Origin of the sequence: Nitratiruptor tergarcus DSM 16512, from assembly GCF_027946175.1 — a bacterium.
GTDB classification, from domain to species: domain Bacteria; phylum Campylobacterota; class Campylobacteria; order Campylobacterales; family Nitratiruptoraceae; genus Nitratiruptor; species Nitratiruptor tergarcus.
Map to the genome: position 1 here is coordinate 400,673 of NZ_AP026671.1, position 461,373 is coordinate 862,045.

Annotated in this window: 472 protein-coding genes, 4 tRNA genes, 1 other RNA gene and 5 pseudogenes (1 of these 482 running past the window's edge); 235 read left to right on the forward strand and 247 right to left on the reverse strand. The window is 36.6% G+C overall.

Annotation, left to right across the window (positions count from 1 at the left end; all coding sequences use genetic code 11):
- The 9 genes in view from NITER_RS02190 to NITER_RS02230 are tightly spaced (at most 38 nt apart) and all read right to left on the reverse strand, a layout consistent with a single transcriptional unit that may run on beyond the window.
- Window positions 1–120, reverse strand: the 5' portion of a protein-coding gene (locus NITER_RS02190) for an enoyl-ACP reductase (protein ID WP_084276197.1). 645 nt of this gene lie to the left of the window's left edge; only the first 120 of its 765 coding nucleotides appear in the window; the start codon lies at window positions 118–120; its stop codon lies beyond the left edge, outside the window.
- Entirely contained in the window at window positions 117–1,004 is an 888-nt protein-coding gene (gene dapA, locus NITER_RS02195) for a 4-hydroxy-tetrahydrodipicolinate synthase (RefSeq protein ID WP_084276196.1), read from the reverse strand. The genes NITER_RS02190 and dapA overlap by 4 nt, the downstream gene beginning before the upstream one ends.
- A gap of 9 nt (window positions 1,005–1,013) precedes the next feature.
- Window positions 1,014–3,374, reverse strand: a complete 2,361-nt coding sequence (locus tag NITER_RS02200) for a right-handed parallel beta-helix repeat-containing protein (RefSeq protein ID WP_084276194.1) — start codon at window positions 3,372–3,374, stop codon at window positions 1,014–1,016.
- Window positions 3,375–3,376: 2 nt separating this feature from the next.
- Complete coding sequence (locus tag NITER_RS02205) at window positions 3,377–4,657, reverse strand: M16 family metallopeptidase (protein WP_197685328.1); 1,281 nt, start codon at window positions 4,655–4,657, stop codon at window positions 3,377–3,379.
- A gap of 38 nt (window positions 4,658–4,695) precedes the next feature.
- Window positions 4,696–5,751: a quinone-dependent dihydroorotate dehydrogenase gene (locus NITER_RS02210; RefSeq protein WP_084276191.1), complete on the reverse strand. Its 1,056-nt coding sequence runs from the start codon at window positions 5,749–5,751 to the stop codon at window positions 4,696–4,698.
- A 29-nt stretch (window positions 5,752–5,780) separates the two neighbouring features.
- Window positions 5,781–7,493, reverse strand: a complete 1,713-nt coding sequence (locus NITER_RS02215; RefSeq protein WP_197685327.1) for an ABC transporter ATP-binding protein — start codon at window positions 7,491–7,493, stop codon at window positions 5,781–5,783.
- The gene (gene cysS / locus NITER_RS02220) at window positions 7,478–8,875 is read right to left on the reverse strand and encodes a cysteine--tRNA ligase (protein ID WP_084276189.1); all 1,398 of its coding nucleotides are present in this window, start codon (window positions 8,873–8,875) and stop codon (window positions 7,478–7,480) included. Before cysS ends, NITER_RS02215 begins: the two co-directional genes overlap by 16 nt.
- Complete coding sequence (gene murJ, locus NITER_RS02225) at window positions 8,862–10,274, reverse strand: murein biosynthesis integral membrane protein MurJ (protein ID WP_084276187.1); 1,413 nt, start codon at window positions 10,272–10,274, stop codon at window positions 8,862–8,864. The genes cysS and murJ overlap by 14 nt, the downstream gene beginning before the upstream one ends.
- Before the next feature lie 6 nt (window positions 10,275–10,280).
- The gene (locus tag NITER_RS02230; RefSeq protein WP_084276185.1) at window positions 10,281–11,495 is read right to left on the reverse strand and encodes an MFS transporter; all 1,215 of its coding nucleotides are present in this window, start codon (window positions 11,493–11,495) and stop codon (window positions 10,281–10,283) included.
- Between the two features lie 43 nt (window positions 11,496–11,538).
- Here NITER_RS02230 and ruvA point away from each other — a divergent pair, with 43 nt between their 5' ends.
- From ruvA to NITER_RS02290, 12 genes are all read left to right on the forward strand, one after another.
- Entirely contained in the window at window positions 11,539–12,093 is a 555-nt protein-coding gene (gene ruvA / locus NITER_RS02235) for a Holliday junction branch migration protein RuvA (protein ID WP_084276183.1), read from the forward strand.
- 9 nt (window positions 12,094–12,102) lie between these two features.
- Window positions 12,103–13,128, forward strand: coding sequence for a D-alanine--D-alanine ligase (locus NITER_RS02240; RefSeq protein ID WP_084276182.1), 1,026 nt, complete (start codon window positions 12,103–12,105; stop codon window positions 13,126–13,128).
- Window positions 13,125–14,252, forward strand: coding sequence for a BaiN/RdsA family NAD(P)/FAD-dependent oxidoreductase (locus tag NITER_RS02245; protein WP_084276180.1), 1,128 nt, complete (start codon window positions 13,125–13,127; stop codon window positions 14,250–14,252). Before NITER_RS02240 ends, NITER_RS02245 begins: the two co-directional genes overlap by 4 nt.
- On the forward strand, window positions 14,230–14,835 hold the full coding sequence (locus NITER_RS02250) for a trimeric intracellular cation channel family protein (RefSeq protein WP_084276179.1): 606 nt from the start codon (window positions 14,230–14,232) through the stop codon (window positions 14,833–14,835). The genes NITER_RS02245 and NITER_RS02250 overlap by 23 nt, the downstream gene beginning before the upstream one ends.
- An 81-nt stretch (window positions 14,836–14,916) precedes the next feature.
- Complete coding sequence (locus NITER_RS02255; RefSeq protein WP_084276177.1) at window positions 14,917–15,126, forward strand: hypothetical protein; 210 nt, start codon at window positions 14,917–14,919, stop codon at window positions 15,124–15,126.
- Window positions 15,095–15,811 (forward strand): alpha/beta fold hydrolase, encoded by a 717-nt coding sequence (locus NITER_RS02260; protein WP_084276175.1) that lies wholly within the window; start codon window positions 15,095–15,097, stop codon window positions 15,809–15,811. The genes NITER_RS02255 and NITER_RS02260 overlap by 32 nt, the downstream gene beginning before the upstream one ends.
- Window positions 15,798–16,067 carry an acylphosphatase gene (locus tag NITER_RS02265; protein ID WP_084276173.1) on the forward strand — a complete coding sequence of 90 codons (270 nt, stop codon included), beginning with the start codon at window positions 15,798–15,800 and terminating at the stop codon, window positions 16,065–16,067. Before NITER_RS02260 ends, NITER_RS02265 begins: the two co-directional genes overlap by 14 nt.
- Window positions 16,064–17,485: a Mur ligase family protein gene (locus NITER_RS02270; RefSeq protein ID WP_084276172.1), complete on the forward strand. Its 1,422-nt coding sequence runs from the start codon at window positions 16,064–16,066 to the stop codon at window positions 17,483–17,485. The genes NITER_RS02265 and NITER_RS02270 overlap by 4 nt, the downstream gene beginning before the upstream one ends.
- A 117-nt stretch (window positions 17,486–17,602) precedes the next feature.
- A complete protein-coding gene (locus tag NITER_RS02275) occupies window positions 17,603–19,450 on the forward strand; it encodes a TRAP transporter large permease subunit (protein WP_084276170.1) in 1,848 nt (615 codons plus the stop codon).
- Window positions 19,450–19,947: an HIT family protein gene (locus NITER_RS02280; protein WP_084276168.1), complete on the forward strand. Its 498-nt coding sequence runs from the start codon at window positions 19,450–19,452 to the stop codon at window positions 19,945–19,947. Before NITER_RS02275 ends, NITER_RS02280 begins: the two co-directional genes overlap by 1 nt.
- Window positions 19,937–20,278, forward strand: coding sequence for a nucleotide pyrophosphohydrolase (locus tag NITER_RS02285; protein WP_197685326.1), 342 nt, complete (start codon window positions 19,937–19,939; stop codon window positions 20,276–20,278). Before NITER_RS02280 ends, NITER_RS02285 begins: the two co-directional genes overlap by 11 nt.
- 24 nt (window positions 20,279–20,302) lie before the next feature.
- A complete protein-coding gene (locus NITER_RS02290) occupies window positions 20,303–21,064 on the forward strand; it encodes a hypothetical protein (protein ID WP_084276165.1) in 762 nt (253 codons plus the stop codon).
- Here NITER_RS02290 and NITER_RS02295 read toward each other — a convergent pair.
- Window positions 21,050–22,162, reverse strand: a complete 1,113-nt coding sequence (locus tag NITER_RS02295; RefSeq protein ID WP_084276163.1) for a pyridoxal phosphate-dependent aminotransferase — start codon at window positions 22,160–22,162, stop codon at window positions 21,050–21,052. The genes NITER_RS02290 and NITER_RS02295 overlap by 15 nt on opposite strands.
- Before the next feature lie 39 nt (window positions 22,163–22,201).
- Here NITER_RS02295 and NITER_RS02300 point away from each other — a divergent pair, with 39 nt between their 5' ends.
- The gene (locus NITER_RS02300; protein ID WP_084276161.1) at window positions 22,202–22,510 is read left to right on the forward strand and encodes an MTH1187 family thiamine-binding protein; all 309 of its coding nucleotides are present in this window, start codon (window positions 22,202–22,204) and stop codon (window positions 22,508–22,510) included.
- Between the two features lie 20 nt (window positions 22,511–22,530).
- Window positions 22,531–22,710, forward strand: coding sequence for a DUF6726 family protein (locus tag NITER_RS02305; protein WP_084276160.1), 180 nt, complete (start codon window positions 22,531–22,533; stop codon window positions 22,708–22,710).
- Here the strand turns inward: NITER_RS02305 and pdxA are convergent.
- Genes pdxA through tgt form a run of 3 tightly spaced genes read right to left on the reverse strand, consistent with a single transcriptional unit; the run spans window position 22,697 to window position 25,513 of the window.
- The gene (pdxA, locus tag NITER_RS02310; RefSeq protein WP_084276158.1) at window positions 22,697–23,620 is read right to left on the reverse strand and encodes a 4-hydroxythreonine-4-phosphate dehydrogenase; all 924 of its coding nucleotides are present in this window, start codon (window positions 23,618–23,620) and stop codon (window positions 22,697–22,699) included. The genes NITER_RS02305 and pdxA overlap by 14 nt on opposite strands.
- Entirely contained in the window at window positions 23,598–24,395 is a 798-nt protein-coding gene (locus NITER_RS02315) for a pyridoxine 5'-phosphate synthase (protein ID WP_084276156.1), read from the reverse strand. The genes pdxA and NITER_RS02315 overlap by 23 nt, the downstream gene beginning before the upstream one ends.
- Window positions 24,392–25,513: a tRNA guanosine(34) transglycosylase Tgt gene (tgt, locus tag NITER_RS02320; RefSeq protein ID WP_084276154.1), complete on the reverse strand. Its 1,122-nt coding sequence runs from the start codon at window positions 25,511–25,513 to the stop codon at window positions 24,392–24,394. Before tgt ends, NITER_RS02315 begins: the two co-directional genes overlap by 4 nt.
- Window positions 25,514–25,535: 22 nt before the next feature.
- Here tgt and NITER_RS02325 point away from each other — a divergent pair, with 22 nt between their 5' ends.
- The 10 genes from NITER_RS02325 to NITER_RS02370 are packed head-to-tail and all read left to right on the forward strand — an operon-like array spanning window position 25,536 to window position 34,353.
- A complete protein-coding gene (locus tag NITER_RS02325; protein WP_084276153.1) occupies window positions 25,536–26,942 on the forward strand; it encodes a COG3400 family protein in 1,407 nt (468 codons plus the stop codon).
- Window positions 26,943–26,991: 49 nt separating this feature from the next.
- Entirely contained in the window at window positions 26,992–28,041 is a 1,050-nt protein-coding gene (aroB, locus tag NITER_RS02330; protein ID WP_084276151.1) for a 3-dehydroquinate synthase, read from the forward strand.
- Window positions 28,035–29,648, forward strand: coding sequence for a mechanosensitive ion channel domain-containing protein (locus tag NITER_RS02335; protein ID WP_084276149.1), 1,614 nt, complete (start codon window positions 28,035–28,037; stop codon window positions 29,646–29,648). Before aroB ends, NITER_RS02335 begins: the two co-directional genes overlap by 7 nt.
- Window positions 29,645–30,877 (forward strand): tRNA (N(6)-L-threonylcarbamoyladenosine(37)-C(2))-methylthiotransferase MtaB, encoded by a 1,233-nt coding sequence (mtaB, locus tag NITER_RS02340; protein ID WP_084276147.1) that lies wholly within the window; start codon window positions 29,645–29,647, stop codon window positions 30,875–30,877. Before NITER_RS02335 ends, mtaB begins: the two co-directional genes overlap by 4 nt.
- Window positions 30,840–32,525 (forward strand): AAA family ATPase, encoded by a 1,686-nt coding sequence (locus NITER_RS02345; RefSeq protein ID WP_084276602.1) that lies wholly within the window; start codon window positions 30,840–30,842, stop codon window positions 32,523–32,525. The genes mtaB and NITER_RS02345 overlap by 38 nt, the downstream gene beginning before the upstream one ends.
- Window positions 32,512–33,030: a pimelyl-ACP methyl ester esterase BioV gene (gene bioV, locus NITER_RS02350; protein WP_084276145.1), complete on the forward strand. Its 519-nt coding sequence runs from the start codon at window positions 32,512–32,514 to the stop codon at window positions 33,028–33,030. The genes NITER_RS02345 and bioV overlap by 14 nt, the downstream gene beginning before the upstream one ends.
- A complete protein-coding gene (locus tag NITER_RS02355; protein WP_084276144.1) occupies window positions 33,027–33,470 on the forward strand; it encodes a VanZ family protein in 444 nt (147 codons plus the stop codon). The genes bioV and NITER_RS02355 overlap by 4 nt, the downstream gene beginning before the upstream one ends.
- Window positions 33,463–33,996, forward strand: coding sequence for a molybdopterin adenylyltransferase (mog, locus tag NITER_RS02360; protein WP_084276143.1), 534 nt, complete (start codon window positions 33,463–33,465; stop codon window positions 33,994–33,996). The genes NITER_RS02355 and mog overlap by 8 nt, the downstream gene beginning before the upstream one ends.
- Window positions 33,996–34,199 carry a hypothetical protein gene (locus NITER_RS02365; RefSeq protein ID WP_084276141.1) on the forward strand — a complete coding sequence of 68 codons (204 nt, stop codon included), beginning with the start codon at window positions 33,996–33,998 and terminating at the stop codon, window positions 34,197–34,199. The genes mog and NITER_RS02365 overlap by 1 nt, the downstream gene beginning before the upstream one ends.
- Window positions 34,189–34,353 (forward strand): hypothetical protein, encoded by a 165-nt coding sequence (locus NITER_RS02370; RefSeq protein WP_159445329.1) that lies wholly within the window; start codon window positions 34,189–34,191, stop codon window positions 34,351–34,353. The genes NITER_RS02365 and NITER_RS02370 overlap by 11 nt, the downstream gene beginning before the upstream one ends.
- Here the strand turns inward: NITER_RS02370 and NITER_RS02375 are convergent.
- Together NITER_RS02375 and NITER_RS02380 are read right to left on the reverse strand one after the other, a co-directional pair.
- Entirely contained in the window at window positions 34,347–34,805 is a 459-nt protein-coding gene (locus NITER_RS02375; RefSeq protein ID WP_084276139.1) for a Fur family transcriptional regulator, read from the reverse strand. The two genes, NITER_RS02370 and NITER_RS02375, sit on opposite strands and share 7 nt — an antisense overlap.
- Window positions 34,795–35,109, reverse strand: a complete 315-nt coding sequence (locus NITER_RS02380; RefSeq protein WP_084276137.1) for a TraR/DksA family transcriptional regulator — start codon at window positions 35,107–35,109, stop codon at window positions 34,795–34,797. Before NITER_RS02380 ends, NITER_RS02375 begins: the two co-directional genes overlap by 11 nt.
- A 66-nt stretch (window positions 35,110–35,175) precedes the next feature.
- On the opposite strand from NITER_RS02380, the gene metK reads away from it, so the two are divergent.
- Window positions 35,176–36,351, forward strand: a complete 1,176-nt coding sequence (metK, locus tag NITER_RS02385; protein WP_084276135.1) for a methionine adenosyltransferase — start codon at window positions 35,176–35,178, stop codon at window positions 36,349–36,351.
- Here the strand turns inward: metK and NITER_RS02390 are convergent.
- Complete coding sequence (locus tag NITER_RS02390; RefSeq protein ID WP_084276133.1) at window positions 36,340–36,915, reverse strand: isochorismatase family protein; 576 nt, start codon at window positions 36,913–36,915, stop codon at window positions 36,340–36,342. The genes metK and NITER_RS02390 overlap by 12 nt on opposite strands.
- A 51-nt stretch (window positions 36,916–36,966) precedes the next feature.
- Between NITER_RS02390 and NITER_RS02395 the strand changes: the two genes are divergently transcribed.
- Window positions 36,967–38,304, forward strand: a complete 1,338-nt coding sequence (locus tag NITER_RS02395) for a nicotinate phosphoribosyltransferase (RefSeq protein ID WP_084276132.1) — start codon at window positions 36,967–36,969, stop codon at window positions 38,302–38,304.
- On the opposite strand, the gene NITER_RS02400 is transcribed toward NITER_RS02395, so the two are convergent.
- Window positions 38,291–40,633, reverse strand: a complete 2,343-nt coding sequence (locus NITER_RS02400; protein WP_084276130.1) for an AAA family ATPase — start codon at window positions 40,631–40,633, stop codon at window positions 38,291–38,293. The two genes, NITER_RS02395 and NITER_RS02400, sit on opposite strands and share 14 nt — an antisense overlap.
- Window positions 40,634–40,703: 70 nt before the next feature.
- Here NITER_RS02400 and NITER_RS02405 point away from each other — a divergent pair, with 70 nt between their 5' ends.
- The 5 genes from NITER_RS02405 to NITER_RS02425 are packed head-to-tail and all read left to right on the forward strand — an operon-like array spanning window position 40,704 to window position 46,564.
- A complete protein-coding gene (locus NITER_RS02405) occupies window positions 40,704–41,489 on the forward strand; it encodes an HlyD family secretion protein (protein ID WP_084276128.1) in 786 nt (261 codons plus the stop codon).
- Entirely contained in the window at window positions 41,486–43,207 is a 1,722-nt protein-coding gene (locus NITER_RS02410) for a molybdopterin-containing oxidoreductase family protein (protein ID WP_084276126.1), read from the forward strand. Before NITER_RS02405 ends, NITER_RS02410 begins: the two co-directional genes overlap by 4 nt.
- Before the next feature lies 1 nt (window position 43,208).
- Window positions 43,209–44,399, forward strand: a complete 1,191-nt coding sequence (locus tag NITER_RS02415) for an aspartate aminotransferase family protein (RefSeq protein WP_084276125.1) — start codon at window positions 43,209–43,211, stop codon at window positions 44,397–44,399.
- Window positions 44,392–45,582, forward strand: coding sequence for a TolC family protein (locus tag NITER_RS02420; RefSeq protein WP_084276124.1), 1,191 nt, complete (start codon window positions 44,392–44,394; stop codon window positions 45,580–45,582). The genes NITER_RS02415 and NITER_RS02420 overlap by 8 nt, the downstream gene beginning before the upstream one ends.
- On the forward strand, window positions 45,569–46,564 hold the full coding sequence (locus NITER_RS02425; RefSeq protein ID WP_197685324.1) for an SAM-dependent methyltransferase: 996 nt from the start codon (window positions 45,569–45,571) through the stop codon (window positions 46,562–46,564). Before NITER_RS02420 ends, NITER_RS02425 begins: the two co-directional genes overlap by 14 nt.
- Here the strand turns inward: NITER_RS02425 and feoB (NITER_RS02430) are convergent.
- Together feoB (NITER_RS02430) and NITER_RS02435 are read right to left on the reverse strand one after the other, a co-directional pair.
- Window positions 46,554–48,674 carry a ferrous iron transport protein B gene (gene feoB, locus NITER_RS02430; protein WP_084276123.1) on the reverse strand — a complete coding sequence of 707 codons (2,121 nt, stop codon included), beginning with the start codon at window positions 48,672–48,674 and terminating at the stop codon, window positions 46,554–46,556. The two genes, NITER_RS02425 and feoB (NITER_RS02430), sit on opposite strands and share 11 nt — an antisense overlap.
- Window positions 48,667–48,915 (reverse strand): FeoA family protein, encoded by a 249-nt coding sequence (locus NITER_RS02435; protein ID WP_197685323.1) that lies wholly within the window; start codon window positions 48,913–48,915, stop codon window positions 48,667–48,669. The genes feoB (NITER_RS02430) and NITER_RS02435 overlap by 8 nt, the downstream gene beginning before the upstream one ends.
- 226 nt (window positions 48,916–49,141) lie before the next feature.
- On the opposite strand from NITER_RS02435, the gene NITER_RS02440 reads away from it, so the two are divergent.
- Together NITER_RS02440 and thiS are read left to right on the forward strand one after the other, a co-directional pair.
- Window positions 49,142–49,726: an ankyrin repeat domain-containing protein gene (locus NITER_RS02440; RefSeq protein ID WP_084276122.1), complete on the forward strand. Its 585-nt coding sequence runs from the start codon at window positions 49,142–49,144 to the stop codon at window positions 49,724–49,726.
- Window positions 49,683–49,883 carry a sulfur carrier protein ThiS gene (gene thiS, locus NITER_RS02445; protein ID WP_084276121.1) on the forward strand — a complete coding sequence of 67 codons (201 nt, stop codon included), beginning with the start codon at window positions 49,683–49,685 and terminating at the stop codon, window positions 49,881–49,883. Before NITER_RS02440 ends, thiS begins: the two co-directional genes overlap by 44 nt.
- On the opposite strand, the gene acpS is transcribed toward thiS, so the two are convergent.
- On the reverse strand, window positions 49,860–50,222 hold the full coding sequence (acpS, locus tag NITER_RS02450) for a holo-ACP synthase (protein ID WP_084276120.1): 363 nt from the start codon (window positions 50,220–50,222) through the stop codon (window positions 49,860–49,862). The two genes, thiS and acpS, sit on opposite strands and share 24 nt — an antisense overlap.
- A 48-nt stretch (window positions 50,223–50,270) precedes the next feature.
- On the opposite strand from acpS, the gene NITER_RS02455 reads away from it, so the two are divergent.
- Window positions 50,271–51,062, forward strand: coding sequence for an MlaE family ABC transporter permease (locus NITER_RS02455; RefSeq protein WP_084276119.1), 792 nt, complete (start codon window positions 50,271–50,273; stop codon window positions 51,060–51,062).
- On the opposite strand, the gene NITER_RS02460 is transcribed toward NITER_RS02455, so the two are convergent.
- From NITER_RS02460 to NITER_RS02475, 4 genes are read right to left on the reverse strand one after another with little or no spacing between them, the layout of a single operon-like run.
- Window positions 51,063–51,332 (reverse strand): hypothetical protein, encoded by a 270-nt coding sequence (locus tag NITER_RS02460; protein ID WP_084276118.1) that lies wholly within the window; start codon window positions 51,330–51,332, stop codon window positions 51,063–51,065. It abuts the gene before it with no gap.
- Window positions 51,333–51,341: 9 nt separating this feature from the next.
- Complete coding sequence (gene radA / locus NITER_RS02465; RefSeq protein ID WP_084276117.1) at window positions 51,342–52,688, reverse strand: DNA repair protein RadA; 1,347 nt, start codon at window positions 52,686–52,688, stop codon at window positions 51,342–51,344.
- Window positions 52,689–52,712: 24 nt separating this feature from the next.
- Window positions 52,713–53,576: a signal recognition particle-docking protein FtsY gene (gene ftsY, locus NITER_RS02470; RefSeq protein WP_084276116.1), complete on the reverse strand. Its 864-nt coding sequence runs from the start codon at window positions 53,574–53,576 to the stop codon at window positions 52,713–52,715.
- Complete coding sequence (locus NITER_RS02475; protein WP_159445328.1) at window positions 53,577–54,149, reverse strand: TlpA family protein disulfide reductase; 573 nt, start codon at window positions 54,147–54,149, stop codon at window positions 53,577–53,579.
- A 59-nt stretch (window positions 54,150–54,208) separates the two neighbouring features.
- Here NITER_RS02475 and NITER_RS02480 point away from each other — a divergent pair, with 59 nt between their 5' ends.
- Window positions 54,209–54,847 (forward strand): 5-formyltetrahydrofolate cyclo-ligase, encoded by a 639-nt coding sequence (locus NITER_RS02480; RefSeq protein ID WP_084276114.1) that lies wholly within the window; start codon window positions 54,209–54,211, stop codon window positions 54,845–54,847.
- Window positions 54,753–56,321, forward strand: a complete 1,569-nt coding sequence (gene rny, locus NITER_RS02485) for a ribonuclease Y (protein WP_084276113.1) — start codon at window positions 54,753–54,755, stop codon at window positions 56,319–56,321. The genes NITER_RS02480 and rny overlap by 95 nt, the downstream gene beginning before the upstream one ends.
- On the opposite strand, the gene NITER_RS02490 is transcribed toward rny, so the two are convergent.
- Both NITER_RS02490 and NITER_RS02495 read right to left on the reverse strand, forming a co-directional pair.
- Window positions 56,318–57,202, reverse strand: coding sequence for a cation diffusion facilitator family transporter (locus NITER_RS02490; protein ID WP_084276111.1), 885 nt, complete (start codon window positions 57,200–57,202; stop codon window positions 56,318–56,320). The genes rny and NITER_RS02490 overlap by 4 nt on opposite strands.
- Window positions 57,199–57,750: a nucleoside phosphorylase-I family protein gene (locus NITER_RS02495; RefSeq protein ID WP_084276109.1), complete on the reverse strand. Its 552-nt coding sequence runs from the start codon at window positions 57,748–57,750 to the stop codon at window positions 57,199–57,201. The genes NITER_RS02490 and NITER_RS02495 overlap by 4 nt, the downstream gene beginning before the upstream one ends.
- A 55-nt stretch (window positions 57,751–57,805) precedes the next feature.
- Between NITER_RS02495 and cmoB the strand changes: the two genes are divergently transcribed.
- The 4 genes from cmoB to NITER_RS02515 are packed head-to-tail and all read left to right on the forward strand — an operon-like array spanning window position 57,806 to window position 60,171.
- Entirely contained in the window at window positions 57,806–58,702 is an 897-nt protein-coding gene (gene cmoB, locus NITER_RS02500; protein ID WP_084276107.1) for a tRNA 5-methoxyuridine(34)/uridine 5-oxyacetic acid(34) synthase CmoB, read from the forward strand.
- Complete coding sequence (locus NITER_RS02505; RefSeq protein WP_159445327.1) at window positions 58,702–59,445, forward strand: TIGR01458 family HAD-type hydrolase; 744 nt, start codon at window positions 58,702–58,704, stop codon at window positions 59,443–59,445. Before cmoB ends, NITER_RS02505 begins: the two co-directional genes overlap by 1 nt.
- Window positions 59,442–59,792: an arsenate reductase family protein gene (locus tag NITER_RS02510; RefSeq protein ID WP_084276104.1), complete on the forward strand. Its 351-nt coding sequence runs from the start codon at window positions 59,442–59,444 to the stop codon at window positions 59,790–59,792. Before NITER_RS02505 ends, NITER_RS02510 begins: the two co-directional genes overlap by 4 nt.
- Window positions 59,782–60,171 carry a hotdog domain-containing protein gene (locus NITER_RS02515; protein ID WP_084276102.1) on the forward strand — a complete coding sequence of 130 codons (390 nt, stop codon included), beginning with the start codon at window positions 59,782–59,784 and terminating at the stop codon, window positions 60,169–60,171. The genes NITER_RS02510 and NITER_RS02515 overlap by 11 nt, the downstream gene beginning before the upstream one ends.
- Here the strand turns inward: NITER_RS02515 and NITER_RS02520 are convergent.
- Window positions 60,157–60,750: an MBL fold metallo-hydrolase gene (locus NITER_RS02520; protein WP_084276100.1), complete on the reverse strand. Its 594-nt coding sequence runs from the start codon at window positions 60,748–60,750 to the stop codon at window positions 60,157–60,159. The two genes, NITER_RS02515 and NITER_RS02520, sit on opposite strands and share 15 nt — an antisense overlap.
- 24 nt (window positions 60,751–60,774) lie before the next feature.
- Here NITER_RS02520 and NITER_RS02525 point away from each other — a divergent pair, with 24 nt between their 5' ends.
- From NITER_RS02525 to NITER_RS02555, 7 genes are all read left to right on the forward strand, one after another.
- Entirely contained in the window at window positions 60,775–61,593 is an 819-nt protein-coding gene (locus tag NITER_RS02525; RefSeq protein WP_084276098.1) for a ferritin-like domain-containing protein, read from the forward strand.
- 113 nt (window positions 61,594–61,706) lie between these two features.
- Complete coding sequence (locus tag NITER_RS02530) at window positions 61,707–62,837, forward strand: DegT/DnrJ/EryC1/StrS family aminotransferase (protein WP_084276097.1); 1,131 nt, start codon at window positions 61,707–61,709, stop codon at window positions 62,835–62,837.
- A complete protein-coding gene (locus NITER_RS02535; protein WP_084276095.1) occupies window positions 62,825–63,769 on the forward strand; it encodes a tetraacyldisaccharide 4'-kinase in 945 nt (314 codons plus the stop codon). The genes NITER_RS02530 and NITER_RS02535 overlap by 13 nt, the downstream gene beginning before the upstream one ends.
- Window positions 63,732–64,586 (forward strand): acetylglutamate kinase, encoded by an 855-nt coding sequence (gene argB / locus NITER_RS02540; RefSeq protein WP_084276093.1) that lies wholly within the window; start codon window positions 63,732–63,734, stop codon window positions 64,584–64,586. Before NITER_RS02535 ends, argB begins: the two co-directional genes overlap by 38 nt.
- A gap of 2 nt (window positions 64,587–64,588) precedes the next feature.
- The gene (gene cutA / locus NITER_RS02545; protein ID WP_084276092.1) at window positions 64,589–64,894 is read left to right on the forward strand and encodes a divalent-cation tolerance protein CutA; all 306 of its coding nucleotides are present in this window, start codon (window positions 64,589–64,591) and stop codon (window positions 64,892–64,894) included.
- Between the two features lie 23 nt (window positions 64,895–64,917).
- Entirely contained in the window at window positions 64,918–66,384 is a 1,467-nt protein-coding gene (gene thrC / locus NITER_RS02550; RefSeq protein ID WP_084276090.1) for a threonine synthase, read from the forward strand.
- Between the two features lie 17 nt (window positions 66,385–66,401).
- Entirely contained in the window at window positions 66,402–67,397 is a 996-nt protein-coding gene (locus tag NITER_RS02555; protein ID WP_084276089.1) for a hypothetical protein, read from the forward strand.
- A 6-nt stretch (window positions 67,398–67,403) separates the two neighbouring features.
- Here NITER_RS02555 and abc-f read toward each other — a convergent pair whose 3' ends face one another.
- Window positions 67,404–69,341, reverse strand: a complete 1,938-nt coding sequence (gene abc-f / locus NITER_RS02560; protein ID WP_084276087.1) for a ribosomal protection-like ABC-F family protein — start codon at window positions 69,339–69,341, stop codon at window positions 67,404–67,406.
- Between the two features lie 95 nt (window positions 69,342–69,436).
- Here abc-f and NITER_RS02565 point away from each other — a divergent pair, with 95 nt between their 5' ends.
- Genes NITER_RS02565 through NITER_RS02580 form a run of 4 tightly spaced genes read left to right on the forward strand, consistent with a single transcriptional unit; the run spans window position 69,437 to window position 72,730 of the window.
- Window positions 69,437–70,690 (forward strand): M48 family metallopeptidase, encoded by a 1,254-nt coding sequence (locus tag NITER_RS02565; RefSeq protein WP_084276085.1) that lies wholly within the window; start codon window positions 69,437–69,439, stop codon window positions 70,688–70,690.
- On the forward strand, window positions 70,680–71,489 hold the full coding sequence (gene prmC, locus NITER_RS02570) for a peptide chain release factor N(5)-glutamine methyltransferase (protein ID WP_084276083.1): 810 nt from the start codon (window positions 70,680–70,682) through the stop codon (window positions 71,487–71,489). The genes NITER_RS02565 and prmC overlap by 11 nt, the downstream gene beginning before the upstream one ends.
- Entirely contained in the window at window positions 71,486–71,962 is a 477-nt protein-coding gene (locus tag NITER_RS02575) for a DUF4149 domain-containing protein (protein WP_084276081.1), read from the forward strand. The genes prmC and NITER_RS02575 overlap by 4 nt, the downstream gene beginning before the upstream one ends.
- Window positions 71,963–71,974: 12 nt before the next feature.
- Window positions 71,975–72,730, forward strand: a complete 756-nt coding sequence (locus NITER_RS02580) for an ATP-binding cassette domain-containing protein (RefSeq protein ID WP_197685382.1) — start codon at window positions 71,975–71,977, stop codon at window positions 72,728–72,730.
- Window positions 72,731–72,737: 7 nt separating this feature from the next.
- On the opposite strand, the gene ftsZ is transcribed toward NITER_RS02580, so the two are convergent.
- The 3 genes from ftsZ to NITER_RS02595 are packed head-to-tail and all read right to left on the reverse strand — an operon-like array spanning window position 72,738 to window position 76,689.
- Window positions 72,738–73,853 (reverse strand): cell division protein FtsZ, encoded by a 1,116-nt coding sequence (gene ftsZ, locus NITER_RS02585; protein ID WP_084276077.1) that lies wholly within the window; start codon window positions 73,851–73,853, stop codon window positions 72,738–72,740.
- A gap of 24 nt (window positions 73,854–73,877) precedes the next feature.
- On the reverse strand, window positions 73,878–75,218 hold the full coding sequence (ftsA, locus tag NITER_RS02590; RefSeq protein WP_084276075.1) for a cell division protein FtsA: 1,341 nt from the start codon (window positions 75,216–75,218) through the stop codon (window positions 73,878–73,880).
- 1 nt (window position 75,219) lies between these two features.
- Window positions 75,220–76,689 carry a peptidylprolyl isomerase gene (locus NITER_RS02595; protein WP_084276073.1) on the reverse strand — a complete coding sequence of 490 codons (1,470 nt, stop codon included), beginning with the start codon at window positions 76,687–76,689 and terminating at the stop codon, window positions 75,220–75,222.
- A 71-nt stretch (window positions 76,690–76,760) separates the two neighbouring features.
- Here NITER_RS02595 and NITER_RS02600 point away from each other — a divergent pair, with 71 nt between their 5' ends.
- The 21 genes from NITER_RS02600 (at window position 76,761) to hypF (ending at window position 99,769) form a co-directional block, all read left to right on the forward strand.
- Window positions 76,761–78,050 (forward strand): adenosylmethionine--8-amino-7-oxononanoate transaminase, encoded by a 1,290-nt coding sequence (locus NITER_RS02600; protein WP_084276071.1) that lies wholly within the window; start codon window positions 76,761–76,763, stop codon window positions 78,048–78,050.
- The gene (gene rsmH / locus NITER_RS02605; protein ID WP_197685322.1) at window positions 78,050–78,958 is read left to right on the forward strand and encodes a 16S rRNA (cytosine(1402)-N(4))-methyltransferase RsmH; all 909 of its coding nucleotides are present in this window, start codon (window positions 78,050–78,052) and stop codon (window positions 78,956–78,958) included. Before NITER_RS02600 ends, rsmH begins: the two co-directional genes overlap by 1 nt.
- Window position 78,959: 1 nt before the next feature.
- On the forward strand, window positions 78,960–79,241 hold the full coding sequence (locus tag NITER_RS02610) for a hypothetical protein (RefSeq protein ID WP_084276066.1): 282 nt from the start codon (window positions 78,960–78,962) through the stop codon (window positions 79,239–79,241).
- A gap of 8 nt (window positions 79,242–79,249) precedes the next feature.
- Entirely contained in the window at window positions 79,250–82,327 is a 3,078-nt protein-coding gene (locus tag NITER_RS02615) for an efflux RND transporter permease subunit (RefSeq protein WP_084276064.1), read from the forward strand.
- Window positions 82,328–82,365: 38 nt separating this feature from the next.
- Window positions 82,366–82,644, forward strand: a complete 279-nt coding sequence (locus NITER_RS02620; protein ID WP_084276062.1) for a DUF2018 family protein — start codon at window positions 82,366–82,368, stop codon at window positions 82,642–82,644.
- A 9-nt stretch (window positions 82,645–82,653) separates the two neighbouring features.
- The gene (locus tag NITER_RS02625; protein ID WP_084276060.1) at window positions 82,654–83,541 is read left to right on the forward strand and encodes a polyprenyl synthetase family protein; all 888 of its coding nucleotides are present in this window, start codon (window positions 82,654–82,656) and stop codon (window positions 83,539–83,541) included.
- A complete protein-coding gene (gene hemA, locus NITER_RS02630) occupies window positions 83,541–84,839 on the forward strand; it encodes a glutamyl-tRNA reductase (protein ID WP_084276058.1) in 1,299 nt (432 codons plus the stop codon). Before NITER_RS02625 ends, hemA begins: the two co-directional genes overlap by 1 nt.
- A 1-nt stretch (window position 84,840) precedes the next feature.
- Entirely contained in the window at window positions 84,841–86,544 is a 1,704-nt protein-coding gene (locus tag NITER_RS02635) for a proline--tRNA ligase (RefSeq protein ID WP_084276057.1), read from the forward strand.
- 42 nt (window positions 86,545–86,586) lie between these two features.
- A complete protein-coding gene (locus tag NITER_RS02640; protein ID WP_084276055.1) occupies window positions 86,587–86,976 on the forward strand; it encodes an FxsA family protein in 390 nt (129 codons plus the stop codon).
- The gene (locus tag NITER_RS02645; RefSeq protein ID WP_159445326.1) at window positions 86,945–87,811 is read left to right on the forward strand and encodes a DsbA family protein; all 867 of its coding nucleotides are present in this window, start codon (window positions 86,945–86,947) and stop codon (window positions 87,809–87,811) included. Before NITER_RS02640 ends, NITER_RS02645 begins: the two co-directional genes overlap by 32 nt.
- Window positions 87,808–88,743: a hydroxymethylbilane synthase gene (gene hemC / locus NITER_RS02650; protein WP_084276052.1), complete on the forward strand. Its 936-nt coding sequence runs from the start codon at window positions 87,808–87,810 to the stop codon at window positions 88,741–88,743. The genes NITER_RS02645 and hemC overlap by 4 nt, the downstream gene beginning before the upstream one ends.
- Window positions 88,740–88,979: a hypothetical protein gene (locus NITER_RS02655; RefSeq protein WP_084276050.1), complete on the forward strand. Its 240-nt coding sequence runs from the start codon at window positions 88,740–88,742 to the stop codon at window positions 88,977–88,979. Before hemC ends, NITER_RS02655 begins: the two co-directional genes overlap by 4 nt.
- Complete coding sequence (locus tag NITER_RS02660) at window positions 88,979–89,569, forward strand: TetR/AcrR family transcriptional regulator (RefSeq protein ID WP_084276049.1); 591 nt, start codon at window positions 88,979–88,981, stop codon at window positions 89,567–89,569. The genes NITER_RS02655 and NITER_RS02660 overlap by 1 nt, the downstream gene beginning before the upstream one ends.
- The gene (locus NITER_RS02665) at window positions 89,562–90,401 is read left to right on the forward strand and encodes an NADH-quinone oxidoreductase subunit B family protein (RefSeq protein WP_084276047.1); all 840 of its coding nucleotides are present in this window, start codon (window positions 89,562–89,564) and stop codon (window positions 90,399–90,401) included. The genes NITER_RS02660 and NITER_RS02665 overlap by 8 nt, the downstream gene beginning before the upstream one ends.
- Entirely contained in the window at window positions 90,391–91,590 is a 1,200-nt protein-coding gene (locus tag NITER_RS02670; RefSeq protein WP_084276045.1) for a nickel-dependent hydrogenase large subunit, read from the forward strand. The genes NITER_RS02665 and NITER_RS02670 overlap by 11 nt, the downstream gene beginning before the upstream one ends.
- A 110-nt stretch (window positions 91,591–91,700) precedes the next feature.
- Complete coding sequence (locus NITER_RS02675; RefSeq protein ID WP_084276044.1) at window positions 91,701–92,927, forward strand: hydrogenase small subunit; 1,227 nt, start codon at window positions 91,701–91,703, stop codon at window positions 92,925–92,927.
- Window positions 92,927–94,651, forward strand: coding sequence for a nickel-dependent hydrogenase large subunit (locus NITER_RS02680; protein ID WP_281847935.1), 1,725 nt, complete (start codon window positions 92,927–92,929; stop codon window positions 94,649–94,651). Before NITER_RS02675 ends, NITER_RS02680 begins: the two co-directional genes overlap by 1 nt.
- Window positions 94,652–94,661: 10 nt before the next feature.
- Entirely contained in the window at window positions 94,662–95,363 is a 702-nt protein-coding gene (locus NITER_RS02685) for a cytochrome b/b6 domain-containing protein (protein WP_281847936.1), read from the forward strand.
- Window positions 95,363–95,917: a HyaD/HybD family hydrogenase maturation endopeptidase gene (locus NITER_RS02690; protein WP_281847937.1), complete on the forward strand. Its 555-nt coding sequence runs from the start codon at window positions 95,363–95,365 to the stop codon at window positions 95,915–95,917. Before NITER_RS02685 ends, NITER_RS02690 begins: the two co-directional genes overlap by 1 nt.
- Window positions 95,901–97,661, forward strand: coding sequence for a carbamoyltransferase HypF (locus tag NITER_RS02695; protein WP_084276039.1), 1,761 nt, complete (start codon window positions 95,901–95,903; stop codon window positions 97,659–97,661). The genes NITER_RS02690 and NITER_RS02695 overlap by 17 nt, the downstream gene beginning before the upstream one ends.
- Window positions 97,658–99,769: a carbamoyltransferase HypF gene (gene hypF, locus NITER_RS02700; protein ID WP_084276038.1), complete on the forward strand. Its 2,112-nt coding sequence runs from the start codon at window positions 97,658–97,660 to the stop codon at window positions 99,767–99,769. The genes NITER_RS02695 and hypF overlap by 4 nt, the downstream gene beginning before the upstream one ends.
- A 4-nt stretch (window positions 99,770–99,773) precedes the next feature.
- Here hypF and NITER_RS02705 read toward each other — a convergent pair whose 3' ends face one another.
- From NITER_RS02705 to NITER_RS02715, 3 genes are read right to left on the reverse strand one after another with little or no spacing between them, the layout of a single operon-like run.
- Window positions 99,774–100,469 carry a YaaA family protein gene (locus NITER_RS02705; RefSeq protein ID WP_084276037.1) on the reverse strand — a complete coding sequence of 232 codons (696 nt, stop codon included), beginning with the start codon at window positions 100,467–100,469 and terminating at the stop codon, window positions 99,774–99,776.
- Window positions 100,466–101,653 (reverse strand): NAD(P)/FAD-dependent oxidoreductase, encoded by a 1,188-nt coding sequence (locus tag NITER_RS02710; protein ID WP_084276035.1) that lies wholly within the window; start codon window positions 101,651–101,653, stop codon window positions 100,466–100,468. The genes NITER_RS02705 and NITER_RS02710 overlap by 4 nt, the downstream gene beginning before the upstream one ends.
- Window positions 101,650–102,285 carry a hypothetical protein gene (locus NITER_RS02715; protein ID WP_084276033.1) on the reverse strand — a complete coding sequence of 212 codons (636 nt, stop codon included), beginning with the start codon at window positions 102,283–102,285 and terminating at the stop codon, window positions 101,650–101,652. Before NITER_RS02715 ends, NITER_RS02710 begins: the two co-directional genes overlap by 4 nt.
- A gap of 98 nt (window positions 102,286–102,383) precedes the next feature.
- Here NITER_RS02715 and NITER_RS02720 point away from each other — a divergent pair, with 98 nt between their 5' ends.
- Genes NITER_RS02720 through hypA form a run of 7 tightly spaced genes read left to right on the forward strand, consistent with a single transcriptional unit; the run spans window position 102,384 to window position 108,199 of the window.
- On the forward strand, window positions 102,384–103,025 hold the full coding sequence (locus tag NITER_RS02720; protein ID WP_084276031.1) for a hypothetical protein: 642 nt from the start codon (window positions 102,384–102,386) through the stop codon (window positions 103,023–103,025).
- A gap of 9 nt (window positions 103,026–103,034) precedes the next feature.
- Complete coding sequence (gene hypB, locus NITER_RS02725) at window positions 103,035–103,772, forward strand: hydrogenase nickel incorporation protein HypB (protein WP_084276029.1); 738 nt, start codon at window positions 103,035–103,037, stop codon at window positions 103,770–103,772.
- Window positions 103,772–104,065: a HypC/HybG/HupF family hydrogenase formation chaperone gene (locus tag NITER_RS02730; protein WP_084276027.1), complete on the forward strand. Its 294-nt coding sequence runs from the start codon at window positions 103,772–103,774 to the stop codon at window positions 104,063–104,065. The genes hypB and NITER_RS02730 overlap by 1 nt, the downstream gene beginning before the upstream one ends.
- Window positions 104,049–105,197 carry a hydrogenase formation protein HypD gene (gene hypD, locus NITER_RS02735; RefSeq protein WP_084276025.1) on the forward strand — a complete coding sequence of 383 codons (1,149 nt, stop codon included), beginning with the start codon at window positions 104,049–104,051 and terminating at the stop codon, window positions 105,195–105,197. Before NITER_RS02730 ends, hypD begins: the two co-directional genes overlap by 17 nt.
- On the forward strand, window positions 105,194–106,186 hold the full coding sequence (gene hypE, locus NITER_RS02740) for a hydrogenase expression/formation protein HypE (protein WP_084276023.1): 993 nt from the start codon (window positions 105,194–105,196) through the stop codon (window positions 106,184–106,186). Before hypD ends, hypE begins: the two co-directional genes overlap by 4 nt.
- The gene (locus NITER_RS02745) at window positions 106,180–107,859 is read left to right on the forward strand and encodes a hydrogenase maturation protein (protein ID WP_084276021.1); all 1,680 of its coding nucleotides are present in this window, start codon (window positions 106,180–106,182) and stop codon (window positions 107,857–107,859) included. Before hypE ends, NITER_RS02745 begins: the two co-directional genes overlap by 7 nt.
- On the forward strand, window positions 107,852–108,199 hold the full coding sequence (hypA, locus tag NITER_RS02750; RefSeq protein WP_084276020.1) for a hydrogenase/urease nickel incorporation protein HypA: 348 nt from the start codon (window positions 107,852–107,854) through the stop codon (window positions 108,197–108,199). The genes NITER_RS02745 and hypA overlap by 8 nt, the downstream gene beginning before the upstream one ends.
- 8 nt (window positions 108,200–108,207) lie before the next feature.
- On the opposite strand, the gene NITER_RS02755 is transcribed toward hypA, so the two are convergent.
- Genes NITER_RS02755 through sufB form a run of 4 tightly spaced genes read right to left on the reverse strand, consistent with a single transcriptional unit; the run spans window position 108,208 to window position 111,951 of the window.
- Complete coding sequence (locus tag NITER_RS02755) at window positions 108,208–108,633, reverse strand: iron-sulfur cluster assembly protein (protein ID WP_084276019.1); 426 nt, start codon at window positions 108,631–108,633, stop codon at window positions 108,208–108,210.
- Window positions 108,630–109,769, reverse strand: coding sequence for a SufD family Fe-S cluster assembly protein (locus NITER_RS02760; protein WP_084276017.1), 1,140 nt, complete (start codon window positions 109,767–109,769; stop codon window positions 108,630–108,632). Before NITER_RS02760 ends, NITER_RS02755 begins: the two co-directional genes overlap by 4 nt.
- Window positions 109,769–110,512 carry a Fe-S cluster assembly ATPase SufC gene (sufC, locus tag NITER_RS02765; protein ID WP_345741524.1) on the reverse strand — a complete coding sequence of 248 codons (744 nt, stop codon included), beginning with the start codon at window positions 110,510–110,512 and terminating at the stop codon, window positions 109,769–109,771. Before sufC ends, NITER_RS02760 begins: the two co-directional genes overlap by 1 nt.
- A 5-nt stretch (window positions 110,513–110,517) precedes the next feature.
- A complete protein-coding gene (gene sufB / locus NITER_RS02770; protein ID WP_084276013.1) occupies window positions 110,518–111,951 on the reverse strand; it encodes a Fe-S cluster assembly protein SufB in 1,434 nt (477 codons plus the stop codon).
- Between the two features lie 135 nt (window positions 111,952–112,086).
- Between sufB and NITER_RS02775 the strand changes: the two genes are divergently transcribed.
- The 11 genes from NITER_RS02775 (at window position 112,087) to NITER_RS02825 (ending at window position 120,117) form a co-directional block, all read left to right on the forward strand.
- Entirely contained in the window at window positions 112,087–113,886 is a 1,800-nt protein-coding gene (locus tag NITER_RS02775; RefSeq protein ID WP_084276011.1) for a menaquinone biosynthesis decarboxylase, read from the forward strand.
- Window positions 113,852–114,337: a methylated-DNA--[protein]-cysteine S-methyltransferase gene (locus NITER_RS02780; protein WP_084276009.1), complete on the forward strand. Its 486-nt coding sequence runs from the start codon at window positions 113,852–113,854 to the stop codon at window positions 114,335–114,337. The genes NITER_RS02775 and NITER_RS02780 overlap by 35 nt, the downstream gene beginning before the upstream one ends.
- Complete coding sequence (locus tag NITER_RS02785; RefSeq protein WP_084276007.1) at window positions 114,316–114,561, forward strand: RNA-binding S4 domain-containing protein; 246 nt, start codon at window positions 114,316–114,318, stop codon at window positions 114,559–114,561. Before NITER_RS02780 ends, NITER_RS02785 begins: the two co-directional genes overlap by 22 nt.
- A complete protein-coding gene (locus NITER_RS02790; protein ID WP_084276005.1) occupies window positions 114,562–115,755 on the forward strand; it encodes a cation:proton antiporter in 1,194 nt (397 codons plus the stop codon).
- Window positions 115,752–116,726: an anthranilate phosphoribosyltransferase gene (gene trpD, locus NITER_RS02795; protein WP_084276004.1), complete on the forward strand. Its 975-nt coding sequence runs from the start codon at window positions 115,752–115,754 to the stop codon at window positions 116,724–116,726. Before NITER_RS02790 ends, trpD begins: the two co-directional genes overlap by 4 nt.
- Complete coding sequence (tsaE, locus tag NITER_RS02800) at window positions 116,723–117,115, forward strand: tRNA (adenosine(37)-N6)-threonylcarbamoyltransferase complex ATPase subunit type 1 TsaE (protein WP_084276003.1); 393 nt, start codon at window positions 116,723–116,725, stop codon at window positions 117,113–117,115. The genes trpD and tsaE overlap by 4 nt, the downstream gene beginning before the upstream one ends.
- Window positions 117,100–117,822 (forward strand): LPS export ABC transporter ATP-binding protein, encoded by a 723-nt coding sequence (gene lptB / locus NITER_RS02805; RefSeq protein WP_084276002.1) that lies wholly within the window; start codon window positions 117,100–117,102, stop codon window positions 117,820–117,822. Before tsaE ends, lptB begins: the two co-directional genes overlap by 16 nt.
- Window positions 117,800–118,552 carry a TIGR02757 family protein gene (locus NITER_RS02810; RefSeq protein ID WP_231988947.1) on the forward strand — a complete coding sequence of 251 codons (753 nt, stop codon included), beginning with the start codon at window positions 117,800–117,802 and terminating at the stop codon, window positions 118,550–118,552. The genes lptB and NITER_RS02810 overlap by 23 nt, the downstream gene beginning before the upstream one ends.
- A 55-nt stretch (window positions 118,553–118,607) precedes the next feature.
- Complete coding sequence (locus tag NITER_RS02815; protein WP_084276001.1) at window positions 118,608–119,288, forward strand: F0F1 ATP synthase subunit A; 681 nt, start codon at window positions 118,608–118,610, stop codon at window positions 119,286–119,288.
- A 3-nt stretch (window positions 119,289–119,291) separates the two neighbouring features.
- Window positions 119,292–119,555, forward strand: a complete 264-nt coding sequence (locus NITER_RS02820) for a hypothetical protein (RefSeq protein WP_084275999.1) — start codon at window positions 119,292–119,294, stop codon at window positions 119,553–119,555.
- An 82-nt stretch (window positions 119,556–119,637) separates the two neighbouring features.
- Window positions 119,638–120,117, forward strand: coding sequence for a thiamine phosphate synthase (locus NITER_RS02825; RefSeq protein WP_486651773.1), 480 nt, complete (start codon window positions 119,638–119,640; stop codon window positions 120,115–120,117).
- Window positions 120,118–120,120: 3 nt separating this feature from the next.
- Here the strand turns inward: NITER_RS02825 and NITER_RS02830 are convergent, their stop codons facing one another.
- Window positions 120,121–121,980 (reverse strand): RCC1 domain-containing protein, encoded by a 1,860-nt coding sequence (locus NITER_RS02830; protein WP_084275995.1) that lies wholly within the window; start codon window positions 121,978–121,980, stop codon window positions 120,121–120,123.
- A 136-nt stretch (window positions 121,981–122,116) separates the two neighbouring features.
- Here NITER_RS02830 and gatB point away from each other — a divergent pair, with 136 nt between their 5' ends.
- From gatB to NITER_RS02855, 5 genes are read left to right on the forward strand one after another with little or no spacing between them, the layout of a single operon-like run.
- Entirely contained in the window at window positions 122,117–123,547 is a 1,431-nt protein-coding gene (gene gatB / locus NITER_RS02835; RefSeq protein WP_084275993.1) for an Asp-tRNA(Asn)/Glu-tRNA(Gln) amidotransferase subunit GatB, read from the forward strand.
- Window positions 123,544–125,136, forward strand: a complete 1,593-nt coding sequence (locus NITER_RS02840; protein WP_084275991.1) for an ion transporter — start codon at window positions 123,544–123,546, stop codon at window positions 125,134–125,136. The genes gatB and NITER_RS02840 overlap by 4 nt, the downstream gene beginning before the upstream one ends.
- Entirely contained in the window at window positions 125,117–125,830 is a 714-nt protein-coding gene (locus tag NITER_RS02845; protein ID WP_084275989.1) for a potassium channel family protein, read from the forward strand. Before NITER_RS02840 ends, NITER_RS02845 begins: the two co-directional genes overlap by 20 nt.
- Complete coding sequence (locus tag NITER_RS02850) at window positions 125,827–126,738, forward strand: NAD(P)H-dependent glycerol-3-phosphate dehydrogenase (RefSeq protein ID WP_084275987.1); 912 nt, start codon at window positions 125,827–125,829, stop codon at window positions 126,736–126,738. Before NITER_RS02845 ends, NITER_RS02850 begins: the two co-directional genes overlap by 4 nt.
- Window positions 126,719–127,450: an HDOD domain-containing protein gene (locus NITER_RS02855; protein ID WP_159445325.1), complete on the forward strand. Its 732-nt coding sequence runs from the start codon at window positions 126,719–126,721 to the stop codon at window positions 127,448–127,450. Before NITER_RS02850 ends, NITER_RS02855 begins: the two co-directional genes overlap by 20 nt.
- Here the strand turns inward: NITER_RS02855 and NITER_RS02860 are convergent.
- The gene (locus tag NITER_RS02860) at window positions 127,441–128,397 is read right to left on the reverse strand and encodes an NAD(P)-binding domain-containing protein (RefSeq protein WP_084275984.1); all 957 of its coding nucleotides are present in this window, start codon (window positions 128,395–128,397) and stop codon (window positions 127,441–127,443) included. The two genes, NITER_RS02855 and NITER_RS02860, sit on opposite strands and share 10 nt — an antisense overlap.
- Before the next feature lie 122 nt (window positions 128,398–128,519).
- Here NITER_RS02860 and NITER_RS02865 point away from each other — a divergent pair, with 122 nt between their 5' ends.
- Together NITER_RS02865 and NITER_RS02870 are read left to right on the forward strand one after the other, a co-directional pair.
- On the forward strand, window positions 128,520–129,755 hold the full coding sequence (locus tag NITER_RS02865) for a glutamate-5-semialdehyde dehydrogenase (RefSeq protein WP_084275982.1): 1,236 nt from the start codon (window positions 128,520–128,522) through the stop codon (window positions 129,753–129,755).
- A complete protein-coding gene (locus tag NITER_RS02870) occupies window positions 129,752–131,557 on the forward strand; it encodes a mechanosensitive ion channel domain-containing protein (RefSeq protein ID WP_084275980.1) in 1,806 nt (601 codons plus the stop codon). Before NITER_RS02865 ends, NITER_RS02870 begins: the two co-directional genes overlap by 4 nt.
- On the opposite strand, the gene pstB is transcribed toward NITER_RS02870, so the two are convergent.
- The 5 genes from pstB to pstS all read right to left on the reverse strand — a co-directional run bounded on the left by pstB (window position 131,554) and on the right by pstS (window position 136,345).
- A complete protein-coding gene (gene pstB / locus NITER_RS02875) occupies window positions 131,554–132,339 on the reverse strand; it encodes a phosphate ABC transporter ATP-binding protein PstB (protein WP_084275978.1) in 786 nt (261 codons plus the stop codon). The genes NITER_RS02870 and pstB overlap by 4 nt on opposite strands.
- Entirely contained in the window at window positions 132,339–133,166 is an 828-nt protein-coding gene (gene pstA / locus NITER_RS02880; protein ID WP_084275976.1) for a phosphate ABC transporter permease PstA, read from the reverse strand. The genes pstB and pstA overlap by 1 nt, the downstream gene beginning before the upstream one ends.
- Complete coding sequence (pstC, locus tag NITER_RS02885) at window positions 133,163–134,017, reverse strand: phosphate ABC transporter permease subunit PstC (RefSeq protein WP_084275974.1); 855 nt, start codon at window positions 134,015–134,017, stop codon at window positions 133,163–133,165. The genes pstA and pstC overlap by 4 nt, the downstream gene beginning before the upstream one ends.
- 116 nt (window positions 134,018–134,133) lie before the next feature.
- Window positions 134,134–135,306 carry a hypothetical protein gene (locus NITER_RS02890; RefSeq protein WP_084275972.1) on the reverse strand — a complete coding sequence of 391 codons (1,173 nt, stop codon included), beginning with the start codon at window positions 135,304–135,306 and terminating at the stop codon, window positions 134,134–134,136.
- 28 nt (window positions 135,307–135,334) lie between these two features.
- Window positions 135,335–136,345, reverse strand: coding sequence for a phosphate ABC transporter substrate-binding protein PstS (gene pstS, locus NITER_RS02895; RefSeq protein ID WP_281847938.1), 1,011 nt, complete (start codon window positions 136,343–136,345; stop codon window positions 135,335–135,337).
- Window positions 136,346–136,473: 128 nt separating this feature from the next.
- Here pstS and NITER_RS02900 point away from each other — a divergent pair, with 128 nt between their 5' ends.
- The 5 genes from NITER_RS02900 to NITER_RS02920 are packed head-to-tail and all read left to right on the forward strand — an operon-like array spanning window position 136,474 to window position 140,096.
- Window positions 136,474–137,133: a phosphate signaling complex PhoU family protein gene (locus tag NITER_RS02900; RefSeq protein WP_281847939.1), complete on the forward strand. Its 660-nt coding sequence runs from the start codon at window positions 136,474–136,476 to the stop codon at window positions 137,131–137,133.
- Window positions 137,133–137,801, forward strand: coding sequence for a response regulator transcription factor (locus tag NITER_RS02905; RefSeq protein WP_084275966.1), 669 nt, complete (start codon window positions 137,133–137,135; stop codon window positions 137,799–137,801). The genes NITER_RS02900 and NITER_RS02905 overlap by 1 nt, the downstream gene beginning before the upstream one ends.
- Window positions 137,795–139,144, forward strand: a complete 1,350-nt coding sequence (locus NITER_RS02910) for a HAMP domain-containing sensor histidine kinase (protein ID WP_084275965.1) — start codon at window positions 137,795–137,797, stop codon at window positions 139,142–139,144. Before NITER_RS02905 ends, NITER_RS02910 begins: the two co-directional genes overlap by 7 nt.
- Before the next feature lie 44 nt (window positions 139,145–139,188).
- Window positions 139,189–139,524: a zinc ribbon domain-containing protein YjdM gene (locus tag NITER_RS02915; RefSeq protein WP_084275964.1), complete on the forward strand. Its 336-nt coding sequence runs from the start codon at window positions 139,189–139,191 to the stop codon at window positions 139,522–139,524.
- Window positions 139,521–140,096, forward strand: a complete 576-nt coding sequence (locus NITER_RS02920; RefSeq protein ID WP_084275963.1) for an ABC transporter ATP-binding protein — start codon at window positions 139,521–139,523, stop codon at window positions 140,094–140,096. The genes NITER_RS02915 and NITER_RS02920 overlap by 4 nt, the downstream gene beginning before the upstream one ends.
- Here the strand turns inward: NITER_RS02920 and NITER_RS02925 are convergent.
- The 6 genes from NITER_RS02925 to NITER_RS02950 all read right to left on the reverse strand — a co-directional run bounded on the left by NITER_RS02925 (window position 140,074) and on the right by NITER_RS02950 (window position 144,713).
- A complete protein-coding gene (locus NITER_RS02925) occupies window positions 140,074–140,775 on the reverse strand; it encodes a lysophospholipid acyltransferase family protein (RefSeq protein ID WP_084275962.1) in 702 nt (233 codons plus the stop codon). The genes NITER_RS02920 and NITER_RS02925 overlap by 23 nt on opposite strands.
- The gene (locus tag NITER_RS02930; protein WP_084275961.1) at window positions 140,753–141,685 is read right to left on the reverse strand and encodes a hypothetical protein; all 933 of its coding nucleotides are present in this window, start codon (window positions 141,683–141,685) and stop codon (window positions 140,753–140,755) included. The genes NITER_RS02925 and NITER_RS02930 overlap by 23 nt, the downstream gene beginning before the upstream one ends.
- A gap of 97 nt (window positions 141,686–141,782) precedes the next feature.
- Window positions 141,783–142,454 carry a phosphoribosylformylglycinamidine synthase I gene (gene purQ / locus NITER_RS02935; protein WP_084275960.1) on the reverse strand — a complete coding sequence of 224 codons (672 nt, stop codon included), beginning with the start codon at window positions 142,452–142,454 and terminating at the stop codon, window positions 141,783–141,785.
- Window positions 142,451–142,696: a phosphoribosylformylglycinamidine synthase subunit PurS gene (gene purS / locus NITER_RS02940; RefSeq protein WP_084275959.1), complete on the reverse strand. Its 246-nt coding sequence runs from the start codon at window positions 142,694–142,696 to the stop codon at window positions 142,451–142,453. The genes purQ and purS overlap by 4 nt, the downstream gene beginning before the upstream one ends.
- Complete coding sequence (purC, locus tag NITER_RS02945) at window positions 142,693–143,412, reverse strand: phosphoribosylaminoimidazolesuccinocarboxamide synthase (RefSeq protein ID WP_084275958.1); 720 nt, start codon at window positions 143,410–143,412, stop codon at window positions 142,693–142,695. Before purC ends, purS begins: the two co-directional genes overlap by 4 nt.
- Window positions 143,409–144,713, reverse strand: coding sequence for a S41 family peptidase (locus NITER_RS02950; protein ID WP_084275957.1), 1,305 nt, complete (start codon window positions 144,711–144,713; stop codon window positions 143,409–143,411). The genes purC and NITER_RS02950 overlap by 4 nt, the downstream gene beginning before the upstream one ends.
- 243 nt (window positions 144,714–144,956) lie before the next feature.
- Between NITER_RS02950 and NITER_RS02955 the strand changes: the two genes are divergently transcribed.
- From NITER_RS02955 to NITER_RS03035, 17 genes are all read left to right on the forward strand, one after another.
- Complete coding sequence (locus tag NITER_RS02955) at window positions 144,957–147,545, forward strand: ATP-dependent Clp protease ATP-binding subunit (protein WP_084275956.1); 2,589 nt, start codon at window positions 144,957–144,959, stop codon at window positions 147,543–147,545.
- A gap of 145 nt (window positions 147,546–147,690) precedes the next feature.
- On the forward strand, window positions 147,691–149,181 hold the full coding sequence (locus NITER_RS02960) for a DUF1538 domain-containing protein (protein ID WP_084275955.1): 1,491 nt from the start codon (window positions 147,691–147,693) through the stop codon (window positions 149,179–149,181).
- Complete coding sequence (locus NITER_RS02965) at window positions 149,181–149,531, forward strand: transcriptional regulator (RefSeq protein ID WP_084275954.1); 351 nt, start codon at window positions 149,181–149,183, stop codon at window positions 149,529–149,531. The genes NITER_RS02960 and NITER_RS02965 overlap by 1 nt, the downstream gene beginning before the upstream one ends.
- 19 nt (window positions 149,532–149,550) lie before the next feature.
- Window positions 149,551–149,940 (forward strand): CBS domain-containing protein, encoded by a 390-nt coding sequence (locus tag NITER_RS02970; protein ID WP_084275953.1) that lies wholly within the window; start codon window positions 149,551–149,553, stop codon window positions 149,938–149,940.
- A 60-nt stretch (window positions 149,941–150,000) separates the two neighbouring features.
- Window positions 150,001–150,135 (forward strand): 50S ribosomal protein L34, encoded by a 135-nt coding sequence (gene rpmH / locus NITER_RS02975; RefSeq protein ID WP_084275952.1) that lies wholly within the window; start codon window positions 150,001–150,003, stop codon window positions 150,133–150,135.
- Window positions 150,132–150,461: a ribonuclease P protein component gene (gene rnpA / locus NITER_RS02980; RefSeq protein WP_084275951.1), complete on the forward strand. Its 330-nt coding sequence runs from the start codon at window positions 150,132–150,134 to the stop codon at window positions 150,459–150,461. The genes rpmH and rnpA overlap by 4 nt, the downstream gene beginning before the upstream one ends.
- Entirely contained in the window at window positions 150,458–150,772 is a 315-nt protein-coding gene (gene yidD / locus NITER_RS02985) for a membrane protein insertion efficiency factor YidD (RefSeq protein ID WP_414858996.1), read from the forward strand. Before rnpA ends, yidD begins: the two co-directional genes overlap by 4 nt.
- A gap of 3 nt (window positions 150,773–150,775) precedes the next feature.
- Complete coding sequence (gene yidC, locus NITER_RS02990) at window positions 150,776–152,368, forward strand: membrane protein insertase YidC (RefSeq protein WP_084275949.1); 1,593 nt, start codon at window positions 150,776–150,778, stop codon at window positions 152,366–152,368.
- 3 nt (window positions 152,369–152,371) lie between these two features.
- Window positions 152,372–153,097, forward strand: coding sequence for a Jag N-terminal domain-containing protein (locus NITER_RS02995; protein WP_084275948.1), 726 nt, complete (start codon window positions 152,372–152,374; stop codon window positions 153,095–153,097).
- Window positions 153,078–154,421 carry a tRNA uridine-5-carboxymethylaminomethyl(34) synthesis GTPase MnmE gene (gene mnmE, locus NITER_RS03000; RefSeq protein ID WP_084275947.1) on the forward strand — a complete coding sequence of 448 codons (1,344 nt, stop codon included), beginning with the start codon at window positions 153,078–153,080 and terminating at the stop codon, window positions 154,419–154,421. Before NITER_RS02995 ends, mnmE begins: the two co-directional genes overlap by 20 nt.
- Complete coding sequence (gene ruvX, locus NITER_RS03005; protein WP_281847948.1) at window positions 154,384–154,803, forward strand: Holliday junction resolvase RuvX; 420 nt, start codon at window positions 154,384–154,386, stop codon at window positions 154,801–154,803. Before mnmE ends, ruvX begins: the two co-directional genes overlap by 38 nt.
- Window positions 154,793–155,122, forward strand: coding sequence for a hypothetical protein (locus NITER_RS03010; protein WP_084275946.1), 330 nt, complete (start codon window positions 154,793–154,795; stop codon window positions 155,120–155,122). Before ruvX ends, NITER_RS03010 begins: the two co-directional genes overlap by 11 nt.
- Before the next feature lie 50 nt (window positions 155,123–155,172).
- Entirely contained in the window at window positions 155,173–157,431 is a 2,259-nt protein-coding gene (metE, locus tag NITER_RS03015; protein WP_084275945.1) for a 5-methyltetrahydropteroyltriglutamate--homocysteine S-methyltransferase, read from the forward strand.
- Window positions 157,432–157,469: 38 nt separating this feature from the next.
- Window positions 157,470–158,285 carry an aspartoacylase gene (locus tag NITER_RS03020; protein WP_084275944.1) on the forward strand — a complete coding sequence of 272 codons (816 nt, stop codon included), beginning with the start codon at window positions 157,470–157,472 and terminating at the stop codon, window positions 158,283–158,285.
- Window positions 158,286–158,340: 55 nt separating this feature from the next.
- Window positions 158,341–159,219, forward strand: coding sequence for a protease HtpX (gene htpX / locus NITER_RS03025; RefSeq protein ID WP_084275943.1), 879 nt, complete (start codon window positions 158,341–158,343; stop codon window positions 159,217–159,219).
- Between the two features lie 18 nt (window positions 159,220–159,237).
- Entirely contained in the window at window positions 159,238–159,633 is a 396-nt protein-coding gene (locus NITER_RS03030) for a hypothetical protein (RefSeq protein ID WP_084275942.1), read from the forward strand.
- Between the two features lie 26 nt (window positions 159,634–159,659).
- Window positions 159,660–160,505 carry a hypothetical protein gene (locus NITER_RS03035; RefSeq protein WP_084275941.1) on the forward strand — a complete coding sequence of 282 codons (846 nt, stop codon included), beginning with the start codon at window positions 159,660–159,662 and terminating at the stop codon, window positions 160,503–160,505.
- A gap of 6 nt (window positions 160,506–160,511) precedes the next feature.
- On the opposite strand, the gene NITER_RS03040 is transcribed toward NITER_RS03035, so the two are convergent.
- Complete coding sequence (locus NITER_RS03040; RefSeq protein ID WP_084275940.1) at window positions 160,512–161,609, reverse strand: M20 family metallopeptidase; 1,098 nt, start codon at window positions 161,607–161,609, stop codon at window positions 160,512–160,514.
- A 59-nt stretch (window positions 161,610–161,668) separates the two neighbouring features.
- Between NITER_RS03040 and NITER_RS03045 the strand changes: the two genes are divergently transcribed.
- The 5 genes from NITER_RS03045 to purL are packed head-to-tail and all read left to right on the forward strand — an operon-like array spanning window position 161,669 to window position 169,834.
- On the forward strand, window positions 161,669–162,568 hold the full coding sequence (locus tag NITER_RS03045; RefSeq protein WP_084275939.1) for an ATP-grasp domain-containing protein: 900 nt from the start codon (window positions 161,669–161,671) through the stop codon (window positions 162,566–162,568).
- Window positions 162,561–163,976 (forward strand): ATP-grasp domain-containing protein, encoded by a 1,416-nt coding sequence (locus tag NITER_RS03050; protein ID WP_084275938.1) that lies wholly within the window; start codon window positions 162,561–162,563, stop codon window positions 163,974–163,976. The genes NITER_RS03045 and NITER_RS03050 overlap by 8 nt, the downstream gene beginning before the upstream one ends.
- Complete coding sequence (locus tag NITER_RS03055; RefSeq protein ID WP_084275937.1) at window positions 163,966–166,542, forward strand: M14 family metallopeptidase; 2,577 nt, start codon at window positions 163,966–163,968, stop codon at window positions 166,540–166,542. Before NITER_RS03050 ends, NITER_RS03055 begins: the two co-directional genes overlap by 11 nt.
- A gap of 2 nt (window positions 166,543–166,544) precedes the next feature.
- The gene (locus NITER_RS03060; protein ID WP_084275936.1) at window positions 166,545–167,597 is read left to right on the forward strand and encodes an SLC13 family permease; all 1,053 of its coding nucleotides are present in this window, start codon (window positions 166,545–166,547) and stop codon (window positions 167,595–167,597) included.
- Window positions 167,598–167,626: 29 nt separating this feature from the next.
- Complete coding sequence (gene purL / locus NITER_RS03065; RefSeq protein WP_084275935.1) at window positions 167,627–169,834, forward strand: phosphoribosylformylglycinamidine synthase subunit PurL; 2,208 nt, start codon at window positions 167,627–167,629, stop codon at window positions 169,832–169,834.
- A 33-nt stretch (window positions 169,835–169,867) separates the two neighbouring features.
- Here purL and NITER_RS03070 read toward each other — a convergent pair whose 3' ends face one another.
- Window positions 169,868–171,682 (reverse strand): TIGR00341 family protein, encoded by a 1,815-nt coding sequence (locus NITER_RS03070; protein WP_084275934.1) that lies wholly within the window; start codon window positions 171,680–171,682, stop codon window positions 169,868–169,870.
- 41 nt (window positions 171,683–171,723) lie between these two features.
- On the opposite strand from NITER_RS03070, the gene NITER_RS03075 reads away from it, so the two are divergent.
- Window positions 171,724–172,677 (forward strand): 6-phosphofructokinase, encoded by a 954-nt coding sequence (locus NITER_RS03075; RefSeq protein WP_084275933.1) that lies wholly within the window; start codon window positions 171,724–171,726, stop codon window positions 172,675–172,677.
- Here the strand turns inward: NITER_RS03075 and NITER_RS03080 are convergent.
- The 11 genes from NITER_RS03080 to NITER_RS03130 all read right to left on the reverse strand — a co-directional run bounded on the left by NITER_RS03080 (window position 172,662) and on the right by NITER_RS03130 (window position 185,214).
- Entirely contained in the window at window positions 172,662–173,810 is a 1,149-nt protein-coding gene (locus NITER_RS03080; protein ID WP_084275932.1) for a sensor histidine kinase, read from the reverse strand. The genes NITER_RS03075 and NITER_RS03080 overlap by 16 nt on opposite strands.
- The gene (locus NITER_RS03085; protein ID WP_084275931.1) at window positions 173,791–174,435 is read right to left on the reverse strand and encodes a response regulator transcription factor; all 645 of its coding nucleotides are present in this window, start codon (window positions 174,433–174,435) and stop codon (window positions 173,791–173,793) included. The genes NITER_RS03080 and NITER_RS03085 overlap by 20 nt, the downstream gene beginning before the upstream one ends.
- Window positions 174,410–176,368, reverse strand: coding sequence for a copper-translocating P-type ATPase (locus NITER_RS03090; RefSeq protein ID WP_084275930.1), 1,959 nt, complete (start codon window positions 176,366–176,368; stop codon window positions 174,410–174,412). Before NITER_RS03090 ends, NITER_RS03085 begins: the two co-directional genes overlap by 26 nt.
- Window positions 176,368–176,562, reverse strand: coding sequence for an SHOCT domain-containing protein (locus NITER_RS03095; RefSeq protein WP_084275929.1), 195 nt, complete (start codon window positions 176,560–176,562; stop codon window positions 176,368–176,370). The genes NITER_RS03090 and NITER_RS03095 overlap by 1 nt, the downstream gene beginning before the upstream one ends.
- A gap of 59 nt (window positions 176,563–176,621) precedes the next feature.
- The gene (locus tag NITER_RS03100; RefSeq protein WP_084275928.1) at window positions 176,622–179,696 is read right to left on the reverse strand and encodes an efflux RND transporter permease subunit; all 3,075 of its coding nucleotides are present in this window, start codon (window positions 179,694–179,696) and stop codon (window positions 176,622–176,624) included.
- Complete coding sequence (locus NITER_RS03105) at window positions 179,689–180,657, reverse strand: efflux RND transporter periplasmic adaptor subunit (RefSeq protein WP_084275927.1); 969 nt, start codon at window positions 180,655–180,657, stop codon at window positions 179,689–179,691. Before NITER_RS03105 ends, NITER_RS03100 begins: the two co-directional genes overlap by 8 nt.
- Window positions 180,654–181,826 (reverse strand): TolC family protein, encoded by a 1,173-nt coding sequence (locus NITER_RS03110; RefSeq protein ID WP_084275926.1) that lies wholly within the window; start codon window positions 181,824–181,826, stop codon window positions 180,654–180,656. The genes NITER_RS03105 and NITER_RS03110 overlap by 4 nt, the downstream gene beginning before the upstream one ends.
- Entirely contained in the window at window positions 181,826–182,185 is a 360-nt protein-coding gene (locus tag NITER_RS03115) for a FixH family protein (RefSeq protein ID WP_084275925.1), read from the reverse strand. Before NITER_RS03115 ends, NITER_RS03110 begins: the two co-directional genes overlap by 1 nt.
- A gap of 10 nt (window positions 182,186–182,195) precedes the next feature.
- Entirely contained in the window at window positions 182,196–183,635 is a 1,440-nt protein-coding gene (locus NITER_RS03120; RefSeq protein WP_084275924.1) for a multicopper oxidase family protein, read from the reverse strand.
- A gap of 104 nt (window positions 183,636–183,739) precedes the next feature.
- Window positions 183,740–184,822: an SO_0444 family Cu/Zn efflux transporter gene (locus tag NITER_RS03125; RefSeq protein WP_084275923.1), complete on the reverse strand. Its 1,083-nt coding sequence runs from the start codon at window positions 184,820–184,822 to the stop codon at window positions 183,740–183,742.
- 2 nt (window positions 184,823–184,824) lie between these two features.
- Entirely contained in the window at window positions 184,825–185,214 is a 390-nt protein-coding gene (locus tag NITER_RS03130; protein WP_084275922.1) for a c-type cytochrome, read from the reverse strand.
- Window positions 185,215–185,289: 75 nt separating this feature from the next.
- Between NITER_RS03130 and NITER_RS03135 the strand changes: the two genes are divergently transcribed.
- From NITER_RS03135 to NITER_RS03160, 6 genes are all read left to right on the forward strand, one after another.
- On the forward strand, window positions 185,290–185,595 hold the full coding sequence (locus tag NITER_RS03135; protein WP_084275921.1) for an ArsR/SmtB family transcription factor: 306 nt from the start codon (window positions 185,290–185,292) through the stop codon (window positions 185,593–185,595).
- Window positions 185,589–185,885, forward strand: coding sequence for a hypothetical protein (locus NITER_RS03140; RefSeq protein WP_084275920.1), 297 nt, complete (start codon window positions 185,589–185,591; stop codon window positions 185,883–185,885). The genes NITER_RS03135 and NITER_RS03140 overlap by 7 nt, the downstream gene beginning before the upstream one ends.
- 63 nt (window positions 185,886–185,948) lie before the next feature.
- The gene (locus NITER_RS03145; protein ID WP_084275919.1) at window positions 185,949–186,245 is read left to right on the forward strand and encodes a hypothetical protein; all 297 of its coding nucleotides are present in this window, start codon (window positions 185,949–185,951) and stop codon (window positions 186,243–186,245) included.
- Window positions 186,242–187,390 (forward strand): TolC family protein, encoded by a 1,149-nt coding sequence (locus tag NITER_RS03150; protein WP_159445324.1) that lies wholly within the window; start codon window positions 186,242–186,244, stop codon window positions 187,388–187,390. The genes NITER_RS03145 and NITER_RS03150 overlap by 4 nt, the downstream gene beginning before the upstream one ends.
- Window positions 187,383–188,396, forward strand: coding sequence for an efflux RND transporter periplasmic adaptor subunit (locus NITER_RS03155; RefSeq protein WP_084275917.1), 1,014 nt, complete (start codon window positions 187,383–187,385; stop codon window positions 188,394–188,396). Before NITER_RS03150 ends, NITER_RS03155 begins: the two co-directional genes overlap by 8 nt.
- A 9-nt stretch (window positions 188,397–188,405) precedes the next feature.
- Window positions 188,406–191,438, forward strand: a complete 3,033-nt coding sequence (locus NITER_RS03160) for an efflux RND transporter permease subunit (protein WP_084275916.1) — start codon at window positions 188,406–188,408, stop codon at window positions 191,436–191,438.
- An 8-nt stretch (window positions 191,439–191,446) separates the two neighbouring features.
- On the opposite strand, the gene NITER_RS03165 is transcribed toward NITER_RS03160, so the two are convergent.
- From NITER_RS03165 to glgP (NITER_RS03310), 30 genes are read right to left on the reverse strand one after another with little or no spacing between them, the layout of a single operon-like run.
- Entirely contained in the window at window positions 191,447–192,721 is a 1,275-nt protein-coding gene (locus NITER_RS03165; RefSeq protein ID WP_084275915.1) for a KamA family radical SAM protein, read from the reverse strand.
- A 52-nt stretch (window positions 192,722–192,773) separates the two neighbouring features.
- Entirely contained in the window at window positions 192,774–193,466 is a 693-nt protein-coding gene (locus NITER_RS03170; protein WP_084275914.1) for a 2,3-bisphosphoglycerate-dependent phosphoglycerate mutase, read from the reverse strand.
- Window positions 193,467–194,480 carry a type I glyceraldehyde-3-phosphate dehydrogenase gene (gene gap, locus NITER_RS03175; RefSeq protein WP_084275913.1) on the reverse strand — a complete coding sequence of 338 codons (1,014 nt, stop codon included), beginning with the start codon at window positions 194,478–194,480 and terminating at the stop codon, window positions 193,467–193,469.
- 41 nt (window positions 194,481–194,521) lie between these two features.
- A complete protein-coding gene (locus tag NITER_RS03180) occupies window positions 194,522–195,910 on the reverse strand; it encodes an MBL fold metallo-hydrolase RNA specificity domain-containing protein (RefSeq protein WP_084275912.1) in 1,389 nt (462 codons plus the stop codon).
- Window positions 195,907–198,300 carry a phosphoenolpyruvate synthase gene (gene ppsA, locus NITER_RS03185; RefSeq protein WP_084275911.1) on the reverse strand — a complete coding sequence of 798 codons (2,394 nt, stop codon included), beginning with the start codon at window positions 198,298–198,300 and terminating at the stop codon, window positions 195,907–195,909. Before ppsA ends, NITER_RS03180 begins: the two co-directional genes overlap by 4 nt.
- Window positions 198,301–198,309: 9 nt before the next feature.
- Window positions 198,310–200,220 carry an acetate--CoA ligase family protein gene (locus tag NITER_RS03190; protein WP_084275910.1) on the reverse strand — a complete coding sequence of 637 codons (1,911 nt, stop codon included), beginning with the start codon at window positions 200,218–200,220 and terminating at the stop codon, window positions 198,310–198,312.
- 8 nt (window positions 200,221–200,228) lie between these two features.
- Complete coding sequence (lipA, locus tag NITER_RS03195; protein WP_084275909.1) at window positions 200,229–201,050, reverse strand: lipoyl synthase; 822 nt, start codon at window positions 201,048–201,050, stop codon at window positions 200,229–200,231.
- Window positions 201,034–201,603: a lipoyl protein ligase domain-containing protein gene (locus NITER_RS03200; protein WP_084275908.1), complete on the reverse strand. Its 570-nt coding sequence runs from the start codon at window positions 201,601–201,603 to the stop codon at window positions 201,034–201,036. Before NITER_RS03200 ends, lipA begins: the two co-directional genes overlap by 17 nt.
- The gene (locus NITER_RS03205; protein ID WP_084275907.1) at window positions 201,600–202,505 is read right to left on the reverse strand and encodes a beta/alpha barrel domain-containing protein; all 906 of its coding nucleotides are present in this window, start codon (window positions 202,503–202,505) and stop codon (window positions 201,600–201,602) included. Before NITER_RS03205 ends, NITER_RS03200 begins: the two co-directional genes overlap by 4 nt.
- A 2-nt stretch (window positions 202,506–202,507) precedes the next feature.
- Window positions 202,508–203,428, reverse strand: coding sequence for an LOG family protein (locus NITER_RS03210; RefSeq protein ID WP_084275906.1), 921 nt, complete (start codon window positions 203,426–203,428; stop codon window positions 202,508–202,510).
- Window positions 203,429–203,436: 8 nt separating this feature from the next.
- Window positions 203,437–204,243 (reverse strand): ferritin-like domain-containing protein, encoded by an 807-nt coding sequence (locus NITER_RS03215; protein WP_084275905.1) that lies wholly within the window; start codon window positions 204,241–204,243, stop codon window positions 203,437–203,439.
- A gap of 2 nt (window positions 204,244–204,245) precedes the next feature.
- The gene (locus NITER_RS03220) at window positions 204,246–205,484 is read right to left on the reverse strand and encodes an MgtC/SapB family protein (protein ID WP_084275904.1); all 1,239 of its coding nucleotides are present in this window, start codon (window positions 205,482–205,484) and stop codon (window positions 204,246–204,248) included.
- On the reverse strand, window positions 205,484–208,171 hold the full coding sequence (locus NITER_RS03225) for a plasma-membrane proton-efflux P-type ATPase (protein ID WP_084275903.1): 2,688 nt from the start codon (window positions 208,169–208,171) through the stop codon (window positions 205,484–205,486). Before NITER_RS03225 ends, NITER_RS03220 begins: the two co-directional genes overlap by 1 nt.
- Window positions 208,168–209,490, reverse strand: coding sequence for a dihydrolipoyl dehydrogenase family protein (locus NITER_RS03230; RefSeq protein ID WP_084275902.1), 1,323 nt, complete (start codon window positions 209,488–209,490; stop codon window positions 208,168–208,170). The genes NITER_RS03225 and NITER_RS03230 overlap by 4 nt, the downstream gene beginning before the upstream one ends.
- Window positions 209,483–210,706 carry a 2-oxo acid dehydrogenase subunit E2 gene (locus NITER_RS03235; RefSeq protein ID WP_084275901.1) on the reverse strand — a complete coding sequence of 408 codons (1,224 nt, stop codon included), beginning with the start codon at window positions 210,704–210,706 and terminating at the stop codon, window positions 209,483–209,485. Before NITER_RS03235 ends, NITER_RS03230 begins: the two co-directional genes overlap by 8 nt.
- Entirely contained in the window at window positions 210,696–211,673 is a 978-nt protein-coding gene (locus tag NITER_RS03240; RefSeq protein ID WP_084275900.1) for an alpha-ketoacid dehydrogenase subunit beta, read from the reverse strand. Before NITER_RS03240 ends, NITER_RS03235 begins: the two co-directional genes overlap by 11 nt.
- Entirely contained in the window at window positions 211,660–212,631 is a 972-nt protein-coding gene (locus NITER_RS03245) for a thiamine pyrophosphate-dependent dehydrogenase E1 component subunit alpha (RefSeq protein WP_084275899.1), read from the reverse strand. The genes NITER_RS03240 and NITER_RS03245 overlap by 14 nt, the downstream gene beginning before the upstream one ends.
- Window positions 212,624–212,965: a carboxymuconolactone decarboxylase family protein gene (locus NITER_RS03250; RefSeq protein WP_084275898.1), complete on the reverse strand. Its 342-nt coding sequence runs from the start codon at window positions 212,963–212,965 to the stop codon at window positions 212,624–212,626. Before NITER_RS03250 ends, NITER_RS03245 begins: the two co-directional genes overlap by 8 nt.
- A gap of 37 nt (window positions 212,966–213,002) precedes the next feature.
- Window positions 213,003–214,901 carry a 1,4-alpha-glucan branching protein GlgB gene (gene glgB, locus NITER_RS03255; protein ID WP_084275897.1) on the reverse strand — a complete coding sequence of 633 codons (1,899 nt, stop codon included), beginning with the start codon at window positions 214,899–214,901 and terminating at the stop codon, window positions 213,003–213,005.
- Window positions 214,898–216,355, reverse strand: coding sequence for a glycogen synthase GlgA (gene glgA / locus NITER_RS03260; protein WP_084275896.1), 1,458 nt, complete (start codon window positions 216,353–216,355; stop codon window positions 214,898–214,900). The genes glgB and glgA overlap by 4 nt, the downstream gene beginning before the upstream one ends.
- Entirely contained in the window at window positions 216,352–217,128 is a 777-nt protein-coding gene (locus tag NITER_RS03265) for an ROK family protein (RefSeq protein WP_084275895.1), read from the reverse strand. The genes glgA and NITER_RS03265 overlap by 4 nt, the downstream gene beginning before the upstream one ends.
- On the reverse strand, window positions 217,112–218,116 hold the full coding sequence (locus tag NITER_RS03270) for a galactose-1-phosphate uridylyltransferase (protein WP_084275894.1): 1,005 nt from the start codon (window positions 218,114–218,116) through the stop codon (window positions 217,112–217,114). Before NITER_RS03270 ends, NITER_RS03265 begins: the two co-directional genes overlap by 17 nt.
- The gene (locus NITER_RS03275) at window positions 218,104–220,050 is read right to left on the reverse strand and encodes an alpha-amylase/4-alpha-glucanotransferase domain-containing protein (protein ID WP_084275893.1); all 1,947 of its coding nucleotides are present in this window, start codon (window positions 220,048–220,050) and stop codon (window positions 218,104–218,106) included. The genes NITER_RS03270 and NITER_RS03275 overlap by 13 nt, the downstream gene beginning before the upstream one ends.
- Before the next feature lie 9 nt (window positions 220,051–220,059).
- A complete protein-coding gene (locus NITER_RS03280; protein WP_084275892.1) occupies window positions 220,060–221,961 on the reverse strand; it encodes a glycoside hydrolase family 57 protein in 1,902 nt (633 codons plus the stop codon).
- Window positions 221,958–224,483: a sugar phosphate nucleotidyltransferase gene (locus NITER_RS03285; protein WP_084275891.1), complete on the reverse strand. Its 2,526-nt coding sequence runs from the start codon at window positions 224,481–224,483 to the stop codon at window positions 221,958–221,960. The genes NITER_RS03280 and NITER_RS03285 overlap by 4 nt, the downstream gene beginning before the upstream one ends.
- Window positions 224,480–224,740, reverse strand: a complete 261-nt coding sequence (locus tag NITER_RS03290; protein ID WP_084275890.1) for a glycogen-binding domain-containing protein — start codon at window positions 224,738–224,740, stop codon at window positions 224,480–224,482. Before NITER_RS03290 ends, NITER_RS03285 begins: the two co-directional genes overlap by 4 nt.
- 9 nt (window positions 224,741–224,749) lie before the next feature.
- Window positions 224,750–226,390 carry an alpha-glucan family phosphorylase gene (glgP, locus tag NITER_RS03295; protein ID WP_084275889.1) on the reverse strand — a complete coding sequence of 547 codons (1,641 nt, stop codon included), beginning with the start codon at window positions 226,388–226,390 and terminating at the stop codon, window positions 224,750–224,752.
- Window positions 226,387–227,628 carry a glucose-6-phosphate isomerase gene (locus NITER_RS03300; RefSeq protein ID WP_084275888.1) on the reverse strand — a complete coding sequence of 414 codons (1,242 nt, stop codon included), beginning with the start codon at window positions 227,626–227,628 and terminating at the stop codon, window positions 226,387–226,389. The genes glgP (NITER_RS03295) and NITER_RS03300 overlap by 4 nt, the downstream gene beginning before the upstream one ends.
- Window positions 227,625–229,214 carry a phosphoglucomutase gene (locus NITER_RS03305; RefSeq protein WP_084275887.1) on the reverse strand — a complete coding sequence of 530 codons (1,590 nt, stop codon included), beginning with the start codon at window positions 229,212–229,214 and terminating at the stop codon, window positions 227,625–227,627. Before NITER_RS03305 ends, NITER_RS03300 begins: the two co-directional genes overlap by 4 nt.
- Window positions 229,211–231,304 carry an alpha-glucan family phosphorylase gene (gene glgP, locus NITER_RS03310; RefSeq protein WP_084275886.1) on the reverse strand — a complete coding sequence of 698 codons (2,094 nt, stop codon included), beginning with the start codon at window positions 231,302–231,304 and terminating at the stop codon, window positions 229,211–229,213. The genes NITER_RS03305 and glgP (NITER_RS03310) overlap by 4 nt, the downstream gene beginning before the upstream one ends.
- 126 nt (window positions 231,305–231,430) lie before the next feature.
- Between glgP (NITER_RS03310) and purH the strand changes: the two genes are divergently transcribed.
- Together purH and NITER_RS03320 are read left to right on the forward strand one after the other, a co-directional pair.
- Window positions 231,431–232,951, forward strand: coding sequence for a bifunctional phosphoribosylaminoimidazolecarboxamide formyltransferase/IMP cyclohydrolase (gene purH, locus NITER_RS03315; RefSeq protein WP_084275885.1), 1,521 nt, complete (start codon window positions 231,431–231,433; stop codon window positions 232,949–232,951).
- Complete coding sequence (locus NITER_RS03320; RefSeq protein ID WP_084275884.1) at window positions 232,951–233,661, forward strand: DUF72 domain-containing protein; 711 nt, start codon at window positions 232,951–232,953, stop codon at window positions 233,659–233,661. The genes purH and NITER_RS03320 overlap by 1 nt, the downstream gene beginning before the upstream one ends.
- A gap of 47 nt (window positions 233,662–233,708) precedes the next feature.
- Here the strand turns inward: NITER_RS03320 and NITER_RS03325 are convergent, their stop codons facing one another.
- Window positions 233,709–234,857 (reverse strand): choice-of-anchor Q domain-containing protein, encoded by a 1,149-nt coding sequence (locus tag NITER_RS03325; protein ID WP_084275883.1) that lies wholly within the window; start codon window positions 234,855–234,857, stop codon window positions 233,709–233,711.
- A 201-nt stretch (window positions 234,858–235,058) separates the two neighbouring features.
- Here NITER_RS03325 and NITER_RS03330 point away from each other — a divergent pair, with 201 nt between their 5' ends.
- Window positions 235,059–236,621, forward strand: coding sequence for a hypothetical protein (locus tag NITER_RS03330; RefSeq protein ID WP_084275882.1), 1,563 nt, complete (start codon window positions 235,059–235,061; stop codon window positions 236,619–236,621).
- Here NITER_RS03330 and NITER_RS03335 read toward each other — a convergent pair.
- On the reverse strand, window positions 236,608–237,966 hold the full coding sequence (locus NITER_RS03335) for a dynamin family protein (RefSeq protein WP_084275881.1): 1,359 nt from the start codon (window positions 237,964–237,966) through the stop codon (window positions 236,608–236,610). The two genes, NITER_RS03330 and NITER_RS03335, sit on opposite strands and share 14 nt — an antisense overlap.
- 130 nt (window positions 237,967–238,096) lie before the next feature.
- Here NITER_RS03335 and htpG point away from each other — a divergent pair, with 130 nt between their 5' ends.
- The 4 genes from htpG to NITER_RS03355 all read left to right on the forward strand — a co-directional run bounded on the left by htpG (window position 238,097) and on the right by NITER_RS03355 (window position 241,711).
- Complete coding sequence (gene htpG, locus NITER_RS03340; RefSeq protein ID WP_084275880.1) at window positions 238,097–239,896, forward strand: molecular chaperone HtpG; 1,800 nt, start codon at window positions 238,097–238,099, stop codon at window positions 239,894–239,896.
- A 77-nt stretch (window positions 239,897–239,973) separates the two neighbouring features.
- A complete protein-coding gene (locus NITER_RS03345) occupies window positions 239,974–240,354 on the forward strand; it encodes a helix-turn-helix domain-containing protein (RefSeq protein ID WP_084275879.1) in 381 nt (126 codons plus the stop codon).
- 93 nt (window positions 240,355–240,447) lie between these two features.
- On the forward strand, window positions 240,448–241,344 hold the full coding sequence (locus NITER_RS03350) for a DnaJ C-terminal domain-containing protein (RefSeq protein WP_084275878.1): 897 nt from the start codon (window positions 240,448–240,450) through the stop codon (window positions 241,342–241,344).
- Complete coding sequence (locus tag NITER_RS03355) at window positions 241,331–241,711, forward strand: heat shock protein transcriptional repressor HspR (protein WP_084275877.1); 381 nt, start codon at window positions 241,331–241,333, stop codon at window positions 241,709–241,711. Before NITER_RS03350 ends, NITER_RS03355 begins: the two co-directional genes overlap by 14 nt.
- A gap of 3 nt (window positions 241,712–241,714) precedes the next feature.
- On the opposite strand, the gene murA is transcribed toward NITER_RS03355, so the two are convergent.
- Window positions 241,715–242,977: a UDP-N-acetylglucosamine 1-carboxyvinyltransferase gene (murA, locus tag NITER_RS03360; protein WP_084275876.1), complete on the reverse strand. Its 1,263-nt coding sequence runs from the start codon at window positions 242,975–242,977 to the stop codon at window positions 241,715–241,717.
- 68 nt (window positions 242,978–243,045) lie between these two features.
- Here murA and NITER_RS03365 point away from each other — a divergent pair, with 68 nt between their 5' ends.
- Together NITER_RS03365 and NITER_RS03370 are read left to right on the forward strand one after the other, a co-directional pair.
- Entirely contained in the window at window positions 243,046–243,459 is a 414-nt protein-coding gene (locus tag NITER_RS03365; RefSeq protein WP_084275875.1) for a hypothetical protein, read from the forward strand.
- Complete coding sequence (locus tag NITER_RS03370) at window positions 243,449–243,955, forward strand: class I SAM-dependent methyltransferase (protein WP_084275874.1); 507 nt, start codon at window positions 243,449–243,451, stop codon at window positions 243,953–243,955. Before NITER_RS03365 ends, NITER_RS03370 begins: the two co-directional genes overlap by 11 nt.
- Here the strand turns inward: NITER_RS03370 and NITER_RS03375 are convergent.
- Complete coding sequence (locus tag NITER_RS03375; RefSeq protein ID WP_084275873.1) at window positions 243,933–244,574, reverse strand: TetR/AcrR family transcriptional regulator; 642 nt, start codon at window positions 244,572–244,574, stop codon at window positions 243,933–243,935. The genes NITER_RS03370 and NITER_RS03375 overlap by 23 nt on opposite strands.
- Window positions 244,575–244,777: 203 nt before the next feature.
- Here NITER_RS03375 and NITER_RS03380 point away from each other — a divergent pair, with 203 nt between their 5' ends.
- Window positions 244,778–245,830 carry a tyrosine-type recombinase/integrase gene (locus NITER_RS03380; protein ID WP_084275872.1) on the forward strand — a complete coding sequence of 351 codons (1,053 nt, stop codon included), beginning with the start codon at window positions 244,778–244,780 and terminating at the stop codon, window positions 245,828–245,830.
- Between the two features lie 15 nt (window positions 245,831–245,845).
- The gene (locus NITER_RS03385) at window positions 245,846–246,145 is read left to right on the forward strand and encodes a chorismate mutase (RefSeq protein WP_084275871.1); all 300 of its coding nucleotides are present in this window, start codon (window positions 245,846–245,848) and stop codon (window positions 246,143–246,145) included.
- On the opposite strand, the gene NITER_RS03390 is transcribed toward NITER_RS03385, so the two are convergent.
- From NITER_RS03390 to dksA, 6 genes are all read right to left on the reverse strand, one after another.
- Window positions 246,139–246,819, reverse strand: a complete 681-nt coding sequence (locus NITER_RS03390) for an OmpA/MotB family protein (protein ID WP_084275870.1) — start codon at window positions 246,817–246,819, stop codon at window positions 246,139–246,141. The genes NITER_RS03385 and NITER_RS03390 overlap by 7 nt on opposite strands.
- Complete coding sequence (locus NITER_RS03395; RefSeq protein WP_197685321.1) at window positions 246,819–247,115, reverse strand: OmpA/MotB family protein; 297 nt, start codon at window positions 247,113–247,115, stop codon at window positions 246,819–246,821. The genes NITER_RS03390 and NITER_RS03395 overlap by 1 nt, the downstream gene beginning before the upstream one ends.
- Window positions 247,116–247,237: 122 nt before the next feature.
- On the reverse strand, window positions 247,238–247,525 hold the full coding sequence (locus NITER_RS03400; protein WP_197685320.1) for a flagellar motor protein MotB: 288 nt from the start codon (window positions 247,523–247,525) through the stop codon (window positions 247,238–247,240).
- Window positions 247,526–247,528: 3 nt separating this feature from the next.
- Complete coding sequence (locus NITER_RS03405; protein WP_084275869.1) at window positions 247,529–248,287, reverse strand: motility protein A; 759 nt, start codon at window positions 248,285–248,287, stop codon at window positions 247,529–247,531.
- A gap of 52 nt (window positions 248,288–248,339) precedes the next feature.
- Window positions 248,340–248,567, reverse strand: coding sequence for a hypothetical protein (locus NITER_RS03410; RefSeq protein WP_084275868.1), 228 nt, complete (start codon window positions 248,565–248,567; stop codon window positions 248,340–248,342).
- A complete protein-coding gene (gene dksA, locus NITER_RS03415) occupies window positions 248,568–248,915 on the reverse strand; it encodes an RNA polymerase-binding protein DksA (protein ID WP_084275867.1) in 348 nt (115 codons plus the stop codon).
- Window positions 248,916–249,035: 120 nt separating this feature from the next.
- Between dksA and NITER_RS03420 the strand changes: the two genes are divergently transcribed.
- Complete coding sequence (locus NITER_RS03420) at window positions 249,036–249,482, forward strand: GatB/YqeY domain-containing protein (RefSeq protein ID WP_084275866.1); 447 nt, start codon at window positions 249,036–249,038, stop codon at window positions 249,480–249,482.
- On the opposite strand, the gene trpC is transcribed toward NITER_RS03420, so the two are convergent.
- From trpC to NITER_RS03440, 4 genes are read right to left on the reverse strand one after another with little or no spacing between them, the layout of a single operon-like run.
- Window positions 249,479–250,267 (reverse strand): indole-3-glycerol phosphate synthase TrpC, encoded by a 789-nt coding sequence (trpC, locus tag NITER_RS03425; RefSeq protein ID WP_084275865.1) that lies wholly within the window; start codon window positions 250,265–250,267, stop codon window positions 249,479–249,481. The two genes, NITER_RS03420 and trpC, sit on opposite strands and share 4 nt — an antisense overlap.
- On the reverse strand, window positions 250,264–251,514 hold the full coding sequence (locus tag NITER_RS03430) for a tetratricopeptide repeat protein (protein ID WP_159445323.1): 1,251 nt from the start codon (window positions 251,512–251,514) through the stop codon (window positions 250,264–250,266). The genes trpC and NITER_RS03430 overlap by 4 nt, the downstream gene beginning before the upstream one ends.
- A complete protein-coding gene (locus tag NITER_RS03435; protein ID WP_084275863.1) occupies window positions 251,484–251,873 on the reverse strand; it encodes a YkgJ family cysteine cluster protein in 390 nt (129 codons plus the stop codon). Before NITER_RS03435 ends, NITER_RS03430 begins: the two co-directional genes overlap by 31 nt.
- Window positions 251,861–252,556 carry a tRNA1(Val) (adenine(37)-N6)-methyltransferase gene (locus NITER_RS03440; RefSeq protein WP_084275862.1) on the reverse strand — a complete coding sequence of 232 codons (696 nt, stop codon included), beginning with the start codon at window positions 252,554–252,556 and terminating at the stop codon, window positions 251,861–251,863. Before NITER_RS03440 ends, NITER_RS03435 begins: the two co-directional genes overlap by 13 nt.
- 44 nt (window positions 252,557–252,600) lie before the next feature.
- Between NITER_RS03440 and kdsB the strand changes: the two genes are divergently transcribed.
- Window positions 252,601–253,299 carry a 3-deoxy-manno-octulosonate cytidylyltransferase gene (kdsB, locus tag NITER_RS03445; protein ID WP_084275861.1) on the forward strand — a complete coding sequence of 233 codons (699 nt, stop codon included), beginning with the start codon at window positions 252,601–252,603 and terminating at the stop codon, window positions 253,297–253,299.
- On the opposite strand, the gene NITER_RS03450 is transcribed toward kdsB, so the two are convergent.
- The 4 genes from NITER_RS03450 to rsmD are packed head-to-tail and all read right to left on the reverse strand — an operon-like array spanning window position 253,296 to window position 255,294.
- Window positions 253,296–253,664 carry a hypothetical protein gene (locus NITER_RS03450; protein ID WP_084275860.1) on the reverse strand — a complete coding sequence of 123 codons (369 nt, stop codon included), beginning with the start codon at window positions 253,662–253,664 and terminating at the stop codon, window positions 253,296–253,298. The two genes, kdsB and NITER_RS03450, sit on opposite strands and share 4 nt — an antisense overlap.
- Window positions 253,665–253,673: 9 nt before the next feature.
- Window positions 253,674–253,916, reverse strand: coding sequence for a hypothetical protein (locus NITER_RS03455; RefSeq protein WP_084275859.1), 243 nt, complete (start codon window positions 253,914–253,916; stop codon window positions 253,674–253,676).
- Window positions 253,913–254,716: an ABC transporter permease gene (locus NITER_RS03460; protein WP_084275858.1), complete on the reverse strand. Its 804-nt coding sequence runs from the start codon at window positions 254,714–254,716 to the stop codon at window positions 253,913–253,915. Before NITER_RS03460 ends, NITER_RS03455 begins: the two co-directional genes overlap by 4 nt.
- Window positions 254,713–255,294, reverse strand: a complete 582-nt coding sequence (rsmD, locus tag NITER_RS03465; RefSeq protein ID WP_084275857.1) for a 16S rRNA (guanine(966)-N(2))-methyltransferase RsmD — start codon at window positions 255,292–255,294, stop codon at window positions 254,713–254,715. The genes NITER_RS03460 and rsmD overlap by 4 nt, the downstream gene beginning before the upstream one ends.
- Window positions 255,295–255,367: 73 nt before the next feature.
- On the opposite strand from rsmD, the gene NITER_RS03470 reads away from it, so the two are divergent.
- From NITER_RS03470 to NITER_RS03535, 14 genes are all read left to right on the forward strand, one after another.
- Entirely contained in the window at window positions 255,368–256,585 is a 1,218-nt protein-coding gene (locus NITER_RS03470) for an argininosuccinate synthase (RefSeq protein WP_084275856.1), read from the forward strand.
- On the forward strand, window positions 256,582–257,025 hold the full coding sequence (gene rplI, locus NITER_RS03475; protein ID WP_084275855.1) for a 50S ribosomal protein L9: 444 nt from the start codon (window positions 256,582–256,584) through the stop codon (window positions 257,023–257,025). Before NITER_RS03470 ends, rplI begins: the two co-directional genes overlap by 4 nt.
- On the forward strand, window positions 257,025–257,561 hold the full coding sequence (hslV, locus tag NITER_RS03480; protein ID WP_084275854.1) for an ATP-dependent protease subunit HslV: 537 nt from the start codon (window positions 257,025–257,027) through the stop codon (window positions 257,559–257,561). Before rplI ends, hslV begins: the two co-directional genes overlap by 1 nt.
- Entirely contained in the window at window positions 257,561–258,892 is a 1,332-nt protein-coding gene (gene hslU, locus NITER_RS03485) for an ATP-dependent protease ATPase subunit HslU (RefSeq protein WP_084275853.1), read from the forward strand. The genes hslV and hslU overlap by 1 nt, the downstream gene beginning before the upstream one ends.
- Before the next feature lie 8 nt (window positions 258,893–258,900).
- A complete protein-coding gene (gene era / locus NITER_RS03490) occupies window positions 258,901–259,785 on the forward strand; it encodes a GTPase Era (protein WP_084275852.1) in 885 nt (294 codons plus the stop codon).
- Window positions 259,786–259,867: 82 nt separating this feature from the next.
- Window positions 259,868–261,388: a hypothetical protein gene (locus NITER_RS03495; protein WP_084275851.1), complete on the forward strand. Its 1,521-nt coding sequence runs from the start codon at window positions 259,868–259,870 to the stop codon at window positions 261,386–261,388.
- Window positions 261,385–262,017, forward strand: coding sequence for a type 4a pilus biogenesis protein PilO (gene pilO / locus NITER_RS03500; protein WP_084275850.1), 633 nt, complete (start codon window positions 261,385–261,387; stop codon window positions 262,015–262,017). Before NITER_RS03495 ends, pilO begins: the two co-directional genes overlap by 4 nt.
- Window positions 261,999–262,424, forward strand: coding sequence for a hypothetical protein (locus NITER_RS03505; protein WP_084275849.1), 426 nt, complete (start codon window positions 261,999–262,001; stop codon window positions 262,422–262,424). The genes pilO and NITER_RS03505 overlap by 19 nt, the downstream gene beginning before the upstream one ends.
- Before the next feature lie 13 nt (window positions 262,425–262,437).
- Window positions 262,438–263,940, forward strand: coding sequence for a pilus (MSHA type) biogenesis protein MshL (locus NITER_RS03510; RefSeq protein WP_084275848.1), 1,503 nt, complete (start codon window positions 262,438–262,440; stop codon window positions 263,938–263,940).
- Window positions 263,930–264,718: an AAA family ATPase gene (locus NITER_RS03515; RefSeq protein WP_084275847.1), complete on the forward strand. Its 789-nt coding sequence runs from the start codon at window positions 263,930–263,932 to the stop codon at window positions 264,716–264,718. The genes NITER_RS03510 and NITER_RS03515 overlap by 11 nt, the downstream gene beginning before the upstream one ends.
- The gene (locus NITER_RS03520) at window positions 264,711–265,400 is read left to right on the forward strand and encodes a tetratricopeptide repeat protein (protein WP_084275846.1); all 690 of its coding nucleotides are present in this window, start codon (window positions 264,711–264,713) and stop codon (window positions 265,398–265,400) included. Before NITER_RS03515 ends, NITER_RS03520 begins: the two co-directional genes overlap by 8 nt.
- A complete protein-coding gene (locus NITER_RS03525) occupies window positions 265,397–265,939 on the forward strand; it encodes a hypothetical protein (RefSeq protein ID WP_084275845.1) in 543 nt (180 codons plus the stop codon). Before NITER_RS03520 ends, NITER_RS03525 begins: the two co-directional genes overlap by 4 nt.
- A gap of 3 nt (window positions 265,940–265,942) precedes the next feature.
- A complete protein-coding gene (locus NITER_RS03530; RefSeq protein WP_084275844.1) occupies window positions 265,943–267,685 on the forward strand; it encodes a GspE/PulE family protein in 1,743 nt (580 codons plus the stop codon).
- Between the two features lies 1 nt (window position 267,686).
- Window positions 267,687–268,931, forward strand: coding sequence for a type II secretion system F family protein (locus NITER_RS03535; protein WP_084275843.1), 1,245 nt, complete (start codon window positions 267,687–267,689; stop codon window positions 268,929–268,931).
- Here the strand turns inward: NITER_RS03535 and NITER_RS03540 are convergent.
- A complete protein-coding gene (locus NITER_RS03540; RefSeq protein ID WP_231988945.1) occupies window positions 268,928–270,913 on the reverse strand; it encodes an ATP-dependent helicase in 1,986 nt (661 codons plus the stop codon). The genes NITER_RS03535 and NITER_RS03540 overlap by 4 nt on opposite strands.
- Before the next feature lie 65 nt (window positions 270,914–270,978).
- Between NITER_RS03540 and NITER_RS03545 the strand changes: the two genes are divergently transcribed.
- The 3 genes from NITER_RS03545 to NITER_RS03555 are packed head-to-tail and all read left to right on the forward strand — an operon-like array spanning window position 270,979 to window position 275,781.
- Window positions 270,979–273,582 carry a valine--tRNA ligase gene (locus NITER_RS03545; protein ID WP_084275841.1) on the forward strand — a complete coding sequence of 868 codons (2,604 nt, stop codon included), beginning with the start codon at window positions 270,979–270,981 and terminating at the stop codon, window positions 273,580–273,582.
- A 36-nt stretch (window positions 273,583–273,618) separates the two neighbouring features.
- Complete coding sequence (locus NITER_RS03550) at window positions 273,619–275,097, forward strand: SulP family inorganic anion transporter (RefSeq protein WP_084275840.1); 1,479 nt, start codon at window positions 273,619–273,621, stop codon at window positions 275,095–275,097.
- Window positions 275,098–275,106: 9 nt separating this feature from the next.
- Window positions 275,107–275,781 carry a dUTP diphosphatase gene (locus NITER_RS03555; protein WP_084275839.1) on the forward strand — a complete coding sequence of 225 codons (675 nt, stop codon included), beginning with the start codon at window positions 275,107–275,109 and terminating at the stop codon, window positions 275,779–275,781.
- On the opposite strand, the gene rnpB is transcribed toward NITER_RS03555, so the two are convergent.
- Both rnpB and NITER_RS03565 read right to left on the reverse strand, forming a co-directional pair.
- An RNA gene (gene rnpB / locus NITER_RS03560) (RNase P RNA component class A) lies at window positions 275,777–276,108 on the reverse strand. The two genes, NITER_RS03555 and rnpB, sit on opposite strands and share 5 nt — an antisense overlap.
- A gap of 23 nt (window positions 276,109–276,131) precedes the next feature.
- Window positions 276,132–276,773, reverse strand: a pseudogene (locus NITER_RS03565) (integrase core domain-containing protein); the annotation flags it as partial.
- A 111-nt stretch (window positions 276,774–276,884) separates the two neighbouring features.
- On the opposite strand from NITER_RS03565, the gene istA reads away from it, so the two are divergent.
- Together istA and istB are read left to right on the forward strand one after the other, a co-directional pair.
- Entirely contained in the window at window positions 276,885–277,961 is a 1,077-nt protein-coding gene (istA, locus tag NITER_RS03570; protein ID WP_281847534.1) for an IS21 family transposase, read from the forward strand.
- Window positions 277,954–278,742 carry an IS21-like element helper ATPase IstB gene (gene istB, locus NITER_RS03575; protein WP_425596374.1) on the forward strand — a complete coding sequence of 263 codons (789 nt, stop codon included), beginning with the start codon at window positions 277,954–277,956 and terminating at the stop codon, window positions 278,740–278,742. Before istA ends, istB begins: the two co-directional genes overlap by 8 nt.
- Window positions 278,743–278,796: 54 nt before the next feature.
- On the opposite strand, the pseudogene NITER_RS03580 reads toward istB, so the two are convergent.
- Window positions 278,797–279,255 (reverse strand): annotated as a pseudogene (locus NITER_RS03580) (helix-turn-helix domain-containing protein); the annotation flags it as partial.
- 249 nt (window positions 279,256–279,504) lie between these two features.
- On the opposite strand from NITER_RS03580, the gene NITER_RS03585 reads away from it, so the two are divergent.
- Window positions 279,505–279,939, forward strand: a complete 435-nt coding sequence (locus NITER_RS03585; protein ID WP_084275838.1) for a hypothetical protein — start codon at window positions 279,505–279,507, stop codon at window positions 279,937–279,939.
- Window positions 279,940–279,954: 15 nt separating this feature from the next.
- On the opposite strand, the gene NITER_RS03590 is transcribed toward NITER_RS03585, so the two are convergent.
- The 12 genes from NITER_RS03590 to mltG form a co-directional block, all read right to left on the reverse strand.
- Entirely contained in the window at window positions 279,955–280,569 is a 615-nt protein-coding gene (locus NITER_RS03590) for a 2-oxoglutarate:acceptor oxidoreductase subunit OorC (RefSeq protein ID WP_084275837.1), read from the reverse strand.
- 82 nt (window positions 280,570–280,651) lie between these two features.
- The gene (locus NITER_RS03595) at window positions 280,652–281,506 is read right to left on the reverse strand and encodes a 2-oxoglutarate ferredoxin oxidoreductase subunit beta (RefSeq protein WP_084275836.1); all 855 of its coding nucleotides are present in this window, start codon (window positions 281,504–281,506) and stop codon (window positions 280,652–280,654) included.
- A 12-nt stretch (window positions 281,507–281,518) separates the two neighbouring features.
- Window positions 281,519–282,667 carry a 2-oxoglutarate synthase subunit alpha gene (locus NITER_RS03600; RefSeq protein WP_084275835.1) on the reverse strand — a complete coding sequence of 383 codons (1,149 nt, stop codon included), beginning with the start codon at window positions 282,665–282,667 and terminating at the stop codon, window positions 281,519–281,521.
- Window positions 282,668–282,676: 9 nt separating this feature from the next.
- Window positions 282,677–283,015, reverse strand: a complete 339-nt coding sequence (locus NITER_RS03605) for a 4Fe-4S dicluster domain-containing protein (RefSeq protein ID WP_084275834.1) — start codon at window positions 283,013–283,015, stop codon at window positions 282,677–282,679.
- A gap of 1 nt (window position 283,016) precedes the next feature.
- Window positions 283,017–283,310 (reverse strand): heavy-metal-associated domain-containing protein, encoded by a 294-nt coding sequence (locus NITER_RS03610; RefSeq protein WP_084275833.1) that lies wholly within the window; start codon window positions 283,308–283,310, stop codon window positions 283,017–283,019.
- Window positions 283,310–284,182 carry a succinate--CoA ligase subunit alpha gene (sucD, locus tag NITER_RS03615; RefSeq protein ID WP_084275832.1) on the reverse strand — a complete coding sequence of 291 codons (873 nt, stop codon included), beginning with the start codon at window positions 284,180–284,182 and terminating at the stop codon, window positions 283,310–283,312. The genes NITER_RS03610 and sucD overlap by 1 nt, the downstream gene beginning before the upstream one ends.
- Complete coding sequence (gene sucC, locus NITER_RS03620) at window positions 284,182–285,354, reverse strand: ADP-forming succinate--CoA ligase subunit beta (RefSeq protein WP_084275831.1); 1,173 nt, start codon at window positions 285,352–285,354, stop codon at window positions 284,182–284,184. The genes sucD and sucC overlap by 1 nt, the downstream gene beginning before the upstream one ends.
- A gap of 14 nt (window positions 285,355–285,368) precedes the next feature.
- Entirely contained in the window at window positions 285,369–285,923 is a 555-nt protein-coding gene (locus NITER_RS03625) for a Fe-S-containing hydro-lyase (protein WP_084275830.1), read from the reverse strand.
- Window positions 285,924–285,932: 9 nt separating this feature from the next.
- Window positions 285,933–286,796, reverse strand: coding sequence for a fumarate hydratase (locus NITER_RS03630; RefSeq protein WP_084275829.1), 864 nt, complete (start codon window positions 286,794–286,796; stop codon window positions 285,933–285,935).
- Window positions 286,793–287,752 (reverse strand): malate dehydrogenase, encoded by a 960-nt coding sequence (mdh, locus tag NITER_RS03635; RefSeq protein ID WP_084275828.1) that lies wholly within the window; start codon window positions 287,750–287,752, stop codon window positions 286,793–286,795. Before mdh ends, NITER_RS03630 begins: the two co-directional genes overlap by 4 nt.
- A gap of 39 nt (window positions 287,753–287,791) precedes the next feature.
- The gene (locus NITER_RS03640; RefSeq protein ID WP_084275827.1) at window positions 287,792–290,008 is read right to left on the reverse strand and encodes an NADP-dependent isocitrate dehydrogenase; all 2,217 of its coding nucleotides are present in this window, start codon (window positions 290,006–290,008) and stop codon (window positions 287,792–287,794) included.
- A gap of 105 nt (window positions 290,009–290,113) precedes the next feature.
- On the reverse strand, window positions 290,114–291,064 hold the full coding sequence (mltG, locus tag NITER_RS03645) for an endolytic transglycosylase MltG (protein WP_084275826.1): 951 nt from the start codon (window positions 291,062–291,064) through the stop codon (window positions 290,114–290,116).
- 88 nt (window positions 291,065–291,152) lie between these two features.
- Here mltG and NITER_RS03650 point away from each other — a divergent pair, with 88 nt between their 5' ends.
- Window positions 291,153–293,507: a YhdP family protein gene (locus NITER_RS03650; RefSeq protein ID WP_159445322.1), complete on the forward strand. Its 2,355-nt coding sequence runs from the start codon at window positions 291,153–291,155 to the stop codon at window positions 293,505–293,507.
- Between the two features lie 3 nt (window positions 293,508–293,510).
- Here the strand turns inward: NITER_RS03650 and NITER_RS03655 are convergent, their stop codons facing one another.
- Together NITER_RS03655 and secA are read right to left on the reverse strand one after the other, a co-directional pair.
- Window positions 293,511–294,710 (reverse strand): ABC transporter permease, encoded by a 1,200-nt coding sequence (locus tag NITER_RS03655; RefSeq protein WP_084275824.1) that lies wholly within the window; start codon window positions 294,708–294,710, stop codon window positions 293,511–293,513.
- The gene (gene secA / locus NITER_RS03660) at window positions 294,703–297,315 is read right to left on the reverse strand and encodes a preprotein translocase subunit SecA (RefSeq protein WP_084275823.1); all 2,613 of its coding nucleotides are present in this window, start codon (window positions 297,313–297,315) and stop codon (window positions 294,703–294,705) included. Before secA ends, NITER_RS03655 begins: the two co-directional genes overlap by 8 nt.
- Before the next feature lie 78 nt (window positions 297,316–297,393).
- On the opposite strand from secA, the gene lolA reads away from it, so the two are divergent.
- Entirely contained in the window at window positions 297,394–297,909 is a 516-nt protein-coding gene (lolA, locus tag NITER_RS03665; protein WP_084275822.1) for a LolA-like outer membrane lipoprotein chaperone, read from the forward strand.
- Window positions 297,910–297,931: 22 nt separating this feature from the next.
- On the opposite strand, the gene acnB is transcribed toward lolA, so the two are convergent.
- From acnB to NITER_RS03680, 3 genes are all read right to left on the reverse strand, one after another.
- The gene (gene acnB, locus NITER_RS03670; protein WP_084275821.1) at window positions 297,932–300,511 is read right to left on the reverse strand and encodes a bifunctional aconitate hydratase 2/2-methylisocitrate dehydratase; all 2,580 of its coding nucleotides are present in this window, start codon (window positions 300,509–300,511) and stop codon (window positions 297,932–297,934) included.
- A gap of 9 nt (window positions 300,512–300,520) precedes the next feature.
- Complete coding sequence (locus NITER_RS03675; RefSeq protein ID WP_084275820.1) at window positions 300,521–301,027, reverse strand: hypothetical protein; 507 nt, start codon at window positions 301,025–301,027, stop codon at window positions 300,521–300,523.
- 107 nt (window positions 301,028–301,134) lie between these two features.
- A complete protein-coding gene (locus NITER_RS03680) occupies window positions 301,135–303,378 on the reverse strand; it encodes a DNA translocase FtsK (RefSeq protein ID WP_231988944.1) in 2,244 nt (747 codons plus the stop codon).
- Window positions 303,379–303,543: 165 nt separating this feature from the next.
- On the opposite strand from NITER_RS03680, the gene NITER_RS03685 reads away from it, so the two are divergent.
- The 10 genes from NITER_RS03685 to NITER_RS03730 all read left to right on the forward strand — a co-directional run bounded on the left by NITER_RS03685 (window position 303,544) and on the right by NITER_RS03730 (window position 310,582).
- Window positions 303,544–303,819: an HU family DNA-binding protein gene (locus tag NITER_RS03685; protein ID WP_084275819.1), complete on the forward strand. Its 276-nt coding sequence runs from the start codon at window positions 303,544–303,546 to the stop codon at window positions 303,817–303,819.
- 68 nt (window positions 303,820–303,887) lie between these two features.
- A tRNA-Leu gene (locus NITER_RS03690) sits at window positions 303,888–303,974 on the forward strand.
- 2 nt (window positions 303,975–303,976) lie between these two features.
- Window positions 303,977–304,052 (forward strand) — tRNA-Gly (locus tag NITER_RS03695).
- A gap of 24 nt (window positions 304,053–304,076) precedes the next feature.
- Window positions 304,077–304,592, forward strand: coding sequence for a UbiX family flavin prenyltransferase (locus NITER_RS03700; protein ID WP_084275818.1), 516 nt, complete (start codon window positions 304,077–304,079; stop codon window positions 304,590–304,592).
- Window positions 304,586–305,059: a pantetheine-phosphate adenylyltransferase gene (coaD, locus tag NITER_RS03705; RefSeq protein ID WP_084275817.1), complete on the forward strand. Its 474-nt coding sequence runs from the start codon at window positions 304,586–304,588 to the stop codon at window positions 305,057–305,059. The genes NITER_RS03700 and coaD overlap by 7 nt, the downstream gene beginning before the upstream one ends.
- Window positions 305,060–305,638 carry a dTMP kinase gene (tmk, locus tag NITER_RS03710; RefSeq protein WP_084275816.1) on the forward strand — a complete coding sequence of 193 codons (579 nt, stop codon included), beginning with the start codon at window positions 305,060–305,062 and terminating at the stop codon, window positions 305,636–305,638.
- Window positions 305,638–306,861, forward strand: coding sequence for a histidine--tRNA ligase (gene hisS, locus NITER_RS03715; RefSeq protein WP_084275815.1), 1,224 nt, complete (start codon window positions 305,638–305,640; stop codon window positions 306,859–306,861). Before tmk ends, hisS begins: the two co-directional genes overlap by 1 nt.
- The gene (gene speA, locus NITER_RS03720) at window positions 306,858–308,693 is read left to right on the forward strand and encodes a biosynthetic arginine decarboxylase (RefSeq protein WP_084275814.1); all 1,836 of its coding nucleotides are present in this window, start codon (window positions 306,858–306,860) and stop codon (window positions 308,691–308,693) included. Before hisS ends, speA begins: the two co-directional genes overlap by 4 nt.
- 5 nt (window positions 308,694–308,698) lie before the next feature.
- The gene (gene cysE, locus NITER_RS03725) at window positions 308,699–309,406 is read left to right on the forward strand and encodes a serine O-acetyltransferase (protein ID WP_197685371.1); all 708 of its coding nucleotides are present in this window, start codon (window positions 308,699–308,701) and stop codon (window positions 309,404–309,406) included.
- 3 nt (window positions 309,407–309,409) lie between these two features.
- Window positions 309,410–310,582 (forward strand): pyridoxal phosphate-dependent aminotransferase, encoded by a 1,173-nt coding sequence (locus NITER_RS03730; protein ID WP_084275812.1) that lies wholly within the window; start codon window positions 309,410–309,412, stop codon window positions 310,580–310,582.
- On the opposite strand, the gene NITER_RS03735 is transcribed toward NITER_RS03730, so the two are convergent.
- Genes NITER_RS03735 through NITER_RS03745 form a run of 3 tightly spaced genes read right to left on the reverse strand, consistent with a single transcriptional unit; the run spans window position 310,579 to window position 314,538 of the window.
- On the reverse strand, window positions 310,579–310,761 hold the full coding sequence (locus NITER_RS03735; RefSeq protein ID WP_084275811.1) for a hypothetical protein: 183 nt from the start codon (window positions 310,759–310,761) through the stop codon (window positions 310,579–310,581). The genes NITER_RS03730 and NITER_RS03735 overlap by 4 nt on opposite strands.
- 1 nt (window position 310,762) lies before the next feature.
- Window positions 310,763–312,817, reverse strand: a complete 2,055-nt coding sequence (locus tag NITER_RS03740) for an STT3 domain-containing protein (RefSeq protein WP_084275810.1) — start codon at window positions 312,815–312,817, stop codon at window positions 310,763–310,765.
- Window positions 312,818–312,852: 35 nt separating this feature from the next.
- Window positions 312,853–314,538 (reverse strand): hypothetical protein, encoded by a 1,686-nt coding sequence (locus NITER_RS03745; RefSeq protein WP_084275809.1) that lies wholly within the window; start codon window positions 314,536–314,538, stop codon window positions 312,853–312,855.
- Between the two features lie 91 nt (window positions 314,539–314,629).
- On the opposite strand from NITER_RS03745, the gene NITER_RS03750 reads away from it, so the two are divergent.
- The gene (locus tag NITER_RS03750; protein WP_084275808.1) at window positions 314,630–316,582 is read left to right on the forward strand and encodes a glycyl radical enzyme family protein; all 1,953 of its coding nucleotides are present in this window, start codon (window positions 314,630–314,632) and stop codon (window positions 316,580–316,582) included.
- On the opposite strand, the gene NITER_RS03755 is transcribed toward NITER_RS03750, so the two are convergent.
- The 13 genes from NITER_RS03755 to NITER_RS03815 form a co-directional block, all read right to left on the reverse strand.
- On the reverse strand, window positions 316,579–316,875 hold the full coding sequence (locus tag NITER_RS03755; protein WP_197685317.1) for a hypothetical protein: 297 nt from the start codon (window positions 316,873–316,875) through the stop codon (window positions 316,579–316,581). The genes NITER_RS03750 and NITER_RS03755 overlap by 4 nt on opposite strands.
- Before the next feature lie 63 nt (window positions 316,876–316,938).
- A complete protein-coding gene (lpxD, locus tag NITER_RS03760; RefSeq protein ID WP_084275807.1) occupies window positions 316,939–317,898 on the reverse strand; it encodes a UDP-3-O-(3-hydroxymyristoyl)glucosamine N-acyltransferase in 960 nt (319 codons plus the stop codon).
- Entirely contained in the window at window positions 317,895–318,362 is a 468-nt protein-coding gene (ilvN, locus tag NITER_RS03765; RefSeq protein ID WP_084275806.1) for an acetolactate synthase small subunit, read from the reverse strand. Before ilvN ends, lpxD begins: the two co-directional genes overlap by 4 nt.
- Before the next feature lie 2 nt (window positions 318,363–318,364).
- Complete coding sequence (locus tag NITER_RS03770; protein WP_084275805.1) at window positions 318,365–320,059, reverse strand: acetolactate synthase large subunit; 1,695 nt, start codon at window positions 320,057–320,059, stop codon at window positions 318,365–318,367.
- 60 nt (window positions 320,060–320,119) lie between these two features.
- The gene (locus NITER_RS03775; RefSeq protein WP_084275804.1) at window positions 320,120–321,028 is read right to left on the reverse strand and encodes a Ppx/GppA phosphatase family protein; all 909 of its coding nucleotides are present in this window, start codon (window positions 321,026–321,028) and stop codon (window positions 320,120–320,122) included.
- Entirely contained in the window at window positions 321,028–322,239 is a 1,212-nt protein-coding gene (ilvA, locus tag NITER_RS03780) for a threonine ammonia-lyase (protein ID WP_084275803.1), read from the reverse strand. The genes NITER_RS03775 and ilvA overlap by 1 nt, the downstream gene beginning before the upstream one ends.
- Window positions 322,236–322,673, reverse strand: coding sequence for a CoA-binding protein (locus NITER_RS03785; RefSeq protein ID WP_084275802.1), 438 nt, complete (start codon window positions 322,671–322,673; stop codon window positions 322,236–322,238). The genes ilvA and NITER_RS03785 overlap by 4 nt, the downstream gene beginning before the upstream one ends.
- A 41-nt stretch (window positions 322,674–322,714) precedes the next feature.
- Complete coding sequence (locus NITER_RS03790) at window positions 322,715–323,497, reverse strand: M48 family metallopeptidase (RefSeq protein ID WP_143779642.1); 783 nt, start codon at window positions 323,495–323,497, stop codon at window positions 322,715–322,717.
- Window positions 323,498–323,536: 39 nt separating this feature from the next.
- A complete protein-coding gene (gene feoB / locus NITER_RS03795) occupies window positions 323,537–325,633 on the reverse strand; it encodes a ferrous iron transport protein B (protein ID WP_084275801.1) in 2,097 nt (698 codons plus the stop codon).
- On the reverse strand, window positions 325,630–325,851 hold the full coding sequence (locus NITER_RS03800; RefSeq protein WP_084275800.1) for a FeoA family protein: 222 nt from the start codon (window positions 325,849–325,851) through the stop codon (window positions 325,630–325,632). The genes feoB (NITER_RS03795) and NITER_RS03800 overlap by 4 nt, the downstream gene beginning before the upstream one ends.
- A 9-nt stretch (window positions 325,852–325,860) precedes the next feature.
- A complete protein-coding gene (locus NITER_RS03805) occupies window positions 325,861–327,006 on the reverse strand; it encodes an OprD family outer membrane porin (protein ID WP_084275799.1) in 1,146 nt (381 codons plus the stop codon).
- 205 nt (window positions 327,007–327,211) lie between these two features.
- Complete coding sequence (locus NITER_RS03810; protein WP_084275798.1) at window positions 327,212–327,502, reverse strand: hypothetical protein; 291 nt, start codon at window positions 327,500–327,502, stop codon at window positions 327,212–327,214.
- Window positions 327,492–328,298 carry a phosphatidylserine decarboxylase gene (locus NITER_RS03815; protein WP_084275797.1) on the reverse strand — a complete coding sequence of 269 codons (807 nt, stop codon included), beginning with the start codon at window positions 328,296–328,298 and terminating at the stop codon, window positions 327,492–327,494. Before NITER_RS03815 ends, NITER_RS03810 begins: the two co-directional genes overlap by 11 nt.
- Window positions 328,299–328,354: 56 nt before the next feature.
- Here NITER_RS03815 and gltX point away from each other — a divergent pair, with 56 nt between their 5' ends.
- Genes gltX through NITER_RS03830 form a run of 3 tightly spaced genes read left to right on the forward strand, consistent with a single transcriptional unit; the run spans window position 328,355 to window position 331,523 of the window.
- Complete coding sequence (gltX, locus tag NITER_RS03820; protein ID WP_084275796.1) at window positions 328,355–329,647, forward strand: glutamate--tRNA ligase; 1,293 nt, start codon at window positions 328,355–328,357, stop codon at window positions 329,645–329,647.
- Complete coding sequence (locus NITER_RS03825; protein ID WP_231988943.1) at window positions 329,647–329,949, forward strand: YggT family protein; 303 nt, start codon at window positions 329,647–329,649, stop codon at window positions 329,947–329,949. Before gltX ends, NITER_RS03825 begins: the two co-directional genes overlap by 1 nt.
- Window positions 329,946–331,523 carry a lytic transglycosylase domain-containing protein gene (locus tag NITER_RS03830; protein ID WP_084275795.1) on the forward strand — a complete coding sequence of 526 codons (1,578 nt, stop codon included), beginning with the start codon at window positions 329,946–329,948 and terminating at the stop codon, window positions 331,521–331,523. Before NITER_RS03825 ends, NITER_RS03830 begins: the two co-directional genes overlap by 4 nt.
- On the opposite strand, the gene NITER_RS03835 is transcribed toward NITER_RS03830, so the two are convergent.
- On the reverse strand, window positions 331,465–331,956 hold the full coding sequence (locus tag NITER_RS03835) for a hypothetical protein (protein ID WP_084275794.1): 492 nt from the start codon (window positions 331,954–331,956) through the stop codon (window positions 331,465–331,467). The two genes, NITER_RS03830 and NITER_RS03835, sit on opposite strands and share 59 nt — an antisense overlap.
- An 81-nt stretch (window positions 331,957–332,037) precedes the next feature.
- Between NITER_RS03835 and mobB the strand changes: the two genes are divergently transcribed.
- The 7 genes from mobB to NITER_RS03870 are packed head-to-tail and all read left to right on the forward strand — an operon-like array spanning window position 332,038 to window position 338,679.
- The gene (gene mobB, locus NITER_RS03840; RefSeq protein ID WP_084275793.1) at window positions 332,038–332,523 is read left to right on the forward strand and encodes a molybdopterin-guanine dinucleotide biosynthesis protein B; all 486 of its coding nucleotides are present in this window, start codon (window positions 332,038–332,040) and stop codon (window positions 332,521–332,523) included.
- A 1-nt stretch (window position 332,524) separates the two neighbouring features.
- Entirely contained in the window at window positions 332,525–333,370 is an 846-nt protein-coding gene (locus tag NITER_RS03845) for a class 1 fructose-bisphosphatase (RefSeq protein ID WP_084275792.1), read from the forward strand.
- Complete coding sequence (locus NITER_RS03850; protein ID WP_084275791.1) at window positions 333,354–333,548, forward strand: hypothetical protein; 195 nt, start codon at window positions 333,354–333,356, stop codon at window positions 333,546–333,548. The genes NITER_RS03845 and NITER_RS03850 overlap by 17 nt, the downstream gene beginning before the upstream one ends.
- Window positions 333,549–333,557: 9 nt before the next feature.
- Window positions 333,558–335,468, forward strand: a complete 1,911-nt coding sequence (gene metG / locus NITER_RS03855) for a methionine--tRNA ligase (protein ID WP_084275790.1) — start codon at window positions 333,558–333,560, stop codon at window positions 335,466–335,468.
- Window positions 335,465–336,412 carry a hypothetical protein gene (locus NITER_RS03860; RefSeq protein WP_084275789.1) on the forward strand — a complete coding sequence of 316 codons (948 nt, stop codon included), beginning with the start codon at window positions 335,465–335,467 and terminating at the stop codon, window positions 336,410–336,412. The genes metG and NITER_RS03860 overlap by 4 nt, the downstream gene beginning before the upstream one ends.
- 11 nt (window positions 336,413–336,423) lie before the next feature.
- The gene (locus tag NITER_RS03865; RefSeq protein WP_084275788.1) at window positions 336,424–337,578 is read left to right on the forward strand and encodes a calcium:cation antiporter; all 1,155 of its coding nucleotides are present in this window, start codon (window positions 336,424–336,426) and stop codon (window positions 337,576–337,578) included.
- 9 nt (window positions 337,579–337,587) lie between these two features.
- Window positions 337,588–338,679: a TRAP transporter substrate-binding protein gene (locus NITER_RS03870; protein ID WP_084275787.1), complete on the forward strand. Its 1,092-nt coding sequence runs from the start codon at window positions 337,588–337,590 to the stop codon at window positions 338,677–338,679.
- A 4-nt stretch (window positions 338,680–338,683) separates the two neighbouring features.
- Here the strand turns inward: NITER_RS03870 and queC are convergent, their stop codons facing one another.
- From queC to NITER_RS03890, 4 genes are read right to left on the reverse strand one after another with little or no spacing between them, the layout of a single operon-like run.
- Entirely contained in the window at window positions 338,684–339,349 is a 666-nt protein-coding gene (queC, locus tag NITER_RS03875; protein WP_084275786.1) for a 7-cyano-7-deazaguanine synthase QueC, read from the reverse strand.
- On the reverse strand, window positions 339,346–340,119 hold the full coding sequence (locus NITER_RS03880) for a CheR family methyltransferase (protein ID WP_084275785.1): 774 nt from the start codon (window positions 340,117–340,119) through the stop codon (window positions 339,346–339,348). Before NITER_RS03880 ends, queC begins: the two co-directional genes overlap by 4 nt.
- On the reverse strand, window positions 340,112–340,684 hold the full coding sequence (locus NITER_RS03885; protein WP_084275784.1) for a chemotaxis protein CheB: 573 nt from the start codon (window positions 340,682–340,684) through the stop codon (window positions 340,112–340,114). Before NITER_RS03885 ends, NITER_RS03880 begins: the two co-directional genes overlap by 8 nt.
- The gene (locus NITER_RS03890) at window positions 340,681–342,666 is read right to left on the reverse strand and encodes a methyl-accepting chemotaxis protein (RefSeq protein ID WP_084275783.1); all 1,986 of its coding nucleotides are present in this window, start codon (window positions 342,664–342,666) and stop codon (window positions 340,681–340,683) included. Before NITER_RS03890 ends, NITER_RS03885 begins: the two co-directional genes overlap by 4 nt.
- 45 nt (window positions 342,667–342,711) lie before the next feature.
- Here NITER_RS03890 and ybeY point away from each other — a divergent pair, with 45 nt between their 5' ends.
- The gene (ybeY, locus tag NITER_RS03895) at window positions 342,712–343,131 is read left to right on the forward strand and encodes an rRNA maturation RNase YbeY (protein WP_084275782.1); all 420 of its coding nucleotides are present in this window, start codon (window positions 342,712–342,714) and stop codon (window positions 343,129–343,131) included.
- Window positions 343,131–344,057 (forward strand): calcium/sodium antiporter, encoded by a 927-nt coding sequence (locus NITER_RS03900; protein WP_084275781.1) that lies wholly within the window; start codon window positions 343,131–343,133, stop codon window positions 344,055–344,057. The genes ybeY and NITER_RS03900 overlap by 1 nt, the downstream gene beginning before the upstream one ends.
- Here NITER_RS03900 and mrdA read toward each other — a convergent pair.
- From mrdA to NITER_RS03965, 13 genes are read right to left on the reverse strand one after another with little or no spacing between them, the layout of a single operon-like run.
- Entirely contained in the window at window positions 344,041–345,825 is a 1,785-nt protein-coding gene (gene mrdA / locus NITER_RS03905; RefSeq protein ID WP_084275780.1) for a penicillin-binding protein 2, read from the reverse strand. The two genes, NITER_RS03900 and mrdA, sit on opposite strands and share 17 nt — an antisense overlap.
- Window positions 345,815–346,264 (reverse strand): hypothetical protein, encoded by a 450-nt coding sequence (locus NITER_RS03910; RefSeq protein ID WP_084275779.1) that lies wholly within the window; start codon window positions 346,262–346,264, stop codon window positions 345,815–345,817. The genes mrdA and NITER_RS03910 overlap by 11 nt, the downstream gene beginning before the upstream one ends.
- Complete coding sequence (locus NITER_RS03915; protein ID WP_084276594.1) at window positions 346,228–346,689, reverse strand: N-acetyltransferase; 462 nt, start codon at window positions 346,687–346,689, stop codon at window positions 346,228–346,230. The genes NITER_RS03910 and NITER_RS03915 overlap by 37 nt, the downstream gene beginning before the upstream one ends.
- Window positions 346,658–347,275 carry a ribosome biogenesis GTP-binding protein YihA/YsxC gene (yihA, locus tag NITER_RS03920; protein ID WP_084275778.1) on the reverse strand — a complete coding sequence of 206 codons (618 nt, stop codon included), beginning with the start codon at window positions 347,273–347,275 and terminating at the stop codon, window positions 346,658–346,660. Before yihA ends, NITER_RS03915 begins: the two co-directional genes overlap by 32 nt.
- A complete protein-coding gene (gene lptA, locus NITER_RS03925; protein ID WP_084275777.1) occupies window positions 347,272–347,733 on the reverse strand; it encodes a lipopolysaccharide transport periplasmic protein LptA in 462 nt (153 codons plus the stop codon). The genes yihA and lptA overlap by 4 nt, the downstream gene beginning before the upstream one ends.
- The gene (gene lptC / locus NITER_RS03930) at window positions 347,730–348,227 is read right to left on the reverse strand and encodes an LPS export ABC transporter periplasmic protein LptC (RefSeq protein ID WP_159445321.1); all 498 of its coding nucleotides are present in this window, start codon (window positions 348,225–348,227) and stop codon (window positions 347,730–347,732) included. Before lptC ends, lptA begins: the two co-directional genes overlap by 4 nt.
- Window positions 348,227–348,724 carry a KdsC family phosphatase gene (locus tag NITER_RS03935; RefSeq protein WP_084275775.1) on the reverse strand — a complete coding sequence of 166 codons (498 nt, stop codon included), beginning with the start codon at window positions 348,722–348,724 and terminating at the stop codon, window positions 348,227–348,229. The genes lptC and NITER_RS03935 overlap by 1 nt, the downstream gene beginning before the upstream one ends.
- Complete coding sequence (gene hisB, locus NITER_RS03940; RefSeq protein ID WP_084275774.1) at window positions 348,721–349,293, reverse strand: imidazoleglycerol-phosphate dehydratase HisB; 573 nt, start codon at window positions 349,291–349,293, stop codon at window positions 348,721–348,723. The genes NITER_RS03935 and hisB overlap by 4 nt, the downstream gene beginning before the upstream one ends.
- Window position 349,294: 1 nt before the next feature.
- The gene (locus NITER_RS03945) at window positions 349,295–350,071 is read right to left on the reverse strand and encodes a septal ring lytic transglycosylase RlpA family protein (RefSeq protein ID WP_345741522.1); all 777 of its coding nucleotides are present in this window, start codon (window positions 350,069–350,071) and stop codon (window positions 349,295–349,297) included.
- Window positions 350,055–351,260: a lytic transglycosylase domain-containing protein gene (locus tag NITER_RS03950; RefSeq protein WP_084275773.1), complete on the reverse strand. Its 1,206-nt coding sequence runs from the start codon at window positions 351,258–351,260 to the stop codon at window positions 350,055–350,057. Before NITER_RS03950 ends, NITER_RS03945 begins: the two co-directional genes overlap by 17 nt.
- Window positions 351,261–351,262: 2 nt before the next feature.
- Window positions 351,263–352,042 carry a TatD family hydrolase gene (locus NITER_RS03955; RefSeq protein ID WP_084275772.1) on the reverse strand — a complete coding sequence of 260 codons (780 nt, stop codon included), beginning with the start codon at window positions 352,040–352,042 and terminating at the stop codon, window positions 351,263–351,265.
- The gene (locus NITER_RS03960; RefSeq protein WP_281848033.1) at window positions 352,039–353,568 is read right to left on the reverse strand and encodes an AAA family ATPase; all 1,530 of its coding nucleotides are present in this window, start codon (window positions 353,566–353,568) and stop codon (window positions 352,039–352,041) included. Before NITER_RS03960 ends, NITER_RS03955 begins: the two co-directional genes overlap by 4 nt.
- Window positions 353,569–353,570: 2 nt before the next feature.
- The gene (locus NITER_RS03965; protein WP_084275770.1) at window positions 353,571–354,413 is read right to left on the reverse strand and encodes an NAD(+)/NADH kinase; all 843 of its coding nucleotides are present in this window, start codon (window positions 354,411–354,413) and stop codon (window positions 353,571–353,573) included.
- Between the two features lie 91 nt (window positions 354,414–354,504).
- Between NITER_RS03965 and aspS the strand changes: the two genes are divergently transcribed.
- The 10 genes from aspS (at window position 354,505) to ppa (ending at window position 360,696) form a co-directional block, all read left to right on the forward strand.
- Window positions 354,505–356,265 (forward strand): aspartate--tRNA ligase, encoded by a 1,761-nt coding sequence (gene aspS, locus NITER_RS03970; RefSeq protein WP_084275769.1) that lies wholly within the window; start codon window positions 354,505–354,507, stop codon window positions 356,263–356,265.
- Complete coding sequence (locus NITER_RS03975) at window positions 356,262–356,492, forward strand: FeoA family protein (protein WP_084275768.1); 231 nt, start codon at window positions 356,262–356,264, stop codon at window positions 356,490–356,492. The genes aspS and NITER_RS03975 overlap by 4 nt, the downstream gene beginning before the upstream one ends.
- Window positions 356,493–356,494: 2 nt before the next feature.
- Window positions 356,495–357,073: an adenylate kinase gene (locus NITER_RS03980; protein WP_084275767.1), complete on the forward strand. Its 579-nt coding sequence runs from the start codon at window positions 356,495–356,497 to the stop codon at window positions 357,071–357,073.
- The gene (locus NITER_RS03985) at window positions 357,054–357,812 is read left to right on the forward strand and encodes a competence/damage-inducible protein A (RefSeq protein ID WP_084275766.1); all 759 of its coding nucleotides are present in this window, start codon (window positions 357,054–357,056) and stop codon (window positions 357,810–357,812) included. The genes NITER_RS03980 and NITER_RS03985 overlap by 20 nt, the downstream gene beginning before the upstream one ends.
- Window positions 357,803–358,078, forward strand: a complete 276-nt coding sequence (locus NITER_RS03990; RefSeq protein WP_084275765.1) for a DUF503 family protein — start codon at window positions 357,803–357,805, stop codon at window positions 358,076–358,078. Before NITER_RS03985 ends, NITER_RS03990 begins: the two co-directional genes overlap by 10 nt.
- Window positions 358,079–358,236: 158 nt before the next feature.
- Window positions 358,237–358,842 carry a TetR/AcrR family transcriptional regulator gene (locus NITER_RS03995; RefSeq protein ID WP_084275764.1) on the forward strand — a complete coding sequence of 202 codons (606 nt, stop codon included), beginning with the start codon at window positions 358,237–358,239 and terminating at the stop codon, window positions 358,840–358,842.
- Window positions 358,843–359,376: a carboxymuconolactone decarboxylase family protein gene (locus NITER_RS04000; protein WP_084275763.1), complete on the forward strand. Its 534-nt coding sequence runs from the start codon at window positions 358,843–358,845 to the stop codon at window positions 359,374–359,376.
- 3 nt (window positions 359,377–359,379) lie between these two features.
- The gene (locus NITER_RS04005; RefSeq protein WP_084275762.1) at window positions 359,380–359,709 is read left to right on the forward strand and encodes a hypothetical protein; all 330 of its coding nucleotides are present in this window, start codon (window positions 359,380–359,382) and stop codon (window positions 359,707–359,709) included.
- 8 nt (window positions 359,710–359,717) lie between these two features.
- Complete coding sequence (locus tag NITER_RS04010; protein ID WP_084275761.1) at window positions 359,718–360,125, forward strand: thioredoxin family protein; 408 nt, start codon at window positions 359,718–359,720, stop codon at window positions 360,123–360,125.
- Window positions 360,126–360,174: 49 nt separating this feature from the next.
- Window positions 360,175–360,696, forward strand: a complete 522-nt coding sequence (gene ppa / locus NITER_RS04015; RefSeq protein WP_084275760.1) for an inorganic diphosphatase — start codon at window positions 360,175–360,177, stop codon at window positions 360,694–360,696.
- A gap of 13 nt (window positions 360,697–360,709) precedes the next feature.
- Here the strand turns inward: ppa and NITER_RS04020 are convergent, their stop codons facing one another.
- From NITER_RS04020 to NITER_RS04075, 12 genes are all read right to left on the reverse strand, one after another.
- Complete coding sequence (locus NITER_RS04020) at window positions 360,710–362,104, reverse strand: N-acetylmuramoyl-L-alanine amidase family protein (protein ID WP_143779640.1); 1,395 nt, start codon at window positions 362,102–362,104, stop codon at window positions 360,710–360,712.
- A complete protein-coding gene (locus tag NITER_RS04025) occupies window positions 362,101–363,192 on the reverse strand; it encodes a nitronate monooxygenase (protein ID WP_084275759.1) in 1,092 nt (363 codons plus the stop codon). The genes NITER_RS04020 and NITER_RS04025 overlap by 4 nt, the downstream gene beginning before the upstream one ends.
- Entirely contained in the window at window positions 363,192–364,391 is a 1,200-nt protein-coding gene (tyrS, locus tag NITER_RS04030) for a tyrosine--tRNA ligase (RefSeq protein WP_084275758.1), read from the reverse strand. Before tyrS ends, NITER_RS04025 begins: the two co-directional genes overlap by 1 nt.
- 8 nt (window positions 364,392–364,399) lie before the next feature.
- Window positions 364,400–366,544 (reverse strand): RelA/SpoT family protein, encoded by a 2,145-nt coding sequence (locus NITER_RS04035; protein ID WP_084275757.1) that lies wholly within the window; start codon window positions 366,542–366,544, stop codon window positions 364,400–364,402.
- Complete coding sequence (locus NITER_RS04040) at window positions 366,545–366,757, reverse strand: DNA-directed RNA polymerase subunit omega (RefSeq protein WP_084275756.1); 213 nt, start codon at window positions 366,755–366,757, stop codon at window positions 366,545–366,547. It abuts the gene before it with no gap.
- Between the two features lie 3 nt (window positions 366,758–366,760).
- Window positions 366,761–367,486, reverse strand: coding sequence for a UMP kinase (gene pyrH, locus NITER_RS04045; RefSeq protein ID WP_084275755.1), 726 nt, complete (start codon window positions 367,484–367,486; stop codon window positions 366,761–366,763).
- Between the two features lie 64 nt (window positions 367,487–367,550).
- Window positions 367,551–368,726, reverse strand: coding sequence for a murein hydrolase activator EnvC family protein (locus NITER_RS04050; protein ID WP_084275754.1), 1,176 nt, complete (start codon window positions 368,724–368,726; stop codon window positions 367,551–367,553).
- Complete coding sequence (locus NITER_RS04055) at window positions 368,723–369,535, reverse strand: hypothetical protein (protein ID WP_084275753.1); 813 nt, start codon at window positions 369,533–369,535, stop codon at window positions 368,723–368,725. Before NITER_RS04055 ends, NITER_RS04050 begins: the two co-directional genes overlap by 4 nt.
- Window positions 369,522–370,196, reverse strand: coding sequence for a cell division ATP-binding protein FtsE (locus NITER_RS04060; RefSeq protein WP_084275752.1), 675 nt, complete (start codon window positions 370,194–370,196; stop codon window positions 369,522–369,524). Before NITER_RS04060 ends, NITER_RS04055 begins: the two co-directional genes overlap by 14 nt.
- On the reverse strand, window positions 370,189–371,364 hold the full coding sequence (gene trmB, locus NITER_RS04065) for a tRNA (guanosine(46)-N7)-methyltransferase TrmB (RefSeq protein ID WP_084275751.1): 1,176 nt from the start codon (window positions 371,362–371,364) through the stop codon (window positions 370,189–370,191). Before trmB ends, NITER_RS04060 begins: the two co-directional genes overlap by 8 nt.
- Complete coding sequence (locus NITER_RS04070) at window positions 371,364–372,596, reverse strand: fibronectin type III domain-containing protein (RefSeq protein ID WP_084275750.1); 1,233 nt, start codon at window positions 372,594–372,596, stop codon at window positions 371,364–371,366. Before NITER_RS04070 ends, trmB begins: the two co-directional genes overlap by 1 nt.
- Window positions 372,517–373,509, reverse strand: coding sequence for an RluA family pseudouridine synthase (locus NITER_RS04075; RefSeq protein ID WP_084275749.1), 993 nt, complete (start codon window positions 373,507–373,509; stop codon window positions 372,517–372,519). Before NITER_RS04075 ends, NITER_RS04070 begins: the two co-directional genes overlap by 80 nt.
- Before the next feature lie 38 nt (window positions 373,510–373,547).
- On the opposite strand from NITER_RS04075, the gene NITER_RS04080 reads away from it, so the two are divergent.
- The 9 genes and pseudogenes from NITER_RS04080 to NITER_RS04115 form a co-directional block, all read left to right on the forward strand.
- Window positions 373,548–374,651 carry an FtsW/RodA/SpoVE family cell cycle protein gene (locus NITER_RS04080; RefSeq protein WP_084275748.1) on the forward strand — a complete coding sequence of 368 codons (1,104 nt, stop codon included), beginning with the start codon at window positions 373,548–373,550 and terminating at the stop codon, window positions 374,649–374,651.
- 39 nt (window positions 374,652–374,690) lie between these two features.
- Window positions 374,691–374,767 (forward strand) — tRNA-Ile (locus NITER_RS04085).
- Between the two features lie 203 nt (window positions 374,768–374,970).
- On the forward strand, window positions 374,971–375,270 hold the full coding sequence (locus NITER_RS04090; protein WP_084275747.1) for a hypothetical protein: 300 nt from the start codon (window positions 374,971–374,973) through the stop codon (window positions 375,268–375,270).
- Between the two features lie 138 nt (window positions 375,271–375,408).
- Window positions 375,409–376,959, forward strand: coding sequence for a Wzz/FepE/Etk N-terminal domain-containing protein (locus NITER_RS04095; protein ID WP_281848035.1), 1,551 nt, complete (start codon window positions 375,409–375,411; stop codon window positions 376,957–376,959).
- The gene (locus NITER_RS04100) at window positions 376,956–378,314 is read left to right on the forward strand and encodes a UDP-glucose dehydrogenase family protein (protein ID WP_084275745.1); all 1,359 of its coding nucleotides are present in this window, start codon (window positions 376,956–376,958) and stop codon (window positions 378,312–378,314) included. The genes NITER_RS04095 and NITER_RS04100 overlap by 4 nt, the downstream gene beginning before the upstream one ends.
- A gap of 98 nt (window positions 378,315–378,412) precedes the next feature.
- Complete coding sequence (locus NITER_RS04105) at window positions 378,413–378,655, forward strand: ATP-binding protein (RefSeq protein ID WP_084275744.1); 243 nt, start codon at window positions 378,413–378,415, stop codon at window positions 378,653–378,655.
- A 324-nt stretch (window positions 378,656–378,979) separates the two neighbouring features.
- A complete protein-coding gene (locus NITER_RS04110; protein ID WP_084275743.1) occupies window positions 378,980–380,194 on the forward strand; it encodes an IS256 family transposase in 1,215 nt (404 codons plus the stop codon).
- Between the two features lie 77 nt (window positions 380,195–380,271).
- The gene (locus NITER_RS10235; protein WP_084276591.1) at window positions 380,272–380,367 is read left to right on the forward strand and encodes an integrase core domain-containing protein; all 96 of its coding nucleotides are present in this window, start codon (window positions 380,272–380,274) and stop codon (window positions 380,365–380,367) included.
- Window positions 380,368–380,386: 19 nt separating this feature from the next.
- Window positions 380,387–380,593: pseudogene (locus tag NITER_RS04115) on the forward strand (IS256 family transposase); the annotation flags it as partial.
- Window positions 380,594–380,796: 203 nt separating this feature from the next.
- On the opposite strand, the gene NITER_RS04120 reads toward NITER_RS04115, so the two are convergent.
- Genes NITER_RS04120 through NITER_RS04135 form a run of 4 tightly spaced genes read right to left on the reverse strand, consistent with a single transcriptional unit; the run spans window position 380,797 to window position 381,783 of the window.
- A complete protein-coding gene (locus NITER_RS04120; RefSeq protein ID WP_269457000.1) occupies window positions 380,797–380,922 on the reverse strand; it encodes a hypothetical protein in 126 nt (41 codons plus the stop codon).
- A complete protein-coding gene (locus NITER_RS04125) occupies window positions 380,922–381,104 on the reverse strand; it encodes a hypothetical protein (RefSeq protein ID WP_084275742.1) in 183 nt (60 codons plus the stop codon). Before NITER_RS04125 ends, NITER_RS04120 begins: the two co-directional genes overlap by 1 nt.
- 54 nt (window positions 381,105–381,158) lie before the next feature.
- Window positions 381,159–381,536 carry a type II toxin-antitoxin system VapC family toxin gene (locus NITER_RS04130; RefSeq protein ID WP_084275741.1) on the reverse strand — a complete coding sequence of 126 codons (378 nt, stop codon included), beginning with the start codon at window positions 381,534–381,536 and terminating at the stop codon, window positions 381,159–381,161.
- Window positions 381,520–381,783, reverse strand: a complete 264-nt coding sequence (locus NITER_RS04135; protein WP_084275740.1) for a hypothetical protein — start codon at window positions 381,781–381,783, stop codon at window positions 381,520–381,522. The genes NITER_RS04130 and NITER_RS04135 overlap by 17 nt, the downstream gene beginning before the upstream one ends.
- Before the next feature lie 136 nt (window positions 381,784–381,919).
- On the opposite strand from NITER_RS04135, the gene NITER_RS04140 reads away from it, so the two are divergent.
- The gene (locus tag NITER_RS04140; RefSeq protein WP_269457008.1) at window positions 381,920–382,207 is read left to right on the forward strand and encodes a GIY-YIG nuclease family protein; all 288 of its coding nucleotides are present in this window, start codon (window positions 381,920–381,922) and stop codon (window positions 382,205–382,207) included.
- 131 nt (window positions 382,208–382,338) lie between these two features.
- Here NITER_RS04140 and NITER_RS04145 read toward each other — a convergent pair whose 3' ends face one another.
- From NITER_RS04145 to NITER_RS04195, 10 genes and pseudogenes are all read right to left on the reverse strand, one after another.
- On the reverse strand, window positions 382,339–383,622 hold the full coding sequence (locus NITER_RS04145) for an ATP-binding protein (RefSeq protein ID WP_084275739.1): 1,284 nt from the start codon (window positions 383,620–383,622) through the stop codon (window positions 382,339–382,341).
- Between the two features lie 292 nt (window positions 383,623–383,914).
- The gene (locus NITER_RS04150; protein ID WP_197685314.1) at window positions 383,915–384,355 is read right to left on the reverse strand and encodes a hypothetical protein; all 441 of its coding nucleotides are present in this window, start codon (window positions 384,353–384,355) and stop codon (window positions 383,915–383,917) included.
- Entirely contained in the window at window positions 384,352–384,636 is a 285-nt protein-coding gene (locus tag NITER_RS04155) for a nucleotidyltransferase domain-containing protein (protein WP_084275738.1), read from the reverse strand. Before NITER_RS04155 ends, NITER_RS04150 begins: the two co-directional genes overlap by 4 nt.
- A 225-nt stretch (window positions 384,637–384,861) precedes the next feature.
- Window positions 384,862–385,196, reverse strand: a pseudogene (gene mazF, locus NITER_RS10210) (endoribonuclease MazF).
- A gap of 14 nt (window positions 385,197–385,210) precedes the next feature.
- Window positions 385,211–385,423 carry an AbrB/MazE/SpoVT family DNA-binding domain-containing protein gene (locus NITER_RS04170; protein WP_084275737.1) on the reverse strand — a complete coding sequence of 71 codons (213 nt, stop codon included), beginning with the start codon at window positions 385,421–385,423 and terminating at the stop codon, window positions 385,211–385,213.
- A 136-nt stretch (window positions 385,424–385,559) separates the two neighbouring features.
- Complete coding sequence (gene hepT / locus NITER_RS04175) at window positions 385,560–386,003, reverse strand: type VII toxin-antitoxin system HepT family RNase toxin (protein WP_084275736.1); 444 nt, start codon at window positions 386,001–386,003, stop codon at window positions 385,560–385,562.
- Window positions 385,939–386,310: a nucleotidyltransferase domain-containing protein gene (locus NITER_RS04180; protein ID WP_084275735.1), complete on the reverse strand. Its 372-nt coding sequence runs from the start codon at window positions 386,308–386,310 to the stop codon at window positions 385,939–385,941. The genes hepT and NITER_RS04180 overlap by 65 nt, the downstream gene beginning before the upstream one ends.
- 238 nt (window positions 386,311–386,548) lie before the next feature.
- A complete protein-coding gene (locus NITER_RS04185; protein ID WP_084275734.1) occupies window positions 386,549–386,737 on the reverse strand; it encodes a hypothetical protein in 189 nt (62 codons plus the stop codon).
- A gap of 218 nt (window positions 386,738–386,955) precedes the next feature.
- The gene (locus NITER_RS04190) at window positions 386,956–387,381 is read right to left on the reverse strand and encodes a type II toxin-antitoxin system VapC family toxin (RefSeq protein ID WP_084275733.1); all 426 of its coding nucleotides are present in this window, start codon (window positions 387,379–387,381) and stop codon (window positions 386,956–386,958) included.
- Window positions 387,371–387,679: a hypothetical protein gene (locus NITER_RS04195; protein WP_084275732.1), complete on the reverse strand. Its 309-nt coding sequence runs from the start codon at window positions 387,677–387,679 to the stop codon at window positions 387,371–387,373. The genes NITER_RS04190 and NITER_RS04195 overlap by 11 nt, the downstream gene beginning before the upstream one ends.
- A 111-nt stretch (window positions 387,680–387,790) precedes the next feature.
- Between NITER_RS04195 and NITER_RS04200 the strand changes: the two genes are divergently transcribed.
- The gene (locus tag NITER_RS04200; protein WP_084275731.1) at window positions 387,791–390,505 is read left to right on the forward strand and encodes an O-antigen ligase family protein; all 2,715 of its coding nucleotides are present in this window, start codon (window positions 387,791–387,793) and stop codon (window positions 390,503–390,505) included.
- Here NITER_RS04200 and NITER_RS04205 read toward each other — a convergent pair.
- The 24 genes and pseudogenes from NITER_RS04205 to NITER_RS04320 form a co-directional block, all read right to left on the reverse strand.
- Window positions 390,465–391,550, reverse strand: coding sequence for a glycosyltransferase (locus NITER_RS04205; RefSeq protein WP_084275730.1), 1,086 nt, complete (start codon window positions 391,548–391,550; stop codon window positions 390,465–390,467). The two genes, NITER_RS04200 and NITER_RS04205, sit on opposite strands and share 41 nt — an antisense overlap.
- Complete coding sequence (locus NITER_RS04210) at window positions 391,547–392,290, reverse strand: glycosyltransferase (RefSeq protein WP_084275729.1); 744 nt, start codon at window positions 392,288–392,290, stop codon at window positions 391,547–391,549. Before NITER_RS04210 ends, NITER_RS04205 begins: the two co-directional genes overlap by 4 nt.
- Window positions 392,291–392,765: 475 nt before the next feature.
- Complete coding sequence (locus tag NITER_RS04215) at window positions 392,766–393,905, reverse strand: CgeB family protein (RefSeq protein ID WP_084275728.1); 1,140 nt, start codon at window positions 393,903–393,905, stop codon at window positions 392,766–392,768.
- Between the two features lie 14 nt (window positions 393,906–393,919).
- Window positions 393,920–394,951, reverse strand: a complete 1,032-nt coding sequence (locus NITER_RS04220; protein WP_084275727.1) for an EpsG family protein — start codon at window positions 394,949–394,951, stop codon at window positions 393,920–393,922.
- 76 nt (window positions 394,952–395,027) lie between these two features.
- Window positions 395,028–396,344: a lipopolysaccharide biosynthesis protein gene (locus NITER_RS04225; RefSeq protein WP_159445320.1), complete on the reverse strand. Its 1,317-nt coding sequence runs from the start codon at window positions 396,342–396,344 to the stop codon at window positions 395,028–395,030.
- A 7-nt stretch (window positions 396,345–396,351) separates the two neighbouring features.
- Window positions 396,352–396,531, reverse strand: coding sequence for a hypothetical protein (locus NITER_RS04230; RefSeq protein WP_084275725.1), 180 nt, complete (start codon window positions 396,529–396,531; stop codon window positions 396,352–396,354).
- Between the two features lie 359 nt (window positions 396,532–396,890).
- Complete coding sequence (locus tag NITER_RS04235) at window positions 396,891–397,940, reverse strand: ComEC/Rec2 family competence protein (RefSeq protein WP_084275724.1); 1,050 nt, start codon at window positions 397,938–397,940, stop codon at window positions 396,891–396,893.
- Window positions 397,930–398,451 carry a hypothetical protein gene (locus NITER_RS04240; RefSeq protein ID WP_084275723.1) on the reverse strand — a complete coding sequence of 174 codons (522 nt, stop codon included), beginning with the start codon at window positions 398,449–398,451 and terminating at the stop codon, window positions 397,930–397,932. The genes NITER_RS04235 and NITER_RS04240 overlap by 11 nt, the downstream gene beginning before the upstream one ends.
- 11 nt (window positions 398,452–398,462) lie before the next feature.
- Window positions 398,463–399,629 (reverse strand): GDP-L-fucose synthase family protein, encoded by a 1,167-nt coding sequence (locus NITER_RS04245; RefSeq protein WP_084276588.1) that lies wholly within the window; start codon window positions 399,627–399,629, stop codon window positions 398,463–398,465.
- Window position 399,630: 1 nt separating this feature from the next.
- Window positions 399,631–400,809: a GDP-mannose 4,6-dehydratase gene (gmd, locus tag NITER_RS04250; protein ID WP_084275722.1), complete on the reverse strand. Its 1,179-nt coding sequence runs from the start codon at window positions 400,807–400,809 to the stop codon at window positions 399,631–399,633.
- Window positions 400,810–402,168 (reverse strand): mannose-1-phosphate guanylyltransferase/mannose-6-phosphate isomerase, encoded by a 1,359-nt coding sequence (locus NITER_RS04255; protein WP_084275721.1) that lies wholly within the window; start codon window positions 402,166–402,168, stop codon window positions 400,810–400,812.
- A 262-nt stretch (window positions 402,169–402,430) separates the two neighbouring features.
- Window positions 402,431–402,775, reverse strand: coding sequence for a HEPN domain-containing protein (locus NITER_RS04260; RefSeq protein ID WP_084275720.1), 345 nt, complete (start codon window positions 402,773–402,775; stop codon window positions 402,431–402,433).
- Window positions 402,760–403,104, reverse strand: coding sequence for a nucleotidyltransferase domain-containing protein (locus tag NITER_RS04265; RefSeq protein WP_084275719.1), 345 nt, complete (start codon window positions 403,102–403,104; stop codon window positions 402,760–402,762). The genes NITER_RS04260 and NITER_RS04265 overlap by 16 nt, the downstream gene beginning before the upstream one ends.
- 142 nt (window positions 403,105–403,246) lie before the next feature.
- Window positions 403,247–403,654 carry a HEPN domain-containing protein gene (locus NITER_RS04270; protein WP_084275718.1) on the reverse strand — a complete coding sequence of 136 codons (408 nt, stop codon included), beginning with the start codon at window positions 403,652–403,654 and terminating at the stop codon, window positions 403,247–403,249.
- On the reverse strand, window positions 403,651–403,986 hold the full coding sequence (locus NITER_RS04275) for a nucleotidyltransferase domain-containing protein (RefSeq protein WP_084275717.1): 336 nt from the start codon (window positions 403,984–403,986) through the stop codon (window positions 403,651–403,653). Before NITER_RS04275 ends, NITER_RS04270 begins: the two co-directional genes overlap by 4 nt.
- 115 nt (window positions 403,987–404,101) lie before the next feature.
- Entirely contained in the window at window positions 404,102–404,362 is a 261-nt protein-coding gene (locus NITER_RS04280; RefSeq protein WP_084275716.1) for a type II toxin-antitoxin system RelE family toxin, read from the reverse strand.
- Window positions 404,350–404,607 (reverse strand): hypothetical protein, encoded by a 258-nt coding sequence (locus tag NITER_RS04285; protein WP_084275715.1) that lies wholly within the window; start codon window positions 404,605–404,607, stop codon window positions 404,350–404,352. The genes NITER_RS04280 and NITER_RS04285 overlap by 13 nt, the downstream gene beginning before the upstream one ends.
- Before the next feature lie 138 nt (window positions 404,608–404,745).
- The gene (locus NITER_RS04290; RefSeq protein ID WP_084275714.1) at window positions 404,746–405,087 is read right to left on the reverse strand and encodes a nucleotidyltransferase domain-containing protein; all 342 of its coding nucleotides are present in this window, start codon (window positions 405,085–405,087) and stop codon (window positions 404,746–404,748) included.
- 168 nt (window positions 405,088–405,255) lie between these two features.
- Window positions 405,256–406,614, reverse strand: coding sequence for an ATP-binding protein (locus tag NITER_RS04295; RefSeq protein ID WP_084275713.1), 1,359 nt, complete (start codon window positions 406,612–406,614; stop codon window positions 405,256–405,258).
- A gap of 91 nt (window positions 406,615–406,705) precedes the next feature.
- The gene (locus NITER_RS04300; protein WP_269456999.1) at window positions 406,706–406,828 is read right to left on the reverse strand and encodes a hypothetical protein; all 123 of its coding nucleotides are present in this window, start codon (window positions 406,826–406,828) and stop codon (window positions 406,706–406,708) included.
- Window positions 406,829–406,848: 20 nt separating this feature from the next.
- Window positions 406,849–407,115, reverse strand: coding sequence for a HEPN domain-containing protein (locus NITER_RS04305; protein ID WP_084275712.1), 267 nt, complete (start codon window positions 407,113–407,115; stop codon window positions 406,849–406,851).
- Window positions 407,084–407,449 (reverse strand): nucleotidyltransferase domain-containing protein, encoded by a 366-nt coding sequence (locus NITER_RS04310; RefSeq protein WP_084275711.1) that lies wholly within the window; start codon window positions 407,447–407,449, stop codon window positions 407,084–407,086. Before NITER_RS04310 ends, NITER_RS04305 begins: the two co-directional genes overlap by 32 nt.
- 81 nt (window positions 407,450–407,530) lie before the next feature.
- Window positions 407,531–407,905 (reverse strand): annotated as a pseudogene (locus NITER_RS04315) (HEPN domain-containing protein); the annotation flags it as partial.
- A 25-nt stretch (window positions 407,906–407,930) separates the two neighbouring features.
- Window positions 407,931–408,260: a nucleotidyltransferase domain-containing protein gene (locus NITER_RS04320; RefSeq protein ID WP_084275709.1), complete on the reverse strand. Its 330-nt coding sequence runs from the start codon at window positions 408,258–408,260 to the stop codon at window positions 407,931–407,933.
- A gap of 138 nt (window positions 408,261–408,398) precedes the next feature.
- Between NITER_RS04320 and NITER_RS04325 the strand changes: the two genes are divergently transcribed.
- From NITER_RS04325 to NITER_RS04335, 3 genes are all read left to right on the forward strand, one after another.
- Complete coding sequence (locus tag NITER_RS04325) at window positions 408,399–408,785, forward strand: hypothetical protein (protein ID WP_084275708.1); 387 nt, start codon at window positions 408,399–408,401, stop codon at window positions 408,783–408,785.
- Between the two features lie 176 nt (window positions 408,786–408,961).
- The gene (locus tag NITER_RS04330) at window positions 408,962–410,104 is read left to right on the forward strand and encodes a glycosyltransferase family 4 protein (protein ID WP_084275707.1); all 1,143 of its coding nucleotides are present in this window, start codon (window positions 408,962–408,964) and stop codon (window positions 410,102–410,104) included.
- Entirely contained in the window at window positions 410,101–411,300 is a 1,200-nt protein-coding gene (locus tag NITER_RS04335) for a flippase (protein ID WP_084275706.1), read from the forward strand. Before NITER_RS04330 ends, NITER_RS04335 begins: the two co-directional genes overlap by 4 nt.
- Here the strand turns inward: NITER_RS04335 and NITER_RS04340 are convergent.
- From NITER_RS04340 to NITER_RS04350, 3 genes are read right to left on the reverse strand one after another with little or no spacing between them, the layout of a single operon-like run.
- Window positions 411,260–411,703 (reverse strand): hypothetical protein, encoded by a 444-nt coding sequence (locus NITER_RS04340; protein ID WP_084275705.1) that lies wholly within the window; start codon window positions 411,701–411,703, stop codon window positions 411,260–411,262. The two genes, NITER_RS04335 and NITER_RS04340, sit on opposite strands and share 41 nt — an antisense overlap.
- Window positions 411,700–412,239: a peptidoglycan L,D-endopeptidase MepK gene (mepK, locus tag NITER_RS04345; protein ID WP_084275704.1), complete on the reverse strand. Its 540-nt coding sequence runs from the start codon at window positions 412,237–412,239 to the stop codon at window positions 411,700–411,702. Before mepK ends, NITER_RS04340 begins: the two co-directional genes overlap by 4 nt.
- Window positions 412,240–412,241: 2 nt before the next feature.
- Window positions 412,242–413,717 (reverse strand): L,D-transpeptidase family protein, encoded by a 1,476-nt coding sequence (locus NITER_RS04350; RefSeq protein WP_084275703.1) that lies wholly within the window; start codon window positions 413,715–413,717, stop codon window positions 412,242–412,244.
- Between the two features lie 62 nt (window positions 413,718–413,779).
- On the opposite strand from NITER_RS04350, the gene NITER_RS04355 reads away from it, so the two are divergent.
- A tRNA-Glu gene (locus NITER_RS04355) sits at window positions 413,780–413,854 on the forward strand.
- On the opposite strand, the gene NITER_RS04360 is transcribed toward NITER_RS04355, so the two are convergent.
- The 12 genes from NITER_RS04360 to NITER_RS04415 form a co-directional block, all read right to left on the reverse strand.
- Window positions 413,855–414,265, reverse strand: a complete 411-nt coding sequence (locus tag NITER_RS04360; protein ID WP_084275702.1) for a hypothetical protein — start codon at window positions 414,263–414,265, stop codon at window positions 413,855–413,857. It abuts the tRNA gene before it with no gap.
- Between the two features lie 20 nt (window positions 414,266–414,285).
- Window positions 414,286–416,025: an ABC transporter ATP-binding protein gene (locus tag NITER_RS04365; RefSeq protein WP_084275701.1), complete on the reverse strand. Its 1,740-nt coding sequence runs from the start codon at window positions 416,023–416,025 to the stop codon at window positions 414,286–414,288.
- Window positions 416,018–417,112, reverse strand: a complete 1,095-nt coding sequence (locus tag NITER_RS04370; RefSeq protein WP_084275700.1) for a multiheme c-type cytochrome — start codon at window positions 417,110–417,112, stop codon at window positions 416,018–416,020. The genes NITER_RS04365 and NITER_RS04370 overlap by 8 nt, the downstream gene beginning before the upstream one ends.
- Window positions 417,109–418,017 (reverse strand): histone deacetylase family protein, encoded by a 909-nt coding sequence (locus tag NITER_RS04375; RefSeq protein ID WP_084275699.1) that lies wholly within the window; start codon window positions 418,015–418,017, stop codon window positions 417,109–417,111. The genes NITER_RS04370 and NITER_RS04375 overlap by 4 nt, the downstream gene beginning before the upstream one ends.
- Before the next feature lies 1 nt (window position 418,018).
- On the reverse strand, window positions 418,019–418,948 hold the full coding sequence (gene hemH, locus NITER_RS04380; RefSeq protein ID WP_084275698.1) for a ferrochelatase: 930 nt from the start codon (window positions 418,946–418,948) through the stop codon (window positions 418,019–418,021).
- Window positions 418,945–419,970: an NAD(P)/FAD-dependent oxidoreductase gene (locus tag NITER_RS04385; protein ID WP_084275697.1), complete on the reverse strand. Its 1,026-nt coding sequence runs from the start codon at window positions 419,968–419,970 to the stop codon at window positions 418,945–418,947. Before NITER_RS04385 ends, hemH begins: the two co-directional genes overlap by 4 nt.
- Window positions 419,967–421,997, reverse strand: a complete 2,031-nt coding sequence (gene glyS, locus NITER_RS04390) for a glycine--tRNA ligase subunit beta (RefSeq protein ID WP_084275696.1) — start codon at window positions 421,995–421,997, stop codon at window positions 419,967–419,969. Before glyS ends, NITER_RS04385 begins: the two co-directional genes overlap by 4 nt.
- Before the next feature lie 172 nt (window positions 421,998–422,169).
- Window positions 422,170–422,628 carry a tRNA (cytidine(34)-2'-O)-methyltransferase gene (locus NITER_RS04395; protein WP_084275695.1) on the reverse strand — a complete coding sequence of 153 codons (459 nt, stop codon included), beginning with the start codon at window positions 422,626–422,628 and terminating at the stop codon, window positions 422,170–422,172.
- A gap of 1 nt (window position 422,629) precedes the next feature.
- Complete coding sequence (gene purU, locus NITER_RS04400) at window positions 422,630–423,466, reverse strand: formyltetrahydrofolate deformylase (RefSeq protein ID WP_084275694.1); 837 nt, start codon at window positions 423,464–423,466, stop codon at window positions 422,630–422,632.
- Window positions 423,466–424,638, reverse strand: coding sequence for a tRNA nucleotidyltransferase/poly(A) polymerase family protein (locus NITER_RS04405; RefSeq protein ID WP_084275693.1), 1,173 nt, complete (start codon window positions 424,636–424,638; stop codon window positions 423,466–423,468). The genes purU and NITER_RS04405 overlap by 1 nt, the downstream gene beginning before the upstream one ends.
- Window positions 424,622–425,692: a 3-isopropylmalate dehydrogenase gene (gene leuB / locus NITER_RS04410; RefSeq protein ID WP_084275692.1), complete on the reverse strand. Its 1,071-nt coding sequence runs from the start codon at window positions 425,690–425,692 to the stop codon at window positions 424,622–424,624. The genes NITER_RS04405 and leuB overlap by 17 nt, the downstream gene beginning before the upstream one ends.
- A complete protein-coding gene (locus NITER_RS04415; RefSeq protein WP_084275691.1) occupies window positions 425,689–426,192 on the reverse strand; it encodes a 3-isopropylmalate dehydratase small subunit in 504 nt (167 codons plus the stop codon). Before NITER_RS04415 ends, leuB begins: the two co-directional genes overlap by 4 nt.
- Before the next feature lie 205 nt (window positions 426,193–426,397).
- Here NITER_RS04415 and rpoD point away from each other — a divergent pair, with 205 nt between their 5' ends.
- On the forward strand, window positions 426,398–428,224 hold the full coding sequence (gene rpoD / locus NITER_RS04420) for an RNA polymerase sigma factor RpoD (protein WP_084275690.1): 1,827 nt from the start codon (window positions 426,398–426,400) through the stop codon (window positions 428,222–428,224).
- Here the strand turns inward: rpoD and NITER_RS04425 are convergent.
- The 3 genes from NITER_RS04425 to hemL are packed head-to-tail and all read right to left on the reverse strand — an operon-like array spanning window position 428,221 to window position 430,291.
- Window positions 428,221–428,718 carry a hypothetical protein gene (locus NITER_RS04425; protein WP_084275689.1) on the reverse strand — a complete coding sequence of 166 codons (498 nt, stop codon included), beginning with the start codon at window positions 428,716–428,718 and terminating at the stop codon, window positions 428,221–428,223. The genes rpoD and NITER_RS04425 overlap by 4 nt on opposite strands.
- Window positions 428,715–429,011 carry an AtpZ/AtpI family protein gene (locus NITER_RS04430; protein WP_084275688.1) on the reverse strand — a complete coding sequence of 99 codons (297 nt, stop codon included), beginning with the start codon at window positions 429,009–429,011 and terminating at the stop codon, window positions 428,715–428,717. Before NITER_RS04430 ends, NITER_RS04425 begins: the two co-directional genes overlap by 4 nt.
- Complete coding sequence (gene hemL / locus NITER_RS04435) at window positions 429,008–430,291, reverse strand: glutamate-1-semialdehyde 2,1-aminomutase (RefSeq protein WP_084275687.1); 1,284 nt, start codon at window positions 430,289–430,291, stop codon at window positions 429,008–429,010. The genes NITER_RS04430 and hemL overlap by 4 nt, the downstream gene beginning before the upstream one ends.
- A gap of 52 nt (window positions 430,292–430,343) precedes the next feature.
- Between hemL and NITER_RS04440 the strand changes: the two genes are divergently transcribed.
- On the forward strand, window positions 430,344–431,132 hold the full coding sequence (locus NITER_RS04440; protein WP_084275686.1) for an energy transducer TonB: 789 nt from the start codon (window positions 430,344–430,346) through the stop codon (window positions 431,130–431,132).
- Here NITER_RS04440 and NITER_RS04445 read toward each other — a convergent pair.
- From NITER_RS04445 to NITER_RS04470, 6 genes are read right to left on the reverse strand one after another with little or no spacing between them, the layout of a single operon-like run.
- Window positions 431,129–433,081, reverse strand: a complete 1,953-nt coding sequence (locus NITER_RS04445; RefSeq protein ID WP_084275685.1) for a bifunctional diguanylate cyclase/phosphodiesterase — start codon at window positions 433,079–433,081, stop codon at window positions 431,129–431,131. The two genes, NITER_RS04440 and NITER_RS04445, sit on opposite strands and share 4 nt — an antisense overlap.
- Window positions 433,082–433,627, reverse strand: coding sequence for a hypothetical protein (locus NITER_RS04450; RefSeq protein ID WP_084275684.1), 546 nt, complete (start codon window positions 433,625–433,627; stop codon window positions 433,082–433,084).
- Window positions 433,627–435,663, reverse strand: coding sequence for a TonB-dependent receptor plug domain-containing protein (locus tag NITER_RS04455; RefSeq protein WP_084275683.1), 2,037 nt, complete (start codon window positions 435,661–435,663; stop codon window positions 433,627–433,629). Before NITER_RS04455 ends, NITER_RS04450 begins: the two co-directional genes overlap by 1 nt.
- On the reverse strand, window positions 435,660–436,256 hold the full coding sequence (locus NITER_RS04460) for a GNAT family N-acyltransferase (protein ID WP_084275682.1): 597 nt from the start codon (window positions 436,254–436,256) through the stop codon (window positions 435,660–435,662). The genes NITER_RS04455 and NITER_RS04460 overlap by 4 nt, the downstream gene beginning before the upstream one ends.
- Window positions 436,257–436,268: 12 nt before the next feature.
- Window positions 436,269–437,195 carry an HpcH/HpaI aldolase/citrate lyase family protein gene (locus tag NITER_RS04465; protein ID WP_084275681.1) on the reverse strand — a complete coding sequence of 309 codons (927 nt, stop codon included), beginning with the start codon at window positions 437,193–437,195 and terminating at the stop codon, window positions 436,269–436,271.
- A complete protein-coding gene (locus NITER_RS04470) occupies window positions 437,192–437,524 on the reverse strand; it encodes a c-type cytochrome (RefSeq protein ID WP_084275680.1) in 333 nt (110 codons plus the stop codon). Before NITER_RS04470 ends, NITER_RS04465 begins: the two co-directional genes overlap by 4 nt.
- A 78-nt stretch (window positions 437,525–437,602) precedes the next feature.
- Between NITER_RS04470 and folD the strand changes: the two genes are divergently transcribed.
- From folD to ychF, 9 genes are all read left to right on the forward strand, one after another.
- Window positions 437,603–438,451: a bifunctional methylenetetrahydrofolate dehydrogenase/methenyltetrahydrofolate cyclohydrolase FolD gene (gene folD / locus NITER_RS04475; RefSeq protein ID WP_084275679.1), complete on the forward strand. Its 849-nt coding sequence runs from the start codon at window positions 437,603–437,605 to the stop codon at window positions 438,449–438,451.
- Window positions 438,448–439,224: a signal peptidase I gene (gene lepB / locus NITER_RS04480; protein ID WP_084275678.1), complete on the forward strand. Its 777-nt coding sequence runs from the start codon at window positions 438,448–438,450 to the stop codon at window positions 439,222–439,224. Before folD ends, lepB begins: the two co-directional genes overlap by 4 nt.
- The gene (locus NITER_RS04485) at window positions 439,211–439,906 is read left to right on the forward strand and encodes a site-2 protease family protein (RefSeq protein WP_084275677.1); all 696 of its coding nucleotides are present in this window, start codon (window positions 439,211–439,213) and stop codon (window positions 439,904–439,906) included. The genes lepB and NITER_RS04485 overlap by 14 nt, the downstream gene beginning before the upstream one ends.
- A 1-nt stretch (window position 439,907) precedes the next feature.
- The gene (gene rpiB, locus NITER_RS04490; RefSeq protein WP_084275676.1) at window positions 439,908–440,348 is read left to right on the forward strand and encodes a ribose 5-phosphate isomerase B; all 441 of its coding nucleotides are present in this window, start codon (window positions 439,908–439,910) and stop codon (window positions 440,346–440,348) included.
- An 88-nt stretch (window positions 440,349–440,436) separates the two neighbouring features.
- Complete coding sequence (locus NITER_RS04495) at window positions 440,437–440,973, forward strand: adenine phosphoribosyltransferase (protein ID WP_084275675.1); 537 nt, start codon at window positions 440,437–440,439, stop codon at window positions 440,971–440,973.
- The gene (trpB, locus tag NITER_RS04500; protein ID WP_084275674.1) at window positions 440,973–442,172 is read left to right on the forward strand and encodes a tryptophan synthase subunit beta; all 1,200 of its coding nucleotides are present in this window, start codon (window positions 440,973–440,975) and stop codon (window positions 442,170–442,172) included. The genes NITER_RS04495 and trpB overlap by 1 nt, the downstream gene beginning before the upstream one ends.
- Before the next feature lie 8 nt (window positions 442,173–442,180).
- Window positions 442,181–442,876, forward strand: coding sequence for a DedA family protein (locus NITER_RS04505; RefSeq protein ID WP_084275673.1), 696 nt, complete (start codon window positions 442,181–442,183; stop codon window positions 442,874–442,876).
- The gene (locus NITER_RS04510; RefSeq protein ID WP_084275672.1) at window positions 442,873–444,339 is read left to right on the forward strand and encodes a leucyl aminopeptidase; all 1,467 of its coding nucleotides are present in this window, start codon (window positions 442,873–442,875) and stop codon (window positions 444,337–444,339) included. Before NITER_RS04505 ends, NITER_RS04510 begins: the two co-directional genes overlap by 4 nt.
- A 263-nt stretch (window positions 444,340–444,602) precedes the next feature.
- Window positions 444,603–445,700 carry a redox-regulated ATPase YchF gene (ychF, locus tag NITER_RS04515; protein ID WP_084275671.1) on the forward strand — a complete coding sequence of 366 codons (1,098 nt, stop codon included), beginning with the start codon at window positions 444,603–444,605 and terminating at the stop codon, window positions 445,698–445,700.
- On the opposite strand, the gene trmA is transcribed toward ychF, so the two are convergent.
- Window positions 445,690–446,772: a tRNA (uridine(54)-C5)-methyltransferase TrmA gene (trmA, locus tag NITER_RS04520; RefSeq protein WP_084275670.1), complete on the reverse strand. Its 1,083-nt coding sequence runs from the start codon at window positions 446,770–446,772 to the stop codon at window positions 445,690–445,692. The genes ychF and trmA overlap by 11 nt on opposite strands.
- 56 nt (window positions 446,773–446,828) lie before the next feature.
- Here trmA and glmU point away from each other — a divergent pair, with 56 nt between their 5' ends.
- The 6 genes from glmU to truA are packed head-to-tail and all read left to right on the forward strand — an operon-like array spanning window position 446,829 to window position 452,601.
- Window positions 446,829–448,127 (forward strand): bifunctional UDP-N-acetylglucosamine diphosphorylase/glucosamine-1-phosphate N-acetyltransferase GlmU, encoded by a 1,299-nt coding sequence (gene glmU, locus NITER_RS04525; RefSeq protein WP_084275669.1) that lies wholly within the window; start codon window positions 446,829–446,831, stop codon window positions 448,125–448,127.
- Window positions 448,120–449,379, forward strand: a complete 1,260-nt coding sequence (gene coaBC / locus NITER_RS04530; protein ID WP_084276587.1) for a bifunctional phosphopantothenoylcysteine decarboxylase/phosphopantothenate--cysteine ligase CoaBC — start codon at window positions 448,120–448,122, stop codon at window positions 449,377–449,379. Before glmU ends, coaBC begins: the two co-directional genes overlap by 8 nt.
- A complete protein-coding gene (uppS, locus tag NITER_RS04535) occupies window positions 449,372–450,049 on the forward strand; it encodes a polyprenyl diphosphate synthase (protein ID WP_084275668.1) in 678 nt (225 codons plus the stop codon). Before coaBC ends, uppS begins: the two co-directional genes overlap by 8 nt.
- Window positions 450,049–450,876, forward strand: a complete 828-nt coding sequence (locus NITER_RS04540) for a prepilin peptidase (protein ID WP_084275667.1) — start codon at window positions 450,049–450,051, stop codon at window positions 450,874–450,876. The genes uppS and NITER_RS04540 overlap by 1 nt, the downstream gene beginning before the upstream one ends.
- Window positions 450,860–451,876, forward strand: a complete 1,017-nt coding sequence (locus NITER_RS04545; RefSeq protein ID WP_084275666.1) for an LptF/LptG family permease — start codon at window positions 450,860–450,862, stop codon at window positions 451,874–451,876. The genes NITER_RS04540 and NITER_RS04545 overlap by 17 nt, the downstream gene beginning before the upstream one ends.
- Window positions 451,876–452,601, forward strand: coding sequence for a tRNA pseudouridine(38-40) synthase TruA (gene truA / locus NITER_RS04550; protein ID WP_084275665.1), 726 nt, complete (start codon window positions 451,876–451,878; stop codon window positions 452,599–452,601). The genes NITER_RS04545 and truA overlap by 1 nt, the downstream gene beginning before the upstream one ends.
- Here truA and amrB read toward each other — a convergent pair.
- Entirely contained in the window at window positions 452,598–453,392 is a 795-nt protein-coding gene (gene amrB, locus NITER_RS04555; protein WP_084275664.1) for an AmmeMemoRadiSam system protein B, read from the reverse strand. The two genes, truA and amrB, sit on opposite strands and share 4 nt — an antisense overlap.
- A gap of 50 nt (window positions 453,393–453,442) precedes the next feature.
- Here amrB and NITER_RS04560 point away from each other — a divergent pair, with 50 nt between their 5' ends.
- Genes NITER_RS04560 through NITER_RS04575 form a run of 4 tightly spaced genes read left to right on the forward strand, consistent with a single transcriptional unit; the run spans window position 453,443 to window position 457,293 of the window.
- Entirely contained in the window at window positions 453,443–454,867 is a 1,425-nt protein-coding gene (locus NITER_RS04560; RefSeq protein ID WP_084275663.1) for an ArnT family glycosyltransferase, read from the forward strand.
- The gene (locus NITER_RS04565) at window positions 454,867–455,541 is read left to right on the forward strand and encodes a phosphatase PAP2 family protein (protein ID WP_084275662.1); all 675 of its coding nucleotides are present in this window, start codon (window positions 454,867–454,869) and stop codon (window positions 455,539–455,541) included. The genes NITER_RS04560 and NITER_RS04565 overlap by 1 nt, the downstream gene beginning before the upstream one ends.
- On the forward strand, window positions 455,507–456,442 hold the full coding sequence (locus tag NITER_RS04570; RefSeq protein WP_084275661.1) for a glycosyltransferase family 2 protein: 936 nt from the start codon (window positions 455,507–455,509) through the stop codon (window positions 456,440–456,442). The genes NITER_RS04565 and NITER_RS04570 overlap by 35 nt, the downstream gene beginning before the upstream one ends.
- Window positions 456,439–457,293, forward strand: a complete 855-nt coding sequence (locus NITER_RS04575) for a lysylphosphatidylglycerol synthase transmembrane domain-containing protein (RefSeq protein WP_084275660.1) — start codon at window positions 456,439–456,441, stop codon at window positions 457,291–457,293. Before NITER_RS04570 ends, NITER_RS04575 begins: the two co-directional genes overlap by 4 nt.
- Here the strand turns inward: NITER_RS04575 and NITER_RS04580 are convergent.
- From NITER_RS04580 to NITER_RS04595, 4 genes are read right to left on the reverse strand one after another with little or no spacing between them, the layout of a single operon-like run.
- Window positions 457,276–458,271 carry a hypothetical protein gene (locus NITER_RS04580; RefSeq protein ID WP_143779639.1) on the reverse strand — a complete coding sequence of 332 codons (996 nt, stop codon included), beginning with the start codon at window positions 458,269–458,271 and terminating at the stop codon, window positions 457,276–457,278. The genes NITER_RS04575 and NITER_RS04580 overlap by 18 nt on opposite strands.
- A 37-nt stretch (window positions 458,272–458,308) precedes the next feature.
- A complete protein-coding gene (locus tag NITER_RS04585) occupies window positions 458,309–459,364 on the reverse strand; it encodes an SPFH domain-containing protein (protein WP_084275658.1) in 1,056 nt (351 codons plus the stop codon).
- Window positions 459,351–460,469 carry a toxic anion resistance protein gene (locus NITER_RS04590; RefSeq protein WP_084275657.1) on the reverse strand — a complete coding sequence of 373 codons (1,119 nt, stop codon included), beginning with the start codon at window positions 460,467–460,469 and terminating at the stop codon, window positions 459,351–459,353. Before NITER_RS04590 ends, NITER_RS04585 begins: the two co-directional genes overlap by 14 nt.
- 10 nt (window positions 460,470–460,479) lie before the next feature.
- A complete protein-coding gene (locus tag NITER_RS04595; RefSeq protein ID WP_084275656.1) occupies window positions 460,480–461,301 on the reverse strand; it encodes a 5-bromo-4-chloroindolyl phosphate hydrolysis family protein in 822 nt (273 codons plus the stop codon).
- Window positions 461,302–461,373: the final 72 nt, after the last annotated feature.

Here is a 461,373-nt window from a genome sequence, read left to right on the forward strand (position 1 = left end):
TGCAATCTCTTCATTGGAGTTATATGTAAAAGCTACATCTATACCTTCGCGAGCAAATCGCTCTACAATTGCTTTACCAATACCTCTTGTTCCTCCACTAATAACTAATGTTTTACTCATTGTACCACCTTATATTTTGTAAGTGCATTTTCTATTTTTGCCATATTCTCTTTACTTGGTGGTACAAGGGGGAGTCTATACTCAAGCGTATCAAGAAGACCTGCATGATACATTGCTGCTTTGATAGGAATAGGATTGCTTTCAATAAAGAGAGCTTTATTTATATCAAAAAGCTCGTCATTGATCATCTTAGCCGTATCAAACTGTCCTGCAAGTCCTGCATGTACAAGCATACTCATTTTATCTGGAAGTAGGTTTGCTGTTACTGAGATGACTCCCATACCGCCATTTGCGATGATTGGATAGTTGATAGTATCATCGCCACTAATAACATAAAGCTCTGGACGTTTTGCTAAAAGCTCCACACACCGCTCAATTGAGCCAGTTGCTTCTTTGATTCCATAGATATTTTCTACTTCATCAAAGAGGCGAAAAACAGTCTCTGGCTTTATATCGACTCCTGTACGGCCGGGAACGTTATAAAGTAGTACTGGAATATCTACAGCGTTAGCAAGAGCTTTATAGTGTTGGTAGAGCCCTTCTTGTGTAGGTTTATTGTAATAGGGTGAGACACTAAGAATCGCATCTGCTCCAGCCTTTTGTGCAAACTGTGCAAGATCGATTGCTTCATGTGTGGAGTTGCTTCCAGCTCCAGCCATGACTTTTGTACTCGTACCTTTACAAACCTCTACAGCAATCTCTATACACTTTTTATGCTCATCATGAGTAAGTGTGGCACTCTCGCCAGTAGTTCCTACAGGAACGACTACATCTATGGCATGGTCTATTTGTCTTTGTATAAGCTTTGCATACTTTTCTTCATCAACTTTTCCATCTTTAAATGGCGTAATGAGTGCTGTCATTGCACCTTTGAGTTTTTCCATTATTCACCTTTATTTGAAAGTTATAGATCTTCCATCATTTGATAATTTGATAGAAGAGAAAAGATTAGTTAAGTTTTCACTCCAAGAGAAGCTTCCATCACTTTTCATACCTTGTAATTTTTTGACTGTTCTTAGAGTCGATGAAATATATATCCAATCAAATAGGGGATTGGTACTAATAGGATCATTATAGTGTATAAAATAGCCGGTAATATTATAATTAGATTTTTTTACTAATATGTTTCTGATATGCTCTTTTGGCGTGGTGAATATCATCTCTTTTGCTCCAGATGTGGTCGTTATGCCACAGCTTACCGGATCTTTTTGGCAAAGCTGTTTGCCATACTCAATCGCTTCTTGGACGCTTAAATTCTCCACTGTGATGATTTTGAGTGCTTGGGCAACGTTGCCCTGATCGTCGATGGCTTTGATTTTAATGAGGTGATCTCCAGGAGTATCGAAAGTGAGGGAAACGCTTCGAATTGTCGGATCTATGGATTCGTATCCGTTGCCTTTGTCGATATAAAGCTCGGTGATCTCATTGGGTGATTCGATATTGAGATGGATGATGACAGGATGATAGATCTTTGGCTTGCTACTTATTTCGATGGTGATTTTGGGCTTGTTTCGATGGGCGGGAGGATTGCCATATTCACTGGCACCAATGTCGATCCTACCATTTACAATCCGTGGATTGCCAAAGTAGTCTGTTTTAAGGTATTTGAGTATCTTGGCGTATTCTTGCGCATTGTCAAAATATCTTTTGAACAGTTCATCGTCAGGATTAAGCCCGGCATCGATTGCAGGAGAATCGCTTTGGAGAGTGATATTGTCGTCTTTGAGTTTGATATCACCCACGATCGATGGCAGGAGATTGCTTTTTTTGGTGATATCAAAGCCATGTTCATCTATTTTTTCACAGTTGATGTAATTGTTGTAAAGTTTTGAATCAGCTATAGAATAAATACATTTATTCTGCATTTCATTGCTATCCCATGAAAACTCACTATTCGAAAAAAAATAGTCTATTGCGCTATTATCTTTAATTTGATTTATGAAAAAAATATTATTAGCAATTAAACCGTTAGAGTGAATTGGATTATTAATGAAATTATTATTAATTATAATAGAATTTGAAGATGAAAAAAATCCATAATATCTATTATTTAAAATAAAGGAGTTGATTACCGTTACACTGCTATGTGACGTAAAGCCATTATACCCATTTTTTGAAATTTTGGAATTGATTACCGTTGCTGAATGATGATAAGAAGAGGAATAAAATCCGCTTCCTCGATTGCTTGAAATCGTAGAGTTAGTTACATATGTCGAACCATAATCTGAAATAAATCCATATCTTCCATTGTTTGAAATTATAGAATTATTCACTTCTACCGTATGTGATGAAGAAAATCCATTTCCTCCATTGCTTGAAATCGTAGAGTTAGTTACATATGCTGAACCATAATCTGAAATAAATCCATCTCCTCCATTGTTTGAAATTATAGAATTATTCACTTCTACCGTATGTGATGAAGAAAATCCGTTTCCTTTGTTATTAGAAATTGTGGAGTTTGTTATTTTTGCAGAACTTGCAGAAAATCCATCTCCTCCATTGTTTGCAATTGTAGAATTATTTACTTCTGCAGAACTTGCAGAAAATCCATTTCCTTCATTATTAGAAATTACAGAATCTAAAATCTTCACTAAACCTCTTGAAGTAAATCCAATACCTTTATTATAAATAATTTTGGAATTATTTATTTCTACTGATTTATCACAATGAAACCCCTCACCCTCATTGTAAGAAATAATAGAATCGAGAATTTTTACCCTTCCACCTGCATAAAATCCATTGCTCTCTTTGAAGCTATTAGCGTTATAAGAGATGTTGCAATTCTTGATGAGAACATCTATATCGGTATAAAATCCACCACCTTTTGAGTCAGCTTTTCCATATAAGATGGAAAGATTTTTAAGATTTAGAAATGGTCTAGAATATGGTTTTTTGTGATTGGATAAAGGATTACATTTTTTACCGGGTAAACATATTTGTGGTCGATGGGCATTGGTAAGATTCATCACCTGATCAGTATTATCTCCATTCAAAACGATCTCACTTCTGTCGTATCCCGCTGCTCCTTGGATGGTGAGGTTGTACTCTTCATCGTCATGGAATGTAAAAGTCCCTTTTCCATCACTCGTCGTCACATATCTGCCCGGTTGGAGGATGATGGTATCATTTTCTCCATTGTGAGCAGCGTTTTCAAGAGCCTGGCGAAGCTCTGCAGTGTTGCTTACATTGAATGTAGCTGAAAAGATGGAGAGTGGTAATAGAGTTAATAACGTGATATATTTTTCCGGGTGCACAATTATTCCTTACTTGTTGGTAGATTCCCAATCTCTTTTCTCAATATTACAGTTGTCGAGTTTTTACGAGTAAAATATTTTTTTGCTGCTTCTTGCAAATCTTTAATCTGTAGTTTATCGATATTTTCTTCGTAATGCAAAAGGGGCTCAATATCACCTTTAGCGTAGTAGTCTCCAAAAATACCTGCTAAGTTACTTGAGTTTTCCAAAGAGAAGATGAAATCAGCTTTTGTATTGATTTTGATTTTTGCAAGCTCCTCTTGCTGTATTTGACCTTTTTTGAGCTTTTCTATTTGCGCCCAAAGCTCTTTTTCGATTGTTTCAGCTTTTATGCCAGGATTTGCCACAGCCAAAAAGAGAAATATTCCAGGATCGATTGTCTCTATATTATAAGCATAGATTTGATTGACAAGTTTTTTTTCATCTACTAAAGTTTGATAGAGCCAACTTGATTTTCCGCTGCTAAGAAGCTCGCTAATGGCACTGAGAGCTACTTGATCGCTACTTTGAAAATTTGGTATATGAAATGCAATTGCAATCATTTCTACTTCGCTATCGCGATTGATCTCAATGCGTTTTGCACCATCTTGAGGAGGTTCTACTTGGTGTACTTTTGGTATGTCACAGCAGTTTTTGATATGCTCAAAATGCTTTTTTGCTAGCGCAAATACTTCGTTTTGATCTATGTCTCCAGCGACAACAAGAATCGCATTTTTTGGTTGGTAGTAGGTTTTGTGAAATTTTCTGATATCATCGATTGTCCAGTGCAGGATATCTTGCATAAAACCAATCGGCGTCCAATGGTAGGGGTGATAGATAAATGTATTGTTAAAGAGGCGAAAGTAGAGATATCCTGTTGGATTGTTATCAGTGCGCCATCTGCGCTCTTCTGCTACAACTTCACGCTCTGTTTGAAACTCTTTGTCATCAAGTTTGAGATTTTCCATAAGCTCTGCAAAGAGCCATAGAGACTTATCAAGATTTTTTGCGCTTGATTTTATGAAGTAGTGGGTATAGTCAAATCCCGTAGAAGCGTTATCTACTCCTCCAAAGCTCTTGACGATCTCATCAAATTCACCGGCTTTAAGATGTTTAGTAGATTTGAAGTTGAGATGCTCAAGCATATGAGCAATACCACTTTTACCCATTACTTCATTGCGACTCCCTACGCGGTAGAATATATCTGTAGAGATAACTCCACTGCCGTTACGCATAGGAATGACAACAACTTTGAGTCCATTTTTGAGTGTTGTTTCATAATGTTTTGGCAAACTGCTAGCCATTAGTCCTCCAAGTAAAATTAATATGAAAAGAGCTATTCTCATTTGTAATCTGCTCCAATTGCTTCAGTGATGTGAGAAAAACCATCTTGTTGTAAAAGTGTTATAAGTTCTTGATTGATATCGTGAATGAGTTTTGGTCCGCCATAGATAAATGCTGTATAGATCTGCAGCAGATTTGCTCCAGCTTTAATGCGCTTGTAAGCTTCCTGGGCAGAATCTATTCCACCAACGCTAATAAGCAAAGTTTTGCCAAAAAGCTCTTTTGCAATAGCTTTGAAGATGGAAAAACTCTTTTGTTGTATTACTTTACCGCTAATGCCACCAAAATCTTTTGCTCCTTTGAGGAGTGAATAGTCAATTGAAGTATTAGTGGCTATAATACCACTTGCTCCAGCTTCAACTGCTGTGGTGGTTAGCTCTATTGCTTGCTTTTTGCTCATATCGGGAGCGATTTTGAGCAGAATTGGCGTTGTGGTTATCTCTTTTGCCATAGTAAAGAGATCTTTTATAAATGCTTCATTTTGCAAATCTCTCAGGTTGGGAGTATTTGGGCTAGAAATATTGATGACGAGATAGTCTCCTAGAGTATGAAACTGCTCAATCAAAAATCTATAATCTTCTAATGCCTTTTCTTGTGGAGTTGTTTTGTTTTTTCCTATGTTGACTCCTATTGGAAAATTGGCTGGGTAAATGCGTTGCAATCTTGCTTTGACAACAGCAGCTCCATCATTATTAAAACCCATTGCATTTTGCAACGCTTCGAAGCGAGGATAGCGAAAAAGACGTGGACGAGGGTTGCCAGCTTGTGGCTTTGGTGTGACAGTGCCTACTTCTACATACCCAAATCCAAGGGCATGGAGAGTTTTAGTCATTGTTGCATTTTTATCAAACCCTGCTGCAATTCCTATGGGATTTTTAAAATCTTTACCAAAAATCTTTTGGGTAAGAATCGGATCTTCAACTTGGTAGCGTTTTTGCAAAGCTTTGAGAAGAGGTGGGCAAAATCCTGCTAATTCAAAAGCAGTTTCAGCTATATGATGGGCAGTTTCGGGATCGAATTTAAAAAGAATATTCTTGATCGTCTGATAATCCATCCGCATTCCAATTTTTTTTGCAATTATATCTAATTTTTATTGTAGAGTTCTTTGTAGATCGAACAAGTTGCCAGAAGATCAGCATGATCTCCTTCGCATACTTTCTTACCGTTTTGCATTACCACAATTTTATCAGCAAATGTAATAGAGCGAATGTTGTGGGAAATAAGTAAAATAATGCGCCCCTGTGCAAGCTCTTTGATGGTCTGTAAAATCTGAGCTTCACTTCTTTTATCTAGCGCACTGGTTGCTTCATCAAATATCAAAATTTTTGGATCTTTATAGAGAGCTCGTGCAATTGCTAGGCGCTGTCGCTGCCCACCGCTTAAATTCATAGCAGCTTCGGTGAGTTTTGTATGGATACCTTGAGGAAGAGTTTCGACAAAATCGTAAGCTTTAGCTTTTTTGAGTGCATCTATGACACGTGCTTCATCATACTCTTCTCCACCGATATTGACTGCAATACTCTCTTGAAAAAGATAGATACGTTGCGTTACAAGTGCGATGGAATTGCGCAGACTTTTAAGATCGAATGATTTGATATTTACGTCATTAATTGTTACTTTTCCTCTTTGAGGATCGTAAAATCGCACAATGAGATTAATAAGCGAGCTCTTACCACTGCCGCTATCTCCTACAATTGCAGTAATAGCATCTTTATGGGCACAAAAACTGATATTTTGCAGTACCTTTTTGTCTTCATAAGCCAAATCTACACCTTCAAAGCAGATTTTTTCTATATTTGCTGGAACTGCTTTGGTTCCACTTTTGATAGTTGGAGTAAGCTCGATTATTTGAAAAATTCTCTCAGCTGCAGCGATGGCATCTTGGATCTGGTTGTAGAGTTTGGAGGTGTGCTTAATAGGAGTGTAGAGCATAAAAAGGGCAGTCATAAATGAGAAGAATTCCCCTGTAGTCATCTTTCCTTCAATGACTTCCTGCCCGCCGATGAAAATCACTAATGAGACAATAACTGCACCCAAAACCTCCATTAATGGGCTTATAATCTCTTGTGTACGTACCTGCTTTATGGTAAGCTCAAAGAAATCTTGGTTATGTTTTTGAAAACGTTTAAGTTCTTGTGGCTCTCTTGCTTCAGCTTTTATGAGTTCAATGTTGTTAAAAATCTCTGTCAAATGGGTTGTAAGATCAGAAATCTTCTCTTGGGAAGCGTGAGAGATCTTTTTCATACGCTTTGCTAAGCGAGAAAGTGGATAGATAGCAAGTGGCATAATAAATAAAAAATAGAGCGCAAGCTTTGGACTTTGATAGATGACAACAAAAGTGAGAGCAAATATAGTGAGAAGTTCACGAATGAAGCTTGGTATCATATTTGCTACAACGTTTTTTATACGATTGATATCGTTGGTAAGGCGGCTAATAAGCTCACCTGATGGCTGCTGGACAAAGTAGCCCATCTGCATAGCAAGGATTGATGCAAGCATTCGCTCGCGCACTGCACGAATGACATCTTGGCCAATATATTCAGTATAGTAGACTTGTATAAATTTTCCAAAACCTTTGAGAAAGTAGAGAAAAATGACAAGTGGTGGGAGGAGTTTGAGCATCTGCTCATCTTTATTGATAAATATATCATCAAGTATGGGTTTGACTACATAGGCAGATGCACTGGTACCGATTGCGGCCATTATCATGCCAATAATTGCGATAAAAAACTTCGTTTTATGCTTGATGATATAGGGCCAAAAGCGTTTGAGTGTGGCTATCAAACCTTCTCCCACAAAGTACCTTGAGGAGTATCCATTATGGATATACCCATATTTAGCAATTCCTCTCTGATTTTATCTGCAGTTGCAAAATCTTTTTGCTTTTTAGCTTCATTACGTTTTGCTATGAGAGCTTCGATTTTCTCTTTTGTCGTTTCATCAATTCCAAGCTGAAAATAGGTATAAGGATCTTTTAAGCCTATTCCTAAAACTTCGTTTAAAAATGCGATATTGGCAGCAATCTCTTTTTTGAGGGCTTTATCTTTTGGATTTTTGTCTAAAGCTTCATTAGAATTTGCTATGAAAGCATCCATAACAGCCAACGCTTTTGAGATATTAAGATCTTCACTGAGGGCATTGAGTATATTTTCTTTGAACTCTTTTCGTACGGTAGATTGTTTTGTACCATAGATACGTTTTTTGAGACGGTAAAGTTTGTCAAGACGCTTTTTAGATTGCAAGAGATCCTCTTCATTAAAATTGAGATTTGCTCGGTAGTGGGTGCCAAGAAGATAGAAGCGCAAAATCTCTCCATCATAGACTCTTAGTGCATCTTTGATAAAAAAGCTGTTTCCCAAAGATTTACTCATCTTTTCACCACTTATAGTGACAAAACCGTTATGCATCCAATATTTTGCTAGCTTTTGCCCATAGGCACATCTTGTCTGGGCTGCTTCGTTTTCATGATGTGGAAAAAGAAGATCTGCACCCCCTCCATGAATGTCAATCTGATAAGGTGTATCGTGGTAGGCAAGATGCTTATCAATCATTGCAGAGCACTCAATATGCCAGCCTGGTCGCCCTTTGCCAAAAGGGGAATCAAAGCAGACATCATCACTTCCTTTGCAAGCTTTCCACAAAGCAAAGTCTGCTGGGTTTTTCTTGGCTGGATTTGGCTCAATGCGATTGAGGGTCTCTTCATCACACTTTTTGCTCAACGAGCAGTACTCGCTATCTTTTGCCGTATCAAAGTAGATATCGCCGTTTGGAGTAGTGTATGCGCAACCCTTATCAAGGAGTTTTTGGATCATTGCAAACATCGCTTCAAGAGACTCTGTAGCTTTTGGTTCAATATCTGCTCGCTCTACGCCAAGGGCATCCATATCTTCTAAATAGCGTTTGATATAGTAGCTCGTAATCTCTTGAAGGTTTTTTTTCGTTTGGTGCATCTTTTTTATGATTTTGTCATCAATATCGGTGAAGTTTTTCATCATTGTAACTCGAAAGCCAAGAGCTCTTAATGTGCGGCGCAAGAGATCAAAAGCAATTGCGCTTCTTGCATGCCCTAAATGCGCATCATCATAAACAGTTGGTCCACAAACATATATTTTTAACTGTTTATCTTTGATAGGAATAAGCTCTACCACCTTTTTTAAAGAACTATCATATATTTGCATCGATCCTCCAGAACTCTTTTATAAGTAAAATTATAGCTATTTCAATAGCTGCTGCAAAGAGTAGCCAAAAAAGTTTGCGACTCTTTGCAATTTGTATAAACTTTGAAAAGCCAAATGCTTTGATACTGAAAAAAAAGAGAACAAATCCAGCAATGCTTGAAGCAAGTGCCAAACCAGCAGCTTTGAGTGGAATAATGAGAAGCAGTGAAAAAATGATATTTGTAATGAGTGAATAGCTTGCAATTTTAGCTGCCTCTTTTTGTCTGTGTGTGGCGTAGAGCCAGAGAGAAAAGAGCTTTGCTAAACCATAAGGGAGGAGACCTAGCATGTACATCGCCAAGACTGATGCAGTAGCAACTGTATCGCTATGTGTAAAACTCCCCCGCTCAAAAAGGAGCCATATAATCTCTTTTGCAAGGAGTATTCCACCAATAGTTGCAAAGAGCAAAAGCGCAAAAAGAGCAAAGAAGCTTTGCTCTAAGAGTTTGAGGGCTTTTTGCTTTTCGTTATGTTTGAGACTTTTAGCGATACTTGGAAAAAGAGCGGTAGCAGTGGCAATGGCAAAGAGTGCAAGGGGGAGTTGTAAGATACGATTGGCGTAGTAGAGGTAGCTAATGGATCCAGCACTCAAAAATGAGGCAAGCCAAGTATCTAAAAAAGCGCTGATTTGAGCAGTGGAGTTACCCCAGATTGCTGGGAAAAAATTTTTATAGAAATGCTGCAGCTGTTTTTGAATGAGATCTTTTTTTCTCTTTAATGCAAAAAAACCTGCAAATAGGCGGCTAAGAATATGCAAACGATAGCTCATATACAAATGCAAAATAAACTGCAAAGCCCCTCCGACTAAGACAGCAATACTCATAGCAAGCACTATTGTCTCTTTTGGAGCTTGCTGAAAGAGTATAAGTGCAATGATAAGCGATAAGTTCAGAAGAGCTGTGGAGAATGCTGTAGTAGCAAAATGCTCCTTGTGTTGCAGGAGTGCTGCTAAGAAAGTGACACAAAAAATAAAGTCAAGATAGTAAAAATTGATAGCCACGTATGGAGCAGCCATATCGATGAGATGCTCGGAAAAGCCAAAGGCGATGAGTTTGGTAAAAAAGGGTGAAAAGATTGTCACTATGATTGAGAAGGAAAAGATGATGAGAAAAAATCTTTGAAAAACTGCTGCTGCGAAGAGTGCTTTATTGGTAGAAGCTGTGTAAGATGGCAAAAAACTTTGTACAAAAGCTCCCTCACCAAATATGCGCCGAAAAAGATTAGGGAGCTTAAAAGCAACAAAGAAAATATCGCTATAGATATTTGCTCCCAAAATCGAAGCAGTGAGAAGATCGCGCAAAAATCCTAAAATGCGGCTGAGTAAAATTCCTGCACTATTGGTAAATATTTTTTTGAGCATCTTTAATTATATTCCATTTTGCATATTTTTTAAGCGCATGGCAAAGAAAAGCCCCAAACTTAGCATAAAAATTGTAAAACTATAAAGGGTTGTATAGTTGAATGTCTTGAGTATAAATCCTCCCGGGATTGCAAAAAAGAGTCCAAGAGATGTGATATTGTTTTGTAAAGCGATGTAGATAGGGCGTTTATCTTGCGGTGCTATGGAAAAGAGAAGATTTATTGTGGCTATACGAAATCCATCAATTGCCATGCCAAGAGTGAAAAAGACAAAAAAATAAGCATATTTATGGTGAGAAAAAAGCAGTACTGTAAAAGAGATGATTGCTAAAATAAAAGAAGTGAGCATAATCTGCTTATAGTGAGGTGCTATCTTTTTCCAGATGATATTTCCTACCATTGCACCACTCATCTGTATTACAATAAAGCCTCCCACAAGCCAGCCTGAGAGCTCAATAAACTGTTTGGCTTGTAAAATGACATACGCAAAGCTAAATAAAAAGGAGTAACTCAAAAGCACAGTTATAATTTGGATCTGTAAAGCTTTGTCACTACGTAAAATTTTTGCTGCGTTGCCTAAAAACTCCCAAAAACTCTTCTCTTTTTCAAGAACCTGCTCTTTGACTGGCTCTTTAATGGATGCAAAAGCGATAAGTCCAAATGCCATTAAAAAGGCACTGACTATAAAGAGATAGGCATAACTTTTTGGAGCTGGAAAATGCTCTAAGATGTATCCAGCTGCTATGCCACTAAGAATCGAGCCAATTGCAGCGAAAAACTGGCGGTTTGCCATCGACTTTCCACGGGTTTCTTGTGTAAAGACCTTAGCTAATATCTCATTAAAATAGATGCTGCCAAATCCGGCACTAAAACTAAAAATAAACAAAAATAGAGCAATAAAAAAGAGCGTTAATTTTGGATGTGCATCACCTATGATATAGATTGCAAGTCCGATGCTAAGCCAGCTTAGAAATCTTACTAAAAAAACAAGGCGTAAATATGGCATGACGAGTTTAAAGCTTTGCGCGTAAAATGCAGCAAAGAGCTGTACCACAATTGCCCCACCTCTTAGCAAGGATGTATAAAAACCTACAATCATCACATCAGAACTAAAATGGGCAATGATGAGAGGAAGTGTAGTAGATGGTTCAGCTACACCAAGTGCTATAGCTAAGAAAAATCCGTGTAAAACGTTTTTGAGATTGTTGCTTGTATAATTCATGGGCACAATTATATGATAAAATTGCAAAAATTTTGGAGTGGGGATGATTGTCGGAATAGAAGGCAAGGTGATAAAAAAAGAGCCTACTTTTGTACATATTGGAACAGGTGGACTTATCTATGAGGTGTTTGTTTCACTCAATGCAAGTAGTGCAATAGAAAAAGATCATATTCGTCTCCATACTACACATATAGTGCGTGAAGATGGGGAGATGCTTTATGGTTTTTTGGATATTAATGAAAAAAAGATGTTTGATAGACTCATAAAGCTTAGTGGTGTTGGTCCAAAGGTTGCAATGGCAATTTGCTCTACTTTTAAGCCAGAAGAGTTTGTCAAAGTAGTGCATGAGCGCAATATCAGTAAACTCAAAAAAGTTCCAGGGATTGGTCCTAAGAGCGCGCAGCGCATACTTGTAGAGTTGGATGAGTTTGATATTGGCGAGCATGCGCCTCTTTCAAGTGCGCACAACGAGGCTATGATGGCGCTAGAGAGTCTTGGATTTAAAAAAGAGCAGATCCAAAAAGTACTTGCTACTTGTGAAGCTGCAGATACGGCTGGTCTTGTGAAAGAGGCTTTGAAAAAAATGCAAAAAATTTAAAGGAAAAGAATGCAATTTGGTGTTATTTTTGGTGGCGTGAGCTATGAGCATGAGATAAGTATAGTGAGTGCAATAGCTCTCAAAGATATTATAGAAGCAGAGTTTATTTTTATTGATAAAAAGAGAGATTTTTATCTCATAGACAAATCAAAACTCAAATCAAAACTCTTTAGCAGTGGTGAATATACAAAAATGCCAAAACTTGAACTTAAAAAGGGAGGATTTTATCAAAAAGGATTACTCAAAGAAAAAAGAGTGGAGTTTGATGTAGCAATAAATCTTGTGCATGGTGGTGATGGGGAAGATGGAAAACTTGCTTCACTTTTAGAGTTTTTTGCTATTCCTTATATTGGCCCTCGTATTGAAGGAAGTGTGGTAAGCTACAATAAACTCCTCACAAAACTCTATCTGTATCATTTAGGGATCAATACACTCGATTTTCAGCTACTCCACAAAGAAAAAATAGAGCCACTTAAATTTGACTATCCGGTTATCATAAAACCTTGCCATCTTGGAAGTAGTATTGGAGTGAGTGTTGTAAGAGATGAGAGTGAGTTAAGCTATGCACTCGATGTTGCTTTTGAGTTTGATAATGAGGTTATTATAGAGCCTTTTATTGAAGGAGTCAAAGAGTACAATCTTGCGGGATGTAAAGCGGGGAATTTCTATCTATCAAAGATAGAGGAGCCAGTAAAAGGTGAATTTTTAGATTTTGAGAAAAAGTATCTCGATTTTGGTAGGACTGAAGAGGTAAAAGAGGCCGAGCTAGTTCCTGGAATTCGTGAGCAGATGATAGAGTCTTTTAAAAAGCTTTATGAGCCTCTTTTCTATGGGGCTATAATTCGCGTAGATTTTTTTGTGCATAGAGGGCAAGTATATGTCAATGAAATAAATGCTGTACCTGGAAGTTTGGCAAATTATCTCTTTGAAGATTTCCTCACTCCACTCCAAGCTTTAGCGAGAAATCTTCCAAAACCTCGTGCCATCCCTATCGATTATCACTATATCAACTCTATCCAATCAGCAAAGAAGTGAAAGACTTAATTATTTTGGGAGCAGGAGCCTCTGGGCTCTTTTGCGCTCAGTTTTTGCGGACGAAAAACTATCTTCTTCTTGAACACAATCCAAAGCCAGCAAGAAAAATTGCAATAAGCGGAGGAGGACGCTGCAATGTTACAAATAAAATAGTAAATAGCAGCCACTATCTGACAAAATATCCACAGTTTGTAGAAAATGTTTTTACACAGTTTGATAATAGGTCTCTTTTGCAATGGTTAAAAAAGAAAAGATGTGAGCCAGTTTTACGAAAAAAGACGCAATACTTTTGTCCCCATAGCGCTTATGAACTTATAGAAATTCTTGCAAATCGTAATACACTTTACAATTGTGAAATAAAAGATGTGGAATATAAAAAAGGTATTTTTGTTGTAAAAACTTCACAGGGGGTTTTTCGAACTAGATCCTTACTCGTAGCTACTGGTGGTCTAAGTTACAAGAAAATTGGTGCAAGTGGGATTGGGTATGAGATTGCGAAAAAATTTGGACACACTGTTACTCCTTTGGCTCCAGCACTTGTAGGACTTACTGTACAAAAGGAGCAGTTTTGGTTTAAAAAGCTTAGTGGCGTGACACTTCCTGCAGTAGTGAGAGTTGGAGAAAAGCAGTTTTGTGACAATATTTTGTTTACTCATAAGGGAATAAGTGGTCCAGCGATTTTAAATGCGTCACTTTATTGGCAAAAAGGGTATATTACTCTCTCTTTTTTACCACAACTTCCAAAATTTCTTCCCTATAAAAATATTGCTACACAGCTTCCACTGCCAAAGAGATTTACAATAGAGTTTTTTCATGCTGTTGGTATAAAAGATAAAAAAGCAAAAGATCTTACGGTGCAAGAGAAGAAAAAACTCCAGTTACTTCGTGCTTATTCCTTTGCACCAGCAGGTACATTTGGCTATGAGCGGGCTGAAGTGACAAAGGGAGGTGTGGATATAGGAGAGCTTGATGAGAGGATGCAAAGCAAAATCATTCCAGGACTCTTTTTTGCAGGAGAGGTTTGTGATGTTACAGGTGAGCTTGGAGGATACAATTTTCAGTGGGCATTTAGTAGCGCATTTGTAGCACAAAGAGGTATTGATGAGTATCTTAGAGATCACTGATTATATTGGAATCATAGCGTTTGCACTCAGTGGATATTGGGTAGCTGCTCAGCACAAACTCGATATCTTGGGAGCTTTTATCGTAGCTTTTCTCACAGCACTCGGTGGAGGGGTTATTCGCGATATTCTTACAGGAGCTACTCCTTATGCATTTACCCATACACTTCCAGCAGCAATTGTTATTGGTGTAGTTGCAAGTGCGTACCTTTTGCGTTTACAGAGATTTTTTGATTACCAAAAAAAGCTTATATTTTTATTGAGTGACGGTTTGGGTCTTGTCTCCTTTTCTATTAGTGGTGCAATGGCTGCATTGAGTGCACAATTTAATTTTTTTGGAGTGATGCTCGTAGCTCTTATTACAGCTGTTGGCGGTGGAGTTGTAAGAGATATATTGCTCAATGAGATTCCTTTCATTTTGCGCACAGGATTTTACGGGACTATTGCCATATTGACTGGAGCTTTTATTTTTCTTTTGAATGAAATTGGGTTTTTAAATCCATATACTGTTACACTTCTTTTTTTCTTCTCTTTATTCCTGCGTCTTTGGGCGATATTTGGGAAGTGGAGCCTCCCAAAATTATAAAATAAATTTATATATCGAATTTGATAAGAGTTTTAACATTTTTATATGACAATAGGTGTATCTCCCAAAAAGGAGGCTCAGATGATCTTCAAAAAAGAGTATCGCAACATCTATCTCGTCTCAGCGATTTTGGCTGCTTTTGTGCTCTTTATGATTGTGACTACTTACTGGGTTATCAAAGATGTAACTAGCAAACGCTCCTGTGTTAAGACCTGCTATGGTGAAAAAATGTTAAAATTAGAGCAAAAAAAGGGTATAGTTGGCACAGCGGGAGGTACGCTATCAGGATAGAGATTTTTCGATCTCCTATACAATAGAAGGGGAGGGTGAAGCTGCTATTATCCTGCATGGATGGGGCAGTAACAAAGAGATTATGCAAAGTGCCTTTAAAGGGTGCGATGAGTTTAGAAAGATCTATATAGATCTTCCTGGTTTTGGGAAGAGTTCTAATGATTATATTCTTACAACTGCAGATTATGCACAAATAGTAGAAATCTTTTTAGATTCATTAAATATCCCGAAAAATATCGTTATTGGACACTCTTTTGGTGGTAAAGTGGCAACACTTTTAAAGCCAAAAATGCTTGTGCTATTAAGCAGTGCTGGTATTGTAGAGCCAAAACCGCTGTATATACGCGCTAAAATTGCTCTTTTTAAACTTCTTAAACCCTTTGGAATAGGAAAATTGCGCAATCTTTTCGTTGCACAGGATGCAAAAGGAATGAGTCAAAATATGTATGAAACTTTTAAAAATGTTGTCAATGAAGATTTTCGATCCTCTTTTGCTTCTTTTAATGGGAAAGCTCTCATTTTTTGGGGGAAAGATGATAAGGCAACCTCGCTGCAAAGTGGAAAAGAGATTGCAAAATTAATAAAAAACAGCTCTTTTTACCCGCTACAAGGCGACCACTACTTTTTTTTACACCAAGCCCCATTTATCTGCCAAACAATAAAGGAAGAGTATGAAAAATTGTAGATGTATCGTTAAAGGGAGAGTGCAAGGAGTCTGGTTTCGCAGATTTACACAAAATATTGCTAATGAGCTTGGAATTAGTGGATGGGTAAGAAATCTTCCTGATGGAAGCGTAGAGGTAGAAGCAAGCGTGCCAGATGAGGTATATGAAGAGTTTTTGCAAGCACTCCATGAAGGACCCCCTTTGGCACGTGTTGATGAGGTAGTAGTTGAAGAGATAGAGCGCAGTTACAGTGGCGCATTTGAGGTTCGCAGATGAGTTGGATTCATCTCTTTGGCCATATCCTTTTTGTTCTGCTATTGGGTTACTATCTTATTACCAATCTGCAATGGTACAACTACAAACTTTCTCGTATTCTCTTGCATCACCATGCACCTTACCAGCATATCCTCTTTTTTTTGCTACCACTTTTTGGGTATCTTGCTTTACGTGAATGGGTATTGGCTCTCGATCTTGTCTATGGTGCAGTATTCTATTTTTGGCAAAGAAAACTGGATAAAAAACTTGTTTTTACTTCTCGCGTAAAGCGCTTTTTTGTATTGCTTTTTCTTTTTACCCTTGTTTTAGATATGCTTTTTATGATTAAAGGTATAAAGCTCTACAGCACACTTTTGCCTCTAGCTGTGACTCTTTTGGTATCAAATATCATCGAAAAATATCTTTTTATGATTTTTTATAAAGAGGCAAAAAAGAAACTAAAAAAGATCGATCCAATCATTGTGGCTATTACTGCAAGTTACGGAAAAACAAGTATAAAAAATTTCTTGACACAAATTTTACAAGATAATTACCGCGTCTATAAAACACCAAGAAGTGTCAATACACTTGCAGGGATAATGAAAGATATTAATGAGTCGCTACCAGAAGATACACAGATTTATATCGTAGAGGCGGGAGCAAGGGAGCGGGGCGATATCGCTTCTATTGCAAAACTAATAGAGCATCAGTATGCGATAATTGGAAAGATCGGCGAGCAGCACATTGAGTATTTTCAATCTCTTGAAAATATTATACTTACAAAACTAGAAATTTTACTCTCAAAAAGACTTAAAAAGGCTTTTATTTGGGATGGTTTAGAGATAAAAGATGATGAAAAGTTTGTAAAATATGGAAAAAATATCAAAAATATTCAAGCAGATCTTGAAGGCGTGAGCTGGGGTGTAGAACTTGATGGAAAAGAGTACCATTTTTTTGCTCCTGTGTTAGGTGATTTTAATGCACTCAATATCACTGCAGCTATTTTAGCAGCGCGTGAAATCGGGCTAGATATGGAAATTATTCAAAAAAGAGTACGCCATCTCAAACCAGTGGAGCATAGACTGCAAAAGATAGAAGCTGGCGGGAAGCTCATAATTGATGATAGTTTCAATGGGAATTTGGAGGGAATGGTAAGCTCTTATGAGCTTGTAAAAGGTTATCCGGGAAGAAAGGTAATAGTAACTCCCGGTATTGTTGAGAGTACTCCACAAGCCAATGAAAAATTGGCACGAAAAATTAATGAAGTTTTCGATCTTGTAATCATTACAGGAAAACTCAATAGAGAAATTTTAGACAAAGCTATTACAAAGAAGAAAATTTTACTCGATGATAAGCAGATGTTACAAAATGTATTGGCAGAGTCAACAAAGGCAGGAGATTTGATACTCTTTAGTAATGATACACCAGCTTTTATGTAAGGAAATAGATGCAAGAACTTAAAGAGTTTGGACTTGAATTTTTAGCTATTGTGGCACTTGTGTTTATTGTTGTACTTTTACAAAAGATTTTTGAGTATTACTTCAAAAGGAAGATGGGTGAATAAGATCTCCTACTATATCGATAAAATCAATACATTTTTTGGAGGGGTAAGTGCATTTTTCTCCTTTTTATTAGCCTTTTTAGTATTTTACGATGCATCGATGCGCTACCTCTTTCATGAGGGTTCCATTGCACTACAAGAGCTTGAGTGGTACTTTTTTGATCTTACTTTTTTGCTCAGTGCTGGGTATGCACTCAAACATGATAAGCATGTGAGAGTTGATATTTTTTATGAGAAGTTCTCTCCAAAAACTAAAGCTACTATCGCTTTTTTGGATAATTTACTCCTCATTGTACCTTTGGCATTGCTTATTCTTTGGTATGGGTACGGTTTTACATTGCAAAGTTTTATGCAAAACGAGGCTTCTAGTGATCCTGGAGGATTGCAACACCGCTGGATTATTAAAGCGATGATAGTTCTCTTTGCATTTTTGCTGCTTTTACAGGCAATCAGTGAAATGATAAAACATTGGAGTCATATAGATAAAAAGTGGCTTGTAGCAGTGCCCGCAGTAGGTATTGCAATTGCACTTTTACACTATCTTGATTTTTACTATTTTCTCCATCCTGCTATTTTAATGTTTGCGCTATCTCTTATTCTTTTGATGATTGGTTTTCGTGTAGCATTTGTTTTTGCAGGTGCTGCGATTGTTTTTGCACTGATTGATGCAGACTTGAGTCTGAATCTTTTTAATCTCTTTCCAATGCGCATATATGGCATTATGCAAAACTTTACGCTCATGGCAGTACCACTTTTTATTTTGATGGGGCTCATTTTAGAAAAGAGTAACATTGCAAGAAAGCTTCTAGAAAATCTTGGAGCATTGTTTGGAGAGGTGCGAGGAGGACTTGCTGTAGGAGTTGTGATAGTAGGAGCAATTTTGGCAGCTGCTACAGGTATTGTGGGTGCAAGTGTAGTGATGATGAGCGTGATTACGCTTCCAGTAATGCTTAAATATGGGTATGACAAGTCACTTGCTAGCGGAACGATAGCAGCAAGCGGGACATTGGGGCAAATAATTCCTCCCTCTATTGTATTGATTGTGTTGGGAGATGTTTTGAGTGTGAGTGTGGGAGATCTCTTCCGCAGTGCAGTTGTGCCGGGACTTTTATTGGTAGCAGTCTATATTTTTTATATTTTACTCTTTGCACTCTTCAAACCACAATCTGCACCTCCGGTAAAATTAGAGCGAAAGCCTTCACTTAAAGAGATTCTCTTCTCTTTACTTCCTGCTATACTCTTAATTGTTGCAGTACTAGGATCTATTTTTGCAGGTATTGCAACTCCTACAGAGTCTGCCGCAATGGGTGTGGTTGGTGCTTTGGTTTTGGCATTTTTCAGTGGCAGTCTCAGTTTTTCAATGCTGCGCTATGTGAGTTTAGAGACAGTTAAACTAAGTGCTATGATTTTTACCATTTTGATTGGTGCTACTGCTTTTAGTCTTGTTTTTAACGAAATTGGTGGGGAAGAGCTAGTGCATGACTTCTTTAGTTACCAAATAGGATCTCCAGAACTTTTCATTTTTATAGCAATGGCAAGTATCTTTTTGCTTGGATTTTTTATTGATTTTGTGGAGATCTGTTTTGTTGTCATACCGCTTTTTGTACCTGTAATCAAAACCTTTGGTATAGATCCAATATGGTTTGGCATACTTGTGGCTCTCAATTTACAAGCATCTTTTTTAACGCCACCATTCGGGTTTGCACTCTTTTATCTCAAAGGGAGTGCCGGTAAACTTGTAACAACAAAAGAGATCTATAGAGGTGTTTTGCCATTTATTGCTTTGCAGATTCTCATCCTTATAATTATCTATCTCTTTCCAAATCTCATAAAGGTGTTTTAATGCGCAAAATTTTGTATGCTCCTTGGCGTAGTGAGTATGTGACAGGCAAAAAAATAGAAGGGTGTGTCTTTTGTTATATTGTAGAGCATCCTAAGGAAGATGAGGAGTTGGGAGTACTTTATAGAGCCGAAAACTCTTTTGCTGTGATGAATAAGTATCCCTATTCACCAGGCCACTTTATGATAATTCCAAACCGCCATATAGATAATCTCGAAAATCTTGAAGAGGATGTATGGCTTGAAATTGCAAAACTTGCAAAAAGAGGGGTGAAACTTTTAAAAGATGTTTTGGGTGCAGAAGGGGTGAATATGGGTATGAATCTTGGTGCTGCTGCAGGAGCTGGTATTGCTGAACATATCCATCTGCATCTAGTACCGAGGTGGCAAAGAGATACAAATTTTATCACTACAATTGCCGAGACGAGAGTCTATAGCACCGATTTTTTCAAAATTTATCAAAAGCTGCGTGAATATGCAAAGGAGTACTTTGAAGGGTAGTCTGTATGAGCTGCAAAAGATGCTCGATGAGTTTATAGCGCAAAGGGAGTGGCAAAAGTATCATACACCCAAAAATCTCTCCATGAGTGTAGCGATAGAGGCAGCGGAACTCATGGAACACTTTCAATGGTGTGATAAAAGAGCTGATCAGTTTAGTAGCGAAGAAAAAGAGGAGATTGCTGAAGAGATGGCAGATGTACTGCACTATCTTTTACGTTTAGCAACTGTGCTTGAAATTGATCTCTATGAAGCCTCACGAAGGAAAATTGCTAAAAATCAAAAAAGATTTCCGATTGATAAAGCAAAAAATATGAAAAAAAGTGGATGTTAGCTATAATGACAAAAAGGAGCTACGATGTTAGAGCACTCTAATAAAACAGCCATAAATGCTGCATGGTCTTTTTTCAAAGGTAATTATGCTCTCAATTTTGCTGCTATTGCGATTTTGATAGTTCTTAATCTTTTGGGTATGATTCCTGTTATTGGGATGCTTTTTATCTTTGCATACTCAATTGTAAGTTTGGCAGTACAGATCTATTTTGGAAGGGCTGTTGCAAAAGTAAATGATCCGCAAGATCTTGCAGATATAGCCGCCCAGACAAAAATCGGTGATCTTCTCACAACCTATTTACAAACTGCAGCAGGAGCATTCTTAGGTTTTTTTCTTATCTTTTTGCTATTCTCTTTTCTCTTTGGTATAGCTATTTCAATGTCTATTGATGTAGAGCAGTTGCAAAATGGTATGATGAGTCAAGCGCAGATGATAACTATGATGAGTAGTGGAGGAGCAGTTGGATTGCTTCTTTTGGTTATTGCTGCTTTTTTCTTCTATTTTGCTCCTGGAGTATTGGGTGAGATTATTAAAACAGATGATTTTACAGAAGCTTTTAAGAAGAGCTTTTGGATATTTTCGCCTAGCTTTTGGAAACGCTGTTTTAACAAAGAGTATTTTGTTTTGATATTTATATGGTCACTTATTTTGATTGGTGTTGGTATTGTAATGGTATTGATGGCAAGTTCTATTATTTTACTTCCTGTTGTACTTGTCATAGCTTACATTGTCAGTCTTTATAATGCAGCTATCTATGTATTTGCTGCAGATTTAGCCAAGGAATGATTTGAGGCGTTTAACGCCTTGCTCCATCTGCTCGATAGATTTGGTGTACGCAAATCTTACAAACTTTTGGGTATTGTTATAGCCAAAGTCTATACCGGGTGTGATTGCAACATGTGTTTTTTGTAAGAGATCATGAGCAAAATGGAGTGCATTATCGCTATATTTACTTATATCAGCCCAGATATAGAAGGCTCCTTGCGGCTTTTGTGGGATATAGAAAAGTTTGGAAAGTTCTTGGTATAAATAGTCTCTCCTTTTACGATATGTCAATGTAACGGATGCAAGATACTCCTCATCAAAAGCTTCCAATGCTGCATATTGGCTCAGTGTCGGTGCAGCTATAAAGATATTTTGCGCAATTTCTACTGCTTTTTTGCGCAATTTTGATGGAACAATTATCCAGCCTATTCTCATCCCTGGCATGCAAAAATATTTTGAAAATCCATTTATGACAATAGCTTCTTCATTGAAAGCAAGAGCAGTTGTAGTGTTTGCATCGTATATGAGGCCATGATAGAGCTCGTCACTAATAAGTATAATATTTTTGTGTAAGCAGTATGTGCAAAGATCTTTCAAGAGATCTATTTCATAAACATTGCCACTAGGATTTGCTGGATTGGAGATTTGCAGTGCATGAGGTCTATTTTTGTGTAGATGCTCTGGTGTGATGCAGTAGCTTGTTAAACTATCAACAGGGATAAATCTTGGCTCTATTCCTAGAATGTAGGCAAAATTTTTATAAGAAGGATAGCCTGGATCGCTAAATGCCAAAGAGTTACCAAAATCGAGCGTCAATGCATATGCAAGCATAAATGCTCCGCTGGTTCCAGGAGTGATGAGAATATTTTCAGGATTAATGAAGACGCTGTATCTTTTTTGATAAAAATCTGCAATTTTTTGACGAAGTGCAGGCAACCCTTCAGAAATAGTATAAGAAAATCGATAATTATCCAGTGCACATTTTGCAGCCTCTACTACACCAGGTGGTGGAGGAAGATCTGGTTCGCCTATTTCAAAATGGATGGCATCTTTATATTTTGATGCCTCTTTGGCAATTGCCATGACCATAAAAGGTGTGAGATTTTTTACTCTTTGCATATTTTTTCCTTTATGAAATTATAGAAAAAGGGAGCTTAAATGAGTGTATTAATGGAGATTGCAATGTTTCCAACAGATGTAGGAGAGAGCAAAAGCAAGTATGTAGCTGAGGTATTAAAGGTGATTGAGGAGAGTGGACTTCCTTATCAACTTACTCCTATGGCTACTATTGTAGAGGGTAAGAGTGTTGAGGAAGTAATAAATCTTATTCCACAGATGTATGCAGCATTAGAGAAAATGGGTGTTGGAAGAGTCTATAGTGTTGTGAAGTTTGATATTCGACCTGACAAAGAGAATCGTTTACAACAAAAGATTGAGTCTGTACAAAAACATCTTTCTCAAGGATAGTTAATATGTAAGGAATAGTAATGAAAAAATTGCTTGTATCTCTAGTTATTGTATTGATGTTTAGTGGTTGTGGCATTGGCTCAATTGTGGCAGCACCTTTTAAAGTAACAGGTGCTGTGGTAAATATAGTTGCGCCACAAGCTGTAGGAAATACCATTGCAGGAGTGGGTGATGTAGCTGAAGATGCTATTCCTTTTTGAGATGTGAAATCGCATACTGGCAGGCGTTAAGGTAGCTGGTGTTGTTGGCGAGATTTCTATAGGCTATATCAAATGCGGTACCGTGGTCTACTGATGTACGTAAAATTGGTAAATTGAGGCTTACATTGATGCTCTCATCAAAATAGAGCGCTTTGAGTGGTGCGAGTCCTTGATCATGATACATCGCTACAATATGTGTGAGATTTTTGCGAAAATTTGGTGTGAAGGCAATATCTGGAACAACTGGACCAAAGAAGATCTTTGTACTCAAAGCTTTATTTGCATCTTTTATCGCTTGCGTGATAATTTTTTCTTCATCTCCTAAAACGCCATTATCACCGGCATGAGGATTGAGCCCAAGGACTGCAATAGGTAATGCAGGCTGAGTCTCTTTGTAAAGTGTTACAAGAAATTTTTTTAGTTTCTTTGTTTTAATTTCTTTTGGTACTTTTTTGAGTGGAATATGCTCAGTAAAGAGGGCTACAAAGAGTTTTTCGCACCCAAGCATCATAATAGCATCTTTTTTGAAGCGTTTGCGGAGGTAGTCAGTATGCCCTTTATATGCTATGCTAGCTTTTTTCCAGGCTTCCTTATTAATAGGAAGTGTGACAAGGGCATCACAAATACCGCTATATGTAAATTCTACAGCTTTTTGGAAAGAGCGGAAACTATACTGACCACTTTTTTTGCTAACTTTTCCAGGTTTTATTGTAAAATTACCATCAATATATTCTACTTCCATATCTTTTGGCAAAGAGAGTCCAAGTAAATCCGCAGCTTGTTCGAGCATATCTTTGTTAGTAAAATAGAGAGGCTGGCACCACTTTTTTATCTCATCATGAGATTTTATCGCAATTTCAGCCCCAATGCCATTGAGATCTCCTATACTAATTGCAATTACGGGTTTCACGTAAAAGCTCCTTCATTTGTGAAACTGCTTGCTCAAAACCAACCCAGATACTTCTTGCGATAATGCTTTGGCCTATGTTAAGTTCTACGATTTGTGGAATTTGAGCTATACGGATGACATTTTGGTAATTAAGTCCATGCCCTGCAGCAACGAGAAGGCCTGCCTTTGAGGCATAAATAGCTGAGTTTTCTAGATCTCCTATCGCTTTTGCAAGTCTTTCTTGAAGTTCAGAGCGAGGGAGTTCAAGATTTTTAATGGAATGGGGGGTAGAGCGAAGATTACTGTAAAGCATTGCATATATATTTGCATATTCTCCCGTGTGAAGTTCTACCATATCTGCACCTGTATCGGCACATGCAGCAATTATCTCAAAATCGGGATCGATAAAGAGTGATACATCTATTTCATGATTTTTCAACTTTTCTACTACTTGGAGGATTTTATCAAAATTACTTATGACATCAAGCCCCCCTTCAGTTGTAACCTCTTCGCGTTTTTCAGGAACAAGTGTTGCACGGTGAGGTTTTAAGGCGCAGACAATCTCGATAATCTCTTCGTCGATACTGCATTCCATATTGAGAGGCAAAGGAGAAAGCTGTGCAATTTTTTTTGCGTCATTGTCATTAATATGGCGTCTATCTTCACGCAGATGAATTGTTATTTGATCTGCGCCTGCTCTTTTCGCAACTCCCAAAGCCTCTATGGGGTCGGGATCATTGATGCGTCTTGCTTCTCGTAGCACTGCGATATGATCGATATTGACTCCTAGTTTCATTGGCTTCTCCTTGCATAAAAATCTTTTTTAAATGTAGCATAATCTCCTTGAATTATGGCTTCTCTTGCATCTTTGGTAAGTTGCAAATAGTAGTGAAGATTGTGAATGGAAGCAAGACGGTAATATGTTAACTCTTTAGCGCGAAAGAGGTGATTGAGATAGCCTCTAGAGTAGTTTTGGCAAGTATAGCATGAGCAGTTTTCATCAATTGGGCGATGATCTTTTTTAAAGCGTGCTGCTTTGATATTGAGTCTGCCAAAAGTAGTAAAGATCGTACCATTGCGTGCATTTCTCGTTGGCATAACACAATCAAACATATCTATACCTCGATCAATAGCTTCAACTATATCTTCTGGTGTTCCTACGCCCATGAGATAGCGAGGTTTATTGGCTGGCATAAACTGTGTTGTCCAGGCCACTGTATCGTACATTGCTTGGCTCTCTTCTCCTACACTAAGACCCCCAATGGCAAATCCATCAAAATCGAGTGCTGTAAGCTCTTGTGCACTTTGGCGGCGAAAAGCAGGATCTACACCTCCCTGTATGATTGCAAAGATATTTTGCGTTCTTCCAATACCTCGCTCTTGCATCTTTTTGTGGTAGGTAATGGATGCTTTTGCCCATTTTGTTGTTCGTACTACAGAGAGTTTGAGACGCTCTTTTGTAGCTGGCAAAGCTATAAGATCATCGAGGATCATCATAATATCACTACCAAGGTTATATTGAATATCGAGAACCTTTTGGGGGGTAAAGAAGTGGCGTGAGCCATCAATATGGCTTTGAAACTCTATTCCTTCATCATTTGCTTTGCTTATATCACTCAAACTAAATGCTTGGAACCCTCCGCTATCAGTGAGGAAGCTGCGATTATACTTCGTAAAACCGTGGAGTCCTCCAAACTCTTTGACTATTTCATCTCCCGGACGTAAATAGAGATGGTAAGTATTTGCAAGAATTATGTGTGTATCAAGTAGATCTATGAGATCTCTTGTATCGAGGGCTTTTACGCTTGCAGCGGTTCCCACAGGCATAAATACAGGGGTTTTTATGGTAGAATGATATGTTTTAATTGTAGTGGCACGTGCGTTTCCACACGTTGCATCGAGCGTAAATTCCACAAATATCCTTTAAAGGCAATATGTGCAAGTTGATGTTTTGATTTTGGCTGACGGTATTGTAGCAAAACACCTCTTACAAAGAATTGTCAAAAACTATGTAACAACCAATAGATATCATGTTGTCTATATGGATGATAGTATAAAACCAGATATAGATAATGAAAATTTTCTCTTTTATAAATTGGATCCAACCTCTTTTGTAAAACTTTCACAACTTTTTAAAAGAAGATTCACAGAAGTTGTTATAGTCCTTGCAAATAAGATTGATACTCTTGCATCATTTGAGAATGTACGTAAACTCGATCCCAATGTTACAACAGTCATATTAGATAGATGGGATTTGCAGATTGAAGGGAAGAATTTTATCAGGCTTGATGCCAATGAGATTCTTGCAAATAGAGTTGTAGATCACTTGCCAAATGTTCCAGTCATTGCCCAAAATGTAGGTTTGGGTGAAGGTGAAATAATGGAGGTGTTGGTTCCATTTGGCAGTGCTTATGTCTATCGCCATGTGGGATCTATAGAGCAAAAAAATTGGAAAATTGCAGCAATTTATCGCAATAACAAACTCATACTCCCAACACCTGATCTTATGATCTATCCAAACGATCTTTTGCTGCTTATTGGCGAGCCATCAGTTTTGAAAGAGGTCTTCAAATCGATAAAGAGAGAAGTGGGGCAGTTTCCTATGCCGTTTGGTCTCAACTCCTATCTCTTTATCGATATGGAGGCACTGAGTACAAAAAGTCTGCGTCACATGGTGCTTGGAGCAATTTATGTCCATAAACGTTTTAAAGATAAAAAACTTATTATTCGTATCATTAACCCAAATGATTTGGAGTTTTTGGATTTTATACGCAAGTATGATAGTGAAGATGTAGAAGTAATCATAGATTATTATGGTAAAGAGATTTTTACACTTATGAAAAAAGATATAAAATCGTTTAGAGTTGGGCTCTTTATCACGCATGCTTTTTTATTTGAAAAGAGTAATTTTAGAAAGTTTCTCTACACACTCTCTATTCCTGTTTTGGCTCTATCTGATAAGTCGATGGATAATCTTAAAGAGGTGGGACTCATTCTTAGCAAAAACTCAAATGTAGAAAAAATTTCATCAATCGTTTTTGATATTGCGATACAGCTCAAACTCTCTTTGAAACTCTTTCAATACAGCGAAGAAGAGAAAAATGAAAAAGTGATAGAGCATTTTGAAAATCTCGCTACTATTTTTTCTAAGCCAATAATTATTAAAAAGAGTAAAACAAATCCTATACGAGAAATTATCCAAAACGAAAATAATATTTTAATGGTCTATCCATTTAGTAAAAAAGTAGCTGATGCTAAAATATGGAATATATTTTGTACCGATCCCGAAGCTCTTTTTTATAGACTCAATCAGTATCCTCAAATTTTTATTCCAACCTCATAAAACTCTTAACAACTTTTCTCTATAATTAAAGAAAAAGTTGAGGTATTGCATGCAAGTAGATATTTCATTGAAAAAGATAGAAGATAGAAGTTATACCATTTTTATTGAGCCTATTGAAAAGATTAGAAATCTCTCAAAAGCAGTAATAGTAACCAATCCAAAAGTTGCGGGACTCCATTTGGGCTATCTGCTTCCAAAAATTGAAGCAAGCGAGCTCTATATTGTAACGCTGCCAGATGGCGAAGATTACAAAAATGAGCAGGCGTTAAACTATCTACTTGAGAGACTTTTTGATCATAAAATTGATAGAAAATCGACGCTTATCGCTTTTGGTGGGGGTGTTATAGGAGATATGACAGGATTTGCTGCTGCGATATATCAAAGGGGAATCGATTTTATACAGATCCCTACCACATTACTTAGCCAAGTAGATGCAAGTGTTGGTGGGAAAACAGGTATTAATAACCGTTTTGGTAAAAATCTAATAGGAGCGTTTCATCAACCAAAAGCAGTCTATATAGATACACATTTTCTTACTACCCTTCCTCAAAGAGAGTTTGCAGCAGGTGTTGCAGAAATTGTAAAGATGGCGGTGGTTTTTGATAAAGAGTTTTTTGCTTGGTTAGAAGAGCACGATTTGTATGAGGAAGAGCATCTCAAATATGCAATTAAGCGATCTGTAGAGCTCAAAGCTGCAATTGTTGCTAAAGATGAGCGAGAAGGGGGTATGCGAGCAAGCCTCAATTATGGTCATACATTTGCACACGTTATTGAGAATGAGACAAATTATAAACGATTTTTACATGGTGAAGCGGTTGCAATTGGGATGGTGATGGCTAATGAGCTTGCAAAACTAATGGATCTCATGAGTCAAGAAGATGCTCAAAGAGTTAAAACTCTTCTTGAAAAATATAACCTTCCTACATGCTATGAAATCAAAGATGTTGATAGTTTTTATGAGCACTTTTTTCTTGATAAAAAGACGCAAGCAGACAAAATCAAGTTTGTTTTGCCAAGAGGAGTTGGAGACTTTGTGATAACAGACAGCGTACCAAAAGAGAGAGTTTTTGAGGCACTTAAAAGGTTTACTCGATGCTAAAGTATCTTTTACTATTTCTTTTGCAAGTGCACCTTCTCTTTGCTGGGCAGAGTGTTAAACATGAGACAAATACTACGCTACAAAATGAGCAAGTAAATCAACAAGAAATAGCAGATTATGAGCAGAAACTAAAAAATCTCAAAAGTGAATTTAAAGAAAATATATGGATTAAAAAATATGAGAACTATAAAACGTACTTCAAAATAAAAAAACAACTAGATGTAGTAGAAAAACAGCTCAAAAGAGCAAAAAGATATAGAAAGAAAGAACTTATAAAAGAGCTACAGAGTAAAAAAGAGACGTTGCAAAATCAGTTAGAGCTTCTGAAGGAGTATCAAGAATCCCCTTTTTTGGAACTTCTCAAACCCCAAGAGATCCCAAAAGCTCCTGTCATAAAAAATCCCTTCAATTTGATAACAGCATTTTCATATATCAAGCAGCTTAATAGTTCAAAGGAGTATTACAAGCAAAAGCTCAAAGACATGGAGGCTGCGTTAGAGCTTTTAATAAAAAAATATGAGATTATTGCAAAACTTGCCGAGCTTACTAAAAATCAAAAATATATAAATGAAAAAAAGGAGCTACAAAAAGAGATTGCTGATTTTCAAGATTCTTTGCATATAGCAAAAGAGACACTTTCGGTTTATACAAGAAAAATTGAGGAAAATATTCTTAAAATTACTGAGGAGATTAAACTCCAAACAGAAAAAGCAGCATATATAGCTGCAATCATTATTGGTCTTTTACTTCTAAGTCTCATACTCAAATGGATAATTGCACGCTATATTCAAGATAATCAGCGTGCATATATGGCAAATAAGATTATCAATTTTAATCTAGCGATTCTTATAATCTTAATTTTACTCTTTGCTTACATAGAAAATGTGAACTATCTTGTAACCATTTTAGGTTTTGCTTCAGCTGGTATCGCGATTGCAATGAAAGATATGTTTATGAGTCTTCTTGGATGGATGGTTATAGTTTTAGGAGGCTCTATTCATGTAGGAGATCGCATTAAAGTGACAAAAGAGGGAAGAGATTTTGTTGGTGATGTAATTGATATTTCTTTACTTCGAATTACAATATTAGAAGATGTGACACTTACAAGTTATCTTCATAATATTCGTTCAGGTAGAATTATTTTTATTCCTAACAACTATGTATTTACAGATTTAATTGCTAACTATACACATATGGGACTTAAAACTGTATGGGATAATATTAATTTTAATATCACTTTTGATTCAAATCATAAGAAAGCAGCCCATATCGCCAAAGAAGTTGCAAGAAAATATGCTAAAGGATATACAGATATAGCAAGAAAACAGCTTAATAAACTTCGCAGTACCTATCATCTCAAAAATACAAATGTTGATGTGAGAGTCTATACCTTTGCGGAGGAGTATGGGATACGCGTGAGTCTATGGTATATGACAAACTCTTATGCTACATTGACTCTGCGTAGTACCATCTCAGCTGAGATTATTGATACCTATCTTAAAGAGCCTGACATTATCCTTACATATCCTGCACAAAAAGTTCTCTTGACAAAAGAGGATTTTAGTGCTAAAACCCTTCCAAAAAATATAAAAGAGGAAGAGGTGTGAAAGTCTACTTTAAGACATTTGGATGTAGGACGAATCTCTTTGATACGCAAGTAATGATGAGCTCACTAAGAGATTTTACACTCACGCAAAATGAAGAGGATGCTGATATTGTTGTTGTGAACTCTTGCACTGTGACAAATGGAGCTGATGGGAGTGTGAGAAACTATATCAATCGGCTCAATCGTAGTGGCAAAAAGATCTATCTTACAGGATGTGGAGCTTTTACAAAAGGCGAAGATCTTTTTAAAACAAAAAAAGTAATTGGTGTCTTTGGACATTCAGAAAAGACAAAGATAAATGAGCTACTCAAAAAAGAGCACTTCTTTGTGCTCGGTGATTTAGAAAGCGTTGATAAAGCAATTGTCAGTGAATTTGTAGGAAAGAGCAGGGCATTTATCAAAATTCAAGAGGGGTGTGATTTTCGCTGTAGCTACTGTATTATTCCTTATGTAAGAGGAAATGCAAGAAGCATGGATGAAGAGCTTATCCTAGAGCAGATAAGACTCTTGGCAGCCAACGGATTTGGTGAATTTATCTTTACAGGTACCAATGTTGGGAGTTATGGTAAAGATAGTGGCAGTTCTTTAGCAAAACTTTTAAAGAGAGTCTCTCTCATTCGAGGTGTACGTAGAGTAAGAGTTGGTTCTATTGAGCCAGTACAGATTGATGAGGAGTTTAAAGAGATTTTAGATGAGCCATGGATGGCCAAACATCTCCATATCGCTTTGCAGCATACGAGTGATAGGATGTTAGAGTTCATGAATCGACGCAATCGCGTAGCAGAGGATTTGCCACTCTTTGAAGAGATAGCATCACACGGGTATGCAATTGGAACAGATTTTATTGTAGGGCATCCTGGGGAGAGTGAAGAGATTTTCAAAGAAGCTGTGGAAAATATAAAAAAGTTTCCTCTTACTCATATACACCTCTTTACCTACTCTAAGCGCGATGGTACTCCTGCAGCTACTATGAAAGAGCCGGTGAGAGGAGATGTTGCTAAGGGACGGTATAAAGTTATTAAAGAGATTATTGAGGAGAAAAATAGAGATTTTCGTATGAAAAAATTGCCACTGCAAGTGCTCATAGAGAGTAAAAAGGGTGATTACTATTTTGGACATGATCAATTTTTTAATCCAGTTTTTGTCCAAAGTGAGCTTGATTTAGAGGGAAACTGGATAGAGTTGTATGATTATGAAGTCAAAAAAGAGGGGAATTTTGCAAAATTTTAGAAAAAAATTGTTCATAACACTCTTTTCTTTTTTTATTCTACTCCTTTTACTCGCTCTATTTGTTTATAAGTATGAAAGAGCATCTACTATCGATTATGCAACATACAAGACCCTTTTACAAAATAAGATGATCGATGAAGCAAAGGTAGGTGATCGCTATGTCTATATTAAAAGCGGGGGGAGTGAATTTAAACTACCAAAAGAGGCAGTAGATCTTAAAGAGCTTTATAAGATTGCTCCTGTACGAAGTGAGGATGTTGATTCACAAACGCTCATTGATATTTTTATGCTCGTAATTCTTGGGTTTTTTATTGGATTTATAATCTTTTACTTGCGACGTCAACAGCGTGAGCCAATTCCTCTCAAGCATGAGATTCAAATTGCGCCAATGGAGCAGCCCGAAGAGTTTAAATCAAAAATAGTACCACAAGTGAGCGATGTAACTTTTAACGATGTTGCGGGTATTGATGAGGTCAAAGAGGAGCTTGAAGAGATTATCGATTTTTTGAAAAATCCACAAAAGTATCTCGATTTTGGTGTGCGGATGCCAAAAGGTGTCTTGCTTGTAGGCCCTCCTGGAGTGGGGAAGACGCTCATAGCAAAAGCTGTTGCAGGTGAAGCTAGTGTGCCATTTTTTTATCAAAGTGGAAGTGCTTTTGTACAGATTTATGTAGGAATGGGAGCAAAGAGGGTACGAGAGCTTTTTAAAAAAGCAAAAGAGATGGCACCTAGTATCATCTTTATCGATGAGATTGATGCAGTGGGAAAAGCACGAGGAGGACTGCGCAACGATGAGCGTGAAGCAACGCTTAATCAACTCCTTACTGAGATGGATGGATTTGAGGGTGCAGAAGGGGTTATAGTTATTGGGGCTACAAATAAGATTGAAGTGCTCGATGAAGCCCTCTTGCGCCCTGGACGATTTGATAGGCGTATTTTTGTATCGTTGCCGAATAAGGAGGAGAGAAAAAAGATTTTAGATATCTATTTACAAAAGATTCCTCACAGTGTCGATGTAGAGATTTTAGCACATATGAGTGTGGGATTTAGCGGTGCTGCCCTTGCAAGTTTTGTCAATGAAGCTGCTTTGCATGCGCTACGAAAAGGAAAAAAGATTGTTGAGCTTGAAGATTTTGAAGCAGTAAAAGAGAAAGTACTTTTTGGTAAAAAGAAGGTGCTAGCTTATAGTGAGAAAGAAAAAGAGATCCAAAGCATCTATCAAGCAGCAAAAGCGCTAGCAGCCTACTGGTATGGGATAGAGTTTGACAAGCTCTCTTTAATAGGCGGATATATCAAAGAGATAGACAAAGAGATCTTATCTAAAAGTGAATATCTTGCAAAAATTAAAGTCTATTTAGCTGGGTATGCTGCACTGCAAGTTATATATGATGAGGAGTTTTCTAATAGTGCAGGAGATCTCAAAAGTGCAAAATCTTTAGCTGAAGAGATGGTTACTGTGTATGGTATGGGCGAGCATCTCTATGCAGATATAAATGAAGCAGTTAAAATTATTGAGAGTGCATTGGGTGAACTCAAAGAGTATATACAAAATCACAAAAAACTGCTTTTAACACTTGCGCAATATCTACGAAGCAATGAAGCGATAAGCAAAGAGGATATTCAAAGACTAAGCAATGAAATACTTTAGTGGCTTTGGATTTAAAAACGAAAAAGTGCTCTTCTTGTCATATTTACAAAGAGGAGATTTTGTTGTAGCTGGTTTTAGCAAAGGTGCACAAAAAGCTGTGCAAGAAGCTCTAACAATGATAGAGCAGGGTAAGAGAGTTGATACTTTGCAACTGCTCTCTCCGGCATTTTTTAATTATCTTCCAAAAGAGCAAAAGCATAAAGAGATACTAACTTTTGTGAAAAATAAAGATGCATATCTGCACTTTTTTTACAAAAAAGCTCTCTATCCAGCAAAAGTAGACATCGAAAAGTTTACAACTGAACCAAGTTTGGGTGAGCTTAAAGAACTTCTTTTCTATGAATGGAAAGAAGAGGATTTGCAATTATTGCAAGAAAATGGAGTAACAATTGAAGTCTATCTTGGTGCTAAAGATAAGATTGTAAATGCTGACAAAGCTAAAGAGTTTTTCACTCCATTTGCACAAGTATATCTCATCAATAATGCAGGGCATCTTCTTCGATGAAAATTTTTAAAATACTCTTTTTTTGCTGTTTGCTTCTCTTTTTACTTCTATCTATTACTCCTCATGCGCAAAGCAGCTATGCAATTCATACGCAGCATTTGCAAAAAGAGGTGCTTTTCGTTGAGCATTTTGCATATATGGGAGAGAATATATTAGGTGCCTACAGTGACAAATATCGCCATATTCTAGCTTTTTTGCTTCTTGGTATACTTTTTGATTTGAGCTACTTTTTCACTGTGTATAAAAAAATAGCATTTCTTATTTCTTATGGGATCTTTATAGAATTCGTACAAGTTTTTGTACCATATAGAGAAGGGGATCTCTTTGATATAATTATCAACACATCAGCTATACTTTTTTACTTTTTTATAACAAGAGTACTCTTGAAAAACTATTTTCATAAATGGTACATGGAGTATCAAAGGAGCATAAGTGGATAAGATAAAAATTGGTGTTGTAACAGCAAGTGATAGAGCAAGTGCAGGTATTTATGAAGATATTAGTGGCAAAGCAATTATGGATACGATGCAAGAGTATCTTAAAAACGATTTTGAAATTGTTTATCGTTGTATTCCTGATGAATTGGAGGAGATTAAAAAGGCTTTGAGAGAGCTGTGCGATGAAGAGGAGTGTGCTTTAGTAGTAACTACCGGAGGAACAGGTCCCGCACCAAGAGATGTAACTCCAGAAGCTACGGAAGCTGTATGTGAAAAGATATTGCCTGGCTTTGGTGAACAGATGCGAGCTGTGAGTTTGCAGTATGTACCTACAGCGATTCTTTCACGCCAGACTGCAGGTATTAGGGGAAAGAGTCTTATCATAAATCTTCCTGGAAAACCAAAAAGTATTCGAGAGTGTCTTGATGCAGTCTTTCCAGCTGTTCCATACTGTATCGATCTTATTGGTGGTCCATATATTGAGACAAATGAGGATGTAATAAAAGCTTTTAGACCAAAGAGTAAATGATGAAAATCGTTCCAAAGTATAAAGAGTGTATGGAAAAGCTTTTACAAGAGCTTGAGAATGAGTTCATGCGCATTATAGCAAATCCAAAGCTAGATAAGAAACAAAAAAATATTCTCACAAAACCGCTTGTGACAAAAAAGCAGATTCTGCTCAATACTTTAGAGTCATTAACAATGGTAGAGAGGAGAGAGGATGAAGAGTAAACATTGGCGCCTTATTCCTATGTATCTGCTTGCAGCCTTTTTAGTGGGCTCTATTCTTTTTATTTTTGTGGCACCTATCTATATGGTCAATAAAGTACAAAGTGATGCCAAAAAACCAAAAGAGCAAAGAGAGCTTATTTATAAGCCTCATTGATCCTTTTTTTGACACTCCTCACAAATACCATACATGTTCATTTGATGTGTGATAAGTTTGAAATTCTCTTTTTTTGCTATCTCTTCTTGAAGCCTCTCTAACTCTTCATTGAAAAACTCAATAATTTTTCCACATTTGATACAAATCATGTGATCATGATGCTCTCCGCGATTGAGCTCATACTTTTTTCCTTCACTGCCAAAAGAGATAGAGCTTACAATATCCTCACTTTCTAAAAAAGAGAGGGTGCGATAGACTGTTGCCAGACCTATGGAGGTGTTTTCTTTTTTTACCTCTTGGTAGATCTCTTCTGGAGTGAGGTGGTTTTTGGCATTGAAAAGGACTTTGAGAATCTGCTCCCTTTGGGTTGAATACTTCAGTCCACGCTTTTTAACGATCGTTTTTAACTCATCAAGGTAGAGTTCAAGATCTTTTTGTTTTTCAGCACTCATGGAGAGGATTCGCCTTTAAAATTTCTAATGGAATTTCACTTCCATCGCTACATTTTCCATATTCGCCACGTTCAATTTTTGCAAGAGCTTTTTTGATCTGCTTTTTTTCTTCCATTAATCTTTTAAGAAGTGCTTTGTCACTGTCATTGAGAGTCTCTAGCTCTGCTAAATCTTCTATATCATCAATATTTTCATATGTAGCGATCTCTTCAAGTTCATTGCAAAGCATATTTATATCACTCTCTACCTTTTCGAGTCTATTTTCTAATGCTGTTTTTATTTCAAGCAATTCGTTTTGATTCATTGCCCCTCCTTTTTAGAGTAATTATAACCAAATTCAAGATATAATTTAAACAAAAAAGGATGATCTATGTATCTCTTTGCATGTGAGTCTGTCTCTGCAGGACATCCTGATAAATGCGCTGATATTATTGCAGATAGGATTGTGGATAAACTTCTCTCACTCGATCCCAATGCTCGCGTTGCTACCGAAGTTTTTGTAGTAGATAAAAATGTAATCATTGGTGGCGAAGTAAAAGTTTGTAAAAAGCTTGATAAAGATTTCTATATAGAGTGTGCAAAAGAGGCGTTAGAATATATAGGTTATCCTGAGAGTGGATTTAATCAAGAGGAGACTATCTATCCCGATTTGCTTCATTATGAAGTTTATGTACATGAGCAGTCATCAGAGATTGCTCAAGGTGTAGAGCGAAGAGAGGATTTTGGTGCTGGAGATCAAGGAATGATGGTGGGATATGCTACAGATGAGAGGGCTGATTTTATGCCCCATGCAATTATGATAGCTCGTCAAATGCGTGATATTCTCTACAACAACGCAAAACTACATCCAGATCTCTTTGGAGTTGATATCAAAACAGAGGTTGTACTTGATTATGGGACAAAGGAGAATTTTGATAAGGGGCTGTTCGAGCGCATCGATACCATTGTTGTTGCACAGTCTCATAGTCGCAAAATTGATGAAGAAGAGGTGAGAAAAAGGGTAAAAGAGCTTTTGAATAAGGGAGCTTTTGCATCATTTATTGATAGTAAAACGAAGTTTATTATTAATGGAACGGGAAGTTTTATTACCCATGGGCCTATAGCTGATTCAGGACTTACAGGAAGAAAAATAGCAGTAGATAACTATGGAGCTTACGCACCGATTGGAGGTGGAGCACAAAGCACCAAAGATTATACAAAAGTTGATAGAAGTGCCCACTATGCTGCAAGATGGCTTGCGAAACATATAGTTGCAGCTAAACTTGCAAAAAAAGCAATGGTAGAAATTGCCTATGTCATTGGACAAGCACGCCCTTTGAGCCTTATGGTAAATACATTTGGTACAGGGAAAATGAGTGATGAGAAGCTCTCGCAACTGCTATTTGAACACTTCCCCCTCACTCCTCGCTGGATTATGGAGAGATTTTCTTTGCATAAGCCTCAAGGATTTAGCTATATGGAAACAGCCGCAAAAGGACAAGTTGGCTATGAACACTATCCATGGGAGCAGCTTGATTATCTAGATTGGTTTGCTTCACTTAGCTAAATCATTATAATCTATAAGGATACCTCCATTTGCGAGGAGCTCCTCTTTTGCTTCCTCCTCTTGCATAACACCTTTGATGGCATCATTAAGTATAAAAGCTATATAGCTAAGATGGAGAGCTCCAAGAGCTGTATGTTTGACACAAAAGTCGGTTGCTACGCCACAGATAAAGACTCTTTGTATCCCTCTTTCTTGCAATAAATTATGTAAAATAGTACCTTGAAATCCTGAATATGCATCAAAATCTTCTACAGTGCCTTTAGAGATTATAAATTTATTGTCTTGAAGAATTAAAAGATCCTTTGCAAATGCAGCGCCTGCTGTATTGGCTACGCAGTGTACTGGCCATCTGCCGCCATGTGTTGTAAAGGAGAGATGATTGCTTGGATGCCAATCTCTGGTAAAAAATATTGGGAGAGATTTGTTTGAAAAGAGTTGAATATATCTGTTAATTGTTGGGATAATTTTGTCACCATCTTTAACAGGCAATGCTCCTCCTGGCATAAAATCTCTTTGCATATCCACTACAATCAATGCATCTTTGGGAGTTAGTTTAATTTTCATAGCAAACTCCTTGGGTATAATGTATAAGCTATTTTATCACAAGGAGTATTGATGCCATTTGGTTTTGTGTGCAAGAAAGATTTTCCCTTGCTTTGCGATCTCTATGAACTGACAATGGCCCAAATCTACTTTAAAAAGGGGATGAATCAAAGGGCTGTATTTGATTTTTTTATTCGTCCAAATAAAAAAAGAGTCTACTATGTAATGGCTGGTTTGGAGCAGCTTCTTTACTATTTGGAGCATTTACGTTTTGGCAAAGAAGAGATTGCATACCTGCGCTCTTTGGGGATTTTTGAAGAGGAGTTTTTAGAGTATCTTAGCCATTTTCGCTTTAGTGGAGAGATGTGGGCAGTAGAGGAAGGAGAGATTGTCTTTGCTAATGAGCCTCTTGTAAGTGTAAAAGCTCCTTTAATTGAAGCGCAGATTATCGAGACATTTCTTATCAATACACTGCAGCACCCTATCCTTGTTGCTACAAAAGCTGCGCGCTGCTATAGTGTGGCACAAGGTACAGTACTGGTTGATTTTGGTCTTCGCCGTGCACATGGAACAGATGCAGGAATGAAGGCAGCAAGAAGTGCATACATTGCGGGTTTTGCTGGTACATCCAATATGCTTGCAGGCAAAAAGTTTGGCATTCCGGTCATTGGAACAATGGCACACTCCTTTATCTTAGCGCATAAAAATGAAATAGAAGCCTTTAAAGATTTTTTAGCGCAGTATCCCGAGAATGCAGTTTTACTTGTTGATACTTTTGATACACTGCAAGGTGTAAAAAACGCTATTAAAGCAGTGAAGAGCATGGGTATGAAGCATTTTAAAGGCATAAGACTCGATAGCGGAGATATAGCAACTCTTGCAGTGCAAGCAAGGAAGATGCTAGATAATGCAGGGTTTAAGGATACAAAAATCATCGTAAGCGGTGGACTCAATGAGTATAAGATAAAAGAGTTACTAGAGCAAAAGATCCCTATTGATGGCTGGGGTGTGGGAACTGAGCTTGTAGTGAGCGCTGATGTGCCTTATCTTGATTGTGCATATAAACTAGTAGAGTATGCAGACAAGCCAAAAATGAAACTGAGTCCTCATAAAGTTACTCTTCCAGCACAAAAGCAAATTTTTCGTTTTGAAAGCGGTGGAGAGTTTCAAAAAGATATTATAGATCTTTTTGATAATTCACATGAAGGATCAAAAAAACTGCTGCAAAAAGTGATGGATAATGGAGAAATCTGCTATGAGCTTCCATCTTTACAGCAGATACAGGAGTGTTTTAAGCACAATATAACAATGTTGCCCAAAAAGTTTTTAGACATTACATCTGATGAACCATACGTTCCACAGATTGGAAAAGCCTTACAAGATCTGTGCGAAAAACTTAAGACTCCATAATTTTTTTCAGTTCTTCTCCATCAATCATCTCTTTTTGAATAAGTGCTTGAGCTACTTTTTCTATTTTGTCCCAATGTTTATCTACCAACTGCTTTGTCTCTTTTGTGGCTTTTTCGATCCAATAAGCAATGCGCTCTTCTACCTTTTTTTTAAAGAGCTCTTTGCTCACATTTTGGTTGAGCGTATCGATATGTATATAGCCTATCTCCTCATCCATGCCAAAAGTTGCCACTAAATTGTATGCTTCCCATGTAGCTTGCTCCAGATCTTGCATGGCACCTGTATCTTCGCCTTCTTCTGGGAATTTTTTCATTTTGGCTATGCGACCAGCAAGTGCTACGCAGATATCATAGAAGAGCTCTTGTTTTGAAACGTTGGAGATAAACTCATCGCTATAAGAGACAAAGCCTAGAGTCTCAGCACGGGGCGTTACTGTTACTTGCTCTATCTTTATATCTGGTAAAAGCAGATAACTCAAAACTGCATGACCAGCTTCATGGTAGGCAGTTTTTTTGAGATCTTTTTCGAGATTTCTTATACGCTTTTTATCAATTTTTTGCCCATATTTGACATTATTGATCTGCTCTATGAGGATCTCTTCTGTGATGACTTTGAGATTTTTTCTAATTACATACAAAGCTGCCTCTTTGGCAATGCGTTGCATCTCATAGCCACTAAGCCCAGACATATAGCGAGCAACTTTATTAGGATCAATTTTGCCATCATTTGGCATCTGTAAAATCTTTTGTATAAAAAACTTCCTCGCTTCCATATCGAGTTCTGGAACTTCAATGAGAATATCGATCCTCTCAGATGCAAGGAGATTTTTGTCAATACTATCTTTATTAGTTGCAGTAACTATAGTAAAGACATACTCATCATTTTGCACTGCATCTATTTCATGTATAAGTGTCTCATATGTAGGTAAGAGATCAGACTGTATATCGATTTCATCAAGAAAGACAATTGCTGGAGAGAACTCTTTTGCCTTCTCATAAGCAATATGAATGAGATTTTGATCAAATATATCCAAGCCTTGCAAAAGGACATAAGGCATATTTGCCTCTTTTGCAAATGCGTAAGCTAAGAGAGTTTTGCCAACGCCTTTTGGCCCATAAAGCAGCATCCCCTTTGGTAGATTGATGCCAAACTCTTTGACAAGATCAGGATTTTTTACAATTTTTATGATCTCTTTGAGACTATCTTTAACACTTTTTTGTCCTGCTATATCTTTAAAAGATATGGTAGAGTATCCAATTTTAGGCTTTTCTGTAGGAGAGATATAGTGTGGAAGTTTTTTGATATGCACTTTTTTAAGAGTAGCAATGGCAGTAGAGTTTTTTAAAGAAAAATCCCACTCTAAAGATATAGTTTCATTCTTTTTAATAAGTGTTTGCAAGAAGTTTTTATCTACTTTTTGTAAAAACTCTTTTGCTTCCGGTGCTACATCGAATGCTAATTTTTGTATATCAGGGAATTTTTCAAATATTTTATAAATGATATCAATGAGAAGATCAGGAATTTTTTTGCTTACACGTCGTGCATTAATATAGGGAGCAAAAGAGAGAGTCAAAAATGCTGGAAGTTTTTTATCATGAATTTCAATAGAAATAGCTAGTTGTTCTTGAAGTTGTCGTATACTTTTTTGCAAGGTTCGTGAAGCTATTTTTATAATTGCTTCAAAACTAAGATGAGAAAAGAGGATAATATAGTTTTGTGCCATTGCTGAGAGAAGCTCAGGTGCAATAGCACTCTCTACAATATCGTAAATAAGTTTTGTCTCTTTCGCTATATATTCTATGATTTTTGCCTGAGCTTGAAGAGGATCTTTTTTGTAAAAGCGTAAAAAATCCTCTTTTTTGAGAAGATTTGATCCCGCAGTTGTAGTAAAAATAAAAATCGTCTCTTGAAGTTGTGGAGCAGTTTTAATGAAGTTTAAAATGGCAAGCTGAATAATATTATCCGCTTTGTCTATATCTTTGAATACAACAATTGCTTTTGGAAATTTTTTGACAAATCCTTCAAGGGAGCCGTGAGGGCCAAAGAGTTTTTTTTGATCATTGGGATCTGTATATTCAGCCATATCGAATATTTTGAGATTATCATAGCCTGGAAGATTTTTTGCTAGAAGTTTTGCAAGATAGACTTTACCGCTGTTGTGAGGGCCGATAAATGTAAAGAAGGCTTTGAAATTTTGAGAGGTACCACTAAGCTCAATATGAAGCAGGGCGTTAATAATATCTTCAATGGCTTGATCTTGTCCAAAAAGATTTTGTTTAAGAGATTTTTTTAGTGTTTCATATTTTTTAAATATAGTTTCTTTTTTCATTAAACTCCCATTATCACGATTGTATAATGAATTATAGTAAAATATGCTTCAATGAGACTAAGGAATGCGAATGAAAAAAGCTGCTTTGCTCTTTTTACCATGGATCCTTTTTGCCAAAGTCCATATGGTAAAAGTAGAGCCTTTTATGATCTATCACTACAAAGCTGCAGCAAGTGGCGAAGTGGTTTTAGCAAAAGATAGCAAAGAAGCCAGAGTTGTAGAAGATGAAGTACTTGTCAAAATAGATGATAAAATCGATAGGAAAACCCTTGTTACGCTGCAAAAAAAGTTGCAAGTTTTGGAAAAAATCATTGCAATAACCCGAAAAAATCTACAAAATACACAAGAGATTATGCAGATAAAAGAGGGCAATTATGTTCGTATAAAAGATCTCAAAACTAAATCTTCATTTGAAAAGAATATGCGAAAAGCAGAATATCTTGCAGCAAAAAGTAGTTATTTAAATCTGCAAGAGAAGTTGCAAAACCTGTTGATACAAAAGGCTGATATAAAGCTACAAATCGCAAAAACCAAAGATATAATTGCAAAAAAGAGTTTGCGAGTGAGCGGTTATGTCTATAAAATTTATCCCAAAAGAGGTGATTTTGTCAATTTTGCTGCACCACTTTTTGATATTGCAGATATATCAAGAGCAAAAGTAGTACTCTATCTTACACCAGAAGAGATGCAAGATATACAAAATAAGAAGATTTTTATTAATGGCAAAAGAAGTAACGCGAGGTTTTATAAGATCCAAAGAATTACAGATCAAAACTATATAACGCAATATCGAGCCGAGGTTATAATACCGGCACCAAAAATTTTTGGAAAATTTATAGAAGTGGAGATACGATGAAAACAGCTTGTCCATTAGATTGTTATGATGCATGTAGTGTGGTATTTGAGAATGGAAAACTTTTAGGAGACAAAACACACCCTTTTACAAGGGGGCATTTGTGTTATAAACTCAATCACTATTTCGATTACCCACAGTTGCAAAGTGCCTACTTTGAAGGTGAGCAAATCAGTTTGGAAAAAGCTCTTGATATTTTGGAAGAAAAGATTAAAAGTAGTCAAGAGATCCTCCATTTTCGAGGAAGCGGTAATGTTGGAAAGATGCAATCTATTACCGATCTCTTCTTTGCAAGTATTGGAGCAACTTTGACTGAGGGGAGTCTATGTGATGCAGCGGGACAGTTTGGAATTGAGCAAGGACGAGGGAAAAACCTCATTTTACCACTCGAGCAGATAGAAAAAAGTGAGCTTGTAATTGTCTGGGGACGCAATATCGGCTATACAAATCACCATATTTTGCCATATTTGCAAGGTAAAACCCTGGTTGTTATTGATCCAGTCAAAACAAATCTAGCCAAAAACGCAGCGATGCATTTGCAGATTACTCCAAGAACCGATTTGGAGCTTGCTTGTATGCTTGCACGCTTTGTTTATATGCAAAATAAAGAGGATGAAGCGTTTATTGAGGAGCATACTGAAGATTTTAATTTTTATGCCGATTTTATTAAAAGCTATCGCATGGTACCAACAACAGAAAAAATTGGGGTAGATTTACTAGATATTGCAACATTGGCTGAGCTGATGATGGAGATGAAAACTGTCATTTTGGTAGGCAATGGTGTGCAAAAGTATGCCCATGGCACGGAGGTTGTGCGTGCGATCGATTCACTTGCAGCAATGTTAGGACTCTTTGGAAAAGAGGGGTGTGGTGTAAGCTTTTTGGGTGATACTTCTCTTGGGCTTGAAGATCCTTTTAGAGTTAAAGCTAGAAGAGTCCCTAAAGCTGAGGTCGATTTTGGAGCGTATGATATTTGCTTTATTCAAGGATCCAATCCTGCTGTAACGATGCCTAGTAGTAAACGAGTGCAAGAGGGGCTTAAAAAGAGTTTTACTGTTGTTTTTGGACTTTATAGTGATGAGACAGCACAGCTAGCAGACCTTGTCATTCCAGCTAAAAACTTTTTGCAAAAGAGTGATATTCGCTTTAGCTATGGACATGAATTTGTGGAGCTTATGCCAAAGTTGCAAGAAAATGAAAATGCTTTAAGTGAGTATGAGTTCACAAAAGAGATGATGGGAAGGTTTGGTTTAGGTGAGTTGAAAGCTGAAGAGGAGTATATAGAGATTTTTACTCAGCAGCTGAAGAAAAAAGGCGACTACTTTGTTTTGCCAAGTTATGAGGAACTACCATATAAAGAGGGCTTTGATGAGTCTTTCTGTTTTATCGATGAAGTAGAGGATGAGTTTGATATGTTGCAAGAGGGATACTATCTCATAACCCCAAAAGCAAAAAATGCTATTAACTCTCAGTTTAAACGAGATCCTTACTTGTATGTGCCTCTTCGTAGTGGATTGCATGATGGTGATAGAGCAGTGGTGAGCAGCGAATGGGGTGAGGTAGAGATGGAAGTGAGGCTTTTAGCAGAGCTTAGAGATGATTGCGTTTTAGCATATGCAGGGAGTGCTATAAATTTTGTAACACCACCCCAGACAGATCAACATGGTAATAATGCGATTTTTCAAGAGGTGAAGGTAAAAATTCAGAAAGTAAAGGAATAAGATGCATTTGAAAGAGATTGATCAAACCTTTGTGCTTCATACCTATGCAAGAAACTATGTGAACTTTGTTAAAGGCAAAAATGCAAAATTATATGATGAAAGGGGCAAAGAATTTATCGATTTTACCAGTGGTATTGGGGTAGTGAGTGTAGGACATGGTAATAAAAGATTAGCAGATGCTATTTGTGATCAAGCGCAAAAGATCATTCATATCTCAAATCTCTATCTCATTGAGCCACAAGCATTGCTTGCAAAGCGTATAGTGGAGCTGAGTAGCTATGATATGCGGCTTTTCTTTGCAAATAGTGGAGCAGAAGCAAATGAGGGGGCTATTAAGATTGCAAGAAAGTATGGAGAAGTTGATGGGAAAGTGAAGCGCTATAAAATCATCACCCTTAAACACTCTTTTCACGGTAGAACCATTACTGCCCTCAAAGCCACCGGGCAAGAGGCGATGCATACCTATTTTGGTCCCTTTCCTGACGGTTTTGTCTATGCTGATTCAATCGATCAAATTCCAGATTTAATAGATGATCATACTGTTGCAGTTATGATAGAGCTTATTCAAGGAGAAGGTGGTGTTGAGCCACAAGATAAAGAGGCAGTGCAAAATCTGGCAAAACTTTTAAAGCAAAAAGATGTTTTACTAATTATTGATGAAGTGCAAACAGGAATTTATCGCACAGGAGAGTTTTTAGCTAGTAATCTCTATGAGATAGAGCCTGATATCATTACACTTGCCAAAGGTCTTGGCGGTGGAGTGCCAATAGGAGCAGTTATGACACGCCTCAAAGATATTTTTAAACCAGGTGATCATGGAAGCACATTTGGTGGAAATTACCTTAGTACAAGAGCTGCTTTGGAAGTAATCGCAATTTTAGAAGAGTTGAAAGCAAGTGGAAAGCTTGATGAGCATTTTATCTATTTCGAAGAGAGATTAAAAGAGATAGCGAAAAAGTATGCAGCACTCTTTGAGAAAGAGGTGGGATTTGGAATGATGCGAGGTTTAAGAGCAAAAAGTGCCGAAATTCAAGGAAAAATTATAGAGGAAGCTTTCAATGAAGGATTATTGGTGCTGAAAGCTGGAAGGAATACTGTTCGCTTTTTACCACCTTTGACCATTACCAAAGAGGAGATGGATGAGGGATTTAAAAGATTTGAAAAGGCTTTAGAAAGGGTAGCAGTTGCTTAAAAAAGTAGCTTTTCTTTCTTTGCCTCTATTGTTACTAGCGCAAAATGGACTTATCTCCAAACTCAAAGAGCAAGAGATTGAATTGGATAAGAAAAAGAGTATTGTAGAAGCCAAAATACTGCACGATAGCTGGATCAATCCTATCAATATGCGTTATACCTATCAAAAAGGGGATCAATACCCAAATCAGCTTTTTAAATCCTTTTCTATACAAGTAGACCAGCCAATCTTTAAAAGTGGTGGTATCTACAAAGCGATTCTCTATGCCAACGCGAAAAAAAGAAGTGCTCTTTTTGGTGTACAGAGTAAAGAAAAATCTTACGTTTTTCGCTATATCCGGCTTGCACTTCAATATAAGCAGTTACAGCTTTCTATTAAAAAGCAAAAACTGCTCATTGAGAATGCAAAACTTGATATCTTGATCAAAAAAGATCAATATCTTCATGGAGAGATTGATAGCACCTTTTTAGATAACGCTATTTTAAATAAAAACCGCCTGGCTATTGCTTTGATAGATTTGGAAGATAAATTGCAGCAGACTAAAAAAGAGATAAAAAATATAAGCGATCTTGATCCAGATAGCGCACAGATTCCGAGATTTACCCTCATTCAAAGAGCTGAGTTTTTACAAAAAAACCTGTCTTTAAAACAAAGTCAAGCCGATATAGAAGCTAATAAGAATTATGCTTATATGAGTATTGCAAGATATCTACCCAGTTTGTCTCTCTTTGCAAATTATAACTCTCAAAAAATGCAAGGAAGCTTATATGTTCCTGGATATAAATATAGTGATAGCTACAAAACATACGGTTTTCGTATAAGTATGCCTCTCTTTGATATCAACGCCTTGCGCAATATAGAATCAGCAAAGATTGATTATCTCAAATCCAAAAACCATCTTTTACAACTGATGCGTGAAAAAAGAAATTTTTATAAAACAAGTTTGCATTCATTGAAGCTTCTTGATAAAAAGATTGCTTTAACCAAAGAGGACTTGGGGCTCTATGAAGGGCTTTTGAAGGACACAAAAGATCGCTTTGAAGCTGGAGAGAAGACAAAATATGATGTACAGATTATGCAAAACTCTTTAAAAACGAAAGAGCTTGATCTCAAAATCTTCGATATGCAAAAGCAGATCATTTTGAGTCAACTCTATCAAGAGATGAGTGATGAAAAAATTTAGTGAATTTATGCATGAGTGGCTCTATGCCAAAGATGGCTACTATGCAAATCAGATGCAAATAGGCAAAAGTGGAGATTTTTTTACATCTGTCAGCGTTACGCCCCTTTTTGGAGGAGCGATTGCTAAATATATTTATTCTCATATTCAAGAAGGTAAACTCTCGCCAACTGCAACTATCATGGAGATAGGTGCTCACCAAGGATACTTGTTAGCTGATATTATCCAGTTTCTTTATACCTTTGAACCAAATCTTATAAATACGCTTCAATTTGCGATTGTTGAACCAATAGAAAAGTTAAGGAATCTGCAAAGCAAATATATGCAAGAGAGTTTTGGTTATGCGATCAAGTTCCGTCACTACACTTCTTTGGATGAAGTAAAGCAAAAAGAGGCTTTTGTGGTGGCCAATGAGATTTTTGATGCATTCGGCTGTGAGCTTCTTTTTAAAGGAAAACAAGCTTATGTAAATTCTGAGTTTCAAATAGAGTGGAAAGAAGCCGATCCAAATATTTTAGCATTAGCTAAAGAGTTTGGGCAAATAAAAGGAGAGATTGCAATAGGATATGAGGAGTTTGCTCAAAAAATGTTTAATGCATTTGAAAAAATTGATTTTATTACCTGTGACTATGGAGATTTAGAGGTAAGAAACGATTTTAGTATCCGTGTCTATACCAAACACCAGGTCTATCCATTTTTTGATGAAAAGCTAGATATCAAAAAAGTTTATAAAAGAAGTGATATTACCTATGATGTCAATTTTTCTCATCTCAAAAAGGCCTTTAGTGAGGCTGGATTTGAAATAGTTTCGTATAAAACACAGTTAGCTGCTCTTGTGGAGTTTGGTATAATGGATCTTTTAGAAGAGATTCTTGAGAGAAAAGGTTATGAACTTTATAAACAAGAGCTAGAAAAGGTAAAAATCCTCATAAGCCCTTCCCAAATGGGAGAGCGGTTTAAGATGATCCATTTTGCTAAAAGATAAAAAGAGCCAAGCGATAGGCTAAAAAAGAGACAAAGTAGGCAAGAATAGGCAGGAATGTTATCTCAAAAAGCATCAATCTCCAGCCAAACTCCTCTTTTATTGCAGCCATGGTAGATACGCAAGGAATATACAGCAGTACAAAGACCATATAAGAGAAAGCTTTTGCAGCTGTAGTAAACTGCTCACGAATTTTTTGTTTCAATACACTTGGTTCTGTTTCAGTGGAGAGTGTTTGTATTTGCATTGTAGCGATATTTGATAAAGACATTTTAATTGCACGCCAAAAAGAGAGTATCTGCTCTTTAAAATCTTCCAACCATGAATTTTTTGCTACCTTTTTTTGCACATTTTCCACCCCATAAATAGTGCCAAGACTTCCTATAACCACCTCCTTGGCCAAAGTGCCAGGTATTAATGCGGCAACTGGTTCCCAGTGATCTCCAAATCCTATCGGTTTAAAAAGTGGTGCGACGGTTTTAGCCGATCTAGCTAAGTAGGATGTTTGAGGAGTCGATGAGGGAGGCAGAGTAATAATAGCCCACAAAATGATAGATGCTAAGACAATAACAGTTCCAGCTCTTATGACGAAATCCGTAAGCCTTGGTTTCATCGAGCGCCATATCGCTTTGAGGGTAGGCATATGGTATGTTGGAAGCTCTAAAAAGAATGGTTTTGACTCCTCTTGTGGCAATATCTTGTTTGCAATAGATGCTATCAAAAATGCGATGGCAATACCTAAAATATATAATGAAGTAATAATAAGTGCTTGATGGTGAACAAAAAAGAGTGATGTAAAGAGTGCATAGATAGGAAGTCTTGCACTACAACTCATCAGAGGTATCATCAAAGCTGTAATAATTCTCTCTTTTTTAGATGTTAGAGTTCTTGTAGCATAAATAGCTGGGACATTACAGCCAAAACCTACAATTAAAGCGATAAAAGCACTCCCTTTTACTCCTAACTTTTGTGCGAGACGATCTAGTAAAAAACTGACCCGTGCCATATAACCGCTCTCTTCTAGCAGAGCCATAAAAAAGTACAAAAAAGCCAAAAGTGGCAAGAAAGAGAGTACAAGACCTACGCCACTTATTACTCCATCTATAATCAAAGAGCTAACCCATAAAGGCAAAGAGTGCATTGTAGATCGCAGATGAGGTGCTAGAAAATCTTCAAAGAATCCACTCATCCAGTCAACGAGTGGGGCAGAGCCATCGAAAGTGATCTTAAACATTAAAAACATAAGTAGGACAAATAATGGTAATCCCCATATTTTATGCAGCACTAAATTATCAATTTTGTCACTAAGAAGGACTCTGTCAATGAGAGGTTTATGAAGTGTTTGATCTAAAATCTTATCTATTTTTTGGTATCTGTCTTGAATGATAAACTCTTTGACACTCATGCCCAAATGCTCTTGCAGTCGTTTACGCGCTTGATTTGCAGATGCTACAATAGATGGATCTATGGTTGAAACCTTTTGTACAGCAAAGCTATCTCCTTCTAAAAGTTTGATAGCTAAAAAGCGTTTAATATCGCAAGAGTAGTTTTCTAGCTTTTTTATTAAAAAGGATATCTCTTTTTCTATATGTTCTTGATAAGGAATAATCTTGGGCTTTTTATCTTCTTTTACTGCTTGATAGATCTCCTTTAAAAGTTTTTTTGTCCCAATACCTTGAGAACCAATTGTTGGAATACACGTAATTCCTATAATGGTTTCTAGTTTTTTAATATCGAGCTCATATCCTCTTTTACTAAATTCATCAAACATATTTAAAGCTACGACCATAGGCTTTTGCAGATCGATGAGCTCTAATGTTAGATACATATTGCGTCTTATATCTGTAACATCTATCACATCGATAATGCCATCAATATTTTCGCTGCAAAGTGCATTACGTGTGATTTTCTCTTCTAAAGAATAGGGAGTAAGTGTATAGGTGCCGGGAAGATCTACAAGATAGATCTCTTCTCCTTCATATTCAAATCTCACCTCTTTTTTCTCTACTGTTACACCAGGCCAGTTGCCTACTTGAAGATTGCTCCCTGCAATGCTATTTATAAGTGCTGTTTTTCCGACATTAGGATTTCCGACAAAGGCGATACTAATCATCTTTTTCCTTAAAAAGCTCCACTTCTATCTTGCTCGCCTCACTTTTTCGTAGAGCAATATGGGTATTTCCTATTTTAATCTCAATTGGATCACCAAACGGGGCAATGCGAACCACTTCAATGGGTGTATTTGTGAGTGCGCCAAGCTCTAGAAGTCTATCTTTAAGCTCACCAATAGCTCCAATCTTTTTGATTATACCTTTCTCTTTTGGTAACATTTGTGAGAGGAGCTTTCTACTCATTTTTTGGCTTTTTCGATAATTTTCTTAAGAAGATGTTTCATACTGGCAAGCCTTTTTCGTAAATTTTAAATTTCATATAAAATTATAAGCAATGAGATTGAAATTAGATTGAAAAAGATAGAATGCAAAGAGAAAAAATTAAGAGAAAATTATGATAAGATGAAAAAGCTAATGAATAATTTTTATTATTAACAATTTTTTGTTATAGTTTCGTAAAGGAGAAACCATGAAAAAAGTATTCATAACAATTTTTTTATTCATATCTTTGTATGCTGATAGTATCAATGGTTGGACAAAACTTCATGAAGCAATCTATAAAGAGGATATGCAACGTATAAAAAGTCTTATCAAAAATGGTGCTGATGTGGAAGCTGCTAGTAAGGCTGGCATTACACCTCTGCTAATGGCAGTAAAGATGCGAAATTTGGATATTGTAAAATATCTGGTAGAACATGGCGCAGATGTTGATACTGAAGATAACAATGGTATGACTGCGCTGCACTATGCAGTAGGGGAGAGAAGAGTCAATATTATCTCTTATCTTTTGAGACATGATGCTGATATCAATGCTCAAAATAAGTATGGTATCACACCACTTCATCAAGCAGCTTATATGGGTGATGTGAAAATGATTGATCTGCTTATTAAACTTGGAGCAGATCCAAACATTAAAAATGCTTTAGGAATGAATCCTTGTCAGCTCGCTTACGCAAAGCATAGATTTTTGGTGGCAAAATATATGCAAAGTTTTACAAAAGGAGAGTGTATTGTTGGTAACGATAAACGGGGAGAGAAAAGAGATTCCAAATAATAGCACTATTGAGGATATTTTAAAGCAGTTAAAAATAGAAGAAAAAGTTATGGCGGTAGCTGTCAATATGGAGATTGTCAAAAAAGAGGAGTGGGGGAGTTTCAAGCCCAAAGAGGGTGATAAAATAGAGTTTTTAGGATTTACTGGAGGCGGTTAAGATAAAAGCAGCAGCAATTGCAAATCCGCCGTCATGGCTAATGGAGAGAGAAGAGTCTATGATTTCAAATTTTTCTTCTTTTCCATGGAGAAGACGAAAAGCTGGCGCTCCAGTAAGCTCTTTGTAAATTTCGATATCTTTGAATGAGAGCTCGGAGCCGATACCGCATCTAAGAGCTTTAGCGATAGCCTCTTTTGCAGCCCAAAAACCTGCTACTGTTTGAGGCTTTTTTGCGATGGAGATTTCAGATGGGAGTAGAAATCTCTCTAGCCCTTTGTTTCCATGCTTTTCTATGAAATTTTCTATTCTTTTGATTGCTACGATATCGATACCTATCATCTAAGACCTTTTTTGCTAAAATACTAACAAATTATAGCAAGGTTTTTTATGGAGAAATTTTTTTACTATTTGGGATTGCCTGTAGTTAATTTTTATAAAATCTTAGAAAAATTTGGAGCATTTATTCTCTTTGAAATAAAACTACTTCCTCTCTTTTTCAAACCTCCTTATCGCATAAAAGAGATTTTACAGCAAATAGAAATTATTGGAGTTGGATCATTTTTTGTGATTGCATTGACAGCAATTTTTACAGGACTTGTAGAAGCGATACAACTCTATCACGGTTTTCACAAATTTAGTGCCGAGAGTTTTATGGGCTACACGATTTTTGTTTCTATCTCTAAAGAGTTGGGTCCTGTGTTTGGTGCATTGATGTTGGTATCTCGTGCTATAAGTGCAATGACTGCAGAGCTAGGAACAATGCGCGTGACAGAGCAGATCGATGCGATTGATACATTAGCTGTAGATAGTAAAAAATACCTCATTATTCCCCGAGTTATAGCAACAACTATCTCTACTCCTATTTTAGTTATCATTTTTGTCTTTTTGGGAAATATTGCTGCATATCTCATTTCAACCTATGCACTTGGTGTCAATCCTACAGAGTATAAAAACACAATTACCACATATCTTGAATTTAGCGATATTGGCACAGGTATTATTAAAGCAGTGGTATTTGGCTATCTCATAAGCATCATAGGCACATATATTGGCTACTTTACACGTGGTGGTGCAAGAGGCGTGGGGCTATCGACTACCAAAGCGGTAGTCTATGCTGCTATGACTGTATTTGCTGCTAACTATTTTCTTTCAAGTCTCTTTTTATATCTCGATTGGTGATTAATCACACTTTTCGATATGGAGTGTCTTTAAGAGATCTTCGAAAAAAGGCCCAGCCTTTTTGTCATAATCGTCATGAAACTCTATAACATACTCACCAGTTTCAATAGTTTTCGGTTCAACTGTAATTTGTGGTGAGATTTTATGTTTTACGATGAGATCATTAACGACATTGCAGATATTTTTTTTCTCTTCTACGCTCTCATAATCGATCTCTAATCTTGCATATCTCTCTTCCATGCTTACGTGTGCTTTACACTTTTTTCCCATTTTTTCTCCTTACATCCAGTCTACAATTTTTTCTACACTCTCTACAATGTAGGTTTTGATATTATGTTTTTCAAGAGGTCTGCTAGGGACAATAGCTTTCGTAAAACCTTGTGAAGCAGCCTCTTTGAGACGATTATCGAGCATGACGATATCTCGAATTTCCCCAGTAAGTCCTACCTCTCCTAAAAAAATGGTCTCTTCGCTGATGGGGCGATTGCGAAAACTACTCAAAATTGCCGCTATTATAGCAAGATCTGCAGCAGTTTCATTGATTTTGATACCACCTGCGATATTGACAAACACATCATATTGATTAAAAGGAAGCTCTAGCTTCTTTTCTAAAAGAGCCAAAAGCATAGTAAGTCTATTGGTATCAAAACCTGTAGAGCTGCGTTTGGGAGAGGGATAACCAGTCTCTGCAACGAGTGCTTGTACTTCAAGAATAATTGGTCTGCTTCCTTCCATAATTACAGTTGCAGCCGAGCCTACGAGTGCATTTTTACGATTAAAAAAGCGTTTGGCAATATTTTTGGCGCTCACTAGCCCCTTTTTTGTCATTTCAAAGATTCCTACTTCACTAATGCTGCCAAAACGGTTTTTAAATCCTCGCAGTAGCCTGATCTCTTGAGAGCTATCCCCTTCAAAGTAGAGCACAGTATCAACCATATGCTCTAAAATTCTAGGACCTGCAATGGAGCCCTCCTTAGTGATATGGCCAATGATGAAGATAGGAATTTTTTTACTTTTGGCAAGGCGCATAAGCTCAAACGTAACGGCTTTAACTTGGCTCACACTCCCAGGAGCTGAGGAGATCTCTTGTGAATAGATTGTCTGGATTGAATCAATGACGAGCAGATCAAAATGATCTTTTTCAAGTTGAGCAATGATGCTTTCCAAGACAAGTTCATTGAGTAAGTAGAGATTTTTTTCGTTTGCTTCGATGCGATCTGCTCGCATCTTAATCTGCCCAGCAGACTCTTCAGCACTGACGTAGAGTACTCTTTTGTTAGTTTTTGCTAGATTTGCACAGGTTTTGAGTAAAAGTGTTGATTTTCCAACCCCGGGACTACCTCCTACCAGTACCAATGAACCAGGAACCAGCCCACCACCTAAAACGAGATCGAGCTCATCCATCCCGGTAGGGATGCGTTGGATCTTGTCTTGCTCAACCTCTGTAATGGGAATAACATTTGTGCTTGATAAAGTAGTTTTATCAATTTTTTGGAGTATCTCTATCTCTTTTGCACTCAGCTCTACAAAACTGTCCCATGCGCCACAATTGGTGCATTTTCCCATCCATTTGCTGCTTTTGTATCCACAGGCTTGGCACTCAAAAAGCGTTTTTTTCTTTGCCATAACTCTTCTATTTACTCAAAGATATTATTCAAAAATAGCATCCAATATCGCATCCACATACTCATTTGGATCAAATGGAGCGAGATCTTCCATCTTTTCTCCTGTGCCAACAAAGAGTATAGGGAGTTGCAGCTCGTGTGAAATACTTAAAAGTGCTCCACCTTTAGCAGTACCATCAAGTTTCGTAACTATCACCCCATCAACACCTACCATTTCATGAAAAGTTTTTGCCTGGTTGATTGCAGAAGTTCCCTGTGTACCATCGAGAATGAGGAGTTTTCTATGTGGAGCACCCTCCATCGCTTTACCACAAACGCGCACAATCTTTTTGAGCTCTTCAGCAAGATTTGTTTGTGTATGAAGTCTTCCGGCAGTATCTATTAAGACATTATCAATATTTTTAGCTTTTGCTTTTGCAATAGTGTCATACGCTACAGCTGAAGGATCGTGCCCCTGCTTTGTAGCAACAATAGGAACGTCTAATTTTTGTGCCCAACGAGTAAGCTGCTCAATAGCAGCTGCTCTAAATGTATCAGCAGCCCCTAAAATTACACTTTTGCCTTCTTGTTTATAGCGGTATGCAAGCTTTGCTATTGTAGTAGTTTTTCCTGCACCATTTACACCAATAATGAGTTCTACAAAAGGTTTTATATCGGCTTGTGGTGCATTTGCAGGCTTGAAGAGAAAAAGCAACTCATTTTTTAGTGCTACACGATTGACTTTTGCAGGGAGTGAAGCTACAATCTTTTCTACGAGATCATACTCTACATCTGCTTCAATTAAGAGCTCTTCGATCTCTTCTGGTGAGGCATATTTTTTCTTTTTTGGTACATTTTCTTCAATATTATCTACAGTCTTTTTTAATGCTTTTTTAATAAACCCAAACATCTATTTTTCCTTTGCTCTTTTAATATCAGAAGCGATGATTTCATAGGGTACAGCACCAAAATAGTGCACAAAATATTTTCCATCTTTCAAAAGCACCATCATAGGCACAGGTATATTTCCAGGGGCTTTGACATATTTGTATATATGAGATGCCACTTCATTGTTTGTTTTATAGCTTGTAGAGACAAAAAAGTCAATACTAAATTTGCGCACAAACTCTTTTGCATCTGGAGGTTGATTAAGAAGGATCCCTATAATTGCAAGTCCTGGGAATTTCTTTTGTATCTCTTTGAGTTCAATAAGTTGCGCTTTACATGAAGGACACCATGATGTAAAAAAGAAAAGTAGCGTGAGTTTTTTGGAAGGCTGAAAGAGAAATTTCTCTTGTGATTGCTCGATTGTAAAAGTTGTACCATTGAGATCTCGTAGAATAAATCTTTTTGCCTTTTTTTGAGGAAGGTGCTGCGCTGTTTGTGCTTTGTGTGAAACTTCAGTTTTATCTTCTGTATGCTCTTTTTTTTGGCAACCTGCAAAGAGAGTTATGATTAAAAAGAGTATGAGCAGTTTTTTCACAATAGTGCCCTTTTTTGCTAATATACGAATGGCTCAATTATAATCTATAGAGGCTTAAGATGAGGTATGATAAACCACTTTTTCGTCAAATTTGTAAAGAGAAGATTTTTAAAGTAAAAGCTAAACGCAAGAAAGAAGAGAAGGTTCAAAAAATTGTATTAAAACTTATCTCTTTAACCGGCGCAAACAATATCTTAGCTTATGTACCAATGCCACATGAACCGCAAATGAAAAAAATATTTGCTTTGAGGGGTAAAAAAAAGATATTTGTTCCATTTATGCAAGCTAAAAGCTTTAAAATGGTAAAATTGAGACTGCCTTTAAAGAAGAAAAAATTCTCTATTTTCGAGCCTGGTAACTCTCATTTAGAGCAAAAAATCGATATGGCTATAATTCCTGTCATCGGGGTAGACGGGGATTTTAGAAGAGTTGGGTTTGGTAAAGGCATGTATGACAGGTTCTTTGCAAGATTGTCATACAGACCAACTGTTGTGTTTGTACAGATAAAAAAATGTTTTACTGATACTATTCTTACAGACACTTATGATGTTTTAGGAGATATTTTAGTTACCCCGGAAGAAATTCTTATACGAGGGGAAAGTGATGTGGGTAGAGCTATTAGTAGGAAGCTCTGCAGCAATAATAAGTGGCGCTGCAGGGTATTTCGTCGCAAAAAAATTAGAAAAAGAGAAATTTAAGATATATGAAGAGCAAGCACGTGCTAAAGCAAAGGCTATTGAGCATGAAGCGCAGATAATTCTTAAAAATGCGCAAGTTAAGGCAAAAGAGGCTGAACTTGCTGCGAAAAAAGAGTATGAGCAAAAGCTCGATGAGCTCAAAAAAGAGTATGAACAGCGCTTTAATGAGCTTATGGAAAAAGAGATGTCTTTGAAGCAGATGTTCAAAGATGAGCTTAAGCATATTACGCTTGAAAAGCAAGAGATAAAAGAGGAAAAAGAGCAAATTAATAAGCTAAGAGAGGAGTATGAAAATCTCAAAGCTGAATATCAAGAAAAACATAACGAAGTATTAGAGGCGCTGCAAGTGCAAGCGGGGCTTACTGCTGAAGAAGCAAGAGAGCTTATTTTGCAAAAGGTAGAAGAGGAGAGTAGAGCTGAAATTGCAAATATTGTAAGAAAATATGAAGAGGAAGCAAAAAGAGAGGCTAAGCGAAAGGCGAACTACATCATTGCGCAAGCTACTACGAGATATGCCGGAGAGTTTGCAGCAGAGCGTCTTATAAATACTGTAAGTATCCCAAGTGAGGATATAAAAGGGCGCATTATTGGTAAAGAGGGGCGCAATATAAAAACGTTAGAGATGCTTTTAGGTGTAGATATTATCATTGATGATACACCAAATGCGATAGTTTTAAGCTCATTTAATCTCTATCGCCGCGCAATTGCAACAAAAGTTATAGAGCTTTTAGTTGAAGATGGAAGGATCCAGCCAGCTCGTATTGAAGAGATTTATGAAAAAGTAAAAGAGGAGTTTGACCAGCAGCTCCTTGAAGAGGGTGAAGAGATAGTTATGGAGCTTGGTATTGGACAGATTCACCCAGAACTGGTTAAACTCATTGGAAGATTAAAATTTCGTGCAAGCTATGGACAAAACGCTCTTGGTCACTCTTTGGAAGTTGCGCATCTCGCAGGTATTATGGCTGCAGAGATGGGAGGAGATGAGGTACTTGCTAAAAGAGCAGGTCTTTTGCACGATATTGGAAAGGCTTTGACCCACGAATATAGTGGGAGCCATGTGGATCTTGGTGCAGATATCTGTAGACGCTACAAAGAGCCTGATGTGGTTATCAATGCAATCTATGCGCATCATGGACACGAAGAGCCAAAAACTATTGAAGCAGCTGCTGTATGTACAGCTGATACGCTCAGTGCAGCACGTCCAGGAGCAAGACGAGAAGTGCTTGAAGCCTTTTTAAAACGCGTACAAGCTATTGAAGAGATAGCTCTTGCCAAGCCGGGAGTCAAAAAGGCCTATGCAATAAATGCAGGCCGAGAGGTACGTGTCATTGTCAATGCTGAGCTCGTTACTGATAATGAAGCTGTATTGCTTGCAAAAGAGATCGCAAAAGATATTGAAGAGAGCGTACAGTACCCAGGCGAAATCAAAGTGAATGTAATACGAGAAAACAGAGCGATAGAGTTCGCTCGTTAATGATCCTCTCCATGTGGGGAGTCATCATAAGGATCGAGGTGGATCGTAATATGCCAATTTGAGGTGGGATCGAGTTTTTTGATCTCATCTTCGATTTTGTCTGAAACTCTATGCGCATCCATTAATGAGATCTCTGGGGTAAAAACCACATGTACATCTACAAAATTAGTATCTCCACTGCGGCGCGAGCGTAAATAGTGAAAATCTGTTACTTCTGGTTGTGAAGTTATGATTTTTTTGATATTGTCTACAATCTCTTCATCTAAAGCTACATCAAGAAGCATAAGTGTTCCCTCTTTGATAAGTTCGAAAGCCTCTTTGATGATATAGATTGCTATTGCAATACCAAAAACCCCATCGATCCAGTGCCATTGCGTAAAATAGATAATCGCTAATGATGCAAGAACTGCTGAGTTGCTAAAGAGGTCTGTTTTATAATGCAGAGCATCTGATTTGATAACCATGTTGTTAGTTTTTTTGTAGACGTAATTGAGAAAAATAACGAGAGCACCTGTAAGGATGATAGAAGCTATCATGACAAAAATAGAGCTTCCAAGATAGGCAATCTGTTTGTGTTGAATAATATTTATTACACCTTTGTAGAAGATAAATAGCCCTGAAATTGTAATAATGGTACCTTCAATGACGGCTGCAAGTGCTTCTATTTTGCCAAGACCATAATTAAATTTTTCAGTAGGGGCTTTTTCTGCTTTGGAAATTGCAAAGTAGTTAAACATAGAGACTGCAATATCTAAGATTGAATCGATAGCACTAGCCAATACTGCAGCAGAACCACTTAAAATTCCCACAACCAGCTTAATAATGACCAAAATAGCCGCAACGATACTTGCAACAACGGTAGCACTCTTTTGTAGGCTCATACTTTTCCTTGAATATTTTTTTGCAATTGTAGCTCGATTTGACTTAAGATTGTATCTATATGCTTACTTATAAGCTCACTATTTTTTTGTAAACTTTTTGGATTAAATCTATCTGAACCGATTTTTAAAATTTTTACAGGAACGTTATATACTCTAGCACACCGTACAATTGCACTTGCTTCCATATCTACAAGAGTTTTGTGTGGAGTGGTGGCTGGATGACAAAGAGTGGTGCAAGCAGCATTAGGAAGTGTGTTACTTTGGGAAAGGTGATAAATACTTTTACTACAACCATCGATTACTTTTGTAATATTATAGAGTATACCCACAATATCTGCTGCAGCATATCCGATATTAAAGACTGCTTTTTGGTTATTTGTAAGGAGTGAAGTTGTAGCAATTGCTGCATTGAGCATACCTATACCTGTAATGAGTAGTTGTATATGAGATGCTGCATAGATGCGAAAGGGTTTTGTAGCAACTTTTTCTAATTGCAGTGCTTCAATAATGGGCGCAGCTTCAGTATATGTAGCTGTGGTTATGAGCATTGTAAACCTTTGTTACAATTATAATAGCTGATTGTACCATAGAGCAGGAGTGTGAATGGATATTGAGACTATCAAGCAAGAGCGGCAAAAATGGTTGCAGTGGAAAAATATTGCTCCTTTAAGAGAGATGCTTAAAAAATTACCACAGGTTGAGGTAGATGTAAAACTAGGAGATGTGATAACAATAGAGGGGGATGTGGATGAAAAAACAAAAGAATTGATAAAGGAGATTGCTCTTGCTATGCGTCCATGGCGTAAAGGGCCTTTTAAAATATTAGGGACATTTATTGATAGTGAGTGGAGAAGTTTTATAAAATATAATCTTCTAGAGCCATATTTTAATTTACAAGGTAAAGATGTAGCTGATATAGGATGTAATAATGGATATTATATGCTGCGCATGCTTGCGCATAAGCCGCGCTCAATTACTGGGTTTGATCCTTCACCACTTTTTAAAACGCAGTTTGATTTTTTGGAGCATTTCATACAAAGTGGTATTACTTATGAGCTTTTGGGTGTAGAGCATCTTCCCTTATATGGCAAAAAGTTTGATGTAATCTTTTGTCTTGGAGTGTTGTATCATAGAAGCGATCCTGTTGCTATGCTCAAATGGCTAAAACAAGGATTAAAAGCTGGGGGAGAGGTGTTTTTAGATACTTTTTACATTGAAGGTGAAGAGCCAGTTGCTTTGTGTCCTGGTAAAAGCTATGCAAAAATTCCAAATATCCATTTTGTACCTACTATTGCGGCGCTGCAAAACTGGTGTGAAAAGGCTGGATTTGAAAATTTTGAAGTGCTTGCAACAAAACCCACAACTTTTGAAGAGCAAAGAAGAACTGAGTGGATTTTGGGAGAGAGTTTAGAAGATTTTTTGGATGCAAAAGATCTTACAAAGACGGTTGAGGGATATCCAGCCCCTCGTAGAGTATATATACGTATGAGGAAAAAATGATGCTCAAAGGTATTTTACTCGATATTGGTGGTGTGTTATATGATGGAGAAAATGTCATAGATGGTGCGCAAGATGCATTGATGCAGCTTAGAAAAGAGTATTTTTTACGGTTTTTATCCAATACCTCACGCACTACTCCTCAAACACTTTTACAAAAACTTCTCAAGATGGGATTTGATGTAAAAGAGGAAGAGCTTTTTACTGCTGTAAGCGCTGCTAAGAGTTATATAGAGGGCAGAGGAGCTTACGTAGTAGCGACAGATGAGGTGAGAGACTATTTTGGATCCGGTGCAGATATAGAAGTAGTTTTAATATGCGATGCATATACCAATTTTACCTACCAAAATCTCAATACAGCTTTTCGCCACCTTGAGAGAGGATGCGAGTTGCTTGCTACAAATGATAATCGCTATTTTAGAGATAGTGACGGGGAATTAAGCCTTGATGCAGGAGGCTTTGTGCGCTGTTTAGAATATGCAAGCCAAAAGAGAGCAACAATTCTTGGTAAACCAAACTGTGCATTTTTTCATTTGGCACTAAAGAGTATGGGACTTAGCGCGGAAGAAGTAGTAATGGTAGGTGATGATATTGAAACAGACATACTTGGTGCACAAAAGTGCGGATTAAGAGCTGTTATGGTAAAAACAGGAAAATTTAAAAGTGAGGATCTGCAAAAAGGAAAACCAGATTTCATAGTCAATTCTATTGCAGAACTTCCCAAACTTTTAAAGGAGATTGGATGATAAAAGTATATGGTATTAAAACATGTGGCAGTGTGAAAAAGGCTTTGAAGTTTTTAGAGGAGTGTGGCGTAGCATATGAATTTATCGATTTTAAAAAGAGTCCAGTTGGATGTGACAAGATTGAAGAGTGGCTAAAACATGTGCCGATGGATAAGCTTTTTAATACAAGGGGGACAAAATATCGCCAATTGGGGCTGAAAAATCTAAATTTAGATGAAGAGGGCAAAAAAGAGTGGCTTTGCAAAGAGAATCTTTTGATTAAAAGGCCTGTAATAGAGTTAGAAAATGGCGATGTGGTTGTAGGATTTGATGAAGAGCAGTATAAGGAGATTTTCTGTGGATCTTAAAACACATTTAGCAATCGATAGAACTTTGTGTGGGGATGTAGTCGATTTAGAAGAAGGATATGCCAAAGTAGTACTTAAAACCACAAAGCAGATGCAAGCAGATACAAAAGGATTGGTGCATGGTGGTTTTACCTTTGGTGCAGCAGATTTTGCAGCAATGGCTGCAGTGAACAATCCCAATGTGGTATTAGTTGCAGCTGAGGTAAAATTCCTTGCACCTGTAGTTGTTGGAGATGAGGTTGTTTTTGAAGCTCATATTTTACAAAGAGAGGGAAAGAAAGCTAAAGTAAAAGTTAGTGGCTCTGTGGGAGGCAAAGAGGTATTTCAAGGTACAATGCAAACTTATACTCCCACAACACACATATTAGATCGCTCGTAACCAGTAATCTACATATTTTTGCTCTTGGGCAATGGTAGTTGGCTCTCCATGTCCAGGATAGACTGGTTTATCATAGGGAATTGTTTTGAAGCGGCGTAAGCTCTCTTTCATAGCATTGGAATCTGAGTAGGGAAAATCGACTCGGCCAATGCTACCTTTGAAGATAAAATCTCCACTACACCAAAATTCACCAAAATCAATTGCACAACATCCAGGGGTGTGTCCTGGAAAATGAAGAAATGTAACTGTTTCACCTTCAATATTTATTGGCTCTTCATTGGTTACTACAATATCTGGTTTGCTTTTTGGCATTGATATGCCAAACTGCTCTTCTTGAAGCAAAAAAGCATCTTTCTCATGGATGATGATAGGAATATTGAGAATCTTTTGGAGCTCCGCATTGCTCCAGACATGATCAAAATGTCCATGGGTATTGAGAATTGCTGCAGGATTTTTAGCATTTTCTACTACCCATTGTGTTGCTCCTATTCCAGGATCCACTATAAAATCTTTATCGTTAATTGTTACAATATAGCAGTTTGTTTGATATTCGCCCATTGGACGCGATTTGATTTGCACATGAACTCCTTTTAAAGGATTTGTATGGAATTTTTCTCTTGGCTCGAATATATATTGCGTATAAGTGATCCTCATCAAAAGATAGAGCAGTTTAACAAATTTTATGCCAAATATCCAAATTTGCCTAGTGAACACTTCCAAAAATCAAAAGTGTGGGAATCTCCCTCTTTTGCCAAAATTTGCACAATTGTCGATCCAAAAGATGTCCCAAGACGTTCAAAACTGCACACTGAAGAAGGAAGAGCAACCCTTTTGCATGCTATTGCACATATTGAATATAGTGCAATAGATTTGGCTTTAGATGCAGCATATAGATATAAGTATATGCCAAAGAGCTTTTATGATGATTGGCTGGAAGTTGCAGCTGATGAGTGTAGGCACTTTTTGATGATTGAAGAGTTGCTGCATGAACTTGGATTTAGCTATGGAGATCTACCTGTGCATCAGGGACTGTTTGATGCTGCTATGCGTTCATTAGAACTTATTGACAGAATGGCAGTAGTGCCACGCTACTTGGAAGCTAATGGACTGGATGCAAATCCTAAAATCATTGCGAAGCTTGGTATATTTAAAGATCCTTTTGCAAAGAAGATGCAAGAAGCCCTTGAAGTAATTTTACGTGAAGAGATAGATCATGTAAAAAAGGGCGATAAATGGTTTCGCTGGGCATGTGCACAGGAGGGAATTGAAGACATTGTAAAAGAGTATCTCCAAAGGGTAGAGCGTGTCTATCCTGGTACCTTACACTCAAAAGATTTTTTAAATATTGAAGCACGAAAAGATGCCGGCTTTAGCTGTGAGGAGATCCGTCTGTTGGCAAAGAGAGAGGTAGAGTGTGGATAAATTTTATCCATTTTGAAAAATTATCTCTTTTAATGAGAAAAACTAAATATAAAAGGACAAATTAAGCTATTTTTTATTAAAATTAGATAATTCCTTGAAGTGAGGAGAAGATTATGAAAAAGATACCACTCTTTTCTGTGACAGTTGATAAAGAGGAGTCTCAGAAGTTACAGGATGTTTTACAAGATAAAGACACGCCAACAGAATTAGAAGAAAAATTTTGTGAGTATGTGAGTAGCGATTTTTCGATAACTACAAGTAACGAAACAGCGGCACTGCATCTTGCTATGACTGCAATTGATCTTAAAAGAGGTGATAAGATTATTTGTAGTGTGAACGCTTATCCCAATGTACCAGAAGTGGTACGCCACTTTGATGCAGAGCCGATATTTATAGATATTGATCCGGATGATTACAATATCGATCTTGATGAACTTGAAAAAGTACTCTCAAAAAATAAGAGTAAAAAGCTCAAAGGGGCTATTATTTCTCATGTTGCCGGACAACCAACCGATCTTGATAGGCTTTATGAGATAGCAAATAGTTATGGAATTATGATAGTTGAAGATGCTACAAATGCTTTGGGTGCTACCTATAAAGGTAAAAGAGTTGGCTCTTTTGCAAATGTGGATATGTGTGCTTTTAGTTTCAATCCCCATAAGCAGAAAAAATTGGGTAATGGAGGTATACTTACTACATTCAATGAAGAGCTTAATGAGCGTGCTAGACTGCTTCGCAATAACGCTATAGTACAAAGCAGTTGGGATAGTGATGGGGGACTTGGGTATGTATATGATGTAGTAGATATTGGCTTAGAGTATGATATGAGTAAATTTGATGCTGCATTCAATCTCTCATTGCTTGCTAAAAATGATAAAGAGATTGAGCGTAGAAAAGAGATTGCAGCCATTTACAATAAAGAACTTGCAAATACTCCTCACATAGAGTTACCTGTAGTAAAAAGAGATCATATCTTTTCACTCTATATTATCAAAATAGATAAAAACCGTGACTCCTTTGCACGAGAGCTCTACAAAAGAGGGATAGAAGTGGGGTTACATTATATTCCCCTTCATCTATTAAGTTACTATAAACAAAAATATAGCCTCAGAGTTAATGATTTTCCAAAAGCACTACGTAATTTTCAACAGATCCTCTCTATTCCAATTCATGCTGGAATGAGTGATGAGGATGCTTATTACGTAGTTGAGCAGATTAAAGAGGTGGCTAAATCAAGAGTCTAGTACCATTTTTTGAGGAGCTTTTTTACGCTCCTTCCTGGTATCACTGGCTCATTGCCATTTTATTGCTTCCCTTTTCTGCTCTTTATTGTCTCATAGCTACAATCAAAAAAATCTTCTGTTTTCCTACACGTGAGACAGTTCCGCTCATTAGTATTGGAAATCTTACTGTAGGAGGAAGTGGTAAGACACCGCTTTTAATAGCTTTAGCAAAAAATTATAATAGTGTTGCAGTAGTTCTTCGTGGATATAAACGCAAATCTCAAGGTATTGTGCAAGTGAGTAAAAAGGGAAAAATTCTTGTAGATGTGGAGCAAAGTGGGGATGAGGCTATGCTTATTGCTAAATCTCTTCCTCAAGCAACTGTTTGGGTAGCAAGTGATAGAAAAAAAGCAATTGAAGTAGCAAAAAAAGAGGGTGCAAAAGTTATATTTTTAGATGATGCATTTCATACGTGCTTGCAAAAGTTTGACATCCTCATTCAAAGAAGACCAAAAAACCCTTTTTGCCTCCCATCTGGTCCCTTACGTTTGCCAAAATTATTTGAAAAGTTTGCCGATTTTATTGCAGTGGAGGGAAGGGATTTCACACGCAAAGTATATATTGTCAATCCTACAAAAAAGATGGTGCTGCTTACAGCCATTGCCAATCCTCAGCGTCTTGAACCCTACCTTCCTCAAGGTATCAAAAAATACTACTTTCCAGATCACCACTTTTTTGCCAATGAAGAGCTTGAAGCGATTTGGCAAAAAGAGCAACCAGATTCATTTTTAGTCACAAGCAAAGACTTGGTAAAATTAGAACAGTTTTCTTATCCTCTCTCTTTGTTGGAGTTAGATATAGAGGTTGCATCACAACTAAGAGAGGCTATAGATAATTTCATTCAAAAGGTATCAAATGCAAAAGAAGATTCAAACTGTTCAAACACTTCTTGACTCACTCCCTTTTATTAAAAAATTTCGAGAAGAAATTTTTGTTATCAAATATGGTGGAAGTGCACAAACAGATCAAAAACTCAAAGAAAAATTTGCTCAAGATATACTCCTCCTCTATACTGTGGGAATTAAGCCGGTAGTTGTCCATGGAGGAGGAAAAAGAATTACAGAGATTCTTACACGCCTGCAAATAGATACAGAGTTTATTGATGGACAACGTGTTACTACTGAAGAGGTTATGGAGATTGTAGAGATGGTGCTCAGTGGTGATATCAATAAAGAGATAGTGAGTCTTTTAAATAATCACGGTGCTAAGGCACTAGGAATAAGTGGCAAAGATGCACATTTTATCACCGCTCGGCCAAAAGATTTTGAGAAGTTTGGGTATACAGGAGTTATTGATAGAATCGATCCGGCTGTGGTTTATAACCTTTTAGAGGAGCAGTTTATACCTGTTATTGCCCCTATTGCTGCGAGCAACAAAGTAGGGCATCCTGGCTATAATATAAATGCAGATCTTTGTGCGAGCAAAGTAGCTGGATCTTTGAAGGCAAAAAAGATTATCTTTCTCACTGATACTCCAGGAGTTCTTGATAAAGAAGGAAAGCTTATTTCTACTCTAACAGAAGAAAAAATAGGATTACTCAAACAAGATGGCACTATTAGTGGGGGAATGATTCCAAAAGTGGATGCCTGTCTTGAAGCGATTCATAGCGGAGTAGAAAAAGCTCACATTATAGATGGACGAATAGAGCATTCGCTACTTCTTGAAATCTTTACAAGTGAGGGGATTGGTACGCAAGTATTGGGAGGTTAATTATGTATATGATCTATTCTACTGTTTCAGATATGCAAGAGGCAAAAAAAATTGCGCATGCGCTTGTTGAGCAAAGAGTTGCTGCATGTGTAAATATTATTGAGAGAGTAACTTCCGTCTATAAATGGGAAGGAAAAGTAGAAAATGCAGATGAAGTACTCCTCATAATTAAAGCAATAGACTTTGCAGCAGTAGAAAAGAAGATCAAAGAGCTTCACTCCTATGAAGTGCCAGAAATTGTAGCTGTAAAAATAGAAGAAGTAAACGAAGAGTATGCATCATGGATGCGCCAAGTTTTGCTACAATAACCAAAAAAATTTAAGGGTGAATAATGTATTTTATTGAGACTCGGGGCAATGATGGAAAAAAACCAAAAAAAGTAACATTTTCTGAAGCTATTCTCAATCCTAGTGCGAGTTATGGCGGATTGTATGTACCTGAAAAACTTCCAAACATTGATGAAAAGTTTTTACAGCGTCATCTCACTTCTCATTACAAAGAGCTTGCATTTGATCTTTTGCGCCTCTTTTCCATTGATATTGATGAAGAACTCATCAAGGAAGCACTTAATCTTTATGATAAGTTTGATGATCCTGCAAATCCTATCCCTGTTGTAAAAGTTGAAGAGAATCTCTTCATAGCAGAGCTCTATCACGGACCTACACGTGCCTTTAAAGATATGGCACTGCAGCCTTTTGGATATATACTCTCTTCACTTGCCAAAGCAAGGGGTGAAAACTATTTGATTTTGGCTGCAACAAGTGGTGATACTGGACCAGCGACTCTTGAGACCTTTAAAAATAGAGAAAACGTAAAAGTAGCATGTATCTATCCAGCTGGCGGTACGAGTGATGTACAGCGGTTGCAAATGGTTACTGAAGATGGAGAAAATCTTAAAGTCATTGGAATTGAGGGTGATTTTGATGATGCGCAGAGTGCTTTAAAATCACTCCTTGCATCAGAAAAATTTCATGCGATTTTACAAGAAAAAGGGATTAAACTTAGTGCAGCTAACTCAGTCAACTTTGGGCGCATAATTTTTCAAATTATATATCACATTCATAGCTATTTAGAGCTAGTAAGAAGAAAAGAGATTACATTTGGAGATACGATTAATTTGATTGTTCCAAGTGGAAATTTCGGTAATGCTTTGGGTGGATACTATGCGAAAAAAATGGGATTGCCAATTAAAAAAATTCTCATAGCCTCCAATGCTAATAATGTACTTACTGAGCTTATTAATGAAGGTCGCTATGATTTGCGTAATAAGCATCTTATCAAAACATCTTCACCAGCAATGGATATTTTAAAGTCTTCCAATGTTGAGCGGGTACTTTTTGATAAATTTGGCGCACAGCGCACAAAAGAGTTAATGGATAGCTTGAATGATAAAGGCTACTATAAACTAAATGAAGATGAGCTTGCAGCATTGCAAGAGGATTTTGCTGCTGATTTTAGTAATGACGATGAAGTAAAGGCAATTATCAAAGAGTATGCATTAGAAAAGACCTATCTCATGGATCCACATACAGCAACGACAATTAAGCTTTTTAAAAGATATGCAGCAGATAAAAATGTTGCTTACTCGACAGCTGAATGGACAAAGTTTGCTCCTACAGTTTTAGAAGCTCTTGAAGGAGGAGAGAAGAAGAGTGATTTAGAGGCTTTACAAATAATTAGTGAAAAACTTGGTGTGGCAATTCCACAAAGAATAGCAGAGCTCTTTCATAAAAGAATTGTCCATACAACTGTTGTGCCAAAAGAGAAAATTGAAGAAGAGATACTGAAATTTCTTTAATATGCTATAATGAGATTATGAAAATATTACAACGAGCTATTTGGATAACTTTATTATTTGCTGCTTTTTTGCGTGCGGATTATAGTGGGGATTTAAAAAATTACCTTCTAAGCCGCACCTTTACAATAAATGGGGAGTTTTTTCTCTATAAAAATCGGTGGATATTTGGGGCTTTTGATAAAGATGGAAAAGTAACTTCTTATTATACTCTCCTAGGTGAAGAGCCAACATCAAAAAATCCTTTTGGATGGAAATATTTTGCATCTAGTCTCAATAGCAACGAGTTACAAGAAGCTGGCTATTTTGTTAAAATAGATTTTCCTTATGATTTGAAAAACCCCTACTTAGCACCTTATTCATGGCTCTATATAGATCGAAAAAGAGGTGATGCATATAAGCTCGTTGGAGCAGATAACGGTATTTTCAAATATTATGATAGTGATTTTGATGGGGTTCCTGATCCTTTGCACAATCTCTACTTCAATAAAGAGAATAATAAAGCACAATTTTATAGCTGCAAAGATAAGATGAGATACAAAAATTATAGATTTACAAAACTCTCAAAAAATGATGGTGCAATAACTTATGATTGTCACTTTGATAGTAACAAGTTGGATTTCGAGGGACGTAAAACCTTTGAGGATATTACCACTACTATCCATTTTGATGGAACTATTAATGGCAAACGCCTCATTATGCAGATAAATAAAGATTTTAAAAATGGAACAGTTTCATATGAAGGCCTTTATAATGGTAGATATATAGTTTGCAGTCAAAATTATAAAGCTCCTAAACTCAGTGAAATATCTGCAACAGAGCTGGATGCACTATTGAATAATTGGGGTGAGGGTGGCTCAGAGGATCCAGATTTTATTAGTGGCAATTGTGAAGTTCCTCAAAAAAATCTAGAGAATATGGAAAAAGCAAACTTCACTGTTACTACCTCACATACTATTACTGATATAAATATGACTTCTCATATACGCATTTGGGAACATATAGAAAAAAATTAATATTTTTTAAACTTCCCGCTCAATTCTCTCTCGTTTCTCTTCAAGCTCCAAAAACTCCTCTAAAAGTTTTTCATGGAGTAACTCTTTATCAGCCAATTCTTGGGACATTGTAACTATTCCCTCTTTTTCATAGCATTCTGGATTGTTTAAACACTCACTAATTTTAGCAATCTCTTCTTCGAGTTTTTCAATGAGATCGGGCAACTCTTCGAGTCTCTTTTGCTCTTTATATGAGAGCTTCTCTTTTTTTATTTTTACTCTTTTTTGTTTAGGAGTTTTACTGCTCTTTACTATATTTTCAAGCTCTTGGATCTCTTTTTCAATAGCAAGATATTCGCTGTAGCTTTGATAGGATTCTTCAATATGGCCGTTACCTTTAAAAATGAAGAGCTTTTTTGCTATCTTATCTACAAAGTAGCGATCGTGACTTACAAAGATAACTGATCCTTGAAATTTTTGTAAATACTCTTCTAAAATATTTATTGTAGGGATATCTAAATCGTTTGTAGGCTCATCAAGTATAAGGCAATCCACTTTTTTTGTAAAAAGAAGAGCAAGTGCGACGCGATTTTTTTCACCACCACTTAAGGATCCTATCTTTTTATCTAAAAACTCTTTGGGAAAGAGAAAATTTTTCAAATATCCATATACATGCATATTGCGGCCCCAGACTTCTACTCTGTCGCCACCATGCGGGCAGAAAGTTTCAATGAGATTTTTCTCATTATCAAGCATGCTTCTATTTTGATCAAAATAGCCTATGCGAAAGTCCCCCCGTTTAATTATGCCGCTATCTGGTTCAATTTCACCCAAGAGGAGTTTGAGGAGTGTTGATTTTCCGCTCCCATTTTTTCCAACAATTGCAATAGTATCTTTTTGTAAAATCCTTGTTGTAAAATTATCTATGAGAAGTTTTTCACCAACTTTTTTTGTAATATCTTTTAATTCAAAAAGCACCTTTTTCTTACTGATTCCCTCTTCTCGATTGAAATGTTTTTTTTCTCGTTCGAGTTGGATCTGAATTTTTTTGATGAGTGCAGGATTTTTCTTTGCTTGTTCTCTAAGCTCCTTGACTCTTTTGACGCGTCCTTCATTTCTTTTAACGCGAGCTTTTACACCTCTATTGAGCCACTCTTCTTCTTGTTTGAGAAGACGTAGGAGGTTTTCATGCTGCTTTTGCATATTTTGGAGCAGCTCCTCTTTTTGCCGTAAATATTCGCTATACCCTCCTTTAAAACTGCGTAGTTCGCAATCTTCTACCTCTACAACGCGTGTAGCGATGTTATCTATGAAGTAGCGATCGTGACTTACAAAAATAAGTGTATAGCGCTCTTTAAGAATCATCTCTTCTAAAAATTCAACCATCTGTACATCGAGATGGTTTGTAGGCTCATCAAGTAGCAAAATATCTGGTTTTTGTAAAAGAAGTCCTGCTAAAGCAACTCTTCGCTGTTCACCTCCGCTTAAAGTTGTTACTAGTCTCTTTTCATACTCTTTGAGATTGAATTCTACAAGTACCCGCTCTATTTTTTCTTCAATATTCCATGCTCCATGATAATCTAAAAAGTTGGCTAATTTATTGAGTTGCTGCAATAACTCCTCATTTTCTGGTTCATCTGCAATTTGTGCTGCGATATTTTCATACTCTTTTTTTGCCTGGTTTATCTCTTTGAGCTGCTGTAAAATAGCATCCTTGACAGTAAGTGTAGGATCAAAATGTGGAACTTGCTCAAGCATTTTAATAGTAATATTTTGCCGTACTATCCTCTCTCCTTCATCAGGAAGGATTGTACCTGCTATAATTTTCATGAGTGTTGATTTTCCACTTCCATTTTTTCCTACAATTGCTATACGCTCATTTTCATCAATATGGAAATCTGCATTGCAAAGAATTTTTTGTGCTTCAAAACTCTTTTTTACCTCAATTAAATCGATAAGAGCCATTTATAACCTTTTTAAGATATTTTGATAATAAAATTTACTTAAGAAATGGTAAAACATTTTGTGTATAATAGTCAAAATTTTACAAAAGGACAATAATGCTTGGAGTAAGTATTCTCTATGGTCTCTATATTTTAATAAAAATTTATATATCAGTAATGCAGGCTGGGTTTGTCGCTAAAGCTAAAGATGGTAAGCCTGTTTTGATGATGCCGAGCAAATTTTTCAAAGCAGGGCGTTATGCCTTTAAAAAAGAAAAAATTGCCATAATAGAGAGTTTTGTGGAGTATATACTTTTTATTTTTTGGATGGGGTTTGGATTACGATGGCTCGATAATGTAATTGATATCGATGATCCACTTATAAAAAGTGTTGTATTTATTGATCTCTTTTTTGCAATCAACTACATTATTACACTACCATTTGATATTTATCAGAAATTTGTACTTGATGAGGAGTTTGGATTTAATAAATCTACTATTTCTCTTTTTATCAAAGATCAATTAAAAATAGCGCTTCTCTTTTTGATATTTGGATCTTTAATTATCTATATTGTAAGTTGGATAATAGCAAATGTTACAAACTGGTGGATCTGGGGATTTTTATTTATTTTTGGTGTTATTATTCTTGTCAATGCCCTCTATCCAACACTTATAGCACCAATGTTTAATAAATTTAAACCTTTGGAAGATGAAGAACTCAAAAAAGATATTGAAGAACTGATGCAAAAGAGTGGTTTTAAGGCAAATGGAGTATATGTTGTGGACTCAAGTAAACGCGATACGAGACTCAATGCTTATTTTGGGGGACTTGGTAAAACAAAAAGAGTAGTACTCTTTGATACTTTAGTAGAAAAACTTTCTAAAAATGAACTTCTTGCAGTTCTTGGTCATGAACTTGGCCATTTTAAGCATAAAGATATTTACAAAAATATTCTCATGATGGGTGTAATGTTCTTTGCTCTTTTTTATATATTTGCTAATTTACCAACATCCTTGTATCAACAAGCAGGTATTCCAGCAGATGCACCATATAGCATCATTGCTATGTTTTTGTTACTTAGTCCAGTATTTTTCTTTTTCTTTATGCCACTTATTAATTTTGTCAGTCGCAAAAACGAGTTTGCAGCAGATAGATATGGAAGTGAATTAGGAGGGAGAGGGAATTTACGGAATGCTTTGCTTAAACTTGTAGAAGAGAATAGTCACTTTCCTCTCTCACATCCACTCTATATCTTCTTTTACTATTCACATCCACCTATTTTAGAAAGGCTCAAAGCCTTAGGATTTGAAGAAGAGAGTGAAGCAAATGAGGCATTGAAAGAGGAGTGTAATCTTCCACATGAAAATTAGTGAAGCTTTAAAGCAAGCTAGAAATATGCTGCGAACCGTGGCGCAGCGTCCACTATTAGAAGCAGAACTGCTATTGGCACATTACTTGCAAAAGGAGAGGATCTATCTTCATGCGCATCCCGACGAGGAGGTGGATGAGGGATATTTTTCACTAATACAAAGAAGGGCTACTCATGAGCCTCTTGAATATATTATCGGAGAGGTTTCATTCTATTCAAAGAGGTTTTTTATCGAGCCAGGTGTATTGATACCAAGGCCAGAGACAGAACTACTCATAGATGAAGTTGCAAAAAGAATACAAGGTAAAGAGAGAGTTGCAGAGATCGGAGTAGGGAGCGGTATTATTAGTGCAATATTGAAAATGAAGTTTCCAAATTTAAAAATAGTTGCAACTGATATTAATAAAAAGGCTCTTGCGGTTGCACAGAAAAACTTTAAGAGGTACGGTGTTGATGTAAAACTTATTCATACATCTTTGCTCGATGGAGTAAATGAGGAATTTGATATTATTGTTTCCAACCCTCCCTATATCAAAAGAGGATTTCCTTTGGAAAAGGGGCTCTTTTATGAACCAGAGGAGGCTCTCTTTGGAGGAGAGAGAGGTGATGAGTTACTACAGCAAATAATTGATATATTTATAAAAAGTAGTGCTAAAATCATTGCTTGTGAGATGGGATATGATCAAAAAGAGGCAATTAGTTCATATCTTGAACAAAAGGGCTTTCAAGGAAGCTGTGAATTTTATAAAGACTTGGCGAAATTAGACAGAGGATTTGTATTACAAAAGGAAGAAGAATGAGAAGATGGATTGATATTGTTTATATGATAATTTTAGGTATTGGTTTAGGTTTAGTTTTGACTTTGGGAGCTTTGGTTGCACCAGTGATTTTTCATGCGAACGACTATTTAGGAACTCTGCTTCTTTCTCATTATCAAAAGGGACTATTAATGACAGCTATTTTTGTAAAAAGCAATTATGTTTTAAATTTTATTGCTGCTCTCATTATACTTCGTGAAGGGTATGGATATAAAAGTTTCGAAAGAGATAAGATTATTATCCCTGCAGCTGCCACAGCTGTTTTGATGATATTTTTATTTACATTGTACTATACTAAAGAGATTGTGGCTCTGCAGGCACTAGGAGAACAAGTAACGCAGAGTGAAACATTTATAAATATTCACAAAGCGAGTGAACTCGATTTTGGATTACTAGCACTCTCTTTAACACTTCTTCTTGGAAGAAGACTCTATCTTTATTGTAAAGGTTCATAAAAAGTGGATGAGATAATCCGTATTAGAGGACTAAAAAAGAGTTTTGGCACAAAAGAGGTACTCAAAGGGGTTGATCTTGATATTATAAAAGGAAAGACTACTGTCATTCTTGGGCTTTCTGGAAGTGGAAAATCGACTATTATCAAGCATATTGTACGACTACTCAAACCAGATAGTGGAGAGGTTTGGGTAGAGGGTGTTGATATGGCGAGGGCTGATGAAGATGAGGTGTATCGTATGCGTAAAAAAATAGGGTATCTTTTTCAAAGTGGTGCACTTTTTGATAGTATGAATGTGTATGAAAATGTAGCCTTTCCTCTGCATGAACATACAAATATGAGCGAGGAGCAAATTCAAAAGAAAGTACGAGAGCGTCTACGCACAGTTGGCCTCAACCCAGATGATGTTTTAGAACTCTATCCTGATGAGCTCAGTGGTGGGATGCGCAAAAGAGTTGGGCTAGCGCGATCTATTGTTTTAGATCCAGGGATTATATTATATGATGAGCCTACGAGCGGTCTGGACCCAATTACGAGTGATCTTATTACAAGACTCATTCGCAACACGCAGCAAGAACTGAATGTAACTTCTGTACTTATTAGTCATGATATCAAAGAGAGTTTTAAAGCAGGAGACTATTTTGCTTTTCTTTATGATGGAAAAATAATCGAGTATGGAGATAAAGAGCATTTCCAAAACTCTACTAACCCTTATGTAAGACAATTTTTAGATGGTAAGGCCGAAGGGCCTATCAAAATAGTGCGTTAAAAAGATTTTAATCCATCTGATTGCGTAAAAAGGTAGGAATATCGAGAATATCTTCATTCTCTTCGTATCCACCACTTACTTTTCTTTTGATTTGCATGGTATCTTGTAAAGGTCTAACAACTTTTACTGCTTCGTCCTCAGTAGCATTAGCCTCTTCAAATCCAGTAGCAATGAGAGTGATTTTTACTTGATCTGGGGCCATATTTTCATTCGTGGTAGTTCCAAAAATAACATGAGCATCTTCGTCAGCACTCTCATATACTACATCCATGGCTTCACCAATATCGACAAGAGGGTAATCTGGATGGATTGTAAAGTGTACAAGCACTCCCATGGCACCATTTATGGATACATTGTCAAGAAGAGGTGACTCTACAGCACTTTTTATAGCTTCATATGCAGAGTTTTCACCTTGTGCTTCACCAACACCCATAAGTGCTAAGCCTCTGTGACTCATAACAGTCTGTACATCAGCAAAATCAAGGTTTATATTATTTTCACCATAAGAGAGAATTACGCCGCTTATTCCACCTACAGCGCGGGATAAGACATCATCTACAATCTTGAAACTGTCTCTAATACCTAGCTTTTTATCAACAATAGAGAGAAGCTTCTCATTAGGTATAACAACTATGGAGTCACTCTCTTTTTTTAGTTCATGTATTCCCTCTTCAGCAAGTCTTGCTCTTCTTCTTCCTTCAAACTTGAATGGTTTTGTGACAACTGATATTGTGAGGGCGCCTATCTCTTGTGCTGCTTGTGCAATGACAGGAGCTGCTCCAGTCCCAGTACCGCCTCCCATTCCTGCAGATATGAAAACAATGTCAGCACCTTCCAATTTTTCTTTTATAAGGTCATAGCTTTCTAATGCCGCTTCTCGTCCAATTTCTGGTTTCATACCTGCGCCAAGTCCGCGGGTAGTCTTGTCTCCAAGTTGAATTTTAGTATGTGCTTTAGATGTACTGAGGGCTTGTGCGTCAGTATTGGCAACAATAAGTTCAATCCCATCGATACCTTCTTCTACCATATGTCCGATCATATTTCCGCCGCCGCCGCCAACGCCTACAGCTTTAATATTAGCTCCAGTTACTCTCTTTTTCTCTTCAATATTAAATGCGTCCATACCGCGTCCTTCCTCAAGCAATTCTTAAAATAGTTGCGTTAGCCATCTTGTGAACTTGGCCAAACTCTCTTTAATGGAGCTATTTTTCTCTTCAAAACTTTGCATGTTGGTAAGTTCATCGAGAATTTCGCTCTCTTCACCTTTTTGTAATGGCTCGATGCTCTTTTCAGTATCGGCAAAAAGTTGTTCGTTTTTATATCTAAGACGCTTATTTGAATCAATTTCATAGAGAGTATATTCTCCATTGCCATACAAAATGAGACCAATAAGCGTAGAGAAGCTAGGATTATCAAGACTTTCGTGAAGTGCAGGTAGTGTACGGGGTTTTGCAACACGTACAGGAAGGTGGTCAAAAATTGCAGAAGCAAGTTCACGAAGACCTTCGAGTTGAGTCATACCACCTGTAAGAACGACCCCAGCACCTAATTGCTCTTTGAGGCCACTCTTTTCAAGAGAGTTTGCAAGGATCATAAGTGTCTCTTCTACACGTGCATGGATAACATTGTAGACAATTTCGAGTGATACCTGATGCGTATTGTTTTCGTCTCCAATAACAGGAATCTCAATATAGTCATTTTTAGGCTCTTTGAGATTCCCATAATAGATCTTGATCTCTTCAGCTACTGATAAAGGGGTGTGCAGCGCCATTGAGAGGTCGTTTGTTATATGCATAGATCCAACAGCCAAAAAATCATTATATACAAGAGAGTTGCCACTATATATGACAAGATTGCACGTGCTTCCGCCAAGATCAATAACAGCTGCTCCGAGCTCTTTTTCGTCTTCATTGAGTACTGCTATTGCAGATGCATAACCACTTAGTACAATATTTTCTATATCGATGCCAGCTTGTTTTACAGCTTTTTTGAGATTGAAGATACTCGATTTAGGAGCAGTGATAATATGGGCATCTACTTCGAGTCTTGAAGCGTTCATACCTAATGGATCTTCTATAAAGTCTTGGTCATCCACGCGAAATCTATAGGGAAGCACATGTAAAACTTCATACTCATGAGGAATGTTTGCATTATAAAGAGCCGTTTGCATGACTCTATTAATTTCATCGAGTGATATCTCTTTGTTTGGAATATTAACGATTCCATTACTATTAGTGCTTTTTACGTAAGCACCTGAGAGTGCTACGATAGCTTTTGAGGGTGATGTACCAGCAATGCGATCTGCATCTTCATATGCTTTTTTAATGGACTTAGATGCGAGATCGATATTGGTAATAATTCCCTTTTTCAAACCCTGTGCAGGTGCAATTCCAGAGCCCGTAATTACAAGCTCACCATCTTTTTGCTCTGCAATTGCTGCACAGACTTTTGATGATCCGATATCAAGGGCGAGAATGGTTTTTGACACCCTATATTCCTTTATATACTTTTATTTCATAAAGCTTTTGCAGTATATTCAAAATTCTTTGTGACTCTAGAAGCTCTTTGAGCTTAATGGTATTATCGGTAATAAGGGCTCTGTTTTTATCTATTTTTTTTGGCATATGCAGTTTTTGATCTAAAATTCTATATAAGACCACTTTCTCATCACTCAATTGAACAAACCCTTCTCCCTCTTTTTGTGTGAAGAGTTTTTTAAGAAATGTAGCAGCTTCTGTGCTCTCTAAAGCTTTAATTTTATTTACATCGTCTCTGCAAATGAAACTATTTATTTCAATCCCTTTGAAAGTTTTAGCGAGTTTTTGTGCTGTTTCTATAAGTTTTTTGGAGCGTTGTTCTTTTTCAAAATCTTTTTGTACTAACGCTTTTGCCTCTTCAAAGCTCATTGGCTGTGGTAATTTTTTGTTATCTAATTTAATTATGAGATATTTTTCACCTATAATAATTGGCTTGAATACTTTACCACTTTGAGCTAGTTTAAGTTTTTCCATAAAAGTTGGGGGTAGTGTGGTATTTGTATCTGTAACTTCTATACTTTTTTGTGGTTTGATTTTTCCTTTTTTAAGAGTAATATATTTTTTGAGAGCCTCTTTTTTTGCAAGTTTCAATTTATAGTCACGCTCAACAAGCGGTTTTGCATCTTCAAATTTCATAATTTTTCCACTACTATCTTTGTATTGGATGCGATGTGCTTGATAATACTCTTGAAGTTTTGTGTCATCTATTGTGACATCTTGTGGCGTTACTTCAACTACTGCAAGTTTATAGTGTGTAGGTGTTTGGTAGTTGTCTTTATGTTCATTGTAGTAGTTTTTGAGCTCTTTTTGTGTATAACTTATATTGATATCGTTACTTGTAAGAGGTTTGTATGCAATTTTATCTCCCATAAAGAGTGCTGCACTTGCGGTATCAAACTCTAGTGGTAGAAGTTTTGGTTTGAATACAGCTTTAATCTTTTCTAAAAGAAGCTCTTTTTTTATGCTTTGCTCAAAATCTTTAGGGCGCATATGGTTTTGCTTGAGGACATTAATATAGAGCTCTTTTTCAAAGTGACCATCACGCTGAAATACTTGCATCGATGCTATTTTTTTAGCTACCTCTTCATCTGTTACCATAAGACCATGATCCTTAGCGTAATTGATGAGAAGTGCCTCTTTGATAAGTGCATCGAAAGCTGCTTTATCTATGCCCATCTCTTTTGCTTTTTGTTGATCAAGATTACCGCCTAGGAGTTTATTGTAGTAATTATAAAGCTGGGAGTATTTGTTTTGAAACTCTTTGATTGTTATTTTAGTATCACCAACTTCTACCATAGTGTCACCACTAGAGCCATACTTGTATGCCCCCCATCCAACAAATCCCGCTCCAACGAATGCTATTGTACTTATCCAAATCGTTATTACAAGATATTTTTTATGTTTTTGCATCCAGCTAATCATAAGCCAACCTTTGTATAATTTTGAGGAAATATTGTAGTTAAAAAGTGATTAATCCACAATAAAGGCCGTTTATGACCAACCAGGAGCTTATGCAAAGAGATCTCAAGCATATTTGGCATCCATGTACACAGATGAAAGATCATGAAGCAATTCCTATTATCCCCATCAAGCGAGCAAAAGGGGTGTATGTCTATGATTTTGAAGATAATCGCTACATTGATAGCATTAGTAGCTGGTGGGTCAATCTTTTTGGTCATAGTAATGAGTATATTAATACAAAAATCAATGAGCAGCTTCAACAGCTTGAACATGTCATTTTTGCGGGATTTACACATGAACAAATAGTAAAGCTCTCTGAGCGTCTCTGCCACTTTACTGGCTTGGAGAAATGCTTTTATGCTGATAATGGAAGTAGTGCAATTGAAGTAGCTTTAAAGATGAGCTTTCACTATTTTAAAAACAAAGGCGAGACAAGGCCGTATTTTGTCTCACTTACTAATAGCTACCATGGTGAGACACTTGGTGCTTTGTCGGTGGGGGATGTGGAGTTATACAAAGAAACTTACAAAGAGATAATGATCCATACACTGCAAACCCCCGTTCCAAAAGATAGAACCGAAGAAACAGCAATCCAAGCAGCTCAAGAGTTAGAAAAGCTTTTTGAGCAACGGCATAAAGAGATTAGTGCTTTTATTGTAGAGCCTTTGGTGCAGTGTGCAGGGTATATGCATATGTATCATCCACTGTTTTTAAAATTAGCAAAAGAGTTGTGTGAAAAGTATGATATATTTTTCATTGCCGATGAAATTGCAGTGGGGTTTGGAAGAACTGGAACACTCTTTGCTTGTGAGCAAGCCGGTATCAAGCCAGATTTTATGTGTCTGTCAAAAGGCCTTACAGGAGGGTATCTGCCGCTCTCAGTGGTGCTAACTTCAGATAGAGTATATGAGATGTTTTATTGTGATTACAACGAATATAAAGCCTTTTTACATTCACATAGTTATACAGGGAATGCTTTAGCATGTGCAGCAGCGAATGCAACGCTTGATATTTTTGAAAATGATGATGTAATTACTAAAAACCGTATAAAAATTGATTACATTGCACAAAAAATTGCTGCGTTTAGGGAGCTTCCTTGTGTGAAAGATGTACGCCAACGGGGTATGATAGCAGCCATAGAGTTGCAAGGATATAAGCCACAAGAGAGGATAGGGCTGCGCATTAATCAAGAAGCTCTCAAAAGAGGAGTTTTTGTCAGGCCACTTGGCAATGTGATTTACTTTATGCCTCCTTATGTGATAACTTTTGATGAGATTGATATGATGATAGATAGTGTTTATGATATAGTAAAGAGTCTATGATGCAATCTCCACATATTCCGGTGCTTTTAGATGAAGTAGTTGAAGTTTTTAAAGATACCCAGGGCTGGATTGTAGATGCCACGCTTGGCTATGCAGGCCACTCTTATGCCATTTTACAAAGTAATCCTCAAAACAAAATAGTTGGTATTGACAGGGATGAAGAGGCAATTGCATTTTCTACGAAACGTTTGCAGCCTTTTAGCAAGAGAGTAAAATTTGTACGAGGTGCATTTTCACAAAAAATTGAAGAGATTTTGCAAACAATGGAAATTAAAGGAGTTTTGGCCGATATTGGAGTCTCTTCATTGCAATTAGATAAAAAAGAGCGGGGGTTTAGCTTAGAGAGTGAAGTACTTGATATGCGTATGGATAAGAGCGCTGCACTGAGTGCGTATGAAGTTGTCAATACATATAGCCAAGAAGATCTCGCCAGGGTATTACAAGAGTATGGAGAGGTAAAAAATGCATGGAAAATTGCAGGAGAGGTTGTAAAACATAGACCAATAAAAAGCGCAAAAGAGCTCAAAACGCTCATAGAGCGTTTAGTTCCCCGTACAAAAAAGATCCATCCAGCTACGACAATCTTTCAAGCAATTCGCATCGAAGTTAACAAGGAGCTCGAGGAGTTAGAAGGTCTCTTAGATGCATTGGAAAAAGCAAAACCAAGAGGTGCAAAAGTTGCTATTATTACATTTCACTCTCTAGAAGATCGTTTAGTAAAAAATAGATTTAAAAAATGGGCGCAAAAATGTATCTGTCCTCCAGAGGCTTTACGTTGCGAGTGTGGAGGTGATAGAGCACTTGGTACAATATTGACAAAAAAACCGATAACAGCAACAAAAGAGGAGATAATGAAAAATCCTCGTAGTCGCAGTGCAAAGCTGCGTGTATTTAAGTTTAAGGAGTAGTATGGAAAAAGTAGAAAAAAAAGATCTTCTCGACTCCATTGATGAAATAAGTAGTAAAAAAGAGCTTGATGGCACTTTCTTTATTCTTGTTATACTCAGTGTAGTTCTCATCATAGCACTTATTTTTCCAAAAATCTATTTAAGCAATCAGATCTACTACAAAAGCCGCACTATCAATACACTTCTTGATAACTATGAAATTCTTAAAGAGGAAAATAGACTTTTGCGCCAACAACTCGAATATGAACGCTATAAAAATCAGGTTTTAGATACGATGTTTTAAGGAAATTGATGAGAAAATTTTTAGAGTTTGCTATTGAAAAAGCTGCGCTTAATCACATTTTTTTATTATTGATATTTATTCTTTCTATTTTTGCATATCAAAATGTTCCAAAAGAGATTTTTCCACCTATAACTTTGGATAAGATTTTTATTACTGGTGGGTATAGTGGGGCGAGTGCGCAGACACTTGACAAAATGGTCGTAGAAAATCTTGAAGATGAACTCAAAAATGTACAAAATCTCAGTGATATTGATGCGATTGTTAAAAATGGGCGTTTTACTATCATATCAGATATCAAAGAGGGGGCAGATAATCTCATAGTACTCAATGATGTAAAAGATAAGATTGCTAAAATAAAAAAAGATCTTCCTCCAGATATGGATGAGCCTACCGCTACAATTTTAAAAAAGAGTTTTCCTCTTGTGCTCATAGCAATTGCTACAAAAGAGGATACGAGAAAGCTTTTGGGAGTCGCAGATAAACTCAAAAGTGAACTCAGTTCCATCAAGGAATTAAGTGATATTGATATTAGAGGATGGAGAGAGGATGAATTACAAATTAAACTATTAAAGAAAAAAATAGATGCTTTGCATCTTAATACCACTCAAATTGCTGAACTCATTCAGCAAATTGCTACAATCTTTCCTATCGGCTCGATTCAGCAAAGAGGAGATCATTTCTTTCTTACCACAGAAAACGGGAAAAAGAGGGTAGAAGAGCTACGAAATCTCATTTTAAAAATAGGCTCTAAAAAGGTAAGGCTTGCAGATATTGCAAAAGTTGTGTTTACTTTGAGTGATCCGCAAATGCTCTCACACTTTAATGGCAAGCCAAATATTTCTATCAATGTAACTAAAACAAAAAATGGCAATGCAATAGAGCTTGTAAAAAAGATTAAGCAGATACTGCATACGTATGAAAAGGAGTATCCAGGATTTGAATTTAAAGTTTATACTGATACTTCTATCTGGATTCGCAATCGACTCAATACTGTAACATCCAATCTCTTCTTTGGTCTTATCTTAGTTTTTACAGCCTTGCTATTAACTGTGGATTGGCGAATAGCCATTGTTGTGGGAATGGGAATTCCTGTTAGCTTTATGATTGGGCTCATATCTTTAGAGTTTCTTGGTTATAGCCTCAATATGCTCTCACTCTTTGGAGCTCTTATTGCTTTGGGAATGCTTGTAGATGAAGCGATTGTTGTTGCTGAAAATATCTATAGGCATTTAGAAAATGGAGACGATCCAAAAACTGCTGCCATTAATGGGGCTTTGGAGATGTTTCCTGCAGTCCTTACTGCTACTTCGACAACGATCTTTGCATTTTTACCCCTTTTAATTATTAGTGGTGAAATGGGGGCTTTTATAAAAATACTCCCTGTGATTATCTCTATTTTACTTTTAAGTTCTTTATTTGAAGCATTCTATTTTTTGCCACTCCATGCTAAAGATTTTTTACGTGTGACAAAAAAGAGAGAAAGTAGTTCTTTTTGGCATAAGATTTATACATTCTATGCAAAAGTACTTGCATTTTTATTGCAAAAAAAATATCTCAGTCTCATATTTTTAGTAGGTGGTATTGTAATTGCAACAGTTGTAATGCTCAAGCAGACAAAGTTTCAACTCTTTCCTAGTTTTGATACTACGCAGATTTATATTACAGGTCGCGTGAATGTCAATAATGATGTAGAAGATACAGAAAAGATTTTGAAGCCTTTGGAGCAGGCCATTTTGCAAAGCGTGAAAAAAGATGAAGTCAGTTCCGTGACTGCAATTGTAGGGATGAAACTTGATGCGAAAAATAATGCACAAACAGGGGCAAATCTCTTTCATGTTTTTGTGAATCTCCATGAGCTCAAGCCCCAAAATTTTGTTGATAAATTTATAACCCCTATCTTTTCTATTGAGTATGACAGCTCGGATATGCTCCGTACTCGCAGTGCAAAAGAGATAGCTAAAGATCTGCAAAAACTAGTACAAAAGTTCAAGCATCCTCCTATTGAAGAGATTGCTGTAGTTGTTCCACAAGCTGGAATAGTAAAGAGTGACATAGAAATAAGCTTGGAGTATGAGCATCCAAAAGATGTTTTACAAGCTATCAAACTATTAGAAGAAGCTATGCAAAAAATTGATGGGGTTTATAATATAACAGATGATGCAAAAGAGGGTGAAAAAGAGCTCAAGCTCAAACTCAATGACTATGCAGCAAAGCTAGGAATTACAGAAGGGTATCTTGCAAAATATCTCCAAGCCTTATATCTTGATGCAGAAGTTGCAAAGATGTTTAAGTACAATAAGCTCATCTATGTGAAGCTGCAATCAATGAGCAAAGATGATTATTCGGCTTTTAAAGATCTCCTCATAGATGTTCCAAATAGTATGCAAAAAGTGCGTTTACAGGATATAGCGCAGTTTATAACAATCGAACACTTCTATGACATTATTAAAGAAAATGGTAAAAAGATTCGTACTGTATATGGATCTTTAGATAAAAAGAAGCTCACTTCTGCAGAGTTTTATGATCGCATTACCCCTGTTTTAGAGAAAATTCAAAAATTAGGTATTGGAGTAAAAATAAAAGGGGAGCAAAAAGAGAATAAAAAGTTGATGCGAGAGATTATTCGTGCATTTATTATTGCTGTCTTTTTGATTTTTGCTGCACTTGTCTGGATGTTTAATTCAGTTTTGTATTCGCTTATTGTTTTGAGTGTTATTCCTCTTTCTTTATTGGGAGTATTAATTGGAAATAAAATCTTAGGACTTAATCTGACAATGCCGGGACTCCTTGGTCTTGTGGGACTTGCTGGGGTTGTGGTAAATGATGGGCTTATTATGATTGATTTTATTAGAAAATGTACAAACTTAGAGTGTGTTATTAAAAGAGCAACCCTTCGTGTACGTCCGATACTGCTAACTTCCATCACAACTATTTTAGGACTAGCCACACTCATGTTTTTTGCAAGTGGACAAAGCCTCATACTCCAACCTATGGCTGTGACACTTGGATTTGGTATTGGTTGGGCTACAATAATTAATCTTTTGATAGTCCCATTACTCTTTGTTTTAGTAAAACGCATAAGGTAAAAATTTGCTATACTACACATTGCATAAAGGAGGGAGAAATGTATTTTGAAGATGATGATGTTTTAGGCGGGACACCAAAAAGTAGATTTTTAGATATTGTTTTTCATGCTAATCGCAACGTAGTTGAAGGAGAACTTGAAAACATTATGGAGTGGATGGCCGCATTAGAGCTTATTATAGAGCAAAAATGTGGGCTTGATGTAGAAAAAGAGGTACAGCAAGTTCTTTATGATGAGAGCAAAAAAAAGGAACTAGAAAATAAACTAAACTCTCTTTATATTGAATATATGGGGAAAATTTTGAGCCAAAGTGAATAAGGAAGATCGTTGCAGAGGGTGAAAGAGATAATAGAGGGATTTATTGCAGATCTTGATGATGCGTATGTCCAAGAGCTTTTTGCAAAAATTCCTGCAGGTAAGATGTTGCGTAGTAAACTTATTTTGCAGATAGTTCCTAGCAAAGAGGGAGAGTTTTTAGCTGCTGTTATAGAGATGATTCATGCAGCGAGTCTTTTGCACGATGATGTTATTGATGATGCGATGATGCGCAGAGGTGTTGCTTCTATTAATGCGATTTTTGGAAATAAGCCAGCTATTATGATGGGAGATATCCTCTATTCAAAAGCCTTTTTTGAATTGACAAAACTGCCTCATCCTATACCCCAGATTGTTTCTAATGCTGTAACACTTCTTAGTCTTGGAGAGCTTTTAGATGTACAGCTTGCTAAGAGTTTTAATACTAATGAAGATGCCTATTTTGATATGATTTATAAAAAAACTGCATCTTTAATTGAAGCGAGCGCTAAAGCAGCTGCGATTTTGGCAGGCAAAGAGAGCGAAAAATATGGGCTCTATGGTAAAAACTTGGGACTTGCTTTTCAGATAGTTGATGATATTCTCGATATTATACAAGATGCATCGACGCTTGGTAAGCCTGCTTTGCATGATCTCAAAGAAGGAAAAAGTACGCTCCCCTATATCTACCTCTACCACGCTTTGTCTGCTGATGAAAAAGAGAAGCTTTTAAAACTATTTAAAAAAGATCTGAGTGAAGAGGAAAAAGATTGGCTCAAAGAAAAGTTTACTGCTACTGGAGCATTAGAAAGAACAAAAGAAAAAGCAAGAATTCTTGGCAAAGAGGCAATGGCGATACTGGATGAAGAGGATGAGAGGCTTCATGAGATTATGAGCTCCTTGATTGAGAGGACATATTAATGCACTATCTTGTTATTAGCTTTTCACATAAAAACTCCGATATTGTCACACGAGAAAAACTTGCACTCAGCCAAGAAGAGAGACGAGAATTTGTAGCAAATGAGATTTTAACAAAAGATAGTATTAATGAAGTAATAATCCTCTCAACCTGTAATAGGGTAGAAATCATAGCAAGCTCGAAAGATCCTTTCAGATCCACAGAATCGGTCTTGGAAATTCTTGCAAAAGTTTCTGGAATAAACATAGAAGAGCTTGAGGGGAGAGCTGATGTCTATGAGGATAATGGTGCAGTACACCATATCTTTAGTGTTGCAAGTGGGCTTGATAGTCTTGTAGTTGGTGAAACGCAAATTGTAGGGCAACTCAAAGATGCTTATAAAGAGGCTTATGAGAAAGGGTGGTGTGCGCAAAAACTAGGACGTGTTATGCACTATGCTTTTAAATGTGCAAAAGAGGTACGTACATCTACTGATATTTCAAAAAATCCCGTTTCTGTCGCAAGCGCTGCAGTGGCATTGGCAAAAGATAGGCTTGGAAATTTGGGAGGGTTTACAGCACTTGTGATAGGAACTGGAGAGATGGGAACCCTTGCAGCAAAGCATCTCTTGACACATGGTTGTAATGTTATTTTAGTTGGACGTAGTGAGGAAAAAACTAAAAAAATAGCATATGAGATTGATAAAAACATACAAGTAGCAACAACACCAGAGCTCCCTCACCTCATAAATAATTATAGACTGCTTTTTACTGCAACATCTTCTTCTGATCCGATTATTACTAAAAATATGGTTGAAAGAAGAGATTTTGCAAGGCTTTGGTTTGATATGGCAATCCCACGCGATATTGAAGAGATGGATATAGAAAATATTGCTATCTATGCAGTGGATGATCTTAAAGAGATTGTAGATAAGAATATGGCTTTTCGCGAAGAGCAGGCACGTAATGCGTATAAGATTGTTGGACACTATGTGAAAGAGTTTTTTAAATGGCTCCAAACACTTGAAATAGAGCCAATTATCAAAGAGATCCGAGCACAAGCCAAAAATGCTGCTCTTGCAGAGTTGCAAAAAGCTATAAAAAAAGGGTTTATTCCAAAAGAGCAGCAAAAAAATATAGAGAAGCTTTTGCATAACGCTTTCAATAGATTTTTACATGACCCTACAAAGAGACTCAAGTCCATAGCAGATGAGCCAAGTGCTGACACAATTGTTGAGGCGATAAAGTTTTTTTTCGAAATCGAAGATGAAGTGGGACTTAATCGCTATAAGTGTGAATACTATATGAACTTAAGGAGTTAGAGTGAGATTAAGCAAGGCTTTTGTTCCAACTACCAAAGAAGCACCAAAAGATGCAGTCCTTCCAAGCCATATCTACTTAGTCCGTGGAGGTTTTATTAATCAAGTAGCAAGCGGTATTTATAACTTTCTCCCCTTTGGCAAAAGAGTTTTAGACAAAATACGATCAATTATCAAAGAAGAGCTTGATAAAGCGGGTTGCCAAGAGGTACAGCTTGGATTTGTAACTCCTTGTGAACTTTGGGAAGAGAGTGGAAGATTTGCAAAATATGGAAAAGAGCTCCTGCGGTTTAAAGATCGTAAGGAGAATTGCTTTGTATTAGGACCTACACATGAAGAGATGATGGTAGCATTGGTGCGAGGAAGAGTGACAAGCTATAAACAGCTACCTCTCAATCTCTATCAGATAAATCTCAAATTTCGTGATGAAGCAAGACCGCGCTTTGGGTTGCTGCGTGGGAGAGAGTTTATCATGAAAGATGGATACTCTTTTCATGAAAGTATTGAAGATATGCAAAGAGAGTATGCTTTAATGGAAGAGACATATAAAAAGATTTTTACAAGGCTTGGACTCACCTTTAGAGCAGTTGAGGCAGATGTTGGAGCAATTGGTGGGAGTGCAAGTAAAGAGTTTATGGTAATTGCTAATAGTGGTGAAGATACGATTGCAGTCTGTAGTGCATGTGAATATGCTGCCAATGTAGAGGCTGCTAAGCGTAAAAAGCCTGTGCCTCCAGTAGAAGCCCCTGAATTTAGCAATTTTGAACCTTTCTATACTCCTGGACTTACATCTATTGAAGAGCTCAGCGATTTTTTCAAAGTTCATCCTTACTATTTTGTAAAAGCGGTTGCAAAAAAGGCTATATATGATGAGAGTGAAGAGATAGTTATCTTCTTTTTACGAGGAAGCGATGAACTCCAAGAGATCAAAGCTGCCAATGCTATTGGTGCAAATGAACTTGTTGATGTGAGTGAGGAGGAGCTACAAGAAGCTGGCATTGTTCCTGGATTTATAGCTCCTTATGAGCAGCAGTGTCGCATAGTGCTTGATGAAGATCTCAAAGGTGCCAAAGGGCTTATTTGTGGTGGTAATCGCAAAGACTATCATCTCATAGGGGCTGATCTTTCCCACTTTGATGAGGCTCTTTTTGCTGATATTGTCCAGGTCAAAGAGGGTGATCTCTGTCCAGAGTGTGGTGCAGTGATGAAGCTTACAAAAGGTATCGAAGTAGGTCATATCTTTCAATTGGGTACTCGCTATAGCGCTGCAATGAATGCAACATTTTTAGATAGAGATGGCAAAGCAAAACCTTTTGTAATGGGTACATACGGTATAGGTGTGAGTCGCCTTGTAGCTGCAGCTATTGAGCAAAACCATGATGAGCGAGGCTGTATCTGGCCCAAAGAGATTGCTCCTTATGAAGTATGCATAATTGTTTCAAATATAAAAGATAGTGAGCAAAGTGAATTAGGTGAAGAACTTTACCAAAAACTTTTGGATAAAGGGGTAGAAGTAGTCCTCGATGATAGAGCAGACAGATTTGGTGCCAAAATCAAAGATTTTGAACTTATTGGCTATCCCTATGCCCTGATTGTTGGGAAAGCTCTTAAAGAGGGTAAAGTTCAGCTAGTAGATAGGAAAACTCTTCAAAAACTCGATGTTCCAAAAGAAGAGGCTATCGAAGAGTTGATGAGATACCTTCATTAATCAAAAAATATTATACTCTCAAAAAAGTATGAGGAAGAAGCGTTGCTCTATTTTTTGCTCTATCTTTTTATAGAAACTTTTGTATCAGTGCAGATTGCTAGTGCAATAGGCCCTTTTTGGACTTTTGTAGAGATTGTTACAAGTGCTGTCTATGGATTTTGGATTATTCGCAATATGCATATTCAAATGATGGCAACAATGCAAGCATTAGCAAATGGTGAGATAACTATGGAAGAGTTTGAGAGTATGAATCTCTCGATGCTTGTAGGGGCTATTCTTTTAATAATTCCGGGCTTTTTTACTGATATAATAGGAATACTTATGCAATTTGGTGTTTTTTCTACATTTATTGCTAAAAAAATCTTAAAGTTGAAATCTAGGAAGAAAAGGGAGGATGATAATGTCATTGATGTGGAGATTATTGAGCATTAGTGTAGCTTTGAGCTTGAGCCTGAGTGCAGCTACAGATAAAGATGTTATTAAATTTGTAAAAAGAGGACTTAGCCAGAACCCAGATCTTAAAGTGTATGATGTAAAAATTATTGAAAAGCAGCCAGTGCGTCGTCTCAAGGGCTGGGATGCATATATCATTGCATTTAATATAGGTATAAAAAGAGGTGATAGTGAGCAAAATCTCTCACAAAGAGATACTATTTTCGTAAAAGATCGATTTGTTGCTCCAGATCTTGTAGATATCAAGACAAATAGAAGCCTCAAAGAGCGTATAGTATTGAGCTTGGATAAGAGCTTTTATGATGAAAAACATCATATTTTTGGGAATAAAGATGCTAAACATAAACTTGTGGTTTTTAGTGATCCTCTCTGTCCTTTCTGTCGTGAAGTTGTACCAGAACTTTTTGAAGTTGCAAAAAAATATCCAGATATTTTTGCACTCTACTACTATCATCTCCCTATACAGTCGCTTCATCCAGCTTCCGTGCCTCTTGCAAAAGCAATTATCTATCTCAAAAAGCAGGGCAAAAAAGATATTATTGAAAAAATCTACAAAACAGAATTTAATTATGAAGAGCATGATGAGAGCAAAGTTTTAGAAGAACTTGATAAAAAGTTGGGAGTAAAACTAACAACGAAGCAGATCAATCAACCATGGGTTTTACAAGAGCTTAATGAAGATAGAAAAAAATCCCAATATCTCATGATTCATGGAACGCCTACGCTTTTTGTAGATGGCAAGTATGATCCTAAAAGAGAGGCGTACAAAAAGTTTATTCCAAAAAATAAAAAAGAAGTAAAGAGTAAAAAATGAGACTTATTATTGCAACGCGTGGGAGTAAACTTGCATTGTGGCAATCAAATCATATAAAATCACTCCTTGAAGATATGGGGCATGAGGTAGAGCTACAAATTTTTAAAACAAAAGGTGATAAGATTCTTGATACCCCATTAGCTCTTATTGGAGGTAAGGGACTTTTTACAAAAGAGTTAGAAGATGCGATGCTTAGAGGTGAGGCGCACTTAGCAGTACATAGCCTCAAAGATGTACCTACACAACTCCCTCAAGGGCTTATGCTTGGAGCTATAACAAAAAGAGAAGTGGTTAATGATGCTTTTTTGAGCGAAAAGTATGAGAGTATTGAAGATCTGCCTCCAAATGCAGTTGTGGGGACTACAAGTCTGCGCCGTCGCATGCAGCTACTCCACTATAGACCCGATCTACAGATTAAAGACTTGCGTGGTAATGTAGATACAAGAATTAAAAAGCTCAAAAATGGAGAGTTTGATGCCATTATATTGGCGTATGCTGGTTTGAAGAGATTAGGATTTTTAGAAAGTGTACGTTTTGTTAAGCCAATTGATGAAAATTTGATGATTCCAGCAATGGGGCAGGCTGCTTTAGGGATTGAGTGTGTTCCAGAGGTTTTGGAGGTTGTAGAGACCTTGAATGATAAAAAATCACAAATTGAGACAGAAATTGAACGAGAATTTGTTGATACATTACAAGGTGGATGCCAGGTGCCTATTGGTGTGAGAGCGCAACTTCTTGATAATGGTGATATTATTACCAAAGCAGTGATAGGTATGCCTGATGGTTCAGAGCTTCTTAAAGATAAAATTATTGGAAATGTTGAAAATTATAGTGATCTTGGCAAAGAATTAGCACAATCCATGATAGAAAATGGTGCACAAGAGATCTTGAAAAGGGCTGAAGAGATAGCCTTTGCGGAGCATAAGAGATGAGAAAAATTGTTTCTCTTCTTTTCATTGTAATATTTTTTGCAGGATGCTTTCATCATGTACGACTCAATCAAAAACTATTCAAATCACGTAGTGGTGTGTATAGCCTAGAGTGTGGCAATAATTATGATCTCTGTTTAGAAAAAGCTGATTATCAATGCGGTCCTAAAGGATATAAAATCCTTAGTAAAAAATATGTAAAAAAAGGATATAGTATACAAGTGGAGTGCAATAAGTAATGCGAAAGAGAAAAGAAGAGAAAAAACAGGCTATAATGGATACGGCTTTGGCTCTTTTTGCAAAAAAAGGATACTACGAAATTACCATATCAGATATTGCTAAAGAGATGGGTATGAGTGTTGGAAATCTCTATAACTACTTCTCTTCCAAAGATGCTCTAGCCAAGGAACTTATGCTCTATATCTCTAAAATTTTAGGCAATCAAATAAGACAGATCAATCTTGAGCCAATAAGCGTGAAAGAAAAGATAGAAAAGATAGTTGCATTCTATTTTGAGATGGTTGAAAAGCGCTCAGAACTCATTGAATATTTTTTGCGTATCTATCTCTCGCACAAAGAGATCTTTAAAGATGGGTGTGAGGGTATGGTCTGTGTCAGTCCTTTTGTAACAGAGATAATGATACTCTTTGAAGAGGGTGTGAGCTCTGGTGAATTAAAAGATCAAGACTTCTTTAGTGCTTTTGGACTTTTTATGGGTTATCTTGGTGGGATGGCTTACTTGAAAGGTGAAGGAATGCTTCCAAATGAGTTGTCATTCTATCAGCAAGATGTTGCTGAGAATATCTATAGGGCTTTAAAAAGTGGCTAGAGCTATATGGCTCCAGGGTATCACTTGTAACGGAAACACTCACTCTTTTTTACACTACGAGCAACTATCCCAGCTTTTAGATGAAATTACTTTTTTATACCATCCTCTTCTTCCTTCCCCCTTACATATTACACAATTGTGTTACTTTGAAGAACCCTTTGATATATTGATTGTAGAGGGTGCATACGGCAAAATAGATAGGGGTGGTTGTGATTTTGTTGAGCTTTTTCATAGACTAAGAAAACAAGCCAAGCATGTTGTAGCAATTGGCAGTTGTGCAGTATATGGTGGAATACTTGGTGAAAGAGGAATTAATTTTGCAAAAGAGAAGCAAATTGATTCAATTGAACTTATAAATATTCCTGGATGCCCTGCACATCCTGAATGGATAGCATTTGCACTTTTAGCGATAAAAAATGGGGAAAATGTAAAAAAAGATACTTTCCAAAGACCAAAAGAGATCTATGGATATACAGTTCATAGTGGCTGTACACGTAATGAGTATTTCGAGTGGAAGGTTGATGCAAAAAGTTTTGGTACACAAGAGGGGTGTCTTTTTTATGAGCAGGGGTGTCAAGCTCCTTTTACACATGGTAGTTGTAATAGAATTTTGTGGAATGGTGTAAGTTCAAAAACACGTATTGGAACTCCGTGTTTTGGGTGTACTGAACCAACATTTCCATCCAATAATCTCTTTAAAACTAAAACTCATATGGGGATACCTGTAAAAATGCCTCTAGGCGTACCAAAACGAGCCTATTTAACACTTACAGGAATTGCAAAAAGCTTTCACATACCAAGACTGCATAAAAGAGTTATTGATGAAGATTGAAATTTTACAAAAAGTCGAAGGAGAAGTATATCTTCACTATAAGTGGAATGAAACAATTATTGAAGATGTTGAAATAGAGTTTTTGCACTATCGCGGTATCGAAAAAATATTATTAGGCAAAGATCCACTTGATGCACTTGTTATAAATCCTAGGATATGTGGTATTTGCGGACATGCCCATCTTCGAGCTACAGTAGAAGCTTTAGAAAACGCGTTTGGAATCATACCGACACAAAAGGCAAAAACAATTAGGGAAATTACAACATTTTGTGAAATTTTGCAAAATCATTTGAAATGGTTTTATCTCGTTATCGCTCCATTTTTATTGGACAATGTGAGATTTTTTGCTATACAGCCTGCAATTGTAAATATCAATAAAATAATTGCACTGTTTGGTGGACAGTATCCCCATAATTCATATATGTTGCCAGGTGGAGTAACATGTGATCCTACAACTATTGAAATTTTTAAAGCAAAAAACTATTTAGCACAAGCAAAAGATACTATTAAGATGCAACTTTTTAAAAATTGTACCGATTTAAAAGATATATTGAAAGAAAAGAGTGACTTTGGAAATATATTGAGAAAACTAATTACTTACTCTACGGTTGGGCAGAGTTATGACAGGTTTGTGGTATTAGGAGAGAATAGCTTAATAAAACCTGCAAAAATATTAAAAACGAGTGTAAAACCTATTTCTGTTAAATTTATTAAAGAAACTGATATTTCAGTTACGTATCGAGGAAGATTTTATGAGACTGGGCCACTTGCACGCATGCTACTTTTACGTTATCCACTTATAATGCAGTTGCATAGACGCTTTAAAGATGCTCTGGTAACAAGAGTTGCTGCACGTGTAGTAGAGATTGATGTAATTATGAAAATATTAGAGCAGCTTCTCGATTCAATTCTCCTAAGCGAGCCTTCTTGTATTGATAACAAACAAAAAGATGGTTATGGAATGGGAGTAGTTGAAGCTGCAAGAGGATCTTTGATACACAGAGTATGGGTTGAAAATGGAACTATTGCCAAATATCAAATTATTACACCTACACAATGGAACCTTTTGCAAGGTACTAAAGAATATCCAGGCGTTGCGAGAAAAGCTATTCAAGGCCTAAAAGATACAAAAACTGCAGAGTTAATCTTTCGCAGCTTTGATATATGTAGCGTCTGTACTACTCATTAATTTAGTCCCAAAAATATAGAAGATTTAGTAAAAAGTGACAATTATTTAAAAATCTTATAAGTTGAAAATTGTACAATAGATGAATGAGTATTCAATCAGAAGGAGAGACTATGAATAGAGAACACCTTCGCTCGCTCTTTACAACCAAGAGTGCCCGGGTCGAGACAAACAGAGGTGAAGCCTACTATGCAAGACTCTATGAGCAGTGCAAAGCGAGGCTTGAAGAGCTTAAAAAAATTGAGCCGCTTCGTAAAATCTCCATTAAAGAGATTTTGGAAGATGAAGGAGTCAGTAGAAGAGACTTTTTAAAGTGGGCGAGTGCAACGACTGCAATGCTTATGCTTCCTAGCTCTTTTACTCCTCTTGTAGCCGAAGCTGCTGAACTGATGACAAGAGTGCCTGTAATTTGGATAGAACTGCAAGATTGTGCCGGAAACTCGGAAGCTTTTATTAGAAGTGATGGACCAAAAGTGGACGATATCATTTTAGAAATTATCTCACTGGAATTTCAAGAGACACTTATGGCTGCAGCAGGTCACCAGGCAGAAGCGCAGCTTGAAGATGCGATAGAGCATTTTAAAGGAAAATATCTCCTTTTTGTTGAAGGTGCTATTCCTGTAGGTCCCGGTAGGGAGTGGTGTACGATCGGCGCTGGTGGTGAAACTTTTGAAGAGCATCTCAAAAGAGTGGCCAATGATGCAGCAGCCATTGTAGCCGTTGGAACATGTGCGACATTTGGTGGCGTTCCAGCAGCTGCTCCAAATCCAACAGGAGCTGTTGGGGTTATGGATGTTGTTAATGATAAGCCAATTATCAATATTCCAGCATGCCCGGCAAATCCTGCAAATATGGTTGGAGTAATTTTGCACTATGTTCTTACTGGTCAAATTCCGGAGCTTGATTCACTGCTTCGACCAAAATTTGCCTTTGGATACAGAATCCACGACAACTGTGAAAGAAGGGCACACTTTGATGCAGGAGAGTTCGTAGAGGAGTGGGGCGATGAAGGTGCAAAAAACAACTTCTGTCTTTATAAAATGGGATGTAAAGGTCCTATGACATTTAACAACTGTTCCATCGTTCGCTACAATGAATCAGTTAACTGGCCTATTGGCTCCGGGCATGGATGTATTGGGTGCAGTGAGCCTGGATTTTGGGATAAGTACGCATATGAAAGACCTATGGCAGATGCAAATATAAAAATGGCTCCCGGCGGTGGAGTAGAAAAGAGTGTGGATGAGTTTGGACTGGGTCTTTTGACTGCTGCTGGTGTGGGAATTGCGATTCATGCTGCAGCAAGTGCGGTTGCAGGTAAGAAAAGCGAAGGAGAAGAGTAATGGGTACAAAACATATTGTCGTTGATCCAATAACAAGAATAGAGGGGCATTTAAGAATCGAAGCCATTATCGATGAAAACAATACAATTGTGGATGCATACAGCTCTTCAACAATGTTTCGAGGTATTGAAGAGATTTTAAAGGGGCGTGATCCAAGAGATTGTGGTCTGCTTGCTATGCGAATATGTGGGGTATGTACCGGAACACACTATCAAAGAAGCATAGAAGCAGTCGAACATGCTTTTGGTGTGACTATTCCAAAAAACGCAAGAATTGTCAGAAACCTCATCCAAGGAGCACTCTATCTGCATGATCATGTTGTGCACTTTTATCATCTTCATGCGCTTGACTGGGTCGATATCACAAAAGCTTTGGAAGCTGACCCAAGCAAAACTGTGGATGAAGCAAAAAAATGGGCAAATGCTGCCGGAACCACTCCATATGTTGCAGACAGTGCAAAGTTTAAAGAGGTGCAAGATCGACTCAAAAAATTTGTCAAACAGGGTCGGCTTGGTCTTTTTGCAAAAGGATACTGGGGAAATCCACACTATAAACTAACCCCAGAACAAAACCTATTGGCGGTTACGCACTATCTTCAGGCTCTCGATTTGCAAAGAGATGCTGCAAAGATGATGGCTATCTTTGGCGGAAAGAACCCACACCCACAGAGTATTGTAGTTGGTGGCGTCACTTGTGTACAGGATATTAAAAACCCTGCACGAATTGCTCTGTATAAAGACTTGCTTAAAGGTTTTACGCGATTTATCAAAGGTGCCTATCTTCCAGATATCTATATGGCAGGTACTATGTATGGTGATGAAGCACTTGACGGTACAGGCGCAGGTCTGAAAAATTACATGGCTTATGGCGGTTTTCGACTTCAAGACAATGGCTTTTACAAATCAGAACTCCTTTTTCCAAGTGGACTTGTAATCGATGGAAAATATCAAGAGTTTGATCAAGAAAAAGTGGCTGAAGATGTAACGCACTCTTGGTATCACGGAAACGAGCCACTTCACCCATTTGATGGACAAACCCTTCCAAACTACACAGGATTTGGCAAAAAAGAAAAAGGAATTGCCTATCTTGATACCAAAGGAAAATACTCCTGGATCAAATCTCCAATCTATGATGATACAAGAGTAGAGGTTGGACCGCTTGCAAGAATGGTTGTGGGATATACCAAAGGTGATAAAAGAATCAGTGAATATGTCAATAGATTTTTGAAAAATGCAAATCTTCCTGCAAAAGTGCTCTTCTCAACTGTTGGTCGAACCGCAGCAAGAGCGATTGAGACTGAAATGATGGCAGATATTATGTTTGATTGGGTTGATGAGTTAGCAGCCAATGTTGCAGCAGGAGATTTATCAACATGGACAGAATTTGATTTTGATTATGTAAGTAAAAATGCACAAGGGTATGGACTCGAAGAGGCTCCACGGGGAGCATTGGGACACTGGGTAAAAATCAAAGATGGCAAAGTGGAAAACTATCAAGCAGTAGTACCATCTACTTGGAACGCTGCGCCAAGAGACTATAAAAACAGAATGGGTGCCTACGAAGCGAGCTTGATCAGTACAAAAGTGGCAAAGCCTGAAGAGCCATTGGAGATTTTGCGAACAATTCACAGCTTTGACCCATGTATTGCGTGTGCGGTGCATATTGTGGATACAAAAGGAAAAAGTTTAGGTGAGTTTAAAGTGAATACCTCTTGCTCAATTTAAGGGGGCTAGCATGAAACAGCAAAAATTTCAAAGAGTAAAACGAATGACGCTCTTTATGCGTCTCAATCACTGGGTAGTGGCTTTATGTATGGTAGCGGCTGTTATAACCGGATTTTATATCGGCCATCCATATTATCAAACAATGATTAGTGAGCCTGCTGTTCAAAAATTTGTTATGGCATGGAATAGATGGATCCATTTTTATGCAGCGATAATTTTTGATGTAAGCTCTATCGTCATTGCATATCTCTATTTTTTCAGCAGATTTGAAAAACCTGTCAAAAAACTCATTCCAAACGGAAAAAACCTCAAAGAGTTTTGGGAAGTTTTTATCAATCTGATCACACTCAATCGCGTCAAAAGATTTGACAGCAGTCATGAAGACAGTTTTCATGTGGTCTATTTCACTATTTTCCATCTACTTTTAGCCTGGATGCTTCTAACGGGTCTTCAACTTTATGTACACGGTCTGGAATCTGGAATGAGTAGTATAGGATCTTGGTGGCCATGGCTATTGCATTTGGTAACTGATTGGACAGTACCGGTCTGTGGCGGGACAAAAATTGATGTGCGGTATGTGCATCATATGACAATGTATTTTATCTTAGTGTGGATTATGTTTCATATCTACTATGTGGTATGGAGAACGATCTTTTGGAGAGAGGGAGATATTGCCATAGTTTTTGGTGGATATAAATTTAAAAAAGGGTGATGTTGAAGACGGCAATTATAGGAATTGGCAATATTTTGTTCATGGATGAGGGTATTGGGGTATATGCCTCAAAATATCTTGAGAAGAATTTTGTCTTTGATGATGATGTAGAAATTATCGATGGAGGGACACTGGGGTTTAAACTTATGCGCTACTATCAAGAGTACGATAAAGTAGTGATATTGGATACAGTCTCCATCGAAGATGCTCCAGGCTCCATATATAATCTCCCTAGTGAGGTTTTACTGGGGCTTGGAGAGTATAGAAAAACAGCACATGAAGTTGAAGTTGTGGAGATGCTTGAGATTTGCAGTATGCTTGAATCCATCGCACAAGTGAATATTATTGGAATCGTGCCAAAAGATATCGAAAGCGTTGGTATTGGTTTAACGGATACCATGCGAGAATCTTTTGACAGCTACATACAAACGCTTTTGCAAGAGCTGGAAAAAAACGGTATTCAATATCAAAGAAGAGCCAATAAAACGCTTGACTCGATTATCTTTGAGTATGCAAACCCCTCAATGAAAGAGTGTAATGACATTACAGTTTGAGTATCATTCCCATACAACATATTTTTTAAAGCGTATTCATGCAGTTGCAGAACTTACAAATACTTCTATAAAATTGGAAATAAAATTTCCCTTTATTTATGTAACATTTGAGGAAAATATTGAAGAGTTTACAAAAGCTCTGGATGAGCATCTTTATAACTCCATCTTTTTTAAAATTGTCCAAGTTTGTGAAGAAAATCCTCCATCAAAAGGCTCACTTACATATATTCCATCCTCTATCGCTCTTTGTCCAAACTGCATCAAAGAGATGTTAGATCCCTCTTCAAGAAGATACTACTATCCATTTACCAGCTGTAACTCTTGTGGCTATCAAAGTGGCTTTCTTATTCACTATCCATTTGAAAGACCAAATACGCTGTTAAATTTTTTCAAACCCTGTAACGAGTGCCAAGAAGAACTAGAGTCAAATCCTTTTCGCGAAAACTATCCGCTCATTACCTGTACAGAGTGCAATATCCCTATCAAACTTACCGACAAAAAAGGCTCAAAAGTTCTGTTTGCCAATGAAGAGGAGGAGTATAAACAGATCTTTGACATTGCCGCCAATGCACTCAAAGATGGGAAGAGGGTTCGCATAAAAACATTTAGAGGATATAAGCGATTCTATTTGGAAAAAGACAACCAAAGCTATGTGCTTATCAACCGTCTAAATGAAGAGTTTTTGGTTTTGCCAATGGAAAAAAGAGCTCTTTTTAGTATTGAAAGACCCCAACTCTATCTCACATCAAGTAGTGGCGAAATTGTAGAAGCGTGCGGTGTATGGGATGGTTTTACAACCCTTCTTATGGCTTCACTCAATGAGGATTTTTGCTATTTTGATGAGAAAGAGGATGCGGATCTTTTCATCGATTTTGATCTTCCTATAACATTTTACGAAGCGCCAAAATATTTTATCAATAAACACTTCTCCTTTTTTCGCCCCAATAGTGAATCTTTGTTTCCAAAATATTGCAACAGTTCCAAAACGGCTCTTATAGGATCTTTTTTGCTCCATAACGGTATCATCGATAAAGTAGAACATTTTAAAGAGGTAGAGACAGACTCTATCACAGTATTTCAAGAAGAGCCCATAGAACACTCCTCCATAAGGGTACAAGACTTGGCAAGAGCCGTTTTTGAAAGCGTCCTCAAAGAGCATGGGATAACTGAACCAACTGTTGGGGTCTATTTTTTCAACAGAGTCAAGTTCTTCTATAAAAAACAGGTTACAAAAGAGGTCTTCGATTTTGGCGAGATAAAGTTTGAACCAAAACGAAAGGTGGTCGAGCAGTTTCAAAAGAGATTTCCCAAGCGTTATGAAGCTTTTGAAAAGCAGAAAAATTTTATCTTGAAAGCAGCTAGACTAATAGGTTTTGATGGTAATCTCGACTCATTCAATAAACTAAGCTTCTCATTTGGAGGAAAAGGCGGAGTAAGTATTGACTGCAGGGTAGAGGAGAATAGTTTTGATTACTCAAGTTTTTATGCATCTATCATGAGTTTCGTTTTGGCTGATGCTGATACTAAGCTCATAGCCTACTCCATTTTTGAATCATTAGGTGATTTTCTAAGCAATCAAGCTGTCTCAATCTATAGAGAAACAAAGGCAAATCATATTGTTCTATGTGGAGCCTTTATCGCGAACAGTGCATTTTTTAGCAGGTTTACAAGAAATGCCCCTATGACAAAGGTAAATATCGAGTATCCGATTGATAACGAAAGCGCTCTTGTGGGAGTGCAATGAGAATATTTGTCAAAGGGATCGTCCAAGGAGTGGGCTTTCGTCCCTTTGTCTACAAACTGGCCAATAAACTTGGACTCACAGGGTTCATCCGTAACTGTAGCGATGGTGTAGAGATTGTTATAGAGGGTGAGAATGAGGAGCTTTTTCTAGAGCATCTTCAATCAAACCTTCCGCCTCTTGCCAAAATCTTCTCTTTGCAAATCCAAAGTACTCCAAAACAAAATTTCCAAAGTTTTACAATTTTCAAAAGCCAAGAGGGGCAAAAAGAGACTTTTTTATCCCCAGATATCTCTATTTGTGATGCGTGCTTACAAGATCTTTTTGATCCTCAAAGCAGACGTTACCGTTATCCTCTCATCAACTGTACCAATTGCGGTCCAAGATTTACTATCATAAAAGATCTTCCCTATGACCGAAAGAACACATCCATGGCTAAGTTTCCTATGTGCCAAGAGTGTCAAAGAGAATATCATGATCCAAATAGTCGCTTTTTTCATGCACAGCCGATTGGATGTAACAGTTGTGGTCCTAAACTCTTTTATGAATCATTGAGCGGATATGAAGCAATCGAAGCAGTTGTAAAGGATATTCTAACTGGTGAGATTGTTGCTATCAAAGGAGTAGGGGGATACCATCTTGTCTGTTTGCCAAAATCTGCTTGCAAACTCCGACAAATCAAAAGAAGACCTAAAAAACCCTTTGCTCTTATGTTTAAATCGATTGGGAAAATAAAAGAGGTCTGTCATATTAATGAATATGAAGAAAATCTTATTACATCCAAAGAGCGCCCTATAGTCATCGTCAAAGCAAAAAAAATTTTTGCGGATGTAGCACCTGATATCGATAGGCTTGGAGTATTTTTACCCTATTCGCCTATTTACTATCTCCTCTTTTCTTTGATTGATTCGCCTCTTGTGGTCACAAGTGCAAATATCTCGGATGAGCCAATTGTTAAAGATGAAGAGAATATTAAAAGATTTACGCAAAAAGTTTTATATTACAATCGAGAGATTGTTCGAAGTTGCGATGACAGTGTGGTAGTTGGTATAGATAATAGGCCACTATTTTATAGACTCAGCAGGGGATATGGTCCAAAAAGTTTTTATCTCTCTAAACAGCTTCCTGCAATCTTAGCGGTAGGTGCTAGACAAAAAAATACAATTTCTCTTGGTTTTTCAAACAATATCATCCTCTCCCCTTATATTGGAGATATTAAAAATATTCAAAGCTATAACTATTTTATACAAGTGATTGAAGATTTCAAAAAGATCTACGATTTTTCACCGGAAGTTGTCGTATGCGACAAACACCCGGGATATGAGACTACGCAGTATGCAAAATCTTTGGATATTACAACTGTCGAGATGCAACACCATTTGGCTCATATCTATGCTGCGAAGGCAGAGATGGAGCTTACACACCATCCTCTGTCACAAAATCTCTTTTTGGGATTTAGTTGGGATGGAACTGGATATGGTGATGATGGGAAAGTATGGGGTGGGGAGGTGTTTGTAGGTGATGAAAGAAAATACCATTTTGACTATCTAAAAATTGCTGGTGGCGAAAAGGCTATTAAAGATATCAGGCTTATTGCTTGGAGCCTATTAAAAAAATATGGTTTTGAAATAGAAGACAAGCTCTTTAATCTTGCTTATGAAAAAAATATCAACTGCTTTGAAACGAGCTCCGTTGGAAGACTCTTTGATGCGGTTGCTTTTCTGGCAGGGCTTTGTACATACCAAGAGTATGAAGGCTATACCGGACTCTTGGTAGAAAAAGCATATCAAGCCAGAGAGGATCGATATGAGTTTTATATTCACGATGGGATCATTACAATAGATTTTCTATCCCTTATCAAGGATAAAAAAGCAGATATTCCTACGAAATTTTTAAATACTCTTACTGCTATTATTGTCGAAATCGCAAAAAGAGAGAAACTCCCGGTTATTTTGAGCGGAGGCGTCTTTCAAAACAAAACTTTACTGGAAAATACTATCAAAAAACTGCAACAAAACAGCATCCCTTACTTCTTTCCAACACAAATCCCTATAAATGATGGGGGAATCAGCCTGGGACAACTCTGGTATGCTCTCGAAAACTATAAATGAACGATCAATGCTCCTCTATCTCCATCACCCATATCTCTTCACTTTTTTTGCTGATAATCTCTTTGAGCCGCAATCCTTCAAAAGAGAAATCTCTTAATTTTTTAAAGCTATCGATTTGATTTTCGGCAATTTGACGAAGAATTTTCCCCCTGTATGCCTTTGCCCAGTGGCTCACCACTTTGCCATTTTTGATAAATTTCATCTTCAAAGAAAAGTTTGGTTTGTAAAATTTTTCATAATATCCAGCCCTCAAATCTAAAATCTCCTCATCTTGTAGCAAGTTTTTACAAAAGGGGGCGTACAATTTCTCTGGTTTTATATCCCCAACTGCTTCGCCTTGTTTCAGTTTGTAAAAGGGAATCAAATCCTTTGCACATAGTGGCCCAAAAAGATTTGAAAAAATAATGAGATGCTCATCAATGAATTCTTGATAGAGCGGATGAAGAGAGTCGTAATCGAAATATTCATAAGCAACTCCGGTATATCGCCGTACTGCTTTAAGAGTAGGGGAATGAAAAATATCTATATCCAATAACTCTTTTGTACCGAAAAGTTTCAATATTGCCTCTTTGCTTCCATGTTTTACAATGTCATCATATTTTTGCAAAATCGCTTCTCTATCGACATTAAAACAGAACTGCATCTTTTGATGATCACCACCTGATCGCTTCGCTTCACTTGGGGCAAAAAGAATCTTCATTTTTCTCCTTTACACGCCGTTAATTTTTCAAACCCTTGCTTGGCTTTCAATTTAAGAGGCCATTTATACCATTTTTCTATCGCTTTTTTGCCAATCCAACCCAGAATCCCACTGATTTGAAAACCAAAAGGAGTTACGATTATCGCATATTTTCCACCTAGAGCAATGGCAAGTCCCCGCAGTCTGATATTGGCTCTTTGCAAAGGTTGATTGGAAATGGCCTGAAGGATATTTTTAGCGGCAATTACTCCACTTTGCTCAGCACTTTGTGCTGTGGGAGGAATGAGGTTTCCTTCTTTATCTTTTAAAACTGCCACATCACCTACAGCAAAGATATTTTTTTCTACTCGCAAATACTCATCAACGACCAAAAATCCTCTCGCATCTTTTTCATTTTCAAGATTTTGAATAAAAGGTGAGGGCTCAATTCCTCCGGCAAATATTGCAAAATCAAAATCTATCGTTTCTCCACTACTAAGTATCGCCTTTTGTTCTGTAATTTCATTGACATATTGAGGAACTAAAGAAACACTTAATTGTCGCAATCTTTTTACAGCCTTATCACGTGTTTTCTCACTAAGTCCTTTTAGAATATGTTTTGAAAGAAGTTGGATTTCGATATTTCCACAACTCAGGGCATTTTCTTTTACATACTGGTTAAAATAGCATCGCATTTCGGCTGCTATCTCTACCCCACTCAACCCCCCTCCAATGACAATGACTCGAAAACTTCTTTGCGCTCTTTTGGGTTCAAGCCTTGCAAAGAGTTCCTCTTCAAAATACTGTTTTATATGAAGAGCCGCACGCAGACTTTTGACACCCAAAGAGTGTTTTCCTTTTTTCTCAAATCCTTGCAAAAACTTTGTCACGCTTCCAGTTGCAATAATGCAATAATCAAAAGGATAGGTCCCTCCTTTGCATACAACTTGATCTTCTTTGATAACAACCGCTTCATCGTGGATAAAATGAAAATTTTCGCCAAAACTAGCAACTAGTGTTGGCAAATAGATAAAACTCTCTTGAATTGGAATTTTCGAAGCAACGAGATCGTAACTCTCCGTTTGAAGATAGTGATAGGTGTGTTGATCAATAAGTGTTACTTCAATATTTTGATCATTTCTTGCAAACTCTTCCAAAGCCTTTATTCCTCCGTACCCACCGCCTATGACAACCACTTTTCTCATACTATTTCCTTTAGTTTTTCACAATCAAAATTGAACTTAAACTCAGCCTCTTTGAGATAATAGAAAAAGTTTTCCCTTTTTATCCCTCTATATTTTGGCAATAAATCTTCCAAATAGCTCCAAAAATCGTAAATAAGCCTGTTTTGACTATTTTTTTGTAACTTTGAGATCCGTAAAAAATTTTTAAATTCTTTGTAGTAAACTTCATTGAGTCCATCTTCACTGAAATAGGGTTTAAATCTTGACAGATCGGGCATCAAAAGGTTGTAGATTCTTCCTCCATAATCGAATGTCAAAAAATTGTATCCATCAAAAATATCTTTTTTTGGATCTTTTGAATTTTCCAAGTAGATATACTCTTCATATGCTCTTGTCTCTTGACGGTTCAAGTACTCCTCTTCCATAAAAGCCGCAATTTTCTTTCGAAATGCATCATAATAACTTTTAATAGTAACATAATTGTAACCGCTTCGTCTCATACATTCATTGACAGAGAGATCTTTGCAAAAACACTCAATTATTTTCTCTTTTCTTGCTATTTTTGCTGGACTAAATTTTCTTTTACATATTTTGCATTTTCTATTGCCATTACCAAGAAGATAAGTGGGTGCATTACAATAGATACATCGCATGTGGTCCCATTTTTATAGAAGATAATATCATTTTTATTTTTATTTTACCAAACTATCATATAATGATGAATAACTATTCACTTATAAAGGATAGAACAATGGATTCTTTGCCGCTTCTATTAATCTTTTGGTATGGAATATTACACGCTTTTGGTCCAGATCACCTTACAGCCATTACCGATTTTAGTATTGGTAAAAGCAAAAAGAAAACAATGCTAATCACACTCGCTTTTGCTATAGGACATGGGGTATCTCTTTTTATCTTTGCAAAAATTTTACAGCATATCGATATTAGCAAAACAATTCTTGCATGGGGTGATTACGCCAGCTCAAGCGTAATTATTGCAATTGGTCTTTTCTTGCTTTTTATGGCATTGACTGGTCGTATCAATGTAGGATGGCACGAACATGACGGCAAAAAGCATATTCATATATGGTATGGCAAAAAGCATGGGCATGGTGAAAAAAAACAAGTAACATCTGCTTTGACAGTTGGTACGCTTATGGGAATTGGTGGTGTGCGAGGTATGCTGGTTACGCTGAGTGCTATCGCTCATCATGAAGTGAACTTGATGATGGTCGCTAGTTTTACGATTGGTGTAATGCTGGTCTTTTTAATGTTTGGGTATTTTATATCTTTAATCAATGAGAATCTACTTAAAACACAAAAAAATATACGGGTAGCGTTTGCTACAGCGGGAGCAATCTCGTTGATAGTTGGAACAAATATGTTTATCTAAGGAGTCAAAATGTGCAAAGATTGCGGATGTAGTATAACTGAACACCATCACCATCATGATCACAAACATGAGCTTCATACAAATCCCCAGCTAAATGATACAAAAACGATTGAAGTGATTACAAAAATCTTGGATAAAAATGATCATGAAGCAGCCCACAACAGGGCTCATTTTGATAAAGCCGGTGTTTTGGCAATCAATCTCATGAGCAGTCCTGGAAGTGGTAAGACTTCGCTTTTAGAGAAGTTAGCTGAAATAGATAGATTCAAATTTGCAGTGATTGAAGGAGATTTGGAAACAAACAGGGATGCAGATCGTATCAGAGCAAAAGGGATTCAAGCTTACCAGATCACTACAGGAAGCGCATGTCATCTGGATGCTTTTATGGTACATGATGGATTACATCATATAGATTTAAGTGATATTGATGTCTGCTTTATCGAAAATGTTGGCAATTTGGTTTGTCCTGCAAGTTATGATGTAGGAGCACATCTCAATATCGTTTTAGTCAGTGTTCCCGAAGGAGATGACAAGATAGAAAAGTATCCGGTGATGTTTCGACAAGCAGATCTTGTACTCATTACAAAAACAGATCTTTTGCCATACTTTGATTTTGACGTGCAAAAAGCCAAAAAGAGAGCAAGAAGACTCAAACCAAATGTTGATATTTTGGAAGTCTCTACAAAAGATGAAGAGTCTATAAAAAGAGTGGCTCAGTGGATTATATTTAAAAAGGAGATGCGCTGATGTGTCTATCCATTCCAAGCAAAGTTGTAAGCATCGATCATGATAAATGTACGGCGCTTGTTGATACATTGGGTGTGCAAAGAGAAGTTGGAATAGATTTTATCGCAGATGAAGTCAAAGTAGGGGATTTTGTGCTTATCCATATAGGCTATGCTATGAATATCATCGATGAGGAGTATGCAAAAGAGTCCATAGCTTTGTATCAAGAGATTATTGAGAAGATGGAAGAGGCTGAAAAGAAGCAACTTATCAATGAGAGTGACAACTGTCCAGGAGATGGTAGTGGAACTTAAAGATTTTTATGAAAAATTCCGTGATCCCAAAGCCATCAAAGCTCTTGCGAAAGCAATCAATCAAGAAGCGCAAAAACTTGATCATCCTATCAATATCATGGAAGTATGTGGAGGACATACACACACGATTATGAAGTATGGTCTCTTGCAGCTTTTACCCAAAAATATTCGCTTCATCCATGGTCCAGGATGTCCAGTCTGCATCATGCCAAAGGAGCGGATCGATCATGCCTATATTTTGGCTATGCAAGAGGATGTAATTTTATGTACTCTTGGAGATATGATAAAGGTACCTGGAAGCCAAGGAAGCTTGCAAGATGCAAGAAGCAAGGGAGCAGATGTACGATTTGTATATAGCCCATTGGACGTAATGAAAATAGTTAAAGAGAATCCTACGAAAAAAGTGATCTTTTTTGCTATCGGTTTTGAGACTACCACACCGATGACGGCAGCACTCATCGAGAATGCCATGAAGCAAAAGATAAGTAATATTCTCTATCACATCAATCACGTTACGGTACCAGAAGTGATGAGAGAACTGATTGATAGCCGTGATGAGCATATCGACAGCTACAACAACCAAATCGACGCGTTTTTGGGACCAAGTCATGTAAGCGTCATTACGGGGAGCAAGATCTATGAAGAGTTTCCAACGAAATACAAACGTCCTGTGGTTGTAGCCGGGTTTGAACCGGTGGATGTGATGGAGGCTGTTTTGATGTTAGTCCGTCAGTTCCTAGAAAGCAGATGCGAAGTGGAGATTCAGTATAAAAGAAGTGTCAATCGCTATGGAAATCTCAATGCCCAGAAATTGATTGAAAAGTATTTTGAAAAAAGAGAACTTTTCAAATGGCGGGGGCTTGGAAATATCCCCAAAAGTGCCTGGAGATTAAAAGATGAGTATGGACATTTGGATGCTGAAAAGCTTTATAACCTTCCAAAAGAGGAGATTGAGGATCACAAACTCTGTATCTGTGGCGATATTTTGCGTGGCATGGCAAAACCGACCGAGTGTCAGGTCTTTGGAACTGCCTGTACACCACAAAAGCCATTGGGTAGCTGCATGGTGAGTAGCGAAGGAGCTTGCGCGGCATACTATAAGTACGGCAATCTTTTGCAGGAGGTACAATGAAAAAGGTTGTTACCCTTGCCATGGGCAATGGCGGGATAGAAAATATGGAGCTTATTCAAAAAACGATTCAGCGCCATTTGCAAAATGAATATCTTACAAAAGCAGAAGATGCCACACCTTTACCACCACTCGAAAATCCTGCTTTTACGACAGATTCATTTACTATTTCTCCAATCTTTTTCCCTGGTGGAGATATTGGAAAATTAGCCATTGCCGGAGCTTGTAACGACTTGGCTATGATGGGAGCCAAACCAAAGTATCTAAGTCTTTCCTTTATCATAGAAGAGGGGTTTTCACTGAGAGATCTTGAAAAGATCGTACGAAGTATGAAAAAAGAGCTTTCCATCAACGGTGCATGGATTGTGACAGGTGATACAAAGGTGGTTCCAAAAGGAAGTTGCGATGGAGTCTATATAAATGTCTCTGCCATTGGAGAGAGAGTTATCAGCTCTTCACAAGAAAATATTGCAGTAGGAGACAGACTTTTAGTAAGCGGTGACATTGCAAGACATGGAGCTGCCATTTTTGCAGGTCGTGAAGGAATTGAGCTTGCGAACAGTATTGAAAGTGACTGTAACTCGTTGTGGCCAATTGTAGAAGAACTTATTGAAGCAGACATTGAGATTAAAGCTATGCGTGATGCAACACGAGGAGGAGTTGCCGCAGTTTTAAACGAGTGGGCCATGGCAACCAATACAACGATGGAGATAGAAGAGGGCAGACTTAGTATTGATGAAGGGGTACAAGGAATATGCGAGATACTCGGATTTGAACCATTTGTCTTGGCAAATGAGGGGACTTTTATGATAGTGGTTGATCAAAATGATGCAATGAGGGCTCAAGAGATTTTACAAAAACACAATCCTCATGCTGCAATTGTCGGAGAGGTGAGTGATTCCTATCCGGGTCGTGTAACTCTACAAAGCGAGTGGGGTACGAAACGTTTTTTGGATATGCCAACAGGGGAGATTCTTCCTAGAATATGCTAAAAGTGCTTCTATTATGCAACACATTTAACAGCTTGACACAGAAAATATTTTGTCACCTTAAAGAGCATGGGATTGACGTAAGTGTCGAGTATGCTATCAATGAAGAGAAGATGATTGAAGGTGCAGATCTTTTTGCGCCAGATCTCATTTTAGCCACCTATCTTACAAAAAAGATCCCAAAAGAAATTTTTACCATATACCCGACCTTTATTATCCATCCTGGTCCCTTCGGAGATAGAGGCGCCTATGCACTCGATAATGCCATATTAAATAATATGAAAGAGTGGGGTGTTTCTATTTTGGAAGCCGATGATGAGTTTGATGCAGGAGCCGTATGGGGACACAGAAACTTCTCTTTGCCCGAACATGCAACGAAAGGATATCTCTATCGAACAGTAGTGAGCGATTTGGCGATCGAGCTAGTTGATGAACTGATTGAGAAACTAAAATGTGGAAAAAAACCTTTAACAAATCCGAAAAAACCTTTGCATCCAAAAGTGACACAAAGTGTAAGAGCAATTGATTGGAACAAAGATTGTAGTGAAACAGTTATACGAAAAATAAATGCTTCTGATAACTATCCAGGTGTAAGGGATCGTTTTTTTGATATGGATGTTTATTTTTTTGGAGCACTCAAAGAACAAACGGGACTTGAGAAAAAAGAGGCAAAACCAAAAGAGATTCTGGCAAAAAGGGATGGTGCAGTTTTGATCAAAACGATCGATGGTGCCGTTTGGATCCAGCAGATGACTGAGATTACAAATGGTATTCGACAAATCAAACTCCCCTCAACCTATGTCCTAAAAGATCGTCTTAAAGGAATCAAAGAAAAGCGCATTTCTTTGTATGTGGATCCAGATTTGCCGACATTTAAAGAGATTACATTTTATAAAAAACAAAATGTGGGCTTTTTGGCATTTGATTTCTATAATGGAGCTATGAGTAGCCAGCAGTGTATCCGTCTGAAATATGCGATAAAAACATTAAGGGATGAAGTGGATGTTCTTGTTTTAATGGGTGGCGAGCAATTTTTTAGCAACGGAATTCACTTAACAATTTTGGAAGATAGCAAAAAACAAGGTGAAGATGGTTGGAGCAATATCAACGCTATGAATAATCTCATTAAGACGATCCTTTTTAGCGATGATATTTTAACAATCACTGCATTTAGGGCAAATGCAGGAGCAGGGGGCGTATTTTTAGGGATTGCAGGAGACATTGTCTTTGCTAAAAGTGGTGTCGTACTCAATCCTCACTATAAAACGATAGGCCTAAGCGGCAGTGAATATCATACTTATACACTACCCCGAAGAGTTGGAAATGAAATAGCACAGAAACTTTTGGATGAAGCCTTGCCTATCAATGCACAAGAAGCCAAAAGTATTGGTCTTATTGATGAAGTTTTCAAAGATTTTCAAGAGGTTGAATCATATGCATTGCAACTAGCACAAGATGAAGAGAGATTTTATGAACTACTTGATCAAAAGAGAGATCGGCTAGAGCAGGATGAAGAGTATATTCAAGAGTGCGTAGAAAATGAACTTGAGAAAATGTATCCTCAGTTTTGGGATCCAAAAAGTGATTTTCACAAACTGCGCCACAATTTTGTCTATAAAATATGCCCAACCAAAACGCCTCTAAGAATTGCAAAACATAGGAGAGTAAATGCATGAGTATTCCATAGTGCAAAGCATGCTGGATCTAATTGAAGAGAATGCGAAAAAACATAACGCCACGAAAGTAGAAAAAGTCGTTGTAAAAATTGGTGTCATAAGTGGCGTGGAACCACACCTACTTAAAATTGCTTTTGATACATTTAAAGAGGGGACAATTTGCGAGAGTGCAGAACTTACTATGCACATACAGCCTATCGTTGCACGTTGTAAAAAGTGTGAGAGAGTAATTGAATTTCCAAAAGAGACACTCTTTTTTGAATGCTCCTCTTGTGGTTCTGTTGAACTCTCTATTGTAGATGGGGAGGAAATGTATCTGATGAGTTTGGAGATGGAGTAGCCCGAGGGCTACATCATACCCAGAACAAGTTTTGCTTCATCACTGATTCTGCTTCTATCCCAAGGTGGATCGAAGACAAGATTTACTTCTACTTCAGCAAGTCCATCAATTTTATTGGCGATATTTTTTACAAGCTCTACGATACTCTCTCCAACAGGACAGACAACGCTTGTAAGCGTCATAGTGATGATAGCTTTCCATCCATCTTCTCTACGGATGAGCTTAAGATCGTAAATAAGTCCAAGGTCATAAATATTGACGGGGATCTCTGGGTCATAAATAGTTTTGAGATATTTAATAATCTCTTTTTTTATCGTTTCGGGATCTCCATACTTTTTATTGTGTTCTTCAATATCTTTGATTCCATCATCATCTACTTCAATCTCTCGCTCTTCGAGGGGAATAGCGTAGAGCTCTTTTTTTTCTTCACTCATTGCCCCTCCTCATAAAGTTTTATAAACTCCTGTTTTATTTCATCATCTTGCATTTTTTCAAAGATTTCATTGAGGAAACTCAAAACTATCATCTCTTTTGCAAGAGGCTCAGCAATACCGCGCTGTCTGAGATAAAAGAGCGCCTCTTCATCTATATGCCCGGTTGTTGAGCCGTGCGTTGCTTCGAGAATATATTCGGTATATATCTCCATTTGCGGCTTGCTTACCATGTAAGCGCCATCATTGAGAAGAATAGTTTTTGAGTCTTGATATATAGAGCTATATTTTGCAGGGTTTTTGACTATTAAAAGTCCATCAAAAATACCCCTCGCTTTATCTTTGAGGATATTGCGTGATAGCTGCGATGTTTTTGACTCTTTTCCTCTATTTTCGATATGAAAAGTATTGCCCAGTTTTGCCTCTTTGCTTGCAAATATTACATGGTTTGCATCCACTTCGGCATACTCATCAAGTGTTATATGGTAATTATGCAACGTTTTAGCTGTGCCAAAATCTATCGTAAAGAGATCTAATCTACTCGACTTTGCACATCGTATGCTGTGTGGAGCGATGAGTGCAAATTCATCAAAATTACTATTGCGATCTTGAATGAAAGTAAGATGTGCATCTTGTGGCACATCTATATCATATCCATAGAAATAGAGTGATTCATTCGCTAATACCAAATGCTCTTCAACCAATTTAACTTTTATATTTGGCGCTAGAGAAAGTTTGATACGATAGGGTGAGAATGCATTTGAGAGAGTGAATTTTTGTACGATTTTGACTTCACACTCCTCTTCAAACTCTATATGAATTACATTATCGCTTAAAAGGTGGTTGATGTAGTATACCTGGTCGTAGTGACTGTCATCAATTTTTGGATTTTTTTGCATCTCGATATAGATATTTTTTGGAGCTTTTGTGACAGTCCCATCTACAATTTCAATATAGTCTGCAATTTCTGGTTTTGCAACTTTTGGTTTGATAAACTCATAATCTCTATCAAAGATCGGTTTAATACCAAAATAGCGATAATGTTCCGTCTTTGGGGTTGGCAGCCCCATCGATTTTAGTTTTTGTATGAGAGCTTTTTTAGTTTCAAACTGCTCGAGATTGATATCTAATACTTTCATCACTCTTCCCCAAATATTTTATATCCCTCTTTTTCAAGAGCATCAACGATTTCAATACCGCCAGTTTTAAGGACTTTACCATTTTTAAGAACATGAACGTAATCTGGCTTGATATAATCGAGAATTTTACGATAGTGGGTAATTATCATAAAAGTTCTCTCAGGTGAGCGCATTTGATTGATAGCTTCGCTTACCTTTTTAAGTGCATCGATATCTAGCCCTGAATCAATTTCATCAAGAATAATAAAATCAGGCTCTAATATCTCCATCTGTAAAATTTCATTGAGTTTCTTTTCACCACCACTAAAGCCCTCATTGAGACTTCTATGAATCATCTCCTCTTTCATACCAAGTTCTTTTATTTTCTCTTTGAGAAGACGTAAAAATTCTGCTGCATTGAGAGGTTTAAGCCCTTGATGTTTTCTTTTTGCATTGAGAGCAGTTCTAAGAAAATAGGCATTATTGACACCAGGGATCTCTACAGGGTGCTGAAAGCTCATAAAGATCCCTTCTAATGCTCTCTCTTCTGGCTCCATATCAACGATATTTTTGCCTTTGTAAATTATCTCACCTTCAGTTACCTCTACATCTGGATGACCGACTATTGTTTTAGAAAGAGTCGATTTTCCAGCACCGTTTGGTCCCATTACAGCATGTACTTTACCTTTAAAAAGCTCTAAATCTATTCCTTTGAGGATCTCTTTTTCCCCGATTTTTGCATGGAGATTTTTTATTTCCATCATTGTACTCATCCTACACTTCCTTCCAATGTTAAATCTAATAATGCTTTTGCTTCTACTGCAAACTCCATTGGGAGTTTATTTAATACATCTTTACAGAATCCATGAACTATCATGCTCACTGCATCCTCTTCGCTTATTCCTCTTTGGCGAAGATAGAAAAGCTGCTCTTCACTGATTTTACTTGTTGTTGCCTCATGCTCTATTTGTGCATGTGCACATTTGCTCTCAAGATATGGAAATGTGTGCGCACCACAGCGATCACCTATGAGGAGTGAATCACACTCACTAAAATTCTTTGCACCTTGTGCATTTTCATGTATTTTTACCAATCCTCTATAGCTATTTTGTCCCTTTTGTGCACTAATACCTTTGGAGATAATAACACTCTTTGTATTTTTTCCTATATGGATCATTTTTGTACCAGTATCTGCTTGCTGAGCAAGACGTGTAATGGCAACAGAGTAAAACTCTCCAACAGAGTTGTCTCCTTTGAGAATACAGCTTGGATATTTCCAAGTAATCACTGAACCCGTCTCAACTTGTGTCCAAGTAATTTTGGAATTTTCTCCCTCACAAAGGCCTCTTTTTGTAACAAAGTTATAAATACCCCCATTGCCTTCTGCATCACCTGGATACCAATTTTGTATGGTAGAGTAGTTGATGTGGGCATCTTTGTGAGCAATGAGTTCAACGACTGCTGCGTGGAGTTGGTTTTCATCGCGACTTGGAGCCGAGCACCCTTCGTTGTAGCTTACATAGCTTCCCTCATCAGCTATGATGAGAGTTCTTTCAAACTGCCCTGTGTTTTGTGCATTTATTCTAAAATAGGTTGAAAGCTCCATAGGGCATCTCACACCTTTTGGGATATAAACAAATGTACCATCACTAAAGACAGCTGAGTTGAGTGCTGCAAAGTAGTTGTCTGTCATAGGAACAACGCTAAACATATATTTTTTTACAAGCTCTGGATAATCGCGGATTGCTTCAGATATTGAGCAAAATATGATTCCTAGTTTTGCAAGTTCTTCAACAAATGTTGTTTTAACTGATACTGAGTCAAATACGGCATCTACTGCAACACCAGCTAACTGCTTTTGCTCTTCAAGTGGAATCCCTAGTTTTTCATATGCACGCAAAATCTCTGGATCTACTTCATCAAGGCTCTCTAGTGCCTTTTTTGGTGCAGCCCAGTAGCTAATTGCTTGATAATCTATTGGTGGGTAGGTGACTTTTGCCCAATGAGGCTCTTCCATCTTTTGCCAAGCATGGAATGCCTTGAGACGAAGTTCAAGCATCCATTCTGGCTCATTTTTTTTCTTTGAAATAAAGTGTATTGTCTCCTCTGTAAGCCCAGGAGGAGCTTTTTCCTCTTCTACATCAACTTCAAAACCAAGTTCATAGTCAGAGTTGATGATTTTATCAACTTTTTCCATTCCCATTGTTTACCCCTTTGGTTTGTCTATGAGTAATGTAACACAAATAAGATAAAATTTCTCTTATTTGCTAGCATTAAAATAAGAGTAATTTTGTCCTATTTAACTTTTGTTATAATTTTTACTAAAAAAGGCGTTTTTATGGATGTTATAAGCTTCTTACAAAAAGAGGGCAATCTCAAAATCATTGATGAAGAGCTTGATGTCAATCTTGAGATTCCCCATATTGCCTATATAGAAGTCAAAAAAGCTGATTCTAAACCTCTTCTTTTTACCAACCCGGTAGACAGAAAATTGGATAAAAAGTATGAGTATCCAGTTTTGATGAATATTTTTGCAAATTTTGAGCTTACTACAAAGATTCTTGGCAAGCATCCAGATATGATCGCAGAAGAGATTGAAGAGCTTTTGCATCTCAAGCCTCCATCAACATGGAAAGAAAAGTTTGATCTTTTATCAACCCTTTTTAAACTCAAAAATGTTTTTCCAAAAAGGCTGTCTCAAAAAGGAGAGTGTCAAGAGATAGAAATCGATTCACTCCATGAGCTGCCGATTCTAAAAACGTGGAGCCACGATGGTGGCAAATTTATAACAACCGGGCAGGTCTATACAAAGGATTTGCACTCAAATGTGCAAAATGTAGGGATGTATCGACTCCAAGTCTATGATGACATGCATCTTGGAATGCATTGGCAGATCCACAAAGATGGAGCGCACTTTTTTCATGAGTACAAAAAAGCTGGCAAAAAAATGCCAGTGACTGTTGCAATTGGTGGGGATCCGCTCTATATTTGGTGTGGACAGGCCCCAATGCCTCCAAAGGTATTTGAACTTCTGTTATATGGATTTATACGCAATGAAAACCCAGAGCTTGTAAAATCGCTCACCAACGATATATGGATTCCAAGAGATGTAGATTTTGTGATAGAAGGGTATGTGGATCCAAATAGTTTTGAAATAGAAGGGCCTTTTGGCGATCATACGGGATACTATACATTACCAGAGGCTTTTCCTGTCATGGAAGTAACAAAAATAACTGCTAAAAAAGATCCTATCTTTACAGCAACTGTTGTTGGAAAGCCACCTTTAGAGGATAAATATATGGGATGGGGGACAGAGCGGATCTTTTTGCCGCTTCTAAAGACAACTGCAAGCGACTTAATAGATTATCATATGCCAGAAAATGGAGTCTTTCACAATTTGATCTTGGCTAAAATGGATGTACGCTATCCTGCCCATGCAAAGCAGTTTATGCACGCCTTTTGGGGAGTGGGGCAGATGAGTTTTGTCAAGCATGCAATATTTGCGGATAAAGATGCTCCAGATTTGACAGACTATGAAGCAATTACAAAATATATATGCAACCGCATTACACCTGAGAGGCTTTTAATAAGTGAAGGAGTAGTGGATCATCTTGATCACTCTAGTCCAAAGCAATTTGAGGGCGGCAAACTTGGAATTGATGCAACAGGTGAAGAGGTAAAAGAGGGAGTGAAGGAGCTTGTAAGCGATGAAGAACTTCTTGAAAAACTGCAAAGCATTGATAGCAATTTTTTGAATGTAAAACAGTATATGACAGATACCAAAAATCCTATTGTAGTGACTTCTTATAAAAAAGAAAAAAGTGTAAAAGAGCTTTTCACAAAGCTTGGAGAGCTGCAAAAACATTGCAAGATTTTAGTGATTGTAAACGATTTTGATGATCTCAATAATCCTTACATGCTCATTTGGCGGGTAGTGAATAATATCGATGCAAAAAGAGATGTTGTCTTGGAGCCGTTTATCATGGTTGATGGGACAAATAAAGATCCTAAAATCGATGATTTTGATAGAGAATGGCCACCTGATGTGGTGTGCGACAAAAAGGTTGTTAAGAGTTTAAGAGAAAGAGGAATTTTGGATATTGATGATGCATTTATCAAAAGATATGGAATTATATAGCGGTTATTGTGTTTCACCAATAGGAATTATTGAAATCATCGCAAATGATCAAAATCTTCTACAGATTCATTTTGTGCAGGAGCAAAATGAAGAAAGAATAAATGAACTTGTTTTAGAAACGAAAGAGTGGTTTAGGAACTATTTTTCGAAAAAAATCGTGCCTTTTACCTTACCGTTGGCAAAAGCAAAAGGATATTTTTCACAAAGAGTAAGAGAAATTGCACAAAAAATTCCATTTGGTTCTTGTTTGACGTATCAAGAAGTAGCCATGCGTAGCGGAAATGCAAAAGCAGCCCAAGCTGTAGGTCAGATTATGAAATATAATCCCTATGCCATTGTCGTTCCTTGTCATAGAGTTATTTCAAAACAAGGTATTGGTGGTTATAATGGTGGCATTAAAATAAAAAAAGCGTTATTGGAGTTTGAGGGGTGCGAATCGATAAGTTTATGAATGCCGTCAATATTGTGAAGCGTAGAAGCGTTGCGCAGGATATGATCAAAAATGAGGTTGTTTTACTCAATGGCGTAATTGCAAAAGCGAGCAAAGAGGTAAAAGTAGGTGATATTATTACTATAAAGTATCTCAAAGGGGATAAAAGCTATAAAGTTTTGGCAATTCCTACAACAAAAAATGTTCCTAAAGCAAGAATGCATGAATATGTAAAAGAGATGTAGATGCATCCACACGACTTTTTCTTAATAATCCTTATAATTCTATTTAGTGCTCGACTTTTTGGTGAAATTTTTAGAAAACTATCTATGCCCCCTGTTTTGGGCGAACTTTTTGCTGGTATTCTTCTTGGTCCTTCAGTGTTTGGGATTGTTGAACTGAATGAAGTTATCAAACTTTTAGCTGAAATTGGAATTATTTTGCTGCTTTTTGAAGTTGGACTAGAAACAGATCTCAAGCGATTAATAAAAACAGGATGGATGTCTGCATTTGTGGCAGTTGCAGGTTTTGTTTTGCCTTTTATATTTGGAACAGCACTCTCATACTATCTTTTTGGTTTTGATATTGTGGTATCTATGTTTATAGGCGGTACAATTACAGCAACAAGTATCGGCATAACGGTACGAGTTTTACAAGATTTGAAAAAAAGAGATTCAGTTGAGGGTGAAATAGTTGTAGGTGCAGCAGTTCTTGACGATTTACTGGGTGTAATTTTACTTGCTATTTTATATGAGTTTTCAAGTACTGGGAATGTAAGTCTTATAAATGTTTCAAAAGTCTTTTTATTTATAGTTGGATTTTTTATAATTGCTCCGATAGCAGCAAAAATTATTGCATTTTTGATAAAAAAATATCACGATACCAATGAGATACCAGGACTTTTACCAACTTCTGTTTTTATGCTTGTGCTGTTTTTTGCTTGGTTTGCCAAAAAGATTGGAAGTCCAGAGATAATAGGGGGATTTGCAGCAGGTCTTGCACTCTCTCGTAGATTTTTTCTCCCTTTTGGTGTCGCTTTGTCTTATGATGTGAAGTTTTCGCAAAAACTCGAAGCCGAAATTATGCCACTGGTCTATCTTTTTACCCCTTTTTTCTTTGTTGCAGTGGGACTATCTATGAATCTCAAAGAGATTGCTTGGGATGAGCCGCAGATTTGGTATCTATTTGGAACTATATTTTTAATAGCAGTTATTGGTAAAATTTTAGGAGCTCTTTTTTTACCGCTCACACTCAAAAAGAGATTTATTGTTGGTGTTTCTATGATACCAAGAGGTGAGGTAGGACTCATTTTTGCTGAAATGGGAAGAGTTTCAAATATATTAGATAATATGACGTATGCTGCTTTAGTTTTGGTGATAGTGGTTACCACTGTCATACCGCCATTTATTATAAAATATCTATACAGAGGTGAGATATGAGTTATGAAAAATTTACAAAACTTTTTGAGAATGCAATGGGTGAGGATGAGGCTAAGAAATTTTTAATAGAGCTTTATGAAAAGGGCGAGAGTGCTGAAGAGATTGCAGCAGCAGCAAAAATTATGCGCAAACACTCTATAAAACTTCCAATCCCTCCAACACTTCAAGAAAAACTTATCGATGTAGTTGGAACAGGTGGAGATAAGAGTGGTAGCTTCAATGTCTCAAGCACAGTTGCACTGCTTTTGCCAGCTCTTGGCTGTTATGTTGCTAAACATGGCAATAGAAGCGTTACAAGTAAAAGTGGTAGTGCAGATATGCTTGAAGCTCTTGGCATTGAGCTTGACTTAATGCCCCAGCAGCAGGTGCAGATGCTAGAACAGTGTGGGTTTTGCTTTATATTTGCCAAAAATCACCACCCATTGATGAAGCATATTATGCCAATTAGAAAAAGTATTACTCATAGAACTATTTTTAATATTTTAGGACCTCTCACCAATCCAGCTGGAGCAAAAAAGTATCTTTTAGGTGTCTTTGACAAAGAGTTTGTTCCAAAGTTGGCTGAGGCTCTTAAAGAGCTTGGTGCAAAAAGAGCGTTGGTGGTTTCGAGTGAAGAGGGAATGGATGAGATAAGTATCAGTGGTAAAACCTATGTTGCTGAGCTTATTGATGATGAAATTACATATTATGAAATAACCCCAGAAGATTTTGGTATAAAGCGAGCTAGTTTTGAAGCGATCAAAGGGGGCGATGCAAAAGAGAATGCCAAGATAACAAGAGATATTTTAGAAGGCAAACTCCAAGGAGCAAAAAGAGATATGGTACTGCTCAATGCAGGAGCAGCGCTCTATGCGGATGGAAAAGTAAGAACGATTGAAGAGGGTATTGCATTAGCAAAAGATGCAATCGAGAGTGGAAAAGCGGGCGAAAAGCTTAAAAAGATTATACAAGTGAGTCAAGAGGTAAAATGAAAATAGAAGCAGATCTTCATAATCTTGATGAAGTTATTGCATGTATAAAAAGAAGTGGGAAAAAAATAGTTCTTTTGCAAGGGACACTTGGAAGCGGGAAGACAACATTAGTGAAGGCTTTTGCAAAAAAAGAGCCAGTGACATCTCCTACTTTTTCTATACAGCAGATATATGGAGGAGATATTTATCATTATGATCTCTATAATGCAGGATTTGAGAAGTTTTTAGAATTAGGACTTTTTGAAGAGTTAGAAAAGCCTGGATACCATTTTATAGAGTGGGCTGATGAAAATATGGAAGAGTTTTTACGACAAAGTGGATTTTCCTATTTGAAAATCCTCATTACGCCACAAAAAGAGAAAAGAGTTTACGAATGCATACTCTCATAGCAAAAAATCTCAAAAAACGTATCAAAGATAAAGAGATAGTAAAAGGTGTAGATCTACAATTGCAAAGTGGTGAAGTCGTAGGGCTTCTTGGGCCAAATGGAGCTGGGAAAACAACGACTTTTTATATGATTTGTGGGCTCGTGGAGCCTAGTGAAGGAACAGTTTTGATGGATGAGAAAGATATAACAAAAGAGCCTTTACATAAAAAGGCAAAAATTGGCATAGGATACCTTCCACAAGAATCGAGTATTTTTAAAGATCTTACAGTTGAAGATAATCTCTATATAGCAGCAGAAGCTACTATCGCAAATGAAGAGGAACGTGAAAAGGTTGTAGATGAGCTTTTGGAGCTTTTCAATATCGAGCCTATTCGCCATAGACTAGGAAAAGCTTTGAGTGGAGGAGAGAGAAGGCGCTGTGAAATAGCAAGAGCCCTTGTGATTCGTCCAAAATTTTTGCTCCTCGATGAGCCTTTTGCTGGTGTTGATCCTATTGCTGTGACAGATATTCAAAAAATTATAGAAGAGCTCAAAAATGCAGGTATTGGTATTCTTATAACAGATCATAACGTGAGAGAGACTCTGAGCGTATGTGATAGAGCATATGTGCTCAAAGATGGTCAGATTTTGGCTAGTGGTAAAAGTGATGAGGTAGCAAAAAACCCAGCTGTACGGAAACACTATCTTGGAGAGCATTTTAGTTTTTGACGATCTAAAAGCCTCTTTAGAGTTGGCACGAAAAGAGTTTTTGCATCGTTCCAAACATCCACAAGATCATCCCGATCCACTTTTTGTAGCGCGCAAATACAAAGATGAAAAGATTGCATTAGTGTGTGCACTTTTTGCGTATGGTAATGCTAAACAGATTGTAAAGTTTTTAAAAAGTCTCGATTTTTCTCTTTTAGCATGCAGTGAAAAAGAGATCAAAAAAATCACTTCCTACTACCGTTTTCAAAACTCTCAAGACGTAGCTAATCTATTTATTACACTTCGAAGAATTGATTCTTTACAAGAGCACTTTTTACAAGGGTACAAAAAAGATGGCTCTGTAATGGGAGGGCTAAGGAGTCTTATTGCTGCTTTGAGAAAAATCAATAGGTTTAGTAGTCCTGGTTACGATTTTTTACTTGGTAAGCTTCCACATTTAAAATATAAAGGAGTAAGTGCATATAAGCGCTGGCATATGTTTTTGCGCTGGATGGTTCGCAAAGACGATTTGGATATGGGACTGTGGAGTGGTGTTGAAAAAAGTGATCTCATCATACCTCTTGATACACATACTTTCAATGTTTCAAGAAAACTGGGGCTTTTACATAGAAAACAGTATGATCTTGCGGCTGCAATGGAGCTGACAAATAATTTAAAAAAGTTTGATCCTCATGATCCAGTAAAATACGATTTTGCTCTCTATCGTTTAGGACAAACGGGTGTAATTTAAATTTATTTAATTAACTTTTAGGTAAAATTAGCAAAATTTTGAAAGAGGAGCGTTTATGGAGGGCATTTTTACCTTTTTTGGTGCTATATCGGAAAATCACACCTTTTTGTTTGTATCGCACATGCTATTAGCAGCACTGCTTACACTTGTTATGGCAAAACTTGCAACAAGAAGCCTTAAGGTAGTTCCTACGGGGTGTCAAAATGTGATGGAAGCCTATCTGGATGGCGTTATTGCTATGGGTCGAGATGTTATAGGTGAGAGTTATGCAAAAAAGTATCTACCTTTGATAGCAACTTTAGGACTTTTTATATTTTTGGCAAATATTATAGGAATTATTCCAGGATTTGAATCGCCATCAGGGAATATCAACTTTACATTAGCACTTGCACTCATTGTGTTTATCTATTATAACTTTGAAGGTATTAGAAAAAATGGAGTCGTTCACTATTTTGCTCACTTTGCTGGTCCTGTAAAGATCTTGGCTCCTTTGATGTTTCCTATTGAAATTGTTTCTCATATTTCAAGAATCATTTCACTCTCTTTCCGTCTCTTTGGTAACATCAAAGGTGACGATCTCTTTTTATGGGTACTCCTTATGTTGGCTCCTTGGATTGTGCCACTTCCAGGTTTTGCTTTGTTGCTTTTTTCTGCTTTTTTACAAACATTCATTTTCATGATTCTTACTTATGTTTATCTTGCAGGTGCAGTTTTACTGCATGAAGAGTCTTTATAGGATATGAGAACCCCTCTGCTGGAAAATGTTATTAGCTTTCTCCTTGGCGTCCTTTGGACGCTTATGGGAATATCTGTATTTTTTGTTTTTATAACTACGTATCACTCAAGTATCATTTTTGCAATTGCACTTTCTCTTCTTATAGCAGCTTTTTGGCTTTTTATAATAGTTTTATTGGAAATGGCAAATCTTCAGATCGAAAAACTCAAAGAGATGAAAAAGCAAACCAGGCTTTTGCAGGAGATACAGCATCGATTGGAAAAGTAGAGAAAGCTTTATTTCCTATCTCATTTCAGAACCCAAATATTTTGGAAACAAGAGCTGGCGAATAAAAAAAACTCTACTACATATTAAACATAAACACTCCCCTCATTTTGCCTGCTTTCGGGATAAGATGAGTGCAAATCTTTACAGAGGTGCTAAAGCTTTTTTGTATGCAGCAAGATTGGCAAAAATTGAAAAAGTATTTCTCAATGGAGACTACAGACTTGCCAAAAGATTAGGTTTTAATGGTGTTCACCTTCCTTCAAAAAAACTCCAAATGATTAAAAGAGCCAAAAGAGCGGGTCTTATAGTAATAGCAAGTACTCATAATATACAAGAGATTTTCCAAGCACAAAGATATGGCGCTGACTTTGTTACTTTTAGCCCTATCTTTTATTCTCCTGGTAAGGGTGAGCCAAAAGGGCTTGGGAATTTACGCAAGATAGTTAAAAGTGCACAAGTACCTGTAATTGCTTTAGGTGGAATTATTTCACAGAGACAAATACATAAAGTGCGCATGAAAGGCGCAAGAGGCTTTGCCTCTATACGCTATTTTGTACAGTAAAGCTTAAGGAAGTGTAATCTCTTTTGGCTCTGTGATCATCTCTTTTTGTAAATTTAGATCAATCTGCCCATATTTATTGCTACCCCAGCAATAGATGCGATTATCTACTGTCACAGCACATGTGTGTCCACCATCATAAATATTACCTTCTAAAGGTGAAGTTCCACCACCTCCTGCAGCCGCAAGTTTTACTAAACTTGGAAGATTTATCTTTACTGGATAAGGAATGTAAGAATAAGTTTGTGGATCTCGTGCTAATTGAGCATATCTATTATCTCCCCAGCAATAGAGTTCATGGGTATCTGTAAGTGCACAAGTATGATAACCGCGTTCGCAAAAAATATCAGCTATATGATCAAAAATCTCACCACTTTGAGTGCGAACATACACAGCATGATCTGAAGGCTCAGTGCTATTATTTCCTAACTGTCCAAAATTGTTGTGTCCCCAGCATTTTACTGTTCCACTGTTGAGTAGTGCACATGTGTGATCCCCACCAGCAACAATTTTTTTTACATTGGTAAGTGGTGTATTATCAATATTTGTTACATTATAAAATGGATTTGGTGCATAGTCCAAATCACTTTTAAATCCCAGTTCATCTCCTCCATGCCACCCCCAACATTTGACATTACCACTTTGAAGGAGTGCACAGGTATGATCACTACTTCCAGCAGCTACCATTTTTACATTATTAAAAAGGCGTGTAGGCATTTTCATCATAGGATTAAGAGGCTGTTCTATAACCTCAAGTGCGTATGGCCAAAAGATATATTTAAAAACATCTTTGTTGTGATTGTAGACAACATCTTGGATAATCTGTGCATAGTTCTTCTCATCAGGACGAAGTCCAATGCCTAATGCTCCATACATATTTTCTCCCCAACACATTACTTGGGTATTTTCTAGCAAAGCACATCCATGCCAACTGCCAGCTTCTATACTTTTAACATTTTGTAAAGGCTTTTGAGGCTGTGTTAAAACACGAGTAGGAACAGATGTGTAGAGCTGTTGCTCAAATGGAATATATGAAGCCAATCCTGTGAAGGTAAATTCAGTTTTATCAACTTTTCCATTACCAAGTTTTCCATATTGGTTTCTTCCCCAGCACCACGCACTACCATCTGCAAGAGTTGCACAAGTATACTCTTTACTTGCTGATATCGTAGTAATGTTGTGGAGATTTTTTACTTTTTGTGGTGGTTGTGCATCAGCAGTAGTACCATTTCCTAGCTCCCCATACTTATTACTGCCCCAGCAGTATGCTTCATGTTCTTCTCCTACAATAGCACATGTATGATACCATCCTGCACTTATTGTATGTATCTGTTTTTTATTTTTTGCAAATGTAACGGTGCTAGACTGTGCATCGATAAAAACATCTTCTATTGGTAATGGATCTGGATGACCATCGCCATCAATATCGAGATAGTCAAAATCGTGATTTGGCTTTGCACCCATGAGTTTATAGACTCTGTTTTGTGTAATATATATCCATGAAAAAGCACTAGCATGTTTTTGCCCATAGAGCTCATAATCTTTTGGAAAATCTATTTTGACAAAGTATCCGCTAGGTTTGTTTAGATGCAGATCTTGGGGGATACGAGGAAGCAAAAGCCATCCAAAAGCATCTTTATCAGTTGGAGGTTTACCCATGAGGCGATATGGTTTTCTCTCTTTATCGTTTGTGATATAGAGCCAGTCACTTCGTTCTTGTTTTCCATCTTTTTCAAAATCATATTGGTAAAACAGCCCATTGATTTTGAAACTCTTTTGTTGAAGAAAGTTAACAAGATCTACAACATAGCTACCCTCTGCAGCTAATGAGAGTGTAAAAAAGATAAAGATTATGAATACACGCATGATGACCTCCTTTTTTTTAATTATATAGCAATTGCTATTACAAAAAAGTAACGAAAAAAATATGGAGCAAAATGGCGATTAATCCCCTTTTTATCAAGCTTTGAGTAAAATAAAAAGAAAAATCAAAAGGAATTTTATGGAGTTTGAAGTAGTCATTGGACTAGAAGTCCATGTGCAGCTCAATACAAAGACAAAAATGTTTTGTTCATGTCCCACAAGTTTTGCACAAAGACAAAATAAAAATACATGTCCTGTATGTTTGGCTCTTCCTGGAGCTTTGCCAGTTATCAATGAAGAGGCTGTAAAAAAAGCAATGATGTTTGGTTGGGCTATCGATGCAACAATAAATAAAAAATCGATTTTTAACCGTAAAAACTACTTCTATCCTGACCTTCCAAAAGGGTATCAAATTAGTCAGTTTGAGATTCCTATTGTAGAGAGAGGATACCTCTTTATTGACAAAGAGGATGGAAGTAAACGAAAAATTGGTATTACACGTGCCCATTTGGAAGAGGATGCGGGCAAAAATATTCATGAAGGAGAAATAAGTAAAGTAGATCTTAATCGTGCAGGTACACCGTTGCTTGAAATTGTGAGCGATCCAGATATTAGAAGTAGCGAAGAGGCTGTACAGTATCTCAAAAAACTCCATGCAATTGTACGCTATCTTGATATTAGTGATGCCAATATGCAAGAGGGCTCTTTTCGCTGTGATGCAAATGTCTCTATACGACCAAAAGGAGACGAGAAACTCTACACAAGAGTAGAGATTAAAAACCTCAATTCATTCCGTTTCATTCAAAGAGCGATCGATTATGAAGTGCAGCGCCATATAGAAGCATGGGAAGATGGAGTGTATGATGAGGAAGTTGTTCAAGAGACACGCCTTTTTGATACGAATAAAGGTGTAACACGCAGTATGCGTGGAAAAGAGGAGAGTGCGGATTACCGCTACTTTCCAGATCCAGATCTCTTGCCTCTTGTGATTCCAGAAGAGTTTTTTGAAAAGACAAAAAATATTCCAGAACTACCTGATCAAAAAAGAGATCGTTTTATCCAAGAGTATGGTATCAAGCCGTATGATGCAGCTTTGTTAGCAGAATCAAAAGAGCGGGCACACTTTTTTGAAGAGATGGTAGCAACAGGGATCGAGCCAAAAAATGCCGTAACATGGCTTACAGTTGAGCTTGCAGCACGTCTCAATGAAAAGGGTCTTGATATCACTTCATCTCCAGTAGATAGTCAAAAGCTTGCAAAACTTGTGCAAAGAATTGAAGATAAAACTATCAGTGGAAAAGCAGCGAAAGATGTACTTGATTATCTCATGGAAGAAAGTGTTGATGTAGATGAGGCAATTGAGAAGCTTGGACTCAAACAGATTACTGACACAGGTGCAATTGAAACAATGATTGACGAGATACTGGCGAAAAATGAAGAGAAAGTAGCTGAGTACAAAGCTGGTAAAGAGAAGCTGTTTGGTTTCTTTGTAGGGCAAGTAATGAAAGCGAGTAAAGGTAAAGCAGATCCAAAGCTCGTCAATGAGCTTTTGAGGAAGAAGCTCTCTTGAAAATAGCACAACTCATTATAGATTTAGCTTTTCTTCTGGATAACTCTATTACATACAATAAAATCAAGAGATTTTTCAAAAATCTCTTGGAAAATGATGACTATAAATATAAAAAATATTTTGACTATTTTATGATTTTTTTGATTCTCAGTAGTGTAATAATCATTATTGAGGAGGTTAAAACACCTATTAATAAATGGCTTTACTACTATGATGTCTATTTTGTAACAGGTGTATTTATTATAGAATATCTTCTTCGCATGTGGATTTACAATGATAGTCGCAAGATTATTATAGAAGAGTTTGAAGAATCTGTTTTTTTGTCAAGACCTTTTGATCTCAAAAAGGTATGCAAAGAGATAATTAAAAAGAAACTTGAATATATATTTTCTCCTTTGGCAATTATAGATCTTCTAGCCATCATACCAAGCTATAGAGAAGTGAGAATCCTACGCATTTTCGTACTTTTTAGGGTTTTTAAACTTTTACGCTATTCTCAAAATATTACCCACTTTTTCCAAGTTCTTTCTTCAAAGAAAATCGAACTTTATACCCTTTTGCTTTTGGTAGCATTTGTAGTCTTGGTATCGGGAATAAGTCTCTATGTATTTGAAGAGCAGAAAAATCCTGCTATCTCCACACTCTTTGATGCTTTTTATTGGTCATTGGTGACAATTTCTACTGTTGGATATGGTGATATTACGCCACAAACGGCTGAGGGACGCAGTATTACTCTTGTTATTATTCTTGTGGGCGTAGGACTTATCTCTTTTGCTACGTCGATTATTGTTTCAGCTTTTAGTGAAAAGCTCACAGAAATTAAAGAAAACAGAATTATTAACTCTATTAAAAGACTCGATGAGTTTTATATTATTTGTGGCTATACACACATGGCAAAACTTTTTGCAAAGCGACTCAAAAAAGAGGGAAGAGGACTCCTTATAGTTGATCTAGATAAAAAAGTTGTGGATGAAGCGCTTGCAGAGGGATTTTTGGCGATATGTGAGGATGCAACGAAAAAAGATACTTTTAGAAGAATAAATTTTGAAAAAGTTAAAGCTGTTATGGCTCTTACTGATAGCGATATGCATAATATCTATATCTGTCTCAATATTCGTAGTTTTAGTAAAGATACATTTTTGGTTTCTCGCACAATCGATGTCTCCTCTCATAAAAAATTGCGATTGGCAGGAGCAGATTATCTTATATCTCCTTATATAACAGCAGGTTTTTTTGCTACGAAAATTATTGAGCAGCCTATTGCAGTAGAAGCGATCAACAACATTTTTACAGCTAAAAAAAATGCGCTCTGCGATCAAGTAGAGGTAGTGAAGGATTCCTTCTTAGATGGGGTAAAAGTGGGAGATATCGATTTTGAAAAATATAGGCTCATATTGTTGGGAATTGTAAAAATCGATCCAAATGCAAAACTTGAAGAGTTTCGCTACAAATTTCATTTTAATCCGCCTGAAGATTTTCAGCTTACAAGTGGTGATGTATTGGTTATTATGGGATATAGTGTAAGTGTAGCACATTTTAAATCTAAAGTGATAGAAAGCAGTTTGCAGCATGTCAGAAAGAAAAAATAAGATTTTATTGCTCGGTTTTGGAAGATATGGTGAACAGATAGCTAAAAATCTTGCCTTGGAAGGATATGAAATCTTCATTGCTGAAGAGAGTAAAGACGCGCTAAAAATTGCTTCAAACGATGGGTTTGAAAATCTTTTTGTCATTGATATCCAAAGCGATCAGCAGCTTACAGAATTAGTATTGGAGTATGGGTTTGAGCGTGTCTTTTGTGCCTTTGATGAGGAAGAGAAAAATATCTATCTTACAATTACAATGAAGGCACTCTTTAGAAATATTGAAGTTATAGCTCTGTGTGAATCAAAAGAGAGTGAGCGAAAACTTTTGCTAGCTGGTGCCAATAAGGTTATTGATACAATGGTAGCTGCAGCTAATAGACTCTACTTTGTTTTGGAAAAACCTGCTGTTGCAGAAGCAATAGATAATATTTTGTATAAAGATAAATCTCTTATTTTTAAAGAGGTTGAAGTACCTGTAGGCTCTTTTCTTGATGGTAAAAATATAAAAGAGATCAACTTTTCACGTGATTTTCGTATTATTGTAATAGGTATTGTAGATATAGAGCTAGGAAGAAAATTTACTTTTCTTACAAAGGGAATCAATCATAAAATTGATGCAGGCGATATTTTGGTAGTTATAGGTAAAAAGTGGGATATTGAAAAATTTGAGGAAGAGCTCAAAAAGGTGAATCAATGAAAATAGGAATAATTGGAGCAGGAAAATGGGGAACAGCCCTGCATTTTGCACTCTTGCAAAAAAATGAGGTCTATATTACATCAAGGCATAAGCATAATCTTACAAATTTTGTCTCATTGGAAGAGATTTTAACTCTAGAGTATCTTATCCTCGTGCTTCCTGCACAAGTTATCAGAGAGTGGCTTCAAGCCCATCCTCTCTCACCTCATCATAAAGTAATGTTGGCAAGTAAAGGAATAGATATAAAAACAAAAAAATTTCTCAATCAAATACTTGAAGAGTACTTGCCCCTAAATCATTTAGCATTTCTTTCTGGCCCCTCTTTTGCTGCTGAAGTGAGCAAAGGGCTGCCTACGGCTGTGGTAGTAAATTCAACAAACGAAAATCTTGCAAAAAAATATGCTGCAGCTTTTCCAGATTTTATGAAAGCATACATCAGTGATGATATTGTTGGTGCAGAGATTGCAGGAGCGTATAAGAATGTTATTGCTATTGCGGGAGGTATTTGCGACGGGCTTCAACTCGGTAATAATGCAAGAGCTGCACTTTTGGCACGGGGACTAGTAGAGATGGATAGATTTGCCGAGCGCTTTGGAGCAAAGAAAGAGACTTTTTTGGGACTAAGTGGTGCGGGGGATCTCTTTTTGACTGCTAGTAGTAAGCTTTCGCGCAACTATAGAGTAGGGCTAGGCCTTGCTCAGGGCAAAAAAGTTGAAGAGATTTTAAAAGAGTTAGGAGAAGTTGCAGAAGGTGTATATACAGCACGTGCGATATATGAGATAGCTAAAGAATATGCAATTTATACCCCTATTGCCAATGAGGTATATCGTATTCTCCAAGGGAAAGATCCAAAACAGAGCATTATTGATTTACTTGAAAGGAATGAAAATGATAGCAGCAATTGTTGATGCGGTAGAAAATCTTCCTCCCGTACCGAATGTGATAAATGAGTTACAAAACTTATACTATATGGATGCTTACAATGCTCACGATATTGAAAACATAATAAAAAAAGATCCTGCTCTTGTAGCTAATATCCTCAAAATCGCTAATTCCCCTATCTATGAATTTGCAAGAGAAATTGTAGATATACGTCAAGCAATTGTGCTTTTTGGTTTAGATAAGATTATAGAGTTTGCTCTTGCATCTTATGTGAATGAGCTTTTGACATTTGATCTCGAACTCTATCATATATCTACAGAGGATTTTTTGCGCTTATCTCAACGAAAAAGTGTAATAGCAGGACAACTGATAGAGAATAAAAAAGATAAATTTCTCGTGAGCAATACTGCATTTTTAGCAGATATCGCTAAAATAATTATTGCTAATTATGCAAAAAAAGAGAACATTGAGCTTCAATTTGATGAAAATATCTCTCTCAATGAACTTGATGAAATTGAAAAGAGCCAGTTTGGTTTTGATACAATAGAGATTACTACATATATATTTGATAAATGGAATTTTGAAAAAAATATGGTTGATTTGATGAAAAATTTTAAAAAGCAGGAAAATCTTCATCAAAGAGCTATTTTTATAGCAAGAGATATTATAAATATTAAAGCCGAACTCATAGAAGAAAACAGAGAAAAATATGAAGAGACATCAAAGATTCATCTCTGATTCTCTTTGATATGTTTGGCAATCGCATAGCCATGATTGAGAGCTATAGCAATACTTCCGCCAGTCTCAGTGACGATGTCTCCTGCTGCGTAAAGGCCTGGTGTTTTTGTTTGATAGCTTTCATCTACTGCAACTTTCTTTCCTTCAAGCTCTATGCCACATTTTCTTAAAAACTCCGTAGGTGTAGTACCACCTATTGCATATATAATACGATCGTACACTTCATTTGAGCCATCTGTAAAAACCACTTTTGGTTTTCCATGCTCACTCTCTAAATGATCAATATCTACACCCATTTTTAGTTTGAGTTTGCCTTTTTGTACATATTCATTGATAATTTTTTCATTTTCAGGATTGAGGCGTGTAAATTTTTCTCTTCTATAGTTGAGAGTAACGTCATTACTATCAGCTAAAAAGTATGCATACTCTGCTGCTGAATTGCCTCCTCCAACGACAAGTATTTTTTCTCCTTTACCACATTTATCAAGATTGAAATTGATAAACTGTTTGATTGAAGGGGGGATTTTATATGAAGGTTTATTTGGTTTGCCCATCTTGCCAATTGCTATCACTACATTTTTAGCAAGAAATTTTTCATTATTTGTTGTAAAAATTTCAAAGAGATCTTGCTTCTTTTCAACTTTTTCCACTTCGGTATTAAACATTGTCTCTATTTTATGCTTATCAAGAAGCCTATCGAAAAGATCGAGTGTTGTCTCTTTCGTTCCATCCATAAATACTATGTTTCCTTCACACTCAACTTTCTGTCCCATCCAATCTTTATCTACACGTTTATTATCTTTATAAAACGTGCGAATCGTTGCACTATGGTTTTGGGCTTTTTCTATGAGAAGTATATCTTTAATACCAAACGCAAAACTCTCGATTGCTGTTCCAATACCTGCAGGACCGGCTCCTATGATGGCTATATCGTAAACTTTTTGCATTAGAATTCCTTATAATTTTCTACTATTATGGAGCCTTATTTCTTAAAAGAAGATAAATAGAGCTTTTAATAGCTTAAAAAGGGCGAAATTGCTACAATATTAAAAACTTTAGAGGAGGTTTGATGGAAGAGTTTTTGCAAAAAGCAAAGCAAAGCACTAGCGAGTTACTCAAGCTCAAAAGTGGAGAGAAAAAAGAGATTCTTCTGCAAATGGCAGATGCAATTAAAGAAAAGAGTCAAGAGATTTTAGAAGCAAATGCAAAAGATATGGAAAATGCCGAAAGATCAAATCTCTCTTCGGCTCTTAAAGATAGACTCTATCTTGATGAGAAACGTGTAAGTGCAATGGCACAATCTATTCGTGAAATAGCAATGCTTAAAGAACCTGTTGGAAGAGTACTTGAGGGTTGGGAGATAGATAATGGCCTCAGAATTGAGAAGGTGTCAATACCCATAGGAGTTATAGGAATTATCTATGAATCTCGTCCAAATGTTACGAGCGATGCAGCAGCACTATGTTTTAAATCAAGTAACGTTGTAATCCTCAAAGGGGGCAAAGAGGCGCAAAACTCCAATGAAGCGATTGCAAAGATTTTACAAGATGTTTTAGTCAAAAACAGTCTTCCAAAAGAGATTATAGCACTTTTGCCAGATTATAGTCGAGAAGGTGTAGATAAACTTATTAAAATGGACAAATATGTAGATCTCATTATTCCTCGAGGGGGAGAGGGACTTATTCGCTATGTAAGTGAGCATGCTACTGTTCCTGTTGTTAAACACGATAAAGGGCTTTGTCATACCTATATCGATAAGGACGCAGATTTTGATAAAGCCATTAAAATTGCTGTCAATGCAAAAGTGCAGCGACCCGGCGTATGCAATGCGATGGAGACACTGCTAGTTGATTATGCTATTAAAGATGAGATGCTTTTAAAACTCTATGAAGCCTTTAAGCCATATAAGACACTTCTTAAAGGATGCGCTGTTGCTAGGGAGGTAATAGATATACAAGAGGCTACTGAGGAGGATTTTCATACAGAATATCTAGAAAATATTCTCTCAATCAAAGTAGTTGATGGTGTAGATGAAGCGATAGAACATATTCGAAAATATGGCAGCGGACACAGTGAAGCGATTGTAACAGAAAACTATACAACAGCAGAAAAATTTCTCAATGCTATTGATGCGGCGTGCGTTTATGTGAATGCCTCAACCCGTTTTACTGATGGAGGTGTTTTTGGTTTTGGTGCAGAAGTGGGGATCTCTACAAACAAACTTCATGCAAGAGGACCTATGGGTATAAATGATCTTACTACATATAAATATAAGATTTATGGCGAAGGACAGATTCGCGAATGAGATTACTCTTTTTTCTCTTTTTTGCTTTTACGCTTTTTGCAGCAGATATCAATCAAACGTTGATTCAGGGAGATAGCAAACTCTATAGGCAGTTGCTTCATCAAATTTCAAAGCAAAAGCAGACAAATGAAGATACGAGTTTGCAAAAAGCACTTTTGAAAAAGCTTATAGACCTCGAAAAGAGCTCTACAAAAATAGAGCCACCAAAACTCTCACCTCCAAAAAAAGAGGACGATCTTTTAGAACTTATTGATACTTATATAGATGTAGCAAAGCAAAAGCAGGTACTTATACAAACTATTGATACATTAGATGATAAACTTGACGTTTTACGCTCACAAATTGCAGGTTTAGAAAATAATGCTACTAATCTTAATGATTTAGAGCTGCAGTATGCTTTTTATGTAAAAGAGAAAGCACTTGCACAAAAAAAAGTCGATATGCTCGCTAAAGTGCAAGAGAATATAAAGAATTTACTCATTAGTGGTATTAAGTCTATTCCTGTGCAAAAGAGTGATAGTGCAAAGGCTTTGGCAGCGATAGAAGATGATCTTCAAAAAATTCGAAAAAAGATACAGGCATATAATATAGAATTAGAAAGACGAGTTTTACTAGGGAAAGATACAAGTTATTTACAAAAACAGATAGATTTTTTACAAAAAAAAGAGAGGCAAAGTATTGAAAAAAAATTAGGGATACTTTTTCAAGAGTTTCTTTTTGCTTTGCAGACTAATAGAAGTAAGGATGTTTTTAGCATCAAAAAAGAGATAGTAAATCTTACTAAAAAGTACTACTCATCTGATTTAACAGATGCTATTAATGAGCTTCTTTCAACATTAGCTACTTCTATTTTAGGAAAAGCACAGACTCTTAAAGGTGCTACTTTTGAAGAGATAAAGACTCTACTCAAAACAATTTGGAAAAAAGCAAACGAGCCTCTTTTTACTATCAATGGTATTCCAATTAGCTCTTTTAAGCTCTTTTTGGCTCTTTTAATATTTATTTTGGGAATTTTTATTGGTACTTTATATAAAAGCTATGTAAAAAATATCTCATATCGCAGTAAAAATTTTACACAGTCTACTGCTACGCTTTTAGCAAATCTTGGCTATTATCTCCTTGTCATTATTGCATTTTTCTTGGCTCTCAATACTTTAGGTATTGACCTCTCATCTTTAGCCATTGTTGCTGGTGCTCTTTCAGTTGGTATCGGTTTTGGTCTACAAAATATTGTTTCCAATTTTGTCTCAGGTATTATTTTGATGTTTGAACGCAGTATCAAAATAGGAGACTATTTAGAGATTGATGGTGAATTACGAGGGCATGTGAGCGATATACGGATGCGTTCTACTACAATTACCACAAATGATAATATAGATGTCATTGTTCCAAATCAAGATCTCATTCAAAATAAAGTGATTAACTGGACAATGAACGATCGCATACGTCGTTTTCGTATTCCTTTTGGAGTAGCCTATGGAACAGATGTGCATAAAGTGATTAAAGTGGTGAGAGAAGCTGTTGAGAAGAGTGGTTTTACAGATATTTATAATACACCAAAACGGCATACCCGTGTTATTATGACAGGAATGGGCGATAGCAGTGTTGATTTTGAGCTTTTAGTTTGGGTGAAAGGAGAGGAGATTCTCTATCCCAAAAGAACTACTTCACGATTTTTAATATTAATCTATGATGCATTATATGAGCATGGTATCGAAATACCATTCCCTCAGCGAGATATTCATATTCGTAAAGGGGATGCTCCTATTGAAGTTGTCCTTAAAAAAGAGGAAAACTCTTAACCAAATTTTCCTGTGATGTAATCTTCGGAGAGTTTCTCTCTTGGATTGATGAAGAACTCTTCTGTCGCTCCAAGCTCTATGAGCTCTCCAAGATACATAAATGCAGTATAGTCACTGATACGAGCGGCTTGCTGCATATTGTGCGTAACTATGAGGATGGTCATCTGCTCTTTAAGTTCAATTACCAGCTCTTCAATGGCCTGAGTTGATATTGGATCGAGTGCACTAGTTGGCTCATCAAAGAGCAAAACTTTTGGTTTGACTGCTACTGCTCGAGCGATACAAAGACGCTGTTGCTGCCCGCCGCTTAAAGCCATAGCATCCTCTTTAAGTCTATCTTTTACTTCATTCCAGAGTGCTGCGCCCTTTAGTGCTTCTTCTACACGTCCGGCAAGCTCATTTTTGTTTTTAATACCCTGTAGTTTTAGCCCATAAGTAACGTTATCAAAAATACTCATCGGAAAAGGGGTTGGCTTTTGAAAAATCATTCCTATTTGGGTGCGTAAGTGAATAAGATCTATCTTTTTATCTAAAATATTGCGCCCCTCAAAGAGGATCTCTCCCTCATAGCGGTTACCGGGATAAAGATCATGGATACGGTTGAATGAGCGAAGGAGTGTTGATTTACCGCAACCACTAGGACCTATGAGAGCAGTGACTCTTTTTTTTGCAATAGGCATATTGATATTTTTCAAAGCTAGCTTATCGCTGCCAGCATAATAAAAAGAAAAATTTTTAACTTCTAACTCTTTTGGTTCAATTACCTCACAAACAGTTGCCATTATTTTTTCCTTTTTCTAATTATAAAGCGTCCAATAAGATTAATAGCAAAAACAAACATACCGAGTAAAAATGCAGCTGCCCAGCCAAGATTTATCCAAGTATTATACGGGCTTGTTGCAAAGTTAAACATCGTAACTGTCAAAGTTGGCATCGCTTCGTTGAGATTGGTTGTATAGAAGTTGTTGTTAAAAGATGTAAAGAGAAGTGGCGCTGTCTCACCTGCGATACGGGCAATTGAGAGTAAAATCCCCGTTACTATTCCTACCTTTGCTCCACGATAGACTATCTGCAAAATTACTTTGTATTTTGGAGCTCCTAAGGCGTATGCTGCCTCACGTAGAGACTCAGGAACAAGGCCCAGCATATCATCAGTAGTGCGCAGTACTATTGGTATCATCATTATAGCCAAAGCAGCAGCTCCCGCCCATCCGCTAAAATGTCCCATAGGAGCTACTATAATTGCATATACAAACGCTCCAATAACAATAGAAGGCGCACTCATCATAATATCACTGATATCGCGGATAAACTCTGTGTAGCGGCTTTTTTTGCCAAATTCGCTGAGGTAAGTGCCTGCTAGAAGTCCCAAGGGTATTCCAATGGCACTTGCAACACCTACCAAAATAAGTTGACCTACTATTGCATTACGAAGTCCACCAGGGCTCATTGGTGGAGGTGTATCTTGGGTGAAGATATCAAGACTCATAGTTGAAATTCCTTTGGAAAAAAGCGTCCAAAGAATCCAAAAGAGAAAAAAAATTCCAAGAAGAGCACTTAGGGTTGAGAGAGTCATAACGATAAAGTTTATAATTTTTCGCCTTTTCATCTGCTACCTCTTTTAAGAAAGTAAAATTTTGCAACCGCAATGACAATAAAACTGATAACAAAGAGGATAAGTGCTAAGTAAAAAAGACTTGCATAGTAGAGATCTCCATCAGCTTCTGTAAATTCATTGGCCAAAGTTACGGGAATGGATGTTGCAGGTTCAATTAGGCTTTTTGGAATTTTATGAACGTTTCCCATTACAAAAGTTACCGCCATTGTCTCACCGATTGCTCGCCCTAGTGCTAAAATGATTGATCCAATAACTCCGGCTTTCGCATAGGGCAACACTACATCTTTGATTACATCCCACTTAGTGGCTCCTAAAGCGTATGCAGACTCTTTAAGCACATCTGGTGTTGTATTCATACTGTCTCGCGTAATTGCCGCCATAAAGGGTAAAATCATGATTGCTAACACTATTCCGGCCGTTAGCAGTCCAAGTCCGCTTCCACCAAAGGCATCACGGATAATAGGAGCAAAAAAGAAAAGACCCCACATTCCGTAAATTATAGATGGAATGGCTGCGAGCAATTCTATAGCTATGCTTGTAGGAGCTTTGAGGAATTTTGGTGCTATTTCAGTGAGAAATATTGCCACACCAATAGCAACAGGTGTTGCTAAAGCCATAGCGATAATAGTAGAGACTACTGAGCCATAAATCGCAGGGGCTCCACCAAAAATCTCAAGATTTGGAGCCCATTTAGTGTTGAGTAAAAATTTGAGGCCAAAAGCTTCAATAGCAGGTTTGGCTTCTTGAAAGAGGATCCAAAAAATAGCTACTAAGACTACAAGAACAAAAAATGCCGCAATTTTTGTTAAATTTTCAAATGTTAAATCAATGGCTTTTTGCACAGATGCCTCCGCTGAAAATTTGGATGTATTATAAGAAAGCTAAATTACAAAACAGTTACATTCAAAGTAGGTAAAGAAAAGCAAGAATAAATAGTATGGTAAGAGGAGGAAGCCTCTTACCAATGTACCTCAGCGGTGAGGAGGTAATCGATTTTGTTACTATTGTTAGGTTGATCATCTGTATATTTATCAATATTTGCAATAAATTTCACATTTTTGTTATACGTGTATGCTACGCCCGCAATGATATTTTTCTTTGTGTAATCAATGTTGCTTGCAGGAGTTACTTTCCAGTGGTCATAGCGGGCTAAAATGCTCCAATCTTTGATTGGTCTAAACTCTCCATTTACGCTCCAACCTTTTCCATCATGAGGTCCGCCATTATTGTCATTTTTCATCAAATAACCACCTATGAGAAACATCGGAGTATTATATACAGCGTGGAGTCCTGTAATGGTATCTTTGTTTTGTCCGTTATCTGTCCCAGTAAGATAGCGTCCAAAAAAAGAAATATTGAGCCACTCATCACTTGTTGCATGCACGTGTTTTTTTCCAGTTCCAAGAGCTTCATATGTTAAGCGCCACTCAAAGCTTTGTCCAGTTCCGCTTTTAACGCTATGATATCCGCCGTTATTGAATAGTCCAATTTCGCTTGTAAAGTAGTCTGTTTTAGTTTTAAAGTTTATACCAGGAGAAGCTGAATTAATTACATGCGCTGCATTGCGAGTCTCGACAAATGTTTCGGAAATACTTCTATAAAGCCATCCGTGATGCTCAGCATAATCTATCCAAGGTCTATGAACCTGACCAAATTCAACGCCTGTAAAGGGGAGAATGTTGCTTAAATAAAGGTATGCATATTTAAGTCTTGCTACCCAGTCGCCGTTATTTTGCTGATGGGTATCGAGTGTAATTCTTGCATAATCGTGCTTATTCCAGTAGGCTTTTACTTGCAAGTAGTTTCTTCTTGTCTCAACAGTGCTCTTATCAGCTCTGTTTTTATCATCATAGTCTGTATAATGATATCCAAGGTAGTGGACTCCGTTTATTTTTAGCTTTGGAACTTTGCTAAAAACTTTTGTTCCCTTTATCTCTTTTGTCATCTCGTTGCGGATTTTTTGGTTTTGCTTAGCTATATCTTGAACACTTATAAAATCCCCAAGCTTTACTCTGTTTGGTCCAGGTTTTGTATAGATTGCACCGCTGTCTTTATCCTGATAGAGAGTAATTGTTCCAGCCATTAAAGACGTTGCTACAAATGCCGATAAACTCAAAGCTATTTTTTTCATATTTTTTCCTTTCATTCAAGTTTATATTTTATTTGCTCTTGGGAGCAATTTTGTGCATTTCCCAATATTTTCTGATGATATCTTTCGTGGATGCCGGAAGCGGAATATATCCCAATCTTTTTGCCTCTTCATCTCCGTTTCTAAAAGCCCAGTCAAAGAAAGCCGTTACTTTTTTGTTTGTTTTGGTTTTTTCCCGTGGAAGCAAAATGAAAGTCCCAGCTACTATTGGATAGCTGTTATCACCTGGTTGCAGTGCCAAGACTTGGTAAAAGTGGTTTTTTGGACTCCATTTTGCATGAGAAGCTGCTGCTTGGAAATTTTTTTCAGTCGGTGCTACCCATTTGCCGCTTACCGTTTGCAAAGTGGCAGCTTTGAAGTTGTTCTGTTTTTTGTAGGCATACTCTACATAGCCGATACTGTAAGGGGTTTGTTTTAAAAGGTTTGATACTCCCTCATTTCCTTTGCCGCCTAGCCCTACAGGCCAGTCTACTGCTTTTCCTGTTCCTACATTGCTTGCCCAATCTTTGCTAATATGTGTAAGAAAATAGGTAAAATTAAAAGTCGTTCCGCTGCCATCGCTTCTATGAATAACAACGATTTTTTTATGAGGAAGTTTCACACCTGGATTATCTTCGGCAATTGCTTTATCATCCCAGTATTTTATTTTGCCAAGAAAAATATCGGCTACATCTTTGTTTTCAAGTTTAAGATTGTCTGGAATATTTGGAACATTATAAGCTACTACGATACTTCCAATGACAGCCGGAAATTGGTAGAGTCTTTTTTTATCAAGCTGTTTTGGTTTGAGAGGCTTATCGCTTGCTCCAAAATCAACAATTCTAGCACTAATTTGTTTAATACCGCCCCCACTTCCAATAGATTGATAGTTTATTTGATTTCCTGTTACCTTATAGTAATTATATGCCCATGCATAGTAAAGTGGAGCTGGAAACGTGGCACCTGCTCCGTTAATACGCTCAGCAAAGCTGCTTGTAGCGATTGCCGCTACTGCAAGAGCTGTTATTGCAATGCTTCTCATTCATTCTCCCTTTTGATTTTGACATTGAAAGTATAAAAAGTAAAAATGACAAATTGGTTACAAGGTGTAACTGTTTTGTTACAATTGTGCATTATAATGCCTAAAAAACTAGAATGAGGGTAAAACGGATGCTTACAACCTATCAGCAAAGAGTAAAAAAACTCAATAGTATGGTTCAAGATGCTACAAAAAAGATTGTAGCAGCCCACAAAGTAGCACTCAGCGCTTTTAAAAACAAAGATTTGGATGAGTTTGAAGCGGTTATTGAGTTAGTGAAAACAATGGATGAGGAGGCAAGAGATATAGATAATGATGTAGTAAAAATCATTGCTCTTTTTGGTCCGGAGGCGAGTGAATTAAGAGAGCTAATTGCTTATATCAAACTCACTAATGAAATTGTACGAATTGGTGATTATGCCAAAACTTATGCCAAAACTATGAAGCGCCATATTGCAAATGAGATCGATTTTTCAAAACTTGATGAGTATGTTGTTCAACTGCATGAGACTGCTATTAAGGCAATAGAGTTTGCATTAGATATTATTGAAAGCGAAGATGGAGAGGAGCTTTATCGCAAAACGATGGTAGAAGAGAGTAAAACGGATGAGATATTTAAGCTTTTTGAAAAAGAGCTTCTCTCAGATCTTTGTGAAGATAGCGAGAAAATTGCAGATTATCTCAATGTGCTCTCTACCGCAAGAAAAATTGAGCGCACGGCAGACAGAGCCGTTGAAATTGCAAAATTGCTGCTATTTGCCAAAAAAGGCGGAAAATTGGAGAGCTTTTAATGGCAAAACCTTTAATTGTCGTTATTGAAGACAAAGAAGATTTGCTAGAGCTTTTAGAGTTTCGTCTTTCTAAAGAATATGAAGTAGAGGGTTTTTTATCTACAAAAAATGTAGAGCACTTTTTAGAAGAGGAAGATGTAGCCTTGATGCTAGTTGATAGAAATTTACCGGGAGTTGAGGGGAGCGAGTTTGTAAAAAATCTTCGCAATAGAGGATATGACATTCCCGTTATTTTTCTTACGGCAAAAGATAGTGAGAGTGATATAGAAATGGGATTTATGCGTGGGGGAGATGATTATATTACAAAACCTTTTAATTTTAATGAGCTTTTGCTAAGAATCCAAGCAGTCCTTCGCAGAAGCCGTCCGGATCTCTTTGCTTCTAATTTAAAATATAGAGATATTGAGCTTCATCCCTCTTCGCACAAATGTTTTATTGAAGGCAAAGAGGTGCAGCTAACAAAACTTGAATTTGAGCTTTTGAGTGAGTTTTTAAAAAATAGAGGTCAAGTACTCAGCAGAGATTATCTCTTGGAGCATGTTTGGAGGGATATTAAACAAGAGCGCAGTGTCAATGTAGCAATCAAGCGTCTTAAAGAAAAGATTGATCCAAAAAAAGAGAAAAACTACATCGAAGCGGTGCGGGGAGTTGGATATAAGCTATGCTAAGACTTCATCAGATCTTTTTTTCCCATCTTTTGGCGCTTTTGGGCGTTTTATTTGTTTTGGTAAGTCTTTTTAGTTACTATGGAATCCGCCAGATAGAGATTGATAACTTTACAAATGAGCTTAAAACTATTCTAAAAATTTTAGATGAAAAGATAGATGTTAAAAAGATTGATAAAAAAGTGCATGCAAGGGTTACTCTCATTGATAGCAGTGGCAAAGTGCTTGCAGAGAGCCGTTTTGATCCACAGGGTATGGAAAATCACCTTAACCGCCCTGAAATCAAAGAGGCAATGAAAAAAGGGTGGGGAAGGAGCGTAAGGTATTCAGCTACTTTGCACCAAGACTTTTTGTATGTAGCCAAGAGGCTTGGTGATGGAAAATTTTTGCGTCTTGCCAAACCGCTAAAAGAGATAAATGAGCATTTTTTAGCTCTTTGGATCCGTTTTATGGCTATATTTGCCCTTTTTATCTTTATAGCTTTGTTGGTTTCATTCTTTTTAAGCAAAAAAATTAAAGCTGAAGTGCAAAAGATTTTAGACTATGTAGATGCTCTGTGGCACAAAGAGTATGAGAAGAGTTTAAAAGTCTCTTTTGCCAAAGAGTTTGAGCTTTTATCAAAGCATTTGCAAAAGCTTGCAAAGAGGCTTCAAAAAAGGGAAGCAAAAAAGGAGCGCTATACGCAAAAAATCAAGCAGATCTCAAAACAGCGTACAGAGCTTATTAGTGCAATTAGCCATGAATTTAAAAATCCTGTTGCCGTTATAGATGGATATGCTCAGACTCTTTTGGAAGAGGAGGTTCCGCAGAAACTGCAAAAGAGATTTATTGAAAAGATTTACAATGCAAGCCAGAAAATTAGCTATATGATTGATAGATTGGCACTGGCTATGAAGTTTGAAAGCGGCTCCTTGCAGCCTCATAAAGAGCATTTTGATATGTGTGAAGCTTTGCAAAAGGCGGTTGAATTTATTCATCAGCGCTATAAAAATAGAGAAATTCAGGTAGAGTGCAAGCCTTTTATAGTTTATGCAGATAAATATATGATAGAAACCGTGCTTTTTAATCTTTTGGATAATGCTTTGAAATATTCTGAGCTTGCAGTCGTGGTGCGTATTAAAGATGATTATTTGGAGGTCATAGATAGAGGAATTGGAATAAAGGAAAAGGAGATAAAGAAACTTACTAAAAAGTTTTACAGAGTGCGTCAAAGTTGGGATAACTCCATGGGACTTGGGCTTTATATTACGGAGTATATTTTACAGCTTCATCAGACTAAGCTGGAGATAGAGAGCGAATATGGCAAAGGATCAGTTTTTCGATTTTCTTTAAAACCTTTGCAATAAAAAACTTTGTTTTTAAAGTATAATTACACCAAAAAAGGAGAATTATGAGTTTACCAAAATGTCCAAAATGTGGTAGTGAATATGTCTATGAAGATGGAGAACTGCTTATATGCCCAGAGTGTGGATATGAGTTTACAAAAGAGGATGCCCAGAAGAAAGAAGAAGGACTAACTGTCAAAGATGCTCACGGAAATATATTACAAGATGGCGATGATGTAATTGTGATTAAAGATCTCAAAGTCAAAGGTGCAAGTGGATCTATCAAAGGGGGAACGAAAGTCAAAAATATTCGTCTTTGTGAAGGAGATCATAATATTGATTGTAAAGTTCCCGGATTTGGAGCAATGAAGCTTAAAAGCGAATTTGTAAAAAAAGCATGAGTGTTTTAAAAATAGAGCATCTTACTTTTGGTTATTCCCAAGAAAATCTTCTCTTTCAAGATTTCTCTTTGGAAGTACACAAAGGTGAGATTGTCTCTATAGTAGGACCAAGTGGGGTTGGCAAGAGTACTCTTTTTGAATTGATTGCAGGTTTTTTAAAACCAATACGAGGCAATATTATTACAGAGCCTTTCAGTATGATTTTTCAAGATCCTTACACCTCTTTTCATCCTACGTATAAAATAGTAGATCAAATTTCTGATGTTTGTGATATAGATGGTATTGAGCAATTAGCTTTGCAGATGGATATCGATTCAAAGCTTTTATATAAACTTCCCCATGAGCTCTCTGGCGGGCAGCTGCAGCGCTGCTCAATACTCCGTGCAATTATGATGAAGCCAAAACTCATCTTAGCAGATGAGCCTACAAGTGCTTTGGATAATATCACAAGTCTTAAAGTAATGAAGCTGCTACTGCGCTATCTTGATAGAGTAGGGATTTTGCTCATTACACATGATTTGGCGCTTGCCAAATGGTGTAGCGATCGCATTATTGAGTTGGGCACAGAGTAGTACGCTCTTTATCTACAATCTCTTGCATTTTGCTGCGCAGATCTCTTAGCCAATCAGTTTGAGGATCCGGTGTGAAGCTGGGTAAATATTTTACTTTGATGATGCCAGGATTGAGCTCAAGCTTCTTGCTATCAAATCTTGCCCTTGCGCAAACGATGACCACAGGTTGCACTTTGAGATGAAGTTTTTCGGCAATAATTTTTGCTCCCGGTTTGAATGGCAATAGCCTGTCTCCTCTAGCACGTGTGCCTTCAGGAAAGATAGCAATTATTTTATTTTGACTTTTATTTTTTGATTCTTTGAGAAGATGAACAAGAGATTTGCGATCTTCTCTATCAAGGCGAATATTTTCAGGAAGTTTGAGTAAAAGGCCAAAAAATGGAGTATCAAAAAGCTCTTTTTTAGCGATCCATACCATATCATAAGGAAATGTTGCTTCGATTACTGGAATATCAATGAGGCTCGAGTGGTTCATAATGATCATTTTTACTGTAGGATCTGGTTTCCCTTCTGTTACTACTTTGATACCAAGGAGTTGTAAGATTGCACGGGTGAAGAATGTTTTGAGTTTTTTATAATGTTTTTTGGGAAAAAGTAAAAATGCCAAGATGTTAAGAGTTACCATAATTAATATTACAAGTGCTGCATAAATACCTCTAATTTTGGCAAAGATCTTCATGTTTTACCCATCCTACTTTATTGTTTTCTAACTCTATTTTTACATAGCCGGATACTTCGTTGAGTTTGACATATTTTTGTCGATGGTGATTGATGCGAAAGATTGTGCTATTTTTTGTAGGGAGTATATAGATTTTGCTATTTTCTTTTAAGCAGACCCTTTGCATTGGCATAGAGAGATACCCAGCATAGAAAAATGCAAGTAGTGCTAAGAGAGCATTGAAAATCGAACGTAGCCAAAAAGCTAGCAAAAGTAATACTGCTCCCAGTGTAACAAAAATAGTTATTTTAAGTGTTTTGTTTTTATCTTCAGCAGGATTAATGTCTGATTGTGTACTGACAATTTCATCTTTTACTTTGATAGGAAAAGAGAGCTTTTGAAACTCTCTTTTGTCTGTATTGAAATAGCTCATTTTCAGCTCATTGATAGCTGCAGGTATAAATGCATAATATATGATCTGTGCAACAGGAAAGCTTTCATTGATCTCTTTAATTTCACCTTTTTGTGCATAAGGGATAGCAAAATCTTCCAAATTACTCAGATTGCCTTCAAGTTTCATGACAACAAGATTAACATGTTGGTTAAATTGCACACTTTTGTGTTGAATTATATAAAGATTTTTAGCCAGCACATTGCAAAAATCGCGAGGATAGTTAAGATTATTTACTTGTAAAGGCAGACCTTGCAATGTGGTAGTATAGTTTTGTGTAGTAAGGATAATATCGGGAAGTTTAGCGTGCATACCAAGAATTTTAAAATAGAGTGTTTTGTAGTGATAAAGTTCATCTTGAATCAAAGACTCTTGCATGGCGCGCAAAGAGACATTTTGCTCATTTATAAAAGTAAATGAAACATTATTTTCTGCATCGGAATTAAGATAGCGAATAGTTACCGGGACTATTTGGTGCAAAAAAACTGTCTGAGGGATTTTATGCCATTCGGCCAGAATAGCCGAAGCATATAACATGATTGTTGTAGAAGAGATTACAAGAAAATAGACAAGTACTCTAATACATAAATCCTTTAATCATCTTTATTCCATCTTCACTACCAAGAATCTTCTCACAGGCTCTCTCTGGATGGGGCATAAGTCCAAAAACATTTTTGTCTTTATTGCATATACCAGCTATTGCATCAACACTTCCGTTTGGATTATCATACTCCCCATTTTTGTCACAATATTGCAAAATCACTTGATCGTTATCATACATACTTTTAAGTATCTCTTCTTGAACATAATAGTTTCCTTCGGCATGTGCGATAGGAATATTGAGAATCTCTCCATTTTCCAGTAATGAGAGAAATTTATTGTTATTAGAAAGTACTTTAATATATTGAAACTTGGAGATAAAGTGAAGATTTTCATTACGCTTCATGGCTCCAGGAAGCAGATGGGATTCTAAGAGAATTTGGAAGCCATTACATATACCCAATACATAGCCACCTTTTTTGGCAAACTCTTGTACAGCTTGCATGATTGGACTAAACCTTGCTATTGCGCCACTTCTGAGATAGTCTCCATAGCTAAATCCACCAGGAAGAACTACAAGATCTATATCTTTAGGAAGTGCTTGATCTTTATGCCAGACTATTGTTGTTTTTGCTCCAATAATATTAAATGCATACTCTGTATCAAATTCGCAGTTTGTTCCCGGAAATCTGATAATCGCTACTTTCATTGTACTATCTCTATCGTATAATCTTCTATAACAGTATTGGCAAGAAGTTTTTCACACATCTCTTCTACCTCTTTTTTTGCCTCGTCTGCAGAAAGATCATCTTTGAGAGTAAGAATTATCTGCTTACCAACTCTTACATCTTCTACATTTTGAAATCCTAGAGATCCCAATGCATGTTTGACCGCTTTTCCCTGAGGATCGAGAACACCCTCTTTGAGATGAATATTGACTATAGCCTTCATGACATTACCTTTTGAATTCTGTTGAGTACTTCTTCGTATGCTACTTTTACATCACCTAAATCGTGGCGGAAAAGATCTTTATCAAGTTTTTCTCCACTTGTTTTATCCCAAAATCTACAGCTATCAGGGCTAATTTCGTCTGCGAGAATAATATTGCCTTCACTATCTTTGCCAAATTCTACTTTGAAGTCTACTAAATTGAGGTTGGCTTTGTCAAAAAAGCTTTTGAGTACTACATTGATTTCTCGTCCAAGACGCTTGAGCTCTTCAAGTTCGCTTTCATGATCTACGAGCTCCAAAATCAAAGCGTGTTCATCGTTAATTAAAGGATCGTGGAGTTCATCATTTTTATAATAAAATTCTACCAGTGCAAAAGGCAGCACTGTACCGTCAGGTATGCCTAACCGTTTTGTCAAAGAGCCAGTTGCAATGTTTCTTACAACAATTTCAATCATAATCATATCTGCTTTTTTAATAACCATTTCATGATCGCTGATACATTCAACAAAATGCGTTTTAATACCATGATTTTCCAGGAGCTTAAAAAGATGTGCGCTTATTTGACAGTTAAGTGCACCTTTTCCTTGCGCTTGGCTTCTTTTTTGGGCATCAAAGGCAGTAAGATCGTCTTTGAACTCTGCAATGAAGATGTTTTCATCATCGGTTTTATAAATTTTTTTGGCTTTACCTTCATAAAGTAGTTCACGTTTTTTCACTTAGACTCCTTTGCAATTATTAATGCTTTGAGAATATCGAAAGCCTCTTTGAGCTGTGCGTCATTATAGAGTTTTTCTTCATCTATGATATTTTTATCTTTTTTATTCTCTTTTTTACTCTCAGGCTTTTTCCCTTCAATTTTTTCAAGTTCACTTTTGAGATGTGCTTTGAGTTCAGCCTCTTTGATAGCAAACTCATCCTCTTTCTTTTGTACTTTTCCTGGATAAGCAATAATGTCAGGCGTAATGCCCTTTGCCTGGATAGTGCGTCCACTTGGCAAGTAGTAACGAGCAATTGTAAGTTTAATAGCTTCATCTTTATCTATTGGTAAAATGACTTGTACACTCCCTTTCCCAAATGTTTTCTCACCAACTATTACGGCTCTGTGATGATCTTGTAATGCACCACTTACAATCTCACTTGCACTTGCACTTCCCCCATTGACAAGAATTACTAAAGGTATGTTTTTGATAGTACCTGTGCTATGAGCAGTGTAAACTCTGTTTTCACTTTTTACTCTTCCTTTTTGGGAGACGATTATTCCCTTATCGATAAAAAGATCGCATAATCCTACAGCCTGATCGAGAAGCCCTCCTGGATTATTGCGCAAATCTATAACAATACCTTTACTATTTTTGTTTTGCTTGAGTATCTTTTGTACATCTTTTACAACCTTTTTATCAAAGTTAGTTATACGGATGTAGAGATATTCAGGTTTGAGGATACGTTTTGCATAGACAGACTTAACTTTGATGATGTCACGGGTGATTTCAACAACAAAAGGCTTTGCTTCACCTTTACGAAAAATAGTGAGTTTGATTTTAGTACCAGGCTTTCCTCGCATGAGGTTGACTGCTTCATCAAGAGTCATATCAAGAGTTGACTTATCATTTATCTTGAGAATTATATCACCTGCTTTGAGTCCTGCTTTATCTGCAGGTGTTCCTTCTAATGGAGCTATAACTGTTAGAGCACCATCACGCATTCCGACTGTTATACCAAGTCCACCAAACTCTCCAGATGTCTGGATTTGCAACTCTTTAAAATGTTTTTTATCAAGATAAGCTGAATGTGCATCAAGATTACTTAAAAGGCCAGCAATCGATTTTTCAATAATCTTTTCAATTGTAAGAGGATCTACATAATACTTTTCAACAGTATTGACTACTTTAGTAAATTTTGCAATTGCTTGAAGTTTTGCTGTTATATTTGCATCGTAGTCGCTGCGAGCAAAGATAAGAGAACTCGATATCATAAGCGCAGCGGCTGCACCTATAATGAAGGGTTGGGATTTTTTCATGTTTTATTGCTCCCGCATTCTTATAATTTATTTAGAGCAAATATTATATGGAATAAATACTAAAAATTGGCTAAATATAGTATCCTTTTATGGTGCTACTCTTTTGTAGTGCTACTAAAGTATCAAAGAATTTTATACTATTATGATAAGATTCTTTTTAGAAATATTTTGGTTACTAAATCAATAAATTTGACAACCAATGACTAAGATATTATAATATAAATAAACTAAAAAGGAGAAAATATGAGCAATATTTTTGAGAAGCTAACGCACAAAATGACAGAGACGTTAGATAGTGCAGTCAGCCTAGCGCTACATAATAAAAATCCTGAAGTAGATGTAGCTCATATGTTATGGGCACTTTTAACAGATACAAGCTCAATTCTTAATCAAGCCCTTAATAAAATGGGAGTTGACAAAGCTGCTATTGAGCTTGAAGCAAAAAGTGCTGCTGATAGACTGCCAAAAGTATCATCCATTACAAAAGAGAATATAAAAATCTCACGAAATCTCGCTGAGAGTTTGCAAAAAGCAGAAGGTTTGATGGTACGCAATGGCGATCAGTACCTTGCAGTCGATACATGGATCGAAGCAAATATGGACAATCCAGTATTTAAAGAGGTACTTGGAAAATATGTAGATCTCTTTGAACTAAAAAAGACTCTTGAGGCTATGCGAGGTGGTAAAAAAATAGAATCACAAACTGCTGAAGAGACACTTGAAGCACTTGAAAAATATGGAATAGATTTAACAAAAAAAGCAGCAGAGGGTGAACTTGATCCAGTTATTGGTCGGGATGAAGAGATCCATAGAGTTATGCAGATTTTGATTAGAAAAACAAAGAATAACCCAATCTTACTAGGTGAACCTGGTGTTGGTAAGACAGCTATCGTTGAAGGATTAGCACAAAGAATTGTAAATAAAGAGGTGCCTTTGAGTCTACAAAATAGACGTGTAATTGCTCTTGATATGACTGCACTTGTAGCAGGTGCAAAATATCGAGGTGAGTTTGAAGATAGACTCAAAGCTGTTGTAGATGAGGTAAAAAATGCTGGAAATATTATCCTTTTTATCGATGAGATCCATACAATTGTTGGAGCCGGTGCTAGTGAAGGAAGTATGGATGCAGCAAATATCCTTAAACCTGCCCTTGCACGAGGAGAGCTTCATACAATCGGTGCAACTACACTGAAAGAATACAGAAAATATTTTGAAAAAGATGCAGCACTTCAAAGACGTTTCCAACCAGTAAAAGTTGAGGAGCCTAACATCAATGAAGCGTTGCAGATTTTACGTGGTATTAGAGAACGCCTTGAAGCGCACCACAATGTACAGATTCTTGATAGTGCACTTGTGGCAGCAGTAAAACTTTCTAGTAGATATATTACTGATAGATATTTGCCAGATAAGGCTATCGACCTTATTGATGAAGCTGCAGCAGAATTGAAAATGCAAATAGAGTCTGAGCCGTTTGAGCTTAGCAAAGTTAAACGCCAAATCCAGCAGCTCTTGGTTGAAAAAGAGGCTCTCATGATGGAAGAGAGCAAGAAGAATGAAGAGCGTCTTGCTGAAATTGAAAAAGAGCTAGCAGATTTGGAAGAGAAAAAGCGACAGCTTGAAGCGCAGTTTGAGACCGAGAAGAAGATTTTCAAAGAGATTGCTGAAATCAAAGAGAAAATTGAGCGCTTAAAAGCAGATGCAGAAAAAGCTAAACGTGAAGGTGACTTTGAAAAAGCAGCAAAAATTGAGTATGGTGAAATTCCAGAGTTGCAGAAAAAGCTTGAAGAGCTCAATGAGCAGTGGAATAGAATGCAAGAGGCTGGAACACTTCTCAAAAACGCTGTTGATGAAGAGATGATCGCCAAGATTGTGAGCAAATGGACAGGTATTCCTGTGACTAAAATGCTCCAAAGTGAAAAAGAGAAAATCTTGCATGTGGAAGATGAACTCAAAAAATATGTTGTTGGACAAGATGCAGCTATCAAAGCTGTTGCAAGAGCGATTAAGCGAAATAAAGCAGGATTGTCTGATACCAATAGACCAATTGGTAGCTTTATGTTCTTGGGACCAACAGGTGTTGGTAAGACTGAGACAGCTAAAACATTAGCAAGATTTTTATTCGATACCGAAAAATCGCTCATTCGCATTGACATGAGTGAATATATGGAAAAACATGCAGTGAGCCGCCTTGTTGGTGCACCTCCAGGATATGTTGGATATGAAGAGGGTGGACAGCTTACTGAAGCAGTACGTAGAAAACCGTATAGCGTTGTGCTTTTTGATGAGATAGAAAAAGCGCATCCAGATGTATTCAATATCTTGTTACAAGTGCTTGATGATGGACGCCTTACTGATAACAAAGGTGTGACAGTTGATTTTAGAAATACTATCATCATCATGACAAGCAATATTGCAAGTGATAAGATTATGGAGTTTAAAGATCCAGAAGACAGAGAAAAGGCGGTAAAAGACGAACTCAAACGCTATTTCAAACCAGAATTTTTGAACCGACTAGATGACATTGTTATATTCAATCCTCTTGGCGAGCAAGAGATTGTCAAAATTGTAGATATTATGTTTGCTAGAATTCAAGAAAAACTCAAAGAGCGAGATATCAAGATCGAGCTTACTGAAAGTGCGAAAAAGCTTGTAGCAAAAGCCGGATTTGATCCAGTTTATGGTGCTAGACCGCTTAAACGTGCTTTGTATGAAATCGTAGAAGATACGTTGGCTGAGCTTATCTTAGAAGATAAAGTGCAAGAGGGCGATAGCGTCAAGTTTGATGCCGAAGGCGACCAAGTGGTTGTCTATGTAAATGGTCAAAGAGTCTAATACAACAGCCTACCTTTTTTTGGTAGGTTGTTAATTTGTAACAATCTTAGTAATTTACCTCTTCTATAGTTTGAATACTCCACTTTAAAGCTCTCTTTCTATGTAAAATCTAAATAATATTATTTTTATAAACTGAGGAATTTGTATGGAGATTCTTCGTATATTTTTTCGAGATTTAAAAAACTCTTTTCAAGATCTCTTGCCAATTGTTGTAGTTGTTGCAATTTTTCAATTTTTTATTATTGGACAGGTTCCTCAAAACTCCCTCTCAATCGTTATAGGTCTTATCATAGTTGCTTTTGGACTAGCTGTATTTATACGAGGCTTGGAGCTTGGAATATTTCCTATCGGCGAAAATCTTGCAATTGAGTTTGCTAAAAAAGGTAGTCTCTTTTGGCTTTTGCTTTTTGCATTTTTGATTGGATTTTCAACAACGATTGCTGAACCAGCCCTTATTGCTATAGCGCAAAAATCTGAAGTTATTAGTCAAGGGAAAATTGATGCATTTATTTTGAGGCTTACAGTAGCGCTTTCTGTTGGTTTTGCTATAGCTTTAGGAGTTTTTAGAATTGTTGTTGGTCATCCTATTCAATATTATATTATTGTAGGGTATATATTGGTTGTAGTTCTTACCTTCCTTGCGCCTAAAGAGATTGTTGGGCTTGCATACGATAGTGGAGGTGTAACAACTTCTACGGTTACCGTTCCTCTGGTTGCAGCTCTTGGAATTGGGCTTGCTACTAGTATTAAAGGGAGAAATCCAGTAATTGATGGATTTGGACTTATCGCTTTTGCTTCTTTAACGCCTATGATATTTGTCCAAATTTATGGAATAATCGCTTCGCACTTTGGCTCCCAAAATACTGAGATAATCACAATTGCAAAAGCTATAACCCAAGAAGTTGTTGAAGAGAGTCATTTTGATATAAAAAAGATATTTTTTGATTTAATCGCTGTTGTGAAAGACATTTTGCCAATTTTGGGTGTAATTTTCTTTTTTCAATACATAATTATTAAAAGACCACTACCACATTTGCATAAAATATCTTTTGGGATACTTTTAGTTATCATTGGACTCTATGCCTTTATCTTAGGACTTGAGATTGGACTTTTTCCAATAGGTGAGACACTTGCATTTCAACTCACCTCTACAGGAAAGATATTTTTGATATATCTCTTTGCTTTTTTAATCGGCTTTTCTACAACTATGGCTGAGCCTGCACTCTTAGCCATAGCTATCAAAGCGCAAGAGGTGAGTGAAAATAGAATCAACTCCTTACTTCTAAGAGTCTTTGTAGCTTTAGGAGTTGCAATTGGAATAGCTTTGGGAGCATATAGAATTGTAACAGGCGGAGAGATCCACTACTACATTATTGTAGGATATATTGTTGTTATAGTTCTAACATATTTTGCACCAAAATATATTATTCCAATAGCGTATGATAGCGGAGGTGTTACAACATCTACTGTTACAGTGCCATTGGTAGCTGCTCTTGGTTTAGGTCTTGCACAAAATATTCCAGGAAGAGATCCTATGATTGATGGATTTGGGCTTATAGCGTTTGCTTCGCTTTTTCCAATGATTACTGTTATGGGATATGGAATATATGCTGAATTTAAAAGAAAGGAAAACTGATGAAATTTGTAGCACTTGTTGCAATTATTCCAAATGAGATGGAAGAGAAGGGAGTAGAGATTGCTAAAAATGCCGGTGCTGGAGCTGTGACAATAATAAGTGGCAAAAATATTGGGCTTAAAGAGAAAAAGATTTTTTTTGGAGTCACTTTGGAAGAAGCTATGTCAATTTTACTCTTTATTTTGCCAAGAAAACTCTCTTTGAAAGTTTTGCGAGCATTGAAAAATGAATTGAATGTTGAAGATACCGAAAATAGTTCTATTATTTTTACTCTTCCTTTAGAGCATGTTGTAGGAATCAATAAGGAAGAATTGCATAAGTTTGAGAGTGAAATTAAGACGATTCTTTAGATTTTAAAAAGGAGATCCAATGTTAGTCGAAGAGATTATGACACCAAAAGAAAAGCTTATAATTGTAGATCAATTAGATTCGGTGAGAAAAGCTCTTGAGCTAATGAAGAAGCATAATATTAAATCTGTAATTGTCGATAAAAATTCACCTAATGGTGCTTATGGACTTTTGACATTCAAAAATATCCTCCAAGCAATTGTTGCTCAGGAAGGGGATATCGATCTTTTAAATGTTTATGATATAGCAACAATTCCGGCTATTAGTGTGACAAGAAAACTAGAAATGAGGTATGTTGCAAAAATGATGGTAAGCCATAGTATCAAAAGAGTTTTAGTTGTAGATGATAATGAATTATATGGAATAATCACAATGAGCGATATTATTGGTGTTTTATTGGAAGACATTTAAAAGAATTTAAGCTCTTTTTTAGTAAACTTAACCACCAAAATTTTATCTTAAAGGATTCGAATGAAAAGAACATATCAACCGCATAATACGAGAAGAAAAAGAACGCACGGTTTTAGAGTAAGAATGAGAAGTAAAAATGGTAGAAAAGTTATAAATGCAAGACGTGCAAAAGGTAGAAAAAGATTGGCAGTATAAAAGGAGTACAAACTCTCAAAACAAAAAGAGAGTTTGACTTTGTATATAAAAAAGGAGTGGCTTTTCACACTCCATTTTTTGTTCTTTTTTATTTGCACAATAAAAATAGAAAAGTCGGATTTGTTGCAAGCAAAAAAGTAGGAAAAGCTGTAAAAAGAAATAGAGCAAAAAGAGTTCTCAAAGCTCTTTTTATAAAGAATTTTGAGCAGTTTCCGACTGGCGAATATGTTTTTGTTGCTAAGCAGAAGATACTTGAAACAGATTTTAAAAGACTAGATCAGGAGATGCAAAATATCCTGAATCGTATAAAGAGACGTAAATGGTGAAAAAGAGTCTTCTTTTCTTATTAAAAGTGTACCAAAAGGTATTTACACTCTTTTCGTATGGGAGCTGCAGATACTATCCAACATGCTCCGAATATGCAGTATGGAAAATAGAGCAAGATAATATTTTTAAAGCTCTTTTTGATACTACTTTGCGTATACTTCGATGTAATCAACTCTTTTCTGGTGGAATAGATTATCCCACGGTAAGAAAGAGTATAAACAAAACTTCTTATAAAAAAATCAATGTTAAATATTGGCTTGTTCCAAAAAATGGTTCTAAATATTTCCTCATAAAAAATTTTAAAAGGTAGTATATGTTAGAGAATATGAGTACAAATCAACGGGTGTTACTTGCAACAGTTATCTCTTTAGTAGTGTTTATCGTATACGATTATTTCTTTATGCCGCAAAACCTCAAGCAAAATCTTGATAACAATAAAACTTCAACAAAAATTGAAGCTCCTGCAAAATCTCAAACTGCTGCACCTGTGCAAGCAGATAGCAACAAAATGGAAGCTCCTTCTCAAGGTCATACCGCAAAGAATGAGCAGTTACTTAAAATTACTTCACCAAAATTTGATCTCTTTATTGACTCTTTAGGCCGTGTTTCTCAAGTTATACTAGAAGAGAAAAAATATAAAAACGAATCTGGAGCGCAGATTAGACTTTTCGATGAAAATAAGCTGCCAAAACCTTTAGAGATACGTTTTAGTGATGCATCACTCAATGAAAAGTCATTTAAAACACCATATAGCTATGAAGGGCCAAAAGAGATCTCTTTAAAAGAGCCAACAACGATTGTACTCAAGCAAGATCTTGGTACAGTGGGAGTTATAAAAAAGATTACTATCTATCCTGACGGACACTACAGCGCAAATATATCTTTAACTAAAAATGAGGACTACTATATTTCACCTGGATACAGACCAAATGTGAGAGTAGATGGGTATACACTCCATGGAGCTTTAATAAAAGAAGCAGACAATACAATAACTATCATTGAAGATGGCGATGCTAAAGGTACTGAAGTCTTTAAAAAAGCAAAAATTGCAGCAGCATTTGATAGATACTATACAACATTTTTTTATGACTTGAAAAAGGGACTCAATGTTGTTGTAACAAAAGATAGCGAAGAGAATCCTATTCTTTTTGTTCAAGGTTCAAGTAATTTTCAAGTAAATGGTTATTTTGGTCCAAAAGAGTATGAAACACTCAAGGCAATTAATCCAGAGCTTACTGATGTAATTGAATATGGCTTTTTTACATTTATTGCAAAACCAATGTTTAAAGCACTTCTTGCACTCTATCATTTTGTTGGTAATTGGGGTTGGGCGATTGTTGTTTTGACTATCATTATTCGTATTATTCTCTTTCCTTTGACACTCAAAGGAATGCTCTCAATGCAAAAGCTTAAAGATCTCGCACCAAAAATTAAAGAGATTCAACAAAAATATAAAGGCGATCCTCAAAAAATGAACGCCCATATGATGCAACTTTACAAAAAGCATGGGGCGAATCCTATGGGCGGATGTTTGCCAATGTTATTGCAAATTCCAGTTTTCTTTGCTATTTATAGAGTACTGCTTAATGCAATTGAGCTCAAAGGTGCTCCGTGGATTTTATGGATTACAGATTTGAGTGAAAAAGATCCCTATTTTGTATTACCAATTTTGATGGGTATTACAATGTTTATTCATCAAAAACTTACACCTACCACGATTACTGATCCTATGCAGAAAAAACTTTTTACCTATTTACCAATTGTTTTCACATTCTTTTTCTTGACATTCCCAGCAGGACTTACGCTCTACTGGTTTACAAACAATATTCTCTCGATTATCCAGCAGCTCATTGTAAATAAGATTTTTGAAGCTAAAAAGCTTAGTAAAGTAAGTAAAGAAGGATAAGTTATGTCAGATCCTATTAAAATTGAGGCACCTACACTAGAAGAAGCATATAAAAAAGCAGCAGAGCAACTCTCTTGCTCTATCAACGATCTTGATATCAAAGTGCTGCAGCATCCCTCAAAAGGGATTCTTGGTATTGGAAAGAAAAATGCTATTATCCTCGTTCGTTGTGAATCAGAGTCTGAGCAACCAAAAGTAGAAGAGGTATTGCCAAAAATCGAAAAGCCAAAAGAGGAGATTTTTGATAATTTCTATAAAGAAAAAAAAGATCTTGAACAAATAGCCCAGGAGGTTCAATCTGAGCTCAATGAACTCTTTAAAAATATCTGTTTTGGTCTAGAACCAATAGAGGTCAAGCCATATAGTCAAGATACACTTCTCATCGAGTTTAGTGGCGAAGATGCAGCTTTACTTATAGGAAAAGAGGGATATCGCTACAAAGCCCTTTCTTATATGCTTTTTAATTGGATAAATCCAAAATATAATTTGCAGATACGGTTAGAAATAGCTGAATTTTTAAAGACGCAAGAAGAGATGATACGCAACTATCTTGTACCTGTGATTGAAAGAATCAAAAAAGAGGGAAAAGGACAAACAAAACCACTCGATGGTGTGCTTATACAGATAGCTTTGCGTCAGCTTCGTGAAGCTTTTCCTGAAAAATATGTAGCTATTCGTGAAAGAAATGGTGAAAAATATATTATAGTCAATGAATTTAGAAAAAACTGATACTATTGCTGCTATTGCAACAGCTCATGGAGTTGGATCCATTGCAATAGTGCGTCTCAGTGGTCCTGAGGCGCTCGCAATTGCACAAAAAATAACAAAAAAAGCACTCAAACCACGTTTTGCACATCTGCGTACTCTTTATAATCATCAAAATGAAATAATTGATCAAGCCATTGTTATATATTTTAAAGCTCCTCATAGCTTCACAGGCGAAGATGTTGTAGAGTTTCAGTGTCATGGTGGCATCATAGTAGCCGATATGGTTCTTAGAACCCTTTTGTATCATGGTGCAAGACTTGCAGAGCCTGGAGAATTTAGTAAAAGAGCTTTTTTAAATGGCAAAATAGATTTAAGCGAAGCTGAAGCCATTGCAAAAATTATTGAAGCTAAAAGTGAAGATGCTGCAAAAATATTAGCACGCCAACTTAAAGGTGAGCTAGCTAGCTTTGTAGAAGAGGTGAGAGAGCAGCTCATACGCATTCTTGCCTATGTGGAAGTCAATATCGATTATGCTGAAGAGGATCTACCAGTAGATCTGCAAGAGCAGATGCAAAACCAACTTGAAACTATTAGCAAAAATCTTGCAAAAACACTTGAATCAAGTAAACGTCGAGAAGGGCTTATCGAAGGATTTAAAGTTGCCATTATTGGCAAACCAAATACTGGCAAGAGCTCTTTGCTCAATGCTCTTTTGAATTATGAGCGTGCTATTGTGAGTGATATTGCTGGTACTACAAGAGATACGATTGAAGAGAGTGTCAGAATTGGCTCACATCTTGTGCGTTTTGTAGATACTGCTGGGATTCGTGAGGCACAAGATACGATTGAGCGAATAGGTGTAGAGCGCAGTATCAAAGCTATAGAAGAGAGTGATATTGTCATAGCAATGTTTGATGCAAGCAGGCCACTTGAGAGTGAAGATCAAAAAATTATTGATCTTATTCAACGGTACAAAAATGAAAAAGATATTATAGTTGTATTGAATAAAATCGATCTTGGTAAGGAAATAACTATCGAAGATATTGAACCAATAGAGCTAAGTGTCAAGCAAGATATTTCACCACTTATTAAAAAGCTCCAAACAATTCTCGATAGTTATGCAAATACCGAAGAGATTTTGCTGGTCTCAAGGCGACAGATAGATGCTGTAACTAAGGCACTTGAAGCAATTGATGCAGCAAAGATACCTTTGGAGATGGGAGAGCTGGAGATTTTTGCTTTTCATATCAATGAAGCAATTGCCGCTATTGGCTCAATAACAAGGCCGATGGAGAGCTCTGAACTACTTGATAAGATGTTTGGAGAGTTTTGTCTTGGCAAATAGGGTTGCAGCTATTGATGTGGGTTTGAAGCGAATAGGTACTGCTATCTGTCTTGATGGCAAAATAGTATTGCCTCAAAATCCAATTTTGCGAAAAAGTAGAAATCAAGCTGCTCGTGATGTGAGTAGTTTTTTACGAGAGTGGAATATCGATACGCTGGTTGTCGGTATACCAGATGGTAGCTCAAAAGAGGAGATGCAAAGACGAATACGTCATTTTGTATCTTTGTTGGATTTTAACGGCAATATCGAGTATATCGATGAAGGGTTCACTTCATATGAAGCGAAGGAGGCAACAAAAGGAGTCATAAAACACAAAAAAGACGGTAAGATTGATTCCATTGCAGCACAAAAAATTTTAGAGAGGTGGCTGCTTGGTCGCTAAAGGTTTTGGAAAAAACTATTTTCGGCTTACTGCCATTACAGCCACCGTGAATACCGTAACGCTGCAAAAAGAGGCTGTTCGTTGCAAATATTTTTTTCTCGTGCGCCAATTTGATCAAAAATGTGATCCTCCCCCAGATGAGATAGTAGAAGAACACCTTATAGAAAACGAATCTATAGAAGAGGGTTCGAAACCTTGCTATTGTAATCTTTTTTTTGCATGTTTAGCTCATAAAGTTTTGCGTCTCTCTCGTATAAAAAAACCTCCGCTTTGCAAATGTCGCTACACCAAAACCGGTATCGCTCCTCCTTCTTTTTAGTTCTACCAACTCAAAATCACTACAAACTATAAACAGAAGAAGGAGAAGATATGCCATATGTAACAGGATTTCCAAGAATTGGCGAAAAAAGAGAGCTCAAATTTGCTTTGGAAAAGTATTGGAATAAAGAGATCACGTTAAATGAACTGCAAGAAGTTGCAAAAACTCTTCGAAAGCGGCACTGGAAATACCAAAAAGAGGCGGGAATTGAATTTATCGGCTCAAACGATTTTAGTTTTTATGATCAGATGATTGATACGATCGTTATGGTTGGTGCAGAACCTGAAGAGTACAATGATTTAGATGGGTTGGATCGCTATTTCGCGATGGCTCGAGGTGATAAAACGCATAAAGCACTTGCAATGACAAAATGGTTCAATACAAACTACCACTATTTTGTACCGATACTCCATAAAGATCAAAATTTTTCTTTGAATCTGGACAAAGTCATAAGCGAATATCAAGAGGCTAAAGCATTGGGAATAGAGACAGAGGTTAACCTCATTGGGCCGGTGACATTCTTGGCACTTTCTAGAACCAGTGATGGTTCCAATCCACTTGATCTTCTAGATAGACTTCTTCCAATCTATCAAGAAGCCTTAAATAGACTTGAAAAGATTGGTGCTAAAAACGTCCAACTTGATGAACCGGCATTAGTAAGAGATCCTGATGAAAAACTTCTCAATGCATTACAAAAATCGTATGAAACCTTAAAGGCAGATGATCTCGAACTTTTTGTCGTGACCTATTTTGAGCATGCAAATGAAGCTGTTGAGATTTTGGTTGATACGTCAGTAGATGGTATCGGGCTTGATTTTGTTCATGGTCCAAAAAATATCGAATCTGTTGAAAAAATCGCAAAAAGTGGAAAAAAACTCATTGCCGGTGTGGTTGATGGCAGGAACATCTGGGTGAGTGATATAGAGAAAAAAGTGGAATTTTTAAATGCACTCCCGATAGACAAGGACCGGCTCGTCGTCTCAACAAGCTGCTCACTTTTGCATGTTCCCTATACTTTGGAATATGAAGAAAAGCTGGACAGCAATATAAAAACATGGCTTGCTTTTGCAAAAGAGAAACTCAATGAGCTTAGAATCATTGATAAACTTTATCGAAGCAAAGAGCTTGGAGAGGATGAAGCGCTTTTGGAAGCCAATAAAAAAGCAAATGCAACAAGAAAAAGCTCTACTCAGATTCACAACAAAAGTGTCCAAGATAGACTTGCAAATTTGACAAAAGAGGAATGTGAACGATCATTGCCTGCGACAAGGAGACTTGAGCTTCAGCATGAAATTTTGAAATATCCGATCTTGCCGACTACAACAATAGGAAGTTTTCCACAAACAAAAGAGGTTAGAGCCATTAGAAAAGCTTACAAAGATGGTGTGATGAGTGAAGAGGAGTACAAAGAAAAGATCAAAGAGCAGATTCGCTATTGCGTCAAAGTGCAAGAAGATATCGGTCTTGATGTTTTGGTGCATGGTGAGTTTGAGAGAAACGATATGGTGGAGTATTTCGGCGAGTTTCTTGAAGGGGTGACATTCAGCCAAAACGGATGGGTGCAAAGCTATGGAAGCAGATGCGTCAAACCTCCTATAATTTTTGGGGATGTGAGCAGACCAGAACCGATGACGGTAGAGTGGATTACCTATGCACAAAGTCTTACGGACAAACCAATGAAAGGGATGCTTACCGGTCCTGTGACGATGCTCAACTGGAGCTTCGTGCGAGATGATCTTAAAAGGGAGTCGGTCTATAAGCAGATGGCGTTGGCAATTGCCGATGAAGTGAAAGATTTGCAAGAAGCGGGTATCCAAATCATCCAGGTGGATGAAGCGGCTTTCAAAGAGGGGTATCCTTTGCGCGATGAAAACAAAAACGAGTATGAAAGAGTTGCTGTTGAGAGTTTTAAAATCGCAACTGCCGTGGCTAAACCCGAAACACAAATCCACACCCATATGTGTTACAGCGACTTTAACGATATTATGCCGACAATTGATGCTATGGATGCTGATGTGATTTCCATCGAGACAGCACGAAATGGCAATAGACTTTTAGAAGCTTTTAAAAACTACAACTACCAAAAAGAGGTTGGTGCAGGCGTTTACGATATCCACTCTCCAAGAGTACCGAGCAAAGAGGAACTTATCAAGGAGATTGAAAAAAAGATTCAGGTTTTCCCAGCTAGCAAACTTTGGATTAATCCCGATTGTGGGCTTAAAACTAGAAAATGGGATGAGGTAATACCGGCTCTAACAAACATGGTGGAAGCAACAAAAGAGATTAGAAAACGTATTGTTAAGCTATAATTTCAAAAGGGCAAATCGCCCTTTTGAAAGGACGATAAATGAAAGTTACAATTGCAGGCGGCGTGCATGGAAATGAACTTATAGGCATTTATATTGTAAAAAAACTGATGCGAGAAAATTTTTGGCTCAAAGATATTGCAATAGATTACTTACTAGCAAATCCAAAAGCTATAAAAGAGTGCAGACGCTATATAGACTACGATCTCAATCGCTCTTTTTCTCAAGAAGCACTCAGCAAAGACTCTCATATTTATGAATATGAACGAGCTAAAGTGCTCAAAAAAAGATTAGAAGATACAGATTTTCTCATAGATTTGCATACTACTACTGCAAATATGGGTATCACAATAGTACTTAGCAAAGATGATCCTCTGAGCGCAAATATAGCCAAAATATTGGCAAGAGAGTATGAAAATGTCAAGATCCTTCGCTGGTTTGGCACTGAGGAGGGCAACTTTATCAATAGCTGTGTGAAAAGTTCCATTACAATTGAAGTTGGTCCTGTCTGTCAAGGGGTATTGGATGCATCAATCTTTTTTAATACACTGAAAGTACTCAAAAGAGCCTTAGATATTTTGCGAAAAGATGAAAAGATGGATGAGAAGGTGGTCTGTTACGATATTTATGATTATAGGGATTTTCCAAGAGAGGACGAAGAGCTTGCAGGCATGATTCATCCTGAATTTCTTGGGAGAGATTATCAACTGCTTCATCATGGTGATCCAATATTTTTACGATTTGATGAAGAAGAGATTTTTTATGAAGGAGAGCCATCCTATCCTGTTTTTATCAATGAAGCAGCCTATTACGAAAAGAAAATAGCTTTTTGTTTAGCAAAGAAAAATATGCTTTAGCAAGTAAACTGTAATTTTTTTTCGTTAAAATAGAGCAAAAAAAAGAGGAGGGGTAATGGGAATAATACTCTTTATACTTATGAACTTAGCCGTAATGGCTTCGATATATTTGACTATATTTATCATTGAAGCATTTTTTGGTGTAAGGCTCGATCAAGGCACAATTAGCGGACTTTTGATTCTCTCTTTTATTGTTGGTTTTAGCGGTGCACTTATTTCTCTCTTTTTGTCTAAATGGATGGCAAAAATGCATATGGGAGTGCAAGTAATAGAGCATCCAAGCAATGCAACTGAAGAGTGGCTTGTGAAAACTGTTTACAAGCTTGCAGATGAAGCTGGTATAGGCAGACCAGAAGTTGGGATTTTCAATGGTCCTCCTAACGCTTTTGCTACAGGATGGAACCGTAATGATGCTCTTGTAGCAGTCTCTACATCTTTACTTGAACTTATGAGTCCAGAAGAGGTTGAGGGGGTTTTAGCTCATGAGATAAGCCACATCAAACATGGCGATATGATTACTATGACACTCTTGCAAGGTGTTCTCAATACCTTTGTTTTCTTCTTCTCTCGTCTTATTGCAAATATCATTGCACCAAAAGATGAGGAAGGCAATCCTAGTCCAATGGCCTATATGGCTATAAGTTTTGCGCTAGAGATTGCTTTAACAATTTTTGCAACAATGCTTGCTATGTGGTTTAGTAGATACCGTGAATTTAAAGCAGACGAGGGTGCGGTACGTCTCGATGGGCCAAGAGGTATCTATTATGCTTTAGCCAAACTTGGTCAGATTCCAAAAGAGCAAGTGGCTTTGCCTAGTGATATGAAAGCTTTTGGTATCGTGGGATTTATGGATCTCTTTGCTTCACATCCACCAATTGAAAAACGCTTAGCACATATAAAAGAGGTGGCACAAGAGATGGGGTATCATTTATGATACCCTTGAAGGATTATAATGTTTGAAGAGATTGCAAGGAATTTTAAATTTTCAAAAGATAATGAAACACTTCTAATCTCTCTTGGTATTCTTGTAGTACTTATCATTCTTTTTGTCGCAATTATGCTTTACAATAATTATCTTCAAAAAAAAGCGGAGTTCAAACATTTTACTTTTTTGATCGGTGAACGTAATATTGCAAAAGATGATATGAAGAGACTTTTTAATTATTTGACCAAACATAAAATAGATCCTAAATTGATTTTAGAGAGTGAAGAAGTTATGGAGCGAGCAGTCAAGGGAGCAGGACTAGATTTGGCTGAAATGAGAGAAAAATTGGGATTTGATAAGGGCTCTCTTATAAAACGCTATTTGGAGCGCCAAGAGGAGTTACGGAAAAAGTGGAATAGTTAGTAGTAATATGTATTAAAAGGTATTTTATGAAAAGATTGATACTCTTTATTTTAGCTATTACTTCGCTTTTTGCAAGTAGCATTGAGTATGGGCATGGAAATTTTCAAATGAAATATTCTCTTTTCAATCAAAATTTTTCAGTAGATACAGATATCTCAACATACTCATTTGTTGAAGAACATAAAAATATTTTTAGTTCTGATTACTACTATCGCTTCAATATTACATGGATGGCAGCTGATCAAGTTACAGCTATGTATAAATATATGGATACAATGGTATCTCCTTTGCATATAGCTACATTTGCATTTGAGCCTAAGGGTTTAGATATTAGTATTGGTTTGGGTAAAAACGTATATCACAAAAGTGAACATGACTATTTAGGTATAGGACTAGATACAGGTGTCTCTATGCCGTATGCTGACTGTATGATTGAAGCTGTTAATTATATCGATATTGGTGATTTGATGAGAACAAAAAAACTCTTTAAAGTTGATGTAACTACATACAAAATTGGACCTCATGTTACATTTTCTCATGCATTTACCAGTATGCTGAGTCTTTATGGTGCAGCAAATTACTCTTTTCAAAGCTTTAGATTTAAATCTGGCATTATTGATTCTAAAGTAAAAGTTGATGGACATACATACGGATTTGATATAGGATTGAGAGCGGATCTTCTTCATAAAAATTATCGAGCAAAGTTTATAACTGTCAAGCCAAGATTATATGGCGTATTGGGATATCACTATCAAAAATGGGATGTAGATAGCTTTTATGTAAGAGCGTTCTCTTTCTCTCTTCCTTTAGAGTTTGGCGATATAGAGTTTAGAAGTAGTTATATGTATCTAGGAATTGGATACTCATTTTAAAGAGGCTCAAGCCTCTTTTTTGCTTTCTTGCATAAATCCTTTTAATAGTGACGTAGTAAGTTCAATTCTTTGTATAAAGCTTTTTTTACTCGCTCTTTCATGTATAGTATGATCTCCATCTCCATAAGGACCGAATCCATCTAATGTAACAGTACCTGCAGATGCAGCAATATTTGCATCGCTTCCACCACCACGATGCTCGACTGGAAGCTTGATTCCTGTCCATTGTTTTATACGCTCCAAAAATGCGAGTTGCTCTGGACGCTCCTCCATTACATCGCGCTGCAGTCTTCCACCTAGTGTAGCAGTTGTTCCAGGAATAAAAGAGGTATTGGTAATTTCAGTCATACTTGCAAGAACTCTGTCTCTTTCACTTGCACTTGTAAAACGAGTTTCAAAAAGAAGCGTAGCCATTGGACTAATCGTATTTGCGCCAATTCCTCCTTCAATCTTGCCTACATTTACCGTTGTTCCATTATCTGGATCGCTTAAGTGTGAAAGAGCCAGAATTTTATGAGCAGCTTCTTGGTTCGCATCAATTCCATCTTTAAAGCAGTTTCCTGCATGAGCAGCTTTTCCTTTTATCTCTATCTCAAATGTACCTATCCCTTTTCTTTGGGTAACAACCTCACCATTTTTGCCGGCTGCTTCAAATACAAGGCAGTAGTCATACTCTTTGGCTATATTGAATGTAAGTTCTGAAGAGTCATCGCTGCCGGTCTCTTCGTCGCTTACTAAAAAAATATCTACATTAAAAAGCTCTTTTTGGCGGCGCAAAGCCTCTATCATGACCATAATCCCGCCTTTCATATCACAAACCCCAGGACCATAGATCCACTCTTCATCTTCCCTGAAATATTCAAATGTTCCAGGTGGAAATACTGTATCGAGGTGTCCTAGAAGCAGAATTTTTTCTCCCTCTTTTTTGGGTGACTTGAACCATAAGTGATTACCTATATGTTCTCTTTCAAAAACTGTAGTTACGTATCCTAAAGATTCTAGTTTTATACGTACTATTTCACCGTTTTTATCCACTCCAGCTTTATTTTTAGTATAAGAATTAATATTGATAAGCTCTTCTAATTCACTAAAACTATACTCCATTTTAAAACCTTTTAATCAACTTTTATGTATTATAAAAAAAATTTTCTTAAGGGATTCTCATGGCTCATATCGGGATATGGATGTACCAAAATGGAGGTGGTGATGTCATTGAGCAAAAGATGGTGCGAAAACTGCAAGAAAGAGGCCATAAAGTAACTACAGGTCTCAACCTTCGCCATGCTATTGCAGAAAATGGGAAAATGTTGCTTGATGGTATGAATTTGTATGAGCTTGACTGTTTTTTTAGCTACAACGCAGGAGAGCAGACAAAATATCAGGTCTACCTTTATGAGGCGCTAGACAGGCATGTTCCTTGTATTAATAATTTTCAAGCTTTTGCCATCAGTGAAGACAAGTTTAAAACAAATGATACATTAAGATTGCATGGTATCCGCACGGCTGACTATTTTTTATGCCACAGAGAAGATGTCGAGACGATTCGCAACAAAGTCTTGGAATGGGGCAAAGCGGTCTTTAAGACAGTTGATGGCTGGGGCGGTATGGGAATGGCGTTAGTAGATAGTAAAGATAAGCTAGATATGATTTTACCATTTTTAAACCAAACAGATCTACGTTTTTTCTATATAGAAAAATTCATCGATTATGACGGAAGTGACTATCGCATCGATATAGTTAATGGGGAGTTTATTGCCTGTTATGGTAGAAAGGCAAAAGAGGGGGATTGGAGAACAAATGTGACGAGTGGTGGCAGTGTAATTATGAGAGATTGTGATGATAAAGTGATTGAATTGGCAAAAAGAGCTGCAAATGCTCTTAACATCGAGATAGCCGGTGTGGATATCATCTACGATAGGGCAAATGAAGAGTATGTGGTGCTTGAGGTGAACGGGATTCCGGCATTTGCAACACCTGAGCAAGAGCAAATGGGACTTGATTTTAATGACAAAAAGATAGAAAAAATTGTAGAACTAATAGATAAAAGGATAAACAATGGCTAAAAAACTTCCAAAAATAGGACTTTTGTATCTCGATTATGTACTGAGATTTTTTGATAAGAGCAACTTTAGAGGTTGGCCGGATAAAATAGAGACAGTGGTCTATCACTGGAAAGGGGATGAAGAGCGGTTTATTAAAGAGGTAAAGAAAAAAAAGATTGATGTACTCATTGGAAATATTCCGGCAACGGCGTATGAGACCTTTAGAAAAATTGCAAGAGAGCTTCCAAATGTGAGATTCATTCCAAGTTTAGATGCCCAATTTGCCAATAAAAGCAAAGAAAATGTGACAAGATTTTGCTGGAAATATGACATCCCTATTCCAAAAACGTACATTTTTTATGATAAAGAAGAGGGAATGGAGTTTTTAAAAAACACTATCTATCCAAAAATTATTAAACGCAGTTATGGTCCAAGCAATTATGGTGGATATTATGTTCATAAAGTTGACAGTTTCGAAGAAGCAAAAAAGCTGCTTGAAACTAAAAAATATTGTCCAATTTATGTGCAAGATTTCGTACCAATGAGTGCAGATATCAGGGTCATGCTTATTGGCCATAAACCTGTATGTGCTTTTTGGAGAAGACCACCTGAGGGACACTGGCTAACAAACACAAGTCAGGGTGGAAGCATGGATTATATGGATGTGCCAAAAGGAGTACTTGATTTGGCTGTCAAAGTGAGTAAAGCGGCAAATGCGGAGTATTGGGCGTGTGATATTGCTGTTGGAAAAGAGGATGGCAAATATAGAATACTTGAGTGTGCTACCGCCTTTGCCGCGTTTCCATACATCAGAGATTGGATAGGGCAATATCTCATGTGGAAACTCAGTAATGGTAGATTTCCTAAGCCAAATATACCTGTATACAACTGGGAGGAGCTTGGCAAAATCGACAGCTCTCTTCTTAGAACCATGCGCTATATTACATTTGGCCGCTATACACCAAGTTTTGATGGAGCATATTTTCTTAATCGCCAAAAGATGGCAGAGGATGGTAGTGTAAAAGCGCTTTGGGAGCTTGATGAGCAGTATCCAATGCTAAATACTGAGGATAGAGACTATGAGGAGTGGCCAAGTGAAAAGTGGGATTTTACAGGTAAATGTAAAGGTTTTTGGAAAGGTAAAAGCCCTAAAGAGAAACAAGAATCGAACGAAGAGTATGTCTTTGAAGAGCCACAAGATGCAGAACCGGTGACTCTAACAGAAGAGCAGATTATTAACTTTTTAGAAGAAACGCTGGGCAAAAAGAGAGCAAAAAAAGTTTTGGATCGGATGGATGCATTTAATATCGCTTATGCACTGGATAATAATCCAGAGAGTTTATTGGAGCTTAAAGGAATAAAAGATAAAACTCTGCAAAAACTTCTCATAGCCTGGGAAGCATTTAAAAAGGAATCGGTTGAAGCATAATTATCTCTCTTATCAAGATACAATAAAATTTTTAGAGGATATGGTCAAAAAATATCCTCACCTTATACAGATGCAAACGATTGGCTCAACATGGGAAAATCGACCAATTGTTTTAGCAACAATTACTCAAAATGTAGAGTTTGCCCATCTCAAACCAGCTCTACTTTATACAGGGACTATCCATGCAAGAGAGTGGATAGGTAACGAGCTTGCTGTTGCATTTATTCGCTATTTATTGACGCACTCTACAACGGATCCAAGAGTGATGGAAGCGTTATCCAAAAGTACGCTCTATATCGTTCCGGTACTCAATCCTGATGGATTTGAGTACTCTCGAACACACTACTCTTTTTGGCGAAAAAATAGGCGCAAAAATCCTGATGGCAGTTATGGTGTCGATCTTAATAGAAACTTTAGTGTGGGCTGGGTAAAAAGTACAAATTATTCATCCAATGTCTATGGTGGACCAGCTCCATTCAGTGAGCCAGAGACAAAAGCTATCAAAGAGTTTGTAGACAGTCATCCAAATATTACCATTGCTCTTGATTATCACTCCCAAGGCAATGTCTTCTTTCCAGCCCATAAATTCAACCATGAAGCTGAAATTGACGGGACAGATCTCAATGTGCTTTGTGCCAATATGAACTATGAGATATTTAAAGTAACGGGTAGAAAGTATGGTATCCACAGAGGAAAACCACCTACAAAGCTTATCAGCGGAAGCGGAAGGGAGTATTACTACTCAAAAGGGATTTTGGCATCTGTTGTTGAGGTTGGAACAAGAAATATTCCGGACTATTTGCAAAATATGAGCGAATCGATCCATGAAAATATTCCAGCCCTTTTGTATGCTATGAGGGAAGCTTCAAATTATGCTCCATTACACCCACCAAGAGTAGAGTTTTTTACAATCAAGGAGAGTAGCAGCAACGCTGTTACATTAGAGTGGGAGTATGACCTTCAAGCCAATAGTGGAGTCTACTTTGAAATATATCGAAATGATCAACACAAGGAAGCGTGTAGGGAGCCATCACTCATAGGCACTACAACAAGACTGGAGTTTACCGATACAGACAGAGAGAGTGGAAAACTCTATTTTTACTATATTCGACCTGTCAATCTGCTTTCACGCCAAAAAGGCCCTTTTGCACCACAAGTCAAGGTAATGACGACACTTGAGAGGGATGAGTTTTTTAGAAACCTCTTTCCGGCACCAAAAGATATAGGATATGTAGCGCACAAATCGAACAAAAACCGGGAGCATTTTGGCAAAAACTCTCTGTTTGTAGGGGTCAACGAGACGCTGGGTATAAGTTATGGTGTCATTCGTTTCAAACTCGATTCCGTTGCAAAAAATGCCCTTATTAAAGAGGCAAAAATCAGTCTTTATCCCCTTAACAGAGTTAATGTAAAGATTGAAAAATATGGTGAGTGGTCTATTTCTATTATAGAGAGTGTTGATGATATTACCGATTTTGACCAAATTCACAATGCAAAAGTAATTCAGACATTGGGGCAGACTATTCCATCGCAGCAGCTAACGCAAGGGATTTGGAAAACATGGAACTTCAATAGCTATGAAAGAGAGCTTTTGCAAGAGGCTATTAAAAAGGGAGAGGTGCTCTTTCGTATACAAGGACCTACAAAACTTCCTTTGGGAAGTGATTCACAGATGATGATGTTTGATTTGGGCTATGGTCCTTTTGGTGGGGGAATTCACTATCGCCCGCATCTTGATATCAAATATACTTTGCCTTCCACTAAACTTGAGATTGAGCCAAGCCGATTGGCTACAGTTACAAAAGATGGTGTTACACTAGATACCTTGAGCTGTGGATTTGATAGTGATGGAGATGTGGTGTATGGCTTTATGGAGTTTGATCTCTCAAGCTTGCCAGAAGCTGATACGACAGTGATTACAAATGCTTTCATAAGAATCCATAACAAACCGATCAAACCAAGTGGAGAAGATATTCGCTATCTTATTGAGCTTGTCGATTTGGATGAGTTAGATTATGAGAAGCTCGAACATCGAGAATCTCTTGGGTTTATAGATTATGAGGTGAGTGAGACTGAGCTTGCAAAAAAAGATGAGCATCTATTTTTGTTTGATACTTCTAGCAAAATTGAACTAGAAAACGCCCATGCACAAGATAAAAAAGTGGGCTTTATAATTCGACCTACTAAAGCATCACAGACAAAAAATCACATCATAGACTGGTATGACAAAAGAAGCCAAAATGAAGTCAAACTCGATCTTAAATATATAAAAAGAAGAAAATATCCCGTTGCTCCTGTAAAAGATCTCTCGGCAAAAATAGAAAAAGGGATGGTAAAACTTACATGGGAAAATCCTACAGACCCAGATTTTGTCGGTGCCTATGTGGTACGCAACCGATTCCATCCTCCACGTAATCCCCAAGATGGAGTGAAGCTCTATGCCGGAAAAGACAACTATACGTATGACAATTTTGGCAATACCAAAATCGCCAAATACTATGCCGTGTTTACCTACGACGATGTGCCCAATTACAGTGAGCCCGTGATTTTATATTATGAGCCTTGAAAATGAAAGCACTTGTGGCAAGGGAGTGGCTCTTTTTTCTTTCTTTGATGCTTTTTGTATCGACTTCTCTTTTTATTGGCTCCCTGCCACACTATTCGCAAGATGAATACCAAATCCTTTTCATACTTTTTACTCTTTTTGTCGTCATAGAAGGATTGAAGCGGACCCGCTTCTTGCATGCTTTGGCTATCAATATGGAGCGCTTGGGCCTTGGAGCTTATGCTTTAATCGTTGGAACATTTTTAATATCCTTTTTCGTTACTAACGATGTAGCACTCATTATTATGGTACCTCTGACACTTTCTATGCAAATTACCAATCGTTCGTGGGCCGTCATCCTCGAAGCCATAGCTGCCAACGCTGCTGCTTTACTGCCATACTCCACACCACAAAATCTCTACATCTACTGGCACTATCACATTCCGGCACTTCAATTCATGCTCACAATCGCACCCTTTGTCTTTTTCTTCTTTCTTTTAACCCTTCTTGGGGTTTGGTGGTTTGATATCCGGATACAAAAGAGCGAAATCATTCCTCCGGCTATCCACAAAAAAGCCTATCCTTATCTCTTTTTCTTTCTTCTGATTTTGGGAGTTATTTTCAATCTCCTCCCTTTGTGGCTGGGAGGGTTGGTGATTTTTTATGCACTTCTTTTGGATACCAGATCGCTTCGTATAGACTATTTTCTTCTTGCCACATTCTATCTATTTTTTGGTATAGCTGATAATTTCACGCATATATTCGCTTCGCAACTACACCATCCCCATCATATCTTTCTTCTTTCCATTTTTCTTTCGCAACTGATGAGTAATGTCCCGGCCACACTTCTTCTGGCCAATTTCACTCATGAGTGGCAATCCCTTCTTTGGGGTGTGAGCGTGGGAGGATATGGAGTGTTGTGGGGCTCTTTGGCAAATCTTATCGCCTATCGCTTCTACGCCAAAGAGTTTGGCAACCAGGAGCGTTTTTTGCAGCGTTTTTTACTCTTGAATATTTTGGCGCTTCTTCTGGGAATCGCTCTTTTTTTTAGCTGTTATAAATTTATAATTTTGTAAAATAGTAAAAATTTGTGCAAGGACACTCTATGCAAAACCTCGAAGAGATTTTAAAAGCTCACAAACTAACCTGGGAAGATTACGAACATATCAAAAAGATTTTGGGACGAGAGCCAAACCTTGTGGAGATTGGGATATTCAGTGCAATGTGGAGCGAGCACTGCTCCTATAAATCTTCAAAAAAATATCTCAAAGGCTTCCCTACCGAAGCGCCATGGGTGATCCAAGGTCCTGGAGAGAATGCCGGCGTTATCGATATCGGTGGGGATATGGCCGCGGTATTCAAGATGGAGAGCCACAACCATCCAAGCTTCATTGAGCCCTATCAAGGAGCCGCGACGGGCGTAGGGGGGATATTGCGAGATGTCTTTACCATGGGAGCCCGTCCGGTAGCAAATCTCAATGCGTTGCGTTTTGGAGAGGTCCAAAGAGACGACGAGATAGGTGCCCATCAACGCTATTTGGTCCGAGGTGTGGTAGCAGGGATCGGCGGATATGGCAACTGCGTAGGCGTACCTACCATCGGTGGGGAGATGAGTTTTGAGAGCTGTTATAACGGCAATATCTTGGTCAACGCCTTTAGTCTTGGAGTTTGTAAAAAAGATGAGATCTTTTACGGAAGAGCCGAGGGTGTTGGCAATCCGGTCATCTACGTAGGAAGCAAGACCGGACGCGACGGGCTTGGGGGTGCGGTGATGAGTAGTGACAGCTTTACCGAAGAGACCAAGAAACTGCGACCCACCGTCCAGGTAGGTGACCCTTTTACCGAAAAACTTCTGCTCGAAGCGTGTATGGAGCTCTTCAAAACCGATTATGTGATAGGTATTCAGGATATGGGTGCGGCAGGACTCACTTCAAGCAGTTTCGAGATGGCTGGTCGAAGCGGTAGCGGAATGCGTCTGTGGCTCGACAGGGTGCCTATGAGAGAAGAGGGGATGACTCCTTATGAGCTGATGCTCAGCGAATCCCAGGAGCGTATGCTCATCTGCGCCAAAAAAGGAACGGAAGAGAAAGTCTTGGAGATTTTTCACAAATGGGATCTTGATGCCGAGATCATCGGAGAGGTGACCGATACGGGGGTGATGGAGCTCTATTGGCATGGTGAAAAGGTAGCAGAAGTTCCTGTTGCACCTGTGAGTGAAGAAGCCCCTGAGCTAGATCGTCCAACAAAAAGACCAGAGTATCTTGACTATATCAAAGAGACAAGTATCGATACAGTTCCTCATGTGGATGATCAAGAGGCATTTGAGAAGCTTTGGAGTAGCCTTGAAGTGGTTAATAAAGCTTGGGTATATGAGCAGTATGATTCGATGGTACAAACCAATACCGTTAAGCACCCAGGAACTCTCGATGCAAGTGTAATTCGAGTAAAAGAGAATGGCAAAGCCATAGCTATGAGCAGCAAGTGTAATCCAAGATACTGCTATATCGATCCAAAGGGTGGAGCTGCAGCTGCGGTGATGGCAGCAGGACGCAATGTAGCGATGAGTGGGGCTAGACCTTTAGCTATAACAGATTGTCTCAACTACGGAAACCCGGAAAATCCAGAAATGATGTGGCAATTTGCACAGGGGACTGAAGGGATCAAAGAAGCATGTAAAGCGCTTAATACTCCAGTTGTAAGCGGAAATGTATCTCTCTATAACGAAACAAATGGTGTAAGTGTTTATCCAACACCGACTATTGCCATGGTAGGTCTCAATGATGATGCAAACAAAGTTTTGCCATCTTACTTCCAAGAAGAGAATGATGTAGTTTATATCATAGGAGATACAGAAAAAGAGTTTGGAGGAAGCTTGTACCTCAAAGAGCTTTTTGGAAAAGTAGCAGGGGAGCTGCCAAAAATCGATTATGAAAAAGAGCTCAAACTTTGGAATTTTGTGATAGAGGCAAACAGACGAGGACTCCTCAAAGCCGCCAAAGATGTTGGGGTAGGGGGTATTGCAATTGCGCTGGCTAAAATGGCAGCGATGGGAGACAAAGGATTTTTGGGTAATTTTTGCTTTGAAGATAGCAGAGAGATTTTCAGTGAAACGTTTAGTAGGGCTCTTGTAGAAATTGATCCAAAAAATATGCATGTACTTGAAGAGCTTGCAAATGAAATTGGCATCCATGCAATACCACTTGGAACAATTGGAGGCAATAGATTCCAGCTATGTGAGATTGATATGGATATGGAAAAGCTAAAAAGTATCTACTTTGACACATTCAAAAAAGAGATTGAAAAGGATCTATAAAATAAAATATTTGCCGGCTTGGCCGGCAAGACTTCACAAAACTTGTTTGAATGAAATGATGAGTTTTTCATGGGGAAATTTTTTCTTGATTCGATGTAAAATCGTTTCTTTAGCTTTAATATTCAATTCTTTATTGCTCAAAACCGATATAAAAAGAGTTGCTCCTCCTTTATGATATTGGATATTATCAAGTTGCAGTGTTACATCTTTGAATTTTAAATATTTTATCTGCTCATAAATTCGCTCTTCTTTAAGAACTGTCTGCGTGGCGACATAGAGTGGGAAAAAGATTGATATCAAAAGCATGAGTTTGATAGCAAGTGCAGCTGAGGCGTATCTTTTGGATGCGTAGCCAAGAAGATAAAACATTATCCCTGCTGCAAAAACAATTCCTATAATGTTTGCGAGATAGAGCAAAAATGCTTTATAAAATACATCTATATTCTCCCATCCAAGACCAATACCCGCAACACAAAGAGGTGGTACAAGTGCCACTGCAATTGCAACGCCAGCTAAACTCTCTCCAACCTTTGAGTTTGCATATCCATATGCGGCGGCAAGTCCTGCGAGGATTGCTACACCAAGATCAAGAAGTGTAGGATTGGTGCGTATAGCCATCTGCTGTGTCATGTGCTCTATTGGGAATAGATTTGTAAACCCGAGGGCTAGCAAAAGAGCTAGAAGTGTAGAAATAAATACCGTTTTGAAACTATTTTTGACAAGAGTTTCATCAAAGCGAATAATTCCCATAGCAAGCGATATCACAGGCGCCATAAGCGGAGCTAAAATCATCGCACCGATAATTGTGGGAGAGGAGTTTTGAAAAAGGCCAAAGGTTGCCATCAAAACACTAATTAGAAGTAAAACTGTATATTCTATGCTTATTTTAGCATTATCTTTGATTTTTTTAAAAAGATCTGCGAAGGCCTCTTCTGGAGCTATGGGTAAAAATGGCAAAGTTCTTTTGGTATAAAAATTGATAAACTCCTCATCTCTTGGAAGGCGATCAACTCTTATTGTCTCTTTTTCCTCTTTGGGACATGGCTTTGTTCCTGATACTATTTGGAGATTTGTCGGGACAATTTTGAGTATTACATTTTTTGAGGTTATTGGTGCTTCATTATCACAAATAAGTGTAAGTTCTTTTTCTGCATTGAGTTTGATGCTATCTGTTACTAAAGTCCCTATACCCTTAGGAAGAAATTTTTGATCTTTTTTTACAAGAAAATAGCGCAGTTTAAGAGCTTCTATTATACTTGTTGGTGCATAGAGAACAGCAGCTACTTTTTTGCATCCAGTTTGGGTATCTGTTAAAAAGGCTTCTCTTTTTTCTTTGATATATCTTGCATCTCCGGCTTCTATTAATAGTGAAGCAGTGATAAATTTTTGAGATTTAAGCTCTATATTTGTTTTAAAAAGGCGAATATTATAGAAGTTTTTTAAAAATGAGAGAAAAATATTTTGATTTGTTATCCACTTTTTATCACCTATCACTGCTGATGAAAAGAGGAGTTTTTCGTTGCAGTATGTAAAATAATGCTGTTTCGTGGTAAGTGAGAAAAGCTCTTCAAGAGATGGGGGGAGATTAAAATATTTCTGTGTTAAAGGATTGGAAGCATAGGGAATGATATAGATAGTAAAATTTTTCGCTTTTGCATAATGTAGCCATGCTTTGATTTCATTATCTCCAGCAAGCAAGAAGATAATTGATGATGGAGGGAAATCAACTATTTTGTCGTGAAACTCTTTTTTTATAGGATGCTTATGGAGATGCTCATATATGAGAAGCGAGTACTTTTTTATAATCTCATGTTTAATATTTTTATCGTACAATAAATAGCAATGCATATAACTACTTTTTAGTAAATTATATTAAAAAAGGCTTTTAAATGAAAATAGCAATTATGGGAAGTGGTGGTGATGCACCGGGAATGAATCCCGCAATCAAACGATTTGTAGAAGTTGCTTATGAAATGGGACATGAGCCATACTTTATATTCGATGGTCTTGAAGGGCTTATTGATGGAAAGATTGCTAAAGCAATATATAAAGATGTTGCTGGGATCATCCACAGAGGCGGAGCAATTATTGGCTCATCCCGATCAAAGAGATGGTATGAGAACGAGTATAGAAAAAAGGCATTCGAAAATCTTAAAGAGCATAATATAGATGCAATAGTTGTTATGGGAGGAGATGGGAGTTTTAGAGCATTAGATCTTTTTAATAAAGAGTTTTCTATTAATTTTGTAGGTATCCCAACGACCATAGATAATGATATATATGGAACGGATTTGTGTCTTGGCGTAGATACGGCTTTAAATGTTATTCGAGATGCAGTTGATAAGATTCGCGATACCGCTTCTACTTTTGCTAGGGCTTTCGTTATTGAGACGATGGGGAGAGAATGTGGTTATCTCGCTGCAGTAAGTGCTATTACAAGTGGAGCAGAGGTGTGTGTTATTCCAGAAGTGGATTTCAACAAGCCTCTTGCTACAAAAATTTTACAAAAAGAGATAAAAGAGGGGAGGAGATATATTTTAGCCATAGTTGCTGAAGGAACAAAAAGAACAGCAGAGATTGCAAAGTGGCTTGAAGATGATATCGGAATGGAGACAAGAGTGACAGTGCTGGGGCATATCCAGCGTGGAGGCAATCCTACAGTAAAAGATAGGATGTTAGGTTTTGGTTTTGCACTTAAAGCTCTTGAGGCTTTGAATGCTAAAGAAGAGGGTAAAATAGTTGTATATAAAAATGGAGAGTTTGGAGTTGAAAGTTTGAAAGATGCCCTCAAGCCATATACAATTGATCCACAAATTCTTTCAATGCTTCACTTTTTAGATTGATTGAAAGCGACAGTAAACGTCGTCTTTTCTTCATTTGATTCGACACTGATCAAGAAATTGTATTTTTTGCAGATACGCTGTACTATATGCAAACCTATCCCATAGCCACCTTGGTCACTCTCAGCTCTTTGATATCGCTCAAAAATTGTTTTGAGCTTTTTGCGGGGTATCGGCTTTGATCTATTGGTGATGCTTAGTTGACACCTTTGAAGAGTTATATTGATTTTGGAATTTTTAAATGCATACTTTATAGCATTATCTATAAGATTTTTTATGAGTAGTCTTATCTCATCAGGATCTGCTTCTATGGTGCAAGAGTGTAGCTCTTTTGAGATAGTGAGACCCTTTTGATCAATCAAAACATCAAAAAATCGAAGAATATCTTCAATTATGGATACTATATCGACCTGTTGTAGATGATTTTTCCTCTTTTTTGCAAGTGTTGCATAGGTAAGATCTTGATGAATACTGCTTAAGAGTCTTGCACTCATGATGATAATATCAAGGTATTTTGGATTATTCGTTTTTTTATATTTTTGGGTAGCTAGTAGCAGTGTTGTAACGGGAGTATTGAGCTCATGGGTGCTATCTTTGATGAATCTATCAAGGTTCTCAAGGCTTTCTCGCATAGGCTGAAGAAAGAGTTTGCCAAGATACCATCCGATACCAAGGAGAAAGAGGAAATAGAGCAAACTCAATAGTACAATATTTTTCAGTATTTTTCGGTATTTTGCATTTATACCACACTCTTTGATGATAATATACTCTATACCAAGATGTCCTTTCGCACTTTTATCTACATAATAGATGCAATCATTTTTAAAAGATAAAGATTTATCAAGTGATATCTTTTCATGAAAATTTCCTTTTATAAACTTTTGGTTTTTATCTAACAGTAAAAAATTAATTCCTTGAGGAATGACAAATTTCTTTCCTTCCATTTGTGCATCGATAGCACTAGAAGCTATGTCAAAAGCTTCTCTTTGGAGTTTTGCGACTATTTTATCTTTTAAGGACTCTTTTTTTATACTATATTGGAAATAAGCAAAAGAGACAACAACTATACCTACAGCAATAATATAGGTGAAAAAAAATCGAAAAAGAGCTCTTTTTTCAGAGCGGCTCAAACTCATAGCCGCTTCCTCGAATCGTTTTTATGTTTGGAAAAATTTTGCGCAAGGTTTTAATATAGCTTCGAATTGTCGCTTCACTTGGAACTTCATCATAGTTCCAGATATTTGCGATGAGATCCTCTTTTGTGACTACTTTATGGGTATAGAGATAGTGTAGGATTTCACTTGCTTTTGGGGTGAGCTGAATCGTTTCGCCATCTTTGTCGTTGACTAGAAGATGTCTTACAGGATCGAAGAGAAAATCACCGATCTTTATCTTTTCTTCCAATCCATAAATACGTTTTACATGTTCGATTCTAGCATCGAGTTCTTCAAATTCGAAAGGCTTTTTGATGTAATCATCACAACCAAGATCAAAACCTTTTTTGACATCCGATGAGCTGTCGTTTGATGTTATAAAAATAACGGGAGTTGTATTACGCTCCTTACGTAAAATTTTGAGCAGCTCATCGCCTTTGAGTCCAGGGACATTGATATCAAGGAGTGCGAGGTCTACTCTGTTTTCATATAGATACTCCAAAGTATCCTCACCATTGTCAAAAATGACAGTTTCATAATTATCACTCAGGTGTTCGACCATTAATTCTCTAAGCAGTGCATCATCTTCCAAAAGCAGTATTTTCATTGAATCGAAACCTTTTTAAAAATTGTGCATTAATAGCGACTATAACAGTGCTCAAAGACATCATCAATGCTCCTATCTCAGGTGTTATAGCAACACCTACGCCTCTTGCAACACCGGCTGCTAAAGGGATTGCTATAATATTGTAGCCGCTTGCCCACCATAGATTTTGAACAATCTTAGAATATGTTGCATGAGAGAGTACAATAGCCTTTGCTATGTCAAATATCGAGTTCTTTGTTAGAATAATATCTGCACTTTGAGCGGCGATATCGGTTACAGTACCTATGGCAATCCCGACGTTTGCGCTCAATAAAGAAGGAGCATCATTGATCCCATCGCCGACCATGGCAACTCTCTTTCCACTCTTTTTCAATTGTTCTATTATAGCTACTTTTTGATCTGGTAGCAGATGAGCAAAATATCGTTTCATCTGGAGTTCATCTGCAACAGTTTTTGCCGTTATTTCGTTATCTCCTGTGAGCATGACTGTTTCTATGTGCATTGAATGTAAAAGTGCAATCGCTTTTTTCGTTTCCGTACGAATCGTATCCATTAAAAGGATATATCCTAGAATCTCTTTTCCCACACCCACCCATACTTTAGTCCCGACCTCATCGCTGTTTTGTTTTGGAAGCTCAAATCCTTGTTCAATCAAAGCTGTATCGTTTCCGATGACAACTTTTACTCCTTTAATAAGACCCAGTGCTCCTTTTCCAGGAATTATTTTAAATCTATCTACCGATAAAAGTGGCAGTTTGGCTTTTTTGGCCTCTTCTGCAATTGCTTTTGCGATAGAATGCTCAGAGAGTTTTTCCAAAGAGGCGGCAAAACCAAGAAGTTTTTTGGGATCATTTGCAACGATATTTTTGACTTTTAATTTTCCCTCTGTTAATGTCCCTGTTTTATCGAAACATATCGTGTCTATTTTTCTTAAATTTTCGAAGGCTTCCCGGTTGCGTATCAAAATGCCATAATGAGCAGCTTTTGTTGTTGATATCGCTACTACAAGAGGCACTGCCAGACCCAGTGCATGGGGGCAGGCAATGATAAGAACGGTAACACTCATTAACAGTGTTTCATTGGCACCAAGTATTGGCATCCAATATATAAAAGTCGATCCTCCTGCAAAAAGAGCAATAAAAAAGAGCCATTTTGCTGCTTTGTTTGCAGTATCTTGCAGTTTGGATCGACTCATTTGCGCTTCTTTTACTAGATTGATAACTTGGTATAAGTAGCTCTCGCTACCCGGTTTTTGGACAATGATTTTGAGACTGCTATCTAGATTTGTACTGCCCATATAGACACTACTGTTTTTTCGTTTTGAGACAGGCTTGGATTCTCCGCTTAAAAAGGATTCATCCACGAGTGCCTCGCCTTCTAAAACAGATCCATCAATAGGAATCTTTTCGCCCGGTTTTACAAGAATGATATCTCCTGGTTTTAGCTGCTCGATACTGATATCTTTTATTTTGTCATCCTGTACCAGATGTGCATTTTTGGGAATCAACTGCACAAGACTTTGCAGTGCTTGTGAAGCACCTGCAACGCTTTTTGATTCAATATAGTGTCCAATGAGCATGATATCGATAAGTGTTGCCAACTCCCAGAAAAACTCTTTTGCGTTTTCAAGAAAAAGAGCATATGTAGAGTAGATATACGCTACGCTTATAGCCATCGCTATAAGGGTCATCATTCCGGGATTTTTTTGTTTTATTTCATGAAGTGATCCCAAAAGAAACGGTTTGCCTCCATAAAAATAGATGATAGAGCTAAGGATAAAAATAATCTCTTTTCTAAACGCAATATCCAATCTAAAGCCAAACCAGTCCCAAATCATCGGAGAGAGAAGAAGTACTGGAATGGTGAGAATAAGCGATACGATAAAGCGTTTTTTAAAATCTTTGAGATGATGGGCGTGATTACTATGTTGCATCAATGATCCTTTAGAGTTTTCAGTGCCTCTTCATACTCCTCTTTGCTCATTTCTCCTTTTGCAAAACGCTCATCAAGAATCGATTTTGGGTCTTTCTTGTCAGAGTTTCTCGTGACAAAATACAAAACAATAGCAAAGAGTATTAATATATAAATCCATCCAAATCCCATAAAATGACCTTGCATCCAATGCATATTGACTCCTTTTTTTCTTATTGTAGGCAAAAGGGTGTGGAAAAAGCGTGTAAAGGTCCTTAGCGGATTTTTTTGGAAATTTGGATGTAGATCATATACAAAAGAGGAATAATTATCAGACTCAAAACGGCAGATGTAGCAACTCCACCAATCATTGGTGCAGCAATTCTTTGCATCACTTCACTTCCTGTTTTATCGGTGTACATAATGGGAAGCAGACCAGCCAAAATTGCAAAAACTGTCATCAGTTTAGGACGAACTCTTTGCACAGCTCCTTCATATATCGCTTCAACGAGTAGTTTTTTATCCAGTTTCTCATATTTTTCCACGCTTTCTTTAAGATAGATGATCATAACGATTGCAGTCTCAGCTGCAATTCCAAGCAGTGCCAAAAATCCAACAACCACTGCAACACTCATATTAAAACCCAAATAATCGATATAAATTAGACCTCCCAAAAAAGCAAAAGGTAAAGATAAGAAAACAAAGAGCGTTGGTACAATTTCACCAAGAGCAAAATAGATGAGTATCAAAATAATGAGAAGCACCGATGGAACGATCCATTTGAACGTATTCATGGCACTTTGTAGATACTCACTGCTACCGGCCCACTCATAGAAGTATCCTTTTGGTAGGGTCAGACTTTGCAAGGCGTTTTGTGCAACTTTTTTATACTCTGATGCACTCACTCCTTGAGCTGGAGTGATATAGATGTAGGTGACCGGTTTTGCTTTTTCACTTTTGAGCACCGAAGCGCTTTGTTCGTAATGGATATTGGCTATCTCTTTTAGAGGAATATAGCCATATTTTGTTTTGATACGAAGCTCTTTGATCGCTTCAAGGCTATTTCTTTGCTCCTCTTCCAATCGAATCGAAATAGGATAGCGCTCAATGTTTTTAAGTTTGACTGTAACTCTTTTTCCGCCTATTGCGAAGCTTACAAAATCCAACACATCCGATCGTTTTAATCCGTATAAAGCAAGTTTTTTGGGATCTGTATCGATATCGATATAGTATCCCGTATCGCTTCTATCGGCAAAAACCGATTCAGTTTGGGCTAAAGTAGCAAGTTTCGTTTCAATTTTTTTGGCTAATGATTGCAGTGTTTTTATATCATCGCCATAGAGTTTGATACCTAGCGGAGTTCTGATGCCGCTTAAAAGCATATCGATTCGACCACGAATTGGGTATGTCCAAGAGTTGACTAGTCCTGGAACTTGCACCGCTTCATCGAGTTCTTGCAACAGCTTTTTCATATCAATTTTTTCATTCTTGAGCGTTATGATTGTCTCTATCATGGAAAGTGGAGCCGGATCGGTTGCAGTATCAGCTCGACCTGCTTTTCCAAAGACACTCTTGACTTCATCAAAACTGGCTATCACTTTGTCTGTCATTTGTGTCAGCATCTTTGCTTGATCGATGCTTATGCCATAGGGAGTAACAGGCATATACATCAAAACACCCTCATTGAGTGGTGGCATAAACTCCCATTTGAGCTTTTTATAGAGTGGATAAGAAAAAAGCAGTAAAGCTACAGAAAGGGGGATAAGAATGTAGCGAAGTTTCAATCCAATGACGATAAAGGGATGATAAAGCCAGATAAAGAATCTATTGACTGGATTTTTCTTTTCATCTGGAACATCTTTAATAAACCAGATCATGAGAGCCGGTACTATCGTAATAGCCAAGATGGCTCCCACACTCATCGCAAAGGTTTTTGTAAAGGCAAGTGGCGTAAAAAGCTTTCCCTCTTGCCCTTGCATAGCAAAGATTGGCAAGAAGGAGACGACGACAAGGGCTAGGGCGAAAAAGATTGGACGACCCACCTGCTGAGATGATTCAATGATGAGCGAAACTCTCTTGCTTGGCGTCAATGCTTTTTTATTTTTGATGCTGTCCAGTTTTTTATGGGCATTCTCTATCATGACAATACTCGCATCTACCATAGCCCCAATAGCGATAGCGATACCCCCAAGGCTCATGATATTGGAGCCTATACCAAAAATTTTCATAAGCAAAAATGTTAGACCGATAGTCAGTGGCAGAACAACTAATACGATCAATGTGCTTCTAAAATGAAAAAGAAAAAAACCAATTACTACTAGAACGATGATGCTCTCTTCAATGAGTGTATCTTTAAGTGTGCTTACAGCATCTTCAATAAGTCTGCTTCGATCGTATGTAGGGATAATTTTGATATCTTTGGTTTGAAGCTGTGAGAGTTTTTCTTTTACTTTTTTGATTGTTGCATAGACATCTGCACCATATTTTGCAATAACGATTCCTCCAACCACTTCTCCTTGACCGTTCAGATCTGCTAGACCTCGTCTTGGCAGGGCAGTCCATTCGACTCTTGCTATATCTTTGATTTTTAGTGGAATCTTTCGTTTCGTTTTAATGGATAGCTCTTCAATTTCCTGTAAGGAGTTGATGTATCCACGTGCTTGAATCATCCATTCATACCCGTTTTGTATCGTTATACCGCCGCCAACATCGTTGTTGTTGAGTTCTAGCGTTTTCACTATATCTTTGACTGAAAGACCATCTTCTATGAGTTTGTGATTATCGATTGTCACTTGGTAGTTTGGAATAAATCCGCCAACGCTGGCAACTTCACTTACACCATCAATACCTAAGAGTGCATATTTAAGCGTGTAGTCTTGATATGTACGAAGCTGGGCCAAATCTTTCGTGTTGCTGACCAGTGCATATTCATACACCCATCCAACACCACTCGCATCTGGTCCCAAACTCACTTTGGCATTTTTGGGAAGGGTTGGTGCAACTTTGCTCAGTTCCTCTAACACCCTCGTTCTTGCATCATAAAGATTGGTTCCATCTTTAAAAATGATGTAAATTAACGCATTTTCGTACGTTGAGAAGCCTCTGACCGTATCGATATCAGAAATTGATAAAAATGAGCTTGTAAGAGGATAGGTGACTTGATCTTCTATGATTTTTGGACTTTGTCCAGGAAATTTGACCTCAATTATGACTTGTGGTGGTGTGAGATCAGGTATCGCATCAAGAGGAGTTTTCTTTATAGCCCAATAGGATGCTCCTGCAAAAATGAGGGCAAATAAAAAAATCAAGAATCTATTTTTTGCGCTCAACTCTATAATTTTTTCAATCATTGTAGAGTCCATTGATTTGGGCATCGCTATCGAGCAGGAACATTGCGCTATCGGCAATCGTTTCACCTTCTTTAAGCCCAGAGATGAGTTGATAGTATCTGTTATCTAAAGGTTTAATTTGAACTGCAACCGGTTCATATTCCCCCTCATATTCTCCAACCTTAAAGGCGTACCATTTCCCATTTTTGCGAATAACGGCCGTTTTTGGTACAACGAGAATCGATTTTTTATGCTCTCTTATGGTAACTTTGGCATATTCTCCTGCAAGAACATCTTTGGACTTTACAAAAAGACGTACTATTGCAAGGGCACTGTCTGCATCTATGATGGGCAGAAGTTTATGGCTAGTTATTTTGACCTTTTCATTTCGCACATATGCAGATATAGAATCACACTTTTTATAAAAGTCGATATCTTTGCCAGGAATTTGCGCTTCTATCCAAAAATGAGTATTTGATGCAAGGCGAAAAATTGTTTTTCCTTTTTGAAAGAAGCTACCTTGATAGATATCTTTTTTAAGTAGAAATCCATCTATTGGTGAAACTACTTTTGTTGTTGTTAAAGTTTTTGTGGGACTTTTTAGTTCATCTTTTGGAAGTTTTAAAAGTTTTAATTTTAAATACGATGCAATTGTCATTCTTTTATCAAGACCAAATTTTAAAGAGTTTTTATACTCCTCTTTTGCATTATAAACTTCAGGGCTATAGACAAGTGCTAACATATCTCCCTTTTTGATAGTTTGCAATGGTTCTTTTGCATACAGCTTTTCTACATATCCAGAAAATCGTGGAGCGATATCAACTATTTTGCTCTCATCGAGTCGCACAATGGCAGGATAAGTTTTTTTTACATAAAGATCTTTTTTTTCAATTTTTGTCGTTTTTACGTTGAAAAGTTGCTCTATGCTCAGCCTTTCTGCACACAATAAAAAAGGTACAAGGAATATAAGTAATATTCTCATTTATACGCTCCATTTAAATAATTGATCTTTGCTTTTGTTAGAAGTTTTTGGATTTTAAAATTGATAAGTTTTAGTTCAATTGCAAATTTGCTTTTGAGTGTGTCAAGATATTTGTAAAGCATATCTCCAGAGCTTATGCGAGATCGAACGAGATCCAAAGAGTGGTCTACCTCTTTGAGAGATCTATGTTGCAAGAGTGCAATTTGCGTTTGAATTGTTCTTAGCCTTTCAAAAAGTGACTTTTCCTCTTCCTGAACATAGTTTTGTACATCCCGTTTTTTGGATTCAATCGACATTGCCTCTATTTTAGCTTCTTGGGATCGCAGTTTTTCCGTTCCGTATAGCGGCAAAGAGATAGAGATACCTATTGATATGTAGTCATCAAAGTTTGCTCTTTGAAAGTAACCTACATTGAGGTTTATATCACTTTTTTCATCTAATAGATACCTTTTTGAAAGCAGTTGTTGATAGCGTTTTTTTTCCTGGAGTTTTTCAATCTGTGGAAAAGTTTTTTTATGTATTGCGATATCTCGAATTGGATCGATATGTGTAATTTTTTGTGAAGCAAGATATGAGAGTTTGTGTAAAGCTTCTTTTTGTGAAAAAACGAGTTCTTCTCGTGTGGTTTTCAGATCTGATAAAAATATTTTACTCTGCATCAAAGCCAAATGATAGCTGCTATCCACAACCAGCATTTTGCTGTATAGATCAATGCTTTGTTTAACGAGATCAATATAACTATCCACTATTTTTTGCTTTTGAACTGCTTTTTGATAAAGAAGTGCATTTTTAAAAATTTCAAATGCAAGTCTATTTCTTGCAACCTCAAGATCTTTAAAAATGACTTGCTTTTTTTGTTTGATGAGTTTTGCATCGAAATTTTTTTTCCCAAATGTCGGAATTTTTTGTGTAATGGCAATCTGTTGGGTTTGCATAGGTTCAAGATCTCGTAAAAAAGGTGCATCCAAACGAAGATCGTTTACTGCAAATTTTAATGTTGGATTCTCCCAGTTTTTCGCTTTTTTGTACTCAACATCCATTTTTCTTAAAAGCATTTGAATGGCATGTAAAGAGTCGTTTTTTTGTAAAGCCCTTTTGACAATCATATCGATATCCTGGGCTTGTAGCAGTGCACTGAGTAGCACTGCTATTATGAAAAGATGTTTCATCAGATATTTACCGAAGTTTTGATGCGATATTTTTTACCACTGTTTGTCGTGATAAAAATATGTACCTGCCAGGTTCCTGCCATAGGTAACTTTACGTTGGCTTGGTAACCTTGATCATTTTTTTCAATTTTAGCCCAGCTTTCCATATATGGCATACCGGGCATCGCTGGCATAAAAAATTTGACTTTGAGGTCTTTTATATTTTTTTTGTTGATATGAAACAAAAAGGAATTTGCTCCTACACTCAAAGGTTTGGTAGAGATTATGTCGATCTTGAAACCTCTGTATTTGACATGTTTTTGAAAGCCGGCTGCAAAAAGAAGTATTGCGCCGAGTACTAATATTGCAAGTTTTTTCATGGTTTATCCTTTAAGAGTTTGAAACGACAGTAAACTGCCCCATCATTCCATCATCTTCATGTTCTAAAATATGACAGTGATACATATATGGATGAACTTCATCCACATAATCTTTCATCTTCACAAGCACTTTTGCGGTTGATCGTGGTGGCATATAGATAGTATCTTTGAATCCTCTTTCACTTGGCAATACATTTCTTGCGCTTCCATTTCTCTCAATTATTTCAAAATGAGTCGCATGGATATGGAAATTGTGTACCATATGCATTGGATTGATTATTTCCCAAATCTCAACATCATTTACTGGTACTCTTTCATCTATTCTATTTTTATTCATAATTTTTGAGTTTATTGCCATATGTCCTCTTCGCATGTTCAAAACAAATCTTCTCACTCTTTTTGCATCATGGATATTTAATCTTTCTAAATTGGTAAGCTGTGTTGGAAGCGAATCAACCAATCCTATACTCTCATCTTTGAAAATGTATAAAAGAGATTTAGACGTATTACGATCTTGTAATACAAGATCTCTATCTACATATACAACTATTTCAGCTCGCTCACCAGGACTTAAGGTTAAAGAGTTTAATTTTATTGGTTGCTCTAAAAAGCTATTGTCTGTGGCAATTTGATAAAAACTTTTAAAGAGACCAAAACTAATTGTAAATACTCTTGCATTTGCTCCATTTAAGACTCTTAGTCTAAGCCAACCAGTTTTAGCATTAAAGTATGGCTCTATCGCTCCATTGACTAAAAAGGTGTTTGCTTTATAGCCTCTTTTAATCTCCATACGAGTTGGTGAGTAGTCAATCTGTCCACTACTATCAAACTTTTTATCCTGTAAAACAACTGGAATATCATCGACTCCATATGTTTGAGGAATATTTAAATTTTTACTCTCTTCATCTTCTACAATTATCATTCCTGCCAGCCCCATATAGACCTGTTCAGCCGTTTTTCCCATCAAATGCGGATGATACCAGCAAGTACTTGCTGGTTGATTAACAGTATACTTTGCACTCCAACATTGATTTGGATTGATAACTTGATGTACTCCTCCATCCATTATCGCAGGTACATGCATGCCGTGACCATGCATTGTAGTAGCTTCTGGTAAGTTGTTTTTATACTCAATTTCTACACTTTCTCCTTGTCTTAGAAGCAGTGTTGGTCCCAAGTATGTGCTCTCTATGCCATAAGTTTTCGTATTGATATTTTCAAAGAAAGTATGATGGGACTCTTGAATGTTTAGATGAAATTTTTTGATCCCATTTTCAATTATTGGATCAAGTAGTTTTGGTATTGGTAAAGGACTCTTTTTTGGTTTTAGACTCAAAATGTTACTATTTGTAGAATGTCTTCTACCCATCCAGCCATGGCCCATCCAGCCATATCCCATAATACCTATAGGAGCAAATCCACTCAGTTTAAGAAAATCTCGTCGTTTCATGTTTCCATCCTTTGTGTTAATATGGGATAATCATAAAGAAAAAATTGTGGAAAAAGTGTGGAATGCTGTAGGAAATCCTACAGCATAAATTAAGAGTGATTTAATTAAGCAGTACAGCAGCTTTTTTTAACAAGTTTTTCTTTTATCAAGAAATAGAGAATAAAACTCCATAAAATGATTGAGGATGCAATAGCAAAGATGGAAGCCTCTTTTTCTATATGAACAATGCTTCTCACATCCACTCCACTAAAAATGAAATCTAGTCCTACACCAAAAAGAATGGAGCCTATGGCAATGGTTGTCAGATAAATAACGACCGACTTCATTCCTAGCATTTTTTTGACTACACCTATTGTAACGGTATTAGTGGCTGGACCTGCGCTCAAAAAAACAAATGCAGCTCCAGCACTAACGCCATTGAGCATCAAAGCCGCAGCAATTGGCAGCGATGCAGTAGCGCATACATACATAGGCACTGCAATAACTACCGCTAAAAGATAAGAAAGCCAAGCATGTTGTGCTAGGATGTTTGCCAAATCTCCTGGTATAGCCACACTAATAGCCGCTCCAATTATAAGACCCCAAAAGAGTGGTTTAGCAATATCTCCAAGTAAGGTTACAAAGCCATAACTTAGAGCACGTTTGAGTGAAAAACGCTTTTTTGTTGATTCACTGCATCCACAATCACTGCAGCCACAACTTTCCTCTTGCTTTATTGCAAAGGTTGTAGGTTTCGTTTGGTTTGGCGTTTGCATGCTAAATTTTGGTCTGTTTTGTGTTTTGTTTTGGGTGTCAAAAAAGTTAACAAATATTCCCGCAGCTATGGCTATCAGAAATGATGTAACAATACGATAGATGGTAAAAATCCACCCAAACATCCCAAAAGTAGCTAAGATCGAGTCGATTCCAGTAATTGGAGTAGAGATTAGAAAACTTAACACACTTCCTTTACTCGCACCACTTTTTTGCAATGTCTGAGCCAAAGGTATGACACCACAGGAACAAACGGGAATTGGAATACCAAACAGTGTTGCTTTTATGACAGAAGCGATATTGTCTTTACCAAGATGTTTTTTGATGAACTCTTCAGGGACCAATTCATGTAATATACCTGCTATCAACAGACCAAAGAGAATATAGATAGCCATAGCATTGGTAAGTTCCCAAAGTGATTGTACAAATGCCATTATTAACCTCCATGCGCTTGGCAAAAGCCTCTCTTTTTACTTGAAGAGTAAAGATACTCAGCAACTGCTTTCCTCTCTTTAGCATTCATACTTTTTCCAATTGGCGGCATCACTCCAAATCGTTTGAATGCCATAGGCATACAAAGACCTTTATCGCGTGATGGGTTTTGGATGTAATCAATAACAAATCGTATGAACTCTTTTTTTCGTGGATAGTGTGCTTTAACTCTATGAGCAACTTCCAAAAAGGGTGGTGCTTTCATTGTTGCCATATCTGCTGATTCCATCGAAAAGTTATGACAGCTTGCACAATATTTTTGATAAACTGCTTTTCCACCTGATGCATTGAGTAATCCAATAAACACCGTAAATGTTGCTATTATCTTTTTCATGACTCCTCCTTGACTTGTATAACAAAAACGTTATATAATGAAAGTGTGATATAAATAAGCTTTAAAGAAGGTTAAATGGATCGTTTAGAAAAGTTAGCAACCGTAGCAAAAGCTTTAAACGATACGAATAGACTAAAAGTCCTTGCTTTTGTAGATCGCTATAAAGAGGTATGTGTATGTGAAGTAAGTGATACACTTGGCTTTTCACAGCCTCTCACTTCTAAATATCTCAAGCAGCTTAGAGAAGCTGGAATTTTAAGAAGTAAAAAGTCAGGAAAATGGAGTATTTTTTCTGTAGCTGATAATTATCTTATTCAGCCTTTTTTGGAAGAGTTACGAAAAGTTGAAATACCAAATATCAAAAAGTGTGCAAGATGTTAAAGAGATTTATACATTTTCTTTTACTCTTTTCTTTAGTATTTAATAGCGCTCATGCATTCTTTTTTAATTGTAATGATAATCATTATGTCCAAGAGTTTGTTTATGAAATGGACCACCCAGTCCAGAAAGGAGATATTTGCGATAATCATTTTGTTTTTCATATGCCTCTATTTATTTCAACAAAGATTACAATAGATTTTCCAAAACAGAATGCAAAAATAGATCTACCTCTTTCTTACTATTTTCAACAACACTCCTTCTCTTTACTCAAACCTCCAAAAAACTCTTAATTATTTAAAAACCATACATTTTTATTTTTATTATTTAAAAACATATTCAACAAGGAGTTCATTATGAAAATAATACTTATTAGTTTTCTATTAGCGATAGTTTCTTTTGGAAAAGTGGAGCATTACGAGATCCATAAATATAACCAAAAGCCATCCATTCGGATAAAACAACAAAAGCTATTGAAACAATATGTAAAAATCGATCCAGAAAAAATAACAAAACAGATAACTGGTGAAAAAATAGAATACAAGCGTCTAAAGCATCAAATCAATACCATCTATTTTGAAGTATGGACGAAGCATTACTACCTTTGGATCGATGCACAAACTGGAAAAGTACTCAAAAAGGAGAAACGATGAGAAGAGCGATTTTGCTCATTAGTGTTACTGTCTGTTTTGTTGTGGGAGCCGATTTTCAGACTTTCAAACAAGAAGCTTTGAAACAATTTCCAAAACTTATACAACAAAAAGGAAATATTGCTATTGCGAAAGAGAACCAGGCAAAACTTTTGCGTCCCTTCAACCCACAATTAGAACTCTTAGGAAGCAGGTATGAAGATGGCAGTGGGTTTGAGACAACATTGCAGATACCTTATAGATTGCCAGATTATATGAGAGATCTCAAAAAAAGAGCAGTAAGTGAAGTAGAAGTGCAAAAAGCGTACGAGTTCGTTTTGAAAGCCAGGTTTTTAAAAAATCTTGAGCTTCTCTATACGCGTTATGTGTATCAAAATAAGCTTTTAAAGCCAATTCATTCTCAAATATCCATCTATAAAAGACTTTTGTCTATAGCTAAAGAGAAATTTGCCAAAGGATATGGCAAAAGAATAGATGTACTTAAACTGCAAACGAAACTGTTGACACTCCAAAAGAGTCTACTGGATATACAAAACAGTGTAATAGAAGCGAAGATAAAATTGCAAAAATATGCCGGATTTTCGGGTAATATTGAGCCAAATGGATTTTTGTATAAGCACTTTGATTTTTCAGGTCGGATCAATCCTGCTGAGATTGATTGGTATGAAAAAAATAAAAAGCGCTTTTTATATCTAGCAAAAGAGCAGGGGCATACTATAAAGAGAATAAATTTCACGGTCAATTATGAAAAAGAGCCAAACTCCGGGATCCTTCGCGCCGGCATATCCATTCCTCTTCCAATCAATAAACCCAAACAAGAGGTTGCAATCGCAAAAATGCAAGCAAACAATGTTGCTCTTGATTTAGAGCTTTTAAAAAAGCGCTTTGAAGTAGAGCTACAGGGACTTCAAAAGCAAGCACGAATGATAAAAAAGAGTTTAAATCTGCTTCAAAAAACCAAAAAACAGCAAAAAAAGCTTTTAGATCTTTATATTGAGAGCTACAAAATCGATCAAAGTACACTCCTTGATATTTTGGATGCTCAAAAAGCCTATATTTCTATCGAAAAAGAGATCGCAAAAAAACTCTTCTTGCTCAATATCAACCAAATCCAGACAAATTACATAAAAGGACGATACAATGATTAAGCTTATTCTATTTCTATTCACGGCAATCTCACTCTTTGCCAATGCAAAAGTGCAGTATATCAAGCTTGGCAAACTCTACAGCACAAGTGCCCAGGTTGTGACTCTCAAGAACCTCACGCAAAACATCGTTACACAAATTCCTGGACACATCGAAGAGTATTTTGTCAAAGAGGGTGACAGTGTCAAAAAAGGGCAAAAAATAGCACGTATCAAATCTTTCGTCTTGAGCGAAATGACATCACGCTATCTATCTCTTCAAAATGAAGTGGCGGTTTTGAAAAAACGATACAAGAATGCAAAGGCTTTGTATAAAAAAGGGATCATGAGCTATAACGATCTAGCGAAACTCAAAACTACTCTCAAAGACAAAGAAAATGATCTCACTTCTCTTAAACTCCAACTTAAAATACTCGGTATCACAAAGGTTACAAAACCGATAGAGTACTATACAATCACTTCTCATGCTGATGGAACAATACAAAAGATTTTGGTTCCGGTGCATACCAATGTCAAAAGTACAACACCATTGGTAGAGATTCTCAGTCAATCCCGATACTATCTTGTAGCATTCTTGAGCGTTGAGGATGCACTGCGTCTAAAAGATATACGGGCGATTTTTCATCTTGGACCTTACAGTTTTAGAGCTAGTTTTATAAAAATCTTGCCAAAAGTTGATGAAGAGACAGCACAAGCAAAACTTCTGTTTGAACTTCCAAAAACGAATAAAGAGCTTCTCATCGGAGCATTTGGCGATATTCAGATTCAATCAGCTCCATATAAAAAAGTACTCGCAGTCAAAAAGAGCGCTCTGACTATGTTAAATGGTGATTGGGTCGTTTTCCTTCCATCCAAAGAGGAGGTTGAACCCCATGTCGTGAAACTTGTCGATTTTGTAGGGGAGTATGCAGTTATCGAAGGATTAAAGCCAAATCAGGAGTATATCGATAGTGATATCTATCTATACAAATCAAGGCTTTTGAAAGAAAGTATTGGCGATGAGGATTAAGGAGAGAGTATGAAATTTTTTGAAACCTTTATCAAATATCGCTTTTTAGTGTTGGCTCTTTTTATCCTTGTAGGAGTTTTAGGATACAAGGCGTACAAAGAGATTCCCGTTGATGCATTTCCGGATATCACCCCCAAACAGGTGATTATCTATACCGAAAGCCCGGGCAACAGCCCTGAAATCATCGAAAGGCTCATCACCTATCCTATCGAATCGGCTATGGCAGGACTTCCCGGAGTAAAACTGATAATGTCTAATTCCATATTTGGTCTAAGCTATGTGAGCATCTTTTTTGAAGACAAATACGATATTTACTTTTTACGTCAGCTCGTGAGCGAAAGACTCGCAACCGTCGATATACCAAAAGGTTTTGGAAAGCCTGTTATGGGACCAAACACCACTGGACTGGGTCAGGTGTTTTGGTATCAGCTCAAAGGAGAAGGTGTATCTCTAACGAAACTTAGGGAATTGCAAGACTTTTTGGTGCGTCCGATGTTTAAAACCGTTGATGGAGTAGAAGAAGTTATCGGCTGGGGCGGATTTGAAAAGCAGATTGAAGTTGTGATTGATCCTAAAAAACTGCAGGCTTTGAAAGTGACATATGAAGATGTGATTGATGCGCTGCAAAGAACAAACAAAAGTGCAGGGGGACAGTATTTAGAATTTAACAAAGAGCAGTATATTATTCGAGGTAGCGGTTTTTATGAAAATCTTGATCAGATACGAAAGAGTGTCATCAAATCTTCGGGTATCAAAGCTATCAAGATTGAAGACGTGGCAGTTGTGAAAGAGGGCAAAAGAATGCGGTTTGGTGCGGTCACCCTCAATGGAAAAGAGACAATGTTTGGAATGGTACTGCAAAGAACCGGTACTAATGCAGCCAAAGTTGTTGACAGACTCAAGGAGAAAGTCAAAGAGATCAATGCTGCGCTTCCAAAAAATGTAAGAGTCCAGACAATTTATGATAGAAGTGAAATTACCAAAAAAGCGGTCCACACAATGACCTCTTCATTGATTATGGGTGCAGTACTTGTGAGTGTTATACTCTTTTTGTTTTTGTTTGAAATCCGAAGCGCTTTCATAGTTGTTTTATCCCTTCCTATCTCTTTGCTCATTGCCTTTTTGATGATGGACTATTTTGGTATGAGCGCAAATCTTATGAGCCTCAGTGGACTTGCCATTGCAATCGGTATGATCGTTGATGGAACGATAGTTGTTGTAGAAAACTCTTTCAGACTTATTCAAGAGCATCCAAATGAATCCAAACTGAAGCTCATAGCAGAGGCTGCAGCGCAAGTAACAAAACCTGTTATTTTTGCTATTTTCATCATAGCTGCAACATTTATTCCGCTTTTGAGTCTTGGAGGGCTTACAGGAAAGCTCTATTCACCTATGGCTATTAATATCGTATTTGTGATGCTTGCTTCCATTGTTGTAGCTCTTGTGTTAGTTCCCGTTTTGAACTACTATCTTTTAAAACCGGTAAAGTTTAGCGAATCGCCACTTGTGGTTTGGATCAAAAAGCTTTATACGCCACTACTTGTAGGTGCTTTGAAATATTCAAAGAGTGTCGTGGCAGTATCATTCATACTCTTTGCAGTATTGGCATATCTGCTTACACAGCAAGGGCGTGAATTTATGCCAAAACTCAATGAAGAGTCTATCATGTATCGTGTCATCGCCATTCCCGGGACAGCTCTGTCTCAAACGGTGGGGCTGAGTAAAGATATAGAAAACTTCATAAAAAAAGAGTATCCTGAGTATGTGGATTTCGTTTTGGCGATGATTGGCAGAAGCGAAAAGGGTGAAACCGCCGGTCCAAACTATATGGAAGTTTTGGTGGGACTTAAGAGAAAAGAGTTTGATATCAAAGCGTTAGAGGCAAAAATGAGCGAAGAGCTTGAAAAACGGTACGATTTTGTACAGTTTGTTCCAACACAGCCAATCGCCATGCGTATAGAAGAGCTACTGGAAGGGGTCAAAGCAGAGCTTGCTGTAAAAATCTTTGGAGAAGATCAAAAAATTCTTGCAGATCTTGCATCAAAAATCAAAGATATTCTTTCGCATATCGATGGGCTTAGATCTATTGAGATCGAATCACAACTTGGACAAGCTCAAATCGTGATCAAACCAAACTACTTGGCGATGGCCAGATACTCACTCACAGCAGAAGATATTATGGATGTGGTGCGTTATCTACTAGGTGAAGATGCGATAACCGATAAATTTGAAGGAATTAAGAGGTTTCCTATCGTTATCAAACCAAAAGGAGGCCGTGATATTGAAAGTTTGCAAAATATTTTGTTAAGAGCCCCAGACGGCAAGGTGGCTCGTCTCAAAGAAGTAGCAGATATCCAAATCATTCAAGGGCCATCTTTCATAAAACGAGAAAATCTTTCTCGTTATATGCTGATCTCCTTTGATGTTGAAGGACGCGATATCGCCTCCTTTGTGAAAGAAGCCAATGAAAAGATTCATAAAAACTTGCATTTCCCAGCGGGATACTATATCCAGTGGGCAGGTGACTTTAAAAACATGCAAGAGGCAACAAAAAAACTGGCTATTATCATTCCAGCAGTACTGCTTTTAATACTCCTTTTACTCTACACAGCCTTTAATAGCTTCAAGAAAGCGACGATTATCTTGCTTGGCGTTCCTCTAGGCATTTTAGGCTCTATTGTAGCGGTGTTAATTGCTGACATCTACCTCTCCATTGCTGCAATTATCGGTTTTATCGTCATTATCGCTATTGCGGTTCTCAATGGTATCGTGCTTGTAAGCTTCATAGAAGAGCTTCAAAAACGTTTTCCTGATGTGAAGATGCAAACTTTAGTCAAAGATGCAACACTTCTTAGACTCAGACCCGTTTTAATGACGGCAATGACAACGCTTTTTGGAATTTTGCCGCTTCTATACGCTAAGGGTGTGGGAAGTGAGATCGAGTATCCGTTGGCTGTGGTTGTTGTTGGAGGAATTGTCACATCTACGCTTGTGACGCTTCTTGTCTTACCAAGTCTATACTATCTCTTTTACAGGAAGTAGGCCTCTGCCTACTTCTCAAACAAAAATTTCTCACTAAATGCAGGTTTCAGTTCATCAACCCACTGAGCATTTTCATCATACTTTGCAAAAAACGGAATATCTACAAGATTAGGATTTTTAGCTTGAAGCATATTCAATACAATCACTTTTTCTCCGTTAATTTCACTTACTCCACTAACAGCAATTTTCCCAGGAGCTGCACTCATACTTGGCCCTCGGACTGTTCTAGCTAACCCGCTGACATTTGAAATGGCATTTTTAAAAATCTTCCAAGCCTCTACCAACGGAATACCAAAATAGTGCTGGGCTCCTGTGTCTCTTGCGATAAACATGTAGTATGGAACCATTCCCATGTGCACTTGTTCTTTCCACATCTTTGTCCATACTTCAGAGCTATCATTGATATGGCGTAAAATTGGAGCTTGTGTTCGTATAATGGCTCCCGTTTGCTGGATCCGTTTTACTGCCTCTTTTACTTCATCTGTTTCAAGCTCTCTATAATGATTAAAATGTGCCATAAATGCTAAGTGGTACCCATGTGCTACGATCTCTTCGAATAGTTTAAGTAGATCATCTGCGTCATTGTCTGTTAAAAATCGGTATGGCCAAAATCCAAGAGTTTTCGTTCCAAAACGGATATTTTGTAGATGCGGGATGTTGGCTTTTAAGATAGGCTCAATATAGCTACGAAGAAGTTTTGTACTCATAATAAGTGGATCGCCACCGGTAAATATGAGATCCGTAATAGTGGGATGAGCTTTAATGTATTCTATTAAAAGATCTACTTCTTTCATGGCAAATTTAAGCTCATTCATCCCGGTAAACTGTGGCCACCTGAAGCAAAAACTACAGTATGCATGGCACGTTTGTCCCTGTTTTGGAAAAAAAAGAATAGTCTCTTTATATTTATGCTGTGAGCCTGTAAGCTCTTTGTCATTGATGGTGGGGACATTGCTTTTTTGATCAGCTGGATGAGGATTCATCCGCATACGTATATCATATATAGCTTTGTTTAAAGCCTCTATGTCACCTTTTTTATATAAAGTTTTAAGTCTTTCAAAGTCTTGAGTTAAGAGCATATCTTTGTGAGGAAAAACGAGGCGAAAAATGGGATCATTTTGATAGTTTTTCCAATCGATGAGTTTATCAATGAGATAATTATTAACTTTAAATGGAAAAACAAGCGCTGCAATTTCAATATTTTCAATATCTTCGGAAGACAAAAATTGCTGTATTTGAGGGATTTTTTTAAAACTTTTGGAGTTGTATGCTCTATATTCCAATATAAAAGCTCCTTTTTTAGAGCGTATTATAACAAAAGAGGGGAGAACCCTCTTAGTGGTTGTAGATGGTTTTATTTTTGATTTTGAGCTCTTTTGTTAGATCGTAAACAATTGGAGTGCCAGTAGGGATCTCAATTTTATGAATATCTTCTGGAGCAATATTTTCTAGATACATAATGAGAGCACGTAGAGAGTTACCATGTGCAGCAATCATTACATCACCATAAACTAATAGTGATGGAACAATCTCTTCATAAAAATACTCTATCACTCGTTCTCTTGTGTCTTTCAAAGATTCACTTTTTGGGTGATAGCCGATATTTGCATATTTTAGATCTACAGGATAGCGTTCTTCAAAATCGGGTTCACTCTCTTCAATCGGAGGTGGAGGAGTATCATAACCACGACGGACTGCCATAAAGAGTTCTTCTCCATACTTCTCTTTGACTTCATTTTTATTTTTCCCTTGCCAATCTCCATAGTGGCGCTCATTAAGCTTCCAGCTGCGGAGTACATCAATATGCTCCCATCCAAGCTCACACAGAGCAATTTGAGCAGTATGAATAGCACGTTTGAGATATGATGTGTAGCAGATATTTGGAAAAATTTCTGCTTCTTTAAGAAGTTTTCCAGCCTTTTTTGCTTCCTCTTTTCCCTTTTCACTCAGTTCTACATCAATCCATCCAGTGAAGAGATTCTTTGCATTCCATTCGCTTTGACCATGTCTAATTAAAACTAGTTTCATTTACATCCTTTCTGCAACAAAATCAGCAAGTTCAAGAAGGCGTCCAGAGTATCCATACTCATTGTCATACCATGCAAATACTTTTACCTTGTTGCCATCGACTACTAGTGTGGATAGTCCGTCAATAATAGAGGAGTGAGGATTATTGACAATATCACTTGAAACTACTTCATCATAAGTAATTTCCAAAATTCCTTTGAGGTTACCATTCATCGCCTCTTCAAAAGCTTTATTTACATCTTCAGTGCTTACTTCTTTTTTGAGTGTTGCACTGATGTCAGTGATTGCAACATCAGGTACCGGTACGCGAAGCGCTAATGCATTCATTTTTCCTTGCAGTTCTGGAATCACTTTTGTTGTAGCAATAGCAGCTCCGGTAGTTGTAGGAATAATATTTGCAGCAGCTGCTCTTCCCCGTCTGTGTTTTCCAGGATTTTTTCTATCAACTGTTGCTTGAGAAGAGGTGTACGCATGGACAGTTGTCACAAGTGCACTCTCGATTCCAAAATTGTCATTGAGCACTTTAATTGCAGGGGCTAAAGAGTTAGTTGTACAGCTTGCATTTGAAATTACATCATGTTTAGTTGGGTCGTACCAGTCTTGATTGACTCCCATTACGATTGTAAGCTCTGCATCTTTGCTTGGAGCTGAGATGATTACTTTTTTAGCTCCAGCTTTTAAGTGTTTTGCTGCATCATCTCTTTTGGTGAAATGGCCAGTACACTCTAAAACAATATCCACTCCAAGCTCTTTCCAAGGAAGTTTTTCAGGATCTCTTCCAGTAACAAGTTTGATCTGTTGATTGCCTACTTTGAGATAGTCTTCACCATACTCTACAGGAGCTGGAAATCTGCCGTGTACAGAATCAAATTTGAGCATATATGCTAAATCTTCAGCAGTTCCGCTGCCTCCATTAGCCACACAAATTTCTACATTTTTTGGCTTATTAACAATATAATGCCAAAGTACCAGTTTGCCGATTCTACCAAGACCATTTATTGCTACTTTTTTCATATGTTCTCCTCAACTTTTTATTTATAGTATCTATTTTTAAATTAAAGATGAATAATTTCACCCTGTTTAACTATATGCACCTTTTTGTGAAGTGTCTGTATAAGGTGTTTTTTGAAAATATGCTGTTTATCTTCTTCTCCATGAATGAGAAAAATCTTTTTAAGGCCATCTATCGCGCTTAGCCAATTTGTCAGTTCTTTTTGATCTGCATGTGCTGAAAATCCATTGATTGTATAAATTTGCGCATTGACTTTAATACGTTCGCCATAAATTTCTATGAATTGTGCTCCTTCAATGATCTCTCTTCCAAGTGTTCCTTCAGCTTGATATCCTACAAAAATTACAGTATTACGCTTGTCCCAGATGCGGTGTTTAAAATGGTGCAAAATGCGTCCACCATTGCACATTCCACTTCCAGCTATGATAATCATAGGGCCTTTTTTGCCGTTAATACGTTTTGATGCATTTGTTGTAGTTGCAAAGCGAAGATTCGGAAAAGTAAAAGGCTCATGAAGGTTTTTGCAATAATCTGAGAGAAGATATTTGTATTTTTCATATACTTTTGTTGTTTTGATAGCCATTGGTGAGTCAAGAAAGACTTCAGTGTGATGTGGTAGTTCACCTTTGCGTGACATTTGTCCAAGAATACAGAGTAGCTGCTGAGTCCGCTCAATAGCAAAAGAGGGAATAAGTACTGTACCATTGTGTTTAAGCGTTTTAAGAACAGCCTCTTTAAACTCTGCAACACTTGATGCGTAGTCTTTGTGGAGTCTATCTCCATACGTACTTTCCACAAAAACATTTGGAGAGGCAAAAGGCGTTTGAGGTGGAGGATTGAGTTTGACTTGCTGATTGCCAATATCTCCACTGAAAACTACATGTTTTTGAATGTTACCATCCTTATATATTATCTCGATAAAAGCAGCCCCTATAATATGCCCTGCATCTTTATATCGTACATGAATATTTGATCCAAGTTTGATAGTCTGCCCATAGTTGATATTGCGGCGAGGAAGCCGCAAGGTAGCTTTTACATCTTCTTTGGTGTAGAGGGGTTTTTTCACACTCTCCTCTTCACCACGGCGCTGCGCCTTTTTAAAAGCTGTTGCATAATCTTCACTCATAAGATGGGCAGTATCTAAAAGGACGATCTTCATGAGTTCGAATGTGGCTGGAGTTGCAATGATTTTCCCTCTAAAGCCACCTTTATAGAGTAGTGGAATACGTCCTACATGATCAAGATGTCCATGTGTGACAAGAAGATAATCGATCTCTTTTGGATCAAAACCTAAAGGTTCATAGTTTTTCCACTCATCCAATCCCTGAAACATGCCACAATCGACTAAAACTTTCGTGCCATCATCAAATTTGATAAAATGGCACGATCCTGTTACTACTTCAGCAGCACCGTAGCTAATCTCTATAGTCATTGTTCCATCTCCGCTACATCTTTTATGATTTTAAGGACACTATCAGGATTGAGACTCATAGACTCAATTCCTATTTTGACTAAAAACTCGGCAAATTCTGGATAGTCTGAAGGAGCCTGTCCGCAAAGCCCTGAGTATTTACCATTTCTTTTTGCTCCTTCCACTGCCATTTGCACCATCTTTTTGACGCCTTCATCTCTTTCATCATAATCAAATGAAACGATTTCACTGTCCCTATCGACTCCGAGTGTGAGCTGGGTAAGGTCATTGGTTCCGATGCTTATACCATCGTAAATTTGCAAAAACTCATCAATCTGGATAACGTTGTTAGGAATTTCGCACATCATATAGATTTGAACATTGTCTAATCCATGCTCAACCATCGCCTTTTTGACCCGTTTTGCCTCATCGACTCTTCTGCAAAATGGGATCATCAAAACAATATTGTCAAATCCCATCTCCTGGGTGGCTCGTTTCATCGCTTTGCACTCAAGCTCAAACCCCTCGGCATAGCTTGGATGTGTGTAGCGTGCAGCCCCACGAAAGCCTAACATTGGATTATCTTCTACTGGCTCAAAATGGCGTCCTCCAAGCAGATTCGCATACTCATTCGATTTAAAATCACTCATTCTAACAATACACTTTTTGGGATAAACGCAGCTTGCGATAGTTGCTACACCTTCACTTAAAGTTTTTATAAAAAAATCCTCTGCATCTCCTTCAAAAGGAAATGCAAGTTCATCGATTAAAGCACGTTCTGTATCACTAAGCATCTCTGGATGTCTGATTGCCATAGGATGGGCTTTAATGTAGTTGTTGATGATAAACTCCATTCTTGCAAGACCTATACCATCAACAGGAAGTTTTGCAAGACTAAAGGCAAGCTCTGGATTGCCCAAATTCATCATGATTTTTGTTTTTGGTCGAGGTAGTTTGGAAATATCCACTTTTTCAACCTCATATGGAAGTATCCCCTCATAAATTTTTCCAATTTCACCTTCTGCACAACTGACAGTTACCGGCTGATTGTCATGGAGTACTTTTGTGGCGTTCTTTGCCCCAACCACTGCCGGCTTTCCAAGCTCTCGGCTTACAATCGCTGCATGACAAGTTCTGCCTCCCGTTTCAGTGATGATGGCACTTGCCTTTTTCATCACTGGCTCCCAATCCGGGCTTGTAGTTGGTGCTACAAGAACATCACCTTCTTCAAACTTATCCGCTTCAGCCATAGAGTACATTATTTTTACTTTGCCAGCTCCTATCTTTTCACCTACGGCATTGCCTGTGAGGAGGACTTTACCTTTTTCTTTGAGTCGGTAAATCTCGAACTGGGTAATTTTCTCTTGGGAATGGACCGTCTCAGGTCTGGCTTGCACCATGTAAAGCTCTCCATCGATGCCATCTTTTGCCCACTCCATATCCATCGGTGTATATCGATTGTTCACTTCGCTGTAGTGCTCCTCAATCTTCATTGCCCAGTCTGCCAGCTTTAAAATCTCATCATCCGTTATTGCAAATTTCATTCTTTTTTCAATTGGAGTAGGGATATTTTTGGTAAACTGCTCAGCCAGGTTTGCCCTCTCCAACGTTTCACTAAAGACCATCATCTTCTCTTTGGAGCCTCTTTTTCGTTTCAATACTGCCTTGTAACCTTTTTTGAAAGTCGGCTTATGAACATAAAAAGCATCCGGATCGATAGTTCCTTGTACTACATTTTCTCCAAGTCCCCAGGCAGCATTGATGAAAACCACATCGCGAAATCCAGTCTCTGTATCAATGCTAAACATGACGCCACTGCTTCCAAGATCGCTTCGTACCATCTTCATAATTACAACTGAAAGATAGACCTTCATTGGATCAAAATGGTGCACATACTTATAGTTGATGGATCTATCGGTAAAATTGGAAGCAAGACACATTTTGTATGCCCATAAAAGATTTTTATCTCCTTTGATATTGAGATAGGTCTCATTTTGTCCCGCAAAGGAGGCGGTAGGGGAGTCTTCAGCTGTAGCTGAGCTTCTTACAGCCAAACTGACATCTTCTCCATACTCACGTTTTAGCTCTTCATACCCTTTGAGAATCTCCTCTTTTAGATCTTGAGGGACTTCTGCTTTCATAATCATCTCTCTGGCAGTTTTACCAACTTTTTTGAGCTGATCAATGTCGTCTGGATCGAAGTCTTCAAAGAGTTTTTGGAGAGGCTCCCATAGATTGTTTGCATCAAGATAGTGTCTATAGGCGGTTGCAGTCACTGCAAAACCGTTTGGCACCTTCACTCCAAGTGGAGTTAAATGATTAAACATCTCTCCCAAACTTGCGTTTTTCCCTCCAACTTCGGCGACATCTTTTATACCGATCTCTTTAAACCATTTGATATATTCACTCATGCCAACTCCTTATAGTATATTTGCTACGTTTTCTAAATCATTAAAATAGAGGATTTTTTCATGCTTAAAGTACTCAAAAGCCTCTTGAAAAGAGTCCTCACCAAAAAACACCGGGACAATATTTGCTTTTTTGCCAATAGCCTTCGCAATCGCCAATCCATCTGTCATCAATTGTGGTGTTGCAAGGATAAAAATAAGAATGTCAGGCTTATATAAAATATCAAGTGCTGCTTTGTAACGCTTCGCTGTGGCATCGCCTATGATGTCCACAGGGTTGTTATGGGACCAGGTAGGCGGTAAAACCATGTCCAGCTGCTTTATCTCTTCGTCTGAAAGCTCATACATTTTTTTGCCTTGCTCAACAACGATGTCGGTCAAAATGGTCCCAGGACCTCCCGCATTGGTTATGATGAGCACTTCTTTAAACTGCTCAAATCGTGAAGCAAAGATCAGCTCATCGATATCTTTTTTAATAACAGCACCTGCTGCGAAGCTGAGTCCGACCAACATCTCATAGCTTCCGCTGATGTTACCGGTATGGGAAAATGCCGCTTTTTTTGCTTCTTTCGTTTTGCCAGATTTATAGATAAAAATAGGTTTTTTTGATTTGCGAATAGCTTTTAAATAGCTTTTACCATCTTTGAGACCTTCAGCATAGATATTGATAAAACGGCACTCCTCTTTGCTGTTTAGCTCTTCAATGGCATCTGCAAAATCAAAATCAGCCATATTGCCCAGCGAAATAATATGAGAAAAGCCGATGGAGTGAGAGGTTGCTTTATCGATGAGAGCAGCCAATACTGCTCCAGACTGGGAAACGAGGGCAATGTCTCCAGGCAAAATATCGGTTTTTGCAAAGGTGAGATTAAGCCTTTTGGAAGCGTTATAGATCCCAAGACAGTTTGGACCTATGATATTAATATCAAACTTTTTTGCAAGCTCAGAAAGGCGCTCTTCATCTTGTACATTTCCACTCTCTTTGAATCCAGCCGAGATAACTATGAAGTTTTTCACTCCCCTTTGTGCAAGCTCTTCAATAAGATTTACTACATATTTTGCAGGAATAGCAATAACGGCAGTATCAATAGGTGGAAGCTCATCAATATTTTTGTAGACTTTTTTACCAAAAAGTTCATCAAGATGAGGATTAACAAAATAGATTTGAGCTTTTGATGTGTGAGCATTTTTTGCTATAGCATAGCCAACTTTTTCCTCTTTATCTGTTGCTCCAAAAATAGCTATTGTATTGTTATCAAAAAGTTCATGGCTCCTATGTCGATTTTCTCGTTTCTCTTTTTTTCCCTGTTTAATTCTTGCATCAACTGCAATAAAACCATCTTCAGTATAAATAAGAGGATTGACATCAAACTCTGCTATATTTTCACTCAAGAAAAGATTTTGAAACTTTTGTATTGTATCTATAACATACTCGATTTTATACTCTTTTCCACGAAATTGCGGAAATATTTTAGAGATTTTTGTGGTCTTGAAACTGCGGATAATCTCATCATTATCTGCATAAGTATCGATGTAGCAGATATCTTTCTCTACTTCGAGCAGTGTACCACCTTTTCCAAAGAGTAGAACCTCTTCAAATATTGCATCATAAATTCCACCTATATAAAACTCTTCGCCTCTTACCATCTCTTCAACAATAAATTTATCATGCATATCCAAAAAAATTCCATGATTTTGCAAATTTTGTGTAATTTTATTACGAGCGTTTTCCAGTTCATCTTGAGAATCAACGCCTATAATAACACCTCCAACATCGCTTTTATGAATAATCTTATCTGAAGCAATTTTAATTACTGCTGGAAATGAATCGAAGTAGAGTGGCTTATCAATATCAAAAATCTCATATTTTGGTGTTTTTATTCCATATTTCTCAAGGATTTGATAGACTTCAAACTCTTTCATAACTATCCTTATAATTTATCTGCATAGTAACTGCTTCTTACCAAAGCACCAGATTCCACTGCTAAAAATCCTAAAGCTAGAGCTTGCTGACGCAGTTGTTCAAACTCTTCAGTGCTATAATATTTTTGTACAGGGAGTTGATAGGGGGTTGGCTGAAGATATTGCCCAATTGTAAGTTGCTGTACTCCAACGCTGCGTAAATCTTGTAAGGTTGCATAGATCTCTTGCTCTGTTTCACCTAAACCAACCATAAGAGACGATTTGGTAATAATGCCACTTTTGGCATACGTCTCAAGTACTTTGAGACTTTTTTTATAGCTACATCCTGGCATTATATTTTTACTGAGACGCTCAACTGTTTCGATATTATGAGCAAGTTTGTAAGGTTTTGCAGCAATTATTTGTGCAAGAAGCTCACTTTTGGCCTTAAAATCTGGTGTGAGAAGCTCAATCTTTGCATCAGTTTGCTCTTTTATAGCTTGTGTAACTGCCACAAATCCAGATGCGCCATAATCTGGCAAATCATCTCTATCTACTGAAGTGATAACAACATAGGATAGTTTTAACTCTTTCACTGCTTGTGCGACTCTTTGTGGTTCAGTTGGATCAAGTGGCTGAGGCTTTGCATGTTTGACAGAGCAAAATTTACATGCGCGCGTACAGATATCGCCAAGAATCAAGAAAGTTGCGGTTTTTCTATGAAAACACTCTGTAATATTGGGACAGTGTGATTCAAGGCAGATAGTATTGACACTGTTTTTTTGAAGGATTTTGAGGGTATTGTCAATTAGCTCAGGAGCAGGGGCTTTGACTTTAGGCTTCAAATACATTTTCTACTGCCTTTATTGCTAGCTCTTTTGCTTTATCGATTGAGAGTTCTATACCTTCATTTTGCAAAGATGTTGCCACTATACCTTCTAAGCCACAGGGAGCAATTTTGTTGAAATTTTCAAGATTTGGGGAGATATGGAGGGAGACTCCATGTTTGCTTATACCATTTTTATAGCGAAAACCAAGTGAGGCAATTTTACGATTTTTAATATAAAATCCAGGACGCTTTTTATCGTAATAAATCTGTAAAGGAAAATTTGAAAAGAATCTTTCTACTGCTTGCAATGCTTTTGCGTAGAATTTGGCCGGATTAAAAACTTTGCAAGCAAAGTAGAGCATAAGTGTTCCTTCATCAAAGTAAGTTATCGAACCTCCGCGATCTGTTTGAATGATCGGGAGATTACAATGATACTTTTCACATCCAATTGTATAGACCGGATCATGCGTGCACAAAAGTAAATAATCTTCTCCATTTTTTGCTAAAAGCATATAGTCTTCTAAAATATCATTGATATTAACATATATGACTTTACCAAGATCGACTATTTTCATTGCTGCAAAATTTTTACTGCTTCTTCTACACTTCTATCTTCACATGTAATCGCATAAATTGCATTTGCCATTTTAATCGCTTCTGCAAGGGGTCTTTGATGGATATTGCGCCCCGTACCATTTCCGCGTGTACCACCTATATGAATCTGCTCATAGAGCTCTTGTAAAAAGAGTTTTTCGTCAATTTTTTTGCCACCTTCGCATAACACCCCACAATTTCCAGCAGCTTGTGTAGCTTCACGCAAGAGACTTGCATCTGGCTCTCCATTTTTATAGGGGACTTTAACTTTTACAAAATCTGCTCCAAGACATGCTGCTACGCCTGCCGCGCCAGCTATGAGATGGGGATTGTGCTCATCTTTAATAAATTTTCCTTTTGGATATATCCAAAGCACTGCTAAAAGTCCAGCTTTATGCGCTTTATGCACAATATTAGCTGCTTCACGTAGCATACTGTGCTCATGCTCACTTCCAAGATAAACTGTATAGCCAAAACCTTTGAGATTAATACCACTATAGCGTGCAAATTCTAATACATCTTCTACCTCGATCCATTGCTGTGAATAGGGATCTTTTGCATCGTATGGGATGATATTCGTTTTTGAGTTGAGTTTAACAAGATAGGGAATATCTCTGTAATCTGGCGCATAGCGGCTAATAAGACCAAATTGCGTTGCAAAAACACCTATCTTCGCCTGAGATGCAATCTTAAAAAGATGCTCAGGATCGTTATCGTCTGGAGGAATACCTGGTCCATAAAAATCATTATTGAGATGTTCAATCTTTTGATCTCCTGCAAAGAGCATCAATCTTCCAATACTATTGGTAGTAGTATGAAGAGTTTCTAAAAATTTTCCTCTCATTTGTGGAGGAACATCAGCAGGTATGAGATGAGTAAGCATGGTTAATCCTTTTTATTATGATTAAAAATATCGATGCCGGCTTTTGCATACCAGTGTAAAATATACTCCCATGCTTCCTTGGCATTTTCTTTGAAAGTAAATATATGGAGATCTTCTGCGTCTATAGTTCCTTCTTCAACCAAGAACTTAAAATTAATGAGACGCTGCCAATACTCTTTACCAACTAAAACTACAGGGATAGGCTTATTCTTACCAGTTTGAATGAGAGTAAGAGTCTCAAAGAGCTCATCAAGAGTACCAAAACCTCCTGGAAAAACGACAAGAGCAATAGCTCTATGCAAAAAGTGGAGTTTACGAATCGCAAAGTAATGAAATTGAAAACAGAGTTCGGGATCAATATAAGGGTTTGGAAATTGCTCATGTGGAAGCTGAATATTGAGACCAATACTCTTAGCACCGACATCGTATGCTCCTCTATTGGCTGCTTCCATGATTCCTGGACCACCCCCTGTCATGAGAGTGAGAGTATTGTCTTTTGGACCTTTACCAGCTTTTCCTACAAGTTGTCCAAATTTTCTTGCCTCTTCATAATAAATACTCTTTTCTACCATCTTTTCAGCAGTGCGAAGTTCTCGCAGAAGTGTTTTAGAATCAGGTTTTTTCTTGAGTAGATTTTTTATTTTTTCTAGCTCTTTCATTGCCGATGCGGGCTCTTTGATTCTTGCACTTCCAAAGACCACTATAGTGCGTTTGATGCCATACTTTTGCATAATGAGTTCTGGTTTGAGGTAGTCAAGCTGAAGTCTTACTCCTCGTGTCTGGTCTGAAAGCAAAAACTCTTCATCTTCAATAGCCAATTTATATGAGGGTGATTGAAAAATCCTCTCTATTAATTCTTGTGCTTTTGGATCTTCAAATGGTGGTTTGGGGTGTTGCCATGGAAAAGTTCGCTTTTTTTTCATTTTCTCTCCTAAATTCCCAATATTTTGAGTGCTCCTCTTACCATAGGTACAGTAACTTTTTCTACTGTTTTATTGAGATCAAGAGGACGCAAAAGCATTTTTATAGCCATATTGTAGGGATAATACTTTTTTGCAAATTTGCCAACCAATTTTTTATGTTCTTCATAATGTATATCTTTAAATGGCTCATTTTCTCTCACTTCCCAAATTGCTCTAAAGGCAAGTCTTCCATCCTCTCCATCTACCTCTTTAAGCCTATCATAAATCACTTTGATAATATCATCTCTTCGCAGCTTTTCATTTTGATTGTAGTAACGAAATCCATCTTCAAACTTATCATAATGATATACCTCATCTTTAGAAATATTATGAGCAATTTTCCCTAGAACGGGTGTATTAAGATCTGTGGAGTAGTTTTCTAAAGCCTTATAAAAGGTACTTGTCCCAGTCTCTACAACCATGCGGGCTAGCATCTCTTTTGCTTTTGTAGGCTGGAATTCATCCAATGTACAATGAGGAAGATAGTACTCTTTAAATCTCTCATAAGCCTTTTCCCAATCAAACTCTGGCCAAACTGTATTGACAAACTTTTTCAAAGCTTTTCCATGTTGAATCTCTTCAGGCTCCCATACCTTCTCTAACCATGAGACAATCTTCATATTGTCACTATAAAATTGAATAAGATTTTTTTCGTATACATCGCTGGTAATTTCAATAAAAGAAGCACTTGTAATGAGGTAAAAGAGGAATGTTTTATCTTTTAAAGCTTTTGCATTGATATTTGCGTAATCAATATCTTCATAATGCCATCGCATATTTATCCTTTATAAACAATAAATGGTAATAATATTGTAGCGAGACCAAGCAAAACCAACCATAAAGTTGCTATTTTTGGCTTATTCGCACCAAATAAGAGGGCATAGATTGCCTTGAGAATATTATTGGATCCACTTGCAATAAGGATTGCCGTAGCAATTTGCTCAATACTTATACTAAATTTTCCTGTTAATAAAGAGAGGATAAAGGGATCTATATCTGTAAAACCGATAAGAAAAGAGAGAATCTTGAGACCAAAATCACCGTAATGAGCTGTGACAAATTTTGTTAATGCCATCATTGCAACAAAAAGCAAACCAAATAAAAAAGCTGTACCAAGCTCTAAAGGGTTTCTATCATCAATAGGAGCAATATGATTAGTTTCTTCTTTTTTAAAAAGTGCCAATGCAATGATAATTCCTACCAAAGACAAAGATATTAATGGAAATGCTATTTTGATCGCTACATGAAGATTGAAAATAAAAGTAATTACTAAGAGTCTTATATACATCATTGCTGTAGCGATAATAATGGATGCATCTATTAGACGTATATTTTCAATATAGAGGCTTTTTTTTGCCAATACTACTGTCGTAGCAGTAGAGGAGTAGAGTCCACCCAGTATACCAGTAATCAAGTAACCTCTATTTTTAAATATATATTTTTGTGCAATATAGCTACCATACGATATAGCTGATATTATGACGATAACAAGCCATATTTTAAAAGGAGAAATTGCAAGGTAAGGCAGGGGTGCATCTGGTAAGAGGGGCAGTATGACTGCACTCAAAAGTAAAAATTTCCCAAGTATTTCAAACTCATGTATATTGAGTTGTTCTAAAATGTAGGAGAGACTCCTATTTGCATTGAGAATAAAGACTATAAGTACATAAACAAGAGTTGGCATCCAAATGCTAAACTCCTCCATCATTGCACCAAATGAATATATAAGTGCGATAAGTAAAAATGAGATGATTGCTGTACGATCATGATGGAGTTTATAAAAATAGTAGCTCAGGTATATCGCAACAAGCGCTAAAAAACCTAAAAGAAAGTAGTAGAGATTGATTTTAAAAAAGATATACCCCATAATTCCAATAAAAGTAAATGTCCGCGTAGAACCTAAATGGGGCTTATCACTTGTGTGCATGAGACGGTAGGCTTTAAGCTCTAACCCTACCAAAAATGAGAGCGCTACAACATAGAGAAAATGGAGAAGTTCTAAAGGGATAAAGCGCATCAAATAACCTCTATCCCTTTGATTCTTCTATAATATCTTAAAACTGCCATTTTGACTGCATCATTAAATACAAACCATGTGAGTGCATATGCCCACATGAAAAGTCCCCAATCCCATCCAATTGGCATCATGAGACCAAAGCCATATACAGCAATAATTGTACCAATCACCCTAGTAGAAAAGGTAGCGCCAAACAAAATCCATGATGGCCAAGGTCTTTTAAAAAACCAATCATCTATACGTGTATTGTAGATGGTTCCATGACCTGCTATCACCATTTTTGCAAAGAAGATTGACTGTACAAAAGCAAGCCATTGCTTTTCATCGTGCATATCAACCCACAGCGGTACATGAGGTAAAAACCAAGCACTTTCTGGATGTGTCTTGAGATATACCATAACGATATAAAAAATCAAAAATGAACTTGCAACACCAGCTACACCAAGCCAACTTGAAAGCACTAGCATTTCATGCATATCCCATCGTACCGGTTTTTTTCTCACCTTCGTGTTATCATAAGCAATAGCAAGGATTGGAATATCATTGAGTAGTGCTAAAACAATAATCATAATAGCAGTGAGAGGATAGAATTGAAAAACAACAATTGCAAGTGTCATAAAAATAATAATTCTAATAGTCTCAGCTATCCGAAAAATTGTATAGCTTTTCATACGCTCAAAAGTAATACGAGCCTCTTTTATAGCATCTACAATGACACGAAGTCCAGGAGCTAAAAGAACAATATCTGCTGCAGCACGTGCAGCATCTGTTGCACCACTTACAGCAATACCTGTATCTGCTTTTTTCAATGCCGGAGCATCATTGACACCATCTCCCGTCATTCCCACAATATGATCTGCTTTTTGGAGCTCATCAACGATAAAGTATTTATCCTCAGGAAATACCTGTGCAAAACCATTTGCCTGCTCGATAAGAGCGATAATTTCACTCTCATGTTTTTTTACTGTTCCTGGAAGCAGCGCTTTATTTTCTAACTCTTTGCGTACCTCTTTTACTATCTGTTTTGTAATAAGTTGGAGCTTATCTTCACTCATGTGTGGTTGCGTTACTTTTAAAAGTGCTTTAGAGACAACTTCTGCAAGTATTTCATATTCTCGTGTACTTTGACCGCGCAACTCTTTTATATCGAGAATATTTTCACCAATACCTAATATTTTTGCGATATAACGAGCTACAGCGATATTGTCGCCAGTAACCATCTTAACTTCTACACCTCTAGCTTTAGCCTCAATTATTGCCTCTTTTGAGTCTTCTCTTGGAGGATCGTAAAGAGGAATGAGCCCTACAAAATGAAATTTCTCTTCATTGCAATGCTTATATGCAACACCAAGCGTACGAAAGCCGTTTTCTGCAAAATCTTCTATTTTGAGATAAATTTGCTCTTCGTTAAATTCGCTAGTATCGCAAAGAGAGACGATAACTTGTGGTGCCCCTTTGGTTACTACAAAGCACTCTTGCTTATCATTTAAAACTACTGCTTCGGTACGTTTTTTTACTGGATCAAAAGGGATGAAATTTTTTACTGTAAAATGGTTAGCGAGTTTACTAATACTATGCTCATCTGCATAAGAAAAAATTGGCTTTTCGATAGGATCATTATTTTCTCTTCGGCTTGCAAGAATAGCATATAAAAAGAGATCTGCACTTTTATAGTCATTAATAATATAAGGTTCGGCTATTGTCATCTGGTTTTTTGTAAGCGTACCAGTTTTATCTGAGCACAATACATCCATACCAGCTAACTCTTCAATGGCTGCAAGACGACTTACAATTGCTTGTTTGCGTGCTAAATTGAGAGCACCAACCGCCATTGTAACAGTTAAAACCGTAGGGAGAGCCACAGGGATAGCTGAAATCGTAAGAACGAGAGAAAAGACTAGAAGTTCATAGGGATTTTCGTGCCGCTTTAATCCGTAAAAAATAATAATCGCTATCATTACAATTGTTATAAGAATGAGAAAATCTCCTACACGTATAACCATTTTTTGGAAATGGCTACGCTGCTCTCTTTGCGCTTTTGCTACAAGCCCCACAGTTTTACCAAAATAGGTATTAAGACCAGTATTGACAACAATACCTATCATCTCCCCCTGTTTGACGATGGTATTTGAAAATGCTACATCATTCTCTTTTTTATGTACTGGTAAAGATTCCCCAGTAAGAGCAGATTGATCAACAAGAGCATAGTCGGTTACTTGAGCTATTTTTATATCTGCTGGTATAATATCACCGATTTTTACCTTTACAATATCGCCAGGAACTATCTCCTTTGCTGCAATCTCCTGCCACTCTCCATCTCGCAATACAGTAGCTTTTCGAGCAAGTTTTTGTTTAAGTACTTTAATTGCATTGAGTGCCTTCGATTCTTGGTAAAAATCTAAAAAGGCATTGACAAAAAGCATAATGAGGATGATATAAAACTCCTCCCAGTGTTTAACAAGAGCAGCTAAAACTGCTGCTACTTCTATCATCCAAGGAATTGGTCCCCAAAATCTGCGAAAGATTCTATGCCATAGAGGCTCTTCTCTCTCTGGAATTTCATTTGGGCCATATTTTCGTAACCTCTTTTGAACCTCTTCGCTGCTTAGGCCTTTTTCTATATTTGTGCTAAGTTCTGCAGCTACCTGTACCCAAGGGAGCTTCTCATAGTATTTTGTCTCTTTCATTTAACTCTCCTCAAGACTCTATCAAGACTCTCACTAAATGTCGGATGTGCAAAGACAGCTTTAAGAAGTGCGTCTTTGTCCATTTCATCTGCCAAAGCTGCAGTTATGATACCTATGAGCTCTTCAGCATGGGGTGTGAGGAGTTCAGCTCCTAGAATAAAATTTTCTTCATCAGTATAAAGCACGACCCCTCCATTTGCAGCACCAGTAAGATGAGATAGTGCTAGTGCTGAGAGTGGGAAGTACTCCTCTTTATGTTTAATATCTGATTTGTCAAGAGTAGTTTTTGTAACTCCTACTGCAGCATATTGCAGAGGAAGAGTATAGAAAAATTTTGGAATGTTGTTGAGATTGAGTCTCTTTTTTTTGTCCATAATAGTATCAACTACATTGAGTACCATAGCTCTTGCTGCATGGGCAAGTTGCAGTTTGCCGTTGCAATCACCTATTGCAAAAACACCTTGCATAGTTGTCTCAAAATACTCATCAGTCTCAATTGCTCGTGATACTTTGATTTTGTCAGTTTTGACTACATCTGTGTTTGGCTTTCTCCCCGTTGCAACAAGGAGTTTGTCAAATTCTAAAACACCTTCATTAGTGGTGATTTTTGCTTTTTTATTGTGCTCAGTAGCCTCTAGAATAGTTGTGTTTTTTAAAAATTGTATGCCAAGGTTTTGAAGCTCTTCTTCTAGTGAAGTTAAAAGAGTAGGGTGGATTTTGTTGGAGATATGTTCATGACGAAAAATGAGGGTAGTTTGGACGCCACAAGCCGCAAAGAAGCTCGCCATCTCGAGTCCAATGGCACCACTTCCATATATTGCAATATTTTCTGGGAAATTTGTGAGATTAAGTACTTCATCGCTCGTTATGATACTTGATTTATTATATGCTATACCTTGGGGGATAAAAGGTGATGAGCCAGTTCCAAGGACAACATATTGTGCTTCTAACTTTTTACCATTGACTTCAATTTTTTTATTATCAAAGATATAGCCTTTTCCCTCAATGAGCTCTACACCAGCACTGAGACACTGCGCTTCTATTGAGCGGTGAGCTTTGTGGATTACTTCGTCTTTCTCTTTTACTGCTACTTCTAGTTTAAGTCTATCTTTGTGTCTAGTAAAGGCTGGGTTTTTGAGTTTTACTTCTGTTTCGGCTAGATGGAGGAAATGCTTTGACGGAATACAGCCATTATTGAGACAAGTTCCTCCAATATGCTCCATGTCTTGCTCTATAAGAGCTACTTTGAGCCCTTTTTTTGCTGCAATTACTGCGCCAGCATAGTTGAGACCGCCACCTACGAAGATAATATCATACATCGATACCCTTTGCGAAGTTGTTTTTGAGTTCACTCACAAATTTTGCAGCATCTACTCCATTGAGGATTCTATGATCGAAAGTAAATACTACTTCGACTCTGTTTTTTTCCACTTTTCCAAAAGCAGCTATTCCAGAATCTTTTTTGTTAATCATTGCATCAAATGCTTTTACTCCAAACATCCCTAAATTACTAAGACCAAATGTAGAGCCTTGTAAATCTTCAGGCGTATAATCTCTTGTTTTGATGTTTCTCACCCACTGATCTATCTCTTCAAGGCTTTTTGATTCAATATTTTTACACACAGCCATATAGAGTGCATCTTCTTTTGCTACTGCTACACTGATATTCGATGTTGGGTAAATTTTGTAGCTCTCACCATCAAGTATAGCGCGTGTGAGTGGATGGTTTTGCATCGTGTCGCCTATAATTTTGAGAAGATATGAAGTTATTTTGACATTTTTTGGCGGATATAAAGAAAAAGTCTCGTAAATGTGATAGATAGGTTTTTTAGCTGAAGCTTCTACATTTTTCTTAACTGCAAGGCGATTGGAAGAGAGGGCAAGCACTTGTGGAATATTGTGTGTCTTTATATACTTAAGTACTTCATCTTCATCTATTTTATGATCCAATGAAAAGCTATTTGCATCGATTCCATATTCCTTCAACAAATGCAATGCTTTTGGCGTAAAGTATCGCTTCAAAAGCTCTTCGTTGACATCTTTTAGATGCGCAGGCTCTGGCAAAGCTCCCTCTTTTTGTAGAGTCTCTATATCGATATTTGCTTTTGCTGCTGCTTTTTTTGCCGCTGGTGAAGCGTATCCTTCCACAGGCGGTGTCGAAGTAGGCATCAATTCTTGTAATATTGGCAGAACTTCGCTTTTTTGAGAAGCTTTGGACTCCTCTTTTTGTTTTGATGGCTCTTCTTTTGGCTGCTCTTTTTTTGTAGGAGCTTGTGGCTTTGCTACAGCCTCTTTTGTCTCCGTATCGAGTATCGCTATAGGCTCTTTAACCGGAACCTCGTCTCCTTCTTTGGCAAGCAGTTTTTTTACTACGCCATCTTTGAAGGTTTGCACCTCCATTATCGCCTTATCGCTCTCCACTTCTGCTATTACATCGCCTTTATGAACCCTATCTCCTTCATGAACGTGCCATTTGATGAGTTTTCCTTTATCCATCGTATCTGATAGAACCGGCATCACAATTTTATAGTCCATGGTTTTGTCCCCAAAGTTTGATTTGTGCTGCAATTTTGTCTGGTGTTGGAATAGAGGCAAGTTCAAGAGTTCTATTATAAGGAATTGGCACGTCTTCTCCTGCAATTCTAAGAGGAGGAGCATCTAGTTCATAAAAGAGTTCTTCGGTGATTCTTGCTATCACTTCAGCACCATAGCCTCCGGTTTTATGATCTTCTTCTACTAACACAACTCTTTTTGTTTTTTTGATAGAGTTTGAAATCGTTTTCATATCAAGAGGTCTGAGAGAATTAAGATCGATTACTTCCACTGAAACCCCTAGCTCTTTTTCGATTGTAGGAACTGCTTCGAGCACATCGTATCGCATTTTCAAATATGTAAGGATTGTTAAATCATCTCCTTCTTTGACAACTTCGGCTTTGAATGGATCGAAATTTGCTTTTTCTTCAAACTCCATCTCCATAGGATAGAGCAGTTCATGCTCCAAAAAAATGACCGGGTCATTGAGAAAAATCGCGTACTTTAGGGCATGATAGGCATAGGTTGCGTTGCTTGCTGCCAAGACTATAAGACCAGGAATGGAGGCATAGAGCGTCTCATAGCTTTCGCTGTGCTGCGCTGCGAGCTGGCGTGAAACACCTCCTGGCATTCTAACAGTTAGTGGAATGGTCATTTTTCCACCGCTCATATAGCGAAACTTGGCAGCATGATTGACAATTTGATCCATAGCAAGGAGTGAAAAATTGACTGTCATAATTTCAGCTATTGGTCTAAGACCTCCAATCGCCATTCCTATGGCATTTCCGACGATACTAAGCTCTGCAATAGGCGTATCGATAACCCTTTTGGGTCCATACTTTGCAAAGAGTCCTTCACTCACACGATAACTTCCACCATAGCGTCCAACATCTTCGCCTAAAATGACGACACTCTCATCTGCTGCCATCGCTTCATCAATGGCTTTGTTTAACGCATCACGATACAACATTTGTGCACTCCTTGCAGTATACATCTTCATAGAGTTCATTTAGTTCTGGCTCAGGAGAGTTTGCAGCAAACTCTATTGCCTCATTAATCTCTTGTTCAATCTTTTTATCGGTCTCATCAAAATAACTTTCTTCTACAATTCCTAAAGCAATGGCTTCTCTTTTAAGCTTTTCTATCGGATCGCGAGATTTGAAAATCTCCATCTCCTCTTCGCTGCGATACTTTCCGTTATCACTCATCGAGTGCCCCTCATAGCGATAGGTCTCTGCTTCTATAAAATATGGTCCTAAACCATTTTCAAGATACTCTTTGGCCTCCGTTACAGCTTTATACACTTCACATACATCCATGCCGTCGATTCTTTTAGCAGGCATATAGTTTTTTGCCTTTTCAAAAAGCTCTTCAAAAGGACTCACCCAGCCAATGCGAGTACCAATTGCATAGTAGTTGTTTTCACAAAAAAAGATAATAGGCAGTTTCCAGGCAGCTGCAATATTAATGCTTTCAAAAAAGGCTCCTGCATTGGTGGCACCATCACCAAAGATGGCAAAGACACCAGCTTTTTCTCCCTGGATTTTTCTTGCATAAGCGCATCCTGTAGCAATTGGCAAGTGTCCTGCTACAATCGCATCACCTCCGTAAAAACTTAGTGTTGGATCAAAAAGGTGCATCGAGCCACCTTTGCCTTTGCTCACTCCCGTTGCCTTTCCAAAAAGCTCTGCCATGATTACTTTTGGATCCATTCCTCTAGCAATCGCAAGCACATGCTCTCTATAGTGCGTAAAGACATCGCCTTTGTCAAAGGCTTGCATACTTCCAACACTGCAGGCTTCCTGCCCGATATCAAGATGCAAAAAGCCCGCAATGTTGCCTTTCATGTATTCTTGCTTTGCAGCCAGTTCAAATTCGCGACCAAGTTTCATCAGATAATAAAAGGTTTTGACTCTTGCACTATTCATGGCTAAACTCCTCCAAAGCTTCTTCAACAGGTGTCATATACATCAAAGCCGGACCTCCATGCATCAAAACCGCCTGCATAGCAGCTTCTAATATCTCTTCTTTGCTTGCACCTGCATCGATGGCACCTTTGACATGGAGCGCTATACACCACTCACACTGGGCAGCAACCGCAAGCCCCACATTAATAAGCTCTTTTTGCTTGGTAGAAAGCGCTCCCTCTTTTTCAACGCTTGTCATGAAACCAAGAAAATTTTGAATGCTCTCAGGTTGCTGCTGCTGCAGTTTACCTATGAGTCTTTTGATATCTTCTAGTTTTTGTGTCATTTTGCCCATAGCCACCTCCTTTTTGCGTTTTAACTCTATTATACTCCTATGAAATTAATTGTAAATAAATCACACTCAAAGCAGGAAGAGTGATAGTAAGGGAGTTTTCAAATCCACAGCACTGCATTGGCTTGCTTTGCAAAACTCTAACAGGATAATGATCCCATCCCAGATATTTTGAATGTTGCGAATTAAAGATCTCTTTATATTTTCCGCTCTTTGGTACAGGCAGAATGTAGTTTTCATACTGGGTATCGGCAAAGTTGCACACAACAACGATAGTCTCATCTTTTGCCACTCTTGCAAAACTCAAAACACTTCGCTCCCAATCCTTTTCATTGAGCCAGATAAACCCCTCTCTTTTTTCATCCCATCGATACAGAGCCGGAGTAGTTTTATAAAGGGTGTTGAGATCTTGCAACATCTTTTGCAACGCTTTGTGTTTTGGATCATCCAAAAGCTCCCACTGAAGCTCTCCATCAAAATCCCACTCCTTAAATTGAGCAAACTCTCCTCCCATAAAAAGAAGTTTTTTTCCTGGATGGGCTAGCATATAGCCAAAAAGAGCACGTAAATTTGCTAGTTTTTGATTGATGTCTCCTGGCATTTTGTTGATAAGCGAGCCTTTCATATGGACCACTTCATCATGGCTCAGAGGCAAAATAAAGTTTTCATCATAGGCGTACCACATGGAAAAAGTGATCTGGTTGTGGTGGTACTTGCGAAAGAGGGGATCGGTTTTGAAGTATTTAAGTGTATCATGCATCCAGCCCATATTCCACTTATATCCAAAGCCAAGCCCTCCTGCATAGACTGGCTTTGTTACTCCTGGAAATGCGGTGGATTCTTCTGCAATCATTGTAATGCCTTCAAATGTGCCGTAACAACTCTCGTTAAGTTGCTTCAAAAACGAGATCGCTTCTAAATTTTCATTGCCTCCATAGATGTTTGGCTCCCACTCTCCCTCTTTTCTTCCATAATCAAGATAGAGCATGCTTGCCACTGCATCCACACGGATCCCATCGATATGATACTTTTCAAGCCAAAAGTGAGCAGATGAAATCAAGAAGGCTCTAACTTCATTTTTTCCATAATCAAATACAGCACTTTTCCACTCAGGATGGTATCCCTTTTTTGGATCTTCATACTCATACAGAGCCGTTCCATCAAAAGCGATGAGTCCATGCCCATCTGTAACAAAGTGAGACGGCACCCAATCCAGTATGACACCAATTCCATGAGAGTGCATAATATCCACAAACTCCATAAACTCTTGCGGTGTTCCATATCTAGCCGTTGGAGCGTAGTAACCGCTTACCTGATAGCCCCAGGACCCCTTGAAAGGATATTCGGTAATGGGCAGTAACTCTACATGGGTATATCCCAACTTGACTAGGTACTGGGCTAATTCTTTTGCAGCTTCCGTGTAGCTTAGATAACTTCCATCATCTCTTCTTCTCCACGATCCCAAATGCACCTCATAGATATTCATAGGTGATTCATGGATGTTTGTTTTGGCTCTTCTTTGCATCCACTGGCTATCTTTCCAGCCATATCCTTGTAAAGACCAGATCCTTGAAGCCGATTTTGGAGGTTTTTCTGCATGGAATGCATAGGGATCCGCTTTGAGCAAGGTCGTATCGTATGGGGTGATGATATGGTATTTGTAGGTTTGACCTATTTTTGCATCAGTGCTAAACCCTTCCCATATTCCGCTTCCATCTTCTCTTTTTTTAAGAGGATGCGCAGTTGCGTTGTAACCGTTAAAATCCCCCACAACGCTTACATATTTTGCATGAGGCGCCCATACTGCAAAATAGACCCCAGTTTCTCCTTGATATTGCATAATATGAGCACCAAATTTTTCATACAGTTTCGTATGGGTTCCCTCTTTGAAGAGATATATATCAAAATCGCTAAAACGCGTTACATCATGGCAGATCATCGTTTTGTCTCCAGTGCCAGTTCATAGACTCTTTCATACTCTTTAGCGCTTCTTTGCCAGTCAAACCGCTTGCTCATAGCGGTATGGATCATTGTATTTACTCCCTCTTTGTCATGCATCCACGTATCGACTGCCCAGCGAACAGTTCCAATGAGAGCCTCTTTGGTCGCATCGTAAAATTTAAAACCATCTCCCGTTTTTGTGTGGGGTTCATAGTTTTGGATCGTATCATCAAGTCCACCGACAGCACGGACGATGGGGAGTGTTCCATAACGCAATGAATAGATCTGATTGAGTCCACATGGCTCAAAAAGACTTGGCATCAAAAAGAGATCGCTTCCGGCTTCAATCTTGTGGGCAAATTCATTTGAATAGCCTATAAAACAACCTACATTTTCATATTTGTTTGCAATATCTTGAAAAAATCCTTCCGCCCATTTCTCTCCGCTGCCCAAAAAGACCATCTGCAAAGGCAGATGTACCAACTCATGCATGGCTGCAGCTATCAGCTCTATTCCTTTTTGCTGGGCAAATCGTCCTACAAAACCAATAAGTGGAATATCATCTTTTTGGGCAAGATTAAAGCTTTTTTGAAGATCTATCTTGCATACTTTTTTGCCACTTAGATCATCGATATCGTAGTTTTTGGCAATGTATGGGTCCATTTTTGGATTCCACTCATCGTAATCAACGCCATTTAAAATCCCAAAAAGCTTGTAGGCGTGGGCTTTGATATGCTCTTGCAGACCAAAACCAAACTCAGGTGTTTGGATCTCTAGGGCATATTTTGGACTTACTGTTGTGATTTTGTCTGCATGATAGATTGCGCCCTTCATGAGATTGAGCGCTCCAAGTGCTTCCATTTCATACATATTGAAGTGCTCCCAGCCGATTCCCAGATATTCAAAGGCACTTTTGGCAAAGACGCCTTGATGTTGGAGATTGTGTATCGTAAAAACAGAAGCGGTTTTTTGAAAGAATGGATCATTTCGCAAAACAGTATTGAGAAAGATTGGCTGGGCTGCGGTGTGCCAGTCATTCGCATGGACAATGTCTGGTTTAAAATCCAAAGCTCTTGCAAGCTCCAGTACCGCTTTGGAAAAGAATATAAAGCGTGCATCGTTGTCTGGATAGGAGTAGCCGTTGTCATCTGTGTAGAGATTTTTTCTTCCAAAAAAGATTTCATAATCGATAAAATAGACCTCAACGCCTTCATAGAGAGTCCTGTATGCACTGCACCATAACGTCCCAAGCGGTCCCATATCTACACCTATATTGCCTATGACAAACTCCAAATTGTTTTTATTAATCATATAGTATCGCGGCAGGACAACTTTAACGTTGTGTCCTAACTTTTTAAGGTGTTTTGGCAAAGCTGCAGCCACATCTGCAAGTCCACCAGTTTTTGCAAATGGTGTCATTTCTGAGGCACAAAAGAGTATGTTTCGTTTCATGGCAGCCTTTCAAGTAGAATTTTTATCCCCTCTAGTGAGGCGTCTTCTAGTTGCGTGAGTCTGATTTGAGCCTCTTTTAATGTGAAGGGTGGGGCATATTGAGCAATCTTTTGCTGGATATAATCAATTATACCCGGATTATGTTTGATAACACCTCCACCCAACACTAAAATAGACGGATTGAAAAGCGTAAGAGCTGTAGCAGCGGCATAGAGTAGGGCTTCGGTATAGAGGTTGTAAAGCTTTTCATTTTTTAAGGATGCTTCTATTTTAAGATAGTCTGCCCATTTTTGCAAGCCACTGCCTGATGCAAAAAGCTCGATGCAGTTATCTTTCCCGCAGCCACAACGAAAAGGAGCCTTTTTGTAAGGAATATGTCCAATCTCTCCAGCAAGGTTTTTGTAACCTCGAACAAGTTTGCCCTGGTCAATTGTAGCACTTCCAAGACCTGTACCAGAATAGAGTGCCGTAATAGAGGAGGTATTAAAAAACTTCGCTTCAGCCAAGACAGCACACTTGAGGTCATTTTCAATAATGTAAGGGATTCCAAATTTTTGGGGCTCAATTGTGGCATGAATGTTGGGTGCAGAGAGGATTTTGTTGTTACAAACCTGTCCGGCATAGGAGATACCAACTGCTGTAATTCTTTTTTCATTGATCAGATCTTCGATAAATCTTTGTAAATCAATATTATGCAGCTGCTTTTTGCCTTTTTCTCTATCTATTATTTCCCATCTGATGTATGTACCCCCTATATCAAGAGCCAGTTTCATACCATCTCCTAAGGAGTTGTGCCGCCATCTCCGGAACTACTGGATTGATCATCGATCTAGTTGCCAACTCGAATCCGGCGATTGTGTAAATTCTGGGTGTTATGCGAATATAAAAACGAAAAATATTGTTTACTTCATGAAAAAAGGAGCTGTTTTCAAAGTTTTCATTGAGTGGTGGTAAATAAAAAAGTAAATTAAAAGGAAAATCTCCAAGCTCCTTTGATAAAGCATAAAAAAGTGAGCGAATATGCTCTGCCAACTCTTGCAGCTGGATTTTTGAACACTCCCCAAATCCCATATTTTTTGCGATGATAGCTGTTTCAAAAGCAAAAGAGGAGGCATACGGAGTATAGGTAAAAAAGTGTTCACTCTCAAAGAGGTTTCTTTGTGAATTTGATTCAAAATGTACAATATCTTCATGCAAGGATCTGCCATGATTGTGGAAATAGCGTTGACAATGCTCAAATAAATAGAGTTGCTCTTTTGTCATTAGAGGAAGAGCAATAATTTGCGTATGAGGGTGGGGTTGTGTAGCACCAGCATTGCGTCCATGGTTTTTAAATATCTGCAATGAGATGAGCTTTTTATCATTGCGAAGATCACGATAGCGTTGCTGGAGTGTATAGAGCCACCAAAATATCTCTTCTTGACTCATATTCTGTATTTTTACTGTATGCTTGGGTGTATCAATAACTATCTCATGTGCCCCATATCCGCCCCACATCTCGTTAAGACCATCTCTATTTGAGATGAAGGGAGTTTCTATCTGCAGGGCTTTATAAAGATTTGGAATCACTCTCGTTTGCCATGTGCTGTTGTTTTTGATTGAAAAGATCTCTTGAGGAGTTAACTCTTCGTTGCCAGGACAAAAGGGGCATTTTTGTATAGAAAATGTATCTGCACATTGCTGTGGGATAGGTCTGTGAAGGCGCTCTGGGGCAATGACTATATATTCATTATGCAAAAGATCATATCTTATTTCAGACATAATTTGAGATCCCAAGTAAAAGATTTTGTAAAAGGTAAAGCAAAAGCGATACTTATCCCTTGTTGCGTTAGTTCAAAACCTTCTTCATTTTGTGATACTGTTGATAGAGGAACGACAAAGATTTTTGTCTCTTGATTCGATAAAAAAGAGAGCGTTTTTTTCGTAAATGGATCGATAATCTCAAGCTTTTTTGCAAAAAACTCCATTTTGTCACAGCAATATTTTGCATTAATAAGCAGACTCTCATAGTGGGCAAAATGGAGATTCCACTCATTGACATACAAAAGCTCATTTTCGTATGTGGATTGGAAATCTATAGAAAGCTCGAGAGAATTTTTATCGATGGTATAGTTCTTTTGCATCATTGCTGGATATTTTTGATCAAGATAGAGACCACCTTGGCGCTCAAATGTTAGAGGCTTTTGCAGTTTAAATGGCTGATTTGCAAAATCGCCATACTCCTTGTAGCTGTTTTGGAAAAATGTTTGGGCATTGAAGGAGGCGTCACTGAAGTGATCGATACAGGAGTTTTTTGTATACCAGTCAAAAAAGAGATTTTTTTTGACCTCTTCACTTATCTTTGGAGCCATTTCATGGATTGTAGTGATCCCTTTTTCATCTTTTTGCTCAAGTGGATGGAAAATCTTTTCATGATAGGCTTCAAATCTTCTTGTGAGGGTATTTTGCAAATTGAAGCAAGAGTGCAGATCTAAAATCTCAATAATTTGCCCTCCCTGTTTTTCATAGAGTCTCCAGACAAGATTATCTTTTTTAATTTCAACCTCTTTGTATCCGTCAAAATCTTTATCTGCTATTTCTATTCTATCCTCTATATTTTGCTCACACTGAGATACAAAGCGATAGGCATTGTCTCTTAAGTTTGGCAGATAGAGCCCTCCAAATATGCCATGCCAGTAGACATCATTTGTCTGGAGTTTATAGAGGGCTTCGCTTTTTTGTCTTTTTGCAAGATCAAGCATACGTTTATGGAGCCTATTGGACTCTTCATATTTGACAAAAAAGTTTCTCCAGATGCCTCCACGAATAAACTTGATGCCAATATTTTCAAAATACTCTTTGCCAACTCTGTTTTTGAGTTTTTCAAGTTCGAGAGTATCTTTTGCCCTGAGGCTCCACTCACCCATCTCGTAGTAAGAGACATTTGCGAGATATGCGAGCCCTTTTGGATTTTGCGCTTGTGCAAAATGTTTCGTCGCAATTTCACTCTCTATGATCTTTTTGATGAAAGATTCGAGCCAGCCTTTTTCATAAACCCACTCATAGGTATTTGGCCAAAGACCAAACTTCTCAGCATCATCAAAAATAATTGCATTTTCATAAGAGCTTATGGCTTGCAATGCATCATCTACCAGATAAAATGGAATTGCATAGCGCAGTTTTTTTGCAATAGGAAAGAGGGCAAAGCTATTTCCGCTCTCTTCACTCAAAAAAAATCCATCAAGCTCCTCATAATCAAATCCACTGGCAAGAAAGTGATAATCATCCACCGCCACATACTCAATTCCACACTCTTGGAAATCCAAGGCAACTGAGCTCTCCCATACTCGCTCGGTCAGCCATAGTCCCTTTGGCTTTTTGTCAAAATAGTGCTCAATATAGCTACTGAGTTTTTGGATTTGTGCTATACGATCCTCTCTTGGAATACTTGCAAGTACCGGTTCATAAAAGCCACCACTGAAAAACTCGATACTTCCTTGCTCATTTAGATAGCAAATATCTTCAAAGACATCACTGTATTTTGTGCGTAGCTGCTCAAAGAGCCAACCACTGCAGTGTAGAGCGAAGCGAAATTGGGGATATTTTTTTAATGTTTGAAAAAGAGGTCTATAGCATTGCTTCACTGCATTCTCTACAGCCTCATGGAGATTATCTACTGGCTGGTGCATATGTAGACCAAAATAGAGCTGACTCATGTAAGCACCTTATACAAACCAGTTTTTAGAGTAGTCATTATCAATCCTTATAAATAGTCTTGTCGTTGATGGAATAATCTGTAGCAGTCTCGTATCTTTATAAACTTCTATACGTACTTCAAAATATTTTTTGTTGCAGCTGTTTTTGTCTATCTCAATCTCTGCAATAGAAACTGTTGCCCTTCTTTTTATAGCTACTTCATCCTCATCAAAAAAGATGCGAAAATCTAAACTCTTTATATCTTTGGCATCTATTCTAAAAAAGAGAGATTTCTCATTTTCACCCCAAAAGAGCTTCTGAACCGTAAAGCTACTTTGCATAGTCGAAGAGACCCTCTCATCTAGATATCCACTTCCAAGCCATTCAAAAAATGATGTAACTTTGCCATCAATAATTGGATAGATATATCCTTTTGGTTCATTGAGGAAAGCTTGTATCGTATGTGATCCTACGATAGGTATCGTAATATCAGTTGGAGGTACGATACCAAGATGCTTGTAGATAGCTATGAGATGATTTCTATATATTGCATCAAACTCTAGTGCGAACTCTGTATAGTGGCCATATCCATACCACCAAAACCAGTCAGAAGCTTCTGCAAGCAAAAAGTGCTGCTGGATAAATGGATCTTGCGAGTGATGGAGAGTGTCTCTTTTTGTTTGAAAAAGAAGCTCCCAAGCTCTGTTTTTCTCTTCATCTCCGATCCAAGTATCAAAATTGCCATAGATCCATGAGCCAGGTGAGAGTCTATCGAGCGTTTTAGATGTTAAGGAGGTAGCTTCATCGAAAGTGATTGTGCTTTTGTTCTCAAGCATTTCATAAAAGGCATTGAGAAACTCCCAGCCGTTTTTGGGATAGTGTTCCCAGGCATTTTCCCCATCTAAAATAACAAAGATTGTTCCTTTTTCAGGTAGCCTTTGTGCAAAATCTTTGACTGCCCCTTGGGCTGGGAAGTTTTTGTAAACAAATCCTATGAGATCGCTGAGTTCATGGTCACGAAAGAAAATTTTGATTCCATTAAAAGAGTAGGGGGAGTATTTGTCACTGCCGCCGCTTTTTTGCAAAATCATTTCATCGGTTGCTATCCACTCAATCCCTTCTTGTTTATAGAGTGCTACGCTTTTTTCATCTACTGCACCTTCAGCCGGCCAAAAACCTCGAGGCTCTTTACCAAAAATATCTTTATAGATCTCTTTTGCTTTTTGGATATGAAGGAGGGCATCCTCTTTTAGGCTTAGTGGCTTTTGTGGCAGTGTAATAGATGGATTTGCCTCTTTTGCTACATTGATATCAAGAAGCAGTGGTAAGATTGGATGGGAGTAGGGGGTAGTTGCAACAGAGATTTTTCCTGCATCTTGCAACGATTTATAAAGAGGCAGTATAGAAGGTAAAAAAGCAAAGAGAGTCTGCAAGAGACGTTCTTTTTCAATTTGTGTAAATGAATCTTTTTGTAGAAGTGACTGGATAAAAGGATCACTGTTTCTTAAATAGTTGCCACACCAGCTTAAAAGAAAAAAGACCTCTAGATCATTGAGCTCTTCGTTATTCAGCCTCTTTTTTTCAAATAATGAAAAGAAGCGATTATGTAAACCGTAAGCCATCGTTTTTGGATGGAGTGTGTAGCACAATTTTTGGATAGCTTCTCTCTCCTCTTGACTCACTTGCTCTGTTTTTTTGCGGAGAAGTTGTAGCATTCTATCGCAGCTAGGCCCTCTGTTTATGTACTCTTGTAATTGCTCAATGAGAATTGGAGTGAGATTAAAACTTACCTTCACATTATATTGTGAAGCAATATATGGCATATCGTAGTAATCTTTTATTGCATGCAAAAAGACCCAAGGGAGAATAAATTCTCCTTTTTCGTTCCTATAATCTGGTTGGTGCATATGCCATAGAAGTGCTATATTCACTCGTTCAACCACTCTTGTATGAGATTTGCATAACTGTCATGCAGTTTTTTACCTTGCTCTTCGTTGTTTGCTTGAATGAAGAGATTGAGATCTTCAGTGTATTGATCAGGAATCATCAAAATCCAGTCTGTATCGTTCTCCCAAATTTTAACCCCATCAAGCGTTGAATGGGGTTTGTCGTGTGCATATTCAATAAACTTTCTCATCATTTTGCCCTTTTTATGTTGAGGGCAAGGGATTTTACACCGTTTATAGAAAAAGTGTTTGACCTCTTTTTCTATTTGTGAGAGTAAAATGTTATGACGGCTAAGAAGTTCCATGATTTTAAGGGTTGCATAGATTCCATCTCTATGGTATGCAAACTCTGTAAAAGCAAAGTTTCCATCTACAGTGGCTATCAAGTCATACTGCTTAAAATCTTCTCGTTTGAAATTGAGATATTTTCCTCTATCAATTTCTAGATGTTTAAAATCACTGTCCATCATATCTGGCGCCCATGATGGTAAGAATACTCTATATTTCTTTCCATTTGTTGCTGCATCGATATCCATGAGTCTCAGAACTGCTATGAGTGCATCAACTCGGTCTAAAATCTCTCCATCATCACTAATAAGTGTCAATCTTTGCCCATGAGGATAGATGAGCACACCTAGTTGAAATTCAAGAGCAGTTACTATCTTGGCAACTTCATGTTGCGACTCTTTTATGTAATGAGTAATATTTTCTAGCTTTAATCTATCATAATAGGCGTTGAGTAAAATATTTTCAATTTGCAGCTCTGAAAGAATTCGAGGAAATATCTCCTTTGTAATACCGTACATGAGATCTATTACTACTTGAAAATTACTGCCTCGAATTATTTTGTGATCGATAAGCTCTTTGATCTTTTCCAAATAGTTTGCACATGCATTTTTGTGCAAAGATGCTTCATCATTGAGGCTTCCCATCTCTTTATAATCAACTTTGCGAAAATCTTGCTTGAAGTAGTTTTTCTCAACTTTTTTGGCTGTTTCGGTATTGAGTCTATGCCCTTCGCTGGTATACAGAAGTATCTCTACACTTGTAGGATCTTGAATACTCTTGCGAAAATATGCACCAGCATTAATATTATCATTTTTTTGTATGTAGTGTCTAAGAACTGAAGCTGGAATTACTTGCAGATCTTCAATGTTTACACCTGTTGCAAGAACACCTCCATCAAAGGAGCGCTTTAGCATTCTTGAAGAGTCTTCAAAATCTCGACCTATAGCAATTGTGCTTCCTTCTGGCAGCAAAGATGCAAATGCCTCAGCAATTCTGCACGACATCTCACAATCGATCTCAATATTTGCTTTACCTCGAATAACACCTTCTTGGAAAATAGCGTTTTTATACTTCGTACCCCAGACAACATTGTTCGTAACGATGGCTGCCGGCTCAATCTCTTTATTTGGCCACACAGTCACATCTTGATCAAAGGTAACAAACTTGCCAACATGGCACCCTTCAGCAAGAATTACGCCTGCTTTTGCCGTAACCATATCTTCAATGATGTTATCGTTACAAATGACTGCATTATCAAAGACGCACTTTTTTCCTATAGTAATGTCGTGCCAAAGGATGGAGTTTCTGAGTTTACACTCTTCACCAATTGTGACATTATCTCCAATTGTTACATTGTGGAGTCTACTGTTTTTGCCAATTTTTACATTATTACCTATGACAACGGTATCGATGATCTCAACGCTTTTATCAATTTCACTGTTGCCTTGAAGATAGAGAGTTCCTTCGGGATACTCAATTACTTTACCTGGAATATCAAAATGCACTTTTTCTAAAAAGAGATCTCGATGTACTTCTCTGTAGCTTTCTGGATTGCCAACATCTCTCCAATATCCATGAGCAGTATAGCCTAAAAGGTCAATTCCTTCTTGCATGAGAAGTGGAAAGAGATCTTTTGCAAAGTCAAAAGGCTCCCCTTTTGGGATATATTTTAAAATCTCAGGCTCAATAACATAAATTCCCGTATTTATCGTATCGCTAAAGACCTCTCCCCAGCTTGGTTTTTCCAAAAACTTCTCAATTTTCCCCTCTTCATTGACGATGACCACCCCAAATTGTAAGGGATTATCGACTGAAGTTAATGTAATAGTGAGCTTTGATTCTCTTTTCTCATGGTAGTGCAAGATCTTTTGAAAATCAAAATCGGTAACCAAATCACCACTTACTATCATAAATGTGGTATCAAGATACTCTCTGGCCATTCCTACTGCACCTGCAGTTCCATAGTCAGCATCTGGCAGAACATAGTGGATTTTGACACCCCAATCACTTCCATCTTTGAAGTGGTTTTTTATAATTTCTGGTTTGTAATAGAGGAGTATTACAACCTCATCGATTCCAACTTTTACAAGTTGTTTGAGGACATTTTCCATCATAGGAACATTGACTACTGGGAGCATCGGTTTTGGGATAGAGTGGGTGAGTGGCTGGATTCTTGTGCCAAATCCTCCAGCCATTATGACCGCTTTGACCTTTTTCATGGCTCAACCTTCAAAACTGAATTTAAACTTCCATAAGGAGATGGTGTTGTAGGAAGAGTCTCATCGGCGAGCCACCGACCATCAACTTCATATCCGAATTCATAGGTCCCGGGTTTAAGGCGTTTTGTCTTTGTAAACACTCCATCTTTTCGCATCATAGGCTCAGCTTTCCAATCGTTCCAACTCCCTTTGATTTTAACTTCATTAGCCTCTGTTTGTAAAATAAAAGTGATGCTTTTTGGATGTATTTTGATCATTGCAGCTCCTTAGTAGGTATACATTTTCTTATAATACTCATCTGCCATTCTAGTACTATCGAATTTGTGTAAAATGTCTCTCATGCCGTTTTGGGCAATTTCTATCCACTTTTTTTGATTGTTATAATACATTGGTAAAATAGTAGATTCGAGTTTATCCATCAAGGTTTCGTAGTCTTGGCTATCTATCTGCTCTATTGGTAGATTTGGTTCTGCATGAGGAATGACAAAAGCGTTTTGTCCATCTTGTGCAAATTCTGCAATCCATCCATCATCGATAGAGAAATTGATGCTTGCATTGACTCCGGCACTCATACCACTTGTGCCACTTGCCTCTCTTCCCCATCTTGGAGTGTTGAGCCAGAGATCACTTCCTTGTTTTAAAAGTTTGGAGAGTCGTAGTTCATAGCCTATGAGAACAGCTACATTTTTAAACTCTTTGCTTAAAAGTACAAGTTCATTGAAAGCTTCAATAGCATTGGTATCGAATGGATAAGGTTTGCCTGCCCATATAATCTGAATAGGGTACTCACTATTTTGTACAAGCTTTCGAAATCGTTCAATATCGTGAACAAGTAATTTTGGACGTTTGTACTCAGCAAATCGCCTAGCCCATACAAGTGTACAAACATCTGGATCAAAGAGTTTACCTGTTTGGTCTGCTACCTCTTCAAAGAGTTTATGCTTGAGATGTTTTTTACGTCCTATGAGCTGATACTCTTCGTGCTCTTGCATCCAGCTAAGCAGTTGCTTGTCTGCCCAGTAGTTCATATCTTGCGCATTAGTGATACTAATAATCTCGCTTTTTCCTTCAACATGGGACCACATCTGATTGGAGACTTTTTCATGAATTTTAGACACAGCATTAGATCGTTTGGAGAGTTTCAAAGCTCCTACAGTTAAAGAGAAGTTTGTATCATACATAGCAAGGAGATTTTGTACTTCTGTAGCACTCATGCCGTCAAAAAATCCCATTTTTGCTAGTAAATCAATATTGTGCTCCTCATTTCCTGCCATCTCTGGAGTATGAGTGGTAAAAACTAGACGTTTTTTAACTTCATCGATACTCTTATATCTTTGGTAAAGAGCAAAGGCTAAAGGCAGTGAGTGTCCTTCATTCATATGATATATATCAATATTACATCCCAGTTTTTCTAAAACTTTTAATCCACCAATCCCCAATACAATCTCTTGAGCAATTCTTGTCTCTTCATTGATATCATAGAGCTTGTGGGATATTGTTTGACTCAAATAATCATTTTCAAAAATATCGGTAGTAAGCAGTATGACTGGAGCTGTTCCAAAGACATCTCCTGGTAGCAGATAGGCTTTGACCTTCACAGGTTTGCCATTAATCATGACATCAACAACAATGTTTGTCTCTTGCAAAAAGTAGTAAAACTTTCTTCTAAATTCAACCTTTAAAGTATTATCTTCATATCTACTTTGATCATAATACCCATAGCTCCAAAGCATCCCAATACCAACAATATTTTGGCGAAGTTCTGCGGCACTTCGCATGTGTGAACCTGCCAAAAAACCAAGCCCCCCGCTATATGTTTTGAATGCTTGATCAATAGCAAACTCCATAGAAAAATAAGCAACACTTGTTTTATATTGTGGATCGATTTGATAGTGATGAAGTCTCATTTTTGCATAAACCTTGTTTTTAAGATCTGTTTGCCAAGTTCAACTCCTGGTTGATTGTATGTATTGATCCCAAACATCGCACCAACCAAGGAGGTCAAAAGCTCATAATAAGCCATAAGTTCTCCAATACTATCTTCATTGATAAAAGGAAGCACTATTTTATCGGTAGGGACTCCTTGTCCCTTGACACTTTCCATCGTCGCTTTGCACTCTTCATTGAGTAAGCGATTAAATAGAGCACCATTAACAAAATCTGTTTTTGCAAGGTGTGGTAGTGATATATCGGGGATAGCAATCTCCTCTTCGAAATTTTCAATGCAGATAAATGTAAGGGTTTTATCTTTTGGACCTTCCATCACAAGTTGCAAAAAGGAGTGTTGATCAACTGAACCAATATGTGCAATGGGAGTAGTGCCCACAGGGTTGCCTGCTGGATCTTTTTTACCAAGAGACTCACCCCAAAGCTGTACATACCATTTATTAAAGTTTTCCAACTCATCGGCATAGGAAAAGAGTACATTCATACTGTATTGCTGCCAGTTTTTGTAGATAAAAGCAGCTTTTTGCAATATATGCTCTTCGTGAAGCATGAAGAAGCGCTCAAACATCCCTTTTGCACCTTCCAAAAAGCCTAGAGTATCATATCCAGCAATGCTCAAAGGGACGATGCCAACAGCACTCATAACAGAAAAACGCCCACCTACATTTTTAGGAATAGCAAAACTCTCAATTCCATACTCCTGGGCAAAAAGATGCAGAGGTGAGTCTATATCGGTAATTACCATTAGCTGCTCATTATCTTTAGCAAGATCGATTTTGTAGTGAGCAAGAGCCGTTTTAAAGATGGAGATAGTCTCAATGGTTGTACCTGATTTTGATACGATGATAAAGAGAGTATTTTCTTTTGGAATCTGCTCAAATTGATGGCGAATTGCTACTGGATCTGGATTTTCTAAAAAATAGATTGGCCTATGAACTTTTTTGTATCGCAAAAAATGATCGACTGCCTTAGTTCCCAAAGAGGAGCCCCCTATACCAATGACTACTATTCTGTCAAATTTTTGATCAAGCTCTCGTTTTTTGATCTCTTCTACAATGAGCCCAGACTCTTCAGGGAGGTTGTAATAACCTGTAACTCCTTGCTCTTTTTCATGCACTAATGCACCAAATGCGTTTGCCATGAGGTTTTTAATATCACTATCAACTTCGAGTGGATAGTCGAGATGGTAACTATTCATATCAATTTCCTTACTATATTTTGTGCTTCTTCTTGGAGGAGTTTGAGATGTTTGGGAGAGAGAAAACTCTCTGCATAGATTTTATAGATATCTTCTGTTCCAGATGGCCGTAGGGCAATCCATCCATTTTCTGTAACGATTTTTATGCCACCAACACTCATGCCATTAATTTGGGTAAAAATATCTTTAATACTCTCTCCCGCCAAGACTTTAAGACCAAGCTTTTGAGGATCAATCGATTTTATCTTTGATCGGGTCTCTTCATTTGCTGGAATATCTATTCTTTCATAGTAACTTTTGCCAAACTTTACTTCAAGATCTTGATAGAGGAGGGCTGGGTCTTTGCTTTTTGCTTTGATTTCTGCTGCCAAAAGCGCCATGATAATACCATCTTTATCAGTTGTCCAGACACTCCCATCTCTTCGTAAAAAACTTGCTCCTGCGCTCTCTTCTCCAGCAAATCCAAGCCATCCTTCATACAGTCCCTTGGCGAACCATTTAAATCCAACAGGCGTCTCATACACTTCTACTCCCAATGATTTTGCTACACGATCAATCATGGAGCTTGAGACAAATGTTTTTCCAACTTTGAGATCTTTTGGCCAGTTGCGGTGTGTAAAAAGATACCATATAGCAACGCTTAAAAAGTGGTTTGGATTCATTAAGCCCCCAATTGGTGTAACGATTCCATGCCTATCACCGTCCGTGTCATTTGCAAAGGCTACATCATACCTATCTTTTATCTCTAATAAAGAGGCCATAGCATAAGGGCTTGAACAGTCCATGCGTATCTTGCCATCATGATCAAGACTCATAAAAGAGAAGCGATAATCTACGTAATTGTGACGAAGATCCATATCGAGATTATAGTATTCTTTAATTTTTTCATATACTTGCATTGTCGATCCGCCCAGTGCATCGGCACAGAGCTTAAGTCCACTTTTTTGGATCGCTTCCATATCGACTATCTCACCCAAAGACTCTACATAAGGAGTAATGAAGTCCTCTTTTTTAATATGCTCCTTTTCCAAAGCCTCTTCATAATCGATTGCATTGAAAGAGCCATTTTGCAAGATCGCATTTGCATCTTTTTCTATGACAGCCGTTATATCTGTATCTGCTGGCCCCCCGTTTGGAGGATTATATTTGTATCCTCCATCTTCTGGTGGATTGTGTGAAGGAGTCAAGACAATTCCATCACATTTTTTACCTTTCTTGTTCTTCTCTAATATTGTAAAAGAGACTAATGGAGTAGGGGTGAACTTGTCTGTATGGATCACTTCTATGCCATTTGCAGCAAATACACGCAAAGCACTCATTTGCGCAGGAGTTGAGAGGGCATGGGTGTCGATTCCGATGATGATCTCTTGCGTACCGCTTCTTTTTTTGTAGTTGCAGATTGCTTGAGAAATAGCTAAAATATGAGACTCATTGAAACTCCTTCTGCGAGCGCTCCCTCTGTGACCACTTGTACCAAATTTTACTGGGACAAGATCTTTTTTGATATAAAAATATTCGCTCACCAGTTTTGCCGTATCTATCAAAATATCTTTTGGGGCTTTTTTTCCAGGGATTAATCTTTTCATCCTTTGGCTATCCTCTCATAAAATTTGTTTTTGTACTCTTTCATCATACGCCTGGCACTAAAATGGGGAGCTACGCTTTTGATAGCCTCTTTCATCATTTTCGTCCATCCTTTTGGGATTCCTTTTTCATTTTGATCATAATAGAGAGGTACTATCTCATTTTCTAGTAAATCATATAGCTCGTTAGCATCTTTTGCATCATCACTTGGATCTGTTCCAAACGCCCAGCCATTCTTGCCGTTGTACCCTTCTGGCCACCAACCATCAAGGGTAGAGCAGTGCAATACGCCATTTATAGAAGCTTTCATACCACTTGTACCACATGCTTCAAGAGGAAGTTTGGGATTATTTAGCCATATATCACACCCTTTGACCATATATTTTGCAAGCTCTTCACCATAATCTTCCACAAAGGCAATCCTTCCTTGAAATTTCGGATCTTTTGCTACATTAAAAATCTTCTGAATAATCTGCTTTCCTGGGATATCTGCTGGATGCGCTTTGCCTGCAAAAATAATTTGAACAGGGCGAGAAGAGTTATTGACGATTTGCTCTAATTTATGAAGATCATATAAAATAAGATCAGGCCGTTTATACTCTGTCATTCTTCTTGCAAAACCGATAGTAAGTACTTCAGGATCGAGTAAAATACCTTCAGCTAAAAGCACCATAGGATCAATAGTGCCTCCAGCCCATTTTTTGCGGCATTTTTCTTTAATGAAATTGAGCATATCATATTTGTTTTGCATATGCATCTGCCATATAAATAGTTCATCAATATCACCTACCTTAAACCATATATCAGGATCATCTTGAAATTCACACCATTCACTCCCAAGCGTTCTATCAAGTTCTTTTTCTAAATCTCCATCAAGCCATGTACTCAGATGCACTCCATTAGTAATTGCTTCGATTTTAGAATTTTCTGCTTCTAAAATCTTTTGCCAAATTTGTGATGCAACCTTTTGATGTTTTTTACTTACTCCGTTTTTATATTCACAAAGTTTGAGTGCCAGTACTGTCATATTAAATCCATTTGCAGGATTGGCTGGATCTATGCCAAAAGAGAGCAAATCATGCAGATCAATACCAAGTTTTTGTGCAAAAGCCAAAAAGTAGCTTCCTACCATATCGAATTGATATACGTCAGTAGCAGCCATCAATGGAGTATGTGTTGTAAATATGGAAGTTTGTTTTACTTTTTGCACAGATTCTTGAAAATTGAGATTCTGGTTTTCCATAAAAAAACGCAGTCTCTCAAAGAGGGCAAATGCTGGATGTCCTTCATTGAGATGCAAAATAGAAAAATCAATCCCAAGATTTTCCAGTACTGCATGACCTCCAACACCTAAAACAATCTGCTGTCGGAGTCTTTGATGCATATCGGAAGTGTAGAGGCGATAACTAATCATACGATCCCATGGATCATTTTGCTCAATATCGGTATCTAATAGATACAAACTTATTCTTCCAACATTTACTTTCCAAACTGCTATATAAACTGCAGGTGTGATGTGAGGAACTTGGATGATGAGCTGGTTGCCATCTTTATCTATAACCTTTTCTATTGGTGCTATCTCTTTTTCTATTGTTTCATTCTCTCCCTTTTGCCAACCATCGCTTCCAATAACTTGATGCACATATCCCCCTGGATACATAAAGCCAATGCCTACCATTGGAAGATTCATATCACTTGCTTCTTTTAAAATATCACCAGCTAAAAAGCCAAGACCCCCAGAGTAGATGGGAAGTGAGCGATGGAGCCCATACTCAGCACAAAAGTAGGCAATAGTCTCTCCTATTGGAGGAGCGGAGATTTGCATATATTGTTTGAAAAGAGCATACACATAGTGATACTCTTTTAAAAAATCTTCATTTTTCAAAAGTCTTTCATAATCTTTTTGCGTAAGCTGGCGAAGAAGTTTAATGGGATTATGAACAGTCTCTTTCCATAAATAGGGATCAATTGTACGAAAAAGATGTCTTGCTCTAGCATTCCAACTCCACCAAAGATTGAGAGCAATTTCTTGAAGGCCTGCAAGCTCATCTGGAAGATAAGGAATTTGAATAGAGAGAGATGGATCGTTCATTACTCCAGCCTTATACTCGTCATTAAACAAATTATACTCTCTCAAGATTACATTTTGATTAAAAGCTCCTCTCATAGGGTAGTGTAAGATAGAAATCGTTATAATTAAAATAAAAAAGGCGTATGCATGCGAGCATTACTCAGTGTTAGTGATAAAACGGGGATTGTTGATTTTGCAAAAGGATTGATTGATCTTGGGTTTGAGATCGTCAGTACAGGAGGTACTTGGAGAGTTTTAAAAGATGCAGGACTTGAAGTAACAGAAATCAGTGAAATTACAAATTTCCCAGAGTGTTTTGAAGGAAGGGTAAAAACTCTCAATCCTTATGTGCATGGAGGAATACTTTATAGAAGAAATAAACCTGACCATGTAGAGGAAGCAAAGAAACTGGGCATTGAGCCAATAGATCTTGTATGTGTTAATCTCTATCCATTCAAAGAGACAATAGAGCGCACAGATAATTTTGAAGAGATTATCGAAAATATCGATATTGGCGGACCAACGATGGTAAGGAGTGCAGCCAAAAATTTTGAGAGTGTGATTATCGTAACGGATCCTAACGATTATGACAAAGTTTTGATGGCTTTAAAAGAGAATAAAAATACACTTGAATTTCGAAGAGAGCTCATGATAAAAGCGTATGAACATACGGCTCAGTACGACGCGACTATCGCAAACTATATGAATGAGCGATTTAACGAAGGATTTGGTAACAAACAGTTTATTGTTGGCAAAAAAGTATTTAATACGCGCTATGGAGAGAACCCGCATCAAAAGGGAGCTCTGTACGAGTTTGAAGATTTTTACAATGAGCTTAATATTTTAAAAGGTGAGCCAAGCTTCAATAACCTCACAGACATCAATGCAGCAACCAAGATTGCAGTAAGCCTTGGAAAGGGAAGCGTCGTTATCGTCAAACATGGCAATCCTTGTGGAGCCGCTCTCAAAGAAGATCTCATTACTTCATGGCAAAAAGCGCTTGCGGCAGACCCAGTGAGCGCATTTGGCGGGGTAGTAGCAGTCAATGGTGTGGTGACAAAAGAACTTGCTGAAGAGATCAATAAAATTTTCGTAGAAGTATTGATTGCTGGAAAGATAACCCAAGAGGCGCAAGAAGTATTTGCAAACAAAAAACGCATCAAGCTCTTTGATCTTGGACAGGCTGAACTTGAGATCAGCGGTGATATGTATGATTTTAAACATATTGAAGGCGGTTTTGTCTATCAAACAGCCGACTTTGTCAAGGACGAAGAGGTGTTGGAAGCAAAGCAGGTCAGTATTGTAGGGGTAGAAGATAAAAAAGATCTTTTGATGGCATACAAAATTGCTGCTCTTACCAAATCAAACTGCGTAGCATACGTTAAAGATGGAGCGCTTGTGGCAATCGGTATGGGAATGACGAGTAGAGTGGATGCGGCAAAATGCGCACTCAAAAAAGCTGAGGAGCTTGGCATCGATGTAAAAGGCGCAGCAATGGCAAGCGAAGCTTTTTTTCCATTTAGAGACAGCGTGGATGAGGCGGCCAAAGCCGGAATCAAAGCGATTGTAGAGCCTGGTGGAAGCATCAGGGATGATGAGGTGATAGAAGCTGCCAACGAGCATGGCATTGCCCTTTACTTTACTGGTGTAAGGCACTTTTTACACTAATGACTTACATAGGCACTGCTGGATGGAGCATACCAAAGGTGTATGCTCATCTCTTTCCAAGTGAGGGAACACATCTAGAGCGTTATGCAAAAAAATTTACTATTACAGAGATAAACCGGACTTTTTATAGACTCCCTCGTGCTTCCACTTTGCAAAAATGGAGTGAGCAAACACCTCCTAGTTTCAAATTTAGCGCTAAGCTCAATAGAAGTTTTACACATTTTCATAAACTCCAATCTACCCAAGGGCTTGAAGAACATATTGAAACATTGAAAAATTTGGGATCAAAATTTTTTGCACTCTTAGTACAACTGCCTCCATCTTTGGAGTTTAATGAGAATGTTGCAAAGAGTTTTTTTGAAAAGTTACGAGAAATATTTAGTGGATATATTGCATTAGAGGCAAGGCATGAGAGTTGGAAAAAGAGTGATAAACTTTTAAAAGAATTACAAATTGCAAGGGTTGCATCTGATCCTCCAAAATTTGTGTTCGATAGTGAACCGGGTGGATATGAAGAGTTCGCATATTTTCGATTGCATGGATCTCCAAAGATCTACTATAGTGAATATACAAAAGGGTTTTTACAAAATTTAGCAGATAGAGTAAAGGCATTGAGAGCAACAGATAAAGTAGTTATTTTTGATAATACCGCAAGCGGCGCAGCAATCAAAAATGCTTTAGAATTGAAAAAATTATTAGATCTTAAATAAAAATTTTGGCGGATATGATTTATATCCGCCATATAAGTATCTTGATTTTATAAACTCAATCTTCTTCTTATGTAAAACAAAGATGAGCTTGCTGTAAAAATAATAAACAAGATTAGACCATATACATTCATAGCTGGTACAGAAACAGAAGCAACTAAACTTTTAAACTCATCTGCTCCTATATCAACAATTCCATCTATAATTCTTGGATCACCTTCAAAATCTGTTGGAGGAAGCGCAGGAGCATTGTTATTTCCTTTATTTATACATGGAGAATTTGGTTGTAAATGAAAATCTCCATTTGCAGGATCTACAAATTTTGGATCTTCGTCTATATTTCCTGTACCTGTATAGCCTCCCTCGATATCGGAATAGGTGACTGTTATAGTTGAATGATAATTATAAATCTGATCATTACTGTTCGCCCATATAATAGTGTTTGTAATGGTAGAATGTGAACTACTAGTATTATATATTCCACCACCACTATGAGTAGCGGTATTATTGTATATGTTGCAGTTAGTTATAGTAGGTGATGAAAGAGTATTTTTGATTCCACCACCATCTTCAGCTATATTGTTAAATATGTTGGAATTTATTATTTTTGGAGCGGAATTCCCATTTCCAATCCCACCTCCATCTAAAACAGCGGTATTACTATGTATATTACAGTTTATAATGCTTGTATGAGTACTCTCATTACGTATTCCTCCACCTCTGTGAGCTGTGTTGTTATATATATTGCAGTTTCTTATTAAAGGAGGATTAGGTATGGAGTTATTATATATCCCACCTCCATTTTCCTGAGTGTGTCCCTTCGTTATATTAAATCCATCCAACGTTGCACCAGCAGTTATATAGAAACATCTCACACTGTTATTTCCATCAACTATTGTTTTGTTAGCCTGCCAGTCTCTTTGATTTCTTTGGCTTTCTGTACCATTAAAACCTCCATAAATACCAACAGCCTTATTGACATTGATTTGGCTTGATAGAGTATATGTTCCTTTCGCCACCCATATCTCATCTCCATCTGATGCAGAATCTATCGCTTTTTGGATAGTGGCAAATGCATCAGTCCATGAAGTTCCACCGTTTGTATCACTTCCATCTGTTTTTACATACCATGTAGCAGCCATAGCTGAAGATGTAAAAATAAAGAAAATTGCAAAAACTAACAATCTTGCTGTTTTCATAACAGTCTCCCTTGAAAATTTTAAATTAATACATTGTATAATAAAAAATTTATAATAAACTTAATTAATCTTCTTTTTTTAGATTGATAAATTGGTCATTGAGTTTTATTATATAATTTACATTATAATTTACATATTATATTTGATAGTACTGCATGTGGAGTAGCAATTAAAATGCATTATAATTACAAGAGTTGATTCATGAAGCTTAATAAGATTGAAAAATTAAAACTTTCACTCAAGCCAGCAAAGTTTTATCAAAAAATAGAGAAGCTAGATCCAACAAATCTCACTGAAGCAGATAGATTTTATTTAAAAAATTTTGGGATCTACAATACTAAATTGCGTCCAGATAAATTTATGCTGCGCCTACGTATACCAGGAGGGCGTATTACAAAAGCGCAACTGGATGCAATATTTGAGAGTGCAAAAGAGTTTAAACCAAAAATTTTACTTACTGCGCGCTCCCAAATAGAGCTCCATGATTTAGATTTTTTTCAGCTCCTCGCAATCCATAAAGAGTTAGAAAAAAGAGGTGTAACCTCTTTTCAAACGCTCACTGATAATTTTCGCAATATCATCACACATCCTCTTGATGGAGTAGGGGAGGATAGTATCATTGAAGTCTATCCACTTATTCTAAAGATGCAAGATCTTTTTTTGAAGAAAGAGGAATTTATAGGTATGATTCCAAGAAAATTCAATACAGCAATAAGTGGAAATCTTTCCTCTCCTCAACCATTTTTTGGAAATGATTGCTATTTTGCATTAGCATTAAAAGATGGTGTGTATGGATTCAACCTTTATTTAGGAGGAAAAAACAGTGAATTAGCACAAGATGCAGACATTTTCGTACCTCCCCATGAGGTAGCGGATATTTTTGGTGCAATAATACAAGCATTTAAAAAGTATGGTTTACGAAGCTCGCGTACCAAAACGAGGTTGTATCATCTCTTACAAGAAATAGGTATAGAAGGTTTCAAGAGTAAGATGGAAGAGTTCTATAAAAATAATTTTCTTACAAGAGGCAAGGCTTTAGTAAGAAAATATAAGAATACTGAAGATTTCTTTCAACTTAAAGATAATACGTTTGCCTTTCGATGGAAAACAAAATTTGGTGAAATCTCTTGGGAAGAGTTTGAAAAAGTATTAACATTAGCACAAAAGTATGAAGTAAGAATAGGCATAGATCAAAATGTCTATTTCTTACATCTACTACAAAAAGAGAGACTCCTTTCTCATCGCTCACAAAATAGTACAGTTTTGGTTTGTGCTGGGGAGCGCTATTGCATCTACTCGCTTTTTGATACAAAGAGTAAAGCTGCTGATTTACCGTTAGATCTTTTAGAAAAATACAATATTAGAGTAGGGTATAGTGGATGCTTAAAGGGGTGTGGAAGACATATTTTGGCTGATATTGGACTTGTGGGCATACGCACAAACCTTTTTGGGGAGATTGAAAGAGGTGTAAGACTCTATCTAGGTGGAGAATATACTACAGGAAAAAAGGCTGCAAGATTGATATTTTGGGCTGTTCCACTGCGCAATCTTGGAATTATGTTGAGAATAATAATAGAAGATTTTTTGCAAAGTGGATATGATGATTTTGAGCAGTTTTCCAAAGAGAGACTTAATAAATTTAGTGAAGCTGCGATAGCTTACTACTATCTCCAAAAATTCTTACATAAAGATGTTACGTTGTGTGAATTTAATAACTATGAGACTATTAAACTATTAGAGCAAGAAGCTTTCAAGCTTCCGTAATATGCTCCTCTTTTTTTAAATTTATGTATTGATCATTGAGTTTTTGGATGAAGTGTTTTGAAGCATTAATAAGAGAAGAGAGCTTTTCTTCAATCTTTTTTCTATTGAGAAAGCTACCTGCAAGTAAATAGGGTTTTACCCAACGTGTATGTTTTATAAAAGCCTTTTTTATTGTACTATTTTCTATTTTCTTACTCATATAAGAAGATATTACAGATTTTAATTTAAAATGTGCTGTAAGAAATATAAGAAAGAATAGGAAAATAAAAAGGTAATTGCTGTAAGAAAAATCGATTATGTTTGCAAGATAATAAGAAATTCCGCCAACTATTACTATAAGAACTATATCAATAACAAGCATTGTAATTTTAAAAGTCGAGAGTTTTTCTTTTAAAGGTTCAATCTGCTCAATGATCTCTTTTGCTCGTGTTTCAATATTTTTTGCTATCCGATAAGCCCTATCGATAATAACTTTTTCCATTTTTTCAGTTATTGCGCTGAGATCTTCATCCTTTTTCTTTTTAAGCCGTTGGGCAAGTTCTGGATCCTCTATATGTGCTAATGACTCATTGTAGATTGCATAAAACTTTCCGCTTACAATTCCTTTTTGACTCAGTGCTCTTTGCCAAGCACCTATAATCTCTTCAAGATTATCCTCTTTTGCACAGGTATCAATCTGATTGAGTATATAGAGAACTTTATCTGCATCAGTATGGGTAATAGCTGTTTGTACAAGATGATTGAGAGTGTCACGCATAGCACCAGGTTCTGGATGACGAGCATCAAAAAAGATAAGCACTAAATCGGAGAGATCTATTATATGACTTGTAATACGAAGGATTGCATCTCTTTGCACATCTGCATCAAATCCAGGAGAATCTATGAGGATTTTTCCTTTGATTTTGTCACTCTTTACAGCTTTAAGTTGGAGGTAGCGATTAATATTTTTATCATTTGGATCAAGCTTTTCTATCTGCGTCGAGATATTATAAAAAGGAAAACGGGGATCTGCATCTAGGGCTACTCCAGGAAGAGTCGTGATCTCCTCGTTTTTAGAATAGCAAATAACAGTAAATTTATCATCTACTGCTTGATTTCCGGTATTTTGCACCTTTTTCCCAAGATATTCATTAATAAAACTTGACTTTCCTGCACTAAATGTACCAAGTATTGCAATCAGAGGCCACCAAGATATTGATGCAGTATATGTTTCATTTTTATCTAAAAAGCCAATACTCCTCGCAATAGTATCAAGATCTCTATATCTATCAATGACCTCAACAAGAAGAGGATTTTCCTCAGCTAAATGCTCTTTGAGTTTTATATAGCGCTCTTTTGGAGTCATTTACTTCCTTTTTTGTTTTAAAGTATAGCAAAACGATAAATCCGATGCAATTTAGTAATTTAATGAAGAAAACTTGATACAATATGACTAAATATGATAAAATCTTCAAAAAAATTTTGAGGAGGTGTATATGGCAAAACACCATTTTGAAGCAGAAGTAAGTAAACTTTTACATATTGTTATTCACTCACTCTATACTAATAAAGAGATATTTTTGCGAGAACTCATCTCAAACGCTTCTGATGCAATCGATAAACTGCATCTATTGAGTCTAACTGAAGAGAAATATAAAGAGTTTGTTGCTGAGCCAAAAATTACAATCACTTTAGATGAGATTGAAAAGAGACTTATTGTGAGTGACAATGGTATAGGAATGGATGATGTAGATTTGATTGAAAACCTCGGTACAATTGCAAAGAGTGGGACAAAGAAATTTTTGGAAGAGTTAGAAGAGAATAAGCAGAAAGAAAATCTTATCGGCCAATTTGGAGTAGGGTTCTACAGTGCTTTTATGGTTGCAAAGAGAGTAGAGGTAGTATCAAGAAAAGCAGGGGATGAGAAGGCCTGGATATGGGTGAGTGAGGCAAGTGGTGAGTTTGAAGTTGATGAAGCAAAGCGAGAAACTCACGGAACCGATGTAATCCTTTATCTACGCGAAGATGCTAAAGAGTTTTTGGATGAGTGGCGTATTAAAGAGATAGTCAAAAAATATAGCGATCATATCCCATATAAAATCTATCTCAAAAAAGGTGACAAAGAGGAGCAGATTAATAGTGCAAAAGCTCTTTGGAAACTTAATAAGAGCGAAATAAAAGAAGAGGAGTATAAAGAGTTTTATAAAACTTTATCCCACGATATGCAAGATCCACTCTTTTGGATACATACAAAAGCTGAAGGAACATTGGAATATACTACACTCTTTTATATTCCAAGTGTAAGACCATTTGATCTTTTTAGAGCTGATTATGAGCCTGGAGTAAAACTCTATGTCAAAAATGTTTTCATTATGCAAGATAGAGACCTTCTTCCAGCATATCTTCGTTTTGTAAGAGGGATTATTGATGCTGAAGATTTACCATTAAACATATCAAGAGAGACTTTACAGTACAATGCTGTTTTGAGTAAAATCAAAAAAGCTTCTATCAGAAAAATTCTTACTGAACTCAAAAAACTCAAAGAGAATGACAAAGAGAAATATATCAAGTTTTGGGATCTTTTTGGAAAAGTGATAAAAGAGGGGATTTTGAGTGATTTTGACAATAGAGAACTCATCAAAGAACTCATCCTCTTTAAAACAAGTAAGAGTAATTCTTATATAGATTTTGCAACCTATGTAAAAAATATGAAAGAGCATCAAAAATCAATCTACTATTTAATTGGGAGTGAGCAAAAAGATTCTCCACTCCTTGATAGATTCAAAAAAGAGGATTTTGAAGTAATATTTTTCAGTGATGATATAGATTCTCTTATAGTACCTGCACTAGAGAGTTATAAAGAAAAAAGACTCAAATCTATTGCGAGTACAGAAGCAGATGAGGATTTTGAAGAGGTATCTTTGGATGAAGCGAAATATAGTGATTTGTTAAGAGCATTGAAAGAGGGTCTTAAAGAAAAAGTAAAAGATGTAAAACTCTCAGCAAGATTAACTGAATATCCTGTATGTCTTGTGTATGATAAAAACGATCCAGAGTATCAAACTGCAATGCTCTTGCAGCAAATGGGTGAGTATGCAGTGAAACCGCAGCCGATTTTAGAGATAAATCCTCATCATGAAATATTTACAAAGCTTCTTTTGAAAAATGATATGAAGAGTGTGGAAAATATAGCACTGCTACTCTATAACGAAGCAAGAATATTAGAGGGTATGGAAGTAGATGATCCTGCAAATACCGCAAAAGCTCTCAATACACTTATCTCACAATCCCTTTAAGGCCTCTCGCCTTTCTTTCTTATAAGATTTACTTGCTACTTCTTATGTTATAATGAAGAAAAAAAGAGGTTTGCAATATGGAATCTTATGGAGATCGTATAAAAAAGATACGGCAGGAATTAGGACTATCACAAAGTGAACTAGCACAAAAGCTTGGTATTCATAAACAGATGGTAAGTGATGTTGAAAGAGGCAAACAAAAAAGTTTCAATCCGCAAATAGAAAAAAAACTCATATCCCTTTTTTCACTCAATCCCCATTGGCTTTTAGAGGGGAGGGGAGAGATGTTTATGAAAGATGTTTCCTCTTCCGAAAATGGGAGTACGCAAGATACCTATGAAACATTGAGTGATGAAGAGAGAGTTTTACTGCGATACTTTCGCGAGAGTCCAGCACACGAGAGACTACAAATCCTTGCATGTATCATGCAATGTCTCGCACAACATAAAAAAAGTTAGCAAACTTTACTTTAAAGATATTACTAAATTTGATTGATTTAGACTAAAATTTTATGTTATAATCACAATAAAAAAATTATGAGGAGGATACCATTGAGTAAAAGTTTATATGAGACATTGGGTGTCTCTCCAAATGCCTCTGCAGATGAAATAAAAAAAGCTTATCGAAAATTAGCACGAAAATATCACCCAGATATCTGTAAAGAAGCAGAGTGTGAAGAGAAATTTAAAGAGATTAATGCTGCTTATGAAATTTTGAGCGATCCTGAAAAACGTAAGCAGTATGATCAGTATGGTGATGCAATGTTCGGTGGTCAAAACTTCCACGATTTTGCGCAGCAGAATTTTCAAGGGGGAGTAGATCTCGATGAGATTTTGCGATCTATTTTTGGAGGAGGTGGATTTGGCGGATTCTCCTCTGGAGGCTTTGGAAGATCTAGTGGTTTTGGTGGTTTTGAAGAGTTTGTACATCCTGACCTTGATATTCATGCAAAAATCACTATCCCTTTTCGAACGGCAATTTTGGGGGGAACGCACTCAATAAGCATAAATGGCGAGACCTTTGATGTGAGAATTCCTCCGGGCGTGAAAAATGGGGATACATTGCGCATTCGTGGAAAAGGTAAAAGTTACAACGGTAAAAGAGGCGATCTTTTACTCAAAGTAGAAGTTGCAAAAGATCCTGAGTATGAGCGCATAGGCAACGATCTCTACAAGCGTATAGATATTCCTCTTAAAACTGCTATGTTTGGAGGGAAAGTAAAAGTTGATACACTTGAAAAAGAGATTACCCTTAAAGTTCCAAAGAACACTAAATGTGGCCAAAAATTTCGTGTAAAAGGCCTTGGAGCAATGGATAGGAAGACAAAAACAAAAGGAGATCTCTATTTAGAAGCCAATATTGTATTACCAAAAGTAGAAGAGCTCGATCCTGAGCTTGCAAAAATGATGGAGGAGAAACTTCCAGGAGGTGAAAATGCATCCGTATGATGAACCGGTTTATCTTATAAGTGTTGTGGCCAAAGTACTCAATATTCATCCACAAACCCTCAGGCAGTATGAAAGAGAAGGGCTGATATCCCCATCAAGAACTGAGGGTAAAACAAGACTCTATTCACAAAAAGATATCGATAGAATCAAAACAATCTTACGCCTTACAAGAGAGCTTGGGGTTAATTTAGCTGGAGTGGATATTATTTTGCGTCTTAAAGAGCAGATGCAAGAGATGGAAAAAGAGATAGAGTATCTGCGAAGTGAGCTGCAAAAATATGAAGAGGGCATGGCAGTTCCCAAAAATAGGGCAGTAGTAAAGAAAAATTATAATACAGAAATAATTATTTTTGAGGAGAAAGAGTAAGATTTACTCTTTGAGCCTTTCAATATCTGCCCCAAGCCTGCTGAGCTTAGATTCTAATTTTTCGTATCCGCGATCAAGATGGTAGATACGGTGGATATTGCTCGTACCTTGTGCTGCAAGAGCCGCTAAAACAAGGGCACTACTTGCTCGCAGATCTGTTGCCATAACATCAGCCCCATAAAGCTCCGTAGGGCCTATAACGGTAGCAATGTTGCCTTTGAGTTGGATATTTGCTCCAAAGCGTCTTAGCTCACTTACATGCATGAAGCGATTTTCAAAAAGACGCTCTTCAATGATAGATGTGCCTTGCGCTAAAAGAGCAAGAGCCATAAACTGCGCTTGCATATCGGTTGGAAAGCCAGGATATTCACTTGTAACAATTTCAATTGGATTGACTTTGGAGGCTGGAAGAATTGTCATATTTGTATCTTGAATCTCTATTCCAAAGCCCATCTGTTGGAGTTTGATTGTAATGCTTTCAAGATGCTCGGGTAAAACGTTGTGGAGTGTAATAGGAGAGTTTGTAATCGCACCAGCACATAGATATGTTCCAGCTTCTATGCGATCAGGGATCACATGAATTGCATCTATTTCAAGCAGTTCACCATCAGTTCCAGTAATCTGCAGCTCATCACTTCCTATACCTTCAATCTCTACACCACTTTTTTGTAAAACTTCACATAGTTGTACTACCTCTGGCTCTTTTGCTGCATTGATAATTGTAGTTTTTCCTTTTGCTAAGGCAGCTGCCATAAGGATATTTTCTGTACCAGTGACGGTGATCTTATCAAATACTATATGAGTACCTTTTAGTCCTTTTGGAGCTAGAGCGTGAACATATCCACCTTTAATTGAAATTGAAGCTCCCATTTGCTCAAGAGCCTTGAGGTGAAGATCGATAGGTCTTTGACCTATAGCGCATCCTCCAGGCAAACTTACTTCACAATGGCCAAAACGAGCAAGTAGAGGTCCCAATACGAGAATAGAAGCACGCATAGTGCGTACAATATCGTAAGTGGCTGTAGTGGAGTTAATGGATGTAGTATCAATGAGTGCACTGTTGGTATTGTAGATATACTTGGCTCCAAGATTATCTAAGAGTTTAAGGAGTGTACGAATATCACGTACATCTGGAAGATTATCTATTTTGACGCTTTTTTTTGCTAAGATTGTAGCTGCTATAAGAGGTAGCGCGGCATTTTTTGCTCCAGAAATTGCTACACTTCCTTGTAATTTTTTACCACCTTTAACCCTTAAATAATCCATAGAGCCCCTTTTTTAAAGGAAATTATACTACAATACTGCTTGATATTATTTAATATTATGGAGAGAGGATGGAAAGTATCAAAAGAGTAGAGGAGCTTTTGAGCTCTTTAAAGACGACAAATAGTATAAGAATAAAAAACAAAAAGAGAGTATGTGAGCTTTTTGAAGAGTTGGGACTTAACGAAAAGGTAGTGGATTGTGATGAACTTTTCAGTTTTGTTGCAATAAATCTTATGGGAATTTCTTTACAAAGAGAGACCCTTGGAGAGGTTCAGCCGAAGCGTTATGCACAGATCATTGGAATTAAAAAGAGCGATAAAGGAACAAGAAATATAAATCTTCGCTATTTTGGTAGAGCGGAATTTATTGAAGAGATACTCAAAGATAAAATAGTTGAGTTTGTGCTTCGTTGGAGATTGGAAAAGAGTTTTAGGAGTGTAGACCACTATAAAGATCTTTTAGGAGTAAAATTTGAAAAGTAAATGGGATGCACGATATAAAAACGCAACTACAATGCCACAGATAAATGATTTTCTTAAAAGATTTCTCCATAAAGCTAAAAAAGGGGTAGCACTTGATATAGCTGCTGGAATGGGGCAGAATGCTCTGTTTTTAGCTGAGCATGGTTTTGAGGTGGATGCAGTTGATATTTCTGCAGTTGGATTACAAAATATACAAGGCATAGAGAATATCCACTGCTATGTAACTGATATACAAAAGTTTGCATTTCCAAAAAATCATTACACTGTCATTTTAAATCTCAATTTTTTAGACCGCAGTATCTTTCAAGATGTAATTATCTCATTGCAAGAGGGTGGTCTGCTCTTTTTTCAAAGTTTTACACAAAAGTCACATATGAATCTTCTCTTTTGTGTGGAGAAAAATGAGCTTTTGCAACAATTTAGTGATTTAGAGGTTTTGTATTATGAACTTTTTGATGATGAAAAAAGAGTTTTTATGTTGGCTCGAAAGAGTTGATACATACCCCTTCCCAGAAAAAATCTACATGTTTTTCAAATATTGTTGATAGGTGTGTAGTAGATCTGTTTTCCATTTTAAATAGAAGTATTTGGATGCGAAAATAGAAGAGGGGAGCAAAAAACTCTTGGGCAGTGAGCATAGGATCTCCACTTCTGATAAGCCCTTTTTGCATCATGAGAAAAAAAGCTTCTGCAAGATTTTTTATATTTTTATCAAAAAAGTGTTCCAAAAACATCTTACGTACTTCGCTATTTTCCATAAGTTCCCAAAGTACAATGCGAAATAGTTTTTCATGTTTTGGATCAAAGCTAATGAGCTTGATAGTAGCAACATATTCATATAGATAGCGTTTACCTCTATGTGCATGCTCTTGAGGAGGTTTTTTGAGAAAAAAATTGTCAAAATCTGTTACAAAAAGTTTTTGCATTATCGCAAAAAATATCTCCTCTTTGTTTTTATAGTGATTATAGATGGCACTCTCTCTCAAACCAACCTTTTTTGCTATCTTTCTCATGGAGGCTTTTTGATATCCCATTTGTGCAATAAGCTCTAAGGCGGCATCAAGTATTTTTTCTTTTGTGGACCCCTTTTTAATTGCCTCTATTTGCGCATCCATGGCCTTCCTTTAAATAAATGAACACTTGTTAATAGCTATATGAACAACTGTTAATGAATATATTAACGATTGTTAATTCATATATTAACATAAGTTCACTTAATGAGAAAATAGAGAATAGTTGTTATATAATAATAATAGGAACAGAAATAAAAGTTTGAAAATTATAGTTTTCAATACAAATATTGTAGAGAGGAATCTTCATGAAATATGCTCTCGATTTTAAAGATGATTTTGCCCAAACTCTTCGTTTTTGGATTGAGAGATATATACGATTTAAGCTTACTTCTTTGTCCAATAGACAAGTAAAAGATCAAGAAAAACTCTCTCAAGTTATACGTGCACTTACACTTGGTACAAAAGATATGGATGAACTTACAAAACTTGCTAAAACTGCAAGAAACGCTGGACTTATTGGAGTTAATACCTATTTTAAGCCATTAGAAAAGCTCTATTACTATCTCAATAATCTTGGTTTAGCTTCTATGAAAGAGATTGATGAAGAAATGATAATAGACTTTTTGACCTCTACTACTGGAGGTTTAAGCGATGCTACAAAGAAAAACTACCGTATCGCGATGATTAATTTTTTTGCTTATATTGATAAGAACAATGAAGATAGTCATATCTATGCTATTGAATTAAAAAACTGGGGAGGACTAAGAGGCAAAGCTGGGCAAAAGCTTCCAGTATATATGACTGAAGAAGAGATTGCACGATTTCTCCATGCATTGCAAACCTACCCTTTTAGAAGTGATGTAGCTGCGAGAAACCGCCTGGTAATAAAAATTATACTTTATACTGGAATTCGTGTTAGTGAAGCTATCAATTTAAAGGTAAAAGATATTATTCCACAAGATAATGTATTTATGCTCAAAATAGTAGGCAAAGGGAATAAAATAAGAGTTGTTATGATAAAATCGGATAAAATTAAAAACGATCTTGATGAGTGGATGCAAAAGAGAAGATGTGAAGATGGGTTATTATTGTGTAATAGTAGAGGAAAACCACTTACACAGGCATATATAAGCAGAATTGTAGAGCAGATACTTTTAAGTTGTGGTATCAAAAAAGAGAAAAATGGTGCGCATATGTTGCGTCACACTTTTGCTACCCTACTCTATAATAAAAGCAAAGATCTGGTTCTTGTGCAAGAGAGTTTGGGGCATGCAAGCCTTGATACCTCTCGTATATATACCCATTTTGATAAAGAGAGGCTCTATAAAGCTGCAAGCATACTAGATGATATTGAATAATATGAAGGAGAAAAGATGGAAGTGAAAAACTGTAATAGTTTGGAAGAAGTACGTGATGCTATTGATAAAATTGATGAAGAGATTGTAAAACTTATTGCCTTGCGAAGTAAGTATGTCAAGCAGGCTGCAAAATTTAAAGAGAGCGTAGAAGAGATTAAGAGTGATGAACGAATTAATGATGTGCTCAATCATGTGCGCCATCTTGCTGCGACTCTTGGAATTTCGCCAAATCTTGTAGCAGATATATTTAAAATTCTCATAGATAAAATGGTGGAGATGGAGATTGAGGAGTTTAAAAATGGAGGGGCCTACTGAGGCTTGTCAACTTCGATAAGAATCTCTACCCTATTGTTTCTACGCTTTAAAAGTGGATTATTCCATGTGTAAAGCGGTTTGGTGTCCCCATATCCAGTTATGAAAAAGCGTGATGGTTCGACACCCTTTTGCATAAGGTAGAAAGCAACCTGCTCTGCTCTTTTGATAGAGAGATCCCAACTATCTTTTATATCAGCCGGAATTGGATCATCAGTTAAAAATGCATGTCCTTGGACTTTGATTTTAAAGTTTTTATCTTTTTTTTGTAGCTCTTTAAGCACCTCTACCATAGCATCGAGAGCCTCTTTTGCTTTTGGTAGCAACGTATAGTTGTTTGGCTCGAAAAATACATCATTAAATAGTCTAATCATTGCATATTTCGTAGTGACACTCAATTGAAAAGCGTGTGTAGGAAGAAGCTTTTTAATGCGTTTTTTTATCTTTTTCACTACATCAGTCGTAAAGGGGACTATTGGTGGGACGACATTTATTTGCAGAGGCTTATATTTTGGTTCGCCCTGAAAATATGAAAGAAACTTTAAAGCTTTTGTAATATCTACTGTACTCATCGCATATAGCAGTATAAAAAATGTAAGAAGAAGGGACATAAGGTCGCCAAAGCTTACAAGCCATCCAGGTATACTGGGGCACTCTTCTTTTTTCTCTCTCGCCATTACCCTACTCCTGGAATATCTATTACAAACTCTACACGTCTATTTTTAGCTCTATTTTGTGGAGAATCATTGGGCGCTATAGGGTCATATTCTCCCCTTCCCTCTGCTGAGAGCAATCTTTTATCGTATCCGCATTTAATAAAAAGACGCAAGATATTGATTGCTCTATATGCAGAAAGTTCCCAATTGTTTTTGAATTTTTTCGAACGTATGGGAGTGTTGTCTGTATATCCTATGATATTGACATGAAACCCCGAAGATTGAAATCTTTTACAGAGTGAAAGAAAATGCGCCATTGCTTCCCTTGTAGGAAAAGCACTGCCAGGAAGAAATATATTATCGCTAAAAATGCGCAAAACTACTTTACTGCCATGATCAACCACTTCTGCTGCAATATTTGCATGTTGTAGTGCCTCTTTTATTGCATTGAGCTCTTTAAGGACTTTTTTTTCTTTTTGATTCTTGGGTACATATTTTTAAATTGCAGTTCGAGGTTGTTTTTGATGAGAGTCCTGGCATCCTGGGTCATTTTTCTTCCACCAAAAGCTTCAGTAAGTCCTCTTATAGATTGATAGAACTTTTCTAAAGAGACGGTACTCATTGAATAGAGAAGAATAAAGAATGTAAGAAGAAGGGACATAAGGTCGCCAAAGCTTACAAGCCATCCAGGTATACTGGCGCACTCCTCCTTCTTTTTCCTAGCCATTTTTTATCCTGTTACCTCTACTCCAAAAAGTGCAGAGAGCTGTTGTTGCAATGAGTTAGGATTTACACCTTTTTCGATGCTTTTTATAGTGATAATGTATGATTCTTTATAAAGAAGCAAAAGGTCTTTATAGTATTTGAGCTTTTTTGATACTGGTATACAAAGTACATTGGCTAGTACTGCACCATAGAGTGTTGTAATCATTGCAACAGCCATTCCAGGACCCAATGCTGCAGGATCTGATAAGTTTTGGAGCATCTGAATAAGTCCAATGAGGGTTCCAATCATTCCCAATGCTGGGAAGAGCTCACCTAGCGAATCCCAAACTTTCACTTCAGTATCAAGTTTTTGATCCTCTTGTGCGATGGCATTTTCAAAATTGCTCTCAATCTCTTCAATACTTTGACCATCGATCAGCATGCGCATGAGATTGCCAAGAATTTTATCTTTTTCATAGAAGCTGTCGATATCAGCTTCCAGCGCCAAGATGCCCTCTTTTCTTGCTTTTTTCGTAGCATCTACTAAAAAATCGATAAGTTCCAGGGGATCTGGCAGTGTAGGCTTAAAAACTTTACCTATTGCTTTAACACCAGTTATGAAGTCTTTGAGGGGAAATGCTGCTAAAGAAGCTGCAAACCCTCCCCCTATAACGATAAGAATAGATGGACCATTTATGAAAGCACCTGGGCTTCCCCCTAAAACTACAGAAATGATAATAAGTAGCCAAGCGCCGCCAATCCCTATGAGTGTACCTAAATCCATGGCTATCCTAATAAGAAGAGTTCTATGTTTGCAAAATTATCGGTAAAAGGGGTTATTTTTTGAGATCGTTGTAGAGTTTTGTAAGATGTTCCATCATTTTGTCATAACTATCGAAATATACCTCTTTTTTTGTGCCATTTTTATAAAGGAGAATGAGGGCAAAACTTATTAATGCCACATCCTCTTTATTTTGCTCATACCACTCTAAAGATATAGTAGTCTGTGTCTCACCATGTTTGACGAGTACACTAGGATAGATGTTTATGAGATCTTCATACATTTATCGGTTGGGCTCTTTTTCGATAATTTCTCTACAGATGATGCAATATTTAGCGTATGGTTTGATTTTAAGTCGCAGGGTCTTTATTGGCTCTCCACACATTTCACAAATTCCATAGTCTCCATTTTTAATCTTTTTGAGAGCATATTCTATCTCTTCAAGCTCTTTGAGCTGCTGGTCTTGTATTGCATATTCTATCATATTATCTGCACAAACAGAAGCATAGTCTCCATCATCATTAACTTCAACATTTTTGAGATCTTGAATTTCCATTTTTGAAGTATCGAGGTTTTTTAAAATCTGCTCTTTTCTTTCTAAAAGGAGTTTTTCAAAATATTTTATTTCCATGCTGCCTCAACCTTACTGAAATTTTTGGGAATTTTAGCATAAAAAGCTTTTGGAATTATTAATATTGATATAATTTTTTCTTAATTTCGCTATAATTTCGAAAAATTTAAAGGAGAGCAAATGAGTCTTAAAGAGCAGTTGCAAAATGATCTTAAAAAAGCAATGAAAGAGAAGGATACTTTCACACGAGATACAATACGCTTTCTTATGAGTGCAATTAAGCAAGTAGAGGTTGATACAAGAAAAGAGCTTAGTGATGCTGATATTATAAAAATCATTCAAAAAAGTGTCAAACAAAGAGAAGAAGCAGCCAATCAATATAAAGAGGGAGGCAGAGAGGATCTCTATGAAAAAGAGATGCAAGAAGCCGAGATTCTCAAGCGCTATTTACCAAAACAACTCAGTGATGAAGAGCTAGAAGAGGAGCTTAAAAAGATTATTGAAGAAGTTGGCGCATCTTCGCTCAAAGATATGGGAAAAGTTATGGGAGTTGCAACGAAAAAACTTGCTGGAGTGGCTGATGGCAAACGCATCAACCAAACCGTAAAAAAGCTATTAGGTTCTTAAGCTTTTCCTTTGATATCTTGTACTGCCAGGGCGATATCGTCTTGGCGCATGAAATGCTCACCAATTAAAAAGGCATCTACTCCAATTTCATGGAGATTTTTTACCTGCTCATGAGAGTGTATGCCACTTTCTGCTACAATGATTTTTCCTTTTGGTATTAAAGGAACAAGTTTTTCACTTAAGCTCAAATCTATTTCAAAAGTCTCAAGGTTTCTATGATTGATGCCAATAATATTGGCTCCTGCAAAAATTGCCTTTATAAGATCCTTTTTATCATGAATCTCAACCAATGCTTCCATTCCTAAATGCCAAGTATACTCTAAAAGCTCTTTGAGCTCTTTGCGGCTAAGAGCCTTTGCTATAAGCAGTACGAAGTCTGCACCATATACCAAAGCTTCTACAAGTTGGTATTTATCTATTATGAAATCTTTTCTTAAAAGTGGCATAGGCACATAGCGTCGTATCTGTGTAAGGTATTCAATATCACCTTTGAAAAAATGGGGTTCAGTAAGAACAGAAACTGCGTTTGCCCCACCCTTTTCATACTCTTTTGCGATAGCAACAGGATCAAAATCTTCTCTAATAATACCTTTACTTGGACTTGCCTTTTTTACTTCTGCAATTATTTTATATGGATCTTCATCACTGCTTCTTAAAACATCTTCAACAGGGCGTGGAACAAAGGGGTTGTATGCTAGACTTCTACCTAACCATTCCAAGGGATACTCTTTTTTTCTCTTTTCCAAATCCTCTTTTGTCTTTTTTATTATTTCATCAAGTATCAATGCTTTTCCTTTACACACTTTTTGATCTTTTCAAGATGTAATTTTATCTCATCATCTTTGAATTGCAAATCGTAATATACTTTCTTTATAAGTTTAAGAGCTTCTTTGCATTTGCCTATTTTATAGTATCCCCACGCAAGAGAATCAAGATAGTAGGGAGAGAGAGGATCTGCTTGTAAAGCCTCTTTAACAAGTGCAATCCCCCTTTTGATATTAAGTTCATGATCAATATAGAGATACCCTAGATAATTTAAAAAGATAGGATCGCGGTTTTTTTTGATAGCTTTTTCTAATTTTTGTGCTACATCTTCGAGGAGTTTGCGATCTTTTTTTGGATGTGCTTCATATTCGAAAATAGCTGCTTGAGCAAGATATTTTGGATCTTTTGTTTGATTATAGAACTGCATAGCAAGTTCATAAGCTTTTTTAAATTTTTTTGTTGTTTTATACAAAGAAAAGAGTAGCTCAGTATCATTTATTTTTTTTGCCCACTCTATTGCTTTGCTGAACTCTTTATTGTAGATATAGAGTTCTGCAATTTTTTTTGCGTAGGCAATATCGTTATATTTTTGATAGAGTCTTTTATATACTGATATGAGTCCATCAATATTATTATTGAGACTGTAAAAAGATATGAGCGTTCCACACACCTCTTTGCTGCAACCATAGAGCCTTGTATGTGTTTCTAAATAGGCTATCGCCTCTGTTTTTTTGTCGAGATAAAAAAAGAGTATATATGCGATGGTGTTGATTGTTTTTGGTGATGGGTCGAGTGCATACGCACCCTTGTAGTATTTAAGAGCGGCTTCATACTCCTTCTTTGCTAAGAGAATTGAGCCTAAAAAAGTTAAGTTTTGAGAAGTTTTTTTGATTGATATCGCTTTTTTTATATAATCGATTGCTCTATCATAATCAGAAGTTGCAAAATATATTGCTGCAAGTTGCTCGTAAAAGATTCTATTTTTTGGGAACTCTTTGAGAGCTTGTTTGGCGGTGGCAATTGCTTTTTCATAGTTTTTTGCACGGTAATAGTTATTAATTATTTTTTGTAAAAGAATAGGATCGTGTGTAATTTTGTATGCTTTTTCATATATTGCATTTGCATTAATATACAGTCCTTGAGACTCCAAAAGCAGAGCCTCAACTAACAAACTATCAATTTGATGATTGGGTATTGTACTTTGCTGTTTCAAAGCACATCCACTTACAATCATTATCAAGAGTAGTGCAACAATATACCTTTGCATTCTTGGCATACCTCACTTATATTTTTTTTATCTTTGTATCTCTCCCAAAAAGGATAGTCTCTACACTGTTTTGGACGTACAGGATAGATGCTACATCCTCTTCCCTCTTCAAAAAAGATGCAAAAATGCTCCCCTTTTGATTTTATCTCTTTGATAGAGTATCTATATCCCTCTTTTTTGAGATAATTGGATATAAAATCTTGAGTAGATAGTTGTAAAAATTGCGCTATTGCTTCAATCTCTTGTTTGCTCACCCATATATATCCACTCTCACCTCTACAGCATGCTCCATTACAGGAAGCACACGCATTAGGATCAAATGCAAATGAAAATCCCTCTTTTTTTATTACAAGCTGCATTTTATACTATGTACTCCTACTTTTTTAAATATCTCATGCGTATGTTTGGCATACTCACCTTTTTCGTTAAATACTACCAGAGGTGGGAAGATTTTACATAAACTCTTCGAACTTTTTTTGGCATAAATCATAACAAGTGATGCTGGTTTTGTCGCATGTGGATGGACAAATTTCATAGCTTCTATTTGAAATTTATATAGTGAAAGTTTACTCATTAGCTCTTGGACCTGTTTGGCATCATAGCAAAAAATAAGTCCTCCTTTTGGTTTGAGTATGCTGTTTGCTTTTTGCAAAAATTTTTCAAAAGGTAAGTGTCCAGAATACCTTGCAAAGTCTATCATCTTATTATGGCTTCGTAATACATTATGATGGTAAAATGGTGGATTGCTTATCAAAAAGTCAAATTTTTTTTCAAAGACCATATGCAAAAAATTTCCAAAATAGATAGTTATATCCTTTTTATTTGCTTGTGCGTTTATTTTGGCATATTTGACAAACTCCTCTTGAATCTCTATGGCATTCACTTTCGCATCATAATCTCTTGCTACCAAAAGTGCCAAAATCCCGGATCCTGTTCCAATATCGAGCACCTCTCCAGATATTTTAAAATTTGTAATAAAATCGTATAAAAAAATAGTATCACTATTGTAGCAATATCCGTGAGGGGGTTGATATATAATCATTCAACTCCTTTATTTGCTATAATTTTATCTAAAAAAGGGATACTGTGATAATTATTCCAGCACGTATTGCATCTACAAGGTTTCCTCGCAAAGTTTTGTATGAGATAGATGGCTTACCTATGGTGATACGTACCGCATTGCAAGCTAAAGAGGTTGATGATGTAGTAATAGCAACAGATTCACAAGAGGTTATAGCAGTTGCAAAAAATCACGGTTTTGATGCTGTTTTGACAAGTGCAACACATGCAAGTGGAACCGATAGAATTAATGAGGCAGCTACAATTTTAGGCGTGGATCAAACTGAAATTATTCTCAATGTACAAGCAGATGAGCCCTTTATAGAGCCAGAAGTTATTAAGACACTACAAGAATTGACGCAAAAACATCGTGACTTTGAAAATGTTATGATGTGTACACTCTATAAGAGTGAGCCTTATCAAGCAAAAGATGATCCAAATAGAGTCAAAGTTGTAGTCGATGGGGCTGGATATGCACTCTATTTTTCCCGCTCTCAAATACCGTATCCGCGCTCCTCTTTAAAAAATATCAAAATCCATCTTGGTCTTTATGGCTATACAAAAAAGATGCTTGAGCGTTTTTGTGCATTACAGCAAGCCCCATTAGAAGAGATTGAAAAACTCGAGCAGTTACGGGCACTCTATCATGGCTATAAAATAGCTATCAAAGAGGTCAAGTCACAAAGTATTGGAATTGATACACCTGAAGATCTTCAAAAACTCTAAATCCTCTTTTTCTTCTTTTCTATGAGATCCTGTGCTAACGCAGCGATCTCTTTTTTTGTAAGTTTTTGCTGTTTGGATTTATGCTTTTTATTTTCATCACTTTTTTGCATTTTTTCTGACTTTTTTAAGCTCTTTTTTGTATTCATAATAAGATAAAGCAGTGCCCCAAAAAAGAGACTCCACTTTCCAAAAAGAATATAGGGCATATACTCTATTTTCTTTGCCATCTGGAGATATTGGACTATATCACGATATATAAACTCTATGAGAATTAAAAGTAACAAAATAACAACAGTTTTGAATAAAAGGGATCTATAGCGGTAAACATATGTCCAAATGATTGCAGATTTAAGCTGTCTAAACATAACTTATTCCTAAAAAAGACTCAGTCCCAATGCTGCAAGGAGTGCTATGAGTCCTTTTGATTTAAGCTCATCATAGAGTTTAAGCCTCTCATCTTGGTAGATAATATCTAGTTCTTGGGGTGTAAACTCTTCTTTTTTGAGGTGATGCTGCGCTAAGCGTGCTTGCACACGAAGCTCCACCCTCTTTTCAATTGCTTTTTTGATCTTTTCTCTAAGCTTGTTTGTTAAAGCGAATTTATCCAGAAATTTCATACCATCTTCTCTTTTTTATTAGTAATTTTTTGCAAATAGTCACTGATATTGATGAGACTGAAGGTAACAAGAAATATCATGAGGCCTGGGAAAAAACTAACCCACCAGGCAATATCTATGACCTCTTTGCCTTCACTGAGAATCGAACCCCAGCTCATCTGTGGTGGTAATACACCAAGTCCCAAAAAGCTGAGCCCCGATTCTGCTAGTATCGCTCCCCCTACTCCAAACGTAAATCCAATAAAAAATATTGGTGCGATGAGAGGCGTAAAGTATTTTAATATTATTTTATATGAAGGAGTATGTGCAATTTGTAAAATTTTAATAAACGGCTTTTTTGCAATAGCAAAACTCTCACTGCGAATCATCCTTGCATTGCCCATCCACCCAGTTATTGAAATAACTATAATGAGTACCAATGAAGAAGCAGGAATATAACTCACCAACGCTAAGAGCAAGAAAAATGTAGGAAAAGTCAAGAAGAGATCTACTACTATCACAAAAAATTTATCCACAACTCCGCGAAAAAAGCCTGCGCTCACACCAGCAATAAGCCCAATCAAAGAAGCTATTACTGCACTGCCTACTCCAATGATAATAGAGTTTTTCCCCCCTTCAATAATGCGAGCAAGAAGATCTCTGCCAAGTCTATCCGTTCCTAAAGGGTGTTCTAGTGATGGCGGCAATAAAATTGCACCTGGATTTAATTGGTAAGGTGACACTGTATATATGAACTGACCAAAAAAAGTAACGAGCAAAACAATACTCAGTACAATAATACTTAAAAGTGGCTTTTTCATTGAAAAAAACTTAGTGTGCTCTTACCATATTTGCGTTTTTTCACAAGTTGATAGTTTCCAAGTTGCTCATCAAAATCGTGACTGCTCATATGCTCAATAATAATTGCTTCAACAGCTTCTTTTGGAATTTTTTTAATAAGTTCACTCACCTGCTCATAAATATCTTCATACCCTTCTCTAATGCTAAAGGGAGGATCGAAGTAAAAGTAAGCTTTCTCTTTTTTTCGTCTGAGATCTTCTATTACATCCCAAATCGCTTCAAAGGCATCACCAAATCGCAGTTTACAAGATTTTTCATCAATAGAAGCGATATTTTTTTTCAACACATTGTAAGAGTTGCGATTTTTTTCTATAAAAAAGACCTCTTTTGCTCCACGGCTCAGTGCTTCAAGCCCAACACTCCCACTCCCGCCAAAAACTTCTACAAAGTTTTTGTCAACTATATCAAATTGTAAAATATTAAAAAGCGCTTCTCTTAACATATTTTTTGAACTTCTCGTAACACTCTTTTGTGGCAAAAGTATCTTTTTGCCCTTATATTTTCCACCAATTACACGCGTACTTAGCTCTTTTTTCATGCTGCCCCTTTAGGAAATTTTAACATAAACAAATTTTGGATAGAATTATAAAAAATTTTTTAAAAGGAACTAGATGGGCAAAAAGGTCAATAAGGTAGTTTTGGCTTATAGTGGTGGTTTGGATACATCAGTAATACTTAAATGGCTCCAAGAAACTTACCAGTGCGAAGTGGTAACTTTTACTGCTGATATTGGTCAAGGTGAAGAGGTAGAGCCTGCGCGACAAAAAGCACTACAACTTGGAATAAAGCCTGAAAATATCTTCATAGAAGATCTCAAAGAGGAGTTTGTACGTGACTATGTATTCCCTATGTTTCGCGCAAATGCCATTTATGAAGGGGAATATCTCCTTGGAACATCTATTGCAAGACCACTCATTGCAAAGCGACAGATTGAAATAGCCCAAAAAGTGGGAGCAGACGGTGTTGCGCATGGTGCGACTGGTAAAGGAAATGACCAGGTACGTTTTGAAATCGCTTATCTTGCACTCAATCCAGATATTACAGTAATCGCACCATGGAGAGAATGGGAACTCAACTCTCGTGAAAAACTTCTCAAATTTGCTGAGAGTCATGGAATTCCTATAGAAAAGCACGGCAAAAAAAGCCCCTACTCTATGGATGCTAATCTTCTCCATATCTCCTATGAAGGGGGAATACTTGAAGATCCTTGGAATGAGCCAGAAGAGGATATGTGGCGCTGGACAAATTCAATCGAAGAAGCACCAAATGAACCAGAGTATATAACGATCGATTTTGAAAAAGGTGATCCAGTAGCTATCAATGGCGAGCCACTCTCACCTGCAAAGCTTCTTGAAGCTCTCAATGAGTATGGTAAACGTCATGGTATAGGAAGAATCGATATTGTAGAAAACCGCTTTGTCGGGATGAAATCACGAGGCTGTTATGAAACTCCAGGTGGTACCATACTACTCAAGGCTCATAGAGCAATTGAAAGCATTACACTTGATCGCGAAGAGGCTCATGAAAAAGATAAACTGATGCCAAAATATGCTGAGCTTATCTACAATGGCTTTTGGTTTAGCCCAGAGCGGGAAATGATGCAAGCTGCAATCGATAAGACGCAAGAAAATGTCAATGGTACAGTACGCTTGAAGCTTTTTAAAGGAAATGTATTTGTCGTGGGGCGCAAATCACCAAATTCACTCTTTGCACCAGAATTTAGTACTTTTGAAGAGGATCAAGTTTACAATCAAAAAGATGCAGAAGGTTTTATTAAACTCAATGCGCTACGATTTATTATTGAAGGTCATGTAAGGAGAAAAAAATGAAAGTATTATTGATAAAAGATGTAAAAGATCTTGGAAAAGCGGGAGAAGTCAAAGAGGTAAAAGATGGATATGGAAAAAACTTTCTCATAGCACGCGGTTTTGCCAAGTTAGCTACTCCAGAAGTTATTGAAGCATGGGAAAAAGAACAAGCTAAAAAAGCTGAGGAAGAAGCAAAAGAGATCGAAAAACTAAAAAAGCTCCAAGAAAAAATTGAATCTATTAAGCTTACTATCAAACATAAAGCTGGAGCAAATGGAGCCCTTTTTGGAGCAATTACCAATAAGGAGGTAGCTGAAGAACTTAAAAAACAAGGTATTGAAATAGATAAAAAGCATATCGATATTCATCCACCTATTAAGCAGGCTGGTGAATATAATATTGATGTGAAGCTTGGACACGGTATTCATGCAACACTTGATTTGGTAGTAGAGGCTGAGTAATGTTCGAAGCTACAACGATACTTGGGTATAAAGGTGATGGAATCGCTGTTATTGGCGGAGATGGCCAAGTCACTTTTGGCAATACTGTCTTGAAAGGTAATGCTACCAAGATTAGAACACTCTATAATGGCAAAGTACTTGCCGGATTTGCAGGAAGTACAGCAGATGCATTTAATCTCTTTGATATGTTTGAAAATATTTTAGAGAATAAAAAAGGGGATCTTTTAAAAAGTGTTATCGAATTTAGTAAAGAGTGGAGAAAAGATAGATATCTACGGCGTCTTGAAGCAATGATGATAGTGCTTAATACAAAAAATATTTTTATTCTTAGTGGAACAGGCGACGTAGTTGAGCCAGAAGATGGCAAAATAGCAGCAATTGGAAGCGGCGGTAATTTTGCTCTTTCAGCTGCAAGAGCACTTGACAAGCACGCCTCTTTGGATGCAAAGAGTTTGGTAGAGGAGTCCTTAAAAATTGCAGGGGAACTGTGCATCTATACAAATACAAATATTAAACTACTCACGTTGGAGGATTGATGGATCTTACACCAAAAGAGATTGTGAAGTATCTCGATGAATATATAATTGGACAAAAAGATGCAAAAAAAGTTATAGCAATCGCACTGCGCAATCGTTATAGACGTATGAAACTCCCTAAAGATTTGCAAGATGAGATTACTCCTAAAAATATTCTCATGATAGGAAGCACAGGGGTTGGAAAAACAGAGATTGCTAGACGTCTTGCCAAGACTTTGGATCTTCCTTTTGTAAAAGTAGAAGCGAGTAAATATACGGAAGTGGGATTTGTAGGTCGCGATGTAGAATCGATGGTGCGAGATCTGGTAGCAAATGCAATTGTTCTTGTTAAAGAGATCCACAAAGAGAAAAACAGAGAAGCAATTGAAGAGTATGTAATAAAGAAAATATTAGAAAAGCTTTTGCCTCCTCTTCCAAAAATGGCTAGTGAAGAGAAAAAGAGCGAGTATCAAAAAACTTATGAGAAGATGCGAGAGCGTCTCATTAATGGAGAACTTGATAATCTTAAAATTGAAATAGAGATACCAAAAAGCTCTATCTCTTTGGATGATTCAAATCTTCCGCCAGAAATTGCAAAAGCACAGGAGTCTATTGCGAAGATTTTTACTATTGGCGTAAATAAAGAACAGATAAAAAAAGAGGTGAGCGTAAAAGAGGCAAAAGAGCTATTGAAAAATGAAGCGAGCGAAAAACTGCTCGATATGGAGCAGATAAAACTTGAAGCTTTGCAAAAAGCGCAAGAAGAGGGAATTATTTTTATCGATGAAATCGATAAAATTGCAGTAAGTAGCAAGACAAGTGGAAGACAAGATCCTTCTAAAGAGGGTGTGCAGCGCGATCTTTTACCAATAGTAGAAGGAAGTACAGTTAATACTAAATGGGGACCAGTAAAAACAGATCATATACTTTTCATCGCAGCTGGAGCTTTTCATCTCAGTAAACCAAGTGATCTTATTCCTGAACTCCAGGGACGTTTTCCTCTGCGCGTAGAGCTTAATTCTTTAGATGAAGAGATTCTCTATAAGATCCTCACACAAACTAAAAATTCATTAATCAAGCAGTATCAAGCACTCTTTGAGGTGGAAGGTGTGGAGCTGGAATTTAAAGATGAGGCACTTCGAGCTATTGCAAAGTATGCCTATACGGCCAATCAAAAACTAGAAGACATAGGAGCAAGACGCCTCCATACTGTTGTAGAAAATCTTCTTGAAGATCTTAGTTTTGAGGCTGATGAGCATAAAGGTGAAAAAATTACTATTGATAAAGAATTTGTTGATGAGAAACTAGGTGAAATTGTAGAAAATGAAGATCTGGCTAAATATATACTTTAAGGTCAATAATGAATAATACAAAATCTGGATATGTAGCTTTGGTTGGAAGACCAAATGCTGGAAAAAGCACCCTCCTTAACTGGCTCCTTGGCGAAAAAATCGCCATGGTTAGCCATAAAGCACAAGCTACAAGAAAACGGCTCTATGCAATTGTGATGCATAAAGATGCGCAAATTATTTTTATCGATACACCGGGACTCCATGAAAAAGAGAGACTTCTCAATAAATTTATGCTTGAAGAGGCCCTCAAAGCAATAGGCGATTGTGATTTGATTCTTTTTTTAGCTCCTGCTACCGATGATATTAAATACTATGAAAGATTTTTAGAGCTCTCAAAAGGTAAACCCCATATCTTAGTACTTACAAAAATTGATATGGTGAATAATGCAAAACTGTTGGCCAAAATAGCTGAATATCAAAAATATCAAGATCGTTTTTTAGAACTTGTTCCTGTATCAGTGAAAAAAAATATAGGAAAAGAAGAGCTTCTTGATGCAATAGTAAAATATCTTCCCCACCATCCCTATTATTATTATGATCCAGAACTTTTGACCACAGAAAATATTCGAGATATCTACAAAGAGCTCATACGAGAAGCTATTTTTGAAAATATAAGCGATGAAATACCGTATGAGAGTGATGTTGTTATTGAAAAAATTGAAGAGACGCCTACTCTTGACAGAGTCTATGCAATGATTATTGTTGAAAAACCCTCCCAAAAAGGAATTGTTATAGGTAAAAAAGGTGAAGCAATCAAAAGGATTGGAAGAGATGCTAGAAAACTCCTTGAGCAGTTTAGTCAAAAAAAGATTTTTCTTAATCTCATAGTTGTTGTAAAAAAAGGTTGGACAAAGAACAAAAAAGAGCTTGAAAAAATTGGTTATATCTTCTAAGAACCCCCGTAATTAGCCTATATTAAAGTAACATTCAGTTTGCCTGTGTTAGAATTTTTAAAACTTCATAAAATGAGGTAAAATGAAAATTGAGGCATATAAAAGATTTGTTACTATCGATCCCTACAATCATACCTCTTATATATTAGAAAATAATGTCCTCAAAAGTTATAAATCTCTCAAATTTAATAATAAAAACTTTTATATCTCTTATCTCCAAGTAAAAGATACAATTATTACTACACTTGAAATCAGTAGAAACATTCCTCCAGAAGATTTGAGGGATGTTATTGAGATTAAAGCATATGAGGAACTGGATCTTGATGAAGTTAATGAATATAAAATAGAATTTATTGAAATCCCTACCCCACTCCATGAAAAAAATAGAAAATTTCAGTTATATATCACTGAAATACAAATAATCCGTGATGTGTTTAGAGAGATTACTAAAAAAATTGAATATATTGATTATATTTTACCTGCACCAGTTCTTTTTAAATCTCTCTATGATGAAGAGATTCTTGATAATACTGAAATACACCTTTTTATCTATTTTCAAAAAGATGATGCTTTCGTAACTTTATATAGTGAAGGATCACTGGTATATGCAAAATCACTCAAGTACTCTTTTTCTGATATTGCTGAAAGGATTAGTGAGCTCAAAGGCGAAAATATAGATGTACAGACTATCATGCAAACCCTTGCAAAAGATGGAGTAAAAATTGCAGATCCAGATGAAATCCAATTCTATATGCAAGTTTTTAGTGAAATTTTTATGCATATCAATGATATATTGATTTATGCGAAACGTGTACATAAGATTGAAATTGTAGATAAAATTTTTATAAGCTCAGATATAGGATATATCAAGGGAATTGAAGAGTATTCACGTACATATTTAGCCCAAGATGCATTTGATTTCAATTTTGATTATCCAATAACCTCTAATGAGCCGTATGTAGAGGATTTACACTTTCTTTTGGCATTAAGTGCAAAAAATATTGTTGAGCGTTTGGAAAGATTACCAAATCTTACGATTTTCCATCGTCCACCACCTTTATGGAAAAGACCTAGTGGCCATCTACTTGCAATTACTCTTGTTACATTACTTTTAGCTTTAGCTTATCCAGCATATAACTTTTTTCTTACTTATAAATTACGTTATGAAACAACGTTACTGCATAATAAATATCCTTTAATTCATGCAAAGAGAGTTGCATTAGAGACACGCATCAATGAACTTAAGAAGCAAATTAAAGATATACAGAACAAAATAGTTCGAGAGCAACAAGAGTTGCAAAGAATAAAAAATATTCTCTTGCAAATATATAACAAAAAAGTTCATTATGTTATGAAAGCTTCAACAATTGCTGAACTTTCTCAGGATATGGTGCATCACAAAATTAATCTTATAAATATTGATAATAATGCTACCTCTTTTGATTTCAATGTTACAGCAGTAGACAATAAAAACATTACGCGATTTATCAAATATATTGCCGATAATAAAAGCGATAGATATGAAGTTTCTACAAAAGAGATCAATAAAACAGATATAAATAGCACTGTGTATGTGAGTAATATAGAGGTAAAAATCAAATGAGTATGCTAAAACAGATTGACAATTTTTTTCAAAATAGAAAAAGTAGCGAGAAGATACTCATTTATTTCACCATCGCAATAGCTATCTTTGCATTTTCGTATCAATATTTTTTTCCTATGAGCGAAAAAATGTATAAAAATGCAGCAGAGCAAAAAAAGGTAATTGAGACAAAGATAAATCTTGATAGAGCTTATATTAAAGCTGTGACTGTCAATGGTGATGAGAATTTCTATATAAAAAAATATGACAAAGATCTTCAAAATCTAAAAGAAAAATATAAACAAGTAATTGATAAAAAACGATATATTGACTATAAAATCAAAGAACTCTCCTATCTCTTATACAACAAAAAAAAGTGGGCAGAATTTTTCGATAGTCTAACGCAAATAGCCACACGTAACGGGATTGAGATCAATTATATTCTCAATAATTTTCTCGACGCAACAAAAACTTTTGGGCATGTTTTAGAAGTTGAAATTTCATGTAAAGGGGACTTCAAAAACATTGTAGCGTATATTAACGATATAGAGCAAAGCGATCTTGTTGTAGATGTTTACGCACTGCATATAAGCGGTAAATCGCCACTAGAATCAATCTTTAAGGTTTCGGTATGGGGTATAAATTATTAATTTTTGTAACATTTTTCTCTAGCTTCATTTTAGCTAACACGCAATATCCAGATATTGATAGATTGATTGAACAAGTAAAAACAAAAAGAGTTGGTTTATCTAAAAAAGAGATAGAAAAGTTGCAAAATCCTTTTATTAATGAAAAAAAACTGCAAAAAATAATAAAAAAACAGAAAGTTGCTAAAAAAAAGCCAAAAAGAAGGATTCATCTAAAACTCTATTCGATTTTCAATAATAGAGCAAAAATCAATGGAAAATGGTATACAATTGGTAATACAATATATGGTTATAGACTAGTTAAAATCGATAAGGGTAAAAAAAGAGTGATACTGTTCAAAAAAAAGCGAATGCTTGTTTTATATTTGAACAATGTTAACAAGAGAAAATTCAAACTCTTGAAAATGTAATGGAGAATTTATTATGAAAAAAATCATAGCTACTTTATCTGTTTTTATTACACTACTATTTGCACAAAATAGTTGTGAAACAAGATTTTTTACCCTTGAAAGCAAACCAGGTATTTCGATAGGTGAAATTATTAATAATATTAGTGATGAGTGTGATTATACTGTTTTATTGAAAGATAAATTCGCAAAGAAGAAAATGAAGGAGAGACTGGGTAAATTATCTTTAAAAAAAGTTACACTTGATACCCTCTTAAATGTAATATTGCTAGAACATAATTTAGATTACACTCTTGTAGATAATATACTCTCTATTAATTATCTTATAACAAAAACTTTTAAAATAGATTATGTAACAACAAAAAGAGTTGGACAAGCAGTGACAGATGCATCTGTTGATATTGGAGGTGTTTCTCAGGCTGATGGAGGTGGAGTATCAGCAGGAACTTCTACAAAAACAAGAGATGTGAATATAATTTCATCAAAAGATGAGTTTGATTTTTGGAAAAATATTCAACAAGAGATTTACGATATTCTCAATAGACCTTCTGATGAGTATAATGCACCTAAACCTATCGTTAATGCAAACGCAGGACTAGTTACTGTAACAGGAACAAGAAAGCAGATTGAAAGAGTAGCAACATATATTGATGAATTAGAAGATCGTATGCATAAAGAGGTGCTTATAGATGTGTCTATTTTAGCTGTATTTCTCAATAAAAATATTACAACAGGAATAGATTGGAGCCGCTTTAGTCTTACGCTCAATGGGGAGTATGATGCAAACGGTAATTTTTCTCCAACAAATCCACTTGCTACTTATCAAAGTGTGGGGGTTGGTACAAATTTTAAAAATATAGATTATGCAAGTACTGCAACAGCAATCATAAACTCTTCATTAAATCTCTCTGGACTTATAGATTTTTTACAAAAAGATGGAAAAGTTGTTACTCTTTCAAATCCAAAAATTCTAACTCTTAATAATCAACCTGCTATTATTACAATAGGTGATAATATAAACTATAATGTTCCAACATCTATTACCATTGGCACACAAGGTGATCTTGGAGAAAAAGCGTATACTCCCTCTTCTATCTTTGTAGGAATTTTACTAAATATTACTCCTGAAATAACTGATGATAATGAGATAATTTTGCGCATCAATCCATCTATTTCGGAGCTAAGAAATCCTGATGATTTAACACTTAAAGGCACAAGCTCTTTCAGAGAAATTGCTCCTGATACAAAAGAGAAAAAAATATCATCGGTAGTCAAAGTAAGAGATGGCTCTACTCTAATACTTGGGGGGCTCATATCAAATACAAAAAATTTCATGATAAATGGTGTTCCTCTTATTAAAGATATACCTCTATTTGGTAATCTATTTAAGAGTAAGAAAAGAGAGAACCAAAGATTTGAACTCATTTTTGTTTTGAAACCTAAAATTATTAAAAGCAACAAGGATATGGATATTTCTTTGAAAGATTTAGGATATCGAAAATTAACATATGAAAAATGATAATATTTATGAAAAAGCAAAAAGAATTTTTGAAGAGAGTAATGATCCAAAAGATTTTGTAAAGATTGAATCTAATATTGCTTGCCTTGAAACACTCCATTATTGCATGGAAGAATCTTTCAAATTCATTTTACTCTATGGACCTCCTGGTATTGGTAAGTCTATGCTTTTGCGTAGATTTTATTATGAACAACATAGCGAGAGCCTCTTTTTCTATCCGGCACCATTTCTAAGTAGAAAAGAGCTTTTTTATCGTCTATCTATGGATCTGCTTTCAAAAAAGGTAGGAAATTTCATTCAATCTATTTCACAAATACCTAACAAAACTTATACTATCTTAATTGATGAAGCACAAATGTACGACGAGAATATGCTTGAAATTTTTAGAATACTTGCAGATACCAAAAAGATTCGCTTCATTCTTGCTCTTCATACACAAAAACATGATGCTATTCTTGCAAAAGAACATTTTAGTACAAGAATATATAAAGATATTGCCCTTACACCCCCTACACTACGTGAATTTCATAGTTATCTACAAAAAAAGCTTTTCCAAAAAGGGTGTAATGAACTAGCTGTTGCCATGCAACTCTCGACGGCTAAGCAAATCTATAAATTTACACAAGGTAACTTCCGCCAAACTGATAAGTTTCTCTATGTGCTTTTTGATATAATGGCATACTTTAGCAAAAACTATCCATCTAAAATCAAAAATGGCAAAATAGAGAAAAAATTTATAGAGATGAGTGCAATTCATTTAGGATTGATTAATGCATGAGTATGAAAGATTGGAACAGCGATGGAAAGTATATAATTTTAAAAAAAATTTCAAATCATTTTTTTTACTATCTATTCTTTTTTTATTGATTGGAGGAGCCTTTTATATCCTAAAAATGAAAAGCTCTTCTTCATTAAAACCAAAAAATATATCTTCAAACCAAAAAACTATCAACAATGTATCTCATAATAAAAACTTTTTAGCTCCTGCTTTGGATTTTGAAAAGAGACTGCTAAATAAAAAAGTAATAAATAAAAGTCAGAAAAAAAGTAATAGAAAACAAAGTAATAACAAAAAAAAGGTAACAGATAAGAAAGCAACAAAAAATAAACCTAATATAAAAAATAGATCTAAAAAAGACACCTTCAAAATAGAGACACAAACATTGAGTCTCAAAGAGATGATACGTAATTTTAAAAAAAGACCAAGTGCACCACTTGCTTTACTTATAGCAAAAAAATATTTTACTAAAGGGGAGTATAAGCATGCACTTGAGTGGAGTATAAAATCGAATGAATTGGATAAAAATTTAGAAGAGAGTTGGATACTTTTTGCTAAAAGTGCTTATAGAATAGGCGATAAAAAGCGTGCTATTAAAGCGTTACAAATAATTATAAGGAAAAATAATTCGAAAGAGGCGAAACGCTTATTAAGAAAAATATCTCGGGGCCAAAAGATATGAAAAAAATATTGCTTCTCTTACCTTTCATTCTTTTTTGTGGTGAAATCTCTGTGAAAAAACTTATTGACAACTATCAACGAGGGCATTACAAATATGTGTGTCTTGAAGGATATAAGAATTTTAGAATATTGGAAAAGGATGAAGATCTTCTCTCTATGTATGCATTTTCCTGCCTACGAAGTGATTATATTGATCGACTTGCAGTTCCTATTTTAATACTTGGAAAAACAAGAGAGTCACGTAAAAATAGAGCTTACTTCTCACTTATTTTAGCACAAAAAAATATACTCATTTCTGCATTGACAGATGGAGAAAAGTATACCAATTTGCATGTGCCAACAAGTGACCATATAATATCAAAAGTCTTCAATCTCTATTTTCAAAAAAAATATAAAAAGATCGATAATATCTATGAATTTTTTGATAAAAATAATAAAAACTGTATATACAGGGTTTATATACAGTATAAGAAATCTCGACCTTTTCTTGTTATTGAAGAGATTCAAAATAAAAGCAAAAAAATCCATATATATAGGTGAACTATGAATGAAAGACTACTCAATATTATCCTTTCAAGTTTAACTCTTGATGAGCTTGATATAAAAAATATTAAAGAAAATCTTACAAATATAAAAAATGTTATATATTTTCTTGTCAATCGTGAATTTGTTAAAGAAGAGGAACTTATAGAACTTTTAGCAAAGAGACTGCGGGAAGGAAAGCTTTCTATAGATGATCTTGATGATTTGCCAATGGAACTAACCGAAAAAGTCCTCAAAAAATATGCAAAAATTCTCAATATTGAGTATGTGGATCTTGATACATTTGATATAAATATGCGACTACTATCTCGTATTCCACTTAATCAACTAAAAAAATTCAAAGTTGTACCTTTAAAAGAGAGCGAAATAAATATCTTGGTAGCAATAAGTGATCCAATAGATATTGCTGCGCAAGAAGCTGTACAAAGGATGTTTCCCAAAAAGCCTGTAAAATTTGTACTCGCTTCCAAAAAACAGATTGAAAACTTTCTCTACAAAGTAGAGCTCAATGAAAATATTAAAGAGTATATTAATGAGATTCGTCAAGATTTGCTCACAGGTATAGAAAAAAAGGGAGGAATAGAAGAATCAAGCGCTGTTTTAAAACTTATTGAAGCCATCCTCAAAACTGCGATACTTTCGCGTGCAAGTGACATTCATATAGAGCCTACAGAAAATAGTTGTATTGTACGCACGAGAGTCGATGGAATTTTGAATGAAAAATTTATATTTGATAGAGATATTTACCCTCCTCTCTCTTCTCGGCTTAAGCTCATGGCCAATCTTGATATAGCAGAAAAGAGAAAACCTCAAGATGGTCGTTTTTCTGAAACCATTATGAATAAAGAGTTCGATTTTAGGATATCTACTCTTCCAATTATCTCTGGAGAGTCAATAGTTATGAGGATTCTTGATAAATCAAAGGCTTTGATTCCTTTGGAAGAAGCTGGTATGAGTAATTATAACTTCACAGTTTTTACTAAAGCTCTCAAAGTTCCATATGGCATTATTCTTGTCACAGGTCCAACCGGAAGTGGTAAATCTACCACCCTCTATGGTGCGCTTAATATGTTAAGAAGTGTGGAGAAAAAGATAATAACTGTAGAAGATCCTGTCGAATATCAAATTAATCATGTACAACAATCACAAGTAAACCCAAAAATTGGTTTTACTTTTGCCTCTGCTTTGCGCTCTATTTTACGTCAAGATCCAGATATTATAATGATAGGTGAGATTCGTGATCAAGAAACTATGCGCATAGCTGTGCAAGCTGCCTTGACAGGTCATCTCGTTCTTTCAACTCTACATACCAATGATGCAATCAGTGCAATTAACAGAATTATAGATATGGGTATAGAGCCCTATCTCGTTAGTGGAGCTCTTATCGCAATAGAAGCACAAAGGTTAGTAAGAAGAATATGCCCATATTGTAAAACTGAAATAGAACTAGAACCAACAGCGTATAATGACATCAAACCTTATTTACCAGAAAACTATAGATTCTATAAAGGTAAAGGTTGTAGACATTGCGATTATACCGGCTATAGTGGAAGAGAAATGATAAGTGAAGTTTTGCGTGTTGATGAAGATATTGCAAGAATGATTGCAAAGGAAGAGAGTAAAGAAAAAATTACGCAGACAGCTTTAGAAAAAGGGTTTAAAACTATGCTAGAAGATGGCATAAATAAAGCGATAGAGGGCTCTACTACTATAGATGAAGTTTTGAGAGTTACAAGGTTGTAGGGTGAAATATTTTAATGTGTTAGTTTTGAGTAAGGGGAAGAAAAATAGCTTTCTCATTCGATCAGATTCAAAAAAAGAGGCAATTGAAAAAGCAAAACTCAAAACTAATGGAGTAGTTCTAAAAATAGAAGAGACATCTCAGCCATTAGAAGAAAAAGTTGAAGAGTTTAAAAACTATCTCCTTTCATTTAGAAAAATTAAAATTAAACGTGCCAATCTCATTGCTACTATGAGACAGTTAGCTGTTATGGCAAATGCTGGTATCCCTCTCCATGATGCTTTGAATGAAATAGCAAACTCCACAAATGACAAACAACTACAGATAATTTTGAAAGATATTGCAGAGAGTATAAATGCTGGTATAAGTCTCTCCCAGTCTATGGAAAAATATAAAGATGAACTAGGCAATCTTACAATAATGATGATTAAACTTGGAGAGCAAACGGGCGATATGGCCTCAGCACTCTTTACTTTAACTAACATTTTGGAAAAAATTGATGAGAATGTACGCAAATTCAAAAAAGCGATTCGCTACCCTCTTATAACTTTAGGGGCAATGGCTATCGCTTTTACTATTTTGATTGTTTATGTAGTTCCAAAATTCAAAGAGATCTTTGAAAGATTTCATGCCAAACTACCCCTTCCAACAAGAATTTTGCTTAATATCGAATATATTTTTACACATTATGGTCTTTATATTCTACTGTTTTTAATTGCATCTACTATTTTTGTGATATTTTTATATAGAACAAACCCCCAATTTAAAAAAAGTATTGATACTTTTCTTTTAAAGCTCTATCTGCTTAAAGATATTATCTATTATGCGCAGCTCAATCGTTTCATGCTCGTCTTCTCTGAACTTGTGAAAGCTGGTATTCCTGTTATTGATGCATTGGAAAATTCGATAAGCCTGGTAGATAACAGTTACTTACAAGAGAAGCTAGAGATAGTAAAAACTATGGTTGAAAAAGGATCTTCTATTGAAGAGGCTTTTGCACAAACAGGACTTTTTGAAAATATGATTTTGCAAATGATTGCAGCGGGTGAAGCGAGTGGTCAATTGGATAATATGCTACAAAAAATTACAGAATATTATGGTATGAAATTTGATTACATCCTCGATAATCTTTCAAGTTATATTGAGCCTATTATGCTCGTTATAATTGCAGCTATGGTACTTCTTTTGGCTCTTGGAATTTTCTTGCCAATGTGGGATATGGCGCAAGTTATACAAGGGCGAGGCTAATCTACAAGCCCTGCTTCTTGCAAAAATCTTGAGGGTAAAAACTCTTGCTTTTTTACCCTGTCATATTTTGCATAACTCAAATAGAGCATCTCTTTTGCTCGTGTTACTGCTACATAAAAAAGTCTGCGCTCCTCTTCGATAGATCCGCCTTTGCTAACTAATTTGAGATTGGGAAATCGTCCTTCCATGAGATCGAGCACATACACCTCTTTAAATTCCAGCCCTTTACTTGCATGAATGGTCAAGAGATTGACCCCTTCTCCTTGTACCATTTCACTACTACCAAGAACCATTGCATTATAAAATTTATATATATCGTTATGGTTTTTTGCGATATGTACAATTAATGCTGCACGCCTCTCTATTTTATGTATCGCTTCATTATACAAAGTAGGATCGATACTCCCATCTTTTCTTTTTGCTCTTTGCTGTGCAAGTTGCTCTTTAATATTATTAAATATGAATGAGTCTACTATGTGTTCAATAAAACTTTGTGGTCTTTTGAGTCGTAGCCGCAAAAGTTTTGCAAGTTCATTGAGATACAACGCTCCATCTTGGGAGAGTTTTGGATGTTTGAGAACTGGATTATCTAAAATGCTTAACCCTTGAAATCTTGATTTACTTCCTAATTGTCCCAAATCATCAAAGAGGCCCAACTGATAATTTCTCGCTCTTTTTGTGAAGGGATCTTTTAGATCTTTTGGATTGAGAAGGCCTTTTTTAAGATCTCCCTCTCCACATAGTACCAAGGCTTCATAGAGATCTTTAGCAATATTTGCTCCAATGCCTTTGGCGTACTCTAATATATGAATAAAGGCTAACAGATCTTTTGGGTTGATAAGAATAGCTAAGAGATCGAAAATTGCTTTAACCTCTTTAAGATCAAAAAGATTGGTTCCTCCTTTTCTTTTACATCCTATTCCCTGCTCTCGTAATGCAGCTTCAATTCCATCCGCGCTTGCATTATTGCGATAAATAACAGCTATTTCATTGCGGGGAGTCAAAGAAGCTCGAATTCTCGCAGCTACACCTTCATATTGTGCATAGAGATCTTCAAATGCCAAAAGTTTCGGTAAGATAGCATTTTTTCTATTCATTACTTCAAGATTTTTTGGATAAATACGCTCATTGTTTATTATTACTCGATTGGCAAGATCTAGAATATATTTGGTGGATCGATAGTTTTTGCTTAGATTAAATACATTTACTGGATGATAGCGATCTTTAAAAGTTGCTATGATATCTATATTGGCGCCATTAAAAGCATATATACTTTGATCATAGTCTCCTACACAAAAAAGCGAATCAAATTGAAGAGCATCAATGAATTTTCCTTGAAGATTGTTTGTGTCCTGATACTCATCAACAAGAACTTCCTTAAATTTTTTTATTGCATTTTTATTTTCTATTATCTTCAAAAGCAGATCATTGAAACTTAAAAACCCATATCTATTTTTAAGCTCTTCATACTCCAGGACAATATCTTCATATATTGGCGCAAGTTCTTTATGCTCCTGATTCTTTAGGGCTATCCATTCACCAAAGCTTTTTATAAATTCGCTATTTTGATACAAAGAGTAGTAATCATAAAGAGAACTTGCTGCATATGGTTTGATCTCTGTAACTTGAGAAAAATCTCTGCGCTCATATATACTTTTAAAGAGTGTTTTAAGCTCTTTTGGTTGTTTGAGTACAAGACGTGAATCTATATTTTTAAGCCAACGATAACTGACAGCATGAAAAGTTCCAGCTTCAATATCCTTAGCCTTTTTGCCAAACTTTTGCTCAAGCCGTTTTATCATCTCTGCCGCAGCTTTATTTGTGAAGGTGAGCAGTAAAATATCTTGAGGCTCAACTCCCTCTTCAAGTAGTCTCGCAATGCGTGCTACTATAGTGGAGGTTTTTCCTGTTCCAGCACTTGCAATGACAAGATTGTACCCATAAGGGGCGTTAACGGCTGCAAGCTGTTCAGGATTTAACATCATATTCCTTAAAGTTAAATTTTGGTAAAATTGCCCTAAATTTTTATAGCTTAAAGGTCACTTAAATGAGCAGATATAACCCTCAAGAAATAGAAAAGCAATTTTACCAAATATGGGAACAAAGAGGCTATTTTGAGATAGATGGAAATAAAAAGATCCAAAAAGGTAAAAACTTTTGCATCATGATGCCACCTCCCAATGTTACTGGGAGACTCCATATCGGTCATGCTCTCACATTCACGCTCCAAGATATTATGGTGCGCTATAAGCGGATGGATGGCTACAAAACTTTGTGGCAACCAGGGACTGACCATGCTGGAATTGCTACGCAAAATGTAGTTGAAAAGCAATTACTAGCTAAGGGAATAAAAAAAGAGGAAATAGGTAGAGAAAAGTTCTTAGAGTATGTGTGGAAATGGAAAGAGGAGTCTGGTAATGCCATTGTAACGCAGTTAAGACTTCTTGGAGTGAGTCCAGCGTGGAGCAGAGAGCGCTTTACTATGGATGAAGGGCTCAAAAATGCTGTACGAGAAGCTTTTGTGAGACTATACAACGAAGGGCTTATTGTCAAAGGCAACTATCTTGTCAACTGGTGTACACACGATGGGGCTTTAAGTGATATTGAAGTGGAGTATGAGGAGAAAGAGGGAGCACTCTATCATATTCGCTACCCACTTGTTGAAGAGGATGGGTATGTGGTCGTTGCTACCACAAGACCTGAGACATTCTTCGGCGATACCGCAGTGATGGTCAATCCCAATGATGAGCGCTACAAGCACTTAATCGGAAAGCATGTGCGTTTGCCTCTAATCAATCGAGAGATTCCTATCATTGCAGATGAGCATGTAGATATGGAGTTTGGAACAGGTGTTGTGAAAGTTACTCCAGCGCACGATCCAAACGACTATGAGGTAGGTAAACGCCACAATCTAGAATTCATCACCATCTTTGATGAAAAAGGTATTCTCAACGAGCATGCAGGAGAGTTTGCAGGGCTTGAGCGTCTAGAAGCAAGAGATAAGGTAGTACAAAAGCTTCAAGAAGAGGGATTTATAGAAAAGATTGAGCCACACCGCCACCAGGTAGGACACTGCTATCGCTGTGGAAATGTAGTTGAGCCTTACATCTCTCCACAGTGGTTTGTAAAAGCTGAAATTGCAAAAGATGCCGTACGTAAGGCAAATGAAGGTGAGACAAAGTTCTATCCGCCACAATGGCTCAATAACTTCAATGCTTGGATGCGAGAGCTTAGAGACTGGTGTATAAGCCGCCAACTATGGTGGGGGCATAGGATCCCAGTTTGGTATTGCAAAGATTGTGGCAATGAGTGGGCAAGCAAAAAAGAGCATGAAGAAAAATGTCCAAAATGTGGATCGACTAATATCTATCAAGATCCAGATGTGCTCGACACCTGGTTTAGCTCTGCTCTTTGGCCATTCTCTACACTTGGATGGGGAAATGGTGATTGGGGAAAAGGCATAAAGTGGAATGAGACAGATCTTAAGGAGTTTTATCCAAATGATCTTCTCATTACTGGATTTGATATCCTCTTTTTCTGGGTTGCTCGTATGATGATGATGGGAGAGCACTTCTTGCATAAACTCCCTTTCAAAGATGTCTATCTCCATGCACTTGTACGCGATGAGCATGGCCAGAAGATGAGTAAATCAAAAGGAAATGTAATCGATCCAATCGATACAATCAATGAATATAGCGCCGATGCAATGCGCTTTACTCTCGCAATCCTTGCAGTGCAAGGGCGCGATATACGTCTGAGCAAAGATCGCCTCGAGCTCTATCGCAACTTCACCAACAAACTCTACAATGCAGCAAGATTTTTGCAGATGAATCAAGAGAAGTTTGATGACTTGCAAAATACTCAGATCCAAACAGAACTAGGACGCTATATATTGAGTAGATTCAACAACACAGTCAAAGAGGTGCGCGAAAATCTTGATAGCTACCGCTTCAATGATGCAGCTACCACGCTCTATCGATTTTTGTGGGGTGAGTTTTGTGACTGGGGAATTGAGCTGAGCAAAGCTGATAAGAGTAGTATCCCTGAGCTTGGTGCAATTTTCAAAGAGTCTATGAAGCTTCTCCATCCATTTATGCCTTTTATTACTGAATATCTCTACCAGATGCTCAGTGGAACAGATCTTGAATCAAATGAATCGATTATGATTATGGAGTACCCTGTAGCTGGGGAGCGTGATGAAACAATAGAAGCTGAGTTTGCAAAGATTATCGATGCGATTGTGACAATTCGCCGCGCAAAAGCGCTTATCGATATGGCAAACAAAACTATTCCAAAAGCCTATATCAAAGGCCAAATGAGCGATGAGGCCAAAAAATATATCCAAAAGCTTGCAAAAGTTGAAGAAGTTCTTTTCACACAAGAAGCAATAGCAAATGCAGTAGCAGATATTGGTGATGAGGTAGAAGTCTTTATTCCTCTTGAGGGAATTGATCTCTCACCTATTATTAATCGTCTGACAAAGCAGAAAGAGAAAGTGCAAAAAGAGATTGAAAAGCTCTCTAAAATGTTAAGCAATGAAAACTTTGTCAAAAATGCACCAGCTCAGGTAGTTGAGCAAAACCAAAAAGCGCTTCAAGAAGCCCAAGAAAAACTATCTAAAATCGAAGAGGAGTTAGGACGTCTCTCCTAACCTCTTTTGCTACATATCAATTCTAAAGGTTCATATTTGTCTTTACAAAAACGTTATAACTTCACAACAAATCCAAAAAATGACATATTAAGTGGGACTGTCGTAGCAGTCGCTCTCATACCTGAAGCAATCGCATTTGCACTTATCGCAGGTTTGAGTCCGCAAATAGGTCTCTATACTGCATTTATTTTAGGACTTATTACTGCGCTTATTGGTGGAAAGCCTGGTATGATTAGTGGTGCTACGGGAGCTGTGGCAGTAGTCTTGGTAGATCTTGTTTTAAAACATGGCGTAGAGTATATGTTTTGGGCAGCAGTTCTTGCTGGAATCATACAGATCCTCATAGGCCTTTTTCGTCTTGGAAAATTTATACGTCTCGTTCCGCAGCCTGCAATTTATGGCTTTGTCAACGGTCTTGCTATTGTGATTGCTACAAGCCAAATCCCTCTCATTAAAGATAGTAACCTCATGACTATCTTTTTAGTGCTACTCACTATGGCAATTATCTACATTTTACCACGATTTACCAAAGCGATTCCTGCAAGTCTTGGAGCGCTCATTGCGATAACTGCTCTTGTACTTACATTTAATATTGATACAAAGCAGATTAAAGATCTTGCAGATATTAGCGGTTCATTTCCAACTTTTCATTTACCAGCTGCACCTCTTAATTTTGAAACACTCAAAATTATTCTCCCCTACTCCATCATAATTGCTTTGGTAGGTTTGATTGAGTCACTCTTAACGCTTTCAGTGCTTGATGAGATGAGTGGTGAGCGAGGTAGTGGCAATCAGGAGTGTATAGCACAAGGCGTAGGAAATATGACTTGTGGTCTTTTTGGGGCAATGCCAGGATGTGCGATGATTGGACAATCGATGATCAACTTCACCAGTGGCGGAAAAGGACGGCTATCAGCTCTGACTGCTGCTATTTTACTTATTCTCTTTGTTGTGGTACTGAGTAAATATATTGCTCTTATACCTCTTGCAGCACTTGTTGGTATTATGTTTGTTGTTGCCATTGCTACTTTTAGCTGGAGCAGTTTAGGACATTTCAAAAGAATGCCAAAAGAGGATCTGTTTGTGATGATTGCAGTAACAATTATTACTATTTTTGCAGATTTGGCAATTGCAGTTATTGCTGGAGTTATTATCTCTGCACTTGTCTTTGCCTGGAAGCATGCAAAGATCTATGCAAGGACTCACATGGAAGGTGAGCGTAAAATCTATGAGCTTGAAGGTCCCCTCTTCTTTGGCTCAGTCCACTCCTTTTTAGAAAAGTTCGATCCAAAAAATGATCCTTTTGAGGTAGTTATAGATTTTAAAAATGCTCGCGTGTTGGATCAAAGTGGTGTAGAAGCTATTGATAAAATTACAAAAAAGTATAAAGAGGCCGGTAAAAGTATTGTGCTACGTCATTTAAGTAATGAATGCAAGGAGCTTCTTACTGAAGCTGGTCCATACTGTACATGGGAAGAGGACGATCCAAATTATCGGGTAGCAATAGATTATTAAGGAGAAAAAATGGAAAAAATTTATGAGATGTTACAGCTACAAAATGAGCTCAACAATGATACAAATGGCTTGCAGTGGCGGGAAGGTATGACAAAAAATGGAAAAGTAATTAACTGGAAGCGTTGTATCTATATGGAGAGCGCCGAACTCATCGACTCATTCCCATGGAAGCACTGGAAAAGTATTGATGCACAACCAGATTTTGCAAATATCAAAATAGAGCTCGTTGATATCTGGCACTTTATTATGAGCTATCTCTTACAGTACAATGATTTAACGCAGGCTGCAAAGCTTATAAATAATTCTAAAGATAGTATGAGCGATATAAAGATCAAAGTATGGGATAATGCAAAGGTTGATGAGTATCTTGATATTTTTGAAGAGCTCATGGCACTAGCTTTAGTGAAAAATGATAGTGAAGCACTGCAAGAGTCTCTTTTGGAAACCTTTTTTAAAGCGTGTGATAGTGTGAATCTCACATTTGCTGAACTTTATAGCCTCTATATTGGCAAAAATGCACTCAATCAGTTTCGCCAAGAGCATGGATACAAAGAGGGAACATACAAAAAAATTTGGAATGGAAAAGAGGATAATGTAGTTATGCAAGAAATTTTAGCTGCAAATCCTAATATTACATATACAAAACTCAAAGAAGAACTTGCTACTATGTATGAGGATTTATAGAGGCGCAGCTGTAAGCCGAGTTCTGTCTTGGATAGCAATTTATCTAGGCTTTATGTCACCATAAAGCTCAAGCGTCGCACTCGTAACGTGAGGCTTCAACCAGGTGCGACTTGCTGCGGGTTGGGTTTACACTGCCTTCTGTGTTACCACAGAAGCGGTGAGCTCTTACCTCACCCTTTCACCCTTGCCTGTGCCAAAAGGCCATCGGCGGTTTATTTTCTGTTGCACTTTCCCTCGGCTTTCACCGGCCACCCGTTAGGTGGAACCCTGCCTCACTGCAGCTCGGACTTTCCTCTTGGATTTCCAAGTAGCTATCCGCTGCGCCAGTGAAATTATACCTTAAATATAACTTAATGTAAAGATAGTGTATAAGTCCAATACATATGGCACTCATAATGATTTTCAAGAAGGTATTGTACCGGAGATTTAAAATTAAGAGAAGAGTGTGGTATTTTGGTATTGTAATCGATGAGCCATTTTGCTAATTTTTTATTGAATTCATCCAAATCTGTAAAGAGTAAATCTTCATAGTATTGAATAAATTGTTCTTGAATTGTTCTATTAAATCGTTCATTGTGTGCATTCATTTTAGGGCTCCTTGGATATGTCCAGTAGTGTGTAAAGCCTTTTTGTTCAAGCAGAGCATCAAACTCTTTTTTAAATTCACTGCCATTATCTGAAAGAATTGCAAGTGTACGTTTTTGTTTGATGGAAGTTATTCCATCAATTAAAGCTTCAAGAGCATATGCAGTATGTTTTGCTCTTTTGGAGGGAATTGCTACTGCGAATGCAATACGTGTGAGTGGGTCAATCATAGTAAGGATATATCGTTTTATACCGTTTGATACTATTTGGATGGTATCGACTGCCCACAGTTCAAATGGTTTGGATTTGAGGTTTTTTGGTTTTCTGTTTTTTTGTGTCTTCTTTTTTGGTTTCACTTTTCCTTTTGTATCGATGCGGTAGGGAAAAAGTCTCATTGTATCTGGTGCTGTCACCTGCAATGTTAAAATACACCACAGACGCAAGATGAAAATGTACCATCCATGAGATGAGGAAATATAAAAGAATATAATCGCTTCCAAAAATATTTGGAGGCAATAGTGATTACATACGAGGAGTTTGTGATGGTACATACACTTTACAGACAAGGATACAGCATAAGAGCTATTGCAAGGATGACAGGACTTGATAGAAGAACCGTATCCAAAAGACTCAAAGAGGATAAGCTTCTGCCAAGAAAACCGAGAGTTTACAAATCGAAGCTTGATCCATACAAAGAGTATATAAAAAAGAGAATAGCTCAAGGGTTGCCGGATAAAATTCCTTCAACGGTAATATACCGGGAGATTACAGCCAAAGGGTATGAGGGGAAGATAAGAATATTGCAGGCGTTTATGAGCGGGCTTTATAAAGAGCATATGAATGTAAAAGAGGAAGAGGTAGTGCGATTTGAGACAGATCCGGGCGAGCAGGCGCAAGCTGACTGGACGGTGATACGAAGAGGGAAGAATCCCGTTTATGCCTTTGCGATGATTTTGGGCTATAGCAGATACGCATTTATCTGCTTTACAGACAATATGCGCTTTGATAGTTTTATAAATTGTCATAAAAAGGCTTTCGCCTTCTTTGGGGGAGTGCCAAGAACCATTCTTTACGACAACCTCAAAAGCGTGGTGATAGAGCATAACGCTTACGGGAATGCAAAACACAGATTTAATGAGAGGTTTTTGGATTTTTCCAAAGAGTATGGATTTATTCCAAAACTTTGTAAACCCTACAGGGCAAAAACAAAAGGGAAGGTAGAGAGAGTTATAGGCTATATGAAAGGAAACTTCTATATTCCTTTGAAAGCAAGACTCAAAAACTCTTCGCTTGTTATAGATACAAAGCTTCTTAACAGCCAGATATTTCAGTGGCTTGAAATCGTTCATAATAGAGTGCACGCAACAACGAAGCAAAAACCAAAAGAGCTCTTTATAAAAGAGCAAAAAGCTCTGCTGCCGCTAATAATTTCAGCCAAGCCAAAAAGCTTGCATAACAAAAATGAATATGACAATTGCATAGACAAAAAGCTTTCCTTGTCAAATAAAAAGTATAAAAACAGCATAAACATACATAATACAGCTAAGAGTTCTTTAGAGGAGTATGATGCGCTTTTGGGAGTTTGCCATGCATAAAGAGATACACAGTATAAATGAACAGATACAAGAGTATGCTGCGCTTTTTAAACTTCCTGCCATTAAAGAGAGCTTTTCATCCATAGCTCAAGAAGCAGCTAAAAAGAATCTTTCATACAGTCACTTTTTGCTTGAGCTTTTTAGATATGAACATCAAAAGAAGATAGAGCGTTCAAAAGCAACAACACTAAAAATGGCAGGCTTTCCAAAAGTAAAGACTCTGGAGATGTTTGATTTCTCATCTTCTGCGGTAGATAGAAATATTATTAATGAACTTTCTACTTTAAGATTTATAGAGAATGCCGAAAATATCCTGCTTATTGGACCAAGCGGTGTTGGGAAAACCCACCTGGCCATAGCTTTGGGATATTTGGCTACACAAGCAAGAATAAAAACAAAATTCATCACTGCAGCAGATCTGTTATTGCAACTTGAGATAGCCCAGCAGACAAACAGATTGCAGTACTATTTCAAAAAGGTTATCAATACAGTAAAACTCTTGATTATCGATGAATTTGGCTATATCAAGCTCAATGAAAACCAGGCCAATCTCTTTTTTCAGGTAATCAACAAAAGATATGAAACAGGTTCAATTATCATTACAAGCAATCTATCTTTTACAAAATTCAAGGAGGTGTTAAACAATGATGAAGCGTTAACTACTGCTGTTCTTGATAGACTTATTCACCATAGCCATATACTCAATATCCAAGGTGAAAGCTACAGGCTTAAGCAAAAAAGAAAAGCTGGTGTCCTTACTGGACTCGATAACAATTTTTAGTTTCAAAGTGGTACATTTTCACTTCGCATCTTGGTACATTTTTAGGTTGCACTTGACACGGTAGGGAAAAAGTCTCATTGTATCTGGTGCTTTTGCGATTATTCTTCCTATTGTGGATTCCGAGGGAGTTTTAAGTTCTTTTTCTTCACAAAAAGGTTTAAGCAGGTGGTAGAGTTTTGCTTTGCCGATATTGGGATACTCTTTTCTTAATCTTTTTATCTCATTAATAACTTCTCTTGGTACTTTTGACTCTCTTACTCTTTTTGGTCTTCGTGATTTTGGATTTAAGGCTTTTATATCGCCATCTGCATCATTGAAACTCTTTTTCCATCGAAAGAGTGTTCTTCTGCTTACTCCAAAAGCTTCAGTTGTTGCTGCTAGTCCATATTTTTCCCAAAACTCCAATATCTTTTTTCTTCTTTTTGCCTCTTCGCTTATCATAAGCGAATTGTAGTATATCCTCTCTAATCTTTTATATCCTTTGAGCCCTGGCAACGTGTATTTGATTTGCACTCCTCACTCTCCCTCTCGGAGTGCCATATGTGTTTGAACTTATGCAGATAGTGTATAAGTCCTCTAGACATGGAACTCCTAATGAATTTTAACTATGATTCATATTGTAATTAAAATTAATTAAGCTTATGTCGATTAAATATATCTCGATTTTACTTTAATTAAAAACTGGTGACAGTTTAATGCAAGAAATATTGCGTGTTTTTAACATTTGCTTCGATAGTGCTATAATTACAAAAAGGAGTATAAATGAAAAAAATAGTAATTGCTCTTGCAACTCTAGGCTTTTTAGCTCTGCAAATTTATTTAACTTACTATACAAGAAGTGCTTGGATAATATTAGGTTCTTTACTTTTAATGGCATATTTTATTATTACAAACTTTAAAGAGTTGGCTTTAGCAATAGTTCTAGCAATATTTGGATATGGTGGTGTCCTAGCTACCATGAAACATCAACAATATATATCGAACAATATTACTGTTAAAGACAATATTGTTTATGATACTCAGAGTGGGAAAAAATTTCAAATTCTTTATGAGGCATACCATACAAATGAGAAAAAAAGCACAGCAAATAAAATTTTAGTGTGTGAGCAGTATATTTTATTCCATAAGCCAACAAAAGACAAATTTTGCTATTTAAGAGAAGGTAGTAAACTTTATAGAATAGAAGAAAAAGCCTAGCCAAAAGGCTAGAGCTTATACTGCACAAATATCTTTTGCTTTGAGGGCTTCTGCTTCTGCTACAGTTTTGATTCTGCCCTTCTCTTTTGCTTCTCTTGCATATTTTACACCAAGATTGTATGCAGTTTTATTAAGTTCAACAAATTTAGGCGGAACTTTGGAGATCATTGTCTCATACACGAGCTCTTCAGGCAATACTTTTGTCATCTCAATGGTTACACCTAGAGCAACTACAGATTGCGTTACAACATTTCCTACTTCTTCTTTTGCAATAGAGATAATAGGAATCGCATACATCTCCCATCTATCGAGATCTTCTTGGGAAGGCGTTACAAGGTTTGGCTCAAATACAATGATACCACCATCTTTTACACCACTTTTAAACTGATTGTAACTTACTTGTGCAGTTGAGAGCATATATTCTATTTCACCCTCATTTGCGTAAGGGTACAAAATCTCTTCATCATCGAGGATGATATCCACTTTTGTAGGACCACCTCGCACTTGAGATGTATATGTTGCAGCTTTTACACCATATCCGCCAGCTTTAATCTTTGCAGCAGCCAGAATTTCACCTGCGAGCAAAACACCTTGACCGCCAACTCCGGTAAATCGTAATTGATGTCTCATAGTCAACTTCCTTTGAGTTTGTTTTTGTATTCTAGTGAATAACTACTATGAGTGTAGCAATTCAAAGGGGCGAAGCCCCAGATTAGAATGGTTTAACCTGAACAGGAATATCCACTTTTTTCTTATTCTGTGCTGCTTCAATAACAAGATCGTAAGCATCACAATATTCCATTTGATCTGTTACATGGTGCAAGATTCCAGTTGGAAAATAGTTGATTTTTTCCTCTTCTGGAAGCTTATCATATTTTGCTTTTGACATTGTGATACTATCGATCCAGTTTTGATTTTGAATCGCTTCACCCATTTTGTTTTTTCTTCCCAAGTTAACGTGACAGTTACTAAATACATCAAAGAAACTAAATCCTCTGTGTTGAAAACCTTTAATAAACATTTTCTCTAGTTTTTTTGGATCTGTTACAGTCTCTCTTGCAATAAAAGTTGCCCCTGCACCTTTTGCAAGCTCACATGCATCAAATGTTGGATCAACGTTTCCATATTGAGTAGTAACTGCCCACATTCCTTTTGGTGTTGTAGGACTTACTTGTGAGTTTGTAAGACCATAGATGAAGTTATTGATCAAAATGAAATTAAGATCGATGTTTCTTCTACAACCGTGAATAGTGTGGTTCCCACCGATAGCAAGTCCGTCACCATCACCTGCTACGACGATCACATGTTTATCAGGATTTGCCAATTTAATTCCAGTTGCATAGGCAACGGTTCGTCCGTGTGTGGTATGCACAGTATTACAATTGAGATATGAGCTAAATCGACCGCTACATCCGATTCCAGAAACTACACATACATCATCCATATTCCAACCAAGACTGTCAATTGCTCGAATTACTGATTTAAGGATAATTCCATCACCACATCCCCAACACCAAAGCGTTGGCATCTTGTCCGTTCGTAAATATTCATTGTAATTAAAAGCCATCTTCTCCCCCTTTTATATACCCATCTCTTTGAGTTTTTCTATGATTTCAGCTGGGCTGATTGGACGACCGTTTGCTTTATTGAGTGCCACAGGTCGCTTTTTCATAACTCGTTCTACTTCATCGATATATTGACCCATATTGAGTTCTGGCATCAAGATTTTCTCAGCTGGGAATCTCTCACCAATCTCTTTCATCTTCTCTTCTGGACTTGGCCAAAGTGTAATTGGTCTAAACATACCAATTTTTACACCTTGATCTCTAAGTCTATTGATAGCTTCTCGTGCACTTCTACTCACACTTCCATACGCAACAATGAGCCACTCTGCATCATCAAGCATATACTCTTCATAGCTATCGAGAAGATCTTTTCTTCTGACATCGATTTTTCTATGAAGTCTCTCAATCAGATTTTGACAGATCTCTGCATCCTCAGTTGGGAATCCTGTAGGCCCGTGGTGGAGACCAGTAAGGTGGAACCTATATCCCTGGAACATTGGAGGAATTACAGCCGGTTTATCTTGCGGAACATCAAAAGGTTTGAACTCCTCTTTTGGAATTGACGGATCAGGTTTTGCGCGATCAACAATCGAAGCTTGTACCTCTTCTAAATCTGGAAGCACTGCTTTTCCATGCATATGTCCAAGAGTCTCATCCAAAAGTACAAATACTGGAGTCATAAGCTCTTCTGCCACATTGAAAGCTCGCACAACTTCAGTGTAGCACTCTTCAAGGCTACCTGGACAGAAAGTGATAGATTTATAGTCACCGTGTGTTGGTGCTTTTGCTTGGTTGATATCACCTTGCTGCACACGAGTAGGAAGACCAGTTGATGGACCACCTCTCATTACGTTTGTAATTACAAGTGGAGTCTCTGTCATAAAACCAAGACCGATCTGCTCAGCCTTAAGACTGATACCAGGGCCTGAAGTATTTGTCATAGATTTTACTCCACTCATACTAGCACCTAGTGCTACCGCAATACCACCGATCTCATCTTCCATCTGGATAAATTTTCCACCAACTCTTGGAAGTAGGACACTCATCTCATGTGCTACTTCGCTCGATGGTGTAATAGGATATCCTCCAAAAAATCTACATCCTGCATCAATTGCTGCTTTTGCAGCCAATTCGTTACCACTTGATATTACTTCTCTTGCCATTACCTCTCCTTACGCACAAAGTGCTTTGATATCTTCTTCACGAGCCATATAGTGATTTTTCTTAATTGCTTCTGCTCGCTCTTTCGCTTCTTTGCTGAGTTTTGCAAATTTATACTCTTTTCTATCAGCCACCATAATTGCAAAGTCTGGACACTCAAGCTCACAGTCATTGCATCCAATACAACTATCTGGATAAACAACCTTTACCATAGCACCAAGAATAGTTTTAGGCTCAGGAACCATTGCCAAAACACCTGCTGGGCAATAAGCAACACAAAGGTCACACGCTTTACAGTTATTCTCTTCAACCCATACAGGTGTGTTTTCAGGGGCTTTTAATAATCCCATATTATTCTCCTTTATCTAAAGTAAATTTTCCAACTGCACAGCTCACAAAACTTTTTGTTTTGAGGCCTAATTTATCCATTGAGGATAATTTTTGATCATATAAAGGATAACCTAGACCTATTAATATCTCTTTGAATTTCTCTTCATCGGCCTCATTTTGCAACTCAACTGTTACGATTCGAGGCTCTTTTGTAAGATTAACATCTATGAAACTAAAATGAGGAGAAAGCGCTTTTTTGATACTATTCGCGCACCCCTCACATCGAATATTTGCTACTGCAAAACTTTTTTTCATTATTTGCCAAGTGCCTTTGCTACAGTTTTGCCGATATCTGCAGGTGATTTGACAACATGTACGCCAGCTGCTGCAAGTGCTTCCATCTTCTCTTGTGCAGTTCCTTGGCCACCACTAATAATCGCTCCGGCATGTCCCATACGTTTGCCTTTTGGAGCAGTCTGGCCAGCAATGAACGCTACAACAGGCTTTGTAATATTTTCTTTGATAAATTCAGCGGCCTCTATTTCTAACGTTCCACCAATCTCACCAATCATAACAATTGCTTCAGTTTCAGGATCTGCTTCAAACATTGGCAGAAGTTGCTTGTAGCTAAGTCCGATAATCGGATCCCCTCCAATTCCAACAGCAGTTGTTATACCAAGCCCCTCTTTTACTACCTGATTACTTGCTTCATAAGTAAGTGTTCCAGATTTACTAATGAGACCTACTGGTCCCTTTTTGAAAATAAATCCTGGCATAATTCCAATTTTACACTCTTCAGCGGTAATGATTCCAGGACAGTTTGGTCCAATAGTTTTCATTCCATTTTTTGTAGCATACATTTTTGCATACATCATATCTTTTACAGGTGCACCTTCAGTGATGATGACAGCAAGCTCAATGCCAGCTTCTGCTGCTTCCATCACAGCATCTGCAGTGAAGGCAGGTGGAACGAAGATCATACTTACAGTTGCCCCAGTAGCATCAACTGCTTCTTTTACAGTATTAAATACTGGCCTATCAAGGTGTGTCTGTCCACCTTTACCAGGAGTAACACCACCAACTATTTGTGTACCATATTCAATACACTGCTCACTATGAAACGTTCCCTCTTTTCCAGTAAAACCTTGGACAATAACTTTTGTATCTTTGTTTACCAAAATACTCATTATAGCTCTCCTTTCGCAGCTGCAACAGCCTTTCTTGCACCATCAGCCAAATCAGTAGCAGGAATGATGTTTTTGATATTTGCATTTTTCAATATTTCTGCCGCTTCCTGGGCATTGGTTCCATCTAGTCTGACAATAACTGGCACATTGACTTCTACTTGCTGCGTAGCTTGTAAGATACCATTTGCAATGCGGTCACAGCGAACAATTCCACCAAAGATGTTGACAAAAATGCTCTTAACATTTTCATCACTCAAAATAAGCTCAAACCCTTTTGCAACAGTATCAGGATTTGCGCCACCTCCAACATCAAGGAAGTTTGCAGGCTCACCCCCTTCATGTTTGATAATATCCATTGTAGCCATAGCTAGCCCTGCACCATTTACCATGCATCCAACGTTTCCATCAAGATTAACGTAACTTAATCCGTATTTAGCAGCTTCAAGCTCAACAGGATCTTCTTCACTTAAATCTCTCATCTCATGAATATCAGGATGTTTATAAAGAGCATTATCATCAAAGCCCATTTTTGCGTCTAATGCCAAAAATTTGCCATCACCTGTTTTAATAAGCGGGTTGATTTCTATGAGGTTTGCATCTTTATCCATATAGACTCTATAGAGAGCCTCAGAAAACTGAATAAATGGTCTAATCTCCTCTTTTGCTAATCCCAATCCAAACGCTAGTTTTCTTCCATGAAATCCTTGAAAACCGATTGTAGGATCGATTGCTACTTTGATGATCTTTTCTGGAGTCTTCGCAGCAACCTCTTCTATCTCCATACCACCTTCAGTTGAAGCCATCATTACTGGCATTTCGCTGCTTCTATCAAGCACCATTCCAAGATAGTACTCTTTTTGGATATCTGCGCCCTCTTCGATGTAAACTTTCTCTACTTTTTTCCCTTCAGGACCTGTTTGGTGAGTCACGAGGGTCATGCCTATCATCTCTTCAGCAATTTTTTCTACTTCATCAAGGCTTCTTGCTAGCTTTACACCGCCAGCTTTACCACGACCACCAGCATGAATTTGTGCTTTTACAACCCAGAGGTCACCACCTAGTTTTTGTGCTGCTTCTCTTGCTTCTGGTCCAGTAAAAGCTACCTCTCCTCTTGGAACAGGTACGCCATACGCACGAAAGATCTCTTTAGCTTGATATTCATGTATATTCATTCATTACTCCTTTCTTATACTTTTGCCCACTGTTTTCGACCCTCTTCATAGAGATCGTTACCATAGGTATCATTGACCACAACGACCGGAAAATCTTCTACTACAATTCTGCGAACCGCTTCAGGGCCAAGCTCTGGATATGCTATTACTTCAGCATCTTTTATGCGTTTTGCTAAAAGTGCACCTGCGCCCCCTACTGCACCAAAGTAGACAGCTTTATATTTTTTACATGCCTCTTTAACTGCATCGTTTCTTTTTCCTTTGCCTATCATACCTTTGAGGCCATGCTCAATTAAAATTGGAGCGTAGCTATCCATTCTATAACTTGTTGTAGGTCCAGCACTTCCAATTACTTCTCCTGGCTTTGGGGGAGTTGGTCCCACATAGTAGATAACTGCTCCATGCAAATCAAAAGGAAGCTCTTTACCTTCAAAAATGAGGTCTACAAGCCTTTTGTGCGCAGCATCTCGTGCAGTATATATTGTTCCAGTAAGATAGACAATATCTCCGGCTTTGAGTTTTTCGACATCTGCATCACTCAATGGTGTTTGTAATTTGTATTCAGCCATTTTTATTCCTTAAATGGTTATATGTGCATGACGTGAGCTGTGACACTGAATATTTACTGCAACTGGGAGTGAAGCAATATGGCACATTCTACCTGGTTTATATGTTTCAATATGAACAGCAAGTGCAGTCTGTGTGCCACCCATACCCATAGCACCGATTCCGAGCTTATTGAGTTCTTCTAAAATCTCTTTTTCAAAGGCATCAAGTTCTGGATCAGGATTTGGAGTACCAATATCACGAAAGAGAGCATGCTTACTCATAACGGCTGCATAATCAAAGCTACCACCTATTCCAACACCTACAACAATCGGAGGACAGACATTTGGCCCAGCATCACTGACAACTTGCTTGACAAACTCTTTTATTCCCTCTTTTCCCTGCGCTGGAGCAAGGACTCTTGCACGGCTTCCATTTTCACTTCCGCCACCTTTGGCAGCAAACTCTATCTCTATTTTATCGCCTGGAACAATATCAAAATAGATAACCGGAGGGAGGTTGTAACCCACACTATCTTTAAGATTTGCTCTGGTAAAACAGTCACATGTAGAAGCTCTTAGATATCCTTCTTCATATCCTTTTTTTGTTCCTTCAAAAATTGCTTCTTTGAGACTACCGCCTTCTACTTTTACATCTTCTCCCATTTTGACAAAAAAGATTGCAAGTCCTGTATCTTGACAAAGTGGCTTATTTTCGTTTGCTGCAATTTCTGCATTTTCTAACAGTTGCTCTAAGACTGCTTTACTAACTAAACTCTCCTCTTTTTCTAGAGCCTCTTGTAAAGCCTTATGCATATCTTCACTTAAATGTGTGGTAGAGTAGATGATGGTATCTCGAATTGCTTTAACTATATCACCATATTGCACGGTTCTCATTTTTTTTCTCCAAAGTAGTCTTGGCTCTCTAAGATATCAATGAGTTCTTTAACCGATGCCACACTCCTATCAAACTCCTCACGCTCTTTAGGTGTAAGTTGCAACTCAATTATCTCTTCAACTCCATCAGCCCCAAGAGTTACAGGTACACCATTTGGAATACCATGTACGCCATATTCTCCCTCTAAAAGTGTTGAACATGGATAGATCTTTTTAGAGTCTTTCAAAATTGCTTCTACCATAATTGCTGTAGCTTTACCAGGAGCGAAATATGCGCTTGTTCCCATAAGCTTGACAATTTGCGCACCACCTTTTTTTGTTGCTTCAACTACTTCTGCAAGTTCTCCAGGAGTTAACAGGTCAGTTATTGGAATGCCTGCGACTGTAGAGTAGCGCGGAAGTGGTACCATATAATCTCCATGGCCACCTATAACAGTAGCACGTATTTGACCAGCACCAAATCCAAGTTTTTCATAAATAAAGTGGGTCATTCTTGCACCATCAAGTATCCCAGCCATTCCAATAACTCTATTTTTTGGAAATCCACTCTTTTTCAAAGCAACATACGTCATTGTGTCAAGGGGATTTGTTACAACAATGATAATGGAGTCTGGAGCATGCTTGACAACATTCTCTGTTACCTCACTCACAATATCAGCATTTGCAAACAAGAGATCATCTCTGCTCATCCCAGGTTTTCTAGGAAAGCCAGCAGTTATAACAACAACTTTTGAATCAGCTATATCTTCATAACTCTCTGCTGCTTTCACAACTGAGTGTGTTCTAAGAGCTGCTGCAGCTTGGTTCATATCAAGTGCTTTCCCTCTTGCTCTATCCTTATCACGATCTACTAAAATAACTTCATGTGCAAGTCCTTGCATTGCAATAGAGTATGCAACGATACTTCCAACATTACCACCTGCACCTACAATTGATACTTTTGAACCTTTTGGCATTGACATTCCTTTCTTTGAGGGCAAAAGCCCTCAAGTTTTTTAAATATTATCAATAATTTCGTTAAATGTTTTGCTTGGTCTCATTGCTGCAGATGCTTTTTCATCATCTGGATGATAATACCCGCCAATATCGGTAGGTTTGCCTTCAGCAGCTCTTATCTCTTCTAAGATTTTTTCCTCATTCTCTTTGAGTTTTTGTGCAACCGGAGCAAATTTGGCTTCAAGTTCGCTATCTCCACAGCTTGCAAGCTCTTCAGCCCAGTATGTAGCAAGATAGTAGTGACTTCCTCTGTTATCAAGCTCACCTACTTTTCTTTTTGGAGTTTTATCATTGTTAAGATATTTACCAACAGCTCTATCAAGAGCATCTGCAATGATAGTTGTTTTTTCACTTGCGCCTTGTTTTACTGCAAGTTTGAGTGATTCAACAAGCGCCATAAATTCACCAAGACTGTCCCATCGTAGGTGCCCTTCTTTTAAAAACTGCTCTACGTGTTTTGGTGCACTACCACCTGCACCTGTTTCAAATACACCACCACCTGCTAAAAGTGGAACGATTGAAAGTGTTCTCGCACTTGTACCAACTTCTATGATTGGGAATAGGTCTGTGAGGTAGTCTCTTAATACGTTTCCAGTTACACTGATAGTTCCCTCACCTGCTCTAAATCTTCTAAGCGTATAGCGCATAGCTTTTTCTGGAGCCATAATGTGATACTCAACACCGTTAAGATCTTCATTTCTAAGAACATCAACTACTTTTTTAATTAAGTTTGCATCGTGTGCTCTGTTGCTATCAAGCCAGAAAACGATTGGATATCCGCTCTCTTTTGCTCTTCTGACGGCCAACTTTGCCCAGTCTACTACTGCTTCATCTTTTGCACTGTATGCTCTCCAAATATCTCCTTCTTCTACCTCATGACACATCAATGTATTGCCATCTTCATCGATTGTTTTAATATATCCATCTTCTGGTGGGAAGAAAGTTTTGTCATGACTTCCATACTCTTCCGCTTTTTTTGCCATCAAACCAACATTTTGTACAGTTCCAACTTTTGCAGGATCATATTGTCCATTTTTAACAATGTCAGACACAATTTCTTTATACATTCTTGCATAAGTTCTATCTGGAACAGTAATTACTGTATCAGCTGTATTTCCATCTGGTCCCCATCCTTGCAAACCATTTTTGATAACAGCTGGAATAGAAGCATCGATAATTACATCATTTGGTGCATGGAGATTTGTGATACCTGCATCACTATCAACCATATACATGCGAGCATTTTTTTGTAAAATCTCTTGAATTTTATTTTTAATATCTTGTTGCACGCCATCAGGAAGTTTAGAGAGTTTATTTTCCAAATCTACTAAACCGTTATTTGGATCAAATCCAATCTCTTCAAGCTCTTTGCCATACTCATCAAATAGCTCTTTAAAATATACTCTGATCGCATCTCCAAAGAGCACAGGATCAGAAATTTTCATCATTGTTGCTTTTACATGGAGAGAGAAAAGAATATCTTTCTCTTTTGCATCATTAATAACACACTCATAAAATTCTCGAAGTGTTTTTCTATTAAGTGAAGCTGCACTGAAAACCTCACCTTTTTTTACTTCAACCTCTTTCAAAACTTCTGTTTTTCCATCTTTTCCTTCAAATACAAGTTTTACAGTTTGATCTTTATCGCTAATGAAAGATTGCTCATTTTGATAAAAGTCATTTTTATCCATATGTGCAACATAGCTTTTACTATCTGGACTAACTGGTCTCATTTTATGTGGGAATTTTTTTGCATACTCTTTTACTGCTTTACTAAGGCGTCTATCAGAGTTTCCTTGTCGAAGCACAGGGTTTACTGCAGATCCAAGAAGTTTTGCAAATCTGTTTCTCAGCTCTACCTCTTCAGCAGTTTTTGGCTCTTCTGGGAAATCCGGAATGTCATATCCTTGAGATTGTAACTCTTTGATAGTTGCTACAAGCTGTGGAATAGAAGCAGAAATATTAGGAAGTTTAATAATATTTGCTTCTGGCTTAAGTACTAGTTCGCCAAGATATGCAAGCTCATCAGCCTGTTTTTTATCTTCAGGGAGTCTATCGCTAAATTCAGCAATCACCCTTCCTGCAAGTGAGATATCTCTTAGCTCAATATCTACGCCGCTATCTTTTGTAAAAGATTCTACAATTGGAAGCAACGAATATGTTGCTAAAGCTGGTGCTTCATCTATCTTTGTCCAAACCACTTTCGCTTTTGCCATTTTTTCTCCTCTTGTTCAAAATTTATTACATTCATATAGTAACAATTAAATAATTTAACTTTTCTCAAGAGAGACTATGAAAGAAAATCTCACAAAGTTTTTGTTTCATTTTTGCACACGTTTGATATTTTGCAAATGATTTTTATAAGTTTTGCTAAATTTATGTCGTCCTTTTGAGATACGGACAAAGTAGAGATAGGAGGTTTTTGCAGGAAATACGGCAGCTGCGATTGCTTCTTTGCTGACTATACATACTGGATAGGGTGGAAGTCCGAAGAATTTATATGTATTAAATCTGCTACTATCTTCTTGAATACGTTTTGGAGATACTTTAATATGAGAATATTGTCCATAGTTGAGTGTACCATCCATTTGTAGAGGCATACCTTTTTTGAGTCGGTTATAGATAACAGAGGCGATAAGTGGCATCTCTTCTCTATTTGCAGCCTCTTTTTGGATGATGGAAGCAATAGTTACAATTTTTTCAAACCAAAGTTTTTGATTATATGTGCCATAAAATTTGGACGAGAGCTTTTTATGTCGTGCCAGTGAAAGATGAACCAAAAGCTGTATAACTCTTTTGGGTTCCATATTTTTTGGGATCGCATAGGTTTCTGGAAAAAGTACACCTTCAGGGTATGGCGCCACACTATTATACTCATTTTGTAACACTTTTTGTGACACATGATATCTCTTTGCTAGTTCATCAATGATAGTATAAGTTGTTTCACCTGGTATCAGTGTAATTTTTATAAGAGCAGCTTTCGATTTTGTTAATAAGTAGAGAAAATCTAGCCTTCTTAGTTTTCTGTGATGCAAATCTATCCATCCACTTTGCGGATAGCCAATGAAGCGAAGTGTAAATCTATCTATAAAAAAACTATCTATCCCTCTTTTATCTAGGTATGATATAATCTTGCTTATTGTCCCTCGAGGTATATAGATTTGAGAGCTTTGTAAATGAATTGGTTCTGCAAAGTAAAAGAGTAGTGAAACGATGATAATTAAAACAGTTTCTACAATAAAAAAAATCGCTTTAACTATTTTTCTGACCACAATTTTACTCGCCTCACTTTTTTATTTTCTTCTCCAAGAGGGAATAACAATAGAACATCTACGACTTCCTCTTTTCCAAATTGGAAAATTGTATCTCAAGTTAGATAAAAAACTAATAGTTGAAGGAAATGATATATATCTTCCTGCTTCGCAATCAAAAAAAACTGATATTGGCACTATCAGCAAACTATTAGAGTATTTACCAAAATTTTTTCAACAAATAACATTACGCGATATCCATTTTGATAATAAAAAAGCAACTATCATATATAAAAAAGATATTTTTCTAGCAAAAAGCGACAATTTTCAGACACTTTTCCGTCTCTATCCAACTAAAAATGTGATAAGAGCAAAAGTAGAGAAATTTTATTTCACTCCTTACAATCTCCGTCTCAATGGTGATCTTGTAATACAAAATAATCATTTAGAATTTAATGGATTCTATAATTTTGAAGGAGTAGAAGGCTCATTACAAGTAAGAAAAGAGGGAACGCAACTCTTTTGTCTTGCCAACAGTAAACCTTTTACCAATAAAAATCTTCGTTTAATATTTCGTCATTTCTCATTACATAATGATATAAAAAAATGGAGTTATGAGTATATCAAAGCAAAAGAGTATAAACTTCTCTCTTTCAGACTACATCACAACCTCAAAAAACCTTTTACTCCAAATTCTTTTGAAGCTTTAGCGGAAGCGAAAGGTGTAGTAGTAAAATTTCATCCAAAACTCTCGCCAGCTTTTGTAAAAAAAGTTCATTTACATTATAGTAAAGATACTTTAGACTTTAAGCTTTTTGAACCTCATTATAAAAATAAAGATCTTCAAGGCTCATATGTAAAAATTTCAGATTTATCCCATTTTGCAAAATCTCGTATTTTGATACATTTGCAAACAAAAAGTAGACTTGATAATACAATTAAACAGGTACTTCATGCATATAATATAGATATTCCGATTGAACATAAGAAAGGATCTATAGATGCTAAGCTCTCCATTCTTCTCTTTTTTAAAGGTAATAAACTTGATATTGTGGGAGACTTTTTTGCTAGAAATGCATTAATATATTTAGAAGGAGTTAAATTTCATTTTATTGACACACTTTTCAAACTCCATAATGATACCCTCTATCTTAAAAATGGCAATGTAAAAATAGCTGAAATTTTAGATACAGATACAAAAGGCTTTATAGATTTTGCAAAAGATCAATGTAAATTTTTTCTTCATATCAAACAAGCTTTTCTCCAAAAAGGGTATAGCACTATTATTGATGCCAAAAATGTAAAAGATGTAATGCTATGCGATCTTCAAAAAAAGTGGATCCATTTGAAAAATGTTAATATTGATATAAAATTTGACAAAGATAAAGAGATTATCATTTATGATCTTCCTGCTTTAAAAAAATACTCTCCACTTTTGCATCAGCTTTCGCCAAAACAGGGAAAAGCAAACATTTTTATTAAAAAAGATGGAATTGATTTTGAAAGTTTTTTTCTCAAGCCAAATAGATTTTTTAGTGAAAATGGAAAATATATAGAAAATTTTTATGTGCGGGGAACTATCAAAAAAAATGTACATATTTCTCTTAATAATTTTTTAGATGCAGTTATTGATAAAGAGATCGCCATTGCTATAAAAAATGTAGACATAAATCTTACGTCAGGAAAAAAGAGTGATACTCTCAACAAAAAAATAAAACTATCACTTTTGCATACAACACTCTATATTAAAAATAGACCACTCAAAATTGATAGCGCCCAAGCTACTATATACAATCACAATATAATTTTTAATGGAAAATATAAAGAAGGAGAAATAAGTTTCAAACAAAAAGGCAATAGCTTTTCGCTTCTCGCTACTAGGCTTTCTGACGATTTTGTAAATACATTTTTACAAAAACAGTTTTTTAGTGGAGGAACATTTTCTCTTATAGCACATGGAGACAGAGACAATTTTCGTGGAAAAGTTACTCTTTCACAAACCCATATTAAAAATCTTAAAGCCCTTAATAACATATTTGCTTTTTTAAATACTGTCCCAGCACTCGTCACATTCAATGATCCTGGATTTAGTACACAAGGACTTTTTGTAAAAAATGGATATATAGATTTTGCATATGTAAATGGCAAAATATTTGTTAAAAAACTCTTTTTAGTTTCAAACTCCCTTACTTTTGATGGATATGGTATTGTCGATTTACCAAAAGATACTATTACTATGCAAATAAAACTCATCACTTTAAAATCTGTAACAAATATTCTCAATAAAATACCAGTGGCAGGCTATCTCTTATTTGGAAAAGATGGCTCAATTGCAACTACTCTCTCTTTAAGTGGCTCTCTTAAAGATCCCCTAGTAAATACGCAGCTCACAAAAGATACTCTGCAAGCGCCTTTGAATATTATTAAAAGAACTTTACAAATGCCATTCAAGATTTTTCAATAACGCTTATTCGTTACGTAACACTTCAATAACATTGATCTTTGTAGCTTTTCTTGCAGGATAAGTAGCAGAAAGAAGAATGATTGCAATTGCACCAAAAATAATAAGAGTAAGATCTTGTAAGCTCAAATCCACAGGAAGCTTGGCTGTACCATAAACATCTGCTGGGAGTTGAATAATATCGAAGTTTTGCAATATAAAGAGTCCTATAAATCCAAATGCTACGCCAAAAAGAATTCCTACTCCACCTATAATTGAGCCGAGTTTGAAAAAAATTGATCGGATCTCTTTTGGAGTGGCACCCAAACTGAGCAACAGCGCTATCTCTTTGCGTCTATTCATTACAGTCATCAACAAAGAGCTAACGATATTGAGCGAAGCTATGAGAATTATAAGCATCAAAACTATAAACAGAGCCCGTTTTTCCATTGCAAGTGCTGCAAAAAAATTGCCATTTTGCTGCCACCAACCAACTATTCCTATACTATTTGGTAATACCTCTTTTATCTTTTGCAAATCTTTTTGAGGATTCGGTGAATAGATATGAATGCCAGAAAAAGTGTGGGGAGGAAAACGGAGTACTTTGCGCAGACTCTCCAATGTGGTATAAGAGTAAGCTTTGTCATATGCAATGAGACCAGAAGAGAATGTCCCTACTACTTTAAATCTTTTAAAAATCGGTGTAATAGAAAATCCACTGGGCTCACTTTTGGTAAATAGTAAGAAGATCTTTTCTCCAAGAACAAGATAGAGTTCATCAAAGAGCTGCTTTCCTACGACAATCTCAAATTTTTGCGGCACTTTTTTTAAAGAGGATACCAATACGTCGTTGATTTGTCGCTCTTTTGCAAAATCTACACCAAAAACAATCCCCCCTTCGAGTTTATCACCTTTTTTATAAATAACTTGTGATGAGATATAGGGACTATAGCGCAAAGAGGGAAACTCTTTTTGCAAAGTCTTTAAAATATCTTCATAAAGATAAGAAGAGTATTTTGGAAACACTGTAAGAGGATAATTCATAGTAAAGAGTTTTTTTTCAAACTCTTTATCAAAACCATTCATTATCGCCATTGCGATAATGAGTACCATCACACCAACCATAATGCCTAAAAAGGCAAGGAGAGCAGATAAGAAAATAAATGGCTGCTCTTTATCAAAACGAAGATATCTTCGAACTATATAATTGACAAGTTTTTTATCCATTGGCTGCAGTTGCTAAGACGCCTTTTTTGGGCCCACTCTTGCCGCAGCAATGCTTATATTTCTTACCACTTCCACATGGGCATGGTTCGTTACGCGCTGGCTTTTTTGTACCTACCAAAGGTTTATGAGAAGATGATTCTTCTTGCTGCATATCTTGGCCATGTTGCAATACAGCAGCCTGTTTGACCTCCTCTTCCATTTTAGCAAGCTCTGCTTCTAAACGACGCAGCTCTTCCTCTTCAGCTTCATCACGCAGCTGTATCATATGAAGTGTCTTAATTGCTTCAGATTTTATACGGTGAATAAGCTCTATAAAAAGATTGTAAGACTCTTTTTTATACTCAACGAGAGGATCTTTTTGATTATATCCACGCAAACCTATACCAGTTTTCAAAATATCCATCTGATAGAGATGCTCTCTCCAAGCATTATCAAGGACTTGTAGATATAAAATTCTCTCAATTTCGCGTCTTTGAGCATTATCTAAACGGCCCATCTTCTCTTCATACTCATTTTCTAATTTTTGGAGAATATAAGCTTTGAGATCTTCATAATCTCTATTTTGCAACTCTTCTTGTGAAAATGAAGCATTGAAGTCTTCTTGAATCTTTTTTACCAATTTTTCAAGTTTGAAATCCTCTTTTGGCATCTCAGGAAAAATTTCACACTCATGCAAGATATCTTCAACAATCTCTGCTCTATTTTCTTTAATTTTGCTATCTATGTCATACTCTGGATTGAGAAGTTCTTGACGAAATTTATAAATTGTCTTTCTCTGCTCATTTGCAACATCATCATATTCAAGAATATGTTTACGTGATTCAAAATGGAGATTTTCTACTTTTTTTTGCGCTTTTTCAACAGCACGGGTTACCATTTTTGATTCGATATGCTCGCCCTCTTCAATTCCTAGGCGATTCATAATGTTTTTGATTCTATCTCCACCAAAAATGCGTAGTAAGTTATCTTCAAGACTCAAGAAAAATTGGCTCGCACCTGGATCCCCTTGACGTCCAGCACGTCCTCGAAGCTGGTTATCAATCCGTCTACTCTCATGACGCTCTGTACCAAGAATAAAGAGGCCTCCTAACTCTCTTACTTCATCATCGATTTTTATATCAACACCACGTCCTGCCATGTTTGTTGCAACTGTTACGGCCCCTTTCTTACCAGCTTGTGCGATGATTTCTGCCTCTTTTTCGTGATGTTTGGCATTGAGAATCGTATGAGGAATCTTCTCTTTTGTTAAAAGCTTATGAAGCAATTCATTTTTTTCTATTGATGTAGTCCCTACAAGTACAGGCTGACCCTTTTTATGAAGCTCTTTAATTTTTTTGACTACTGCATCAAACTTCTCTTTTTCTGTTTTGAAAATGAGATCATCTAAATCTTTTCTAATGACAGGTCTGTTAGTTGGAATTGAGATAACTTCAAGGCCATAAATCTCTGCAAACTCTGTCGCTTCGGTTTGCGCAGTACCGGTCATACCTGCGAGTTTTTTATAAAGTCTAAAGTAGTTTTGGAATGTAATATCAGCGAGCGTTTGACTCTCTTCTTGGATCTGTACCCCCTCTTTAGCTTCTAAAGCTTGGTGCAAACCTTCGCTAAATCGTCGCCCTTCACTCAGTCTTCCTGTAAACTCATCTACAATGACTACTTCACCATTTTTAACAACATAATCTACATCTTTTTGAAAAAGATGATTAGCTTTGAGTGCCTGATCAAGGTGGTGAGCTAGAATTGCGTTTTCCATGCTATAGAGATTGTCTACACCAAAGAGCTCTTCTGCCTTTGCAATACCCTCTTGGGTAAGAAGGATAACTCTATCTTTTTCATCAACAGTAAAATGCTTATCACGCTCGAGCTGCTTGGCAATTTTATCAGCTTTTATGTAAGTATCAAGTTTTCTATTGGTTGGACCAGAAATAATCAGAGGGGTTCTTGCTTCATCAATCAAAATGGAGTCCACTTCATCCACTATTGCATAGTTATGCCCTCTTTGTACTATCTCATCAAGAGAATATTTCATATTATCTCGCAGGTAATCAAATCCAAATTCATTATTTGTACCATAGGTGATATCGCATTGGTACTGTTTTTTACGCTCCAAATCATCTTGGATTTCACTGGTAATACATCCTGTGCTATAACCTAAAAATTCATAGAGTTTGCCCATTTCAGTAGCATCACGCTTTGCCAAGTAATCATTCACAGTAACTACATGGACACCTTCTCCAGTCATTGCATTGAGGGCTACTGCAAGAGTTGCAACGAGGGTTTTTCCCTCTCCTGTTTTCATCTCTGCAATTTTTCCTTCATGCAGTACCATACCACCGATCAGCTGTACATCATAATGACGCATTCCAAGAACACGCTTACTTGCTTCCCTTGTAATTGCAAAGGAGTCTTCAAGTACTTCATCCATAGTAGCTTCGCCATTTTTTACTTTTTGACGTAGTTCATCAAAGGCTTTTTTCAGTTCTTCATCACTCAATTTTTCATATTTAGGTTCAAGAGCATTTATTTTTTTCACACGTTTTTGATAACGTTTAAGTTCTCTATCGTTTTTTGTTCCTATAATTTTATGGACAACACTCTTTAGCATTATTCCCTATCCTTTCAAATTCGTTTTGCCATTTTAACACAATTTGGTATATAATCATTTTTCATCAAGGAGGATTCCATGAAGAAATTATTACTATTATTTATAGTAGTTATAGCATATTCTTTTGCGAAAATCAATATCAACACATTTCATAGCAAATTTTTGCAAACAATTACGAATGAGCAAAACAGGACTCTTCAATATGAAGGAGAAGTCTGGTTTAAAAAACCTCTTTTAGTCAAATGGATTTATAAAAAACCTCTTTATAAAGAGATCCATATAATTGCCAACAAAGTAGTAGTTATTGAGCCTGAACTGGAACAAGTTACAATCAATCATTTACAAAAAGATTTAAATCTTTTGAAAATTTTAGAGAATGCTAAAAAGATTGAAAACGATCACTATAAAGCAGCTATTGAAAAGAAGAGTTTTGATATCTATTTTCATAATGGAAAATTAAAAAAGATTAGCTATCGAGATGATCTAGGAAATCTTAACGAGATACTTTTTTTGGATCCGGAGCAAAACATTGAATTAGAAACAAAACAGTTTGGATATAAAATAAACCCTGAATGGGATGTGATTCAAGAGTAACAGCGCCAACAGGCGCTGCTTTTTATACATATTTATGGATCATCTCTTCTAATAATGCATCATCAATCTGATCAAAGTTGAGATATGTATAGACTTTGTCCTCTTTACCTGCTAATTTTTTCGGAACGATTTCAAGATACTCCTCTTTTGTAGGGATTCTTCCTAAAATCGCTGTAACTGCTGCAAGCTCAGCACTTCCAAGATAGACTTTAGCATCTTTACCCATACGGTTATCAAAGTTTCTAGTTGAAGTAGAGAATACTGTTGCACCGTCACGTACACGAGCTTGGTTACCCATACATAAGCTACATCCAGGAAGCTCTGTTCTCGCACCTGCTGCAGCATAAATGGAGTAGTATCCCTCTTCAATAAGCTCCTCTTCATCCATTTTTGTAGGAGGAGCTATCCAGAGTCTTACAGGAACTTGTCCTTCACCTTTGAGTACTTCACCAAGGGCTCTATAGTGACCAATATTTGTCATACAGCTTCCAACAAATACTTCATCTATTTTATGTGGTCTGTTTGGATTAGCAAGTACTTCACTCAAAGTTGCAACATCATCTGGATCGTTTGGACATGCAACAATTGGCTCAGTAATTTCATTTAAGTCAATCTCAATAACTGCAGCATACTCTGCATTTTTATCCGCTTTCATAAGTGTTGGATTTTTAAGCCACTCTTCCATTTTCTTTTTACGTCTCTCAAGCGTTTTAGCATCTTGATACCCGGCATCAATCATTTTCTCAATAAGCTTGATATTTGATTTAATATACTCAATTACAGGCTCTTCATCAAGCTCAACTGTACAAGCAGCTGCACTTCGCTCAGCACTTGCATCGCTTAGCTCAAAAGCCTGCTCAACTTTGAGAAATGGAAGTCCTTGGATCTCAAGGATTCGTCCAGCAAAGATATTTTTCTTACCCTTTTTCTCTACTGTCAAGAGTCCTTGTTTGATCGCAAAGTAAGGGATCGCATTTACAAGGTCACGAAGCGTGATACCAGGCTGTAACTCACCGCTAAATCTCACAAGTACAGACTCTGGCATATTGAGTGGCATAGTACCAGTAACTGCTGCAAATGCTACTAGACCAGAACCAGCTGGAAAACTAATACCTATAGGAAATCTTGTATGTGAATCACCACCTGTACCCACAGTATCAGGAAGCACCATTCTGTTAAGCCAAGAGTGAATAACACCATCTCCAGGCTTCAAGCTCACACCGCCTCTGCTTGTAATGAATTCAGGAAGAGTATGCTGCAACTCGATATCTGCTGGTTTCGGATAGGCAGCAGTGTGACAGAAACTCTGCAGCACAAAATCTGCTCCAAAGCTAAGAGCTGCAAGCTCTTTAATCTCATCTCGTGTCATTGCTCCAGTAGTATCCTGGCTACCTACTGTAAGAGTCTCAGGCTCTACATACATACCAGGGCGCACACCTTCCATGCCACATGCACGTCCTACCATCTTTTGAGCAAGTGTATATCCAACACCCTCTTTGCCTTCTGGTTGCTCAGGTCTAGTGAAGAAATCCTCTTCTGGCATTCCAAGAGCTGCTCTTGCTTTTCGTGTCAGGCCTCTACCAATAATCATCGGGATTCGTCCACCTGCTCTATACTCATCAGGCAATGTATTAGGTTTTAGTTTAAACTCACTAACAACTTCACCATTTTTGAGGATTTTTCCTTCATATGGTCGAATCTCAATAACATCACCTGTTTCAAGATTATCTACTGGAGCTTCAATAGGAAGTGCACCAGAATCTTCTGCCGTGTTAAAGAAAATTGGAGCAATAATACCGCCTATAATGATACCACCTGTTCTCTTATTAGGAACGTGAGGAATATCTTCACCAATCCACCACTGTACAGAGTTGATACCAGACTTTCGGCTAGAACCTGTTCCCACAACATCACCAACAAATGCTACAGGAAGCCCTTTTTCTTTCAGTTTTTTAATAGTCTCTTGCGCATCTGGCATCTTTGCTTTGAGCATTGAGAGCGCATGCAAAGGAATATCACTTCTACTCCATGCTTCACTTGCCGGACTTAAATCGTCTGTATTAGTTTCACCTGGTACTTTAAAAACTACCGCTTTGATTGATTCTGGCAGGGGTTCTCTGCTAAAAAACCACTCTGCATTTGCCCACGATTCAAGAACCTCTTTTGCATATTTATTTGTTTTTGCTTTTTCTACTACATCATTAAATGCATTGTATACGAGAAGTGTTTTTTTGAGTGCATCTGCAGCTGCCTGGGCAACTTCTGGATCTTCATGATCAAGTGCTTCTACAAGAGGTCCCACATTGTATCCACCAAGCATTGTACCAAGAATTTCAACTGCATGCTTTGGACTAATAGCAGCAGTTTGCGCATGTCCTTGTACAATATCACGTAAAAATGCTGCTTTTACATACGCTGCTTCATCAACACCAGGAGGAACACGGTTGAGGAGAAGATCCATTAAGAACTCTTCTTCTACTATTGGTACTTGTTTCAAAAGCTTAATGACTTCATTTACCTGTTCAGCAGTCAATGGTTTTGGCGGAATCCCCATAGCTTCACGTTCAGCAGCCGCTTTTTTGTATTCTTCAATAAATCCCATACCTACTCCTTATTGTAAATTATAGTTGTGTCGAAATTGATCAATTCTCTTTTGAAACTGTTGCAAAATATGCTCAAGTCGTTTGAGATGAACCTCTTTTTCATGAAGAAGGTGAGATTTCTCTTCTTCAAGTTTCATCTCTTCATCAAGAAGTTTCATCTCTTGCGATGTCATCTCCTCGTAACGCTCTTTGAGTTCCTCTATAATTTTTTTATGCTCATCAAGCTCTTTTATAAGTCGTGATCTGTCTCTTTCAAGCATCTCAATTTCACGCTCAGTTTGTGCTTTGAGTGTGGCTTGTTGAATACGTTTCAGATGATTGAGAATATCATGAAATCTATGCTCATGCTCTCGTAATTCACGCGAGATTTGCAAAATCTCAGACTCCAAAGAAGCCAACTGCTCTTTTACTTGAGTGAGCTTAGACTCAAGTTGGGCAATCTCCTCTTTATCTTTTTCAACAAGCTTTTCGAAATGTTCGATTTTTTGCTGCATTTTTTTGAGAAACTCTTCCATATCTCCTCCTTATAATTGTAATGATATTCTAACAAACATCCAATAATGAACAGTGAAAATGTTACTAATAGTATCAGTGCAAAAAAAGAGTGTAAAGAAAAGTAACACTATAGAAGAATTTCTCTGCTACCTTTTACATTTGGGGCGGAGAGAACTCCCATGTTTTCAAGCTGTTCAATAATTCTTGCAGCTCTATTGTAACCTATTTGCAAGCGTCTTTGAAGATAGCTGATTGAAGTTTTTCTCTCAGTGAGTATGATCTCTTTTGCTTCTTCATAAAGCTCATCGAGCTCTTCGCCCGATGCATTCGTAGTACTTGTAGAACTGCTTTCAAGCGTTTCAGCCAAAAATCTCTCTTCATATTCTGGTTCTCTTTGAGCTTTAAGAAAGTCTACTATCTGCTCAATCTCTTGCTCACTCACCCATGGTGCATGCAATCGAATAATCCCTGCAGCCCCAGGTGGTGTAAAAAGCATATCTCCTCTTCCAAGAAGTGACTCAGCCCCGATGCTATCTAAAATAACTTTACTATCTATTTTTTGTCCAACGCGAAAGCTAATGCGAGCTGGCAAATTTGCTTTAATCAGTCCTGTTACAACATCAACGCTTGGTCTTTGTGTAGCAACTATGAGATGAATACCACTTGCTCGTGCCATTTGAGCAAGACGTGCAATGGAGTATTCTACATCTTTTCCACTTGTCATCATTAAATCAGCCAATTCATCAATTATAACAACAATATATGGAAGCTCTGGCAAACCCTCTTTGCTGGCTTTTTTGTTATACCCTTCAATATTTTTTGTCTTTAATTGGCTCATAAGCTGATAGCGACGCTCCATCTCTGCAACCATATTACTCAAAGCTACTACAGCCTGTTTGGATGAAGTAATCACTGGAGTAAGAAGATGTGGAATATCGTTGTAGATACTAAACTCCAACATCTTTGGATCTATCATAAGAAGCTTCAAGCGATCTGGAGAGTTTCTATACAAAAGGCTGATAAGCATAGAGTTAATACCTACACTTTTACCACTTCCTGTTGTTCCTGCAATGAGAAGGTGAGGAAGTTTTTTCAGATCTGTTATAAAAGGTTTGCCAACTATATCTTTTCCTAAAGCGAGTGTAAGAGGCGATGCAGCTTTTTTAAAGATATCACTATCGATGATTTCTCTTAAATAAATTGTTTCAAATTCACTATTTGGAATCTCTATACCAACAACATCTTTTCCTGGAACTGGTGCTTGGATTCTGATCGTTTGTGCACGAAGAGCCATAGCTAAGTCATCAGCCAGATTCAAAATTTTTGATACTTTAATATGCGGTGCAGGTTTGAACTCAAATGTTGTAACAAGTGGTCCAGAATAAGTGCGTACCACATCCCCTTCAATTTTAAACTGCTTAAGCTTACTTATGAGCTCTGTAACCTTGCTATCTATTTCAGCTTCATTAATCTCTTGTTTCTCTTTTGGAGGGCTTTGCAAATACTCAATTGGAGGGAGTTGAAAATTTTCTGGTTTGTCAATCGCACCTTTTTCAATTGATGCAAGAAGCTTTTCATTCTCTTCTAATGTTTTAACAATTTTGACTTCCTGTATTTTTTTATTCTCTTTTTTTATATTTTTATCTTGAAGGGGTCGTTCTTTATCTTTTTGAATACCGTTTATTAAAGTCGACGGCGATTTTTTCTCTTTTTTAGTAATATTTATATTTCTATTCTGTTTTTTTGTTGGTTTTGAAGATATATTACTTTCTAGTGGATTTTTAACAAGTTTTATTGAAGATTTCTTCTCTTCTTTGTGAGATTTCACTTCATTTTTTTCAGCTACTGTTTCTGAGGTTTCTTGAATCTCTTGCTCTATCTTTTCTTTAATAATGACGGCATTATTATTTTCGTCTATAATTAGTTTTTCTTTCTTAACGTTTGCATTTAATAAAGCTTTGAGTCTGTTTGAAAAGAGAAGATAAATTACTCCAACGAGCATGAACCAAAAGAGCCATACTCCAGCAATACCAATATAAGGTGAGAGCATATTAATAAAACTATTTGCCAGTTTTCCGTTATGAGGGGGAGTAAAAAGAAGAGCTTGTAAAAGGAGTAGTGCTAGAAAAATTAAAAGTATTGCAAGAAAAAAGTTACCCAACTCTTTTGCAGTTAAATTTTTTTTGTAAGCAAGCCAAAGTGGCAGTAAAAGCAAAAAGGGATAAATATATGAAAAATATCCAAAAATCTCTCTATTATATTTTCCAAGGATTGCTCCAAATTTTCCTACAAAATGAAAATCCATAAAAATTGTTGAGATACCTAAGTAAATAAGCAGCATGAAAATAAAAAGAGAGGAGATTTTTTTCAAAGCAAGCCTTTTATTTTTTCAAAATTATACAAAAATTTGTAACTTAAAGAGCAAATCACCCTATTTTTGACACTTTTTTTGAAAAAAATGGCATAAATTCCTTGAATTTTTTAAAAAATATTTGTAGAATTGAATTGTAATCCAATTTTATCAAAAGGAATCACAATGAAAAAGAGTGAATTCATCCAAGCGGTTGCAGAAAAAGCTGGGCTTTCAAAGAAAGATACACAAAAGGTCATTGAAGCTGCTCTAGAGACAATTACAGAGGCACTCAAAAAAGGTGAAGATGTAGCATTTATTGGATTTGGTACTTTTACGACTTCGATGAGAGCAGAAAGAAAAGCAAAAGTTCCTGGAACAGACAAAGTTGTTACTGTACCAGCAACAAGAGTTGTAAAATTTAAAGTAGGAAAAAAACTTAAAGAAGAAGTAGCGAAATAATCCAGGAGCTTCGGCTCTTAGGATTAAATTTTTTTTAATCTTTTTTTTGTTACTATTTCGTTCCCGAAGCCGGGGTGGTGAAACTGGTAGACACGCGAGACTCAAAATCTCGTGGGCTTTTGCCCGTGAGGGTTCGAGTCCCTCCCCCGGTACCACTGCGGGAGTAGCTCAGAGGCTAGAGCACCTCCTTGCCAAGGAGGGGGTCGCGGGTTCGAATCCCGTCTCCCGCTCCACGTTTTTCTCCTGAAGGTTTATTATTGAAAGTCGCTGTCGCAATCTCAGGTGCAAGTGGTGCACAACTAGGTCTAAAAGCATATAAATATCTCCCTACATCTATAGAAAAATATCTCATAATTTCAAAAAACGCAAAAATAGTACTGGAAAAAGAGAATAATCTCTTTTACACTGATGAGATTTGGGCAGGGCCGGCTAGCGGGAGCTTTGGTCTTGACGCACTCATGATTGTACCCTGCTCAATGAATACATTGGCGAAAATTGCTGTTGGTATCGCAGATAATCTTGTAACTCGTGCTGCAAGTGTTATGATAAAAGAGCAAAAAAAATTACTTCTTGCTCCACGAGAAATGCCTTTAAGCCCTATAGCCCTTGAAAATATGCTTAAACTCTCCAAAATAAATGTTATAATTGCCCCACCAATCATGGCTTACTATTCTAAGCAAAAGAGTCTCAAAGAAATGGAAGAGTTTTTCATTGGCAAATGGTTTGATCTACTTGGTATAGAACATAATCTATATAAGAGATGGGAATGTTAAAAAAAGTTATCTATCCAGGAACGTTTGATCCTATCACAAATGGGCATCTTGATATTATTAACCGTGCTGCAAGAATTTTTGATGAAGTTATTGTAGCAGTTGCCCTTTCCCAAGAAAAAAAGCCAATGTTTGATATTGCAACACGAGTCAAAATGGCAAAACTTGCTACGCAGCATATACCAAATGTTCGCATTAAAGATTTTGACACGCTACTTGTCAACTTTTGTCAAAGAGAGCAAGCAAAAATCATTATAAGAGGACTTAGAGCAGTAAGTGATTTTGAGTATGAACTGCAAATCGGATACGCTAATCAATCCCTTGATAAAGAGCTTGAAACCCTCTATCTCATGCCAAGTTTACAAAATGCTTTTATTAGCTCATCGGTTGTACGTGCTATTTTAAAATTCAAAGGTGATGTATCACATCTTGTACCACAAGCTATTATCCCTCTTTTAGAGAGTAGATAGATGTATATCCTCTTTGAAGGTATAGATAGAGTTGGTAAAAGTACACAAATAGCACTTTTACAAAAAACCTTTCCTCATGCTATCTTTACCAAAGAGCCAGGGGGTACACCATTAGGCAAAAAAATTCGTGAACTCATTCTTCACACTCAAAATCCTTCCACAATCGCAGAACTTTTCTTATTTTTAGCTGATCGCGCTGAGCATATAGAAAAAGTTATTATTCCTAATAAAGATAAGCTGATAATTAGTGATCGAGGATTTATTTCAGGTATTGCCTATGCTAAAACAAAAACATCTATGAGTATTGAAAAACTTCAAGAATTAAACGCTATTGCTTTGCAAAACACCTATCCCGATAAAATTGTATTTTTAGAGATTTCACCCCAAGAACTAGAGAGGCGTTTGAGCACCCAGCCACTTGATAATATAGAGCAAAGAGGTATTAAATATCTTTTGGAAGTGCAAGAAATAATGAAAAATTTGGTAATTCATAGTAAAATTGCATACCTCATTCTTGATGCGGCTGCATCTAAAGAGAAGATATTTGAAAAAATAGTTCAATTTATCAAGGAAAAATAATGGCCATCAAAGCGTTACGGGGTATGAAAGATATTTTACCACCAATAAGCAAAAAATATATCGCATTTATTCAAAAAGCGTCACACATTGCACAAAACTACTCTCATGAGTATATTGAGCCTCCTTTATTAGAAGAAACAGTACTTTTTCGTCGTAGCGTAGGTGAAAGTAGTGATATTGTAGGTAAAGAGATGTATCAATTTATCGACAAGGGTGGTAATGATGTCTGTTTGCGTCCCGAAGGGACTGCTGGTGTGGTACGCAGCTTCATTGAGCATAAACTCGATCGTCAAGGAGGCGTACATAGGTTTTACTACTATGGTCCTATGTTTCGCTATGAAAGACCACAAAAAGGAAGACTCCGCGAATTTCACCAATTTGGCGTAGAGAGTTTTGGTGAAGCAAGTGTGTATGAGGATGCATCAATTATTCTCCTAGCAAAAGAGATATTAGATAGTTTTCACATTTGCTATGAACTTAAAATAAACTCTCTTGGCTGCCCTCAGTGCTTACCTTCATATCGTAAAAAACTCATTGATTTTCTTTCTAGTAAAGAGGATATCTGTGAAGATTGCAAGAAAAGAAGAGAGACCAATCCTATTAGAGTACTTGATTGTAAAAATGCACATTGCCAAGAGATTTATGTGAATGCCCCAAAACTTTTAGAACATTTATGTGATGAATGTAACAGAGATTTCTCCCAACTGCAAGAGATTTTACAAAGTGAAGGAGTAGCATTTACAATAGATGAAAACTTGGTGCGAGGCCTTGACTATTACACAAAAACAGCGTTTGAGTTTGTAAGTAGCGATCTTGGTGCGCAAAATGCAGTTGCTGGTGGAGGAAGATATGACAATTTAGTGGAATTTTTAGGGGGGCGCCCTACTCCGGCAGTCGGATTTGCTATAGGAATTGAAAGAGTCTTGGAGCTTATTCAACTTGACGAGAACAAACGTGAAGGTTTCTATTTTGGTGTAATGATAGCTGAAGCAATAGAGAGTGCATTTTCTCTCACTATTAAAAAACGTAAACAAGAAAAAGTCTATTTTGAACCTAAACCTAAAAGCCTCAAAGCCCATCTCAAAGCAGCAGACAAACAAAAAGCTCGCTATGCTTGTATAATAGGCGAAGAAGAGTACCAAAATGGCACTGTGTGGATAAAAGATTTAGAGCAAAAAAGTGAAAAAGTTGTTACTTTCGAAGAGTTTATGGGGATCCAATGACAAATTACGGAATCCATTTATGGTCAAATGGGGATTTTTTCATTGAGGAGGGATTTGTAAAAATAAACTATAAATCTAAACCCTCACTCTACGAAATTACACAAAAAATTCGAGACACAGGAATTAGAGGTCCTATACTGCTGCGCTTTCCCCATCTGATTAGAAAACAGATCGATTCTCTTTTTAGTGAATTTAATAGGGCAATTAAAACTTTCAACTACAAAGGAAAATTTCAAGCAGTCTTTCCTCTTAAAGTCAATCAGTTTCCCAATTTCGTTACAAGCCTTGTCGATATTGGAAAACAGTATAACTATGGATTAGAGGCAGGGAGCAAAGCTGAACTCATCATTGCGATGGCATTTAATAATAAAAATGCTCCCATCACTGTTAATGGCTTTAAAGACAAAAGCATGATTAGCCTAGGTTTTATTGCAAGAAAGATGGGTTTTGATACCACATTAACAATAGAAGGACTCAATGAACTAGAAAATATTATAGAAGCTGCTAAAGAGTACAAAGATCCTATTCCCAATATTGGCCTTCGTATACGTCTGCATAGCTCCGGTATAGGTATCTGGGCAAAAAGTGGTGGTATCAATTCCAAATTTGGTCTTACATCTACAGAACTTCTTGAAGCTGTAGAGCTTTTACGCAAAAATAGTCTCCTTGATAAATTTACTATGATCCACTTTCATATTGGAAGTCAAATAGGAGAGATAAATCCTGTCAAAAAGGCTCTACGCGAAGCTGGAAATATCTATGCTGAACTTAAAAAGATGGGCGCAAAAAATCTCAATAATATCAACCTTGGAGGTGGACTAGCTGTAGAGTATTCCCAACATGAAAATATACATAATCGCAATTATACTCTTACTGAATTTACAAACGATGTTGTCTTTTTACTTAAAGAGATTGCAGTCCAAAAAAACGTGGAAGAGCCCAATATATTCACAGAATCCGGACGATTTATCGCCGCTAGCCATGCCGTACTTATTGCACCGGTACTAGAGCTTTTTAGTCAAGAGTATACAGAAAAAGGACTCAAGCTTAAAAAAAAGAATCCTCCTTTAGTTCAAGAGCTTTACGATCTCTATAAAAGTATCAATCCCTCTAATGCTATTGAATATTTTCACGATAGTCTCGATCATATGGAATCACTTTTGACCCTTTTTGATCTTGGTTATATTGATTTGCAAGATCGTAGCAATACAGAAATACTTGTGCATCTCATTATCAAAAAAGCAATTGAGCTTACAAAAGATAAAGATCGCTATGAACTTAAGCGGATCCAAGATAGAGTCCAAGAGCGCTACCTTCTTAATTTTTCTCTCTTTCAAAGTTTGCCAGATTTCTGGGGTCTTAAACAGCGCTTTCCTGTTATGCCTCTCAATAAACTCGATCAAAATCCAACAAGAAGTGCTTCATTATGGGATATTACTTGCGATAGTGATGGAGAGATTGATTTTAATATAGATTATCCTCTCTTTTTACATGATGTAGACTTAAGTAAAGAGGAGTACTTTTTGGCTTTTTTCCTCGTTGGTGCTTATCAAGAAATATTAGGTATGAAACATAATCTCTTCACACATCCAACAGAAGTGACAGTTGTTTTTGATGAGCATGGCTATAAACTTGAAAATATTGTAGAATCTCAGACAATTTTAGATATTCTCTATGATATGGATTATGACATCAATGAAATTCAAAGTAGACTGAAGCAGTATATTGCAAAAAGTGGTTGCAAAAATAAAGAAAAAATCTTAGAAAATCTCCATCTACTCCTCCATGAAAATAACTATCTCAAAATCTCTCCCAAAAAGGTAGCAACATGAAAGGGATCTCCTTTTTTCAGTTAATAAAAGAGGATTTTTCAATAGTTTGGGAGAGAGATCCAGCAATTCACTCTAAATTTGAACTTCTTACAAACTATCCAGGAGTATGGAGTATTTTTTGGTACCGTATTGCTCATAAACTCTATTCATGGGGACTCAAACTTCCAGCACGTATACTCATGGGCATAAATCAAATCTTTACCGGAATTGACATTCATCCTGCTGCAAAAATTGGTCGAAGAGTTTTTATCGATCATGGTATTGGTGTTGTTATAGGAGAGACAACAGAAATAGGAAATGATGTTCTTATATATCAACAAGTAACATTAGGAGGAGTCAGTCTTTCTCACGGAAAACGGCATCCAACTATTAAAGATGGTGTTGTTATTGGTGCAGGAGCAAAAGTGCTTGGTAATATTACAATTGGCAAAAATGCTAAAATTGGAGCAAACTCTGTAGTAGTTAAAGACGTTCCAGATGAGTCTACAGCTGTAGGTATTCCAGCACGTGTGGTGAGTAAAGGGTTTGATCGTGGAAAACTCTCTCACAACAAACTTCCTGATATAGATAAAGAGTTGTTCGAATATCTTTTGAAACGTTTTGCGCTCCTTGAACACGCTTATATGTCTGGAGATAAAGATCTTCTTAAAAAAGAGGAAGAACTTGATAAAATATATCAAGAGTTTTTAAAATCTATGAAATTAAAGGATTAATACATGCTTGCACGCAGAATAGATCAATTGAGTGAATCTCTTACTATGGCTATAACTTCATTAGCTAGGGAACTCAAAGCAAACGGTAAGGATGTTCTGAGCTTTTCAGCTGGAGAGCCAGATTTTGATACACCGCAGGCTATCAAAGATGCAGCTATTAAAGCGATAAATGAAGGATTTACAAAATATACAGCTGTAGATGGTATTCCTGAGCTCAAAGAAGCAATAATTGGAAAACTTCAAAGAGATAATGGTCTAAGTTATAAACCGGAACATATAATAGTAAGCAATGGGGCTAAACAGAGTCTCTTTAACCTCACACAGGTGCTTATTGATGAAGGTGATGAAGTTATAATTCCATCTCCCTATTGGGTAACCTATCCTGAACTTGTCAAATATGCTGGAGGCAAACCTGTTATAATTCCTACTAATGAGTCAAATGGATTTAAAATAACTCCAAAACAGCTCGAAGATGCCATAACACCAAAAACAAAACTACTTATTCTTACTACCCCTTCCAATCCCACAGGCGCAGTATATACAAAAGAGGAGCTTGAAGCATTAGCAAAAGTACTAGCTGGAACGAAAATTTTTGTAGCTAGTGATGAGATGTATGAAAAGTTAGTATACGGTGGAGCAAAATTTACAAGTGCAGCAAGTATTAACGAAGATATGTTTGAACGCACAATCACAATTAATGGTCTGAGTAAATCTGCAGCAATGACTGGCTGGCGGTTTGGCTATCTCGCTTCATCTCAAACAGAACTTGTGAAAGCTATGAAAAAATTACAAAGCCAAAGCACATCCAATATCAATTCAATAACTCAAAAGGCTGCTATTCCGGGACTTGATGGAACTATAGAAAATGATATTGAGATGATGCGCAAAGAGTTTGAAAAAAGGCGTGACAGAGCAGTAGCACTTCTCAATGCAATTGATGGCATTTCAGTTCTTAGTCCAGATGGAGCCTTTTATCTCTTTGTCAATCATTCACAAATCGAAAAAGATTCTATGCTTTTTGCAAAAAAGCTTCTCGAGCAAGAAGGCGTTGCAGTGGTTCCTGGTATCGGATTTGGGAGTGAAGGGTATTTTCGTTTTAGTTTTGCTACAGATATGACAAGTATTGAAGAAGGAATAGAGAGAATAAAACGCTTTGTTGCCACATATAGGGCTTAATTACGAGCCCTATTTTCAGAATTGTGTTGTTTTATATTTTTTTCTCTAATAATTTGTTTACCTATGAGAAAAAAAATATAAATTATTCCAGCTAACCACATAATAATAGAAAAATGTCCAAGCAACATAGCTACTAAACCTGCCATTATAAATAAAAAACAAAGTACTAACTCTTCCACACTATTTTCCAATTAATTGAAATATTTTTGCATCTTTGTCAAAATGCACTGTTTTAAAAAGAGTTTTATCAAGATCATTAAAGAAAAAAGCACGGAAAAAAAAGCTATTTATATATTTATAACAACCTATAATATATTTATTTTTATAAATTATAATAGCAAGATCATTTTTCCTATAGTTTAAAATATTTAAAATATGTTTTCCATCAATAACATAAAAATTTCCTATTTCATCTTTTCCTTTTGGAGTGTATAAAATTCCATTTTTTAGGTTTATCCTAACATTGTCACCAATAATTATCCCTTTTGAAGGAGAGTAAGCGCGAAGTTTAGTTATCCAAATAAAACCTCTTTTTTTCTCTCCTTTCAGATAAGAAAAACTTTCTATTACTGGAAGTTTTGTTAGTATCTTGTCATCAAAATAGTAATAAATATTATATTTTTTTTGTTTTTCTGATAAATTTAATTCATTATTATATAGTTTCGTTATAAGTTCATTTAGTGGTATCTTTTTTATTACTTTTGGAAGAATTACGCCAGGATATACTTTATCGTACTGTTTTATAAAATATTGATCGAATCTTTGAATAAAATTTTGATCATAAGAAAACAGAGTTTTTGCTACTATATATGTATCATATTGATATTTTCCATTATCTATCAGAGTTCTTTTATTTGTATAATACCATAGTGGCCATCCATAATCCCACCATGTAAGAATATATCCTTTATCATTTTTATTAAGATGTTGAGCTATAGCTTTTAATTCTCCTTTTATAAAAAAAGGAGATAGCATATGATTATATTGGTTTAATATATTAAGGTAATAAATAAGTAAGAATGTCGCTGGGACATAATAAACATATTTTGAAAAAAACCTATTTTCTAATTTTTTATAAAAATACCAAAAAATATAAAGATTTCCCATAATTATGACGGGGACTCCAAATGTAGTAAAACGTACTCCTGTTTTTATAGACAAGAGGGCTAGTAAATAGGGCAAAAGTAAAAAAAACATAGTACGAAAATGAAAAATTAGTAATAACAAACCTAATGAACCTAAACAAAAGAAAATAGAAGAGCCGCTACTATATGTAAAAAGTTGATTAAGAGTAATTCCTTTTGACTCAGCAACTGTCTTAAGTGTAGCTGCTATTGCTATTTTTTTACCACTTTTCTCCTTGAGAATGTATACATCTTTTTTTATTAAATAATCTAATGCTCTATTGTATATGTGGAATCTTATAGCAAAATAAGTAGATGCTAAAGCCGCTATGATGAATAAAGCCAAAAAAATTTTATACGAAATTTTTATATTTTTTAAAAGATAATAAAAAATGAATGGTACAATTGCAATAAATCCTATTTTTAACAAGACTGAGATTGGAAAAAATGCTGTACTATAAATAAAAAATGCAAGATATGCAACATTATTTTTACGATCAAATAGAAGAAGATAGAGTACATAAAATCCAAGAAGTGCAAAAACTAAAGGTCTTGCTGAGTGATACCAATAAAGAAAAAAAAGCATGCTTAAAGCCCCAGGTATTGACCAAAAAATTTTTTTAGTTTCTACTGTACCAATAAATGAGGCAATGATCATGAAAAATAAGAAAAAATTTAATATATCTGTATCAGTATATCCTAAATGGGTGCGAAAATAGTAATTCATAGCTATAGAAGAGATAATAGCACTCCAAAAACCTAATTTCTCCAATTTGATAAAAGCAAAAATTAAAAAAATAGGAATAACAATCAAAGAAGCAAAGAAAGCAGGAAGAAAAAAAATCACACTTTCTAAATCAATATGAGTATATTTTACAATCCAAAAAATTACATAACTTAAAAAAGTCTCATTATTTAAAGGATGATATACTCCATGGAGTAAATCTTTTGCATAATGACCATAAAGTCCAGCATCAGCAGTCCATAAAGCAATAATATGATTATTGAATAAAAAATCAGGATTATTATATGCTACAACAAAAAGTAACAAGCGAAAAAATAAAGAGAAAATATAAGCAGTAAATATATATTTCAGCCAATTTTTATACATTATTTTTATCCATACAAAATATTTTCGGATTATAATTAATAATATTTATCAACCAATATAACATCATTCAAACCTTTCATCTTTTTTGGTTTTACATATACCGCCTCATAAACACCAAGTAGGATTTGTTTTAAATCAATCAATTTTGACACAATGGTGCCATTTCGAATTATCTTGAATTTTAATTTATATATAGGCTTATATGATAAGAAAAATATTTTATCAAATGTTTCAAAAATAAGTACTTCATTCAAATTTTTAGGATTTTGAAAAATCAAAAGTCTAGGACAATTCTTACAACCATTTTTAAAATCCTGTTTCTGACCAGTTTTATAATAAAAATATCTATTCCAATAGTTTTTATTTAATCTCATTATAGAGTATTCATGAATATAAAAAGATGAAATATCTATAGGTTGATGAATATTTTTATATATTTTACTTTTAATAAATGTATTCATAAGTTTCCATTTTCCACTAGATAAATATAAATACTTATAAATTCCCCTATTTGCATATGAATTCATTAATGAAATGAAAACGATCACAACAACGCTTACTTTTATATGATTATTATATTGTACATAAGATGAAGATTGTTTAATATATAAAAGTATAAATGATAAAATAAAGATATTCATAGCTATTATACTATAATGAGTCGTAACATAATGGAAATTTAAATGTTGTGCCCATATTTGGTATTTTTTAGTTAATGAGATCGGCAAATTTGGCAAAAATATATAAATAAAGCTAATAATTAATGTCATGTAAATTAAATGCGATGATATTTTTGTAAAATCAATTTTTTTAAGGAAGTAAAAAGATAAATATCCACCTATAAATGCTTTTATATAATCAACAAAATGTAAGTAAGGTAATTGCAAATGAGGAAAATGATATTCATTGTAGTGTTTTATGATATGTTTGAGATATAAAATATTAAATAAAGGAAAAGCGGAAGAGGTATGGAAAATAAGAGATTGGACTACAAGTTTTAAAGAGCTGATATCAATTTTTGTTCCTGCATATCCTCTAGGATAATGTGTCTTCAAATAAAAATCTAATACTATCAATATAAAAGAAAAAAGTAAAAAAGGAGAAAAATAAAAAATAATTTTTCTTACCCTCTTTACAAAAGAAATTATGATTATAAAATATAAAACAACATAAATAATATGCATTTCATACATAAAAAGGGGAATAACAAAAAAAAGAATACTTGAAAAATAATAATAAATTTCTTTTTTTATAAAAAAATCGATTAAAAATACCATAGATAAAGCTAAAAGCGTAATAGCAAAATGAAAATAAACAGGATAAGCAAAAAGTATATTATGTTGAAATGTAAATTGCATGAAAATGAAAAACAAAACAATATAAAGATAACTTATACTTTTTTGTTTAAATATTTTAAATAATAAAAATGCTACACTTAATATTGAAAACACAAAAAATGCTATTTGAACACTTTTGATATAAAAAAAGTTATCAACTAAATAAGGTATTTGCATAATAAAAGGAAAAAGTGGCCTTGTTCCTACATGTGTAATATACTTAAAACTCTCTTCAAAAAGATTTGGATGTTGAATATAAAAAAGATAAAAATTTGCATCATCATTAGTAGTAAACAGAACTTTATAGAGTGGTAAAATATAGAATAAGCAATATAATACCAATAATATAGTTACAAAATAATTTTTTTCTTTTAATTTTTTCATAATTTCACTACAATTTATAATATTTTCAATATTTTCTATAACTTAAAACAAACTATGCTTATTTTTATTAATTTTTAAATAAGGAATTATAATGTACGTTAAAAATAAGTTTATTTTATCATTAGAAACTAAAGAAGAGCTAAAAAAGCTTCCAGTAAGTTTTGGATTCGGACTTTTTAGTGAAGTAGTGTTTTATCGTAGCTATAGTCGAATAAAACCAGATAGTTCTAATGAAAATTGGAAAGATGTAGTAATTCGTGTTACTGAAGGCGTTTTTTCAATCCGTAAAGACTACTATATAAAACACCATCTCCACTGGGATGAAGAATATTGGCAAAGCTTTGCCAAAAAATTTGCAATAGCTATGCATCAACTCAAATGGCTCCCTCCTGGTAGGGGACTCTGGATTATGGGAGCGGAATATATGTATGAAAGAGGAAGTGCAGCGCTGTATAATTGCGCAGCAGTAGATAGCTCTGATCTTGCTCTTGCAGCTGAGTGGGCAATGGATATGCTCATGGTTGGTGCAGGAGTAGGATTTAATACTGCATGGGATGGGAAAGCTTATAGGCCTGATAAAAAAAATTACAAACTTTATGAAATAGAAGATAGCAAAGAGGGTTGGGTAAAATCTGTGAGACTTCTTTTGGAAAGCTATACTAAAAATAGACCATTTTATCATTTTGATTACTCTCAAATAAGGCCAGCAGGAACGCCTTTGAAAACATTTGGCGGCGTTGCAGCGGGTCCAGAACCGCTGCAAAAACTCCATAGAGCACTAGAAAATACTCTTGATGATTATCTTGATGGAAAAATTGATAAAACGCGTGCTATTGTTGATATTTTCAACCATATAGGCGTATGTGTTGTCTCTGGAAATATTCGCAGATCTGCTCAAATTGCAATTGGAGACCCAGATGATGAAACATTTCTCAATCTGAAAAACTATGAGCGCTATCCTGAGCGAAAAGAGTATGGATGGATCTCTAATAATTCAGTAATATTAAAAAATATCAACGATTTTCATCATATTGATAATCTCACAGAACATATTTACCAAAATGGAGAGCCAGGTATTTTACATTTAGAAAATATGCAAAAGTATGGAAGATTTGGACAAATCATAGAAGATAAAGCATGGCTCAGTAATCCCTGTGGCGAAATAGCACTGGAGAGCTATGAGTTATGTAATCTTGCAGAGATCTTTATCTCAAAGTGTGATAGCTTAGAAGAGTTTTTAGAACTGGTTGCGTATGCTACATTTTATGCATCAACCGTTAATCTTCTTCCTACACATAGAGAAGAGACCAATGCGATAGTAGCAAGAAATAGAAGAACAGGTGTAAGTGTCTCAGGAGTAGCAGATGCAATAGAAAAAATTGGTTTCGATACTCTTATCAAATGGCTTCGTAAAGGCTACGAAAAAGTGCGTAGTATCAATACTTCCTTGGCACTTGAAGCTGGAATCCCTCCCTCTTTGAAAGTGACTGCAGTAAAACCATCAGGTACAATTAGTCTCCTAGCTGGCACAAGTCCTGGAATGCACTATCCTCTTGCTCCCTATTCTTTACGCCGCATAAGAGTAGGGCTTCATACACCTTTAGCACAACTCCTTATACAAAATGGCATGGAGTATGAAAAAGATATTTATGATCCACAAACTGCTATTTTTGCATTTCCTCTCCACTATAACAATCCTAGATCTTTGCAAAATGTAACTGTTTGGGAACAGATGATGGTACTTACAACGCTTCAAAGAGAGTGGGCAGATAATATGGTCTCTAATACTATTGAATTTGATCCAAAACAGTATCGACCAAAAGATCTTGCAAAAATTCTCAAAATATTTCTACCAATGCTCAAATCAACTACCCTTATGCCAAAAGAGAATGCGATTTATCCACAGCAACCTTTTGAAGCGATCACACAAGAAGAGTATGAAAAGAGAGTCAAAAAAATTCCAAAAATTCCATGGAATGAATTACGTCACCATAGAGCAGTCTCACAAGAGTACTGCAGCCCTAAAAGCTGCAGCCTCTCTTAGTCTCCACCAATTCCTTCCTCATTGTCAAGTGGCGTAGCATGCTCACTTGGAACATAGTCTTTACCAAACTCTTTTTTTGCAAGTTCTAGCGCTTCAATGAGATCATCAATATTTTCGTAAGGGATATGCACCTTCCATTCTGGATCAAGAGCATTACCTTTCAAAGAGATCCCTATACTCACAACTGGCTCGCTCCCTTCCCCATAAGGCTCAGTAATGTGTGCTACACTTACAACTCCATCTTTTGTTCCATGAAGATGGAATAGTTTAATCTCACTATGTGTTTTTGCCATATCGCCCTCCTTTATTGTTTACAACGATTATAACAAAAACATCCGTTTTTCAATGATACTTTTCTAGCAGTTACCTCTTTTAAGAAGTCGAGCGAGAAGTGCTTGAAGTTTGAGCCACTGTTTATGCTCCATGAGAGGAAAACCGGAATAGACTTTTCCGCCAGGAATAGATTTTGTTACTCCGCCTCGTGCCGCAATGACTGCATAATCTCCAATTGTAAGATGTCCTGCAGTTGCGGCCTGTCCCCCAATAGTAACATTTTTACCAACAATAGTAGATCCAGAAAGCCCGGACTGTCCAGCCATGAGAACATTTTCACCTACAATACAGTTATGTCCAATTTGTATGAGATTGTCAATTTTTGTGCCTCTTTTTATGATGGTTGATCCAAAAACTGCCCTATCAATTGCACAGTTTGCCCCAATCTCTACATCATCTTCGATAATTACATTGCCGTTTTGATATATTTTAACGTGTCTTCCATCTTTTGTATGAGCAAAGCCATATCCATCACTCCCTATCACGGTTCCTGCATGAATGATGCAGTTTTTTCCTATTTGACAGTCACGATAGATTGTAACATTAGGATAGACGAGTGTATTATCGCCTATTGTTACATTCTCTCCTACGACAACTCCGGGCATTAAAGTGACATTATCGCCAATGACAGAATTAAATCCGATGGAGACATTTTGAGCTATAGTGCAGTTATTGCCAATTTGAGGCTCTTTTCCGCTTTTACTCATAGGCTCTTTTGCAAAAAGTTTGGAGATATAGGCTAAGGTGAGATAGGGCTCTTCACTAATAAGAGCACTTACCCCTTTTGGCAAAAGGGATAATAACTCTTTTTTTACAATAACTGCACCAGCTTGTGTTTTTTTGAGTGCATTGAGGTACTTTTTATTTTCTAAAAAAGAGAGTTGATCTGGCTTAGCATCTTGCAAGGCTGCAAGAGAGTGGATCTCTTTATCCTCTCCTACAAGTTCAAGATCAAACTGTTTTGCTATATCACTTAATCTCATCGCTCTATCGCCACAACACCGCTTCTTACTATCTCTTTTGGATTAAAACGTTTTAACGCACTAATAAAGTTTGCAATCCTACTTGGCTCATCTGCTGCCATAATAATAGCGCTATCTTGTCCTATATTTACAATATTACCATTGTATGCACGACATAAAGCTTCAACATCTGAAAGCCTCTCTTCTAGAGGGATTTTTGCCATTACCATCTCTTTTTCTACTAGCTCACTATGTTCAATAACTTTATATACTGGTATGAGTTTGTGCAGCTGCTTTATGATCTGCTCTATGACACGAGGACTCCCACTCGTTACTATTGTCAAACGTGAATATTTGCTGTTTGGAATAGGTGCAACAGTCAAGGTCTCAATATTGTATCCCCTTGCTGCAAAAAGCCCGGTAATACGTGTAAGTACGCCATGCTCATTCAATACGATTACCGAAATTACTCTTCTTTCACTCATTATCAATCCTTATACTCTAAAAGCATATTGTAAAGACTTCCCCCAGCAGGAACCATAGGTAATACATTTTCATATCTATCGATCACAACATCGATAAGTGCTACAACGCCTTTGCTAATAGCATCATCAAGCGCTTTATCAAACTCATCTTTCGTTTTGACGCGATACCCGACTCCTCCAAAGCTCTCAGCCAATCTCACAAAATCTGGCTGCATAGAGAGATCGGTTTCAGCATAGCGTTTATCGTAGAAAAATGTTTGCCACTGACGAACCATGCCCAGATAGTTATTATTTAAAATAATATTAATAACTGGCAATCTATACTCCACTGCTGTCATAAGCTCTTGGATATTCATCAAAATTGAACCATCTCCGCTGATATTGACACTTATTTCATCAGGTATACCCTTTTTCACCCCCATAGCTGCTGGGAAACCAAACCCCATTGTTCCCAGTCCACCACTTGTAATGAACTCTCTTGGGCGCGTGAAAGGGTAAAATTGTGCAGTCCACATCTGATGCTGCCCCACATCAGTAGAAATTCTTGCTTTTCCTTTGAGTTTTTCTCCAACTCTTTGGATTACCCATTCAGGTTTTAGCACTTCATCACTATCTTCATATGTTAAAGGATGAAGCTCGTTATAGCGTCTAAGTATATCTCTCCATGGCTCATATCTGCTTGGATCCACCTTCTCTTTTGCTTGAGGCACCATCTCTTCAAGGACTTTTTTGAGATCCCCAACAATTGGATAGTCTACATGTACAAGCTTTCCAATACTACTTGGATCAATATCTACATGGATGATTTGTGCATATTTAGCAAATTCTGAAAGCTTTCCTGTAACTCTATCATCAAAACGCGGCCCTAAAGCTATCAAAAGATCTGCTTCGCTCATCGCCATATTTGCTGCATATGTTCCATGCATACCAACCATACCAAGAAGCAATTCATCATCATAGCGAAGAGTTCCTCGAGCCATGAGAGTCTCAACAGCTGGGATCTGTGTAGCTTGGACAAGTTCACGCACTAAATCTGCACTATTTGAGTGAATAATACCACCACCAAGATAGAATACCGGTTTTTTAGCTTGTGCAATCGCTTCAATTGCCTTTTTTATCTGGCGTGCATTTCCTTTGATGGTTGGCTTGTAGGTTTCTAGCTTTATCTCTTTTGGATAGTTAAACTCGGCTATCTGTGCAGTAACATCTTTTGGAATATCTACATGTACCGGACCAGGTCTTCCCGATCTTGCAATATAAAAAGCCTCAGCCAAAATATGTGGTAGCTCTTCAGCACTTTTGACTAAATAGTTATGCTTCGTACACGGTCTACTGATACCTACAGCATCTATCTCCTGGAATGCATCTGTCCCGATCATAGAAAGGGGTACCTGTCCACTCACAACTACTAAAGGAATAGAATCCATATATGCTGTTGCAAGACCTGTTACTGCATTGGTAAATCCAGGCCCACTTGTGACAAACGCTACACCAACTTTTCCTGTTGCTCTTGCATAGCCATCTGCTGCATGGACAGCTGCTTGCTCATGACGTGTAAGAATATGTTCAAAATAGCGATGTTTATAAATCTCATCATATACATTCATGATTGCACCACCGGGGTATCCAAAAACTACTTCTACCCCCTCTTCTCTCATGGCTTCAACTACCATCTGTGCACCGCTCATCTGTGCCATATGTTCTCCTACTCCAAATTAACTTTTTTTAATTTTATCCAATTTGCGAAAAAAATCAAACTAATTTTCTCCTATTTTACACATTTCCAGGGCAACACCTTCACGCACACCCTCATCAATCACTACCATTTCACTATATCCAGCTACTTTACAAAGCTCTTCAAGTATAACAAGACCTGCTACTATTGCATCTTCTCTTCCTGTTCCCACAAGTTTTGCTCTTTTGCGAGGATCAAGGCGTATAAGCTCATAAAAAGCCTCTTTTATATCATCAATATTTATTATTGAACCGCTAACTTTTGTAGCATCATAGGTAGCATACTCCATACCAAGCTTCAAAGCTGCTACTGTTGCAGGTGTACCACCAGTACCTACAAAAATTTTTGGTTTTCCAAAAAACTCAAAACTATCTTGCAAAAACTCCCTTATAGCTCCCATCTGCTTTTTAATTCCTAAAACAATCTCTTCTCGACTTTTATACAGAGATATTGTAGTTAAAATTCCCAAGGGGAAACTATGAAAGAGTAATCTGCTTCTATGTTTGAGAATTATTTCTGTAGATCCACCTCCAATATCAGCCATCAAAAATTTCTCTGTATCTTTACCGGCATTTCGAAGACCAAAGCTTACACCCTGCACACTGTAAAAACACTCCTGTTCCTCATCTATGATCTCTACATTGATACCAGTTGCTTGTCTAATTTTTTCCACTGCCTCTTTTGCATTGTTAGCTTTGCGAAAAGCAGCTGTTGCAACCGCTTTGAACGGTTCATCAAATCTAATTTTCTCTTTTGCTTCTTGTAAGGCATCAATAATACGTTTCGTTGCAGCTTCAGAAATTTTTTTTGTACTTGCAAGTTCTTCAGCAGTTCGTACTACCTTTTCATACTCAGCAACTTTTTTTAGTGTTTCACAATTGATTTTGACCACGCGAAGAGAGTTTGAACCGATATCAATACCAATTGCCATCACTTCTCCTCATAGAATCTAAATCCATGACGAGTGAGAAGTTCGCGGATCTGCTCTTGATGCTCCTTGCCTTTTGTTTCAAGCCCAATAGAGACATTGGCATCTCCATAGGCAAGATTTGCTGAAGTTCTATCATATCCGATCTGTACAATATTGGCACTTACACTTGCTAAAATCTCTGTAAGCTTCATGAGGCTTCCAGGCTTATCTACAAGTGTTACAATAAGTTTCATCTTACGATAGGATTTGATAAGACCTTTTTCAATAATGACACTGAGCATTGTTACATCAATATTACCTCCACTAAGTACTACTGCAATATTTGCATTTTCAGGAAGAGTCAATTTTTCATACAAAAGCGCTGCAACTCCAACAGCTCCAGCACCTTCTACAACAAGCTTTTGGTTTTCAAGTAAAAACAAAATTGCATCTGCAATCTCTTCATCATCAACTTCTACTATATCATCTACTGTTTCTAAAATTATTTTTAGAGTAACTGGAGAGGTGTCACGTACCGCAATGCCATCTGCAATAGTGCGTACTTGTGTAGAATCAACAGGACGTCCAAGTTGGAAAGATTCACGCATCGCAGGTGCTCCTGCAGCCGTCACACCGATGATTTGAATTTTTGGATTTATCTGCTTAATAGCACTTGCTATTCCTGCAATCAATCCACCACCACCTATTGGCACTAAAATAGCATCGAGATCTTTTGCTTGATCTAAAATCTCTAAGGCTATTGTTCCCTGCCCTGCCATCACATCATAATCAGCAAATGGATGGACAAAGGTTTTATTATGATCTTTTGCATACTGCACTGCATAAGCATAGGCTTCATCATAATTGCTGCCATGAAGGATGACACTAGCACCATAAGATTTCACACCATTGACTTTTGTCAAAGGTGTATTTTCTGGCATGACAATTGTAGCTGGAATTTGAAAGTAGTTGGAACTAAAAGCAACTCCTTGAGCATGATTGCCCGCACTTGCTGCCACAACGCCTCTATTTTTTTCTTCTTGAGAGATTTTTGCAATTTTATTAAAAGCACCTCGCAGTTTAAAAGCACCTGTTACTTGCAGATTCTCTTTTTTTAAAAAGATTTTATATCCGCATTTTTTACTTAAAATCGGTGCATACGCATAGGGAGTTTTACTCGCTACTGACTCAATACGCTTAGCAGCTTGTTGGATATCTTGTAGTGCTATCATTGCGCACCAAAGAGCATTTTATGATCTACCATTGTGCAGCGATTTTGCACTACTTTCATACCAGCTTCTTGCGCCTTTTTGGCAGCTTCATTGTTCACGATGCCTTTTTGCAGCCAAACTGTATCGATATCTCCTCTTTGGATAGCAGCCTCTACAATGGGCATTACAGCAGCTGGTTTACGAAATATATCGATCATATCTATCTTGAAAGGAATTTCTGCAAGAGATCTGTAGACTTTTTCTCCCAAAATCTCATCTTCTTTAGGATAGATGGGAACTATTTTAAAGCCAACACTTTGTAAATAGGCGGCTACTCTATGACTATCTTTGGTAGGATTTGGAGAGAGACCTACTACAGCAATTGTTTGAGTCTTTTCGAAAATAGCCTTTATTTCATCCATATTTGCATTGATTGTAGGAAATTCGCACTCCATAGTACTCCTTTATAAATTGATGCGATTTTAACAAATAATAACTAAAATCTCCTTGAGCAATCCCGTTTGATGGTAATAAGTTCTTTTATATATTTACGTAAAGCTTCTATCCGGTGTTCGTCAGATGGATGGGTAGAGAGAAACTCTGGGACTTTTTTCCTGCTTTGCTGCATCATTTTATACCAAAACTTTATTGCTTCATAGGGGTTATAGCAAGCCTTATACATAAGATAAAGTCCAAGTTTATCAGCTTCATATTCAAATTTTCTACTATATGGGTAGAGAACACCATACTGTGCCGTTACACCATAGGCAAGATCAAAAAGTGGTCCCCATCCTCTCTCATTAATATTCAAGCCTTGTGCTAAGAGTTTCTTTCCAACTTCACCAATCATAGCCATAGATACTCTCTCACTGCCATGACGCAGTATTGCATGTGCTACTTCATGGCCTATAACAGCTGCTAGTTGATCTGGATTATCAATAAGCTTTAAAAGTCCAGTATAGACAAATATCTTCCCACCAGGAAGACAAAAAGCATTTACTTGTGGAGACTCTAATACATAAAACTCCCATCTATATCCTGGATGAAATTCCTCATCCGCAACTTTAGCAATACGCGTTGCAACCTCTTTGACAAGACGATTGTAATAGGGGTTGTGAGAAACTTTTGCTCTTTGAAGTATCTGCTGCTTGGCATTCAGACCTATCTGGATCTCTTGCTGTGGAGATATGAGAATGAGTTGTGATCTATGTATATAGGGGTTTTTAGTACAAGCTACAAACAAAAGAAGTACTGTAATAAGTGCAAAAAATTTTTTCACAGAAAATCCTTTAAGGATTTTCTGCAATTATACTATATGTTAATACCCAAGGAGTGCTAAAATATTATAAACTCCAAATGCCATAAGCCAAGCCAAAACATTTGGATAGATGGTATAAAAAGTTCTCCATGCCCATTGTGGTATCTCTGCGTAAAATGTACTCATAGCAGCGACACAAGGACTATAGATCATTATAATAATAATGAGAGCGATAGCTGCTTTGAAATCCACATTTTGACGAAGTTTTGTAATGAGTGTAGAGCTCTTCTCATCTGCCTCACCAACTGCGTATAGTGTTGCAAGCGTGGATACAACTACCTCTTTAGCAGCAAGCCCACTAATAACAGCCACACTCATTCTCCAATCAAAACCTAGTGGAGCAAATATTGGCTCAATGGCCTTTCCAAACTCTCCAAGATAGCTATTTTCTAGATTTTTTGCTGCCAACTCATTTTGTAATTGAGTTTTTTCCTGCTCGCTCTTTGCAAGTTCAATCTTTTGCTCATAAGTTGTCACTAGCTTTTCATTTACCGGATAACTGCTTAAAAACCAGATAATCATCGCAGCTCCTGCAATGAAAGTCCCAGCTTTTTTCACAAAAAGCTTTGTTTTAATCCAAAGCTCCATTGCCAGTGCTTTCATTGATGGAAAACGATATGGTGGCATCTCCATGACAAATGGCTCAGGCTCACCTTTAAAAAGGACAATGCGGAGAATTTTTGCAACAATAAGACCCAAAATAGCTCCGCCTATATAAATAGCAAAGAGTACATTACCTGCACTGTGTGTTGGAAAAAAAGCTGCTATCAAAAGCACATACACAGGTAGTCTTGCACTACAGTTCATAAATCCAAGTACGAGCATAGTAATAAGTCGATCTTTTGGGTTTTTAAGAGTTCTTGCTGCCATATAGGCTGGAACAGTACAACCAAAGCCACTTACAAGTGGTATAAAGGCTTTTCCTTGTAGACCAAACTTCTTTAAAAAGCCATCAAGTAAAAATGCAGCTCTCGACATATATCCTGTCTGCTCAAGCAAATTAATCCCCAAAAACAGAATCAAAATATTTGGCAAAAACATAATAATCGCACCAACAGCTGGAATTACACCATCAGTAATGACAGAATTAAAATCTCCTGGAGGAAGTATTCCTTTGAGCCAATCAGCAAAATTTGTAACTGTCTCATCTATATAATCCATTGGAATAGAACCAACTTCAAAGGTAAGTTGAAAGAGAGCCCACATAAAAAACAAAAATATCGGTAAACCAAAAATTGGATGAATTAAAATTTTATCGATTTTATCTGTAAGAGACTCTTTGCGAGGCGCTTGCATGACCTGCATTACAATAGATTTTGCAATAGAGTTTCTCTCATTTGCTATGATGTCAGCTACACTCTCCTCATCAAATTCTAGTTGCAAACGATGCATACTTTTGCCTAGTGCTTCATGAAACTCTAAAAATATTGGTAGATCATGCACCTCTTTATAGACATCCTCATCTTTTTCAAAAAGACGAATAACATAAAATCTCGCGCGATCTTCATCTGTAAAATGGGGAGATTTCAGTAGAATTTTTTGCAATGATGTGATCTCATCTTCTATTTTTTCATTATAGAAGATTTTTCTTCGCTCTTTTGGAGTATTATATTCATCAATAACCAAATCTATAATATCATCTATTCCCCTTTTCTCTTTTGCAGAAGCCAAAACTACAGGACGACCGATTAATTCAGAAAGTTTTACTGCATCAATCATGCCACCTTGCTTCTCAACTTCATCAATCATATTAACAACAAGTATCATCTTCGGATTCATATCAAGAAGTTGCAAAGTGAGTATAAGATTTCTTTGCAATACATTCGCATCAACTACATTAATAATAAGATCGTAATCTTCATATAATAGATAGTTTTTTGTTACCTGCTCTTCAGGAGTATAAGCATTGAGTGAGTAGATTCCTGGAAGATCCACTATATTTATATCATACTCCCCTTTTTGGAGTCTCACCTCTTTCTTTTCTACTGTTACTCCAGCAAAATTCCCAACGTGCAATCTTGCATTGCTCATAGCATTTATAATGGAGGATTTTCCTACATTGGGCTGCCCTACCATTGCAACTTTTATCTGTTTCATTGCTCCACCTCAATAGCTTGTGCTTCTTCTTTACGCAATGCTACACGTGTACCTTCCACATCAACTTCCCATGTCTGTTTCTGTAAGGTATGATCGAGTAGTTTTATTTTATTGCCTTTTGCAATTCCCATAGATACCAACCTTGCTTTAATAACATCATCAGCTTTTATCTTTTTAATGATTGCTTCATCACCTATTTTCATATCAGTTAATTTCATACAACACTCCTAAAAACTTTTTTTCACTATTATGCGAAATATATCTCTGTCTTCCCCATTTGGTAATTTATCATCAATAGAAGCATAAACAATTTCACTCTCTACTCCAAAAATTTGCATAGTAGCATAGAGATCAATTTCATCTGTATCAAATTGCGATTTCTTTTTTGCTCGAAAATTTCCATACATTACACCAAAATCAATGCTCTCATTATAACTATATGAAGCACCTAGTACAAAACTTCGTGCTTTTTTAGCATCTACAGCATCAATAGTGAAATCTTCCATGGAAGTAAAAAATGGTCCTCCTCCAAAACTTGACATACTAGGTGTATTACCAAATTCTTTATTTGCTGCTAATTGCAATGATATATTTTGATACGTTGTTTCTAAAAAGATACCAAAAGTTTTAGAATCTAAATTTCCTATTAAACCATCACCTGTATCAGTTGCTCTATCAAACTGTATTGATGCAAGAAGTGAAAATTTGTTCCAGATAAAAGTATGTGACAACTCCCCATACAAAACATTGGCTATCTGATCAATATGATAATACCAAAGGAAAGCTCCGTTATTCTCATCTTCATACCCTATACCGGTAAAAAACATTCCATCAATTTTTTTATTTATTCCAAATACTTCACTAAGACGAACAAATTTTTTTATATCACCTCCATTTTCCCATCCTGCCATTTTGGTAACATATCCAGCTTCAATATTTACATTATCCCAACTCTTTTGATAATGTACTCCTTCAAAATAGTTTGGAACCATTCTAATATCATCACTATCAGCATGGGGTGTATCTATACTCATACGCCCTACTTGTAACATATTAGTTGCATCACTATATTTAATATATGATTGCCCCAAAAAAGCAAAACCTCCATCGTATAAGCCAAAGAAATCGCTATTACTCCCTTGTATTGGAGCCACAGCATAAATCATAGCACCAATTTGTAATCCATTAAATGATGGTGTATCAAAATGTATATGTCCACCAATCGCAGCTGCACTTTTGTCACCGTCTATATACCCCACTCGCAATTCACTTTGCATGTGTCGCTCTTCATCAGATGCACCAAGTTGCTCACGCAAAGACTCTTGTGCCATAGCCATGACACAAATTATGCTAAAAGTTACTACTTTTTTCATTTCAGTCCTTTTTCTCTTTTATTCATGCACGAAATAATAGAAAAATATTGCTTACAGGTAACTTAATTATGATAATCGTTATCGTTATTGATAGTTTTACTATTTCATCACATATCTACTTTTTTCGATTAGTTTCTTCAAAATTAAAAAAACAAAAATTTTATATTTGTACGAAGTAAAAATGATGCTTTGTAGAAGCAGTTTGCTATGTTTGTTCTATTTGATTGTAATATGCCATTAACTTAGCGCGCACATCAGCTATCATTTGAGGCGTTGCTTGAGGAGACTCGAGCCATACTGCTTGGAAATTCTCTTTTGACGTTGTATAGACACACTCATTCAAAAATGCACTATACTCCTCTATCGTTTTGCAATAGCGCTCTTCACCAGTTTCTGTATTGACACAGCGAATCATCCAACTACCAAGTCCGTTAGGTACGATTTCAGCCTCAACTATTAAAATATCCTCTTTTGGAATATTGTTTTCACTCTCCATATTTAACCTTTGCTATTTGTTGTCCAAATTTTACTGTAGTATTTGATTGTACCACAAGCTCACAAAAATCTTTCTCAAAAAAGAGCAATACCGTCGATCCCATTTTAAAATATCCTAAAAGTTCTCCCTTTTGTAACCAAAGATCTTTATACTCATATATTGCAATCTCTTTTGCTCTATTTGTCTCTATGCGACTCTCAAATACTAGCGTCATCTGTCCAACATTTAAAGCACCTACTAAAACAATAAAGAGAGTCTTTCCCTCTTTAGTTTCACATTCTAGTATTACACGCTCATTTTCTATAAAGAGATTAAGTTTTTTACGCAGGTAGCGCAAGTTTACTGGATAGAGTTTTCCTGGTACATGTACAACCCGTTTTATTTGTAGCGTATATGGCATATGGTAGCGATGATAATCACGGGGAGAAAGGTAGCAGTTGACATACTCTCCATTATATACACGCGAAGCATCACACTCTATTAAAAGCTCATCGATACTATACTGCATTCCCTTTATTTGCAGTGCCCTATTTTGTTCTAATATCCCTGCATGCGTTATCAAAGAGTCTGTTGGAGCTATGATGCCTTCTTCTATATCTCTTCTTTTTTGCAATGCTCTAGTAAAGAGCGCATTGAGACTCTCATACTCTTTTGGATCTCTAAACTCCTCCATATCGAGCTTGAGGAGTTTAACATAAGAAGTATTAATAAACTTTTGTAATAATGGATGAAATCTGTGGCTAGCAAATTTTCCAAATCCACGGGAAACTATATTTGACAGTACCCTCTTTTTCAATCTTTTCCTTTTAACAAAATTTATATTACAATTGCACAAACCAAAAAAGGATAAAGATGCTTAGATTTGCACCAAGTCCAACAGGTGATATGCATATTGGCAACTTGCGTGTTGCGATTTTTAACTTTATTGTAGCAAAACAGCGCAAAGAGAGATTCATTATACGTATAGAAGATACAGATAAAGAGCGTAATATCGAGGGAAAAGATAGAGAGATTCTTGCAATTTTAGATACTTTTGAACTAAAATACGATGATGTTGTCTATCAAAGTGCCAATTTCTCTTTTCATCGCAATTTTGCATATAAACTCTTAGAAGAAAAAAAAGCCTTTGCATGTTTTTGTACACCTGAAGATCTTGAAAAAGAGCGAAAAGAAGCAGTAGAACAAAAACGAGCATATCGCTATAGTGGAAGATGTGAGAGCATCACTTTAGAAGAGGCGCAAAAAAGAGATGAGCCATTTGTAGTTAGAGTAAAAAAACCTGAGCGTGCAATAGCATTTCAAGATATTATCAAAGGCAATTTACGCTTTGAGCCAAATGAAGTTGATAGCTTTATCATTTTACGTATTGATGGCACTCCAACATACAATTTCGCCTGCGCTATTGATGATATGCTCTATGATATCTCTCTCATTATCCGTGGAGAGGATCATCTCTCTAATACCCCCAAACAGATTCATATAAGAAATTTGCTAGGATATGACAAAGAGATTGAATATGCCCATTTGCCAATTATTCTCAATGAAATGGGCAAAAAAATGAGCAAAAGAGACGAAGCATCTTCTGTAAAATGGCTTTTAGATGAAGGTTTTTTACCAGAGGCTATTACAAACTATCTCATACTTCTTGGTAATAAAACACCTAAAGAGATTTTTACCTTAGATGAAGCAATTACATGGTTTGACCTCAAAAATATCTCCAAAGCTCCTGCACGATTTGATATGGAAAAACTGCGATTTATCAACCGTACACATTTAATGCAAAAAGATCCTCAAGAGCTTGCAAAACTCCTTCAAATCCACCCAAGTTTAGGAGAGCTTGCAAAACTTTACTTAGAAGAGGCAAGTACACTCAAAGAGCTTAAAGAAAAACTTGATAAAATATTTTCAAAACAAAAAGATTTCAAAGAGTTCGCACAAGAGGCAGCTATCCTAAAAAATATTATCGAGAAGATGCAACTACCCGAAGATTTCGATACTTTTAAACAAGAGCTCATGCAACAAAGTGGTCTGAAAGGAAAGCGTTTTTTCAAACCGTTGCGTCTTTTGCTCACTGGCGCAGAGCACGGACCAGAGATTTCTCTACTTTACAAATATCTTAAACCCCATATCAAAGAGGTGATATAATGATTATTGTAGCTACATTTTTACAAGCACTCGCACAGATTTTACACATGGTTATTAATATCTATATTTGGGTTGTTATCATAGCTGCTCTTATTACTTGGGTACGTCCCGATCCTTACAATCCAATTGTACAGACACTCTTCCGTCTCACTGAACCAGTATATGCCCTTGTACGACGCTATATTCCTACTGTTATTGGCGGCATAGACCTTGCGCCACTTATCATTATTATTGGGCTGCAATTTATAGATATGTTTTTTGTGCGACTTCTTATGCAATTTGCAATGAGGCTGGGAGCTTGATTAAGCTCCTATGGCTCATACTTCCTTTCGCTCTTTTTGCAAAAGAGATAACTTTAGAGTTTCTCAAAAGCAAACCTCGTTCAACTGCAAGAGACTACTATATCTGGCGCTACTTGGATCAAAACATCACCCCTGTCCAGGCACAGCATGCATTGACTCTGGCAAAGAGAGTCAACAAAAAAATTCTTCTTCGCTATGCAAAAAAGATAGAAGATAACGCAACAAAAAGAGCAGTATTATGCCTCTATAAGCCTATTTCACAACTCATCAAAGAAGATAACACTTGTCTTGCAGCAGGGATGAATATAGCAAAAGCTTCTCTGCTACAAACAAAAAAGCGTATTGCACTTTTTAAAAGACTCACTGGATTTTCCATTCAACAAGATCTAAAATTTATGCTAACAGACAATCCTTTCGGTGTCCTGCACAATAATCCACAAAAATTTTTGGAAATCTTTCTTAGTTCTTCTTCAAAATATCGAAAAAGGTATTTCAATAGAGCCTATTCCAAAGAGTTTCTCAAAAAACTCTCTCAATATCCTGCATTTAATGCTTTTGCAACTACAGCCATTTTTGAAGAGCACAACAAAATAGTCTTCTCACTTATCCGTTTTTCACCACAATATTTCAATGCTAAAAGTGCTTTTTATATAGGATTGGCTGCTTTTAAAAGAGGCTATCCACACATAGCACAATCATTTTTACAAAGAAGTCTTGCAAAAGCATATTTCAAAAAAGATAGAGACAAAGCCCTCTTTTGGCTCTACAAAATCACAAAAAAAGAGATCTTTTTAAATAAACTTCTTAAATCAAAAGATCTCAATATCTATACTCTCTTAGCTTCATATATTACAGGCAATAAATACACAAATTTTTACACTCCCCAACTCAAAGGAAAAAAGAAAATCAAGCTCAAAGATCCTTTTGTATGGCTTGCTATAAAAAAAAGAATAAATAGCGAAGATCTTACAAAGCTAAAAAAGGAGTTTTCTTATCGCAATACACAAAATGTGTATGCAATTATAGATGAAAAACTCTCTTCTTATACAAGACACCCCTTTATTTTGCCGTATGAAAAGTATCTTCAAGACCAAAACACTTCTCAAAAGGCTCTCATTTACGCTATTGCAAAGCAAGAGAGCAGATTTATCCCTAGTGCAATTTCATCATCCTATGCACTAGGTGCGATGCAGTTTCTCCCCTTTTTAGCCAAACACATTGCTAAAAAGCAAAAGATAAAAAACTTTGATCTTGATATGATGTTTGATGAAAAAATAGCCCTCACTTTTGCAAAGCATCATCTTCACTATCTCCAATCATATCTTTACCATCCTTTGCTTGTTGCCTACGCTTACAATGGAGGGATTGGATATACAAAACGTTCTGTTATAAAGATTTTTCATAAATATGAGCCATTGATGGCAATGGAGATGATACCTTCTAATGAGAATAGAGAGTATGGAAAAAATGTCTTAGCAAATTACATAATCTATATGAAAATTTTTGGAAAAAACCTCAATCTACCTCATATCGTTCAAATGTTACAACGGCCGGAGGATAGTTGCGGTTTTTGAAAATGAGTTGAAGTTTCTTTCCCTTTGATTTTGGAAAAGTTACAATATAAAGTCTGTACCATTTTTGTACAAATGGCATTGTTTTAGCTAACTTACTGTCACTCTCAACCTCTTTAATAGTTAAAGGTTTATGCCCATTGAGTGTTATAGTATAGTATGGATTAAAAAGCCCCGATTTTTTAGGATCTTCAAAATCATTATCGATATAGACCCTTACAAAAAAATACTCTTTATCATTTCTCTTTTGCAAAGGGTTGAGGTAGGTAGCAATAATCATTGCTTTATTTTCCAAAGAGAGGACTATGTCACCTTTTTTAGTGTAGCGTAATGCCTCTACATAAGGCTTATCTTTAGCAAAAATATTTATTTCCTCTTTAACTGCACATCCTGTTAAAATAGCTATTGAAAAAATAATTATTGCAAGACGTTTCATCCCTACCTTTTCTTATTTTTCACAATTATAGCTTAGCTTAACTTTTTATAGGATAAAATACTTCTTAAAAAAGAGGTACATGTGCGAAAAGCTGTAGCGTTTACAGGCCCATCCAATAGTGGTAAAACCACTATCATAGAAAAAGTCGCTAAAAAATTGGTGGGCAAGTATAAGATAGCAATAATCAAAAATGATCCCAAAGATAAAGCACAATTTGATATAGAGGGTAAGGATAGTTATAAATTCTTCCAAACTGGAGCTGAAGTGGTTGTCACCTCCCCTACGCGGACTACTTACTTTTCTCATAGGAAAAAAGAGTTAGAAGATATTATTAAAATGGTAGATGATTTTGATATTTTGCTTGTTGAAGGGTTAAAATATCTCCCTCTTCCTCGTATAGGTGTCTTTCGCCAAAAGGTAGATGAGAGCTATTTTGACTACATAAAAGCAGTAGCCATCGATACAACGATAGATAAAAACAGTATTCCAAAACATATAGAAACACTCGATCTCAACGACACTGATCAAATAATAGAGTGGATAATGAACAACGCGCAAGAGGTGTGAGATGACAGAGATAATTGAAGCTATAAAAAGAAGTGCATTGCGCATTAGCAAAGCTATTGTAGAAGAGGAGTTTGGATACGAAGGTAGTATAAATACCTGCGGAGAAGAACAACTCAAACTCGATGTTCTCAGTGACAAAATCATAGAAGAGGAGCTCTTTAAAGCTTCATCTATCAAAAAGATCGCGAGTGAAGAGAAGAGTGAAGAGACCCAGTTTCACGAAGATGGAAAATACCTTGTAGCATATGATCCTCTTGATGGAAGTAGTCTTGTGGATGTAAATTTGAGTGTAGGCTCAATTTTTGGCATTTATGAAAAAACGTGGAGTGGGAAAAACCTTGTAGCTTCAGCATATATAGTCTATGGTCCTCGTGTAGAACTTGTTGTGGCAACAGTAAAGGCTGAGCGCTTTATTTTGCGCAATGGTGAGTTTGAATTTATGCAAGAGTTGCAACTTGAACAAAAAGGAAAACTCAATGCTCCAGGCGCAACACAAAAATATTGGTATCCTCACCATAAAGCTTTAGTAGAATCTCTCTTTCAAGAAGGGTATCGTCTCCGCTACTCTGGGGGGATGGTTCCAGATCTCCATCAAATTCTTGTCAAAGGCGGTGGACTTTTTAGCTATCCTGGAACAGAAGACAAACCGCAAGGAAAGCTACGCAAACTCTTTGAAGTGTTTCCATTTGCAAATATATATGAAAAAGCTGGAGGAGAAGCAATCGATGCAACGGGGAGAAGACTGCTTGAACTTAATTGCAACTCCCTCCACGAAACAACCCCATGTTTTTTTGGTTCACACTATGAAGTAGCAAAAGTAAAAGAGTACTATGCAAAAAAAGCTTGATAGATATGAAGAGCGCTTAATTATAGCAACAAAAGAGCTCAAAGAGTGCCAACAAAAGCACAATCTCAACTCTTGTCTCAAGTGTAAAAAAATTATAGGCTGCCGCATTCGCAATGAGTATGTGGACGCAGTGTATAAGAGCATGAATAAAGGGCAAGGGGGAGGATTTGAATTTTAAGGAGAGTCGATGAAAAAATATATCACTACACCAATATACTATGTCAACGATGTTCCGCATATTGGACACGCCTACACTACCATCATAGCAGATGCTGCAGCACGCTATTTTAGACTAAGAGGGTTTGATACATTTTTTCTTACTGGTACCGATGAGCATGGACAAAAGATAGAAGAGGCTGCAAAAAAAAGAGGTAAGAGTCCTCAAGAGTATGCAGATGAAATAAGTGCAAAATTTCGTAAACTTTGGGATGAATTTGAGATAAGTTATGATAAATTTATCCGTACCACTGATCCTGATCACATAAAAGGTGTCCAAAAAGCGTTTGAAATAATGTATAACAAAGGGGATATCTATAAAGGAACATATGAAGGACATTACTGCATAAGTTGTGAATCTTTTTTCCCGGAATCTCAACTCATAGACAACGAATTTTGTCCCGATTGCGGTAAACAGACCTCTATTGTCAAAGAGGAGAGCTACTTTTTTAAACTTTCTAAATACCAGGACAAACTTTTAGAACTTTATGCAAATGAAGAGAAGTTTGTATTACCAAAATCAAAAAAGAATGAGGTGATTCGCTTTGTGCAAGGAGGTCTGCAAGATCTCTCTATTACGCGTACGAGTTTTAGCTGGGGCATTCCTCTACCAAAATCAATAAACGATCCAAAACATGTCATGTATGTATGGCTTGATGCACTGCTTAATTACGTCACAGCTCTTGGATACGGAACTGATGAAGCCCTTATGCACTATTGGCCTGCTGATTATCACCTTGTAGGAAAGGATATACTCCGTTTTCATGCTGTTTATTGGCCAGCATTTTTAATGAGCCTAGAGTTACCAATGCCAAAACATATAGCAACACATGGTTGGTGGACGAGAAATGGCGAAAAGATGAGCAAATCCAAAGGAAATGTCATCGATCCAAAAGTCGTAGCAGATGCCTATGGATTGGAAAATTTTCGCTATTTTCTTCTTCGTGAAGTACCTTTTGGGCAAGATGGAGATTTTAGTCAAAAAGCACTCATAGATCGTATCAATAATGATCTTGGCAATGACCTTGGTAACCTTCTGAACCGCATTATAGGTATGAGTGGAAAATATTTTGACTATACTATTGATAGCAAAGATGTAAAAAAACTTCATAAAAAAGAGCTCGAAGAAACAAAAACAATTATCGAAACGCTTCCTCCGTTAATAGAAGATATGAAATGGCACCGCTTTTTAGAAGAGCTATGGAAGATTCTTACAATCGCAAATAAAGCAATCGACTATCATATGCCTTGGGCTAAAATGAAAGAGGGTAAAGAGGATGAAGCGATGGCGCTCATTGCTTTAGTTGCAAATATTTTAGCTAAAACCGCCATCCTTTTGCATCCTGTAATGCCAAAAACCACACAAAAGATTGCCCAGTCATTAGGATTTTCTATAACGCAAGAGAGTTTTACACATTTTATTGAACATAATAACCTTTTGGAGAAATTTACAATCCCAAAAACACCTCCACTCTTTCCAAAAATAGAGGCACCTCTTTTGCAAGAAGCAAAAAAAGAGGCTCCACAGCAAAAAACTCCAAAGACACAAGAAGAGGGAGTCATTACAATAGAGGATTTTTTTAAAGTCTCAATAAAAGTAGGAACCATTAAAGAGGCTGAAGAGGTGCCAAAAAGCAAGAAACTTCTTAAACTCTTGGTAGATCTAGGAGAAGAGAAACCAAGGCAAATAATTGCAGGTATCAAGGAGTTCTATACTCCACAAGATCTCATTGGGGAGCAGGTGTGCGTAGTTGCTAATCTCAAGCCAGCAAAATTGATGGGATATTTAAGTGAAGGAATGGTACTTGCTGCACGTGATGAAGAGGGATTAACGCTCATCGGCCCTAAAACACGCAAAAAAGAGGGAACACCAGTGAAATGAGACTTCTTAGTCTCGTCTCCTTAATAGGAGGAGAACTGAAAAACTCCCCAGCCATATCTACAATCACAGGGTTTACATCTCATCCTGCAACAGTAAAAAGAGGAGCTCTTTTCTTCGCAAAAGATAAATCTCAAGTCTCTGATGCCATTGCTAATGGAGCCTATGCAATCGTTTATGAAGGATGGATCCAAAGAAGCGATGAGGAAATTGCCTGGATTAAAGTTGACTCTTTGCTTGCAGCTGTACAAAAACTTATACGGTTTTTACTTATAAAAAATCAAGCCTACATTATTACTCTTTCACCTCTTGGATTAGAACTTGCGCAAATTGTAATTCAAGATGAAAAGATAGCCTTCTTTCGAGATAGCTATTTTGATTTTTTGGAGCAGTACCACACTCAAGAGTTCGTTGCAGCTCCAAAAGAGTTTGCATTACAATTAGCTTTAGATAGTACACAATCCCCTATAGCTACTATAAAAGTGATACAAGAGAGACTTTTTGAGACATCTTTTATCTATAGAGGTAAATTCTATGCAAGGCAGAGGATTTCGCCACTCTTTTTGCAAGAGTTTCAAGAAGTTCTCGGACTTATTGATATGTATAATTTTTTCTTCGATTTTTACCATCTCAAAGATTTTCCCCATTTTCGTCCACATTTTTTAGAAAGAGACTTTACAGAGTGTGAGTTTGGTACAAGTGATCGCGTTATCATTACTGAGCCAGACATCACACTCCTGCCAAGAGAATCCATTTTTTTGCAAGAAAAAGCCCCATGGGCACAACTACTCTTTTTCTGTTTCTCTTGCAATCTTAAAACTTTTGATACAATCAAAATTGATGGAGTCAAGAATTTTTTATATAATCGCAGGTTCAATTATGCATTATGCGAAGAGTTTGATGTCGAAACTCTCGCAAAACAGCAGCAACAAAAAACACTATTTTAAGGAGGAAGTAGTTGCAAAGTGACAGTTCGCCCGTATTTCGAGATTTAATTGAAGACTATTGGGATATTGCCGTAGGTTTATTAGCCGCATTAGTTGCATTTTACTTTCACTCAACACATCATGGGCATACAGCTACATTTATCGCTGCTCTTTCAATTGTAGCACTCTCAGTTACTGTAAGTGAAGTTGCCGAAATTTTAGCTGAAAGACTTGGAGAACCGTATGGCAGTTTTGTTCTTACATTTAGTGCAGTAGCAGTTGAAATTATTTTACTCTTCATGATACTTACAACAAGAGGAGATGCGCAACAAGAAAACCTTGAAATTGTCAAAAGTGGTATTATCTCTGCAGTGATTGTTGATATGAATGTTTTACTCGGACTTGCCGTTTTTATTGGAGGCTTGGCGTTTGCAGAGCAAGAGCATAATGAAGATACCTCAAGCACATATACCACTATTCTTTTTATCTCTTCCATTGCCCTCTTGGTTCCTAGTCTCTTAGTCTATACTCCTGATGGCTCTTCAAAACTACTCAAAGCAAGTATTATCATATCTATCATGTTATTTACCTACTATATTATTATCTATGTTTTTCAAACAAAAACACACTCTCACTTTTTCAAATCAACCGCTAGAAGTAGAATTTTGCGCCTTAAAAAACGCAAGAAAATACTTGAAGATGAAGAGCATGAAGATACATATATATTTGAAAAACTGCCTATCTGGGCAAATCTGATTGTAATCTTTTTACTCATCTTTCTCACTGGCATCATGGCTGAAATCTTTGCACATGACTCTCACACTCTTTTCCAATCATTTGGGATCTCTTCAGGCCTTGCAGGTCTTATCATTGCTATTATTAGTGTCTCTCCAGAACTCATTACTGCCGTCAAAGCAGCTAAAAATGATCAGATCCAACGAGTTGTTAATATAGCTATGGGGGCAAGTACAGTCTCGATTCTTGTGACAGTTCCAGTCCTCATGGCACTAGCCTATTTCAATCATATTCCCTTTACATTGGATTTCAATGCACTGCAAATAGGTGCACTCCTTTTAACTGTCATACTCGCTTGGAAAACAACTGATAATGGTGAAACAAACTATATCGAAGGTGCATCACATCTTATGTTTTTTGCATGCTTCGCTGTCATTGCAGCAATGTATTAAAGGATTATCATGAAAAGAAGAGGTTTTCTTGGAGTTACTGCAGCAGCAGCAACAGCACTTTTGCTCGGAGGTTGTAAAAGAGAAGAATCAAAAAAGGTGTACATCTCCAAAAAAAGAAAAATAACAATAAAACTTGCAACAAGCTGGCCTGCTAATTTTCCTATTATGGGTGAAGGTGTCAATGAATTTGCCAAACAGGTGCACAATGCCAGTGGAGGAGAAGTAGTAGTCAAAGTATTTGCAAAAAATCTTTTAGTACCTGCATTAGGTGTTTTTGACGCCTGTAGTGCTGGTCAAATCGAAGCTTTTCATTCTGGCCCGTATTACTGGAAAGGTAAAAATCCAGCCTTTAGCCTCTTTGGTGGCTTTCCTTTTGGTTTCACATCCAATGAAATGAATGCCTGGATGCTCTATGGTGGAGGACTTGAAATCTGGAGGAAGCTTTATAGTAAATACAATCTCTATCCCCTTCTAGGAGGAAATACAGATGTACAGATGGGTGGCTGGTTTCGCAAAGAGATAAAGAGCCTTGGGGATCTCAAAGGCTTAAAGATGCGTATTCCAGGACTTGGGGGAGAAGTTATGGCAAAGTTGGGTGTCAATCCTATACTTTTGCCTGCTGGAGAGATCTATACTGCCCTTGATAGAGGCACTATTGATGCAACTGAGTGGGTTGGTCCTGCTCTTGATATAAAAATGGGATTTTATAAAGTTGCAAAATTTTACTATAGCGGTTTCCATGAGCCTGGAAGTGTACTTGAGCTTACTTTCAACAAAAAATTTTGGCAAACGCTTCCGCATGATATTCAATCGCTTCTAAAAAGCTGCGCAAATGAGCTTAATGCAAAGATGGTATATAACTTTCAGGCAAAAAATGCACAAGCTCTCCAAGAGCTTAAAAAACTAGGCGTAACCTTGAAAAATTGGCCAGATGAGATAGTAGAGGCTGCCAAAAAAGCTCTTTTTCAAGTTATAGAAGAGCAAAGTAGTAAATCACAAGATTTTAAAGAGGTTTGGAGTAAGATTGAACCATTTTGGCAACAAAATAGATCATGGACTTCGCTGGGTCTTAAAAACTATCTTGAAATGCGTGATGGCTAAAAATTTAAGTCGCTTTATATGGAATTTTGTCCTTTAAACCTGCTTTTTTAAACCCTTTGAGGCGAAGGCGGCAACTATCACATACGCCGCAAGCTTCATCTTCATTTTGGTAACAGCTCCACGTCAATTCCAAAGGAACACCAAGGCTATAAGCCTTGCTTACAATATCTTCTTTTTTGAGATGAATAAGAGGAGCTTTGATAGCGATATTTGTTTCATCCTTGGTACCAAGATTTATCGCTTTTTCCATTGCTTCAATAAAACTTTCCCTACAATCAGGATATCCACTGCTATCCTCTTCTACAACACCAATATAGATAGCTTCTGCTCCCTCTTTCTCAGCTATTGCAGCAGCTATACTTAAAAATATACCATTACGAAATGGTACATAAGTAATTGGAACTCCTGGTTTTATTCCATCAACTGGTACAGCTATATTCTCATCTACTAAAGCAGATGCACCAATCTGTTTGAAAAAAGGAAGATCTATTTCGTATATTTTTGCTCCAAGCTCTTTGGCAATAGCACGAAATGCTTCAAGCTCTTTTGTCTGTGTTCGCTGTCCATAGTTAAAATGTATCGCTATTATGGAATAACCCTCATTTTTTGCTATAAAGCTCGCAAGAGTACTATCCATTCCTCCACTCAGTATACAAACCGCTTTCTTCATTCTGGTAACTTCTTATAAAAAATTTTATTATCGCAGATTATTTTATCAAAACCTGCATGCTTTTTAAAATAGTCTGAAAAGCTCACAAAAAGATACCCTTCAGGCTTGAGTACCTTGTGAAATATATGAAGTGCTTCTTCTTTTTTTACTGCATCAAGATAGATAAAAAGATTTCGACAAAATATAAAGTCATACTTCCCAAATGTAAGAATAGCATCATCAAAGAGATTTAGAGTATAAAAGTTAATAAATTGTTTTAAAAAATTTTTAACAACACAGTATCTATCTTTGCAGTTGAAAAATCTCTTTTTGATATTTTCATCAAGATTTATTAATGCTCTTTTTTCGTATTTGCCATTCATAGCTTTCTCAATAGCTTTAGGATTAATATCAATCGCATCGATAGAAAAACTCTCTATACCATTTTGCAAGAGGACAATAGCAATACTATAAGGCTCTTCCCCATTAGCACAAGGAAGAGAGAGGATAGATGGAGCAATGATATGCTCTTTGTGGATAAGTTCAACAAGAATATCAAAGTGTGAACTTTCTCTAAAAAAGAAGCTCTGTGATACAGTCAACTCCTCTATAAAAGTTTTAAAAAGATTCTCATCGCTTTGCAGTGATTGTAATAGCTCCTCGCAAGAAAAAATGGATGCATTTTTCATAATTTCTGCAATTTTTATATAGAAAATCGCTTCTTTATTAACAAACGTTATTCCTGTTTTTTCATAAAAGAGACGCTCTATCTTTTTGAGACAATTATACATCTTGCAAGAACTGCTTTATCATTGTTACTATTTCTTCAAAACTGAGTACTTCACTACATGCATTTTGTTGCACTGCTCTTTTTGGCATACCATATACCGCTACACTCTCTTTAGAAGCCACAACAGTCTTTGCTCCATTTTCATAAAGTTTTTTGAGACCCTCAATGCCATCATCTCCAATACCTGAGAGTAAAATTGCTACAACTTCACAAAGTTCTTTTTTATTCTGCACAACAGATAAAAGAAGTTGATTGATATCTGGTTTATAAAGAGATTCTATTTGTGTATCATCATGCAATATCTCTTTATCATTAGCATTATCATATATTGTCACATTTTTTGAATCACATATATAGATTTGATTTTTTTCCAAATTAATTTTTTTGTCTACTTTTTTAATTGGTACAGAGCTATTTTCTCGCAAAATTTCTACAAACCCATCTATATAGTTTTCTTGGAGATGTACCGCCATAATTATAGCTCCATCAATATTGTTGAGGCTTTTTACTATCTTATCAAGACTACAAATACTCCCTGCCGATGCTCCTATAAAAACAAGTTTCATGTCTTATACTCTTGTAATTTATTGCGTAAAAGTTCAATTTGTTTATAGAGATACTCTGTTGAAGTAGCAATCTCTTCCACATTTCTTGCATTGAGTGAAGAGAGTTCATTTATCTTATCAATATCGGCTATTATATCTTCAATATTTTTGAGAATATTTTTAATCTGTTGTGAAGAGTGAAGCGAATTTTTTACTGTTTCATCCATTACACTCGATATCGAATCCACATCTGCTTCTATATTATCAACAGAATTTGAAAGATTCATAATATTTTTTGCATTTTTAGCTATCTCTTTGCTAATGCTATTTATTTGTGTGAGGAGTTGTGTAATAGTAGTATTGATTTTCTCAACATGATGTCTCGATTTTTCAGCCAATCCTCTTACCTCTTCAGCCACAACAGCAAAACCTTTACCATGCTCTCCTGCACGCGCTGCTTCTATGGCAGCATTGAGAGCTAAAAGGTTCGTTTGATTTGCTATCTCTTCAATAAGTGTTAACACATTTGTAGTTTCATTTGTTAAATTGACTAATTTATTTAGTTCATTAGCAATAAACTCCTCTTTATTTGCACTCTGCTTTACTTCTTTAACAAGCTTTAAAATATTCTCTTTGGAAAATTGTAGAAGATTATTTGCTTGTTGCATATCTGTCTGCGCATTATCAAGACTCTCCACAGAATTAAGGAGTGGACTTTTGATTTTTTGAGCATTTTGTGCACTCTGTGACACAAAATATGCCTCCTGCTCCATATTGTTACCAATATCCATAGCCGTTTGTGCAAGCTCCTGGGCTACTTTTGAATCGTTTTGTACTCCATTTTTGGCATGGGAAATTGCATCCTTTGCAAAATTTATCAACGTATTGATGTGATGCACTATTTTACTCAACTCATCTTGTGAAGTTATTGGGATCTGTTTAGAGAAATCTTTTGTTTTTACAATCTCTTCAAGATTAGTATTGATGGTTTGGATATAGGTATTGATTGTTCTTTCAATAATCAAATAACCTATAAATAGTACAAGAGAAATTCCTAATAACGTTATAAAAAGAGTAACAATAAGTTCTTGCTTATTCTGCTTTATGATTTTTTGATTGTCTTGAATGATTATATAAGCTATTTTATCTTCAATATTTTTCAAAAGATTAATCTTTTTCGTAATAGTATCAAACCAATAGTCTGGATCTATTTCAAATCCGCCAGTAGCCTGATGCTCTATTGCAATTTGCTCCATTCTTTTTACCTCTTCAATGGCTCGACCCTTCAAAGTGTTTTTGTAGATATGTAAAAGTTTTGCAGGAGCCGCAATTTCAAATGCATCTAAAAAGGCTTTTTGCTCACTCATAAGCCTAATAAATTTTGCAAAGAAACCCGGCATAAAAGCATCTTTAGCAAAAGTTGCTGAAAGTACTGCTCTTTCTATTCCAGCTCGCTCTTTTGAAAGTAGAAAATCATCATAAGCGATGAGCTCTTTAGCTATGAGAGCATCATCACATTTTTTAGCTATTTCACCAATCGCAAGCAAAAAAGCTCCATTAATGCTTGTATAAAATCCTATGGCCTTTTTGGTATCAATATTTAATGCAAGTACCTTGTTTCTTATTGTATTTAATTGGCGCAATGATGTAAGAATCTCATTTATTCGTGAATGTATAGAACTTTTTCTTTTTTGATTTTGTTCAGAAGATAAAAAAGTTGTTAACTCTTTGAGACGTTTATTAGTTAATTGGTATTGCATTCTTATTTTTTTTACAAATTTCTTTCCACCACTTCCAAGATACCCTGCACTTCTACCACGCTCTTTTTGTAACTCATGTACAAGATTGGAAATTTTAATACTCAATAAAACATCATATTTTCGCTGCTGTGCTGCTTGATACTCTTTGTAATCTCTCATGAGATCTCTTACACCAACCACACCTGCATACACCAAAAATATAAGTACGAGAAGAAGCATTTTCCCTTTTATTGTTTTTATCATATCCCCTGTCCTTTTTGGTACAATATCATCAAAAAATGGATTGTAATGATCGAACTAGACAATCGAACAAAAATTTCGTTTGATATTACTATTATCGAAAAAATTGCCGATCTTTTGACAGATAAAGATATTGAATTACTCATAGTCGATAATGAGGAGATTCGCAAACTCAACAATCTCTATCGCGGCATTGATAAACCAACAGATGTTTTAAGTTTTCCCCTGCAAAATGCACCTATGACACCACTTGGTAGTATCGTCATCTCCATTGAAAAGGCACATGAAGCAGCAAAAAAATTTGGTCATACTCTTGATGAAGAGATTGCTCTGCTTTTTACTCACGGTTTATTACATCTTCTAGGATACGATCACGAGGCAGATAGTGGGCAAATGCGCAAAAAAGAGCAAGAGATTATTGAGCATTTCAATCTTCCAAAAAGTCTTATAGTAAGGACAGAAGAGTAATGGATTATATTATTTTTATTATTTCTATGGCAGCACTTATTAAAGGTGCCGATCTCATTATAAAAGAGTCTGAAAAAATTGCACTCCATTTTGGCATAAGCGAATTTGTTATTGGTGCTACACTCATAGCATTAGGCACAAGTCTTCCAGAAATGGCTGCAAGTATAGCTGCTAGCTTTAAACATAAAAGTGATCTTGCCGTATCTAATGTTATAGGAAGTGTTACACTTAATATTACCTTAGTTTTGGGAATTGTTTTTTTACTTGCAAAAAAGCTTTCGCCTTCACGTGATATATTTGGAAAAGATAGTTCATGGGCTCTTTTCCCCATATTTATTTTTTTCCTTGTTGCTTTTGATGGTACTATAACACGCTTAGAAGGGGGGCTCTTTCTCTTATTGATGGGGGGATATCTTCTCTTTCTCTCGCAAGAACCATCAATTGTTGCAGAAGAGATAGATGAAGAGATTTTGCAAGAAAAGTTTAATTGGCCACCCACTTTAGTGTTTTTGCTTCTTGGATTTATAATGGTCATCTATGGAGCAGATTATGCAGTGCAAAGTGCTAGTAATATAGCACGCCATCTTGGAGTAAGTGAATGGATAATTGGGCTTTTTCTTGTATCATTTGGTACCAGCCTGCCAGAACTCATTGTAAGTGTTGTAGCAGCTATCAATAAAAAAGCTGATATGAGTATAGGTAACATAATAGGCTCAAATGTAGCAAATTTTAGTGTAGTTCTTGGTTCTGCAGCAGTTGTCAATCCTTTGCTTGTAAATATTCAAGCATACGCTTTTGATATTGCTACAGCATTCATAGCATCACTTATGCTTGTCTTTATCGCCGCTAATAGACTCTATAACAAATCGGCAGGAATTGTGCTCCTAGTAACACTGGGGGTTTTTGTACTTAATCACGTGCCCTAAAATAACCTAACTCAATCATTTTTGTATATATAGCATTTACAATTGGTCCTGCGGCTGCACCACCATGTCCACCATGCTCCACAAGTACTGTTACTATATAGCGAGGTTGTTTAAAGGGAGCATATGTAGTGAGCCAAGCGTGTGAACGGGAGTAATATGCCAATTCCTCCTCTTTCATTCTCTCTTTTTCATCTTGCGGTATACCCACAATTTGAGCTGTACCTGTTTTTCCTGCTATTTTTATTGGCAAAGAGATATGTCTTGTGGCTGTACCTTTTGGATGATTACACACCTCATACATTCCTCTTCGTATAAATTTAAGATTGCGTTTTTGCAATGGAGTTAAAACATCTTCTTCTTTTGGAATATAGTTTTTATAAGTAAAACTCCTTGCAAAATGGGGAGTTGGAAGCTTCCCCGTAGCAAGCAAAGCGGTATAACGAGCAATTTGCATAGGTGTGACAAGATCATACCCTTGTCCTATAGAAGATACTACAGTTTCCCCTTGATACCAATTTAATCCATATTTTCTCTTTTTCCACTCTTTATCAGGAACAACACCAATAAATTCATTTGGAAGATCTACACCACTCTTTTTACCAAAGCCCATTTTACGAAGATCAAAAGCAATTTTGTTTATACCAACACGCAAGCTCCCTTCATAAAAATAGACATCACAACTCTCTCTAATAGCTTTAATAAGTCTCACCTCTCCATGACCTGTATGTTTCCAGCACCGAAATTTGCGCTTTCCTAACTCTATAGCTCCATTGCAATAAAAAGGTGTATAGGGAGATATTTTACGTGAATCTAAAAATGAGAGTGCAACTCCCATTTTGATAGTAGATCCTGGAGGGTAAAGACCATTTATAAGTTTATTTGTAAAAGGGTGATTGAGATCATTTATAAGTTCTTTCCACTTTTTACGGCTAATTCCAGAGACAAAAAGATTGGGATCAAATTCAGGAAAACTTCCAGCTGCTAGAATTTCTCCATTTGTTTTCATTACAATTGCTACACCTGCTTTATTTTGAAAAAGTTTATGGATAAACTCTTGCAGTCTCAAATCAAGAGTCAAGTAGAGATCTCTATTTTGTATTGGCTCCTTTTCTTCTACGACATCGATAACTCTATTAAAAGCAGTGACTTTAAGTTTTTTATATCCCAACTCTCCTTCTAGATAATCATTGTAATATTTTTCTATACCAGATTTGCCTATAATTCCAGTAATTTTGGCAACTTTATCTCTTTGTGTATCTTTTGTATTTGCTTTGGAAACATATCCTATTACATGTGATGCTATCTCTCTTTGTGGATAAAAGCGCTTAAAAGCTGGCTCTATTTTTATAAGAGGATCGAGTAAAAGCTTTGTATAATAGGGCATCATACGCTCATATGAAATAAATGGTACTACTTCAATAGGATCGTGATTATAAGGTGAATCATGTTTTCTATAGCGTTTTATGAGTTTTGAAGTATTGAGATCACTAAACTTTGCAGTTATTTTCTCAATTGAGCCAAGTAGTTTTTCTCTTTTTTTTAAATGAGGAACAATTTTTATCTTAAATCCAATATTATTCACTGCGAGAGGTTTTCCAAATCTATCAAGAATCTCTCCACGAACAGGAACAATCCACTCCTTTTTTATCATATTCTGTTTTGCTAAAGCTTCATAGTAGCTATTGGACTTAATAGAGAGAAAATATATACGAGAGAGTAAAATACCCCAAACAATAAAAAAGAGAATGAGTATAAATCTACTTCTCATATATCACCAATACCAAGATATCTAAAAGCATATAGTAGCCAACTATCCAATAATCTAATGGATAAATTATTTGTAAAATATATCCCAAAACTATATGGATGAGGATTATTCCTATATAGAAAAAGGCGCTGCTAGCAATTTTCAACATCACATTCCAAACAAAATATTTATATAAAATTTGCAATAAAGAGAGTGTAATAAAAAGATTGAAAAAGAGTGTATATCTTACAAAATCATGATCAATTTCATATAAATAAATATATGCAATACCAAAAAGCCAAGTAATTGCATCCCGTTTTTGAAAAAGCAGCCATACAACTACCCCCAAGAGAGAGGGGAGATAGATAAAAATAGTTGTTAAAGGTTCATATACAAAAAGTAAGATAAGATAGATAAAGATTCTTAATTGACTCTTTTTAACATCGCCACTTCGTTGCATATAGGAAAATGCTTGCATTTTATACAATCTTGCCAGATTTTTTGTTCTGGTATTTGCTCTTTTGGTATCTCATGAAATCCCAGTTTTTCAAAAAACTCCCTGTTGTACGTAAGTGCTAATATCTCTTGGACAGCTAAAGATTTGCCCTCTTCAAGAGCCCGTGTTACAAGCTCTTTTCCTATTCCCTTTCCTTGAAACTCCTCTTTAACTATAAGGCTGCGTATCTCGGCTAAACGCATACTATGAATATGAAGTGCAACATATCCGATTATGCTCTCCTCTATTGAAGCAACAATATATGATCGTATATTTGTTGCCACTTCGTCATCACTTCTTGGCAGGATTATACCATCTTTAACATATTGTGCCACCAGACTTTGCATAGCTGGAATATCAGTGAGAATCGGTTTTTTGTATGTTACCAAAGACATGTTCGAGTATCTTTTCTTGAAGTTTTTCTATCCCCTCTTTGTTCATGCTTGAAATCAAAAGGGCATCAGGATAGAGTCGCTTTATTTTGGCTCTCTCTTTTTGTTTGAGTTTATCTGCTTTTGTAAAAACCTCTATTACCTTTTGATCACCTCTTTGAATACGTTGTAAAAATAGTCGTGTTTGCGCATCTAACTCCATTTCTGGATGTCTTGCGTCTATAAGGTGTACAAATACTCTAATTGATTCTCTTTTTTGCAAAAACTCTGTTAGACTCTTTTGCCAAGCGTTTTTAAGAGATTTACTCGTTTTTGCATACCCATAACCTGGAAGATCTACAAAACGAAGAGGATAGATATTCTCATCAACTTTGTAAACAACATCAAAAAAATTTATGAGCTTTGTTTTTCCTGGTGTTGCAGAGCTCTTTGCAAGATTTTTTCTTTGCGTCAATGCATTGAGTAGTGAGCTTTTTCCTACATTACTGCGACCTAAAAAGGCCACCTCACTCATACTTGCTGGTGGCGCTTCTTTTATAGTAGGTGCAGATGTGACAAATGTTGCTTTGCTTACTTTTATCATTTTTCCTCTATTGTAAAAATCATCTTTACAGGAGTATCTTGTGTTCCTTTTACAGATATTTTACTCTGCTGGAGATTGAGATAGATGTTTTGCGCATAAATCCTCTTTTTTTGTGGAAACTGCACTATTTCCACACTGCCACGAAGATAATACTCCTTTTTACTAGGGTAATAAATAACCTCTTTTGCTTTACCTTTATATTTTTTGCCCTGTTGATCATGTAAAACAAACGTTACATGCCCTTTTGCATCAATTTTCTGCGGCTTTTTTGCTTTGTTGAAATATATAAAAACTTCATCAGCTTTGATAATATCACTGCCTTTTTTAAATATTACATTACCAATGAACTTAGAAAATAGTTTTTTTTGATCTGCTTCAAATTTCTTTGATGTTATCTCTATTTGTGCTGCATATAGCGAAAAAAAGCTTAAACAAAGTATGAAGAATATCTTTTTCATATTGCACTCTTTACTATAGCTTTAATATCATAAGCTACTATTTTATCTAAATCGAGATAATATTGCATCTTACTCCCATTGAGTTCCATTTTCGCAGATACAACTCTAAAAGGTGTTGGTACATAAAGGATTTTCTTCTCAATGAAATATTGAGCACTTTGAGTAAAAAATTCAAATTCCTCACTCATGTAATAAATCGAACCTTGTAGTTTTAGTATCTTTTCTCCTTCATAAACACCTTTTTTTGCAAAGAGCTTTTTATCATCTGTTTGTATGCGTGGATGTTTTATCACCATTGTAGTCGCTTTTTGGATCGCTTCATCGCCTTCAAGATGTAATTTCATACCTTGAGTATTAAAAATAGAAAAGACAAACTTACCCAACTCAACATTTGCTCGTGGCTGATTAGCTATTTCTACCTCAAAAGGTTTAAAAAAAATCAGCCAAAAAAGAATAAATCCAAAAAGTGAAAGATAAAAAATATATATTTTCACTACTTTACCCAATAATCGAGATATTCTGCATAAAGATGCTCTTTTTGTAAAAGGTACTCAATCATCTCTCTTACAGCACCCTTGCCACCACCATTTTTCAACACTACATCTACACGCTCTTTGATATATGCCACCGCGTCTGCAGGAGCAAAGGAGATTCCTACAGCTTTGAGCAAACGATAATCATTAAGATCATCTCCAATTGCAGCAACACTCTCTAAAGGTATATGAAGCTTTTGCGCTAGTTCCTCTATCGCTTCATCTTTTCTCTTGACACACTGATAGAGATACTCTATTCCAAGCTCTTTTGCCCTGCGTTCAACAATTTTCGACTCTCTCCCTGTAATTATCGCAGCCTTTTTGCCAAGACGTATCCACTGTACTATTGCAAAGCCGTCTTTGACGTTAAATGCTTTAAGTTCATCACCTTCATTTGTATAAATAATACTGCCATCTGTCATACATCCATCAACATCTAGTACAATGAGTTCTATCATAAAACTCCCTTGGTACTGGGCAGCCCCGCTCGTGTATCAATTCTTAAAGCTCTACGCAGTGCAACGGCTAAAGCTTTAAAAGAGGCTTCAGCAATATGGTGTCTATTTCTACCACGAAGCTCAACAATGTGGCAAGTGATTCGTGCATTAAAAACAAAAGCTTTAAAAAACTCTTCAAAAAGCTCACAATCAAACTCCCCTACTTTTCCATCTAAAGATGTTTCATAGACCAAGTAGGGACGATTAGAGAGATCGAGCGCACAGCTTACTGCAGCCTCATCCATTACAACTACACTATCACCAAAACGCTCTCTATTTTCTACAGGAAAAACTGCTTTATAAAATGCTTCACCCAGTACAATACCCACATCTTCTACACTATGGTGAAAATCGATATGAATATCTCCTTTACAATAGACTTCAAGATTAAATCTCGCATGTTTGGCCAAGGCTTCTAACATATGATCAAAAAAGCCAATACCAGTATCAATTTGACTCTCCCCTGTTCCATCAATATCAAGGGCTACTTGTATATCGGTCTCTTTTGTTTTTCTCTCAACTTTTACCATTTTAATTCCTTATAATAAATGCTCCAGGATATCTACCAGTTCGTATGAAATCTCTTGCTTCATCTTCACTTTGAAAACCAGTCAGCCAAACTCTATAAAGAGGTGCTCCATCAAATATAAATTTTTTGACAACTGCACGGTAGCGTCCATCTACTAAAGCATTGCGTTCACGTGTAATAGAAGCACCTTGATAGCGTCTAAAGGATCCTATCTGCACTGCGAAATTTGTAAGAACTATCGATTTACGCGGCATATTTGGAAGCGAAGCAATATTTTTATCAAAATCCAACACCTCCAATTCCACAGGTGCTGTACCAGTACCTATCATACCTATTTGTTTTGCAGCTGCATAGCTGAGATCAATAATTCTATTTCCTACAAAGGGGCCTCTATCATTGACTCTTACAATTACACTCTTATGGTTACGTAAATTTGTGACTTTTAGCATTGTGTTCATAGGAAGCGTTTTGTGTGCTGCGGTAAAATCATGCATATTATAAATCTCACCGTTACTTGTTTTTTTCCCATGAAAGTTTGGTCCATACCAGCTAGCAATTCCTCGATATTTTGTCCCTACCTCAACAACTGTTGGATAGTAAGTAATTCCATTGACTGTATAGGGACGCATAGTGGCTCTGTGTACTGCGTTTGAACTTATAGGTTTACCAAAAGTCGGCTTTGATGGAGGAAAATAGCTAATCTCTTGTTTAGAGCCGCATCCCCAAAAAAAGAGGCTTATTATACCAATTAATGCAACATTTCTAATAGAGCACAACAAGCTTCTCTCCAATTCTTAAAAAGTTATCTTTTTTATCGTTCCAAATTTTTAGTTTTTTAGCATCAACACCAAATTTATGGGCAATTTTGAGAATCGTATCTCCTTTTTTTACTCTATATATACGACGTGAGCGTTTGGCAATTGGGAGAATGAGTTTTTGATTTGGTCGTAATAGATTGGAAGAGAGATGGTTGAACTTTTTTATAAGAGCTATTTTGATTCCATAGCGATGGGCAATTTTATAGAGACTATCTCCTCTTTTAACTTTATAGACCAAAAATCCTCTTACACTATTAGAGGGTTTATAGAATTTTTTGAATTCATTAAATTTAAGTTTTGGAATATAAATGGAGTATTTTTTAACATCAGGAGGTGTAAAGCCCCTTTTAATATGGGGATTGAGATCTTGTAGGTAGTTGAGGCGCAATTTGATTTTGTTTGCTACATAATCAAGCAGCTCTGCACCTTTAATCTCTACAGGCATAATATCAAACTCTTCTCCTCTTGTGAGAATATATGCAAGATCGCTATTAAGCATATATTCATTATCATTCGCCATGAGTGCCAGCATCACTATTTTATACAAATAGCGTCTACTCTCTTTAGGAAGATATCTCTTTTTCTCATCTAGTAACACTCTTACATCATCTGTACCAGCCCTTTTAATAGCTCGCTTCACAGCACCCTCTCCAGCATTATATGCCAAAGCAGCTAAATACCACTTTCCAAACATTTTATGGAGTCTTTTGAGATATTTGATAGCAGCATTAGTAGATCTGTATGGATCTCTTCTCTCATCTACAAACTCATCTATTCGTAAACCATACTTTTTTGCAGTTGCAGGCATAAATTGCCAAATTCCTACAGCCTTTTTATGTGATTTTGCTTTTACTGCAAAATTAGATTCAGCCAAAGCCATAAATAGAAAAACATCGGGGATATTGTATGCATTAATTATTTTTACAAGTTCTGGTACAAAATATGTCTCAACTTTATTTACATTAAAAAAGTGGTGATTTTTGTAACGTGCATATTCTCTTTTTATTTTTTGGAATTTTTTACTATATAAAAATGATGTGGGTAGATCCAAACTCTTTGTAATATAGTGTCCTATACTATTCTCACCCTTCGCATCATAAGAAGCTAATACAAAATGAATAGATATTAATAAGATTAATACAATTCTCATTTTCACCCTTTGTCTGCAAAATCAAAAAGCCTCATAGCATTTTTCGTTGTGATATCACAAATCTCTTCATAACTTTTTCCAAGAATCTCAGCTAATTTCTGTGCTACAAACTTAGTATATGCTGGCTCATTACGCTTGCCTCTAAAAGGATGAGGCGTAAGGTATGGTGCATCAGTTTCTAAAACAATTCTATCAAATGGAATCTTTGGAATAATTTCAACAAGTTTTTTAGCATTTTTAAATGTCAACACTCCTCCAATACCATAATAAAATCGCTCCTTGAGATCCAATAGCAGCGGACTAGCATTATAACAATGCAACACTCCCCCTCTTTTTCCTGCATGTGCGTGCAATAAATCATGCGCATCTTGACTTGCCTCTCTGATGTGTACAATAAGGGGTAAATCAAACTCTTTTGCTAGCGTTATTTGATCGATAAAAACCTCTTTCTGCTTCTTTATATTCTCTTCTTTTGCTGTAGGTTCTTTGGGCAATCTATAGTAATCAAGCCCACACTCTCCAACAGCTACACACTTTGGATGGGTAATATATTTTTTGAGATACTCTTTGTCATACTTATCAATATCATAAGGGTGCACTCCTACTGCAAAAAAGATCTCTTCATACTTTTCACTCAGTTCCACTGCTCGAGGTAAATCAGCTGGATCAGCTCCAGGTATCACCATTTTTACTACACCAGCCTCTTTTGCTCGTGCAATTACCTCATCAACATCTTCATAAAACATTTTATGATCAAGATGGGTATGTGTATCTATTATCAAATACTCTCCTTGAGTAGTTTTTTGGCAAAGTCTTTTGCTTCTTGCGTAATTTTTTCTCCACTTATGATTCTTGCAATCTCTTCAACTCTTTGTTCCTCTTCAATCTCTTTAACACTGCTTTTACCATTTTCTTTTGTTACTAAAAAGTGTTGATCAGCTAGACTTGCAAGTTGTGCTTGATGTGAAATAGCAAAAATTTGATAATTAGAAGAGAGTTTTTTGAGGATCTTTGCTACTGCCATAGACTCTTCACCGCTGATATTTGCATCTATCTCATCGAGTACTAAAATTCCCTTTTTCCCTCCCACATCACTCCAGGCAGCCATAAAAGCAAGTCTTAATCTATTATACTCTCCAGAGCTTATATTTTTAAAATTTACACCATTAAGTAATACTTCTGCTTCATCTGCTCCACTTGCATCAAGGTTTTTATTCTCTATTGCTATAGCTGCTGCAGGGAGTTTGAGTTGATGGAGGTACTCATTGACTCTCTCTTGCACTCTTTTTGCTGCCTCTTTTCGTGCCTTCGTAATAGATGCAGCAATATCTTGCAACTGCTGTTGCAAAGAATCGAGCTCTTTTTGCAAATGCTCCTTTTCAAAACTAATATTTTCTAATGCTTCAAGCTCCTCTTTTTTCTTTTTACGCTGCTCTATTGCCTCTTCAATACTTCCGTATCTTCTTTTTAATGATGAGAGCTCTTCGATTCTGCTTAAAACTGTTTCAATATCTACCTCTTCAAGCTCTTCAAGACGTGTGGCTTCTGCGTAAAAAATATCACGCAATTCATTCATTGTTGCATTAAAAAAGTCGCTGCTTTTGCCTATAAGATCTAGTGCCTCTTGCACTGCACTCTCATATTCAAAAATATTTTCTGCTCGCTGCAAAGCTTGTGCAATTTTTTCTTTTTTGGAGAGTTCTTTTTTTACCTGCATTAACTCTTCATATTCACCCACTTGAGGATTGATACGATCGATTTTTGCAATCTCAAACTCCAAAAACTCTCGCAACTCTTGCGATTTTTGCTCTTTTTGCTCAATCTCTTCTAAATGCTTTTTTGTCTTTATGTAGCGCTGATACAACTCTTGCAAAAGAAGCTTATTTTTTACAAACTCCTCACTCTCTACAAAATCATCTATAATATTTAAAATATTTGTGCTAGCGAAAAAACTCTGATCTTTTTGATTGAGATAAGAAACCATCGGAGAAAAAAGCTCTTGTAAAGACTTTTTCGAGATGCTCTGCTCATTGATAAAATAGCGGCTCTTCTCTTTTTTCATAGAGCGTATAATTACAATATCTTCTTCACTCTCTATACCAAACCTTTCAAGATCCACATTTGCTTGTACAACAATCTCACTCACTTTCGCTTCTGGATTTTTCATGCCAAAAAGAGCCAACAGCGCATTTATAAGAACACTCTTTCCTGCCCCACTGGGCCCCGTAAAAACAATAAGAGAGTTACGAAAACTAAGCACTACCTCTTCAAATCCAAAATGTTCTTTGAGATAAAGCCTCTCAACCAAAACTATATTCCCCATCCAAGTTTTTCGCGAAGCACATTGAAGTAGTTGCGCTCTTTACGATGAATAAGTTTCGCACCAATAGGTGCTTTTTTCACTATTACAATATCTTTTGGTGTAAATTCATACATATCTTGTCCATCAATGACAATGAGAGCCGATTTGCTTTTGGTAGTAATTTTAAACTCAAACTCTGCAGGAAGCACCAATGGACGCTGCGTCAAAGAGTGTGGACAAATAGGTGTGAAGATGAAATCATTTGAAAAAGGATAGACTACAGGTCCACCAGCAGAGAGATTGTATGCAGTAGATCCTGTCGGTGTTGAGATAATAAGTCCATCCCCATAGTAGCTATTCATGAGGCTATCTTCTATGAACACATCGATATATATCATTTTTGAGACAGCTGGCCTAGTGATAACTACATCATTAAATGAGAGGATGCGCTCTTTTTTTCCAAGTATAGCAATTTCTATCATCATACGCGTATCTATGCGAAAATCATTCTTTTTTATTTTTTTTACAAAACTCTCAACATCTTCTGGTTTTATATCTGTCAAAAAACCAAGAGTCCCTACATTGATACCAAGTACAGGTTTATGATATTCATAGCTCCGTCTTGCTACACTAATGAGCGTTCCATCCCCTCCTAAAGAGACAAGAATATCGCATGCCTGACACAACTCATCAAAACTCAAACCATCTTTCTCACCAATTATCTGTGCACTCGATCTATCAATTTTGATAGCAATATCCTCTTTTTCAAAAGCTTTTTTGATACGCTTATACGTATCTTTAAGCTTTTCCCCACCCGGTTTTATGATAATTCCTGCACACTTGATATCCATGGAACACTCTTTTTTTGTCATATTTTAACATATCATACTTTTTAAAGATTAGTTTTTGTATAATTGAGCCAAAAATTTAAAGGAAGAGAGTTTGCGAACACACTACTGCGCTCAACTAAATGAAAACGACGTAGGCAAAGAGGTAGTGCTCTGTGGATGGGCAAATAGCTACCGCGATCATGGAGGAGTCATATTTATAGATTTGCGTGATAAAACTGGGCTTATCCAGCTTGTATGCGATCCCGCTGATAGCAAAGAGGCACATAAAATCGCTACAAGAGTACGAGATGAGTATGTACTTATTGCTAAAGGAAAGGTGCGATTACGCGGTGAGGGGCTTGAAAACCCACGTCTAAAAACTGGTAAAATTGAAGTAGTTGTAGATAAACTTACTATAGAAAATGAGAGTGCACCACTCCCTTTTATAATAGGTGATACAAACGTCAATGAGGAGATTCGTCTTAAATATCGCTATTTAGATCTGCGCACAAAAGAAGCATATGAGACTTTTGAACTTCGCAGCAAAGTAGCAATTGCTGCAAGAAACTTTCTTGATGAAAATGGTTTTTTGGAGGTTGAGACTCCAGTTCTCACAAAATCTACTCCAGAAGGTGCTAGAGACTATCTAGTTCCAAGCAGGCTCTATCCTGGAGAATTTTACGCTCTGCCACAATCACCACAGCTTTTTAAGCAGCTCTTGATGGTAGCAGGATTTGATCGTTATTTTCAAATAGCTAAATGTTTTCGTGACGAAGACTTAAGAGCTGACAGACAGCCTGAATTCACCCAAATCGATGTGGAGATGAGCTTTTGTACTGAAGATGAAGTAATTGCAATTGCTGAAGGGCTCATCAAAGCGATTTTTACAGCAAGTGGCATAGAGGTTCAAACCCCTTTTCGCCGCATGCCATACCATGAAGCAATGGAGAATTACGGTAGCGACAAACCAGATCTTCGCTACGATCTTAAACTTGTCGATGTCATTGATATTTTTGAAGATACTGAGCTCAAAGTCTTTCGCGATATTGCACAATACAAAAAACTTAACCGCATCAAAGCTCTTCCAGTCAAAAATGGCGCTGATACATTGACAAGAAAAGATATAGATGAACTCACCAATTTCGTAGCGAAGTTTGGTGCAAAAGGTCTTGCATGGGTCAAAGTCAAAGAGGATGGAGATCTACAAGGTCCTATTGTGAAGTTTTTAAGTGAAGATGAAAAAAATAGACTTATAGAGCGTTGCGGCGTAGAAGCAGGAGATCTCATCTTCTTTGGTGCAGGTGCTAAAAAAACTGTGCTTGATTATATGGGAAGACTCCGAGCAGAAGTAGCAAAAAAACTTGGACTCATAGATAAAGATAGATATGAGTTTGTATGGATTGTTGATTTTCCAATGTTTGAGATCGAAGAGGGAGAGGTGAAAATCAAAGCACTCCACCACCCCTTTACAATGCCAAAGAATGTAGATAGTGAAGATATCGAAGCGATGACCAGTGAAGCTTACGATATTGTTCTCAATGGTGTAGAACTTGGTGGTGGAAGTATCAGGATTCATAAACCGCAAATTCAAAAGAAAATATTTGAGATCCTTGGAATTAGTGATGAAGAAGCACGTGAGAAATTTGGCTTTTTACTTGATGCACTCCAATATGGTGCACCCCCTCACGGAGGCTTTGCCCTTGGATTTGATAGACTTGTAATGTTACTTACAAAACGTGACAATATTAGAGATGTGATCGCATTTCCTAAAACGCAAAAAGCGCAATGTCTACTCACCCATGCTCCAAGTCCAGTAGACCCAGAGCAGCTTAAAGAACTCCATATAAGGATTAGAGAGCCGAAAAAGGTATGAAACTAAGCGATACAAAAAGCGGTGATATTGTAAAAGTTGTAAGCTTTGAAAATGAGTGTAATGAGATGCAATGCAAGCTTGAAGCTATGGGTTTTCGGCGAGGGGATATTGTTAAAGTATTGCAAAAAAGCTTTTTTGGTCCAATACAGGTAGAAGCAAATGGTACCAAAATTGCACTTTGTCGAGGACAAGCAAAAAAAATTGAAGTAGAAAAAGTAAAGGAGTAAAAGTGAAAAAACTATTTTTAATAATTGGAGCCCCAGGAAGTGGGAAAACTACAGATGCTGAACTTGTAGCAAAAAGAAACAGTGATAAAATCATTCACTACTCTACAGGTGAACTCTTGCGCGCAGAGATTGCCAAAGGAACACCACTTGGCGCTACTATCGCTAGCTATGTAGATAACGGTAAGCTAGTACCTCTTGAAATTGTTATGGATACTATTAAAAATGCAATTTTAAGTAGTGATAAAGACATCATTATCATAGATGGATTTCCTCGAAGCGTAGAGCAGATGGAAGCTCTTGATGCAATGCTTACACAAAGCCCTGATATTACACTCAAAGCTGTCATTGAGATAGTCGTAAGCGAAGAGACAGCAAGAGAACGTGTTCTAGGTAGAGCTAGAGGCGCAGATGATAATGTAGAGGTCTTTAATAATCGTATGAAAGTCTATTTAGAGCCTTTACCAGAGATAGAGAAATTTTATGAAAGCAAGGGACTGCTCAAAAAAATCGATGGTGAGAGAACTATAGAAGAGATTGTAGAAGAGCTAGAGAAGTTCATCCTTGAAAAAGCAAACTCCTAATTTTTATGCAGTTATAATTGGCACAGAAATTCTCAACGGAAGACGTGAAGATAGGCATTTTGCCTTTCTTCGTAACTCGCTCCTTCAAAGGGGCTGGAAACTCAAAGCCTCTTTTGTTATTGAAGATGATCCACTTCTCATAGAAAAGATTTTTACCCTCATAAAAGATGATCCCAAAAGTGTAATGTTTAGTTTCGGTGGTATTGGAGCAACTCCAGATGATTATACAAGAGCAATAGCTGCAAAAGTCTTTGGTGATGGAAAACTCTATATGCATGAAGAGGCAAAGAGGCGTATTATTGATAGATTTGGAAAAGATACTTATCCACACCGTATCAATATGGCAATGCTGCCAAAAGATGCAAAACTCTTAGATAATCCCATTAATAATGTCCCTGGATTTTATCTTCATAAGAGATTTTTCTTTGTTCCAGGTTTTCCACAGATGGCTCACCCAATGGTAGAGCAAGTACTCGATCTCTTCTACCCCAAAGCTCCCAAACTTTATAGACTCACAATATGCGTAGAAGCGAGTGAAAACGATCTTTTAGATATTATGAAAAAGATACCAGAAGATATTGAGTTTTCTTCTTTGCCAGCTATTGAAGATAATCGATATTTTGATGTGATCTCAATTGCTTCTACAGATAAAAAAGAAGCAAAACATTGGATGCAGTTTTTCATCAATGAAGTAGAAAAACGAGGCTTTAGATATAAAAAAGCGGAACGATGCTCATAGTACATCTTCTCATCACACTGGATCTTCCCTATATTACATCTCTCAAAGGAAGACGCAAAATTCTCAACTCTCTCAAAGAGAAACTTAAACACCAAAATATGGCCGTCACCGATGTGAGTGGAGAGTATGCAAAAGAAGCTAGCTTGGCTCTTCTTTTTTTTGCAAAAAATGAAAATGAAGCCCATAAAAAAATTGAAAAAGTACGTAATCTTCTTGATAACTACATGAGTGATATTGAATATACAATTTCTTACGAAATTTTGTAAATATTTACTATAGCAGCTTGCATCCGGGCACCATATAAAATACTACACAGTTCCTCAAAATATACTTTATACTTATCTATAAAATAATGTTACATTATTTGACTTACTTCTCTATTTTTTATACTATCTTATTAGAGTAATTACTCTAAAGGCTTGTAATGGATAAAAAAGAGATAATTTTAGAAACTGCTTTGGCGCTTTTCAATAACTATGATACAAAAACAATCACAACAAATCATATTGCCAAAGAGGCAGGTGTAAGTCCTGGTAATCTCTACTATCACTATAAAAACAAAGAGGAGATAATCTATGAGCTCTATAAGCAAATGATGCAAAAAATAGGCTTTCTCTCTGCTCCTTTGCCTGCATCGTTATGCGAAATGAATACATATTGCCGCTATGTTGCAAATGTTTGGTGGAAATACAGGTTTTTGCGCAAAGAGCTGCTTTTTCTCATGCGCCGTGATCCTTTGTTACAACAGGCTGTCATAAAGGATAACAAAGCGCAATATGAAAAACTGCTAGAACTTATAAAGCATCTTGTCACTAATGGTTGTATCGAGAAAAAAGCGATGCAAATGCATCAGTTTATTGCCCAAACTATCATGCTTTATAGTCAGTTTTGGACACCATTTCTTACTATTATGGGAGAAAAAGAGGATGAAGCAGCAGCTTTACGTATCACCCAAAAGATTAAAAAAATTCTCCAACCCTATCTTACACAAAAAGCAATAGCTAATCTACAACAATGTAAAGGAGTTTAAATGGCATACATAAAATTACCTGAATTTGAACAGATGAGCCCAGCAATCCAGGAAAAAGCTCGCCCTATTCTAGAAAAAACAGGAACACTTGGTGAAATATTCAAACTGCTTGCAGTTGATGAAAATATCTACAACGCTACCGATACAATGGTACAAAATTACCTTATAAAACAGACACATCTGCCCTACTATATCAAAGAAGCAATTGCACTTTTAATTTCAAAAGAGAATAGTTGCAAAATGTGTGTGGATGTGCATAAAAATATTGCAAAAATGCTCGGACTCACCCAGGAGCAAATCGATGAGATTTTGCAAGGAATAGATGCTATGCATACTGATGAAAAAACAAAAAGACTTTTGGAGTTTTGCATTCGTGCATCAAAAAAGGATAACTATAAAATGACACAAGAAGATATCGATGCAATCAAATCGTATGGATGGAGTGATAAAGAGATCCTTGAAGCAGTAGCAATAACAGGCTATTTTAACTATATCAATACACTATCCAATGTCTTTGGACTTGGAAAAGGATAAGAGATGCGATATATAATTACTGGGATATTTCTTTTATCAGTTTATACATTTGGATATTCAAGCAAAGGCATGAACGCATATAAAAAACTTTGTAGCCTCTGCCATGGTCCTGCATTCAAAGGTGCAGCCATGCTCAATAGCGATGAATGGGATGCAATGTTTGCCAATGGTGCAAAAAAACTCCGTACTTTGCACAAAGAGTTTCCAAAGGCTCTAAAAAAGCTCAACTCATCATATTTCAAAAGAAGAGGTAAATATCTCCATAAATTTTTACATAATAATGGTAGAGATTTTGGAGTTGTGCGTAGCTGTGATGGCCTTAACTGCGGATAGGAGAGAGTATGCTTAAATTTATTATTATACTTTTTGTGCCTCTTTTGCTTGCAGCGCAGATTCAATGGCAAAAGGATTTTTCTACTGCACTTGCGGTAGCGAAGAAAAGCAATAAACCACTTATGATTTTTTATGAGAGTAAAAATTGCCACTGGTGTAAAAAAATGGTGCAAGAAACACTACACAACAAAAAGGTAAAAGATCGTATCAATAAAGAGGTCATAGCTGTAAAAATCTGGAAAGAGCGTAATGACTATCCAGCATCTTTTCGTGCTAAATATACGCCAACAACATTTTTCATAACTCCAACTCAAAAACAGATCATAAGACCTGTCCTTGGCTATGTCAATGTCGCATATTTTCTCTCCTATCTCGATGATGTCAAACGAAGAAAAAAACGCTATAAACTTTTCTAAATCTTTCTTTTACTATAATAGTCTGCAAATTTGAAAAGAGGAGAGATAAATGGATCTAAATAAAATAGGATGTGGCGAAAATCCTGATAAAGTACATGCACTCATAGAAATCCCTTACGGTTCAAATATTAAATATGAAGTAGACAAAGAGAGTGGCGCTATATTTGTAGATCGCATTATGTATAGCGCTATGTACTACCCAGCAAATTACGGCTTTGTACCAAATACGCTTGCTGCTGATGGTGATCCAGCAGATATCTTAGTACTTACAGACTACCCTTTGATTCCTGGCAGTGTTATAAAAAGCCGCCTTATTGGCGTTTTGGTGATGGAAGATGAAAGTGGTATGGATGAAAAACTCCTTGCAGTTCCTGTTACAAAAGTAGATCCAACCTATGCAGATATCAATGATATTCATGATCTTCCACAACACACTCTTGATAAAATTAAAAACTTTTTTGAAACATATAAAATACTTGAACCAAATAAATGGGTAAAAGTCAAAGAGTACAAAGGAAAAGACGAAGCTACAAAAATTCTTGAAGAAGCAATACAAAACTACAAAGGCTAAGGGAGTTTTTCTCTTAGCGTCTACTGTTTCTAAAATAGCTCTCAATACCTGCTACAACACCTTCAGCAATAAGATTTTGATAATAAGGGCTCATTAAACGCATTGCTTCAGTGGGATTTGTAATATAACCAACCTCTATTAATATTGCAGGCATCTGTGCTCCAACAAGCACCCAAAATGGTCCAGGCCGCACTCCCCCATCAACCACTTTGTAGCGAGAGCGTACTTTATAAAGGATGTTGCGCTGTATATCGATAGCGAGCTTGTTTGATTCGATTGTTTTTGCTCTGTTGATAAAATCCAAAAAAACGTTTTTACTATAGTAACTAAGATTTTCCATATCAGCTCTATTCTCCAATGCCGCAATACGCTTTGCTCGCTCACTTCTAGCTGGCGAGAGATAGAAAGTCTCAAGCCCTTTCATACTCAGATATTTACTTCTTTTTGGCGCAGCATTGGCGTGAATGGAAATAAAGAGGTGTGCTTTCACCCTATTGGCAAATTTCGTGCGATTACGCAGTGTGACAAAGTAGTCCCCTCTTCTTGTCATATAGACCTTAAATCCAGCATTTTTGAGTTTTTTATAGACACGCTTCGCAATTGCAAGAACAATATCCTTCTCTTTTTTCCGTTTATATCCAATAGCTCCGCTATCTTTTCCCCCATGTCCTGGATCAATAACAATAACCTTTTTAGAATTTTCTACACTTTGTGGGACAGCTTTTGGTAAATCTTTTTTACGTACCACTTGCTTTAATGTACTCTTTTTGCCAAGATAGATGGAGAGTCTATTTCCTTTAATTTTGTAATTAGTTCCAAAAGGGCGGGAATGTTCAAAAACAATGCGGATTTTTTTTGGAGTAAATTGGGCAATTTTAAGATATTTAACACTTTTGAGTCTATATGTTTTACTCTTAAATCCTAGTCTTCCTTCTATATCATAAATAATTTTATAGGAATTTTTTCTCTTCAATGTAGAAGTTGATATCCAAGAACTTTTTACGGGAGAATCGAAAAAGAAATCTACATATCCTCTTCGCAAGACAACTTTTACCAATCTATTCTTAAGGAGTTTAACACTTTTCTTTGTATACTTCTTTTTTTTATGTACTTTGGTACTGCTTTTTTTATTGCCAATGAGAGTATAGAGTTCGCTATCATATTCATTATGCGCAAGACCCAGTTTTTTAGAGCACTTTATAAGTCCCTGAAGCGCTTTGATACGTAGATTTTTGTCATCATCTATCATAGACTTTATATACAAAGACTTGAATCTATTCAAGCCTTTGAGATTTTTGTCTTTATTATTTAAAGAGCAGTAGTAGTCAGCTTCTTTGATATTATTTACAACAGAAGCATGAAGGAAGGTAGTTAAAAATAGTACAAAAAGAAAAAATCTAATAATCACTCTCCCTCTACAAGCCGTTGCATCAACTCTTTGACACTGAGTAGTTCATTCAGGCGATATCCGTTTGCACCGCTAAAATAGAGACCTAGCTCTTCATCCCCTCTATATGCATCACTGAGTCTATCAGCTATACAGTACCCTACCTCTTTTGCTTCCACACCTCTGTGACATGGTGCAACGCAGTTACTTATGCATTTAATAGCAGGGCCTTCACGCTTTTCAACAAGCTCAATGAGTTTTGTACGCACACCTCTTGCCGGATATCCTACAGGAGATTTGAGTAAGATGATATCCTCTTTTTTTGATTGCAAAAGAATTTTCTTGAATGTGTCACTGGCATCACACTCATATGTACCGATAAAACGTGTACCTATTTGTACTCCAGCAGCACCCATATCAAGATACTTTTTAATATCGTTATGATCCCATATGCCACCTGCAGCTATGACTGGTATCTCTCCCCATTTTTTCGCTTCTTCAATGACTTGAGGAACAATATTTTCCAGCTGAAACTCTTCCATAAAACACTGCTCATAGGTAAAGCCTTGATGTCCTCCACTTAAGGGCCCCTCAACTATAACTGCATCAGGAATTTTATTGTATCTTGTAGTCCATCGTTTACAGATGATCTTCAATGCTTTTGCACTAGACACTATAGGCACAAGAGCAACATCTGGAAAGTCTCTCGTAAACTCAGGCATATTAGTGGGAAGTCCAGCACCAGTTATGATAATATTGGCGCCAGCTTCGCAAGAGTCTCTCACCACTCGACCATAGTCATTGATAGCGTAGAGAACATTTGCACCCAGTGGAGCATCACCACAAATTTTTCTTGCATTTTCAAATATTTTAAAAAGCGCCTTTTTGGAGTAGAAATTTGCTGTCTCCAAAGGCCGTCCAGCCACCTCTTTTTCAATATATTTTTTATTTTGATAGTAGCCTGTACCTACAGAGCTTATAACTCCCAATCCACCCTCTTTACTCACATTGCCAGCAAGCTTGTCCCAGCTTATTCCTACACCCATTCCACCCTGGATGATAGGATATTTAATGGTGTATTTTCCAATTTTTAATGATGGCAAGCCCATTATAGCACCTTCAATTTCGCAAATTTACGTTTTCCTACCTGTGCAATATACTCTCCGCTTTGTAGTTGTAAATCTTTATCTTGCACTTTTTCTTTATCTAAACGCACTGCACCAGCTTGGATATCGCGGCGTGCCTGCGAAGTAGATGGCTCAAGCCCTGCTTCAACAAGCGCTTTGGCTATCCATATTGGACCTTGCAACGTAACCTCTTTGAGATCTGTTGGGATATCCTTTTGTTTATGTATTTTATCAAATTCAGCTTTTGCAGCCTCAGCAGCTTCGCTGTTATGGTAGCGAGCAACAATCTCCATCGCTAAAAGCTCTTTCGCTGCTTTTGGATGGATTTCTCCTTTAGATACTCCCTCTTTGAGTGCTTTTATCTCTTCAAGACTCTTACTACTCAAAAGCTCATAGTAGCGCCACATCAACTCATCTGAAATGCTAAGAAGCTTTGCAAACATGGTATTTGGATCTTCAGTGACACCTATATAGTTACCAAGAGATTTACTCATCTTTTGTACACCATCAAGACCTTCTAAAATAGGCATCATTAAGACTGCTTGCTCTTTTACTATACCATAACTTCTTTGCAGGTGACGTCCCATGAGAAGATTAAATTTCTGATCTGTTCCACCAATTTCTATATCACTTTTAAGATGTACACTATCATACCCTTGCAAAAGAGGATAGATAAATTCACTGATTGCAATAGGCTTATTGGATTTAAAACGTTTTTCAAAATCGTCACGCTCTAACATTCTTGCTACGCTAAAAAGAGTAGTTAGCTCCACAAGTCCACTAGCTCCCAAAGCATCAAGCCATTTAGAATTAAAAACGACCTCTGTTTTTGCTGGATCGAGCACTTTAAATACCTGCTCTTTGTAGCTCGTTGCATTTTTGAGCACAGTTTCGCGATCAAGTTTTTTTCTTGTTTCACTCTTTCCTGTAGGATCACCTATCATTGCTGTAAAATCACCTATGATAAACTGCACTATACCGCCATATTTTTGAAAGGTTGCTAGTTTTTGCAAAAGTACTGTATGGCCTAAATGGAGATCTGGTGCAGTAGGATCAAAACCTGCTTTAACATAGTACTCTTTTCCAGAATTAAAATACTCTTTGAGAAGCTCTACAATTTTTTCTTCATCAATAATTTCTGCTGTACCTCTTTTGATTTCAGCCAGCGCTTCTTGAATCATCCATACTCCTATCTATTATATGCATCACTCGATTTTATAAATTCTAATATTTTAACTTTTGAAGCTATTTTTTTCCTTAAAACCTCGCTATCGCTAATATTTGATTCAAACTCCATCTCACACATATTAGTCTGCTCTACATTTTTACCCAGCTCTATGGAGATAATATTTATATCTATTTTTGATAAATATTGCAAGAACTGCGCAAGCGCACCTTTGCGATCAGGAAGAAGGGCTATAAGTTTATAGTGAGGCAATGAGTCCTCTTTCCACTCAATATAGAGCATTGGGACTCCCTCATCTATGAGTTTTTGAGCTTTGTGGCACATTTTGTGATGTACGATAGCTTTGTTTCCCTCTTTAAAAGCAACTATCTCATCACCCCTTTTTGGATGGCAGCAGTAATCAAACTCCACACTATTTATAGAATAGCTTGTATATATCACAAAATTTTCAAGCTCTTTTGGCTCCAGTTTCACATGCTTTGGAGCAAGGAGATAAAGCATACCTTTTTTCTTTCTATATTCACTGAGGTATCTATTTTTAATCTCTTTGAGGTAATTAATCTCGGTTGCAATGCGGTGTAGCTGAGGAGTAAGATCATGCTCTTCTATCCACTCTTTTATTTGCTTAGGATCTGTTCTTAGCTCACTTGCCAAAATATTAATAGCTGCTTTTGCATTTATCTCTTTGAATTTTTGACGGCATAGAATGCGCATCTGCTCTTTTGCTTTAGAGGTTTTTACTGCATCTATCCAGCTACAGCGCAGTATTGGCTCTTTTGCCGTTTCGATTCTAACAATATCTCCATTTTTAAGTTCACTGAGCAGCGTACTACGCTGCTTATTGATATAAGCAGCTTTTGCTCTGTTACCAATATCAGTATGCACAGCATAGGCAAAATCAAGAGCAACTGCGCCTCGTGGGAGGGTAAAAACATCGCCTTTTGGGGAGAAGACTGAGATATCTTCACTAAAAAGATCATTTTTTACAAGCTCATAAAACTCTTCAATATTTTCATTTTGGTACTGGAGGTTCTCAAGCCAAGCAAGATTGACGCCAACATCACCAATTTTATATTTCCAATGTGCTGCTACTCCAAACTCTGCAGTATGGTGCATTTTGAATGTGCGAATCTGCACTTCAAATATTGAAGAGTTGTCAAAAACAGTCGTATGGATAGTTTGGTAGCCATTCTCTTTTGGTACAGCAATATAGTCTTTGAAGCGCATCACTAAAGGCTTGAAATTTGTATGAATAATGCCAAGAACTTTATAGCAAGCAAGTTTCTCTTTTACTAGAATACGAATAGCAAGAAGATCTAGTACCTCTTCGATAGAGATACCTTTGCGCTGCATTTTGAGATAAATTGAGTAGTAGTGCTTGATACGCGAAAGTATTTCAAAATCGTCAATGCGAAAGCCGTTTTGCACCATTTTCTTTTTGACAACATCAATAAACTCATTGAGTTTCATCTGTAGCTCTAGTTTATGAGAACGAATAAACTCATCAATACGTTGATACTCTTGAGGAAAAAGATAGTAAAAGCTGAGATCTTCAAGGTAGTTTTTTATAGATGCAATACCAAGCCTATGGGCTATCGGAGCATAAACTACAAGAGTCTCTTCAGCAATTCTTTTCTGTTTTGCTGCTGGAAGAGCATCAAGAGTGAGCATATTGTGGAGTCTATCACAAAGTTTTACAATAAGAACTCGCACATCTTCAATAGAGGCTATGAGCATTTTACGAAATGAGAGTGCTGAAGTAATGAGCTTTTCTTTAGAGCTTGAAGGGATAAGCTCTTCACTACGAATTGCAACGATTTTTGTAAGCCCCTCCACAAGGCTTGCCACATCTTTGCCAAAAAGTTCTTCAATCTCTTCTATGCAATGAGATGTATCTTCTACTACATCATGTAAAAGTGCACTTATAATCATCGTCTCATCATTGGTAACAAAAGCGGTGATAGCAGCTACTAAAATGGGATGAATAATATAAGGCTCTCCACTTTTACGGTACTGCCCCTCGTGAGCATCTTTTGCAAACTGGAGAGCTTTTTGAATTTTTTTCGTAGGTGGATAGAGGGTGAAGAGGAGCTTTTGTGCTTCTTCAACACTCTTTATATTCTTAATCTTATCGATAAGCTCTTTCATTTACGAGGATTTTTTGACCTCGATACTAATTTTACCCTCTGCTATCTCCATAATAGCTATGTCAGTATATTTAAATTTTTTAGGATCTACATCTACCATTGGAGGATTCCCTAAAGCAAGCTCTTTAGCTCTTTTGGCTACTGCAAGGGAGAGGAGGTATCTATCAAATCCAACATTTTCCAATGCTTTTGCAGCTATCTGTTCAAGTCTCATCAGTTATTCTCCTTTTTTATCTGTAACTATTGAGCATTTTTCAAAATTTTCATTGACAATAATGTCGTAGAGATTTCCCTCTTCAAACATATTGCATACAATGATAGGAAGGCTGTTATCTTTCGCCAAAGCGATAGATGTATCATCCATTACCTTAATATTATCTTGTAGAGCTTCATCATAAGTGAGGCGAGGAAGTTTTTTTGCATCACTAAATTTTTGAGGATCCTTATCAAACACTCCATCAACTTTTGTAGCTTTTATGATCATCTCTGCACCAATCTCTACGGCTCTGAGTGTCGCTGCTGTATCGGTAGTAAAAAAGGGATTACCTGTTCCAGCAGCAAATATAACTATACGCCCCTTTTCTAGGTGTCTAATTGCTCGTCTTACAATAAATGGCTCACAAATCTCTTTCATATCAATAGCACTCTGTACTCGCGTCTTGAGACCAAAATACTCTAGCGCTTCTTGGATAGCTACTGCATTGATTACAGTGGCCAGCATTCCCATATAATCACCAGAAGATCGTTTGATTATCCCCTCTTTAGATGCGTTAACACCACGAATAATATTACCTCCCCCAACAACGAGACCTACTTCTACTCCATTATCCACAAGAGGCTTTATTTCAGAAGCTATATATTTGAGCGTTTTACTATCTATTCCATGCCCATCTTCATTTGCCAAAGCTTCACCAGAAAATTTGATAAGAACTCTTTTTGCCATTCCAATCCTCTTTATGAAAGTTTGCCAATTTTATCTAAAAATAGATAATAAAGCCCTAAAACTCTCAATTAATTCTTATAAGTTCAAGGGGATTGATGTGGGCATTATTTTTGGTTACTTCAAAGATAAGTTTATTGTTTACGCGTCCTATTGTATAGCCACGTTTTAACTTGCGCCCCTTTTTAACATAAGGTGCAAGTTTGTCAAGATATGCATAGATAGTATAGAGACCATTTTTATGCTTAACAATGACTACATTTTTAAGATGCGGTGTCCATTTAGCGAGTATAACACGACCATTAAGAACGTTACGCACTTTTGCATTTGGCATGATAGGTTTGAGTTCTACATTTTCATTAGGTATATCGATATTGTAGATAGGATCTCGATACACACCATAACGCTTTATAATAATAAATTTTTCCAAAGGAGGTATTGTTTTTGGTCCACGATAGCGCACTGTACGAATTTTTTTGTAACTCTTCTCTCCATATTTTTTGACTTTGACTTTAGCAAAAGCTGTTGATTTTTTCGCAGATTCTTTTAGAATACTCAGTTTTCTCAGTGTCTTTTGAAGAGATTTTCGCTGCTCTATCAATTTTTTTATCTCTTCATTATACCGTCTCTTTTGCTCATCTAGCTTTGCAAGTTTTTTCGATTTTTCACTTTTTAAACGTTTGAGTTCCTCTTTGTTGCGCAATAACTCGGCTATCTCTTTTTCCAATTTTGCAAGTTTTGTTTGGTTTTGTGTCAGTTTGCTTTTTGTATCTTGATAAGCTTGACTCACTTGCTTGAGGTGCATATCTGCACTTTTTTGTATAGCTTTGAGGATCTCTTCTTTTATAACATCCTCTTCCGTTGGATTTTGCAAGGAAGTAAGAAGCAAAGATTTAGAAAATGATTGTGTGATCAATAGCACAAGTTGCTGCTTGAGTGTTTTTTCTTTGAGGGTAAGTTTTTCAATATCATTTTTCGTGAGATTATACTCAGTCAGTTTTTGGCTATATTGCTTCTGAGCATCTTTTAAAAGGGTCTCAATTTGAAGAAGCTTTTTGTCGATACTGGATAAATCCTTTTGCAATCTCGTAATACTCTTTGCAAGCTTTGCTAAACGAACATTCAACCCTTTTATCTGCGAAGTAGTTTTATGCAATGCTTGACGGGAACTCTTAATCTTTGTATCAATTGTGGCACCAAGACTAAAAACTATGGTTATTATGAAGGTAACTACTATTCTCATGTGAGCTTTTGCTTCCTTGCAGATACAATAAGAACATTAAATATCGATATAACTACGCCCAGTCCAAAGAGCCAAGCCATATCTTGCACAAGATCATTAATACCAATGGAAATATTCTCCACACCCAGTAGCTCTTTAAGGTAATTTGTAGAGAGAAAATAGTAGTAGATACCAAAAACAAGCAGTGTACTTATCAATGTATCAATAAAAGAGAGTTTAATAAGAATAGCGTTACGCATCCAAAGCGGAGCACCAAAAAGCGCCATAATATACATTCTCTCGCTATGCTCCAGATTCCAGATCTCAATTTGCTTAAATACGAGCATAATACTAGTTATAAATATAATTCCTAAAAAGAGTTTGGAGATGTTTTTCAAAAAGATCAAGAATTTATAGATCTTCTCATGTACCTTTGTAAAGGTCTCTACCCGTGTAATCCCATCAATTTGCAGCAATCGCTTTTTGATTTCACGAAGTTTTTGTGTTGAAGGAAATGATGAGAGATAGATTTTGTAAAAATTTGGCAAGAAATTTTTGAGCTCTTTTGTATCTAACTCTATCCCATTTGTTTGCAGTCTTTTGAGAAACAGCGTACTATCTATTGGCTGGATTTTTTGAATATCTGGGATATGTACACGAATCTCTTGCAGTGTCAACTTCTTCTTTGCAACCACCACAATGGAATAGTCTTTATTGAGATTGTTTTCATAATTGATAATGATTTTATCTATAATGAAATAGAACTCTACTGCAAAAAGTATTGCAAAGAGTGGAATTATAAGGGATATATGGTTTTTAAGAGATCTCATAGACTTTTCCATCTTCTATATAAAAATGTTTAAAAGGCACTTTCAAACTAGTTGGAATTGAGTGTGTCACCACAACCACTGTTGTACCAAGTTGCTCATTAGCACTCTCCAAAAGTCCCCAAATTACACGAGAAGAGTACTCATCAAGATTGCCTGTGGGCTCATCTGCTAAGATAATCACAGGATTATGCGCCAGAGCTCTTGCCATCGCAACTCTTTGCTGCTCCCCACCACTAAGCTCTGGTGGATAGTAGTTCTCTTTACCAGTAAGATGCACATGTCTTAAAAGTCTCGCAGTCTGGGCTTCACATACATTTTTACTATATCCAGCAATCAAAAGTGGAAGCATAACATTTTTTTTCACTGTCCACTCTTCAATCAGCTTATAGTCTTGAAAAATAATGCCGAGATATTTGCGCAAAAAAGCAAGCTTTGAAGTGCTTATGTCATTGAGAGAGACTCCACCGATTTGTAATATTCCTTGCTTTGGCTTAAGTTCACCATAAAAAGATTTAAGAAGTGTACTCTTCCCACTTCCACTTGGACCTGTAATAAATACAAAACTACCACTTTTGATAGAAAATGTTGAATCTTTTATAATGGGAGTATCTTTTTTATATTCAAGATAGAGATCTTTAGCGACAATAACATTTTTAGACATTGAGAAACTCTTCTATTTTTTTATGTGCTTTAATATTTGCCTGTGAAGCAATGGGCTTTTTTGGATAGTATTGTGCCGAACCTTCACTTAAAATCAAGTATAGATGTGTCGGTCTATCAAAACTTCCAAAGGAAACTTCAGCTAAAAATTTACCATCTTCAATCATATAGAGCTTTTCAAAATGGACAAAATAGTCATCAAAAACTTTTGGTTTTATATCAAAGTTTTTAATAAATCGTTCTAAAGATGAGATTTTTGAAAAAGTAAAATCAAAATTGAGCTCTAATGGGGGTGATTCTTGCAGTGCATACATGCGAATGTCGTAAATATCTTTGCCAAGTCGCACCCATCTATCCTCATATTTACTACTTACTGGTGGCTCTATATTTTTTGTTACTTCTAGTTTGGATTTTTCTCTTTCTAAAAAGAGCTCAAGCGCATAGTCAAAGTAAGCTCTGCTATCAGTACGTAGTTCCAAAACGCCGTCAGGTTTTAAAGCACGCTCTGCCTCTTGAATAAATTTTTTAGATATCACCCGCCTATGAGGCTTCTTATCCCAAGGAACTGGAAAATGAACAAATATTTTTCCTACTATATTTGATGGTACAAACTCCAAAAAAAGCCTTGCATCATAATCAATAACCAAAAGATTATGAATATCTTGCAAAGCAATTTGCTTAAGAAGCTGCTCAATGGATGGCTTGTGAATTTCTATACCAATAAACTGAATATCGGGGTTATTCTTGGCTTGATAGAGTAGATGCCGCCCACTTCCAAATCCAATCTCAATCCACACCTCTTTTTTGGTTGGAAAGTGCTCAATAAAGTAGTCAATCTCTTTCAAAAAGCTTTTTGCCTTATCAACATGGATTGGCTTGATAGAAGAGAGATTGTCATACAAAATTTCGCAATCAGCCAACTCACAAAAGTGTTTTAATGCTCCTTTGAGGATATATGTAGGAGCAATACGTGTAATCTTATCGCCTTTGATGATATAGTGCTCATCTTTTGGCTTGATTGCCAAAAGAAACTGATGCTCTTCAAATCGTACTGCTACAAGAGTATCCTTTGCGTTTTTAAACTCTTTTGCAAACCATAAAAATTCATACCCATCCGATTTTACTGGTGAAGTGAACTCTTTGTAACTCTTTACAACTATATGTGGCATTACTTCTCTATTGTAAACTCTATAGTTTTGCTTGGTTCAGAAACTATTCCAAATTTGTCTACTGCTATAATCTCATACTTATATTTTGCTCCCGGCTTCAGGCCAGCATCACTGAAACTTGTACTTTTTATATTTTTAAAAATATACTCATTACTATTCATGAAGCCTAACTTTTCTGTCTTTTTGATAATAAAACTCTCAGCCCTCTTATCTGGTGACTGCCATGTTACAAAAAATGTTTTACCTTCTACTTTGTAATTTAAAATAACTGGAGGAAGAGGCTTACTTAAAGTCTTTCCAACAACAGGGACATCTTGTTTAAAGCTTTCTAATCCATCTTTATCTATGGCAGTGACTTTATAGTAATATTTTGCTCCATCTTTTTTGATGAGATCGGTATATTCAGTTTTTTTGGCTTTAGCAATTTTCAGATATGGACCTAACTCAAAAAAACTCCTATATATATTGTAGTGATCGATATCAGGCTCACTATTTGGCTGCCAGTGGAGAACGATTTTTCTAGGGAGATTTTGTGAAGCTTGCAAGCCTTGTACAATTTTAGGCCTTGGTTTCGTTGATGCTTGCACGACTTTGCTTGGCTTAGAAACGATACCATCACATGTTTTTACTTTGATACGATAATAGTAGGTTTTATTATCTTTTAGCCCTTTATCGATGTATTCAGCTTTGAGTCTTCCTTTGATAGTAGCAATCTCTTTCCATTTATCACTTCTAGGCTCGCTTCTTTCAATAATATACCACTCAACTCTTTGATAAGGGTGAGGACGCCAAATAATCTTTATCTCCCTTGGTAAGTGATCAATTGCATCAATAAATGGGACTGATTCTGGAATTGGGAGTGTGCGCACACGTACAGGTTTACTAGGACGCGATTCTACGCCATTTCTTGTAAAAATACTCATGGCGTAAATATATAGAGTGTCTGGTTTAAGATCTTTATCGATATAGTGAGAACTATATCTATCCTCTATTGTAGCAATACGTTGAAGCTTTTTCCCCTCTTGAGCACGATAGAGGTAGTAGCCTTCTACTTTTTCACTATAAAGAGGAGTCCACTCCAATGCCACACTCGTAATATCACTAATAGTACGAATAGTCTGTACAGTTGGCAATGAGAGATCTACTTTTGGTTTAGCTGGTTTTGGCTGTAATCCACAACCCGCTAGAAAAATCAAAGAGCTTATCAAAAGTATCTGGAATAATCTTTTCATATACATTCTCCATTTCAAAATTTTTTTGCAAAAACTGCTGCATATCATCTGGTAAAGGAGCTACAAAACGCATCTCTTTATTGCTTTTAGGATGGCGTAAATACAGAACATACGCATGTAAAAATACTCTTGGAATAGTAGCTTTTTTGCTCTTAAAGCCATATAAACTATCCCCTAATATATGCCTTTGCAGCGAAGCTAGATGCACGCGTATCTGATGCGTGCGTCCAGTAAAAAGCTTCGCTCCAATAAGCTCATAAACACCATTTTTGCTCTGCAATATCTTTACAAATGCAGACCGAGCGACTCTTCCACTATTTATTATCGTCATTTTGAGACGATTTTTTGGGTTTCTCCCAATTGGTTTGTCAACTATGATATTTTCTTTAAGCGGAGGCTCAATAATAGCAAGATAGTATCGTCCCATCGATTTGTCTTGCAGCTGCTGCGATAACGCCAGATGGGCCTGATCGTTTTTGGCAACTACCAGTAATCCACTTGTCTCTTTATCGATTCTGTGTACTATACCGTGACGCTCTTCTCCACTAAGGGTTGAAAGACGTATACCTTTTGATTTTAGCCAATCTACAAGTGTAGCCTCTTTGACACTTGGTGCAGGATGTACAACAATGCCACTAGGCTTGTTTACTACTAAAATATCTTCATCTTCATATACAATATCTACTTCAAAATCTACATCACACCTTTGACTTTGTCGAGGCTTGGGTAGATTGACAACTATCTCGTCACCTTCTTTGAGTTTGTATCCGGGTTTAGTGATCTTTTGATTGGCAACAGTAACAAAACCGCCTTTTATAAGCTGCTCAATCTGATTACGGCTTTTTTGTAGTTCTTGTGTCAAAAACTTGTCAAGTCTCTCTTTTTGCTGTGCTTTAAAATGTAATTCATCCAATATTAAACCTCTTCAGTGTATAATTTAGCAAAAAAGCTATGTTTTGGATTGATAGAAGAATATTAACACATTTTGATTTTGTTCTACTCTTTTTGATTCTTCCACTTATGCTTCTCTCTAATTATCTTATAGCAGATGTCAATACGCTTCTTGCTAAAAAGCAGATTGTATACTATATTGTTGGATTTATCGCCTTTTTTGTGGCATTTTTGCTTCCTTTACGAGAATATCGATGGCTTATCCCAGCTATTTACTGGTTTAATATCTTGCTTCTTTTGAGCGTAGATATTTTTGGAGTGAGCAAACTGGGTGCAAAAAGATGGCTTGCAATACCTTTTACCCACTTTACTATCCAGCCATCAGAGATTTTCAAACCCGCCTTCATTCTTATGCTAGCCTACATAATTCAAAACAATCCGCCTCCGAAAGAGGGATATGGGTGGAGAGATTTTTTAAAAATATCATTTTATATTCTCTTACCATTTATACTTATTGCAAAAGAGCCAGATCTCGGGACAGCAATGATACTGCTGATTATAGGTTATGGAGTGCTCTTTGTAGTAGGAGTTAATTGGAAAATATGGGCTACTCTAGCAGTCCTTGCCTCCCTTCTTGCTCCACTTTCATACAAATACCTCCTCCACGATTATCAAAAGCGGCGGATTCAAGACTTTTTGAGTGAAAAACCAAGCTACCATGTCCAACAATCTATCATTGCCATCGGTTCTGGAGGTCTGAGTGGAAAGCCTACAGAAGAAGCGACACAGACCAAACTGCGTTTTCTACCAATTGCAACGAGTGATTTTATCTTCGCATACTATGTAGAGCGCTTTGGATTTTTCGGAGCAGTAGCACTTGTATTACTCTATGCTCTTCTCATACTCCATCTTTTTTCTATCTATTTCAAACTCAAAGGAGATTTCTTTACGCAAGTAGTGGCGCTCAGCATATCTTTTTTGATTTTTACATATATGAGTATCAATATTGCTATGACAATAGGTCTCGCTCCTGTAGTTGGTGTTCCCCTGCCCCTTTTTAGCTATGGAGGAAGCAGTTTTGTCAATTTTATGATACTCTTTGGATTGCTCGAGCATCTTCTTGCATTTCGCTATAGATTTCTGTATAATTCCACACATATTTGAGGGTGTGAGTACAGCTTACAAAACCTCTTTTCACAGAATGGGCTCGTAGCTCAGTTGGTTAGAGCAACCGGCTCATAACCGGTTGGTCGCAGGTTCGAGTCCTGCCGAGCCCACCAAGCATTCTGAAAAAATCTGTTGGCTCCAACTTCAAGCCCTACCAAGTACCATAAACTAAAAACTAAAGCTCATCTTCTATAGTGGATAGAAAATTCTTCTACAGTTCTATATTTAGCTTTGTTATATTCTACAAAGTGATATTATTTAAAAAATTTTATGTATAATCTCTTTTGCCTATTGGCATCTAATTTTAGGAGGTAGCATGAAAAGAGTATTGGCGATAATAATTACATTGGGTCTTCTTGGGACTAGCTCGGTTGCAAAGCAAAACAGTGCAAAAACTAAAGACTTTAGTAAAATTAAAGCAGCAAAAATTAAAAAGCTCGAAGCAAAAAAAGAAACTATTGAAAAGCGAATCAAATGTATTAAAGATGCAAAAATACGTAAAGAAATCAAAGAGTGTGAGAAGAAATATCCACTGGTCAAAAGAACAAAAAAGATGAAAAAAACAAAGAATCAAAACAGAAAAAAAATTCAAAACAAAAACACAAAGGCAAAATAACTTCATTAGAAGACTTAGATATCGGAGCCTTCTAATTTCTCAATTCTTCATTGATATCAAGTTTATTCTTTTATTTTTCTAACCTCACTTTAATTTTCATTTAGCTATTATAGCTTCAAAAAATTTCAAGGGATTTTAATGGAAGAGAAACAACCAGTACAACTTATTGTACAAAACTGTCCCACCGAAGAGGATGAGATAGATCTTTGGCAGTTATGGGAAACAATCAAAAAAAATAGAAAAACAATTTATAAAGTAACTGCAGCAGTTTTTCTCCTTGCTCTTGTCTATATCTTTATAAAAACTCCACTTTATCAAGCAAAAACAGTTATGCAGATAGGCTACATCGGTGATAAACCAATCGAAAAAGCAAATATTGTTGCCCAAAAGATAAAAACAGTTTTTTATGTAGATTCTCCTTTGCAAAAAAAAATAGATAAAGAAGCTTTCATAGAAAGTGTCAATCCTGTAAAAAAAGTAGATAAACTCATAGACATCACAGCTTATGGCATCTCTAATGAAAAAGCAGTAAATAAAATCAATGAAGTTTTGAAGTATGTCAGAAAAGATGAGAAACTCAAAATAGAGCACTTTAAACAAGATATTCAAGCCGAAATAGACAAAACGCAAAGAGATATTGATAAACTTAAAATTGTCGATATCAAAAAAATAGATGACCAAATAAATCTGGTTAAAACACACGATATCAAAAAAATAGATGACCAAATCAATCTTTTAAAAACACAAGATATTAAAAAAATCGATGATAAAATCAATCTTATTAAAACTGTCGATATCAAAAAAATAGATGACCAAATCAATCTTTTAAAAACACAAGATATTAAAAAAATCGATGATAAAATCAATCTCATTAAAACTGTCGATATCAAAAAAATAGATGACCAAATCAATCTAGTTAACACACAAAATTTAGCACAGATTAATGACAAAATTACTCTTTATCAAAAAGAGATAATTCCAAATATTGAAAAGAAAATCCAAATTACTCAAAAACAGATAGAAAAATTTGAAAAAAACATCCAAAACTTGCAAAAGAGTATCCAAAAAGCTAAAGATAAAGCTTTTATAGCCCTTACTCTTGTTCAAGTATCCAACTATCAAAACATGATCTACTCAAGACAGCTAAAAATCAACGATCTTCATCTACAAAAAGAAAAAATTCTCAAAGAAACAATTCCAAATCTCCAAAGACAAAAAGAAAAAATTCTCAAAGAAACAATTCCAAATCTCCAAAGACAAAAAGAAAAAATTCTCAAAGAAACAATTCCAAATCTCCAAAGACAAAAAGAAAAAATTCTCAAAGAAACAATTCCAAATCTCCAAAGACAAAAAGAAAAAATTCTCAAAGAAACAATTCCAAATCTCCAAAGACAAAAAGAAAAAATTCTCAAAGAAACAATTCCAAATCTCCAAAGACAAAAAGAAAAAATTCTCAAAATTGAGATTCCAAAATTGCAAGACAGTATTGGATCATTGCGATACAAACTTACTGAAGCCTATATCTCTCCTAGCAAATTTGTAGGTGATATCCAAACCTTTGACAAACCTGCAAAACCAAAGAAAAAACTCATCTTGGTAGTCGCTCTTGTTACAGGTCTAATACTTGGAGTATTTTTAGTCTTTTTTCTTGAGTTTTTAAAAAGTGAACCAAAAAAGGAAACTGAATGAATCTAGCAATTATAGGTACTGGCTATGTTGGACTTGTTACAGGTGCATGTATGGCACAGATGGGTAATAATGTCATATGTGTAGATATCGATGAGCAAAAGATTGATAAGCTAAAAAAAGGAATTATTCCAATTTACGAGCCAGGACTTGAAGAGATTGTCAAAGAGAACTTTAAAATTGGCACCCTCCACTTTAGCACTGACATAAAAGAAGCTCTTAATAAAAGTGAGATAGTTTTTATTGCAGTTGGCACTCCACAAGGCGAAGATGGAAGTGCTGATTTGCAGTATGTATTAGCGGTTGCAAAAGATATTGGCCGCTATATGACACATCCTCTCATAGTAGTAGATAAATCTACAGTTCCCGTTGGCACTGCCGATAAAGTACGAGCTACAATACAGCAAGAGCTGCAAAAACGGCTAGAAAGCGGTGAAATCTCTCAAGAAAAGTTCAATGAGCTTATGGAGTTTGATGTAGTGAGTAACCCAGAGTTTTTAAAAGAAGGAGATGCTGTCAATGACTTTATGAAGCCAGATCGCGTAGTTATTGGTGCGGATAATCCCAAAAGCATGGAAAAACTCAAAGAGCTCTATGCTCCTTTTACCCACTCTCATGAGCGCTTCATTGGAATGGATATTAGAAGTGCAGAGCTTACCAAATACGCAGCAAATGCAATGCTCGCCACAAAAATCAGCTTCATGAACGAGATGGCACGTATCGCAGAAGCTGTTGGAGCTGATATTAATAAGGTGCGCGTTGGTATAGGAAGTGACAGGCGTATCGGATATAGTTTTATCTATCCTGGGGTAGGCTATGGTGGCAGCTGTTTTCCAAAAGATGTAAAAGCTTTGGAGAAAATTGCACTTGATGCTGGAGTAGAGCCAAAAATAGTCAAAGCCGTAGAAGAGGTAAACAGAACCCAAAGAGAGTACTTCTTAAGCAAAATACTCAATCGCTTTGGTGAAAATCTGCAAGGAAAAAGATTTGCTGTCTGGGGGCTTAGCTTTAAACCAGAAACTGATGATATGCGAGAAGCTCCATCTATTACTATTATCAAAGCTCTCACTGATAGAGGTGCTAAGATAAAAGCTTATGATCCAAAAGCGATGGAAGAAGCAAAAAACTTTTGGCTTAAAAATATAAAAAATATAGAGTATTTTGATAACAAATATGATGCCCTTAACGATGCAGATGCAATGATACTCGTTACTGAATGGAAAGAATTCCGTAGTCCAGACTTTTATGAGATGCAAAAACGGCTTAAAAATCCAATTATTTTCGATGGCCGTAACCAATACAATAAAGAGAAACTCCAAGGGATAGGATTTGAGTACTATCAAATCGGGGTCAAATAGCTTCAATTCGAGATGACACGGTTTATCGTGAGATGTTGTGCATAATTTTTGTTTACTATGTTATAATCACATGAGTTATTACAACATAGATTATTGCTATGAAATTTTACGATAGAGAAATAGAGTTGTCATTATTAAAAAGAGCGGACTCCCTCAAGGATAAAAGATCAGTTCTCTCACTCATTATCGGAAGAAGAAGGATAGGAAAAACTTCTCTTGCATTGAAAGTTAATGAGAAATCTCATTATTTTTTTATTTCAAGAAAAGATGAAAAGCTTTTATGTGAAGAATTTGTAGAAGAATTGAAAAAATTTAGGCATAGATATTTTTGGACGTTTTGAAAGATTTGAAGATCTTTTCAACTATATCATAACCCTCAGCAAAAACCAACCCGTTACACTCATTATTGATGAATTTCAAGAGTTTTATAAGATAAATCCTTCGATTTTTTCTTCCTTACAAAAAATATGGGATTTCAATAAAGAAAAAGCCCATATGCATCTGATAATTTGTGGTTCAATCAATAGTGTACACTAAAGTTCGCAATTTAGCTTGAAGACTCTTTAGGGACTTTTCAAGATTTCAAGATTTCAAGAATTGAAAAGAGAGAAGAGAGTTGGATAGACTTCCCAGTGAGAATCAAACAAACAGGAGGAAGCCTATCCATGAGCAATAATAGCAAAAAAGAATTAAAAATATTTAAAGAGATAATGACACAGTTTATAGTTGAGGATGATCCACTACTTGCAATGCTAAAATGGATGATGGAGCAGCTGATGCAAATAGAGTCCGAGATGAAAGTTGGAGCTAAAAAGGGAGAACATAAGAGTGAGAGAAAGAGCTATTTTAGCGGTTATAGACCAAGAAGATTTGATACAAGACTTGGCACTGTGTATTTGATGGTTCCAAAGATCAGAAAAGGAGGCTATGTTCCCTTTTTCATTACAGAGAGAAAAAGAAGTGAACAGGCTTTAATTGCAATGGTAAAAGAGGCGTATGTGAATGGAGTTTCAACAAGAAAAATAGAGCGTTTGGCAAAAGAATTAGGTATTGAGAATATCAGTGCATCCCAAGTATCACAAATTAATAAAGGGCTTGATGAGCAAGTTAAAGAGTTTCGTAATCGTCCACTCCAAAAGGAGTATCCATTCGTATGGGTGGATGCATTATATGAGAAAGTGAGAGATTATGAAGGTAAAGTTGTTTCTACTGCTATTATGATAGCTTATGGTGTAAATTTAGAAGGAAAAAGAGAAATATTGGCAATAGAGCCTTTTATCAATGAAAGCGTAGAAAGCTGGAAAAACTTTTTTATCAAGCTTCAAGCAAGAGGATTACAAAAAATAGCATTGCTTATCAGTGATGCACATTTAGGCATTCAAAAAGCTTTCAAAGAAACATTTCTTGGTGCATCATGGCAACGGTGTAAAGTCCATTTTATGCGTAATATCCTGGCACATGTTCCCCACAAAGCAAAAGAGAAATTTGCAGCAAAACTAAAAACTGTTTGGCTGCAAGAGAATAAAAAAGATGCACAGGTAATTGCACAGATGATTATTGAGGAATTTGGTAAAAAGTTTCCCGAAGCAATTGAAACACTTCAAAATAGTTTGGAGGATTCTTTGCAGTTTTATCACTTTCCACAAATTGATAAAAGGAGAATTAGTTCGACCAATGTACTTGAGAGGATAAACAAGGAAGTCAGAAGAAGATCTAAAGTTGTCTCCATATTTCCATCAAGAGAATCCTATCTTAGACTCATTGCCACATATCTGATGGAATATACTGAGGACTGGGAAGTGGATAGATGTTATATTCAACCTGACAAGCTTCAGCAGATTATGGAAATTCACAAGGTGCAGCTTCAAAAAGCTGCTTGAATAACTTAAAGTTATCACAAAACAATTTCACTGGGAAGGAAATTGCGAACAAATATTGACAGTATCAGGCTAATAAAATTATTGGAGAATGGATCAATTTTTACAATCAAAAACGAAAGCATTCAGCGCTGCAGTACAAAACGCCTGCAGAAGTGTTTCGTTTAGTAGCTTAGGTGTGCAAGAAGGAAGGGGTCATTACAATCAGTCCATCGACAGTTCCGAAAATTAACTAAGACCAAAGGAGCGTTTCCCAATGAAAACAGCCTTTTAAAGCTGCTCTATCTTGGCATTCAGAATGCTCAGAAAAAGTGGACAATGCCAATTAGGAACTGGAGTCTTACTCTCTCTCAATTGGCTATATTTTTTGAAGGAAGACTCGAGAAAGCTCTCGAGCTATGATATAATCTTGTGCACTATCGGTGACACAAAATTATGAACGGTCTCAATTATTACAACAAAAATCTTTCAAGTCTATTGATAACCACATCCGAAAAATCGATATCTTTTTGTAAAGAATCATACATTGATTCATACTCTTTTCTTTTTAACAATTTGTATAATATATCTTCGTTAAATTCCAGATAATCATGGATCAATACATTTCAAAATCCTATTGCGGCATTGAATGTGCGATACTCTTCGTCCATTATAGCTCCTGCCTCGTAGAGGATAGATACCGCATCTTTACTTCTTGTAGGTACTACCAGACAGTTGAAATATTTGAGCATTATTTCGATTTTCCAATAAGCATGTCAATGAGGACTTGGAAACTATTCTTTGCAGCACGTATCTCTATCTCATCGAGCTTTTGTTTATTTGCAAGTTTATCGGGGATCTTTTTTCCTGAGAGGCTCTTTTTTGTATCTGTTCCAAGTACACTTCTAAGCTCATCTTCGTTGCCTTTTATCATAATATTAAACCATATAAAATTTAAAACAATCTTCAAATCTTAGTTAAAATTTATTTAACATTCACTCAGATCTTTGTCAAAGCTCAACTTATCATAATTTTGGAGTTTACATTTAGCACATATCAAAGCATCTACAAAATCAATATTTTTATTTTCTATAATATTTAAATTTTCAAATAGTATTACTTTATCTTTATTCACAACCCCTTCCAAAGAAAGGATGATTTTAAGGTCTGCTATTACATCATTTTTAGGTAGTTTATAAAATTTTGTAAGGACAAAAAAGACTTCCATTAAGACTTCACTCAAAATTTCAACTTTTATTTTACCTTTCTCAATCTGCTCAAAATATTCAATACTTTTTCTTAGTAATACATCATTATCTCCTACTAAAAATCTAATAATAACATTTGCATCAAGAAGATAGACCATACTTTTCCTTCATAGCCTCTTGCATCGCTAACTCTTTAATCTTTTGTAATGAAAGATTGGTCTTTTCTATTCTGTTTTTATATTTGCCTGCTAATTTTTTTACAAACGGCTCTTGTTCTTTTTGCTTTACAGGATAGACTATTGCAAGAATTTCTTTTTTTCTCTTATCTACAATCTTTATCTCTTCAGTTATATTTTTAAAAACAGAAATGTTTTTTTGTATCTCACCTATTCCGATGCTTATCAAAATTGTCCTTTGTTAAAAGTTGCGATATTTATATATATTTATACTATTTTATATAAATAAGATTTTTTTGTCAATTTTTATAACAATTATTAACAAAATTTGTTACCATTTTCTTACCTTTCAAAAAAGAGCAAATATAAAACAAAGCTATGTCTATATTATGACGAGCATGAATCATCGTGCCATCTATATCGGAGTAACTAGCAACTTGGTAAAAAGAGTTTACGAACACAAAAACGGCTTGTGTGACGGATTTACTAAAAGATATCATTGCACAAAACTTGTCTATTTTGAAGTTTTTGACAATATCGATGAAGCCATCAATCGAGAAAAATATCTCAAAGGCAAGAAAAGAGATTTCAAAATTGCATTGATAGAGAAGCAGAATCCCAAGTGGCGTGATTTGTATGATGACATATTGTAGATCTATTGCTATGTTTCTCTGTCATCCTGAGACTTTGTATTCCCGTCATCCTGAGGCGTCAGCAGAAGGATCTATCCTATCTGCCGATCATTTATAGATCTTTCGCTACGCTCATGATGACGAGACATTATTCACTTCTCTTCACCCTCCAAGAGCCATCTCCACAAAGGTTTGAGAAATATCTTGAAACCTTGTGATTCGATGACTCTATCTTCATCTTTTGTGATCAGACATCCACTTTCACTACCTACATATCGCATTCCTTCAATCAACGATTGCACTTCCCTTTCCAAAGTTTTCTTATCTTTCACATCATAAATGACATTAACAAGCATTTTGCGACTAGGGATATAAAAATCCACCTCTCTTTTGCTTTTATAGTAGTAAATTTGTGAAAATCTTCTTCGTAAATGCAAAAAAACTACATTCTCATACAATTTAGAATAATCTGGCGAAAAGGTAGTATCGTAAATATAGTTGAATCCATTATCTACGATAAACACCTTTTTGGGATTCCTCTGCTCTTCTTTGACAGAACTTTTGAAAATAGATGTAATAAAACAGGTATACGCATCGTTTAAATAAGCAAAATATTCAAAAAGCGTGTCTTTGGAGAGTCTATATCCCATTGATTTGAAGTCGTTATAGAGTTTGGTAAAACTCACAAGTGTCGCTGGGTTGGAAAAAAGATATTTTATGAGAAGCTTCAAAAGTGCGAGATTTTTGACTTTGTAGCGCTCTATGATATCCCTATACACTATCAAATCCACATAATCACGCAAAATTCTCGATTGGATATCTTCATCCTCTTCCAATACAATTTCAGGAAATCCTCCTTTAACAACATAAATTTGCAATGCATTTTTTATATGAGAGAGACTTTTAGAGGAGTGGAGATTGATATCGATCTGCCTGAAGCGAAGGTATTCTTGAAAACTAAGTGGAAAAACTTCATAACTTATCGTCCTTCCCCTAAGTGATGTGGCAATCTCTTTTGACAAAAGTTTTGAGGATGAACCAGTTATAACAATATTTGCATTCAAAGTATCATGAATACGCCTAACAAATTTCTCCCAATAGGCAATTTCTTGAATCTCATCGAAAAAGAGGTAAATCTTCTCGTCTCGCTTTTGTGGATAGAGCTCAAAATAGGCTTCTATAAGTTTGTCAAAATCTTTATAATTCATTCCTATCAAACAATCATCTTCAAAATTTATATAAAGGATATTTTGTTTCAATCCTTTCTTTTTGAGTTTGTTTATCATTTCGTAAAGTAAATAGGTTTTACCCGACCTTCGCACGCCTATTAAAGAGACAATTTTCGAAGTTTCTATTGGAAGTGTATATGCTCTAGGTATGATTTCAATCTCTTTTTCTTGAAAATCAACAATGAGTCTTTTGAAGAGTTCTTTCATATTATCCCTTTCTAAAGGGATAATTTTACTATATTTTGTCCTCTTATATAAGGATAAATAGCAATATCAATCCCATTGTCACAAGACTCCATCATCATGAGGAAGCACCGTAACTGAAGTATTTCCCGTCATCCTGAGGCGTCAGCCGAAGGATCTAATTTATCAACCATTCATCACAGATCTTTCGCTACGCTCAAGATGACGAGTAGCAGTCATTCTGAGGGAGCGGGAGTAACCGAAGGATCTACGTTGATTTTCCGATCACCCTGAGCCATTGGCGAAGAATCTATGATCATTTATTTTTTATCTCTTGCAGATATCGCAATGTATTTTCCATAATCTCGATCAATTTTTCACTATACATCAAAACTTCATCGAATATCTCGATAAGATTTTCTTCAATATACTCATGCACTATATCATTACGCAAATCTTTCATTATTCTTAACTCATCGATATCTTCAAAAAACCCGCGTTTATGAGCATTGTTTACAACATCAATGAGTGTTCCGGGATTTTCAAATTCATAAATATCTATGGAGCGAAATATCTTTCTGATAAGAAAATCGATTCCTCTGCTATATCTGGCACACAAAGTTTCAAATTTACCAAATTCTTCTGGAGTGTAACAATTTTTAATCCCAATATTTTTGCATTCATTGACAGAATAGCGTATCCAAAAGAGCTGTTTTTCAATGAGTCTTTTGTCTTCTAAAAGCTTTTCATACATCATAACTCGACTGCTTGCTTACGTATCAGTTCGATAAAAGCATTTTTATTTCTTTTATTATCAAGAACAATATCGATTTTTTGCTCTCCAAAATGTTTATAAAACTCCACCCGCAAAGCTCTTAAATCTTTTCTTGTGATATTCTCTCCTACTATCAAAAGATCTATATCCCCTCCTCTTTTGCTATCATCTGTCCTACTTCCAAAGAGGTAAATCTTCGCATTAGGAGAGATAGAGTAAAGCTTCTCTTTTAAAACCTTTATCTCTTTTTCGCTAAGCCGCATCGTATAATCCTTATTCTTGTCTTTTTTATTTTATCAAACTATTATGGATTTTACATAAAAAAGCAGTCATTCTGAGGCTTTAGCCGAAGGATCTACATTAATTTCCCGGTCACCCTGAGCAAAGCGAAGGGTCTACTTTTTAGTCAATTACCATCATAGATCTTTCGCTACGCTCAAGATGACGAAACTCTGTCATCTTGAGCCAAAAGTGAAGGAGCTACTTCCTTATCCCATATCAAACAATAACAATTTCAGTTTTTCCAGTACTTTTTCTAATACTTCCTCATCGACCTTTTCTACAAAAGCGACACTCCTTGCACGATAATCAAGAGTCCTTACTTGATCAGGGAGCACAACTCCTTGAATCTTTCCAGCTATAGCTACCTCAAAAGGATACCCTTTACTTTTGGATGTAATAGGAGAGGCGATACGCGGCCAACTTTCTTATTGTATTCATATGGTGAGAGAATCAATGCAGGCCTATGCCTTGCTTGTTCATGCCCTTTTTGAGGATTGAGCCCGACCCAAACGATATCACCGCGCTCAGGAATATAACTCATAGCAGCTCTTTTCCTTATATATCACCAAAATCTATTTCATGATGAACATTTTGTGGAGTTATTTGTGATAAGAGCGATTGTAAAGATTTCTTGGGAGTGAGGATTATTTTCCCATCTCTAATTTCGATATCGATTTCGCTATTTTCTTGAAGATTAAGACTCTTCAATATCTGTTTGGAAAGTCTAATGCCATAGCTATTGCCCCATTTATTGATTTTGACTGTCATTTTCTATCCTTATATACTTTGTATATACTTGTTGTATCATAGATCTTTTGCTTTGCTCAAGATGATGAGTAGTAATCATCCTGATGCTTTACATCCTGGTCATCCTGAGTCGTAGGCGAAGGATCTACCTTCAAAATCACAAAGCAAATCTCTCTATTCTTTTTATGACTACATCGGAAAAATCTATATCTTTTTGCAAAAAATCGTATAGCTTCTCATATTGTCTACTTTGCAACAATTTATACAATATATCCTCATCAAATTCCAAATAGTCATGAATCAAGACATTGCGAAAACCGATTGCAGCATTGAATTCTCTATACTCTTCATCCTCTAGGGCTCCTACTTCATGGAGAATATACACAGCATCTTTACTCCTCGTGGGCACAACCGGACAATTGTAAAATTTTAGAATCTTTTTCGATTTTCCTATAAGCATCTCGATCATCACTTGCAGACTATTTTTGGCCGCACGCAGCTCGATCTCATCGAGTTTCTCTTTGCTCGCAAGAATATCAAGAATCCTCTTCTCTTGGATCGCTCGCTTCTTTATCTGTTCCAAGTAGTCGTACAAGCTCATTTTCACTGCCTTTTATCAATATATGCCGATATGCTATCTCTCTTTTGATACTCTCTCCAGCTCGCAAAAAATCCACCAGATCGATATCTTCAACATCTATATCCATTGCATGGGCTATCTCCACCCACAACCTCGCAAAATCGCTTACATCCCCTCTATAGACTATTGCAAAATCATAGTCGCTGAAGGGATGTGCATCATTACCTACTCGTGATCCAAACAAAACTGCCAAATCTATGTGAGAAAATCTTGCAAATATCTCTTTTAATGCTGCTATATCGATATTTTTTACAGGTAGTGGTATCATAGGAATATTATAGCGTAATAGCGTATCACTTATAAACTTGGATCTTTCGCAACGCTCAAGATGACGAATCTATTCGTCTAATGTGAAATAAAGGATTTATCACTTCTATATGTTATAACCATAGAATAAATCAAAGATGTAAATCATCAATGCTGCATTTTGTGTTTTTCCTTGAAAATAAGATACAATGCATAAGCACCAAGAATGCCGATTGTCAATAATACATATGTTCCTGCACTCATTTTTCAGCTCCTAAATTTATCAATTCCGTACCTATCCAAAAAGCCACCAACATACCGACAAAAAATTCCCAACCTATATCGCCAAATTTACCTTTGACAATCGGTGTCACAACGGCGATTGCAAAGGTTATCTTACCTAAGTCATAAAATAACTTACCTAATTCTTTTAAAGCCTCTTTTTTCATTAATACCCTCTTCAACGATTATATCATTTATTTTTATATTTTTGGTTGGATTGCAAAATTATATTTTATCATGTTATGCCCACTATTTTCGTCACCCTGAGCAAAGCGAATGATCTATTTTATTTACCATTCACCACAGATCTTTCACATTCATTCAGGATGACAAACCGTAGTCATCCTGAGGTGTCAGCCGAAGGATCTATCCTGAAACGGTCTGCTCAAATATCTTTTTCAAAATTATAATGCTCTAAAAATCCCTTACAATCAAAGATTTCTATACCACAATCAACAAATTTCTTATCATGGGTAATGAAAATGCATTTGTGTTTTTTAGCTGCAAAACACTGCAAAGCATCCTCAAAATCTACATTTTCCCTCAATGCAAATTCGATGGCATTTTTCATTACATCTTTGTCAAAATATATAATATTCCAATCATCTATAATATCTTTAAAAAAATGTAAAACTTTTTGTTTATCTTTTACAAGATAATAGATTGTACTTAACATATCTTCAGTGATAAAAATTTCACACTCTTGTTCTATCAACGCAGCTATTAATCTTACCGCCAAATGGTGAGAAGACCTTGACTCATCCAAAAAATCTATAATGATATTGGTATCTAAAAAGATATTAGTTATCACCGTTTATCCCTGCTTTCGCCTTTGCTATCTCAGTTTTCAATTCTTTAGAAGACAAATTTTCAAATTTCTCATCTATTTTTATAGCACCAGCATATTGCATAATTTTACGTAATTTCTCTTCTTTAGCTTTTTGCTTTTTTTCTCTTAAATATTTTAAAAATTCGATTGCTTGCTCTTTTGATAGATAGATTCCTTTTAATTCATTAGTCTTTTTATCAACTATTTCTACTATTTCCATATTCTGCAGTTTATTGAAGCTTTTGGTAAATTCCCTCACTCCTATCTTTGGCATTCTCATTTTTTCTCCTTCATCAGATATCTGATATCAGTATAACATAAATCTTCAATAATGTAAGCATTTTCATATTACAACTTAGTTATAATTTCACAAAAATCTAAAGAGTTTTCTATGCAAAAATTTATCAAACTTTTTTTCTATTTCGTTCTTTTTACGCAAGGCTGGATTATTCTCAGTGGTCTTTTCAACCTCCCCTTTTGGTGGGTTATAATAGCTTCTTATATAGGATTTTTGGCATATCTCTATCCTTTGCAAGTTCTTTACTTTTTACTCATCGTTATGCCTATATTTGGCTCGAGGCCTCCCGATACGCAGGCGCATTTTCTCTATTTTTTGGCAGCCACTATCATCATAGGGCTCTACAGCAACCTCTATAAAAACGAAAGACTTTGCAAAAGATTTTGGACTAAAATTATAGAGCCAAATGCGATTACCCTTTTTGTAGCTCTTTTTGCAGTCGTATCGCTTCTTAGCCTCATAGGACTTCCAATCCTTGGAGCCATCAAGCATAGTATCACAGAAGACCCCCTCTATATCATCAAACAGCTCTTGCCAGTGGGAGAAACGACACTCTTTTACTCCATCTCTTCACAGATTTTCTTATTCCAAGCAATGCTCATAGGTCTCTATATTTATGGCATCACCAAACCTTCTAACCAGCTTCAGATCTTTAAAAATATTCTACTTTCACTCGTAGCCGGATGGTTTTTGGTCATCGTTTTTGGATATCTGGACTTTTTTGGAATTTTTGAACTCTCTCATTTCAGACCCGATGACACCGCTACAAGATTTGTCTCATTTTTTCCAAATTCCACATGGACAGCTCAGTATCTCTCTCTTATGATGCCTCTACTTGCAGTCATATTGCTCTATGTTCGCAAAACCTGGTATGCGATCGTGACACTTGTCCTTTTGCTTATCATTGGGGAAGTTGGGCTCATATTGGCAATGGAGAGAGGTGCATGGATCACCTATCCCCCTATTCTTTTTATCATCTGGGTGATGGTCTACTACATCTTTGCAAAAACGAAAGATCCATTTATAGAGCTCAAAACATTTTTGCGCAAATATTGGCTCAAAGTCTTTATCACCATTCCTCTCACAGTCTCTCTCTCCGTCCTCATCGTCTATGGGATCAAGCATATCAATCAGCAAAACTTTGCTAAAAGTATTATTCAAGCCACAAGTAAAGCCAAGCGTATCACACAAGCCAATGACAGGCTCAAGCACTGGCCTCCAGCGTTCAAGCTCTATAGTGAAAATCCTCTCTTTGGGGGGGGAGGAGATAGCTTTGGCTGGCAATACAAAGTCTACTACTATCAAAAAGATGCCAAATGGCACGATGACAAAACAAATACTCTATCACTTGGACAATTTGGCACCGCGCATAATATTTATCTTGAGACATTGGTAGGCAAAGGAATATTTGGACTCATTTTCCTCATAGCCCTGTTCTTTTCACTCTTTTACAAACTGATTAAAAAAGAGCTTACCCAGCCGCAACTTGAAGTCTCCATCATAGGACTTATCATCTTTGCTTCACTCCTTGCTGCCTTTATCTACGGCAATGTTCAGGTCATTACATATACCCAGCCAGTAGCCATCATCTTTTGGCTTATGGTCTTCATGGCAGCTGGACTCACGCATAGCTACAGCTTCACTCCAGCTATCCGGATAAGATTTGCACAAATCTTACGCTATACTATTCTCTTGATGCTCTTGCTACTCCCTTTTCATATTGCCAATATCTCTTTTATCAAAGATTTTGTCATAGCAAAATTTACACAAGTTTTCCCTGCTCTTCAACAGCACTCATCTCTTATCATTTCCACAGCTATTTGGCTCAGTGCTCTGGGAGTGCTCATCTCTTTTCTCATGCATAGACATGTCATCAGACAAAGCCTGAGCCAAGGATTTCTTGTGGATGAGCTTACCGACAAGCCTCAGCTTTTTCACGAAGCCCCAACTCCAAGAGCCGGTGGTATTGGTATATATCTGACTAATCTCCTTGCCATATTCAACCCCATAGGCTGGAAATTTTTGCTGGCAAGCTTTCCAGCATTTTTTGCCGGACTTATGGATGATTTTAGCTCCATCCCTCCGAAAGTGAGACTTGTCTTTCAGGTCATTTCAGCGAGTTTAGCGGTATTTTTGCTAAATGCTGTGATAGATAGCATTGGTTTTGGTATCCAGATCCCATATTGGCTTGGAGCAGTGCTTAGCATCATAGCTATCACCGGTGTGATCAACGCTATCAATATCATCGATGGATTTAATGGTTTGGCTGGAGGCTTTTCTCTTCTTGCATTTTTGTCATTAGGATATGTTGCTTTCAAAGTAGATGATATGGCACTACTGGAGCTCATCATCATCAATATCGCTGCTCTCATAGGATTTCTCGCCCTCAACTTCCCAAGAGGCAAGATCTTCTTAGGAGATGGTGGGGCATTTTTCTTGGGATTTGCTTTAGCTACAATTGCATTATTGATTTATCATATGCACCCAAAAGAAGTATCTCAATGGTATCCTCTAGGTTTGCTTATATATCCGGTATTTGAAGTTTTATTTAGTATATACCGCAAGAAATATTTGAGAGAAACATCTCCTTTTTTGCCAGATAGGTTACATTTTCATATGTTAGTAAATAAAAGGATTACTCGAAATAATCCACATACATCGCTCTACATTCTCAAAAGAGTTGCAATTTTTACACTCTTTGCGACAATGTTTTATTGGTATGATTTGGCACAGATTTTAATTATTTTGATTTTTTGTTTGCTATATATTAGGTTATATAAAAAGATTGTTTTATTTTATTATAATTGATATTGTAATTAATTATAGCTTTATAATAATTCAAAAATTCATATTTAAATGTGTTTAAATTAAATTTTTTATTAAATAATATTTTTGAACCTTCTTTATATTGATTCATATTCAATATACATTTTTCAATCGCCTTTTGTATACATTCAACATCATTTATGACTAAAACTCCGTTATTTTCAATTAGCTCGCTGCATCCGCCTACATCACTTAAAATAATAGGCAATCCTGCACTCATAGCCTCTAAAGCAGACAAAGGTAGGCCTTCACTGTCAGAAATCAAAGCAAAAATATCATAAGATGAAAAATCATTAAAGCCATCTATTTCCCAATGAAAAACAACATTTTTATGCTTTATTGATTTTAAGTAGTTTCTCTGAGAACCATCACCTATGATATGTAATTCTATATTACGTAAATTTTTTGTAGCTTCAATTAATAAATCAACCCTTTTGGGATGTTCTAATCTTGCAACAGTTAATATTTTTATTTTTTTATTTTTATTATGATTTGTTTTTATTAAATTATTTTTTACCGGAAATATTTTATTAGTAATCCATTTCAATTTTTTTTCATTTATTCCTATTAATTGTTTTGCATTTTGAAAATCTTTTTTCGAAATACAAAGAATTGAGTCACTTATTTTTGAAAGTTGTTTTTCTATAAAGATATATAAAAATGCTAATTTCCCACCATTATATATAGAAGACCAACCATGACTTACATATATTACTTTTATTTGTGGATTTAATAATTTGACTAGTCTTGAATATATTCCAGCATTTGCGGAGCTTGCAACTATTAAATTAATTCTATTTTTTTTAATAAAGTGATTTAATTTCATTAAATACCATATAGAAAAACGTTTATGTATTAACTTATCTAATAACTTATCTTGAACATTTACACTTTTTACGAGCCATCCATTTTCATCTGTAGCTAAAAAACATTGAAAATCTTCAGAACATATATTTATCTGTTCTTTAGTCCATTTTTGGGCACCACCATTCTCAGACTTTGTCACCATAAAAAGAATTTTTTTCATCTAAAAAAAGCCTTTGTAAAATAAATCCAAGATCCTATAAAATATTTTATTGATTTAGAATAAATAGCTTCTCTAAACATATAGCCTGCAACATCTGCAAAAGCGCTATTATTGCCTTTTGACTGATTACTGTGAATACGATATCTTACTAATGGTTGTTGAATATTATAAAATTTTATATTCTTATCACGCATCAACCTAATCCACAAATCAACGTCTTGAGCATATCTTCCTCCTAAATATCCACCCACTTTTAATAAATCATCTTTTTTACATAAAACTGTTGGATGAGCAATAACTGATTTGTAAATGATTTTTTTTCTAATTTCTTCATTTTTTTCAGGATATATCTTTTCCCTTATAACTTCATTATGTTCATTTATATATAAAATATTTGAACCTACAACATCATATTTTCCCGTTTTTATGATATCCATCTGAATCTCAAGTCTTCTTGGTTCAGCAATATCATCGGCGTCAATTCTTGCAATATAATCCCCTTCAGCATGAGAAAGAGCAAGATTTAGGTTATAATTTAACTGGCAGATATTGCTTTCTAAAACTTTTATCCTATTATCTTTAAAAGATTTAACAATTTGTAAAGTATTATCAGAAGAGCAATTTACAACGACAATAAGTTCAAAATTTTTATATGTTTGCATTAAAATACTATTAATAGTATCAGAAATAAACTTCTCTCCATTTTTTACAGCTAATAAAATAGATATCTTTTTATTCATATTCAAATTTCCTTAAAATCTTTGCAGGCACTCCCGCAACAATTACATTAATTTCAATATTTTTTATTACTACGCTTCCTGCTCTTACTGTAATATTATCTCCAATTCCGACACCATCAAGAATAATAGCATCTGCTCAAATCTGAATATTATTACCTATTTTGATACCAAATCCTTTATGCTCACAATTACCTCTTGCAAATTGTTCAGTATCTAATCTTGTAGATATTAGCATACAATATACTGATAATGAAACATTATCACCAATCTATATATAATTCCAACTATTTAATTATACTTCATCATTTAAAGTACAATTTTTACCTATCATAATATTATTTGGATTCTTAATGTTGACATTCCATATACTCTAAGATTATTTCCATAAGATGCAAATAAATGTCCATAATATTCTTTTTTAATTTTATCTAAAAATTTAGTATATAAAAAAAATGGATAGTTAAAGCAATAAATCTCATACTAAATATCCTAGTTTATTTAATAAATCTTTTACTCTGATTTTATATGTATTTTTCCTTGCTTTTTCAAATGCTGCACATCTAATTTCTTCTAGTTTTTTTTCATTATGTAATAAATTTTCTACCTTTTCCACACATTCATCTATATTTTTATAATATACGATTTCTTTATCTTCAATAAAAATTCTTGCAGTATCTTCATTATAATTAGTAACATATACGCTACCGGACATCGGCACATCGAAATCACGTAATTTCATCGAAGTAAAATTACTACACCCTAAAATTGTACTTACCCCTAGTACTATTTTACATTGATTGTAAAATAAATTTGTATCTTCTATAGGTAATCTTCCACTAGGCCATCCATTTCCATATACTTTTACTTTTATACCTTTATCTATTAGTCGCTGTACAATACTCTCACGTATACCATATTTTGCTCCCACAAATCCTACATCGTAAATCTTTTCGACATTTAATGGCTTAAAAATTTCTTCATCACTAGCGAGAGGATAAAAATATGCTTGACACCCCTCTGTTCTATACCACTTAACGGCCTCTGAAGATGTCGTAAATACACAGTCAAGAGCAGGTATCAATCCTGCACTACCTCGTTTTCTATTCCCATAAAGCCAATACGAATGCCTATCGTCCATCGCGATATTGACAATCTTCATAGATGGATATCTTTTACGAACTTCCTTCAATGTTTCAAGACCAATGCGCCACTCCCATGTCTGCATGAGCAAGATATCAGGAGCTGTTTCCATATTCAAAAGTAGCTCAAATAAGCGCTTTCGATTTGCTTGTATATTTTTTTTTCTGTTCAATACGCCAAAAGAATATGAACCATAACTTCCATCTTTTTTCGTAAAATATGTGAGATCACTATACACTTTAAGAGCCTGTAAAAAACCACTTTTATCTTGAAGCTCATCCGTACCAAGATAAAAAATATTAGGTCTTTTTGTTACTTTTGATATATTCTCATTTAAAATTAGTTTTGGTTTCTTATATTGATAAAATTTCTGAATTATTTTATATTGACTTAATACAATACTACATTGCAATTTTTCATATATAAACTTTGTGATTTCATTTGATTTTATTTTATTTTTAAGTTGATGTAACATAACATTCCTTTAAATTAATAAAATACATTCCATATTTTGTATGGATAATTTTCAGGTATACCAATAAATAACATTAAAATTGATGTCGACCAAATTACAATTAATGTAAATAAAATTATTTTAGAGGTTTTATTTCTTATCAATTCAAGCAACATGGGAAACATTATTATTTCCAAAACTCTAAAAAACTGGTTAATTTTCGTTGCAAATGCTAAATTGAATGAAAAAATAATATATATAAAATATCCAAGTAAATAAATATAGAAGTAATATTTTAATTTATGAGATTTTTTTATTAAATCATAATAATATATAAATGGAAGTATGAGCAACAACCTTTGTAACACTCTAATGAAATTAATTTTTTCATCAAATCCTTTAGCATAATCAATAAATTTCATTTGTATATATGATGGAAAATAATCAAAAAGATATTTACTTACATCAAAGAATAAAAATAACAAACTAATATATAGAGCTGCTATTATAACTTTTTTTGGAATAATTAATTTTCTTGGAATAAAATAAGCAAATAAAATCAATATACCAGTAATATGAATTGATACAGCAATAACTGTGGCCAATAATACATGGGAGATTTTGCGCTTATACATATTATTTAATAAAGATAAAAATATACCCATTACCAAGCCCTGTCTTAGACCACTATATATAGCTGTTACAAGATATGTATTATAAAAAATGAAAAATGCAAAGTAAGTATATTTTGTTTGTAGCACTATTCCTTTATAATAAAGCAATAATGAAATTAAACCTATTATAAAAAAAATACACAGGTAATTTAAATCTAAACTTTTTAGCGCTAAAACTAAATATTTAAATCCTGGTTCTATAAGCGGATAATCACTTATATCCTGTATGTTTGTAAAAATATTTTTATATGGAATATAATCTTTTCCAACCTCATAGCGAAAACCTGCAATCATAATAAACAAAATAATAATTGGTAAAAATGGAATAAATTTTTTTGTAAAAGTTTGTAGTATCGATAATATTAAAATAAATCCATACATGATAAAATACATTTTTTACCTTTAATCACTCATAGTGATATGATGAAATTGGACACCTACGCCGGAATGCCATGGTGTTTTTCATTTATTAGATATGAGCCTCGTTGTTTTTCACTTTACTAAGTATAACTCTGGCTTGAATAGGCCCTGCAATAGCAAAAAAAGATAATGATAAAATAGTAGCTAACACAACTCCGGCATTACCCATATGAAAATTTTTCACAAAAAAGATCGATAATGGAATATTCAATATAGCACCTATCAGTAATGTATAAAATTGTACTTTAATAGCATTGATAGCATTTAGAAAAAATGCATAATTATTGTTCCATGCGACAATAACAACATATATAGTCATCATCATGACCAAGCTTTTCGAAATCTGAATCTGATCACCTATCCAAATAGATATTAACTGTTCACTAAATACATTTAATGTTATAGCTACACCAGCCAATACAAATACAAAAAGTCCCATTTTTTTTAAACTACTGATTATCCAATAAATTTCTTTTTTTGTATATGCTTCCGTATATGCTGACCATAGCGGAGCATTCACTATCCCATGTAAAACTTGGACGATACTAAACAATCTATATACAATATCGTATGAAGTTACATATTTTGGGCCTAGTAGCTGGGTAATAATTATTTTATCAGACAGCATGATAAATATAAATACCATTTGTAAAGCGAAAAAGGATATGCCGACATTCATAAGCTTTCCCATTATATTCTTTTGAAAGTTTTTCATCGAGGGAATTAAATGCCTATTTTTTGTAAAAAAGATAATAGTCAGCACCAGTTTACTAGTAATCAGAGCAACTCCGTAAACTATAACAATAGATTCAATACTGTGATATCCAAAGACATAAAGATATAATAATAAACTGCATAATAATATATAAAATAAAAATTGTTCAAATTCATTCAATGCATTTTTTTGTATAGCGAAAATAAATTGTTTTACGAAACTGATAATAAAATGTAAAAACACAAAGCCGAAAAGCAGCACAACAATTATTTTTAGTTGATCTTGCATGAGAAGCGTAGTGTTGAAGATTGATTGTAAATTTGCAAATGATGAAAATATATAAACAAATAAAAATAGCAAAATTGAAATAATAGTTATAGAAACATATCCTGTCATAATAATTTCTTTTGCTTCTATTGTATTATTTAAGCTCAGTGCTTCAGTCAAATAATTTTTTATACCATTACCTAATCCAAAATCAAAAAATACAACCCATGTAACAATTGAAAGAAGGGTTGCCCATACACCATAAAGTTCACTTCCGAGTATTTTTACTTGAAAAGAGATTGAAATATAATAAAATATAAATGTAAGTATTTTAAATAAAAATGACCATTTAATTTGCCGAAATATATTTCGGTTTCTATCCATATATATACTACTCATAAGCTTTTTGAATCCCTTCTTCAAGCTCCACGTTGTGGCTCCAGCCTAGAAGAATATGAATTTTACTCACATCTAAAACCTTATACATTGTCCCCATCTGGTTTTTGGGTAATGAAATAAAATTAACCTTTAATTTAACAGTATCTTTTATAAGTTCAGATAATTCTTTCATACTCAAATCTTTTCCTCTTCCGATTTTAATATGTGTGTTACGTCGTTCATGATTCGTGAGCAGGGAATTATGAGTTGTAAATCATGAATCATGAGTTATGAATTTTATTCTATAATATTTAATTAATTTTGTAATTCTATCTGTAAATTATGAAAGCAACAAATATTTATTACTTGGTAAATCTCTCATTTTTGTTTCTTTTTTATTATCTTTGCTTTTTAAATTCAATATAACTTTTACATATTCATGCATTATATTAATATGATAAAATATAAATTATATTTTTCTAAAAAAATAATCTTTTGATATTTTCATAATTTTTTACCTAATGACTATTATCTTTAAAACCTATTTTTAATCTATTCCTCAAAACATTCTTTAAATTGCAATGGTTTTGCTCTAGTCCACCCTTTTCTTTCTGGCATACTTTTATAATGCTGTTTTGTTGACCCTTTTGTTGCAATAACCTTACAACCTCTTCTTATAAATGCATTTACAACAGATTGCCTTGGATGAGTTTTTGAATTTTTACTTACAGATACAAACGCTATTTTATTTTGTATTTTTTGTCCTTTTTTTCCTAATAATTTATCTAAAATATCAGGATTTACATTATTTCTACTTCCATGATGAGGAATTTGTATAAATTTCAAATTATTAGATATTGTAGGTTTGTATTTGTATGCTTTATTTAAAGCCTTAATTCCTGCATCACCTGTTAATAAAATTCCTCTATTATTAATATTTGCATATAAAATAACACTACTTTCATTATCTGCACTAGTTGTTCCATCTATTTTTAATGTTTCTTTATCAAATGTTTCCTCAATCCAATTAAGAACTTTTTCTGCAAATTTTTCAAAACCTTCCTGTAATATACTTTCTTTTTTATCAGGAGTCTTATTAAAATCAGGAATCAATTCATATAAATACCACTCTTTAGAAGGAGATAGAACTTCAAAAATACCTATTTTATCTCCCTGATACGGTTCTTTGATAATTATGTTTTTTTCAATAGCCAATTCTTCAAGTGGATATACATACGAAAAACTATCTTGTAACCTTCTTTTTAAACTCTCTTTTGTAATTCTCTTATCTTTAAAATAATCAATTATTTCTTGTGTATAGTTCCAAGGTCTATGTATCCATAATTCTCTAACTTTCAACTTTTCCAACACTACACTAAGTCCAGATGCATGATCCTGATCAGGATGAGTATTTACAACATAATCAACCACTTCAGTATTATAATATCGTTTGACATGTTCAACTATTTGTTCTCCTGATTCTTTTGTTCCACCATCAACTACCATTACTTTGTACTTATTTTTTTCTTGCCATCTTATACAAATGGCATCCCCGCTTTTTTCTCCATTTCCTACTGGTAAAAATTCTATTTCATAATTCATCTGAATGCTCCAATTTATATTTAATTCTATCTGTAATATATTTAGTTTGTTTATAATAACTAATAGCATAAAGAATAAACAAAAAAATTATTAAAATTTCTTTATAAAAAATTTTTAAAAAAGTACAAATGTTCAAATCACATTTTCTAATAAAATGAAAAACAATAAGTATTAAAAACAAACTTGTAAAAGTTCTATATACATTATTTTGTTCAGATAATATATTTAATTTTTTATCAATTTTTTCAACTTTTATAAAATCAGAATAATCAGCAAATTTTATAATATATTTCCTATAAAAAGGTTCTATGATTAAAGAACCCACCCTACTAATTGTTAATCCTATAAAATATAAGATAAACAAATTAATTATATTAAAATATAATATTGAAAGATTCAGATATAGATTAATATCATCTAAATATTTAATCAATACTACAAAAATAATTCCACTAAAAAGATAATTAAATATGTTGTAAATTGATATTTTATGGATTATTAATTTTATCATTATTCCTACTTTTAATTATTAAATATATTTACATACCATTTATAAACCTTCCCAATTCCTACTTCAAGCTCGGTTTTATGCCTCCAGCCTAAATTATGAAGTTTCGTAACATCTGTCACTTTTCTCATTGTCCCATCCGGTTTTTTGGTGTTAAAATATAAATCGCCTTTTAACCCGACAATCTCTTTTATTAGATATGCTAACTCTTTAATGGATATATCTTTTCCTGTACCTATATTAATGTGGGTGTTTCGTATCTCATTTGTTGTATAGCAGGTTACATCACAGCTAGTGTTGATGGAAAGCTGCTCTTTTATAATATCTGTAAAATTAATTTTTTCCATAATATATACACACGCATCTGCCATATCATTAGAATACATAAACTCTCTTTTTGGTTTGCCGCTTCCCCATATCTCTATTTGAACACCATTATCTTTTAAGGAAATGCCATATTTGTCTAAAATATTTAGTATCTCCTCTTTTGACACATTACCATCAATACCTTCTATTGGATTTTTATCAAGATCTTTTCTAATTGCTTCAAAGTTCCCTTCTTCCAAACATTTTCCAAGATACATTTTTCTTAAAAGTGCTGGTAAAACATGGGAAGTCTCTAAATCAAAGTTATCATGGGGTCCATAAAGATTTGTTGGCATTACAGATAGAAAGTTTGTTCCATATTGCAGATTAAAACTCTCACACATTTTAATTCCGGCTATTTTTGCTATAGCGTATGGTTCATTTGTATATTCAAGCTCTCCTGTTAAGAGATACTCCTCTTTTATTGGCTGAGGACAGTTTTTAGGATAAATGCATGTACTTCCTAAAAAAAGTAGTTTTTTTGTTTTATATTTATAGGCATTATAGATGATATTGTTTTGAATCTGGAGGTTTTCATAGATAAAATCGGCTCGATAAATATTGTTTGCCATAATACCACCAACTTTTGCAGCAGCGAGAAAGACAAATTCTGGTTTTTGCTCTTCAAAAAAGTTTTCTACTTCTATAGAGTCTGTCAAATCTATTTTATGCCACTGAGTATCATTATCTTGCGGTTTTCTATTATGATAGGTACTTGTAATGTTTGTATACCCTTTTTCTTTTAGCTTTCTTATGATTGCACTGCCTACCAGTCCTGTTCCCCCGGCTACAAAAATCTTACTTTTCTTTTGCATTTTACAACTCACAGCTTTTTGGTACTTCAAATCCACACTCTTTGAGAACTAATTCTTGATAGTTCTCTTTGAGGTCATGCTCTACCATTTCATTTACCAGCTCTTCTAGTGTAATTTGAGGCTCCCAGCCAAGTTTCTCTTTTGCTTTTGTTGGGTCACCCAAAAGCAGATCCACTTCTGTTGGTCTAAAATATTTTGGGTCGACATTGATAACATCTCTGCCAAGTAGTGTTTTTGCATGCTCGATGATTGTTTGAGGATGAGCTACGTTTGTTTGCTTCAACAATATATGAAGCTTTTCTTCATCAATTGCTTTTACAACTCCTTTTTCATTGACTCCTTCACCTTCAAACTCGATGGTGATTCCAAATCTCTCAAAAGTCATGCGAACAAACTCTCTAATCTCTGTTGTTCTTCCTGTAGCTATTACCCAGTCCTCCGGTTTTTCGTATTGCAGTATCATCCACATCATTCTTACATAATCTTTTGCATGTCCCCAGTCTCTTTTTGCGCTTAGATTTCCAAGATAGAGTTTATGGTCTAATCCCAATATAATTCTTGCAGCAGCTCTCGTTATTTTTCTTGTAACAAATGTCTCTCCTCGCCTTGGAGATTCATGATTAAATAAAATTCCATTACAGGCAAACATGTTGTAGGCTTCTCTGTAATTGACCGTTATCCAATAGGCATATATTTTTGCTGCGGCGTATGGACTCCTTGGATAAAATGGTGTATTTTCATTCTGGGGTACTTCTTGCACTTTGCCGTAGAGCTCTGAAGTGGAAGCTTGGTATATTTTTGTTTTATCAGTAAGTCCTAAAAGCCGTACAGCCTCCAAGATTCTCAATGTCCCTACTGCATCTACTTGAGCGGTATATTCTGGCTCTTCAAAGCTCACTGCCACATGGGACTGGGCTGCTAGGTTATAGATCTCCTCTGGTTGGATTTTTTGGATGAGTCTTGTGAGATTCAGACTATCTCCCATATCTCCATAGTGTAAAAAGAAGTTTACATTCTCTTCATGAGGATCTTTATATAGATGATCAATCCTTTTGGTGTTAAAAAGTGAACTTCTTCTTTTTATCCCGTGTACTTCATATCCTTTATCTAACAAAAATTCAGCCAGATAGCTCCCATCTTGTCCTGTTATACCGGTGATTAAAGCTACTTTTTTTGCCATTTATTTCCTTTTAAAATCATCTTCAATTCTCACAATATCATCTTCTCCTGTATATTCTCCCACTTGAGCCTCGATGAGCACTACGGGAATTTTACCAGGATTGGAGAGGCGGTGGATCTCCCCCATTTTGATATAAGTCGATTCGTTCGCTCGTACAAGATAGCGATCATCCCCCACTTGCACTTCCGCTGTGCCACTTACTACTATCCAGTGCTCGTTACGGTGAAAGTGCTTTTGGAGTGAAAGTCTCTTACCAGGTTTGACTTCAATCCGCTTGATCTTGTAGCCACTGTCTTCTACGAGAACTTCATATGTCCCCCAAGGGCGATGGACTTTGGTATGGGCATTGAGAAGCTCTGGATGAGATGTTTGCAATCTACCTACAAGCTCTTTGACTTTTTGTGTCTCGCCTCGTTTGGCAATGAGCAGAGCATCATTGGTATCAATGATGATAAGATTATCTATGCCAATAGTAGCTATAAGTTTTTTATTATTGTCACTATAATAAAAATTATTTTCACTCTCTATCTCAATATTATCAGTTTCACTGTCGATATACTCAGTAAGACTATCAAAACTTCCCACATCACTCCAGCTAAATTCACTCGGCACCATTTTGATTTTATCGCTCTTTTCCATCACGGCGTAGTCTATGCTGATATCTGGGATCTTTTCCATAAATTCTGGAGTTATGCGGCGAATTTTCCCATCGATTTTGCTGTTTTCATAGGCCCTCTTTGCACTTTCATAAAGTTCTGGAGCATGCTTTTGCAGCTCTTTGAGGTAGACGCCAGCTTTGAATAAAAACATTCCACTATTCCAAAAGTAGTTACCTTTAGCAAGATACTCTTTGGCTTTTTGCTTGTCTGGCTTTTCATGAAACTTTACCACATCCTCGCCATCCGCTTCGATATATCCATAGCCACCATGCGGCTCGGTAGGCTTGATACCAAATGTCACAAGCCCACCATTTTTGGCCAAATCTTTTGCTCTTTGGATCGCTTCATGATATTTTTCTTCATCTTCGATCAAATGATCGCTTGGAGTGATAAAAAGTAGCTCATCTTCATCCACACTCATCGCACCAAAGGCGATAGCCGCTGCGGTATTTCTGCCAAATGGCTCGAGGATATAGCCATCTGTATCTATTCCTATCTCATCGACTTGATCGTTAGCCAAAAAATACTGCTCCTCGTTGGAGATGATAAGAATTTTATCACTTAAAGGTACATTCCTTTGTAGTGTTTTTTGAAAAAGCGATTTATTATCAAAAAGCTGTAAAAACTGTTTTGGCATGAGTTTTCGACTCAAAGGCCAGAGTCTCGTACCGCTTCCACCACTGAGAATTATATTTGTCATATATTTTGGCTCTTAATTTTTGATAATATTGTAGCAAATGGAATGTTAAATTTTGGTTATATATTAGAATAGTGACGTCATATTGAGGGAAACGAAACATCTCTATGTGGGTTGACAAATTTGGGTGGATCCTTCGCCGTTGGCTCAGGATGATTAAGGCTGTCATCTTGTGTAAAGCGAAAGATATATGAAAATCTAGAGCAAATTCTCTTTTTCAATACCCACTATCTCTAAAACTTGCTCAAATATATCATTTGCAAATTCATAAAACTCTTTTTGCATCTTCGAGTGACGGTTTGCCATCTGGTAATAATCCCAAATCTCCTGGATATCTTGCATCCATATAAAGCTCATTGATCTTGAACATAGTCTTTTCATCTTCGATTTTAATGTCATTTTCTATAAGAGAATATAAGGCAAAAAGGTTATGCTTTTTAGGGATATTCTGCCTTTTATATTCGATTAAGGCTTTAAATGATTTTTCTATTGCCTGCTGAGCATGGAAAGAAGCTATAGGAGTGAGATGTTCATTACCCAATAAATATTCTATAGCTTGGATATCTAAATAAACAGCTTTCAACCATTCTTTGGCTATTTGCGAAGCCATAAAACTATACCTTTTTGGATTTCTTTGGCAAAAGAGCTATTGTTTTCTATAAATTTTTGATGCATCGGTTTTGTATGGACAATGAAATCCAGTCCAAAATCTTTCGCAATGTTTTCTAACGGTTTAAAATAACGAAATTTTAAATCCATCTTTTCATTCACATTTTGAGGAATATAATCATCTTTCGTTACAATATAGAGATCTATATCACTCTCTTCGTTTGACTTGCCATACGCATAGGAGCCAAAGAGGATGATCTTATCTGGTTCAAGTGGTTTGAGCCGCTCTACGATCTCGTTTTTGAGTTTTTCTATGTCTATTTTGCTCATATTTATTTCTTGTGGGTTTTTTGTTATTGTAGCATATTGGGTAGATCCTTCGGCTAAAGCCTCAGGATGACAAAAAAATAGTCATCCTGAACGAATGTGAAGGATCTCGTTATCTTGAGAGAAGCGAAAGATCTATGAAAATCTATAGCAAATTCTCTTTTTCAATACCCACTATCTCTAAAACTTGCTCAAATATATCATTTGCAAATTCATAAAACTCTTTTGCATCTTCGAGTGTTGGTTTTCCATAAGGTAAAAGTCCCATATCCCCAGGATATCTTGAATCTATATAGAGTTGATTTAAAGTATCAAGTAAATCATCATCTGCAGAAATATCGTTAGAAACAGCTTCTTTTAATTTTATCAAGTCATGTTGTTTGGGTACTCTTATATTTTTGTATTCCATTAAAGCTTTGAAGGATTTTTCTATAGATTGTTGCGCGTGAAATGCAATCATGTGTGTTAAATCTGGTGAATCTATGATTTTTGAAATAACTTTAAGATCGTCATAAGAAGCTTTAATCCATGCGTAATAGAGCGGCTGCTTCACAAGCGTATTCCTCGTCGAATCTCATATTTATAGAAACTACTATTTTGTTTCACAAATTCTTCATGCATTTTTTTGGTATGTACTATGATATCTATAGGAATATCCTTTCTCAAATCTCTCAATAATCGAGCTATTTTTAAATAGAGTTCATTCTTTTCTTTGAAATTTCTGGGTATATACTCATCCTTCGTCACAATATAGAGATCGATATCACTCTCTTCGTTTGGCTCCCCATAGGCATAGGAACCAAAGAGAATGATCTTATCTGGTTCAAGTGGTTTGAGCCGCTCTACGATCTCTTTTTTGAGTTTTTCGATATCTATTTTGCTCATATTTTGCTCTGGTAGATTTTTATTATTGTAGCATATTGGGTAGATCCCACGCCGTTGGCTCAGGATGACGGAAAGCTGTCATCTTGAGCGCAGCGAAAGATCAAAAACTTTATAATCACTTATAAACATCACCTCTACTTACAGCTTTAATAACTTCTATAATTAACTCTTCTTCTAACACTCTAAATATTATTCTATATTTACCAATGCGTAACCTATAAACATTTTGAAAACCTTTTAACTCTTTAATATCAAATCTATCAAGTTCTAATTCATGTTTCAGTTCATCAAATGTTGACATAATTTTTTGAACTATTTCCTTCTTCTGCTTTTGCAAAAATTTTATGACCTGTTTACTATATTTTATTCTATACATAATAATTTTTTGACTTCATTCTCATCATAATATTCCTGCTTCTGCATGAGAGCTTTTATATCTTCTTTTGTAGGGATGATAAACTCTTTATCTCCTTCTACTACTACAATATCACCTAAATCATCGATGTATGTAAACGATTTTTTCTTCTTTTTTGCAAGTTTTTTGAGAAAAACAATAACATCATTAAAAAGTTCTGGATCAACTTCAAAAATTTTTGCATTATTATTGGTCACCATAATCATAAAGTATCCTTTTTCATTAATTATATTACCATAAAAGAATCAACATATATTTTATCAATTCACTTTCACAAATATCTAGAATTTGGTAAATATTTTGCAAAAGATCCTCTGTAAAACTTTTTCTTTTTTGGAAAAGATCTATTTGACATAAATCATTCTACCCTTCTTTATGATTTTCTTGTAAAATTGATCTCTTATATTTTCCATTCTATGTTTAATCCTACTCTTACAATCGACAAATACATCAGATCCAATCTTATATTTTTCTACGATATCCCACAATAGTATTTGAGCTTGTAACATTTCATCTCTTAGCTTCTCTTTTTCTAATGCATCTTTAATGATAAACAGATCGATATCGCTCTCTTCGTTTGGCTCGCCATAGGCATAGGAACCAAAAAGGATAATTTTGTCTGGATTGAGTGGTTTGAGCCGTTCCATGATCTCGTTTTTGAGTTTTTCTATATCTATTTTGCTCATTTTTTTAATCTTAGTGGTTTTTTATTATTGTAGCATATTGGATAGATTCTTCGGCTAAGGCCTCAGGATGACGGGAATAGAGACTCAGAATGTGTGTGACGGAATCGAGAAATTTTAAAATGACAGAGAAATTTTATGGTATTTATTGCGTTTTTAAAAAATTATATTTCAAAAACGAATAAAATCAAGAATTTCCACAAGAAATAATTTTTCTGGATTATTTCGTGCAAAATCAATTAGCTCTTGAGTAAAGCCGCTTTTGGAGAAGAGAATATATTTTTTTTGAGGATATTCTATCAATGCTGATTTATGTACTAGCTTTTGGTATACATCCATACAGACTTTTCTCTTTTGCCATTTGCATTCACCAAAGAGATAGTAATCATCCCCTATTCCAACAAGATCAATCTCTTCATTTTTACTCCACCATCTGCCACATCTTATTAATGAAAAATGCTCTTTAACAAAATCTATCGCCAACTCTTCATAAGTTTTGGATACAAACTGGTCGAAACTCTCTTTGATTTTTTTTATAACATACTCTTTGTTTCCCATCTCTAAATAGGATTTAAAGGGAAATACAAACGCAAACCAAAACCGCAAAAATTGATCTTTAATAAAATAGAGTCCTTTTTTGCTTTTTTGTGGATTTGTCTCGGTAATTGGAACCTCTTTGACTATTATTTCAAGATCTATCAGTTTTTGCAAAGAAGTCGTGAAATTGTGTACGGGCTTTTGCAATCTTTTTGCTATATTTCCAATTTTATGCTCTCCAGCGGCAATCACTTCCAAAATAGAAAAATATGTCGTAGGTTCATTAATCTCATCTTGCAAGAGAAAATAGGGCTCATAATATAAAAAGGCATTTGGATCGAGTATATTAGATTCGATTGTAGCGAATATATCCTCAAAATCTCCAAAAATCTCCAAATACTTCGGTATACCGCCAAGAATGCTATAAATCTCTATGAGCTCTTGTTTTTTCTTTTTTGGAAAAAATTTATCTATATAGATAAATTGCAAGGGAGAGAGTTTGATATTGGAAGTTCTTCGACCATACAGGGGTGATGAATATGCCAAAGTCTCTCTATACATCATAGATATAATCGAACCACAAAGAATAAGAAAAATATTGCTTGATTTAAGATAGTTGTCGCAAATAGTTTGGAAAATCGATGCAATCGCTGGATTTACTTTCGCAAGATACTGAAATTCATCTATTACAATGGTAACTTTTTGGTTTTTTTGAACAATATAGAGAAAAAGCTCTTCAAAACTACCAATTGTAACTTTTCGCAAAAATTCGTCTGCAAAATAGTCTGCTACTATATTTTTGAATTTTTCAAGCAGCAAGTGCTCATTTTCGAGTGTTGCCAAGAAGTAAATACCTCTTTTTTTGGAAAGAAACTTCTGGATAAGCGCTGTTTTTCCAACTCTACGGCGTCCATAAATGATGCAAAAGCGAAAATTTTTATGGTTATACTCTTTTTCCAAAATCTTTAATTCTTTTTCTCTATCTACAAACATGTTAAACTTTCGTTTTTGAAATATTATATTTTAAAAACGAAAATAAGTAAAGTGCGGGGATTTATCGGTCATCTTGAGTGAAGCGAGAGATCTATAACAACTCATTTTTCTCAATCCCAATAATTCGGATAGCTTGCTCAAATATCTCATTTGCAAATTCGTAAAACTCTTTTGCATCTTCGAGTGTTGGTCTGCCATCTGGTAGTAATCCCAAATCTCCTGGATATCGAGATTCTATATATAGACTTTTAAACGAAATAAAATTTTCTCATTTTCAAGTTTTATATTATTTCCAATTAATCTATACAGATGAACTATATCGTGTTTTTTGGGTATCTGTGATTCATGAAATTCCAATAGACCTTTGAAAGACTTCTCGATTGCCTGCTGGGCATGAAAAGAGGCTATGTGAGTTAATAGCGGATCATTTAAGATTTTTTGAATAACCAAAATATCGCTATATGCCGCTTTAAGCCACTCTGTGGCCATCTTTATGTTCATAAATAACTCTTCCTTGCTGTAAAATCGTTTTGCTAAATGAACTTTTTGATTCGATAAACTTTTGATGCATTTTTTTTGTGTGGACAATAATATCTAGAGGAAAATGGACATACATGTCAGCTAATCGCTGTGAATAAAGTAGTACAAGATCATTCTTTTCACGCCAACTTTTAGGAATATAATCATCTTTAGTTACGATATAGAGATCTATATCACTCTCTTCGTTTGGCTCGCCATAGGCATAGGAGCCAAAGAGGATGATCTTATCTGGATCGAGTGGTTTGAGCCGTTCTATAATCTCGTTTTTGAGTTTTTCAATATCTATTTTGCTCATTTTTTTAACTTTAGCGGGTTTTTATTATTGTAGCATATTGGGTAGTTCCTTCGGCTAAAGCATCAGGATGACGTAGGGAAATTACTTTTTTACTTCTTCCTCATTGATATTCAAAATATGGCAAACCCTCTGTAAAAGATCCTCTGTAAATTGTATTACTTCTTCAATCTCTTCTTTAGGTGGTAGATTTTTTTCATATATTGGATAGAATTCTTCGATATGGTATGCAGTTATATCATCAAGGAGATCGAGTTCTTTTTCTTGGAAAGATATTTTCTCTTTAATTGCAGCATGGATCTCTATCAAATCATGAGTTTTAGGTATCTTTTTATTTTCATATGCAACGAGAGATTTCATTATTTTTTCAGCTGCATAATGGACTTCTACTGCTATAACATCAGTATAGTGATCAGCTTCATATAAAAGTTTAGCGCTCGAAAGATTGTGCCATGCTTTTCGTAACCACTCTTAGGCAGAAGTTTTATTCAAAAATTACCTTTCCTTTTTCGAGGATATCCATTTTATAAAAATAATCCTTTTTATGGTTTATATACCAAGATGGAGCCGATAAGACATCAAATCCTACATGATATTTATATATTAAATCTCGCAAATTTCTCCGTGCTTTTTTTTGATATTTTCTCATCTCTTCCAATTTTAAGTCATCTTTTATCAAAAAAAGATCGATATCACTCTCTTCATTTGGTTCGCCATAGGCGTATGATCCAAAGAGGATGATCTTGTCTGGATCGAGTGGTTTGAGCCGTTTTATAATTTCGTTTTTGAGTTTTTCGATATCTATTTTACTCATTTTTTTAACTTTAGTGGGTTTTTGTTATTGTAGCATATTGCGTAGATCCTTTAGTCGCTATGCTCCTTTAGGATAATGGAAACCTTTACAATACTGTATAAATTCATTAAAATAAAATAAAAAATGCAAAGGATTTTTATGCACTATACACTTCCTCGTGATCTTTTTGATGAACTTGTCAAGCAAGTAGGAAAAGATAGTGCAGAAAAATTTGCTAAAGCAATAGAATCTTTCTTGGATATTGTACAGCAAGAATCTCTCAAAGAGATTGAAAACAAAAAGGAAAACATCAAAGCTGAACTGTATAATGAATTAAGAAATGAACTTGCTACAAAAGAATTTGTCAGAGCGGAGATTAATGAAGTCAAAGCAGAAATCAATGAAGTCAAAGTAGAGATCAACGAACTAAGAGCAGAAATACGTCAAAATGCACTTCTTTTAAAAATATTGATTGGCATAAGCATATTTGCTTTGACTATTTTTAATCCTAACTTTGTAACTTTGATAGAGAAAGTCTTTAAATGAAGTTAGGTTAAACCCTTCACCTTTGGCTCAGGATGACGAATAGATGTTATATTGAGTGAAACGAAACATCTTCGCTAATCTGTAAATTAGATTCTTTCACTACGCTTCAGGATGATGTAAAGCCAAAAATCAATCGCTATGATACAATTTCAAAAACTAAAGAAAGTAAAAAATTCATGGAAAACCCCAAGATTCTTATCGATACAACACCTTTGCTTAAAGATCTAAGTGGTGTGGGCTATGTCACATACCAGTATGCAAAAGAGTTGCAAAAGATATATCCAAATACGCTCTACTACTATGCATGGTTTTATAGTAATAAGCTTCGCCAAAGAGCGCTGGGAAATTATGAAAAAGCGGTAAATCTAGCCAAAAAGTATCTCCCCCGTCCCTATATACTCACCCATAGTGCTAAAACGGCCATTTTTAATTACACACTTTTCAAAGAAAAACCAGATATTTTTATCCAGCCAAATTATATATCTTTTCCTACATTTTTTGATATTCCAACTATTACTTTTATTCATGATCTCTCTCATATCCGCTATAAAGAGTATCATCCAAAAGAGCGGATGGAGTATTTTGAAAAATATCTACCAAAAAGCATAGAAAAAAGCACCAAAATAGTGACTATCTCAGAATTTACTAAGCAAGAGCTTATAAATCTGAATCTATGTGATGAAGAGAAAATAGAAGTTATATATAATGGAATTGATCCCAAATTTCGTCCAACAACGCAATCAGAGTTTGTATCTGTAGCACAAAAACATAACTTGCAATATCAAAACTACTTCCTCTTTGTGGGAACTTTAGAGCCACGTAAAAATCTTAGAAATCTTCTTGCTGCTTATTTGCAATATCTAAAAACCACTAATCACCCCACTCCTTTGGTACTAGCTGGTGGAATTGGATGGCGTAGTGAACATTTTGATGATTTATTGCAAAAAGCTTCAAATAGTGGCTATGTCAAAAGACTTGGGTATGTAAGTGAAGAGGAACTCATTGCGCTCTATGGTGGAGCAAAAGCTTTTATTTTTCCCTCTTTTTATGAAGGATTTGGTCTGCCTCCTCTTGAAGCGATGGCGTGTGGAACTCCAGTTATTGCCTCAAACAGCTCTTCGATTCCAGAAGTAATAGGAGATGCCGGTCTTTTGATAGATCCCCATGATACAAAACAAATACGCCAAGCTTTGCATCAAATGGATGAAGATACAGTTTTGCGAAAAGAACTCGCAGTCAAAGGGCTCATAAGAGCTAAGCAATTTAGCTGGGAAAGTGCAGCGCAAAAACTCTCAAATATAATAGAAAAAAACATATGAAAAGAGCTCTCTCTTCTCTTTTTATTGCTGAAACCTTCTCAAGGGCTCTTAGTTTTTTTATCATCATCTATGTTTCAAGAGTACTTGGAGTAACTGAACTAGGATATTGGTCTTATGCACTTGCAATCAATGCTTTTTTGATCATCGCTACCAATCTAGGACTTGATGTCTATGCTATGGTAGAAGCCACGAAAAATATTAGAAAAAGATCTTCACTATATATCAACACTATCACCATAAAAGCACTGCTTACCTTTGGAGCTTTAGGAGTCTCGTGGAGCTTACATAGCTATATGGAGCTAAAAGTTTTGCTACTTATCACTATGCTTTTGTGTGCAGATTTGCTTTCTACCATCACACCAGTATGGTACTACCAAGCTGCTGAAGATTTTAGAACCATTTCTCATATTAAAATCACACAAGCCGTGAGCTATTTTTTCTTGGTTCTTCTTTTGCTATGGTGGTTTGAAAATATCATCACGTTGGCAGTAGCTTACATAGGCGCGAATTTGCTCAGTGCAGTTATTTTTGGGAAAAATATTTTTAAAGAACTTAGCTTTTCTTCTACCAAGCCTCATCATTGGCACAAAATCATCAAAGTCTCCATCTATCTAGGAGGTGCACTCTTTCTCAATCAGATATATACTAATACAGACAAAATCATGATAGCCCATATGCTTGGCATCAAGTACAATGGCTACTATGAAGCTGGATACAAACTCTATGCACTTGTACCGGTAATCTTTAGCACTGTATGGACAGTCTTTGCACCAAAAGTGACAAAGAGTATAGATGCAATGAGATCATATAAATGGAGTATTGTTATTCTCTCTTTTTTCATTGCTGCAGTCTTTTATTTTGGTAAAGATTTCATTATCACGCTTCTTTATACAGAAAAATTCGCCCCTACCATATCTTTGATGCCTCTTTTTGCTTTAAGTATAATAGTACTTGCCTGGAGCTATGTTTATACCTCTCTCCTCACAATTTTAGAAAAAAGTAAAGAGTGGTTTTGGATAACATTTGCTTCAGCTACTTTGAATATTTTGCTCAATTTTTTCTTAATTCCACATTTTAGACTTCAAGGAGCACTCTATGCTACGATAATAGCAGAGAGTGTGGCCGCAATTGGAGGATATTATGTGTATAAAAAGGTTAAAGAAGTGTCCTCAGCTCCATCGCATACCACAAGATAATGAGATTGAGCACAAAAATAGCCATACTGCTGGCGCGTGAGAGGAATTTTTGCAAAGGCGTGCGCTCAAGACCATTTGTTTTAAAAGCAATATACATATGGATAATCGTTGCAATGGTGATAAGAACTACCAAGAAAAGCTTTTTTTGTAAGATTGGAGCAATGAGATTTTCTCCATGTATCACATTTTCAAGCCCCATATGAAAAAACATCCAAAGTCCAGTTATGATTAAAATTGTAAGCCATACGCTCTCTACATAGCCATAGATTGGCCCCACATAAAAATAGACCTTCTTTTGCGCATCTTTATCACGCAAAAAAATTCCTAATGCAAAGAGAAAAACGCTTCCTCCAATCCACACTGTAGCTGCTAGAAGATGGATATAAAGAACAAGATTCATCATCGTTTTGGATATCTCCAGTAGCGAGGATTTGCAGTATCAATATGTATGAAATTGGATCTTGGATAATAGCCTATCCCTCCCCTTTTCAATGAAAGTGCTGCATAGCGTAGCATTGAGAGCCTCACATCAGGTATACGGATATCTACTGCCATACCTTTGGTGTGGTAGCTATTTTTGGCAACTCCTCTATGGTGCTTACGCAACAAAGTATTTGTAGCAGGAGATCTATAGCCAGAAATAACTAAAATCTCTTTATTCGATTCAACTAAAGAGTGAAGATCATAGAGATAGTCAAAAAGCTTCACATCTATTTTATGTATTTCATTGTTACGGTAATCGCGTAAGATATATTCAAGATTTGCTATTTCGTCATAGATATATTTCCCATTTGCCCAGTAGATGGCTCTATATTTCTCCCCTGTATGGATGTTGTAAAGCGTAAAGCTCTTTTCATTGAGTGATGCAAAAGATCGAGAAGGAACAATAATAGAAGCGGTAAAAAGTAAACTTTTTTTGATAAAGTCTCTTCTTTGCATTGCTATTCCTTTCTTTTATTGACTGCTATTGTATCTAATTTTTGCAAATCCTCTATTGATAGCATCTTTTTATCAATGCCATAGATATCGTCAAAAAAACTCACAAGTCCCTCTTCATCCATATATACCGTCAAATAGAGCAAATACACAGGGATATTGGGTCGAATGTAGATCTTTTTCGTCTCATTATCAGCCAAAAGTGCTTGAACATCCTCCAAAGATATATACGTTTGACACGTTTCTTGCAATAAAACATCAAAAAGCTCCAATGGCTTTTGTACTCTCACACACCCAGAACTCAATGCCCTAAAGTCATAATCAAAAAGCCATCTCTCATTTGTATCATGCAAATAGACATCAAATCTATTAGGAAACATCATCTTGATTCGACCCAAAAAGTTCTGATCTCCAGGTAGTTGTAAGAAGGTAAAAGGCAGATTTGTAACATTATATTCACTCCAATTGACATCCTCATACGCTATCAAATTTTTGCCATAGTAATCTTTGGATGCAAGGATCCCCTCTTTGTAGAGCTCTTCAAATTCCCCTTTTTTTATATGAGGCAAAATATCCTCTTTGATAATAGTCTTTGGTGCTCTCCAGTAAGGATTGAGAATAGCATAAGAGATGACATTGCGCATCTGGGGTGTTGGTCTGCTTTTTCTGCCTACAACAACTTTGGAGTAAAAGATGGGCTCCCCGTCTTTAAAAACTTGGAGAAAAAATCCTGGTATGTCCACAAACACAAAAAAATTGTCATTTTTTACAAACCATCTTGCTCGCTCAATATTGATAAGAATCTCTTTAAGTCTCATATCTACTGATTCATTCATAGCTGTAACGGTCATTGGGCCTATAATGCCATCTACTTTAAGAGAATGGCAGCGCTGAAACTCTTTGACTGCATTTTCCAAAGAGCTATTAAAAAGCTTTGAGTCGTTGCACTCTTCTATATATCCTTCTATCTTGAGACGTTTACAAATCTGGGGAATGACATCATACTCTTGCCCCTTTTTGAGATAGAGAATATCCTGCACTACTATAGGCTCCCATCCACCCTCTTGCTTGATTTTTTTATATTTTTCAAAAGCCTTATAGAGGCGGTGCAAAATGGGATTATCTATAACTTTCGTATCGCTTTTATCGGTAGATAAAAAGTTTTCTTCCAAAAACTCTTTTGGATTATAGCAGCCATTGCTTTTAAAATAATTATATGACTGTACTGTTTTTTCTACTTCATCCAACAAAAGCTCTTTGAGTTTTGGATCGAAAGTATATTCGTATCCAACAAGAAGATTTTCCAATCTTTGCAGATCTATTCTCTCTTTACATAAAAGAGTCTCATCTTTTTTTATTTTTTTGATAAATTCATGGATCCAAAAAAAGGAGCTACTGTTTTCATCTCCTCTCAAAGCTCTTGTCTCAATATTGGCAAAAAGTGACAAACAAAATAGCAATAGAAAAATGACTTTACTCATCCACTTCCTAATTTTAATTTAAGTTTTTATTGATTATAATTTCATCCGTCACTTAAATGCCTGGCCCCATCGTCTAGCGGTTAGGACACCGCCCTTTCACGGCGGTGACGGGGGTTCGAGTCCCCCTGGGGTCGCCATTAACTTCCGCTATTCTCTTTATCTTCGAGCTCATCAATATAATCAGCTAACGGATCATTTGGATCTTTGACAGGTTTATCGAGAGTTTTATCTACATATTTTGCATCTTCATCGCGTGGATCACTACTTGCATCTTTGAATTGATGTACATCTACATGGTTGTGTCTGCGAATCTCTTCAAGGATCTCCTCTTGGATAGTAGCCTCTTCATCATCTATTGCACAGATTTTTGTAGCCTTCTCTTCATCAAGAAGTTTTTGCTCAAGCTCTAACTCTTTTTTAACTATATCTTCATTCTTAATAAACTTATGAAGTGTTTTTAACACTTCAAGTTGTGCTTCATTACTAAGTTTGGCGAAGTTTTCAGCTACATACTCTTTGAGTTCAGCCATATTTTTTGGGATTTGCATTGTAATGCTCCTTTGTTTTTTTATAGTATACAAAAATTTCTCTTATATTCTTCAAACCTGCTTTTCTTTACTATCTGTCCATCTTTTAAAAAGAGCAAAATATCAGCCTCTTCTATGGTACTTGGACGATGGGCAATGAGAATGGTGGTGCGTTTACGCAAGAAATCCTTCAACGCACAAAAGAGCAGCTTTTCTGTCTCCATATCAATAGCTGATGTTGACTCATCCAAAATAACTACTTTTGGATCTTGTAAAATCATTCTAGCTATTGCAATGCGCTGCCTCTCTCCACCACTTAGCCTAGCTCCACCTTTTCCCACAACTGTATCAAGCCCTTGTGGAAGCATTTCAATCACTTTATAGATTTGCGCCATCTGCAGCGCCTCTTTGATTTTATCTTCTGGGTACTCTTTTCCTAGAGTGAGATTAAACCGCACTGTATCATTAAATAGTATCGGTGTTTGCAAAACAAGTGCTACATTTTGCCTAATAGTTTTTAAGCCAATCTCTTGCATACTCACACCATTATAGAAAATATCCCCCTTTGTTGGCACGTAAAGTCCTACAAGCAAGCGACTAAGGGTAGTTTTGCCACTACCGCTTGCACCTACAAGAGCTGTTATCTTTCCAGCAGCAATTGTTGTGGTAATATCTTTGAGCACTGGTTTTTTCTCTCCATAGTTAAACCAGACATGCTCTAAAGTGATTGAAACTTTTTCTGACATTGCAAATGGATTTTTAAGCGCTGGAAACTCTGGCTCTTTTTGTAGTGTAAAAAGTTTATTAATACGCTGGAGTGCCATATCAGCACTTCTTTTGGCATACTGAATATTGATAATATCTTGAATTGGCGTCATCATTACCCACAAATAACCAAATATAGCCATCATAAGCCCGATACTTAAGTCACTATAGGCTACAGTAATAATCCCAGCTGCCCTAAAAAGCTCAAAACCGGAAAGAAACACCAAAAAACTTAGCCTCACGCCTGCATCATTTTTGTAGCTAAATGCAATGGAGCGATTTTTGAGATCTTTAATAAGCTGCATGAGGCGTCCAAAAAAGTACTCCTCTTTATTTGCTGCTCTAATTTGCTCAAATAGCTCTAATGTTTCCACCAAACTATTTTGAAAGATCTCAATTGCTCTGTTTTCCTCTTTTTTGAGTTTTGAAACTTTTTTAGCCAACCTGCTTGAAAAAAAAACCACAAAAGGATTGAGAATAAGAATAAATAAAGCTAGCTGCCAATGGATAAGAAGCAAGACAATACTCACTCCAGCCAGTGTCAAAACAGAGACTAAAAGCTTGCTAATACTGCTACTTAAAAAAAGATCAATCGTATTGATATCACTTACGAGTCTTGAAGCAACCTTTCCGCTTCCAAGCATCTCATACTCACTCATAGAGACTTTTTGAAGATGCGCAAGAACATCTTGGCGAATTTGTGCAGTGATATTTTTAGAGATGGTGTGAAAAATCTTACTTTGTAAAATTCCAAGGCCAATATAGATCCCGCGTAAAAGTAGTGTCATTGCAAGTACAATAAGTGTATAAAAAAGTGGCGAGCCGCTGCCAAAGAGCTCTTGAATAAAAGCCAGCAGCTTTCCTGGTTTATGCAAAAGTACCTCATCGACAAGCAGTGGCATCAAAAGAGGTGTAGGAACACTCGCAAGCACAGCCAACAGTGCTAAGATTTGGGCTATAATAAAGAGTTTTTTATGTGCTAAAACGCTTTTAAAAATCCTTTGCCAACTATACATACAACTCTTTTTTCTTGAAGACTATAAACTTTGTTGGCAATCCAAACTTTTTTGCCATTTTTGGATTGATTTTATAAAAACCAAATATTACCTCAATTGTATCTCCTTTTTGCGGATGTATATCAAAAGTTACTACTCTCTTCTCACCCGCTTTAAGCATTGTATCTTTTACTACCTCTGTAGCAATCCATGGAGGAGTTGGTTTGCCATCTTTTCCAATAACACGCACGAACGTAATCTCTTGCTCTTTTAAAAGCTTCCCATCACGTTTATGTTTTACAATGAGCTTTGCCACACGCAAAGGATGGAGCAAAAATGCATGAGGTGCATCGTTGGTTAGGCGAATTTGAAGAGGATCTTTTTTAATCAAATCTATATGAAGATATTTTGCCAAAAACTCTGGCTTTACACTTACTCCTGCAAATCCATGAAAAGCGTGTGTAGGCGTCTCAACTCTATCACTGAGACTCCCCTCTACTTGTGGCATGTGACAAGTTATACAGTTTTGCTTGAGAGTATTATTACTCTCAGTCTGACACACAACAAACCCATGCTCATTTTGTTTATGAGAATGGCATCCCATGCAAGTTTCACCATTTTTGTGGATGGGGTTAGTATTGATAATTTTATGGTATTCGCTTCTTATTTTTGGATGGCGCGTTCCATAGTAGACCCCTTTTTTGGGCAGTATCACATTTTTATTTGCTTTGGCATGCTTTTCAATTGATTTGATTCTATGACAGTATGCACATGAAATTGCTTGCTCATAGCCAAATTTTTTGGGATCCATTGAAGCAATTTTTTTGTCTTTAAGGGTAGGGGTATGGCATTTGGCACACACATACTCTTTGGCTTTACTCGCTTTTGCGTGCAACTCAAAAACCTTTTTATGGACAGGATCTCTGTAAATTGTAGAGTTGAAGTGGGGAGATGCTTTATACTCGTCATAGATATCGAGATGGCAGCGAATACACTGATGTGTTTTGGCAAAGTCTCCTTTGATATCCATTGAGTGTTTTGTAGCACTTCCTGCAAAGATATTAGCATAAGCCCATACTGCAACTCCCAAAAGAATTAAACTTCTCATAGCTCATCCTTTGTAAGTTCTTCTAATGTAATAGCTACACTTGTAGCTAATGAGTCAAGATTGTATCCACCCTCTAACAAAAATGCTACTGGCTTATCACCTGCAAACCGCAAAATCTTTTGCACTATTGCACGCAGACCTTCAAAGGTAATTTGTGCAGTAGATATCGCCTCATCCTTCATCAAATCATACCCAGCACTTACAAGTACAATATCAAAATCAAACCACTCAGGAAGATCCTCATAAAGTTGCAAAAGCTCTTCATCACTGCAGTAATCCCCGTAAGGCTTATTGATATTGAAGCCCTCGCCTCTTCCCTCTCCTCTTTCTTCTTCACTTCCAGTAAAATAGGGGTAATTGTTACGCTCATGCGTGCTAAAGTAACATACGGTATCATCGTGATAGAAAATATCTTGCGTTCCGTTACCATGATGCACGTCAAAGTCAATTATCATTACCTTTTTAAATCCTCTTTTTTGTGCATACCTTGCCATGAGAGCGATATTATTAAAGATACAAAACCCCTGTCCTGTTCTTCTTTCGGCATGGTGTCCGGGAGGGCGGATATTAAGAAATGCTTTTTTAATCTCACCATTTGCAAAAGCATCGATAACCGGCATAGTCGATCCTGCAGCGTAGCTTGCAACCTCAAAGCTTCTTGGAGTAAGGAGCGTATCTTCATTGAGGATGAATCGATACCCCTCATCATAGGCTCTCTCCACCCACTCCACATAGTGTGCTTCATGAATCGTTTTGAGATCTTCTTTGGTGGCTTTTTTTACGGGAAAACGCTGCAATGGAAAATTACGTGCAACTGTATCAATCACCTCTGCGCGTGCTGGCCGCTCAATATGCTCCTCACTTCCATGCTCAGTAAATATAGGATCGTAAATATAGCCTACCATTTCACATCCTTTTATAGATATCTCCCAACGCCTCTACAAAGAGAGCGCTATCATTAACACACTGCGCTACCCTATACTCTTTGATACCAAGCTCTTTTGCTATCTCTTTATATTCGATGTGGAGCTCAAACTCTGTCTCACTGTTATCAAGAATAAATGATATTGGATATATGAGCACTTTTTTGCCTTTTAATTCCTTGAGTTTCTCTTCGAGACTTGGCTCGAGCCATTTGACAGGTCCCAGTTTTGATTGGAAAGCTAGATGATAGCCAGCAAACCTCTTGCCTAACATATTTTTGAGGATCTCTGTATGCTCTGTTACTTCATAGAGATAGGGATCTCCTTTTGCAATTATTTTTTGTGGAAGTGAGTGGGTACTAAAGATAAGTTCAAATTCACTAGCGCTCTCTCCAGCTAGAGCTTCCTCAATTCTTTGGATAATAGCTTCATTAAAGAGCCTATTTTCATAAAAGTTTGCAATATCGTGAAATCTTGCATGGTATCCAAGCCCTTTAGCAGTATTGTAAAAATCTTCAAGACTCGATTTTGTAGTAGTTGTAGAGTAGTGAGGATAGAGGGGAACGAGATAGACCTCTTTGATTCCATGGGCTACAAGCTCTTTTATTGCATCTTTTGCAAAAGGAGGTGTATAGCGCATAGCTTTTGTTATATAGACATCTGGAATGTGAGTGCGGAGTTTGCCAATGAGTTTATCTGTGTAGAAATTAAGAGGACTAGCTCCCCCTAACTTTTCATAATTGCTTCTAGCCTCTTTCTTACGTCCCTGTGTTATCATAAAAGCTATGAATTTTCGTAAAAGCCTGTTTTTGATTGGAAGTATATTGTCGTCATTAAACATATTACGTAAAAATAGTTCAACCTCTTCAAGATTGTTCGGCCCTCCCATATTGAGCAGTACCATTGCATTCATACTCTGCCTTTTTTAAGATATCTTATGAAATAGCGATCAAGACTCAATTCTTTTGGAATGGGTGCGTTTTTGAGCAGATGCTCTGCAAGTATTTTAGCTACATATGGCCCAAAGACAAACCCTCTGCCACCCAATCCATTTATTATATAAATATTTTTCCTAGGGAGTGAATCGAGATCGAGTTTTTTAAAATTGGTTATGCGAGGGGTACTTTTTGTATCAATAAGCTCTCCAATAATGGGGAAGTGATCACTCACACTACTACGTACTCCACAATACATCTGCGCTATCTCATAGCTAAATGCTCCTACCATTTTACGCGCCTCTTCAAAAAGCATTGATGGTGGTTGTGGCGTGGCACCTTCACGGTTGTGTGTAGCTCCAATGCTCACTATTCCATCAATATTAACTGAAATAGATACACGTTTATGCATACAATAAGGCAGGCTCAATGCTGTTTTGACATCAAAACGCACCCCGCCAAGTTTACCAATTCTAATATAAGGCTCGTCTATCAGCTCATCATAAGAGCCCGTAGCTACAACAACCTTTTTTGCTCTTACGTCACCTACATCAAAATAGTCGCTTCTTTGCTCAATAGATGCATACTTTTTATAGAGAGGTATTTTGTGAGCTAGAGATTGAAGATGCTTTTTTGCTTTGAGAATGCCAGCTTCAGGAAAGAAAAATCTCCCCTCCTTACAAGAAAATGGTATATCAAGGAACTTTTCAAGTCCAGTAAAATCTTGATTATCTTTTGGAAGTCTTAGCAGACCTGTTTGATAAAAAAAGGGAGCGTTTTTGTAAAAATCTACTGCAAATTTGAAAGCTTCGTTTGTGATACGCTGTAAATCACTCCCCTTGCCTATGCGCGGAGAGATAAAAGCTCCAGCAGCCCCGCTTCCGCCAGCTCCGATTTCGCTTTGCTCAACGAGAGCTACTTTTGCACCACCTTCAAGTAAAAAGTGGGCGGTATGCACTCCAGCACTCCCACCCCCAATCACTACAAAATCATATATCACACTGAAATCTCTTTGATATCTGCAATTTTTCTAAACTCTTTATAGATGGATGCTATAAGATTTTTTCTATTAGTACGCAGTTTTTCATCCTCAGCATTGACTAGAACATTATCAAAAAAGAGATCAATTTTGTGTTTAAGATCAAAAAGTGCCGTAAGCCTTGTCTCAATATCTGGATAATCGACGCTTGCTCGTTTTTTAAACTCTTCATAGAGCTCTCTTTCATACTCACTTGTAAAGAGGCTCTCATCTACACGAAGATCTTGCTCTACATCGATATCTTTGACAATATTTGCAACACGCTTGAATGTAGTAAAGATCTCTTTAAAATCGCTGCTTTGCACAATATTTGCAAGAGCTTTAATGCGTTTGTCGATTTCTAGCAAGTCTCTTTCTTGTGTAGCAATAACTGCACTCACCACTGATGGATTGACATCATAAAACTGATAGAGACGCTCTAAGAAAAACTCTACAAGTTTTTTAGTATCAAACTCTCTATACTCACTCGCTAGTTCTGTAAAAACCTTTTCTAAATCAAAATGCAGATTGTATGCTAAAACAATGCGTATAACCCCAAGAGCTGCACGCCGCAAACCAAAAGGATCTCGTGAGCCTGTTGGAATCTTTCCAACGCTAAAGAGTGCCATAAGAGTATCAAGCTTTTTTGATAAGGCTACGAGTGCACTAAAGAGACTACTTGGAAGCTCACTCTCCTCACCTTGCGGTAGATACTGCTCTTTGATTGCAAGAGCAACCTGTTCATCTTCACCTTGCGCAAGAGCGTAGTAGTAGCCCATAATTCCTTGGAGCTCTGTGAACTCATAAACCATTTCAGTGAGCAAATCTGCATAGCTAAGCATCACTGCTCGCTCTAAGAGCGCTTTTGCTTGGCCTGGCTCTTGGAAGAGATTTTCATACTGGGCATAGAGAGCTTGAGCGATTTTAAGCTCACGCAGAGTTTTATCAAATAGCGTTCCCAAGCCATTCATAAAAACTACCTCTTTAAGCCCCTCAAAATCGAGCCCTTTTTTAAGATCATTCTCCCAAAAAAAGAGCGCATCGGAGAGTCTAGCTTTAAGTACTCGCTCATTACCCCTTACTACTACATCAAAATCTTGCGTATAGGCATTGCTTACAACAACGAAGAGATTTTGAAGCTTGCCATCTTTATAGACTGGAAAATAGCGCTGATGCTCTTTCATGCTCGTTACAATTACCTCTGGAGGCAGTTGCAAAAACTTCTCATCAAAACCACCCTCTAGTGCAGTTGGGAATTCGGTTATTGTGACAACTTCAGCTAAAAGATCTTCATCCTTATCAATAGCAACACCGCTTTTTTGAATATTTGCAAACTCATTTTCAATCTTTTCATACCTCGCATCGGGACAGAGGATAACTCCCCCCTCTTTGAGCACTGCAAAATACTCTTTTGGATTTTCTATTGTAACAGGTTCAAGAGAGACACTGCGGTGCACATAGGTAAAATTGCTAGCAGTGATGCCAAAAAGTTCTGCATCGATAAACTCACTTCCTAAATTGATAACTGCCCAGCGTACAGGCCGGATAAATTCTGCCTTCACATCTCCCCACCGCATCTTTTTGCCAAAATCAAGACTTGCAAGCCACTGCTGCACCATGTGGGGGAGTATATCTTTTGCTTGGCGTCCAGGAATCTCTTTTTTATAGTATAAAACCTCTTTATTCCCTCTCTTGATAGTAGAGAGATCTTTCACATCTACGCCACACTTTTTTGCAAAACCTATAGCTGCTTTTGTCGGTTCTCCATCTTTAAAAGCGATTTCAAGAGGTGCGCCAAAAAACTCCTCATAGGTGGTAGGCTGCTCAGTCGGAAATTCACGGTGCCACAACACCAACCTTCTTGGTGTGTAGTAAAATGAAAATCCGCTTTTGAGGCTAAAATCCTCTAAAATATTTTCCCATTTTTTCTCAATATTTGGCAGCTCTTTCAAAAAAGGTATTGCAGGAAGCTCCTCAACACCTATTTCAATCAACAACGTTGTTTGCATCAACACCCTTTTTTTCCAAATAGATTTCATACAATTGTACCTATAATTGGCTTTTTAAACACTTATTTATCTTCCCCGCGTTTATGATGCTCTTTTTGGCGATGATACCCCACAATAAGCCATATCATAAAGAGTACAAAAAGTGTCATGACAATAAAATCCACTATCTCCTTCATCCAAACTCCTCAAAGTTTTGCCGTATCGCTTCGTAGAGCACTACACCAACACTCACAGCCAAATTGAGACTACGCCCCTCCTTAGTCATCGGAATAGTTATGGCATTTTGCCAATTGCTCTGCATGAGATCCATTGGAAGCCCTTTCGTCTCACTTCCAAAAAGCAGATAATCGCCCGGTTTAAATTGTGCCTCGAAATATGGTTTTGTAGCTTTTGTGGTAGCAAAGTAGCATCGCTGCAAAGGAACCTCTTCTACAAAAGCATCCAGACTCTCCCAAACTGTGAAGTCAAGTTTATGCCAATAATCAAGCCCTGCTCTTTTAAGTGATTTTTCACTAATATCAAATCCAAGAGGCTTAATTAAATGGAGTTTTGCACCAGTATTAACACAAAGTCTTCCAATATTACCAGTATTTGGAGGGATCTGGGGATGCACTAAAACCACATTGAACATATCAAAATATCACCGTTTTATTTGCATAGACAAATATTCTATCTTCAATCGCTAAATTCAAAGCCCTTGCAAGCACCACCTTTTCTACATCACGGCCAGCTTTGCGCATCTGCTGCCATGAAAAAGAGTGATCCACTGGAATTACATCTTGTGCGATAATTGGCCCTTCATCAAGATTGTTATTAACAAAGTGTGCTGTAGCTCCAATGATTTTCACACCTCTATCATAAGCCTGTTTATAAGGATTTGCTCCTATAAAGGCTGGCAAAAAGGAGTGGTGAATATTGATAATTTTATTTTCATATTTTTGCACAAAGTTTGGCGTAAGGATGCGCATATATTTTGCCAGTACAATGTAGTCAATATGCTCAAACATCTCTAAAAGTGCTAAGATTTTTTCTTCATGCTCACTTCTTCCAAGATCAGTGTGTGGAACGTGAAAATAATCAATCCCAAACTTCTCCACCAATGGACGCAAAACATCATAATTGGATATAACAGCAACAATCTCAGCAGCCAACTCACCATCAAAATGGCGTATAAGAATATCTCCTAAGACATGGCTCTCTTTTGTAGCCATGATAACGATCTTCTTTTTTTGCGGCACTATCACTTTAATATTTGCATCTTTTGGCAAAACCTCTTGGAGTTTTTTTTGTAGCTCCTCTTTTTCTAACTTTCCCTTTACCACACTTCGCATAAAAAACTTATTGTTTTCACTATCTACAAATTCATCATTTTTCTCAATATTAAACTCATTTTCAAAAAAGACTTTGGAAATCTTATAGACAAGCCCCTTCTCATCCTGACAGTCAATAAGCACTCTATATGTTTTCATCAAAACCTCTCTCTAATGATTTGTAGTGTTCTACGGCGCAATTCTTGGCCCAACTCTTTGCCACTGTAGCCTTGTGCTAAAAGTATTGCTGGTTTGATTGGTACGAACTTCTCTTTCCAAAAACCAAACTGCTTTGCACGTATTTTAACATCTTCTTTATAGTTTCCAAGGTAGTTTTGCAAAGGATAATTGGTTGCAAGACCTGCAAGAAATCTATTAGTACGTACTCTTGGTAGATATTTTTGTCTTTTAAAGGCTCTATAGTACTCATTGGGCGTATGTAAAATATCTAAAAATTGCTGAAATGACCTGTGCTGATTTTTTGTGAAAATATATAAAAAGTAAAATTTATAGAGATGCTCTTCAAAGTTTTTTTGCGATTTTGCTAATTCGCGTGCAGTAGTAAAGAAAAAGACTCTATCAAGCTTCACGCCAAATATCTTTTGACAAATGCAAAGGTGCAAAAGATAGTAGAGCCCATAGTGAAGCCATTTGGCTAAAAACATCTTCTCAAACTCCCAAAAGATACGCTCTTGACTTAGATCTCCTAGATCCATCTTTTGCATAATCTGGCAACTTCTTTGCTCTATTTTATATCCAAATCTTGCACTAAACTGCATTGCCCGCAGCACCCGCAAGCTATCCTCTTTAAACTTCTCTTCATCGATAATAGCGATGCGTTTAGCTATGATATCCTCTATCCCACCCCAAAAATCAAGAAGTTTTCCATCAAAGATGTTGAGCATCAATGCATTCATACGAAAGTCTCTGCGCATTGAGGCCTCTTGTTCATCTTTTGCAAGCTGTACCGCAAAGCCTCTGTGCCCTTTTGCTACTTTGCTCTCTATGCGCGGAAGTGAGATATCAATATAGTGCTTATATTTGTAGACAAAAAAGCTCTTACCAACACCTTTGGCACCAAGCTTTTGCATGAGTTTTGCAAACTCATCTTCACCTATACCATACACTTCGAGATCGAGATCAACAATAGCATTATTTTGATGGAATATTTGGTTACGTAAGAGATCTCTTACACTCCCTCCTACCATGTAAACGCGTCTTGTATAGGGAGCAAAGAAATTTTTGAGATAGAGAAGCTCTTCTTGAAGATTTACTGGAAGCAGAGCGAGAAGCTCAGGATACTGTCCCCCGTGTCTATATTTCGCTTGCATACTGGGCGATGAGACTTCCCATCTCGCTCGTTGTTACCACCTCTTTTGCATCAAAACTGCTGAGATCTTTTGTGCGGTATCCCTCTTTGAGCACTCGCTTGATAGCATCTTCTATTCTTTTTGCAGCACTCTCTTCGCCAAACTGATAGCGTAGCATCATCGCTGCACTGGCAATTGTTGCTATAGGATTGGCGATTCCTTGTCCCGCAATATCTGGTGCACTCCCATGAATCGGCTCATACAAACCATATTTTTCACCAATGCTCGCACTTGGCAGCAAACCAATTGAGCCACTAAGCATACTTGCTTCATCACTGAGAATATCACCAAAAATATTGCCAGTGAGAATCACATCAAACTGCTTTGGATCGCGTACAAGCTGCATAGCTGCATTATCTACATACATGTGCTCTACACTTACTTCAGGATACTCTTTTGCTACTTCATTGACAGTATCTCGCCATAGTTGGCTCACTTCCAAAACGTTTGCTTTATCCACTGAAACGAGCTTTTTATTGCGTTTCATAGCAATTTCAAAACCAACTTTTGCTATACGGTACACCTCTTGCTTTGTATAGACCATTGTATTATAGGCTCTATCACCCTCATACGCTCTTGGCTGACCAAAATAGATCCCACCAATAAGCTCTCGCACCACCATGAGATCTGTACCCTGAATTACTTCAGGCTTGAGAGTTGAAGCATTGACAAGCTCATCATAGACTGTTACCGGACGAAGATTTGCAAACACTTCAAGAGCTTTGCGTAACTTTAAAAGACCTGTTTCAGGACGTTTATCCCGTGGCAAATCATCCCACTGCGGTCCGCCAATCGCACCAAAAAGTACTGCATCTGCACTTTTTGCAATCTCTATTGTCTCCTCAGGAATAGGCTCTCCTGTTACGTCAATAGCAGCACCCCCTAGGAGCGCTTCTTTGTAAGTAATTTCAAAACCCTCTTTGACACTTACTGCATCGAGCACCTTGACAGCTTCATCGATAATCTCTGGCCCGATACCATCACCTTTTATGAGGGCTACTGTATAGCGTTTCATCTATTCTCCTCCAAAATTTTCGCTTTGGCATAGTTCATCAATCCACCACATGAAAGAAGCTCTTGCATAAATGGAGGAATAGGGGTAAATGTATATTCATTGTGCTTATCGAGATCTTTTATAACGCCTTTTTCCATATCTATAGAGATAAGATCACCTTCATTTATTTTATCTGTCTCTTTAAGTTCAAATATAGGCAATCCCATATTAAATGCGTTGCGATAGAAAATACGTGCAAAACTTTTAGCCACCACTGCTGCAACACCTGCTGCTTTGAGTGCGATAGGAGCATGCTCGCGGCTACTCCCACATCCGAAATTTTCTCCTGCTACTATAATATCACCAGGTTGCAGTTTTTTTACAAATTCGGGATCCGCATCTTCCATCACATGTTTTGCAAGCTCATGGGGATCTGAGGTATTGAGATAGCGTGCAGCGATAATGAGATCTGTATCTATATTATCCCCAAATTTCCATACTTTCCCGGTGATTACATTCATCAAATCTCCTCTAAATTTTTGGTGATTTTAGCAAAAAAGCAACTAAAAGGCAAAAAGTTAGATAAAATAGCAATAGCAAATGACAAAAACTCCTCATAAAAACTGCTAAAAAGTTCCGCTATTTCGGATGATTTGACATTTGCAGAATTTATGGTATAATTGGGCGCATTTTAACCTACCTTTATCTTCATAAGGAGCTACTTTAATGGCTGCAAAAGATCTCAATAAAAAATTAGAAGAGTTTTTCGCTGAACACAAAGATAAATATGTTACATATGAGCAACTTGTAGAACTTTTTGAGAGACAACCGACACTTGCACAAGCAAAAAAGATCTTGGCACTACAAAAAAAATATAATGTTGAAATAATAACCAGCGGTGAAGCTGCAAAAAAACTCAATATCGAAGAGAAAGCTAAAAAAGAGGAAGAGAGAAAAAAGCTCACTGAAGAAGAGCTTGCTGAGGAGTTTGACCTTACAAAAGACAAAGAGCTCTTAGAGTGGAGTAGAAGTGATAGCCCAGTGAGGATGTACCTGCGCGAGATGGGGCAGATTCCACTTCTAACAAAAGAAGAAGAGATAGAGCTTTCTAAAAAAATAGAGCTTGGAGAAAATATCATCCTTGATGCTATATGCTCTGTTCCTTATTTAATAGATTTTATACTTGATTACAAAGAGCCTCTTATTAATCGTGAGAGAAGAGTAAAAGAGCTTTTTAAAAGTTTCGAAGATGAAGCAGATGAGGAAGAAGAAGAAAATCTCGATAAAGAGGCTAAAAAGAAAGCTAAATACTCTAAACGTGAAAAAAAGATTATTGAGCTTTTCAAAGCTTTAGAAAAAGCAAAAAAAGAGTGGCTTAAAGTACGTGATAAAGAGCTTCCAGAAGATGCGACACCAGAAGAGAAATTTCATCATGAACTTGTTGTAGCATTTAAGAAAAAGCAGCTCAAAGAGCGTTTACTTGATCTTGGACCTACAAGCAAGCTTATCAACGAGCTTGTTAAATCGATGGAGACAGCTTTAAAGAGTGATGAAGGATTTGAAAAAGAGCTCAAAAAACTTGAATATCGTTTGCCACTTTTCAACGAGCAACTACGAGAAAATCATAAAAAACTCCTTGAAGATATTACACATCTGAGCAAAGAGGAGATTGCTGCCCGTGTCCCTGAGGCTACAATGGTAAGTACCTATATGGATATTAAAAAGCTCTTTTTGGCAAAAGAGGCAAGTAAAAAAGGGTTCAATCTTGAGCCAGAAAAGTTAGCAGAGATTTTAGAGCAGATTAAACGTGGGAAAAAGATAAGTGAAGAGGCAAAAACACGTATGGCAAAGAGTAACCTCCGCCTTGTTGTCTCCATTGCGAAACGCTATACCAATAGGGGCTTGCCATTTTTGGATCTCATTCAAGAGGGCAATATCGGCCTCATGAAAGCAGTAGATAAGTTTGAATACAAAAAAGGATACAAATTTTCTACATACGCTACATGGTGGATACGCCAAGCAATTAGTCGTGCGATTGCAGATCAAGCGCGTACTATTAGGATCCCAATCCATATGATTGAGACAATAAACCGTATCAATAAAATCGTTCGTAAGCATCTTCAAGAGACTGGAAAAGAGCCTGATGTAGAGACTATTGCAAAAGAGGTAGGACTGCCAGTCGATAAAGTAAAAAATGTTATTAAAATCACAAAAGAGCCAGTGAGCCTTGAAGCACCTATAGGGAATGAAGAGGATGGCAAATTTGGTGATTTTATCGAAGATAAAAGTGCTCCAAATCCTTTAGAAGTTATTATGCGTGAGGATATGAAGAGCAAAATCGATGAGATCCTCGAACATCTCAATGAGCGCGAAAAAGCGGTAGTGCGCATGCGCTTTGGTCTTATGCCAGATGAAAGCGACAGGACTCTTGAAGAGATTGGAAGAGAGCTCAACGTTACGCGAGAGAGAGTGCGCCAAATCGAATCAAGTGCTATTAAAAAGCTTAAACACCCCAAAGTAGGTAGAAAAATCAAAAACTACATAGAAGATTAACGCTTCATCCCCTGCAACAATGTAAAGAGTGCCGCACTGAGCGGCACTATAGCCAGCCCTATTAAAAATCCTCCTATATTAAACAGACCTTTTCGTATCAATACCAATACTACAATAGTCAAAAAAGCATATCCTGCCAGTCTCAATGGTGAAAAAAATGCACCTGAAGTTTTAAAAAAATTGCCGAGTGCTGCACGCTTGCTTTTTAGTTTGGCTTTTTCTTCTTCAAAGATCTCTTTAGCACTTTTTTCACCTACTTCCTCATCTTCGCTGTAAAGATCGAATCTATCTTCTATATCATCAATAATATCTCTATTATGCAGTGATGATTTTTTTTGCACTACATTTTTATATCCCTGATAGGCTCCAAGAACAATGAGGAGTGAAGCAATGAAAGCTAGTTGAGAGTTGAGCAAAAAATATTTGGAAGAGAAAAAAGAAAAAATTATTACAAGAGTATCAAGGAAAAATGCGATGATGAAGAAGTTATTCATTTTTCATACTCTTTAAGATCCTCATCTTCATCTTTATCGTAGTAGTTTTTATAGCGAGGATCTTTTGCAAGCTCATCAAGCTCACTTTTTTGTTTTTTATAGGCTTTATAGATATTGAGAATAGCAGCTGCCACTCCCCAAAAAACTCCTAGCCACAGCAGCCATCTTTGATGAAAGAGTGACTGCATCCAAAGCCCAAGTCCCACACCTATGAGTATCGCTACCACGATACTAATTCCTAAAGAGAGAGCCTCAGCTCCTTCAATTATCTTACGATATTTTGGCTGCTTCATACTATCTTCTTCAAAGCTTCTTCAATTTTTTCTAACGTCATATCTATGAGTTTTTCATCAAGAGGCTCACAAATAAAACCAGCTTCAAACTGGCTGCACGCAAAATAGACTCCACGTTTAATCATCTCTTGATGAAATTTTGCAAAGAATTCTAAATCACTTCTTTTCGCATCATCAAAGTTTTTAACAGGATTTTCATTAAAGAAAAATCCAAACATACTTCCACGCACATCTACTTGCAGTGGCACACCATGAGCTTGTGCGATCTTTTGGAAACCTCCTACAAGCCCTTTAGCTCTTGCTTCAAGTACATTATAAAGCTCTGGATTAGCCTTGAGACGACGTATCACAGATAAACCAGCAGCCATAGCAACTGGATTGCCACTAAGAGTTCCTGCTTGATAGACTGGGCCTTCTGGGCTAAGATGCGCCATTATTTCAGCTCTCGCACCAAAGGCTCCTACTGGCATTCCACCACCAATAACTTTACCAAAAGTTACCATATCTGGCACAACAGAAGTAAATGCTTGTGCCCCTTTGAGACTTGCTCGAAATCCGCTCATAACTTCATCAAAAATAAGAAGAGCTCCATACTCATCACAGAGTTTGCGAAGTCCTACTAAAAAATCCTCTTCAGCTGGCACCAATCCCATATTGCCTGCTATTGGCTCGATAATCACACATGCAATATTGTCACTAGCTTCAAAACACTTTTTTACACTTTCTAAATCGTTATAGCGAGCAAGCAAAGTGTGCTTAGTAAAGTCAGCAGGTACTCCAGGACTGCTAGGATTTCCAAAAGTAGCTGCGCCACTTCCAGCGCTTACAAGCAGGCTATCGCTATGGCCATGGTAGCAACCTTCAAATTTCACTATATCATCACGCCCTGTATAGCCCCTTGCAAGGCGTATAGCACTCATCACAGCTTCAGTCCCACTGCTCACAAAACGGATTTTATCGATATTATCAAAGAGCTCTACTATCTCTTTTGCTAATTCAGTCTCAATGAGAGTTGGTGCACCAAAGCTCAGCCCCTTTTGTGCTTGATTACAGACTGCATCAAGTGTCTCTTTGTCAGCATGACCAAAAATAAGAGGCCCCCAGCTTTGAACATAATCGATATAGCTATTGCCATCGATATCGTAGATAAAAGCCCCCTCGCCTCTGTCTATAAAGGGAGGCACTCCACCAACACTCTTAAATGCTCTCACTGGCGAATCCACTCCACCAGGAATCACCTGTAGCGCCTCTTTGTAAGCTTGCATACTCTTTTCGAGCATTTTCATCCTTTTTTTGTTTTGATTTTATCGCAAATTTGATTATAATCCCTTTATGAATCGGCTTGTTCTCTCGTTTTTCATCACACTATTTCTCTATGTACTGCTCTTTTTGATAGTGCGTATTGATCTGCAAAAACCACCGATATCGACAGAGTCAAAACATCGATTTAATATAAGTGACCTGCGCCTTATCAAACAAAAACCTCTACAAAAATCGCACATACAACCAAAACCCAAAAGTCCAAAAGTAGAAAAAAAGAGAGCAAAAAAAGAGCAGCAAAAACAGATAAAAAAGCTGCATAGAAGTAAAAAGAGAAAAAAAAGTATAAAACTTTTAAAAAAGAGACAAGCGGTAAAAAAAATTGTTAAAACCTCTTCTGCCCATAAAAAAACAAAAACAAAAGAACACAATCAAACAACGCAAGCCATACCCTCTCTCACACAGCTATTTGCAAAAAAAAGGATCCCCAAAAAAAGCTCAAACAATCTTCCTCCTGAACTACGAAAGCTCTATAAAGATGAGTTTGAGAGTTTTACGAAAGAGCAAAAAAAGTTTATTCAAAACAACCTAACAAAAATTGGTTCTATCACGCAAAAATACCTCTATCTCAGAGGCTATCCCTATATAGCAATAAAAACGAAGCAAGAAGGGGTCAATATTGTAGAATTCTATCTCCATCCCAATGGAGACATTACCAATTTACATATCATAAAATCAAGTGGTTACGAAGCACTGGATAAAAACTCTCTAGAAACAATCAAAACAGCTTATAAAGACTATCCTCTCCCAACCCAAACAACAAAGATAAAAATCTATGTGCGCTATAGTATAATCTACTAAATATCACAATCCTTTTCTACATACTGCTTTGGCTTATCAAAGTAGAAACCTTGAGCATAATCTACACCTAAAGATCGGATTTTTTCAAAAATCTCTTTATTACTTACATACTCAGATACAGTCTTTATACCCTTTTTATGAGCAAAATCTACAATTGTTGAAACAATAAGTTCAGAATCTTCATTTTCACAAATATTTTCTATGAGTGAACCATCAATTTTAATGTAATCTATAGGAAGTTTAAGTATATGCTCAAAATTTGAATACCCAGTACCAAAATCATCAATTGCTATTTGACATCCTATCTCTTTCATTTCAGTAAAGAAATTATAGACAAGTTCATAGTTTTCAATTCCCTCAGATTCTACAATCTCTAATATAATTTTGTTTTCTACCTCATATTTTTGAATACTCTCTTTGAGATGAGCTACGATATTTGGATCTAAAATATCAAGAATAGAGAGATTGATTGAAAAACTACAGGTACTTTGACTAAAATATTGACAACTCTTCTCTATCATAATACCTGTTAATCTGTTGTAATATCTACTCTTTTTGGCAATCTCTAAAAAAACACCAGGAGAGACAACGCTTCCATTATCATCAATGATACGTATGAGACACTCATACCCCTTTGGTTTACGTGTTTGTGTATTGACTATAGGTTGAAAAAAGGGTACTACTCTATCAAGTTCAATGGATCGTTTGAGTTTTTTAATCCACTCAATATTTTTCTCATACTCTTTTTCAACTTTTGCATCATCATACTCATAAATTGCATAGACTCTTCGCGCTTTTTTTGCTTTTTTCAAAGCTATATCAGCTTTTTCCAATATTCCCTTTTCTCCCGCTGCTGCACCCATACTTACATGCAAAGAGAGTTCCTTATCTCCATGAACAAAAACCATTTTCTCTATATTCTTAGTAAGACTATCAAGGAAGAGTTTAATATCATCTCTACTCATTTTATTATGAAAGAGAAGTGCAAACTCATCACCTCCCAGCCGGTAGAGCCTTGGATTATTTGTATTAATAAGATTTTTTAACTTTACCGCAAAATCTTTGAGGATCTTATCACCGATTTTATGTCCAAAGAGATCGTTAATCTCTTTAAAACTATCGATATTAATAATCACTATACTTGCATGAGGAAGTTGGCTCAAATCCTCTTGGAGTTTTAATCTATTTGCAAGACCAGTTAATGAGTCGATATAGAGTCGATTCCGGAGTTCCTTTGTCTTTTCTTGCACCTTCTCTTCAAGAATTTTATTCATATTTTCCTGTTTGAGGGCATACTTCTTGATGCGATTTTGCATCGACTCTAATACTCTTGCTATTGAACCTATTTCATCTTCTCTATGGATGAAATCTGGGAAATGGAGATCTTTTTTTGGACTATAATCTGCAAGAGCAGCGACAATAGCCTTAAAAGGAGAGAGGAGCTGCTCAAGATAAACACTAAAAAGAAACAATAAAAGTGCAATCCCTCCTAAAAACATAAGAAGAATTTTTTTGTATTTATCAATGATTTCCTCATAATGCTCATAGGAATATACTACATATATATTGCCAATTTTCTCTTTTGAATTTGGTTTAGTAATCGTTTTCGTAAATACAAAATAGTCTTTGTTGCGAATATTCTGTTTCATATATGTAGCTACCACTTTTTTATTATGTATTAACGTGATACCTAAAATATTTTTGTTTGCTTTGAGAATATTTTCTATAAGCTGTTTTGCTTGATCATCCATACCAAGATAGAGATCCATAGAGACTGTAGGGATAATAGTATCAATAACCACTTCCGCTTTTGATTTTTCCAAACTTTTAAACGCCTCTTTCCCTACTGCTTCAAATGTATAGAAAATGAGTAGTATTAAAGAAATAGATACAATAAAAAAATATGTAAGAATTCTTCGACTAAGTGATTTGCTAATATTAAGCAGCATCTATTCTATAATCCTTGCTATATTATAGAATGTATTTGCAAATTGGAAACTGTTTTCCAAAAGTACCTTTTTATTTATATATATTTGTACTCTTTTTTCTATAGAAACATTTATTAAAAAACCTTCTTGCAGATCTTTTTTGTCATACGTAAAAGAGTAGATGTTTTTACCTCTTATCATTTGTGCAACTCTTTTCAATCTCTGTGGTGCAATTTTGAGAACATAAATTGCATCAGTTTTTTCTACACAACTATTATCGGAAAGACAATCAGATATATTGAGGATTTTCACTTCTAATGAAAAATTTTCAATTCCTGTTGAAAATTTTTTATAGATACTCTCCTGTAATTTTTGTGCTACTAATTTATCCACATCTTCATAGATAACAGCAAAATCTATTTTGTGATCTTGTATGTTTTTTTCAATATTTTTATCTAACACTATTATTTTTGGATAGAGAGCTGCTTGAGTTTTGAGCAGCAAGGCGTTGTATTGATAAGCAAATATTTGTGAAATAAGAATAAATATAAGCAACAATGATCGCATCAAAAACCCTTTTTGATTGTAAACATCATCGTTCGCCCCTTCGTATAAGGATAATCATCTAAATATGTATTTGGTGGGGCTGGATATCTCCCTTTGGTATTAAAGATATTTTTCAATGCCAACATAATTGAAGTATCTTTTGTAGTTTCATATTGGAACGAGAGATCTAAAAATGAAAAACTTTTCAAAGAATCTCTCGAATCAAAATCGAAACGCTTTTTCTTTCCTATATAGCGAAAAAGCATTGTTGTAGAAAAATTTGGGGTGAATTGTTTGAGAAAATAGAATTTAAAAAGATGATTTGCAATATTTGGTAACTCTTTGTGACACCCACATTCTCCGTAGACATAGGAGTAATTACCATAAAATTTCAATGTATTACTTAACATCTTTTTCCACTCAAACTCCAAACCATAGAGTCTATTCATAGAAATATTGCGAAACTCTCTCTCTTCATTAATATTGTTAATGACCTTACTGTTTTTGAGATAAAAGAGAGTTAATTGCATATATTCATCTAATGAATATTTTTTGATATAACTTGCTTCATATGCGCTTACCTCTTCAGGGCGAAGATCAGGATTTCCAACACGTGTAGTATTATTAATAGTAAACATCTCCTGCCATGATGGGTTACGATGGGATCTGCTATATTTCAACTTAAAAACATCCTCATTGTCCAATGCCCACACTGCACTAAATCGCGGGTTAAGTTTATGATATTTATGAAGAATTCTTTCATAATTCATGCCAAAATAGAGTGTAAGAGCATCACTTACAGCAAAAGTATCATCTATATAGAAAATATGCGATCGTCTTTTTGCATTAGGCTCCGCAAAAGGGAAGATCGTAGAGTAATCCACCATCGCATCACTTATACCTGTTCTATCTGTTGTAATTGTCTTTACTTCTAGTGTTCTTTCTAAGGTATTGCGATAACCAGTAGTGATGCTATGTTTTTCAAATCCTTTGTAGCGGATTTTTAGATCTATATAATCACTCTCATTTTTGTTTTTGTAGTAGCCCTTTACTCCTGCAGCATAGATAACATATTTTCCAGGATGGAAAGGATCAGGATAGACAAGTCCCGGCGGAGCAACATGCGATGAGCTTGTAAAGGAGTCTTTTTTGACTCCTGCTTTGAAAAAGAATTGTAAATCATCAGATAATTGTTTTTTCATACCAGCTTCATAAATTGTACTAGGAAGTCGGAGATAATCATTTTTATGTGGATGAATAAAGCTTATACCAAAAGCATTACCACTCTTGTAATAGTTATTCCTATATTTGAAATAGAGATCTTTATAATCAAAATGCAAGGCAAAAGAGTAATTATTAAGCCATAGTTGCGCTGGTGCAGTAGTAGTGAGTCTTTTATTTACTTCTCCCATTGCACCGGTGGCAAAAATATCTGGACCACTACTTATTTGTTTGTCATCTTTTTGTAAATAAAATTCTGTATAGATATGCAGATCATCAAAAGAGAGATTTTTATAAAAACCAAAACTTTTATAGTTGTAACTACCATATTTCCCAAAAACTCGTGCAGATTCATTAACACCAAAATTTTCTGCGTAGGTAGTAACGTATATAGATCCTGCATAAATATTTACTCCCTCGCTTTTACTACCAGGCCCTCGTATTACCTCAATTCTTTTAATAAGTTCTATTGGCATCGCTAAATAGTGCGAATATTGATCTATCATTCCGTCATTAACCAACACCCCATCAATAAAAAGCTTACTTTGTCCGTAAGCTAAAGGATTTGAACCGCGGAAAATTGGTGTCTTTATACCTAAATTATCACCATAAATATCTACACCTGGTACAAGACTCAGCGCCTCTTCAAGATTTGAAACTCCGGCTTTTTCCAGCTCTTTTCCCAAATAGACTGAGACAATATGCGGTTGATAGAATCTATTGGTTTTAGTAACCTCTACAACTTTGTCTATTTGTGAAAGCTCTTGGACAAGTATATTGATATTTGTGGCATAAAGAGATAGTATTGTTATAAAGAGGATTGCAGTTACTCTCATTTATGCCTCTTTTTATATCGTTGTAGTAACATAGGATTCTCCCTTTCAATGAGGCTTGTAGAGATCAAGCATGGATAGCGTGGAGATCCATAACCATTCTGTTTTGGTCCAATAATTTGCAAATGTACTTTGACCATTTTCATAAGCCTTATAAAGCTCTTTTCCATAGCTGTAAAAGCGTATTCCATTCCCATCTCTTTAGCCATAAAATAGATCTTCTCCTTTACAAAATGTTCTAGTATATATTTAGTATCGTGCATATTGCGATAATTTTTATGCAAAAGTATGCGAGATACCTCCCCCAATTTTTCACGTTTATATGTCATGAGTAGATTTTTCACATCCGGATTGATTTCTAAATGTTCTTGTGTAGGATAGCCTATAGGGGAGTGGTGTATAAGTCTTGCTGTTGCTACTATTTCGCAATTATCATTCATTGCCACAAAATGTTTTGCGTAAGGATCATATTTATCAAATTCTAATCTTTTGCTATTTTTAGGAAAGAACTCTAACTCCTCACATAATATTTCATAGCGAAATCGATAAATTTTCTCCATAATATTTTCATCATCTACTTCGAAAAAATAAAACATTAAGCCTTAATCCTATTTGTTTAAAGTATTGAGTGCATCTTTGTAGATAGGCTCATCTATAAAACCATATTTTTCATCCACAAAGCCTGTAATTCCTTGCTTTGCCATCTCTTCAAAACGTTGTTTAATATAAAGAGCCTTTTGCTTATCAAAACTTTTCAAAATTCTATTAACTATTGCTACTTGCTGTGGCGATATACACCCCTTTGCTTCAAAACCCATCTCTTTTTCATACCTGCACCACTCTTCAAACTCTTCAAGATTTTTATAATCTTGATAGACAAAAGAGACTGGCTTAATACCTACACTTGCACAATCAACAAGGAATTTTGCAAGTATATAATTGACAGTAGGGTTGGAAATTTTTAGTAAATCTTGTCCAATTTTTAAATCTGCAAAAAGATCAAGTATTCCCAAATAATAAGCTTTAATACGAGGAGAGATAGCAAGATCTTGCAAATTGCTAAAAGCCTCTTTTGTCTCAATAGAAAAATGGAGTTTTATAGGGTCTACAACAATTTCGCAGCTTTTTTGCACATCCTTTTTTGATCGTATTTTTGGAATACGAATTGCATCAGGATAAAAATCGTTTAAAAAGGCAATCTCTTCCATGCCTCCTTCATCAAGTGCATTTACTCGCACTACAAGCATTGGAAGATTTTTTCTTGATTGCTGTAAAAAAAGAGCGGTAGCCAAAAGAGCCATTTTTTTATACTCTTTAGCCACTCCATCTTCAAGATTGAGAATGGCTACATCGCACCGCAACTCATCAAGCTTATTGAGATGTTTAGCTCTGTGGGCTGATACCATAAGTGCTGAAGCAAAAGAGATATCTTTGATAGGCTGCCTGCGCGGTTGCAATCTTTGAAGAAAAAAATCCTCATCTTTGCTCTCAATTGCTGTTTGTATTTTAGCTACGAATGCTGGATCAAATATCATTTTCTCTTCTTTGTAAGATAGTAATAGAGTGTTTTTATCTCTTTATTTGTAAGAAAATATTGAGGCATCAATCTGTGATCCTTAGTTATAAGAGCTTGACGAAATTTTGTAAAAGTGAGTTTAGTTATATCAGGGGCTTTTATGATAACAGTACGATTACCATCTTTATATCGGCCAAGCTCCAGCCCTCTTCCATCCTCACCATGACATCTATCACAGCCTATTCCTCGAGGATTATGATAGAGCATTTTAGCGTACTCCTCTTTTGTAATAAAGTCATTAGCTAACATCACTGTTAAACATAGAGAAAAGAAAAAAATTTGACGCATATTCTCCCTTAAACCAAATCAAAAAATCTTTTTGATATCATATCCAATATTTTTTAGAAAATCCCTAAAAGAGGCGCTATGCAGATACTTGACGGCAAGAAACTCTCGCAAAAAATTAAAGAGCAGATAAAATCTGAAGTTGCAGAGCTTAAAGAGAAGTATGCAATCACACCAGGCCTAGCTGTTATCCTTGTAGGAGACGATCCTGCTAGCCACACCTATGTAAAAATGAAAGCAAAAGCATGTAAAGAGGTGGGATTTTACTCAATTGTGCATGAAATGCCAGAGTCCATCACACAAGAAAAGATAGAAGAGACTATTAAGCTTATGAACCAAAATCCTAATATTGATGGTATTTTAGTACAACTCCCCCTTCCTTCCCATATCGATGCTACAAGGATACTTGAACTTATTGAACCTGCAAAAGATGTTGATGGATTTCATCCGTACAATTTTGGTCGCCTTATACAAGGACTTGATACATTTGCCCCCTGCACTCCATTAGGAGTAATGGAACTACTTCGTGAATATAACATCAATCCCAAAGGGCTTGATGTGTGCGTAGTAGGTGCGAGTAATATTGTAGGCAAACCTATGGCTGCACTTCTGCTCAACGCTTTTGCAACGGTAGACATTTGCCATATTTACACAAAGGATCTACAATCTCACACAAAAAGAGCAGATATGGTTGTCGTTGGTGTAGGAAAAGCTGGACTCATTACTGCTGATATGGTAAAAGATGGAGCTATTGTTATAGATATTGGTATTAATAAAGTTGATGGAAAAATCGTTGGAGATGTTGATTTTGAGGAAGTAAGCAAAAAAGCATCCTACATTACGCCAGTTCCAGGCGGTGTTGGTCCTATGACGATAGCCATGCTTTTACAAAATACACTCAAGGCTGCTAAAAAAAGGATCCAATCTTGAAAGAGAGACTCATCAAATTCTATCACTGGTCAAATACATGGACTGGTACTATTGTCATAGTACTTCTTGTAATTTTTTTCATAGCACAAGCCTTTGTAATTCCTAGTGGGAGTATGAAAAATACTCTCCTTATAGGAGATCACCTCTTTGTAAAAAAATTCGCCTATGGAATCCCGACACCCCATATCCCATGGCTTGAAATCCCTGTACTTCCAGATAGCGATGGAGATGGCCACCTTATCCGTGGAGAAGGCCCCAAAAGAGGAGATATCGTTATTTTTCGCTATCCTGTTAATCCCAAAATCCACTATGTCAAACGATGCGTAGCTGTGGGGGGAGATTACCTCTTTGTGCATAACAAAGATCTCTATATTCATCCCCATGAAGGCAATGAATATATTAAAAAACACTATCCCAAAGAGAGTATTATAGAGATAGAGGGATTACTATGGGTACGAAATCCTTATATGAAAGATCATCCTGGTATCCATCACGACCCAAATATCGTCAATGATGGAAGATATCCTCAAGAGATATTCAATTTCCCACCTATTGAAGTGCCTAAGGAGCACTACTTTATGATGGGTGATAATCGCGATCATAGCAATGATAGCCGATTTTGGGGCACCGTACCATACAAACTTATAGTAGGAAAACCGTGGTTTATCTACTGGAGCTGGGATAAGAACTATGTACCAAGATGGGATCGTGTAGGCAAAACTGTCAGTCAAATAGAAGAGGAGATGAAGAAGGCTCATAGTGGAAACAATTAAAATACTTAATATTTTTGCTCTAGTATCTGCTCTTGTCATAGCAATTGTGGGACATGAGATCATGCATGGACTCGCTGCTTATCGCTATGGAGATCCCACTGCAAAACTAGCAGGACGCCTGAGTATCAACCCTCTTAAACATATTGATCCTGTTGGAACAATTCTCGTTCCGGCTATTCTCTTTATTACCAATGCTGGATTTCTTTTTGGTTGGGCAAAGCCCGTTCCAGTCAATATGAGTATAGTACTTCGTAACGGTAAAGAGTTTGGAGCCATTGTAGTCTCCCTTGCAGGTATCGCATATAATTTTACCTTGGCAATCTTGAGTGCACTTTTGTTGAGTTTTATAGGTAAACCAGAAGGAATTGTTTCTCTTTTTGTATTTCTTTTTTTAGCACAAAGTGTCCTTATCAATGTAGTTCTTGGAGTTTTCAATCTCTGGCCAATTCCACCTTTAGATGGAGCAAATGCACTTATGTATCTTGCAAGATGGTTACGCCTCGATTTTATTGTCAAAGCTTATGAGTATATCTTTCCCTATGGAATGGTAATACTTATTTTAATATTAATGACGCCGGCTAGTCAATTCTTCTTTTTACCTGTCTATTTTCTTTTGGTGTTGCTTTCCATGCTTACTGGTATCGATTTTATCAATCTCATCAACCAACTCGAAAGGATCTAATATGAAAAAAATCTATATAGGAAGCGATCATGCAGGATTTGCTATCAAAGGACTTGTAAAAGAACTTTTTGAAAAAAGAGGTTACAGCGTTGAAGATCTTGGAACATATAGCAGCGATCGTGTAGATTATCCAGACTATGCAGCAAAAGTAGCACGCGCAGTAGCAGCCGATCCTGGTAGTCAAGGAGTACTCATTTGTGGAACTGGTATAGGCATGAGTATAGCTGCAAATAAGATCAAAGGAATCCGTGCAGCAGAGGTACATGACTACTATACAGCTCAAATGGCAAGAGCACATAATGATGCCAATGTGCTATGCTTTGGAGAGCGAGTTGTTGGTCCTGGTGTTGTGGAATCAATTATAGAAGCGTGGTGTACTACAGAGTTTGAAGGCGGACGCCACGAAAACAGAGTAAAAAAAATCATGGCATTGGAAGAGTAATGGGTATAGAGACAGTAGGATATATCTTTTTTACACTTTTAATGGTTATTTTGATAGGTATAAAGATTATTTTGTTTGGAGGAAAGAAATGATTGATAAAGAGTATCTCCTCTCCACCATACGGGACGTTCCAGATTTTCCAAAGCCAGGAATAGTTTTTAAAGATATTACAACACTTCTTAACAATGCACAAGCTTTTACAATGCTTATGGAGCATTTAGAAAATCGCTACAAAGAGTATAATCTTGACTTTATAGCTGGGATTGAGAGCCGTGGTTTTATCTTTGGTGCTGCTCTTGCTACAAGACTGGGCATTGGCTTTGTACCAGTAAGGAAAAAGGGTAAGCTCCCCTACACCACAGTAGACGAAAAGTATGCTTTAGAGTATGGAATAGATGAGATAGAGATCCATATAGATGCCTTTAGGAATAAAAAAGATGCAAGAGTATTGCTCATTGATGACTTAATAGCCACAGGAGGCACGGCAGAAGCAGCTGCAAAACTTATTAAAAAAGTTGGAGCAAACCTCCTAGAGGCCTGTTTTATTATTAACCTTACATTTCTCCATGGAGAAGAGAAGATAAAGCAGCATACAAATTTCTATAGTGTATTGGAGATAGCATAATGTACATACCAAAACCAAGTAGATTTGATCCGGACGAGTTTGGTCACTTTGGCATCCATGGGGGACGATACGTACCAGAAACTCTTATGCCAATACTTTTGGAGCTTGAAGAAGCTTACAAACAGATTCGCCAAGATGAGGAGTTTTGGAAAGAAGCACGCTACTATCTTGAAAACTATGTAGGACGGCCTAGTCCACTCTACTATGCACAAAACCTCTCCAAAGAACTTGGAGCCACAATCTATCTCAAACGTGAAGATCTCAACCATACAGGTGCGCACAAAATTAACAATACCATTTTGCAAGGTCTCCTTGCTAAGCGCCTTGGTAAAAAGAAAGTCATTGCTGAAACAGGCGCAGGACAGCATGGTGTTGCCACTGCTACAATGGCAGCTCTTTTTGGACTTGAGTGTGAGATATTTATGGGCGAAAAAGATGTAAAACGTCAAGAGCTCAATGTCTTTCGTATGAAACTTTTAGGAGCAAAAGTGCATGCAGTCAAAAATGGCTCGCGCACACTTAAAGATGCTATGAATGAAGCGATCCGCCACTGGGTGACACATGCAAGAGATACATTTTATGTCATCGGTACAGTAGCAGGCCCTCATCCCTACCCTATGATGGTACGAGATTTCCAAGGGATTATAGGGTACGAAGCAAAAGCGCAAATATTAGCGAGCGAAAACCGTCTTCCTGATTACGTTGTCGCTTGTATTGGTGGTGGAAGCAATGCTATGGGGATATTTAATGCCTTTTTAGATGATGAGGAGACGCAGTGCATAGGGATAGAGGCTGGAGGTCTGGGACTCGATACCAATAAACATGGAGCAAGTTTAGCTAAAGGAAGTCCTGGAGTGCTCCATGGACAGATGAGTTATGTTTTACAAAATGAAGAGGGACAAATCCAAGAAGCTCACTCAATCAGTGCAGGTCTTGACTATCCAGGTATCGGACCAGAGCATAGTTTTCTTAAAGATGAAGGAGTTGTGCAGTATGATGCAATCACCGACCAAGAGGCGCTTGATGCATTTGTATGGCTCAGCCAAAAAGAGGGTATTATTCCAGCATTTGAGAGCTCCCACGCTATTGCATATCTTAAAAAGATGAAAGATATTAAAAATAAGCTCATTATTGTCAATCTCAGTGGTAGGGGTGATAAAGATATGGTGCAGGCAAAATCCCTGCTCCATTTTGATTAAGGAAAATAATGCGAAAGTTTTTTGATAAAAACAAAGATTGGCTCATCCAGCTCCTTTTGGCAGGTGTTTTTCTTTTTATTGCTTATCTTGGTTATCAACTCTACCATGCTCCAGGCGCTAATCTTGAAGAAAAGTTTATTTATCTACTCAAAGAGTATGGATATATTATACTTTTTGTCTGGAGCATCATGGAGGGTGAAACTGGCCTCGTGATGGCTGGAGTACTGAGCCACACAGGTGATATGAACCTCTGGCTCTCCATATTTGTTGCTGGCCTAGGTGGTTTTGTAGGAGATCAGATCTACTTTTATATAGGTAGATTTAATAAACACTATATCCATAGTCTCATGAAAAAGCAGCGCAGAAAATTTGCACTTGCACACTTGCTGCTCAAAAAATATGGATGGCCTGTTATCTTTATTCAACGCTACCTCTATGGCATGCGAACAGTTATACCGATGGCAATCGGTCTTACACGCTACAGTGCAAAGCAGTTTGCACTTATTAATTTTATTAGTGCGATGGTATGGGCAGCCTTGACAATCATTCCAGCATATATTTTTGGTGAAGAGATCTTAGCAATTGTGCACTGGGCAAAACACCACTGGTACTATGCATTGCCACTGGCTATTATAATTGCAGGTAGTATCTACTACTATCTCCATACAGTAACAGAGAAAAAACTCATAAGGGGGAGTAAATGAAAATAAAAATAGAAGATATAAAGCTGCAGGAGATCAAAGCAGACATAGAGATAATTTTTATAATAGACAAAAATCTCGATCATAAATGGGTTAAAGACAAAGAGGAACTTAAAAAGTTAGGGTTTAAAGGCGAAGTAGAAGAGGTAGCATTTCTTCCTGAAAAAGGGAGACTCTATGTAGGTGCAAAGCTTGATCATGATGAGATTCGCATAGCTGCAAGTAAAGCTGTCAAAGCACTCAAAGGCAAAGAGTTCAAAAAAGCAAAAGCTGGAGTCTATATCCAAAACTGCCCAATTACTAATATCAAAGCCTTTGTTGAGGGTGCAATTTTAGGTAATTACAGCTTTGACAAATATAAAAGTAAAAAAGAAGAAAAAGGGCTCAAAGAGATCATTCTAGCAAATGAAGAGTATGCAGACAAGTCATTTACTCTAGAAAATGCAAAGAAAAGTATCGAAGAGGCCACTATCGTAGCCCAGAGTACCAACCTCGTACGAGATATTGTCAATACACCTCCAAATGAGATCTATCCAAAAACTTTTGCAAAGTTAGCAAAAGAGCTTGCAAAAGATGAAGATCTGGATATACAAATTTTGGATGAAAAAGATCTCGAAGATGAAAAAATGGGTGCCTTCTTGGCTGTAGCACGTGCAAGCGCTCATCCACCAAGACTTGTGCATATTACTTACAAACCAAAAGATGCAAAAGCAAAAATCGCAGTAGTAGGTAAAGGTCTCACCTATGATAGTGGTGGTCTAAGCCTCAAACCAAGCGACTATATGGTTACTATGAAAGCGGACAAGAGTGGAGCAAGTGCAGCTTTAGGAATTATCTTAGCAGCAAAAAAACTTGGGCTTCCAGTTGAACTCCATGCAATTTTGGGGCTTGCTGAAAATATGATAGGCGGCAATGCCTATAAACCTGATGATGTACTCACTGCTAAAAATGGCAAAACTATCGAAGTGCGCAATACTGATGCAGAGGGACGCTTGGTATTAGCAGACTGCCTCTGCTACGCACAAGAAAAAGTTGCACCTGATTATATTATCGATATGGCCACACTTACCGGAGCTTGTGTGGTTGCTCTTGGCGAATATACCACTGGAGTAATGGGTGAGAGTGATGAACTTAAAAAAAGCATGCTCGAAGCTGCAAAAGCAAGTGGTGAATTAGCAGGAGAGCTTCCATTTAATCGCTATTTGCCAAAACTTCTCAAATCAAATATCGCTGATATTTGCAATATAAGCTCTTCTCGCTATGGTGGAGCTATTACAGCAGCACTTTTCTTACGTGAATTCATCGAAGAAGATAAAAGAGACAAGTGGCTCCATCTTGATATTGCAGGTCCAGCCTTTGTAGAAAAAGAGTGGGGATACAATCCTTATGGAGCAAGTGGAGCAGGTGTACGTATGGTTATAAAATGGCTGCAAAAAGAGTTTGTTTATAATAAAAAACACCCATAACATTTTGCTAGCTCTCTTTTGAGTGCTAGCAAAACTGATACTGACTAAATAGACTCAACAAGAGTGTAAATTTTTTAACGCTACAAAAAAGCTAAAAAGTACAAACAGCTTCGCTGCCCTACGGGTTAAGTGCACTTTTTTAACGCTTTTTCTTTGCTAAATTTACAATTATTTCGCTCTATTTAGTCAGTATCACAAAACTTCTACCGCTCAATAATTTTCGAGAGTATGCTATAATCGCAAAAAATTTTTGAAGGAAAAGAATGGGACTAAGTGTCGGACTTGTGGGTCTGCCAAATGTTGGAAAATCAACTACTTTTAATGCTTTGACAAAAGCACAAAATGCTGAAGCACAAAACTATCCTTTCTGTACAATAGAACCAAACAAAGCTGTCGTTCCTGTACCAGATCCAAGACTTGAGGAGTTGGCAAAAATTGTTAATCCACAGCGTATTCAACACTCTATAATCGACTTTGTAGATATTGCAGGACTTGTCAAAGGTGCTAGTAAAGGAGAAGGTCTTGGCAATCAATTTTTGAGCAATATTCGCGAAACTGATATGATACTTCACATGGTACGCTGCTTTGAAGATGGCAACATTACGCATGTAGAAGGTGATGTTAATCCAATTAGAGATATTGAAATAATTGAGACTGAGCTTATCTTTGCAGATCTCCAGCAACTTGAAAAGAAGATTGAAAGACTCCAAAAGCAAGCAAAAGCAGACAAAAAGATTGCACCTCTTTTGGAGATTGCAAAAGAGCTGCAAAAGCATCTTGAAGAGCTACAACCTGTGCGCACATTTGCAAACAAAAATGAAACCTATGAGACACTCAATAAAGAGCTAAGATTTCTTAGTGCAAAGCCGGTAATTTTTGGAGCAAATGTGGATGAAGAGGGAATGCTCGAAGATAATAAATATGTCAAACAGGTTAAAGAGTATGCAGAGAAAACTGGTGCTGATGTTATCAAACTTTGCGCAAAACTTGAGGAGGAACTTGTAGGACTTAGCGATGAAGAGGCAAAAGAGCTTTTAAATGAGATGGGTGTGCAAGAGAGTGGACTTGATAAGATCATACGTACAGCCTTTAATCGCTTAGGACTTATTAGCTACTTTACCGCTGGCGTCAAAGAGGTACGCAGCTGGACAATAAAAAGAGGCTGGACTGCTCCTCAGGCTGCAGGTGTCATACATGGCGATTTTGAAAAGGGTTTCATCCGTGCAGAAGTCATTAGCTATGAAGATTTTATTGAATATGGAGGCGAGCAAGGAGCCAAAGAGGCTGGTAAAATGCGCCTAGAAGGAAAAGACTACATCGTCCAAGATGGCGATGTTATGCATTTTCGTTTTAACGTTTAACAAGCTTTACCCCACACTCCATATGGGATGTGTAGGGGAATTGATCAAATAGAGCTATCTGCTCTACTTCATGGCTCTTTTGCAACTCTTGCAGATCTCTATGCAGTGTTTGGGGATTACAAGAGATATACAGAATCTGCTCAAACTCTCTCACGAGCTCTCTTGTAGCACTATCGAGGCCACAGCGTGGAGGATCAACAAAGACCGTTTGAAAATCATAACTTGCTAGATCTAGATGAGCAAGCCTACGAAACTCTCTGACTCCTTTCACAGCTTGTGCTACCTCCTCGCTAGAGAGTCTTACAAATTCAATATTTTCTACACTATTGAGTATACAATTCTCTTTTGCTGCTTTGATACTTGTCTTGCTTACTTCTGTAGCTAATACTTTGCGAAAACAGTACGAGAGAGGAATAGTAAAGTTTCCTGCTCCGCAGTAAAGCTCCAGTAGATCTCTTCTATTTTCTCCAGCCATTTGCATCACCCACGCAATCATCTTTTGATTTACATAGGGGTTTGGCTGGGTAAAACTCCCTTCATAGTGATGATAGAGATATTTTTTACCCTCTATCTCAAGCTCTTCAGTAATAAATTCATTGCCAATTACACTCTTGATTCCCCTACTTCGTCCCACTATATTTATCCCAAACACTTGGGCGATTTTCCTAGCCTCTTCCTCCCATTCTTCATCAATTTTTTTGTGATAGACAAGAGTTATGAGCATTTCACCGCTAAGTCCACTTAAAAAGTCGATGCGATAGAGTCTCTGAATAAGCAATGGACTTTGCTTGATAAATTCAACAATCTTTGGCATAAGGGTGTAGATAGGCTCTAAAACTATTGGACAGCTATCGATTTTAACAAGTCCATTACCATCTATTTTATGCATAGCATAGCTACCATCAACGATGCGAAACTCTGCACGTGCGCGAAAATGCTCAGAAGGTGAAGCAAAAACTCTTGGCTCTTTTCCAAAGAGCTCGATAAACTGCTCTTTTTTTCGTTGCAGTTGCTCTTCGTAATCTGGGTAAATTTTACAACTTCCGCATATACCAAAATAGTTACATTTCATCGATTTATTAGCCTTTTTGCGATAATATAAACAAAATTATATCTTAAAGGGTTTTTATGTCACTTAGTATCGTTATCCTTGCCGCTGGTCAAGGTACGAGAATGAAGAGTAATCTTCCCAAAGTCTTACATAAAATCAGCGGCCGTCCAATGATATGGCATATTGTCAAAGAAGCAAAAAAGATAAGTAATGATATTACTGTTGTTTTATACCATAAAGCCGATATTATTCAAGAGTATTTAGAAAAAGAGTTTGAAAATCTGCACTTCGTCTTGCAAGATCACAAGAACTATCCAGGTACTGGTGGAGCATTGCGAGACATTAGCTTTAAAGGTGACAAAATCCTCGTACTCAATGGCGATATGCCCCTCATTCAAGCAAGTGAATTGGAAAAGTTTACGCAAAGTGATGCTGATATAGTAATGAGTGTCATAGAGCTCGAAAACCCAAGCGGCTATGGACGGGTAAAAATTTGTGATGGTAGCGTGCAAGAGATCATAGAGCAAAAAGATGCAAACGAAGAGGAGCTCGCTATCTGTACTGTCAATGCTGGAGTCTATCTTTTTAAAAAAGAGATCTTAGAAAAGTACCTTCCAAAACTCTCCAATGATAATGCACAACAAGAGTACTACCTCACAGATATCATAGCTATGGCAAGAGCTGATGGACTTACAATTGAGCCCCTCTTTGTCAATGAAGAGAACTTCAAAGGAGTGAACTCCAAAGTAGACTTGGCACATGCAGAAGAGATTATGCAAGATCGCATCAAAAAACATTGGATGCGAGAAGGAGTAATATTTCGCCTGCCTCAAACCTCATATGTAGAAGTCGATGTGGAATTTATGGGTGAGTGTGAGGTAGAAAATGGCTGTGTTTTGCGTGGAAAAACGCTCATCAAAGAGTCGCATATCAAGGCACACTCTGTAGTAGAAGAGAGCCAGATAAGTTACAGTTCTATCGGACCACTTGCACGCATTCGCCCTGGAAGCGTTATCGAAGATACACACATTGGTAACTTCGTAGAAGTCAAAAAGAGTTCACTTAAAGGAGTTAAAGCTGGACATTTGAGCTACCTTGGCGATAGCGAGATTGATGAAGGCACAAATATAGGAGCTGGGACAATTACCTGCAACTATGATGGCAAAGCAAAATATAAAACAAAAATTGGTAAAAATGTTTTTGTAGGGAGTGATACCCAGCTTGTAGCGCCAGTAGTGATAAAAGATGATGTTATCATAGCAGCAGGTACGACTGTGACAAAAGATGTACCGAAAGGAAGCCTTGCTATTAGCCGTACACCACTCAAAATTGTGAAAGATTTCTACTATAAATTTTTTGGGAAAAAAGATGCTTAGTAACAAAAAGATCCTCCTGGGAGTAACAGGCTCTATATCGATATACAAAGCAGTTGAGCTTTTGCGCCTCTTCATTAAAGCTGGGGCAGAAGTAAAAGTTGTCATGACTCTAAGTACAAAAAAGTTTGTCTCCCCTCTTACATTTGAAGCAGCAGGGAGCCAAAAGGTACTATGTGAAGAGAGCGAAGACTGGACAAACCGCAACAACCATATTCATGTAGCACAAGATTATGATATATTTGTCATTGCACCAGCCACTGCCAATACCATCAACAAGCTCTCCAACGGCATTGCAGACAATCTCCTCACGCAAACTGCACTCGCTTTTGATAAGATAAAAATTTTAGCTCCTGCGATGAATACCAATATGTACAAAAATCGTTTCACGGAGGCTAGCTTCAAGCTCTTACGCCTCAATGGCTATAAGATTGTCGAGCCTGTAAGCAAAGAGCTTGCCTGTGGTACAACGGGACTTGGTGCATTGGCTGATGTTGAAGATATTTTCTTTGCAACTGCAAGAGAACTCCTAGCAGATAGCTTCTGGCAAGACCGCTACGCCATTATTACAGGTGGTGGTACGATTGAGCGCATCGATGATGTACGATTCATCTCCAACTTTTCTAGTGGTAAACAGGCTTGCGCACTGGCCACTGCTCTCTATCTCAAAGGAGCTCATGTAGAGCTTATCACTACAAAGCCATGTGAGAATCTTCCAAAAGGTGTAGAGCTCTATGAAGTTGAAAGCGCTCAAGAGATGTACGAGTTTTTACAAGAGCGCATCAAAGTAGCAAAGCGAGGCATTGTCAAAAAACCAGATCTCATCAATGATCTCACACAACCAGAACTTATCCAAAAGACTCCTTACCTCTTCATGGCTGCAGCAGTGAGCGACTATCGGCCAAAATATCCCCAAAGAGGCAAACTCAAAAAAGAGCAGATTGGGCAGGAGTGGTGCTTGGAGCTAGTTAAAAATACCGATATCCTCTCTTCGATTGACAAAGAGGGAATCAAAACGGTTGGCTTTAAAGCAGAAATAGATGAAGAGAGTGCACTACACAATGCCCAAGCTATGCTAGAATCGAAAAATATTGATGCAGTCTGTCTCAATCTCGTCAAAGGTGCTACAAAATTTGGAAGCGATAAAAATCAGATTATCTATATCACCAAAGAAAAAACAATTAAAAGTCCTCTCAAAGAGAAGTTAGACCTGGCTCTCGATATCACTGAGATTGTAAAGGATCTTGATGAATAGAGCACGCCATATTGCTATTATTATGGATGGAAATGGGCGCTGGGCACAAAATAGAGGGCTCAAACGTATCAAAGGACATGAAAAGGGTGCAGAGGTTGTGCGTGAAATTACCACATATTGCGCCAACAACCCAGAGATTGAGATTCTTACACTCTATGCCTTTAGCACTGAAAACTGGAAACGACCGAGAATGGAAGTTGAGTTTTTGATGAAACTCTTAGATAACTGGTTGCAAAAGGAGCTGCCAACATACCAAAAAGAAAACGTCCGCTTTGAAGTAATAGGTGATATCAGTAAATTTTCTCCCAAACTCCAAGAGCGTATAGCTCGTACGAAAGAGCTTACAAAGAACAATACAAAACTTATACAAGTTTTGGCTCTTAATTATGGCGGGCGTGATGAGATAATACGCGCTTGTAAAAAAGCGTGCGCAAGTGGTAAAGAGATAGATGAGAAGAATTTTGAAGAGTTTTTCGATGCAAAACTTGGCGATGTAGATATGCTTATTCGTACCGGAGGAGAGAAGCGGATATCGAACTTTTTGCTCTGGCGTATAGCCTACGCTGAACTCTTTTTCACTGATACATACTGGCCAGATTTTACACCTCAAGAGCTCGATCTACTCATAGCAGAGTTCAAACAACGCAACCGCCGCTTTGGAGGAATTTAGTGGAACAAATTTTTATTATCATTGGCGGCTTCATTTTTGGTTTGTTAATAGGCTCCTTTCTTAATGTGGTTATTTTACGCCTCCCCCAAGGAGAAAGTATCATCTTTCCTGCAAGCCACTGTCCAAAATGTAAAAAAGATCTTAAATGGTGGCATAATATCCCCCTTGTTTCATGGCTCCTCTTAAGAGGAAAATGCTACTACTGCAAAGAGCCTATAAGTCTCCAGTATCCTCTCATTGAGCTGCTAACAGGTGGTATATTTGCATTAGTTTTAGCCTTCAAAGGTTTAAGCATTTATAGTGTTGTAGCAGCTTTTGTTTTTGCGCTGCTTTTAGCACTTTCAGCAATAGATTTGCGCTATAAAGCTGTCCCTGATAGCATTAATCTCCTAGCTGCCCTCTTAGCGCTATGGAGCTCTCCTGAGATTTTAGATAATCTTCAAAATGCTCTTTTAGTCGCTGGTGGACTAAGTATGCTCCGCTTTGTTGTGAGTTACTATGTAAGTAAAAAAGAGGAGATACATCTTCAAAAAAGACTCCAACAAACTCCATGGCTGCAAGAGTTCTATCCCAAATATATCATGATAGAGGCAATGGGAGAAGGGGATATTATTGTAGGATTCACTATAGGTGCAATGGTGGGATTAAAGCTCTCACTTGTTACTCTTTTCATTGCAGCGCTTATTGCTCTTCCTGCATCTATCTACTCACGCGTGAGTAAAAATCATAAAGAGTTACCATTTATACCTTTTCTGGCTGTTGGACTCTTTTTGACGTATCTCTTTAGCCAAGAGATTTTGGAGTGGCTGGATGCGTATACTCTCTAGATATATAAACGACCAATTTTTCTCTTCCACTATTGCATTTTTTGTACCACTTTTTGGTATAGCTTCTTTGATATTTTTTATCAAACTTGTATCTATCACTGCTCTTTTACAACTCTCATTTTTTGAGCTCATTAAGCTCTATATATTTACATTTCCCCAAATTCTCTTTTTTACACTCCCTGTAGTCTTTTTTGCAGCCAGTGTAGCGATGATGCATAGACTCAGTTTTGAATATGAGATGGTGGCGCTCTTTTCTCTTGCCATAAGTCCTTATCAAATTATTAAGCATTTAGGCAAACTTGCAGCTATTTTATCACTTTTTATGCTCATCTTTTCTCTTATTTTGATGCCACAAGCCAAGCAGCTCTTCAAAGGCTTCATCGTTTATAAACGGGCACAAGCAAAACTCAATATTAAACCAAGTGAGTTTGGACATAAGTTTGGAGATTGGTATCTTTTTATTGGCAACAAAGAAAAAGACATTTATCACAATGTTACTCTTTACAATCACAACTTTGAAGGAAGGGAAAATTTCATTCTAGCTCAAAATGCACATCTTTTTAACGAAAAGGATGGCCTTGCTCTACTGCTTCACAACGGAAACGCCTATAGCTATGAAAAAAATGAGCTTAAAGAGATCCATTTTGAAAAGATGAAAATATATGATACGGGCACAGGAAAAATTTTTCACTACACCAATCCTTTTGACTACTGGCTTATATCTTTAAAAAGCAAAAAAAGAGCTTTTGATTTTACACTTTTTGTACTCTTTAGCCTCTTTCCGCTCTTTTCGCTCTTTTATGCAGGGATTCTTGGAATTGGCAATCCCCGCTTTGAGCGTAAAGGAGTATTCATAGCTACACTTGGAATTATGGCGCTCTTTTTTGGTATTGCATTTGCTTTAGCTAAAGCATTTACTTTTTATGCTCTACTTTTTTTGCCTCTCTGGCTTGGTATAGGAGCACTCCTTTTTCATAAACTCATAGCAAAGAGGTATTAATGCGTATCAAAGCTGTTGTAGCATATGATGGCAGTAGATTTATGGGATATCAGTGCCAAAAACATACCACCAACACAATATCCTCACATCTCTACCATGCCCTCAAAAAAGTTGGCATTGAGAGTAAAGTAGTTGGAAGTGGTCGAACAGATAGAGGTGTCCATGCAACTGGACAGGTAATCCATTTTGACATACCCTCTTACTGGAGCGATCTTACAAAACTCCAAACATACCTCAACAGACACCTTGCTCCTTACATAAAGATACGCACTTTGCAACAAGTAGATCAAAATTTTCATGCACGCTATAGTGCTAAAAGAAGAGCTTATCGCTATGTACTCTCACAAAAGCCTCTCACTCCATTTACTGCAGCATACAAGCATTATCATCAGATATCTCATAAATCCATCCTCATAGAAGCGCTCAAACTCTTCGAAGGTGAACACGATTTTCGCTTTTTTATGAAAACAGGCAGTGATACAAAAAGTAATATCCGCACTATTTATAAAGCTACTCTCTATAAACACAAAGATGATATAGTCTTTTATATTGAAGCTAACGGCTTTTTACGTGCGCAAATTCGCATGATGGTCGATTTTTTACTCAAAATCGACCAGGATTTTCTCTCTCTTTGGCAGCTTAAAATACAATTAGAGGCAAAGGAGCGTTTCAGTACCTCCCTCGCTCCTCCATCTGGCCTCTATCTGTGCAGAGTCATTTATTAAAAGAAAACTGCACTCATATAGCCCACTACAGCACTTTCATCACCACTCGCATCAGCACTAGTGCGATAATCTAATATGCGTGAAGAAAGCTGCATATTTTTTGCAGCCAAAATAATTGCTTCAAGCCCTATCTTACCACAAGCTTCACACCCATTATGAAGCTCTTGCACATCAAGATCGTGTACTGCTTTGAGGCAATGCATATCAAGTACTTCTGCTTGCTTCAAAGGATAGTAGTGACTCAAATCTGTGCTTATCACAATGACATTATCTGGATCGCTTAAAACTGCTTCACAAACTTTAGCCAAAACTTGTGGATCGATATCAGCATAGACAAACTCTACTACTTTCACATCTGGCATATAGTGTTGAATAAATGGCATCTGTGTTTCTGTACTGTGCTCTGCATGTGCCTGAGGTACGAAGCTTAAATCAAAGAGCTCTATGAGATGCTGAGTGTAAGCTTTATCTATTTGCAATTCTCCACAAGGTGTCTCATACGAATCATAGAGTGCTCCACTCATTCCATCAAAATAGATTCTATGACTCGGCCCAATAACAACAACTCTTTTTGGTTTGGCATTGGGCAAAAGTTTATGAGCTACATTTGCTGTAAAACCACTATATACATATCCAGCATGGGGAGCAACTATCGCTCGAGGACGCAATGAAAAAATATCCGAATCTCTCAAAGCCCTATCTAAAATAGAATTAAACTGTGCAATCATCGCTTCTATCTGTCCGCACTCTGCTGGATAGAATGCTCCAGCAACACTTGCCTCTCTTTTCATTATTTACCTCCAATTGTGTATAATTGCATCTATATTTGCGAAAGGTATAGATGAACCTTAAAAACTTTCTCTTTATAATATTGATTATAACATTTTATAGAGCTTTTATTTTGTTACATTCAAATCTCGATCTCTATGTAGATGAGGCTTACTATTGGGGATGGAGTAAAGATCTCGCTTTTGGATACTACTCCAAACCTCCTATGATAGCATGGGTTATTGCACTCTTTACACATCTGTGCGGAGATAGCCAATTTTGTATCAAACTCCCTGCACTTCTGCTTTATCCTGTAACATCTATTTTTGTCTACCTCATTGCAAAAGAGCTTTTTGATAAAAAAGTTGCTTTTTGGAGTGGTGTAGTCTTTATTACTCTCCCAGCAGTATCAATGAGCTCACTCATTATCTCTACTGATGTGGTCTTGCTTCTCTTTTGGAGTATGACGCTTTACTTTTTTATTAAAGCTATAAAGACCAATAAAACCCTCTACTGGACTCTTGCTGCCATAAGTGCCGGAGCGGGACTTCTTAGCAAATATACAATGATCCTCTTTGTTTTAAGCGTCTTTTTATACCTCTTTCTCGATCCCCGCTATAAAAAGCATCTTTTCAATCCAAAACTCTATCTCACTATCATTGGTGCGGCACTTCTTTATTTTCCAAATCTTATATGGAATATGGAGCATCAATATATTACATTTGTGCATACAAAAAATCTCAGTGGAATAGAAAAAAACTCCCACTTCCACTTTCAAAAAGTTTTTGAGTTTCTCGCAGCTCAGTTTCTCGTCTTTGGCCCGGTATTTTTCGCAACATTTTTATATATGCTCAAATTTATAACAAAAAAGCGCTATACCCTTCTTTTTTGTTTCTCTTTGCCCTTTATTTTCATTATCACTCTACAAGCTTTTCTCTCTAAAGCACTAGCGAACTGGGCTGCTCCTACCTATGTAGCTGCCACTATCTTGGTCACAGCATATCTCATACACCATAGAAGAATACTTTATACAGGCATCATCATCAATCTCTTACTCGCCTTCATTTTATATCATTACCATGATATTACAAAAGCACTCCATATTGAACTAACATCCAAAACAGATCCTTACAAAAGAGTCCTTGGATATAAAGAACTGGCCAAAAAACTGCAACCTATCATCGCAAAATATCCTGGTACAAAACTTCTTTTTGATGATCGTACCACCATGGCAGAGATGATCTACTATCTCAAACCTCATCCCTTTGATGCAATCATGTTTAATCCACAACAAACTATTGGAAGCCAATATCATCTAACTACAGATCTCAATAATCATCTTTCTCAAAACTTTCTTTATATCACAAAAAAAGACGCCACTGAAGCAGCAAAATATTTTACAAAAGTTACAAAAGTAGCAACTATTACTATACCTCTCTATAAAGATTATAGCCGCCACTACAATGTTTACTATTTAGAGAATTTTAAAGGCTACTAGTGAGAGTCCTACTTATCCTCTTAACGGCTTTAGCTATTTGTTTTTTCTTTTATCTCTATCCACAAATCGATTTGGTAGTAAGTAGTTTTTTTTACCATAACGGGTTCTATCTCAAAGATACAATTTTTGCAAAAATTATCTATAAACTGACAATTATCATTCTAGCAATTTTTGGAATAGGCACTCTTGGACTCCTTCTATTTGAAATTGTGACAAAAAAAGAGATTATCAAAAAGAAAATTCTTATTTATCTACTTCTTTCACTACTCCTTGGTCCTGGCCTTTTAGTCAATGTTGTTTTCAAGAACCATTTTGGCAGAGCAAGACCTTCACAAATTCACTATTTTGGCGGTTCAAAAAAGTTCACACCAGCTGGCGTTATAACTCATGAGTGCAAGAAAAATTGCTCTTTTACTAGTGGACATGCTGCTGCAGCTTTTTACTTTTTAGCTCTTGTTCCCCTCTTTCGCTCAAAAAAACGCTATTTGGTTGCTCTTTTGGCATTGCTATGGGGAAGTATTGTAGGATTTGTTAGAATAATACAGGGAGGTCATTTCTTAAGTGACGTTGTATGCAGCGCTGTTGCAGTCTTTGGAGTCTCATATATTGTATATATTTTAATGTTTGAAAGGAAAAATAATGAAGCTATCGGTAGTAATACCAGTAATGAATGAAGAGGATAATATTGAACCACTTTTTAAGGCTTTACGTGAAGCTCTTGAAGGGCTTGATTATGAGATTATTTTCGTAGATGATGGATCGACTGATAATACGGTGCAAAGAATCAAAGAGCTAGCAGATGAGCGTACTAAGCTCCTGATTTTTAGCCGCAACTTTGGCCAAAGTCTTGCTATGGCTGCTGGGATTGACGCAGCAACAGGAGATGTGATAGCTACAATTGATGGTGATTTGCAAAACGATCCAAGAGATATCCCTTTAATGCTTGAAAAGATGGAAAAAGAGGGGTGGGATGTGGTTGCAGGTGTGCGAGCAAATCGTCAAGATGGCTTGGTTTTACGCAAAATTCCTAGTAAAATCGCCAACTGGATCATCCGCAAAAGTACAGGAGTATATCTGCAAGACTATGGCTGCACGTTGAAACTCTTTAAAAAAGATGTGGCAAAAAATCTTGGACTCTATGGAGAACTTCACCGCTTCATACCAGTGCTAGCAAAACTTTATGGTGCAAAAATGACAGAGATGAATGTACGTCACCATCCGCGCATTCATGGGCAGAGCAAATATGGCATTGGCAGAACCTTCAAGGTAATAAGTGATCTTCTTCTCATGCTCTTTTTCCAAAAGTATGGCACAAAACCGATGCACCTTTTTGGGACACTGGGATTTATCTCTTTTGGAATTGGAGCACTCATAGATCTCTATCTTTTTATTCTCAAGCTCTTTGGCAAAGATATTGGAGGAAGACCCCTCCTTATCCTTGGAGTCATGCTCACCCTTGTAGGTATTCAGCTTATTACCACTGGATTTCTTGCTGAAATTATGATGCGTACCTACTATGAATCACAAAATAAAAAGCCCTATGTTGTTAAAGAGATCTACCAAGGGCAGAAGTGAAAAAACTCAAAACCTTCATCAAGATAGCGCTCTCTCTCGCGCTATTGCTCTTTGTCTTTTCACAAATCGATACAAAAAAGCTGATCCAGATCATTCAAAGGAGCGATCCTCTCTGGCTCGTTGTAGCTTTTGTGCTCTTTAACCTCTCAAAAATCATCAGCTCAGTGCGCCTCAACTACTACTTTAAAGATATTGGTGTAAATCTTAGCCAACTTGAGGCTCTACGACTCTACTATGTGGGAATGTTTTACAATATCTTTTTGCCAGGAGGCATAGGGGGCGATGGGTATAAGATATATCTTTTACAAACGCACCACAAATGTGGCTACAAAAATCTTGTAGCAGCCACACTCCTTGATCGCCTCAGTGGTCTTGTAGCACTTCTGTTTTTAGCTGCTCTTCTTTGGCTGGGAAGCAGTTTTGCAAAGTTTTCTGAACTACTTAACTTCTCAGCAATTGCAACAGCACTCTTAGCCTATCCCGTTTTTCTCATTCTTCATAAAAAGCTCTTTGCAAAATTTATGACATATATCGTTGCTACTACTTTTTTAGGATTACTTGTGCAGCTCTTGCAAGTTGCAAGTGCTTATGCTATTCTTAAAGCGCTTCATGTGGAGAGCGAAATGGTAGATTACTTGACACTCTTTTTGATCTCAAGCATTGTAGCAGTTTTGCCTCTAACTATTGGTGGGGTGGGAGCGAGGGAGTTTACATTTCTCTATGGACTCAAAATTATAGGCAAAGAGCCCTCAACAGGAATTGCTATGAGCTTTCTCTTCTTTCTCATTACACTTATCTCCAGTGCAATTGGCATACTCTTTATCCATAAACCACTAAGAAAAGTACCCTAACCTTTCCAAAATATATAATACGCCACCCATAAGAGAAAGTACAAACAGTACAAAGAAAAATATCTTTATCCAGCTATAGGATCTCTCCCCTACTACATCGCCACTTTGCCCATTGACAAAGTAGTTGTACTCTTTGCCTTTAAATTTAACGCTAAAGTGGTAAATTGGTACAAGAATGTAGCTCATCTCTTCATTATAAAAGTGTGGAGTGTAAGAGATAATTTGCTGTGTATCGCCTCCGATATCTTGCTTGATAGCTCTGCGAATGGCACTATGGAGTGAAGTGTGTGCTAGTATAGTAGCCTCTTTACTGCCTATATCAAACTCTTTAGTTTCTATACCGCTAAGACATTTTTTATCTACGCTACTACAAGAAGTCAGATCAAATTGCAGTTCTCTTAGCATACTGCTAGCAAATTTATATCCACCAACTGAGATATTATAAAATTGTTGATTGACAATTCCACTTGCTGGATACCACCTGGTTCTACGCTCTTGCACCTGCGCAGGTTTTCCATTGATATAGCGTGTCTTCGTAATATAGTAGTACTCTCCACGTCTACCTTTATACTCTGTGCTCACATCCATATTAAAAAGCCAAAGAGGATAGTAGTAAGGTTGAATCTCTTTATGCTTGCGATAATCTTTTATAAAATCATCTGGGGCAAACCATAAAGAGCGAATATGTTTTTTTATTCGCCTCTTTGCCTCTTTTGCACACATTGTAAAAGGAATGAGACTATAGGGTTGGAGTGCGTTGATAAACTCTCCAATAAGTGCAGTCTCGCAATAGGGACAAAGTGTGGCTACACTATCTGTAGAAAAGCTAGCTCCACAACTGATACAATGATACTCTTTTGCTTCACTCTTTGGCTCTACTTGATAGACTGGAACATAGCGCGGCATAGCGGGTTGCAAAGAAACCTGCTCTTCATAGCCACAATATGCACAAGATAATTTTTCACACTCGCATCTCAAATCTGCCCCACAGGAGGGACAAACAAGCTTTTTAACCTTAATTTTCATCTAATGGTGGAGGAGTCTTTTTGAATAGATCTTTTACTGCTTCACCTGCCTTTTGCCACTGCTCCATGCCCTCTTGCCACAGCAGTGTATCTGGCTTTACTTCACCCAGCACTATCATCTTTTGCAATGCATCTTTGCTCAAAGGGCCAATAAGCTTATTCTCAATAGCAACGTAATAGTACTCTTGTGGCAATGGTGAAGGAGTTATTTTTTTATCCTCAAACATCTCTTTTGCTGCATAGAGCCCTGCACCTAGTCCTACCATATCTGCAGCACTTCCGCCCTTTTCTAATCCTTGAGCACTCTTATACTTGAGATACTCATTCATATCACCAAGAATTGTTTGCGCCCCCTTAGCATCAAGTGCCTCTTGCAGATCTTTTGGAAGTGATATACTTTGTAAAAGAATTTTTTCTAACGATACTCCATACTCATCAAAATATGGCTGCAAAAGCTCTTTAATCTTCTCTCCAAGGGCATCATAGTGCTTTGCCAATTCAAAGATAGAGATGCCACTCTTTGCAAGAACTATCGGAAGTTTTGCAATGATGAGATTTCCCAAAAACTTCTCTATCTCTTCAGTTGTAAAGTTTCCATCTGTACTCGAGAGCTCTCGTAAAATCTTGGCTGGATCAGTAATGCGAATCTCGTAGGTTCCATAAGCTTTGAGACGAACAGGACCAAGTTCTGGATCATTTACAATAATTGGTGTTTTGGTACCAAACTTGAGGTCCCCAAAGCGCTTAGTACTTACAAAGTAGACCTCAGCTTTAAAAGGAGATGTAAACCCATGATCCCAGTGCTGCAAATCTGTCAAAATTGGCAAGTTTTTAGTCTCAAGCTCCCACGTTCCAGGTCCTAATACTTCTGCAATTTGCCCCTCATTGACAAAAACCGCTTTTTGCCCGGGTCTGACAATAAGCTTTGCTCCATATTTAATCTCATTTTCATGTCTTGGAAAGCGATAGACTATCGTATCGCCACTATCATCAAACCACTCTATAACATCGATAAACTGCCCACGAAGCCAATCAAAGAGTCCCATTATCAGCCTCTTTTTTCTTCTTCATCTCTATAAGAGCACTTTTGAGTTCGCTCTCTAACTTTTGTAGCTCTTTTGCAGCAAGCTCACGCTGCTTTTTGCCCTCATCAGCTATTTGCATCGATTCATGGAGCGTCTCTATAAGAGTTTTATTTGCCTTTTTGATGCTTTCAATATCAAAGACACCTCTCTCTACCTGCTCTTTGACCTCTTTGTTTGCCATCTTTAGTGCTTCGGCATTTTTTTCTAAAAGCTCGTTAGTAAGGTCTGCTGATGCTTTGAGAGATTTTGCAGCTCCTCTACTGCGATAGACTGTAACAACTTGTGCAAGCTGATTGCGCCAAAGAGGAATGGTATTAACAAGAGTTGAAGTAATCTTGTTGATAAGTGCTTTGTCATTTTCTTGAATAAGTCTGATACTTGGAAGTGCTTGCATAGCAACTTGGCGAGAGAGTTTGAGATCGTGCACTCTTCTTTCTAACTCATCGCGAAACTCTTTTATCTCACGCAGATTTTGCGCATCGATAAGTTCTCCCTCTTTTGCCTTTTTTTCAAACTCTGGAATGATTTTTTCATCAAGTTCTTTAATCTTCTCTTCTCCAGCTTTGATATAGAGCTCAAGTTTTCTAAAATAGTCTAAATTTGCTTCATAAAGCTTCTCGAGCGCAACCATATCTTGCATGAGTTTGGCTTTATGCTTTTCAAGATCATTTGCAATAAGCTCTATTTGGTCTTTTACCTCCTCATACTGCTGCAACGTCTCTACAATTGGTGACGTAAAGCCAAGGAGTTTTTTCCACCATGGAAGCTCCTTGTCTTTGAGATTCTCTACATTAAAACCACGAAGAGTCAGCACCATCTTATTAAGAGTCTCTCCAGCCTCTTCAAGATCTCTGTTTTTCACACCTTCAATCATAGCACTTGAAATTTCATCAAGTTTCTCCTGCGCTTCTACACCAAATGTAATCACCGCATTGCGGTTAGTAAAATCAAGACTTTTTTTAAGGTCTTCAATTATCTTTTGCTCACTCTCTTCTAAAGGTGGTAAGATTGCAGAATCTTGCTTGACAATTTCATGCTCAATTTTTTCTTTGATATCTTTTTGCATCTCTTATCCTTTATTCGTTTATCTGCAGATTTAGTGTATCCATCTTGATATCAAGCTCTGTAGCCCCTTTTTTCTCAATTTTTCTTAGCTCTTTATCAAAACGCTTTTGCACATCTTCAAGAAGTTGATAGAGCTCTTGTTTTTTCTCTTGCGTTAAAGACTCTTGGACTTTAATGTAAGACTCAGTAACTTCAAAAAGCCCGTTGATATAAACAACGAGAAATTTTCGTAGCTCTCTTACAAAATAGGGCTTCTTCTCAACCTCAGCTATTATCTTTCTTGCTTTTTTGATAGTTGCATTAACCCTCTTTCTGAGATCTTCATTTTTAATTTTAGCTGTTTGTTCTTCTATTGCAGCTAATTGCTCTTTTGCTTCATTAATTGTTTGTAGTGCCACTTTGTAACCCACATCTTTGGTATCTGGAATCTTATCTTCTCTTGGATCGAGCCCATACCAGAGCACATATCCAGCAAATGCAATAAGTGCTAAAAAGAGCGAGTGCAAAAATGTTCGATTGGATATTACAAATGAGGTATAAAAAACAGCAACTGCTAAACTAAGGGCTCCAAGAAGTTTATAAGGTACCTTTGGGGCTTGGGCAAATGTAGCCTGATTGTATGCAAACTCTTGTGCAAATCCTCTTTTACTCAAATACAAAGCTGCAAAAAAGAGCAAAAAAGAGAGAAGATTAAGGATAAATTTCTTCATATCTACCATAACAACAGCAGCAACAATTGCTATAAGAGGAGGAATGACAAATAGATAGAGTAAGAAACCTATAGTTTTTGTATTCTTGACAAGTTTTCTGTTATAGCGTTTTGCCAAAGGCATACTATCTCTTTAGTAGGTAAATGAGTGGATACCAGCTTACAAATCCGGCACTAAAGAGCAAAAAGAAAAAGC

Excerpts from the sequence above, each read along its gene's own strand:
- dapA (WP_084276196.1), bottom strand. The coding sequence starts at position 1,004 with ATGGAAAAACTCAAAGGTGCAATGACAGCACTCATTACGCCATTTAAA.
- NITER_RS02205 (WP_197685328.1), bottom strand. The coding sequence starts at position 4,657 with ATGGCTAGCAGTTTGCCAAAACATTATGAAACAACACTCAAAAATGGA.
- NITER_RS02210 (WP_084276191.1), bottom strand. The coding sequence starts at position 5,751 with ATGGATTATCAGACGATCAAGAATATTCTTTTTAAATTCGATCCCGAA.
- cysS (WP_084276189.1), bottom strand. The coding sequence starts at position 8,875 with ATGCAAATATATGATAGTTCTTTAAAAAAGGTGGTAGAGCTTATTCCT.
- murJ (WP_084276187.1), bottom strand. The coding sequence starts at position 10,274 with ATGCTCAAAAAAATATTTACCAATAGTGCAGGAATTTTACTCAGCCGC.
- NITER_RS02230 (WP_084276185.1), bottom strand. The coding sequence starts at position 11,495 with ATGAATTATACAAGCAACAATCTCAAAAACGTTTTACACGGATTTTTC.
- ruvA (WP_084276183.1), top strand. The coding sequence starts at position 11,539 with ATGATTGTCGGAATAGAAGGCAAGGTGATAAAAAAAGAGCCTACTTTT.
- NITER_RS02240 (WP_084276182.1), top strand. The coding sequence starts at position 12,103 with ATGCAATTTGGTGTTATTTTTGGTGGCGTGAGCTATGAGCATGAGATA.
- NITER_RS02250 (WP_084276179.1), top strand. The coding sequence starts at position 14,230 with ATGAGTATCTTAGAGATCACTGATTATATTGGAATCATAGCGTTTGCA.
- NITER_RS02255 (WP_084276177.1), top strand. The coding sequence starts at position 14,917 with ATGATCTTCAAAAAAGAGTATCGCAACATCTATCTCGTCTCAGCGATT.
- NITER_RS02265 (WP_084276173.1), top strand. The coding sequence starts at position 15,798 with ATGAAAAATTGTAGATGTATCGTTAAAGGGAGAGTGCAAGGAGTCTGG.
- NITER_RS02270 (WP_084276172.1), top strand. The coding sequence starts at position 16,064 with ATGAGTTGGATTCATCTCTTTGGCCATATCCTTTTTGTTCTGCTATTG.
- NITER_RS02280 (WP_084276168.1), top strand. The coding sequence starts at position 19,450 with ATGCGCAAAATTTTGTATGCTCCTTGGCGTAGTGAGTATGTGACAGGC.
- NITER_RS02290 (WP_084276165.1), top strand. The coding sequence starts at position 20,303 with ATGTTAGAGCACTCTAATAAAACAGCCATAAATGCTGCATGGTCTTTT.
- NITER_RS02295 (WP_084276163.1), bottom strand. The coding sequence starts at position 22,162 with ATGCAAAGAGTAAAAAATCTCACACCTTTTATGGTCATGGCAATTGCC.
- NITER_RS02300 (WP_084276161.1), top strand. The coding sequence starts at position 22,202 with ATGAGTGTATTAATGGAGATTGCAATGTTTCCAACAGATGTAGGAGAG.
- NITER_RS02305 (WP_084276160.1), top strand. The coding sequence starts at position 22,531 with ATGAAAAAATTGCTTGTATCTCTAGTTATTGTATTGATGTTTAGTGGT.
- NITER_RS02315 (WP_084276156.1), bottom strand. The coding sequence starts at position 24,395 with ATGAAACTAGGAGTCAATATCGATCATATCGCAGTGCTACGAGAAGCA.
- aroB (WP_084276151.1), top strand. The coding sequence starts at position 26,992 with ATGCAAGTAGATATTTCATTGAAAAAGATAGAAGATAGAAGTTATACC.
- NITER_RS02335 (WP_084276149.1), top strand. The coding sequence starts at position 28,035 with ATGCTAAAGTATCTTTTACTATTTCTTTTGCAAGTGCACCTTCTCTTT.
- NITER_RS02345 (WP_084276602.1), top strand. The coding sequence starts at position 30,840 with ATGAAGTCAAAAAAGAGGGGAATTTTGCAAAATTTTAGAAAAAAATTG.
- bioV (WP_084276145.1), top strand. The coding sequence starts at position 32,512 with ATGAAATACTTTAGTGGCTTTGGATTTAAAAACGAAAAAGTGCTCTTC.
- NITER_RS02355 (WP_084276144.1), top strand. The coding sequence starts at position 33,027 with ATGAAAATTTTTAAAATACTCTTTTTTTGCTGTTTGCTTCTCTTTTTA.
- NITER_RS02365 (WP_084276141.1), top strand. The coding sequence starts at position 33,996 with ATGAAAATCGTTCCAAAGTATAAAGAGTGTATGGAAAAGCTTTTACAA.
- NITER_RS02370 (WP_159445329.1), top strand. The coding sequence starts at position 34,189 with ATGAAGAGTAAACATTGGCGCCTTATTCCTATGTATCTGCTTGCAGCC.
- NITER_RS02375 (WP_084276139.1), bottom strand. The coding sequence starts at position 34,805 with ATGAGTGCTGAAAAACAAAAAGATCTTGAACTCTACCTTGATGAGTTA.
- NITER_RS02380 (WP_084276137.1), bottom strand. The coding sequence starts at position 35,109 with ATGAATCAAAACGAATTGCTTGAAATAAAAACAGCATTAGAAAATAGA.
- metK (WP_084276135.1), top strand. The coding sequence starts at position 35,176 with ATGTATCTCTTTGCATGTGAGTCTGTCTCTGCAGGACATCCTGATAAA.
- NITER_RS02390 (WP_084276133.1), bottom strand. The coding sequence starts at position 36,915 with ATGAAAATTAAACTAACTCCCAAAGATGCATTGATTGTAGTGGATATG.
- NITER_RS02395 (WP_084276132.1), top strand. The coding sequence starts at position 36,967 with ATGCCATTTGGTTTTGTGTGCAAGAAAGATTTTCCCTTGCTTTGCGAT.
- NITER_RS02400 (WP_084276130.1), bottom strand. The coding sequence starts at position 40,633 with ATGAAAAAAGAAACTATATTTAAAAAATATGAAACACTAAAAAAATCT.
- NITER_RS02405 (WP_084276128.1), top strand. The coding sequence starts at position 40,704 with ATGAAAAAAGCTGCTTTGCTCTTTTTACCATGGATCCTTTTTGCCAAA.
- NITER_RS02410 (WP_084276126.1), top strand. The coding sequence starts at position 41,486 with ATGAAAACAGCTTGTCCATTAGATTGTTATGATGCATGTAGTGTGGTA.
- NITER_RS02415 (WP_084276125.1), top strand. The coding sequence starts at position 43,209 with ATGCATTTGAAAGAGATTGATCAAACCTTTGTGCTTCATACCTATGCA.
- NITER_RS02425 (WP_197685324.1), top strand. The coding sequence starts at position 45,569 with ATGAAAAAATTTAGTGAATTTATGCATGAGTGGCTCTATGCCAAAGAT.
- feoB (WP_084276123.1), bottom strand. The coding sequence starts at position 48,674 with ATGATTAGTATCGCCTTTGTCGGAAATCCTAATGTCGGAAAAACAGCA.
- NITER_RS02435 (WP_197685323.1), bottom strand. The coding sequence starts at position 48,915 with ATGAGTAGAAAGCTCCTCTCACAAATGTTACCAAAAGAGAAAGGTATA.
- NITER_RS02440 (WP_084276122.1), top strand. The coding sequence starts at position 49,142 with ATGAAAAAAGTATTCATAACAATTTTTTTATTCATATCTTTGTATGCT.
- acpS (WP_084276120.1), bottom strand. The coding sequence starts at position 50,222 with ATGATAGGTATCGATATCGTAGCAATCAAAAGAATAGAAAATTTCATA.
- NITER_RS02455 (WP_084276119.1), top strand. The coding sequence starts at position 50,271 with ATGGAGAAATTTTTTTACTATTTGGGATTGCCTGTAGTTAATTTTTAT.
- NITER_RS02460 (WP_084276118.1), bottom strand. The coding sequence starts at position 51,332 with ATGGGAAAAAAGTGTAAAGCACACGTAAGCATGGAAGAGAGATATGCA.
- radA (WP_084276117.1), bottom strand. The coding sequence starts at position 52,688 with ATGGCAAAGAAAAAAACGCTTTTTGAGTGCCAAGCCTGTGGATACAAA.
- ftsY (WP_084276116.1), bottom strand. The coding sequence starts at position 53,576 with ATGTTTGGGTTTATTAAAAAAGCATTAAAAAAGACTGTAGATAATATT.
- NITER_RS02480 (WP_084276114.1), top strand. The coding sequence starts at position 54,209 with ATGAGGTATGATAAACCACTTTTTCGTCAAATTTGTAAAGAGAAGATT.
- rny (WP_084276113.1), top strand. The coding sequence starts at position 54,753 with ATGTGGGTAGAGCTATTAGTAGGAAGCTCTGCAGCAATAATAAGTGGC.
- NITER_RS02490 (WP_084276111.1), bottom strand. The coding sequence starts at position 57,202 with ATGAGCCTACAAAAGAGTGCTACCGTTGTTGCAAGTATCGTTGCGGCT.
- NITER_RS02495 (WP_084276109.1), bottom strand. The coding sequence starts at position 57,750 with ATGCTCATAACCACAGCTACATATACTGAAGCTGCGCCCATTATTGAA.
- cmoB (WP_084276107.1), top strand. The coding sequence starts at position 57,806 with ATGGATATTGAGACTATCAAGCAAGAGCGGCAAAAATGGTTGCAGTGG.
- NITER_RS02505 (WP_159445327.1), top strand. The coding sequence starts at position 58,702 with ATGCTCAAAGGTATTTTACTCGATATTGGTGGTGTGTTATATGATGGA.
- NITER_RS02510 (WP_084276104.1), top strand. The coding sequence starts at position 59,442 with ATGATAAAAGTATATGGTATTAAAACATGTGGCAGTGTGAAAAAGGCT.
- NITER_RS02525 (WP_084276098.1), top strand. The coding sequence starts at position 60,775 with ATGGAATTTTTCTCTTGGCTCGAATATATATTGCGTATAAGTGATCCT.
- NITER_RS02530 (WP_084276097.1), top strand. The coding sequence starts at position 61,707 with ATGAAAAAGATACCACTCTTTTCTGTGACAGTTGATAAAGAGGAGTCT.
- argB (WP_084276093.1), top strand. The coding sequence starts at position 63,732 with ATGCAAAAGAAGATTCAAACTGTTCAAACACTTCTTGACTCACTCCCT.
- cutA (WP_084276092.1), top strand. The coding sequence starts at position 64,589 with ATGTATATGATCTATTCTACTGTTTCAGATATGCAAGAGGCAAAAAAA.
- thrC (WP_084276090.1), top strand. The coding sequence starts at position 64,918 with ATGTATTTTATTGAGACTCGGGGCAATGATGGAAAAAAACCAAAAAAA.
- NITER_RS02555 (WP_084276089.1), top strand. The coding sequence starts at position 66,402 with ATGAAAATATTACAACGAGCTATTTGGATAACTTTATTATTTGCTGCT.
- abc-f (WP_084276087.1), bottom strand. The coding sequence starts at position 69,341 with ATGGCTCTTATCGATTTAATTGAGGTAAAAAAGAGTTTTGAAGCACAA.
- NITER_RS02565 (WP_084276085.1), top strand. The coding sequence starts at position 69,437 with ATGCTTGGAGTAAGTATTCTCTATGGTCTCTATATTTTAATAAAAATT.
- prmC (WP_084276083.1), top strand. The coding sequence starts at position 70,680 with ATGAAAATTAGTGAAGCTTTAAAGCAAGCTAGAAATATGCTGCGAACC.
- NITER_RS02575 (WP_084276081.1), top strand. The coding sequence starts at position 71,486 with ATGAGAAGATGGATTGATATTGTTTATATGATAATTTTAGGTATTGGT.
- ftsZ (WP_084276077.1), bottom strand. The coding sequence starts at position 73,853 with ATGGACGCATTTAATATTGAAGAGAAAAAGAGAGTAACTGGAGCTAAT.
- NITER_RS02595 (WP_084276073.1), bottom strand. The coding sequence starts at position 76,689 with ATGATTAGCTGGATGCAAAAACATAAAAAATATCTTGTAATAACGATT.
- NITER_RS02600 (WP_084276071.1), top strand. The coding sequence starts at position 76,761 with ATGACCAACCAGGAGCTTATGCAAAGAGATCTCAAGCATATTTGGCAT.
- rsmH (WP_197685322.1), top strand. The coding sequence starts at position 78,050 with ATGCAATCTCCACATATTCCGGTGCTTTTAGATGAAGTAGTTGAAGTT.
- NITER_RS02610 (WP_084276066.1), top strand. The coding sequence starts at position 78,960 with ATGGAAAAAGTAGAAAAAAAAGATCTTCTCGACTCCATTGATGAAATA.
- NITER_RS02615 (WP_084276064.1), top strand. The coding sequence starts at position 79,250 with ATGAGAAAATTTTTAGAGTTTGCTATTGAAAAAGCTGCGCTTAATCAC.
- NITER_RS02620 (WP_084276062.1), top strand. The coding sequence starts at position 82,366 with ATGTATTTTGAAGATGATGATGTTTTAGGCGGGACACCAAAAAGTAGA.
- hemA (WP_084276058.1), top strand. The coding sequence starts at position 83,541 with ATGCACTATCTTGTTATTAGCTTTTCACATAAAAACTCCGATATTGTC.
- NITER_RS02645 (WP_159445326.1), top strand. The coding sequence starts at position 86,945 with ATGTCATTGATGTGGAGATTATTGAGCATTAGTGTAGCTTTGAGCTTG.
- hemC (WP_084276052.1), top strand. The coding sequence starts at position 87,808 with ATGAGACTTATTATTGCAACGCGTGGGAGTAAACTTGCATTGTGGCAA.
- NITER_RS02655 (WP_084276050.1), top strand. The coding sequence starts at position 88,740 with ATGAGAAAAATTGTTTCTCTTCTTTTCATTGTAATATTTTTTGCAGGA.
- NITER_RS02660 (WP_084276049.1), top strand. The coding sequence starts at position 88,979 with ATGCGAAAGAGAAAAGAAGAGAAAAAACAGGCTATAATGGATACGGCT.
- NITER_RS02670 (WP_084276045.1), top strand. The coding sequence starts at position 90,391 with ATGAAGATTGAAATTTTACAAAAAGTCGAAGGAGAAGTATATCTTCAC.
- NITER_RS02675 (WP_084276044.1), top strand. The coding sequence starts at position 91,701 with ATGAATAGAGAACACCTTCGCTCGCTCTTTACAACCAAGAGTGCCCGG.
- NITER_RS02680 (WP_281847935.1), top strand. The coding sequence starts at position 92,927 with ATGGGTACAAAACATATTGTCGTTGATCCAATAACAAGAATAGAGGGG.
- NITER_RS02685 (WP_281847936.1), top strand. The coding sequence starts at position 94,662 with ATGAAACAGCAAAAATTTCAAAGAGTAAAACGAATGACGCTCTTTATG.
- NITER_RS02690 (WP_281847937.1), top strand. The coding sequence starts at position 95,363 with ATGTTGAAGACGGCAATTATAGGAATTGGCAATATTTTGTTCATGGAT.
- NITER_RS02695 (WP_084276039.1), top strand. The coding sequence starts at position 95,901 with ATGACATTACAGTTTGAGTATCATTCCCATACAACATATTTTTTAAAG.
- hypF (WP_084276038.1), top strand. The coding sequence starts at position 97,658 with ATGAGAATATTTGTCAAAGGGATCGTCCAAGGAGTGGGCTTTCGTCCC.
- NITER_RS02705 (WP_084276037.1), bottom strand. The coding sequence starts at position 100,469 with ATGAAGATTCTTTTTGCCCCAAGTGAAGCGAAGCGATCAGGTGGTGAT.
- NITER_RS02710 (WP_084276035.1), bottom strand. The coding sequence starts at position 101,653 with ATGAGAAAAGTGGTTGTCATAGGCGGTGGGTACGGAGGAATAAAGGCT.
- NITER_RS02715 (WP_084276033.1), bottom strand. The coding sequence starts at position 102,285 with ATGCGATGTATCTATTGTAATGCACCCACTTATCTTCTTGGTAATGGC.
- NITER_RS02720 (WP_084276031.1), top strand. The coding sequence starts at position 102,384 with ATGGATTCTTTGCCGCTTCTATTAATCTTTTGGTATGGAATATTACAC.
- hypB (WP_084276029.1), top strand. The coding sequence starts at position 103,035 with ATGTGCAAAGATTGCGGATGTAGTATAACTGAACACCATCACCATCAT.
- NITER_RS02730 (WP_084276027.1), top strand. The coding sequence starts at position 103,772 with ATGTGTCTATCCATTCCAAGCAAAGTTGTAAGCATCGATCATGATAAA.
- hypD (WP_084276025.1), top strand. The coding sequence starts at position 104,049 with ATGGTAGTGGAACTTAAAGATTTTTATGAAAAATTCCGTGATCCCAAA.
- hypE (WP_084276023.1), top strand. The coding sequence starts at position 105,194 with ATGAAAAAGGTTGTTACCCTTGCCATGGGCAATGGCGGGATAGAAAAT.
- NITER_RS02745 (WP_084276021.1), top strand. The coding sequence starts at position 106,180 with ATGCTAAAAGTGCTTCTATTATGCAACACATTTAACAGCTTGACACAG.
- hypA (WP_084276020.1), top strand. The coding sequence starts at position 107,852 with ATGCATGAGTATTCCATAGTGCAAAGCATGCTGGATCTAATTGAAGAG.
- NITER_RS02755 (WP_084276019.1), bottom strand. The coding sequence starts at position 108,633 with ATGAGTGAAGAAAAAAAAGAGCTCTACGCTATTCCCCTCGAAGAGCGA.
- NITER_RS02760 (WP_084276017.1), bottom strand. The coding sequence starts at position 109,769 with ATGAAAGTATTAGATATCAATCTCGAGCAGTTTGAAACTAAAAAAGCT.
- sufC (WP_345741524.1), bottom strand. The coding sequence starts at position 110,512 with ATGATGGAAATAAAAAATCTCCATGCAAAAATCGGGGAAAAAGAGATC.
- sufB (WP_084276013.1), bottom strand. The coding sequence starts at position 111,951 with ATGGGAATGGAAAAAGTTGATAAAATCATCAACTCTGACTATGAACTT.
- NITER_RS02775 (WP_084276011.1), top strand. The coding sequence starts at position 112,087 with ATGGATGTTATAAGCTTCTTACAAAAAGAGGGCAATCTCAAAATCATT.
- NITER_RS02780 (WP_084276009.1), top strand. The coding sequence starts at position 113,852 with ATGATGCATTTATCAAAAGATATGGAATTATATAGCGGTTATTGTGTT.
- NITER_RS02790 (WP_084276005.1), top strand. The coding sequence starts at position 114,562 with ATGCATCCACACGACTTTTTCTTAATAATCCTTATAATTCTATTTAGT.
- trpD (WP_084276004.1), top strand. The coding sequence starts at position 115,752 with ATGAGTTATGAAAAATTTACAAAACTTTTTGAGAATGCAATGGGTGAG.
- tsaE (WP_084276003.1), top strand. The coding sequence starts at position 116,723 with ATGAAAATAGAAGCAGATCTTCATAATCTTGATGAAGTTATTGCATGT.
- lptB (WP_084276002.1), top strand. The coding sequence starts at position 117,100 with ATGCATACTCTCATAGCAAAAAATCTCAAAAAACGTATCAAAGATAAA.
- NITER_RS02815 (WP_084276001.1), top strand. The coding sequence starts at position 118,608 with ATGGAGGGCATTTTTACCTTTTTTGGTGCTATATCGGAAAATCACACC.
- NITER_RS02820 (WP_084275999.1), top strand. The coding sequence starts at position 119,292 with ATGAGAACCCCTCTGCTGGAAAATGTTATTAGCTTTCTCCTTGGCGTC.
- NITER_RS02830 (WP_084275995.1), bottom strand. The coding sequence starts at position 121,980 with ATGCGTGTATTCATAATCTTTATCTTTTTTACACTCTCATTAGCTGCA.
- gatB (WP_084275993.1), top strand. The coding sequence starts at position 122,117 with ATGGAGTTTGAAGTAGTCATTGGACTAGAAGTCCATGTGCAGCTCAAT.
- NITER_RS02845 (WP_084275989.1), top strand. The coding sequence starts at position 125,117 with ATGTCAGAAAGAAAAAATAAGATTTTATTGCTCGGTTTTGGAAGATAT.
- NITER_RS02850 (WP_084275987.1), top strand. The coding sequence starts at position 125,827 with ATGAAAATAGGAATAATTGGAGCAGGAAAATGGGGAACAGCCCTGCAT.
- NITER_RS02855 (WP_159445325.1), top strand. The coding sequence starts at position 126,719 with ATGATAGCAGCAATTGTTGATGCGGTAGAAAATCTTCCTCCCGTACCG.
- NITER_RS02860 (WP_084275984.1), bottom strand. The coding sequence starts at position 128,397 with ATGCAAAAAGTTTACGATATAGCCATCATAGGAGCCGGTCCTGCAGGT.
- NITER_RS02865 (WP_084275982.1), top strand. The coding sequence starts at position 128,520 with ATGGAAGAGTTTTTGCAAAAAGCAAAGCAAAGCACTAGCGAGTTACTC.
- NITER_RS02870 (WP_084275980.1), top strand. The coding sequence starts at position 129,752 with ATGAGATTACTCTTTTTTCTCTTTTTTGCTTTTACGCTTTTTGCAGCA.
- pstB (WP_084275978.1), bottom strand. The coding sequence starts at position 132,339 with ATGGCAACTGTTTGTGAGGTAATTGAACCAAAAGAGTTAGAAGTTAAA.
- pstA (WP_084275976.1), bottom strand. The coding sequence starts at position 133,166 with ATGAAAAGGCGAAAAATTATAAACTTTATCGTTATGACTCTCTCAACC.
- NITER_RS02890 (WP_084275972.1), bottom strand. The coding sequence starts at position 135,306 with ATGAAAAAAATAGCTTTGAGTTTATCGGCATTTGTAGCAACGTCTTTA.
- pstS (WP_281847938.1), bottom strand. The coding sequence starts at position 136,345 with ATGAGAAGCATTGCAATAACAGCTCTTGCAGTAGCGGCAATCGCTACA.
- NITER_RS02900 (WP_281847939.1), top strand. The coding sequence starts at position 136,474 with ATGCTTACAACCTATCAGCAAAGAGTAAAAAAACTCAATAGTATGGTT.
- NITER_RS02905 (WP_084275966.1), top strand. The coding sequence starts at position 137,133 with ATGGCAAAACCTTTAATTGTCGTTATTGAAGACAAAGAAGATTTGCTA.
- NITER_RS02910 (WP_084275965.1), top strand. The coding sequence starts at position 137,795 with ATGCTAAGACTTCATCAGATCTTTTTTTCCCATCTTTTGGCGCTTTTG.
- NITER_RS02915 (WP_084275964.1), top strand. The coding sequence starts at position 139,189 with ATGAGTTTACCAAAATGTCCAAAATGTGGTAGTGAATATGTCTATGAA.
- NITER_RS02920 (WP_084275963.1), top strand. The coding sequence starts at position 139,521 with ATGAGTGTTTTAAAAATAGAGCATCTTACTTTTGGTTATTCCCAAGAA.
- NITER_RS02925 (WP_084275962.1), bottom strand. The coding sequence starts at position 140,775 with ATGAAGATCTTTGCCAAAATTAGAGGTATTTATGCAGCACTTGTAATA.
- purQ (WP_084275960.1), bottom strand. The coding sequence starts at position 142,454 with ATGAAAGTAGCGATTATCAGATTTCCGGGAACAAACTGCGAATTTGAT.
- purS (WP_084275959.1), bottom strand. The coding sequence starts at position 142,696 with ATGAAGGCTATAGTCAATATTCATCTCAAAGAGGGTGTTCTCGATCCT.
- NITER_RS02950 (WP_084275957.1), bottom strand. The coding sequence starts at position 144,713 with ATGAAAAAATCCCAACCCTTCATTATAGGTGCAGCCGCTGCGCTTATG.
- NITER_RS02955 (WP_084275956.1), top strand. The coding sequence starts at position 144,957 with ATGAGCAATATTTTTGAGAAGCTAACGCACAAAATGACAGAGACGTTA.
- NITER_RS02960 (WP_084275955.1), top strand. The coding sequence starts at position 147,691 with ATGGAGATTCTTCGTATATTTTTTCGAGATTTAAAAAACTCTTTTCAA.
- NITER_RS02965 (WP_084275954.1), top strand. The coding sequence starts at position 149,181 with ATGAAATTTGTAGCACTTGTTGCAATTATTCCAAATGAGATGGAAGAG.
- NITER_RS02970 (WP_084275953.1), top strand. The coding sequence starts at position 149,551 with ATGTTAGTCGAAGAGATTATGACACCAAAAGAAAAGCTTATAATTGTA.
- rpmH (WP_084275952.1), top strand. The coding sequence starts at position 150,001 with ATGAAAAGAACATATCAACCGCATAATACGAGAAGAAAAAGAACGCAC.
- yidC (WP_084275949.1), top strand. The coding sequence starts at position 150,776 with ATGTTAGAGAATATGAGTACAAATCAACGGGTGTTACTTGCAACAGTT.
- NITER_RS02995 (WP_084275948.1), top strand. The coding sequence starts at position 152,372 with ATGTCAGATCCTATTAAAATTGAGGCACCTACACTAGAAGAAGCATAT.
- mnmE (WP_084275947.1), top strand. The coding sequence starts at position 153,078 with ATGAATTTAGAAAAAACTGATACTATTGCTGCTATTGCAACAGCTCAT.
- metE (WP_084275945.1), top strand. The coding sequence starts at position 155,173 with ATGCCATATGTAACAGGATTTCCAAGAATTGGCGAAAAAAGAGAGCTC.
- NITER_RS03020 (WP_084275944.1), top strand. The coding sequence starts at position 157,470 with ATGAAAGTTACAATTGCAGGCGGCGTGCATGGAAATGAACTTATAGGC.
- htpX (WP_084275943.1), top strand. The coding sequence starts at position 158,341 with ATGGGAATAATACTCTTTATACTTATGAACTTAGCCGTAATGGCTTCG.
- NITER_RS03030 (WP_084275942.1), top strand. The coding sequence starts at position 159,238 with ATGTTTGAAGAGATTGCAAGGAATTTTAAATTTTCAAAAGATAATGAA.
- NITER_RS03035 (WP_084275941.1), top strand. The coding sequence starts at position 159,660 with ATGAAAAGATTGATACTCTTTATTTTAGCTATTACTTCGCTTTTTGCA.
- NITER_RS03040 (WP_084275940.1), bottom strand. The coding sequence starts at position 161,609 with ATGGAGTATAGTTTTAGTGAATTAGAAGAGCTTATCAATATTAATTCT.
- NITER_RS03045 (WP_084275939.1), top strand. The coding sequence starts at position 161,669 with ATGGCTCATATCGGGATATGGATGTACCAAAATGGAGGTGGTGATGTC.
- NITER_RS03050 (WP_084275938.1), top strand. The coding sequence starts at position 162,561 with ATGGCTAAAAAACTTCCAAAAATAGGACTTTTGTATCTCGATTATGTA.
- NITER_RS03060 (WP_084275936.1), top strand. The coding sequence starts at position 166,545 with ATGAAAGCACTTGTGGCAAGGGAGTGGCTCTTTTTTCTTTCTTTGATG.
- purL (WP_084275935.1), top strand. The coding sequence starts at position 167,627 with ATGCAAAACCTCGAAGAGATTTTAAAAGCTCACAAACTAACCTGGGAA.
- NITER_RS03070 (WP_084275934.1), bottom strand. The coding sequence starts at position 171,682 with ATGCATTGCTATTTATTGTACGATAAAAATATTAAACATGAGATTATA.
- NITER_RS03075 (WP_084275933.1), top strand. The coding sequence starts at position 171,724 with ATGAAAATAGCAATTATGGGAAGTGGTGGTGATGCACCGGGAATGAAT.
- NITER_RS03080 (WP_084275932.1), bottom strand. The coding sequence starts at position 173,810 with ATGAGTTTGAGCCGCTCTGAAAAAAGAGCTCTTTTTCGATTTTTTTTC.
- NITER_RS03085 (WP_084275931.1), bottom strand. The coding sequence starts at position 174,435 with ATGAAAATACTGCTTTTGGAAGATGATGCACTGCTTAGAGAATTAATG.
- NITER_RS03090 (WP_084275930.1), bottom strand. The coding sequence starts at position 176,368 with ATGCAACATAGTAATCACGCCCATCATCTCAAAGATTTTAAAAAACGC.
- NITER_RS03095 (WP_084275929.1), bottom strand. The coding sequence starts at position 176,562 with ATGCATTGGATGCAAGGTCATTTTATGGGATTTGGATGGATTTATATA.
- NITER_RS03100 (WP_084275928.1), bottom strand. The coding sequence starts at position 179,696 with ATGATTGAAAAAATTATAGAGTTGAGCGCAAAAAATAGATTCTTGATT.
- NITER_RS03105 (WP_084275927.1), bottom strand. The coding sequence starts at position 180,657 with ATGAGAATATTACTTATATTCCTTGTACCTTTTTTATTGTGTGCAGAA.
- NITER_RS03110 (WP_084275926.1), bottom strand. The coding sequence starts at position 181,826 with ATGAAACATCTTTTCATAATAGCAGTGCTACTCAGTGCACTGCTACAA.
- NITER_RS03115 (WP_084275925.1), bottom strand. The coding sequence starts at position 182,185 with ATGAAAAAACTTGCAATATTAGTACTCGGCGCAATACTTCTTTTTGCA.
- NITER_RS03120 (WP_084275924.1), bottom strand. The coding sequence starts at position 183,635 with ATGAAACGACGAGATTTTCTTAAACTGAGTGGATTTGCTCCTATAGGT.
- NITER_RS03125 (WP_084275923.1), bottom strand. The coding sequence starts at position 184,822 with ATGGCATTTGTACAATCACTTTGGGAACTTACCAATGCTATGGCTATC.
- NITER_RS03130 (WP_084275922.1), bottom strand. The coding sequence starts at position 185,214 with ATGAAAAAGATAATAGCAACATTTACGGTGTTTATTGGATTACTCAAT.
- NITER_RS03135 (WP_084275921.1), top strand. The coding sequence starts at position 185,290 with ATGGATCGTTTAGAAAAGTTAGCAACCGTAGCAAAAGCTTTAAACGAT.
- NITER_RS03140 (WP_084275920.1), top strand. The coding sequence starts at position 185,589 with ATGTTAAAGAGATTTATACATTTTCTTTTACTCTTTTCTTTAGTATTT.
- NITER_RS03145 (WP_084275919.1), top strand. The coding sequence starts at position 185,949 with ATGAAAATAATACTTATTAGTTTTCTATTAGCGATAGTTTCTTTTGGA.
- NITER_RS03150 (WP_159445324.1), top strand. The coding sequence starts at position 186,242 with ATGAGAAGAGCGATTTTGCTCATTAGTGTTACTGTCTGTTTTGTTGTG.
- NITER_RS03155 (WP_084275917.1), top strand. The coding sequence starts at position 187,383 with ATGATTAAGCTTATTCTATTTCTATTCACGGCAATCTCACTCTTTGCC.
- NITER_RS03160 (WP_084275916.1), top strand. The coding sequence starts at position 188,406 with ATGAAATTTTTTGAAACCTTTATCAAATATCGCTTTTTAGTGTTGGCT.
- NITER_RS03170 (WP_084275914.1), bottom strand. The coding sequence starts at position 193,466 with ATGAAACTAGTTTTAATTAGACATGGTCAAAGCGAATGGAATGCAAAG.
- gap (WP_084275913.1), bottom strand. The coding sequence starts at position 194,480 with ATGAAAAAAGTAGCAATAAATGGTCTTGGTAGAATCGGCAAACTGGTA.
- NITER_RS03180 (WP_084275912.1), bottom strand. The coding sequence starts at position 195,910 with ATGACTATAGAGATTAGCTACGGTGCTGCTGAAGTAGTAACAGGATCG.
- ppsA (WP_084275911.1), bottom strand. The coding sequence starts at position 198,300 with ATGAGTGAATATATCAAATGGTTTAAAGAGATCGGTATAAAAGATGTC.
- NITER_RS03190 (WP_084275910.1), bottom strand. The coding sequence starts at position 200,220 with ATGAAAGAGTTTGAAGTCTATCAAATCCTTGAGAAATATGGAATAAAA.
- lipA (WP_084275909.1), bottom strand. The coding sequence starts at position 201,050 with ATGTATTTGAAGCCTAAAGTCAAAGCCCCTGCTCCTGAGCTAATTGAC.
- NITER_RS03200 (WP_084275908.1), bottom strand. The coding sequence starts at position 201,603 with ATGAAAATAGTCGATCTTGGTAAAGTCATATATGTTAATATCAATGAT.
- NITER_RS03205 (WP_084275907.1), bottom strand. The coding sequence starts at position 202,505 with ATGCTTACTCATCTCATACCTGCTGATGTTCCTCCACAAATGAGAGGA.
- NITER_RS03210 (WP_084275906.1), bottom strand. The coding sequence starts at position 203,428 with ATGAAAAAAAAGCGAACTTTTCCATGGCAACACCCCAAACCACCATTT.
- NITER_RS03215 (WP_084275905.1), bottom strand. The coding sequence starts at position 204,243 with ATGCGATGGCATTATGAAGATATTGATTACGCAAATATCAATGCAAAA.
- NITER_RS03220 (WP_084275904.1), bottom strand. The coding sequence starts at position 205,484 with ATGCGCTTTATCCCTTTAGAACTTCTCCATTTTCTCTATGTTGTAGCG.
- NITER_RS03225 (WP_084275903.1), bottom strand. The coding sequence starts at position 208,171 with ATGAAAGAGACAAAATACTATGAGAAGCTCCCTTGGGTACAGGTAGCT.
- NITER_RS03230 (WP_084275902.1), bottom strand. The coding sequence starts at position 209,490 with ATGTATGATATTATCTTCGTAGGTGGCGGTCTCAACTATGCTGGCGCA.
- NITER_RS03235 (WP_084275901.1), bottom strand. The coding sequence starts at position 210,706 with ATGGACTATAAAATTGTGATGCCGGTTCTATCAGATACGATGGATAAA.
- NITER_RS03240 (WP_084275900.1), bottom strand. The coding sequence starts at position 211,673 with ATGTTGTATCGTGATGCGTTAAACAAAGCCATTGATGAAGCGATGGCA.
- NITER_RS03245 (WP_084275899.1), bottom strand. The coding sequence starts at position 212,631 with ATGAATAGTGCAAGAGTCAAAACCTTTTATTATCTGATGAAACTTGGT.
- NITER_RS03250 (WP_084275898.1), bottom strand. The coding sequence starts at position 212,965 with ATGGGCAAAATGACACAAAAACTAGAAGATATCAAAAGACTCATAGGT.
- glgB (WP_084275897.1), bottom strand. The coding sequence starts at position 214,901 with ATGATCTGCCATGATGTAACGCGTTTTAGCGATTTTGATATATATCTC.
- glgA (WP_084275896.1), bottom strand. The coding sequence starts at position 216,355 with ATGAAACGAAACATACTCTTTTGTGCCTCAGAAATGACACCATTTGCA.
- NITER_RS03265 (WP_084275895.1), bottom strand. The coding sequence starts at position 217,128 with ATGAAACTGGCTCTTGATATAGGGGGTACATACATCAGATGGGAAATA.
- NITER_RS03270 (WP_084275894.1), bottom strand. The coding sequence starts at position 218,116 with ATGTCTGAAATAAGATATGATCTTTTGCATAATGAATATATAGTCATT.
- NITER_RS03275 (WP_084275893.1), bottom strand. The coding sequence starts at position 220,050 with ATGAGTCAGCTCTATTTTGGTCTACATATGCACCAGCCAGTAGATAAT.
- NITER_RS03285 (WP_084275891.1), bottom strand. The coding sequence starts at position 224,483 with ATGAAAAAGGTCAAAGCGGTCATAATGGCTGGAGGATTTGGCACAAGA.
- NITER_RS03290 (WP_084275890.1), bottom strand. The coding sequence starts at position 224,740 with ATGATCAAAATACATCCAAAAAGCATCACTTTTATTTTACAAACAGAG.
- glgP (WP_084275889.1), bottom strand. The coding sequence starts at position 226,390 with ATGAGACTTCATCACTATCAAATCGATCCACAATATAAAACAAGTGTT.
- NITER_RS03300 (WP_084275888.1), bottom strand. The coding sequence starts at position 227,628 with ATGAATAGTTACCATCTCGACTATCCACTCGAAGTTGATAGTGATATT.
- NITER_RS03305 (WP_084275887.1), bottom strand. The coding sequence starts at position 229,214 with ATGAAAAGATTAATCCCTGGAAAAAAAGCCCCAAAAGATATTTTGATA.
- glgP (WP_084275886.1), bottom strand. The coding sequence starts at position 231,304 with ATGAACGATCCATCTCTCTCTATTCAAATTCCTTATCTTCCAGATGAG.
- purH (WP_084275885.1), top strand. The coding sequence starts at position 231,431 with ATGCGAGCATTACTCAGTGTTAGTGATAAAACGGGGATTGTTGATTTT.
- NITER_RS03320 (WP_084275884.1), top strand. The coding sequence starts at position 232,951 with ATGACTTACATAGGCACTGCTGGATGGAGCATACCAAAGGTGTATGCT.
- NITER_RS03325 (WP_084275883.1), bottom strand. The coding sequence starts at position 234,857 with ATGAAAACAGCAAGATTGTTAGTTTTTGCAATTTTCTTTATTTTTACA.
- NITER_RS03330 (WP_084275882.1), top strand. The coding sequence starts at position 235,059 with ATGAAGCTTAATAAGATTGAAAAATTAAAACTTTCACTCAAGCCAGCA.
- NITER_RS03335 (WP_084275881.1), bottom strand. The coding sequence starts at position 237,966 with ATGACTCCAAAAGAGCGCTATATAAAACTCAAAGAGCATTTAGCTGAG.
- htpG (WP_084275880.1), top strand. The coding sequence starts at position 238,097 with ATGGCAAAACACCATTTTGAAGCAGAAGTAAGTAAACTTTTACATATT.
- NITER_RS03345 (WP_084275879.1), top strand. The coding sequence starts at position 239,974 with ATGGAATCTTATGGAGATCGTATAAAAAAGATACGGCAGGAATTAGGA.
- NITER_RS03355 (WP_084275877.1), top strand. The coding sequence starts at position 241,331 with ATGCATCCGTATGATGAACCGGTTTATCTTATAAGTGTTGTGGCCAAA.
- murA (WP_084275876.1), bottom strand. The coding sequence starts at position 242,977 with ATGGATTATTTAAGGGTTAAAGGTGGTAAAAAATTACAAGGAAGTGTA.
- NITER_RS03365 (WP_084275875.1), top strand. The coding sequence starts at position 243,046 with ATGGAAAGTATCAAAAGAGTAGAGGAGCTTTTGAGCTCTTTAAAGACG.
- NITER_RS03375 (WP_084275873.1), bottom strand. The coding sequence starts at position 244,574 with ATGGATGCGCAAATAGAGGCAATTAAAAAGGGGTCCACAAAAGAAAAA.
- NITER_RS03380 (WP_084275872.1), top strand. The coding sequence starts at position 244,778 with ATGAAATATGCTCTCGATTTTAAAGATGATTTTGCCCAAACTCTTCGT.
- NITER_RS03385 (WP_084275871.1), top strand. The coding sequence starts at position 245,846 with ATGGAAGTGAAAAACTGTAATAGTTTGGAAGAAGTACGTGATGCTATT.
- NITER_RS03390 (WP_084275870.1), bottom strand. The coding sequence starts at position 246,819 with ATGGCGAGAGAGAAAAAAGAAGAGTGCCCCAGTATACCTGGATGGCTT.
- NITER_RS03395 (WP_197685321.1), bottom strand. The coding sequence starts at position 247,115 with ATGGCGCATTTTCTTTCACTCTGTAAAAGATTTCAATCTTCGGGGTTT.
- NITER_RS03400 (WP_197685320.1), bottom strand. The coding sequence starts at position 247,525 with ATGGCTAGGAAAAAGAAGGAGGAGTGCGCCAGTATACCTGGATGGCTT.
- NITER_RS03405 (WP_084275869.1), bottom strand. The coding sequence starts at position 248,287 with ATGGATTTAGGTACACTCATAGGGATTGGCGGCGCTTGGCTACTTATT.
- NITER_RS03410 (WP_084275868.1), bottom strand. The coding sequence starts at position 248,567 with ATGTATGAAGATCTCATAAACATCTATCCTAGTGTACTCGTCAAACAT.
- dksA (WP_084275867.1), bottom strand. The coding sequence starts at position 248,915 with ATGGAAATAAAATATTTTGAAAAACTCCTTTTAGAAAGAAAAGAGCAG.
- NITER_RS03420 (WP_084275866.1), top strand. The coding sequence starts at position 249,036 with ATGAGTCTTAAAGAGCAGTTGCAAAATGATCTTAAAAAAGCAATGAAA.
- NITER_RS03430 (WP_159445323.1), bottom strand. The coding sequence starts at position 251,514 with ATGCAAAGGTATATTGTTGCACTACTCTTGATAATGATTGTAAGTGGA.
- NITER_RS03435 (WP_084275863.1), bottom strand. The coding sequence starts at position 251,873 with ATGCAGCTTGTAATAAAAAAAGAGGGATTTTCATTTGCATTTGATCCT.
- NITER_RS03440 (WP_084275862.1), bottom strand. The coding sequence starts at position 252,556 with ATGATTATATATCAACCCCCTCACGGATATTGCTACAATAGTGATACT.
- NITER_RS03450 (WP_084275860.1), bottom strand. The coding sequence starts at position 253,664 with ATGTTTAGACAGCTTAAATCTGCAATCATTTGGACATATGTTTACCGC.
- NITER_RS03455 (WP_084275859.1), bottom strand. The coding sequence starts at position 253,916 with ATGAAATTTCTGGATAAATTCGCTTTAACAAACAAGCTTAGAGAAAAG.
- NITER_RS03460 (WP_084275858.1), bottom strand. The coding sequence starts at position 254,716 with ATGAAAAAGCCACTTTTAAGTATTATTGTACTGAGTATTGTTTTGCTC.
- rsmD (WP_084275857.1), bottom strand. The coding sequence starts at position 255,294 with ATGAAAAAAGAGCTAAGTACGCGTGTAATTGGTGGAAAATATAAGGGC.
- NITER_RS03470 (WP_084275856.1), top strand. The coding sequence starts at position 255,368 with ATGGGCAAAAAGGTCAATAAGGTAGTTTTGGCTTATAGTGGTGGTTTG.
- rplI (WP_084275855.1), top strand. The coding sequence starts at position 256,582 with ATGAAAGTATTATTGATAAAAGATGTAAAAGATCTTGGAAAAGCGGGA.
- hslV (WP_084275854.1), top strand. The coding sequence starts at position 257,025 with ATGTTCGAAGCTACAACGATACTTGGGTATAAAGGTGATGGAATCGCT.
- hslU (WP_084275853.1), top strand. The coding sequence starts at position 257,561 with ATGGATCTTACACCAAAAGAGATTGTGAAGTATCTCGATGAATATATA.
- era (WP_084275852.1), top strand. The coding sequence starts at position 258,901 with ATGAATAATACAAAATCTGGATATGTAGCTTTGGTTGGAAGACCAAAT.
- NITER_RS03495 (WP_084275851.1), top strand. The coding sequence starts at position 259,868 with ATGAAAATTGAGGCATATAAAAGATTTGTTACTATCGATCCCTACAAT.
- pilO (WP_084275850.1), top strand. The coding sequence starts at position 261,385 with ATGAGTATGCTAAAACAGATTGACAATTTTTTTCAAAATAGAAAAAGT.
- NITER_RS03505 (WP_084275849.1), top strand. The coding sequence starts at position 261,999 with ATGGGGTATAAATTATTAATTTTTGTAACATTTTTCTCTAGCTTCATT.
- NITER_RS03510 (WP_084275848.1), top strand. The coding sequence starts at position 262,438 with ATGAAAAAAATCATAGCTACTTTATCTGTTTTTATTACACTACTATTT.
- NITER_RS03515 (WP_084275847.1), top strand. The coding sequence starts at position 263,930 with ATGAAAAATGATAATATTTATGAAAAAGCAAAAAGAATTTTTGAAGAG.
- NITER_RS03520 (WP_084275846.1), top strand. The coding sequence starts at position 264,711 with ATGCATGAGTATGAAAGATTGGAACAGCGATGGAAAGTATATAATTTT.
- NITER_RS03525 (WP_084275845.1), top strand. The coding sequence starts at position 265,397 with ATGAAAAAAATATTGCTTCTCTTACCTTTCATTCTTTTTTGTGGTGAA.
- NITER_RS03530 (WP_084275844.1), top strand. The coding sequence starts at position 265,943 with ATGAATGAAAGACTACTCAATATTATCCTTTCAAGTTTAACTCTTGAT.
- NITER_RS03540 (WP_231988945.1), bottom strand. The coding sequence starts at position 270,913 with ATGTTAAATCCTGAACAGCTTGCAGCCGTTAACGCCCCTTATGGGTAC.
- NITER_RS03545 (WP_084275841.1), top strand. The coding sequence starts at position 270,979 with ATGAGCAGATATAACCCTCAAGAAATAGAAAAGCAATTTTACCAAATA.
- NITER_RS03555 (WP_084275839.1), top strand. The coding sequence starts at position 275,107 with ATGGAAAAAATTTATGAGATGTTACAGCTACAAAATGAGCTCAACAAT.
- istB (WP_425596374.1), top strand. The coding sequence starts at position 277,954 with ATGCATAAAGAGATACACAGTATAAATGAACAGATACAAGAGTATGCT.
- NITER_RS03585 (WP_084275838.1), top strand. The coding sequence starts at position 279,505 with ATGAAAAAAATAGTAATTGCTCTTGCAACTCTAGGCTTTTTAGCTCTG.
- NITER_RS03590 (WP_084275837.1), bottom strand. The coding sequence starts at position 280,569 with ATGAGACATCAATTACGATTTACCGGAGTTGGCGGTCAAGGTGTTTTG.
- NITER_RS03595 (WP_084275836.1), bottom strand. The coding sequence starts at position 281,506 with ATGGCTTTTAATTACAATGAATATTTACGAACGGACAAGATGCCAACG.
- NITER_RS03600 (WP_084275835.1), bottom strand. The coding sequence starts at position 282,667 with ATGGCAAGAGAAGTAATATCAAGTGGTAACGAATTGGCTGCAAAAGCA.
- NITER_RS03605 (WP_084275834.1), bottom strand. The coding sequence starts at position 283,015 with ATGGGATTATTAAAAGCCCCTGAAAACACACCTGTATGGGTTGAAGAG.
- NITER_RS03610 (WP_084275833.1), bottom strand. The coding sequence starts at position 283,310 with ATGAAAAAAAGTTTTGCAGTAGCAAATATTCGATGTGAGGGGTGCGCG.
- sucD (WP_084275832.1), bottom strand. The coding sequence starts at position 284,182 with ATGAGTATTTTGGTAAACAAAGATACAAAAGTTATTGTCCAAGGTTTT.
- sucC (WP_084275831.1), bottom strand. The coding sequence starts at position 285,354 with ATGAATATACATGAATATCAAGCTAAAGAGATCTTTCGTGCGTATGGC.
- NITER_RS03625 (WP_084275830.1), bottom strand. The coding sequence starts at position 285,923 with ATGGCTGAATACAAATTACAAACACCATTGAGTGATGCAGATGTCGAA.
- NITER_RS03630 (WP_084275829.1), bottom strand. The coding sequence starts at position 286,796 with ATGAGAACCGTGCAATATGGTGATATAGTTAAAGCAATTCGAGATACC.
- mdh (WP_084275828.1), bottom strand. The coding sequence starts at position 287,752 with ATGCCAAAAGGTTCAAAAGTATCAATTGTAGGTGCAGGTGGTAATGTT.
- NITER_RS03640 (WP_084275827.1), bottom strand. The coding sequence starts at position 290,008 with ATGGCAAAAGCGAAAGTGGTTTGGACAAAGATAGATGAAGCACCAGCT.
- NITER_RS03655 (WP_084275824.1), bottom strand. The coding sequence starts at position 294,710 with ATGGATAAAAAACTTGTCAATTATATAGTTCGAAGATATCTTCGTTTT.
- secA (WP_084275823.1), bottom strand. The coding sequence starts at position 297,315 with ATGCTAAAGAGTGTTGTCCATAAAATTATAGGAACAAAAAACGATAGA.
- lolA (WP_084275822.1), top strand. The coding sequence starts at position 297,394 with ATGAAGAAATTATTACTATTATTTATAGTAGTTATAGCATATTCTTTT.
- acnB (WP_084275821.1), bottom strand. The coding sequence starts at position 300,511 with ATGGGATTTATTGAAGAATACAAAAAAGCGGCTGCTGAACGTGAAGCT.
- NITER_RS03675 (WP_084275820.1), bottom strand. The coding sequence starts at position 301,027 with ATGGAAGAGTTTCTCAAAAAAATGCAGCAAAAAATCGAACATTTCGAA.
- NITER_RS03685 (WP_084275819.1), top strand. The coding sequence starts at position 303,544 with ATGAAAAAGAGTGAATTCATCCAAGCGGTTGCAGAAAAAGCTGGGCTT.
- coaD (WP_084275817.1), top strand. The coding sequence starts at position 304,586 with ATGTTAAAAAAAGTTATCTATCCAGGAACGTTTGATCCTATCACAAAT.
- tmk (WP_084275816.1), top strand. The coding sequence starts at position 305,060 with ATGTATATCCTCTTTGAAGGTATAGATAGAGTTGGTAAAAGTACACAA.
- hisS (WP_084275815.1), top strand. The coding sequence starts at position 305,638 with ATGGCCATCAAAGCGTTACGGGGTATGAAAGATATTTTACCACCAATA.
- speA (WP_084275814.1), top strand. The coding sequence starts at position 306,858 with ATGACAAATTACGGAATCCATTTATGGTCAAATGGGGATTTTTTCATT.
- NITER_RS03730 (WP_084275812.1), top strand. The coding sequence starts at position 309,410 with ATGCTTGCACGCAGAATAGATCAATTGAGTGAATCTCTTACTATGGCT.
- NITER_RS03740 (WP_084275810.1), bottom strand. The coding sequence starts at position 312,817 with ATGTATAAAAATTGGCTGAAATATATATTTACTGCTTATATTTTCTCT.
- NITER_RS03745 (WP_084275809.1), bottom strand. The coding sequence starts at position 314,538 with ATGAAAAAATTAAAAGAAAAAAATTATTTTGTAACTATATTATTGGTA.
- NITER_RS03750 (WP_084275808.1), top strand. The coding sequence starts at position 314,630 with ATGTACGTTAAAAATAAGTTTATTTTATCATTAGAAACTAAAGAAGAG.
- NITER_RS03755 (WP_197685317.1), bottom strand. The coding sequence starts at position 316,875 with ATGGCAAAAACACATAGTGAGATTAAACTATTCCATCTTCATGGAACA.
- lpxD (WP_084275807.1), bottom strand. The coding sequence starts at position 317,898 with ATGAGATTAAGTGATATAGCAAAACAGTTTGATCTTGAACTTGTAGGA.
- ilvN (WP_084275806.1), bottom strand. The coding sequence starts at position 318,362 with ATGAGTGAAAGAAGAGTAATTTCGGTAATCGTATTGAATGAGCATGGC.
- NITER_RS03770 (WP_084275805.1), bottom strand. The coding sequence starts at position 320,059 with ATGGCACAGATGAGCGGTGCACAGATGGTAGTTGAAGCCATGAGAGAA.
- NITER_RS03775 (WP_084275804.1), bottom strand. The coding sequence starts at position 321,028 with ATGGCAATTGGTATTGATATCGGTTCAAACTCTCTTCGCGTGGTCAAA.
- ilvA (WP_084275803.1), bottom strand. The coding sequence starts at position 322,239 with ATGATAGCACTACAAGATATCCAACAAGCTGCTAAGCGTATTGAGTCA.
- NITER_RS03785 (WP_084275802.1), bottom strand. The coding sequence starts at position 322,673 with ATGGAGTGCGAATTTCCTACAATCAATGCAAATATGGATGAAATAAAG.
- feoB (WP_084275801.1), bottom strand. The coding sequence starts at position 325,633 with ATGAAACAGATAAAAGTTGCAATGGTAGGGCAGCCCAATGTAGGAAAA.
- NITER_RS03800 (WP_084275800.1), bottom strand. The coding sequence starts at position 325,851 with ATGAAATTAACTGATATGAAAATAGGTGATGAAGCAATCATTAAAAAG.
- NITER_RS03805 (WP_084275799.1), bottom strand. The coding sequence starts at position 327,006 with ATGAAAAAAGTAGTAACTTTTAGCATAATTTGTGTCATGGCTATGGCA.
- NITER_RS03810 (WP_084275798.1), bottom strand. The coding sequence starts at position 327,502 with ATGGAGAGTGAAAACAATATTCCAAAAGAGGATATTTTAATAGTTGAG.
- gltX (WP_084275796.1), top strand. The coding sequence starts at position 328,355 with ATGCTTAGATTTGCACCAAGTCCAACAGGTGATATGCATATTGGCAAC.
- NITER_RS03825 (WP_231988943.1), top strand. The coding sequence starts at position 329,647 with ATGATTATTGTAGCTACATTTTTACAAGCACTCGCACAGATTTTACAC.
- NITER_RS03835 (WP_084275794.1), bottom strand. The coding sequence starts at position 331,956 with ATGAAACGTCTTGCAATAATTATTTTTTCAATAGCTATTTTAACAGGA.
- NITER_RS03845 (WP_084275792.1), top strand. The coding sequence starts at position 332,525 with ATGACAGAGATAATTGAAGCTATAAAAAGAAGTGCATTGCGCATTAGC.
- NITER_RS03850 (WP_084275791.1), top strand. The coding sequence starts at position 333,354 with ATGCAAAAAAAGCTTGATAGATATGAAGAGCGCTTAATTATAGCAACA.
- metG (WP_084275790.1), top strand. The coding sequence starts at position 333,558 with ATGAAAAAATATATCACTACACCAATATACTATGTCAACGATGTTCCG.
- NITER_RS03860 (WP_084275789.1), top strand. The coding sequence starts at position 335,465 with ATGAGACTTCTTAGTCTCGTCTCCTTAATAGGAGGAGAACTGAAAAAC.
- NITER_RS03870 (WP_084275787.1), top strand. The coding sequence starts at position 337,588 with ATGAAAAGAAGAGGTTTTCTTGGAGTTACTGCAGCAGCAGCAACAGCA.
- queC (WP_084275786.1), bottom strand. The coding sequence starts at position 339,349 with ATGAAGAAAGCGGTTTGTATACTGAGTGGAGGAATGGATAGTACTCTT.
- NITER_RS03880 (WP_084275785.1), bottom strand. The coding sequence starts at position 340,119 with ATGTATAATTGTCTCAAAAAGATAGAGCGTCTCTTTTATGAAAAAACA.
- NITER_RS03885 (WP_084275784.1), bottom strand. The coding sequence starts at position 340,684 with ATGAAACTTGTTTTTATAGGAGCATCGGCAGGGAGTATTTGTAGTCTT.
- NITER_RS03890 (WP_084275783.1), bottom strand. The coding sequence starts at position 342,666 with ATGATAAAAACAATAAAAGGGAAAATGCTTCTTCTCGTACTTATATTT.
- ybeY (WP_084275782.1), top strand. The coding sequence starts at position 342,712 with ATGATCGAACTAGACAATCGAACAAAAATTTCGTTTGATATTACTATT.
- NITER_RS03900 (WP_084275781.1), top strand. The coding sequence starts at position 343,131 with ATGGATTATATTATTTTTATTATTTCTATGGCAGCACTTATTAAAGGT.
- mrdA (WP_084275780.1), bottom strand. The coding sequence starts at position 345,825 with ATGAGAAGTAGATTTATACTCATTCTCTTTTTTATTGTTTGGGGTATT.
- NITER_RS03910 (WP_084275779.1), bottom strand. The coding sequence starts at position 346,264 with ATGCAACGAAGTGGCGATGTTAAAAAGAGTCAATTAAGAATCTTTATC.
- yihA (WP_084275778.1), bottom strand. The coding sequence starts at position 347,275 with ATGATAAAAGTAAGCAAAGCAACATTTGTCACATCTGCACCTACTATA.
- lptA (WP_084275777.1), bottom strand. The coding sequence starts at position 347,733 with ATGAAAAAGATATTCTTCATACTTTGTTTAAGCTTTTTTTCGCTATAT.
- NITER_RS03935 (WP_084275775.1), bottom strand. The coding sequence starts at position 348,724 with ATGATAGAACTCATTGTACTAGATGTTGATGGATGTATGACAGATGGC.
- hisB (WP_084275774.1), bottom strand. The coding sequence starts at position 349,293 with ATGGTAAAAGTTGAGAGAAAAACAAAAGAGACCGATATACAAGTAGCC.
- NITER_RS03950 (WP_084275773.1), bottom strand. The coding sequence starts at position 351,260 with ATGAGAATTGTATTAATCTTATTAATATCTATTCATTTTGTATTAGCT.
- NITER_RS03965 (WP_084275770.1), bottom strand. The coding sequence starts at position 354,413 with ATGGATATCAAGTGTGCAGGAATTATCATAAAACCGGGTGGGGAAAAG.
- NITER_RS03975 (WP_084275768.1), top strand. The coding sequence starts at position 356,262 with ATGAAACTAAGCGATACAAAAAGCGGTGATATTGTAAAAGTTGTAAGC.
- NITER_RS03990 (WP_084275765.1), top strand. The coding sequence starts at position 357,803 with ATGCTCATAGTACATCTTCTCATCACACTGGATCTTCCCTATATTACA.
- NITER_RS03995 (WP_084275764.1), top strand. The coding sequence starts at position 358,237 with ATGGATAAAAAAGAGATAATTTTAGAAACTGCTTTGGCGCTTTTCAAT.
- NITER_RS04000 (WP_084275763.1), top strand. The coding sequence starts at position 358,843 with ATGGCATACATAAAATTACCTGAATTTGAACAGATGAGCCCAGCAATC.
- NITER_RS04005 (WP_084275762.1), top strand. The coding sequence starts at position 359,380 with ATGCGATATATAATTACTGGGATATTTCTTTTATCAGTTTATACATTT.
- NITER_RS04010 (WP_084275761.1), top strand. The coding sequence starts at position 359,718 with ATGCTTAAATTTATTATTATACTTTTTGTGCCTCTTTTGCTTGCAGCG.
- ppa (WP_084275760.1), top strand. The coding sequence starts at position 360,175 with ATGGATCTAAATAAAATAGGATGTGGCGAAAATCCTGATAAAGTACAT.
- NITER_RS04025 (WP_084275759.1), bottom strand. The coding sequence starts at position 363,192 with ATGGGCTTGCCATCATTAAAAATTGGAAAATACACCATTAAATATCCT.
- tyrS (WP_084275758.1), bottom strand. The coding sequence starts at position 364,391 with ATGATTCAAGAAGCGCTGGCTGAAATCAAAAGAGGTACAGCAGAAATT.
- NITER_RS04035 (WP_084275757.1), bottom strand. The coding sequence starts at position 366,544 with ATGAAAGAGCTTATCGATAAGATTAAGAATATAAAGAGTGTTGAAGAA.
- NITER_RS04040 (WP_084275756.1), bottom strand. The coding sequence starts at position 366,757 with ATGAGACTTGAACAGATAGCTGCAAAAGCATTGGAAAATGTTGGATTT.
- pyrH (WP_084275755.1), bottom strand. The coding sequence starts at position 367,486 with ATGGCAAAAAGAGTTCTTATCAAATTTTCTGGTGAAGCTTTGGCAAAT.
- NITER_RS04050 (WP_084275754.1), bottom strand. The coding sequence starts at position 368,726 with ATGAGAATAGTAGTTACCTTCATAATAACCATAGTTTTTAGTCTTGGT.
- NITER_RS04055 (WP_084275753.1), bottom strand. The coding sequence starts at position 369,535 with ATGAGATCTCTTAAAAACCATATATCCCTTATAATTCCACTCTTTGCA.
- NITER_RS04060 (WP_084275752.1), bottom strand. The coding sequence starts at position 370,196 with ATGTCTAAAAATGTTATTGTCGCTAAAGATCTCTATCTTGAATATAAA.
- trmB (WP_084275751.1), bottom strand. The coding sequence starts at position 371,364 with ATGCCACATATAGTTGTAAAGAGTTACAAAGAGTTCACTTCACCAGTA.
- NITER_RS04070 (WP_084275750.1), bottom strand. The coding sequence starts at position 372,596 with ATGAAAAGATTATTCCAGATACTTTTGATAAGCTCTTTGATTTTTCTA.
- NITER_RS04080 (WP_084275748.1), top strand. The coding sequence starts at position 373,548 with ATGTTTTGGATTGATAGAAGAATATTAACACATTTTGATTTTGTTCTA.
- NITER_RS04090 (WP_084275747.1), top strand. The coding sequence starts at position 374,971 with ATGAAAAGAGTATTGGCGATAATAATTACATTGGGTCTTCTTGGGACT.
- NITER_RS04095 (WP_281848035.1), top strand. The coding sequence starts at position 375,409 with ATGGAAGAGAAACAACCAGTACAACTTATTGTACAAAACTGTCCCACC.
- NITER_RS04100 (WP_084275745.1), top strand. The coding sequence starts at position 376,956 with ATGAATCTAGCAATTATAGGTACTGGCTATGTTGGACTTGTTACAGGT.
- NITER_RS04105 (WP_084275744.1), top strand. The coding sequence starts at position 378,413 with ATGAAATTTTACGATAGAGAAATAGAGTTGTCATTATTAAAAAGAGCG.
- NITER_RS04110 (WP_084275743.1), top strand. The coding sequence starts at position 378,980 with ATGAGCAATAATAGCAAAAAAGAATTAAAAATATTTAAAGAGATAATG.
- NITER_RS04120 (WP_269457000.1), bottom strand. The coding sequence starts at position 380,922 with ATGCTCAAATATTTCAACTGTCTGGTAGTACCTACAAGAAGTAAAGAT.
- NITER_RS04125 (WP_084275742.1), bottom strand. The coding sequence starts at position 381,104 with ATGATAAAAGGCAACGAAGATGAGCTTAGAAGTGTACTTGGAACAGAT.
- NITER_RS04130 (WP_084275741.1), bottom strand. The coding sequence starts at position 381,536 with ATGGTCTATCTTCTTGATGCAAATGTTATTATTAGATTTTTAGTAGGA.
- NITER_RS04145 (WP_084275739.1), bottom strand. The coding sequence starts at position 383,622 with ATGAAAGAACTCTTCAAAAGACTCATTGTTGATTTTCAAGAAAAAGAG.
- NITER_RS04150 (WP_197685314.1), bottom strand. The coding sequence starts at position 384,355 with ATGATGTATGAAAAGCTTTTAGAAGACAAAAGACTCATTGAAAAACAG.
- NITER_RS04155 (WP_084275738.1), bottom strand. The coding sequence starts at position 384,636 with ATGCGGCTTAGCGAAAAAGAGATAAAGGTTTTAAAAGAGAAGCTTTAC.
- NITER_RS04170 (WP_084275737.1), bottom strand. The coding sequence starts at position 385,423 with ATGACAGTCAAAATCAATAAATGGGGCAATAGCTATGGCATTAGACTT.
- hepT (WP_084275736.1), bottom strand. The coding sequence starts at position 386,003 with ATGAGCTTGTACGACTACTTGGAACAGATAAAGAAGCGAGCGATCCAA.
- NITER_RS04180 (WP_084275735.1), bottom strand. The coding sequence starts at position 386,310 with ATGATACCACTACCTGTAAAAAATATCGATATAGCAGCATTAAAAGAG.
- NITER_RS04185 (WP_084275734.1), bottom strand. The coding sequence starts at position 386,737 with ATGAAAAAAGAGGCTTTAAAAGAATTAGGTAAGTTATTTTATGACTTA.
- NITER_RS04195 (WP_084275732.1), bottom strand. The coding sequence starts at position 387,679 with ATGAGAATGCCAAAGATAGGAGTGAGGGAATTTACCAAAAGCTTCAAT.
- NITER_RS04200 (WP_084275731.1), top strand. The coding sequence starts at position 387,791 with ATGCAAAAATTTATCAAACTTTTTTTCTATTTCGTTCTTTTTACGCAA.
- NITER_RS04205 (WP_084275730.1), bottom strand. The coding sequence starts at position 391,550 with ATGAAAAAAATTCTTTTTATGGTGACAAAGTCTGAGAATGGTGGTGCC.
- NITER_RS04210 (WP_084275729.1), bottom strand. The coding sequence starts at position 392,290 with ATGAATAAAAAGATATCTATTTTATTAGCTGTAAAAAATGGAGAGAAG.
- NITER_RS04215 (WP_084275728.1), bottom strand. The coding sequence starts at position 393,905 with ATGTTACATCAACTTAAAAATAAAATAAAATCAAATGAAATCACAAAG.
- NITER_RS04220 (WP_084275727.1), bottom strand. The coding sequence starts at position 394,951 with ATGTATTTTATCATGTATGGATTTATTTTAATATTATCGATACTACAA.
- NITER_RS04225 (WP_159445320.1), bottom strand. The coding sequence starts at position 396,344 with ATGGATAGAAACCGAAATATATTTCGGCAAATTAAATGGTCATTTTTA.
- NITER_RS04230 (WP_084275725.1), bottom strand. The coding sequence starts at position 396,531 with ATGAAAGAATTATCTGAACTTATAAAAGATACTGTTAAATTAAAGGTT.
- NITER_RS04235 (WP_084275724.1), bottom strand. The coding sequence starts at position 397,940 with ATGAATTATGAAATAGAATTTTTACCAGTAGGAAATGGAGAAAAAAGC.
- NITER_RS04240 (WP_084275723.1), bottom strand. The coding sequence starts at position 398,451 with ATGATAAAATTAATAATCCATAAAATATCAATTTACAACATATTTAAT.
- NITER_RS04245 (WP_084276588.1), bottom strand. The coding sequence starts at position 399,629 with ATGCAAAAGAAAAGTAAGATTTTTGTAGCCGGGGGAACAGGACTGGTA.
- gmd (WP_084275722.1), bottom strand. The coding sequence starts at position 400,809 with ATGGCAAAAAAAGTAGCTTTAATCACCGGTATAACAGGACAAGATGGG.
- NITER_RS04255 (WP_084275721.1), bottom strand. The coding sequence starts at position 402,168 with ATGACAAATATAATTCTCAGTGGTGGAAGCGGTACGAGACTCTGGCCT.
- NITER_RS04260 (WP_084275720.1), bottom strand. The coding sequence starts at position 402,775 with ATGGCTTCGCAAATAGCCAAAGAATGGTTGAAAGCTGTTTATTTAGAT.
- NITER_RS04265 (WP_084275719.1), bottom strand. The coding sequence starts at position 403,104 with ATGAGCAAAATAGACATAGAAAAACTCAAAAACGAGATCGTAGAGCGG.
- NITER_RS04275 (WP_084275717.1), bottom strand. The coding sequence starts at position 403,986 with ATGAGCAAAATAGATATCGAAAAACTCAAAAAAGAGATCGTAGAGCGG.
- NITER_RS04280 (WP_084275716.1), bottom strand. The coding sequence starts at position 404,362 with ATGTATAGAATAAAATATAGTAAACAGGTCATAAAATTTTTGCAAAAG.
- NITER_RS04285 (WP_084275715.1), bottom strand. The coding sequence starts at position 404,607 with ATGATTATGGTGACCAATAATAATGCAAAAATTTTTGAAGTTGATCCA.
- NITER_RS04290 (WP_084275714.1), bottom strand. The coding sequence starts at position 405,087 with ATGAGCAAAATAGATATAGAAAAACTCAAAAACGAGATCATGGAACGG.
- NITER_RS04295 (WP_084275713.1), bottom strand. The coding sequence starts at position 406,614 with ATGTTTGTAGATAGAGAAAAAGAATTAAAGATTTTGGAAAAAGAGTAT.
- NITER_RS04305 (WP_084275712.1), bottom strand. The coding sequence starts at position 407,115 with ATGAACATAAAGATGGCCACAGAGTGGCTTAAAGCGGCATATAGCGAT.
- NITER_RS04310 (WP_084275711.1), bottom strand. The coding sequence starts at position 407,449 with ATGAGCAAAATAGATATTGAAAAACTCAAAAACGAGATTATAGAACGG.
- NITER_RS04320 (WP_084275709.1), bottom strand. The coding sequence starts at position 408,260 with ATGAGTAAAATAGATATCGAAAAACTCAAAAACGAAATTATAAAACGG.
- NITER_RS04325 (WP_084275708.1), top strand. The coding sequence starts at position 408,399 with ATGCACTATACACTTCCTCGTGATCTTTTTGATGAACTTGTCAAGCAA.
- NITER_RS04330 (WP_084275707.1), top strand. The coding sequence starts at position 408,962 with ATGGAAAACCCCAAGATTCTTATCGATACAACACCTTTGCTTAAAGAT.
- NITER_RS04335 (WP_084275706.1), top strand. The coding sequence starts at position 410,101 with ATGAAAAGAGCTCTCTCTTCTCTTTTTATTGCTGAAACCTTCTCAAGG.
- NITER_RS04340 (WP_084275705.1), bottom strand. The coding sequence starts at position 411,703 with ATGATGAATCTTGTTCTTTATATCCATCTTCTAGCAGCTACAGTGTGG.
- mepK (WP_084275704.1), bottom strand. The coding sequence starts at position 412,239 with ATGCAAAGAAGAGACTTTATCAAAAAAAGTTTACTTTTTACCGCTTCT.
- NITER_RS04350 (WP_084275703.1), bottom strand. The coding sequence starts at position 413,717 with ATGAGTAAAGTCATTTTTCTATTGCTATTTTGTTTGTCACTTTTTGCC.
- NITER_RS04360 (WP_084275702.1), bottom strand. The coding sequence starts at position 414,265 with ATGCAAATCCCAAAAAATATGGCTGAACTCAAAGAGTATGTAGCTGAA.
- NITER_RS04365 (WP_084275701.1), bottom strand. The coding sequence starts at position 416,025 with ATGTATAGTTGGCAAAGGATTTTTAAAAGCGTTTTAGCACATAAAAAA.
- NITER_RS04370 (WP_084275700.1), bottom strand. The coding sequence starts at position 417,112 with ATGAGAAGTTTAATTCTTTTGGGAGTTGCAGTATGGGCTTATGCTAAT.
- NITER_RS04375 (WP_084275699.1), bottom strand. The coding sequence starts at position 418,017 with ATGGTAGGCTATATTTACGATCCTATATTTACTGAGCATGGAAGTGAG.
- hemH (WP_084275698.1), bottom strand. The coding sequence starts at position 418,948 with ATGAATGCAATGGTACTGCTCAATATGGGAGGGCCGAACAATCTTGAA.
- glyS (WP_084275696.1), bottom strand. The coding sequence starts at position 421,997 with ATGCAAACAACGTTGTTGATTGAAATAGGTGTTGAGGAGCTTCCTGCA.
- NITER_RS04395 (WP_084275695.1), bottom strand. The coding sequence starts at position 422,628 with ATGTTCAATGTGGTTTTAGTGCATCCCCAGATCCCTCCAAATACTGGT.
- purU (WP_084275694.1), bottom strand. The coding sequence starts at position 423,466 with ATGAAAACATATAGAGTGCTTATTGACTGTCAGGATGAGAAGGGGCTT.
- NITER_RS04405 (WP_084275693.1), bottom strand. The coding sequence starts at position 424,638 with ATGCAAGCGAAATATAGACACGGGGGACAGTATCCTGAGCTTCTCGCT.
- leuB (WP_084275692.1), bottom strand. The coding sequence starts at position 425,692 with ATGAAACGCTATACAGTAGCCCTCATAAAAGGTGATGGTATCGGGCCA.
- NITER_RS04415 (WP_084275691.1), bottom strand. The coding sequence starts at position 426,192 with ATGAATGTAATCACCGGGAAAGTATGGAAATTTGGGGATAATATAGAT.
- rpoD (WP_084275690.1), top strand. The coding sequence starts at position 426,398 with ATGGCTGCAAAAGATCTCAATAAAAAATTAGAAGAGTTTTTCGCTGAA.
- NITER_RS04425 (WP_084275689.1), bottom strand. The coding sequence starts at position 428,718 with ATGAATAACTTCTTCATCATCGCATTTTTCCTTGATACTCTTGTAATA.
- NITER_RS04430 (WP_084275688.1), bottom strand. The coding sequence starts at position 429,011 with ATGAAGCAGCCAAAATATCGTAAGATAATTGAAGGAGCTGAGGCTCTC.
- hemL (WP_084275687.1), bottom strand. The coding sequence starts at position 430,291 with ATGCTCGAAAAGAGTATGCAAGCTTACAAAGAGGCGCTACAGGTGATT.
- NITER_RS04440 (WP_084275686.1), top strand. The coding sequence starts at position 430,344 with ATGAATCGGCTTGTTCTCTCGTTTTTCATCACACTATTTCTCTATGTA.
- NITER_RS04445 (WP_084275685.1), bottom strand. The coding sequence starts at position 433,081 with ATGCTGCTTAATATTAGCAAATCACTTAGTCGAAGAATTCTTACATAT.
- NITER_RS04450 (WP_084275684.1), bottom strand. The coding sequence starts at position 433,627 with ATGCGATCATTGTTGCTTATATTTATTCTTATTTCACAAATATTTGCT.
- NITER_RS04455 (WP_084275683.1), bottom strand. The coding sequence starts at position 435,663 with ATGAGAGTAACTGCAATCCTCTTTATAACAATACTATCTCTTTATGCC.
- NITER_RS04460 (WP_084275682.1), bottom strand. The coding sequence starts at position 436,256 with ATGTTTTATTTTTTCGAAGTAGATGATGAAAATATTATGGAGAAAATT.
- NITER_RS04465 (WP_084275681.1), bottom strand. The coding sequence starts at position 437,195 with ATGATATTTGATCCAGCATTCGTAGCTAAAATACAAACAGCAATTGAG.
- NITER_RS04470 (WP_084275680.1), bottom strand. The coding sequence starts at position 437,524 with ATGCGTCAAATTTTTTTCTTTTCTCTATGTTTAACAGTGATGTTAGCT.
- folD (WP_084275679.1), top strand. The coding sequence starts at position 437,603 with ATGCAGATACTTGACGGCAAGAAACTCTCGCAAAAAATTAAAGAGCAG.
- rpiB (WP_084275676.1), top strand. The coding sequence starts at position 439,908 with ATGAAAAAAATCTATATAGGAAGCGATCATGCAGGATTTGCTATCAAA.
- NITER_RS04495 (WP_084275675.1), top strand. The coding sequence starts at position 440,437 with ATGATTGATAAAGAGTATCTCCTCTCCACCATACGGGACGTTCCAGAT.
- trpB (WP_084275674.1), top strand. The coding sequence starts at position 440,973 with ATGTACATACCAAAACCAAGTAGATTTGATCCGGACGAGTTTGGTCAC.
- NITER_RS04505 (WP_084275673.1), top strand. The coding sequence starts at position 442,181 with ATGCGAAAGTTTTTTGATAAAAACAAAGATTGGCTCATCCAGCTCCTT.
- NITER_RS04510 (WP_084275672.1), top strand. The coding sequence starts at position 442,873 with ATGAAAATAAAAATAGAAGATATAAAGCTGCAGGAGATCAAAGCAGAC.
- ychF (WP_084275671.1), top strand. The coding sequence starts at position 444,603 with ATGGGACTAAGTGTCGGACTTGTGGGTCTGCCAAATGTTGGAAAATCA.
- trmA (WP_084275670.1), bottom strand. The coding sequence starts at position 446,772 with ATGAAATGTAACTATTTTGGTATATGCGGAAGTTGTAAAATTTACCCA.
- glmU (WP_084275669.1), top strand. The coding sequence starts at position 446,829 with ATGTCACTTAGTATCGTTATCCTTGCCGCTGGTCAAGGTACGAGAATG.
- coaBC (WP_084276587.1), top strand. The coding sequence starts at position 448,120 with ATGCTTAGTAACAAAAAGATCCTCCTGGGAGTAACAGGCTCTATATCG.
- uppS (WP_084275668.1), top strand. The coding sequence starts at position 449,372 with ATGAATAGAGCACGCCATATTGCTATTATTATGGATGGAAATGGGCGC.
- NITER_RS04545 (WP_084275666.1), top strand. The coding sequence starts at position 450,860 with ATGCGTATACTCTCTAGATATATAAACGACCAATTTTTCTCTTCCACT.
- truA (WP_084275665.1), top strand. The coding sequence starts at position 451,876 with ATGCGTATCAAAGCTGTTGTAGCATATGATGGCAGTAGATTTATGGGA.
- amrB (WP_084275664.1), bottom strand. The coding sequence starts at position 453,392 with ATGAAAAGAGAGGCAAGTGTTGCTGGAGCATTCTATCCAGCAGAGTGC.
- NITER_RS04560 (WP_084275663.1), top strand. The coding sequence starts at position 453,443 with ATGAACCTTAAAAACTTTCTCTTTATAATATTGATTATAACATTTTAT.
- NITER_RS04570 (WP_084275661.1), top strand. The coding sequence starts at position 455,507 with ATGAAGCTATCGGTAGTAATACCAGTAATGAATGAAGAGGATAATATT.
- NITER_RS04585 (WP_084275658.1), bottom strand. The coding sequence starts at position 459,364 with ATGGGACTCTTTGATTGGCTTCGTGGGCAGTTTATCGATGTTATAGAG.
- NITER_RS04590 (WP_084275657.1), bottom strand. The coding sequence starts at position 460,469 with ATGCAAAAAGATATCAAAGAAAAAATTGAGCATGAAATTGTCAAGCAA.
- NITER_RS04595 (WP_084275656.1), bottom strand. The coding sequence starts at position 461,301 with ATGCCTTTGGCAAAACGCTATAACAGAAAACTTGTCAAGAATACAAAA.